419 protein-coding genes, 4 pseudogenes and 1 riboswitch (1 of these 424 only partly in view) are annotated in these 461373 nt (G+C 60.2%); of the genes and pseudogenes, 198 read left to right on the forward strand and 225 right to left on the reverse strand.

Features of this window, described 5'->3' with window-relative positions:
• Positions 1–131 carry the start of a DUF2853 family protein gene (locus IMCC21224_RS00535; protein ID WP_047993669.1) on the reverse strand. 211 nt of this gene lie to the left of the window's left edge, so 131 of the gene's 342 nt are visible here — the first part of the coding sequence; the start codon lies at positions 129–131; the stop codon falls past the left edge of the window.
• 319 nt (positions 132–450) lie between these two features.
• Here IMCC21224_RS00535 and IMCC21224_RS00540 point away from each other — a divergent pair, with 319 nt between their 5' ends.
• Complete coding sequence (locus IMCC21224_RS00540; RefSeq protein ID WP_082135277.1) at positions 451–1023, forward strand: HD domain-containing protein; 573 nt, start codon at positions 451–453, stop codon at positions 1021–1023.
• Between the two features lie 66 nt (positions 1024–1089).
• Here IMCC21224_RS00540 and IMCC21224_RS26320 read toward each other — a convergent pair whose 3' ends face one another.
• Positions 1090–1743 (reverse strand): PRC-barrel domain-containing protein, encoded by a 654-nt coding sequence (locus tag IMCC21224_RS26320; RefSeq protein ID WP_053078854.1) that lies wholly within the window; start codon positions 1741–1743, stop codon positions 1090–1092.
• 392 nt (positions 1744–2135) lie between these two features.
• A complete protein-coding gene (gene ahcY / locus IMCC21224_RS00550) occupies positions 2136–3527 on the reverse strand; it encodes an adenosylhomocysteinase (protein ID WP_047993671.1) in 1392 nt (463 codons plus the stop codon).
• 280 nt (positions 3528–3807) lie between these two features.
• Here ahcY and IMCC21224_RS00555 point away from each other — a divergent pair, with 280 nt between their 5' ends.
• Both IMCC21224_RS00555 and IMCC21224_RS00560 read left to right on the forward strand, forming a co-directional pair.
• Positions 3808–4401 (forward strand): HD domain-containing protein, encoded by a 594-nt coding sequence (locus IMCC21224_RS00555; protein WP_047993672.1) that lies wholly within the window; start codon positions 3808–3810, stop codon positions 4399–4401.
• Positions 4398–4871, forward strand: a complete 474-nt coding sequence (locus tag IMCC21224_RS00560) for an N-acetyltransferase family protein (RefSeq protein ID WP_369795977.1) — start codon at positions 4398–4400, stop codon at positions 4869–4871. Before IMCC21224_RS00555 ends, IMCC21224_RS00560 begins: the two co-directional genes overlap by 4 nt.
• A gap of 129 nt (positions 4872–5000) precedes the next feature.
• Here IMCC21224_RS00560 and IMCC21224_RS00565 read toward each other — a convergent pair whose 3' ends face one another.
• Both IMCC21224_RS00565 and IMCC21224_RS00570 read right to left on the reverse strand, forming a co-directional pair.
• A complete protein-coding gene (locus tag IMCC21224_RS00565; protein ID WP_047993673.1) occupies positions 5001–5555 on the reverse strand; it encodes an ActR/PrrA/RegA family redox response regulator transcription factor in 555 nt (184 codons plus the stop codon).
• A gap of 81 nt (positions 5556–5636) precedes the next feature.
• Positions 5637–6248, reverse strand: a complete 612-nt coding sequence (locus IMCC21224_RS00570; RefSeq protein ID WP_053078855.1) for an SCO family protein — start codon at positions 6246–6248, stop codon at positions 5637–5639.
• Between the two features lie 104 nt (positions 6249–6352).
• Between IMCC21224_RS00570 and regB the strand changes: the two genes are divergently transcribed.
• From regB to trxA, 8 genes are all read left to right on the forward strand, one after another.
• Positions 6353–7750 (forward strand): sensor histidine kinase RegB, encoded by a 1398-nt coding sequence (regB, locus tag IMCC21224_RS00575; protein ID WP_047993674.1) that lies wholly within the window; start codon positions 6353–6355, stop codon positions 7748–7750.
• A gap of 92 nt (positions 7751–7842) precedes the next feature.
• On the forward strand, positions 7843–9387 hold the full coding sequence (locus tag IMCC21224_RS00580) for a PAS-domain containing protein (protein WP_231581988.1): 1545 nt from the start codon (positions 7843–7845) through the stop codon (positions 9385–9387).
• A gap of 41 nt (positions 9388–9428) precedes the next feature.
• Positions 9429–9905, forward strand: a complete 477-nt coding sequence (gene tsaE / locus IMCC21224_RS00585) for a tRNA (adenosine(37)-N6)-threonylcarbamoyltransferase complex ATPase subunit type 1 TsaE (RefSeq protein ID WP_047993675.1) — start codon at positions 9429–9431, stop codon at positions 9903–9905.
• The gene (locus IMCC21224_RS00590) at positions 9902–10888 is read left to right on the forward strand and encodes an aminoglycoside phosphotransferase family protein (protein WP_047993676.1); all 987 of its coding nucleotides are present in this window, start codon (positions 9902–9904) and stop codon (positions 10886–10888) included. The genes tsaE and IMCC21224_RS00590 overlap by 4 nt, the downstream gene beginning before the upstream one ends.
• A complete protein-coding gene (locus IMCC21224_RS00595; RefSeq protein WP_047993677.1) occupies positions 10873–11556 on the forward strand; it encodes a nucleotidyltransferase family protein in 684 nt (227 codons plus the stop codon). The genes IMCC21224_RS00590 and IMCC21224_RS00595 overlap by 16 nt, the downstream gene beginning before the upstream one ends.
• The gene (gene addB / locus IMCC21224_RS00600; RefSeq protein WP_047993678.1) at positions 11549–14482 is read left to right on the forward strand and encodes a double-strand break repair protein AddB; all 2934 of its coding nucleotides are present in this window, start codon (positions 11549–11551) and stop codon (positions 14480–14482) included. The genes IMCC21224_RS00595 and addB overlap by 8 nt, the downstream gene beginning before the upstream one ends.
• The gene (gene addA / locus IMCC21224_RS00605) at positions 14479–17862 is read left to right on the forward strand and encodes a double-strand break repair helicase AddA (RefSeq protein ID WP_047993679.1); all 3384 of its coding nucleotides are present in this window, start codon (positions 14479–14481) and stop codon (positions 17860–17862) included. Before addB ends, addA begins: the two co-directional genes overlap by 4 nt.
• An 83-nt stretch (positions 17863–17945) precedes the next feature.
• The gene (gene trxA / locus IMCC21224_RS00610) at positions 17946–18266 is read left to right on the forward strand and encodes a thioredoxin (protein WP_047993680.1); all 321 of its coding nucleotides are present in this window, start codon (positions 17946–17948) and stop codon (positions 18264–18266) included.
• Positions 18267–18579: 313 nt separating this feature from the next.
• Here the strand turns inward: trxA and clpB are convergent, their stop codons facing one another.
• Positions 18580–21195 (reverse strand): ATP-dependent chaperone ClpB, encoded by a 2616-nt coding sequence (gene clpB, locus IMCC21224_RS00615; RefSeq protein ID WP_047993681.1) that lies wholly within the window; start codon positions 21193–21195, stop codon positions 18580–18582.
• 199 nt (positions 21196–21394) lie between these two features.
• On the opposite strand from clpB, the gene pyrF reads away from it, so the two are divergent.
• Both pyrF and IMCC21224_RS00625 read left to right on the forward strand, forming a co-directional pair.
• Positions 21395–22108, forward strand: coding sequence for an orotidine-5'-phosphate decarboxylase (pyrF, locus tag IMCC21224_RS00620; protein ID WP_047993682.1), 714 nt, complete (start codon positions 21395–21397; stop codon positions 22106–22108).
• A gap of 82 nt (positions 22109–22190) precedes the next feature.
• Positions 22191–22499, forward strand: a complete 309-nt coding sequence (locus tag IMCC21224_RS00625) for a hypothetical protein (protein WP_053078857.1) — start codon at positions 22191–22193, stop codon at positions 22497–22499.
• 140 nt (positions 22500–22639) lie between these two features.
• Here IMCC21224_RS00625 and IMCC21224_RS00630 read toward each other — a convergent pair whose 3' ends face one another.
• Positions 22640–23053, reverse strand: a complete 414-nt coding sequence (locus tag IMCC21224_RS00630; RefSeq protein ID WP_047993683.1) for an NUDIX hydrolase — start codon at positions 23051–23053, stop codon at positions 22640–22642.
• 66 nt (positions 23054–23119) lie between these two features.
• On the opposite strand from IMCC21224_RS00630, the gene IMCC21224_RS00635 reads away from it, so the two are divergent.
• Positions 23120–24373, forward strand: coding sequence for a DNA polymerase IV (locus IMCC21224_RS00635; protein ID WP_047993684.1), 1254 nt, complete (start codon positions 23120–23122; stop codon positions 24371–24373).
• A 125-nt stretch (positions 24374–24498) separates the two neighbouring features.
• On the opposite strand, the gene lpdA is transcribed toward IMCC21224_RS00635, so the two are convergent.
• From lpdA to mutL, 5 genes are all read right to left on the reverse strand, one after another.
• A complete protein-coding gene (gene lpdA, locus IMCC21224_RS00640) occupies positions 24499–26238 on the reverse strand; it encodes a dihydrolipoyl dehydrogenase (RefSeq protein WP_047993685.1) in 1740 nt (579 codons plus the stop codon).
• Between the two features lie 13 nt (positions 26239–26251).
• Positions 26252–27577, reverse strand: coding sequence for a dihydrolipoyllysine-residue acetyltransferase (gene aceF, locus IMCC21224_RS00645; protein WP_255347978.1), 1326 nt, complete (start codon positions 27575–27577; stop codon positions 26252–26254).
• Positions 27537–30194, reverse strand: coding sequence for a pyruvate dehydrogenase (acetyl-transferring), homodimeric type (gene aceE / locus IMCC21224_RS00650; RefSeq protein WP_047993686.1), 2658 nt, complete (start codon positions 30192–30194; stop codon positions 27537–27539). The genes aceF and aceE overlap by 41 nt, the downstream gene beginning before the upstream one ends.
• A 349-nt stretch (positions 30195–30543) precedes the next feature.
• A complete protein-coding gene (locus IMCC21224_RS00655) occupies positions 30544–31728 on the reverse strand; it encodes a DNA recombination protein RmuC (RefSeq protein WP_047993687.1) in 1185 nt (394 codons plus the stop codon).
• Positions 31725–33566, reverse strand: coding sequence for a DNA mismatch repair endonuclease MutL (mutL, locus tag IMCC21224_RS00660; protein ID WP_047993688.1), 1842 nt, complete (start codon positions 33564–33566; stop codon positions 31725–31727). Before mutL ends, IMCC21224_RS00655 begins: the two co-directional genes overlap by 4 nt.
• A gap of 389 nt (positions 33567–33955) precedes the next feature.
• On the opposite strand from mutL, the gene IMCC21224_RS00665 reads away from it, so the two are divergent.
• On the forward strand, positions 33956–35050 hold the full coding sequence (locus tag IMCC21224_RS00665) for a carboxynorspermidine decarboxylase (RefSeq protein WP_047993689.1): 1095 nt from the start codon (positions 33956–33958) through the stop codon (positions 35048–35050).
• A 31-nt stretch (positions 35051–35081) separates the two neighbouring features.
• Positions 35082–36323: a saccharopine dehydrogenase family protein gene (locus IMCC21224_RS00670; RefSeq protein WP_047993690.1), complete on the forward strand. Its 1242-nt coding sequence runs from the start codon at positions 35082–35084 to the stop codon at positions 36321–36323.
• A gap of 265 nt (positions 36324–36588) precedes the next feature.
• Here IMCC21224_RS00670 and IMCC21224_RS00675 read toward each other — a convergent pair whose 3' ends face one another.
• The 15 genes from IMCC21224_RS00675 to IMCC21224_RS00745 form a co-directional block, all read right to left on the reverse strand.
• Complete coding sequence (locus IMCC21224_RS00675; protein WP_053079047.1) at positions 36589–37386, reverse strand: CoA ester lyase; 798 nt, start codon at positions 37384–37386, stop codon at positions 36589–36591.
• A complete protein-coding gene (locus tag IMCC21224_RS00680) occupies positions 37386–38258 on the reverse strand; it encodes an acyl-CoA dehydrogenase (protein WP_047993692.1) in 873 nt (290 codons plus the stop codon). The genes IMCC21224_RS00675 and IMCC21224_RS00680 overlap by 1 nt, the downstream gene beginning before the upstream one ends.
• 24 nt (positions 38259–38282) lie before the next feature.
• Positions 38283–39476, reverse strand: a complete 1194-nt coding sequence (locus IMCC21224_RS00685) for a CaiB/BaiF CoA-transferase family protein (protein WP_047993693.1) — start codon at positions 39474–39476, stop codon at positions 38283–38285.
• Positions 39473–40639: a CoA transferase gene (locus tag IMCC21224_RS00690; RefSeq protein ID WP_047993694.1), complete on the reverse strand. Its 1167-nt coding sequence runs from the start codon at positions 40637–40639 to the stop codon at positions 39473–39475. The genes IMCC21224_RS00685 and IMCC21224_RS00690 overlap by 4 nt, the downstream gene beginning before the upstream one ends.
• A gap of 36 nt (positions 40640–40675) precedes the next feature.
• Positions 40676–41896 carry a MaoC family dehydratase N-terminal domain-containing protein gene (locus tag IMCC21224_RS00695; RefSeq protein ID WP_197089145.1) on the reverse strand — a complete coding sequence of 407 codons (1221 nt, stop codon included), beginning with the start codon at positions 41894–41896 and terminating at the stop codon, positions 40676–40678.
• Positions 41897–42124: 228 nt separating this feature from the next.
• Entirely contained in the window at positions 42125–42703 is a 579-nt protein-coding gene (locus IMCC21224_RS00700) for a cysteine hydrolase family protein (protein ID WP_047993696.1), read from the reverse strand.
• 75 nt (positions 42704–42778) lie between these two features.
• The gene (locus tag IMCC21224_RS00705; protein ID WP_231581989.1) at positions 42779–43447 is read right to left on the reverse strand and encodes a GntR family transcriptional regulator; all 669 of its coding nucleotides are present in this window, start codon (positions 43445–43447) and stop codon (positions 42779–42781) included.
• 33 nt (positions 43448–43480) lie between these two features.
• On the reverse strand, positions 43481–44308 hold the full coding sequence (locus IMCC21224_RS00710; RefSeq protein ID WP_047993698.1) for an N-acyl homoserine lactonase family protein: 828 nt from the start codon (positions 44306–44308) through the stop codon (positions 43481–43483).
• Positions 44309–44331: 23 nt separating this feature from the next.
• Positions 44332–45066 (reverse strand): ABC transporter ATP-binding protein, encoded by a 735-nt coding sequence (locus IMCC21224_RS00715; RefSeq protein ID WP_047993699.1) that lies wholly within the window; start codon positions 45064–45066, stop codon positions 44332–44334.
• Positions 45059–45835, reverse strand: a complete 777-nt coding sequence (locus IMCC21224_RS00720; protein ID WP_047993700.1) for an ABC transporter ATP-binding protein — start codon at positions 45833–45835, stop codon at positions 45059–45061. Before IMCC21224_RS00720 ends, IMCC21224_RS00715 begins: the two co-directional genes overlap by 8 nt.
• Positions 45832–46824, reverse strand: coding sequence for a branched-chain amino acid ABC transporter permease (locus IMCC21224_RS00725; RefSeq protein ID WP_047993701.1), 993 nt, complete (start codon positions 46822–46824; stop codon positions 45832–45834). Before IMCC21224_RS00725 ends, IMCC21224_RS00720 begins: the two co-directional genes overlap by 4 nt.
• The gene (locus IMCC21224_RS00730) at positions 46817–47716 is read right to left on the reverse strand and encodes a branched-chain amino acid ABC transporter permease (protein WP_047993702.1); all 900 of its coding nucleotides are present in this window, start codon (positions 47714–47716) and stop codon (positions 46817–46819) included. The genes IMCC21224_RS00725 and IMCC21224_RS00730 overlap by 8 nt, the downstream gene beginning before the upstream one ends.
• Positions 47716–48627, reverse strand: a complete 912-nt coding sequence (locus IMCC21224_RS00735; protein ID WP_047993703.1) for an NAD(P)-dependent oxidoreductase — start codon at positions 48625–48627, stop codon at positions 47716–47718. The genes IMCC21224_RS00730 and IMCC21224_RS00735 overlap by 1 nt, the downstream gene beginning before the upstream one ends.
• A gap of 2 nt (positions 48628–48629) precedes the next feature.
• Entirely contained in the window at positions 48630–49379 is a 750-nt protein-coding gene (locus IMCC21224_RS00740; protein ID WP_047993704.1) for an SDR family NAD(P)-dependent oxidoreductase, read from the reverse strand.
• A gap of 83 nt (positions 49380–49462) precedes the next feature.
• Positions 49463–50686 (reverse strand): ABC transporter substrate-binding protein, encoded by a 1224-nt coding sequence (locus tag IMCC21224_RS00745; protein ID WP_197089148.1) that lies wholly within the window; start codon positions 50684–50686, stop codon positions 49463–49465.
• 218 nt (positions 50687–50904) lie between these two features.
• On the opposite strand from IMCC21224_RS00745, the gene IMCC21224_RS00750 reads away from it, so the two are divergent.
• Positions 50905–52173 (forward strand): CaiB/BaiF CoA-transferase family protein, encoded by a 1269-nt coding sequence (locus IMCC21224_RS00750; protein WP_197089149.1) that lies wholly within the window; start codon positions 50905–50907, stop codon positions 52171–52173.
• 335 nt (positions 52174–52508) lie between these two features.
• Here IMCC21224_RS00750 and IMCC21224_RS00755 read toward each other — a convergent pair whose 3' ends face one another.
• The 3 genes from IMCC21224_RS00755 to IMCC21224_RS00765 form a co-directional block, all read right to left on the reverse strand.
• The gene (locus tag IMCC21224_RS00755; RefSeq protein ID WP_047993707.1) at positions 52509–53732 is read right to left on the reverse strand and encodes a urate hydroxylase PuuD; all 1224 of its coding nucleotides are present in this window, start codon (positions 53730–53732) and stop codon (positions 52509–52511) included.
• A gap of 477 nt (positions 53733–54209) precedes the next feature.
• Complete coding sequence (locus tag IMCC21224_RS00760; RefSeq protein WP_047993708.1) at positions 54210–55547, reverse strand: ammonium transporter; 1338 nt, start codon at positions 55545–55547, stop codon at positions 54210–54212.
• 32 nt (positions 55548–55579) lie between these two features.
• A complete protein-coding gene (locus IMCC21224_RS00765; RefSeq protein ID WP_047993709.1) occupies positions 55580–55918 on the reverse strand; it encodes a P-II family nitrogen regulator in 339 nt (112 codons plus the stop codon).
• A 257-nt stretch (positions 55919–56175) separates the two neighbouring features.
• Between IMCC21224_RS00765 and IMCC21224_RS00770 the strand changes: the two genes are divergently transcribed.
• Positions 56176–58389, forward strand: coding sequence for a transglycosylase domain-containing protein (locus IMCC21224_RS00770; RefSeq protein ID WP_047993710.1), 2214 nt, complete (start codon positions 56176–56178; stop codon positions 58387–58389).
• A 23-nt stretch (positions 58390–58412) separates the two neighbouring features.
• Here the strand turns inward: IMCC21224_RS00770 and IMCC21224_RS00775 are convergent, their stop codons facing one another.
• Together IMCC21224_RS00775 and IMCC21224_RS00780 are read right to left on the reverse strand one after the other, a co-directional pair.
• Positions 58413–59018: a phospholipid-binding protein MlaC gene (locus tag IMCC21224_RS00775; RefSeq protein ID WP_047993711.1), complete on the reverse strand. Its 606-nt coding sequence runs from the start codon at positions 59016–59018 to the stop codon at positions 58413–58415.
• Positions 59019–59783: a VacJ family lipoprotein gene (locus IMCC21224_RS00780; RefSeq protein WP_047993712.1), complete on the reverse strand. Its 765-nt coding sequence runs from the start codon at positions 59781–59783 to the stop codon at positions 59019–59021. It abuts the gene before it with no gap.
• A 198-nt stretch (positions 59784–59981) separates the two neighbouring features.
• Here IMCC21224_RS00780 and IMCC21224_RS00785 point away from each other — a divergent pair, with 198 nt between their 5' ends.
• The 6 genes from IMCC21224_RS00785 to IMCC21224_RS00810 all read left to right on the forward strand — a co-directional run bounded on the left by IMCC21224_RS00785 (position 59982) and on the right by IMCC21224_RS00810 (position 65891).
• Positions 59982–61715, forward strand: coding sequence for a type I secretion system permease/ATPase (locus tag IMCC21224_RS00785; RefSeq protein WP_047993713.1), 1734 nt, complete (start codon positions 59982–59984; stop codon positions 61713–61715).
• Positions 61712–63019 (forward strand): HlyD family type I secretion periplasmic adaptor subunit, encoded by a 1308-nt coding sequence (locus IMCC21224_RS00790; protein ID WP_047993714.1) that lies wholly within the window; start codon positions 61712–61714, stop codon positions 63017–63019. The genes IMCC21224_RS00785 and IMCC21224_RS00790 overlap by 4 nt, the downstream gene beginning before the upstream one ends.
• A 100-nt stretch (positions 63020–63119) precedes the next feature.
• Complete coding sequence (locus IMCC21224_RS00795) at positions 63120–63584, forward strand: RidA family protein (protein WP_047993715.1); 465 nt, start codon at positions 63120–63122, stop codon at positions 63582–63584.
• Positions 63581–64333 (forward strand): glycerophosphodiester phosphodiesterase family protein, encoded by a 753-nt coding sequence (locus IMCC21224_RS00800; RefSeq protein WP_047993716.1) that lies wholly within the window; start codon positions 63581–63583, stop codon positions 64331–64333. The genes IMCC21224_RS00795 and IMCC21224_RS00800 overlap by 4 nt, the downstream gene beginning before the upstream one ends.
• A gap of 47 nt (positions 64334–64380) precedes the next feature.
• A complete protein-coding gene (locus IMCC21224_RS00805; protein WP_047993717.1) occupies positions 64381–65604 on the forward strand; it encodes a GNAT family N-acetyltransferase in 1224 nt (407 codons plus the stop codon).
• Complete coding sequence (locus IMCC21224_RS00810) at positions 65601–65891, forward strand: 4a-hydroxytetrahydrobiopterin dehydratase (protein WP_047993718.1); 291 nt, start codon at positions 65601–65603, stop codon at positions 65889–65891. Before IMCC21224_RS00805 ends, IMCC21224_RS00810 begins: the two co-directional genes overlap by 4 nt.
• 18 nt (positions 65892–65909) lie before the next feature.
• On the opposite strand, the gene IMCC21224_RS00815 is transcribed toward IMCC21224_RS00810, so the two are convergent.
• Positions 65910–66398 (reverse strand): peroxiredoxin, encoded by a 489-nt coding sequence (locus tag IMCC21224_RS00815; RefSeq protein WP_047993719.1) that lies wholly within the window; start codon positions 66396–66398, stop codon positions 65910–65912.
• Positions 66399–66487: 89 nt separating this feature from the next.
• On the opposite strand from IMCC21224_RS00815, the gene IMCC21224_RS00820 reads away from it, so the two are divergent.
• Together IMCC21224_RS00820 and rsmD are read left to right on the forward strand one after the other, a co-directional pair.
• Positions 66488–67696 (forward strand): NAD(P)/FAD-dependent oxidoreductase, encoded by a 1209-nt coding sequence (locus tag IMCC21224_RS00820; RefSeq protein WP_047993720.1) that lies wholly within the window; start codon positions 66488–66490, stop codon positions 67694–67696.
• A complete protein-coding gene (gene rsmD, locus IMCC21224_RS00825; RefSeq protein ID WP_047993721.1) occupies positions 67693–68250 on the forward strand; it encodes a 16S rRNA (guanine(966)-N(2))-methyltransferase RsmD in 558 nt (185 codons plus the stop codon). The genes IMCC21224_RS00820 and rsmD overlap by 4 nt, the downstream gene beginning before the upstream one ends.
• A gap of 24 nt (positions 68251–68274) precedes the next feature.
• On the opposite strand, the gene map is transcribed toward rsmD, so the two are convergent.
• From map to sfsA, 4 genes are all read right to left on the reverse strand, one after another.
• Positions 68275–69084 (reverse strand): type I methionyl aminopeptidase, encoded by an 810-nt coding sequence (gene map / locus IMCC21224_RS00830; RefSeq protein WP_369795978.1) that lies wholly within the window; start codon positions 69082–69084, stop codon positions 68275–68277.
• Positions 69085–69288: 204 nt separating this feature from the next.
• The gene (locus IMCC21224_RS00835) at positions 69289–69660 is read right to left on the reverse strand and encodes a hypothetical protein (RefSeq protein ID WP_047993723.1); all 372 of its coding nucleotides are present in this window, start codon (positions 69658–69660) and stop codon (positions 69289–69291) included.
• Between the two features lie 4 nt (positions 69661–69664).
• A complete protein-coding gene (locus IMCC21224_RS00840; protein WP_047993724.1) occupies positions 69665–70687 on the reverse strand; it encodes a hypothetical protein in 1023 nt (340 codons plus the stop codon).
• Between the two features lie 76 nt (positions 70688–70763).
• On the reverse strand, positions 70764–71468 hold the full coding sequence (gene sfsA, locus IMCC21224_RS00845; RefSeq protein WP_047993725.1) for a DNA/RNA nuclease SfsA: 705 nt from the start codon (positions 71466–71468) through the stop codon (positions 70764–70766).
• Positions 71469–71514: 46 nt separating this feature from the next.
• Here sfsA and IMCC21224_RS00850 point away from each other — a divergent pair, with 46 nt between their 5' ends.
• The 4 genes from IMCC21224_RS00850 to IMCC21224_RS00865 are packed head-to-tail and all read left to right on the forward strand — an operon-like array spanning position 71515 to position 74492.
• A complete protein-coding gene (locus IMCC21224_RS00850; RefSeq protein ID WP_047993726.1) occupies positions 71515–72237 on the forward strand; it encodes a molybdopterin-binding protein in 723 nt (240 codons plus the stop codon).
• Entirely contained in the window at positions 72234–72971 is a 738-nt protein-coding gene (locus IMCC21224_RS00855; RefSeq protein WP_047993727.1) for an N-acetyltransferase, read from the forward strand. Before IMCC21224_RS00850 ends, IMCC21224_RS00855 begins: the two co-directional genes overlap by 4 nt.
• Positions 72968–73537: a peroxidase-related enzyme gene (locus IMCC21224_RS00860; protein WP_047993728.1), complete on the forward strand. Its 570-nt coding sequence runs from the start codon at positions 72968–72970 to the stop codon at positions 73535–73537. Before IMCC21224_RS00855 ends, IMCC21224_RS00860 begins: the two co-directional genes overlap by 4 nt.
• Positions 73509–74492, forward strand: a complete 984-nt coding sequence (locus IMCC21224_RS00865) for an OmpA family protein (protein ID WP_047993729.1) — start codon at positions 73509–73511, stop codon at positions 74490–74492. The genes IMCC21224_RS00860 and IMCC21224_RS00865 overlap by 29 nt, the downstream gene beginning before the upstream one ends.
• 73 nt (positions 74493–74565) lie before the next feature.
• On the opposite strand, the gene IMCC21224_RS00870 is transcribed toward IMCC21224_RS00865, so the two are convergent.
• The 9 genes from IMCC21224_RS00870 to IMCC21224_RS00910 all read right to left on the reverse strand — a co-directional run bounded on the left by IMCC21224_RS00870 (position 74566) and on the right by IMCC21224_RS00910 (position 84463).
• Positions 74566–75471, reverse strand: coding sequence for a LysR family transcriptional regulator (locus tag IMCC21224_RS00870; RefSeq protein ID WP_047993730.1), 906 nt, complete (start codon positions 75469–75471; stop codon positions 74566–74568).
• Positions 75472–75728: 257 nt separating this feature from the next.
• Entirely contained in the window at positions 75729–77756 is a 2028-nt protein-coding gene (locus tag IMCC21224_RS00875; RefSeq protein ID WP_047993731.1) for an NADPH-dependent 2,4-dienoyl-CoA reductase, read from the reverse strand.
• A 118-nt stretch (positions 77757–77874) separates the two neighbouring features.
• Complete coding sequence (locus IMCC21224_RS00880; protein WP_047993732.1) at positions 77875–78222, reverse strand: hypothetical protein; 348 nt, start codon at positions 78220–78222, stop codon at positions 77875–77877.
• Positions 78223–78477: 255 nt separating this feature from the next.
• Positions 78478–78984 (reverse strand): peptide-methionine (S)-S-oxide reductase MsrA, encoded by a 507-nt coding sequence (msrA, locus tag IMCC21224_RS00885; RefSeq protein WP_047993733.1) that lies wholly within the window; start codon positions 78982–78984, stop codon positions 78478–78480.
• Positions 78981–79430, reverse strand: a complete 450-nt coding sequence (gene msrB, locus IMCC21224_RS00890; protein ID WP_047993734.1) for a peptide-methionine (R)-S-oxide reductase MsrB — start codon at positions 79428–79430, stop codon at positions 78981–78983. The genes msrA (IMCC21224_RS00885) and msrB overlap by 4 nt, the downstream gene beginning before the upstream one ends.
• Positions 79431–79581: 151 nt before the next feature.
• Entirely contained in the window at positions 79582–81570 is a 1989-nt protein-coding gene (locus IMCC21224_RS00895) for a hydantoinase/oxoprolinase N-terminal domain-containing protein (RefSeq protein ID WP_047993735.1), read from the reverse strand.
• Positions 81570–82604: a tRNA epoxyqueuosine(34) reductase QueG gene (gene queG, locus IMCC21224_RS00900; RefSeq protein WP_047993736.1), complete on the reverse strand. Its 1035-nt coding sequence runs from the start codon at positions 82602–82604 to the stop codon at positions 81570–81572. The genes IMCC21224_RS00895 and queG overlap by 1 nt, the downstream gene beginning before the upstream one ends.
• 33 nt (positions 82605–82637) lie before the next feature.
• Positions 82638–83303, reverse strand: coding sequence for a glutathione S-transferase family protein (locus IMCC21224_RS00905; protein ID WP_047996767.1), 666 nt, complete (start codon positions 83301–83303; stop codon positions 82638–82640).
• Positions 83304–83551: 248 nt separating this feature from the next.
• Positions 83552–84463 (reverse strand): LysR family transcriptional regulator, encoded by a 912-nt coding sequence (locus tag IMCC21224_RS00910; RefSeq protein WP_047993737.1) that lies wholly within the window; start codon positions 84461–84463, stop codon positions 83552–83554.
• Positions 84464–84575: 112 nt separating this feature from the next.
• Between IMCC21224_RS00910 and IMCC21224_RS00915 the strand changes: the two genes are divergently transcribed.
• Together IMCC21224_RS00915 and IMCC21224_RS26900 are read left to right on the forward strand one after the other, a co-directional pair.
• Positions 84576–85316, forward strand: coding sequence for an SDR family oxidoreductase (locus IMCC21224_RS00915; RefSeq protein ID WP_047993738.1), 741 nt, complete (start codon positions 84576–84578; stop codon positions 85314–85316).
• 213 nt (positions 85317–85529) lie between these two features.
• A pseudogene (locus IMCC21224_RS26900) lies at positions 85530–86588 on the forward strand (transposase).
• Between the two features lie 206 nt (positions 86589–86794).
• Here IMCC21224_RS26900 and IMCC21224_RS00925 read toward each other — a convergent pair.
• Both IMCC21224_RS00925 and IMCC21224_RS00930 read right to left on the reverse strand, forming a co-directional pair.
• A complete protein-coding gene (locus IMCC21224_RS00925) occupies positions 86795–87463 on the reverse strand; it encodes an OmpA family protein (protein ID WP_047993739.1) in 669 nt (222 codons plus the stop codon).
• Positions 87464–87644: 181 nt separating this feature from the next.
• Positions 87645–88487, reverse strand: coding sequence for a bifunctional helix-turn-helix domain-containing protein/methylated-DNA--[protein]-cysteine S-methyltransferase (locus IMCC21224_RS00930; protein ID WP_047993740.1), 843 nt, complete (start codon positions 88485–88487; stop codon positions 87645–87647).
• A gap of 120 nt (positions 88488–88607) precedes the next feature.
• Between IMCC21224_RS00930 and nth the strand changes: the two genes are divergently transcribed.
• On the forward strand, positions 88608–89252 hold the full coding sequence (nth, locus tag IMCC21224_RS00935; protein ID WP_047993741.1) for an endonuclease III: 645 nt from the start codon (positions 88608–88610) through the stop codon (positions 89250–89252).
• Positions 89249–90244, forward strand: coding sequence for an adenosine kinase (locus IMCC21224_RS00940; RefSeq protein WP_047993742.1), 996 nt, complete (start codon positions 89249–89251; stop codon positions 90242–90244). The genes nth and IMCC21224_RS00940 overlap by 4 nt, the downstream gene beginning before the upstream one ends.
• A gap of 76 nt (positions 90245–90320) precedes the next feature.
• On the opposite strand, the gene IMCC21224_RS00945 is transcribed toward IMCC21224_RS00940, so the two are convergent.
• Positions 90321–90764 (reverse strand): hypothetical protein, encoded by a 444-nt coding sequence (locus tag IMCC21224_RS00945; RefSeq protein ID WP_047993743.1) that lies wholly within the window; start codon positions 90762–90764, stop codon positions 90321–90323.
• A 396-nt stretch (positions 90765–91160) separates the two neighbouring features.
• Here IMCC21224_RS00945 and IMCC21224_RS00950 point away from each other — a divergent pair, with 396 nt between their 5' ends.
• A complete protein-coding gene (locus IMCC21224_RS00950) occupies positions 91161–92387 on the forward strand; it encodes a S8 family serine peptidase (protein ID WP_047993744.1) in 1227 nt (408 codons plus the stop codon).
• A 119-nt stretch (positions 92388–92506) separates the two neighbouring features.
• Here the strand turns inward: IMCC21224_RS00950 and polA are convergent, their stop codons facing one another.
• Positions 92507–95326 carry a DNA polymerase I gene (gene polA, locus IMCC21224_RS00955; protein WP_047993745.1) on the reverse strand — a complete coding sequence of 940 codons (2820 nt, stop codon included), beginning with the start codon at positions 95324–95326 and terminating at the stop codon, positions 92507–92509.
• A 198-nt stretch (positions 95327–95524) separates the two neighbouring features.
• Entirely contained in the window at positions 95525–95704 is a 180-nt protein-coding gene (locus IMCC21224_RS00960; RefSeq protein WP_047993746.1) for a zinc-finger domain-containing protein, read from the reverse strand.
• A gap of 75 nt (positions 95705–95779) precedes the next feature.
• On the opposite strand from IMCC21224_RS00960, the gene IMCC21224_RS00965 reads away from it, so the two are divergent.
• A complete protein-coding gene (locus tag IMCC21224_RS00965; protein WP_047993747.1) occupies positions 95780–96718 on the forward strand; it encodes an ABC transporter ATP-binding protein in 939 nt (312 codons plus the stop codon).
• 175 nt (positions 96719–96893) lie between these two features.
• Here the strand turns inward: IMCC21224_RS00965 and IMCC21224_RS00970 are convergent, their stop codons facing one another.
• Positions 96894–97262 carry an HIT domain-containing protein gene (locus IMCC21224_RS00970; RefSeq protein WP_047993748.1) on the reverse strand — a complete coding sequence of 123 codons (369 nt, stop codon included), beginning with the start codon at positions 97260–97262 and terminating at the stop codon, positions 96894–96896.
• 11 nt (positions 97263–97273) lie between these two features.
• Positions 97274–98851 (reverse strand): DUF5928 domain-containing protein, encoded by a 1578-nt coding sequence (locus tag IMCC21224_RS00975; RefSeq protein WP_047993749.1) that lies wholly within the window; start codon positions 98849–98851, stop codon positions 97274–97276.
• 142 nt (positions 98852–98993) lie between these two features.
• Here IMCC21224_RS00975 and IMCC21224_RS00980 point away from each other — a divergent pair, with 142 nt between their 5' ends.
• Positions 98994–99812 carry a sulfotransferase family protein gene (locus tag IMCC21224_RS00980; protein WP_047996768.1) on the forward strand — a complete coding sequence of 273 codons (819 nt, stop codon included), beginning with the start codon at positions 98994–98996 and terminating at the stop codon, positions 99810–99812.
• A 14-nt stretch (positions 99813–99826) separates the two neighbouring features.
• On the opposite strand, the gene mbfA is transcribed toward IMCC21224_RS00980, so the two are convergent.
• Entirely contained in the window at positions 99827–100801 is a 975-nt protein-coding gene (mbfA, locus tag IMCC21224_RS00985) for an iron exporter MbfA (protein WP_047993750.1), read from the reverse strand.
• Between the two features lie 155 nt (positions 100802–100956).
• Between mbfA and IMCC21224_RS27625 the strand changes: the two genes are divergently transcribed.
• The 4 genes from IMCC21224_RS27625 to IMCC21224_RS01000 all read left to right on the forward strand — a co-directional run bounded on the left by IMCC21224_RS27625 (position 100957) and on the right by IMCC21224_RS01000 (position 103245).
• Complete coding sequence (locus tag IMCC21224_RS27625) at positions 100957–101112, forward strand: hypothetical protein (RefSeq protein ID WP_156178067.1); 156 nt, start codon at positions 100957–100959, stop codon at positions 101110–101112.
• A 76-nt stretch (positions 101113–101188) separates the two neighbouring features.
• Positions 101189–101806: a TetR/AcrR family transcriptional regulator gene (locus tag IMCC21224_RS00990; RefSeq protein ID WP_047993751.1), complete on the forward strand. Its 618-nt coding sequence runs from the start codon at positions 101189–101191 to the stop codon at positions 101804–101806.
• 167 nt (positions 101807–101973) lie between these two features.
• The gene (locus tag IMCC21224_RS26330; protein WP_053078859.1) at positions 101974–102789 is read left to right on the forward strand and encodes a matrixin family metalloprotease; all 816 of its coding nucleotides are present in this window, start codon (positions 101974–101976) and stop codon (positions 102787–102789) included.
• A gap of 6 nt (positions 102790–102795) precedes the next feature.
• The gene (locus IMCC21224_RS01000) at positions 102796–103245 is read left to right on the forward strand and encodes a hypothetical protein (RefSeq protein WP_047993752.1); all 450 of its coding nucleotides are present in this window, start codon (positions 102796–102798) and stop codon (positions 103243–103245) included.
• A gap of 22 nt (positions 103246–103267) precedes the next feature.
• Here the strand turns inward: IMCC21224_RS01000 and IMCC21224_RS01005 are convergent, their stop codons facing one another.
• The 8 genes and pseudogenes from IMCC21224_RS01005 to IMCC21224_RS01040 form a co-directional block, all read right to left on the reverse strand.
• A complete protein-coding gene (locus tag IMCC21224_RS01005; protein WP_047993753.1) occupies positions 103268–103984 on the reverse strand; it encodes an NYN domain-containing protein in 717 nt (238 codons plus the stop codon).
• Positions 103985–104072: 88 nt separating this feature from the next.
• Entirely contained in the window at positions 104073–104552 is a 480-nt protein-coding gene (locus IMCC21224_RS01010; protein ID WP_047993754.1) for a GNAT family N-acetyltransferase, read from the reverse strand.
• 386 nt (positions 104553–104938) lie between these two features.
• Complete coding sequence (gene phoU, locus IMCC21224_RS01015; RefSeq protein WP_047993755.1) at positions 104939–105661, reverse strand: phosphate signaling complex protein PhoU; 723 nt, start codon at positions 105659–105661, stop codon at positions 104939–104941.
• 10 nt (positions 105662–105671) lie between these two features.
• The gene (pstB, locus tag IMCC21224_RS01020; protein WP_197089150.1) at positions 105672–106493 is read right to left on the reverse strand and encodes a phosphate ABC transporter ATP-binding protein PstB; all 822 of its coding nucleotides are present in this window, start codon (positions 106491–106493) and stop codon (positions 105672–105674) included.
• The gene (pstA, locus tag IMCC21224_RS01025; protein ID WP_047993757.1) at positions 106487–107779 is read right to left on the reverse strand and encodes a phosphate ABC transporter permease PstA; all 1293 of its coding nucleotides are present in this window, start codon (positions 107777–107779) and stop codon (positions 106487–106489) included. The genes pstB and pstA overlap by 7 nt, the downstream gene beginning before the upstream one ends.
• Before the next feature lie 11 nt (positions 107780–107790).
• The gene (pstC, locus tag IMCC21224_RS01030) at positions 107791–109167 is read right to left on the reverse strand and encodes a phosphate ABC transporter permease subunit PstC (RefSeq protein ID WP_047993758.1); all 1377 of its coding nucleotides are present in this window, start codon (positions 109165–109167) and stop codon (positions 107791–107793) included.
• Positions 109168–109236: 69 nt separating this feature from the next.
• Positions 109237–110283 (reverse strand): PstS family phosphate ABC transporter substrate-binding protein, encoded by a 1047-nt coding sequence (locus IMCC21224_RS01035; RefSeq protein ID WP_047993759.1) that lies wholly within the window; start codon positions 110281–110283, stop codon positions 109237–109239.
• A 418-nt stretch (positions 110284–110701) separates the two neighbouring features.
• A pseudogene (locus IMCC21224_RS01040) lies at positions 110702–110932 on the reverse strand (IS256 family transposase); the annotation flags it as partial.
• 81 nt (positions 110933–111013) lie between these two features.
• Between IMCC21224_RS01040 and IMCC21224_RS01050 the strand changes: the two are divergent.
• Positions 111014–112116 (forward strand): IS3 family transposase gene (locus tag IMCC21224_RS01050; protein ID WP_156178069.1). Its coding sequence is split into 2 segments (ribosomal slippage): positions 111014–111275 and positions 111275–112116, totalling 1104 coding nucleotides; the frame shifts between segments, so codons are not numbered across the junction.
• A 381-nt stretch (positions 112117–112497) separates the two neighbouring features.
• On the opposite strand, the gene IMCC21224_RS01055 is transcribed toward IMCC21224_RS01050, so the two are convergent.
• The 7 genes from IMCC21224_RS01055 to IMCC21224_RS01085 all read right to left on the reverse strand — a co-directional run bounded on the left by IMCC21224_RS01055 (position 112498) and on the right by IMCC21224_RS01085 (position 121549).
• A complete protein-coding gene (locus tag IMCC21224_RS01055) occupies positions 112498–114681 on the reverse strand; it encodes a hypothetical protein (RefSeq protein ID WP_047993763.1) in 2184 nt (727 codons plus the stop codon).
• Positions 114681–115550, reverse strand: coding sequence for a flagellar motor stator protein MotA (gene motA / locus IMCC21224_RS01060; RefSeq protein WP_047993764.1), 870 nt, complete (start codon positions 115548–115550; stop codon positions 114681–114683). Before motA ends, IMCC21224_RS01055 begins: the two co-directional genes overlap by 1 nt.
• Before the next feature lie 101 nt (positions 115551–115651).
• Complete coding sequence (locus IMCC21224_RS01065) at positions 115652–116749, reverse strand: flagellar basal body P-ring protein FlgI (RefSeq protein WP_047993765.1); 1098 nt, start codon at positions 116747–116749, stop codon at positions 115652–115654.
• Between the two features lie 14 nt (positions 116750–116763).
• Positions 116764–117768, reverse strand: coding sequence for a flagellin (locus IMCC21224_RS01070; RefSeq protein WP_047993766.1), 1005 nt, complete (start codon positions 117766–117768; stop codon positions 116764–116766).
• 12 nt (positions 117769–117780) lie between these two features.
• Positions 117781–119229 carry a flagellar hook-associated protein FlgK gene (flgK, locus tag IMCC21224_RS01075; protein ID WP_047993767.1) on the reverse strand — a complete coding sequence of 483 codons (1449 nt, stop codon included), beginning with the start codon at positions 119227–119229 and terminating at the stop codon, positions 117781–117783.
• 48 nt (positions 119230–119277) lie between these two features.
• Positions 119278–120579: a flagellar hook protein FlgE gene (locus IMCC21224_RS01080; protein WP_047993768.1), complete on the reverse strand. Its 1302-nt coding sequence runs from the start codon at positions 120577–120579 to the stop codon at positions 119278–119280.
• A gap of 145 nt (positions 120580–120724) precedes the next feature.
• Positions 120725–121549, reverse strand: coding sequence for a flagellar motor protein MotB (locus IMCC21224_RS01085; RefSeq protein WP_047993769.1), 825 nt, complete (start codon positions 121547–121549; stop codon positions 120725–120727).
• A gap of 260 nt (positions 121550–121809) precedes the next feature.
• Between IMCC21224_RS01085 and IMCC21224_RS01090 the strand changes: the two genes are divergently transcribed.
• Together IMCC21224_RS01090 and IMCC21224_RS01095 are read left to right on the forward strand one after the other, a co-directional pair.
• On the forward strand, positions 121810–123897 hold the full coding sequence (locus tag IMCC21224_RS01090; RefSeq protein ID WP_231581990.1) for a YjbH domain-containing protein: 2088 nt from the start codon (positions 121810–121812) through the stop codon (positions 123895–123897).
• 2 nt (positions 123898–123899) lie between these two features.
• Positions 123900–124565, forward strand: coding sequence for a YjbF family lipoprotein (locus IMCC21224_RS01095; RefSeq protein WP_197089151.1), 666 nt, complete (start codon positions 123900–123902; stop codon positions 124563–124565).
• Between the two features lie 4 nt (positions 124566–124569).
• Here the strand turns inward: IMCC21224_RS01095 and IMCC21224_RS01100 are convergent, their stop codons facing one another.
• Positions 124570–125181, reverse strand: a complete 612-nt coding sequence (locus IMCC21224_RS01100) for a sugar transferase (RefSeq protein WP_047993772.1) — start codon at positions 125179–125181, stop codon at positions 124570–124572.
• The gene (locus IMCC21224_RS01105) at positions 125178–126089 is read right to left on the reverse strand and encodes an NAD-dependent epimerase/dehydratase family protein (RefSeq protein ID WP_369795979.1); all 912 of its coding nucleotides are present in this window, start codon (positions 126087–126089) and stop codon (positions 125178–125180) included. Before IMCC21224_RS01105 ends, IMCC21224_RS01100 begins: the two co-directional genes overlap by 4 nt.
• A gap of 76 nt (positions 126090–126165) precedes the next feature.
• Between IMCC21224_RS01105 and IMCC21224_RS01110 the strand changes: the two genes are divergently transcribed.
• Both IMCC21224_RS01110 and IMCC21224_RS01115 read left to right on the forward strand, forming a co-directional pair.
• Positions 126166–127290 (forward strand): polysaccharide biosynthesis/export family protein, encoded by a 1125-nt coding sequence (locus IMCC21224_RS01110; protein ID WP_231581991.1) that lies wholly within the window; start codon positions 126166–126168, stop codon positions 127288–127290.
• Positions 127291–127554: 264 nt separating this feature from the next.
• Complete coding sequence (locus IMCC21224_RS01115) at positions 127555–128091, forward strand: isopentenyl-diphosphate delta-isomerase (RefSeq protein WP_047993773.1); 537 nt, start codon at positions 127555–127557, stop codon at positions 128089–128091.
• A gap of 62 nt (positions 128092–128153) precedes the next feature.
• Here the strand turns inward: IMCC21224_RS01115 and IMCC21224_RS01120 are convergent, their stop codons facing one another.
• Positions 128154–129026 (reverse strand): polyprenyl synthetase family protein, encoded by an 873-nt coding sequence (locus tag IMCC21224_RS01120; protein WP_047993774.1) that lies wholly within the window; start codon positions 129024–129026, stop codon positions 128154–128156.
• 385 nt (positions 129027–129411) lie between these two features.
• On the opposite strand from IMCC21224_RS01120, the gene IMCC21224_RS01125 reads away from it, so the two are divergent.
• A complete protein-coding gene (locus IMCC21224_RS01125; RefSeq protein WP_047993775.1) occupies positions 129412–130623 on the forward strand; it encodes an MFS transporter in 1212 nt (403 codons plus the stop codon).
• Here IMCC21224_RS01125 and IMCC21224_RS01130 read toward each other — a convergent pair.
• The 3 genes from IMCC21224_RS01130 to IMCC21224_RS01140 are packed head-to-tail and all read right to left on the reverse strand — an operon-like array spanning position 130620 to position 132909.
• Entirely contained in the window at positions 130620–131213 is a 594-nt protein-coding gene (locus tag IMCC21224_RS01130) for a Smr/MutS family protein (protein WP_047993776.1), read from the reverse strand. The genes IMCC21224_RS01125 and IMCC21224_RS01130 overlap by 4 nt on opposite strands.
• Positions 131210–132253, reverse strand: a complete 1044-nt coding sequence (locus tag IMCC21224_RS01135; protein WP_047993777.1) for a murein transglycosylase A — start codon at positions 132251–132253, stop codon at positions 131210–131212. The genes IMCC21224_RS01130 and IMCC21224_RS01135 overlap by 4 nt, the downstream gene beginning before the upstream one ends.
• Positions 132250–132909, reverse strand: coding sequence for a Tim44/TimA family putative adaptor protein (locus IMCC21224_RS01140; protein WP_047993778.1), 660 nt, complete (start codon positions 132907–132909; stop codon positions 132250–132252). The genes IMCC21224_RS01135 and IMCC21224_RS01140 overlap by 4 nt, the downstream gene beginning before the upstream one ends.
• A 106-nt stretch (positions 132910–133015) precedes the next feature.
• On the opposite strand from IMCC21224_RS01140, the gene IMCC21224_RS01145 reads away from it, so the two are divergent.
• Both IMCC21224_RS01145 and secB read left to right on the forward strand, forming a co-directional pair.
• On the forward strand, positions 133016–133531 hold the full coding sequence (locus tag IMCC21224_RS01145; RefSeq protein WP_047993779.1) for an FxsA family protein: 516 nt from the start codon (positions 133016–133018) through the stop codon (positions 133529–133531).
• A gap of 84 nt (positions 133532–133615) precedes the next feature.
• A complete protein-coding gene (secB, locus tag IMCC21224_RS01150) occupies positions 133616–134122 on the forward strand; it encodes a protein-export chaperone SecB (protein WP_047993780.1) in 507 nt (168 codons plus the stop codon).
• A 4-nt stretch (positions 134123–134126) separates the two neighbouring features.
• Here the strand turns inward: secB and dnaQ are convergent, their stop codons facing one another.
• Genes dnaQ through IMCC21224_RS01170 form a run of 4 tightly spaced genes read right to left on the reverse strand, consistent with a single transcriptional unit; the run spans position 134127 to position 136828 of the window.
• Positions 134127–134816 carry a DNA polymerase III subunit epsilon gene (gene dnaQ / locus IMCC21224_RS01155; RefSeq protein WP_047993781.1) on the reverse strand — a complete coding sequence of 230 codons (690 nt, stop codon included), beginning with the start codon at positions 134814–134816 and terminating at the stop codon, positions 134127–134129.
• A complete protein-coding gene (coaE, locus tag IMCC21224_RS01160) occupies positions 134809–135402 on the reverse strand; it encodes a dephospho-CoA kinase (RefSeq protein WP_047993782.1) in 594 nt (197 codons plus the stop codon). The genes dnaQ and coaE overlap by 8 nt, the downstream gene beginning before the upstream one ends.
• Complete coding sequence (locus IMCC21224_RS01165) at positions 135399–136232, reverse strand: shikimate dehydrogenase (protein ID WP_047993783.1); 834 nt, start codon at positions 136230–136232, stop codon at positions 135399–135401. The genes coaE and IMCC21224_RS01165 overlap by 4 nt, the downstream gene beginning before the upstream one ends.
• A complete protein-coding gene (locus IMCC21224_RS01170; protein ID WP_047996772.1) occupies positions 136229–136828 on the reverse strand; it encodes a nucleoside triphosphate pyrophosphatase in 600 nt (199 codons plus the stop codon). Before IMCC21224_RS01170 ends, IMCC21224_RS01165 begins: the two co-directional genes overlap by 4 nt.
• A 550-nt stretch (positions 136829–137378) precedes the next feature.
• On the opposite strand from IMCC21224_RS01170, the gene rho reads away from it, so the two are divergent.
• The 6 genes from rho to IMCC21224_RS01200 are packed head-to-tail and all read left to right on the forward strand — an operon-like array spanning position 137379 to position 144172.
• Positions 137379–138650 (forward strand): transcription termination factor Rho, encoded by a 1272-nt coding sequence (gene rho / locus IMCC21224_RS01175; protein WP_047993784.1) that lies wholly within the window; start codon positions 137379–137381, stop codon positions 138648–138650.
• A 19-nt stretch (positions 138651–138669) separates the two neighbouring features.
• On the forward strand, positions 138670–139953 hold the full coding sequence (gene mnmE / locus IMCC21224_RS01180) for a tRNA uridine-5-carboxymethylaminomethyl(34) synthesis GTPase MnmE (RefSeq protein ID WP_047993785.1): 1284 nt from the start codon (positions 138670–138672) through the stop codon (positions 139951–139953).
• Between the two features lie 12 nt (positions 139954–139965).
• Positions 139966–141834, forward strand: coding sequence for a tRNA uridine-5-carboxymethylaminomethyl(34) synthesis enzyme MnmG (gene mnmG, locus IMCC21224_RS01185; RefSeq protein WP_047993786.1), 1869 nt, complete (start codon positions 139966–139968; stop codon positions 141832–141834).
• Positions 141831–142454: a 16S rRNA (guanine(527)-N(7))-methyltransferase RsmG gene (gene rsmG / locus IMCC21224_RS01190; protein ID WP_047993787.1), complete on the forward strand. Its 624-nt coding sequence runs from the start codon at positions 141831–141833 to the stop codon at positions 142452–142454. The genes mnmG and rsmG overlap by 4 nt, the downstream gene beginning before the upstream one ends.
• Entirely contained in the window at positions 142447–143256 is an 810-nt protein-coding gene (locus tag IMCC21224_RS01195) for a ParA family protein (RefSeq protein ID WP_047993788.1), read from the forward strand. The genes rsmG and IMCC21224_RS01195 overlap by 8 nt, the downstream gene beginning before the upstream one ends.
• A 13-nt stretch (positions 143257–143269) precedes the next feature.
• A complete protein-coding gene (locus IMCC21224_RS01200) occupies positions 143270–144172 on the forward strand; it encodes a ParB/RepB/Spo0J family partition protein (RefSeq protein WP_047993789.1) in 903 nt (300 codons plus the stop codon).
• Between the two features lie 3 nt (positions 144173–144175).
• Here the strand turns inward: IMCC21224_RS01200 and hemW are convergent, their stop codons facing one another.
• The 3 genes from hemW to rph are packed head-to-tail and all read right to left on the reverse strand — an operon-like array spanning position 144176 to position 146662.
• Positions 144176–145330: a radical SAM family heme chaperone HemW gene (hemW, locus tag IMCC21224_RS01205; RefSeq protein WP_047996773.1), complete on the reverse strand. Its 1155-nt coding sequence runs from the start codon at positions 145328–145330 to the stop codon at positions 144176–144178.
• 10 nt (positions 145331–145340) lie between these two features.
• On the reverse strand, positions 145341–145952 hold the full coding sequence (rdgB, locus tag IMCC21224_RS01210; RefSeq protein WP_047993790.1) for an RdgB/HAM1 family non-canonical purine NTP pyrophosphatase: 612 nt from the start codon (positions 145950–145952) through the stop codon (positions 145341–145343).
• Positions 145949–146662, reverse strand: coding sequence for a ribonuclease PH (gene rph / locus IMCC21224_RS01215; RefSeq protein ID WP_047993791.1), 714 nt, complete (start codon positions 146660–146662; stop codon positions 145949–145951). Before rph ends, rdgB begins: the two co-directional genes overlap by 4 nt.
• A gap of 155 nt (positions 146663–146817) precedes the next feature.
• On the opposite strand from rph, the gene hrcA reads away from it, so the two are divergent.
• Positions 146818–147882, forward strand: coding sequence for a heat-inducible transcriptional repressor HrcA (hrcA, locus tag IMCC21224_RS01220; protein ID WP_047996774.1), 1065 nt, complete (start codon positions 146818–146820; stop codon positions 147880–147882).
• Between the two features lie 9 nt (positions 147883–147891).
• Positions 147892–148455, forward strand: coding sequence for a nucleotide exchange factor GrpE (locus IMCC21224_RS01225; protein WP_047993792.1), 564 nt, complete (start codon positions 147892–147894; stop codon positions 148453–148455).
• A 48-nt stretch (positions 148456–148503) separates the two neighbouring features.
• On the opposite strand, the gene mutS is transcribed toward IMCC21224_RS01225, so the two are convergent.
• Positions 148504–151152, reverse strand: coding sequence for a DNA mismatch repair protein MutS (mutS, locus tag IMCC21224_RS01230; protein ID WP_231581992.1), 2649 nt, complete (start codon positions 151150–151152; stop codon positions 148504–148506).
• A gap of 129 nt (positions 151153–151281) precedes the next feature.
• Here mutS and IMCC21224_RS01235 point away from each other — a divergent pair, with 129 nt between their 5' ends.
• Both IMCC21224_RS01235 and IMCC21224_RS01240 read left to right on the forward strand, forming a co-directional pair.
• Positions 151282–153537 (forward strand): NADP-dependent malic enzyme, encoded by a 2256-nt coding sequence (locus IMCC21224_RS01235; RefSeq protein WP_047993794.1) that lies wholly within the window; start codon positions 151282–151284, stop codon positions 153535–153537.
• Positions 153538–153596: 59 nt separating this feature from the next.
• Positions 153597–154469, forward strand: a complete 873-nt coding sequence (locus IMCC21224_RS01240; RefSeq protein ID WP_047993795.1) for a ribokinase — start codon at positions 153597–153599, stop codon at positions 154467–154469.
• Between the two features lie 2 nt (positions 154470–154471).
• Here IMCC21224_RS01240 and msrA (IMCC21224_RS01245) read toward each other — a convergent pair whose 3' ends face one another.
• The gene (gene msrA / locus IMCC21224_RS01245) at positions 154472–155125 is read right to left on the reverse strand and encodes a peptide-methionine (S)-S-oxide reductase MsrA (protein ID WP_047993796.1); all 654 of its coding nucleotides are present in this window, start codon (positions 155123–155125) and stop codon (positions 154472–154474) included.
• A gap of 144 nt (positions 155126–155269) precedes the next feature.
• Between msrA (IMCC21224_RS01245) and IMCC21224_RS01250 the strand changes: the two genes are divergently transcribed.
• Positions 155270–155986, forward strand: coding sequence for a sulfotransferase family protein (locus IMCC21224_RS01250; protein ID WP_047993797.1), 717 nt, complete (start codon positions 155270–155272; stop codon positions 155984–155986).
• Positions 155987–156187: 201 nt separating this feature from the next.
• Here the strand turns inward: IMCC21224_RS01250 and IMCC21224_RS01255 are convergent, their stop codons facing one another.
• Positions 156188–157414, reverse strand: a complete 1227-nt coding sequence (locus IMCC21224_RS01255) for an argininosuccinate synthase (RefSeq protein WP_047996775.1) — start codon at positions 157412–157414, stop codon at positions 156188–156190.
• Positions 157415–157540: 126 nt separating this feature from the next.
• Here IMCC21224_RS01255 and IMCC21224_RS01260 point away from each other — a divergent pair, with 126 nt between their 5' ends.
• The gene (locus tag IMCC21224_RS01260; RefSeq protein ID WP_047993798.1) at positions 157541–158296 is read left to right on the forward strand and encodes a hypothetical protein; all 756 of its coding nucleotides are present in this window, start codon (positions 157541–157543) and stop codon (positions 158294–158296) included.
• 39 nt (positions 158297–158335) lie between these two features.
• Positions 158336–159562 (forward strand): threonine ammonia-lyase IlvA, encoded by a 1227-nt coding sequence (gene ilvA / locus IMCC21224_RS01265; RefSeq protein ID WP_047993799.1) that lies wholly within the window; start codon positions 158336–158338, stop codon positions 159560–159562.
• A gap of 26 nt (positions 159563–159588) precedes the next feature.
• Here ilvA and IMCC21224_RS01270 read toward each other — a convergent pair whose 3' ends face one another.
• Positions 159589–159924 carry an Hpt domain-containing protein gene (locus IMCC21224_RS01270; RefSeq protein ID WP_047993800.1) on the reverse strand — a complete coding sequence of 112 codons (336 nt, stop codon included), beginning with the start codon at positions 159922–159924 and terminating at the stop codon, positions 159589–159591.
• 197 nt (positions 159925–160121) lie between these two features.
• On the opposite strand from IMCC21224_RS01270, the gene IMCC21224_RS01275 reads away from it, so the two are divergent.
• Entirely contained in the window at positions 160122–161366 is a 1245-nt protein-coding gene (locus IMCC21224_RS01275; protein ID WP_156178073.1) for a PP2C family protein-serine/threonine phosphatase, read from the forward strand.
• Here the strand turns inward: IMCC21224_RS01275 and IMCC21224_RS01280 are convergent.
• Positions 161354–161791 carry an NUDIX hydrolase gene (locus IMCC21224_RS01280; RefSeq protein ID WP_047993802.1) on the reverse strand — a complete coding sequence of 146 codons (438 nt, stop codon included), beginning with the start codon at positions 161789–161791 and terminating at the stop codon, positions 161354–161356. The genes IMCC21224_RS01275 and IMCC21224_RS01280 overlap by 13 nt on opposite strands.
• Positions 161792–161868: 77 nt before the next feature.
• On the opposite strand from IMCC21224_RS01280, the gene IMCC21224_RS01285 reads away from it, so the two are divergent.
• From IMCC21224_RS01285 to IMCC21224_RS01325, 9 genes are all read left to right on the forward strand, one after another.
• Positions 161869–162858 (forward strand): Hsp33 family molecular chaperone HslO, encoded by a 990-nt coding sequence (locus IMCC21224_RS01285; protein ID WP_047993803.1) that lies wholly within the window; start codon positions 161869–161871, stop codon positions 162856–162858.
• A complete protein-coding gene (locus tag IMCC21224_RS01290; RefSeq protein WP_047993804.1) occupies positions 162848–163447 on the forward strand; it encodes a CoA pyrophosphatase in 600 nt (199 codons plus the stop codon). The genes IMCC21224_RS01285 and IMCC21224_RS01290 overlap by 11 nt, the downstream gene beginning before the upstream one ends.
• Positions 163444–164595 carry a CCA tRNA nucleotidyltransferase gene (locus IMCC21224_RS01295; RefSeq protein WP_047993805.1) on the forward strand — a complete coding sequence of 384 codons (1152 nt, stop codon included), beginning with the start codon at positions 163444–163446 and terminating at the stop codon, positions 164593–164595. The genes IMCC21224_RS01290 and IMCC21224_RS01295 overlap by 4 nt, the downstream gene beginning before the upstream one ends.
• Positions 164596–164697: 102 nt before the next feature.
• Positions 164698–166554 carry an ABC transporter ATP-binding protein gene (locus IMCC21224_RS01300; RefSeq protein ID WP_047993806.1) on the forward strand — a complete coding sequence of 619 codons (1857 nt, stop codon included), beginning with the start codon at positions 164698–164700 and terminating at the stop codon, positions 166552–166554.
• Positions 166551–168401 carry an ABC transporter ATP-binding protein gene (locus IMCC21224_RS01305; protein ID WP_047993807.1) on the forward strand — a complete coding sequence of 617 codons (1851 nt, stop codon included), beginning with the start codon at positions 166551–166553 and terminating at the stop codon, positions 168399–168401. The genes IMCC21224_RS01300 and IMCC21224_RS01305 overlap by 4 nt, the downstream gene beginning before the upstream one ends.
• A complete protein-coding gene (locus IMCC21224_RS01310) occupies positions 168398–170245 on the forward strand; it encodes an ABC transporter ATP-binding protein (RefSeq protein WP_047993808.1) in 1848 nt (615 codons plus the stop codon). Before IMCC21224_RS01305 ends, IMCC21224_RS01310 begins: the two co-directional genes overlap by 4 nt.
• Positions 170242–170757, forward strand: a complete 516-nt coding sequence (locus IMCC21224_RS01315) for an ATPase AAA (RefSeq protein ID WP_047993809.1) — start codon at positions 170242–170244, stop codon at positions 170755–170757. The genes IMCC21224_RS01310 and IMCC21224_RS01315 overlap by 4 nt, the downstream gene beginning before the upstream one ends.
• A 19-nt stretch (positions 170758–170776) precedes the next feature.
• Positions 170777–171997 (forward strand): class I SAM-dependent RNA methyltransferase, encoded by a 1221-nt coding sequence (locus tag IMCC21224_RS01320; RefSeq protein WP_047993810.1) that lies wholly within the window; start codon positions 170777–170779, stop codon positions 171995–171997.
• Between the two features lie 91 nt (positions 171998–172088).
• Positions 172089–172586: a murein L,D-transpeptidase family protein gene (locus IMCC21224_RS01325; protein WP_047993811.1), complete on the forward strand. Its 498-nt coding sequence runs from the start codon at positions 172089–172091 to the stop codon at positions 172584–172586.
• A 33-nt stretch (positions 172587–172619) separates the two neighbouring features.
• On the opposite strand, the gene IMCC21224_RS01330 is transcribed toward IMCC21224_RS01325, so the two are convergent.
• The gene (locus IMCC21224_RS01330; protein ID WP_082135099.1) at positions 172620–173171 is read right to left on the reverse strand and encodes a CAP domain-containing protein; all 552 of its coding nucleotides are present in this window, start codon (positions 173169–173171) and stop codon (positions 172620–172622) included.
• A 164-nt stretch (positions 173172–173335) separates the two neighbouring features.
• On the opposite strand from IMCC21224_RS01330, the gene IMCC21224_RS01335 reads away from it, so the two are divergent.
• Both IMCC21224_RS01335 and IMCC21224_RS01340 read left to right on the forward strand, forming a co-directional pair.
• Positions 173336–173953 carry a L,D-transpeptidase family protein gene (locus tag IMCC21224_RS01335; RefSeq protein WP_047993812.1) on the forward strand — a complete coding sequence of 206 codons (618 nt, stop codon included), beginning with the start codon at positions 173336–173338 and terminating at the stop codon, positions 173951–173953.
• Positions 173954–174103: 150 nt separating this feature from the next.
• On the forward strand, positions 174104–174301 hold the full coding sequence (locus IMCC21224_RS01340; protein ID WP_047993813.1) for a hypothetical protein: 198 nt from the start codon (positions 174104–174106) through the stop codon (positions 174299–174301).
• A gap of 80 nt (positions 174302–174381) precedes the next feature.
• On the opposite strand, the gene hemH is transcribed toward IMCC21224_RS01340, so the two are convergent.
• Both hemH and IMCC21224_RS01350 read right to left on the reverse strand, forming a co-directional pair.
• Positions 174382–175449: a ferrochelatase gene (gene hemH / locus IMCC21224_RS01345; RefSeq protein WP_047993814.1), complete on the reverse strand. Its 1068-nt coding sequence runs from the start codon at positions 175447–175449 to the stop codon at positions 174382–174384.
• A gap of 55 nt (positions 175450–175504) precedes the next feature.
• A complete protein-coding gene (locus IMCC21224_RS01350; RefSeq protein ID WP_047993815.1) occupies positions 175505–176323 on the reverse strand; it encodes a class I SAM-dependent methyltransferase in 819 nt (272 codons plus the stop codon).
• 14 nt (positions 176324–176337) lie between these two features.
• Between IMCC21224_RS01350 and IMCC21224_RS01355 the strand changes: the two genes are divergently transcribed.
• The 4 genes from IMCC21224_RS01355 to IMCC21224_RS01370 are packed head-to-tail and all read left to right on the forward strand — an operon-like array spanning position 176338 to position 178642.
• Complete coding sequence (locus IMCC21224_RS01355; protein WP_047993816.1) at positions 176338–177066, forward strand: ComF family protein; 729 nt, start codon at positions 176338–176340, stop codon at positions 177064–177066.
• 30 nt (positions 177067–177096) lie between these two features.
• On the forward strand, positions 177097–177354 hold the full coding sequence (gene grxC, locus IMCC21224_RS01360) for a glutaredoxin 3 (RefSeq protein WP_047993817.1): 258 nt from the start codon (positions 177097–177099) through the stop codon (positions 177352–177354).
• Entirely contained in the window at positions 177351–178196 is an 846-nt protein-coding gene (locus IMCC21224_RS01365; RefSeq protein WP_047993818.1) for a carbon-nitrogen hydrolase family protein, read from the forward strand. Before grxC ends, IMCC21224_RS01365 begins: the two co-directional genes overlap by 4 nt.
• Positions 178193–178642: a MarR family winged helix-turn-helix transcriptional regulator gene (locus tag IMCC21224_RS01370; protein ID WP_047993819.1), complete on the forward strand. Its 450-nt coding sequence runs from the start codon at positions 178193–178195 to the stop codon at positions 178640–178642. Before IMCC21224_RS01365 ends, IMCC21224_RS01370 begins: the two co-directional genes overlap by 4 nt.
• A gap of 23 nt (positions 178643–178665) precedes the next feature.
• Here IMCC21224_RS01370 and ubiG read toward each other — a convergent pair whose 3' ends face one another.
• Positions 178666–179403 (reverse strand): bifunctional 2-polyprenyl-6-hydroxyphenol methylase/3-demethylubiquinol 3-O-methyltransferase UbiG, encoded by a 738-nt coding sequence (gene ubiG, locus IMCC21224_RS01375; protein ID WP_047993820.1) that lies wholly within the window; start codon positions 179401–179403, stop codon positions 178666–178668.
• Positions 179404–179476: 73 nt separating this feature from the next.
• Between ubiG and pip the strand changes: the two genes are divergently transcribed.
• The 5 genes from pip to IMCC21224_RS01400 all read left to right on the forward strand — a co-directional run bounded on the left by pip (position 179477) and on the right by IMCC21224_RS01400 (position 186029).
• Positions 179477–180448, forward strand: a complete 972-nt coding sequence (gene pip / locus IMCC21224_RS01380) for a prolyl aminopeptidase (protein WP_047993821.1) — start codon at positions 179477–179479, stop codon at positions 180446–180448.
• A gap of 121 nt (positions 180449–180569) precedes the next feature.
• Positions 180570–181568, forward strand: a complete 999-nt coding sequence (locus IMCC21224_RS01385) for an ABC transporter permease (protein WP_047993822.1) — start codon at positions 180570–180572, stop codon at positions 181566–181568.
• Complete coding sequence (locus IMCC21224_RS01390; RefSeq protein ID WP_082135100.1) at positions 181565–182770, forward strand: ABC transporter permease; 1206 nt, start codon at positions 181565–181567, stop codon at positions 182768–182770. Before IMCC21224_RS01385 ends, IMCC21224_RS01390 begins: the two co-directional genes overlap by 4 nt.
• Entirely contained in the window at positions 182767–184410 is a 1644-nt protein-coding gene (locus tag IMCC21224_RS01395) for an ABC transporter ATP-binding protein (RefSeq protein ID WP_047993823.1), read from the forward strand. The genes IMCC21224_RS01390 and IMCC21224_RS01395 overlap by 4 nt, the downstream gene beginning before the upstream one ends.
• Before the next feature lie 74 nt (positions 184411–184484).
• On the forward strand, positions 184485–186029 hold the full coding sequence (locus tag IMCC21224_RS01400; RefSeq protein WP_047993824.1) for an ABC transporter substrate-binding protein: 1545 nt from the start codon (positions 184485–184487) through the stop codon (positions 186027–186029).
• A 72-nt stretch (positions 186030–186101) separates the two neighbouring features.
• Here the strand turns inward: IMCC21224_RS01400 and IMCC21224_RS01405 are convergent, their stop codons facing one another.
• The 13 genes from IMCC21224_RS01405 to hslV form a co-directional block, all read right to left on the reverse strand.
• A complete protein-coding gene (locus IMCC21224_RS01405; RefSeq protein WP_053078861.1) occupies positions 186102–187007 on the reverse strand; it encodes a LysR substrate-binding domain-containing protein in 906 nt (301 codons plus the stop codon).
• Positions 187008–187024: 17 nt separating this feature from the next.
• Positions 187025–187681: an aspartate/glutamate racemase family protein gene (locus tag IMCC21224_RS01410; protein WP_047993825.1), complete on the reverse strand. Its 657-nt coding sequence runs from the start codon at positions 187679–187681 to the stop codon at positions 187025–187027.
• Entirely contained in the window at positions 187678–189132 is a 1455-nt protein-coding gene (gene hydA, locus IMCC21224_RS01415) for a dihydropyrimidinase (RefSeq protein ID WP_047993826.1), read from the reverse strand. Before hydA ends, IMCC21224_RS01410 begins: the two co-directional genes overlap by 4 nt.
• Before the next feature lie 11 nt (positions 189133–189143).
• Positions 189144–189932 (reverse strand): SDR family oxidoreductase, encoded by a 789-nt coding sequence (locus tag IMCC21224_RS01420; protein WP_047993827.1) that lies wholly within the window; start codon positions 189930–189932, stop codon positions 189144–189146.
• Positions 189932–190867: a dihydrodipicolinate synthase family protein gene (locus IMCC21224_RS01425; RefSeq protein ID WP_047993828.1), complete on the reverse strand. Its 936-nt coding sequence runs from the start codon at positions 190865–190867 to the stop codon at positions 189932–189934. The genes IMCC21224_RS01420 and IMCC21224_RS01425 overlap by 1 nt, the downstream gene beginning before the upstream one ends.
• Positions 190864–191496 (reverse strand): flavin reductase family protein, encoded by a 633-nt coding sequence (locus IMCC21224_RS01430; RefSeq protein ID WP_231581993.1) that lies wholly within the window; start codon positions 191494–191496, stop codon positions 190864–190866. The genes IMCC21224_RS01425 and IMCC21224_RS01430 overlap by 4 nt, the downstream gene beginning before the upstream one ends.
• Entirely contained in the window at positions 191493–192419 is a 927-nt protein-coding gene (locus tag IMCC21224_RS01435) for an N-carbamoyl-D-amino-acid hydrolase (protein WP_047993829.1), read from the reverse strand. The genes IMCC21224_RS01430 and IMCC21224_RS01435 overlap by 4 nt, the downstream gene beginning before the upstream one ends.
• 14 nt (positions 192420–192433) lie before the next feature.
• Positions 192434–193099, reverse strand: coding sequence for an amino acid ABC transporter permease (locus IMCC21224_RS01440; protein WP_047993830.1), 666 nt, complete (start codon positions 193097–193099; stop codon positions 192434–192436).
• 3 nt (positions 193100–193102) lie between these two features.
• The gene (locus tag IMCC21224_RS01445; protein WP_047993831.1) at positions 193103–193777 is read right to left on the reverse strand and encodes an amino acid ABC transporter permease; all 675 of its coding nucleotides are present in this window, start codon (positions 193775–193777) and stop codon (positions 193103–193105) included.
• A gap of 3 nt (positions 193778–193780) precedes the next feature.
• The gene (locus tag IMCC21224_RS01450; RefSeq protein ID WP_047993832.1) at positions 193781–194557 is read right to left on the reverse strand and encodes an amino acid ABC transporter ATP-binding protein; all 777 of its coding nucleotides are present in this window, start codon (positions 194555–194557) and stop codon (positions 193781–193783) included.
• An 11-nt stretch (positions 194558–194568) separates the two neighbouring features.
• A complete protein-coding gene (locus IMCC21224_RS01455; RefSeq protein ID WP_053078862.1) occupies positions 194569–195408 on the reverse strand; it encodes a transporter substrate-binding domain-containing protein in 840 nt (279 codons plus the stop codon).
• A gap of 147 nt (positions 195409–195555) precedes the next feature.
• On the reverse strand, positions 195556–196863 hold the full coding sequence (gene hslU, locus IMCC21224_RS01460) for an ATP-dependent protease ATPase subunit HslU (RefSeq protein ID WP_047993833.1): 1308 nt from the start codon (positions 196861–196863) through the stop codon (positions 195556–195558).
• 75 nt (positions 196864–196938) lie between these two features.
• Complete coding sequence (gene hslV, locus IMCC21224_RS01465; RefSeq protein WP_047993834.1) at positions 196939–197496, reverse strand: ATP-dependent protease subunit HslV; 558 nt, start codon at positions 197494–197496, stop codon at positions 196939–196941.
• A 98-nt stretch (positions 197497–197594) separates the two neighbouring features.
• On the opposite strand from hslV, the gene IMCC21224_RS01470 reads away from it, so the two are divergent.
• Complete coding sequence (locus IMCC21224_RS01470) at positions 197595–198545, forward strand: phosphotransferase (protein WP_047993835.1); 951 nt, start codon at positions 197595–197597, stop codon at positions 198543–198545.
• 87 nt (positions 198546–198632) lie between these two features.
• On the opposite strand, the gene IMCC21224_RS01475 is transcribed toward IMCC21224_RS01470, so the two are convergent.
• Positions 198633–199442 carry a quinoprotein dehydrogenase-associated SoxYZ-like carrier gene (locus IMCC21224_RS01475; RefSeq protein ID WP_369795980.1) on the reverse strand — a complete coding sequence of 270 codons (810 nt, stop codon included), beginning with the start codon at positions 199440–199442 and terminating at the stop codon, positions 198633–198635.
• 135 nt (positions 199443–199577) lie between these two features.
• Here IMCC21224_RS01475 and IMCC21224_RS01480 point away from each other — a divergent pair, with 135 nt between their 5' ends.
• Positions 199578–200612: a quinoprotein relay system zinc metallohydrolase 2 gene (locus IMCC21224_RS01480; protein ID WP_047993836.1), complete on the forward strand. Its 1035-nt coding sequence runs from the start codon at positions 199578–199580 to the stop codon at positions 200610–200612.
• A 31-nt stretch (positions 200613–200643) separates the two neighbouring features.
• On the opposite strand, the gene IMCC21224_RS01485 is transcribed toward IMCC21224_RS01480, so the two are convergent.
• On the reverse strand, positions 200644–201255 hold the full coding sequence (locus tag IMCC21224_RS01485) for a hypothetical protein (RefSeq protein WP_047993837.1): 612 nt from the start codon (positions 201253–201255) through the stop codon (positions 200644–200646).
• 153 nt (positions 201256–201408) lie between these two features.
• Between IMCC21224_RS01485 and IMCC21224_RS01490 the strand changes: the two genes are divergently transcribed.
• From IMCC21224_RS01490 to IMCC21224_RS01520, 7 genes are all read left to right on the forward strand, one after another.
• Positions 201409–202521 (forward strand): S-(hydroxymethyl)glutathione dehydrogenase/class III alcohol dehydrogenase, encoded by a 1113-nt coding sequence (locus IMCC21224_RS01490; protein WP_047993838.1) that lies wholly within the window; start codon positions 201409–201411, stop codon positions 202519–202521.
• Positions 202522–202530: 9 nt separating this feature from the next.
• Positions 202531–203367 (forward strand): S-formylglutathione hydrolase, encoded by an 837-nt coding sequence (fghA, locus tag IMCC21224_RS01495; protein ID WP_047993839.1) that lies wholly within the window; start codon positions 202531–202533, stop codon positions 203365–203367.
• Positions 203368–203379: 12 nt separating this feature from the next.
• Positions 203380–203787 (forward strand): cytochrome c family protein, encoded by a 408-nt coding sequence (locus tag IMCC21224_RS01500; protein ID WP_047993840.1) that lies wholly within the window; start codon positions 203380–203382, stop codon positions 203785–203787.
• 154 nt (positions 203788–203941) lie between these two features.
• Positions 203942–205741 carry a lanthanide-dependent methanol dehydrogenase XoxF5 gene (xoxF5, locus tag IMCC21224_RS01505; protein WP_047993841.1) on the forward strand — a complete coding sequence of 600 codons (1800 nt, stop codon included), beginning with the start codon at positions 203942–203944 and terminating at the stop codon, positions 205739–205741.
• A gap of 90 nt (positions 205742–205831) precedes the next feature.
• Positions 205832–206368: a c-type cytochrome, methanol metabolism-related gene (locus tag IMCC21224_RS01510; protein ID WP_047996782.1), complete on the forward strand. Its 537-nt coding sequence runs from the start codon at positions 205832–205834 to the stop codon at positions 206366–206368.
• Entirely contained in the window at positions 206352–207197 is an 846-nt protein-coding gene (locus IMCC21224_RS01515; RefSeq protein ID WP_047993842.1) for a substrate-binding domain-containing protein, read from the forward strand. The genes IMCC21224_RS01510 and IMCC21224_RS01515 overlap by 17 nt, the downstream gene beginning before the upstream one ends.
• A complete protein-coding gene (locus tag IMCC21224_RS01520) occupies positions 207194–207742 on the forward strand; it encodes a PQQ-dependent catabolism-associated CXXCW motif protein (RefSeq protein WP_255347979.1) in 549 nt (182 codons plus the stop codon). Before IMCC21224_RS01515 ends, IMCC21224_RS01520 begins: the two co-directional genes overlap by 4 nt.
• Before the next feature lie 28 nt (positions 207743–207770).
• Here the strand turns inward: IMCC21224_RS01520 and IMCC21224_RS01525 are convergent, their stop codons facing one another.
• From IMCC21224_RS01525 to IMCC21224_RS01535, 3 genes are read right to left on the reverse strand one after another with little or no spacing between them, the layout of a single operon-like run.
• Entirely contained in the window at positions 207771–208583 is an 813-nt protein-coding gene (locus IMCC21224_RS01525; protein ID WP_047993843.1) for a quinoprotein dehydrogenase-associated SoxYZ-like carrier, read from the reverse strand.
• A gap of 1 nt (position 208584) precedes the next feature.
• On the reverse strand, positions 208585–209499 hold the full coding sequence (locus tag IMCC21224_RS01530; RefSeq protein WP_047993844.1) for a beta-propeller fold lactonase family protein: 915 nt from the start codon (positions 209497–209499) through the stop codon (positions 208585–208587).
• Positions 209500–209512: 13 nt separating this feature from the next.
• Positions 209513–210049 carry an SRPBCC family protein gene (locus tag IMCC21224_RS01535; protein ID WP_047993845.1) on the reverse strand — a complete coding sequence of 179 codons (537 nt, stop codon included), beginning with the start codon at positions 210047–210049 and terminating at the stop codon, positions 209513–209515.
• A gap of 276 nt (positions 210050–210325) precedes the next feature.
• On the opposite strand from IMCC21224_RS01535, the gene IMCC21224_RS01540 reads away from it, so the two are divergent.
• From IMCC21224_RS01540 to IMCC21224_RS01565, 6 genes are read left to right on the forward strand one after another with little or no spacing between them, the layout of a single operon-like run.
• Positions 210326–211501: an ABC transporter substrate-binding protein gene (locus IMCC21224_RS01540; protein ID WP_047996784.1), complete on the forward strand. Its 1176-nt coding sequence runs from the start codon at positions 210326–210328 to the stop codon at positions 211499–211501.
• A gap of 19 nt (positions 211502–211520) precedes the next feature.
• The gene (locus IMCC21224_RS01545; RefSeq protein WP_047993846.1) at positions 211521–212495 is read left to right on the forward strand and encodes a YVTN family beta-propeller repeat protein; all 975 of its coding nucleotides are present in this window, start codon (positions 211521–211523) and stop codon (positions 212493–212495) included.
• 27 nt (positions 212496–212522) lie between these two features.
• On the forward strand, positions 212523–213494 hold the full coding sequence (locus tag IMCC21224_RS01550) for an ABC transporter substrate-binding protein (protein ID WP_047996785.1): 972 nt from the start codon (positions 212523–212525) through the stop codon (positions 213492–213494).
• A 10-nt stretch (positions 213495–213504) separates the two neighbouring features.
• On the forward strand, positions 213505–214254 hold the full coding sequence (locus IMCC21224_RS01555) for an ABC transporter permease (protein ID WP_047993847.1): 750 nt from the start codon (positions 213505–213507) through the stop codon (positions 214252–214254).
• A complete protein-coding gene (locus IMCC21224_RS01560) occupies positions 214251–214856 on the forward strand; it encodes an ABC transporter ATP-binding protein (RefSeq protein WP_047996786.1) in 606 nt (201 codons plus the stop codon). The genes IMCC21224_RS01555 and IMCC21224_RS01560 overlap by 4 nt, the downstream gene beginning before the upstream one ends.
• A gap of 30 nt (positions 214857–214886) precedes the next feature.
• Positions 214887–215318, forward strand: a complete 432-nt coding sequence (locus IMCC21224_RS01565; RefSeq protein ID WP_047993848.1) for a hypothetical protein — start codon at positions 214887–214889, stop codon at positions 215316–215318.
• 88 nt (positions 215319–215406) lie between these two features.
• On the opposite strand, the gene IMCC21224_RS01570 is transcribed toward IMCC21224_RS01565, so the two are convergent.
• From IMCC21224_RS01570 to IMCC21224_RS01590, 5 genes are read right to left on the reverse strand one after another with little or no spacing between them, the layout of a single operon-like run.
• Complete coding sequence (locus IMCC21224_RS01570; RefSeq protein WP_047993849.1) at positions 215407–216375, reverse strand: D-glycerate dehydrogenase; 969 nt, start codon at positions 216373–216375, stop codon at positions 215407–215409.
• Positions 216372–217271: a succinate--CoA ligase subunit alpha gene (sucD, locus tag IMCC21224_RS01575; RefSeq protein ID WP_047993850.1), complete on the reverse strand. Its 900-nt coding sequence runs from the start codon at positions 217269–217271 to the stop codon at positions 216372–216374. The genes IMCC21224_RS01570 and sucD overlap by 4 nt, the downstream gene beginning before the upstream one ends.
• 15 nt (positions 217272–217286) lie before the next feature.
• Positions 217287–218465, reverse strand: coding sequence for a malate--CoA ligase subunit beta (locus tag IMCC21224_RS01580; RefSeq protein ID WP_047993851.1), 1179 nt, complete (start codon positions 218463–218465; stop codon positions 217287–217289).
• A gap of 21 nt (positions 218466–218486) precedes the next feature.
• Positions 218487–219431, reverse strand: coding sequence for a CoA ester lyase (locus IMCC21224_RS01585; RefSeq protein ID WP_047993852.1), 945 nt, complete (start codon positions 219429–219431; stop codon positions 218487–218489).
• Positions 219432–219464: 33 nt separating this feature from the next.
• Positions 219465–220658 (reverse strand): aminotransferase class V-fold PLP-dependent enzyme, encoded by a 1194-nt coding sequence (locus IMCC21224_RS01590; RefSeq protein WP_047993853.1) that lies wholly within the window; start codon positions 220656–220658, stop codon positions 219465–219467.
• Between the two features lie 220 nt (positions 220659–220878).
• Here IMCC21224_RS01590 and IMCC21224_RS01595 point away from each other — a divergent pair, with 220 nt between their 5' ends.
• On the forward strand, positions 220879–221199 hold the full coding sequence (locus IMCC21224_RS01595) for a helix-turn-helix transcriptional regulator (RefSeq protein WP_047993854.1): 321 nt from the start codon (positions 220879–220881) through the stop codon (positions 221197–221199).
• The gene (locus IMCC21224_RS01600; protein WP_047993855.1) at positions 221196–221660 is read left to right on the forward strand and encodes an SRPBCC family protein; all 465 of its coding nucleotides are present in this window, start codon (positions 221196–221198) and stop codon (positions 221658–221660) included. Before IMCC21224_RS01595 ends, IMCC21224_RS01600 begins: the two co-directional genes overlap by 4 nt.
• Before the next feature lie 34 nt (positions 221661–221694).
• On the opposite strand, the gene IMCC21224_RS01605 is transcribed toward IMCC21224_RS01600, so the two are convergent.
• Entirely contained in the window at positions 221695–222327 is a 633-nt protein-coding gene (locus tag IMCC21224_RS01605) for a response regulator transcription factor (protein WP_197089152.1), read from the reverse strand.
• Positions 222328–222596: 269 nt separating this feature from the next.
• Here IMCC21224_RS01605 and IMCC21224_RS01610 point away from each other — a divergent pair, with 269 nt between their 5' ends.
• The 3 genes from IMCC21224_RS01610 (at position 222597) to IMCC21224_RS01620 (ending at position 226310) form a co-directional block, all read left to right on the forward strand.
• Positions 222597–224273, forward strand: a complete 1677-nt coding sequence (locus IMCC21224_RS01610; RefSeq protein WP_047993856.1) for a formate--tetrahydrofolate ligase — start codon at positions 222597–222599, stop codon at positions 224271–224273.
• 188 nt (positions 224274–224461) lie between these two features.
• Positions 224462–225364, forward strand: coding sequence for a bifunctional methylenetetrahydrofolate dehydrogenase/methenyltetrahydrofolate cyclohydrolase FolD (gene folD, locus IMCC21224_RS01615; protein WP_047993857.1), 903 nt, complete (start codon positions 224462–224464; stop codon positions 225362–225364).
• A gap of 184 nt (positions 225365–225548) precedes the next feature.
• Positions 225549–226310 carry a YaaA family protein gene (locus IMCC21224_RS01620; RefSeq protein WP_047993858.1) on the forward strand — a complete coding sequence of 254 codons (762 nt, stop codon included), beginning with the start codon at positions 225549–225551 and terminating at the stop codon, positions 226308–226310.
• A 116-nt stretch (positions 226311–226426) separates the two neighbouring features.
• Here the strand turns inward: IMCC21224_RS01620 and recQ are convergent, their stop codons facing one another.
• Positions 226427–228496 carry a DNA helicase RecQ gene (gene recQ / locus IMCC21224_RS01625; protein ID WP_047993859.1) on the reverse strand — a complete coding sequence of 690 codons (2070 nt, stop codon included), beginning with the start codon at positions 228494–228496 and terminating at the stop codon, positions 226427–226429.
• Between the two features lie 154 nt (positions 228497–228650).
• Complete coding sequence (locus IMCC21224_RS01630) at positions 228651–228944, reverse strand: YggT family protein (RefSeq protein WP_047993860.1); 294 nt, start codon at positions 228942–228944, stop codon at positions 228651–228653.
• Between the two features lie 142 nt (positions 228945–229086).
• Between IMCC21224_RS01630 and IMCC21224_RS01635 the strand changes: the two genes are divergently transcribed.
• The 6 genes from IMCC21224_RS01635 (at position 229087) to arfB (ending at position 234325) form a co-directional block, all read left to right on the forward strand.
• Positions 229087–229623 (forward strand): thioesterase family protein, encoded by a 537-nt coding sequence (locus IMCC21224_RS01635; protein WP_047993861.1) that lies wholly within the window; start codon positions 229087–229089, stop codon positions 229621–229623.
• 83 nt (positions 229624–229706) lie between these two features.
• A complete protein-coding gene (locus IMCC21224_RS01640) occupies positions 229707–231077 on the forward strand; it encodes an MFS transporter (RefSeq protein WP_047993862.1) in 1371 nt (456 codons plus the stop codon).
• Positions 231074–232009 (forward strand): penicillin-insensitive murein endopeptidase, encoded by a 936-nt coding sequence (mepA, locus tag IMCC21224_RS01645; RefSeq protein ID WP_047993863.1) that lies wholly within the window; start codon positions 231074–231076, stop codon positions 232007–232009. Before IMCC21224_RS01640 ends, mepA begins: the two co-directional genes overlap by 4 nt.
• Positions 231982–232929, forward strand: a complete 948-nt coding sequence (locus IMCC21224_RS01650; protein ID WP_047993864.1) for an esterase-like activity of phytase family protein — start codon at positions 231982–231984, stop codon at positions 232927–232929. The genes mepA and IMCC21224_RS01650 overlap by 28 nt, the downstream gene beginning before the upstream one ends.
• Positions 232930–232971: 42 nt before the next feature.
• Positions 232972–233601: a queuosine precursor transporter gene (locus IMCC21224_RS01655; RefSeq protein WP_047993865.1), complete on the forward strand. Its 630-nt coding sequence runs from the start codon at positions 232972–232974 to the stop codon at positions 233599–233601.
• Between the two features lie 301 nt (positions 233602–233902).
• Complete coding sequence (gene arfB / locus IMCC21224_RS01660; protein ID WP_047993866.1) at positions 233903–234325, forward strand: alternative ribosome rescue aminoacyl-tRNA hydrolase ArfB; 423 nt, start codon at positions 233903–233905, stop codon at positions 234323–234325.
• 110 nt (positions 234326–234435) lie between these two features.
• Here arfB and IMCC21224_RS01665 read toward each other — a convergent pair whose 3' ends face one another.
• The 4 genes from IMCC21224_RS01665 to IMCC21224_RS01680 all read right to left on the reverse strand — a co-directional run bounded on the left by IMCC21224_RS01665 (position 234436) and on the right by IMCC21224_RS01680 (position 241176).
• The gene (locus tag IMCC21224_RS01665) at positions 234436–237102 is read right to left on the reverse strand and encodes a TIGR02302 family protein (RefSeq protein WP_369795981.1); all 2667 of its coding nucleotides are present in this window, start codon (positions 237100–237102) and stop codon (positions 234436–234438) included.
• 39 nt (positions 237103–237141) lie between these two features.
• Positions 237142–238407, reverse strand: coding sequence for a diaminopimelate decarboxylase (gene lysA / locus IMCC21224_RS01670; protein WP_047993867.1), 1266 nt, complete (start codon positions 238405–238407; stop codon positions 237142–237144).
• A 96-nt stretch (positions 238408–238503) separates the two neighbouring features.
• Positions 238504–239730 (reverse strand): hypothetical protein, encoded by a 1227-nt coding sequence (locus tag IMCC21224_RS26335; RefSeq protein ID WP_053078864.1) that lies wholly within the window; start codon positions 239728–239730, stop codon positions 238504–238506.
• 348 nt (positions 239731–240078) lie between these two features.
• Positions 240079–241176 carry a tripartite tricarboxylate transporter substrate binding protein gene (locus tag IMCC21224_RS01680; protein ID WP_047993868.1) on the reverse strand — a complete coding sequence of 366 codons (1098 nt, stop codon included), beginning with the start codon at positions 241174–241176 and terminating at the stop codon, positions 240079–240081.
• Between the two features lie 306 nt (positions 241177–241482).
• Between IMCC21224_RS01680 and IMCC21224_RS26340 the strand changes: the two genes are divergently transcribed.
• From IMCC21224_RS26340 to IMCC21224_RS01700, 4 genes are all read left to right on the forward strand, one after another.
• Positions 241483–242250, forward strand: a complete 768-nt coding sequence (locus IMCC21224_RS26340; RefSeq protein WP_053078865.1) for an IclR family transcriptional regulator — start codon at positions 241483–241485, stop codon at positions 242248–242250.
• Between the two features lie 164 nt (positions 242251–242414).
• Positions 242415–243257: an amidohydrolase gene (locus IMCC21224_RS01690; protein ID WP_047993869.1), complete on the forward strand. Its 843-nt coding sequence runs from the start codon at positions 242415–242417 to the stop codon at positions 243255–243257.
• Positions 243232–244248: an alpha/beta hydrolase gene (locus IMCC21224_RS01695; RefSeq protein WP_047993870.1), complete on the forward strand. Its 1017-nt coding sequence runs from the start codon at positions 243232–243234 to the stop codon at positions 244246–244248. The genes IMCC21224_RS01690 and IMCC21224_RS01695 overlap by 26 nt, the downstream gene beginning before the upstream one ends.
• A gap of 62 nt (positions 244249–244310) precedes the next feature.
• Positions 244311–246296: a tripartite tricarboxylate transporter permease gene (locus IMCC21224_RS01700; RefSeq protein ID WP_047993871.1), complete on the forward strand. Its 1986-nt coding sequence runs from the start codon at positions 244311–244313 to the stop codon at positions 246294–246296.
• Between the two features lie 165 nt (positions 246297–246461).
• On the opposite strand, the gene IMCC21224_RS01705 is transcribed toward IMCC21224_RS01700, so the two are convergent.
• The gene (locus IMCC21224_RS01705; protein WP_047993872.1) at positions 246462–246860 is read right to left on the reverse strand and encodes a VOC family protein; all 399 of its coding nucleotides are present in this window, start codon (positions 246858–246860) and stop codon (positions 246462–246464) included.
• Between the two features lie 38 nt (positions 246861–246898).
• On the opposite strand from IMCC21224_RS01705, the gene IMCC21224_RS01710 reads away from it, so the two are divergent.
• Positions 246899–247696, forward strand: a complete 798-nt coding sequence (locus IMCC21224_RS01710; RefSeq protein ID WP_047993873.1) for a MaoC family dehydratase N-terminal domain-containing protein — start codon at positions 246899–246901, stop codon at positions 247694–247696.
• Positions 247697–247745: 49 nt separating this feature from the next.
• Here IMCC21224_RS01710 and IMCC21224_RS01715 read toward each other — a convergent pair whose 3' ends face one another.
• Positions 247746–248435, reverse strand: a complete 690-nt coding sequence (locus IMCC21224_RS01715) for a sugar transferase (protein WP_047993874.1) — start codon at positions 248433–248435, stop codon at positions 247746–247748.
• Between the two features lie 851 nt (positions 248436–249286).
• Here IMCC21224_RS01715 and IMCC21224_RS01720 point away from each other — a divergent pair.
• From IMCC21224_RS01720 to IMCC21224_RS01745, 6 genes are all read left to right on the forward strand, one after another.
• Positions 249287–249901, forward strand: coding sequence for a ribonuclease D (locus tag IMCC21224_RS01720; protein ID WP_047993875.1), 615 nt, complete (start codon positions 249287–249289; stop codon positions 249899–249901).
• A 33-nt stretch (positions 249902–249934) separates the two neighbouring features.
• Positions 249935–250525, forward strand: coding sequence for an LPS export ABC transporter periplasmic protein LptC (lptC, locus tag IMCC21224_RS01725; RefSeq protein WP_047993876.1), 591 nt, complete (start codon positions 249935–249937; stop codon positions 250523–250525).
• Positions 250526–250534: 9 nt separating this feature from the next.
• On the forward strand, positions 250535–251023 hold the full coding sequence (lptA, locus tag IMCC21224_RS01730; RefSeq protein WP_047993877.1) for a lipopolysaccharide transport periplasmic protein LptA: 489 nt from the start codon (positions 250535–250537) through the stop codon (positions 251021–251023).
• Complete coding sequence (lptB, locus tag IMCC21224_RS01735; RefSeq protein WP_047993878.1) at positions 251023–251781, forward strand: LPS export ABC transporter ATP-binding protein; 759 nt, start codon at positions 251023–251025, stop codon at positions 251779–251781. Before lptA ends, lptB begins: the two co-directional genes overlap by 1 nt.
• 263 nt (positions 251782–252044) lie before the next feature.
• The gene (gene hpf / locus IMCC21224_RS01740; RefSeq protein WP_047993879.1) at positions 252045–252611 is read left to right on the forward strand and encodes a ribosome hibernation-promoting factor, HPF/YfiA family; all 567 of its coding nucleotides are present in this window, start codon (positions 252045–252047) and stop codon (positions 252609–252611) included.
• A 63-nt stretch (positions 252612–252674) separates the two neighbouring features.
• Positions 252675–253139 (forward strand): PTS sugar transporter subunit IIA, encoded by a 465-nt coding sequence (locus tag IMCC21224_RS01745; protein ID WP_047993880.1) that lies wholly within the window; start codon positions 252675–252677, stop codon positions 253137–253139.
• A gap of 62 nt (positions 253140–253201) precedes the next feature.
• On the opposite strand, the gene IMCC21224_RS01750 is transcribed toward IMCC21224_RS01745, so the two are convergent.
• From IMCC21224_RS01750 to cysQ, 8 genes are all read right to left on the reverse strand, one after another.
• Positions 253202–254632, reverse strand: a complete 1431-nt coding sequence (locus tag IMCC21224_RS01750; protein WP_047993881.1) for a sulfotransferase family 2 domain-containing protein — start codon at positions 254630–254632, stop codon at positions 253202–253204.
• A 6-nt stretch (positions 254633–254638) separates the two neighbouring features.
• Positions 254639–256339: a beta-1,6-N-acetylglucosaminyltransferase gene (locus IMCC21224_RS01755; protein WP_047993882.1), complete on the reverse strand. Its 1701-nt coding sequence runs from the start codon at positions 256337–256339 to the stop codon at positions 254639–254641.
• A complete protein-coding gene (locus tag IMCC21224_RS01760) occupies positions 256336–257346 on the reverse strand; it encodes a glycosyltransferase family 2 protein (RefSeq protein WP_047993883.1) in 1011 nt (336 codons plus the stop codon). Before IMCC21224_RS01760 ends, IMCC21224_RS01755 begins: the two co-directional genes overlap by 4 nt.
• A 42-nt stretch (positions 257347–257388) precedes the next feature.
• On the reverse strand, positions 257389–258540 hold the full coding sequence (locus IMCC21224_RS01765; RefSeq protein ID WP_047993884.1) for a glycosyltransferase family 1 protein: 1152 nt from the start codon (positions 258538–258540) through the stop codon (positions 257389–257391).
• Positions 258530–259513, reverse strand: a complete 984-nt coding sequence (gene galE / locus IMCC21224_RS01770) for a UDP-glucose 4-epimerase GalE (protein WP_047993885.1) — start codon at positions 259511–259513, stop codon at positions 258530–258532. The genes IMCC21224_RS01765 and galE overlap by 11 nt, the downstream gene beginning before the upstream one ends.
• Before the next feature lie 4 nt (positions 259514–259517).
• Positions 259518–260411 carry a UTP--glucose-1-phosphate uridylyltransferase GalU gene (gene galU, locus IMCC21224_RS01775; protein ID WP_047993886.1) on the reverse strand — a complete coding sequence of 298 codons (894 nt, stop codon included), beginning with the start codon at positions 260409–260411 and terminating at the stop codon, positions 259518–259520.
• 152 nt (positions 260412–260563) lie between these two features.
• Positions 260564–261799, reverse strand: coding sequence for a glycosyltransferase family 2 protein (locus IMCC21224_RS01780; RefSeq protein WP_047993887.1), 1236 nt, complete (start codon positions 261797–261799; stop codon positions 260564–260566).
• Positions 261800–261803: 4 nt separating this feature from the next.
• Positions 261804–262601, reverse strand: a complete 798-nt coding sequence (cysQ, locus tag IMCC21224_RS01785) for a 3'(2'),5'-bisphosphate nucleotidase CysQ (protein ID WP_047993888.1) — start codon at positions 262599–262601, stop codon at positions 261804–261806.
• 149 nt (positions 262602–262750) lie between these two features.
• On the opposite strand from cysQ, the gene IMCC21224_RS01790 reads away from it, so the two are divergent.
• The gene (locus tag IMCC21224_RS01790; protein ID WP_047993889.1) at positions 262751–263581 is read left to right on the forward strand and encodes an ABC transporter permease; all 831 of its coding nucleotides are present in this window, start codon (positions 262751–262753) and stop codon (positions 263579–263581) included.
• A 4-nt stretch (positions 263582–263585) separates the two neighbouring features.
• On the opposite strand, the gene IMCC21224_RS01795 is transcribed toward IMCC21224_RS01790, so the two are convergent.
• Positions 263586–264191 carry an alpha-ketoglutarate-dependent dioxygenase AlkB gene (locus tag IMCC21224_RS01795; RefSeq protein ID WP_047993890.1) on the reverse strand — a complete coding sequence of 202 codons (606 nt, stop codon included), beginning with the start codon at positions 264189–264191 and terminating at the stop codon, positions 263586–263588.
• Positions 264192–264414: 223 nt separating this feature from the next.
• Between IMCC21224_RS01795 and dnaK the strand changes: the two genes are divergently transcribed.
• Both dnaK and dnaJ read left to right on the forward strand, forming a co-directional pair.
• Positions 264415–266319: a molecular chaperone DnaK gene (dnaK, locus tag IMCC21224_RS01800; protein ID WP_047993891.1), complete on the forward strand. Its 1905-nt coding sequence runs from the start codon at positions 264415–264417 to the stop codon at positions 266317–266319.
• Positions 266320–266397: 78 nt separating this feature from the next.
• Positions 266398–267537: a molecular chaperone DnaJ gene (gene dnaJ / locus IMCC21224_RS01805; protein WP_047993892.1), complete on the forward strand. Its 1140-nt coding sequence runs from the start codon at positions 266398–266400 to the stop codon at positions 267535–267537.
• Between the two features lie 47 nt (positions 267538–267584).
• On the opposite strand, the gene IMCC21224_RS01810 is transcribed toward dnaJ, so the two are convergent.
• Both IMCC21224_RS01810 and IMCC21224_RS01815 read right to left on the reverse strand, forming a co-directional pair.
• Entirely contained in the window at positions 267585–268211 is a 627-nt protein-coding gene (locus IMCC21224_RS01810; RefSeq protein ID WP_047993893.1) for a response regulator transcription factor, read from the reverse strand.
• Complete coding sequence (locus IMCC21224_RS01815) at positions 268208–269578, reverse strand: histidine kinase (protein ID WP_047993894.1); 1371 nt, start codon at positions 269576–269578, stop codon at positions 268208–268210. The genes IMCC21224_RS01810 and IMCC21224_RS01815 overlap by 4 nt, the downstream gene beginning before the upstream one ends.
• 235 nt (positions 269579–269813) lie before the next feature.
• Between IMCC21224_RS01815 and IMCC21224_RS01820 the strand changes: the two genes are divergently transcribed.
• The 4 genes from IMCC21224_RS01820 to IMCC21224_RS01835 are packed head-to-tail and all read left to right on the forward strand — an operon-like array spanning position 269814 to position 272691.
• Positions 269814–270992: an ABC transporter substrate-binding protein gene (locus IMCC21224_RS01820; protein ID WP_231581994.1), complete on the forward strand. Its 1179-nt coding sequence runs from the start codon at positions 269814–269816 to the stop codon at positions 270990–270992.
• Positions 270992–271960, forward strand: a complete 969-nt coding sequence (locus IMCC21224_RS01825; RefSeq protein ID WP_047993895.1) for a YVTN family beta-propeller repeat protein — start codon at positions 270992–270994, stop codon at positions 271958–271960. The genes IMCC21224_RS01820 and IMCC21224_RS01825 overlap by 1 nt, the downstream gene beginning before the upstream one ends.
• A gap of 18 nt (positions 271961–271978) precedes the next feature.
• Positions 271979–272422 (forward strand): hypothetical protein, encoded by a 444-nt coding sequence (locus tag IMCC21224_RS01830; protein WP_047993896.1) that lies wholly within the window; start codon positions 271979–271981, stop codon positions 272420–272422.
• A 17-nt stretch (positions 272423–272439) separates the two neighbouring features.
• Positions 272440–272691, forward strand: a complete 252-nt coding sequence (locus tag IMCC21224_RS01835; RefSeq protein WP_047993897.1) for a PepSY domain-containing protein — start codon at positions 272440–272442, stop codon at positions 272689–272691.
• Positions 272692–272844: 153 nt separating this feature from the next.
• Here the strand turns inward: IMCC21224_RS01835 and rpmE are convergent, their stop codons facing one another.
• The 3 genes from rpmE to trmD all read right to left on the reverse strand — a co-directional run bounded on the left by rpmE (position 272845) and on the right by trmD (position 274525).
• Positions 272845–273066 (reverse strand): 50S ribosomal protein L31, encoded by a 222-nt coding sequence (rpmE, locus tag IMCC21224_RS01840; RefSeq protein ID WP_047993898.1) that lies wholly within the window; start codon positions 273064–273066, stop codon positions 272845–272847.
• Between the two features lie 11 nt (positions 273067–273077).
• On the reverse strand, positions 273078–273461 hold the full coding sequence (gene rplS / locus IMCC21224_RS01845) for a 50S ribosomal protein L19 (protein WP_047993899.1): 384 nt from the start codon (positions 273459–273461) through the stop codon (positions 273078–273080).
• 251 nt (positions 273462–273712) lie between these two features.
• Entirely contained in the window at positions 273713–274525 is an 813-nt protein-coding gene (trmD, locus tag IMCC21224_RS01850) for a tRNA (guanosine(37)-N1)-methyltransferase TrmD (protein ID WP_047993900.1), read from the reverse strand.
• Positions 274526–274726: 201 nt separating this feature from the next.
• Here trmD and IMCC21224_RS01855 point away from each other — a divergent pair, with 201 nt between their 5' ends.
• The 5 genes from IMCC21224_RS01855 to IMCC21224_RS01875 all read left to right on the forward strand — a co-directional run bounded on the left by IMCC21224_RS01855 (position 274727) and on the right by IMCC21224_RS01875 (position 280151).
• The gene (locus tag IMCC21224_RS01855; RefSeq protein ID WP_047993901.1) at positions 274727–275389 is read left to right on the forward strand and encodes a GntR family transcriptional regulator; all 663 of its coding nucleotides are present in this window, start codon (positions 274727–274729) and stop codon (positions 275387–275389) included.
• A gap of 418 nt (positions 275390–275807) precedes the next feature.
• Entirely contained in the window at positions 275808–277892 is a 2085-nt protein-coding gene (gene flhA / locus IMCC21224_RS01860; RefSeq protein ID WP_047993902.1) for a flagellar biosynthesis protein FlhA, read from the forward strand.
• A complete protein-coding gene (locus IMCC21224_RS01865; RefSeq protein ID WP_047993903.1) occupies positions 277889–278653 on the forward strand; it encodes a flagellar biosynthetic protein FliR in 765 nt (254 codons plus the stop codon). The genes flhA and IMCC21224_RS01865 overlap by 4 nt, the downstream gene beginning before the upstream one ends.
• Positions 278653–279738 carry a flagellar biosynthesis protein FlhB gene (locus IMCC21224_RS01870; RefSeq protein WP_047993904.1) on the forward strand — a complete coding sequence of 362 codons (1086 nt, stop codon included), beginning with the start codon at positions 278653–278655 and terminating at the stop codon, positions 279736–279738. The genes IMCC21224_RS01865 and IMCC21224_RS01870 overlap by 1 nt, the downstream gene beginning before the upstream one ends.
• On the forward strand, positions 279738–280151 hold the full coding sequence (locus IMCC21224_RS01875; protein ID WP_053078866.1) for a hypothetical protein: 414 nt from the start codon (positions 279738–279740) through the stop codon (positions 280149–280151). Before IMCC21224_RS01870 ends, IMCC21224_RS01875 begins: the two co-directional genes overlap by 1 nt.
• 8 nt (positions 280152–280159) lie before the next feature.
• Here IMCC21224_RS01875 and IMCC21224_RS01880 read toward each other — a convergent pair whose 3' ends face one another.
• The 9 genes from IMCC21224_RS01880 to IMCC21224_RS01920 are packed head-to-tail and all read right to left on the reverse strand — an operon-like array spanning position 280160 to position 284754.
• Entirely contained in the window at positions 280160–280663 is a 504-nt protein-coding gene (locus IMCC21224_RS01880) for a flagellar basal body-associated FliL family protein (RefSeq protein WP_047993905.1), read from the reverse strand.
• Between the two features lie 12 nt (positions 280664–280675).
• Positions 280676–281410 (reverse strand): flagellar basal body L-ring protein FlgH, encoded by a 735-nt coding sequence (gene flgH / locus IMCC21224_RS01885; protein WP_047993906.1) that lies wholly within the window; start codon positions 281408–281410, stop codon positions 280676–280678.
• Positions 281411–281417: 7 nt separating this feature from the next.
• Positions 281418–281828 (reverse strand): flagellar basal body P-ring formation chaperone FlgA, encoded by a 411-nt coding sequence (gene flgA, locus IMCC21224_RS01890; protein WP_047993907.1) that lies wholly within the window; start codon positions 281826–281828, stop codon positions 281418–281420.
• Positions 281828–282613, reverse strand: a complete 786-nt coding sequence (flgG, locus tag IMCC21224_RS01895; RefSeq protein ID WP_047993908.1) for a flagellar basal-body rod protein FlgG — start codon at positions 282611–282613, stop codon at positions 281828–281830. The genes flgA and flgG overlap by 1 nt, the downstream gene beginning before the upstream one ends.
• 15 nt (positions 282614–282628) lie before the next feature.
• Positions 282629–283342, reverse strand: coding sequence for a flagellar hook-basal body complex protein (locus tag IMCC21224_RS01900; protein ID WP_047993909.1), 714 nt, complete (start codon positions 283340–283342; stop codon positions 282629–282631).
• A gap of 1 nt (position 283343) precedes the next feature.
• Complete coding sequence (locus tag IMCC21224_RS01905; RefSeq protein ID WP_047993910.1) at positions 283344–283613, reverse strand: flagellar biosynthetic protein FliQ; 270 nt, start codon at positions 283611–283613, stop codon at positions 283344–283346.
• 9 nt (positions 283614–283622) lie between these two features.
• A complete protein-coding gene (gene fliE, locus IMCC21224_RS01910) occupies positions 283623–283913 on the reverse strand; it encodes a flagellar hook-basal body complex protein FliE (RefSeq protein ID WP_047993911.1) in 291 nt (96 codons plus the stop codon).
• A gap of 31 nt (positions 283914–283944) precedes the next feature.
• Positions 283945–284337, reverse strand: coding sequence for a flagellar basal body rod protein FlgC (gene flgC / locus IMCC21224_RS01915; RefSeq protein WP_047993912.1), 393 nt, complete (start codon positions 284335–284337; stop codon positions 283945–283947).
• Between the two features lie 15 nt (positions 284338–284352).
• Entirely contained in the window at positions 284353–284754 is a 402-nt protein-coding gene (locus tag IMCC21224_RS01920) for a FlgB family protein (protein ID WP_197089154.1), read from the reverse strand.
• Between the two features lie 85 nt (positions 284755–284839).
• On the opposite strand from IMCC21224_RS01920, the gene IMCC21224_RS01925 reads away from it, so the two are divergent.
• Complete coding sequence (locus IMCC21224_RS01925) at positions 284840–286228, forward strand: FliI/YscN family ATPase (RefSeq protein WP_047993914.1); 1389 nt, start codon at positions 284840–284842, stop codon at positions 286226–286228.
• 283 nt (positions 286229–286511) lie between these two features.
• On the opposite strand, the gene IMCC21224_RS01930 is transcribed toward IMCC21224_RS01925, so the two are convergent.
• The 3 genes from IMCC21224_RS01930 to IMCC21224_RS01940 form a co-directional block, all read right to left on the reverse strand.
• Positions 286512–287198, reverse strand: a complete 687-nt coding sequence (locus IMCC21224_RS01930; RefSeq protein WP_047993915.1) for a D-lyxose/D-mannose family sugar isomerase — start codon at positions 287196–287198, stop codon at positions 286512–286514.
• A gap of 209 nt (positions 287199–287407) precedes the next feature.
• Positions 287408–288016, reverse strand: coding sequence for an enoyl-CoA hydratase/isomerase family protein (locus tag IMCC21224_RS01935; protein ID WP_047993916.1), 609 nt, complete (start codon positions 288014–288016; stop codon positions 287408–287410).
• Complete coding sequence (locus tag IMCC21224_RS01940) at positions 288013–288762, reverse strand: SDR family oxidoreductase (RefSeq protein ID WP_047993917.1); 750 nt, start codon at positions 288760–288762, stop codon at positions 288013–288015. The genes IMCC21224_RS01935 and IMCC21224_RS01940 overlap by 4 nt, the downstream gene beginning before the upstream one ends.
• A gap of 124 nt (positions 288763–288886) precedes the next feature.
• On the opposite strand from IMCC21224_RS01940, the gene IMCC21224_RS01945 reads away from it, so the two are divergent.
• The gene (locus IMCC21224_RS01945) at positions 288887–290413 is read left to right on the forward strand and encodes a DUF2125 domain-containing protein (RefSeq protein WP_047993918.1); all 1527 of its coding nucleotides are present in this window, start codon (positions 288887–288889) and stop codon (positions 290411–290413) included.
• 93 nt (positions 290414–290506) lie between these two features.
• Here the strand turns inward: IMCC21224_RS01945 and IMCC21224_RS01950 are convergent, their stop codons facing one another.
• The 4 genes from IMCC21224_RS01950 to IMCC21224_RS01965 all read right to left on the reverse strand — a co-directional run bounded on the left by IMCC21224_RS01950 (position 290507) and on the right by IMCC21224_RS01965 (position 294661).
• Positions 290507–291949 (reverse strand): pilus assembly protein TadG-related protein, encoded by a 1443-nt coding sequence (locus IMCC21224_RS01950; protein WP_047993919.1) that lies wholly within the window; start codon positions 291947–291949, stop codon positions 290507–290509.
• On the reverse strand, positions 291949–292353 hold the full coding sequence (locus tag IMCC21224_RS01955) for a TadE/TadG family type IV pilus assembly protein (RefSeq protein ID WP_047993920.1): 405 nt from the start codon (positions 292351–292353) through the stop codon (positions 291949–291951). The genes IMCC21224_RS01950 and IMCC21224_RS01955 overlap by 1 nt, the downstream gene beginning before the upstream one ends.
• A gap of 215 nt (positions 292354–292568) precedes the next feature.
• Positions 292569–293321 (reverse strand): SDR family NAD(P)-dependent oxidoreductase, encoded by a 753-nt coding sequence (locus IMCC21224_RS01960; RefSeq protein ID WP_047993921.1) that lies wholly within the window; start codon positions 293319–293321, stop codon positions 292569–292571.
• A gap of 86 nt (positions 293322–293407) precedes the next feature.
• Positions 293408–294661 (reverse strand): UbiH/UbiF/VisC/COQ6 family ubiquinone biosynthesis hydroxylase, encoded by a 1254-nt coding sequence (locus tag IMCC21224_RS01965; RefSeq protein ID WP_197089155.1) that lies wholly within the window; start codon positions 294659–294661, stop codon positions 293408–293410.
• Between the two features lie 45 nt (positions 294662–294706).
• Between IMCC21224_RS01965 and IMCC21224_RS01970 the strand changes: the two genes are divergently transcribed.
• From IMCC21224_RS01970 to IMCC21224_RS01990, 4 genes are all read left to right on the forward strand, one after another.
• A complete protein-coding gene (locus IMCC21224_RS01970; protein ID WP_047996794.1) occupies positions 294707–296038 on the forward strand; it encodes an amidase in 1332 nt (443 codons plus the stop codon).
• Between the two features lie 249 nt (positions 296039–296287).
• The gene (locus IMCC21224_RS01980; RefSeq protein WP_047993923.1) at positions 296288–297469 is read left to right on the forward strand and encodes an aminotransferase class I/II-fold pyridoxal phosphate-dependent enzyme; all 1182 of its coding nucleotides are present in this window, start codon (positions 296288–296290) and stop codon (positions 297467–297469) included.
• A 20-nt stretch (positions 297470–297489) separates the two neighbouring features.
• Positions 297490–300555 (forward strand): DNA translocase FtsK, encoded by a 3066-nt coding sequence (locus IMCC21224_RS01985; protein WP_047993924.1) that lies wholly within the window; start codon positions 297490–297492, stop codon positions 300553–300555.
• A gap of 380 nt (positions 300556–300935) precedes the next feature.
• Complete coding sequence (locus IMCC21224_RS01990; protein WP_047993925.1) at positions 300936–301535, forward strand: outer membrane lipoprotein carrier protein LolA; 600 nt, start codon at positions 300936–300938, stop codon at positions 301533–301535.
• A 10-nt stretch (positions 301536–301545) separates the two neighbouring features.
• Here IMCC21224_RS01990 and IMCC21224_RS01995 read toward each other — a convergent pair whose 3' ends face one another.
• Positions 301546–302136, reverse strand: a complete 591-nt coding sequence (locus IMCC21224_RS01995) for a lytic transglycosylase (protein WP_047993926.1) — start codon at positions 302134–302136, stop codon at positions 301546–301548.
• Between the two features lie 251 nt (positions 302137–302387).
• Here IMCC21224_RS01995 and hspQ point away from each other — a divergent pair, with 251 nt between their 5' ends.
• Entirely contained in the window at positions 302388–302714 is a 327-nt protein-coding gene (hspQ, locus tag IMCC21224_RS02000) for a heat shock protein HspQ (protein WP_047993927.1), read from the forward strand.
• A gap of 33 nt (positions 302715–302747) precedes the next feature.
• Here the strand turns inward: hspQ and IMCC21224_RS02005 are convergent, their stop codons facing one another.
• The 10 genes and pseudogenes from IMCC21224_RS02005 to IMCC21224_RS02050 all read right to left on the reverse strand — a co-directional run bounded on the left by IMCC21224_RS02005 (position 302748) and on the right by IMCC21224_RS02050 (position 311479).
• Positions 302748–303788, reverse strand: coding sequence for a low specificity L-threonine aldolase (locus tag IMCC21224_RS02005; protein ID WP_047993928.1), 1041 nt, complete (start codon positions 303786–303788; stop codon positions 302748–302750).
• The gene (locus IMCC21224_RS02010) at positions 303788–304258 is read right to left on the reverse strand and encodes a YcgN family cysteine cluster protein (protein WP_047993929.1); all 471 of its coding nucleotides are present in this window, start codon (positions 304256–304258) and stop codon (positions 303788–303790) included. The genes IMCC21224_RS02005 and IMCC21224_RS02010 overlap by 1 nt, the downstream gene beginning before the upstream one ends.
• Entirely contained in the window at positions 304255–305187 is a 933-nt protein-coding gene (locus IMCC21224_RS02015) for a bifunctional riboflavin kinase/FAD synthetase (protein WP_047993930.1), read from the reverse strand. The genes IMCC21224_RS02010 and IMCC21224_RS02015 overlap by 4 nt, the downstream gene beginning before the upstream one ends.
• Positions 305188–305290: 103 nt before the next feature.
• The gene (locus tag IMCC21224_RS02020; RefSeq protein ID WP_047993931.1) at positions 305291–305734 is read right to left on the reverse strand and encodes a MaoC family dehydratase; all 444 of its coding nucleotides are present in this window, start codon (positions 305732–305734) and stop codon (positions 305291–305293) included.
• A 219-nt stretch (positions 305735–305953) separates the two neighbouring features.
• Positions 305954–306577: pseudogene (locus IMCC21224_RS02025) on the reverse strand (helix-turn-helix transcriptional regulator); the annotation flags it as partial.
• 251 nt (positions 306578–306828) lie between these two features.
• Positions 306829–307701 (reverse strand): TIGR01459 family HAD-type hydrolase, encoded by an 873-nt coding sequence (locus IMCC21224_RS02030; protein WP_047993932.1) that lies wholly within the window; start codon positions 307699–307701, stop codon positions 306829–306831.
• 116 nt (positions 307702–307817) lie between these two features.
• Positions 307818–308108 (reverse strand): DUF1294 domain-containing protein, encoded by a 291-nt coding sequence (locus IMCC21224_RS02035; protein WP_156178336.1) that lies wholly within the window; start codon positions 308106–308108, stop codon positions 307818–307820.
• 103 nt (positions 308109–308211) lie between these two features.
• Positions 308212–309132, reverse strand: coding sequence for a manganese-dependent inorganic pyrophosphatase (locus IMCC21224_RS02040; RefSeq protein WP_047993934.1), 921 nt, complete (start codon positions 309130–309132; stop codon positions 308212–308214).
• Between the two features lie 101 nt (positions 309133–309233).
• The gene (locus IMCC21224_RS02045) at positions 309234–310376 is read right to left on the reverse strand and encodes an alkane 1-monooxygenase (protein WP_047993935.1); all 1143 of its coding nucleotides are present in this window, start codon (positions 310374–310376) and stop codon (positions 309234–309236) included.
• Positions 310377–310429: 53 nt separating this feature from the next.
• Entirely contained in the window at positions 310430–311479 is a 1050-nt protein-coding gene (locus IMCC21224_RS02050; RefSeq protein ID WP_369795982.1) for an A/G-specific adenine glycosylase, read from the reverse strand.
• 101 nt (positions 311480–311580) lie between these two features.
• On the opposite strand from IMCC21224_RS02050, the gene IMCC21224_RS02055 reads away from it, so the two are divergent.
• From IMCC21224_RS02055 to IMCC21224_RS02070, 4 genes and pseudogenes are all read left to right on the forward strand, one after another.
• Positions 311581–312111 carry a DUF721 domain-containing protein gene (locus IMCC21224_RS02055; RefSeq protein ID WP_047993937.1) on the forward strand — a complete coding sequence of 177 codons (531 nt, stop codon included), beginning with the start codon at positions 311581–311583 and terminating at the stop codon, positions 312109–312111.
• A gap of 48 nt (positions 312112–312159) precedes the next feature.
• The gene (locus IMCC21224_RS02060) at positions 312160–312831 is read left to right on the forward strand and encodes a DsbA family protein (protein WP_047996796.1); all 672 of its coding nucleotides are present in this window, start codon (positions 312160–312162) and stop codon (positions 312829–312831) included.
• A complete protein-coding gene (locus IMCC21224_RS02065) occupies positions 312828–313949 on the forward strand; it encodes a CaiB/BaiF CoA-transferase family protein (protein ID WP_047993938.1) in 1122 nt (373 codons plus the stop codon). Before IMCC21224_RS02060 ends, IMCC21224_RS02065 begins: the two co-directional genes overlap by 4 nt.
• Before the next feature lie 158 nt (positions 313950–314107).
• Positions 314108–315144: pseudogene (locus IMCC21224_RS02070) on the forward strand (succinylglutamate desuccinylase/aspartoacylase family protein).
• Positions 315145–315231: 87 nt separating this feature from the next.
• Here IMCC21224_RS02070 and IMCC21224_RS02075 read toward each other — a convergent pair.
• Together IMCC21224_RS02075 and IMCC21224_RS02080 are read right to left on the reverse strand one after the other, a co-directional pair.
• Positions 315232–315951 carry a DUF599 domain-containing protein gene (locus IMCC21224_RS02075; RefSeq protein ID WP_047993939.1) on the reverse strand — a complete coding sequence of 240 codons (720 nt, stop codon included), beginning with the start codon at positions 315949–315951 and terminating at the stop codon, positions 315232–315234.
• A 12-nt stretch (positions 315952–315963) separates the two neighbouring features.
• Complete coding sequence (locus IMCC21224_RS02080; protein WP_047993940.1) at positions 315964–316374, reverse strand: CopD family protein; 411 nt, start codon at positions 316372–316374, stop codon at positions 315964–315966.
• A 118-nt stretch (positions 316375–316492) separates the two neighbouring features.
• Here IMCC21224_RS02080 and IMCC21224_RS02085 point away from each other — a divergent pair, with 118 nt between their 5' ends.
• The 6 genes from IMCC21224_RS02085 (at position 316493) to IMCC21224_RS02110 (ending at position 322836) form a co-directional block, all read left to right on the forward strand.
• Positions 316493–317941 (forward strand): FAD-linked oxidase C-terminal domain-containing protein, encoded by a 1449-nt coding sequence (locus IMCC21224_RS02085; protein ID WP_047993941.1) that lies wholly within the window; start codon positions 316493–316495, stop codon positions 317939–317941.
• 61 nt (positions 317942–318002) lie between these two features.
• Positions 318003–319121: a glycolate oxidase subunit GlcE gene (glcE, locus tag IMCC21224_RS02090; protein ID WP_047993942.1), complete on the forward strand. Its 1119-nt coding sequence runs from the start codon at positions 318003–318005 to the stop codon at positions 319119–319121.
• 102 nt (positions 319122–319223) lie between these two features.
• Positions 319224–320519: a glycolate oxidase subunit GlcF gene (gene glcF, locus IMCC21224_RS02095; protein WP_047993943.1), complete on the forward strand. Its 1296-nt coding sequence runs from the start codon at positions 319224–319226 to the stop codon at positions 320517–320519.
• A 174-nt stretch (positions 320520–320693) separates the two neighbouring features.
• Complete coding sequence (locus tag IMCC21224_RS02100; protein ID WP_082135105.1) at positions 320694–321422, forward strand: serine protease; 729 nt, start codon at positions 320694–320696, stop codon at positions 321420–321422.
• The gene (locus IMCC21224_RS02105; protein ID WP_082135106.1) at positions 321419–322222 is read left to right on the forward strand and encodes a serine protease; all 804 of its coding nucleotides are present in this window, start codon (positions 321419–321421) and stop codon (positions 322220–322222) included. The genes IMCC21224_RS02100 and IMCC21224_RS02105 overlap by 4 nt, the downstream gene beginning before the upstream one ends.
• Positions 322223–322368: 146 nt before the next feature.
• A complete protein-coding gene (locus IMCC21224_RS02110) occupies positions 322369–322836 on the forward strand; it encodes an Hsp20 family protein (protein ID WP_047993944.1) in 468 nt (155 codons plus the stop codon).
• Positions 322837–323115: 279 nt separating this feature from the next.
• Here the strand turns inward: IMCC21224_RS02110 and IMCC21224_RS02115 are convergent, their stop codons facing one another.
• From IMCC21224_RS02115 to IMCC21224_RS02140, 6 genes are all read right to left on the reverse strand, one after another.
• The gene (locus tag IMCC21224_RS02115; protein WP_047993945.1) at positions 323116–324030 is read right to left on the reverse strand and encodes an ornithine cyclodeaminase family protein; all 915 of its coding nucleotides are present in this window, start codon (positions 324028–324030) and stop codon (positions 323116–323118) included.
• Positions 324027–324647 (reverse strand): HAD family phosphatase, encoded by a 621-nt coding sequence (locus IMCC21224_RS02120; RefSeq protein WP_047993946.1) that lies wholly within the window; start codon positions 324645–324647, stop codon positions 324027–324029. The genes IMCC21224_RS02115 and IMCC21224_RS02120 overlap by 4 nt, the downstream gene beginning before the upstream one ends.
• Positions 324648–324689: 42 nt before the next feature.
• Positions 324690–325139, reverse strand: a complete 450-nt coding sequence (locus tag IMCC21224_RS02125) for a YaiI/YqxD family protein (protein WP_047993947.1) — start codon at positions 325137–325139, stop codon at positions 324690–324692.
• Positions 325136–325966, reverse strand: a complete 831-nt coding sequence (gene fghA / locus IMCC21224_RS02130; protein ID WP_047993948.1) for an S-formylglutathione hydrolase — start codon at positions 325964–325966, stop codon at positions 325136–325138. Before fghA (IMCC21224_RS02130) ends, IMCC21224_RS02125 begins: the two co-directional genes overlap by 4 nt.
• A gap of 61 nt (positions 325967–326027) precedes the next feature.
• Positions 326028–326969 (reverse strand): AEC family transporter, encoded by a 942-nt coding sequence (locus tag IMCC21224_RS02135; protein ID WP_047993949.1) that lies wholly within the window; start codon positions 326967–326969, stop codon positions 326028–326030.
• Positions 326970–327062: 93 nt separating this feature from the next.
• Complete coding sequence (locus tag IMCC21224_RS02140; protein ID WP_047993950.1) at positions 327063–327653, reverse strand: DUF1285 domain-containing protein; 591 nt, start codon at positions 327651–327653, stop codon at positions 327063–327065.
• A 67-nt stretch (positions 327654–327720) separates the two neighbouring features.
• Here IMCC21224_RS02140 and IMCC21224_RS02145 point away from each other — a divergent pair, with 67 nt between their 5' ends.
• From IMCC21224_RS02145 to IMCC21224_RS02160, 4 genes are read left to right on the forward strand one after another with little or no spacing between them, the layout of a single operon-like run.
• On the forward strand, positions 327721–328728 hold the full coding sequence (locus tag IMCC21224_RS02145; protein WP_047993951.1) for a MoxR family ATPase: 1008 nt from the start codon (positions 327721–327723) through the stop codon (positions 328726–328728).
• On the forward strand, positions 328725–329600 hold the full coding sequence (locus IMCC21224_RS02150; protein WP_047993952.1) for a DUF58 domain-containing protein: 876 nt from the start codon (positions 328725–328727) through the stop codon (positions 329598–329600). Before IMCC21224_RS02145 ends, IMCC21224_RS02150 begins: the two co-directional genes overlap by 4 nt.
• On the forward strand, positions 329597–332350 hold the full coding sequence (locus IMCC21224_RS02155; protein ID WP_047993953.1) for a DUF4159 domain-containing protein: 2754 nt from the start codon (positions 329597–329599) through the stop codon (positions 332348–332350). The genes IMCC21224_RS02150 and IMCC21224_RS02155 overlap by 4 nt, the downstream gene beginning before the upstream one ends.
• Complete coding sequence (locus tag IMCC21224_RS02160) at positions 332350–334392, forward strand: glutamine amidotransferase (protein ID WP_047993954.1); 2043 nt, start codon at positions 332350–332352, stop codon at positions 334390–334392. Before IMCC21224_RS02155 ends, IMCC21224_RS02160 begins: the two co-directional genes overlap by 1 nt.
• A gap of 148 nt (positions 334393–334540) precedes the next feature.
• Here IMCC21224_RS02160 and cueR read toward each other — a convergent pair whose 3' ends face one another.
• The 4 genes from cueR to IMCC21224_RS02180 all read right to left on the reverse strand — a co-directional run bounded on the left by cueR (position 334541) and on the right by IMCC21224_RS02180 (position 337569).
• The gene (cueR, locus tag IMCC21224_RS02165; RefSeq protein ID WP_047993955.1) at positions 334541–334930 is read right to left on the reverse strand and encodes a Cu(I)-responsive transcriptional regulator; all 390 of its coding nucleotides are present in this window, start codon (positions 334928–334930) and stop codon (positions 334541–334543) included.
• A 96-nt stretch (positions 334931–335026) separates the two neighbouring features.
• Positions 335027–335482 carry a hypothetical protein gene (locus IMCC21224_RS02170; RefSeq protein WP_053078867.1) on the reverse strand — a complete coding sequence of 152 codons (456 nt, stop codon included), beginning with the start codon at positions 335480–335482 and terminating at the stop codon, positions 335027–335029.
• Between the two features lie 203 nt (positions 335483–335685).
• Positions 335686–336864: a 23S rRNA (adenine(2503)-C(2))-methyltransferase RlmN gene (rlmN, locus tag IMCC21224_RS02175; RefSeq protein ID WP_047993956.1), complete on the reverse strand. Its 1179-nt coding sequence runs from the start codon at positions 336862–336864 to the stop codon at positions 335686–335688.
• Positions 336865–337038: 174 nt separating this feature from the next.
• Positions 337039–337569, reverse strand: coding sequence for an invasion associated locus B family protein (locus IMCC21224_RS02180; protein WP_047993957.1), 531 nt, complete (start codon positions 337567–337569; stop codon positions 337039–337041).
• 167 nt (positions 337570–337736) lie between these two features.
• Between IMCC21224_RS02180 and IMCC21224_RS02185 the strand changes: the two genes are divergently transcribed.
• Positions 337737–338738 (forward strand): asparaginase, encoded by a 1002-nt coding sequence (locus IMCC21224_RS02185; protein WP_047993958.1) that lies wholly within the window; start codon positions 337737–337739, stop codon positions 338736–338738.
• A 76-nt stretch (positions 338739–338814) separates the two neighbouring features.
• Here the strand turns inward: IMCC21224_RS02185 and serB are convergent, their stop codons facing one another.
• The 5 genes from serB to IMCC21224_RS02210 all read right to left on the reverse strand — a co-directional run bounded on the left by serB (position 338815) and on the right by IMCC21224_RS02210 (position 346049).
• Positions 338815–339684 carry a phosphoserine phosphatase SerB gene (gene serB / locus IMCC21224_RS02190; RefSeq protein WP_047993959.1) on the reverse strand — a complete coding sequence of 290 codons (870 nt, stop codon included), beginning with the start codon at positions 339682–339684 and terminating at the stop codon, positions 338815–338817.
• 157 nt (positions 339685–339841) lie between these two features.
• Entirely contained in the window at positions 339842–340768 is a 927-nt protein-coding gene (locus tag IMCC21224_RS02195) for an endonuclease/exonuclease/phosphatase family protein (RefSeq protein ID WP_047993960.1), read from the reverse strand.
• Between the two features lie 90 nt (positions 340769–340858).
• Positions 340859–343906 (reverse strand): efflux RND transporter permease subunit, encoded by a 3048-nt coding sequence (locus tag IMCC21224_RS02200; protein WP_047993961.1) that lies wholly within the window; start codon positions 343904–343906, stop codon positions 340859–340861.
• Positions 343903–345000, reverse strand: coding sequence for an efflux RND transporter periplasmic adaptor subunit (locus tag IMCC21224_RS02205; protein WP_053078868.1), 1098 nt, complete (start codon positions 344998–345000; stop codon positions 343903–343905). Before IMCC21224_RS02205 ends, IMCC21224_RS02200 begins: the two co-directional genes overlap by 4 nt.
• Complete coding sequence (locus tag IMCC21224_RS02210) at positions 344997–346049, reverse strand: efflux RND transporter periplasmic adaptor subunit (RefSeq protein WP_197089156.1); 1053 nt, start codon at positions 346047–346049, stop codon at positions 344997–344999. The genes IMCC21224_RS02205 and IMCC21224_RS02210 overlap by 4 nt, the downstream gene beginning before the upstream one ends.
• A gap of 170 nt (positions 346050–346219) precedes the next feature.
• On the opposite strand from IMCC21224_RS02210, the gene IMCC21224_RS02215 reads away from it, so the two are divergent.
• From IMCC21224_RS02215 to IMCC21224_RS26345, 4 genes are read left to right on the forward strand one after another with little or no spacing between them, the layout of a single operon-like run.
• Complete coding sequence (locus IMCC21224_RS02215) at positions 346220–347230, forward strand: NAD(P)/FAD-dependent oxidoreductase (RefSeq protein WP_197089157.1); 1011 nt, start codon at positions 346220–346222, stop codon at positions 347228–347230.
• Entirely contained in the window at positions 347227–348060 is an 834-nt protein-coding gene (locus IMCC21224_RS02220) for a hypothetical protein (RefSeq protein WP_047993963.1), read from the forward strand. The genes IMCC21224_RS02215 and IMCC21224_RS02220 overlap by 4 nt, the downstream gene beginning before the upstream one ends.
• 13 nt (positions 348061–348073) lie before the next feature.
• Positions 348074–348865, forward strand: coding sequence for an SDR family oxidoreductase (locus IMCC21224_RS02225; protein ID WP_053078870.1), 792 nt, complete (start codon positions 348074–348076; stop codon positions 348863–348865).
• Complete coding sequence (locus tag IMCC21224_RS26345) at positions 348858–349196, forward strand: dihydroneopterin aldolase (RefSeq protein WP_053078871.1); 339 nt, start codon at positions 348858–348860, stop codon at positions 349194–349196. The genes IMCC21224_RS02225 and IMCC21224_RS26345 overlap by 8 nt, the downstream gene beginning before the upstream one ends.
• A 10-nt stretch (positions 349197–349206) precedes the next feature.
• On the opposite strand, the gene IMCC21224_RS02235 is transcribed toward IMCC21224_RS26345, so the two are convergent.
• A complete protein-coding gene (locus IMCC21224_RS02235; protein ID WP_231581995.1) occupies positions 349207–350229 on the reverse strand; it encodes a LacI family DNA-binding transcriptional regulator in 1023 nt (340 codons plus the stop codon).
• 233 nt (positions 350230–350462) lie between these two features.
• On the opposite strand from IMCC21224_RS02235, the gene IMCC21224_RS02240 reads away from it, so the two are divergent.
• The 8 genes from IMCC21224_RS02240 to IMCC21224_RS02275 all read left to right on the forward strand — a co-directional run bounded on the left by IMCC21224_RS02240 (position 350463) and on the right by IMCC21224_RS02275 (position 358053).
• A complete protein-coding gene (locus IMCC21224_RS02240; RefSeq protein ID WP_047993964.1) occupies positions 350463–351785 on the forward strand; it encodes an ABC transporter substrate-binding protein in 1323 nt (440 codons plus the stop codon).
• Positions 351786–351898: 113 nt separating this feature from the next.
• Positions 351899–352846: a carbohydrate ABC transporter permease gene (locus IMCC21224_RS02245; RefSeq protein ID WP_047996805.1), complete on the forward strand. Its 948-nt coding sequence runs from the start codon at positions 351899–351901 to the stop codon at positions 352844–352846.
• Complete coding sequence (locus tag IMCC21224_RS02250; protein WP_047993965.1) at positions 352843–353781, forward strand: carbohydrate ABC transporter permease; 939 nt, start codon at positions 352843–352845, stop codon at positions 353779–353781. The genes IMCC21224_RS02245 and IMCC21224_RS02250 overlap by 4 nt, the downstream gene beginning before the upstream one ends.
• Positions 353778–353966 (forward strand): hypothetical protein, encoded by a 189-nt coding sequence (locus IMCC21224_RS02255; protein WP_047993966.1) that lies wholly within the window; start codon positions 353778–353780, stop codon positions 353964–353966. Before IMCC21224_RS02250 ends, IMCC21224_RS02255 begins: the two co-directional genes overlap by 4 nt.
• A gap of 5 nt (positions 353967–353971) precedes the next feature.
• Complete coding sequence (locus IMCC21224_RS02260; RefSeq protein WP_047993967.1) at positions 353972–354337, forward strand: VOC family protein; 366 nt, start codon at positions 353972–353974, stop codon at positions 354335–354337.
• The gene (locus tag IMCC21224_RS02265; RefSeq protein ID WP_047993968.1) at positions 354337–355434 is read left to right on the forward strand and encodes an ABC transporter ATP-binding protein; all 1098 of its coding nucleotides are present in this window, start codon (positions 354337–354339) and stop codon (positions 355432–355434) included. Before IMCC21224_RS02260 ends, IMCC21224_RS02265 begins: the two co-directional genes overlap by 1 nt.
• Positions 355427–356422, forward strand: a complete 996-nt coding sequence (locus IMCC21224_RS02270) for an ABC transporter ATP-binding protein (RefSeq protein ID WP_047993969.1) — start codon at positions 355427–355429, stop codon at positions 356420–356422. The genes IMCC21224_RS02265 and IMCC21224_RS02270 overlap by 8 nt, the downstream gene beginning before the upstream one ends.
• A gap of 11 nt (positions 356423–356433) precedes the next feature.
• On the forward strand, positions 356434–358053 hold the full coding sequence (locus IMCC21224_RS02275) for a dihydroxyacetone kinase subunit DhaK (RefSeq protein WP_047993970.1): 1620 nt from the start codon (positions 356434–356436) through the stop codon (positions 358051–358053).
• 15 nt (positions 358054–358068) lie between these two features.
• Here the strand turns inward: IMCC21224_RS02275 and IMCC21224_RS02280 are convergent, their stop codons facing one another.
• From IMCC21224_RS02280 to IMCC21224_RS02295, 4 genes are read right to left on the reverse strand one after another with little or no spacing between them, the layout of a single operon-like run.
• On the reverse strand, positions 358069–358704 hold the full coding sequence (locus tag IMCC21224_RS02280; RefSeq protein ID WP_047996806.1) for an ABC-type transport auxiliary lipoprotein family protein: 636 nt from the start codon (positions 358702–358704) through the stop codon (positions 358069–358071).
• 9 nt (positions 358705–358713) lie between these two features.
• Positions 358714–360453 (reverse strand): MlaD family protein, encoded by a 1740-nt coding sequence (locus IMCC21224_RS02285; protein ID WP_047993971.1) that lies wholly within the window; start codon positions 360451–360453, stop codon positions 358714–358716.
• A 9-nt stretch (positions 360454–360462) separates the two neighbouring features.
• Entirely contained in the window at positions 360463–361263 is an 801-nt protein-coding gene (locus IMCC21224_RS02290; RefSeq protein ID WP_047993972.1) for an ABC transporter ATP-binding protein, read from the reverse strand.
• Between the two features lie 2 nt (positions 361264–361265).
• Positions 361266–362396 carry an ABC transporter permease gene (locus IMCC21224_RS02295; RefSeq protein WP_047993973.1) on the reverse strand — a complete coding sequence of 377 codons (1131 nt, stop codon included), beginning with the start codon at positions 362394–362396 and terminating at the stop codon, positions 361266–361268.
• Between the two features lie 177 nt (positions 362397–362573).
• Here IMCC21224_RS02295 and IMCC21224_RS02300 point away from each other — a divergent pair, with 177 nt between their 5' ends.
• Positions 362574–364985, forward strand: coding sequence for a mechanosensitive ion channel domain-containing protein (locus tag IMCC21224_RS02300; RefSeq protein ID WP_082135110.1), 2412 nt, complete (start codon positions 362574–362576; stop codon positions 364983–364985).
• Positions 364986–365115: 130 nt separating this feature from the next.
• Positions 365116–368076 (forward strand): calcium-binding protein, encoded by a 2961-nt coding sequence (locus IMCC21224_RS02305; protein ID WP_156178079.1) that lies wholly within the window; start codon positions 365116–365118, stop codon positions 368074–368076.
• Here the strand turns inward: IMCC21224_RS02305 and epsE are convergent.
• Positions 368054–369310 (reverse strand): exopolysaccharide biosynthesis GT4 family glycosyltransferase EpsE, encoded by a 1257-nt coding sequence (gene epsE / locus IMCC21224_RS02310; RefSeq protein WP_231581996.1) that lies wholly within the window; start codon positions 369308–369310, stop codon positions 368054–368056. The genes IMCC21224_RS02305 and epsE overlap by 23 nt on opposite strands.
• A 180-nt stretch (positions 369311–369490) precedes the next feature.
• Here epsE and IMCC21224_RS02315 point away from each other — a divergent pair, with 180 nt between their 5' ends.
• The 7 genes from IMCC21224_RS02315 (at position 369491) to IMCC21224_RS02345 (ending at position 386247) form a co-directional block, all read left to right on the forward strand.
• Positions 369491–370321 carry a glycosyltransferase gene (locus tag IMCC21224_RS02315; RefSeq protein WP_047993974.1) on the forward strand — a complete coding sequence of 277 codons (831 nt, stop codon included), beginning with the start codon at positions 369491–369493 and terminating at the stop codon, positions 370319–370321.
• Complete coding sequence (locus IMCC21224_RS02320) at positions 370318–371685, forward strand: oligosaccharide flippase family protein (RefSeq protein ID WP_047993975.1); 1368 nt, start codon at positions 370318–370320, stop codon at positions 371683–371685. Before IMCC21224_RS02315 ends, IMCC21224_RS02320 begins: the two co-directional genes overlap by 4 nt.
• Positions 371686–371868: 183 nt before the next feature.
• A complete protein-coding gene (locus tag IMCC21224_RS02325) occupies positions 371869–378339 on the forward strand; it encodes a type I polyketide synthase (RefSeq protein WP_047993976.1) in 6471 nt (2156 codons plus the stop codon).
• 2 nt (positions 378340–378341) lie between these two features.
• A complete protein-coding gene (locus IMCC21224_RS02330) occupies positions 378342–379376 on the forward strand; it encodes a glycosyltransferase family 2 protein (protein WP_047993977.1) in 1035 nt (344 codons plus the stop codon).
• Positions 379373–383995, forward strand: coding sequence for a MupA/Atu3671 family FMN-dependent luciferase-like monooxygenase (locus IMCC21224_RS02335; RefSeq protein ID WP_047993978.1), 4623 nt, complete (start codon positions 379373–379375; stop codon positions 383993–383995). Before IMCC21224_RS02330 ends, IMCC21224_RS02335 begins: the two co-directional genes overlap by 4 nt.
• A gap of 9 nt (positions 383996–384004) precedes the next feature.
• Positions 384005–384682, forward strand: a complete 678-nt coding sequence (locus IMCC21224_RS02340) for a 4'-phosphopantetheinyl transferase (protein ID WP_047993979.1) — start codon at positions 384005–384007, stop codon at positions 384680–384682.
• A 245-nt stretch (positions 384683–384927) separates the two neighbouring features.
• Entirely contained in the window at positions 384928–386247 is a 1320-nt protein-coding gene (locus IMCC21224_RS02345; RefSeq protein WP_047993980.1) for a chain-length determining protein, read from the forward strand.
• Positions 386248–386339: 92 nt separating this feature from the next.
• On the opposite strand, the gene IMCC21224_RS02350 is transcribed toward IMCC21224_RS02345, so the two are convergent.
• From IMCC21224_RS02350 to IMCC21224_RS02375, 6 genes are all read right to left on the reverse strand, one after another.
• Positions 386340–387566: a CpsD/CapB family tyrosine-protein kinase gene (locus IMCC21224_RS02350; protein WP_156178081.1), complete on the reverse strand. Its 1227-nt coding sequence runs from the start codon at positions 387564–387566 to the stop codon at positions 386340–386342.
• Positions 387567–387783: 217 nt separating this feature from the next.
• Positions 387784–389892 carry an NAD-dependent epimerase/dehydratase family protein gene (locus tag IMCC21224_RS02355; RefSeq protein ID WP_047993982.1) on the reverse strand — a complete coding sequence of 703 codons (2109 nt, stop codon included), beginning with the start codon at positions 389890–389892 and terminating at the stop codon, positions 387784–387786.
• Between the two features lie 11 nt (positions 389893–389903).
• The gene (locus IMCC21224_RS02360; RefSeq protein WP_047993983.1) at positions 389904–390887 is read right to left on the reverse strand and encodes a glycosyltransferase family 2 protein; all 984 of its coding nucleotides are present in this window, start codon (positions 390885–390887) and stop codon (positions 389904–389906) included.
• A complete protein-coding gene (locus IMCC21224_RS02365) occupies positions 390884–392131 on the reverse strand; it encodes a glycosyltransferase (RefSeq protein WP_047993984.1) in 1248 nt (415 codons plus the stop codon). Before IMCC21224_RS02365 ends, IMCC21224_RS02360 begins: the two co-directional genes overlap by 4 nt.
• Complete coding sequence (locus tag IMCC21224_RS02370; RefSeq protein WP_047993985.1) at positions 392128–393114, reverse strand: NAD(P)-dependent oxidoreductase; 987 nt, start codon at positions 393112–393114, stop codon at positions 392128–392130. The genes IMCC21224_RS02365 and IMCC21224_RS02370 overlap by 4 nt, the downstream gene beginning before the upstream one ends.
• Positions 393102–394232, reverse strand: a complete 1131-nt coding sequence (locus IMCC21224_RS02375) for a Gfo/Idh/MocA family protein (RefSeq protein ID WP_047993986.1) — start codon at positions 394230–394232, stop codon at positions 393102–393104. Before IMCC21224_RS02375 ends, IMCC21224_RS02370 begins: the two co-directional genes overlap by 13 nt.
• Positions 394233–394518: 286 nt before the next feature.
• Here IMCC21224_RS02375 and IMCC21224_RS02380 point away from each other — a divergent pair, with 286 nt between their 5' ends.
• Positions 394519–395328 (forward strand): WecB/TagA/CpsF family glycosyltransferase, encoded by an 810-nt coding sequence (locus IMCC21224_RS02380; RefSeq protein ID WP_047993987.1) that lies wholly within the window; start codon positions 394519–394521, stop codon positions 395326–395328.
• A gap of 39 nt (positions 395329–395367) precedes the next feature.
• On the opposite strand, the gene IMCC21224_RS02385 is transcribed toward IMCC21224_RS02380, so the two are convergent.
• From IMCC21224_RS02385 to IMCC21224_RS02395, 3 genes are read right to left on the reverse strand one after another with little or no spacing between them, the layout of a single operon-like run.
• The gene (locus IMCC21224_RS02385; RefSeq protein ID WP_047993988.1) at positions 395368–396138 is read right to left on the reverse strand and encodes an SDR family oxidoreductase; all 771 of its coding nucleotides are present in this window, start codon (positions 396136–396138) and stop codon (positions 395368–395370) included.
• Entirely contained in the window at positions 396135–397730 is a 1596-nt protein-coding gene (locus IMCC21224_RS02390; protein ID WP_047993989.1) for a GMC oxidoreductase, read from the reverse strand. Before IMCC21224_RS02390 ends, IMCC21224_RS02385 begins: the two co-directional genes overlap by 4 nt.
• Positions 397727–399796: an acyltransferase family protein gene (locus IMCC21224_RS02395; protein ID WP_047993990.1), complete on the reverse strand. Its 2070-nt coding sequence runs from the start codon at positions 399794–399796 to the stop codon at positions 397727–397729. Before IMCC21224_RS02395 ends, IMCC21224_RS02390 begins: the two co-directional genes overlap by 4 nt.
• Positions 399797–400126: 330 nt before the next feature.
• On the opposite strand from IMCC21224_RS02395, the gene IMCC21224_RS02400 reads away from it, so the two are divergent.
• Complete coding sequence (locus tag IMCC21224_RS02400) at positions 400127–400657, forward strand: serine acetyltransferase (RefSeq protein WP_047993991.1); 531 nt, start codon at positions 400127–400129, stop codon at positions 400655–400657.
• A gap of 3 nt (positions 400658–400660) precedes the next feature.
• Here the strand turns inward: IMCC21224_RS02400 and IMCC21224_RS02405 are convergent, their stop codons facing one another.
• Together IMCC21224_RS02405 and IMCC21224_RS02410 are read right to left on the reverse strand one after the other, a co-directional pair.
• A complete protein-coding gene (locus IMCC21224_RS02405) occupies positions 400661–401950 on the reverse strand; it encodes a glycosyltransferase family 4 protein (RefSeq protein ID WP_047993992.1) in 1290 nt (429 codons plus the stop codon).
• A gap of 7 nt (positions 401951–401957) precedes the next feature.
• Entirely contained in the window at positions 401958–403352 is a 1395-nt protein-coding gene (locus IMCC21224_RS02410) for a membrane protein (RefSeq protein ID WP_047993993.1), read from the reverse strand.
• Positions 403353–403601: 249 nt separating this feature from the next.
• On the opposite strand from IMCC21224_RS02410, the gene IMCC21224_RS02415 reads away from it, so the two are divergent.
• From IMCC21224_RS02415 to IMCC21224_RS02440, 6 genes are all read left to right on the forward strand, one after another.
• Entirely contained in the window at positions 403602–404837 is a 1236-nt protein-coding gene (locus tag IMCC21224_RS02415) for a glycosyltransferase family 4 protein (RefSeq protein WP_231581997.1), read from the forward strand.
• Positions 404838–404947: 110 nt separating this feature from the next.
• A complete protein-coding gene (gene xsc, locus IMCC21224_RS02420) occupies positions 404948–406720 on the forward strand; it encodes a sulfoacetaldehyde acetyltransferase (RefSeq protein ID WP_047993995.1) in 1773 nt (590 codons plus the stop codon).
• 4 nt (positions 406721–406724) lie between these two features.
• Positions 406725–407867, forward strand: a complete 1143-nt coding sequence (locus IMCC21224_RS02425) for an acetate/propionate family kinase (protein ID WP_047993996.1) — start codon at positions 406725–406727, stop codon at positions 407865–407867.
• A 139-nt stretch (positions 407868–408006) separates the two neighbouring features.
• On the forward strand, positions 408007–410835 hold the full coding sequence (locus IMCC21224_RS02430) for a molybdopterin oxidoreductase family protein (protein WP_047993997.1): 2829 nt from the start codon (positions 408007–408009) through the stop codon (positions 410833–410835).
• Between the two features lie 133 nt (positions 410836–410968).
• Positions 410969–411718, forward strand: a complete 750-nt coding sequence (locus tag IMCC21224_RS02435) for a 4Fe-4S dicluster domain-containing protein (RefSeq protein WP_047993998.1) — start codon at positions 410969–410971, stop codon at positions 411716–411718.
• A gap of 15 nt (positions 411719–411733) precedes the next feature.
• Positions 411734–412609 carry a DmsC/YnfH family molybdoenzyme membrane anchor subunit gene (locus IMCC21224_RS02440; RefSeq protein WP_047993999.1) on the forward strand — a complete coding sequence of 292 codons (876 nt, stop codon included), beginning with the start codon at positions 411734–411736 and terminating at the stop codon, positions 412607–412609.
• A gap of 10 nt (positions 412610–412619) precedes the next feature.
• Here the strand turns inward: IMCC21224_RS02440 and IMCC21224_RS02445 are convergent, their stop codons facing one another.
• The 7 genes from IMCC21224_RS02445 to IMCC21224_RS02475 all read right to left on the reverse strand — a co-directional run bounded on the left by IMCC21224_RS02445 (position 412620) and on the right by IMCC21224_RS02475 (position 420038).
• Positions 412620–413267 carry a DUF1523 family protein gene (locus IMCC21224_RS02445; protein ID WP_047994000.1) on the reverse strand — a complete coding sequence of 216 codons (648 nt, stop codon included), beginning with the start codon at positions 413265–413267 and terminating at the stop codon, positions 412620–412622.
• A gap of 12 nt (positions 413268–413279) precedes the next feature.
• Entirely contained in the window at positions 413280–413546 is a 267-nt protein-coding gene (locus IMCC21224_RS02450) for a hypothetical protein (protein ID WP_047994001.1), read from the reverse strand.
• A gap of 4 nt (positions 413547–413550) precedes the next feature.
• Complete coding sequence (locus tag IMCC21224_RS02455) at positions 413551–414879, reverse strand: DUF6638 family protein (RefSeq protein ID WP_047994002.1); 1329 nt, start codon at positions 414877–414879, stop codon at positions 413551–413553.
• Between the two features lie 163 nt (positions 414880–415042).
• Positions 415043–416980, reverse strand: a complete 1938-nt coding sequence (locus IMCC21224_RS02460) for an ATP-binding protein (protein ID WP_047994003.1) — start codon at positions 416978–416980, stop codon at positions 415043–415045.
• A 70-nt stretch (positions 416981–417050) separates the two neighbouring features.
• Positions 417051–418190 carry a hypothetical protein gene (locus tag IMCC21224_RS02465; RefSeq protein ID WP_047996810.1) on the reverse strand — a complete coding sequence of 380 codons (1140 nt, stop codon included), beginning with the start codon at positions 418188–418190 and terminating at the stop codon, positions 417051–417053.
• A 181-nt stretch (positions 418191–418371) separates the two neighbouring features.
• The gene (locus IMCC21224_RS02470) at positions 418372–419448 is read right to left on the reverse strand and encodes a hypothetical protein (protein ID WP_047994004.1); all 1077 of its coding nucleotides are present in this window, start codon (positions 419446–419448) and stop codon (positions 418372–418374) included.
• Between the two features lie 146 nt (positions 419449–419594).
• Complete coding sequence (locus tag IMCC21224_RS02475; protein ID WP_047994005.1) at positions 419595–420038, reverse strand: MarR family winged helix-turn-helix transcriptional regulator; 444 nt, start codon at positions 420036–420038, stop codon at positions 419595–419597.
• A 113-nt stretch (positions 420039–420151) separates the two neighbouring features.
• On the opposite strand from IMCC21224_RS02475, the gene IMCC21224_RS02480 reads away from it, so the two are divergent.
• Entirely contained in the window at positions 420152–420580 is a 429-nt protein-coding gene (locus tag IMCC21224_RS02480) for an organic hydroperoxide resistance protein (protein WP_047994006.1), read from the forward strand.
• Between the two features lie 213 nt (positions 420581–420793).
• The gene (locus IMCC21224_RS02485; RefSeq protein WP_053078872.1) at positions 420794–421372 is read left to right on the forward strand and encodes a hypothetical protein; all 579 of its coding nucleotides are present in this window, start codon (positions 420794–420796) and stop codon (positions 421370–421372) included.
• A gap of 71 nt (positions 421373–421443) precedes the next feature.
• On the opposite strand, the gene IMCC21224_RS02490 is transcribed toward IMCC21224_RS02485, so the two are convergent.
• Positions 421444–422655 (reverse strand): aminopeptidase P family protein, encoded by a 1212-nt coding sequence (locus tag IMCC21224_RS02490; RefSeq protein ID WP_047994007.1) that lies wholly within the window; start codon positions 422653–422655, stop codon positions 421444–421446.
• Positions 422656–422979: 324 nt separating this feature from the next.
• A complete protein-coding gene (locus IMCC21224_RS02495; RefSeq protein WP_047994008.1) occupies positions 422980–423771 on the reverse strand; it encodes an alpha/beta hydrolase in 792 nt (263 codons plus the stop codon).
• Positions 423772–423849: 78 nt separating this feature from the next.
• Here IMCC21224_RS02495 and IMCC21224_RS02500 point away from each other — a divergent pair, with 78 nt between their 5' ends.
• Both IMCC21224_RS02500 and IMCC21224_RS02505 read left to right on the forward strand, forming a co-directional pair.
• Positions 423850–425325 (forward strand): NAD-dependent succinate-semialdehyde dehydrogenase, encoded by a 1476-nt coding sequence (locus tag IMCC21224_RS02500; RefSeq protein WP_047996812.1) that lies wholly within the window; start codon positions 423850–423852, stop codon positions 425323–425325.
• A gap of 195 nt (positions 425326–425520) precedes the next feature.
• Entirely contained in the window at positions 425521–427680 is a 2160-nt protein-coding gene (locus IMCC21224_RS02505; protein WP_047994009.1) for an esterase-like activity of phytase family protein, read from the forward strand.
• Positions 427681–427785: 105 nt separating this feature from the next.
• Here IMCC21224_RS02505 and IMCC21224_RS02510 read toward each other — a convergent pair whose 3' ends face one another.
• The 8 genes from IMCC21224_RS02510 to IMCC21224_RS02545 form a co-directional block, all read right to left on the reverse strand.
• Entirely contained in the window at positions 427786–428175 is a 390-nt protein-coding gene (locus IMCC21224_RS02510; RefSeq protein ID WP_047996813.1) for a hypothetical protein, read from the reverse strand.
• 175 nt (positions 428176–428350) lie between these two features.
• A complete protein-coding gene (glyA, locus tag IMCC21224_RS02515; protein WP_047994010.1) occupies positions 428351–429652 on the reverse strand; it encodes a serine hydroxymethyltransferase in 1302 nt (433 codons plus the stop codon).
• Positions 429653–429682: 30 nt separating this feature from the next.
• Positions 429683–432466, reverse strand: coding sequence for a phosphoenolpyruvate carboxylase (locus IMCC21224_RS02520; RefSeq protein WP_231581999.1), 2784 nt, complete (start codon positions 432464–432466; stop codon positions 429683–429685).
• A 433-nt stretch (positions 432467–432899) separates the two neighbouring features.
• Positions 432900–435194 carry a ribonuclease R gene (gene rnr, locus IMCC21224_RS02525; RefSeq protein WP_047994011.1) on the reverse strand — a complete coding sequence of 765 codons (2295 nt, stop codon included), beginning with the start codon at positions 435192–435194 and terminating at the stop codon, positions 432900–432902.
• Positions 435195–435266: 72 nt separating this feature from the next.
• Positions 435267–436409: a succinyl-diaminopimelate desuccinylase gene (gene dapE / locus IMCC21224_RS02530; protein ID WP_047994012.1), complete on the reverse strand. Its 1143-nt coding sequence runs from the start codon at positions 436407–436409 to the stop codon at positions 435267–435269.
• A 98-nt stretch (positions 436410–436507) separates the two neighbouring features.
• Positions 436508–436846: a hypothetical protein gene (locus IMCC21224_RS02535; RefSeq protein WP_047994013.1), complete on the reverse strand. Its 339-nt coding sequence runs from the start codon at positions 436844–436846 to the stop codon at positions 436508–436510.
• Between the two features lie 26 nt (positions 436847–436872).
• Complete coding sequence (gene dapD / locus IMCC21224_RS02540; RefSeq protein WP_047994014.1) at positions 436873–437700, reverse strand: 2,3,4,5-tetrahydropyridine-2,6-dicarboxylate N-succinyltransferase; 828 nt, start codon at positions 437698–437700, stop codon at positions 436873–436875.
• A gap of 131 nt (positions 437701–437831) precedes the next feature.
• Positions 437832–438749, reverse strand: a complete 918-nt coding sequence (locus tag IMCC21224_RS02545) for a threonine/serine dehydratase (RefSeq protein ID WP_047994015.1) — start codon at positions 438747–438749, stop codon at positions 437832–437834.
• Positions 438750–438820: 71 nt separating this feature from the next.
• Here IMCC21224_RS02545 and IMCC21224_RS02550 point away from each other — a divergent pair, with 71 nt between their 5' ends.
• Positions 438821–439663: a TIGR00730 family Rossman fold protein gene (locus tag IMCC21224_RS02550; RefSeq protein ID WP_047994016.1), complete on the forward strand. Its 843-nt coding sequence runs from the start codon at positions 438821–438823 to the stop codon at positions 439661–439663.
• A 50-nt stretch (positions 439664–439713) separates the two neighbouring features.
• Here the strand turns inward: IMCC21224_RS02550 and IMCC21224_RS02555 are convergent, their stop codons facing one another.
• Positions 439714–441585: a nucleoside-diphosphate sugar epimerase/dehydratase gene (locus tag IMCC21224_RS02555; RefSeq protein ID WP_047994017.1), complete on the reverse strand. Its 1872-nt coding sequence runs from the start codon at positions 441583–441585 to the stop codon at positions 439714–439716.
• Between the two features lie 483 nt (positions 441586–442068).
• Here IMCC21224_RS02555 and IMCC21224_RS02560 point away from each other — a divergent pair, with 483 nt between their 5' ends.
• Positions 442069–443091, forward strand: a complete 1023-nt coding sequence (locus IMCC21224_RS02560) for an aspartate-semialdehyde dehydrogenase (RefSeq protein WP_047994018.1) — start codon at positions 442069–442071, stop codon at positions 443089–443091.
• 228 nt (positions 443092–443319) lie between these two features.
• A complete protein-coding gene (locus tag IMCC21224_RS02565; protein WP_053078873.1) occupies positions 443320–443664 on the forward strand; it encodes a hypothetical protein in 345 nt (114 codons plus the stop codon).
• A 32-nt stretch (positions 443665–443696) separates the two neighbouring features.
• Here IMCC21224_RS02565 and IMCC21224_RS02570 read toward each other — a convergent pair whose 3' ends face one another.
• Positions 443697–444371 carry a carbonic anhydrase gene (locus IMCC21224_RS02570; protein ID WP_047994019.1) on the reverse strand — a complete coding sequence of 225 codons (675 nt, stop codon included), beginning with the start codon at positions 444369–444371 and terminating at the stop codon, positions 443697–443699.
• Positions 444372–444518: 147 nt separating this feature from the next.
• On the opposite strand from IMCC21224_RS02570, the gene IMCC21224_RS02575 reads away from it, so the two are divergent.
• The 4 genes from IMCC21224_RS02575 (at position 444519) to speB (ending at position 448177) form a co-directional block, all read left to right on the forward strand.
• Positions 444519–444899: a hypothetical protein gene (locus tag IMCC21224_RS02575; RefSeq protein ID WP_231582000.1), complete on the forward strand. Its 381-nt coding sequence runs from the start codon at positions 444519–444521 to the stop codon at positions 444897–444899.
• 64 nt (positions 444900–444963) lie between these two features.
• Positions 444964–446349: a M17 family metallopeptidase gene (locus IMCC21224_RS02580; protein ID WP_047994020.1), complete on the forward strand. Its 1386-nt coding sequence runs from the start codon at positions 444964–444966 to the stop codon at positions 446347–446349.
• 5 nt (positions 446350–446354) lie between these two features.
• A complete protein-coding gene (locus IMCC21224_RS02585) occupies positions 446355–447212 on the forward strand; it encodes an NlpC/P60 family protein (RefSeq protein ID WP_047996817.1) in 858 nt (285 codons plus the stop codon).
• On the forward strand, positions 447209–448177 hold the full coding sequence (speB, locus tag IMCC21224_RS02590) for an agmatinase (protein ID WP_047994021.1): 969 nt from the start codon (positions 447209–447211) through the stop codon (positions 448175–448177). The genes IMCC21224_RS02585 and speB overlap by 4 nt, the downstream gene beginning before the upstream one ends.
• A 49-nt stretch (positions 448178–448226) precedes the next feature.
• On the opposite strand, the gene IMCC21224_RS02595 is transcribed toward speB, so the two are convergent.
• Positions 448227–448568, reverse strand: coding sequence for a DUF2794 domain-containing protein (locus tag IMCC21224_RS02595; protein WP_047996818.1), 342 nt, complete (start codon positions 448566–448568; stop codon positions 448227–448229).
• 234 nt (positions 448569–448802) lie between these two features.
• A riboswitch (glycine riboswitch) is annotated at positions 448803–448889 on the forward strand.
• 161 nt (positions 448890–449050) lie between these two features.
• On the opposite strand from IMCC21224_RS02595, the gene gcvT reads away from it, so the two are divergent.
• The 3 genes from gcvT to gcvP all read left to right on the forward strand — a co-directional run bounded on the left by gcvT (position 449051) and on the right by gcvP (position 453666).
• Positions 449051–450304: a glycine cleavage system aminomethyltransferase GcvT gene (gcvT, locus tag IMCC21224_RS02605; RefSeq protein WP_082135287.1), complete on the forward strand. Its 1254-nt coding sequence runs from the start codon at positions 449051–449053 to the stop codon at positions 450302–450304.
• A gap of 21 nt (positions 450305–450325) precedes the next feature.
• Positions 450326–450694 carry a glycine cleavage system protein GcvH gene (gene gcvH / locus IMCC21224_RS02610; RefSeq protein ID WP_047996820.1) on the forward strand — a complete coding sequence of 123 codons (369 nt, stop codon included), beginning with the start codon at positions 450326–450328 and terminating at the stop codon, positions 450692–450694.
• A 125-nt stretch (positions 450695–450819) separates the two neighbouring features.
• On the forward strand, positions 450820–453666 hold the full coding sequence (gcvP, locus tag IMCC21224_RS02615) for an aminomethyl-transferring glycine dehydrogenase (protein ID WP_047994023.1): 2847 nt from the start codon (positions 450820–450822) through the stop codon (positions 453664–453666).
• 43 nt (positions 453667–453709) lie between these two features.
• Here the strand turns inward: gcvP and IMCC21224_RS02620 are convergent, their stop codons facing one another.
• From IMCC21224_RS02620 to IMCC21224_RS02630, 3 genes are all read right to left on the reverse strand, one after another.
• Complete coding sequence (locus IMCC21224_RS02620; protein WP_047994024.1) at positions 453710–454579, reverse strand: inositol monophosphatase; 870 nt, start codon at positions 454577–454579, stop codon at positions 453710–453712.
• Between the two features lie 85 nt (positions 454580–454664).
• Positions 454665–457190 (reverse strand): ABC transporter permease, encoded by a 2526-nt coding sequence (locus tag IMCC21224_RS02625; RefSeq protein ID WP_047994025.1) that lies wholly within the window; start codon positions 457188–457190, stop codon positions 454665–454667.
• Positions 457187–457879: an ABC transporter ATP-binding protein gene (locus IMCC21224_RS02630; protein ID WP_047996821.1), complete on the reverse strand. Its 693-nt coding sequence runs from the start codon at positions 457877–457879 to the stop codon at positions 457187–457189. The genes IMCC21224_RS02625 and IMCC21224_RS02630 overlap by 4 nt, the downstream gene beginning before the upstream one ends.
• Before the next feature lie 16 nt (positions 457880–457895).
• Between IMCC21224_RS02630 and IMCC21224_RS02635 the strand changes: the two genes are divergently transcribed.
• Positions 457896–458567: an arylesterase gene (locus IMCC21224_RS02635; protein ID WP_047994026.1), complete on the forward strand. Its 672-nt coding sequence runs from the start codon at positions 457896–457898 to the stop codon at positions 458565–458567.
• A gap of 96 nt (positions 458568–458663) precedes the next feature.
• Here IMCC21224_RS02635 and IMCC21224_RS02640 read toward each other — a convergent pair whose 3' ends face one another.
• The 4 genes from IMCC21224_RS02640 to IMCC21224_RS02655 all read right to left on the reverse strand — a co-directional run bounded on the left by IMCC21224_RS02640 (position 458664) and on the right by IMCC21224_RS02655 (position 461267).
• Positions 458664–458870, reverse strand: a complete 207-nt coding sequence (locus IMCC21224_RS02640) for a cold-shock protein (RefSeq protein WP_047994027.1) — start codon at positions 458868–458870, stop codon at positions 458664–458666.
• Between the two features lie 315 nt (positions 458871–459185).
• Positions 459186–459410, reverse strand: coding sequence for a hypothetical protein (locus IMCC21224_RS02645; protein ID WP_047994028.1), 225 nt, complete (start codon positions 459408–459410; stop codon positions 459186–459188).
• A 76-nt stretch (positions 459411–459486) separates the two neighbouring features.
• Complete coding sequence (locus IMCC21224_RS02650; RefSeq protein WP_231582001.1) at positions 459487–460707, reverse strand: geranylgeranyl reductase family protein; 1221 nt, start codon at positions 460705–460707, stop codon at positions 459487–459489.
• Entirely contained in the window at positions 460704–461267 is a 564-nt protein-coding gene (locus tag IMCC21224_RS02655; protein WP_156178083.1) for a L,D-transpeptidase, read from the reverse strand. The genes IMCC21224_RS02650 and IMCC21224_RS02655 overlap by 4 nt, the downstream gene beginning before the upstream one ends.
• Positions 461268–461373: the final 106 nt, after the last annotated feature.

The following is a 461373-nucleotide window of genomic DNA, read 5'->3' on the forward strand; positions in this document are numbered from 1 at the left end:
GCGTCATTGTTGTAGATCGCGGGACCACAGCCGATCGTCACCTTGGTCAGCAGCGCCATATCCGGTTCCATCCCGCATTTGCTGCGCAGATCGTCCGCATATTTGGCGATCAGATCATCACGTTTTCCCATCTGTCCTCTTTCCCTATGTGCGGGGCGCTGCCCGTCTTATACCCGAGTGTTCTGGTCTGCTTTCGACCCGCCGATATCGTGACGACATTACCCGCGTCTGACAATGGGGATAATCCCCCGGCGTTCCCCCCACTTGCGATCTAGCATATCAGCATCGACAATTGTGTGGGCGTCCAAGTCCACCACCGGACAAAATCAGCGGGCACCGGCGTCCCGCGTTTTGATCCGGCGAGCGTCTGATCCTACACTGCCCTTGCCGCCCCACACCGATCCGAAAGGAAATCAGCCCATGACCCGCGATACAGTCAGCTTTACCCAGATGAAGGACGGCACCGCCGAAGATTATCACCTGCTGGAAACACTTGAAAAACCGTATCTTGCGCTGACCGCTGACCGGGTTCTGGACGAGTTGCGCCGCCAGGATGAAGCGACGCTGGAAGGGTACAAGATCACCCGAATGACCCACGGGCTACAGGCTGCCACACGGGCTGAACGGGATGGCGCGGACATCGACTGGATTGTCGGCGCGCTGTTACACGATATTGGCGACGGGCTCGCTCCGCAGAACCACGACCGATTTTCGGCCGAAGTGATTCGCCCCTTTGTGCGCTGGGATGTGGCCTGGGTGGTCGAACATCACGGCATCTTTCAGATGATATATTACGGCCACCACTACGGCTGGGACCGCAACGCCCGCGAACGGTTTCGCGACCACCCTTGCTTTGACAGCTGCGCCACGTTTTGCGAACGCTGGGATCAGTCATCCTTTGATCCGGCCTATGACGCCCTGCCCCTTGATCACTTTGAACCGATGGTCCGCGCCGTTTTCGCCCGCAAAGCCTATGACTCTGTGGTTCTGCAAGACGGGGTTGTGTCGCCGCTAGGCACCTGATCCGCGACGTGCCAAGGGCGCGCCAAGTTTGGCGCGCCCTGCAACTGTTCTGTTCGATGACGTGGCTTACGACAGGCTGCCGATCACCACGTCACCTTCCAGCCCTTCAACGCCGCTTTCGTCGAATTCAGGCTGCGCTTCGATATCGCTCCGGGTCATCGACGCCAGCTTGAGATAACCGTCTTCGGTCACGGAAAACTGGTCAGCGGGGATCGCCACGGTGTATTCACCAAGGCCAAGAAACCCACCAACACCGATCACAAAAGCCGGACCGTCGGGCTGCGCAACAACATAGTCGATCTCGCCGATGGTTTCGTCGTCAATACCGGTCACGGTCATGCCCAGAACTTGGTCCACGGTCAATTCAGCGACATCGTTCGGGAGCGGGTCTGCGCCCATGTCATCGCCCAGAGTCGGCTGGGTTTCGGCCGCCATACCAGTCTCGGGGGCAAGCGTGGTCCCGGCGTCCGGTGCAACCGGCATATCGGTCGACATCTCGGTATCCGCTTCGACATCAGCATCCGGTATGACCGGCGTTTCAGCCGTCATATCAGACCCGGTGCCCATTTCGGTGCCATCGGTGGTCGCATCGGATTGGGTTTCGACTTCTGCCGACGGCACCAGCGGTGCGGGTGCTTCGGTCGATGTTTCCTGAGCAATGGCGCCCCCAGCGACGAGAGCAGCAACTGCCGAACCGATCATCATATTCTTGAGTGTCATCGTTCATCTCCTAGTGTCGTTGACGTTATGCAAATACAATGCGCCAGACCCGCCGGGGGTTTCCGCCGATTGAATAATTTTGCGTGGAACCAACAGCTTGGATTCCGCGTTCCCGCGCGCTCCTTATGAGTCTGCCGCTCAGACTAAAGATCTAGCGAAAATAACTTTCCCACAATTCGGTTCGGGGCGTGAAACCGGCACCCGGCGCGGGCATAAACGGCGACCGGCGCTGCGGGTGGCAGGAAATTGCCCGAATTTTGTCGGTACATACAACCTTGCAACCAATCAAATGCAGCTGCGTTTGGTCGGCTTGCCGTCCTTTTTGCCGCCAGAAACACAAACGCCGCCCAGATATCTGGACGGCGCTTTCAGTTTCCCAAAGTCTGGCGTTGTCAGTAGCGGTAATGCTCGGGCTTGAATGGTCCCTCAGGCGAGACGCCGATATAGGCGGCCTGCTCGGCGTTCAGTTCGGTCAGGCGCACACCGATGCGTTCCAGATGCAGGCGCGCGACCTTTTCATCCAGATGTTTGGGCAGGATAAAGACACCGGGCTGGTATTCGTTACCCTTTGTCCACAACTCGATCTGCGCCAACACCTGATTGGTAAAGGATGCCGACATCACGAATGACGGGTGGCCGGTGGCATTGCCGAGGTTCAGCAAACGCCCTTCGGAGAGCAGGATCAGACGGTGCCCGTTGGGCATCTCGATCATGTCCACCTGTTCTTTGATGTTGGTCCATTTGTGGTTCTTCAGGCTGGCAACCTGAATTTCGTTGTCGAAATGGCCGATGTTGCCGACGATGGCCATATCCTTCATCTCGCGCATATGCTCGATGCGGATCACGTCCTTGTTGCCGGTGGTGGTGACAAAGATGTCGGCGGTGGTGACCACATCCTCAAGCCGGACAACCTCGAACCCGTCCATCGCCGCCTGAAGCGCGCAGATTGGATCGACCTCCGTCACCTTGACGCGGGCACCGGCGCCCTGCAACGACGCGGCACAGCCCTTGCCGACGTCACCGTAGCCCAGCACAACAGCAACCTTGCCGGCCATCATGGTGTCGGTGGCACGGCGGATACCGTCGACCAGCGATTCCTTGCAACCATACTTGTTGTCAAACTTGGACTTAGTGACGCTGTCGTTCACATTGATCGCCGGGAACGGCAACTGACCCTTCTTGTGCAGGTCATAAAGGCGGTGAACACCGGTCGTGGTCTCCTCCGACACACCCTGAATCGCGTCGCGCGTCTTGGTGAACCAGCCCGGCGTCTCTTTCATGCGCTTCTTGATCTGCGCAAAGATCGCCTCTTCCTCTTCCGAGGTCGGCACGTCGATCAGGCCAGTCTCGCCCGCCTCTACGCGTGCGCCCAACAGGACATACAACGTCGCATCGCCACCATCGTCGAGGATCATGTTCGCGCCTTCGGGGAACATGAACGACCGATCAAGGTAATCCCAATGCTCAACCAACGTCTGACCTTTGATCGCAAAGACCGGTGTTCCGCCCGCAGCAATTGCCGCCGCCGCATGGTCCTGCGTCGAAAAGATATTGCACGAGGCCCAGCGCACATCCGCGCCCAGCGCCACCAGCGTCTCGATCAGCGCGGCGGTCTGGATTGTCATGTGCAGCGACCCGACAATACGCGCCCCTGTCAGCGGCTTGCTCTGGCCATATTCGGCGCGCAGGGCCATCAGGCCCGGCATTTCGGTTTCCGCGATATCAAGTTCCTTGCGGCCATACGCGGCCAGTGCAATGTCCTTGACGATATAATCATGTGCCATATGCGGCGCTCCAATCTGGTGTCAGTCCGTTGCCTGAGGACGTAGCAGCCCTTGATTTGCGGGACAACCTGCATCAGAGTCGCGTCAACATCAGGTCCGCCTTTTCGCGCATCCCTATCAACGGATTCCGCGCCAATGCGGGGCTTGGGAACGCCGACAGGTCGCGGATTGAACCGCAATCAGCAACCATTGCATTCAAAAATCACCAAGTTGCGCGGCTACTGCGTCTGTGCGAAACGTGGATATCGTGCACTGACCCGCCCCTGAACAGGTCCACACCATGTCCAAACCTCCCCGTGCCTGGCAACGCATGCTCTCAGGTCGCCGCCTCGATCTGCTGGATCCTACCCCGGTCGATATCGAGATCGAGGACATCGCCCACGGCCTTGCCTTTGTCGCGCGCTGGAACGGCCAGACACGCGGCGATTTTGCCTATTCCGTGGCAGAACATTCGCTGTTGGTGGAAACCTTGTATTCGCGGTTGTGCCCCGCCGCACCGGTCAAATGGCAATTGGCCGCCTTGCTGCATGATGCCCCGGAATACGTGATCGGCGACATGATTTCACCGGTCAAATCCGCGGTCGGGCCCAGTTACGGCGCGCTCGATGATCGACTGACGGCGGCAATTCACATCCGCTTTGGTCTGCCTGCGCAGATACCCGCCACAGTCAAGAAACAGATCAAGCGTGCCGACCGCATCAGTGCCTGGATGGAGGCAACCCAGATCGCAGGCTTTTCCAAGGTCGAGGCTGATAAATTCTTTGGCCGCCCAGCCCCCGAACTCATGAACGATCTCGCGATCCGGCTGCGTCCGCCGCTGGACGTACGGGTCGAATTCACAGCGCGACACCGCACATTGATGGCTCAGCTTTGACCCTGACAATCCGGCGCGCGGGCACACTTGATACACGGCAAATGGCCGGGCTGTTGAATGAAATCATCGCCATCGGCGGCTCCACAGCCTTTGTTGATCCCATGACCCGCAGCGACATTGCGAACTGGATGTCCGCTACACCCGACCGCGCTGCCTGGCACGTCGCCGAATCGGACAGCGGAAAGATCCTCGGTTTCCAGTGGATCGAGCCGCATTCCGACCTGCCGCCCCAAGCCTGTACAATCGCCACCTTCGTGCAGCCGGGGCGCACCGGGCTTGGCATCGGATCAGCCCTGTTCGATGCAACAGCGCGGGCCGCCCGTGGACTTGGTTTCAAATGGATCAACGCCACCATCCGCACCGACAACGGCAGCGGCATCGCCTATTATCAAAGCCGCGGTTTCGAGGATTGGAACACCATAGCCGACGCCCCCGTAGCCCCCCGGGTGATGAAACGCTTCATCCTGTGAACCGTCCCCAGCTTCTTCTCTTCAAAAATACGCAAATACAACGCCAGACACAGGCTTGCCCGTTCGAAATTACCCACTCCCGAACCGAAGGCCACGACCTCAAAATCGAAATTTACAAGCCGCGCCCTGCTACTTCGGGCTGCGTTTGGCCAGGATCCGTTGCAGGGTCCGCCGATGCATGTTCAGCCGCCGCGCGGTTTCGCTCACATTGCGGTCGCACAGTTCATACACCCGTTGGATATGCTCCCATCGCACGCGATCTGCGCTCATCGGATTTTCGGGCGGTGGCGGCAGGTCGTCGGTTTTGCACAGCAGCGCGTTGGTGATGTCGGTCGCGTCCGCAGGTTTGGACAGGTAATCCGTCGCCCCGATCTTGACCGCAGCGACCGCTGTCGCAATCGCGCCATATCCCGTCAGTACTACCACGCGGGAATCCGGGCGCTTTTCGCGCAGCACTTCAACCACATCCAAGCCGTTGCCATCCTCAAGCCGCAGATCCACCACCGCGTAGGCAGGGGGGCGCGCCGTCGCGATGGCTGATCCCGCCGCCACCGATCCAGCCATCTCGACCTCAAACCCGCGCTTTTCCATCGCCTTGGCAAGGCGGCGCAAAAACGGCTCGTCATCATCGACCAGCAAAAGGGTTCGGTCACTGCCAAGCTCGTCCAAAGCCCGTTCCGTCATATCCCGCCCTCCTTGCCGCCCGCTCATCGCGTCGAACAGATTTACCCCGCCGCCGGGGGTTGGTCAAATACTCCTGAAAATTCAGGCGTTTTCCAGAAAGCAGCTAACCCGGTTAGCCATCTCATCGGCGGATACGTCGCGGCGGAAATAATCGACGAATCCCTGCTCGGGCAGCACCAGATAGGTAAAGGTCGAATGGTCGACCAAATAATACGCGTCGCCAGTGTCATGCACATTGGAATAGGTCCGGTAGGCTTGGCTCGCTGTCCGGATCTGCTCTGGACTGCCGGTCAGGCCGATCATCCGTTCATGCATATTCGCCGCGTAAGCCTTTACCACGTCAGGAGTGTCGCGTTTCGGGTCGATCGTGATGAACACAGGCGTGATCGTCTCACCGCGCTCCTCCATGATGTCGGTCACTTCGGCGTTGCGCGCCACGTCAATCGGGCAAATGTCCGGGCAGAAGGTATAGCCGAAATACAGCAGCGTCGGCCGCGTAATCACATCCTTGTCGGTGACCGTCTCACCATCGCCGTTGATCAGGGTAAACGGCCCGCCGATATCCCCCGCCACCTGTCCACTGCGACAGTTTGCAAAGACATCGCCCCCGCCGCCGGGCGCCGTGACGTACCAGGTGCCCACCATCAGGGCGGTGATAGCAACCGAAGCGGATATAGCGGCGATGCGAAGCATTGCGTGTCCCTTGTGCAAACGGCCCGTGCGACGGAGTCGTTGATTAACCAGTACCGCAGACCTATCAATTGAGCGCGTGGGGTCAAAGGGGCGAAACACCGCAGATGTCGATGACCGAAATCAGCCTGCTGGGCGAAGTAAACCGCAGCAACTGGATCCGTTTGCGCACGATGATCCTGCTGCGCTGGATCGCCATCATCGGCCAGCTCAGCGCGCTGACCGTTGCACGCAACCTTTACGATCTCGAACTGGAACTGGGGTTGTGCTACCTCGCCGTCGGGGTGTCGGTCATCGGCAACATGGTCGCGATCTTTGTCTTTCCCGAAAACAAGCGCCTGACCGAAAGCGAAAATCTGGCGATGGTCATGTTTGACCTGCTGCAACTGGGCTTTCTGCTCTACCTCACTGGCGGCCTGCACAACCCGTTTTCGCTGCTGGTGCTGGGCCCGGTAACCGTGTCCGCCGCAGTGCTGAAACTGCGGTCCACGGTGCTGCTGGTTGCCACCGCGTTTGCGATGGTCTCGGCGCTGGTGTTCTTTCATTTGCCGCTGCACACCACCGAGGGCGAAGTTCTGCGACTGCCTGACATGTTTGTCTTTGGCCAATGGGCGGCCATTTCGATCGCGCTGATCTTTATTTCTGTCTACGCCCGTCGGATCACCCGCGAAATGCATGCGATGGGCGACGCGCTGACCGCCACGCAGATGGCGCTGTCGCGTGCGCAACAACTCAACGATCTTGGCGGGGTCATTGCTGCCGCGGCGCATGAACTTGGCACCCCGCTCGCCACGATCAAACTGACCTCGTCCGAGTTGATCGAAGATCTTGCCGACCGACCGGAACAACAGGACGACGCCCGGCTGATTCGCGAACAGGCAGACCGCTGCCGCGATATTTTGCGGTCGATGGGCCGCGCGGGCAAGGACGATCTGCACATGCGGCAAGCGCCGCTGGTCGCCGTGATCCGTGAGGCAGCAGAGCCGCATCAGGATCGCGGCAAGGACATCGTGATTCAGGAAATCCCCGATCCGGGGGGACATGCGCAGCAACCCCAGATCCTGCGCCGACCCGAGATCATCCACGGCCTGCGCAACCTGATACAAAACGCCGTAGACTTTGCCCGCGCCACCATCTGGATCGAAGCCGGGTGGAGCGATGGTACAATTTCGATCCGCATCCTCGACGATGGTCCCGGCTTTCCACCGCATCTGATTGGCCGCATGGGTGAACCCTTTGTGCGCAAGCGCCGCAGCGAGGCCGACCGCCTGTCGCGCCCGGCTTACGAGGGCATGGGTCTGGGCCTCTTCATCGCCAAGACCCTGCTTGAGCGCACCGGAGCCGAGCTGAGTTTTGCCAATGGCACCGACCCTTTCCTGCTGCCCGCAACCCAAGGTGAGCGGCGTGGCGCAATCGTCGAAGTCATTTGGCCCCGCGCCAGAATCGTCCCGGAAACCGGCAACCACAGCGCCGGGATCGGAGAAAACCGGCCAATCGAAGTGTGATCACGCCATTGTCTTTGTAAGCTTAACCTGATCTTAACTGAGCTTAATCACTCTGGTCATGAACAGCCAATCGCCATGTGGTGGGATCTGAATTGCAGACATATCTGATACTCAGTGCCGGCCTTGGTGCCTGTCTATCTGCGATCATTGGGGTGCTTTTGCTGCGCTCGTCGCTGCGGCCCGAACGCCCGGTCCGGGCCCGTGACTCGGGTGTGGCGGATGTCGATTTTCTGATTCGCGACGGTTTTGTCTTTAACGCGACAACAGCAGCTTGGCGGATGATCGGACAACCCGTCGGGCAGGAGTTCAAATGGGCTTGCCTATATAACATCCTGTCATCACGGTTCCCCAACCTGACACCAGAGCCACCGCAAACGCCGCAACAATTCGCGGCCATCGACAACCCGGACACCATTCTCCAACTCACCCCAGAAGCGGGCGACTTTCGGATCTCGTTGCGGGGGCGGGATCCCACGCTTGCCGACATCCACAAGCTGGCGATTGAACATACCGAGTTCGAGTTGCTGCGCACCGCCATGGCCGCCTTGCCCAATCCGGTCTGGCAATGCAACTCAGCCGGTCGCGTGTTGTGGTCGAACGCGGCATATGTCGATTTTGCCCGGCGGATGATTCCCGACGATCCCCAGGGCAACCTGTTCGACCTGACGCTGCCCCCAGACGCGATGCCACAAAAGACCCGCGCCAATGTCGGAGGTTCGACCCAGGATAAACGCTATTGGTTCGAGGTCACCTCGATCAAATCCAGCGATACCTGGCTGAACTATGCCGTGGACATCGACGCCATTGTGAACGCCGAAACCGCGCAGCGCAATTTTGTCCAGACCCTGGCAAAAACCTTTGCGCATCTGCCTATTGGCCTGGCGATCTTTGACCGCGACCGTCGACTGGCGCTGTTCAATCCGGCGCTGATCGACCTGACCGCGCTACCGGCCGATTTCCTCAGCGGACGGCCCAACCTGCTGTCGTTCTTTGACCACATGCGCGAAAATCGCATGATCCCAGAGCCCAAGAACTATGTCGGCTGGCGCGAACAGATGGCCTCGCTCGTTGCGGCCGCGACGGACGACCGCTATTCCGAGACGTGGACCCTGCCCTCGGGCCTTACATACAAGATCACCGGACGGCCGCATCCCGATGGCGCCGTCGCCTTTCTCCTCGAAGATATCAGCGCCGAAATTTCGCTCACCCGCCGGTTCCGGAGCGAGCTTGAGCTGAACCAGTCGGTGATAGAAGTGTTCGACGATGCCGTGGCAGTGTTTTCGCCCCTGGGTGTGCTGACCTTTTGCAACGACGCTTACCGCGATATGTGGAAAACGGACCCCGACAGCGCCTTTGCAGCAATGACAATTCTCGATGCTATTCGACTGTGGCAGGGTGCCTGTGTTCCGACTCCGGTCTGGCAAAAGATACGCGACATGGTGCTTAGCCTGTCTGATCGCAACCAATGGTCCACCAATGTGAAACGCACCAACGGGGAACATCTGTTGTGCCGCCTCGATTCGGTGTCGGGCGGCGCCACAGTGGTCCGGTTTACCGCGCAGCCCGCCGACGCAGATCAGAGAATAGAGCAGGCATCATCCGCAGACTTGATCGGGCATCTCGACGACCGGACCTGATACGGGCTTGCAGCCGGGGGCCGGGTGGGTAATCTCGCGCCATGCGCAAATCCACTGCCCTATTCCATGCTTCATCCCCCGAAAGCACTTGTACTTTGGCGCAGCGCCTTGGCGCGCATCTGCGTCCGGGCGATGTGCTGTTGCTATCGGGCGAAATTGGCGCAGGCAAAACCCATTTCGCGCGCTGCCTGATCCAATCCCGATTGATCGAACCCGAGGATGTCCCCTCGCCGACCTTTACCCTGGTGCAGCAATACGACACCGACGCGGGCGAGCTTTGGCATGCCGACCTCTACCGCCTGTACGATCCCGATCATTGCGTGGAACTGGGCCTGACCGATGCGTTTGAGACGGCGATCTGCGTGGTCGAATGGCCCGACAGGTTGGCCGCCCTGACCCCCGCAGACGCGCTGGAGATATCGTTCGCCGCGCCGGGCGACGCCGACGACAGCCGCGATCTGCTCTTTACCTGGAGCGCGCCACGATGGGCGGGCATCATCGCGCAGGCCCTCGCATGATCCAGGACTTTCTGACCATCGTAGGCTGGCAGGATGCACAGCAATTTCCCCTGGCCGGTGACGCCTCATCGCGCCGCTATATCCGTCTGGTCCGCGGCTCGACCCGCGCCATCCTGATGCATGATCCCGAAGGCGATGTAACCCTGTTCGCGCAACTGGCGCGGCATCTGAGCGGCTTGAACCTTAGCGCGCCGCAGGTTTACGCCGAAAATGCCCAGCAAGGTTTGCTGCTGATCGAAGATCTGGGGGACGCGCTTTTCGCCCGGCTCTGCGAACAGCATCCGTCGGATGAAACCCCGCTCTACCTCGCCGCGACCGAGGCGCTGATTGCGCTTCACAGGTATCCCCCGCCTCGAACCCTGCCGATTGCTGATCCCTCGCGTCTGGCGCAGATGACCGATCTTGCCTTTTTGCACTACCTCCCTCGTGCCACCGGACATAGCGACACGGGCGCGCAACAGGCTTGCATCGCCGCGTTTCACAGCGCGCTGAACCGCTATGCCCCCGACACAGATGTCATGATCCTGCGCGATTTTCACGCCGAGAACCTGATTTGGCTGCCCGATCGCAGCGCCACAGCGCGCACCGGACTGCTCGACTTTCAGGATGCGCTTGCAGGGCACCGCGCCTATGATCTTGCCTCGCTTTTGACGGATGCGCGGCGCGACGTTTCCCCCGACACTGCCGAGGCTGCAATTCGACACTATATTGCCGCAACCGGTATCGCCGAAGAGCCGTTTCGCGCCGCGATCGCCGTACTGGGGGCGCAACGCAATCTGCGCATTCTTGGCGTCTTTGCCCGCCTTGCCGCGTCCCGTGGAAAACCGCATTATATCGACCTCATCCCGCGCGTGTGGGGGCATCTGATGGCAGACCTGAAACACCCTGCGCTGCGCGATATTGCGCCGCTGATTGTTGACTGCCTGCCGGAACCGACCGCACCCATTGTAGAAAGACTGAAAACCCCATGCCCGACGCAGTAATGCTTTTTGCCGCTGGGTTCGGCACCAGAATGGGTGCGCTGACCGCCAATCAGCCCAAACCGTTGATCCCGGTGGCTGGCGTGCCGCTGATCGACCATGCACTGGCTTTGACCGACTCCGTTGGCCCGCTGCGCCGGGTTGTGAATACGCACTATCGTAGCAATCAACTGGCGACGCACCTGGCTGGTCGCGACGTTGCCATCTCGGACGAGCAACCGCAGATTCTGGACACTGGCGGCGGACTACGCGTGGCGCTGCCTCTGCTGCGGGCGGACCCGGTATTTACCCTCAACACCGATGCGGTGTGGTCCGGGCCCAACCCGCTACGCCTGCTCGCCGATGCCTGGGATCCTGCGCGGATGAAGGCACTTTTGCTCTGTGTTCCCCTGGGCCGCGCGATCGGGCGCAAAGGCGGCGGTGATTTCGGGTGCTCTGCTGACGGTCAGCTTAGTCGTGGCGGTGATCTGGTCTATACTGGCGCGCAAATCCTGTGCACCGAGGGTCTGGCGACAATTGCAAAATCCGCGTTTTCCCTGAATGTCGTTTGGAACGACATGGCGACGCGCGGCGAACTGTTTGGTCTGACCTATCCCGGTCGCTGGTGTGATGTCGGCCATCCCGAAGGTATCGCCATGGCCGAAGCGATGCTGGCCGACGCCGATGTTTGATCCAACAGACAGCCCACGGGTCTTCGGACTCGCCCCCGGTATCGACTTTCCGGCCGCCCTGATCGACGGACTGCGCAAACGGTTGGCCGAGCACCCCCCCGAAGCGATGGCGCGGGTCGAACTGATCGTGAACACCACACGTATGCGTCGCCGCCTGATATCTTTGTTCGATGCCGGCTCCGCGACGCTGCTGCCGCGCATCCGGTTGCTGACGGATCTCTCTGATCCGGTCAGCCTGAGCAGCCTGCCCGAACCCGTCTCGCCACTGCGGCGGCGGCTAGAGTTGGTGACACTGATCGCCCGTTTGCTTGAATCACAGCCCGACCTTGCCCCGCGTTCAGCGCTCTATGATCTGGCTGACAGTCTGGCGGGAGTCATGGACGAGATGCAGATCGAGGCTGTGTCCCCCGCCGCCATCGAGGCACTGGATGTTAGCGATCAGTCCGGCCACTGGCAACGCGCGCTCAGCTTTCTGCGGATCGTGCAGCGGTATTTTGATACCAGTGATGAGGTGCCGGACAGCACCGCGTTGCAAAGGATTGTACTGGAACAAAGACTGATTGACTGGAAAACTGCCCCACCGCGTCATCCCGTGATCCTTGCCGGATCAACCGGGTCACGCGGCACCACATTACGGCTGATGCAGGCCGTAGCGCGTCTGCCGCAGGGGGCCGTGATCCTGCCCGGTTTCGATTTCGACACACCCCCGGATGTGTGGCAGGAACTGGACAACCCCTTGACCGGCGAAGACCATCCGCAGTTTCGGTTCGCCCGATTGCTGCAAAATCTGGACCAGTCGCCCAACACAGTGATCCCCTGGACCGACACGCCGCCGCCCAACGCCGCACGCAACAGGCTGGTGTCGCTGGCGCTGCGCCCCGCCCCGGTCACAGACCAATGGCGCGCCGAGGGGCCGGATCTGCCAATGTTCGACACGACCACGGCCGACATTACCCTGATTGACGCCCCGACCCGGCGGGACGAGGCGCTGGCCATCGCGCTGCGTCTGCGCGAAGCCGCCGAAACAGGCGAGACAGCGGCGCTGATCACCCCGGACCGAATGCTATCGCGGCAGGTCACGGCTGCGCTGGATCGTTGGGACATCCTGCCCGACGACAGCGCCGGCACGCCGCCGCAACTGACCCCGCCGGGACGGCTCTTACGGCACATTGCCACGTTGTTTCAGCAGGACTTGACCGCTGAGGCGCTGATCACCCTGCTCAAGCACCCACTGACCCACACCGGGACGGGGCGGCGGGACCATCTGCTGTTGACCCGCAAGCTCGAATTGCGGATCCGGCGCGATGGCTGGCCTTATCCCAGCGCTCAACAAATCACCGATTGGGGTGCCAGGAACGAAGCCGAAGATTGGGCCGCCTGGATCGTGCAATGTTTTGTCGAGCCCCCGGAACGCACCGCTCTGCAACTCGGCACCTGGCTGGACAGGCATATCGCACGGGCCGAAACGATTGCCGCCGGCTCTGCTTCGGACGACGCGGGTGAACTATGGGCCCAGCCCGCGGGACGCGAGGTTCGCAGGCTGGTCGATACCCTGATCACCGAGGCACCCCATGGTGGCACGCTTGAGGCACGTGACTACGCCGATCTGTTCGGTGCTGTTCTGGCGGACGGAGAGGTGCGCGATCGCGACGCACCGCATCCGCGCATCCTGATCTGGGGCACGCTCGAAGCGCGGGTGATGGGCGCTGATCTGCTGATCCTTGGCGGATTGAATGAGGGGAGCTGGCCGGAACTGCCCGGTGCGGACCCCTGGCTGAACCGCCGGATGCGCGCAGATGCGGGTCTGTTGCTGCCTGAACGGCGCATCGGACTGTCGGCGCATGACTTTCAACAGGCCATTGGCGCGCCCAAGGTCTGGTTGACCCGCGCCGCAAAATCCGACGATGCCGAGACGGTGCCATCGCGATGGTTGAACCGGCTGATGAACCTGATGACCGGCCTGCCCGAACGCAATGGTCCCGCGGCCCTGGCCGGGATGAAGGCCCGCGGCGATCACTGGCTGGCACTGGCGCGCACTCTTGAGACACCGATCCCTGCGGATCCCGCCCCGCGTCCGTCCCCCGCACCACCCGTCCCGGCCAGACCGATCCAGTTGTCGGTGACCGAGATCAAGCGCCTGATCCGCGACCCTTATGCGATCTATGCCCGGCATGTGCTGCGTCTGCGCCCGCTCAACCCGTTGCAACGCGCGCCAGACGCGCTGTTGCGCGGCATCGTGCTGCACGAGGTGATGGAACAATTCCTGCGCGACATCATGGCCGACCCTGCCCGCCTGCGCACCGACATCCTGACCCGACTAAGCGCAGATATCATCGCTGAACAGATCCCGTTTCCGGCCATCCGCCATCTCTGGCAGGCTCGGATCACCCGGATTGCCGATTGGTTCGTCACGACCGAACGGACGCGGCAAACGCTGGCCCAGCCGCATCCCGACAGGTTGGAGGTCAGTGGGCGCGCGATCCTGAACGATCCTGTCTTTACCCTGACGGCCAAGGCGGACCGCATGGACATCGACACGCGCGGAAACGCGCATATCTATGACTACAAAACTGGCGCCGCGCCGACCACGCCGCAACAGCGACTGTTTGACAAACAACTGCTGCTCGAAGCCGCGATGGTTGAGAATGGCGGCTTTGACGGCATTGGTTCGCGCCATACTGAACGCGCCACATTTCTGTCGCTCAGCGCGTCACCATCGGAAACGCCCGCCCCGCTGGACGAGGTGACCACAGAACAGGTCTGGGCCGAATTTCAGACCCTGATCAGCATATATGCGACGCAGGAACAGGGCTATACCGCGCGGCGGGCTTTGCTGTCCGAAAACGACATATCCGATTATGACCATCTGGCGCGCTATGGCGAATGGGAGACGTCTGAGCCCGCCCAGCTAGTGGTGCTGACATGATCCGAAACGAGGCCACCGAACGGCAGGTACAGGCCGCCCGCCCGGATCTGTCCACATGGCTTTCAGCCAACGCCGGGTCAGGTAAAACTCGGGTGCTGACCGACCGCGTGGCGCGATTACTGCTCAACGGGGTGTCGCCCGAACATATCCTGTGCCTGACCTACACCAAGGCCGCCGCGTCCGAGATGCAGAACCGCCTGTTCCGCCGCTTGGGAAAATGGGCAATGCTGGATGATGCACCGCTGCGGGACGAATTGCGCGAACTTGGGGTCGATACGGTGCCATCGGGGCAGTTTCTGAATCAGGCCCGCACACTGTTCGCCCGCGCGATTGAGACGCCGGGCGGATTGCGGATTCAGACCATCCATTCGTTCTGTGCGTCACTGTTGCGCCGCTTCCCACTCGAGGCGCAAGTCAGCCCCCAGTTTCAAGAGATGGAGGATCGCGCGGCGGAACTGATGCGCGCCGAACTGCTTGACCGGATCGCGGACGGTCCGCAGGCGCAGGTGGTTGCAGATCTGGCCGCGTATCTCACGACGGACGATTTGGAAAAACTGCTGCGCGATCTGGTGCAGAACACAGCCGCTTTCCTGCCCCCACGCGATGATGCCGCAGTCCGCGCGCTCTATGATCTGCCCCACGGGCTGGACCGTGACAGTCTGCTTGCCGGGGTTTTTCTGGGGGGTGAGGTCGACTTTCTGGCCGAACTGGTGCCGCATCTGGCTGCCAGCGGACCCAACGATCAGAAAACCGCCGCCAAGCTGGACGCGGTCACTGGCGCGGACATGGCATCGCTGAACCGGCTGGAAGATGCGCTGCTGTTGAAAACCGGCGAAAACGCCGGACAGGCCAACCTGGCACGCGTCCCGACTAAGGGTGTTCGCAAAGCCGCAGACCATCTGATGCCGCAGCTCGACGCGCTGATGCTGCGGGTTGAGGCCGCGCGCCCGTTGCGCCTGTCGCAGCAAGCCGCTGATCGGGATATCGCGCTGCACCGCTTTGCCCAAGTGTTCCTGCCCGCCTATGCCACCGAAAAACAGCGGCGCGGCTGGCTCGACTTTGACGATCTGATCGCCAAGGCCAGCGCCCTGCTGAATGACCGGGCGGTGGCTGAATGGGTGCTCTACCGGCTTGATGGCGGCATTGACCACATTCTGGTGGACGAGGCGCAGGATACCAGCCCGGTACAATGGCAGGTTATCACCCGTCTGGCACAGGAATTCACCAGCGGCGACGGCGCCCGCACCGACATCCGCCGCACGATCTTTGTCGTTGGTGATAAAAAGCAGTCGATCTATTCGTTCCAAGGCGCGGACCCGGACGAATTTGACCGAATGCGCGCCGATTTTGCCGAACGGCTTGCCGCAACCGATGCCCCGCTGTCAAACCTGACGCTCGATTTCAGCTTCCGCTCGGCCGAGCCGGTGCTGCGGCTGGTAGACAACACGTTTGCCGGGCGCAACGATGCCGGGTTCTCCACCGAACAACAGCACCGCGCGTTTAAATCCGAGATGCCGGGCCGGGTCGATCTGTGGCCGCTGGTGGAAAAGACGGCTGATGACAAGGACGGGCCGTGGTTCGAGCCGGTCGATCAGGTCGGCCGACAGCACCACACCGTTGTTCTGGCCCAGCGTATCGCCCATTTCATGGCCGACAGCATCGGCAAACCCCTGCCCGTGGAACAGGGCCAGACCGGCAGCTACACCGCGCGACCGATCCACGCCGGCGATTTCCTGATCCTTGTTCGCGGCCGGTCGCGGTTATTCATCGAGATCATCCGCGCTTGCAAACAGGCGGGGCTGCCGATTGCCGGGGCTGACAGGCTCAAGGTGACGGCGGAACTGGCGGTGCGCGATCTGGGCGCGCTGCTGTCAGTTCTGGACACACCTGAGGATGATCTGGCGCTGGCCACCGCGCTGCGGTCTCCACTGTTTGGTCTGAGCGAGCAACAGCTTTTTGACCTCGCGCATCGCCGCACCGCGCCTTACCTCTGGATCGCGCTGCGCGAGCGGCGGGACGAATTTCCGCAGGCCATGGCGATACTCGATGATCTGGGCGCCAAGGCCGACTTTCTGCGGCCCTACGACCTGATCGAACGCATCCTGACCCGGCACAACGGCCGCAAACGGCTGCTGGGACGGCTGGGGGAAGAGGCCGAAGACGGGATCAACGCGTTGCTGCAACAGGCACTGGCATTCGAACAATCCGCAGTGCCGTCGCTGACCGGCTTTTTGCAATGGATGCAGAGTGACGATCTTGAGATCAAGCGCGCCGCGGACAGTGCCGGGGAACGCGTCCGGGTGATGACAGTGCATGGTGCCAAGGGGCTGGAAGCGCCCATCGTCATCCTGCCCGACTGCGCCCAGCCGAACACGACGCTGCGTGGCAATCTTTTGCGCCACGGCGCTGACGCCGTGTGGAAACAAACCTCGGATCAGATGCCTCCGCTGCACGACAGCCTGTCCATCACGGCGAAAGAGGCCGAAGCGCGCGAACGTGACCGGCTGCTATATGTGGCTCTGACGCGCGCCGAAAGCTGGCTGATCGTGGCGGCGGCGGGTGATTTGGGCAAAAAGGGCGAGGCTTGGTACGATAAGGTGTCCGAAGGGATGCGCCGTTCGGGAGCCGCACCGCATCCCTACGATTTCGGCGACCTTGGTGGTGGCGACGGTCTGGTTCTGGGTCAGACCGACTGGTCCGTCCTGGACCTTGAGATCCCTGATACCGTGCAACGTCGAACCGTTGACCTGCCACCGCAATTCTCCCGCCCAGCGCCAGAGCCGCAGCTGCCCGCCCCAACACTCAGCCCGTCGGACCTGGGCGGGCCCAAGGCGCTGCCCGGCATGGACGGCCTGAGCGAGGAAGCCGCCAAGCGACGCGGCACCCTGATTCACGCCCTGTTGGAGCACCTGCCCGCCATTGACCCGCGCAAGCGCCCGGAAATCGGGCCGCTGATCCTGTCGCGGTTGGACAAGAGCACAACAAACGACGAAGCGCAGGCGCTGACAGCCGGTGCCATACGTCTGTTGGACCTGCCCGACCTCGCGCCGTTCTTCGCGCCTGAAACTCTGGCCGAAGTGCAGCTGACTGCCGCAATTCCCGAAATGGAAACGCGGCTTTCTGGGGTGATCGACCGGCTGATCGTGACCGATACACAGGTCACGGCCGTCGATTTCAAAACCAACCACACAGTGCCGGCAACGCCCCAGGCCTGCCCGGACGGGTTGTTGCGTCAGTTGGGGGCCTATGCCGCGATTCTGGCGCAAATCTATCCCGAACGCGCGATCGAGGTTGGCATCCTCTGGACCGAAACCGCCCACTACATGCCGATGCCTGCCGCGCTGATCACACAAGCGCTTGATCGTGCGGGCATGCCTTGACGTTGCCGGTGCGGGTCCATACTTTCACTACCAGACAAGCGGGGGTGCTGGACCCCCATTCCCAAGCTGCTAGGAGAAAGCCGATGGCAACCGTCGCTGTGACCGACGCCACTTTTGACGACGAAGTAAAAAACTCCGCCGTTCCTGTTATTGTGGATTTCTGGGCCGAATGGTGCGGGCCGTGCAAACAGATCGGCCCGGCTCTGGAAGAGTTGGCCGCTGAATACGGCGACAAGATCAAAGTCGCCAAGGTCGATGTCGACAGCAACCCCAATTCCGCCGCGGCCATGGGCGTGCGCGGCATACCGGCGCTGTTCATCTTTAAGGACGGTCAGGTGATTTCGAACCGTGCCGGCGCAGCCCCCAAGGCGGCGCTCAAAGGCTGGATCGAAGACTCAATCTGAACCTCGTCTCAGACTCAGATCCCAAAGGGCCCGCGCAGCACGCGGGCCCTTTTTCGTTTGTCATGGCTCTGTTGGTGGCATGGATGCCGGAATAAACGGCGTTTGCGTTCGCTGCGTTGCGTTGCCCAGGGCACATACATGCGAATAGACCGATTGCCGGACAAGAGACCGGCAGACACGGTGGTGTATCTGAGGGTGAAATAGCGTGTTCGCGCGCCATCGCAGGCAAATATGGTCACCCGGATCCAGTGGCGGCGAAGGAATGCCAAAAAGGCCCGCCGATCTGGCGGGCCTTGGCTATGCGCCGCTGACGCTAATGGACGACGGCATTGTCTGGTCTGGGTCGATTCGACGCCGCCACCCGGTCGCCAATGATCAGCCCGTCGCTGCCCGCCGTGACCGGGATCAGGTCACCATCAGCGACATCACCGGCCAGCAGCATCTCAGCCAGCGGATCCTGCAACGCACGCTGAATCACCCGTTTCAATGGCCGTGCCCCAAACACCGGATCATAGCCTTCATCGGCCAGCCACTTTCGTGCCCCGTCGTCCAGCTTAAGCCCGATCTTGCGCGCGGCAAGACGTTTCAACAGGCGTCGCATCTGGATTTCGACAATCCCGGCCATGTCCTGACGTGCAAGCCGGTCAAAGATGATGGTTTCATCCAAACGGTTCAGGAACTCGGGCCGGAAATGCGCCCGCACTGCATCCATTACATCGCGCCGCGCATCTGACGGGTCAGCCCCGTCCGGCATCATGCTGAGGGCCTGTGCCCCAAGGTTCGAAGTCAGCACAATCAGCGTCTGCTTGAAATCGACTGTGCGCCCCTGACCATCAGTCAGCACACCATCGTCCAGAACCTGCAACAGCACGTTGAACACATCCGGATGCGCCTTTTCGACCTCGTCGAACAGGATCACCTGATAGGGACGCCGCCGCACCGCTTCGGTCAGTACACCGCCTTCTTCATAGCCGACGTACCCCGGAGGGGCACCGATCAGACGCGCAACGCTGTGCTTTTCCATAAATTCGCTCATGTCGACGCGCACCATCGCGTTGTCATCATCGAACAGGAACTCGGCCACAGCCTTGGTCAGCTCGGTTTTACCAACGCCAGTCGGTCCAAGGAACAGGAACGAGCCCAGCGGCCGGTTCTCGTCATTCAGACCGGCCCGCGCACGGCGCACGGCATTGGCCACCGCCCGCACGGCTGCATTCTGACCGACAACCCGTTTATGCAGGCCGTCTTCCATCCGCAGCAGTTTTTCGCGCTCGCCTTCCAGCATCCGACTGGTGGGAATGCCGGTCCAGCGTTCCACGACCTGGGCAATCTGCTCGGGCCACACCGCTTCTTCGACCATCATGTCGCCTTCGGCGCTTTCGGCCTCGCCCAACTGTTTCTCAAGCTGCGGGATGACGCCGTAAGACAGCTCTCCGGCCTTGGCCAAATTGCCCTCGCGCTTGGCGATCTCCAACTCGGCGCGGGCATGATCGAGCTGTTCTTTCAGCTCGCGCGCGGCACCCAGCTTGTCACGCTCGGCCTGCCACTTGGCGGTCATCTCAGACGCGCGTTCCTGCAACTCGGCCAGCTCTTTCTGAAGCGTCTCAAGCCGGTCCTTACTGGCCTGATCATCCTCTTTCTTCAGCGCCTCCTGCTCGATCTGCATCTGCAGGATGTTACGGTCGAGCTGATCCAGCTCTTCGGGCTTGCTGTCCACTTCCATGCGCAAACGCGACGCCGCCTCGTCCATCAGGTCAATGGCCTTGTCCGGCAGGAAGCGGTCGGTGATATAGCGGTGCGACAACGTCGCCGCCGCCACCAGTGCCGAGTCCGAGATCCGTACCCCGTGATGCAGCTCGTACTTTTCCTTGATGCCGCGCAGGATCGAAATCGTATCCTCGACCGTCGGCTCGTTGACCATCACAGGCTGGAATCGACGGGCCAGCGCCGCATCCTTTTCCACATGCTTGCGATATTCGTCCAGCGTGGTGGCCCCGACGCAATGCAATTCGCCCCGCGCCAGCGCCGGTTTCAACAGGTTCGACGCATCCATCGCGCCGTCTGCCTTGCCCGCGCCGACCAGCGTGTGCATCTCGTCGATGAACAGGATGATTTCGCCTGCGGCTTCGGTCACTTCGGTCAGGATCGCCTTGAGCCGTTCCTCGAACTCACCGCGATACTTTGCCCCGGCGATCAACGACCCCATGTCGAGCGCCATCAGGCGTTTGTTGCGCAACGACTCAGGCACGTCACCGCTGATGATGCGCAGCGCCAGCCCCTCGGCAATCGCCGTCTTGCCAACGCCCGGTTCACCAATCAGCACCGGGTTGTTCTTGGTCCTGCGGCTCAGAACCTGCATGGTGCGACGGATTTCTTCGTCGCGGCCAATGATCGGGTCGATCTTGCCCTCTTCGGCGGCTTGCGTCAGATCGCGCGCATATTTCTTGAGCGCGTCATACCCCTCTTCGGCCGACGCCGAATCTGCCGTGCGCCCCTTGCGGATATCGTTCACCGCCTCGTTCAGCTTTTGCGGCGTGACAGCACCAGCCTCAAGCGCATCCTTGGCAGGGGATTTGACCATGCCCAGCGCCATCAGAATCCGCTCGACCGGGACAAAGGAATCGCCGGCCTTTTTGGCGATTTTCTCGGCCTCGTCCAGAACTTTGCCGGTTGCGCTGTCCAGATAGACCTGACCCGCGTCGCCGCTGACCTTGGGGATCTTGTTCAGCGCCACTTCGACCGCCTGCGCCACGCGCTGCGGCGCACCGCCCGCGCGGGAAATCAGGTTGCTGGCCAGCCCCTGATCGTCGTCCAGAAGTGCCTTGAGGATGTGTTCGGGGGCCAGCCTTTGGTGGCTTTCCCGCATCGCGATGGTTTGCGCCGCCTGAATGAACCCACGCGACCGCTCCGTGAACTTTTCTAAGTTCATCGTATTCTCCTTTATAAGCGCCCAGTTGGATTTGGGCACGCCTGACTTTGCAGCACGCGCCCGGATGGGCCTCTGATCAAGAAATGGGCGCGTGCCCGCGCTGGTTCAAGTGATCTGCACCCACATTTCCCCGCCTGCCGCCCTCTTGACGTGGTTGGTTCCTGCCTGCATCACCACCGCATGTATCAAGGAGAGCACAATGACCCTGCGCGCAGATGACCGCCTGATTGTTGCGATGGATGTGCCCAACGCCCTCGCCGGGCTAAAGCTGGCCGAAACGCTGGGCGACAGCGTCTCGTTCTACAAGATCGGGTTGGGGATGCTGACCGGTGGCGGGCTTGCACTGGCGGATGAGCTGAAGCAGCAGCATGGCAAACGCATCTTTCTGGACATGAAGCTGTTCGACATCGGCGCGACGGTGGAACACGCGGTGCGGGGGCTGGCACAATTCGACCTTGATTTCCTGACCGTCCATGGCGATCCGCATGTGGTCCGCGCCGCCAAGGAAGGCGCGAGCGGCAAGGATCTCAAAATCCTCGCCGTCACAATCCTCACCTCACTTGACCGGGCTGATCTGGACGATTGCCTGATTCAGGCCGGTGACATCCCCGACCTGGTCACACAGCGCGCCGCCCGCGCGTTCGAGGCCGGTGCCGATGGCATCATCGCCTCACCCAATGAGGCCGCGTTGATCCGCGCTTTGCCGCAAGCGACGGGCAAACTGATCGTAACCCCCGGCGTGCGTCCCGCAGGCACGGACCACGGTGATCAGAAACGCATCGCGACCCCCAGCAGCGCCGTTGCCGATGGCGCGAACCATATCGTCGTTGGTCGTCCGGTTTGGCAGGCCGATGATCCGCGTGCTGCGGTTCAGGCGATTCTTGCGGAAATGGCCCTGGTGCCCCCGGCCTGATCACCCAGAACGCCGCGTGGGAACCTTTTGCCACGGCGCACGTTAACCATGCATCAACGGTCATCAAAGAGAGGACCAGAGCATGGATAAGAACAAGACCCAAATCGGGAGCGTGTCCTACAACGCCGCGACCCAAAGCTTTGAGGCCCTTGTGACCTTTCACACGGATCAGGGGCGGGTGCGCGTGGCAAGCCAATATCCCGCGCCGCTGGCGACAGATTTCAGTGTCGCCGCCAACGGTCTGTGGAACGAAGCGCTGCGCCGTATCGACCTGCCCGGATCACTTAGGGCACGGCTGCAATCCGAACGGATTGAGGCACGCCAGACAACGCGCACCATGTCCCGTCCGTCAGAATGGCTGCATCAGCTGTTCGGCCTGCGTTCCGCCTGACCGCCACAAACTGACCGCCACAACCCAGTTTCCCGAGTAGACCGACTCCTGCCTGTCGGTTCTCAAGAGGCCTTTTCTGTCCCTCAGGTCTCTTTCCACTGACCGGGGCCGGCACATCCCCGCCGCGCCCCGGTTTTTTTCTATTTCTCAAGATATCGCCGCAGTTCGTCCTGAAAATGTGGGATCGCATCGTTTCGGGTCAGGAAATCGCCCGGCGGCATCAGCGACCAGCCGTCACCTTCATCACCAAAAACCACTTCGGATTCCCGCCCGGCATCCTGATGCGCAGCAAAAAACCAGTTGCGTCGACCATTTCGCCACGCTTCGTGACGCCAGATCAGCGCCTGTTCCGGTACGATCAACCCCACCTCTTCGCGGGTTTCGCGCAGCGCACATTCAGCCGCAGTTTCATCGCCCTCGCGCCCACCGCCAGGAAAATCCAGATATCCCGGCCAGGTGATCCCCGGCGTATGGTCCCGCCGGATCACCAATAGCGACCCGCCCAGAAACAACATCAGCTTGGCGCCGACAAAAATCCCGTCACTCTGGGTCATGGCCTGCCTTTCGTGCCTGCGCTATACTGGACACAGATAATCACTCATCCCGGAATGACGAGAGAGATGCCTGCGCTTTGTCGCGATTGCCTGACCCGGTTCGACAGCGGCCCACGCTGCCCGGTCTGCCGAAGCCCGCGTGTTGTGGCCCATGCGGAGCTGTGGGATCTGTCCATCGCGCATATGGATTGCGACGCATTCTACGCCTCGGTCGAAAAACGCGACAACCCGGAACTGGCCGACAAACCGGTGATCATCGGCGGCGGGCGGCGCGGTGTCGTCTCTACCGCCTGCTATATCGCGCGCATTCGCGGTGTGCGATCCGCCATGCCGATGTTCAAGGCGCTGGCCCTGTGCCCCGACGCGGTGATCGTCAAACCCCGCATGCAGGCCTATGTCGACGCATCCCGCGCCATTCGTGCGCTGATGGAGGAGTTGACCCCCGCCATCGAACCGCTATCGCTGGACGAGGCGTTTCTGGATCTGCGTGGTACCGCGCGACTGCACGGCGCGCCGCCTGCGGTCATTCTGGCACGGCTGATCCGCCGGATGCGCGACGAGTTGGGGCTGACTGGCTCAATCGGGCTGTCGCACAACAAATTTCTGGCCAAGATCGCCTCGGATCTCGATAAGCCGCACGGCTTTTCCGTCATCGGCGAGTCCGAAACCGAAGCGTTTTTGCGCCCCAAACCGGTCCGTCTGATCTGGGGTGTGGGCACGTCGGGCCAGGAGTCTCTGGAACGGGCCGGCATCCGCACCTTTGACGATCTTTTGCGCTGGGACCGGCGCGATCTCGCCGCCCGGTTCGGGTCGATGGGGGATCGGTTGTGGCATTTGGCGCGCGGCATCGACATGCGCCGCGTGTCCCGTGACCGCCCGATGAAGTCGATATCAAACGAGACCACCTTTCACGAGGATACCGCCAACCCGGATCTGCTGGACGGGCACCTCTGGCGGATGTGCGAAAAGGTTTCGGACCGGGCCAAGGCCAAGGATCTGGCTGGCCGGGTTGTGACCTTGAAACTGAAACGTGCCAATTTCGCACTGATCTCGCGCCGGATTGCCCTGCACGACGCGACACAGATGGCTGACCGGATATATCGCACGGCACGCGGGCTATTCGATCAGGTGGGGGATCAGGGGCCGTACCGGCTATTGGGGGCCGGCCTGTCGGACCTGCGCCCGGCTCAGGACGGCGATCTTAGCACCGATCTGCTCGACCCCGGTGCCGCGCGACGCGCCGGGGCCGAACGCGCAACGGATGCCATCCGCGGCCGTTTCGGTGCTGATGCGATCCTCAAAGGGCGCGCACTGCGCTAAGGCTCGGGTGACGTTTCGCGGATTTCGCATGTCCGCGACGGGCCCTCAGTTCACAGGGGTGACACGGAAAACGGGTCCAGGTGGGCCCGTTTCCTGTGCGTTGCGATTGCGAAGAGACGCCCGCGTCAGTGCTTTTTCTTCTTGGGCGGCATCAGATCGGTGATCGTGCCCTCGAACATCTCGGCGGCAAAGTTCACGGTCTCCGACAAGGTCGGGTGCGGGTGGATGGTGTGGCCCAGATCGACCGCGTCCGCGCCCATTTCGATGGCCAGCGCGACCTCGGCGATCAGATCGCCCGCGTTGGTACCGACAATCGAGGCGCCGATCACGCGCTGATCCTCGGGATCGAACAGCAGCTTGGTGATGCCCTCGCTGCGGCCATTTGCCAGCGACCGCCCCGATGCAGCCCAAGGGAACACGCCCTTTTCATAGGGAATGCCCTTGGCCTTGGCTTCGGTTTCGGTGACGCCGACCCAGGCTACCTCGGGGTCGGTATAGGCGACCGACGGGATGACCTTGGCGTCAAAGGCGCGCTTTTCGCCCGCAGCCACTTCGGCGGCAACCTTGCCTTCGTGGACCGCCTTGTGCGCCAGCATCGGCTGACCCACCACGTCGCCGATGGCAAAGATATGCGCCACGCCGGTGCGCTGCTGGTGATCTACGGCGATAAAGCCGCGATCGTCCACCGCCACACCCGCCGCTTCGGCATCAATCATCTTGCCGTTGGGTTTGCGGCCCACGGCCACCAGCACCTTGTCAAAGGTGTCGGTGGTCTCTGCGCCTTTGTCATCTTCGAAGGTGACCTTGAGCCCACCTTTGAGCGCCTCGACATTCTTGACCTTGGTCTTGAGCAGGATGTTTTCGTACCGCCCCTCGATCCGCTTGTGCAGCGGCTTGACCATGTCCTTGTCAGCGCCGGGCATCAGCTGGTCCATGAATTCGACCACCGTGACCTTGGACCCCAGAGCATCATAGACGCAGGCCATTTCCAGACCGATAATGCCGCCGCCCAGAACCAGCAGCCGTTTCGGCACATCCTTCAGTTCCAGCGCGCCGGTGCTGTCGATCACCCGGTCGTCGTCCTGCGGAATGAACGGAAGGCTGACCGGTTCGGATCCAGCGGCGATGATGCACTGGTCAAAGCTGACCTTGGTCACGCCGTCGTCGCCTTCGACCGAAATCATGTTTGGCCCGGTAAAGCGGCCATAGCCGGTCACGACCTTGATCTTGCGGGCCTTGCTCAGACCATCCAGACCGCCGGTCAGCTGGGTGACAACGCCGTTCTTGAAATCGCGCAGCGCATCCAGATCGACCTTTGGCTTGCCAAAGCTGACGCCGTGGCTCTTCATCTCTTCGGCTTCGGTAATGACCTTGGCGACATGCAGCAGCGCCTTGGAGGGGATGCAGCCGACGTTCAGGCAAACGCCGCCCAGAACGGGGTACTTTTCGATCAGGATGACCGATTTGCCCAGATCCGCAGCGCGGAACGCCGCCGTGTAGCCGCCGGGGCCAGACCCCAGAACGACCACCTCGGCATGGACATCGCCTTTGCCCGTGGCCGTGCCGGACGCTGCCACGGATTTTGGAGCCTCTTTTGGAGCCTCTTCCTTGGCAGCGGCTGGGGCATCACTTGCCTCTGCGCCTTCAAATACCATGATGACCGATCCCTCGGACACCTTGTCGCCCTCTTTCACCTTGATCTCTGTCACCTTACCTGCGGCGGGCGACGGGACCTCCAGCGTCGCCTTGTCCGACTCCAACTCGATCAGGGCGTCTTCCTTGGCGACCGTATCACCGACAGCCACCAGAATGCTGAGGACCGGCACATCCTTGAAATCCCCAATGTCGGGTACCTTGATATCCATTCTCAAAGCCCCCTTACAACATCAGCCGCCGGGCATCGCCCAGCAGGTATTTCAGATGCGCGGCAAAGCGTGCCGCCAGCGCGCCGTCGATTGCGCGGTGGTCATAAGACAGCGACATTGGCAGCATGTTGCGCGGCACAAATTCCGTGCCGTTCCAGACCGGCGCCATCTTGGACCGGGTCAGGCCCAGGATCGCCACTTCGGGCGCGTTGACGATGGGGGTAAACGACGTGCCCCCGATTCCGCCCAGCGACGAAATGGTGAACGTGGCACCCTGCATGTCAGGGCCTTTCAGCGCACCGTCGCGGGCCTTTTTCGACAGTTCCTGCAAGTCCATGGAAATCTCGACGATGCCCTTGCGGTCCGCATCCTTGATCACCGGCACCATCAGACCGTTCGGCGTGTCCGCCGCAAAGCCGATGTTATAGTAATCCTTCTTGATCAGCTTGTCGCCATCAGGGTGCAGTGAGCTGTTGAATTCCCAGTGCTTTTTCAGTGCCGACACCGACGCCTTGACCAGGAACGACAGCAGCGTGACGCGGTAGCCTTCGTTCTTGGCCTCCGTGTCCAGCTCCTTGCGGTACTTGTCGAGGTCGGTGATATCCGCCTCTTCGTTGTGGGTCACATGCGGGATGTTCAGCCAGGACCGGTGCAGCGCCGGGCCTGACAGTTTCTTGATCCGGGCCATTTCTACATCTTCGACCCGACCGAATTTGCTGAAATCCACCACCGGGATCGGCGGGATACCCATGCCGCCCTGCGCCGTAGCCGCCGCAGCGGGGGCAGCCGTAGATTTCAGCGCCTTCATTACGTCTTCGCGCAGGATCCGGCCCTTGCGGCCCGAACCATTGACCTTGTTCAGGTCCACATCGACGTTGCGCGCAAAAGCCCGCACTGACGGTGACGCATGCACCTTAGAAAATCCTGCATCCGTGAGCGGTGCCGACGTCGCCGCAGCGGGGGCAGCGGCAGGTGCCTCCTTTGTCTCTTTCGGCGGCTCGGCTTTTGAATCTTCCTTGGCGGGGGCAGCAGCTTCACCGCTTTCCTCGACCAGCATGATCAGGCTGCCCTCGGACACCTTGTCACCTTCGGACACTTTGATCTCTTTGATCACACCGGCCTTGGGCGATGGCACTTCGAGCGTTGCCTTGTCTGATTCCAGCTCGATCAGCGCATCCTCGACGGCCACGGTGTCACCCACCGACACCAGGATTGTGACAATCGGCACGTCTTTGAAATCGCCGATATCCGGAACTTTTACTTCAGTCGTCATTGTCGTTTTCTCCTCGTTCCGTCGCTCAGACCAGGCGCGGGTTCGGCTTGCCGCCGTCGATTTCATATTTGCTCAGCGCGCTTTGCAGATCCTTTTCGGACACTGCCCCCTCGCGATAGAGATCAACCATGGCCGCCGCCGCGATGTGATTTGCGTCCACCTCAAAGAACCGTCGCAGGTTCACCCGGCTGTCCGACCGTCCGAACCCGTCCGTCCCGAGCACAGTGAATCGGTTTGGCACATAGCTGCGGATCTGTTCGGCGTAGTTCTTCATATAGTCGGTGGCAGCGATGATCGGTCCGCTGACCCCTTCGAGCGTCTGAGTGACATACGGCACCTTTTCTGCGGCAAACGGGTTCAGCCGGTTTTGCCGTGCACAATCCTGCCCGTCGCGGGCCAGCTCGTTAAAGCTGGTCGCCGACCAGATATCAGACGTGACGCCGAAATCGTCCTTGAGCAACTTGGCCGCCTTGATCGCCTGAACCAGGATCGTGCCCGATCCCATCAGGTTCACGTGACGCTTGGCCGGTTTTGCGGTCTTGGACATCCGGTATAGGCCCTTGATGATGCCCTCTTCGGACCCCATCGGCATTTCCGGGTGGCTGTAGTTTTCGTTCATCAGGGTCAGATAGAAATACACATCCTCCTGATCGATGAACATCCGCTGAAGCCCGTGGCGCACAATGACCGCCACTTCGTAGCTGAAGGTCGGGTCGTAGCTGATGCAGTTCGGAATGGTACCGGCAAGGATATGGCTGTGCCCGTCCTCGTGCTGCAACCCTTCGCCGTTCAGCGTCGTGCGTCCCGCCGTGCCGCCCAGCATAAAGCCGCGCGCCCGGCTGTCGCCCGCCGCCCAGGCCAGATCACCGATCCGCTGGAACCCGAACATCGAATAATAGATGTAGAACGGGATCATCGGCACGCCGTGGGTGGAATAGGACGTCGCCGCCGCGATCCAGTCGGCCATGGCACCGGCCTCGTTGATGCCTTCCTGCAGAACCTGACCGTCCTTGCTCTCTTTATAGAACATCATCTGGTCGGCGTCTTGCGGGGTATAGTTCTGACCCAGCGGATTATAGATACCCACCGACCGGAACAGTCCTTCCATGCCAAAGGTGCGGGATTCGTCCGGCACGATCGGCACGACATTTTTGCCGATCTTCTTGTCACGCAGCAGCGTGGTGAGGATACGAACAAACGCCATCGTGGTCGAGATTTCACGCTCGCCGGTCGATTCCAGCTGACTTTTGAACGCGGACAGCGCCGGGATCTCAAGCTTGGGCGCGTCACGCCAGTCGCGTTTCGGGAACGCCCCGCCCAATTCGCGGCGGCGCTCGGTCAAATAGGCCTTTTGCGCATTGTTGAGGCTGACCAGAGGCGCGTTCGGCAGATCCTCGTCCGAGACGGGCACCTGAAACCGATCGCGCATGGCGCGCAACTGTTCTGTCGCCATCTTTTTCTGCTGATGCGTGGTGTTCTGGCCTTCGCCGGCCGTGCCCATGCCGTAGCCCTTGACCGTCTTGACCAAAAGACAGGTCGGCTGGCCCTTGGTCTCGGTCGCGCGCTTGAACGCGGTATAGACCTTTTTCGGATCGTGCCCGCCGCGCCGCAGCGACCAGATCTGATCGTCCGTCCAGTCTTCGACCAGCGCCGCTGTCTCGGGGTATTTGCCAAAGAAATGCTCGCGGATATAGGCGCCGTCCTTGGACTTGAATGTCTGATAATCGCCGTCCACTGTTTCGTCCATCAACTGCCGCAGCTTGCCAGAGATGTCTTTTTCCAGCAGCTGATCCCAGCCTTTGCCCCAGAGCAGCTTGATCACGTTCCAGCCAGAGCCGCGGAAGTTGCCCTCGAGTTCCTGGACGATCTTGCCGTTCCCACGCACCGGCCCGTCAAGACGCTGAAGGTTGCAGTTCACAACAAAGATCAGGTTGTCCAACCCCTCACGCGCGGCAAGGCTGATTGCCCCCAGACTTTCGGGTTCGTCCATTTCACCGTCGCCAAGGAACACCCAAACCTTGCGGTCTGCGGCGTCGATCAGGCCACGGTTGTGCATATATTTCATGAACCGCGCCTGGTAGATCGCCATCAGCGGCCCCAGACCCATCGAAACCGTCGGGAACTGCCAATAATCCGGCATCAGCCACGGGTGCGGATATGAGCTGAGGCCATTGCCGCTGACTTCTGAGCGGAACATTTCCATCTGCTCTGCCGTCAGGCGCCCTTCCATGAACGATCGGGCATAGATACCAGGCACGACATGGCCCTGAAAGAACACCAGATCGCCGCCATGAATGGCCGATTTGGAGCGCCAGAAATGGTTCAGACCAACATCATACATGCAAGCGGACGAGGCAAAGCTGGCAATGTGCCCGCCGTATTCGCTGCTTTCCTTATTGCGACGAACAACCGTCGCCATGGCATTCCAGCGGTTGATCGTGCGGATTCGCCATTCCATTTCCGTATCGCCCGGGATCTCCAGCTCATCATCAGGCGAGATCGTGTTCTGATACGGCGTGGTAGCGGAAAACGGCAGGTTGGCACCAGCGGCACGCGCCTGCTGCACGGCCTTGTCCAGCAGGAAATGCGCGCGATTGGCGCCATCCCGTTGAATGACATCCTCGATCGCCTCCTGCCATTCCTGCGATTCTACCGGATCAATGTCTTGTCGACTGTCGGTCATGTGTCCTCTTCCCTTGATAGCGCGGACGCCCAAAACTGGCGGGCGGCGAATTTAGTTTAACTGTAAACCATTTTGCATTTCATCTACCAGCAACCGCTCTGGATTGCGCGGTGCGGGTTCCGCATTCGGGTAGCACAGCGAATGACGCTGCGGCAGATCAACCGGCGCATAACGTCCATGCGCATGATGCATGGCACATCGCACGGGTACAATTGTTTAAGGCTAAACAAAAGCAACTCCCCCTTGGTCGCGTATCGCGACTCTGTCGTTAAACCCAACAGACCACGGGTTGTCCCTGAAATGCAAGCAAAGCCCGCAATACCAACTTTAGGCCCAGCCCCGTCAGCCGTCAGCTGCTTTGGTCGACCACAGGAATAAGGGGGGAAGCGGCGCCGGAATCGGAGGTGCCTTCGAGCTCTTCAAAGTCGAAATTGTCCAGCCGTCGCGCCCGGCGCCCAGCTTTGTCGGCACTGATTTTGATGTCTGAAATATCTTTGGCCGCCTGACCGAAATGTCGATCGAGCGACTCGACCCGCGTGCCCAGCCGGTCGACATCAGCATACAGCAACCCCAGCTCGCGACGGATCGCGCCAGCCTGCTCCTGCATCCGCGCATCCTTGAGGATCGCGCGCATGGTGTTCAGCGTCGCCATGCAGGTAGTCGGACTGACGATCCAGACCCGCGCAGTAAAGCCATCGCGCACCACCTCGGGAAAATTGCCGTGCAGTTCGGCATAGACTGCCTCGGATGGCAGGAACATCAGCGCGCCGTCGGCGGTCTCACCCTCGATGATATATTTCTCTGAAATATCGCGGATGTGTTTGCGCACGGCCAGGCGCAGTTGTTGCGCCGCGCGGGTCAGTTGATCCTGTGTATCGGCGCGCCGCAGCGCCTCGTACGCCTCAAGCGGGAATTTGCTGTCGATGCAGATTGGGCCAGGCGGGTTCGGCAAGTGGATCAGGCAATCCGCACGCTTGCCGTTGCTCAGCGTCGCCTGCAACGTATAGCTGTCGCGCGGCAACGCCTTGCCGACGATATCGTTCAGCTGAATTTCACCGAACGCGCCGCGGGTTTGTTTGTTGCTCAGAATGTCCTGCAACGACAGCACATCGCCACTGAGTTTCGAGATGTTGTCCTGCGCCTTGTCAATGCTTTGCAACCGCTGCTGCAGATCACCCAGAGATTGCGCCGTGCGACGCGCCGACCCATGCAGCGTCTCCGTCATCTGCAACTGCACCGCCGCCAATCGCTGCTCCATCAGTTGCAGCATGGCGGTCTGGCTGGTGGCCTGCGCCTCGCTCACGTGATGTAGCCCACCGGCAAGTCGTTCCTGGCCCTCGCCCAGCGCCTGAATCCGCGCGCCAACCTGACCCATCTGCATCGCCAGCGGTTCAACCAGCCGAGCCGAGTGTTGCGCCGCACGGGCCGACGCGATCAGCAGCCAGATCACCAGCATGAACAGCGCCCCCCCCGCAAGCATCAAAAGCACAATCGGATCACTCAATGCATAGACCTGCCCCTGCACCGTGATCATGTGCGGCCAAACAGTCGTTCGATATCGCTTAGCTTCAGCTCGACATAAGTCGGGCGACCGTGGTTGCACTGGCCGGAATGGGGCGTCGCCTCCATCTCGCGCAGCAGCGCGTTCATTTCTTCAGCGCGCATCACGCGACCCGACCGGATCGAGCCGTGGCAGGCAACGCGGCTTAGAATCGCTTCGATCTTTTCCTGCACCAGTTCGCTTGCGCCGTTGTCCGACAATTCGTCCAGCACGTCACGCAACAGCGCCTCGGCGTTGACCTCGCCCAGAATGGCGGGGGTTTCACGCACCGCGACCGCGCCACCACCAAACGGTTCCAGACCCAGACCCATGCGGTACAATTCCTCTGAATGGTCCAGCAGCAAAGCGGCATCACCTGCGCTGAGTTCGACAATTTCCGGGATCAGCAGGGCCTGCGCGGCGACGCCATTCTCCGCCATCTGGCGCTTGAGCTTTTCGTAGACCAGCCGTTCATGGGCCGCATGCTGATCGACGATCACGATGCCATCACCGGTCTGTGCGATAATGTAATTCTCGTGGACCTGTCCACGTGCGGCCCCAAGAGGACGCGCCTCTTGCGGTGCATCGCCGGTGTCGTCAGCCGGGGCTTCGACCATTCGACCGCTGTAGCTGCCCGCCATATCCGCAAAGCCCGGTGCCTGCGCCGCATAGGACGCGGCCCGCGCCCCGGCGCTGGGGCGGTCCATCTGGTAGACACGTGGCGCTGACCCAGCGACAGGTTCAGGCTGCATCGCGCCCAGGGTTGCCCCCGCCACCGTGCTTGACGCCCGGTGCCCGGCCTCGGCCAGCGCATGCCGCAGGGCCGACACGATCAATCCACGCACAAGTCCGGGGTCGCGAAACCGCACCTCGGATTTCGCAGGGTGGACGTTCACATCCACCAGATGCGGGTCGCAATCCACAAACAGTGCCACCGCCGGATGCCGGTCGCGGCTGAGGAAATCCGCATAGGCCCCACGCAGCGCCCCGATCAGCAGCTTGTCCCGCACCGGCCTGCCGTTAACAAAGAAGTACTGCGCCACCGCCGCGCCACGCGAATAGGTCGGCAGCGCAGCATAGCCCGTCAACCGAAAGCCGTCGCGCGTGGCGTCAATCGGCAGCGCATTTTCGGTAAACTCAGCGCCCATCACCTGCCTCAGTCGCCCACGCAGCGCATCGAATAGGTCGCCGGTGACGGCATCAGCCCGAAACGTCACGCGTCCCTCGCCACCGCCAGACACATCCCGCAGGGAGAACCCAACAGACGGCTCAGCCATGGCCAGCCGACGGATCACATCCCCGACCGCCTGCGATTCCGCACGGTCGGTGCGCAGAAACTTGAGTCGCGCCGGCGTGGCATAAAACAGATCCCGCAATGTGACCTGGGTGCCGGTGTTGAGCGCAGCAGGACGCACCGCGCTTTCCACCCCGCCGCTGACCTGCACCTCGGCCGCGTCATGCCCCGCAGCACGGCTGGCAATGGTCAGCCGCCCGACCGATCCAAGGCTTGGCAATGCCTCACCGCGAAAGCCAAAGGAGTGGATGTCGAGCAGGTCAGAGCCGTCGATCTTGGACGTCGCGTGGCGACGCAGGGCCAGCGGCAGTTCATCCGGTGCCATGCCACAGCCATCATCCGTCACGCGGATCAGCGTCTTGCCGCCATCCGCCAGATCGACTGTGACGCGTCGCGCGCCGGCATCAATCGCGTTCTCGACAAGTTCCTTGACTGCCGAGGCAGGTCGTTCAACCACCTCACCAGCGGCGATACGGTTGATCGCCGCGTCGTCAAGCTGTCGGATTACGGGGCGCATATGGGTGGCATGTGTATTCATACCACTAAACCTAGCAGGCCCTGCCCGATTCTGAAATCAGAGAATACGCCGGATGACTGGAGGACACAGAACCGCGTGGTCCAATTTCTCTTACGCGGCTTGGCTGAACCATAGGTTTGCGCCGAGCCTGCGTTATCTGGTGAATCTTTTGGCCGAGCGGGGCGTGACCGTCGCCGACGACACATCCGGGGGTGATGCCTGCGCTTCGGACCGAAAATCGCAGCCAGGATCAGACGTAACCGTCATGCATCCGCCACAAATCACGTGATACCGCAGGAACGGTTGCGCGCCTGCGCCATACCTTAGGCCGACATATTCGCGATTTGCCTTGCTACGCAAAATAAACTACTCGGCCCGAACCGGGACCGACAGATCACGAGGATTCAACGTTGCAGACACCCTATTATCTCATCGACAAGTCGCGCCTTTTGCCGAACCTGCAAAAGATCGCCTGGCTGCGAGAGACATCGGGTGCGAAATCATTGCTGGCGTTAAAGTGCTTTGCCACGTGGTCGGTGTTTGATTTCATGGCCCAATATATGGATGGCACAACCTCATCTTCGCTTTACGAGGTCAAGCTGGGCAAGGCCCGGTTCCCAGGTGAGACGCACGCCTATTCCGTCGCATACGCCGATGACGAGATTGCAGAAGTGCTGGCGCAGTCCGACAAGATCATCTTTAATTCGATCAACCAGCTGGCCCGCTTTGCCGCAGAGTCACAAAATCACGTGCGCGGATTGCGGGTGAATCCCGGTGTCTCGACTTCGGGCTTTGATCTGGCCGATCCCGCCCGCCCCTTTAGCCGCCTTGGCGAAAGTGACCCCGCGCAGGTTGCGGCGGTGGCGGATCAGATCACCGGGCTGATGTTTCACAACAATTGCGAGAACGACAGCTTTGATCGCTTTGACGAGATGCTGACCCTGATCGAAACGAATTTTGGCGCGACGCTGCACAAGATGACCTGGGTCAGCCTGGGCGGCGGCATCCACTTTACCGGCGAAGGCTATCCACTTGAGCGGCTTTCGGCGCGTCTGAAGGCATTTGCCGCCAGATACGCCGTGCAGGTTTACCTTGAGCCGGGCGAAGCCGCAATCACCGGTGCCGCAACATTGGAAGTGACGGTGTTGGACACGATGCACAACGGCAAGAACCTTGCCATCGTCGACAGCTCGATCGAGGCGCATATGCTGGATCTGCTGATTTACCGCGAAGCCGCAAAGGTCAGCCCCGACGCGGGCGCGCATGAATGGATGATCTGCGGCAAATCCTGCCTTGCCGGGGATATCTTTGGCGAATTCCGCTTTGACGCGCCGTTGAAACCGGGCGACCGGATTTCGTTTCAGGACGCGGCCGGTTATACAATGGTCAAGAAAAACTGGTTCAACGGCGTGAAAATGCCCGGCATCGCGATCCGGGAACTGGATGGCACCACACGGCAGGTCCGCGCGTTTGACTATGACGATTTTGCCGCAGCGCTGTCCTGAACTGAACTGACAAAAGAGGTTTCCCCGACACATGAAACGTAATGTTCTTATCATCGGCGCCGGTGGCGTCGCTCAGGTCGTGGCGCATAAATGCGCGCAGCATACCGATGTGCTGGGTGATCTTCATATCGCCAGCCGGACGATTTCCAAATGCAAGGCGATCATCCAGAGCGTACATGACAAAAAGGCGATGAAACAGGACTCGGTGTTCGAGGCCCACGCGGTTGACGCAATGGACAGCGATGCGGTTGTAAAGCTGCTGAACAGTACCGGCGCGCAGATCGTGATCAATGTCGGGTCGCCCTTTGTGAACATGACAGTGCTCGAGGCATGTATCCGGACCGGCACCGCCTATATCGACACCGCGATTCACGAAGATCCGGGCAAAATCTGCGAAACGCCACCGTGGTACGGCAATTATGAATGGAAGCGCCGCGAGGATTGCGCCCGCGCCGGAGTCACGGCGATCCTTGGGGCCGGATTTGACCCGGGCATGGTCAACGCCTTTGCGCGCTTTGCGGTCGATGCCTTCATGGACGAGGTAAAATCCATAGATATCGTCGATATCAACGCCGGATCCCACGGAAAGTACTTTTCGACCAATTTCGATCCCGAGATCAACTTTCGTGAGTTCACCGGCACGGTCTACAGCTGGCAGCAGGGCGCCTGGCACAGCAATGCGATGTTCGAAGTGGGCCGCGAATGGGATCTTCCGGTTGTCGGCAAACAAAAGGCCTATCTGTCCGGGCATGACGAAGTACATTCGCTAGCCGCAAATTACCCGCAGGCCGATATCCGATTCTGGATGGGGTTTGGCGATCACTACATCAACGTCTTCTCGGTGCTGCAAAATCTTGGGCTTTTGTCGGAGCAGCCTGTCACCACAGCCGAAGGCCTGGAGGTCGTTCCCCTGAAGCTGGTCAAGGCAGTGCTGCCCGACCCGTCGACGCTTGCATCCGAGTACACAGGCAAGACCTGCATCGGCGATCTGGTTCGGGGCACAAGGAATGGCGAGGAAGTCGAGGTCTTTGTCTACAACGTCTCTGACCACGAGATGGCCTATGCCGAAGTCGGCAGCCAGGGTATTTCCTATACTGCCGGCGTCCCTCCGGTGGCGATGGCCATGCTAATCGCGGATGGCACCTACGACCAAGGAAAAATGGTGAACGTCGAAGAACTGGACCCCAAACCGCTGTTCACCCTGCTCGATGATATCGGCCTGCCGACCCGTGTCAGGGACGCCGCCGGGGATCGAGAATGGTTTCGCGCCTGACGTTCGGGCAAACGCATTTTGTCCCGAAACAATGCGTCTGCCGACATGACTTTGGTATCCAGTGATTGGTCAAGAAACCGGTCCTGAATATCTTGGTGTGGCGCGACGGTCGGAACTCTGAGCGATCGCCTCTTTTCACCTCGTGCAGCTTTGCGCGGCCGAGAGGACGATATTCGATTCCGAGTGCATTCCAATGCAAGTGTGCCTACAGCCGACCAACGATATCGCGCCTTTTGTCAACGGCGGAGCGATTCAGATGCGCGTTCTAGGCGCCTGCATCCAGAAGTATCTGTTGCGCCCGATCAACCAGCGGGCGGTCGACCATTTTGCCATCGACCTGAACCACCGAACCGGCCGCGTCTTCCAGCGCTTGCAGGATGCGGTTGGCCCAATCAATTTCAGCCGGGGTGGGCAAGAAACCTGTGTTCACCGCCGTGACCTGCGCAGGGTGAATGCACAGTTTGGCCCCAAACCCGAACGCCCGCGCGCGTTCGACGTCGCTCTTGATGACGCCGATATCTTTCAGATCGGTTGTCACGCCATCGACAGGCTGAAGCAGGTTCCCCAACCGCGAGGCCAGCACAATTTCGAACCGCGCCGGATCCAGCACCACTCCAGTCCCCGGAATGCGCGTATCGGCCCCGAAATCCAGATTACCGAATGCCAATCGTACCACGCCGGGAATGGTCGCCGATGTGCGCAGCGTGGCCAGCCCAAAAGCAGATTCCACCAGCGCGATCAGCGCAGTACCGGGCAACCTCTCGGACACTTTCGACAGGCTGGTGGGATCCGCCTTAGGCACCATGATGGTCGCGCAACCGGCCGCGCCAAGTGCGGCCAGATCGTCGTCGAACCAAGGGCTGTCTTCGCCATTGATCCGCACGATGCCCTGACCGCCATGCGCAAACCAGTTTACGATATTGTCACGCGCCTCGTTTTTCAGGTCGGGACCAACCGCGTCTTCCAGGTCAAGAATAATTGCATCCGCACCAGAGCGCGCAGCCTTTTCAAATCGGTCCGGCCTTTGGCCCGGAACAAACAGATAACTTCGGGGTGATTTCATCATATCACCTCGGGCTTGAAACTTGCTACGGCACTCATCGCCAGTGCGCCGTCAGGGCCGCGTGCCCACAGGTCCAGTGTCGCACCATCTTTGCCGGGCTTGGCCTCAAGGTGAAATGACCGGTCTACAAACAAGGGCGCCATGCCACGGAAATCAAATGTTTCCACGGTCTCATTGGGTCGGCACTTGGCTGCAAACCCCTGCAACAAGGTCGCAATCAACGGGCCATGCACAACCAGGTTTGGATACCCTTCCTCGCCCGTGGCGTAGGGTTTGTCATAGTGAATGCGGTGACTGTTCGAAGTCAGAGACGAATACCGGAACAAGGCAACCGGATCGGGGGTGAATTCCTCGGACCACTTTGCGCCCTCCGGCGCAGGCGCCGCCAGAGGCTTGGGGGCGCCGGGGCTGGGCGCTTCGCGGTAAACGATATCCTGTTCTTCTTCGATGCAGATTTTGCCATCCAGCAGAATCTTGTGAAGCACCGTGACAAACACCAGCTGCCCTGCGCGCCCGGATTTAGAGGCTATTTTCAAAATCTCGCTGTGCTTTTCAGCCTTCTCCCCGATCGGCAAAACCGCGAGATGGCGCAACCGCCCGCCCGCCCACATGCGGCGTGGCAGGGCGACATCAGGCAGGAAGCCTCCGCGTTTTGGGTGGCCATCGACGCCAAGTTCACTGCGCTTCTTGAACGGGTTGAAGAACAGCCAATGCCAGCCGCCCGGCAACGGCTGCCCCTCACCGGGCGCATCAAGGTCAAGCGTCGCGGCCAGTGACGAAACCGGGCCAGTCGAAATCTGATCTTCTAGCTGGTCTTGGCGGCCAATTGCGGCGCTGTAATCGTGTTCCTTGACGGCTTGTGCGATCGTCATTGGCTGTATCTCTTTCTTCGGATGTCAAAAAATGATGTGTTCGTCGACAAGACGGGCCCGCTCACAGGCACCAATGCCCAGGAGTTCGCCAAAGACATAGTCCTCGTGCTCGCCCAACTCGGGCGTGCCCCGGTCCATGCCGGGCGCATCGCTTTTCGAGAACCGCGCGGGAAACCCCACGGCCATCCGTGACTTTCCATCGGATTCAGTCACTTCGACGATGCTTCTGCGACTTTGCATGTGCGGATCGTCGACGATGTCCGACGCCCGCCATGACACATGTGCCGCAATCCCGCGGGCTTGCAGCGCCTCTGCAGCGACGTCGGCATCACATGACCCACACCATTGGGCCACGAAATCATCCACCTCGCCGCGACGGGCGATCCGCGCAGCGGCGGTGGCATAGCGCGGGTCTGTGCCAAGCCGGGGCTGGCTGATCAGCGCGGCAAGCGCCCGCCACTCACCGTCCGAAGAAACCGCAACCGTCAGCCACCGCTCTTCGGTTTTGGTGGCGTAAATGCCATGCGGCGCATGCTGAGGGTCATTGTTGCCCATCCGCTCCTGCTCGACTCCTGCAGAACTTGCTGTCAGCGCCTCACCGACCAGTGACGAAGCCACTTCGCGCGCCGCCACATCTACGTGGCTTCCCAGCCCTGTCATCCGGCGTTTGTGCAAGGCCGCAACAGTCGCCAGGGCAGCGTTCATCCCTACCGAATGGTCCATGACATGACGCATTTCCACGGGCGGTCCATCTACGTAACCCGTCAGGTAACCAAGCCCGCCCCACGCGCCGAACAGCGGGGCGTATCCGGCAAAGTGGCTGTCAGGGCCCGTCTGTCCCGAAGACGACACCGACACCATGACAATATCATTCTTGACCGCACGCAGCGCCTCATAACCAAGTCCCAGCCTGGTCATCACGCCAGCGCGAAAACTTTCGGCAGCCACGTCAGATTGCGCAACAAGCCGTTTGGCCAGCGCCACGCCATCAGCATGTTTCAGATTAAGACGCACTGACAGTTTGTTCGATGCGACCTGATCAAAGGTCGCAGGGCCTGCACGACCGTAAACGGCATGCGGCTTTCGGAAAATATCAAGACGCTGCGAGCTTTCGACCTTGATGCATTCCGCGCCCAACTGAGAAAGCATATGCGTACAGAATGGGCCCGCCGCATGTACGGTAAAATCTGCTATCCGGAGTCCTTCAAGCGGCTTCATACGGTCACTCTTTTGCTGCGGACGGGCGCTGTCTTGTCCAATTTATGTTGGTGCGCGCCGGGCTGCGGGGCTGCGGCGCCGATGCGAATGGGCGCATCGCCAAAACGAAACGGCGCGGATTGCACTTTGATAACGCCATCGGATTTGGTCCGGACCTCCTGAAACGCACCACGCGCGATTTCATGCACGCCTTCAAGAATCTGGAGCGGTGAGTTGTAGCGCGCCATCGGAACACCAAGCTCTTGCGCACGCGCCACCAAATCCTCGACGTCGTATTGGCGCGCCCATTCGCGTATCTTTGCATTAATCATATCGCCGCGATTGCTGCGTTCGGCTGCGTCATCCAGCGCGGCATCCAGCGCCCATTCGGGATCGCCCATCAGATGGACCAGCCCCTGCCACTGGCGCTCTTCCAATGTCAGCAACTCGACATAGCCATCGTTGCACTCAATCACCCCGCCATATCGGAAAGACCGGGTCAAACGATGCTCGACCGAGCCGTCGCCAAACCTTTGAATGGCAAAGGCACCGACTGCTGCGGTCGCATCTTGTATCGACGTGTCGACGTATTGACCTGTGCGCGACCAAAGCGCCGAAAGCGCTGAAAGCGCCGCGACGACACCGCCCTGCATCTGAGCAAAATGGCCCGCGACTTTCAGCGGCGGCCGTTCGGGAAACATGCTGGCGGACAGTCCATTGGGAAGCAGAAAGCCTTCTCCGCCCGCATGGATCAGATTGATTTCGGTCCCGTGCCAGTCAGCCTTTTGCCCAAATGATCCAAACGGAAGAACCGACAGGTGGATGAGGTCGGGATAACGCGACGCGATCCCAACCTCATCTATGCCAAGAGCAGCACGACCTTTGACAGGCGCATCCTCAATAAAGATATCCGCTGTCGTGAGCAGAGTCGCCAGAGAGGAGCGTCCGGTGTCGGTTTCCAGATCGCAGATGACACTTTTCTTGTCGGCCGCGACATAGGCGAACAGAGCACTTTCACCACTGGGCAGAAAAGGTGCTGTGCGCCGCAACACAGACAGCGACACAGGCTCTATCAAGGTAACTTCGGCACCCATGGCCGCGAGAAGGCGTCCAGCCCACGCGCCAGCGACTCCGGACGTGTATTCCACGACTTGAATGCCCGTGAGCGGTTTGTCCTGGGACATGGTGAACGCCTCCTCCTTTGCTGCGTTTTCTGGCGTCTAGCGCACGACCTTCAGGTCAAGCTCAAGATTGCCGCCGTCGAGGAAGACCCGAAGCTGGGGATCACGCGACTGAAGCGCGACGGTTGCGATGCCCGGTGTGGTGATCTCGCCACGCTGGTTTTCGCCCCAGATCTCAATATCGACCAGCGCGTGCCCGTCCTTAATGTATTTTCTGGACACTTTGCCCTTGCACCACGTGCTGTCGCCCATGGTGTTGAAACGGCGCATTTCGGTGCGAACTCGCTTGAGGAAAGCGCCATCGCCCATCCAGTTTGTGACCATCGTCGCCATCCAAGAAGACCGCTGCGGACCATAGTCATAGACGCCCGGAACGCCGACCTCTTTTGCCGTGCTCTCGCGGTGGTGGCCAATCCCGGTATACTCAATCCCGCCGCCCGCTTCGGGGTTGCGGAAAAAGTGGCCGGGGTGCTTCATCGCCGCCTGGAACACCACGCCGTGGGTATGACCGCGACCGCACCCGACAAGAAAGCCCATGGTGTCCATCAACGACAGCGGGCCGCGCACAATGGTGTCCAGGCTTTCACCCTCGGTCACATCTTCCCAATAGCGCGCTTTTGAGCCACGAATTTTCATCGGCTCATCCATGATGCAAGCATCCAGCGCTTCGTATTCTTCGTGGGTATAATCGTGGGTTTTGATGTCGGCATACTTGCCCGCGTCGCGCGCCGCCTTGCGTTCATGCCGGGTGCAGGTGCCCAGCGCACGGGCCAGTAAATCACCGTGCTGGTTAAAGTAGCTGGCTTCGACATACTGAAGCACAAGCCGCCCCGAGAACTTCGATTCCTTCTCTTCGATGCCGATCACCCGTTCGACGGCGTTGACGCGATCACCGGGGCGAATGTGGCGGAACAGTTCCCAGTCGTTACCCGCATAAAACCCGTGAACACCGGGCAAACCCCAACGGGTCCGGCCGATCCATCCGAATGCCATAGGAAACATCGGATGCGCCAACTGCGATCCAAAGCGCGAGTCTGCTCCATAGCCGGGGTCGCGATATAGTGGGTTCAGGTCGCCAATGCCGTTGCACCAGTTGCGCAGTGTGTCAGAGGTTGCATCCTGCAGATAAGGGCCCTCGGGGCGAAGTTGCAGGCCGATCATGTCCTTTGCGGCAGCCACCGCCTCGTCGGTGATTTTCCCCTCTGCGGGGGCGCCGCCCATTCCCTTACTTTTGTTTTCTTTCAACGTCGCTGTCGTCACGATTGCATCTCCTCTGAATTGGTAGCTGCGGCAAATCCGCACTTGAAAGGCGTTCAGGTCTCTCTTCGCGTCGCTTGCCTTTATTTAATGCATTATATTTTTAATGGTCAACAGGAGTTTCGAAAATGGCCCATATTTTTGTAAAAATCGCTATTTACCGCTGATAAACAGAGAAACCCCGGCGCCGAATGGACGCCAGGTGTAGAATTTAATGCATTATAATTAGTTTTAGAGGGCGAAATCTGCTGCGTTGGAGATCGTTGCATACCGTTTCAGGCCCGCAAGCGCATAGTCATGCTCTTCGGTGGTTGCGCCTGCACAGCAATCTTCCAGCACAACACAGGCGTAGTCCCGGTCGTGCCCTTCGCGCACAGCTGCGGAAACGACACCGTTGGTCGACACCCCTGCAAAAATCAGGCGGCCGATCCCTTGCGCCCTCAACAGCGGTTCAAGTTTGGTGCCGTAAAACGGGCTCACGCGGTGTTTGATGATGTCCGGATCACCGGCTTGGGGTGCGAAATCGGCGAACACTTCGGTCCCCCAAGTGCCCAACTCAAAGATGTTGTTATCTTTCGCCTTGGAAAAAATCGGCGAGTTGGGCGGGCATTCCGGGTACTGCGCGGAAAAACCGACCCGCACATACCCCACCATGACATCGGCACTGCGCGCGCGCGCAATGGCATGTGCAGTGTTCTTGTACACGCCGCGGTTGATACATTGCACCCCATACGATTTGGCGCCCATCCCGTCGGGATGTACCAGATCGTTCATCATATCCATAATCAACAGAATGCTTTTTGAAGTCATGTCTCTCTCCATTGCTCTATGTTTCGGTAAGGGTTTGCCCACCGAACCAGACACAACGTTCAGAGACCTCGTGCGTTACTCGGCGTAGCTTTCTTTGAATTCGTCCCAACCCGCGCGAATGTGGACGCGCAAGGCAGACAAAAGCGCACTTTCGTCGCGGGCCAGAATCGCGCTCAGCAACTCGTGATGTTCTTGCGATGCCCGACCGATGCGATGTTCGAGCTTGTTGATCAGATCGAAGGGATACCGTGCCCACAAGGCGCGCACGAACTGCAATGTTTGCGGCAATGCGGCCGCTTGATACAGCACTTCGTGAAATCTGTAGTTGATGGTGCGCACGCTTTCGCGGTCGCCCTTGTCCGCAGCTGTTTCGAGCTGATCCTGAAGGTCGCGCAGCGTGTCCAGTTCCTTTGAGGTCAGCCGTCCCATCGCCTGCAAGGCCAGTTTGCATTCCAATGTGACGCGCAGGTCGACTATTTCCGCGGTGGCGTCGATGTCGAAGGGCGCAACCGTCGCGCCCCGATGCGATGACCCCTGGATAAAGCCCTCGGCCTCCAACAGTTTGATCGCTTCGCGCACGGGTGTGATACTGGTGCCGATCATTTCGGCAATCTGAGCTTGCTTGAGCTTTGATCCCCGGGGGAATTTGCCGGAAATGATCCCCTCTCGCAAAAAGTCTGCTACTCTTTCTTCTTTGGTCTGATGTATCAAATTCGTGCCTTTCCGACCGATTGTAAGGGGCACTATACCACTCGACCGCAAAAAGAACGCAATAAATCATGCCCCACCCGCGTTTCGCGGCGCGGCATCCAGTCGGAAAATATGGGCGGAATCCACACCTTCGGCGACAGGGTAAATGTCTGCGATACGCGGATCATGCGCCGGTATGACGTGATCGTCGCTGTCGGCCAGGTCCCGAATAATATCATGGGCTGCCAGCATGTCGGATGACTGGAAAACCACAGCGAACGGAACGCCGCGCTCGTATTCTTCGTAGTAGTGCAGGGCATCCGACGCCAGAACGACCCACCCGCGTTCGGTACGCACGCGCACGATTTCCTGCCCGGCGCAATGGCCACCAACCCAATGTACGCTGACGCCATCGGCAAACCTGCGGTGCCGTCCGTGCAACTTCAAACGAGCAGCATGCAGCAGCTCAACCAGCTTTGCGATCTCGTCAGCCGCATAAGCGTGTCGAAACCACGGTTTTTGCATCCACGGCCCTGTCACATAGGACATTTCCTCGGCCTGCATATGAAATGTCGCCACGGGGAAGGCATCCAGGAACCCAAGATGGTCATAATGCGCATGGGTCAGAATGACGGTATCCACCGTCGCCGCGTCGATACCCAACTGCGCCAATCCGTCCACCGGGCTCAACACATGGCCATGGTTGTTCTTGCGCGCCTTGTCCGGGTCCATGCCGGTATCAACAACAATGACCCTGTCATCGCCGACCAACACCCATGAATAGAAATCCAGAACCAGCGTCGCGTCGGGATCCGCGTCAAGTATGAAATTCTGGCCGCGCTTGCGCGTGGTGTTGATCGCATGGCGTATGCCATAGATTTTCCACGTCGCACCATTGTTCGATTGCACAGTCATACATCCTCCTCTCGCCCACGGACTCACGCGGCTGCAGCGGCACCCAGAAAGGTGTCGATGGCTTCCTGACGGGCGGCGCCGTCCCTGAGCTCTGCCGCGCTGCGATATCCGACCAGCTGACCGCCGCGCAGAAAATGCAGGTGGTCGCAAATCCGCATCGTCATAGCCAGGTTCTGCTCGACCAGCACAATCGCCAGATCGGTTTCGCGCCTGATTGTGCCCAGACGGTCAAACACCCGCCGCACCAGCATCGGCGCCAGACCCAGCGACGGCTCGTCCAGCAACAGCAACCGTGGCCCGGCCATCAAACCCCGACCGATCGCCAGCATTTGCTGCTCTCCTCCACTCAAACGCCATGCCGATCGGTCAGCCTTGTTGGCGATCTCGGGAAACAGGTCCAGCACCATCTCGATCCGGCCACGCCGATCACGTCCGTTCAGGTGATAGCCACCAAGTACAAGGTTTTCGCGTACTGTCATTTCGCCGACGATCTCACGCCCTTCGGGCACGTAGACGATGCCGCGCTTCACACGCTCACGTGTCGGCATCGCCGACACATCCACACCGTCAAAGGTCAGCGTACCTTTGGTGGAAATCAGACCCGCTATCGCCTTCATGATCGAAGTTTTGCCCGCGCCATTGGCCCCAAGCAAAGCCACGACCGCCCCCTGGGGCACAGAAAACGAAACACTCTCTACGGCCTGCGCCTTGGCACCATAAAAGACCGACAGGTTCGACACGGCAAGTAAATCAGTCATCGTCGCTCCCCAGGTAAATCCGCACAACATCTTCGTTGTTGCGCACCTGCTGCGGTGAGCCGCAGGCAACAATTTCGCCAAAGTTCAGCACATAGATCCGATCACAAATCGACATGACCAGATCCATGTCATGCTCGACGACGACCATGACCAGGTCGGACGCGGCGAGGTTCCTGAGACTGCGCATCAGGTCACGCGTTTCCGAGTTGTTCAGACCTGCCGCCGGCTCATCCAGCAGCAAAACATCCGGCTTGCCGACAATCGCCCGTGCGATTTCAACCAGCCTTAGCATTCCGGGTGGCAATTCGGCCGGGAACTTGTCCGCGACACCGGCAAGGCCAAGCTCTTGCAGGGCAGCTTGGGCCGATCCGCGCATCGCTGTCCGTTCCTTGTGAGCGCGCGGCGTGGGAAAAAACGCATGCACCCAGCCTGCATGATAGTTGCGTGCAACACCAACCATGACGTTTTCCAGAACCGTCAGGTCCGGGCTCAGCGCCACGTGCTGAAAGCTGCGCACAATGCCCCTGGTCGCGCGTGCAGCCGGCGACAGGCCGTTCAGAGCATGGCCCGCATAGGTAATCGACCCCTTCTGCGGGGAATAGGCACCCGTCAGACAGTTGAACAAGCTTGTCTTGCCCGCTCCGTTCGGACCGATCAGGCCTGTGATCTCTCCTGCGCGAAACTCAACATCCAGATCCTGCAGGACTTTGATCCCACCAAAAGACAAGGAAATCGCATCGCCTTTCAAAGATTTGGCAGCGACGTTCATGACGGGGCCCCCTTGTATTCGCCGATCCAGTCCTTGATCCGCGGCAAATAGTGTCCGAGCAGGATCACTCCCAAAAGAGCCAAGCCATAAAACACAGGAATCCATGCCCCAGAGGCCGACAGAAATTGCGGGACAAGTGTCAGAAAGGCGCCGCCAACAAGCGCGCGTATCAAGGTAAGCCCGTAAAAGCTGACGACCGAGCCGACCAACAGGAAAATCGACGCCCACAGGGTAAACCCGCTGGGCGACACCGTCGATCCGGCAAAGCCAAGCGTCGCGCCGCATAGCGCTGCGATACCACCGCTGATGCCCATCACGACGATCCGCGCCCAGTCCTTTCGCGTGCCAAAGGCATCTGCCGCCGCCGGGTGCGCCTTGGACAGCAAAAGCGTAAGACCCTGACGGGAATGGCGCAATCTGGCCAGCGCACAGACAACCGCGATCAACACGACAAGCGCAGCGTAGTAGCGCTGGAACGACATATCGATCCCTGGAATGGCAGACTGCGATACATACAGCCCCTCGTATCCACCGGTCAGCCCATCGGCATTGTTGATCATCTCGGGAACCGCCAGCGCCAACGCCATGGTCGAGACCGCCAGATAGATGCCCGACAGCTTGCGCGATGGCCAAGCGAACAAAATCCCCGAGATCACACCAAGCGTCAGTGCAAGCGGCAGGCTGACGAAAATCGACAACCCATAACGCGTGTCCAGAATCGCGACGGAATAAGCCCCGAGCGCAGCAAAGAAACCATGCCCGATCGACACCTCGCCGCCGTAGCGGACCAGCGTACTGACAGCCAGGACACCAATGCTGTTGGCAAAGCAGATCCCTAGCGTGAACATCCACGATCCGCCGACAAACAAGGGCACGACGCACAACAGCGCCACCAGCCCAAAGTTCAGAACTTCGCTGGGTACGCCTCGAACCAAGAACCTTTGAACCTTTGTGTCGGGGCTTTCGACTGCGACATTTTGATCAGACACGAGTGCCCCCTACGCGTTGAAGGATGCCATTGGGGAAAGTATTGAGCGCGAGCAAAACGACCCCGAGCAGGAAAGTACTGCTGAATTCAGGCGACACATAGAAGGTGAAAAGGTTCATCAGCACCCCGATCAATATCCCGCCGATCAAACTTCCAGGGAGGCTTGCGAACCCGCCGATCACGGCTGCGGCAAAGGCCTGTAGCATAAAGGTCGCGACGGTCGTGACGCTTAGAAAGGTCGTAGGGACGATCAACAGCGCGCCGACCACGCCAAGAATTGCGGCAACCACCCACGAGAACAGATGCACCGAGCGCAGGTTCAACCCGCAGACTTCGGCTGCGAACGGGTTCTCGGAAATGGCACGGAACGCGATCCCCAACTTTGTGTAGTCGATGACAAAGAACAGTGCGCCGATGGTAACGACTGCAACCGCCAGAACCGTCAAATCATAGCCAGTCACAAACAACCCCAGAACCGACATGCTGAATCGCGGCACCGGAAGGTCGAGATTGACGATATCCGCACCAAAGATAAGCAATGTCGCGCCCTGAGCGATAAGGCCCACGCCAAGCGTTGCAATCGTCGCTGTCAGGTCGGATCCGAACACCAGGGGCGAAATGACCGCATAGGTCGCAAAGGCAATCGCGACAACGGCCACGACGGCCAACAAAACGGCCATCCCCCAACTCAGATCCAACAGGACACCGCTGGAAAAGCCGTAAATCAGAAATGCCGCGAACCCTGCAACGTTGCCATGCGAAAAGTTCACCACCCGCGAGGATTTGAAGATCATCACAAGGCCAAGAGCGCCCAGAGCATAGAGACATCCAGTGATCATTCCCGACCAGACCAGCGGAAAGAGATCGCGGGCAGTGTTCGAAAGGAATTCCATCACGACTCTTCCTTTTTCGGTGTGCCGTCGCGCATAAGACCCTTTTCGACAAGCTCAACAACACAGGGAAAGTAGCGGCCGGAATAGCCGTGTTTAACCGCAGCTTCGTAATAGCTTTGAACGGTTTCTGCGGCGGGCAGGTCCACACCCGTGCTTTGTGCCAAGGCAAACACACCGCCGATGTCCTTGAGGACATATTCCGGCGAAAATGCCCTGTCTGGAAACGCGCGCGGCAGCATGGCCTTGCGTGCGTGATTGCGCAGCACAAAGCTGTCGCCCGACCCTTTTGACACCGCGTCGAGCAGAACTTCGGGATCAACGCCGCCCGCTTCGCCCAGCACCATCATCTCGGCCATGGCCACCGTATTGGCAAACACCAGCATGTTGTTTACCAGCTTAAGAACCTGGCCTGTACCAACTTTGCCGCCGTGTGTGATGTCGGTTGCGATATATTCGAGGTGCGGTTTGATCCGGTCGAACAGATCCTGATCCGCACCGACCATGATCGACAACGCGCCTTTTTGCGCGGCTTCGCGGGTACGTGCCACTGGCGCGTCGGCAAACCTGATCCCGGCAGCCCCCAGCTTTGCTGCCGCCGCGCGAGCCGCAGCCACCGACGTCGTCGACAGATCAACCACGATTTTGCACTTGCCGTCAGCGTTCAAAAGCTCGGTTGTCACCGCGTCCACCTGCGGATCACCCGGCAAGGACAAAAAGATAATATCCGATGCCTGCGCCAGATCGACGAGCGATGCGACGCGCTCGGCGCTGTCCTGCTCGACCGCGACCAGCGCGTCTTCGGAGAGATCAAACGCCAAAACCTTGCCGTGGTGTTTTCGGGCCATGTTCTGACACATGGGCCCACCCATCACGCCAAGCCCGACAAATCCAATGGTATCCTGCGTATTCATCATCAATCCATCAACATCCCGCCGTTCACGTCGAGAACGGTGCCGGTAATCCAATTTGAAGCAGGCGAGCAAAGGAACAGGATCGCCTGCGCAATGTCTTCTGGTTGACCGAACCGGCCCAGCGGCACGCTGCCGTGCGCCGAAGGTGCCGCGCGCTGCGTCACAGTTTCCCACATCGGCGTTTCAACCGGCCCGGGCGCAATGACGCTGGCATAGATACCCTTGTCCGCACCGTTCTTTGCGACCCACTTCATCAGGCCATGTACCGCAGACTTTGCCGCGACATAGGACGGGCCAGAAGCCACGCCGCCGATTTTTGCGGCGATTGATCCCAGGGCGACGATCTTGCCCATCTGTTGGTCGGCCATCACCGGAAAAATCTCGCGGATCGGATTGACGACCCCCATCAGGTTGACGTCCAGCATTTTCTGCCACTCGTCCTCTGTTGAATCGACCAGGTGGCGGTGCGAAATCGTCCCTGCACACAGGACCAAAGCATCAATCCGGCCGTGTTCTTTGACGATGTCTGCAACCAGCGTCCGCGTCTCATCGCCCGACGTCACATCATAACGACGATAGATAATGCCTGCGTCGGCGAAGGCCGCGTCGTCGACAATATCTGTCGCGATGACTGTCGACCCGGCCTGTGCAAGTGCAAGCGCAGTCGCGCGCCCAATTCCACCTGCCGCGCCCGTCACAAGCGAAATTTTGTTATCCATACGCGCCGGAGCGCTAACTGGTATCTGGGCCATCCCAGCCACCTCCCGATTTCATGAGTTTAGCTGCGCATCGGCGCCTTCACCGCAGGCAAGACGCCGATGTCATCGTGATTGATTTAGTTTGGCGTCGCAGCATCAAAGACGACCGATGGGTAAGGCGTGAAGTCACTGACAAGTTCAAAACCATCCGCTGTCGCCTGAATTATCCCCTCTTGGCGGGTGCCGCGATGATCGCCCTCTTTGAACGAAACGCCGCGCGCACCGCCCACCGATGCCCCATCTAGAGTTTCAAGCGCTTTGATCAGGTTAACACGGGTCAATTCATCACCAGACGCAAGCAGCGCCTCAAAACCGTTGTGAAAGATCGCCGCATTGCTCCAGCCGTTCAGACCGAAAACACCCACGGGATCGTCAGGATAATACGTCGCGATAGACTCGCGGTAGGCCGCGATTTCCGGCGCGTCGCTCGACACTGGCAGCAGCCAGGACGAGAAATAGACACCATCCAGAAGATCACCAGCAAGCCTGCGTGTAGACGGGTCAGCGGTAAAGAACGGCGCAAACCACTTTACGTCGACCCCTTGCAAATCGGCGGCCTTCAACGCCGCTGCAAGGTTGGCATTGGACCCGAAAAGAATTACTGCCTCGGCCCCGGAATTGGCGACCCGGCGAATGTGGGGGCTAAAGCTTGTGGTTTTCACGTCAAACGGGACGGATTCAGCCGCCTCGATTCCCAGATCTGCCAGATAGGCATCAAACCCGCGCTTGGCCGATTTTCCCAGCTCATCGTTTTCCCAAAGCAGCGCAACCTTTGTGAAATCAAGCGCGTTAATCGCGTAATCAAGGTTCGATGCGGCGGACCAACCATAGTCAGGCAACAGCGGAAACACGTTGGGCTCAACAAAGAACTGGCTTGCGCCACCGATCGGACCGATGACGGGCAGGCTGACTTCGCGCGCATAGGGCAGGACAGCAACGTTGGTCGCAGTGCCAATGGACGCGGACAGCGCAAAAATACCATCATCTTCGACCATCTGACGCGTCACCGCCACCGACCGCGCCGGATCATACCCATCATCTTTTGTCACATAGTGTACGGTCCACCCGTTGATGCCGCCACTTTCATTCAGGTTCCGGTAATACGCTTCTGCCGCGTGCGTCAAAATTGCATAGAACGGCACCGGGCCCGTCACCGGCGTAAATGCGCCAATCGTGACAACCTTGTTCTCTTCGTCAATGCCGACATCAGCCGCCTGTGCCTGCCCTACCCCAAACACAGGGCCCATCATTGCCAGCGACACGACGCATGACGCCGCGACCCTCCTTGAAATCGAAAGCATATGTTCTCCTCCCATCCACATGTTTCTTGTCGTCAGGATAGGAAGGCCACTGCGATGCGTCAATATAAAATGCATTATAGATTGACGGCAAGGGAATTTTTTCAGCAAGTTCCCCCTAATGGTCGTGAGAAAATGGTCTAAAAGCCCTTAGAGAGGCCTGAAATCGTGATATATAATGCATTTTATGGTTGTCAAAACCTCTACTCCCTGTCAGGTACATGCTGCACCGCCAAAGGGCGAACGCAACAGAAATTCAGACGGAGGCGACCATGAACCAAGGCGTATTGGCAGGAAAGACAGTGGTCGAATTGGGGAGCATGATAGCGGCTCCATTCGCGACACATATTCTCCAACAATTGGGCGCAACCGTCATCAAAGTCGAACCTCCGGTTGGCGAGACAACCAGAAAACTGGTGCGCGGCGGTCCAAGCGGAAGCTTTCTCGCCTTTAACCGCGGCAAGAAAAGCCTCTGCCTCGATTTACAGAAACCTCAGGGGAAAAAGGTATTTCGCAAGCTTGTAGAGGACGCCGATGTCGTCATTCACAATCTGTCGCCCAGTGCGTCCAAGAAGCTTGGCGTGACGTTCGACGATTGTAATGCCCTGAATCCAAATATTATTTTTTGCGCCATCAAAGGCTATGGAGATGGTCCGCTTTCACAAGAAGTCGCATCGAACCCGATTGCCGAGGCAGCCACCGGCATCATGTTTTCCAATCGCATCGATGGACGCCCTTCGCGGCTTGGCCCGTCCTATCACGACCAGTTCGCTGGCTGCTATGCTGTCATCTCTGTTCTCGCAGCACTGCTGTCCAAGGACGAAACCAAGCGCAACATCGAACTTGGCCTGTATGAAACCGGCCTTCACATCGCGGCGCGCGATCTGCTCGGTGTTCAGCTCAAATCGCAACTCCTTGGCCGTCCCGAAACCGAACCGTCGGCCGAATTCAGTATTCCCGGCTATGGATCGTACGAGGGTAGCGACGGGCGCTGGGTCTATCTGGTCATGCTCACCGACGATCACTGGCGCAAGTTCTGCGCAGCACTACAGATCGAGCAGATTGACGACCTGACAACCCTGCGCGAACGCCGCCGCGAGCGCTCCCGCGTTGAAGCAATTGTTCGCAATGCCGTCGCGCAATACGAATATGACGTGCTTGCTGCGCTCCTCTCTAAACATGGCGTCGGCTTTACCGAAGTACTTTCTGCCGACCGCGTGCTGAGCGCGGCCCAGGCGCAGGCACCGGGCAAGTATTCCGAGTTTGAGTTCAAAGAGTATGAATTTCAGGCGCCTGACCTGCCAATCCCGATCCTGGTGCGCAGCGACGAATTGACGACTGCGCCGCCACTGTTGGGCGAAAACACCGATGAAATCCTCGCGTCGCTCGGATTTGATACGGCAGAGGTATCCGATATCCTCGACTCACGCGCAGCAATCCCCGCTGACACAGAACAAGCGCTCTGGTCCCTGCCCAAGGCGCGCGGATAACACCGTTTCAGGTGGCAAGTGATCCAAGACGCAACAACTTCGATCTGCCCACCGCCGGTCCGGCGTTCGTGTGAAGCTCTGCCGGTTTGGGCTTGGTCGTTTACTGAATCGTTTGGGTTCAACCCGCCGGGCAATGGCTAATGGCGCACCTATGGCATGACCGCTCGGGATCTTTGCCCAAGCGTCGAACACCGCGCGCACGACGGATTGCAACCGTCCCAAAGCACCCGCCAGAGACGAGAAAAGTCATAGGTCGATATCAATTCACCCCGTCAGGGGCAGGCTTTCTGTTGGATCAGGCATAGGGCGATCTACAGTACAAAACTTGAAAACGGTCAGCCACCGACGGCGGATGCGTACCATTTGCGAATTTTTGCCCGCTCTTCTTCCGACATATAGCTAAGGTTGGCAGGCGGCATCGCATGGCTTAGCCCGGCCTGTAGGTAGATTACCTTGGCGTGATGGGCGATCTGCGCCCCGGTCTCAAGCCGGACTCCCTTTGGTGGCCAGAGCAACCCATCCCAGGCCGGCTCTGCCGCGTGGCACATCGAACAACGGCCCATCACGATGTCATGCACCTCATCAAAACCTTCGGCCTGCGCAAACCGCAGCGCGCCACCCTGCGCGACCTCGGGATCCTCGGCGCGAAACATCGGCGCGGTGCTAAGCCACATGATGATCAGAAACAGGATCGCCGTCGCCGCCCAGGTCCAGTTGGGTTCACCCTGGCGCGAATGCACCGAGTTAAAGTAGTGCCGGATCGTCACGCCCATCAGGAACACCAGGCTGGCAATCAACCAGTTGTATTGCGACGCAAAAGCCAGCGGATAATGGTTGCTGAGCATCAGAAAAATCACCGGCAGGGTGAGGTAGTTGTTGTGGGTGCTGCGCTGCTTGGCAATCTTGCCGTATTTTGCATCCGGCTCCCGGCCCGCCATCAGGTCATCCACGACGATCTTTTGATTCGGGATGATGATCATAAAGACATTCGCGCTCATGATCGTCGCGGTAAATGCGCCCAGATGCAGCAGCGCCGCCCGGCCGCTGAAAACCGAAGTGTAGAAATACGCCATCGCTACAAGGATCACATAGAGCAACACCATCAGCCGGGTGTTATCGTCGCCGAATTTCGATTTGCAGATCCAATCGTAGGCCGCCCAGCCGAACGCCAGAGATGCGAACGAGATCAGGATTGCCTGCCACGGCGCCAGATCCATCACCGCCGGGTCGATCAGATAAAACTCTGCCCCCAGATAATAGACCAGAAACAAAAGTGCAAAACCCGACAGCCAGGTCGAATAGCTCTGCCATTTGTGCCATATCAGGCCGCCGGGCATATGGTCGGGTGCCACCAGATATTTCTGGATGTGATAAAAGCCGCCGCCATGAACCTGCCATTCCTCGCCATCCGCCCCCGAGGGCAGGTTTCGATCCCGGTGCAGACCCAGATCCAGCGCGATGAAGTAAAAAGATGACCCGATCCAGGCGATTGCCGTGATCACATGTAGCCAGCGCACCGCAAATTCCGCCCAGGCCCCCATCGCCGCAAGATCGTACATCGTCATCTCCTGTTCCTGATCCCCCACAACGCTATACGGCCAAACAGTTGTTTGTTAATCCTTCAATTCACGGTGCAGTTTCAAACTGCGCCCGAAAGGCTGAATGGCCCAGGTAAACAACCACCCCATATTCCTGCGTGTCTATGAATTGGGCAGCATATCAGCCGCAGCGCGGGATCAGCACTGCCCCGTCCGCCAGATTACCACCCCGCGCATCTTAACCGGGCAAGGTGCGCTGATCCCGGCGACCACGGCAACGCCGCACTATCCGACTCAGCTGGCCTGCCTTAGCCGTCGCGTCGGTTCCCTGATCCCAAGGTGCAGTTGCTCTCGGACTTCATGATTTCCAACTGCCGTGCTGCGCGGCGCGAATCTGACGCGCTGGCGTGGCCACAGCCGACAGTATTCTGCCTGCATGACGCAAAAAGCCCGGGCGCGAACGCCCGGGCAGTGGTTCAAGGTCTGAAGGAAGGAGGATCAGCCCTTGGAAAACTCAGGGTAGGCTTCCATGCCCAGCTCTGCCATGTCGAGACCGTTGATCTCGTCCTCTTCCGAAACCCGGATGCCCATTGTCATCTTGAGGATGAACCACAGCACGAAGGAAACGACGAAGGTAAACACACCCACAACCACGATGCCGTAAAGCTGGGTGCCCAGCGAGGCGTCAGAGTTGGTCAGAACAACGGCGATGGTGCCCCAGATGCCGCAGATCAGGTGGACCGGGATCGCACCGACAACATCGTCGATCTTGATCTTGTCAAGGAACGGTACGGCGAAGACCACCAGCAGACCGCCAAACCCACCAATCAGAGTGGCTGCACCCAAGGTCGGGGTCAGCGGCTCAGCGGTGATCGACACGAGGCCAGCCAGCGCGCCGTTCAGGACCATGGTCAGGTCCGGCTTTTTGTACAGAAGCTGAGTCAGGATCATCGCGGCGACAGCACCACCAGCAGCAGCTGCGTTGGTGTTAGCAAAGATACGGCTGATGTCGGCAACGTCACCCACGGTGCCCATGGCAAGCTGCGATGCGCCGTTGAAACCGAACCAACCGAGCCACAGAATGAACGTGCCAAGAGTAGCGAGCGCCAGGTTGGAACCCGGGAACGGTGTCACGCGACCATCTTTGTATTTACCAAGGCGCGGTCCAAGCAGAATGGCGCCAGCCAGAGCGGCCCAGCCACCGACCGAGTGAACAACGGTCGAACCGGCGAAATCGAGGAAACCTGCTTCGTCCAGGAAACCGCCGCCCCACTTCCAGGAGGCCTGGAGCGGATAGATGATTGCGGTCAGCACAACGATAAAGGCCATGAAGGGCCATAGTTTGATACGCTCAGCCAAGGTGCCCGAAACGATCGACGCGGTGGTGGCGCAGAACATCAGCTGAAAGAAAAAGTCCGATGCGGTCGCGGCGTAGGTGTAGTCGTCTGCGCCATCGGCGGCGACGCCCACAACCTCCATCACGGCAGGGCCCCAAACGCCCGACAGGATGCCTTCGGTCGACCAGGTGCCCAGCGGGTACATCAGGTTATAGCCGACCAGGTAATAAAAGATTGCCGCAAACGAGAAGAGTGCGACGTTCTTCATCAACTGCATGGTCACGTTCTTGGAGCGCACAAGGCCCGCTTCGAGCATCGAAAAGCCCGCAGCCATCCAGAACACCAAGAAGCCACCCATAAGGAAAAGCAGCGAGTTTAAGATAAAGACCGAATCGGTCGAGGCATTCACTCCCGGTACCGGACCAGCGTCCTGCGCCAGACCCAGGCTGGGCAGCGCAATCAGCGCGGCAACCGGAGCGAGCGTCTTGAAAAGTTTCATTTTTTTGTCCCTTTTGTTCGTTCCGGCAGCCGTCAGAGGGCGTCCGCGTTTGTCTCACCGGTGCGCACACGCACAGCCTGAAGCACGTCGAGCACGAAAATCTTGCCGTCGCCGATTTTGCCGGTCTGTGCGGTTGTCGTGATCGTCTCAACGACCTGATCCGCCATCGCGCCGGACACAACGATTTCGAGTTTGATTTTCGGCACAAAATTCACGGCATATTCGGCGCCGCGATAAATCTCAGTGTGGCCCGATTGCGAGCCGAAGCCCTTGATTTCTGTCACCATCATGCCGCGTACGCCGATGGCAGTCAGCGCCTCGCGGACCTCCTCCAGCTTGAACGGCTTGATCGTCGCAATGATGAGTTTCACCTTGGTCCCTTTCGGTTTGGCAGGTCGGGGCCTGCATTGGCCTGTGCAGCAAGAGCGGTTAGGCGGAGGGTTTGAAAGGGTAGACCGCCATTTTTGCGACCAACGGATGTACAAAGTTGCACAAATTTTGCACAGATTTATAGATATGGCTAATTTTAGGGCGAAATAAAAACCCTCAAACGCTGGCGGAAACAGTCCACTTCCGCGAAAAATCCGGGTACCCTATCAAAAAAGAGCACAAAGCCGGGCAGTATAACATGAGTGATTCAGGTCGCGGCAAAGGCCGCCTTGTGGCCGACCGCCGCTATCCCAAATCTGGCGGATCCAAATCCACTGGCACGAAGAAACCCGTCGCCAAATCCGGCGTGACCAAACGTGCGCCCGCCAAATCGCGGCGCAAGACTGCCCCGCGCCGTCCACGCAACCGGTTTGTCGCCTTTATACTCGGCATCATCCTGTGGCCTCTGCGCATCCTGTGGCGGATTACATGGCGGCTGACCGCTGTGTGTCTGCTCGTGCTCGGCAGTGTCGTTGCGTACACCTACACGACATTGCCTCCGTTGCAGGCCCTGCTGGACGGGCGCGCACAGGGATCGGTCACATTGCTGGATCGCGACAGCCGCGTCTTTGCCTGGCGTGGCGATCAGTTTGGCGGCGTTGTCACAGCCGAAAGCGTGTCGCCCTATCTGAGCAACGCGGTTATCGCGACCGAAGATCGGCGCTTTCGTCTGCATCCCGGCATTGATCCCATCGGTATCGCGAGTGCGGTCAGCATCAACCTGCGCGAAGGGCGCGGCCCGTTGCAAGGGCACGGCGGCTCGACCATCACCCAACAGACTGCAAAACTGATCTGCCTTGGCGTTGATTTCGATTCGACCAAGTGGGAAAATGAAAAGGCCTATGTCGCCGAATGTCGGCGCAGTTCGTTGGCGCGCAAGGCGAAAGAGGCGATTTACGCCCTCGCGATGGAAATCAAGTACACAAAGGATGATATCCTTTCGATTTACCTGAACCGCGCCTATCTTGGCGGCGGTGCCTACGGTGCCGAAGCTGCCGCACAACGCTATTTTGGCAAACCGGCGTCCGCCGTGAACGCAGCCGAGGCGGCGATGCTTGCCGGGTTGCTGACCGCGCCCAGCACGCTTGCCCCAACCAGCAACATCGAACGGTCGCGTGACCGCGCGTCTGTTGTGCTAAGTCTGATGGCCAACCAAGGCTACCTGACCAAAGCCGAGGCCGATGACGCCCGCGCCCATCCCGCAGCGTTGTCCGATGCCGCTGAGGCGCGTGCCGGCGGCTATTTCGCCGATTGGGTCATGGACACGATTCCCGAATTTGCGTCGGTCGAATCACGCCAGGATGTCGAAATCCGCACGACGCTGGATCCCCGCCTTCAGACCGCGGCCGAGAATGCAATGAAGGCGATCTTTTCCGAAAAGGTCCGCGAAGGCTCCAAGGCGCAGGCCGCAATTGTGGTGATGTCCGCCGACGGTGCCGTCCGTGCCATGGTCGGCGGGCGCAAGACCGGCGTGTCCGGCGTGTTCAACCGCGCCACCCAGGCCAAGCGACAGACCGGATCGGCGTTCAAACCGTTTGTCTACGCCACCGCGCTGGAACTAGGATATGGCCCGTTCGATACGGTGGTGGACGAACCCTATTGTCTGAATATTCCCGGTTCGGGGCAATGGTGCCCCAAGAACTATACCAACACCTTCAAGGGCCGCGTCACCTTAACCGCGGCGCTGGAAAATTCGCTGAACATTCCGGCGGTCAAGATTTCCGAATCCGTCGGGCGCGATCTGGTGCGCCGTGTCGCGGATGATTTTGGACTGGCCTCGGATCTGTCGGACACGCCGGCGCTGGCGCTGGGTGCGTCGGAATCAACGCTGCTTGAGATGACCGGTGCTTATGCGGGTATCCTGAATGGCGGCTCATCCGTGCGACCCTATGGCCTGACCGAGCTGCGCATCAAAGGTGACCCCGATCCGATGATCGGACAAGGCGGCGGCATAGGTGAGCGGGTGATTCGCGAAACGGCCGCGAAAGAGCTGATTTACATGATGGAAAAGGTCATTTCAGAAGGCACAGGCCGACGTGCCCGACTGGATGGCCGCGAGGCCGCGGGCAAGACCGGCACCACCCAAGCCGCTCGCGATGCCTGGTTTGTGGGCTTCACGGCGGATTATGTGGCTGGCGTCTGGATGGGGTATGATGACAACACGCCGCTGACCGGCGTCACCGGCGGGGGTCTACCGGCCGAAATCTGGCATGAAGTCATGGTGCGCGTCCACGAAGGCCTTCCCGCCCGGCCCCTGCCGATGATCATCCCGCAGGCCCCGGCTCCACAGCCCGCGCCGCAACCCCAGCAGCAACCGCAGTCGGTTCAACCCGAACAACCCCGGCAACAAAAAGACCCGGTGACGAACTTCCTGGACGGGCTGATCCGCGATTTACTGGGCGGCGGGAACTAAGGCGCCGCCCCGACCGCGCAGGATCATCCCGCTGACTTGAGATCCTGTATCATCGCATCAAGATCTCCGCGCCTGCGGTCAATCATCGACCCGACCTCGGTGCGTTCGGTCAACAACATATTGATGCCTTCGACATACATGTTGAAGAACCGCGGACTGCCGGTCCGGTCCGAGACATGGAACGTCATATCGAATGGAGCCTCGGCCCGCAGATAGGCGGTTGCGCGCACCTCGACATAGTTCTTGACAGACCTGGCCTCTTGAACCTCGACCCGGCCACCGACGAAATCGCGGAACTGCTTGCCGTATTTGCGCGCGAGATAGGCGTTGAATGCCGTGGAGAATGCGGCTTTTTGCGCAGAGGTGGCGCGCCGCGCGTCATTTCCCATAGCATAAGCCGCCACATAGGACGTGTCGGAATACGCCTGAAAGATACGCTGGAATTCGGATACCAGCGCGCGTTCCGGTTTGCCCGATTCGATCACGCGGTAAATCTCTGCCACTACTTTCTCGACCAGCGTCCTGGCCTGACCTTCGCTCAATGCCCAGGCACCGCTGGGCAGCATCAGTCCCGCCCCGGTTGTTGCCGCTCCGATCAGAAAACCGCGCCTTGTCTCAATAAATCGCATTCAGAAACCCTCCGTATCCAACGCCAGCGGATCCGCGTCGGGACCTACAGGGGCTGTTGTCGTATCTCCCAGCTCAAATCGCCGGTTTTGCAAATAGATGATCCGCGTCTGCGCATAGCTGTCGACAGATCCATAAAGGACTGTATCAACCGAATTTCCCAGCCGGGCACGCTTGTCGACCCGCTCCGCCACCGCCGCGACAAAGGCAACGCCGCGCTGGCGCGGAGTAAATACATAGCTTAGCGGATTGATGAAAACATCAATCACCCGCCCCACGGCGTCGCGTTCGGTCGAAGCACCAAAGACCGGCAGTTCCAGATAGACCCCCTCGGGCGCCCCCCAGACATAGAGCGTTTCGCCAAAATCAGTCTCGTCCTCGCCCAGATTGAGCCCCGTCGCCACATCGGCCAGACCCAAAATTCCCACGGTCGCGTTGATCGTAAAGCGCACAAGATTGCCGCCAAAACCCAGAAAATCCCCCTGCATCAGATGGTTCGCAGCCGACCCCGGCAGGCTGACCGTCTCGGCAAAATTCGAGATGCCGTCGCGGACCAATTCGGGCACTGCCGTTGCATAGACCCCAGTCACACCCCCACCCGAACCGCCTGAATCCAGGCGCTTGTTAAACGCGTGCACCTTGCGGTTCTGTGCCTCATAGGGATCGTTGATGCCGTCCGGCCCCCCCGTGGCTGCCGGCGTCGTCCCCGCACAGGCCGTAAGCAATGTCAGCGCCAGAATGCCAGCAACGGACCTCAAAATTTTCATTCCAGACTAACCCCAAAAACCGCGTGAAGAATTTGTGCATGGTTCGGTGCCATGCTACCTATGCCCTCAATCGGCAAGGCCAAGCGTCCGCGCAACAATAACAACCGAATTGTAGCCTCAGGGTGACATGTATTACCAAGTACCGGAACCGGCGATCCTTCGACAGCGCCACTCAGAACAAAAGGCATTATTCCGCCGATGAATGATCGCGCAAAATCCAAAGGCCTGGACGAGCTTCGTGCCGCCCGCCGAGAAAGCCGCCTCTATTACTGGTTCGTCGGTATTTTCAGCCTTTTCGTCAATTTGTTGATGCTGACCGGACCGCTGTACATGCTTCAGGTCTATGACCGCGTCCTTGGCTCGCGGTCAGAGGCAACGCTGATCGCGCTGACAGTCTTGTTGGTGTTCCTTTATGGCATGATGGGCCTGCTGGATTATGTTCGCGGCCGGGTCATGGGGCGGGTAGCGGCGCGATTTCAGTCGCGGCTTGATCTGCGGGTGTTTGATGCCGTGGTGCGCCGCGCGTCCGTCCAGCCGGACGAATTGTCGGCCACCGGACTGCGCGATCTGGAATCGGTGCAACGGCTGATGGCCTCTCCGGTTCTGATGGCGATTTTTGATATTCCGTGGACGCCGGTTTTTCTGATCGGCATTTCACTGTTTCACCCCTGGCTGGGCTATCTGGCGATGGCGGGTGGTGTGTTGCTGATCTCGATCACGCTGATCAACCAGCTGGTGACCCGCGATCCGACGCTGAAATCCAACGTCGCCACCTTCCAGTCCGAAAAGATATCCGAGCAGATCCGCGGCGAATCCGAGATGGTGACAGCCATGGGTATGCGCGGCGACGCCTTCCGTCGGTGGCAAAAAGCGCGCGACGCCTCGCTCAAAGGGCAGATCGCGTCGGCTGACCTGCTTGGCACCTTCTCGACCATGACACGCACCTTTCGGCTGCTGCTGCAATCGGCGATGCTGGGACTGGGGGCCTATCTGGTGCTGCAAAACCAGTTGACGCCGGGTGCGATGATTGCCGGGTCGATCCTGATGGGCCGTGCGCTGGCACCGATCGAACTGGCCATCGGCCAGTGGGCCGCAGTGCAACGCGCCCGCAAGGGCTGGGATAACCTGGCGCAACTGTTGGGTGAAGTCCCCGAAGAGGCGCCGCGTACCGAACTGCCCCATCCGCAGGCAAAACTGGACGTGCAGCAACTGACCATTGTGCCACCGGGCGAACAGCAGGCCGCGCTGCGGCTGGTGTCGTTTACACTGATGCCCGGTCAGGCGCTGGGTGTGATCGGCCCGTCAGGCGCCGGCAAATCCACGCTGGCGCGGGCGCTCACCGGCGTCTGGCGACCGGCGGGCGGCAAGATCCGGCTCGATGGCGCAACACTCGACCAATACGGGCCGGATGTACTGGGGCGCTACATGGGGTATTTGCCTCAGCGCGTGACACTTTTCGACGGCACCATCGCCGAAAACATCGCACGCCTGTCAACCGCCCCCGACAGTGCCAAAGTGGTCGCGGCGGCGCAAAAGGCTGCGGCGCATGACATGATCCTCAAATTACCCGATGGTTATGACACCCGCGTATCTGCGGCCGGCGGGCGTCTTTCGGGCGGACAGATGCAGCGCATCGGGCTGGCCCGCGCGATGTATGGCGATCCGGTGATTCTGGTGCTGGACGAACCGAACTCGAACCTCGACAACGAAGGGTCCGAGGCGGTCAATCAGGCGATCCGCACAATGAAGGAAGAGGGCAAGTCGGTGCTGATCATGGCCCACCGCCCCGCCGCGATCAAGGAATGCGATATGCTGCTGATGCTTGACGGCGGCAGCCGCACCGCCTTTGGCCCCAAGGATGAGGTGCTGCAAAAGATGGTCCAGAACCACCAGCAGATCAGCAAGGCCGCTGGCCCCGGAGGCATGCGATGAGCAATCCGGTCAAGGATTTCCCCCTGCGCACACCGATGACGATCGGCATTCTGGCATTGCTTTTGCTGGTCGGCGGGTTCGGCACATGGGCCGCGACGACCAACATCTCGGGCGCGATCATCGCATCCGGTCAGATCGAAGTTGACCAAAACCGCCAGATCGTCCAACATCCCGACGGTGGTGTCGTCGCCGAAATTTTGGTGGACGAGGGCGACACAGTGACTGTCGGCCAGCCACTCATCCGACTTGATCCCAATCTGGTAAAATCCGAACTGACCATCATCGAAGGTCAGTATTTTGAACTCGTCGCCCGGCGCGCGCGGCTTCAGGCGGAACGCGATGGCTCCGACACACTCGCGTTTGATCCAGACGTCCTGGAGAGGGCCGCGACGGACACCGAAGTGGCCGAACTGGTCGAAGGCCAACGCAATTTGTTCGACGCCCGCCGCAATTCCATCGCTTCGCAAATTGATCAATTGTCGAAACGACGCGACCAGATCGGCAACCAGATCACCGGGATCGACGCGCAGCAGACCGCACTTTTGCGCCAGCTTGATCTGATCAGCCAGGAACTGACGGATCAGCAATCCCTACTGGACAAGGGGCTGGCCCAGGCCAGTCGTGTGCTTGGTCTGCAACGCGAGGATGCGCGGCTGTCCGGCACCGTTGGTGACCTCACGGCGCAAAAGGCCCAGGCCGAGGGGCGCAGCACCGAAATCGACATTCAGATCCTGCAACTGGACACCCAGCGCCGCGAAGAGGCGATCACCACTCTGCGCGATCTGCAATCCCGCGAACGCGAGCTGGCCGAACAGCGGCGCGCGTTGATTGAACGGCTCGACCGTATGGCGATTACTGCCCCGGTTTCAGGTGTGGTCTATGGCTTGCGGGTGTTCGCGCCGCGTTCAGTCATCCGTGCGGCCGACCCGGTTATGTATCTGGTGCCGCAGGACCGTCCGCTGGTGATCGCAGCGCAGGTGCTGCCAATCCATATCGACCAGCTGTTTCAGGATCAGGATGTTGCGGTAAAATTTCCTGCATTGGATCAACGGCTTACCCCGGAATTGTTTGGCACCGTAACGCAAATTTCGGCTGATGCGTTTCAGGACGAAACGTCCCAAGTCAGTTACTACCGGGCCGAGATCGTGTTGAAAGACGGTGAAATAAATCGCCTCCCCGAAGGATCGGCCCTGATCCCCGGCATGCCGGTCGAGGCGTTTATCAGAACTGCCGACCGCACTCCGCTGGCCTATCTGATCAAGCCCTTCATGGACTACTTTTCCAAGGCCTTCCGCGAAGGCTGAGCCAAGGCCCGGGCACTGACCTGACGGCGTATTTCAATTCCGTTCACGGCGCAAACCCACTAGCCTGTGCCAAGAATCCTCATGTCTGAAAGGCCCCACCATGACCAATGCCATCGACGCCCGCCTGACCGAACTGGGCATCACTCTGCCTGACGCTCCGGCCCCTGCCGCCAATTATGTGCCCTATGTGCTGACCGGCAGCACGCTCTATGTTTCGGGTCAGGTGTCCAGCGGCCCCGATGGCCTGATCAAAGGGAAACTGGGCGACGGCATTTCAGTCGAAGACGCCGCCGGTGCAGCAAAATGCTGCGCTCTTAGCCTGCTGGCGCAGGTCCGTGCCGCCTGTGGGGGTGATCTCACCCGGCTCACGCGCGTGGTAAAGCTGACCGGCTTTGTGAACTCCACTCAGGATTTTACCGACCAGCCCAAGGTGATCAACGGCGCGTCGGATTTCTTTGTTGAACTGCTCGGCGATACCGGGCGGCATTCGCGCTCGGCAGTTTCTGCCGCGTCTTTGCCGTTTGGCGTCGCGGTCGAGATCGAAGGCATCTTTGAAATCGCATGACTCCCGCCCTGCCTGCCGCATTTCTGGACCGACCTCTGGCACACCGGGCGTTACATGGCCCCGGTGCGCCAGAGAATTCTCTGACCGCCATTCGTCGCGCGATCGAAGCCGGCTATGGGGTCGAGATTGACGTGCAACTGTCCAGCGACGGGCAGGCGATGGTGTTTCACGACGAACATCTGACCCGCCTGACCGAAGCATCGGGCGCGGTGCGTCAGCACGACTCAGCTGCCTTGCAACAAATTGCGCTTCGGGGCGGGACCGACACAATCGCGACGCTGACGCAGGTGCTGGACCTTGTGGCAGGCCGCGTTCCCCTGCTGATCGAAATCAAGGATCAGGACGGTCGCCTTGGCACCGACCTTGGTCCGTTGGAACAGGCGACCACCGCCGCGCTGGCGAACTACAAAGGCCCCGTCGCGGTGATGTCGTTTAATCCGCACAGCGTCGCGCTCATGGCGCAACTGGCCCCACACATCCCGCGTGGGCTGACCACCTGCGCCTACAGCGCCAAAGACTGGCCCGATCTGCCCGAGGCGACCCGTAGTACACTGCGCGCCATTCCCGATTATGATCGCACCAAAGCGTGTTTTATCAGTCATCACGCCGTAGACCTCGCCGCGCCACGTGTGGCCGAACTCAAGACCGGCGGCGCCGTGATCCTGTGCTGGACCATTCGCTCAGGTGCCGACGAAATCGCCGCGCGGGTCCATGCCGACAACATCACGTTTGAGGGCTACGCCGCTTGATCCCCGGACAGAATGGCCCACATATGCTCGCATAAAGGGGACGCAGAATGACCGAACACCACCCGGCGAAAACGGCGGATCAGACTGCGGCTCGAACTATCGAAGTTTCTGTTCTGGCATCTCTTGACCAGATCGCGCCTGAAATTTGGGATGCTTGCGCCTGTCCCGAAGCCGCCGATGGCGGGCGTGCGATTGATCCCTTTACCACGCACAGATTTCTGTCGGCGCTGGAAAAATCAGGCTCGGTTGGTGATCGCACAGGCTGGACCCCGCATTACCTGACGGCTGCGGTCGACGGTGAAACGATTGCCGTCGCCCCGCTCTATGGCAAGGGGCACAGTCAGGGTGAATACATCTTTGACCACAACTGGGCGCAGGCGCTGGAAAACGCTGGTCGGCACTATTACCCGAAACTGCAAATCGCCGTGCCCTTCACCCCCGCCACCGGGCGACGGTTCCTCACCCGACCGGGGTTCGAGGTCGCGGGTATGTCCGCGCTGGTGCAGGGCGCTGTACAAATTGCCGCCGACAACGAATTGTCATCGCTGCACGCCACATTTTGCACCGAGGCCGAGGCCATTGCCGGCGAAGAAATGGGCCTGTTGCGCCGCACGACGCAACAATTCCACTGGGTCAACGAAGGCTACGCGGATTTCGACGGCTTCCTTGCGGCTCTTAGTTCGCGCAAACGCAAGACGATCCGCAAGGAACGCGCCAAGGCGCAGGAGTTTGGCGGCACAATCGAGGTGCTGACCGGCGATCAGATCCAGCCGGAACATTGGGACGCCTTCTGGATGTTCTATCAGGATACGGGCGCACGCAAATGGGGCACCCCCTACCTTACACGGCGGTTCTTTGATTTGGCACAAGACGTGCTGCGCGACGATATTTTGCTGGTGCTGGCGCGGCGCGACGGGGACTATATCGCCGGGGCGTTGAACTTTATCGGGCGCGACACATTGTTTGGCCGCTACTGGGGCTGTATCGAGGATCACCCCTGCTTGCATTTCGAACTGTGTTACTATCAGGCCATCGACTTTGCCATCAGTCGGAGACTGAGCCGGGTCGAGGCCGGCGCGCAGGGCGAACACAAGCTGGCACGCGGCTATTTACCGACACCGGTGCATTCGCTGCACTGGATCGCCGACGCGGGCTTTGGTCAGGCCGTAGCGCGCTATCTTCAGGCAGAACGCGCTGCGGTGAATGAGGATATCGAGGTTCTGACAGCCTATGGCCCGTTCAGAAAGTCACAGATGGAGGAACATCAATGATCGAACTGCTGTCCGACACGGCCCGCAAAACGATGCTTGAACCGCTCTTTGAAACCGGTTGGGCCATGGTCGACGGGCGCGATGCGATCTGCAAGACTTTTGTCTTTGGCAATTTCATCGAAGCCTTCAGCTGGATGACCCGCGCCGCATTCTGGGCCGAAAAATGGGATCATCACCCGGAATGGTCAAACGTTTATAAGACTGTCGAGGTCACGCTGGCCACGCATGATGTTGACGGTCTGAGCTCACTGGATGCCAAGCTTGCGCGCAAACTCGACACCCTGTGATCTTAGGTCGGCTAAGCCTCAGAGTTTGGCCAGCAGTGATTCCCCTGCGGAAACTTCGCAGGTGCCGGGGCTTTCTTCCGGCAGGAATTGTGTGACAACGCCATCCTCAACCAGCATCGCATAGCGTTTGGATCGCGCGATCAGCCCGGCTGGCGGCGCGTCAAAATCCATCCCGATCGCCTTGGTAAAGCTGCTATCCGCGTCGGCCAGCATGGTGATGCCTGCCGCCGTCGCGCCGGTCGCCTCGCCCCAGGCTTTCATCACAAAGGGGTCGTTGACCGAGACGCAGATGATCTCATCGACGCCTTTGGCGTCAAAGTCGCCCTTGGTGCGGACAAAGCTCGGTACATGCGCCGAATGACAGGTCGGGGTGAACGCGCCCGGCACAGCGAAGATCACCACTTTGCGGCCTTTGATCGTATCGGCCAGCGCAACCTGTTCGGGTCCACCGTCGCCCAGACACACCAGCGTTGCGTCGGGCAGTTTGTCCCCTGTTGAAATCGCCATTTGTATCGCTCCTTGAATTGCGTTTCCCGTCTTGGCGCATATAGGGTGCGGCACGAAAAGGCGAATGTCGAGATGCGGAGGCGAAGCATATGAGCAATGTCGTAGTGATCGGCGCAGGACAGGCCGGTTCTGCCTGTGTCGCGCGTCTGCGCAACAAAGGGTTCGACGGATCCGTCACGCTGATCGGTGCCGAACCTGTGCCACCGTACCAGCGCCCGCCATTGTCCAAGGCCTATCTGCTGGGGGACATGGCCGAGGATCGGTTGTATCTGCGTCCCGCCAGTTTCTATCCCGACAACGGGATCAATCTGCGCACCGGGGCATCGGTGCAAGCCATAGACGCGGTTGCGAAAACGGTGACTCTGGCAGATGGGGCGCTGCCCTACGACCATCTCGTGCTGACCACCGGGTCACACCCGCGTCGCCTGCCTGCAAGCATCGGTGGCACCCTCGACGGTGTCTTTGCTGTGCGCACCCTGGCCGATGTGGATGCCATGGCGCCGTGCTTTGTCACGGGCGCGCGGTTGCTGATCGTCGGCGGCGGCTATATCGGATTAGAGGCGGCAGCGGTCGCGGCCAAACTGGGCCTGAGTGTGACGCTGATCGAAATGGCCGACCGCATTCTGCAGCGGGTCGCAGCGCCCGAAACCTCGGACTATTTCCGTGCGCTGCACACCGCGCACGGCGTCACGATCCGCGAGGGCGTGGGCCTGACGCGGCTGCTGGGCGACGGGGCGGTGTCGGGAGCGGAACTCAGCACCGGTGAGGTCATCGAAGCGGATTTTGTCATCACCGGTGTTGGCATCACTCCCGCCACAGAACTGGCTGAGGCAGCGGGCATTGCGCTGGACAACGGCATCCGCACCGATGCCCAGGGACGCACGTCGAACCCTGCGATCTGGGCTGCCGGGGACTGTGCCTCTTTTCCGCATGGCGGGGTGCAACTGCGGCTCGAAAGCGTCGGCAACGCCATCGACCAGGCCGAGTGTGTCGCCGACAACATCCTTGGCACGGGACGCGAATACGCGGCCAAGCCATGGTTCTGGTCGGATCAGTTCGACGTCAAACTACAGATCGCCGGCCTGTCGACCGGGTATGACCGCATCGTGACCCGTCCGGGCGACGAAGGAACTGTATCGTTCTGGTACTATCACGGCGACCGACTGCTGGCGCTGGATGCAATGAACGACCCCCGCGCCTATATGGTCGGCAAACGCCTGATCGAGGCCGGGCGCAGCGCTGATCCGGCACTGATCGCGGACCCGGCAACCGAACTCAAGGCACTGCTGAAACCATGAGGATCATTGCGGGACAGTTGCGCGGTCGAACCCTTGCCTCGGTTGGTAAGGGTGATCCGGCGGCGCATCTGCGTCCGACCACCGACCGCGTCCGCGAAAGCCTGTTCAATGTGCTGGCCGGTGGGCGCTTTGGCGATCCGTTCGACGGCACCCGTGTTCTGGATCTGTTTGCCGGCACCGGCGCATTGGGGCTCGAGGCACTGTCGCGCGGATCGGTGCATGTCACCTTTGTCGACGACGGGCGCAAGGCCCAGAGCCTGCTGCGCGAGAACATTCGCCTGACCGGCACCGGCGCGCAGACCCGTGTTCTGTCCACTGACGCCAGCCGGTTGCCGGTGGCCGAGACCCCTTGCAATCTGATCTTTCTTGACCCGCCCTATGGCAAGGATCTGGGATTGCGCGCCCTTACCGCCGCTGGTGATGCGGGTTGGATTGCGCCCGATGCGCTGATCGTGTGGGAAGAGAACGCGCCACAATTCGTGCCACCGGGCTTTGCGCCGCTTGATACACGGCGCTATGGCGACACGCATGTGACGTTTCTGCGCGCGACCTGAGATGGCGGACCGAAAGGCCGAATATCAATACGTTGGGTGAAATAAGTTACCGGGCGAGAGGGTAAAGACTTCGACCCCATCCGCCGTTACACCCACCGAATGTTCGAACTGAGCCGACAACGATTTGTCGCGGGTCACGGCGGTCCAGTCATCTGCCAGTACCTTGGTTTCCGGGCGACCTAAATTTACCATCGGTTCGATGGTGAAAAACATGCCCTCTTCGAGCAGGGGACCGGTTCCGCGGCGACCGTAATGCAGCACGTTGGGCGGCGCGTGGAATACCCGCCCCAGACCATGACCACAGAAATCACGCACGACGGACATGCGGTTCGCCTCGACATAGGATTGGATAGCATAGCCGATGTCGCCAAAGGTATTGCCGGGTTTCACGGCCGCAATACCTTCCATCAGGCTGTCATGGGTGACTTGTATCAGCCGCTCGGCTTTGCGCGGCAGCTTACCCGCCACATACATCCGGCTGGTATCGCCGAACCAGCCATCCACAATCACCGTCACGTCGATATTAAGGATATCGCCATCTTTGAGCTTTTTGTCACCCGGAATGCCGTGGCACACCACATGGTTTACGCTGATGCAGCTGGCGTGTTGATAGCCCTTGTAGCCGATCGTGGCCGAAGTGGCCCCCGCCTCTTTGACGGCGCGGGTGATAAATGCGTCAATTTCGTGTGTCGTCTGACCAACAAAAACCAGCGGCGCAACCTCATCAAGGATGCGCGCGGCCAATGCTCCGGCCACATGCATACCGGCAAAGTCACTGGCTTCGTAAATGCGTATACCGTCCCGGGTGAGACGGCCTCGGGTGTCTTCGTCCAAATCTACGGACTCCATCGTCTTATTACTTGATACTTAGTGCGTTTTACCGCCCTTTGCCAGAGGCGGCGGTGCCGCATCTTTGGCACCGCCGCCAATTTGCTGCAACTGCACGGGCCCAATAAACCATCAATTGCCGTAGTGTAAAGCGTCTACGCCGCAAATCTCCCCTATCGGTCGTGTCGTTACCCTGAGCAGGGGGCTGGACTAATTGCTGTCCAGCGGAACGGCATCCACCGCAGGCGCCGTAGGTTTGGCGGGATGCCGGACCTCTGGCAGCGGATCACGTTGCAGCAGGGCAATTCCCACCGTCCCGCCGATAATAAGGCAGGTCAGCCCGATCGGCAGCAACCCGACGAAGCGTTGCCATTTGCCGCCCCCTTGCAGCACAAAACCAGAAACCGCCGCCGCCAGCGCGATGCAAATCGCGATCAACTGCCATTTGAACAGCACGTCGAGCCGCTTTAACCCGGTATCAATATTGCGCGGGCCCTCAACGTCCCACGAGAATAGGAGCGACGCAACAAAAGCCGCCGCCCAGGCCGTCAGTAGCAAACCCATCACTGTGCTGTTGCGCATCGTTTCAGTCCCCTTGCCAATAGCTTGAAACGTTTCGCGCTGCGTCCAGGTAGACTAGGACGCTAGACGAGTCGTCTTTGCCCAGCAAAAGCGCGTCCCCGCCCAGTGTGGGCGGCCCGTCTTGCGCCGCGGACGCGTACACCTCACCGCGATGTATACCCCAGAAATCGGCGCGCCCAAAATACGACGGGTCCAGATGCATCCCGATGCGGCCATCATATCCGGCAAGAACCAGGGTTTCGTCCCCCAGCAGGCAGATCGCCAGCCCCGGCGCCTGATCCGTCCTGCGGGTCGCCGGTATCACGAGGTCGGGGATGCCATCACCGTCCATATCGGGTTCCAGATAGGGTGCCTGCCCACCCTCACGCCCCTTGGCCATTCGATCCGATAATCGAAAGGCGACATCATCGAACCCACACCCGAGCATCGTCGCCACAACAGCATCAAAGGCCACTTCTGTGTCGGCACTCATGATTGGGTCCAGCCGGTCGCCCCCGCCCTGCCACACCAGACAGGCGGTAAAATCCAGCGCCGTCATTGCGGCGCGCTGCCCCGGCTCTGGCGACGTCAGAGTCATGTTGCCGAGGATCAGTTCGCCCAATCCTCCGACGCCTTCCGATGCGCCGCGAGGCGTGGGGTTTGCCAAAAGATCGCGCGCCATGGCACCAAAGACAAACCGCCGCTGATGCTGCGGCGCGTTCACGTCCCCGTTGTTCGGGCCGGTGTTGTCGCGATTGCGGAAGTGCCAGCCCGCGATGTTCAGCGGATTTATCTCGACCGGTCGTAACGGTGCTGCAAACACTGGCAACTCTGCCCCGTCGCGGTCCAGCATCTGAATTTGCCAGCCATAGTCAGTCGGGACCAACGAAAATGTCTGCGCGCCTGCCTCGTGGAAGAATGCCTCGTCCATCGTGACCGAACCTGCGATCTCGCGGCTGGCCCATCCCGCCTCTCCGCCACAGGATTGGGTGGCGTGGGCGGGCGACAGGCCCAGCATCGTCAGAATTGTTGCAAGATACCACCGCATGCGGACCTCCTTTGCACCGGCTGTCAAAGGCAATGGGCCAAGCCTAGCAACCGTACGCAGATGCGTCCAGCCGCGCCTAGCCCATGTGGAACGGCAACGGCGCGCCAAGTATCACCGCCTCGGGCGTGATGTCGCAGCCGTGGCACAGCACCTCGATCCCGGTCGCCCGCGCCGCCGCAAAGCTCGCAGCATAGGCCGGGTCGAGATCAGCGGCCAATGTTACCGAAGTACAATCAGTGCGCTGCACCAAATAAAGCATCACCGCGCGATGCCCCTGCTGGACCATTTTAGCCAGATCATCGAGATGCCGCGCCCCGCGGGTGGTCACTGAATCGGGAAACTCGGCCAGTCCGGTCTGCCGTGACAAGGTGACGGATTTCACCTCGACATAGGCATCGGGCAGTCCCTCGCCCCGCAACAGGAAATCGACACGGCTTTTCTGGCCATATTTCTGTTCACGCAGCACTTGCGGATACGCATTCAGCCCTGGCACCGCCCCGACCTCAAGCGCGCCGCGCAGCAGGCGGTTTGGCAGGCTGGTGTCCACCCCAACAAACGCCCCTTCAAGTTCGATAAGACGCCAGCCGTATCCAAGCTTTTTCTTTGGATCATCGTTCGGCTCTAGCCAGATCCGCATTCCCGGTTCGGCCAGACCCAGCATCGAGCCGGGATTGGCGCAATGGGCAACAACTTCGCTCCCATCCTCGAGCTGCACATCGGCGAGAAACCGTTTGTAGCGGCGGATCAGACGGGCGGGCACAAGAGGGGTTTGAAAGCGCATGACCAGCGCCTATACCTGAGCATATCCGCTACGCAAGGAGCCCGCGATGCCCAATCCCACCGCCGCCATGCTGGTCATCGGAGACGAGATCCTGTCGGGGCGCACCCGCGATGCCAACATGTATCATCTGGCGGGCGAGCTGACCCATATCGGCATCAACCTTCGTGAAGTACGCGTGATCTCGGACGACGCGGACGCGATTGTCACCGCTCTCAACGACCTGCGCGCGCGCTATGATTCCGTTGTGACCTCGGGGGGGATCGGGCCGACCCATGACGACATCACCGCCGACTGCATCGCGGCCGCATTTGGCGTCGGCATCACGGTGCGCGATGACGCGCGGGCGCTGCTTCAGGCGCATTACGACCGCAGCGGCAAAGAGTTCAATGAGGCCCGCCAACGCATGGCCCGCATCCCCGACGGCGCAACGCTGATCGACAATCCAGTGTCGGTTGCGCCCGGCTTTACGCTGGAGAATGTGCATGTCATGGCCGGGGTGCCGTCCGTGTTTCAGGCCATGGTTGCATCTGTGCTGCCGACACTCACCGGCGGCGCGCCACTGCTGTCACAAACCCTGCGCATCCAGCGCGGCGAAGGTGATATCGCTGGCCCGCTCGGCGCACTGGCGCAGGAATATTCCGATCTGCAAATGGGATCTTACCCGTTTCAGGAAAACGGCGTTTACGGCGCCAATGTGGTGATCCGGGGCACCGATCCCGCGCAAGTTCACGCCGCCATCGCCAAACTTTCTGATCTGTTTCCTGCATGACACCAGACCTGTCTCAGCTCTATGCCGTGACCGAGGCAACATGGCCCGCCGCCACACAGCAAGAGACCCCGGTCTTTACCTTGCGCAACGGCGCTGGCGGCGGAAAACGCGTGTCAGCGGCGACTGCGCGACCCGGCTGGACCCCCGACGATATCCCCGCCGCGGCCGACGCGATGCGGGCCATGGGGCAGGACCCACTGTTCATGCTGCGCGCTGGTGAGGATGCGCTGGATCAGGCGCTGGCTGATGCAGGTTATGTGGTGATTGACCCGGTACATGCCCTGATCTGCCCCATCGCACAACTAACCGACCTGCCGATCCCCCGCGTCACCGCCTTTGCGATTTGGGAACCGCTGGCCATCATGCGCGAGATCTGGGCCGCAGGTGGCATCGGCCCGGCGCGGATCGGGGTCATGCAGCGCGCGCAGGGGCCCAAAACCGGGCTTTTTGGCCGCACCGGCGACAAACCGGCGGGCGCCGGGTATTGCGCCATCCACGACGGTATCGCGATGGTCCACGCGCTGGAAATCACGCAGGCGTATCGTAGCAAGGGTCTGGGCAAGTGGATGATGCGCTGCGCTGCGATCTGGGCCGAACGTCAGGGGGCCACGCATATGGCCGTGCTCTGCACCACCGCGAATGTCGGGGCCAACGCGCTCTATGCTTCGCTTGGGCTGACGCTGGTGGGCGGCTACCACTACCGCATCCGCAAAGACAAAGGGACCGCATCATGACCCGTGACATGCCAACCGCGCTCAACCTGCCGTCTGTGGACCCGCTGCCACCCGCCACACAGAAATATTTCGACATCTGCCAGGACAAGCTGGGCATGGTCCCGAACGTTCTGCACGCCCATGCCTTTGATATCGACAAACTCAATGCCTTTGCCGCGCTGTACAACGATTTGATGCTGGCGGATTCGGGCCTGAACAAACTTGAGCGCGAAATGATTGCCGTTGTCGTGTCGTCGATCAACAAATGTTTTTACTGCCTGACCGCCCACGGCGCTGCGGTGCGCCAACTGTCAGGCGATCCAAAGTTGGGTGAAATGCTGGTGATGAACTGGCGCGTAGCCGAGTTGACGCCGCGCCACAGCGCCATGCTGACCTTTGCCGAAAAGATCACAAAAGCCAGCGCAGAGGTGCAAGAGCCGGACCGCGCCGCCCTGCGCGACGCAGGATTCACCGACCGCGATATCTGGGACATCGCCAATGTCACCGGCTTTTTCAACATGACCAACCGAGTGGCCAGCGCCACCGACATGCGCCCGAATGACGAATACCATTCGCAGGCGCGCTAAAGCGGCACTGGCGGCGCTGCTGATCGGCGGCGCTGGCCCCGCAGCAGCGCTGGATCTGAGCCTGCCCTCAGGTGCCCGGATGACTCACGAGGACACGACCGACCCCGGCAGCTACCGGCTGCCGATCGGCAACTGGACGCTGGAAACCGGCCTGCCGGTGCGGCGGGTTGAAGGTCGCGTCACCCGGCAGGCCTGGCGCATTCCGGGTCAGAGCGCCACAACCCTGCAATTGATGACCCCCCTGCGCGAGCAGATCGAGGCCGCAGGCTATACCATCCTGCATCAGTGCCCGTCACAAACCTGTGGCGGCTTTGATTTCCGGTTTGACACCGAGGTGCTGCAAGGCCCCGATATGTATGTCGACCTTGCCGATTTTCGGTTTCTTGCGGCAGTCCAGCAGACGAATGGCGGTGACGCGCTTGGCCTGATTGTCAGCCGCAGTGCCAGTGCCGGATACGTCCAGATCATCCGCGCCGGTGCTGCATTCACCAAGCTCAGCACCAGCGCGCCCGAGGCACCGCCGCCCCTCGCGCCGCTGCCCCTCGCGCCGCTGCCCCTCGCGCCGCTGCCTATCGAACTTGGCGGACTTGCCGACCGGCTCGACTCTGCGGGCCATGTGGTGCTCCCCGATCTGCGCTTTGACAGTGGAAAGGCTGGGCTGGGGGCTGATGATATTGAGTCGCTGGATACACTGGCCGCATATCTTGCCGCACGCCCGAACGCACGGTTGGTCATCGTCGGTCACACCGATGCCACCGGATCGCTTGAGGGCAATATCGCCCTGTCGCGCCGCCGTGCTCAGGCGGCGGTTGACTATCTTACCGGCCACGGTGTCGCGCGCACGCGGCTTTCGGCGCAGGGGGCGGGATATCTCTCTCCGATCACCACCAACACGACCGAAGATGGCCGTATGGCCAACCGCCGGATTGAAGCGGTGTTGTTACCCGACCCCTGAATCGCCCACAAAAAAACGCCCCGGTGTTACCCGAGGCGTCAAGGCGGCCTTACGAGGGCAGGAGGAAATAGTCTTACCAGTCAACAGGGCCTTTTTCGACAAAGGCCTGGACCAGAAAATCGATGAATGCGCGCACTTTGGGCTGGGTAAAGCGGCCCGGCGGATAGACCGCATAGATGCCTTGGATTTCAACGGGAAGATCCGGAATCGCATCCTCGACCAGCCCCTTTTCCATTGCATCAGAATACAGGAACGACGGCAGATAGGCGATCCCCAGACCGGCCACGCAGGCGTTTAGTAGCGATTGCCCATCATTTACCGACAACCAGCCCGCGGTGCGGATCTGCCGTTTTTCACCGCTTGGCGCAGTTACTTTCCAGACATTGCCGCTGGCCTGATTGGAATAGTGCAGCAGCTTGTGATCGTTGAGATCGTCGATCTTCGTCGGTCGGCCAAATTTCTGAAAATAGCCGGGCGACGCGATCATCCGCTTGGTGGTTTCGGTCAGCTTGCGGGCGCGCAGGGTGCTGTCCTCAAGCTCTCCGATCCGCACGGCCATATCAAAGCCTTCGGATATCAGTTCAACAAAGCGGTTGTTCAGTACCATATTGACGGTAATGTCAGGAAATTCAGCTAGGAAATCGCCCAAGACCGGGCTTAGATGATTGACGCCAAAATCCGTCGCGACCGAGATACGCAACAGCCCGGACGGCGCAGATTGCATCGACGTCACCAGTGCGTCGGCCTCGCCCGCGTCGTTCAGGACACGTCGGGCGCGATCATAATAAGCCAGCCCGATCTCGGTTGGGCTGACCCGACGGGTGGTGCGGTTCAGCAGACGCGCCCCCAGGCGCGCCTCGAGTGACGAGACATGCTTGGACACTGCGGATTTCGAGATACCCATCTTTTTTGCGGCATCGGTAAAGCCGCCCTGATCCACGACCGTGGCAAAGGCCTCCATTTCCGTCAGACGATCCATTCCCGGTTCCTTCAGTATTTCTCTGGTTGGCCTAGGTATGGGCGGCAATTTGGGCACAAAAGCGGCGCGAGGCGGACAATACAGGGGTCATTGCGTACTTGTCCGGGTTTTAGAAACGATGGAACCGCCAGTTTATCGCAATCATCGCCATGGCGATTCCCGACCTGGAACCGATATATTGGGCATATGATCCAAGTATGATCACCATATGGTATAGCCGTGATGCTGGTGCAATTTAACGCCTAAGCCGCACCCAGTTAGAGTGTCGCCGCCAGCCGTGTGCCTTGATTGATCGCCCGCTTGGCATCCAACTCGGCGGCCACATCCGCACCGCCGATCACATGGCAGGCGATATCGCGCGCCGCCAGTTCGTCGGCCAGCGATCGTTCGGGCAGTTGCCCCGCACACAGTACAACCGTGTCGCAAGCGATAACTTCGGGCCGTTCGCGCACCTCGCCATAGGAAACGTGCAGGCCCTGGCCATCAATACCCTCGTAGTTCACTCCGGCCTTCATCTGCACACCCTTCATCTGCAACGCAGCCCGGTGAATCCAGCCGGTTGTCTTGCCCAACCGCTTGCCCGGCTTTTCGGCTTTGCGCTGCAACAACACCACCTGACGCGCCCCCGGTTCGGGCTGCGGCCCTTCGGGGGCAAGGCCGGATCGAACGATGGCGGGGTCGGTGACACCCCATTCGCGCATCCAGTCTGGCAGGCTCTCGGTCGGGCTTGTCCCTTTGTGGACGAGGTATTCCGCCACATCGAACCCGATACCCCCGGCACCGATGATCACCACCCGATCCCCAACAGCCGCCCCGCCACGCAATACGTCGATATAGCTTAGGACATTCGGTCCATCCTGGCCCGGGATCTGCGGATCACGTGGCACGACGCCTGTGGCTATGATCACTTCGTCAAAGCCATCCAGATCCTCGGCGCGCACGTCTGTGCCCAGCCTCAGCGCAATACCGCGGTCCGCCACCATCGTTTTGTACCAGTCAACGAGGCCATGAAACTCTTCTTTGCCGGGCACCTGTTTGGCCATGTTGAGCTGGCCACCAACCTCTCTCGCACGGTCGAACAACACCACGGTGTGGCCGCGCTCGGCGGCTGTCAACGCCGCTGACAGGCCCGCCGGCCCTGCGCCGACCACAGCGACGGATTTGACCGCTGGGGCAGGAGTCACCCTCAATTCGGTCTCGAAACAGGCGCGCGGGTTGACCAGACAGGTCGAAATCTTGCCTGCGAATGTGTGATCCAGGCAGGCCTGATTGCAGGCGATACAGGGCGCAATCTGCGCCGCCTGCCCTGCTGCCGCCTTGTTGACAAAATCCGGGTCCGCCAGAAACGGGCGCGCCATGCTGACCATATCGGCGCATCCCTGCGCCAGAACATCCTCGGCCACATCCGGCATATTGATCCGGTTCGACGTGATCAGCGGGATGCCCACCTGCCCCATCAGCTTTTGCGTCACCCAGGCAAAGGCCGCGCGTGGAACCGAGGTCGCGATGGTCGGCACACGTGCTTCGTGCCAGCCGATACCGGTGTTGATGATCGTGGCCCCCGCCGCCTCGACCGCTTTGGCCAAAGTCACCACCTCGTCAAAACTCGATCCGTTAGGCACGAGGTCGATCATGCTGAGACGGTAAATCAGGATGAAATTCGGCCCCACAGCCGCACGCACCCGGCGCACCACCTCAACTGGCAGTCGCATCCTGTTCTCGTATGATCCGCCCCAGCGATCCTCGCGTTTGTTTGTGTGGGCCACCAGGAACTGGTTGAGGAAATACCCTTCAGAGCCCATCACCTCGACTCCGTCATAGCCCGCCTCTTGGGCGCGCTCGGCGGCGGTCACGATGTCGGCAATCTGCTTTTCGATCCCGGCCTCATCCAGCTCTTTGGGGGAAAAGGGCGAAATCGGTGATTTGATCGCCGAAGGCGCGACACAATCCGGCCCGTAGGCATAGCGCCCGGCGTGCAGTATCTGCATCGCGATCTTGCCGCCCGCCGCTTGCACGCGCTGCGTCACGATCCGGTGGTTGGCGATATCTTCGGGGGTATAAAGACCCGCGGCCCCCGGAAAAACGCCGCCCTCACGATTGGGCGCAACGCCGCCCGTGACCATCAAGCCAACACCCCCGCGCGCCCGCGTTCCATAGAATTCGGCCACACGGTTCCAATCTTTCGTCTCTTCAAGATTGGTGTGCATCGACCCCATCAGAACCCGGTTCTTCAGCGTGGTGAAGCCCAGATCCAGCGGTGCCAGAAGATGCGGATATTGTGTCATGCGAAAACCCTCCCCTTTTGGGGGCACCTCACAACATCGTCTCTGCGCTGTCACCGTCAAACGTGACGTCATAGTCGCCGCGCGTCACCCTGGGCGCGCGGCGTTTGGGTTGTAAACCTTAGTTGCTGGCGAATTGCAGGCCGGTACGGTCGGCGCTGACCTGCACCGAATCGCCAACACGGGCAAAGCGGTAGAACACGTCGCGCGCATCCGGCACGCCAAAGGCCACGGCATCACCATCCTGCATCAGCATGATCATCCGGCGCGGCGCGTAGGTGCTGACACCCGGGGTATAGGTCGCGACAACTTCGTAACCGGCTCCAGTGTCGGTCCAGTAGACGCTCATGTCGATGCCACCCTCGTGCAGGGTCGCCCCCATCTGCGGTGCAGTCAGGCTGATGTCATCAGCAACAGCGGCAGTGGCGCTAAGCGCGGCGACGGTCGTCAGGGCAAGTACAAATTTCATGGCTGGCTCGCTTTCTAATCTCGTTATGTTCATTGGTCGGGGACGCGCTCCGACACTCTGGGAACGAACATATGCTGCGATGCAGCGATGGACTACGGGCGTTCTGGTCATAGCCGCCATGAGCCTGACACGGGTAGGACGCCCCACCCCTGTGGGTATCCCGCGTCTGTTCACCGCCCACCCATCTAATGCATAAAAGACCCGTCAGACCGGATCTGACGGGTCACACAAGACGCTAACGTGCTGTTTTAACGATTATTCAGCCGCGTCCCGATGGGGCAGCACCCAACCCGGTCGGACAAAATGGCAGGTATAGCCATTGGGCACCCGCTCAAGATAATCCTGATGCTCGGCCTCAGCCTGCCAGAACGGCCCTACGGGTTCCAGCTCAGTCACTACCTTGCCCGGCCAAAGGCCCGAGGCATCCACATCAGCAATCGTCTCTTGCGCTACCGCCTTTTGATCATCGTTGACATAATAGATCGCTGATCGGTAGCTCAGCCCGATATCATTGCCTTGCCGGTTCTTGGTGGTCGGGTCGTGGATCTGAAAGAACACCTCGAGAATGCGGCGGTAGCTGGTCACTTTGGGGTCAAAGACAATCTCGATTCCCTCGGCATGGGTGCCGTGATTGCGGTAGGTCGCATTCGCCACGTCGCCGCCAGTATAACCGACCCGAGTGCCCGTAACCCCTGGCAGTCTGCGGATCAGATCCTGCATGCCCCAAAAGCAACCACCAGCCAGAACTGCACGCTCGCTCATGCCACGTCCTCCACCTGATCAAGATAGGCCGCGTAGCCTTCGGCCTCCATGTCCTCGCGCGCAATAAACCGCAGCGAGGCACCGTTGATGCAATAGCGCAAGCCGCCCCGATCTGCGGGCCCATCGGGAAAGACGTGCCCCAGATGCGAATCACCGTGGGTCGAGCGGACCTCCGTCCGGATCATACCCAGTGTACCATCGCGCAGCTCGTTCACATGGGCGGGCTCGATCGGTTTGGTAAAGCTGGGCCAGCCGCAGCCACTCTCGTATTTGTCACCGCTGGCGAACAGCGGCTCACCGCTGACGATGTCGACGTAAATCCCGACCGCCTTATTGTCGAGCCAGGCGCCCGTCCCCGGCCGTTCGGTGCCGTTTTCCTGTGTCACCCTGTACTGTTCCGGCGTCAGCGTCGCGATCACGTCCGGATCTTTGATATATCGGGTCATGACAAACTCCCCTTTTGATGTCTGATGCCATTAGATGGGGTTTACAGGGCAAAAGCAAAGCACTGTTACATTGGCCTCAGAACCCTGTGATCGCTGGTTTCGGTTCTGCGATCGTCTGCCCATATTGATGTAATGCGGTGGTGGGCAAGCCTCAGACCGCAATTCGGGGTCGGCCCGACGCTTCGGCGACAATCTCTGCCTCAAGAAACACCTCGCGCGCTTCGGCATCGACTGTCTTGACTGCGCGCCGCAGACTGATGGTGATATCGACCGCTCCGGCCCGCTCAGCGTCGCGGCGCGCCTCTTGGCCCAGCACGGATTCAAGGTGGGCCATCGCGGTTTCCGAGGCGGAAAAATCCTCGGGTCCGTGCGCCAGATGCACGCGAAAGCGCCCCTCGGTCGGGGAAGTGACCACACCGCTGCGCCGCATCGTGACCTGACCAACCACGGCACCAATCGCGTTGGCCACATCCCCATGCTCTGGCAACTCCATCGTACCGTTCAGCCAATCGCCCACCGCCGGATAATAACACCGCGCCGAAGCGCCCAGCCCCACCACCGGCAGCGCCAACCCGGCTGACAGGCGCAGGATGCCCTGATGACCGCGCAGACCGCCGCGCAGCAATGGATGCCGCGCAAGATCCGCTGCGGGCAGGGTCCAGCCCTCTTCGGCAAAGGCGGTTTCCAGCAATGCGTATCCCGTCGCCTGCGTCACCGCATCGACGATCATCAATGCCAGCGAATCGGCATCCGCAGCCAGCTTGTTGCCAGAGCCCGTTCGACGGCGCGCCATCAATTCCAACGCCAGCCGCGCAGCGTCCGCGTCCCAGTCATCAACGCGACCCAGCACATGCACCGCGTCGGTCGGCGTCACCCCCGCTACCTGCACAAGGCCCCGCGTCACCAGTTTTTGCAACGCCTGCCCTTCGAGCCGCGTTTTCAGCACCCCGCCCAACGGCTGCACGGTGTCACCGATACGCGCCAGCAGCGCAGCCTCGCGCGGGCTTAACCCTGCCACATCCTGCCCATCGACTGCGCGAACAAAACGGCCGTCATGTTCGCCCGGCACGACGCTGCGCAACTGCCGTTCCAGTTCGGCACGCAGGTCGGGATTGTGTTGCGCGATCAGCGACACAGGCACCACGCGACGCGGACCAAGGGTAACGCCACCCGCCAGCCCATCGGCCACGACATGAACCTCGGAATCGCCACCCAGACCATGGGTGCGCATGGCGACCGCCTCGACCATAGTGCGGAATGGACCGACGCGGGCACCTTCGGGATCAATCGCTGGTACGCCATTGCGCAGCAGGGCGATATCTGTGGTTGTGCCACCAATATCCGACACCAGCGCATCCCGAGCGCCCGTCAGCCAGCGCGCACCGACAATGCTGGCCGCAGGACCGCTGAGGATCGTTTCAATCGGGCGCTCCTGCGCCTGCGCCGCCGAAATCAGCGCCCCGTCACCACGCACCACCATCATTGGCGCCTGAATGCCGACGGCGCGCAGCGTCTCTTCGGCACGTGCGATCAGCCGGTGGGTCAGGCCGATCAGGCGCGCGTTCAGCACCGCTGTCAACGCCCGCTTTGGCCCACCCAGCCGCGCCGACAACTCGTGCGACATGGTGACGGGCCGACCTGTGACACGCCGCAGCACATCGCGCGCGGCAAGCTCATGACCAGGATTGCGGGTGCCAAACTGCGCCGCCACGGCAAAGGCAGACACCTGTTGCGCAACCGCCCACACCTCAAGCGCCGCCAAATCCAGCGGCTCTGTCTCGCCACCCGCATGGTTGTGGCCGCCCGCCAGCACGATCACCGGATCCCCCGCCAGCGCGTCGCGCAACCCGTGAGTTTCCAGATCGCGTTCCGCAAAGCCGATATAGACCAGAGCGACCCGGCCACCCTGCCCCTCGACCAGCGCGTTGGTGGCCAGCGTGGTTGATAGCGACGCCATTGCCACTTCTGACGCCGCAATCTGCCCCTGCGCCAGAACAGCAAGAACCGCCTCACCGATGCCGATAGCCAGATCACCGCGCGTGGTCAGGGCCTTGGCCTTGGCGATGACCTGCACCTCATCGCGGATCAGCACTGCGTCTGTGTAGGTGCCACCCGTATCGACCCCAAGCAGAACAGCCATCACACAGCCTCCAATCGTGCCACCGCCCAGCGGGCAGCGTCCGCCACCACGGGGTCGGGATCGTCGCATAGACCCTGCGCCACGCCGCGCAAAGCTGCCGTACCCGAATTGCCAATGGCATAGAGGACGTTGCGAACAAACCGGTTGCGCCCGATCCGCTTGATCGGCGAACCCGAGAACAGCGTTCTGAAAGTTCCGTCATCCAGCACCGCCAAAGCGGCCAGTTCGGGGGCCACCAATTCCGGGCGGGCCTGATATTTGATCTCATGCGCGGTCTGGGCAAACTTGTTCCACGGGCAGACGGCCAGACAATCGTCGCAGCCATAAATCCGGTTGCCCAACATCGGGCGCAAGGCCGGATCAACCGGCCCGTGGTGCTCAATCGTCAGATAGGAAATACAGCGGCGCGCATCGAGCTGATAGGGCGCAGGAAAGGCCGAGGTCGGACAGATATCCAGACAGGCCCGACAGGATCCGCAATGATCAACCTCTAGCGTATCGATATCCAGCTCCAGCGTGGTAAACACCGACCCGAGAAAGAACCAGCTGCCCAACTGCCGGCTCACCAGATTGGTGTGTTTGCCCTGCCAACCCAGCCCTGCGGCCTGACCCAGCGGCTTTTCCGGCACGGGGGCGGTGTCGACAAACACCTTTACCTCGCCTCCCGCCTCGGCAATCAGCCAGCGAGCGAGCCGTTTGAGCCGTTTCTTGAGTACATCGTGATAGTCGCGGTTCTGGGCATAGACACTGATCGCGCCATGGGCCGGCTGATCCAGAACCGACAGCGGGTCATGTTGCGGGGTATAGGATTCGCCCAGCATGATCACGGTCCGTGCCTCGGGCCAGAGCAGCTGCGGTGCGCCGCGCCAATGACTGCGCTCTGCCAGCCAGTGCATCTGACCGTGATGACCACGATCCAGAAACGCCGCCAGACGATCCGGCACCTGGCCGACATCCCAGGGGCGGCACATCCGGCAAAGGTCGAATCCGACGGCCACCGCCTCGGCCTTGAGCGCCTTGGTCAGGGCCTGCATCAACCGACAACCCGCTGAGCCACAGACTGAATTTCAGAAATCAAGATCGGCATAATGCGCAGGCGGCAGAAAGCCGGGGATCTGGTCGGCCAGGATTGACCGGAAGGCCGGGCGCGACTTGATCTTGGCGTACCAGTCCTTAACCACATCCGAACGGTTCCAATCGACATCCGAGATGTAGTCCAGTGATGACAGATGTGCCGCCGCTGCAAAATCCGCCAGCGACATCGCATCCCCCGCCAGCCAGCGCCGGTGATCCAGCAGCCACGCCATGTAATCCAGGTGATATTTGATCGCCTTGGATCCCGACTTTACATTTGTGCTGTCGGGATACCCCTTGCCCATCACCTTTTTGTTGACCCGCTCGTATAGTAGTTTCGACGTCACTTCGTTGTGAAACTTGTCGTCGAACCAGCCCACAAGCCGCCGGACTTCATACCGCTTTTCCGGCGACCGGGGCATCAGTGGCGGCTCTGGATGCAATTCTTCGAGATATTCGCAGATTGCCGCCGACTCGGCCATGGTGCGCCCGTCGATTTTGAGGACGGGCACCTTGGCTGCTGGGTTGCGCGCCAGGAAATCCGCTTCTTTCTCCCAGTATCGCTCTTCCACCAGTTCGCATTCGATCTTCTTTTCCGCCAGGCTCAGGCGCACCTTGCGACAGAACGGAGACAGCGGCACGTGATAGAGTTTGGCCATGATCGGGGAAACATCCAGAGCAAAAGGAAATCTGCTACCTACTTGCCGCGAAAGGCCCGTCAATTCAACCATCGAACGCATTGCCGCAACGGCCGGTATCTGTGGAACGGGCGGTATTTTGCGTATTTTGAAAGAGAAGAAGACCCCGGTGCAAGGATTTAGTGACCGGGATGACTGCCTGTCACCCGTGCTGGCACTGATCGTGCGGGTGGCGAACGGCGGCGCGGCGATAGACTGTCAGGCATGTTTCACGCATCCGCCAAGGCGCTGCTTGCCGAGGCAAAAGTTTGCGCCGCCCAATCCATAAACACGCGCACCCGTGGCGAAAGCTGTCTGTCGCGCGGATACAGCAACGAAACCGGCGACGGTTCCGGGCGATACTCGTCAAGCAACAGCACCAGTTCGCCAGCCTCTAACGCTTCTGCGGCGTGGTAGCGGGGCAACTGGATCAATCCCAGCCCACGTTTTGCCGCCTCGATATAGCTTTCAGCTGCATTTACCGTGAGCGTGGTCGAAAGCGTGATGTTCCGAAGCCCGCGCTGGGTTACAAACTCCAACGGCAGCGCGCCGCCGGTCACAGAGGAGCGAAACCCGATCATCCAGTGCCCGTTTTCGAGATCGTCAAGGTGCCTGGGGATACCGTGGCGCCTGAGATAGGCGGGGGATGCCACCGTCACCTCTTCAAGCAGGGCAACGCGGCGCGCGATCATATCACTGACTTGCGGAACGCCGACGCGGAGTACGCAATCAATGCCTTCGCGCACCAAATCGGTCAGCCTGTCACCCTCGCTCAGAACCAGTTCGATATCCGGGTAGGTTTTCAGGAACCCCGGCAGGCTGGGCAAAATGAAATGGCGCGCCAGTGTGCCATGCACATCGACCCGCAGCATACCTTTTGGAGTTGCTCCGAAAAATGCGCTCTCGGCGTCGTCGACGTCCGCGAGAATGGCCAGACAGCGCCGGTGATACGCCTCGCCGTCCAAAGTCGGGCGAACCACACGTGTGGTTCGGTCCAGCAGCCGCACACCCAGCCGCTCTTCCAGCCGTTTGATCGCATCCGTAACGGTTGAGCGCGGCAAACCAAGGTCGTTCGCCGCAAGCGTAAAGCTGCGGCGCTCGGCAACGCGGGTGAAGACCCGCATGGCATCAAATCTGTCCATGCTTATTGTTTGCAGTTTTCGAATTCTGTTGCGGAATATTACCTGATTATCCGCCGAGAAAAAGGGCGCATATACCCCCATAGAAACGCACCATCCGCTGAAAGGAAAAACAATGACTATATCGCAAGGCAAAGTCGCCCTCGTCACTGGAGCGTCGCGCGGCATCGGCGCGGCAATTGCCAAACGTTTGGCACGTGACGGGTTCACCGTTGTGATCAATTTCGCGAGCAGCGCTGCTGCTGCTGGAGAGGTCGCATCGGAAATCGAAGCGGCAGGTGGCAGAGCACTGACCGCCCAAGCCGATGTCAGCGATGCTGGCGCTGTTACGCGCCTGTTTGATGCCGCCGAGGCCGCGTTTGGCGGCATCGACGTTCTGGTCAACAATGCCGGTATCATGAAGCTCGCCCCGATCGCGCAAAGCGACGATGCGCTGATAGACAGCCAGATTTCAGTCAATCTGAAAGGCAGTATCTATACCATGCGCGAAGCGGCCAAACGGCTGCGTGACGGTGGCCGGATTATCAACCTGTCGACGAGCGTTGTCGGGCTAAAGCTGGAAAATTACGGCATGTATGCCGGAACCAAAGCCGCGATTGAAACCATGACCGGTATCCTGGCCAAAGAGTTGCGTGGACGTTCTATCACGGTCAACGCGGTGGCCCCCGGACCAACCGCGACCGCGCTTTTCCTTGATGGGAAACCGGCCGATCTGGTTGAAAAAATGTCGAAAATGAACCCGCTTGAGCGGCTTGGCGCACCCGAAGATATCGCGAGCAGCATTGCTTTCCTCGCCGGACCTGATGGCGGCTGGATCAATGGTCAGATTCTGCGCGCCAATGGCGGCATGATCTGAAACGTCGGTGCGACGTCCGGCAAACTGCGGCGTCGACGTCATGACATTCTCAGAAGAGACAGGCCTTGATAGCGCTCTGTTGCACTGGATATTTAGTTCGGCTTGAACAACTGCCATGTAGCTGAAACACCAAGATAAATCGGATATTTTTCTGGCTTCAAACTGCAGGGATTCGTAGAATCCAATTGAAAAGGCTGCAGTTTGGATCCTGCCATGAAGCACCGCTCGCGTGCTGAGGAACAGGATGATCTCCTTCGCCCCCGATTGGTCGACATGATCGACATGCGCCACGAGCTTGTAAAGCTGGCAGACTTGATCGACTGGGAGTTCTTCGATCGGGAGTGGGCTGGTTTCTTCCCGTCGGCGACAGGGCGGCCAGCGACGCCGCCACGGTTGGTGGCGCCTCATGTATCTGCAGCATGCCTATCGGCTCTCGGACGAGGCCGTGATCGCCCGCTGGGTGGACTCCCCGTATGTCCAGCATTTCACAGGGGAGACGTTCTTCCAGCATCAGCCGCCGATTCATCCGTCCTCGCTCAGCCGCTGGCGTGATCGCATCGGCGAAGAGGGCGCGGAGTGGCTGCTGACCAAAACGATTCAAGCGGGCCGGTCTGTCGGTATCATCGACGACGACAGCCTGGCGCGCGTCTCCGTCGACACCACCGTGATGGAAAAGAATATCGCGTATCCAACCCCCTCCCGGCAGCATCCTGCGGATGCGCCTGCCGGGCAATGGACGCCCGGCTCTACGAGAAGGCGCGGGTGCGCTACGAGTTCGGCTGCAAGGTCAGCCTCGCCACCACCATCGACGGCGGCTTCGTCGTCGGCATGCGCGCCATGCCAGGTAACCCATACGACGGGCACACCCTGGCCGAGGCTCTTGAGCAGGTCGAGACGCTCACGGACCGCCGCCCGGACCTCGCCGTCGTGGACCGCGGCTACCGTGGACACGGTGTCGGAACAACCCATGTGTTGATCTCCGGAATGCGTCGCGGGCTGACGGATGGGCTGAAAGCGCAGCTCCGAAGGCGCAGTGCGATCGAGCCGGAGATCGGCCACATGAAGACCGATGGCCGCCTCGCGCGCTGCCCTCTCAAAGGGACCAAGGGCGATGCGCTCTTCGCTGTCCTGTGCGGCTGCGGGCACAACATCCGCAAGATCCTGGCCCGCCTGAGGGCCCGTTTGGTCCTGTTGTTCGAGGGCCTGTCACGGGCGCAGCGCGCGATCAACGCCTTCACCGTCCGATCAATAGCACTGCAAATCGCCGCGTAGGTGTTGTTCAACGTCGACGGATTACGGGGGCATGCTCTCAGCTCTATGATGCAGCCGCACTTCAGCTCGTTTTGGGATGATATTTGTATCGAGGTCAATGCAGGTGGAATTTTTCGAAGGCCCCCACACGAAAAAGCGCCGCAGAAAACTGCGGCGCTTTGGATTGACTGTCAGGTACCGGGCAACCCCCAGCACTGCTCCTGAAATCAAGCGTTCGGCAGAATCACGATTTCGACCCGGCGGTTCTGACGCTTGCCCTCGGACGTCAGGTTGCTGGCGATCGGCTGATCCTCACCACGGCCAATCGACTGGATGCGCGACGACGGCACACCTTGCGAGATCAGCACACCGGCCACAGACTGCGCGCGACGCTGCGACAGGCCAAGGTTGTAACCGGCATCACCGTCGGCATCGGTATGGCCGATCACCTGAACGGTGGTGTTCGGATAGCTCAGCAGGCTGCTGGCGACAGACCGGATGTCCGATTGCAGATCCGAGCGCAGCGAAGCACTGTCCGTGTCGAACAGGATGTCCTGCGGCAGCGTCACGATCAGACGATCACCGGTGTTGGTGATGCCGACGTTATTGCCCAAGTTCTGGCGCAATTCGGCCTCTTGCCGGTCGAGCTGGTTGCCGATCAGTGCGCCGCCACCGCCACCGAGGGCCGCGCCCAGCGCAGCATTGCGCAGACGCTCGTCCCGGTCGTTGCCGGTCATGGCACCAACCACAGCGCCACCAACCGCGCCGATGATTGCGCCCTTCTTGGCCTTGGCGTTGGGATCGGTGCCGTCAGAGTTCAGTTGCGGTTCAACGCAGCCCGACAGAGTCAAAGCGGCGACTGTCAGTGCAATAAGGGATGTCTTTACTCGGATCATTCTGTGCCTCGTGTTTAAGCCCCGCGACTGGGGTCTTTGCCTCTATTACGCCAAGATGCGTCGGCACCCAACTGCTGTCACCGGGAAATCGGCATCAATCCGCGCATCGTGATCACGATGCCGGGCGTAGCTCCAACCCCGCATGTTGCGAAAAAATCGCCGCCGCTGCCTCACCGCCTGCTCAGGCTTCGACCCGGGCGGATTCCCACGCCAGAATCGCGCGTTTGACTGGCAAGCCCCAGTGATAGCCGCCCAATCCCCCCGATTTGCGCAGTGCCCGGTGACAGGGGATGAGATAACTCACTGGGTTGCGGCCCACGGCTGTTCCCACCGCGCGCACCGCCTTTGGTGTACCGATGCTCTGCGCGATTTCGGAATAGGTTGTGACATGACCCGAGGGGACACGCAGCAGTGCCTCCCAGACATTGATCTGAAACGGCGCACCGATCAGGTAGAGCGGAACCGGTTCAGACGGATCACCGACGCCGAACGCTGTCAGGACCCAAGGCCGCAGCCGCGCCGCATCTTCGGAATAGGTCGCCTTTGGCCAGCGGCTGCGCAGATCGGCCATCGCCGGTTCAGCACCTGACTCGGCGACAAAGCCAATCCCGCAGATGCCGCGCTCGGTTCCCATGACCAACGCCGGACCAAAGGGACTGTCGAACCAGCCCCAAAAAATCTCCAGCCCCGCACCGCCACGGGCATAGTCACCCGGACTCATCGATTCCCATCGCAGGAACAGATCGTGCAAGCGACCCGATCCAGACAGGCCGACACTGTTCGCAGTTTCAAGCGTGGTAAAGCGTTCAGCCAGCAGAGCCTTGGCATGACCCAGCGCCAGATATTGCTGATACCGTTTGGGCGACACACCCGCCCAGCGCGAAAACAGCCGCTGGAAATGCGCCGGACTCATGTTCATCGCACCCGCCAGATCGTCGAGCGTCTGTCCGGGCCCACCGGCGTCGATCATCTGGATCGCGCGGGCCATGACGCTAAAATGATAGCCTGTCTCGGTGTCTTTCATATCCCATGCTCCGTGTCTGACCTGCTGCGCAGGATCGCCTGCCACAACCATACCCGCGCCGCACTGTGTCATGCGACCCGAATATTGCGCATCCCGCATCCTGCGGGCATAGAGGGGGCCATGGCAACGCAACTCAATTACCACCAACTGCGCGAAATCTTTGAACGGTTTCAGGCGTCCGAGCCTGAACCCAAGGGTGAGCTGCACCATACCAACGCCTTTACCCTCGTCGTTGCGGTCGCATTGTCGGCACAGGCGACAGATGTCGGCGTGAACAAGGCCACTGCGCGGCTGTTTGAAATTGCCGATACGCCGGCCAAAATGCTGGCCCTTGGGCTGGACGGCGTGACCGAGCATATCAAGACCATCGGACTGTTTCGGCAAAAGGCCAAGAACGTCCTCAAGCTAAGCCAGATTCTGGTCGATGACTACGGCGGCGAAGTGCCCAACAGCCGCGCCGCGCTGCAATCACTGCCCGGCGTCGGACGCAAGACCGCGAATGTCGTGCTGAACATGTGGTGGCATTACCCGGCGCAGGCGGTCGACACCCATATCTTTCGCATCGGCAACCGCACCGGCATCTGCCCCGGCAAGGATGTCGTCGCCACCGAACGCGCGATCGAAGACAACATCCCGGTCGATTTCCAGCACCACGCCCATCACTGGCTGATCCTGCACGGTCGCTATATCTGCGTCGCGCGCAAACCCAAATGCGGGGTCTGCATCATCCGCGATCTCTGCCCCTACGAGGACAAGACTCTATGAAGAAATTTAAGGTTGTTGGCATCGGCAACGCCATTGTTGATGTGCTGACCCGCGCGGGGGATGATTTCCTCGAACATATGGGCATCACCAAAGGCATCATGCAACTGGTCGAACGTGACCGCGCCGAAGTGCTATATGGTGCGATGGAGGGCCGCGTTCAGGCCCCCGGCGGATCGGTTGCCAACACGCTCGCTGGCCTTGGAAATCTGGGGCTGAACACCGGTTTTATCGGCCGTGTGCATGACGATGCGCTAGGGCGATTCTATGCCGCCGAGATGGAAAAGATCGGCACGACCTTTGCCAACCCACCGGTTGCGGGCGGTGAGTTGCCGACGTCGCGGTCGATGATCTTTGTTTCACCGGATGGAGAACGGTCAATGAACACCTATCTCGGTATTTCCGCTGAACTGGGCCCCGAGGATGTGTCCGAGGATGTCGCAGCCGAGGCCGAAATTGTCTTTCTCGAAGGGTATTTGTTTGACAAGGACAAAGGAAAAGAAGCGTTTATCCGCACTGCTCGCACGTGCCGTGCGGCGGGGGGCAAGGCTGGTATTGCGATCTCGGATCCGTTCTGTGTCGAACGCCACCGCGCAGATTTCCTGAATCTGATCGAAAACGAGATGGACTATGTCATCGGCAACGAGGCCGAGATTCGTTCGCTGTTCCAGAATGACGATCTTGAGGCAGATCTGGCGGCCGTCGCGGCCATCTGTCCGCTCGTGGTCTGTACCCGCTCTGGTGACGGGGTCACGATCATGCAAAACGGCACACGCACCGATATTCCGGTCACCCGTGTTGTGCCGGTTGATGCCACAGGTGCCGGCGATCAGTTTGCGGCTGGGTTCCTGTATGGTCTAGCGACCGGCTGCGACATGGAAACGGCCGGCCGCATGGGCACCGTTGCCGCGTCCGAAGTCATCAGTCACATGGGCCCACGACCCGAGGCATCGTTGCCCGACCTGTTCCGCGCCGCAGGATTGCCCGTGTCCTGACGGGTGACGCCCGGCCCATACAACCACCACTGCATCACAAGCCTTCGCCGAAACCTATCGGCGCGGGCCGGGAATATCAGCCCCCGGCACACCGCAGTCTGTCCTGGTCTTGTGGACCCGACGTGCGATACGACCGCGGAACTTCGGTGAACTGGACCATCTTGATCTGAGGGACGCCGTTGTCAGCGTCGGTGCAGAAGTACCGCGCTTTTGTCATGAACAGCAGGGCGCCATGTTTGTCCCAATGGCTCCAGTGAACCCAAGCCGAATAGCTCTGCCCCTTCAGGTCGCCCTGATTGATGACCGTGTTGCTTACTGCAACACACCCCAATTCGCGATTTCCGGCGCATTGCTCCCGCAAGGAAGCGAGGAGCTGCGGCCGGTTCGAAAAGACCAGGACATCGTCGCCAACGTAGACGGCGCAGGGCAGCGAATGGCAATCTGCGATGCTTTCATAGTCGGCACACATATATGCACTGTTCAGTTCTTTGAAAAATCGTTCAATTCGCATCGTGTTCATGACATGTCTTCACTCAAATAAGGCTCTCCAAGGCGTTTTTCCGCAATATCAACAAGCATGTTCTTTAGCTGGGAAACAAATTCTTGCCCGGCAGCTATATTGCTTGTGTGAATACAATTGCCAATAAACGACGGTTAGTGACACAAAATCGACATTCTCCGCAATCAGACGTTGCGTCAAATTGGTCCGACGCTTTCTGGGGTGTCGTAAGGTACCTCAAGTCCGGATCCGTGAGAGAGAGACCTCTGGTCAGAACCACCATCGGATCTTGCACCGAATTCACGGCCTTTTCACGCAGAACTGCTTTGGCCAAACAACCCTTGGGTGTAGTCTGGATGTACGGGAATATTGCCACCCTGTGACCTCATTGGAAAAATTGTTTTCAAGGAATTTATCATGGCCAAATATATTATCCTGCGCGACGAGAACGCCCAGCTCAGGAGCGGTCCGCGCGCGCCACGTCCCACCGGCCCCGGCCCCATGATCATGACCGAGAGCGCGCTACGTAGCGCGGTCCCGCCCGCCCCGACGATCGAAACCGGTGATCTTAGCCCCGGCGATTTGCGCGACGCAGCCCGTGATCCCGCTGTTCTGGGCTTGGCCCGGGCGATGCCGACAAGACTGATCGAACCCGAACCAATGGACGACATCCGCCCGGAAGAGGCAGTGCCCGCCTGGGGTATCACCGCCGTTGGTGCCGACCGCAGTCCGGTTACTGGCGCCGGTGTTCGGGTTGCGGTACTCGACACCGGGATCGACGCAGCCCATCCGGCCTTTGCGGGGGTGACACTGATGCGCCGCGACTTTGCCGGGTCTGGCGATCACGATGCCAATGGCCACGGAACCCATTGCGCAGGCACGATTTTAGGCCGCGACGTCGACGGCACCCGCATCGGTGTGGCACGCGGCGTGACTGAGGCGCTGATCGGCAAGGTTCTGGCTGATGACGGGCGCGGATCATCGGAAATGCTGTTTGATGCCATGCGATGGGCCGCGACAGAACGGGCGCGGGTCATCTCAATGTCGCTTGGGTTCGACTTTCCCGGCTTTGCTGAACGGCTGGTGCGGGACAACGACTTCCCGGTGCTGCTGGCAACGTCAGTCGCGCTTGAGGCCTATCGGATGAACCTGCGCATGTTTGATTCGCTGATGGATATGTTCCGCGCGCAGGCGGCGTTTGATGGCGGTTGCGTCGTCGTCGCCGCCTCGGGCAATGAATCCCGCCGCACGGTATCCCCGGATTTCGAGGTCAGCGCCTCGGTTCCTGCCGCCGCTTTTGGCGTGTTGTCGGTCGGGGCGCTCGGGCAGAGCGATGCGGGCCTGACCGTGGCGCCGTTTTCCAACACCAATCCAGTGCTGTCAGGGCCGGGTGTTGGCGTCCTGTCGGCTGCGACCGGCGGCGGGTTGCGCGCCCTCAACGGAACGTCGATGGCCTGCCCGCATGTGGCTGGCGTCGCGGCGCTGTGGTGGGAATCCCAGATGCTGTCGTCCCGCCCGCTGAACGCCGACGCAATTGCGGCACAGCTTCGGGTCAGCGCCACGCTGTCGGGGTTCGCCCCCGACACAGATCCGTCTGACCGCGGCCACGGGTTGGTTCAGGCGCCCTCTGCCGCCGTTGGGTAAACAGCGTCAGCCCAGACCTCGGCCCATGGCTTGCAATGCCAGATGCCGTGGTTTCGAGAACAGGTGCCCACCCGCGCAACCGTACATATGGCGCCGAACAAAGAGGCGATCCTGCGCGCTCAATGCGCCTGCGCCCAGTTTGCCCCATGCCCGGCGTCGACGATCAGCGGCACATCCAGATGCACCACCGGATCGGCGGCGCCCTCCATCACGCCCTTGGCGACGCGGATCAGTTCGTCAACCGCGCTCTCGTCTACCTCGAACAGCAATTCGTCATGCACCTGAAGCAGCATCGTCGCAGGCAGCCCGGCAATCGCATCCGGCATCCGGATCATCGCGCGCCGGATGATATCGGCCGCCGTTCCTTGTATCGGCGCGTTGATCGCCGCGCGCTTGGCAAAACCCGAACGCGGCCCCTTGGCATTGATCTCGGGCGTATGGATCACCCGGCCAAACAGCGTCTCGACGCGGTTATGCTCTTTGGCAAAGGTTACGGTGGTGTCCATATAGGTTTTTATCCCAGGAAACCGCTCAAAATACCGATCGATAAAGCCCTGCGCTTCTGCCCGAGGAATCCGCAGATTACGCGCCAGACCGAATCCTGAGATGCCGTAGATCACACCAAAGTTAATCGCCTTGGCCTGGCGGCGCACATCAGGCGTCATCTCCTCCATCGGGACGTTGAACATTTCAGAAGCGGTCATCGCGTGAATGTCCTGACCATCACGGAATGCCTGTTTCAACGCGTCGATACCGGCGACATGAGCGAGGATGCGCAGTTCGATCTGGCTATAATCCAGCGACACCAACACCTTGCCTTCGGCAGCGACAAACGCCTCACGGATACGCCGCCCCTCCTCAGATCGCACCGGAATGTTCTGAAGGTTCGGATCGGTCGACGCCAACCGCCCGGTATTCGCCCCGGCGATGGAATACGAGGTATGCACCCGCCCGGTGTCTCGATTGATATGTTCCTGCAACGCGTCGGTGTAGGTCGATTTCAGCTTGGACAACTGCCGCCAATCCAGCACGCGACGCGGCAATTCGTGCTCGGTCGCCAGATCTTCGAGCACGTCAGCCCCGGTGGCGTACTTACCGTTCTTGCCCCTCTTGCCGCCCTCAAGCGACATTTTATCGAACAATATATCGCCCAACTGCGCCGGCGATCCGACGTTAAACGTCTCGCCCGCCAACTCGTGAATCTCTGCTTCGAGTCCCGCCATCTTTTGCGCAAAGGCACTCGACATCCGGCTTAGCGTCTGGCGATCCACCTTGATCCCCGCCATCTCCATCTGCGCCAGCACCGGCACCAATGGCCGCTCCATCGTCTCATAGACTCGCGTGACACGGGCCCGGTGCAGCTGCGGCTTGAACAATTGCCACAGGCGCAGGGTGATGTCCGCATCCTCGGCGGCGTATTTCACAGCGTCCGCGACCGGCACCCGGTCAAAGGTGATCTGCGCCTTGCCCGATCCCAGCAAGCTCTTGATCGGAATTGGCGTATGACCCAAATACCGTTCTGACAAAGTGTCCATGCCGTGGTTATGTTCCCCGGCATGCATGGCGTAAGACATCAGCATAGTGTCATCAATCGGTGCGATATTGATACCGTAGCGGGCGAAAATCTTGGCGTCATACTTCATGTTCTGCCCGATCTTGATCACGCTCGGATCCTCAAGCATCGCCTTCAGCCCCGCCAGAGCATCCTCAAGCGGAATTTGCCCCTCGGCCAGGGTGTCATCGGATTTCTCGGCAAACAGATCTTCGGTGCCATCCTTGTCCGCTGCGCGACCGCCGCGATGAGTCAACGGGATGTAGCAGGCCTGCCCCGCCTCGACACATAGCGACACTCCAACCAGATCTGCGATCATCTCGTTCAGACCCGTGGTTTCGGTATCCACCGCCACCCAGCCACGGTCATACGCAAGAGCGACCCACCGCTCCAGCGCCGCCAGGTCGGACACGCACTCATAGGCCTCGGGGTCAATCTTTGGCGCGTCCGGCGCGCCCTCATCCCTGTCCAGGGTCGCCGGCTCGGGGATAACAGGGGCCTCAACGTCCAAAGCGTCCGAAATCCGCCGCGTCAGGGTACGGAACTCCATCTCGGTCAGAAATCCTAACAGCACCTCCGGGTCAGGATCTCGCACCTCCAAATCATCAATAGTGAAATCCAGTGGCGTCTCACAGTCCAGTTGCACCAGCTTTTTCGACAGCTCAATCTGCGCCCGGTTATCCAACAACGTCTCGCGCCGCTTTGGCTGCTTGATCTCGCTCGCCCGGTCGAGCAGCTCCTCCAACGTGCCATACTCATTGATCAGCAACGCTGCCGTCTTGATCCCGATTCCCGGCGCGCCTGGCACGTTGTCGACCGAATCACCGGCCAGCGCCTGCACATCAACGACACGCTCGGGAAAGACGCCGAATTTCTCGAACACCCCGTCGCGATCAATACGCTTGTTCTTCATCGCATCGAGCATTTCGACACCGTCCCCGACAAGCTGCATCAGATCCTTGTCCGAAGAAATGATCGTAACCTGTCCGCCAGCCTCACGCGCCCGACAGGACAGAGTGGCGATGATGTCATCCGCTTCATAGCCCTCCAGTTCCTTGCAGGCGATGTTGAACGCTTCAGTCGCCCGCCGGGTCAGTGGCATCTGTGGACGCAGATCTTCGGGCATCGCCTCGCGATTGGCCTTGTAAAGGTCGTACATATCGTTGCGGAAGGTATGTGATCCCTTGTCAAAGATCACCGCCAGATGGGTCACATCGCCCCCCGCGTTGCCCTCAACATAGCGTTGCAACATGTTACAAAAACCCGCGACCGCGCCAATCGGTAGCCCATCCGATTTCCGCGTCAGCGGCGGTAGCGCGTGATAGGCGCGAAAGATAAACGCCGATCCGTCAATCAAATGCAGATGACAGCCTTTTCCGAACGCCATGACAGGCCCTCCCTCTTGCAGACAGGGCACAATCTGCCACGCGGCCAGCACAACCGCCACCCGTGATCGTCACCCCAAAACGACATCAGCGCAGCCGACGAAACCCGGTTTCTGCGGTTCTGCCCCAGGCTTCTTCTCTTGCTAAATACGCAAATCTGACACAGCCATCCAGAACCACCGCCGCGTAACCACTGGTTCTCAGACCTTGCCCTCGAACGCCTGATGCACATACTTCGCATCACAATATCCGCATTCGACATAGCCGGTCTGCTCTGGAATCTGTAGCCAGACCCGGGGATGCCCCAGCGCACCGTCACCGCCGTCACAGGCAATACGATAGCTGTCCACGATCTTGGTTTCCGGCGCTTGCGTCGTCATGGGGCGTGTTCCCTTATCGCTGGCTTTGCACTACCTGCGTTATGAGCGATTGAGCATCAAGGAGCAAGCCACCCCATGAGCACCGACGCAATCCAGATCACCGGTCTGCGCAAAACCTACAGCGGCACCGGCAAACAGCCCGCCAAAGAGGCGCTGCGCGGCGTCGACCTGACCGTGCCTTCGGGATCTGTGTTCGGCCTCCTTGGACCGAATGGCGCTGGAAAATCGACGCTGATCAACATTCTGGCCGGGCTGGTCACCAAATCCGCCGGCAGTGTCACCATCTGGGGCTGGGATCAGGACATCAACCCGCGCCAATCCCGCGCCGCCATAGGCGTCATGCCGCAGGAACTCAACCTCGACCCGTTCTTCACCCCACGCGGCGCGCTCGAAGTGCAGGCGGGTCTCTACGGCGTACCGAAATCTCAACGCCGGTCCGACGAAATTCTCAAACTGGTCGGCCTCACGGACAAGGCCGAGGCCTACGCACGCACCCTTTCTGGTGGAATGCGGCGCCGACTGCTTCTGGGCAAGGCGCTAGTCCATCACCCGCAGGTGCTCGTACTCGACGAACCGACCGCCGGCGTCGATATCGAGCTGCGCCAAATGCTCTGGGAAAACGTGCGCAAGCTCAACCGCGAACGCGGTATGACGATCATCCTGACCACGCATTACCTCGAAGAGGCCGAAGAGATGTGTGACCAGATCGCCATCATCAACCACGGTGCCGTCGTCGCCCGCGATTCGACTGCAAATCTACTGGGGCAGCTCGACACCAGAACTCTGGTAATCATGCCCAACATCATGCCCGCCACCCTTCCCACAGCACCGGGGATCGAGGCCCAGGCGCGCTCAGACGGCAGCCTCGCGCTAAGCTATCACGCAACGACAACGGATGCCGAAGACGTACTGCAAGTGGTGCGCGACGCGGGCGTCCGTATCCGGGATGTGCGCACTGAACAGGCCGATCTACAGGACGTCTTTCTGGCCCTCACCCGGTCCGACGCCGCCTGATAACGCGAAAGCCTCATCAGCACAGGCCTGTAACACTCTCGACCGACGACATGCCTTGTCAGATCAGCACAGGGCGTCGAAGAGAAGGCCGCAGGCCGACGATGAGACATCAGTTGCGCGCCGCAGGCGCGCTCCATCAGATCACGTCTGGCAGATCACGTCCGGAACTGTCCGTTCAGGCCGATTGCAACATCCGTCCCAGCGGGCGTCCTGCCAGGATGTGTACATGCAGATGCGGCACCTCCTGCACCCCAGCTATACCAGCGTTGGCAATCATGCGGAATCCATCCGCTGCGACGCCCTCCATCTCGCAGACCTTTCCGATCGCGCGGGTGTAGTCAAGGATCTCGGCATCTGACGCCTCCTGCGCGAAATGATCGTAGCAGACATAGGCCCCTTTGGGGATCACCAGCACGTGTACCGGCGCCTGTGGATAGAGATCGCGAAAGGCGAGGCTGTGTTCAGTCTCCAACACCGTTGTGTTGGGGATCTCACCTCGCAAAATTTTCGCGAATATGTTCTGATCGTCATAGCTATACGCCATTTGGGACACCCTCAGTCAGCAAATAGATTATCCGTCTGCGCGATTTCCATCGCCTTGTCTTGCGACACACTCAGAAAACCCGCGATCTGCTGCGCATTGACCTCGGGCGGGTCGGTTTCGCGCAGGCGCGCATGGTTGTCAAACGCCGCATCTCGAATCCGGTTCGATTCATATGTGATATCCTGGCGGATCGTTGGCAGCAGGCGGGCCAGCGTCTCTTTCGACGCGTGATCTCCAACCAGCCCGGCCCGCATTGCATGACCGATCAAAAAGGCGTCGCTGAATTCGCACTCGACCTCCAGCAGTCGCGTCTTCGCGCGGTCGCGGCAAAAATCGTCCATCAGATCGACATTTGCAGGGTCGAGGCAGATGACCAGTTGATCACTGTCATAATACTCAAACAGCATCCGGATCAGCGCGCGGCGATGACCGTGCCGCTTGGCGACAGTCGACTGAATGCCCCCCAGATTCGGCAGCACCGTGTCTTCTTCGTTAAAAAGGTAATCGACACAGGGCACATCGCTGACTTGGCGAATTCGCTCGACTAGGCGTTTGGCCACTTGCCATTTCTTGCAAATTACGAGCAGCAGCTCGCGCTCCCGTCCAAGGACGTTTTCAGCTTCCCAGAACCGGGTGCCAAAGCGACGTCCATCCCGGCCGCGTCCAGTCATATAGGTAAAAAGCGAACAACCCTCATCCGAGATTTGAAAGGTTTGCCCCTCGGACGCATACAGCACCCCCAGCCGCCGCTTCAGCTCTTTCGCATCCGGGCTGATCTTGCGCGCGAACAGATATTCCTGCGCCAGCAGCAGATCGTAATGGTCGTTGTAAAACGTCACCGGCATACCGTAATCCGAAAACATCAGAAAGGTCAGCGTTCTGCTTTCGATCTCGGGCTCGGGCACCAGATGACGCACCAACGTCTGAAAGAACGTCTCGTCCGGGATCCAGGTTGCGGCAAAGAAACGGGTCACGTCGCGGCGGCGGGCACAGAATTCCAAAATGCTTTGGACCGTCTCGCGGCGCAGACACCACCACTGACTGCCGATCATGATTTCCAGATCCGCCGGAATATTCCGGGTCAGCCCGAGCCGCTTTTGCACCTCGAACATCGCGTAAAACCGCCGTTTCTGGGTCCGTTCGTTGAACCAGTGACGATAAATCAGCCGCTCGTCCTTCCAGCCGGTCTTGATCCAGTCGCTGGCGAAGTAGTCAACGCTTTCGATATAATCCACATCCCGCCGGTCGAGCAGATCGTGGGTATATTCTGCCGATTTGATCGTCATGCAATCGCCCGACAGCATATAGAAATGTGTCGCCCGCGGGAACGCCTCGACCGCCGCGTGGACCGCGTTCAGTGTCGCCTGTACTAGGCTCCATTCGCCCCAGCCACAGCGCACACGGTTCGAAACAAAAACCACGTTGGGATTGTCGGTCAAAGCGCTGCGGATCTTGTTGTACTGCACTGAGGAAGCACGGCGATCAAAATGGATCGCAATGTAGTCACCCACAGCCGTCAGGCTCTGCGCCTGCTTGATGATGGCGTCAGGGTCCTTGTGACACAAAAGGATAAAGGCAATTTTTGCCATTCAGGAAACAAGCTGCCCTAGTTTTGCCCGATAGATTATGTTGTTAAATATGAATGGGCGTTGAAAAAACAGGGTTTCCTTGCTTTTTTGTGCCAAAGAGACGCAGCAGCGCAACCAATGACCAATGGCGGAGGCAGCAGGCATGGGTTTTCCAGGCACATGGATGACCGAAAGCGAGAGCATGGTATACCGCGTGGTGCCGAAATGCGCCTGCTCGACCATCGGGCAGATCATGTTTTATTCCGATCATGGCCGGTTCTATGACGGCGACATTCACGACGCCAAAAAGGGTGTGCACAAGTGGGCACACGAGGATAGCCAGAAGCTGATTAACGCCAATGTCAGCACACATCGCTCGTACGCCTTTACTTGCGTACGCAACCCTTACACCCGCATCCTGTCGTCGTTTCTTGACAAAATCTGCGGCATCCAGCGCAACGGCAAACGCTATCGCGGCAATCTGGTGCCGCTGCTGGCGCAGAAATATGGTATCGAGGTCGGCGGCGACGACGGTACGGATGAGTTTGACCAGATCCGTAGCTTTCGCCGCTTTTTGCTGTTTGTGCGCGACACCATCCGCTGGCGCCGCCCGATGGAGCCTGACATTCACTGGTCCGCAATGTCGGGTCATGTCAGCACCTTTATCGTCAATGGCGGGCGCTACGATTCGATCTTTTGGACTGAACAGTTCGACGACGGAATGCAAAGGGTGCTGGATTCGGTTTCGACGGCCCACTGCGTCGATTTGGCCGCAATCCCCCGGTTCAATGAATCCGAGGGGCACGGCCCCAAACGCCTGCATCCGATCGAAGATTACTTTGACGACATGGCGATGCATCTCGTTTACGAGATCTACAAACGCGACTTTGCGTTGTTCCGTTATGATTTCGACAACCCCGGCAACAAGATGCCCGTGGGGGAAATCGACCTAGACGAAGTACACGCCAAGCTGGGTGATTGACCCGTTGCGGACCCTTAGCCCGACCCGATCAACACACCCGCGGCAAACACCAGCGCGCCTCCCAGAACCACCTGAAACGCCGCGCGAAAAAACGGCGTGTCCATAAACCGGTTCTGTATCCATGCAATCGCCCAAAGTTCCAGAAACACTACGACAAAGGCAGTGATCGTTGCGGTCCAGAAATGCGGGATAAGATAGGGCAGCGCATGCCCCAGCCCGCCCAGCGCCGTCATAACCCCTGCCGCGATGCCCCGTTTGAACGGCGATCCGCGCCCTGAGAGCTGGCCGTCATCCGACGCCGCCTCGGTAAACCCCATCGAGATCCCGGCACCGACGCTGGCCGCAAGCCCGACCAGAAATGTCGTCCAGGTGTCATGCGTAGCAAAGGCGACCGCAAAGATTGGGGCCAACGTCGACACCGATCCGTCCATCAGGCCTGCCAATCCCGGCTGCACCCATGTCAACACGAACTGCCGGTGTGCGTTGCGCCCTTCTGATTCCAGCGCCGCGTCGTCCAGGTGGTCTTTGGCAAGGGCACCGGCGCGATCCTGATGCCCTGCCTCGGCTGACGCCAGATCACCCAACAGTTTGCGGGTCGCAGCATCAGAACTGCGTTTCGCAGCCTCGAGATAGAAGCGTTCGGCGTCATGCTCCATCGCCTCAGCCTCGTCGCGGATCCGGTCAATCCCAAGGTTGCGCATCAACCAGACCGGGCGCCGGGCATAATACCCCGCGACATGTTCTCGTCGGAGCAGCGGGATCACCTGTCCGAACCTCTGCGTGTGCAGGTCGATCAACGCCCGGCGATGTCCGTCCTCTTCCTGCGCCATACCGTCAAACACAGCAGCCGTATCCGGGTATTCGCCGCGTAGCATCTCGGCGTAACTGCGATAGATCCGCGCGTCATCCTCTTCGGACGATATGGCCAGAGCCAGTATCTCCTGCTCATCCAGGTCCCGGAACTGCCGTCTATGTGTCAGAAAACCCATCGCTGATCCACTTTATTTAGAACGATTCTAATTTATCCGAATGAACGGTAGCTGCAATATCAAAATACTGAACCAGTTGGTTCACATCCCTATTGAACTGGCGCGCCAACGACACCAACTAAACCACATAGTTCACTTATCGGAGCGCTCCCGCGATGTCCCGTATCCTCCTTTCCGTTGCCCTGCTATTGACCGCGCCCACCTTGGTACATGCCGGCGCTGTCGCGATCGACATGCCGACGCTCACCTGGCCGTCACCCACGTTTCCCGACGACACACCCAACTGTGGCTGGCCTCACGCCAGCCGCTAACCACCTGAGGACGCAGGCGGCTTGTTCAAGCTAAACTCTACAGTCTATACTGCGGCGAACCACCGGGAGAGCGGGCATGGCAGCCACCGCGGCGCAAGTGCGCAAGGGGCGAAAATTTGATCAGGTCCTCACTGGCGCGCGTGATATTTTCATGCGCGACGGGTTTGAGGGTGCTTCGGTCGACGATATTGCCCGCGCCGCCGGCGTGTCCAAAGCCACACTCTACAGCTACTTTCCCGACAAGCGCCTGCTGTTCATGGAAGTGGCGACGCTGCAATGTCAGCACCAGTCGCGCGAAGCGATGGATACCCTCGACCTGACCCAGCCACCAAGGGTGGTGCTCAGCAAGGCTGCAAACACCTTTTTGGGGTTCCTGTTGTCCGAGATGGGCCAACGCATTTTCCGTATCTGCGTCGGCGAGGCTGACCGGTTCCCCGAGCTGGGACGCCAATTCTATAATTGTGGTCCGATGACCATGCGCACGGCGCTGGTGAACTATATCACCTCTGCCATTGCGCGCGGCGAATTGGTGGCCGAAGATCCCGAACTTGCCGCCGACCAGTTCGCCGAGATGTGCAAAGCCGATCTATGGCCAAAGCTGCTCTTTGGTATCCGCAGCGATTTCACCCGCGAAGAGATCGCCCGCGTGGTCGACGGCGCGCTCGAAACCTTTATGTCGCGATACGGCGCCTGACCTCTGCGCTGAAAGCCCCGCCGGGATTGCGCTCCGACAATGGCGGCAGGGACACGTTTTCCATGTAATTACGGGGGCATGCTGGCTGATCACAGCAGTACATTGACAGTTCCTTACATTCTATGATTGCTAATTTTCATATAGAATTCATTTGAGGGACTTCTGCCGTGTTTCAATTAAAACGTGCCTTGGCGTCGATCACACTTGTCCTGACGCTCTGCGGGGCATCCAGCATAGCATCGGCGGCCACGATCGGCACAATTGGCGGCCCCACGGCCATCGGAACCGTCGGCGGAACAAGCTACGACCATGATGCATACGTGACCCACGGCAGCAAGTGGGGGGATATCGGGCTTGGTACTCCGGGCGGCACAGTAAGCTACAGTTATGTCCCGACTGGCACCGGTTGCGGTGCTCTGTGTGGCGGTTCAGGGTCCGTCGGGCACCTGGGCCTCGCCATGCCGACCGGGTTTGAGGCTGCAATCGAGACCGCCTTTGCCGTCTGGGAGGCCATAGCCAACATCCATTTTGTCGAAGTTACCGATGACGGCGCGACACTTGGTACCTCCGGCAGCTTTGGCGACATCCGGCTAAGTCTTGTGAACATCGACAACGCCGGCGGCACACTTGCCCTGGGCCATTATCCACCGCCCAATTCGGGCAGCTCTCTCGACGGTGACATCCTGTTTGACATCGCCGAAAACTGGACGCTTGGCACCAGCGGCGGAGGCTTTGATATCTTTACGGTCGCAGCTCATGAAATCGGCCATGCCATCGGCCTGAAACACGAAGAGACTGCGCTGGCGCTAATGAACCCGTATTACAACCCATCGCTGGGTGGTCTCACGGCTGATGACATCGCGGGTGCGCAGGCGATATACGGCGCTGCGGTCGTCCCGCTGCCGGCAGCGTTTTCGTTGATGGGGTTTGCGCTATTCCTGACCGCAGCCTTTGGTCGGCGACGCAAAGAACACAGCGCCTGAACGCATATGGTCGGCCAGCCCATCCTGTCTCGGCGCGGCCTTCTGGCGCTCTCGGCGGCCTGCGCGCTCTGGGCGCGACCTGGATTCGCGATGTTCGCGCGGATGACCACGCAAGATCTGATCGAAACTTCAGAAATTGTCGTGATAGGCCGGTTAGAACCGCCGGTTCGGGTGCAGATCGCTACTCAGACACTGCGGGTCAATCCGATTACTGTCCTCGAAGCGTTCAAGCCCGGCGTGGCCCCTCCTGATCCTGTGTTTCTTTGGCAACCCTTGGACCAGGCAGCACGCAGCGGCGCTGACATCGTGCGTCCTGTCGGATCTCAGGGACTGTGGTTTCTGCGGCGAATCAACAATGCAATCCCGTTCCTCAGTGCCGATCACCCGCAACGCTTTGTGCCGTCAGGCCGCATGACACCCGTGCTGGCCGAAGTCCGCACCATCCTGAAACGCTAGGCCACTCAGCCGGAACAGATCCTCAGTCGACCCGCCGCACCAGCAGTTGATTGCCCGAACTGCGCTTGGTCTCGAATACCTTGAGCTCCGCCACAAGATCGCTCAACTTGCGCTTGCCGTAGGTGCGAGTGTCAAAGTCGGGATCTGCGGTGGTCAGGAACTGGCCCAATTGACCCAGCGTGTACCACTCATCCTCTTGTTCGATCGAATCCATCGCCTTGAACAGCAGGTTGCGCGCCTCTTCTATGCCTCGCTTGCTCTCGGTCACCCTCTCTGGTCCCCGGCTGCCGGTCTCTGGCGCCCCTTCCAGATTTTCAAGAAAGATGAACCGCTTGCACGCCTTGCGGAAGGCATCCGGCGTCTTCTGCATTCCCATGCCAAACACATCCAACCCCTGTTCGCGAATCCGGCTCGCCAGGCGGGTAAAATCGCTGTCCGAACTGACCAGCACAAAGCCATCGAACCGACCCGAGTGCATCAAATCCATCGCATCAATCACCAACGCGATGTCACTGGCATTCTTGCCCACTGTGTTGGCAGGTTGATGGTGCGGCACCAGCCCGAATTCGGCCTGTACCTTGGACCAGCCCGACATTTGCTGGCTGGAGAAATCACCATAGCACCGCCGTACCGACGCCTCCCCCAACGCGGCGATCTCTTCAAAGATCGCGCGGGTGTATTTGGGTGAGGTGTTGTCGGCGTCGATCAGTACCGCCAAAAGTTTGGTTTCATCACGCATGTCCGACTGTTCCCATCTTTTGTCCGGTATCGCAATGCCAATGTCGCAGCAGGCCGGTGCCGTCCAGTCCTGCCCATAGGGTAAGAGATCACAACCTGAGATACATCACCAGCGCGTCCACATCACCCTTGTCCGGGTGCGCAAAAGCCCCCGGAAGCCGCCCCACCACGTCAAAGCCCGCCCGCTGCCAAATATCGACAGCGCGCTGGTTGGTCTCAACGACAAAGTTGAACTGCATTGCCCGAAATCCCTGCGCCCTTGCTTGGGCCAGCGCATGATCAAGCATGCTCCGCGCGACACCGCGTCCCCGCGCCGCAGCCCCGGTGACAAACCCGCAATTGCACACATGTGCACCGCCGCCGCCCTGATTCCGGACTATGTAGTAACTGCCCAAAACGCCGTCAGGCCCGTCCAGAACAAACACCCGCCGACCGGGACCACACCAGTAAGCCAGCGCATCCTGACGCGAAATGTCGCTGTCGATCGCATACGAATCTCCGGCGCGAAACACTGGTTCCAGCATTGCCCAGAGCGAAGCCTCATCGTCGGTACGATAATTCCTGATCATGCCGCCCCTGCCCTTCAGCTCTTCCCAAATCCGCTGCCTCAAATATCGACTGCTGGAGCTATCTAGCTGACATTCCGGACCATGTGAATCACCCTTGGCCGACGCAAGCCACGACCGCCCCGTCACGTGCGGTTTTTCAGAGCTGCAAATGGTCGAACCCAAGTCGATGCCAAAAACTTTGACACCTATCAGGTTACCTCCCGACGCCACCTATTCCCCAAAGGGCCGCTGGGGTTCGGAGCGGAGTCGTTGCACACGGCAGGTACAATCGCTTTGAGATAAACCATGACTACACCACCATGAAGCCCTCGTCTCGCGCTTGCAAAGGAGGGCTTCACCTGGAATCGTCTGGTCTTTGAAAACAAGGGTGGCCGCTTGGACGGCACTCAGGCGCCGCTCAACTCCTCAGGATTGGTAAGAGAGGTCAGATCGCTTTTGGGTCGATCCTCGTCAGGCAGATCGCCAGTCACCAGATAGATCACCTGCTCAGCGATCGATGTGGAATGATCGCCCATTCTTTCGATATTCTTGGCGATGAAGTGCAGGTGCATGCAAGACGTGATCTTGTGTGTATCCTCCATCATGTGGGTCAGAAGCGACCGGAAGAGAACACTGTACATCTCGTCCACATCGCGGTCCCGTTTCCGCACCTCTTCGGCTTTTTCAAGGTCGCGCTGAATATAGGCATCAAGCGCATCCTTGATCATGATGCCTACGGCCTTTTGCATCCGGCGCAGCGCCGAAATACTACCTTCGACCGGGGTCGCGCGTGCCAGAACAGTTGTGCGTTTGGCAATGTTCTTAGCGTAGTCACCGCAGCGTTCCAGATTCGAACTGATGCTCATCACAGTCAGAACGGTACGAAGATCGCTTGCGGTTGGTGACCTGGTTGCCAGGATGCGGGCACAATCGAGTTTGATGCTTTCGTCCAGCTTGTCGATGGCGACGTCATTCTTGCGGACTTTGTCAGCTTTGGCCAGATCGCTGGTCTCAAGCGCATCGGCGGCTTGAACCATTGCGTCCTCAACCAGGCCAGCCATTTTCATGAGCATGGCTTGTACGCCTTCGAGGTCCCGATCAAACGCACTGGCGATATGTTGCGAGTTCATGACGGTTCTCCTATCCGATCCGGCCAGAGATATAACTTTCGGTCCGGCTGTCCTTGGGGTTCGTAAAGATTTCGCCGGTCTCGCCGTACTCAACCAGATTTCCAAGGTGGAAAAACGCCGTCTTCTGGCTGACGCGTGCCGCCTGTTGCATCGAATGGGTGACGATGACGACGGTATAGTTCTGCCGCAGATTGTCGATCAACTCCTCGACCTGCGCCGTCGCAATCGGATCCAGTGCCGAACACGGTTCGTCCATCAGCAGAACTTCGGGGCTCGTTGCAATCGCTCTGGCAATGCACAGACGCTGTTGCTGACCACCCGACAGGCCGGTTCCGGGGGCGTGCAACCGGTCCTTGACCTCGTTCCAGATGGCGCCGCGCCGCAGGGACTTTTCGACGATCTCGTCCATCTCGGCCTTGGTCTTGGCCAGTCCGTGGATCTTGGGGCCATAAGCGATATTGTCATAAATCGACTTTGGGAATGGGTTCGGCTTTTGGAACACCATCCCGACACGGGCCCGCAGCTGAACCGGGTCGATGTTGCGGTCATAAATATCCTGACCGTCGATCAGGATGTCGCCCTTCACCCGGCAAATATCAATCGTATCGTTCATACGGTTGATGCAGCGCAGAAAGGTGGATTTCCCGCAGCCGGACGGCCCGATAAACGCTGTGACTGTCCGCTCCTTGATCTCGACCTCAACATCCTTGATCGCATGAGTATCCCCGTAGAAAACTTGGACGCCCTTGGCGCTGATTTTGGTGGCATGTGTGTCGACGTCTCGGTCGATTGCTCTGAGGTCGTCCACGGCCTCTCCTTTCGGGGTTACCATTTGCGTTCGAACTTGCTGCGCAGGTAGATGGCGATTGCATTCATGAAGATGAGGAAAGTCAGAAGGACCAGGATCGCAGCCGAGGTCCGGCTGACAAAGCCACGCTCGGGGCTGTCAGCCCAGATGAAGATCTGCGTTGGCAGAGCCGTGGCGCTGTCGAAGGGCGAATCCGGTGCAGATGTGATAAAGGCGTTCATCCCGATCAACAGCAGCGGTGCAGTTTCACCCAAGGCCTGCGCCAACCCAATGATCGTCCCGGTCAGAATGCCCGGCATGGCCAGCGGAACGACATGGCCAAAGACCACCTGCTGTTTTGATGCGCCGATCCCCAATGCCGCTTCTCTGATTGAGGGCGGAACCGCTTTGAGTGCCGCGCGTGTCGCGATGATGATTGTCGGCATGGTCATCAGCGCCAGTGTCAGGCCGCCAACAAACGGTGCCGAACGCGGCATGCCGAACCAGCCGATGAACACCGCCAGAGCCAGCAAACCAAAGACCACGGACGGCACGGCGGCAAGGTTGTTGATGTTCACCTCGATCAGGTCGCTCAACTTGTTCTTAGGCGCGAATTCTTCAAGATATACGGCTGCACCTATACCCAGTGGAAACGCGATCAGGAAGCAGGTCAGTAGCGCCCAGAACGACCCCATGATCGCCCCCTTGAGGCCTGCAAGCTCTGGAAAGCGACTGTCAGCGTTGGTGATCAGGCCAGTGTTGATCTTTGACGAAATGGCATCGGCCTGTACCAGCTGATCATAATTTGCGATCTCGTCATCATCCAGCCGACGCAACTCTTCTGGAGTTTCCCGGTCCAGCAACTCTTTGTAAAGCTGATCATAGGGGTCCGATATCGGTACCGTCATTGTGATCGTTTGACCGATCAGGTCCGGATCTGCGACGACCCGATCGCGCAGCATGAACTGAGCGCCGTTCGATAGAATTCCGCTGAGCGCCCGCATCGTTGCGCGATCCGTCGGATCGACCGATGGCACCTGAGACGCCAGAGCTTTGGCAAGGACGTCGTCAAAATCGCCGCGTGGAAGTTTGTCACGCTCGACATCGGCCGGGTCGATAAACACGTCAAGCGTGACATGAGTCTGCATAAACGCCTTGTACCCGGTCGATACCAGCGATGCGATCAGGATGAACAGCATCAAGAACGCAATGCTGATCGCGGTGATGCCCAGGCCCTGCAGGATAAACTGTTTACGGTGTCGCCGCGCCAGTGATCCGCGCACCTTTTCGATCGTCGTCTTGGGCACGGGGCCGGATGAAATATCGGTCATAGGTCTAGGCCTCAATCGTAGGCTTCGCGGTATTTCCGGACGATCCGGATCGCGAAGATGTTGATGATAAGCGTGACGATGAACAACATCATCCCCAGCGCGAAAGCTGCCAGCGTCTTGGGATTGTCGAACGACGTGTCACCGATGAGAAGTGTGACGATTTGAACAGTGACGGTCGTGACACTTTCCAATGGGTTAAGTGTCAGGTTCGCGATCAGCCCCGCCGCCATGACGACGATCATCGTTTCACCAATCGCACGACTGACAGCCAGCAGCACACCACCAACGATACCGGGGATTGCGGCCGGAAAGAGCACGTTCAGCACCGTCTCGGCCCGCGTAGCGCCCAAGGCAAGGGCGCCGTCCCGCATCGAACGCGGCACTGCGGACAATGCGTCATCAGCAAAGGACGAGATAAAGGGCACCAGCATGATACCCATGACCCCGCCTGCGGCGATAGCTGTGTTTGGGGAAACCGGAATACCCATCGATTGGCCAAAACTGCGGATTGCAGGCGCAACTACCAGGATTGCGAAAAACCCGTAAACCACCGTTGGCACACCAGCGAGGATTTCGAGGATCGGCTTGGCCATTGACCGGACGACCTTAGGCGCAAATTCGTTGAGATAGATCGCCGACAAAAGTCCCACAGGAACCGCGATCACGATCGCCACGAATGTAATCACCAGCGTCCCGACAATCACGGGGATCCACCCGAACGCACCCTCGGCTGCAATCTGGTCCGCCCGGATCGGGATCTGGGGCTCCCAGTTCAGGCCAAACAGGAACTCTGATAGGGGCACAAGCCGCAGAAACTTGATCGTTTCAAAAGCGAGCGAGGCGACAATCCCGATTGTTGTAAAGATTGCGACGACCGAACAGAAAATCATGAGGCCGGATACGATTCTCTCTACACCCTGACGCGCCCGGAACTCAGCCGAGACCTTGGCTCGGGCAAAGAACATGATGCCCAGACATAGGACAGCCGTCAGAAGTACGAGCCCAAGCGCAGCAGTCTGGCGAAGATTGCTCAGCCGTTCGGCGGCTTCCAGTTTCCATGGTTCCGGAGTGCCAAACACCCGTCCGCCCGAGATCGACTGAATTTCGGCCAGGATCAGGTCAACCTGTCCTTGTCCAAGTCCGTCGACCGTGCCGTCCGGCAAACTGGCCATCGTCAGGGCGCTCACCACCGCACCTTGCGAAGCCAGCCATACCAAGATGACGACAAGCACGGGAACCAAGATCAGCAAGAGTGCAAAGAGGCCGTGATAGCCTGAAACTGAATGAAGCCTCTGCCCGCCATCTCGCAGTCCGGTGGCGGCACGGCGGTTCAGGGCGTAGGCCACTAGACTGGCGGCAAGAAGAATAGCGAAAGCCAAGGTCGTCATTGGTAATACCCGCTCAATATGAGATGCCCGGGCCGGAATAAACCGCCCCGGGCGTAACTAGTCCTGCAATTAGCTTGCCGGAGCTTCCATGGCGGTGCCGTTCAGCACGGCGTCCTGAAGCTGGTGCATGCGATCTTCGGCCAGCGGCACCAGACCACGCTCGGACAGGTAACCACCCGAAGCCAGCGCATCATCGGACATGTATTCCTCGATGAACTCGTTCAGGTTCGGGATAACGCCGCGATGTGCATTCTTGACGTAGAAGTACAGCGGACGCGAGATGGGGTAGGATTTGTCTGCGATCGTGTCGATCGACGGCTCTACGCCCTCAATGCTGACGCCCTTCAGCTTGTCCAGGTTCTCGTAGAGGAACGAATAACCAAAGATACCCAGCGCGTTCGCGTCAGCTTCGAGGCGCTGAACGATCAGGTTGTCGTTCTCACCAGCCTCGACGAACGGTCCGTCGGTACGCATGCGCGAGCAGTTTTCGCCGATCCAGTCACCGTCGAAATCGCCGTTGTGAACGTACTCAAGCTCTTCGCAACCGGCATGCATTGCCAGTTCAACAAAAGCGTCACGGGTGCCGGATGTGGGCGGAGGGCCATAGGCCAGGATTTCGGTGTCGGGCAGAGCGGGGTTGATTTCCGACCATTTGGTGTAGGGATTGTCGACCCACTCGCCGTTCACAGGAACCTGCGCAGCCAGAGCGAGGTACACTTCGCCCAGTGTCAGGCTCCAGTCGAAATCGTTGGCGCGGGACATGGCCAGCGACAGGCCGTCGAAACCGATCAGCGCTTCGGAGATTTCGGTGACGCCATTCTGCTGGCAAAGCTCGAATTCCGACGCTTTCATCGCGCGGGAAGCGCCAGTGATGTCAGCATGCGATTCGCCGACGCCACCGCAGAAGATCTGCATGCCACCGCCGGTGCCGGTCGATTCAACGATCGGCGACGGGGCGCCGGTGTTGTTTGCGAACTGCTCGGCCACGGCCTGAGTGTAGGGGAACACTGTCGACGAACCGACAATGCGGATGGCATCGCGGTTTTGCGCGACAGCAGCAGTTGTGGAAATCGCGGCAACTGCACAGGCAGTCGCGGTCAGCTTCAAATAGTACATGGATTGCTCCCAGGTTTTGCATCGATCGCAGACGCGACCTTGAGCGTCTGATAGGCTGGCATTGTGATGCTTATGTAAGAATTTTGTTACAGTTTTGTGACAAGTCATTCAGGCGTCCACTAAGCAGACTATCCATTTGAATTAAAATCATAAATTACGGAAACCCTTTGGCAGGCTCCTGCTCAGAACCACGTGCTCCCCCTCTGAATTCTCACACTCTCAAAGTATAGAAAAATGACTCACTCAGAGTGGCTTGAGAAATCTGAATAACCGGGTAGGTGAATTCTCCGCGCAACAGCGGTATGATGCCGCCGACCCTGGTCGAGATGGCGCAGGATTTGGATCTGCACCCGAACCAGATCAAGCAGTGCCGCGACCGGCGTGTGAGCTAAGGCGGAATTTGGGTGACGCGGCTTGATCAGGCGGCGCGGGTCTCATCGACATCAGCTTGGGCGACGCCGTTGGTGAATGTGACACCTTCGATGACACGGGGCAACTGGTTCCGCCCGTTGAGCTTGCGCCATTTCTTCGACGCTGCCCTGACCAGAGTGAAGACCATCAGCTTCGCAGTCTTGTGCGAGAGCGCTCCCTTGGTCCGGACGGTACGATGCCTGACGGTGGCGAACACGCTCTCGATCGGGTTCCAGGTTGACCTGCGCCCTAAAAACTGGACCATTTTGAATTAGAGTTTCCGACTGCTACTTTCCTGGCTGGAAAAGGAGTGGACGCGATGAAAGCATCCAAATTCACGGACGCCCAAAAGGCGTTTATTGTTAAGCAAGGTAATGAGGGCACGACGGTTGCGGAGATTTGCCGCAAGTCCGGGATAAGTCCGGCGACGTATTTCAACTGGAAGAAAAAGTATGAGGGGCTGATGCCGTCAGAGATGCGCCGGTTGCGTGATCTGGAAGACGAGAACAACCGTTTGAAACGGATTGTCGCTGATCTGACGTTGGATCGTGAGATGTTGCAGGACGTTATCAAGCGAAAGCTCTAAGGCCGGATCGAAAGCGTGAGCTTGTCGATGGGATGCGGTCTGATTGGCGTGTGTCGATCCGAAAGGCATGTGGTGCTTTGCGGTTTGATTGCTCGACCTATCATTACAAATCCCGCCGCACCGATCCGGCCGCGTTGAAAAAGCGCATTAAGGAGATTTGTGAGACACGCGTTCGATATGGATATCGGCGCGTCCATTTTGTGTTGCAGCGTGAGGGTTGGCCAGTGAACGCTAAAAAAACATATCGTATTTACAAGGAGATGGGTCTTCAACTGCGCAACAAGACACCGAAACGTCGCGTGAAAGCGAAGCTGCGGGATGCTCGCACAGAAGCTGTGAAGAATAACGACGTCTGGGCAATGGATTTTGTGCATGATCAACTCGCCACAGGCCGCAAATTGCGCGTTTTGACCGTCGTCGATACGTTCTCGCGCTATGTGCCAATTCTAGACGTAAGGTTCAATTATCGCGGTGAGGATGTGGTTAAATCTCTTGATCTGGCTTGTGCCAAGATTGGGTATCCTAAGACCATTCGAGTCGATAATGGGCCGGAATTTATCTCTCGGGATCTGGATCTGTGGGCTTATCATCGGGGCGTGGTTTTGGATTTTAGCAGGCCAGGAAAACCGACAGACAACGCCTTCATCGAGGCCTTCAACGGTAAGTTTCGCCAGGAATGTTTGAACGCGCATTGGTTCTTGAGCCTTGCGGATGCGGCAGAAAAGGTGGAGACTTGGCGTAGATACTACAACGAAGAACGGCCCCACAGCGCGATCGGAAACAAGTCACCGATCATGCTCGTAAAATCAGAAGGTGAAACCAGCCCACCGATCTGACGAAAGCCGGAAATCTCTAGACCCAGGTGGTCCAAGGTTGGGGGCAAGTGCAGAAACCCAAGGACTCCACGCAAAGCTGGAGGAAACTTGGGGCTCAGGTCAGTAGGGCAGGGTGATCGTGGTATCTTCGATCAAAGGCGTATCGTTCCTTTGGGAAGTTCTGGCAGGCTTCAGCACCCGCCACGATACGCCGCCTTCTCGAACCCATCACCCATTTTCAGCCATAGCTCCCGGCGTGTTCGGCAATGCCCCAAAGGGCGATCGGGTAGGCAACACCCCGCCAGCCGAGGCGAAGAGACCCTCTATGCACAGCGCGACACCCTCGCTATCGTCGCGTGACATGATGCTGTAGGTCTCCAACAGAACCAACGCGGTTCGGTATCATTCGAATTCAGAGGTAATTTTCGTTTTTTCGAGCAGATTTCGGAGAACTTCCAGCGAAGAGGCGCTGGCATCTGCCAGAGCTGTAGATCGGCTCAACGTCGGCTCCTGTGCCAAGGGCGTTTCCTGCCCATCAGCCCAAGCAAGCTGTGCTGCACGCGACAAAACAGCGTCCTCACTCTCTGCTACAGTTTGCCAATTTCCAGAGATCCACGCCGCGCTCAGCGCCTCCTCCTGCGCGCCAAGGCGCGCCAAGGCATTGTGGGCAAAATCGTAGTCCCCCATCATTGTTCGCGCTTCGGTCCTGAGGGCAAGGATATCGTCCCCCTGCAGTCCAATTAACGCGATTTCCGCATCTTCCGGTTTCGAACTGGCAAGGTAAATGCGTGCCATCAAAGTCTTTCTCACCCGATCCGCTGGCTGAACTTTTGAGTTTCTCAAAACTTGTTGCGCTGCGTCCGGCAATCCTAAATTCAGGAGCCGATTGACCACAGCGACCAGCGTTTCCGGCTCCATCATTCGATTGTCGAAGCTTTCCGGCCGAAGAATGAGTTTCAAAAAAGTGATGTCATCCGCCCTCTCGGTCAATGACTGAATAACCTCCGACCAAATGACGCCCGTCGTGTCCGGTTGTCCAGAGTCCAATTCTGCGAAAGCCTCGGCAAAGTCTCCGGTGCTGATAAGCGCGCGGATGTGAGCGTGCCACATTTCGGGGCCCTGCTCAGCCCCGCGATATTCGGTCGAATAAGCAGAAGCCAGTTCGGCTATGTCGGCCGTTGCGGGGGTACCTTCTTCAACCGAAACCCGCATAAGAGCCGCCACCGCTTCTGCAGAAGCCTCCTCCGCATCCGATCGCGCTATGACTTCAAGCTCGGCTTTTGCGATATGACTATTGCCGTCCATTAGACCCATTTCGGCACGGGCAACCACCACCTCCGGCGCAACCTGACCATGAATCTGTTGCACTTTTTGCAGAACGGTTCTTGCCGTGTGTCGCTCTCCCAACTCCATCAACCTGTCAGACACTCGCCTGCCCAGCAGCAATCTAAGATTGGTCGGCAACTCGTCGAACCCGCGCAGAACAGATTGGGTGTTCACCACATTCTGAGCATCGCTCCGGGAGGACGCCAAAACTGCCCAAAGCGATGCATTTGAGTCGCAGCTAAGCTGCCCGGCAAAAGCGCTTTCGCTGTCTTCGTTTCCGTCGAGCACTTGAGCCATCGCCTGCAAAGGCACTGGTGCCTCTTTGGAGAGCATGCCAAGCGTATTTCGAGCTTCTGCTCCGAGTCCGAAATGCAAGTAAAATTTAGCCATTCCCAAAACGGAAACATCGTCCGAGCGGTCTAGTTCACCGGCGATTTTTTGTCGGTATTCGCCCAGCTGCCGCGAAAACGGCGTCTCATCCGCCCAGTGCACAATGTCGAGGTCAGAATTGGCGAAGCAGGGCGACTTGCTCAGAAGCAGGCGATCCTCATTTCTTGAAAACGTCAGACGATCATTCGTCGCCGTATTCGATAACTTTTCGTCTTGGTGTACAAGCGGCAACCGGGAGTCTGAGACAGGAGATTGTTCTCGAACGTGGTCAACATCCGTATCCAGCAAGCCTTTGGTTGCCGCTCGCGCCAATTGCTGTGTCAATTGTATTTGAACACGTTTCAAACCGCCTTCTTCCGAAGCAATCGGATCAGGGGGGATGCCATACGCTGAAAAAAGCGGCCCAGTCATTGGTCGTGGCCCAATGCCGGGACGCTCGCCAAGATCAATCGCTGAAAAAGCTGCAACTGCTTCGGCTTCTTTATCAACTGTATCTGTGGCCTCAGCTTCGCCGTCGGACACGTCAATGACAAGCATTCTGACACCGGACAAAAACGCAGTAACCCTGCATGCGCACGCCACATCTATCTCCAGTCCATCAGAACCGGGCAATGCTTTGAGATCTCCGACACGCCTACGGTCAATCCGACTAAATACGGATGAAAGATCGAAATCAAAGTTCGCCCCAGGAAAGCGAATAACTGCCTTTTTTTCGCCCTTCGCAAACATCATGTCCCATCCCGTTTCACCCTGCAAATCAATGGCGAGGCGAGTGAACGAGCCGTGCTCACCAGAACGCACGGTCAATGTTTGCGCATGGCCGATCGCCGGCAAACAGATCGAAATCAGAGTGAAAAGAATTTTTCGCATCAGGCAGCGCTCTGCTTCACTGTTTTCAGAGCCTCCTCAAGCTCCACAAAACTGGGTCTGAAATGGGCGGGAGTATTCTGTCGACCTACCTCGATGCAAATGTTGGTAGAGTGGTTGTAGAGGTTGGCGACCAAGACTTCACGAATGAGTTGATAGAAATGGGCGTCTTCCTCGGTCACTGCCTTCACCCTGACCGCGAAGGGCGCAACCAGACCATAAGCCAGAAACACTCCCAGAAAAGTTCCCACCAAAGCACCGCCAATCAGTTTTCCCAGAACCTCCGGCGGCTGGTCGATGGAACCCATAGTCTTAATCACCCCAAGCACCGCCGCAACAATGCCCAACGCAGGCAAACCATCCGCCATCGTCGTAAGAGCATGGCTTGAATGCAAAGCGTTTTGCAGCGTCGACTCCATGCGCTTGTCCAGCACTTCTTCCACCTGATGCGGATCATCGTAGTTCATCGAAACCGAACGAAGCGTGTCGCAGATCAGTTCGACGGATTCTTTGTCGGCAAGAATTTTAGGATACTTGGCAAATATGGGTGAGGTATTGGGATCTTCGACATGCTCCTCGACCGAGACAGGACTCTCACGTGCCAAACGCACCAGCTCAAACAGCAGACAAAGCAAATCTCTATAGTCACCAGGCTTCCATTTCGGCCCTTTGAATACTTTGCCAAGATCCTTAATCGTATGTTTGACAACCGACATATCATTGCCAATCAGAAAGGCTCCGACAGCAGCGCCGCCGATAATCATCATCTCGAATGGTAATGATTTGAGAATGATCGCCATTTTTCCGCCGGCCAGGATATAACCCCCGAAAACCATGACAAAAATCACGACAATACCAATTAGTCCGAACATGGGTTGCTCCGTTTAAGCGATCTGTTGGCAGAGTTACACAGGGGCGTTAACAATCCGTCAGCCCAAATCAGGCACAGGCGGATGTTTCCAAACAATCTCAGTCACATGACGACAAATTCAGCGTGCAACGCACCGGCAGCCTTGATGCTTTTAAGGATGTCGATCATGTCCCGCGGTGACACGCCAAGCGCGTTCAATCCCGCAATCACTGCGGAGAGAGATGTGCCCGTTGGCACCTCCGCCAGCCCGATGCCCACCTCTTCGATAATCCCCGTCTCGGTACGTGGCACTACAACCGTTTCACCAGCCGCGAAGGGATTCGGCTGCACCGCGATCGGTGCCTCTTGAATACGCAGGGTCAGATTGCCCTGGGATACTGCAACGCGGCTTATGCGCACATCTTCACCCATGACGATTGTTCCAGATCGCTGATCCACAACCACCCGGGCGCGCCGCTCGGGCTCGACTGGCAGATTTTCGATCGCCACAACGGCATGTGCCGGTGATCGCGCCCCAGACGCCCGTAAATCAACCGTCACCGTTCCCGCGTCCAGCATAACGGCGACAGAACCGCCAAACCCCCGATTGATGGCCCGCTCAATTCGCGCCGCTGTGGTGAAATCCGGCTCCCGCAGGGCAAGCCGAACGCTCGATAATTCTGAAAAGTCGAAGTCCACCTCGCGCTCGATACGGGCACCAGCCGGGATGACGCCGGAGGTTGGTACTCCCTGAACCACGCGCGCGGCATCCCCTTCAGCAGACACTCCTCCGGCAATGATGGTGCCCTGCGCGACGGCATAGATCTGTCCGTCTGCCGCATTCAAAGGGGTCATGATCAACGTGCCGCCCAGCAGACTCTTGGCATCGCCAATTGCAGAGACGGTCACATCAATCTGGCTTCCTGAGCGGGCAAATGGCGGGAGGCGACCGGTGGCAAAGACAGCCGCTACGTTTTTCGGGCGAAACTGTTCGCCGGTGACGTTCACACCCAACCGTTCAAGAATATTCGACATGATTTCTTCGGTGAAGGGGGCGTTCCGCAATCCGTCTCCAGTGCCATTCAAACCCACGACAAGTCCGTAGCCGACCAGATCGTTGGCCCGCACGCCGTCGAACTCGACCAGATCCTTGATGCGCACACTTTGCGCGGCCCCGGACGTGACCAGGCCGGCGAAGGAAAGCAGGATCAGCACAGCCATTCGCGTAGCGGCGATCATCTCAGGAACTCCACCAGCGACAGTCGCGATGCGCGCACCGTGACCGTATATATACTTTCCAATTGCAGTTGTGCATTTTCGAGCCGCGACGCCGTCTCGTACACGTCGGCGCCAACCATTTGGAGACGCGCGATCTGCATGGATGTCTTCTCGGAGGAATTGCGCGTCGTTGTTTCCTCGATCCGCCCTTGTAGCGCACCCAGCCCAGCGCGCAGTTCTGTCAGTGGATTTTGCGCCGCCATCAATTGCTTGCCTGACTCCATCAGCATTTCACCCCGCACCTCGGAGCTAACTGCAAGACCCGCGTCTGCTGAAAGCGCGGCCAGCGCCAATCCTTTGAGGGTATCGCGAAACACCTGATCGTCGGCCCGGATCTCCAGAGATGCACTCTCGGTCGAGCTAAGCTGAAAGGGCGACAAGCCTGTGGAGGCACCTTGATATCCCGAGGTCTCATAGCCGCCGCCGGGTGCATCAAACCAAGTGTCGAGCGTCGCCGTGATCCCGGTTAAATCGGTTTGCCCCGCAACTGCCGCACGCAGATCGGTCAGGAGTCTGTTGACATCCGTGACAACACTTCGATCCGTCGCCGTACCGCCAAACACCGTGCGGCCAGCGGCGCTCGTGTTTAGGTTCAACAATACCGTATCGAGTGTTGCAGTCGCCTCGTTTGCCAGCGTATTTCGCATGCTCTCGGGCACCAAGAGGTTGGCCTGAATAAGTTGAATCGACAGGCTTTCCGTCTTGTCCTGGATTGTGCCAAGCGCGCCTTGCATGACATCCGTGATATATGTGGCCTCTGTCGTCGCCACACGATAAGATTCTAGCGCGAACAAAGATTTGTCTATTGAAGACAAGGCGTTAAGATCGCCGCCAAGATGCCCTGCCTTATCGCGGACCTCGCCAGTGGTTAGCTCGACTCCCAGTGTGTCGATCTGCTCGCGAACAACAGCCTGCCGATGTCGCAGAACAAGCGCCTGGGCCATATCACCGATGGATTGCATAAAAAGTCCCCCTTAAATCGACAAGATGACCTGCATCAGGTCTCCAACCACGTTCATGACACGGGCATTTGCAGCGTAGTTCTGCTCGATCTGCATCAGAACCTGCAGTTCAGCATCGGTGCTTACCCCGTCTGCAGCTTCCAGTTCCCGCAACGCGATATTCTGCGCCCGCGCATAGCTAACCTGAGCATCGTTATTGACACGGTACGCAGCAACACTCGAGGTCAGCTCGGTCGCGAAGCCTGACATACTGCGCTCAACCGTACCCAAGGCGACGGACGCTGACGGGCGGGTCTCGGTCAGGGCGGACTGGATGGCTTGCAGCAGGCTTGCGTCCCCCACCTCACCTGGTGAAACCGCGCCGAGTCCATCACGAATGCGCCAGATCTCGGAACTGCCGGGTGCCACCAGTGTGTTAACCGCAATGCGGCCGGCCAGTCCGGTCTCGTCGGTGCTGATAAACAGCGCCCCAGCGTCTGTGAAAAAGCCCGGATCACCCGCCGCCAGAGTCGTATCCGCGCCACCGGGGCCCAGTCGTTCGACAAGATCGCGAGCGACTCCGTCCAGTTGCGCCTGAATCCCAACCGCATCCAGGTCGCGAATCTGGAAATTCGCCGCTAGAGTACCACCTGCCAGAGGGCCGTCCTGACTGGTATTGATAGCGCGGCCGTTGATCGTGAGGCCGCCCAACAATCCGTTGCCCTGCGTCATCTGCGGTTGAATCACCTGAGTCTGAGTAAACTCCAGCGTGGCTGCGGAACCATCAAGCAGAGTTGCGCCCTTGATCGAATAGATCGCAACCATACCATCATCGCGCGGGACACTGCGCAGCGGTACCGCCTTGGCAATCGCGTCGATGTTGATCTGACGCTCATCTATCAACGCAGACGGATCCTGACCTAGCCGCGTCGCCTTGGCGATCTGCGTATTGAGCGCTTCGACACGTTGCAGGGTGGAGTTGATGTCTTCAACCTGCCTCGCGATTGCACTGTCCGCTGTTTCGCGTGACGTTTGCACACCCTTGGAAATAGTGTTGAGCGTGCTGGCCACATCTTTGGCCGCCTGGGCCACCGTCTCCAGTCTCTGAGTAGCCGACGGATTGCTGGCGGCTGTGATGAAGGCATTCTCGAACGCGCCCAAACGTCCCGCGAGCGATCCCGTATCAGAAGGATCCCCGAGCAGGAATTCCGCCTTCGTGGCAAATCCCTGCAAGGTTTCCGCATTTCCCGAGAGTGCGTCCGAAATTCGCCTGTCGGACAGAAGGACCGGGTCGCCGTGACGGATCACTCCATCCACGCGAACACCGCCGCTGCCGCCCAGCGTACTGGACGACAGCGCCAATTCGCGCCGACCGTAGCCATCGGTCAGTGCGTTTGAAATGTTGCTCGAGACGATCCCCGCTGACCGAGTATTTGCCCTGAGACCACTCAGTGCATTTGACAAAGCTCCGGAAAGTGACATGCCGCATTCCCTCATTCAACATTTCAGACTGGTTGTTCAGCGCTGTGATCAGCGCTTGATATTGGTGGTTTCCTGCAGCATCTCATCCACGGTCTGGATCACCTTCGCGTTTGACGAATAGGCGCGCTGCGTCTGGATCAGGTCGGTCAGTTCACCCGCCACATCAGTCGCGGATTCCTCGCGCGCAAAGGCAACGAGGTCTCCGGTCGGCCCTTCGGACGCATTCCAGAGGTAGTAGTTTCCACTTTCGGGTGAGGGAATGTAGACTTGCTGGTCCAGTGCAACCATGCCGTTCGGGTTCGGCATAGTCACCAGTGGCACTTGGAAGATCGTGCGCACGGTTCCAGTGTCAAAGAAAGCATGTACTAGACCCTGCTCATCGACTTCCAGCGAGGTCATATTGCCAATCGGAGCACCATCTTTGGAAATGCTGAGCGGCGCAAAGTTGTCGCCCAGCTGCGAAAGACCAACAGCATCACCAGGAGAGCCGATATCAATCTCGATCGGTCCACCGGCCACTTCAACGATCAGCATACCCGTGGCCGCGTCATAGGCCCCGCCGGACAACGTGTTGACCGAGGCGAGCGTGCCGCCAGCGGTACGTGAATCATCAAACGTCAGCTCGTATTCTCCAATCACAACTCCGGGCTGGGCAGAATCCTCGATCTGCATGGTCCAGGCGTTAGACGCACCAACGGCCGGGAGTGATGGCGTGAAGGTTACGATGACATTTTCCGATACCCCGAGATTGTCGAAGTATTCGACAGAGAGCTGCTGCGGCGTACCGCTGGCATCAAAGTTCGTGTCCGTTGCAGGCAGGTTGACGCCCAAGGTTATGCTGGTCGTTGGATCCCCAGTGAACTGGTTCACGTTCAGACGCACAGGCTCTAACCCGACACTAGTGTCGCGCGACTGCGTGGGAATGGTTCCATCCGGAGCGGCCGGCCATCCCATAAGGGCCAGACCGGATTCGGTCACCAGGTAGCCATCGGAATTTGTCCGGAATGATCCGGTCGACGTCAGAAGCATCTGAGGCGACCCATTGCCCGAAGTCGCATCGTTGATGGTCGCAACCGGCAAAAACCCATTGCCGCGCACCGCGAGATCGGTGGCATTGGTTGTGGCAACCAGCGAACCGCCCTGATCAATCAGGCGCTGGGTCGTGGCCCGAACGCCCCCGGCAGAATAGGTTCCACCCCCAGATTTGTTCACGAGCGACTGAAAGTCAGCCTCGACCCGGCGGTAGCCATAAGTCGCCGAGTTCGCAATATTGTCAGAGATGGTCGCCAGTCTGCTCGCATTCGAGGAGAGACCTGCCACACCGGCATTCAAAGAAGAAGAGATTGTCATAGACACGCCTTTCTGCTGTATCGAAAATCTTCGATCCAACAGATACGCGCCCTAACTTAACGCCATACTAACATATAAAATCCGAGCGATCTTGGCGTGTCGGCAGGCAGGAACCCTGACCCACCGACATTCTTAAGGTTGGTATTCAAAAGCGCCGCAGATAGATCACTTCGATCCGACTGTTGCGGATATCCATGTGGTTTCGCGTGACCGGTTCCCGGTCGGCATGGGCGGTAACACGGGCAATGCGCCTGTCAGCCAGCCCCTTTTCGGTCAGCAGATCACGCAGCTTGGCTGCATTTTGCGCCGACCTGTCCCACGTCGGATCCTTGGCAAGAACAATTGGAACGGCGCGCACATGCGCCTCTACAGCAACTGGGTTGGTCACCATGGCCGACACCCGAACCAGTACATCCGACAGATTCTCCATCAGGCGCGTCGGCTGGCCATCGGCCTGAAACAGCGGACCGCTCTCTGTCTCGAACAGCTCGATCACCAAGCCCTCATCCGTCACCTTGGTGACGATATGTTGCAACAACTCATCCGCCACCATGCTTTCGCCGCCACGCCCCATCAGCAACGTCTCGAGCTGTCGAAAGTCTTTTTCTTCGGCGGCACCTTCGGCAGAATCTGCGCCCATTGCCCGGTTTTCGGACGTCGGTCGTAGGTTTGTGGCCCCTGTGCCCATACGAGGCAACGTATTCTCGGTAAACGTGCTATTCCCGCCCAAAATACCATTGCCACCACCCGACACCCGGCTGATCGCAATCGTCGGACTAAAGTAGTCCGCGATCCCCTTGCGTTGTTTTTCCGTCGTCGCATTCAACAGCCACATCAACAAAAAAAACGCCATCATTGCGGTCACAAAGTCCGCATACGCGACTTTCCAGGCGCCACCATGGTGCCCACCGCCGCTGATAACCTTTTTCCGTTTAATGATGACTGGCGCGACATTGCTGCCTACACCCATCTCCACCACCTTCTCACTTCACCCATGGGTTTGGTATCAGGCGTCCCGTTAACACGGGTTTAACGTTTAAAACTGTTCGGTAAATCCAGCGCTGACCACCGGCGTGGTCTATATCCCACAACGCTTGTGCCATCCTGAGTGGGGATAGACTTGGCGCACGGGGTCGTCTAGCAATGTGTGGATCACTTGGTTTGCGAACGGACATTCAGATGACGCCACGCGGAACTCCGGGCACGGGCTTCGAAAGAAAGAACAACCGTTTGAAAACAAAATCCTTCAGTCTCTCTATGTGCGGGCTGGCGCTGTTGCCTGCGGCAGCCGTTGCGCAAGGTTTGCCGAGCTACAACCTTTATGGCTCGCCCGGTCTGATCGACATGCCCACCGCTTTTGCGGCGCCGGATGCCACCCTGTCCGCAACTTTGTCGAATTTCGGCGATAACTCGCGCGCGACGCTGAACTTTCAGATCACGCCCCGCCTGTCCGGCAGCTTTCGCTATTCCGAAATCCGCAACTACGACACGGTCGCCAGCATCAACGGCAAATACTATGACCGCAGTTTCGATTTGCGTTATCAACTGCTGACCGAAGGCCGCTACCGCCCGGCTGTCACCGTTGGTTTTCAGGATTTCATCGGCACCGGCCTTTTTAGCGGCGAATATGTCGTAGCGTCCAAGAATGTCACCAAGGGTCTGCAACTGACTGGCGGTCTGGGATGGGGCCGTCTGGGCAGCAACAACCCGATTGCCAGCACGGGTGTGCGTCCTGTCGAGATCATTGGCCGTGGCGGTGTGCCAACATATGATCGCTGGTTCCGCGGCGATGTCGCGGCGTTTGGCGGTCTCAGCTACGCGTTTAACGACCGACTGCGGTTCAAGCTGGAATATTCCTCGGACAGCTACCTTGAGGAAAGCATCACCGGTCGATTCGAGAAAAAGTCGCCGTGGAACTATGGGGTGGACTATAATTTCCGCAACGGTACACAGCTTTCGCTCTACTACGCCTACGGAAACGAGATCGGCGCCCAGATCACCGTCACGACAAACCCCAAAAAGGCCGCCGTTCCAGGAAGCCTTGATTCGGCACCCGAACCCGTCGCGCCGCGTGACATGTCCAGCGTCAACGACCTGAACTGGACGACCGACACCACAACTGTGACCTCGGCCAGAACCACTCTGGCCAAGGCCATGGAAGATGACGGCATCAAGATTGAGGGACTCAAACTCGAACCGCGCCGCGCGACTATCCGCATCCGCAACGAACGCTACATTGCCGTGTCGCAGGCCATTGGCCGGACCGCCCGTGCGATGACCCGATCTCTGCCGGCCTCGATCTCGGAATTTGTGATTATCCCGACCGAAAACGGCATCCCGATGTCTGCCATTGCCATGAACCGGGGTGATGTGGAGGCGCTGGAAAACTCTGCAGCGACCGAAATTCTGGCCCGAACCCAGATCGTCGATGCGTTTGGCAAGGCGCCGGCGGTCGATGAAGACGTCTACCCCCGATTCACCTATTCCTTTGCGCCCTATGTCGAGACTGGGTTCTTTGACCCTGACCAGCCGGTGCGCTACGGTACCGGGCTGCGCCTGCGTGGAAGCGCCAAACTGACAAAAAACTTTGTGTTGGATGGTGCCATCACCAAGATGGTCGGCGGCACACTTGACGAGATAACGCGCGATGGCGCCGGGACATCGACCCTGCCGCGTGTCCGTACCGAATATTCCCAATATGCCAAAGAAACCGACATCGCGATCGAGAATCTGACAGCCACGCACTATGGGCGCCCTGGCAAAGATCTCTACAGCCGCGTGACAGTCGGCTATCTCGAATCGATGTACGCAGGTGTTTCGACCGAGGTACTGTGGAAACCCGTGGACAGTCGCCTCGCTCTTGGGGTTGAACTAAATTACGTGCAGAAACGCGAATACGATCAACTGTTCGGATTGCTGGACTACACGGTCGCCACCGGCCACGCGTCAGCCTATTATTCTCTGGGAAACGGGTTCCACGGACAGGTGGACGTGGGCCGATATCTGGCAGGCGATTATGGCGCGACCTTCCGGATCGACCGCGAATTCGGCAATGGCTGGCGCGTCGGCGCCTATGCCACCTTTACCGACGTGTCATACGAAGACTTCGGAGAAGGCTCGTTCGACAAGGGCATCCGCGTCACCATTCCGATCGGATGGGCGCTGAGCAACTCGTCACGCCAACGCAACACGTTCGATATCAAATCGCTGACCCGTGACGGCGGCGCACAGCTTAACGTAAAGGGTCGACTTTACGAGCAGGTTCGCAGCAATCACGAACCCGAACTGGCAAAGACCTGGGGACGATTCTGGAGATGACGATGCGCTACGCCATTGCGGCCCTTACCGTCTGCGCAGTCCTTGCGGGATGCGGCAACGAAACCAAGATCATAAATCCGGCATTTCTGATCCGCGATGTCGCTAAACAGGCTATGAGCGGGGGCAACAAAGACGGGTTTGCAGTCTCAAAAGCGCAGATCGACACTGGTCTGAACTTTACGCCCCTACCGCTGGCAATGGTCACAATCGAAAAGCGCAAGGGTCAGGCGCTGATGCTAGAGGTTGAGCAAAACGGTCCCTACCGGACTTATGCGACCGCCGACCGTCAGTCCTTTACCCTGCGTGGTGGTATTCTGACTGCCACCCGCGGTATTGGCGACGATCTGATGTCCACCGATAATGCCGGACTGGTGCAGTTGGTGCAGGCCAGACGCGATGGTACGGCGCCCTATATTCTGCGCCTGCTGGATGGTGAAAACATCACCCGCACGCTCAACTTTACCTGCGAAGTGTTCTCCGAAGGATCCGAATCCTATGCACTTGGCCAAATTTCGGCCAATGCGACAAAGATGATTGCAAATTGCACCGGCGACATGAAGCCATTTACCGACACCTTTCTGGTGGACGGGTCGGGCCATGTCATAGAGGCACGGCAATGGGTGGGTGAAACGACTGAATATATCACGGTCCAGGCACTGCGAAAATAGTTGCTCAGTGCATCGTGACCCGTTTCAGGATCGTGGCCCACATCAGTTTGAAATCCTTGCAGACCGTCCGCTGACCGGCATAGATCAGATCGAGTCGCGCCTTGCGCGGTATGCATTGGCGGCAATAGACTTCTTCTGTGTCCTCGGGTGTCCGGCAACCCGTCAAAAGAACCTCTTCCCTCCGGTGAAAGATGATGGTTGCCAGGCCGGTTATTCCCGGACGTGATCGCAGCACCTCGTGATAAATTTCGGGATATTTCTCGACATAGCAACGCAACGGCGGGCGTGGTCCGACAAAGCTGATATCCCCTCTCAAAATATTCCAGAGCTGAGGCATCTCATCGAGTCGGCAGCGCCGCAGGGTGTGACCGGTCCGCGTGATACGATTCACCTTGTCCCCACCCGAGACACCCGCATCGTTGTCGACTGTGCGCATCGTGCGAAACTTCCAAAGCAAAAATCCGGTGTCCGGCGTTTTCATCCGCTCAGACCGATAAAAAACCGGCCGTCCATCACGGATCAGCACCGTCAGTGCAACCCCAATAATCAGCGGCGACAACAAGACACTCAGTCCAACCGCGAGGATAAGGTCAAAGGCGCGTTTTGCCGGCGTCATTGCTTGGGGCTCCAGCGCTGCCAGTCGGCGACCAGATGTTCCGCTTCTGCGCTCTCAGACGCCAGTGCGCATACAGCCTCGAGGCGCGAAGTGTCCAAAACCACTTGGCGAATAGCCGTTGGCGGTGCATCCCGCCAAACGACTTCGCGGCCAGCGGCACGTGCAATCAGCTCCATCCCCGTAGGGCGCGGCGCGGAAACGTTGTAGACTGACGCCAACTGTCCAACTGGCACCAAAGCCAGCGTTTCCAAAACCTTCCCTAAATCACTCGGTCCAATATAGCTGCGCAATGGGCCGCCCCCTTCCTTTCCACCAAATCTGTCCAGCGTGATGCTGTTGCTGCCACGCATTGCGGCAAAAAGGCTCTCGGCGCCAGCCACATTGCCAATCCTCAACGACACCGGGCGTGGACCTTGGGGATGTGCGGCTGCATAGGCATCCAGCGCAGTCTCCATCGTCAACTTTGCCGCGCCATAGGACGACGCAGGCTTGCATGGATGAACTTCAGTCAATGGCTCAGTCGATTCAGAATACACCGCAGCGCTGGAACAATGCAGCACCCGATCCGCCCCAACCGCCTGCGCCACCCGCATTGCCGTCAGCGCGAGCGTGCTGTTCGCCCCAAGATCTGCGGACGGCCCCGCCGTCACGCCCCAAAGCGCGATGATTGCATCAACATTGGGCAGCACATCCAGCGGCGCACCTGGTGCCCATTGCAAAACGCCCGCCTCGGGCCTGCGGGCCACCGCTGTTATACGCGGACCATCGTCACGCGATTCCCAGCTGGCCCGAACCATACGGCCCACCTTGCCATTCGCCCCCAGAACCAGGACATGTCGGACTTGCGCTTTTTGGGCCACTTTTTGCCGACCTTTGAAAAATTTACACGATAACCGTCTGTCTATCACCGACCTCTCCGGCTAGAAAGATCGTTACAGCAGCCGCTGCCAATCGAGCTGCACAGATATGTTGGGGGACATGATCTTGAGGAACCATTTCCGGTGGCTATTGGTGCTCGCACTGACGCTGGGCGTTGCCGCCTGTAGTTTGCCGCGCGGCGCCGCCCTTCAGTCCGAAGTTCTGAAGGAAGCCGAAGCCGATAACCCGACCTTTGACGTTGTTCCAGTGACACGGGCGAACATGCCCGCGATTGTGTCGTGGCCCAGCACTGGAACTCAGGATAATTTCGGCTGGCCGGGCGGCGGCGATGGCCCCTCGTCTTCCGTCATCCAAACCGGCGATCGCGTCGATGTGACGATCTGGGACAGTCAGGAAAATTCGCTTATCACCAACCCTGCCGAAAAGGCCCGTACCATGTCCGGTCTTGAAGTCGGATCGAACGGCGCAATTTTCCTGCCCTATGTGAACGAAGTCTACGTTCGCGGCCTGACTCCTTCGTCTGCCCGCGCGCGGATTCAGGAAACATTGGAACCGATCGTACCCTCAGCGCAGGTGCAACTGTCGATGACTCCGGGCCTGGGCAATTCGATCGATCTTGTGGGCGGTGTGGCACGTCCGAACACCTACCCGATGTTATCGCGCAATTACAAAGTTCTCAGCCTGATTGCGACAGGCGGTGGCATCAGCCCTGCCCTGCGCAATCCCAAAGTCCGGCTGCTGCGCGGTGGATCAACCTATCAGATCAACGCAACCGACCTTTATGCGTCGAGCGGGCGCAACACGACGTTGCGCCCCCGTGACACCGTAATTGTCGAAGAAGACACCCGCAGCTTTACCTCACTGGGCGCTGCCGGGCGCGAAAGTCTGATCTATTTTCCCAAGGAACAGGTTACCGCGCTGGAAGCAATGTCATTAATGGGCGGGCTGTCAGATGCTCGCGCCGATCCCAAGGGGGTTCTGGTCCTGCGCGAATACTCCTCGCGTCAAGTGCGCTATGACGGCACCGGGCCGGGTCGGCAGCAGGTTGTCTTTACCTTCGATCTGACATCCGCTGACGGCCTGTTTGCAGCACGCAAATTTCAGATCAATCCCGACGACACCGTGCTTGCCACTGAATCGCCAATCACCAAAACTCAGACCATTTTTGCCCTTCTCGGCAGCGGGCTTGGTTTGACGCGACAGGTCACACTGACCTCTAACTCTTTCTGATATCAGGCATTTGTCAGGCCCGAAAAGAATCGGCACATCCTTTGGGATATGCTGATTTGTTGCGTTCTGCTTTCCGGCCTCGCCTTATCGGTCCGGTACCGGATCATCGACAGGTGCATATCGTCGCACAACTTACCCGTAGCCCTTCAAGAAACCGCGTGTGTGAAATCTATGTGACCAGAAAAATCGCCGCCCCCGGTGGTGTATCCGAGGTTCGGGGGCAATAATACGACCGCAGGTCGGCCAACAGCAGGAGACACATGTATGAATATTGAAATTCCTGCCTGGGTGAACGGCACTCTGGTGCCGGTCGACAAGCTCGAGGCGCACGTCAAAGGCCTGCGTCACAAGGCCGTTTCGGTCTTTGTGACACGTGGGACCGAAATCCTTATCCAGCGCCGCGCGATGGGAAAATACCATACGCCTGGCCTATGGGCAAATTCCTGCTGCACCCATCCAGGCTGGGATGAAGCCAGCCAGGAATGTGCTGTCCGCCGTATGAAAGAAGAGCTCGGCATCGTAGGCCTGAACCCGGAATACCGTGACCGCGTGGAATATCGCGCCGACGTGGGCAGCGGCCTGATCGAGCATGAAGTGGTTGATATCTTTGTCGCCGAAGCGCCCGCAGAACTACACCTCGACCCGGACCCGTCAGAGGTGATGGAAACGGCGTGGACCACCTACCCCGCACTTCTGGCGGCGGTCATAGCGTCACCATCAGACTACACCCCCTGGTTGCGGATCTATCTGGACACCTATGCGATTCAGATATTCTCACCCCAAGTTCTCGGTCGCGGCTAAACGCGACTACGCACACGTCTTGGCGCATCCGTTCCCTGACATCGTAAGATCGAGAACTGCAACTAACCCTTGGCGTTGACCGGCTCAACAACAGGGGTCAGGCGTTCAGCCTGCTTGCGCACCATCTCAGCCAACATCGCCTCTCCCGGGCAAGACGGGATCGACGCGATTGCCCCAGACAAGATATCCTTGAGCCGCCGAACCGCGCCATCCATCCCCAGCTGAGCAACCGCATTCGGCCGTCCGTGCAAATCATCCTGCCCGACGGGCTTGCCCAGCGTTTCGACATCATACAATGCATCGCGCAAATCGTCCGCGACTTGAAACGCCTCGCCAATGCGCGCGCCCAACTCGAACCACGGGTCGGGTTCCTGACCTGAGGCCAGCGCCCCCATCTGAGTTGCCGCAATGAATAGCGCCCCGGTCTTGGTTCGGTGATAGGCGGACAGATCTATATTTGTCTCGCTCTCCCATCCCTGACCCGCGCAAATGCCCCCCGGCATGCCAGTCTGCTGCGCCAGCGCCAGCACCAGTTTCATCGCCCGATCAGGCGCCTCAGTTGCCGCACGGGCGAGGGTTTCAAACGCCAGAACGATCAGAGAATCCCCTGTCAGAACGGCCAGAGGTTCCGAAAATGCCCGATGAACCGATGCCTTTCCGCGCCGAATATTTGCATTGTCGAAACAGGGCAGATCGTCATGCACCAGACTGGCGCAATGAATCAGCTCCAGCGCCGCCGCCGCTGCATCCGTAAGGTCCGGTTGATCGTCCCCACAGGCCAGCGCCACAGATATCAGGATCGTCGGGCGAATCCGCGCCCCACCCGGTGCGGTGGCGTAGCTCAGTGCCGATGACAATTGTGCCGGCGCAACCCCGCTCTGACCAATCGCGACCGCCCGCGCTACAGCCGAATCTATACGCGTATTCAGATTCATCAACGAAATCCTCTGGCCGATGCCAAGTCTAGTGTGTGCACTGGTGCGCAAGTCATAGCGGACAGTTGTCCCCGGCAAATAAATAACCATCCACCACGCAAACTGATTTCTGCAACGCCATCGCGCCATTGGGCGATGTCATCACGACCCCATGTCATCGGACTTGGAATGTATTGAACGCGACACCACACGCAGTAGCAAGGGGCCGACATCAGTTCCCCTACATTCAAATCTATCCCGTCCTAAACTGGCGCAATCAGTGACATATTATCTGGTTCGGCCCAGGTCACAGTCGGAATTCGGTACATCGACATTTTGGCCAGTACCAATACTCCGCGTCGTTTCCGCTTGCAGCCCCCGAAACGCCGCGACACAAAAGCGCAGAATGAAGCTATTTCCCTTCCTCCGCACAAATGCACGCTGGCTTGCCGCCGGAGCGATGCTGTCCTTTCTGTCCAGCTTTGGTCAAACCTTCTTTATCGCCATTTTTTCAGGCAAGGTTCGTGCCGCGTTCGACCTAAGCCACGGCCAATGGGGCGGCGCCTATACGCTGGGTACCACAGCGTCGGCAGCAGTCATGGTCTGGGCGGGCGGTCTGACGGACCGCTATCGATCGCGTGTGCTGGGATCTGTCGTACTAAGCGCCTTGGCCGGCGCGTGCTTGTTCATGGCGTTGAATCCCGTGGCCTGGCTGCTACCTCTGGCGATTTTCGGGCTGCGGTTGGCGGGGCAGGGCATGTCGAGCCACATCGCAATCGTCTCAATGTCGCGCTGGTTCATAGCCACACGCGGCAAGGCATTATCTATCGCCGGCCTTGGAATTGCGTTTGGCGAAGCGATCATGCCGGTCACGTTTGTATCGCTGATGCTTGTGCTGGACTGGCGGCTGCTCTGGGTTGTTGCGGCGGTGATCGTCCTGCTTTGTATCCCGATTTTGCGGATATTGTTGCGCGAAGAGCGGACGCCGCAAAGTATGGCCGACAGCGAACAATCCAACGGCATGTCCGGCCGTCAATGGACCCGGAATCAGACGTTCCGGCACTGGCTGTTCTGGATCATGGTGCCGGCTTTGCTGGGTCCGCCAGCCTTTTCCACGGCGTTCTTCTTTCATCAGGTGCATTTTGCCGGTATCAAGGGCTGGGATCACCTGCAACTGGTGTCGATGTTTCCGCTGTATACCGCTGTCGGTGTAACCTCGATGCTCGTGACCGGTTGGGCGCTGGACCGGTTCGGTACATCGCGCGTTTTGCCCTGGTATCAATTGCCCAGCGTCGCTGCATTCTGGCTATTTGCCACTGGCGACAGCATGTCCTCTCTTCTGCTGGGCCTCGTGTTTTTGGGCATGACGCAGGGTGGCAACAGCACGCTACCCAGCGCCTTCTGGGCCGAGTTCTTTGGCACCAGACACCTCGGCTCGATCAAGGCGCTGGGTGCCGCAGTCATGGTATTTGGCTCGGCCATTGGTCCGGGCCTGACTGGCGTGTTGATCGACTCCGGGATCGGTATTCAGGCCCAATACAGGGCCGTCGCTGCCTATTTTGTCCTGTCCACAATCCTGATGGTATTGGGCGTGGGCCGGGCGCGACGTCTGCTTTAGCGCGTCCGACGCAAATAGATGTAGTAGGCGCCGCCGCCACCATGGCGTATATGCGCCTCTTCGATCTGCAAAACCGCCTGGGCAACGGGCGGCATCCGCAACCACATCGGCACCTGCTGTTTCAGCACGCCGCGCCGCCGGGGTGCGGGATCATACGGATCTTCGCGCTGACCTTTGCCGGTGATTATCAAAACCAACCGCAATCCTCGCGTCTGCGACATCAAAACAAAACGGATCAACGCCGGATGCGCCTGATCCAGCGTCATGCCGTGCAGGTCAATCCGGCCCTCTGGTGTCAGCTTGCCGCGCTTGAGGCGCGTGTGCGCCTTTTTGTCCATGGCAACCTTTTCAGCCGCCAACCTTTGGCCACTGGTCTGGGGCAGGGCGCGGGTTTCGGACCGGTTCGGGGTCTTCTGGCCGATTTCGAACCGGGGTAGGGTCGGCACCTCAGCGGGTTCGGGATTGGCCTTTGGTTTGATCGCCTTGGGTCCCAGCGGCGCAAAGCGGTCCCGCTGCCCAAAGGGTTCGGCGCTGCGCGCCACCTGTCGCCACAAATCCAGCTCGTCTTGTCGCAGCCGTCGCCGTGTCACTGCAACGCATCCGGCAACAAGGCATACGCCCGCTGGATTGGCATCAAAACCACAATCCGCCCCGGATCCTTGAGCTGTCCAGCTTTTTGACCCGCCGCATCGCCAGTGCCGATAAAGATATCGGCGCGCTGCGCGCCCTTAATCGCGGATCCGGTGTCCTGCGCGATCATCAGCCGGTGCAACGGTTCTGATCCCGCCTTTTCGATCCAGACCGGCGCGCCAAGCGTGGTATATGCCGGATCCACCGCAATCGACCGCATTGCGGTGATAGATCGATTCATCGCTCCCAACGGACCCTTGTCGGCAGGCACCTGACTAACTTCGCGAAAAAACACATAAGACGGGTTGTGAAGTAGCAATTCTTCGCCCTCGAACGGGTTCCGCCGAACCCAATTCTTGATCACCTGTGCCGAGACCTGATGTGCATCATAGGTGCCACGCCGTACCAATTCCTGTCCGATCGACCGATAGGGATGGCCGTTCGCGCCGCCATATCCCACGCGGATATATCGCCCGTCGGGATAGCGTACCCGGCCAGACCCTTGAATTTGAAGGAAAAATAGCTCAACCGGGTCATCGACCCAACATATTTCCAGTCCGCGCCCAGCCATGGCACCGCCGACCAGAATATCCCGGCGGCTTAGCCATGGGCTGATGGCGCGGGCCTCGGGCGGCATACTGTAAATCGGATAGCGATAGCGCACGGTCTGCACCGGAGAGCCATCAAGCTCGGGTTCGAAATACCCGGTGAAAAGGCCGTCAGTCCCATCTGAAATCTGCACCGGGCGAAAGAACAATTCAAAGAACTGCCGCGCGTTGCCCGCATCATGCGCCAGCGCGCAGAGCGTCACCCAATCAGGTTCGGAAATATCGCCACAAGTGTCAGTAAACACCGACAGTGCCGCAGCGTGATCGTCGTCCGTCCAGCCATCCAGATTGGCAAAGTCGAGGATGGTATGCGTCACCTCGGTCTCTGCGCCGGCCTCGAGACCACACATAGCCAACCCCGCTATCAACGCCGCCCGAAGCGTTCCAGTCATTCGCCCGTGGCGACGAGCTGCCAGTTCGGATCGTCACTGCCCATGTTGCGCGCAAAGGTCCATACGTCTTTCTGCTTCTTGGTTCCAGTGGTGCTGCCTTCGACAATCTCGCCGCTGGCATCGCGCACGACGGACGTCAATTCGCCGACAAAACGCACCGTCAGTTCGCCCAGCCGGGTGGTGTCGTCAAACGTCGCATCGGCAAGCGTCATTTCGCGCACACCGACAAATTCGGCTTCGACGACCAGCCCCTGCGCCGCGCGGGATTCGACCACGCCCGCAAAGCTTTCGTAGACATCGGCATCAAGGAACGGCTTGATCTCGGCCAGATCGCCGCGCTCAAAACTCATCAAAATCATCTCGTAAGCGCCACGCGCACCCGACAAGAAATCTGCAACGCCAAAGCTGGGCTCGGCGCGCTTCATCCGGGCCAGCGCATCGGCTGCTGCGCTGCCTTCAGGCACATGATCGATAATATCGCGATCAGGACCGCCTTCGATCACTTCAAATTCGCGACGCGCAGTTGCGTCGGGACCTTTCTGTGTGACCGGGGGTTTCTCGAACCCTTCGCGTGTTCCCAGAACATTGCGCAGTTTCAGGATAAGAAAAACGGCAACTCCGGCAAGAACCAGCAATTGGATAATCGGAGAGTTCATCGAGACCTCATGTTGGGGCAAACGTTTAAATGCGTCGGTTGATGTCTTATGTAGGTGTTCGGGGTGTCCAAGTCTACTGCGGCCCCTCTGATAGGAGATAAGTGCGATGTGGTTTTTTCTGGCCTTCCTCATGGTTCCACTAATCGAGATAGCCCTGTTCATCCAGGTCGGGTCATTGATCGGGCTTTGGCCGACGCTGGCCATTGTCGTTCTGACCGCCATCCTGGGTACGTCACTGATGCGGTCCCAAGGGGCGCTGGCGATGGCGCAGGTTCGCAGATCCTTTTCGGAACTAGATGATCCCACCGAACCGCTGGCCCATGGAGCGATGATTCTGGTTGCCGGCGTTCTACTCCTAACCCCAGGCTTTTTCACCGACGCCTGCGGCTTTGCCCTGCTGACGCCACCAGTTCGCATTGCCGTTTTCCGCTACCTTAAAGCACGGATAAACGTGCAGAGCTTTCAGATGGGGGCGGGCCCTCAGCGGACGCGTCGAACGTCACGCCCGGGAACCAGCCGAAATGACGTGATTGACGGCGAATTTGAAAAGGTTGACGACTATTCGGACCCGTCCCATCCCAAGCACCCAACACATCAGGGTTCAGGTTGGACCCGGCATTAAACGCCTTTGCCCCTGCGCGGGCATTGAGGCGCGGCCACCGCTCTGATATGCCAAGGTGCAAATTGATCCTGCTGGAGACAGAATATGGCTGATACCAACGCAAATGGCGCCCCTGAACAGGACGCCACTGCGGCTCAGATGAAGATGAACGTCCTTGCGCAATTCATCCGCGATATGTCGTTCGAGAATATCCTCGCTCAAAAGGGCACCGGCGGCGAAATGACCCCGGACGTTCAGGTTCAGGTGAATCTGGATGCGCGCAAACGCAGCCCTGACCACCAGTTCGAAGTGGTGATGAAGCTCAAGATTGACGCCAAGTCCAAAGGCACCACCAGCCAGTTGTTCCTGATGGAGCTCGAATATGGCGGCGTCTTTCACATCGAAAACGTGCCCGAAGAACAGATGCACCCATTCCTGCTGATCGAATGCCCACGGATGCTGTTCCCGTTTGTTCGTCGCATCGTGTCTGACGTGACCCGCGACGGTGGCTTCCCACCGCTGAACCTGGAAACTATCGACTTTGTTTCGCTCTACCGGAACGAAATTGCGCGTCGTCAAGCCGAACAGCAGACCAAGCGCGCAGACGCCTAAACGGTCAACCCTTTGACCAAAGGGCCTTGTCCCCAAGCTTTGCGACAAAGGCGGCATGTGCCGCCTTTTCCGTTTCAGTGATCCGCGAGGGCAGCGGCACCGCGCGTTTTGCCGGCCGCCAGATCCCGATATCCACAGCACCATTCCGTGTGCTCTGATCCTGCGACAAGCCGAAATCCGGCTGTTTGCCGCCGATCATCTCAAGATAAACTTCGGCCAGAATTTCCGAGTCAAGCAGCGCCCCGTGCAAGGCCCGCGACGAATTATCAATGCCAAAGCGACGGCATAGCGCATCAAGTGACGCAGGCGAGCCTGGGAATTTCTGACGTGCAATCGTCAGCGTGTCCAGGGCCTGATCCATTGGCAAAAGTGGCTTTTTCAGCCAACCCAATTCAGCATTCAGGAATTTCATGTCAAACGATGCGTTGTGGATCACCATCCGAGAGCCTCCGACAAACTCCAGAAAATCATCGGCGATGGCGGCAAAGACTGGCTTGTCGCGCAGAAAATCATCGCCCAGCCCATGCACCTGGAACGCCTCTTGTGGCATAGCGCGTTGCGGATTGATGTACTGATGATAGGTTTTGCCGGTGGGCATGTGGTTTAGCAATTCGACGGCGCCAATCTCGACAATCCGGTCGCCTTGCTGCGGATCAAACCCGGTGGTTTCGGTGTCCAGCACGATTTCACGCATTCGATAGCTGCCTTTCGATATCCCTGAGCACAGATTGCACCTGCTGCCGTGCCGCCTCAAGTGTCTCGGTTTCAATCACATAGTCAGATCGCGCAATCTTGTCAGCGACTGGCATTTGCCGCGCAAGGATCAGGTTGAACTGCTCTGCGCTCATCGTGCTGCGGGCAAGGACGCGCTTGCGCTGAATGTCCGGCGCAACGGTAACACAGGCCACCGCGTCCATCTCGCGATCTGCTCCCGATTCAAACAGCAGCGGAATGTCGAAAACGCCGATCGCTTCAGGCATGTCAGCAACAAACGCGGCGCGGTCAGCCTGCACCAGTGGATGTACTATCGCTTCGATCTGGGTGATGGCATTCGGGGTTTCCGAAATAATCTGGCGCAGTGCGGCGCGGTCCACGCTGGCGTCACTGATTGCAGCCGGAAACAGAGCCTGTATAGGCCCAACAGCTGCGCCGCCTGCGGTATAAAGCCGATGCACCGCCGCATCTGCATCCCAAAGGACGCAGCCTCTATCGACAAACATCGCGGCTGTCGTCGATTTCCCCATCCCGATAGAGCCGGTCAACCCGAGTCTAAACCTCATCCGAGAACGGCGGCTCGGGCCGCGGCGTCCACTTCGGGTCGATGCCCAAACCAGCGTTCAAATCCCGGAACCGCCTGATGTAGCAACATTCCGACACCATCCACAGTTTGGCAGCCCTGATCTGCCGCGACACGCAAAAGACGGGTCTGCAACGGCGTATAGACCAGATCGGCCACCAAAGTGCCGGCGCGCAACCCATCAAGAGGCACCCGCATCTCAGGTTTACCCACCATACCCAGCGAAGTGGTGTTCACAACAGTGGCGGCATCCTCAAACACGTTGCCGGCTTGAACCCATTCGACCACACGAACCCGGTGGCCAAAATCTTCGCGCAACTTATCGGCGCGAATGCGCGTGCGGTTCGACAGCCTGATCTCGGGTACACCACTGTCCAATAGTGAGACAATGACAGCACGCGCTGCGCCGCCAGCCCCAAGCACGACGGCAGGGCCAGACGCAGGTTGCCAATCCGGCGCATTCTGGCGCAGATTCTCCATAAAACCGTAGCCGTCAGTATTGTCGGCATGGATCTTGCCGTCCGCGCGAAAGATCAATGTATTCGCCGCGCCGATCAGCGTGGCGCGGTCAGTGACCAGGTCCGCCAGTTCCAACACGGCTTCTTTATAGGGGATTGTCACGTTAAGGCCGACAAAGCCCAGCTCGGGCAACATCCGTAACGCCTCGGCCAGTTTTTCTGGCGCGACTTCCATCGGGATGTAATGCCCCTGAATGCCATAGGTCCTTAGCCAGTGACCGTGCAAGCGCGGAGATTTTGAATGGGCGATCGGGGCGCCAAGGACACCCGCCAATGGGATCCGATCTGGTCTCATGAGGGGAGGGTTCCTTTCAGGACAAGATAGTTGAGCAGCTCAATCAGCGGCAGACCGAGAATGGTAAAGTGATCGCCTTCGATCCGGCTGAACAGGCGCACACCTTCTTCCTCGAGCTTATAACCGCCGACAGAATGACGAATACTATCCCAGTTCCGCGCAAGATAGGCATCGACATAGGCGTCAGAGAGCCCTCGCATGTGCAATCTCGCCTGGCCAACATGACGCCAAATAGGCTGACCATCTTCGATCAGCACCACAGCCGAGAGCAGGTTGTGACGCTGCCCCTGAAGACGGCAGATCTGGGCACGCGCCTCAGCCGGATCACGGGGTTTGGCCATGACCTCGCCGTCGATCGCCAAAACCTGATCGCAACCAATCACCAAGCTGCCCGGCAACTTTCTGCTGATTTTGTCGGCTTTGAGTTCGGCCAGCGCATCGGCAATGTCGCGCGGCGACGCATTCTCGGCAACGAGAGCGTCGCGTACAGCGTCTTCGTCGATTCGCGGACGTTCGATTCGGAACGGAACCTGCGCTGATGACAGCATTTGAGCCCTGATCTGCGATCCCGAAGCTAAAATGATCTCCTGTGGCATGTGGAGAAACCCGTTGATATCCCTATGGAGCGTCTGCGTCTGCTTCTGGGGAAAAAGCCCCGCGATTGCAAGCCGGGGGATAAACATATGAGTCGTCCCAGACATTGCTCCGGCTTTTCCTTTGGGGAAAAGGATAACCTAGATCAAGGTATAATCATCAAAATTGAAAGTTTTGCTTGTGGTTATCCACAGCCGTAAGATCGTTAACTTTTCGTTAATCTTTCTTAAAACAAGGGATTTTTAGAACCCACCAAAACTCACGCCAGAATAATCCCAAAACCTATACACAGGTTTGAGAGCTTGGGATAACTTGCGCGCAACAGACTAATCCACAGAAAGAGCGATCCCTTAACCTTCATCATCTCTTTTCTAAAATATCATTAATTTAAGATAGCAAACCGTCCCGGCCAGCTTCACCCATGCAGGTTTGCATGGCATTGACTTGAACGGCCGAGATGCCTAGATAGCCAGAACTCTTCCGTCCGGAAGACGCATTTTCCCACTGACTAAACTGAAATGACCCCAATTTACGGGCTCATGAGGATGTCCCATGATCATCGAAAAACTGAATCTTGCTGATCTCAAGGCGCAGAGCCCCAAAGATCTTTTGGCTATGGCTGAAGAGCTGGATATCGAGAACGCCTCGACCATGCGCAAAGGCGAGATGATGTTCCAGATCCTGCGCGAGCGGGCGGATGAAGGGTGGGAGATTTTTGGCGATGGTGTGCTGGAGGTTTTGCAAGACGGGTTCGGTTTCCTGCGCTCTCCCGAGGCGAACTATCTTCCGGGCCCGGATGACATCTATGTTTCGCCAGAAATGATCCGAAAGTTTTCGCTGCGCACCGGAGATACCATTGAGGGTGAGATCAAAGCACCAGAGAATGACGAGCGGTATTTTGCCCTGACCGACGTGGCGAGAATCAATTTTGAAGATCCGGAAAAGGCGCGTCACAAGATCGCTTTTGACAATCTGACGCCGCTCTATCCTGACGAACGATTCAAGATGGAGATCGAAGATCCGACCATCCGCGACCGCTCGGCCCGGATTATCGACTTGGTGGTGCCGATCGGTAAAGGCCAGCGGGGCCTGATCGTTGCGCCGCCGCGGACCGGTAAAACTGTGCTGTTGCAGAACATCGCAGCGAGCATCGAACATAACCACCCCGAGGTCTATCTGATCGTCCTGCTGATTGACGAACGTCCCGAAGAGGTGACGGACATGCAGCGGTCAGTAAAGGGTGAGGTTGTGTCCTCGACCTTTGACGAACCGGCGACGCGGCACGTGGCTGTATCGGAAATGGTGATCGAAAAGGCGAAACGCCTAGTCGAGCATAAACGAGATGTTGTTATTCTTCTAGACTCGATCACAAGACTTGGTAGAGCGTTCAATACAGTGGTCCCATCTTCGGGTAAGGTTTTGACCGGTGGTGTGGATGCAAATGCATTACAAAGACCTAAGCGGTTCTTTGGCGCTGCGCGGAATATCGAAGAAGGTGGGTCGCTGACCATCATAGCAACCGCGCTGATCGATACCGGTAGCCGGATGGACGAAGTGATCTTTGAAGAATTCAAAGGTACCGGTAACTCTGAAATCGTTCTGGATCGCAAAGTGGCCGACAAGCGCGTGTTCCCGGCGATGGATATCCTCAAATCTGGAACCCGCAAAGAAGAGCTGTTGGTGGACAAAGGTGACCTGCAAAAGACCTTTGTTCTGCGCCGCATCTTGAATCCGATGGGTACGACGGACGCTGTCGAATTCCTGATTTCGAAGCTGAAGCAGACCAAGTCCAATGCTGAATTCTTTGACTCCATGAATACCTGATAAAACTAACGAGGGCAGTATGGAGACCATCTTTGCTCTGGCTACGGCTCAGGGAAAATCTGGCGTAGCCGTCGTTCGGGTATCTGGGTCCTTGGCGTGGTTCGTGGCGGGAAAGATGGGTGGATCGTTGCCATCGCCGCGTGTCGCCGCATTGCGGGTGTTAAAAGCGTCGGACGGCGGGTTTCTGGACGAAGCACTGGTCCTTTTGTTCGAGGAGGGACGAAGCTTTACCGGTGAGCAGGTCGTCGAATTTCACTTGCATGGATCAGTAGCTGTCGTGCGCGCGGTTCTGTCTGAACTTGGGAAGTTTGACGGTATTCGCCAGGCGGAAGCCGGGGAATTTACACGCCGCGCGCTGGAAAATGGGCGGCTTGATCTGACACAAGTCGAAGGTCTCGCTGATCTAATCGAATCCGAAACCGAGGCCCAGAGGCGGCAAGCGCTTCGGGTTCTTTCAGGTGATTTGGGAAAGCGAGTGTCATCCTGGCGACTGGATTTGATTCGCGCCGCTTCGTTGCTAGAGGCGGTGATCGATTTTGCCGATGAAGACGTACCAGTTGACGTGACCGATGAAGTTCTTGAGCTGCTTGCGTCAGTGTTGATAGGCGTCCGGCAGGAACTGCAAGGGTTTTCGGGAGCCGAGAGAATTCGCTCGGGCTTTGAAGTCGCAATTGTCGGGGCTCCAAATGTTGGTAAATCCACATTGCTGAATGCCCTGGCTGGACGTGATGCGGCCATAACGTCGGATATAGCTGGGACCACACGAGATGTTATAGAAGTACGGATGGATATCGGAGGGTTGCCTGTTACCTTGCTGGATACAGCGGGCTTGCGGGACACAGTGGATGAAATTGAAGCTTTGGGCGTCGGGCGTGCACGGGCTCGGGCGGCAACAGCGGATCTTCGGGTTTTTTTGGTTGAGCCAGGGCAGGCGCCAGACATGACGCCAGAAAAGGATGATCTGGTTATTCAATCCAAGGCAGATCTTCGGGTTGATGGACTGGGCGTCTCGGGGTTGACTGGGGTTGGACTGACTCAGTTGATTTCAGATATTCAGGCGCGGCTTTCTGGTCGGATCGGGCAGACAAGCCTAATTACACGCGAACGTCATCGCGTCGCGCTGCGAGAAGGGGTAGACGGACTGGAGACGGCGATGCAAGTAGTCGGACGGGGTCCAAATGAGTATGATATCGCGGCAGAGGAAGTCAGAATCGTGATTCGACGACTTAGCTCGCTTGTGGGTCATGTAGACGTTGAATCGCTATTAGATGAGATTTTTGCCAGCTTCTGTGTTGGTAAGTGAGGAGTGTTTCACGTGAAACATCTGGACTTTGATGTCGTCGTTATCGGTGGTGGGCACGCTGGCGCCGAAGCCGCTCATGCCTCTGCTCGGATGGGCGCACGCACAGCCTTAGTGTCCCTGAAAATTTCAGGCATAGGCGTGATGTCCTGTAATCCGGCAATTGGCGGCCTTGGTAAAGGTCATTTAGTGCGCGAAATTGACGCCCTTGATGGCGTTATGTCGCGCGTCGCAGATCAAGCAGGCATTCAGTTCCGCCTGCTGAACCGTCGCAAGGGTCCGGCTGTTCAAGGGCCTCGGGCGCAGGCTGATCGGTCAATCTACCGTAAAAAAATGCTCGCACTTTTGACGATCATGCCCAACCTGGAAATTATCGAAGGTGAGGTGGTTGATCTTTCGATGACATCTGGCGCTGTTACGGGGGTAACTCTTGCGGATGGTTCGACGATCTCTAGCCGTGCTGTTATTCTTACCACAGGCACTTTCTTACGTGGCGTTATACACATCGGAGATGAATCAAAGCCGGGCGGTCGTATGGGCGATCGTCCTTCAGTGCGCCTTGCTGAACGTCTTGATGGGCTTGATCTTAATCGTGGACGTCTAAAAACCGGAACGCCGCCCCGCTTGAATGGTCGTACGATCGCGTGGAGTGAACTCGAACATCAGCCGGGGGATAGAGATCCGGTGATGTTTTCGTTTTTGAACACGCGGCCATTTGTTCGGCAGGTCACCTGTGGCATCACACACACAAACCCTACAACGCACGATATTATCAGGAAAAACCTCGGGCGTTCTGCGATGTATGGCGGTCGGATTGAGGGTGTTGGCCCCCGGTACTGTCCTTCGATAGAAGATAAGATTGTGCGGTTCGCTGATAAATCGTCCCACCAAATCTTTTTGGAGCCCGAGGGATTAGACGACGATACTGTATACCCCAATGGGATATCGACTTCGCTTCCTGTCGACGTGCAGGAGGAATATGTACGGTCGATCAAGGGTTTGGAATCCGTCGAGATCCTGCAACCTGGATACGCCATCGAATATGATTACATTGACCCCAGATCTTTGGACCTTGCTCTTGCAGTGAAAGGAACGACTGGACTATACTTGGCCGGCCAGATTAATGGCACTACTGGGTATGAAGAAGCGGCAGCGCAAGGGCTTGTTGCGGGGTTAAATGCAGCAAAACTCGCGTGTGGTAGTGAGCCGATCCATTTTAGCCGAGCTGATAGCTATATCGGTGTTATGATTGATGATCTTACATCTCGTGGGGTGACTGAGCCATATCGCATGTTTACATCACGAGCAGAGTTCCGACTTTCATTGCGCGCAGACAATGCCGATCAAAGGTTAACCGAAAAGGGTATTAACTGGGGCTGCGTTTCTGAAACACGCAAGGCCAATTATCTTGCTAAGGCAGAGTCACTTGAGTCTGGTCGAGCACTTCTACAATCGCGCAGTTTTACTCCGCGGGATTTAGATGCCATGGGGGTTAAGGTTAGCCGGGACGGTGCGCGTAGAAATGGGTTTCAGCTGTTGTCTTATCCGGATTTGGGATTTGATGTTCTTTTGGCGCAAGCGCCGGAGCTTACTGCTATCGCGCCAGAGATCCGGCTTCAGCTAGCTACAGACGCACTTTACGCTAATTATGTTGGTCGTCAGCAGCGGGATATAGATGCAGTACGCAAAGACGAAGCGCTTGAAGTGCCTGCGGATTTTGACTTTGAAGCGATTGACGGGTTATCCAGTGAATTGAAACTTAAGCTTTCCAGGGGCAGGCCTGCAAATCTTGCTCAGGCTTCACAAATTGATGGAATGACACCAGCAGCGCTTACTTTGATCCTCGCGTGGCTTCGCCAGGCGGCCCGCAAGAAATCCGCATGACACAAAGCTTTAGGCACGAAGTTCTCCAGGATGTTTCACGTGAAACAATGGAGCAACTAGATGTATATGCTGAGGTTTTAAAAAAATGGAACCGACGCATCAATCTGGTTTCTCCAGCCTCAATGGAGCATCTATGGACACGTCATATCGCGGATTCTGTCCAGATCTATGATCTGGCTCCATCAGATTTCACCCATTGGGCAGACCTAGGTAGTGGGGGCGGGTTTCCCGGACTGGTAGTCGCTATCTTAGCACAGTCAAGGAACCCAACTGCAAAGATCACTTTGGTCGAGAGCGATGCCCGTAAGGCGGCATTTTTGCGAGCTGTCTTACGCGAAACAGGAGCACTGGCAGCGGTGGTAAATGATCGGATTGAGCGTCTTCCTCCTCTGAATGCATCAGTCATTTCTGCTCGGGCACTCAGCGACCTGTCAGATCTTCTCGCCTTTGCGGATCTTCACATGGCTCAGGGGGGGGCCGCGCTATTCCCTAAGGGCGAGCGCTGGAAAAAAGAGTTAGCGCCAGCACGAGACAGATGGTCATTTTCCCTAGAATCGCATACAAGCAAAACTGACCCGTTCGCCGTAATCCTGCAAATCGGAGCGCTAACCCATGTCTGATCTGTCCAGGCCTGTCGGCCCTAAAATCATTGCTATCGCCAATCAGAAGGGTGGAGTGGGAAAAACCACTACAACCATCAACCTCGGGGCGGCACTTGCCGAGCAAGGCCTCAAAGTGCTTGTTGTCGATCTTGATCCTCAGGGAAACGCTTCGACGGGACTTGGTGTCGACCCAGATGATCGCGTTTATACCACCTATGAACTGTTGCTGGATGAGGTGGATCTTAAAGACGTTATTCAGATCACAGCCACGTCCAATCTGTCGCTGATCCCCGCAACGGTTGATCTTAGCTCTGCTGATATCGAATTGATCTCAAACGAAAAGCGCAGTTTCTTGCTGCACGATGCGCTACGGCAGCCAGCGATCGACGCGTTTGAATATGATTTCATTCTTATCGACTGTCCTCCGTCACTAAATCTGCTCACCGTAAATGCAATGGTGGCAGCCCATTCAATCCTCGTGCCTTTGCAGAGCGAGTTTTTTGCCCTCGAAGGCCTGTCGCAGCTAATGCTAACCATTCGCGAGGTTCGGCAAACAGCCAATCCAAATCTTCGGATCGAAGGTGTGGTTCTGACAATGTACGACGCCAGGAACAATCTGTCGCAACAGGTCGAAGCAGACGCCCGCGCCAATCTGGGCGAGCTGGTGTTTGCGTCTGTCATTCCGCGAAATGTTCGCGTCAGTGAGGCGCCATCGTTTGCTCAGCCCGTTTTGGCCTACGATACAACTTCCAAAGGCGCGAGGGCATATCGCGCCCTGGCTTTGGAACTACTCAAGAAAAATGCAAAACTTGCAGCCTGAAGAGGAATTCCCGATGGTGGAAAAACGTGATACCCGCCGCGGCCTTGGGCGCGGCCTCTCGGCGCTGATGGCTGATGTTGAGCCGCATCTCGATACGACGGCTCAAGAAAATGACCGCGCGGATCGAGCAATCCCGGTTGAAAAGATTTTTCCGAACCCGGATCAGCCGCGCCGCACCTTCACGCCGGATCAGCTCGAAGAGCTCGCCAACTCAATCCGCGCTAAGGGAGTCATCCAGCCGCTGATTGTACGGCCCCGTCCCAACTGTGATGGGGAATACGAAATTGTTGCAGGTGAACGGCGCTGGCGTGCGGCGCAAATGGCGCAGCTGCATGAACTACCTGTGCTGATCCGGGATTTCGATGATACCGAAGTTCTCGAAGTTGCAATCATCGAAAACATTCAACGCGCCGACCTGAATCCGATCGAAGAAGCAGCCGGCTATCGCCAGCTGATGGACAAGTTTGGCCATACCCAGGAGAAAATGGCGGAGGCTTTGGGAAAATCCCGGAGCCATATCGCCAATCTTCTGCGATTGCTCAATCTGCCTGACGATGTTCAGATATTGGTGACGAACGGCGATCTCAGCGCCGGCCATGCCCGGGCCCTGATCACGGCGACGAACCCATCGTCGCTGGCATCAGACGTGGTCAAGAAGGGACTTTCGGTTCGGGCAACTGAAAAGCTGGTCAAGTCGCGCGACTCGGACGCCCCAAAACGCAGGCGACCCGAAGGCAGCAATGGGATCGAAAAAGACGCAGATACCAAGGCGCTCGAAGGAGACCTGTCTGCTGCGCTCAGCATGGGCGTGACGATAGAACATCTTCCTGGAAAAGAATCCGGTCGTCTAACGATCAGCTATGAGACGCTAGAACAGCTCGACGCGCTTTGCATGATCCTTAGCGCATCGCGCTAGATTTCAATCGGGTATCAGTTCCGCAACAACCGAATTCAGCACCAGCCGCCCACGGGCGGTGGTGCCCATGCGTCCATCGCGTCGCCAGATCAATCCAAGGGCCTCAAGACGGGAAACTATTTCGGTGTCCAAGGCATCTGGTAGGATCGCGTCTAGACGTACCAAATCAAGGCCAGCGGAAATACGTAGCCCCATCATAAGGTATTCGGATACCATATCTCGGGGCGATACATGCTCGGTCGACATTTCTCCGGATCCAGCCTCGGCAGTCGCCAACCACTTTCCAGGCGATGACCAAGCTATTGTCGCTTGTTTCAATCCTCCCAAAGTCAGACGGCCGTGCGCTCCTGGGCCGACACCGGCGTAATCTCCATACTGCCAGTAGATCAGATTGTGTCGCGATTCGGCCCCGGCGCGGGCGTGGTTTGACACCTCATAGGCCGACATTCCCGCTGCATCGCATAGATCCTGGGTCATTTCGTACAGGTCAGCGCCTAGGTCTTCGTCAGGCAAACCTTTCAACCCACCTCGGGCATATCGATCACCAAAGGCGGTTCCGCCCTCAATCGTCAATTGGTACAGCGACAGATGATCGACAGCCATTGCCAACGCTTCGGTCAATTCTGCCCGCCAGGCGTCGCGCGTCTGATCCTGTCGCGCATAGATCAGATCAAAGCTCACTCGATCAAACACACTCCGTGCGACATCAAACGCCTGTCGCGCCTCGGCGACGTCATGCAGACGACCCAACCGGCGAAGATCCGGATCGTTCAATGCCTGAACGCCCATCGACACACGATTCACGCCGGCATCTGAGTAGCCGCGAAAGCGACCAGCCTCGACTGAGCGTGGATTGGCTTCCAAGGTGATTTCGACATCGTTGGCAAGCGGCCAGGTTCGTCGCACAGTTTCAAGGATGGCGTAAACTGTTTCCGGCAGCATGAGGCTGGGTGTTCCGCCGCCAAAAAAGACTGAGTTCAATACCCGACCTTTTGTCAGTTTTCCGACACGCTCGATTTCGGAACACAAGGCCCGCGCCCAACGAACCTGGTCGATCCCGGACGTTACATGTGAATTGAAATCGCAATAGGGACATTTGGCCTCGCAAAACGGCCAATGGACGTACAGGCCAAAGCCGCCGTGCTGCCAGTCCTGAATCGTACGGGCGCTAGGCAAAGCAACCCTCGACAAGTTTGCTAAAGGCGTCCGCACGATGCGAGATACGATTTTTCTCAAATCGGTCCATCTCGCCAAATGTTATGTCGTATCCTTGCGGCTGAAACATCGGATCATATCCATGACCCTGATCCCCACGCATGGGCCAAACCAACTGACCTTTCATCACTCCGGGAAATACCTCGTCATGCCCATCAGGCCAGGCCAGAACCAGTGTACAGCAGAACTGGGCTAACCTTGGGGCAGGGGCCGCCTTGGCCTGAAGCAGATCGTGAACCTTGGTCATTGCCATCACGAAGTCCCGCCCAGATCCGGTTTCAGCCCAATCCGCTGTATACACGCCGGGCTCACCGTTCAGTGCATCAATAGCGATGCCACTATCGTCGGACAAGGCGGGCAGGCCGGTCGCCTGTGCTGCGGCATGGGCCTTGATCCGGGCATTCTCGGCAAAGGTGGTGCCGGTTTCGTTGGGTTCGGGCAGCCCCATTGCGGCTGCCCCCACCACTGCGACATCAAACGGCTGCAGCAGATCGGCAATTTCTACCAGTTTCCCGGCATTATGCGTTGCCACCAGCAATCGATTGCCGTCAAAGCGCCGTGTCATGCGACGGCTTTCAACTGTGCTTCGACCAGCTGAGCGACGCCGGCTTCTGCCAGATCCATCAATTGACCCATCTGCGCGCGGGAAAAAGTGGACCCCTCGGCCGACATTTGTACTTCGATCAATTGGCCGTCAGCCCGCAGGATGAAATTGCCGTCGACTCCGGCTTCGCTGTCCTCGGGATAATCCAGATCCAGCACGGGCTGGCCTGCGTAGATCCCGCAACTAACTGCCGCGACAGGCGAGATCAGCGGATCGCTCACAATCATGCGCGCCTTGATCAGTTTGTTGACAGCAAGTTTTAGCGCAACCCAGCCGCCCGTGATCGACGCACACCGGGTGCCACCGTCAGCCTGAATGACGTCGCAGTCTACCGTTATCTGTCTCTCACCCAGCGCAACGCGGTCGACTCCGGCACGCAGGCTGCGGCCGATCAGGCGCTGAATCTCGACTGTGCGTCCGCCCTGTTTTCCGGTCGTCGCTTCGCGCCGCATCCGGCTGGTGGTCGACCGAGGCAACATGCCGTATTCCGCTGTGACCCAGCCCAGGCCCGATCCCTTGATGAACGGCGGCACGCGGTCTTCGATTGTAGCGGTGCACAGCACGTGGGTGTCACCCATCCGGATCATGCAGGACCCCTCTGCATGTTTTGTCACACCGGTTTCGATTGAAACGGCGCGCATTTCGCTTAACACTCGTCCAGACGGTCGCATGGTTTTGTTCCTTATTCCTGACATCGCCGGGATAGGGCCCGCACTCTGACAACGCAACCCTGCCCGTATGTGCATGGCCACGACCAACCGGCCTGCCAACGGCGATTGACCTTTGAACTTCAGCGCCTTTAATGACCCCCGCAATGGGAAATATCATGACTGACGGACGGAAAATATTTGACCAAATGAATGACCGCTCGCGCGAGGTATTTCGCCGTGTGGTAGAAGGCTATCTTGATAGCGGGGGGCCAGTCGGCTCCCGCACCCTTACGCGGACTTTGAACGAAAAGGTATCAGCGGCGACGATCAGGAACGTGATGCAGGATCTTGAATATCTTGGATTGCTCGACAGTCCGCATGTCAGTGCGGGACGTATCCCGACGCAGCTTGGCCTGCGGATGTTCGTCGATGGTTTGCTCGAAGTCCGGGATCTTGATGTTCAGGATCGGGAAAAGATCGATGCAACAATGGAAGGCAAGTCCGACAATGTTGGCGGCTTGCTTGATCGCATCGGCTCGGCCCTGTCGGGGGTAACACAAGGCGCGTCGCTTGTTCTGACCCCAAAACACGAGGCGCCAATCCGTCACATCGAATTTGTCAGCCTTGGCCACGACCGTGCGCTGGTAGTTCTGGTGTTCGCAGATGGGCATGTCGAAAATCGTGTTTTCACGCCGCCGCCAGGTCAGACCCCGTCGTCGATGCGTGAGGCCGCGAATTTTCTGAATGCTCTGATCGAAGGTAAAACCCTGTCCGAGACGCGTACCGTCATGGCGCAGGAGATCGCAAACCGACGGCAGGAAATTGACAGCCTGGCCCATGATCTGGTGGAATCCGGGCTTGCCGCTTGGGACAAGGACAGCAATCAATCCGACCGCTTAATCGTTCGCGGTCGCGCCAATCTGCTGGGTGAAAACGGTCAGGCGGACCAGCTCGACCGTATCCGCAGCCTGTTTGACGATCTTGAACGCAAACGTGATATCGCGGATTTCCTGGAATTGACGGAAGATGGCGAGGGTGTGCGCATTTTTATCGGCTCAGAGAACAAACTTTTCTCACTTTCGGGTTCCTCTCTGGTGGTCTCTCCATATATGAACGCGGATCGTAAGATAATTGGTGCAGTTGGAGTCATCGGACCCACGCGCCTGAACTATGGACGTATTGTGCCGATTGTGGATTACACGGCACAGCTGGTCGGCAAGCTGATCTCCGACCGCAGCTAGAGGTGACGAATGGCAGACCCAAGAAAAGATGACTTCCTGGATGATGTGGACGATGCCACAGCCGAGGAATACGCGGCAGATTTTGCCGAAATCGACGATGTCGAGGCCGAGATGGACGCCCTTCGGGCTGAACGCGATGAACTGAAGGACCGGTTCATGCGCGCCCTCGCCGATGCCGAAAACTCGCGCAAGCGGGCGGACAAGGATCGTCGCGAAGCCGAGAATTATGGCGGTTCCAAGCTCGCCCGCGATCTGTTGCCGGTGTATGATAACATGCAGCGCGCATTGGCTGCCGCGACCGAAGAGCAGAAACAAGTTTCCGCCGCCCTTCTTGAAGGGGTGGAACTGACGCTGCGCGAGCTGACCAACGTGTTCAAAAAGCACGGCATCCAGCCGATTTCGCCCGCCGTGGGAGATCGGTTTGATCCACAGCAGCATCAGGCCATGTTCGAGGCACCTTTGCCCGGCACCAAGGCCGGCGATATCATCCAAGTGTCGGCCGAAGGCTTTATGCTTTATGATCGTCTGCTGCGCCCGGCGCAGGTCGGTGTCAGCTCGATGCCCGCGAGCTAAGGCATCGCGGTTCCACGTGAAACACAGGTAGGGCGGGGTTTCCCCGCCTTATTTTTTGGCCAGCGCCTTTAATTCATACAGGGCCTGCAACGCTTCGCGCGGCGACATCTCATCTGGGTGCAGTGCCTCAATCCGTGTCTCTAGTTCGGATGGAGCGAGGTCGGGTTTCTGCCTTGGTGTCGGGGTCTTGGCTGCGATCGAAAATAGCGGCAGATCGTCGATCAACGCTTTTGGGGATGGTTTTTCGCGTTCCCCCTTTTCAAGCGCATTCAACACGCTGCGGGCGCGTGCAATCACAGCGGCCGGCAATCCGGCCAGTTGCGCCACTTGCACACCATAGCTGCGATCAGCGGCACCGGCGCGGACCTCGTGCAGAAAGATGACTTCGCCCTCGAATTCCTTGACCGTGACGGTGGCATTGCTGACACCGGGCAATTTACCGGCAAGCGCGGTCAACTCGTGGTAATGCGTTGCAAACAGTCCCCGCACCCGGTTCACCGCCTGCAAGTGTTCTAGCGTGGCCCAGGCGATGCTGAGCCCGTCATAGGTTGCGGTGCCGCGCCCGATCTCATCCAGAATGACCAGCGCCCGATCATCGGCCTGATTTAGGATTGCCGCCGTTTCAACCATTTCAACCATGAAAGTGGACCGTCCCCGCGCCAGATCATCCGACGCGCCGACACGGCTGAAAATCTGACTGACCAGCCCGATGTGCGCCGACGACGCCGGAACATAGGCACCGATCTGCGCCAGCAACGCGATTAGTGCGTTCTGCCGCAAATAGGTCGATTTACCAGCCATGTTCGGCCCGGTCAGCAATTGCACCGCCGCAACGTCATCTTCGGGAGACAGCTCACAGTCATTGGCGATAAATGCCGCGCCGCCCTGAGATTTGAGAGCACGTTCCACCACGGGATGCCGCCCACCGATTATTTCGAATGCACGGCTGGCGTCGACGCGCGGACGACACCAGTTCAGATCGCTCGCCAGATCCGCCAAACCGCTGGCCAGATCAAATTCGGCCAGCGCGAGAGCAGTTAGAGAAATCTCGGCAGCGCGATCCAGAACAGCATCTTTGAGACTATCAAAGAGCCGCTTTTCAATCTCGATCGCCTGGCCGCCGGCGTTTAGAATCCGGGTTTCCAGCTCGGATAATTCCACCGTGGTAAACCGCACCTGATTGGCAGTTGTTTGTCGGTGAATGAACCGTTCCGATAGTGGCGGCGCCAGCATCTTTTCCGCGTGGGTCGCTGTCGTTTCGATGAAATAGCCCAGAACGTTGTTGTGCTTGATCTTCAGTGACGAAACACTAGTTTCTGCTGCGTATTCGCCCTGCATTCGAGCAATGACACCGCGCCCCTCGTCTCGGAGGGTGCGCGCATCGTCAAGCGCCGGATCATAGCCTTGGTTGATAAATCCGCCGTCTCGTGCCAGCAACGGCGGTTCGGCAATCAGCGCATCCCCCAGCAACGCGATCAGCGACGTGTGACCATTTAGCGATGCGCGTGCGTCGGTTAAATGCTGCGGCAGGTCCAGCGAGGCTAACCGTTGCGCGATCGCTTCAGCTTGTTCCAGCGCATTGCGTACAGCTGCCAAATCCCGTGGTCCGCCGCGATCCAGTCCCAGCCGCGATAACGCCCGGTCTAGGTCGGGCACATGTTTCAGTGCATCTCGCAGGAACAGAGCCGCATCCGGGATCTCAAGGCACCAGGTAACGGCCTGCTGCCGGGCTGTGATGATGGCCAGTTCACGCGACGGGGACGTCACCCGCCGTTCCAGAAGCCGAGCGCCACCTGCCGTGACGGTCCGGTCGATCACCGACAACAGCGATCCGGCCCGGCCGCCGTTTAATCCATGGGTCAATTCCAGATTGCGCCGGGTTGCGGCGTCGATCTGCATCAAGCGCGACACTTGATCCTGGCGGGGGGGTTGCAACAGCGGCAGCTTGCCCTTTTGCGTAATGTCGAGATAGTCGACCAGCGCGCCCATGGCGGCCACCTCGGTACGGGAGAACCGTCCGAACGCCTCAAGCGACTGAACGCCAAACAGGGCGCACATCCGAGCGTCAGCCCCTGTCGAGTCAAAGGATGCCCGGCCAAGCACCGTGGGAACGACGCCAAGATCGCTCAGCACCTCGCGCAGGGTGTCCGCAACCGAGTCCGACACCAACACTTCGGAAGGCGCCAGTCGCGCCAGTTCGGCCCCGATCCGGGCCTGTCCCAGCGACATCACGTGAAACACGCCGGTCGAGATATCGCACCAGGATAGCGCCCATTCGTCTCTGACTTGGCCCAAAGCTGCCAGATAGTTGTGCCTGCGGGCTTCTAACAGGCTCTCTTCGGTCAGCGTTCCGGGCGTGACCAGCCGCACAACATCGCGATGAACCACCGATTTTGCGCCGCGTTTTTTTGCCTCGGCCGGAGTCTCCATCTGTTCGCAGACAGCGACGCGGAACCCCTTGCGAATCAGCGTGAGCAAATACCCTTCGGCGGCATGAACGGGGACGCCGCACATCGGGATATCGTCGCCGTCGTGTTTGCCCCGTTTGGTCAGCGCAATGTCCAACGACGCCGAGGCAGCGACGGCGTCATCGAAAAACATCTCGTAGAAATCGCCCATCCGGTAGAACAGCAATGCGTCCGGATACTGCGCCTTGAGATCAAGATATTGCGCCATCATTGGCGTGACTGCGTTCATTTTAACCCCCTGAAGGCTGCGCCAGACCTTACAAATCCCACCCGTTGCATGAAAGCCCAAACCGACCACAGTTGAGGTGTTGCCGCCCCTGCGCTAATACCACTGAGCTGCCAGGGGAGAACGCCGCACATGTCCAGACAAAAATATACCCGCGAAGAGGCTCTGGCCTTTCACCTCGACCCGACGCCGGGCAAATGGGAAGTGCAGGCCACTGTCCCCATGACGACGCAGCGGGACCTGTCGCTGGCGTATTCGCCGGGGGTTGCGGTGCCATGTCTGGAAATCGCCGAAAACCCCGAACTAGCCTATGATTACACCAACAAGGGTAACCTTGTTGCGGTGATTTCCAACGGCACTGCGGTGCTGGGATTAGGCAATCTGGGCGCGTTGGGGTCGAAACCGGTGATGGAGGGCAAGTCTGTTCTGTTCAAACGCTTTGCCGATGTGAACTCGATCGACATCGAACTGGATACTGAGGACCCGGACGAATTCTGCCGTGCCGTGCGCCTGATGGGGCCGACATTCGGCGGTATCAACCTTGAGGATATTAAGGCGCCGGAATGTTTCATCATCGAGCAGCGTCTCAAGGAAGAAATGGATATCCCGGTCTTTCACGACGACCAGCACGGCACTGCCGTGATTTGTGCTGCGGGTCTGATCAACGCGCTACATCTGTCGGGTAAAAAGATTGGTGAGGTCAAGATTGTCCTGAATGGCGCTGGTGCGGCGGGCATCGCCTGTCTGGAACTGCTCAAGTCGATGGGCGCGACGCATGACAATTGCATTATGTGCGACACCAAAGGCGTCATTTGGCAGGGCCGGACTGAGGGGATGAACCAGTGGAAATCGGCGCACGCGGCCCGGACAGATGCCCGTACACTCGAAGAGGCAATGCAGGATGCTGACGTCTTTCTGGGTGTGTCAGCCAAAGGTGCCGTGACGCAAAAGATGGTGTTGTCGATGGCGCCGAACCCGGTGATTTTTGCGATGGCCAACCCCGATCCTGAGATCACGCCAGAAGAGGCGCATGCCGTGCGCGAAGATGCCATCGTTGCCACCGGGCGCAGCGATTATCCCAATCAAGTAAACAATGTTCTTGGATTTCCATATTTGTTTCGTGGCGCGCTGGATATTCACGCGCGTGCTATCAACGACGATATGAAAATTGCGTGTGCCGAGGCGCTAGCGGCTTTGGCGCGCGAGGATGTGCCGGATGAGGTTGCGCTGGCCTATGGCAAGACGCTGAGCTTTGGTCGCGACTACATCATTCCAACCCCATTTGATCCCCGGCTGATCCATCGCATTCCGACGGCCGTGGCGCGGGCCGGCATGGATACCGGCGTCGCCCGCCGCCCGATCATCGACATGGAGGCCTATGAGCTTTCGCTCAAGTCGCGAATGGATCCGACCGCCAGCATTCTGCGTGGCATTAACACGCGTGCCCGCGCGGCGCAGGCCCGGATGATCTTTGCCGAAGGTGATGACCCCCGCGTGCTGCGCGCTGCTGTGATGTATCAGCGTTCGGGTCTGGGGCAGGCGCTTATCGTTGGTCGCGCTCCGGACGTGAAGGCCAAGCTTGAGGCCGCTGGTATGGGCGATGCGGTCAGTGAGATTGAGGTGGTGAATGCCGCCAACACGCCGCATCTCGATACCTACAAGGCGTTTCTTTATGAACGGCTGCAACGCAAGGGTTTCGACCGGACGGATATTCACCGGCTTGCTTCGCGGGACCGGCATGTCTTTGCGGCACTGATGCTGGCGCATGGTCACGGTGATGGATTGATCACCGGTGTGACGCGAAAGTCGGCGCATGTGATGGAACTGATCAACCACGTCTTTGATGCTGATGCCGAACACGGTGCAGCGGGCGTGACGGCGTTGCTGCAGAAGGGCCGTATCGTGCTGATCGCAGATACCTTGGTCCATGAATGGCCGGACGAGAATGATCTGGCGGACATCGCCGAACACGCGGCCGGCGTTGCCCGGCATCTTGGGCTGGAGCCGCGTGTGGCCTTTGTCTCGTTTTCGACATTCGGCTACCCGGTATCAGAGCGGGCGGAAAAGATGCACAAGGGCGCTCGCGTCCTGGATGAACGAGGCGCCGATTTTGAATACGAGGGCGAGATGACGGTGGATGTCGCGCTCAACGTCAAGGCGCAAGAGGCCTATCCGTTCCAGCGACTTACCGGACCGGCCAACATATTGGTGGTGCCGGCGCGGCACTCTGCCTCGATCTCGGTCAAGCTGATGCAGGAAATGGGAGGGGCGACAGTGATCGGGCCTATTCTGGCCGGTGTCGGTCATTCGATTCAGATCTGCTCGACCAACGCCACGGCGAGTGACATTCTGAATATGGCAGTGTTGGCAGCGTGCAAGGTGGGATGACGGCGCCTGTGGCTGGGGGCGTATTTGCGTATTTTTAAAGAGAAGAAGCAGGAGGTGTCGTGACGGTATTCAACCTTGGTTCGATCAATGCGGATCTGGTTTATCAGGTGCCGCGCCTTCCTGGGCCAGGTGAAACATTGGCCTCGACCGGGGCTTCGCGTGGGCTGGGTGGCAAGGGCGCAAATATGTCGGTGGCTTTGGCGCGAGCGGGTTGCCATGTCGTGCATATCGGCGCGGTCGGTGTGGATGGTGCCTGGGCGGTTGAGCGGCTGTTGGAGTATGGCGTGGATACACGGTTCATTTCGACGGTCGATGCCCCGACCGGGCACGCGTATATTATGGTGGATGACGATGGAGAGAATGCGATCGTTCTATTCCCCGGAGCAAATCTAGAGCTTTCGGGTGATGACATTAATCGCGCGCTAGCGGGGGCGATCTCTGGCGACAACTTTCTAATGCAGAACGAAACCAACGCCCAAGCTGAGTCGGCGACGAGGGCGTCGGCGCTTGGGATGCGGATTGTCTATGCGGCGGCACCTTTTGACGCGTCGGCCGTGATGGCGGTGCTGCCGCTACTGGATATACTGGTGCTGAACGCGGTTGAGGCGGCACAGCTGGAAGAAGCCATCGGACATAATATCGAAGCACTGCCGGTGCGTGACATCGTGGTGACGCTGGGGGCTGACGGGTGTCGCTGGATCAACACCGACACCGGTGTCATGCTGGATTTCCCGGCGATTCCGGTCACGCCGGTGGACACGACCGGGGCCGGCGATACGTTTACCGGCTATCTGTTGGCTGGCCTGGATCGCGGGATGCCGATGCAGCAGGCCATTGGGCTGGCGAGCCGCGCCGCGGCGATCATGGTGACACGCCGGGGGGCGGCTGATGTGATTCCAGATCTGAAGGATATTCACAACGCGCGGCTTTAGCGTTATCCGTGTACAAACGGCGCGGCATCGCCCCAAAGCGCCTTGATCCTGGCGTCGCGGCCGCAGCCCTCGCGGTAGCGTTTGTATGCGTCCGACTGTTTTATTGCTCCAAAGCGGGTCAGGACGCGGTTGCTGCCTTTGTAATAATCCTGATGGTAATCTTCGGCGTTATAGAACGGTAAGGTAGGCAGAATCGGCGTGACTATCTTTTGCCCCAGAGTTTTCTGTGCATCGGTCTTGGCTTTTTCCGCAGCGGTCTTTTGCGCAGGATTCGTGACGAAGATTGCGGTGCGGTAGCTTGCGCCCCGATCACAAAACTGGCCACCGGCATCGGTGGGATCGACCGAGCGAAAGAACATGGCATAAAGCTGGTCAAGATTGACCTTGCGCGGATCGTAGTCGATTTTTACTGCTTCGTAATGCCCGGTGCCGCCCTTGCCGACCTGCTTGTAGGTCGGATTTGCAGTTGTCCCGCCAGTATAGCCGGACACTGCCTCGCGTACACCCGGCACGCTTTCGAAGTCGGATTCAACGCACCAAAAGCAGCCGCCGGCCACGATGATTTCTTCTGCCTGGGCGCGGTCGGGTTGGATGGCCAGCCCGACAAAGGCGAGCAAACCCAGAAGGGCCGGTTTGAACATGTTGGTACGATGCATGATAATTCTCCTCTGGCTGCACGGTGCCTGCCGGGGTGTTGCAATGCAAATGTTGACAGCGCGGGTCACGCCATGTTGAGCAGGCGTGACCGAACACGTTTCAGGGAGACAGTTGATGACATTTAGCCCCGAGGGAGCCGAATAATGCGGATCGCCATGTGGTCCGGGCCGCGCAACCTGTCGACTGCGATGATGTACGCTTTTGGCAATCGCGCCGATTTTCATGTGGTGGACGAACCCTTTTACGGACCTTATTTGCGGCGCAGCGGGTTGAACCATCCAATGCGCGAAGAGATCCTAACCAGTCGCCCGGAGAGTGCCAAGCAAGTGGCCGAAGCCCTGCGGGGACCAGTTCCGGGCGCCAAGCCGCACAGCTATCAAAAGCATATGACGCAGCATATGTTACCCGGTATTGCGCGTGACTGGATGGCACAGGTGGTTAACGTGTTCCTTATCCGTCATCCGGCCCGGGTTGTCGCCAGTTTTGGCGCCAAATATCAGGCGGTCACGCTCGACGATATTGGGTTCGTTCAGCAGGCGGCGCTGTATGATGAGATACGGGCGATGGGGCAGGATCCGGTGATCATCGACAGCGCGGATATCCGTCGCGCGCCCGAAGAGATGCTGCGCAAGCTGTGCGCGGCCATCAATCTGCCCTTTGATCCAGCGATGTTATCCTGGCCCGCTGGCGGACATGCCGCCGACGGTGTCTGGGCGCCGATCTGGTATGGCGCCGTTCATCGTTCGACCAGTTTTGCTGAGGTCGAGGGACCGCTACCGCTTTTGTCAGGGGCGGCTGCAGAGATCGTCGATGCTGCCCTCGTGCCATATGAACGGCTCGCATCCCGTCGGCTAAAATAATTCTCCTGTGTGAAACTCTTTTACAAGGATCTGCGTGGATAATCGGGACGGCCGGGGCCGCGACGCTTTTGCCAATAATCCTTGGGCGTGTTGTCCAAGTGTAATCAGTATTCCTGAAGGCATGTTGCCCGAGCATAACGAGTGCCCCGTGATTGTGTCAGACAGTCACGGGGAACAGTTTTACAGATCTGTTTGGCTGGCTTAGCCTTTTAGCCGCCGGTTGCGGGCGGCCAGAAGTTTGAGACGCAGCGCATTCAGTTGAATAAAGCCCTGTGCATCCTTTTGGTCATAGGCACCGGCATCTTCTTCGAATGTGACATGCGCTTCGGAATACAGGCTGTGCTCTGACCACCGCGCCACGGTGCGAACTGAACCTTTGTAGAGTTTGATCCGGACCGTGCCGGACACGTGCTCTTGGGATTTGTCGATCAGGGCCTGCATCATCTCGCGTTCGGGGCTGAACCAGAAACCATTATAGATCAGTTCGGCGTAGCGCGGCATGATGCTGTCTTTGAGGTGGCCCGCGCCGGAATCGAGTGTGATCTGTTCGATCCCGCGATGTGCCTCGAGTAGGAGCGTGCCGCCGGGGGTTTCGTACATGCCGCGCGACTTCATCCCGACAAAGCGGTTCTCGACCAGGTCGAGCCGCCCGACGCCATGCTTGCCGCCCAGTTCGTTGAGTTTGGTCAGGATGGTCGCGGGCGACATTTCCTCGCCATTGATGGCCACAGCATCACCCTTTTCAAAGGTGATCTCGACCATTTCCGGCGTGTTGGGCGCGTCTTCGGGGTTCACAGTCCGCTGGTAGACGTAATCGGGGGCCTCTTGCGCCGGATCCTCCAGCACCTTGCCCTCGGAAGAGGTGTGCAGCAGGTTGGCATCGACCGAAAACGGCGCCTCGCCCCGCTTGTCTTTGGCAATCGGGATCTGGTTTTTCTCTGCAAACTCAAGAAGTTTGGTCCGCGACGACAGATCCCATTCACGCCACGGCGCGATCACTTTTATATCCGGGTTCAGCGCATAGGCCGCCAGTTCGAACCGCACCTGATCGTTGCCCTTGCCGGTTGCGCCATGCGACACGGCGTCTGCACCGGTTTCGGCGGCAATCTCGACCAGCCGTTTTGAGATCAGCGGCCGTGCGATGGACGTGCCCAGCAGATACAGCCCCTCGTACAGCGCATTGGCGCGGAACATCGGGAATACGAAGTCGCGCACAAATTCCTCGCGCACGTCCTCAATATAGATGTTCTCGGGTTTGATCCCCAGCAGGATCGCCTTTTCCCGCGCCGGCTCAAGCTCTTCGCCCTGGCCCAGATCGGCGGTAAAGGTCACAACCTCGCAACCATATTCGGTTTGCAGCCATTTCAGGATGATCGACGTATCGAGACCACCGGAATAGGCCAGAACGACTTTCTTGGGCGCGGACATGGGCATTTCCTCTGCATGTTTGGCGCGCGAATATCCGGTTTTCCGATGCGGGGCAAGGTTTGCCCCTTTGTGGGCAGGTATCTGCATGTTAACTCTGCGCTGGTGGTAAATTATAGGAGCAACGCGATGAAAGGCTGGCAGATCTTCCTTCATTCGGTGCGGCTGGTGTTTCGCAATCTCGATCAGGCGTTCCGGGTGTCGATTGTTCTTTACCTGGTGCAGGCGGTCAATCAGATCGCTTTGTTTCTGAACCCGCCGCAATTGATTACGAACGATGTTGGCGCGCAGATGCCCGCCATGACGCCGGGATCTGGGCTGCAAGCGCTGGTCATGGGCATCGTTGCGCTTCTGGCCAGTCTGTGGATCGCCGTAGCCTGGCATCGTTTTGTTTTAAAAGAGGAATATCCCGCGGGCTGGCTGCCGCGGTGGCACGGGTCATGTATGGTGGGCTATCTTGGCCGGTCGATCCTGCTGGGGTTCGCCGTTGGTCTGGGGGTCACGATCGCTGCCATACCGGCGGTTGCGGTCCTCTCGGTGGAGCCGGCGGCTTGGGGGGTGGTCTATATGGCGATGATCTGGGTTGCCGCCTTTATCTTTTTCCGGCTTGCGGTGATGTTGCCAGCCTCTGCGCTGGGCGAAAGCCTGCCTTTGTCAGAGGCATGGCGGGCGACATCGGGCGAATCCGGAACCTTCACAGTGCTGGCGGCACTGGTTGTAGGGGCTAGCATCATCGTCATGCTGCCGAGCCTGATCCACAATAATTCGGGATCACTCATCGACCTTGTCTACGGGATCGTGGTGAACTGGTTCATGACCATCATCGGGATTTCCGTACTGACGACGCTATATGGCCATTTTATCCAAAAGCGGCCCATCGACTGACATCTTGCGAAAAGCTCTGTCCTGCGCCATGTCAATGGAATGACCGATTTTCAAACTGCCGCCCGTGCCGCAACCGTTGCCATGCGGGATGTCTTTCCCGCGACGCCACTGCTGCGCAATGCGCATCTGTCGGATCGGTTCGATGCAGATATCTGGCTGAAACGCGAGGATCTGTCGCCGGTCCGCAGCTATAAACTGCGCGGGGCATTCAACGCGATGCGCAAACGTCCCGAAGTGCCTTTGTATGTTTGTGCCTCGGCAGGGAATCACGCGCAGGGCGTCGCCTTTATGTGTCGCCATTTTGGGGTGAATGGCGTGATCTTTATGCCAGTCACGACGCCGCAGCAAAAGATCCAGAAGACCCGGATGTTTGGTGGTGACGCGGTGGAAATCCGCCTTACGGGCGACTATTTCGACGATACTTTGCGTGCGGCACAAACGTACTGCGCTGAAACCAAGGGCTACTTTCTGTCGCCGTTTGACGACGAGGATGTAATAGAAGGTCAGGCATCAGTTGCGGTCGAAATCGAAGAGCAGTTGGGACGTCTGCCGGATCATATCATCATTCCAGTCGGTGGCGGCGGACTGTCGGCAGGCGCGATCAGCTATTTTGGCAACGGCACGCAATACAGCTTTGTCGAACCGCTGGGCGGCGCCTGTTTACGGGCGGCACTTAAGGCTGGACGGCCGGTCAAGCTCGATAAGGTCAACACGTTTGCGGATGGCGCAGCCGTGGGTCAGATCGGTGCGCGCACGTTTGCCCGCCTGCGCGACGTGGGCCTGGCCAACGCACTGACGATCCCCGAGGATCGGCTTTGCACAACCATGCTCGACATGTTGAATGTTGAGGGCATTGTGCTGGAGCCGGCCGGCGCGCTGGCGGTTGATGCTCTCAAAGATCTGGGACAGTCGATCCGTGGCCGCACCGTGGTGTGCGTCACCTCCGGCGGCAATTTCGATTTTGAGCGTTTGCCCGAGGTCAAGGAACGCGCGCAGCGGTTTTCAGGGGTCAAAAAGTACTTTATTCTGCGGTTGCCGCAACGGCCCGGTGCGTTGAAGGACTTTCTTGGGCTTCTGGGTCCAGAGGATGACATCGCCCGGTTCGAGTATCTCAAGAAATCCGCGCGCAACTTTGGATCAGTGCTGATTGGAATCGAAACCACTGATGCCGCCAATTTTGCGACGTTCTTTGCCAAACTCGACACCAACGGGTTCACCTATCAGGACATCACTGATGACGAGGTTCTGGCGCAGTTTCTGATCTGACCGATGCGCGAACCCGGCGGGACGTATCAGGCCGCCATGTGTTTCGGCAGTTCAGTCAGGAACAGCTTTCGTGACATGTTGTAGATCGAGAGAACGTGCCCGGGGTCGATCCCGACAACATCCCCCCCAGCCGCTGCCCGCTCAGCGGCCTGGCAATGCTGCGCCAGCGCCGAAAAGCCCAAGTTCAAGGCGCTTCCCTTAAGGAAATGCAGGGCATTCTCAAGTGCGTTTGCGTCGGACATCCGAGTCGGCAAGGAATCAAGTGTTTCTTCAACCTCGGCAAGAAACAGTTCAACCACTTCGCCAAAATCATCTGCGCCGATTTCATCACACAGTTCGCGCACCCGCGACCAGTCGATCATTCCGAAACCCTCCGTTTGCTGCAACTCTGACGTGTAAACGTAAACAGGGTGTTACCAATAGGGGTCAAATACCGCGCATTTTAGAGTTCACTCGATGTTAAAGACGGGCGCGGTATTCATCGGGAACTGCTCAGTTTCTCTTTCGGACGTAAGGTCATGGTGTGATTCCAATAGCGCAAAATCTGGCTAACACAGAAATGGTTCGCGCAGCGGTGCAGCGGATCCTTGTGGTTGACGATAGCCGACTTCAGCGCAAGATTGTTACCTCGATGCTCGACCGCTGGGGATACCAGGTGATGCAGGCGGAATCCGGTGAGGAGGCGCTTGATATCGCGCAGCGCTTTGCGCCCGATCTGGTGCTGTCGGACTGGATGATGCCAGGTATGGACGGGCTTGAATTTTGTCGTCAATTCAGGAGCTTATCAAGCGATGCTTATGGGTACTTCATTCTGCTCACCTCTAAATCCGACAAGGGAGAGGTGGCGCAGGGGTTGGACGCCGGTGCTGATGATTTCCTGACCAAGCCGGTCAATGCGCATGAATTGCGAGCGCGCATAAATGCCGGCGCTCGCGTCGTGTCGATGGAGCGGGAGCTTAGCGAAAAAAACCGGCTGATCTCGAACACTCTCGCTCAACTGCAAACCGTTTATGATGCTATTGATCAGGATTTGAAACAGGCGCGGCTGATTCAGGAATCACTGGTCCCCGAACGCACACGGCGCTTTGGCACGTCGCAGGTCAGCCTGCTGTTAAAGCCGTGTGGTCATGTCGGTGGCGATTTGGTGGGTATGTTCAGTCCGGCGCACGATAGGCTTGGCGCTTACAGTATCGACGTTTCCGGGCATGGCATCACCTCGGCCCTGGTGACGGCACGGGTGGCGGGCTATCTCAGCAGCCGCTATCCCGATCAGAATCTGGGACTCGAGCGTCGGTTTGACACGTTTCATGCCCTGCGCCCACCCGAAGTGGTGGCGACGATGCTGAATGAGCGACTTTCATCGGATGTAGGGATCGAGGAATATCTGACCATGCTCTACATGACCGCGGACTTGTCCAGCGGAGAGGTGCGGCTGGTGCAGGCTGGGCATCCACCACCGCTGCTGTTGCGCGCTGACGGTCAGGCCGCGTTTGTCGGAAATGGCGGTCTGCCCGTCGGGCTGGTCGAGGCGGCGCAATATGAACGGCAGACCCTATTCTTGCGACCTGGGGACCGTCTTTTGCTCTATACCGATGGCTTCAGCGAGGCGGTGATGAGCGACGGCCAAATGTTGGGAGACGAGGGGCTCTTGCGTCTCGTCCGCGAAACCGCCCGAGGTGCGCAAGGTCCAGAGTTCCTTGACGATTTGTTCTGGCGCCTCACTCAGGGGATGGCTCCGGGCGGTGGTTTGGAAGATGACGTTTCCGCCACTTTGCTGGAATTTGATGTGCTTCAGCCGGAATAATGGGTCACAAAATGCCGATCACCGGGATTTCCCAGAACTTCGGCGGCAAGGGTGGATGCCATCCAGACGGCCTCATGTCCCAATTCTGTTGGGGGACCGATGGGGCGGACGGGATGCGCGCGATAGATGATACAGAGCTTTTCGGCCCACATGTCGTATTCGGGCATAAAGGTGAATCGCCGGAATGCACCCAAGCGGCGAGGCCGAGCGATCAACCACCCGGTTTCTTCAAACACCTCGCGATGCAGGGCCGTCAGGGGTGATTCGCCGGGGTCGATACCGCCGCCGGGCAATTGGTATTCCGGGTGCGGGTCGTCCTGATGGGTCAGCAACAGCGCTGCGCCGCGCGGCAAGATAGCATAGGCTCCGGGTCGTAGACTGTAGCGACGACCTGGTTCTGGTGGCTCTCCGAAACGTGGTGTCATTGCTCTTCCTCTTGGACCCTGCCGACTTGTGCCTATATAGACGCGGTATGCCAACGCGTGGCAGATAAGGAAACCCCATGACCCTTGGACTAAAACTCGCCTGGGACGACACCGTCCTGCCCTTTCAGCTGGACCGTTCGGATATCCGCGGCCGTGTTGCACGGCTTGATGGTGTATTGGACGGTATCCTCAAGCAGCACAATTACCCACCGCAAGTCGAGGCGCTGGTGGCTGAAATGGCGTTGCTCACGGCGCTGATCGGTCAGACGATCAAACTGCGATGGAAGTTGTCGCTTCAGGTTCAATCCAAGGGCCCGGTGCGCATGATCGCGACTGATTTTTACGGCCCCGAGGCGGATGACCAGCCTGCCCGCATTCGCGCCTACGCCAGCTATGACGCTGATCGCCTGACGGATGAGCCGCCGATGGCGCAAGTGGGTGACGGTTATTTTGCCGTGCTCATTGATCAGGGCGAGGGGATGACGCCCTATCAGGGTATTACGCCGCTGACGGGTAAGACGCTGGCAGAATGTGCGCAGGCTTATTTTGCCCAATCCGAACAGCTTCCGACCCGCTTTGCACTTAGCTTTGGCCGTAGTGCAGAACCGGGTGTGGCAGAGCATTGGCGCGCCGGCGGCGTCATGTTGCAACATATGCCCAAGGCGTCGCCATTTGCCAAAGACGGCGGATCGGGGGACGGCGGGCTGTTGCAGCCCAATGATTTGATTGATGGCGAGGAGGGCGAGAATTGGAACCGCGCCAACATCCTGCTCGATACGGTCGAAGAGCTTGAGCTGATCGGCCCGACGCTCCCGCCCACCGACCTGCTGGTCCGACTGTTTCACGAAGAAAATCCCAGGGTCTTTGACGCGCAGCCGGTGCGGTTTGGCTGTACCTGTTCCGAAGACCGTGTGAAGCACAGCCTGTCGATTTATTCTGCCAAGGATATTCAGAAGATGACCACGGATGATGGGCGTGTGACAGCGGATTGCCAGTTTTGCGGCGCGCATTACGATCTGGACCCCGCAACCGTCGGGTTCGAGGCGCAGGGCGCGAATGGCGACTGACCAGCTTGATCAGATCCGCAGGGCGCTGACGCTGGATAGCGCCGCGTCCTCGGATTTTGATCTGAACCCCGAGACAGTATTACCCCCGGACCGTGTTTTGCGGCCTGCTGGCGTGTTGCTGGCTCTTGTACCGGGGTCAGCAGGCTATGACGTGATTCTGACCAAGCGGTCGTCGGCATTGCGGCATCATCCCGGGCAAATCGCCTTTCCTGGAGGCAAGCTTGATCCCGGCGACACGGATGTGATCGCGGCCGCCCTGCGCGAGGCAGAAGAAGAGGTGGGGCTGCCACGCCAACAGGTTGACGTCATCGGGACGCTGCCTAGCCACGAAACAGTCACAAATTTTATCATAACGCCAGTCATCGGGCTGGTCCGTGGCACGTTTGAACCAGTTGCCGAGCCAGGTGAGGTGGCTGAAATTTTTGCCGTGCCGCTGTCTCATATCACTGACCCGACACGATTTTCCACGCAGTCGCGCCGCTGGCGCGGATCGCGCAGAAACTATTTCACCGTGCCATTCGGACCCTACTACATCTGGGGGGCGACGGCGCGAATATTGCGTGCGCTCGCTGATCGTATGTCGGAATGAAGGTTTCGGGTGAATGGCTGGAGCAGTCTGGAACCCAGAGCGTGCTGCGCATGCTGACAGGCGCCGGTCATCAGGCATTCGCCGTTGGGGGCTGTGTGCGCAACGCGGTTCTGAGGATGCCGGTAGCGGATGTGGACATAGCCACCGATGCGCGCCCTGCGATGGTCATGGAGTTGGCGGCCAAAGCCGGATTACGGGCGGTTCCAACCGGCATAGACCATGGTACCGTGACCATTGTGGCGAACGGAACCGGCTACGAAGTGACCACCTTTCGCGCTGATATCGAGACGGATGGTCGCCACGCCACTGTTCGCTTTTCCGATGCCGTGACCGAGGATGCCCGACGCCGCGACTTTACGATGAATGCGCTCTATGTCGATTCCACTGGCCAGCTCTGCGACCCTTTGGCTGGGCTGGCTGACTTGCGCGCGCGTCGCGTGCGTTTCATCGAAGACCCCGACCGCCGCATTAACGAGGATTTCCTGCGCATCCTGCGGTTTTTTCGCTTTGTGGCTTGGTACGGCGATCCTGCTGCCGGCCTGGATCCCCAGGCGCTTGCGGCCATTGCAACCCATCTTGACGGTCTCGATAATTTGTCACGGGAACGGGTCGGAAGCGAGGTTATCAAGCTCCTCGCGGCACCCGATCCTGCGCCTTCGGTGGCGACGATGCGGGCGACCGGGGTGTTGGGTCGTGTGCTGCCGGGTGCGGTGCCGCATGCACTTGGTCCGTTGATTCACATCGAGAGGCAGTTCGCTATAGCGCCTGATGCGTTGCGTCGGCTAGCGGTTCTGGGGTTTGCTGATGGTGCGACCCTGCGATTGTCCCGGGCGGACCAGCGTCATCTTTTGGCTCTGCGCGATGGTATTGAATCGGCTGACGGCGCCGCCGCGCTGGGCTATCGTCATGGCGCGGCTTTTGCACGGGACGTCCTTCTGTTACGCGCAGCATTGTTTGAACTACCATTGAATCCGGCGGCGTTTGTCGCATCAGACCGGGGGGCAACCGCCCGGTTTCCCGTCACGGCCCACGACCTGATGCCAGAGCTTTCCGGCCCGGCTTTGGGTGCCCGACTCAAAAAATTAGAGGACCTCTGGATCGCATCTGACTTTATCCTCGACAGGGATTCGCTGCTACACGGTTCGTGACACCGGCCCGTTTCCGCGCAAATCTTGTCCCTAGCTCCATGGTCATTGTCCGGGAAATCGGTGACAATATGTGGCACCGTCACTCTGACCAAAGCTGTTTCAATGTTCCGGTTTTTTGAAAATCTCGTAGACCCCTATACGCCCTACTCGGAAACGGACACACCACCGACGCGGCTCTTGCCGTTTCTGATGGAGTATGCGCGTCCATTTCACCGGATCTTTTTCTGGACCGGGGTCATGTCGGTTGTGGTGGCCATGGTCGAGATTGGATTGATCTGGGTCATGGGTTGGGTGGTTGACATCCTTTCTGGTGATCCGGCGCAGGTTTGGGCCGATCACGGCGGGGTGCTGCTGGCGCTGGCTGTCTTTATCCTCTTGGTGCGGCCAGTGTTGCAGGCGCTGGATGTGCTGCTGCTCAACAACGCGATTATGCCGAATTTCGGCACCCTGGTACGGTGGCGGGCGCACAGGCAGGTGTTGCGTCAGTCGGTTGGCTGGTTTGAAAATGATTTTGCCGGCCGCATCGCCAACCGTATTATGCAAACCCCGCCTGCCGCGGGTGAGGCGGTGTTCCAGACCTTTGATGCCATCGCTTTTTCGCTGGCTTATCTGGTGGGGGCTACCGCGCTGCTGGGCCAGGTTGAGCCGTGGCTGATCGTGCCGCTTGCGATCTGGATGGGGCTTTACGCCATTCTGATGGTCTGGACCGTGCGGCGCGTCGGGCCGGCGTCCAAAGCGGCATCGGATGCCCGAAGCCTGGTCACCGGGCGGGTTGTGGACAGTTATACCAACATCCATTCGGTCAAGATGTTCGCCCATCACAACACCGAAATTGCCTATGCGCGCGAGGCGATAGATCAGACCCGAACGACGTTTCAGGCTGAAATGCGGCTCTATACCATCATGGACGTGACGCTGGTCTTTCTGAACGGGCTGCTGATTGTGGCAGTTGTCGGTCTGGCGTTGGGGTTCTGGATGCATGGGTTAACCAGTGTCGGGGCTGTCGCCGCCGCTACGGCGCTGACGCTACGATTGAACGCGATGACCGGGTGGATCATGTGGGCGCTGACCACGTTTTTCCGCGAACTCGGGATCGTGGCCGAAGGAATGCAGACGATTGCGCAGCCAGTTACACTGGTGGATGCGCCCGGTGCGGCATCCCTGAATCTGACGGCTGGCCGGATTGAGATTGAGGATCTGTCACATCATTACGGTCGCGGTTCGGGTGGGTTGGACCATGTGTCGCTCAGCATTCAGCCGGGAGAAAAGATCGGCCTGGTGGGACGCTCGGGTGCTGGAAAATCGACTCTGGTCAAGCTGCTGTTGCGGTTTTATGAGGTCGAACAGGGCCGCATTCTGATTGATGGTCAGGACATCGGTTGTGTGACTCAGGACAGTTTGCGGCTGAACATTGGCATGGTCCAACAGGACAGCGCATTGCTGCATCGTTCGGTACGCGACAACATTCTGTATGGCCGCCCCGACGCTTCTGAGGCGCAGATGCTGGCGGCTGCGCATCAGGCGCAGGCGCATGAATTCATTCTCGGGCTTGTGGATATGCATGGTCGTACCGGCTATGATGCTCAGGTGGGCGAACGCGGTGTCAAGCTGTCCGGCGGGCAGCGCCAGCGTGTAACTCTTGCCCGCGTGATCCTGAAGAATGCGCCGATCCTGCTGCTGGACGAGGCGACAAGCGCCCTTGATAGCGAGGTTGAGGCCGCGATTCAGGACACGCTGTATGGCATGATGGAGGGCAAAACCGTGATCGCCATCGCGCACCGATTGTCCACTATTGCCCGAATGGACCGGATTTTGGTGATGGATCAAGGGCGGATTGTGGAACATGGCAGCCATGACGCGCTTTTGGCGCAGGGTGGACTATATGCAGGGTTCTGGTCCCGTCAGTCTGGCGGCTTTCTGGACACCGACCCCGACACAGTGACCGAGGCAACGGAATGAGATTCTCCGACTGGTTAGACCCTTTTGCGCAGGCAAATGGCCCGCCGCCACGGACACTCTGGCCGTTTTTCCGCTGGACGCTGCGTGGTGCGGAAAAGGCGCTGGGCGTCGCAGCCGTTGTGTCGGTGGCCGCCGGTGTGGTCGAAGTCATGGCCGCCCTGATCCTGGGCCTGGTCATCGACGCGGCGCTGTCGTCCGATGCGACCTCAATCTTTGTCGATCAGTCTGGTGTTCTGCTAGTGTCGCTGGCATTTTTTCTGGTGCTGCGCCCAGTGATTTTTGGCGCCAACTCGTATCTGCAAAGCATCGTTGTGGCGCCCAATGTCTTTAACCTCGTGCTGTCGCGGGTGCACCGGTTCACATTGGGCCAGTCGGTGACATTCTTTGACGACGATTTTGCCGGCCGCATCGCGCAAAAGGAAATGCAGACGGCCCGCGCCATGACGGATTCGGTGGTCGAGATCGTGCAGACGGTGCTTTTTGCGCTGGCGTCCGTAATCGGGGCGGCGCTGATGCTGGGCACGGTGGATGTGCGGATCGCGCTGGGGCTCGTGGTATGGTTGGCCGGCTATCTGCTGATGATCCGATATTTCATGCCGCTGATCCGGTCGACATCCAAGGCACGGGCTGCCGCGCGGGCGATGGTTACCGGGCAGGTCGTGGACACCGTGACCAACATCAAGATCGTCAAACTGTTTGCCCACGCAGATTTTGAGGATCGCGCGGCGCTGGGCGCAATGGGCACGTTCCGCGACAGATCGCTGGAATTCGGGCGGATCTCGGTCACGTTCCGGTTCTGGCTGGTGGCGATGGCGGGTGTTTTGCCGGTGCTGCTGGTGGGCGGTGCGCTATGGTACTGGTCGCGTGGATTGGTGACGGCGGGGGATATTGCCGCCACAGGCGCGGTGTCGCTGCGGTTGGCGCAAATGACCGGGTGGGTCAGTTTCACGTTGATGGGGCTCTATGCCAATGTGGGTGAGGTCGAGGATGGGATGCGCACGCTTACCCCGCCGCACACGTTGCTTGATGCCGACGGCGCTGCGGAACTGACGGTGCCAAAAGGGCGCATCACGCTCGACAATGTGGGTTTTGCCTATGGACGCAAAACCGGTGGGGTTGAGCATCTGAACCTCGACATCGCGCCTGGGGAAAAACTGGGCATTGTTGGCGCGTCTGGGGCGGGGAAATCGACGTTGGTGGCTCTGCTCTTGCGGCTTTATGATGCCGAACAGGGACGGATTTTGATCGACGGTCAGGACATTCGCGGCGTCACGCAGGAATCCCTGCGCCGCCAGATCGGCATGGTCACGCAGGAAACCGCAATGTTCAACCGTTCGGCTTTGGACAACATCCGGTACGGCAAACCAGATGCAACCGAGGCCGAGGTTCATGCCGCCGCGCAAAAGGCTGAGGCCCATGATTTCATCGGCGGGCTTGAGGATCACGCTGGTCGCAAGGGCTACCTCGCGCATCTGGGCGAGCGTGGCGTGAAACTGTCGGGTGGTCAGAGACAGCGCATCGCGCTGGCGCGCGCCATCCTCAAAAACGCGCCGATCCTCATTCTGGACGAGGCGACCAGCGCTCTGGATTCTGAAGTTGAGGCGTCAATACAAGAGGCGCTGGAGCAGGTCATGACCGGCAAGACGGTTCTGGCCGTCGCGCACCGCTTGTCGACGATTTCGTCGATGGATCGCATCCTTGTGCTGGATCAGGGTCGTATTGCTGAACTGGGCACACATGACGCGCTGCTGGCGCAGGGTGGTCTGTACGCGCGCTACTGGAACCGGCAGTCGCGCGGTTTCATAGGCTCTGACCAGGGGTCGGATGGTCAGGAGGCAGCGGAATGAGAACCCTTTGGCAGTGGCTCCTTGCTTTGATCGACGTGTTTCAGCCCGCCGAGGGCCCACCGCCGCAGCATCTTTGGCCATTCGCGAAATGGGCCTTGCGCGGGTCGGAACGGGCGATTGCGCTGACCTTTGCCGTTACTTTTGTGGCCGGGATGTCTGAAATCGTGGCTGCTTCGTTCACTGGCTGGGTCATCGACGCGGCGTCTGTGCACGACGGTGGCGGGTTCTGGGCACCTTTCTGGCCAGTCATCGTCTTTGGCGGCCTGTTTTTTCTGGTGTTACGCCCGTTGTTGTTCGCCGCCGATGCCGGGGTGACGGGAATACTGTTGGGGCCGCATTTGTTTCCGCTGGTGCTAAGCCGGGTCAACCGGCACACGCTGGGCCACTCCATGCGCTACTTTGAGAATGATTTTGCCGGGCGGATCAGCCAGAAGGCGTTGCAGACCTCGCGGGCGTTGACCGACGTGGTGATAGAAGTTGCCGATGTTGGAATCTATTCACTGGCCGTCTTTGGTGGATCACTGCTGCTTATGGCGCACATTGATACTCGGTTGTTGCTGATTTTTGTGCTTTGGGGCGGGCTCTATTTTGTCGCGCTTCGCTACTTCATCCCGCGGGTGCAGCGGCGCGCGGCGGCACGGGCAGGCGCGCGAACCCAGGTGACCGGGCAGATTGTCGACACCCTGTCGAATATCGCAGCGGTCAAATTGTTCGCCCACAGCCAGTACGAGGATCGCGCAACCCTGCGCGAGCTTGACCATTTCCGGCAGCGCGCGCTGGAATTTGGCGGCATCTCATCCATGTTCCGGCTGGTGCTGATGACGTTGGGCGGGATGCTGCCGCTGTTCAGTATCCTTGGGGCGCTGTATCTTTGGACGCTTGGCAGCGCGTCGACGGGCGATATTGCCATGACCGCGATGGTCGCCACACGGCTGAGTCAGTTGACCAACCGTCTGGGCCGCGTCGCCATTTCGATCTTTACCAATATCGGTGAGATTGAGGATGGTATCTTAACCCTCGCGCCCCCGCACGAGATTACGGATCGCAGTGGTGCGCAGGACACCGCCAAGGGACCGGGCGCGGTTTTGTTTGAGGGCGTCAAGTTTGCCTATGGCGGGTCAGTTGCAGCGCTTCAGGATCTGACGCTGGATATCAAGGCGGGTGAAAAGGTGGCACTGGTTGGCGCGTCTGGCGCGGGTAAATCCACCACCATGTCATTGCTGCTGCGACTTTATGAGCTGGAAGAGGGTCGTATCCTGCTCGACGGGACCGACATTCGTGATCTCACCCAAGAGGCACTGCGGCGGCAGATTTCGGTCGTGCGGCAAGAGACGTCGATGTTCAACCGTTCGGCTTTGGCCAACATTCGCTACGGGCAACCCGAAGCGACGGATGAAGAAGTGTTTGACGCCGCCCGCCGCGCGTCGGCGCACGAATTTATTCAGGATTTGCAGGATCACAAAGGCAGATCAGGGTATGCCGCGCGCTTGGGTGAACGCGGGGTTAAGCTGTCGGGCGGGCAGCGGCAGCGTATCGCGCTGGCGCGGGCCATCCTCAAGGATGCGCCGGTTCTGGTACTGGACGAGGCGACCTCGGCGCTCGACAGTGAGGTCGAAGCCGAGATTCAAGAGGCGCTGGCCGCAGTGATGGAGGGCAAGACGGTGATCGCTATCGCGCATCGTCTATCCACGATCGCGAGCATGGACCGGATAGTGGTCATGGAACACGGCCGGATCGCCGAAATCGGCACACACGCGGCGCTGTTGGCGCAGGACGGACTCTATGCCCGCTTCTGGAACCGGCAATCGGGTGGATTTCTGGGAGCGCAGGAGGCGGCAGAGTGAAGCGGGTCATGATCGTGGGACAGCCCGGATCGGGAAAATCCACGCTGGCGCGCCGAATTGGGCGAAAAACCGACCTGCCCGTGATTCACATGGATCACATCCACTGGCAGTCTGGTTGGGCAGAGCGCCCGAAGCCGCAAAAAATCATTTTGGCACAAGAGGCCGAGGCCGGTGATCTGTGGGTGTTCGAAGGCGGCCTGTCGGCCACTTATGACACGCGGTTGGCGCGTGCGGATACTCTGGTCATGCTGGACCTGCCACTTTGGCTACGGGCCTGGCGCGTGTTTTACCGTACGTTGCGGTATTATGGTCGAACACGTCCGGACCTGCCTGACGGCTGCCCAGAGCGGTTTGATTATGTCTTTTGGAAATGGATTTGGGACACCCGGCACAGCGGGCGCCAGCAGAACCTTGCACTGATCGACCGGGCCGGACCAGAGACAGATGTACATCGCCTTTGTTCCCCTCGTGAGGTGAATGCGTTTCTGACACGGCTCGACGCGGGCGGATAAACCGGGCAAGAGGCGGATCATGGCAATTTTACGCATCGAACGGTTGGGGCATCAGGGCGACGGGATCGCCCGTGGTCCGGTATTTGTCCCGGGCGCTTTGCCCGGCGAAGAGGTCGAGGGAGAAGTAGTTGACGGCATCCTCGCCGTGCCAAAAATCGTCACACCGTCCTCTGATCGCGTCCGCGGTCCCTGCGCTCATGCCCGATCCTGCGGCGGCTGTCAGTTGCAGCATGCCAGCGACGGCTTTGTCGGTGACTGGAAGACTGATGTGGTGCGACAGGCGTTGTCAGCCCACGGGCTAGACACTGAGCTTCGAACTATCGCGACGTCGCCGTCGCAGACCCGTCGCCGCGCTGCCTTTTCGGTGCGTCGGACCAAAAAGGGCGCGCTCGCTGGGTTTCACATCAAGGCGTCGGACGTGATCGTGGCAGTTCCGAACTGTCTGCTGGTGCATCCCGATATCGCGGCTGCGCTGCCGCTGGTTGAACAGATCGGTATGTTGGGTGCCAGCCGCAAAGGCGAACTATCTGTACTGATCACTCGAACTGATGGCGGGCTGGATGTGGCGGTGCGTGGTGGCAGACCGCTGGACGCGGCGTTGGGCGAAATGCTGGCTGGCCTGGGTCGCCAGCATGACCTTGCCCGTCTGTCGTGGGAGGGCGATGTTGCTGTTGCGCGCCGGCAGCCTGAACTGCGCATGGGCAAGGCCAATGTTGTGCCGCCGCCCGGTGCCTTTCTTCAGGCCACGCCAGAGGGCGAAGCTGCGTTACTTGCGGCAGTTCAAGAGGTCGTGGCAGGCGCGCGTCGGGTTGCCGATCTTTTTGCCGGCTGCGGCACCTTTGCGCTGCCGCTGAGCGGGGCCGCGCCGGTCCATGCCGTAGAGGGCGAGGCGCCGATGCTGGCCGCGCTGGATCACGGCTGGCGCAACGCGCAGGGGCTAAAGCCAGTGACAACCGAAACGCGCGACTTGTTCCGCAATCCGCTGCTGGTTGATGAATTGCGCCGGTTTGATGCCGTGGTGATCGACCCGCCCCGCGCCGGAGCGCAGGCGCAGATCGCCGAGTTGGCGGCGGCCCATATGCCGCGCATCGCCTATGTCTCGTGCAACCCGGTCAGCTTTGCGCGGGATGCAGCGGCGCTGGTGGCGCAGGGCTATACTCTGGACTGGATACAGGTGGTGGATCAGTTCCGCTGGTCGACGCATGTCGAACTTGCCGCCTGCCTGACGCGCACGCGCTGAACGGATCAATTTGTCGTCATTGCTGTCTTGAGCCTGTATTGGAGGGGCTTTTCAGGCTATAAAGCCACAAAAAACGAGCAGGACAGTCAATATGCGTCTTTTCCGGTTTCTGGCACTTTCGTTGCTTGCCCTCAGTCTGGCGGGTTGCGCGACCAGTAAATTCAAAACCTACAACGGCCCGGCAGTGACGCAGGTCGTCGTCCAAAAGGGCGCGCGCAAGATGTATCTGATGCACAATCAAAAAGTGCTCAAGAGCTACGATATCGGTCTCGGGTTTGCTCCGGTCGGCCACAAGCAGATCGAAGGCGACGGCAGAACACCCGAGGGTGTCTATTACATCGACCGTCGTAATCCCAACAGCCGATTCCATCTGTCCATCGGGGTATCCTATCCAAACCAGCTGGACCGGGCGCTGGCGCAGAACATGGGCAAATCACCCGGTGGCGACATCTTTATCCACGGTCGACCGCCCGAGTTTCGCAAGGGCGGGCGCGACTGGACCTGGGGTTGCATTTCGGTGACTGATCGCGAGATCGAGGATGTCTATGCGATGGTACGCGACGGCACACCGATCAGCATAAATCCCTGAGGGGAGCCCGACCGGTGTTGCCCTGAAGCGCGTTCAGTTTGCGTCAAACGCGAGCTGAACTGGGGCGGACGACCCTCCGGTCACCAGTGTCCACCAGATCTTGCCATTGGGTTCCTGGAACCAGGCAAAGCCAAGATCGGTTGCCGACGAATCGACGATTACGTCGCGCGTTGCGGAATCTTCCATCCAGGCGGCCAGCGTTTCCAACTCGGTCTCGTACGTCTCAGAGATGTTTTCACCCAGCAATTGCCCGGAATAGCCAACGCGGCGTGCCCGATCAATCGGTGACGATCCATCCGAGCCAAAGTGCCAGGGTCGGTTTTGCATCGACATGTCACGTGAATGCGTTGCGGCGGCGGCATTGAGCTGCGAATTCAGCGACACCTTGGCGGCGCCTGCAGCTTCGCGCAGTGCGTTGACTGAATCGAGCATCCGATACTCGATCCGTGCCTCGTCAGCCGAATTGATCCGGTACACCCGTGGCAGTGGTTTGCCATCCGGCCCAAGGGTCGGAGTCGTTACAGTTGGAGCACAAGCCGCGAGAGCCAGAGCTGTGGAAACCAAAAGTGTCGCGACACGTATCATATATTTAGCCACCCATCGTTGTTATCCGAGCCTTATCGCGCACAGCGTTGCTAATCAAACCCACATCGGCGTGAGGATGCCATATGACACGGGTTTGATTTGCGACTGCGGCATTCCGGCAATAATGTGACAAACAGCGATTTATGTAAAATGGAGTCGAAACCATGACTGAAACGACAAAGACACAGTTCAACCGCCGTCGTTTCCTTGCCGGCACTGCAATGGCTGGTTCAGCAGCAATATTGGGCGCACCGGCATATGCGCAGGATTTGAACGGCGCGGGAACGGTCGAGATTGAGCGCGACATCTCAAAGGCCGTACGCCGCAATATTTCCAGCTTCCGTTCGCTTGACTGGCAGCCATATTTTTCGGACCTGAACAAGGGTGCCGTGCTGGTCGATACCACCAGCCGCGCGCTGCACTACTGGTCTGAGGACGGCAATACCTACAAGCTATATCCGACGTCGGTGCCCCTGACCGAGGATCTGACCCGCCTTGGCCGTACCAGTATCGTGCTAAAGGATCCCAACCCGGACTGGCGCCCGACGCCGTCGATGAAGGTCCGCAACCCTGAGTGGCCGGATTACGTCGGTCCGGGCCCTGACAACCCGCTGGGCACGCGCGCGCTGCACCTCAGTTGGACCTACTACCGGATCCACGGAACCCACGACACCCGCAAGATCGGGCGGCGATCCTCCAACGGATGCATCGGCCTGTACAACCAGCATATCGAAGAGCTGTACACGCTCGCCAATGTTGGCACTCAGGTGTTGCTTATTTGACGATATTTTGGCGGCCGGCGGCAGGGACACCTAAAGTTGCGTTTGCATTCTCAAGGTTTTACTGCTTAGAACATGTTACAAGGTAGTCTTGGGTGCTTGGCGTAACCATAGTCCTATGGGCTTACGTCAGGCGAATATCTGGAGAATAACATGAAGAAAATCGCTCTCGCCGCCGCAATGTCCGCCGCTGCCACTTCCGCAATGGCTGGCTCCTATGCCAAGAATGACGTCATGATGGAGCCCGTCGTGGTCGTAGAAGAAACCGCTCAGGCGTCTTCTTCCTCGGGCATCCTGGTCCCGCTGATCCTGCTCGCCCTGGTGGCAGCAGCTGTAGCGTCCAGCAACTAAGCCATATCGGCAAGGTTAAGCGAAAAAGGCGGTGTGAAAACACCGCCTTTTTTGCGTCTGATGGCTGGGTATGGCCCGTGTCAGGGCTGAATCCACCCTTGCAGGTTCTCGTCAATAACGGCTGACAGTGCTGCGATATGCGCCGGATCGTCGTTCAGGCAAGGAATATAGGTGAACTGCTGCCCGCCGGCGTGTTCAAAGCTTTCTCTGATCTCTTCGTTGATCTCTTCCAGTGTTTCGATGCAGTCTGCCGAAAATGCAGGCGCACAGATCGCGATGTTCTTTTTGCCCTCATCGGCGGCGATCCGCGCAACCTCTTCGACAGTGTAGGGTTTCAGCCATTCCTCGGGGCCGAATTTCGACTGGAATGTGGTTCTGATTTCGGTCTTGTCCCATCCCAGCCGCTCGCGCAGCAAACGCGTCGTTTTTTGGCACTGGCAATGATAGGGATCACCCTCCATCAAGTAGCGTTTCGGTACGCCATGGTAGGAACACAGTAGTATGTCAGGCTTTGTCTTCAGCTTGGCATAGGCCGTCTCGACCGAGCGGGCGAGCGCATCGATATACTGAGGATGCGCAAAATAGGGATCCACGGTGCGCACAGCGGGTTGCCATTTCTCGTCCATCAGGCAGCGAAAGAACGCGTCGTTGGCCGTCGCCGAAGTGGCGCCGGCGTAGTGCGGATAAAGCGGGAAAAACAGGATCTTGCGGCATCCGGCCTCGATCATCGCCTTGACTTTGGACCGTGTCGACGGGTTGCCATAGCGCATGCAGAAATCGACCATCACGCGGTCGCCGTATTGTGACTGCATCGTGTCGGCAATGGCTGTAGTTTGATCTCTGGTGATCGTCATCAGTGGGCTTTCGCCAGCCTCGTGGTTCCAGATTGATTTGTAGGCTGCACCAGAACGCGAGGGGCGCGTGGTAAGGATCACCAGTTGCAGCAGCGGTTGCCACAACCAGGGGGAATAGTCGATCACGCGCCGGTCCGACAGGAACTCGCTCAGATAGCGGCGCATCGACCAGTAATCGTAATTGTCCGGCGTGCCGAGGTTGGCAAGCAGGATACCGATCTTTTCCGTCGGCAGTGCCGGATGATCCGCCGGTGCGTTTACTGGCTTTTGGGCTGAAATTGCGGCATCCGGCATGGTCTGATCCTGGTTCTGTTGCTGTGCGGGGTAAGTATCGTCTCTGCACCGCAGGTCAATCTTTGAGCGGCGTTTCCTGTGTACCTAACGCCTCGGCCAACCGGGCCGAGGCCGAGCCGGGCCGCAATGCTTGCGGTTGCGACGCATCCGGGGCCCAGCCGGTCAGCACGATAATTTCGAACGTTGCGGTGATACGTCCCTGAGTATCACTATATTCGCGGTCGTAAATCTTGGCCGCCTCATTCAGAACCGCGCGCCGGGTGGGATGTCTGAGCCGTGCGGCCAGCGCGTTGGTCTCGCCCATGGCGCGCAGGTCGTGCATCAGGTTCCACAGGTCTGCGTAGCTCACGTTCAGCGGCACAGAATCCGCGACAGGCAGCGCAAATCCGGCGCGTTGCAGAAGCGCGCCCAGATCACGGATTTCACCCATCGGCGCGACGCGCGGCGAAAGCCCGCCAGTCACGGTAATTTCTGCCTGGCCAAGGGCCGCGCGCAACTGGTGCAGGGTTTGCCCGCCAAACGCCAGAGTCAGGCTTAATCCATCAGGCCGCAAAGCGCGCCGACACTGAATAAGCTGGCCGACTGGATCATCGGCCCAATGCAGCGCCAGCGCGTGGATCACCAGATCATGTGCGCCGGGCTCAAGATCCAGAACCTCGGTATCCGCGACAATTGTGGCGTCAGGAAAGGCCGCGCGCCAGATTTCCGGAAAAGCGGTGACGATTGCTGGCGCAGTAAATGATTTGTTAACCATGGCGAGCCGATCCTGAGCCTCGTCACGCACGGTGTCGTGCAGGAACAGTGCGTCGCGCCGCGCGCGGGCGCGATGCAAGGTCAGGGCCGAGAGATCGGTCAGTTTTGTCGGGCTCGTCATAGGAGGTAGATAGGATGCTGGCGCAGCGGTTGCAAACGGCGCTTCGGGTGATTTATCCGCCCCGCTGCCTGACCTGCGATGGTCTGGTCGAAAGCGATTTTGGCCTATGCGGTGCTTGCTGGCGCGAGACATCTTTTGTCGCGGGCCTGGTTTGCGACCTTTGCGGTGTTCCGTTGCCAGGGTCGTCGGATCAGATTGAACACTGTGACGACTGCCTGACAATTGCGCGGCCATGGGTGCAGGGGCGTGCGGCATTGATATACAAGGATACCGGGCGTCGCATGGTCCTGTCGCTGAAACACGGCGACCGGCACGATATTGTGAACCCTGCGGCGCTGTGGATGGCCCGCGCCGTGCGTCCAATTCTGCGGCCCGGATCGGTTGTCGTGCCGATCCCGCTGCACCCGTTTCGTCTGTTGCGGCGGCGATACAACCAGTCGGCCCTGTTGGCACAGGCCTTGGCGCGCCAGCTAGGGTGCGATTGTTGTCCTGATGCGCTGCAGCGTGTCCGTCATACTCCGTCACTGGATGGCAAAAGCCGCGAGGAACGGTTTGCCACCCTCGACAGTGCCTTGCGGCCCCACCCCAGACGGATGGATGTTTTACGTGATCGTCCGGTTGTGTTGGTTGATGACGTCATGACCACCGGGGCGACCTTTGCCGCCGCCGCAGCGGCGTGTATTGCAGCAGGCGCAACCGAGGTTTGCATCACAATGCTGGCGCGCGTTGCAAAGGATATCTAAATCCCTGACAAAGGGTCAAAGGATACCAACATGCAAACTGTCGAAATTTATACATCGCCGCTCTGCGGTTTCTGCCATGCCGCCAAGCGGCTTCTGACCCAGAAAGGCGTCGCTTTTTCCGAGGTTGATGTGCTCAAACAGCCCGATCGCAAGGCCGAGATGATTCAGCGCGCCAATGGCGGGCGGACGGTGCCGCAGATTTTTGTCGGTGACACCCATGTCGGCGGTTGCGACGACCTGTTCGGGCTGGACCGGGCGGGCAAGCTGGACGCGTTGCTGGCAGGATGAGCCGCGCCGCGCTTTTGCAACTGACATCGTCAGACGATCCGGCGCAGAATCTGGCAATGGTTACGAACCTTGTGGCGCGCGCGGTGGCCGAGGGGGCGGATTTTGTGCTGACCCCCGAAGTCACCAATTGCGTGTCCGCAAGTCGCCCGCATCAGCGCAGGATCCTGCAACGCGAGGGCGCGGATCCAACGCTCGCTGGTCTGCGCGATGCGGCGGCGCGCCAAGGCGTTTGGCTGCTGGCAGGGTCATTGGCACTGAAGTCTGATCCGCCAGAGGAACGGTTCGCGAACCGTTCGTTTCTGATTGCGCCGGACGGAAGCATCGCGGCGCGGTATGACAAAATGCACATGTTCGACGTTCAGGTGTCCGAGGCGGAAACTTACAAAGAATCGTCGGGCTACGCGCCGGGCGATCGCGCAGTTGTGGCCGACACGCCACTTGGCCGGATTGGGCTGACCGTTTGCTATGATGTGCGGTTTGCCTATCTTTACCGCAAACTTGCGCAGGCGGGTGCAAAGATTCTGACCGTGCCTTCGGCCTTTTCCACGGCCACTGGTCCCGCACATTGGGAACCATTGCTGCGCGCCCGCGCGATCGAGACAGGGGCGTATGTTCTTGCTCCTGCGCAGGTCGGGCAACACGCGGCCTCTGACGGCAAACAGCGCTCGACCTATGGGCATTCCATGGCGGTTTCACCTTGGGGCGAAGTGCTGCTGGATGCCGGAACAGTGCCGGGGATTCACATGGTCGATATCGACCTGACGCAGGTGGCTGCCGCGCGCGCCAAGATCCCGTCCCTGCAACATGACCGGACCTTTTCTGGCCCGGCCAGCCTAAAATGAGCGACAATTCCCTCGCCATATCGCTCGTTAGTGAGCTTTTGACCGCTGACCAGTTGTTGCGCGCCAGGCTGACCCGTGTGCTGCCCAACAAAATGGAAATCTCGCATTTTTCAGTTCTAAACGCGCTTGCTCGTGTTGGGTCCGAGCGCAGTCCGGCGCAACTGGCGCGTGCGTTTCACGTGACCCGTGGTGCGATGACCAATACTCTGACCAAGCTGGATATTTCCGGCTATGTCCACATCCGCCCGGATTGGGACGATGCCCGTAAAAAACTGGTGTCGATAAGCCCGGCGGGGCTGGCTGCGCGCGACGCCGCACTGGCGGCGATTACACCGCTGATCACCGAAATGGTGGGGGATCTGGGCGAGGCCAAGGTGCGCGCCGCGCTTCCTGTGTTGCGGGATCTGCGCACTAAGCTCGAATCAGACGACCCGACTCTGACCTGACATGTCGGACAAAAGCGTCCCGCCTAGGGTTTAAGAGCGGCTGTCACGTAGTTGCAGCCAAGATCGCGCGCGGAAATTTTCCATTGCCAGGTGATCGGGTTAAACACGAATCCCTTGCGATCAACTGGGTCAAAACCGGCTTTTGACAGCAGGTCGAACAACTCGTCCGGGGTGATGAACTTGCGCCAGTCATGGGTGCCCTTGGGCAGCCACCGCATCACATGCTCGGCGCCAATGATCGCCATTGCAAAGCTTTTGGGATTGCGGTTGAGGGTCGAACAGATGTGCAGCCCGCCCGGACGCAGCAATTGCTGGCAGGCGGTCAGAAACCCCAGCGGGTCGGCGACATGTTCCACCACCTCCATGTTCAGCACCACGTCGAATTGGGCACCGGTTTCGGCCAACGCCTCGGCTGTGGTGAAACGGTAGTCGATCTCCAATCCGGTTTGCTGCGCGTGCGTTTGCGCCACCGGGATATTGCGTTCGGCCGCGTCAACACCCACCACGTCGGCCCCAAGCCGCGCCATCGGTTCGCACAACAACCCGCCGCCGCAGCCGATATCGAGTATTTTCAGACCGTCAAAAGGCGCGCGTGTCCCAAGATCGCGGTCAAACTCTCCGGCAATTTGCCCGGTGATATAGTCTAGGCGGCAGGGGTTCAGCATATGCAGTGGCTTAAACTTGCCGTTCGGATCCCACCATTCGGCAGCCATTGCCGTAAATTTGGCAATTTCGGACGGATCGACGGTGTTGGTGGTCATGGCGGCATTTCCCGTATTCGCAAGAGCAGTTTTTTCGTGGCCTTTTGTACTCTGCCTCTAATATAGATCAGCCATGGACAAAGACTTGGGCCAAAAGCGCGCAGTGCAGTACCTCTACCCTCCGGTGGATCCGTTTGACCAGCGGATGCTGGATGTCGGGGCAGGGCACACGATCTATGTCGAGCAATGCGGAAACCCGCAAGGCATCCCCGTGATCGTGCTGCATGGGGGGCCGGGTGGCGGGTGTAGCCCGTCGATGCGGCGCTATTTCGACCCGAGCGTCTATCGTGTCGTGCTGTTCGACCAGCGTGGATGTGGACGTTCGCGGCCGCATGCCAGCGTCATCGACAATACCACGTGGGATCTGGTCGCGGATATCGAACAGATTCGCGGAGCACTGGACATTGACCGCTTTATTGTCTTTGGCGGCAGTTGGGGCGCTACGCTAGCGTTGGTCTATGCGATCTCGCATCCTGAATGCGTCCGCCATCTGGTGCTGCGCGGTGTTTTCCTGATGACCCAGGCCGAGCTGGACTGGTTTTACGGCGGTGGTGCGGGGCAGTTCTGGCCCGAACCCTGGGCGCGGTTTGCCGATTTGATCCCCGAGGACGAGCGGGGAGACATGATCGCTGCGTACCACAAGCGGTTGTTTTCCGGCGACCTGCGGATCGAGACGCAATATGCGCGCGCATGGTCGTCGTGGGAAAACGCGCTGGCGTCGGTGCAATCCAATGGGCAGGGGGGTGAAGCACCGGGCGAATATGCCCGCGCCTTTGCCCGGCTTGAAAACCACTATTTCACCCATGCCGGATTCCTTGATCAGGACAACTGGATCCTGAACAATATTGATCGCATCCGGCACATTCCCGGTGTGATCGTTCAGGGGCGCTATGACATGATCTGCCCGCCAGTGCGCGCATGGCGGTTGGCCAAAGCCTGGCCCAATGCCGACCTGCGCATGATCCGCAACTCCGGGCATGCCTTGTCCGAGCCAGGAATCAGCGCCGAACTTGTTCATGTCATGAACCAGATTGCTGTGACCTGACCTGTGTCGTGGGCAATTGCCCGTTATGTGGGCATTTCTGCCATGGTTCGCCAAAGATGTGTTTACACCAGAGATTCTGGCGCTAACGTGACAACACCCTGAAAAGGAGCTTTTTTACAACGTGTCCTCGGTCCTGAAAATAATAGCGCAACGGCTGGCATTTGGTGTGCTGACGCTGTTCGTTGTCTCGGTACTGATCTTCACGGCTGTAAATCTTCTTCCTGGTGACTTTGCGCAGGCGATCCTCGGGCAGGGCGCAACGCCCGAGGCCGTCGACTCCATTCGGCGCGACCTTGGTTTGGACCAGCCCCCAGTCACCCGATATTTCCAATGGCTTGCTGCGGCGGTGCAGGGCGATCTTGGGAATTCCTTTGCACAGGCGAATTTTGCCAGCTTTGTGGGCGCGGATTCTGGCAGCGGGCTTAGTTCCGTCGCCGAGCAGATCGCGCCACGGTTCTGGAATACGATGTTTCTTGCCGGGGTAACGGCCCTGATTGCGGTGCCGTTCTCGGTCGCGCTGGGCATTCTTGCCGCGCTCTATCGCAATTCGGCGTTCGACAAGGCGGCGAACATCTTTACCCTCAGTTCGATCAGCAGCCCGGAATTTTTTCTGGCCTACATCCTGATTCTGTTTCTGGCGGTGCTGAACCCCCTGCTGCCCAGCCTGTCGAATATCTATATCGGCATGGGGCTGGGTGAGCGGTTTGAAAAGACGCTGCTTCCGGCCCTGACACTGACCCTTGTGGTCACGGCGCATATGATGCGGATGACGCGGGCGGCGATCATCAACCTGCTGGCTTCGCCGTACATTGAGATGGCGCGCCTCAAGGGTATGTCGCCGATGCGGGTGATTGTGCGACACGCGCTGCCGAATGCGCTGGCTCCCATCATCAACGTAATCGCGCTGAATCTGGCTTATCTTATTACCGGCGTCGTCGTGGTCGAGGTGGTGTTTGTTTATCCCGGCATCGGCCAGTTGTTCGTCGATAGCGTCAAGATTCGCGACATCCCCGTCGTGCAAGCCTGCTGCCTGATCTTTGCGGCGGCCTACATTCTTCTTAACCTTACGGCGGACATCATGGCGATCCTCAGCAACCCACGTCTGAGGCATCCGAAATGAGTTTTATCCTGCAAATTGCCGCCGTACTTACCTTTTGCCTTGCTGGTGGCTGGGTTCTTCGGGCATTGGGGCAAAAGCTGACAGACAACAAGCCGGTGTTCCGCGACATGCCGCTGAGTGTGGCGTTTGGGTACGTTCTGGGCGCGCTGGTGCTGATCTGGGTGGTCTGGTCCTATTATCTGGCCCGCACGCTCGCGGCACCAGAGGTCAACAAATACTTCTTTTTCCGCGTCGGGATCGAATGGCTGCTGATCTTTGCCGTCTGCGCCTGGGTCTTCCGCCTTCTGGGTCAAAAGATCGGCACGTCGGGCACGCGCAAACTGTTCCGACAGATGCCCCTAACGGCGAGCTTTGGCCTGCTGACCATCCTGATCTACGCACTTCTGGCGATTTTTGCTGCGGTGCTGGCACCTTATGGTCAGGAGCAAATCATACCGGGCGTCGCCGCCAACATCGCGCCGGGCGGAGATCCGGCGCTGGGCGGCAACCCGGATTTTCCGTTGGGCACCGACCAGATTGGTCGCGATATCCTTAGCCGCCTGATCTATGGCGCGCAGAACACGGTTGGTATTGCTTTTGCCACCACGGTTCTGGCGTTCCTGCTGGGCGGCACACTCGGCTTTCTTGCCGCCACGGTGGGCGGCTGGCTGGACCAAGTTCTAAGCCGTGCGGTGGATGTCCTGATGGCGATTCCGTCGCTGATCTTTGCGCTGTTGCTGATGACCATCGCCAGCGCCTGGGCCGGATCGCAAAAGGAACTGCTGACCGTCTATATGGTTTTGATCATTGCGGTGATCGATTCCACCCGTGTGTTCCGTCTGGCCCGCGCGGTGGGCGTCAATATTGTCGTCATGGACTATATCGAAGCGGCCAAACTGCGCGGCGAAGGAATGGCATACCTGATTTTCAAAGAGATCCTGCCGAATGCCACCGCGCCTTTGCTGGCCGAATTTGGGTTGCGGTTCTGCTTTGTGTTCCTGACCATTGCGTCGTTGTCCTTTCTGGGGGTGGGTATTCAGCCACCGCTGGCGGATTGGGGTACGATGGTGCGGGATCTGGCGCAGTTCATCAACTTTGCCGCCTTTGCGCCGCAGGTGGCCAGCGCACCGCTGCTGGCGGCAGGGGCGATTGCCCTGCTGACCGTGGCTGTCAATTTTGTGGTGGACTGGATGCTGCACAGATCGTCGGGGCTCAAGGAATGAGCCGCCTTCTGACAATGAAAAACGTGGTGATCGAGGGGCGGTCAGACGAGACTTGGAATCCGATCATCAACGGCGTTGACCTGCATCTCGACAAGGGAGAAGTGCTGGGCCTTATCGGTGAGTCCGGGGCCGGAAAATCGACAATGGGTTTGGCCGCGATGGGATTCTGTCGCGACGGTGTGCGCATCAGCAGCGGGTCAGTTGAATTCGACGGAATTGACCTGCTTAAGGCGTCCGCAGCGGTAAAACGTGACCTGCTGGGTAAACGTATTGCCTATGTGGCGCAATCGGCGGCGGCGTCCTTTAACCCCGCGCATCAGATCATCGACCAGCACACCGAGGGCCCGGTACAGCACGGCGTCATGTCCAAAGCCGAGAGCGAACAGGACGCAATGACGCTTTATGCCAAGCTGCGTTTGCCTAACCCCGAAGAGATCGGGTTCCGCTATCCGCATCAGGTCTCGGGTGGGCAATTGCAGCGTGCGATGACGGCGATGGCAATGTCCTGCCGTCCCGACCTGATCATCTTTGACGAACCGACCACTGCGCTGGACGTGACCACCCAGATCGAGGTGTTGGCCAGTATCCGTGACATCGTGGCCGAATATGACACGGCGGCGATCTACATCACGCATGATCTGGCCGTGGTCGCGCAGATGGCTGACCGGATCAAAGTTCTGCTCAAGGGGGATGAGGTCGAAGAGGCCGAGACCCGCGAGATGCTGAGCAACCCGCAACAGGAATACACCAAAAGCCTCTGGGCTGTGCGCGAATTCCAGCGCCCGCAAAAACCGGCAGTACACACCAGCGCGACGCCGGTGGTCTCGGTTCAGGGGATCTCGGCGGCCTATGGCAAGGTGGACGTGCTGCGCGATGTCAGCTTTGATATCCACGCCGGGCGCACCGTGGCAGTCGTGGGTGAATCCGGGTCGGGAAAATCAACGACCGCGCGCTGCATCACTGGCCTGTTGCCGCCGCGTCTGGGCGTGATCGAATTCGACGGTGTCGCGCTGCCGCTGGATTATCGCAAGCGCAACAAGATGCAGTTGCGTCAGGCGCAGATGATTTACCAGATGGCCGACACGGCGCTGAACCCGCGAAAATCCATCGGGGAAATCATCGGCCGCCCGGTGCAATTCTACATGGGTCTGACCGGCAAGGCGAAGCGTCGCCGGGTCGAGGAACTGCTGGAGCAGATAGAACTGCCCGCTGCACAGTATTTCGACCGCCTTCCGTCCGAGCTTTCTGGTGGTCAGAAACAGCGCATCGGCATCGCCCGCGCACTGGCGGCCGAGCCAAAGTTCATCATCTGCGATGAGGTGACAAGCGCGCTGGATCAATTGGTGGCCGAGGGTATTCTGCGGCTTCTGGCGCGGCTTCAGGATGATCTGGGCCTGAGCTACATGTTCATCACACATGATCTGGCGACGGTGAAATCCATCGCTGATGAAGTGGTGGTAATGAAGGATGGGCGCGTCGTTGAACAGGGGCCCAAGGTTGAAATGTTCCAACCGCCGCACCACGCCTACACGGATCTGTTGCTGAGTTCGGTGCCCGAAATGGACCCCGACTGGCTGAGCAATCTTTTGGCGGAACGTGGTGTTGATAACATCGGCGATGCCGCAGTTGATAAGATGTAATCAGAATCACCCCGGCCTATGGGGGTATCGCGGGGTAATGCCCGTGCAAGAGACATAACAACGGGAGACGACAAATGACACGGATCAGCAGACGCGGATTGCTCAAGACCGGTGCCGCAGCCGGTGTGCTTGCGGCCTCGGGCCTGCCGCTGCGGGCGCAAGCCATGCGTGGCGGACGCCTGCGGGCTGGCCTGAACGGCTCGAACACCAGCGACAGCTGGGACGGGCGCACACATTCGGATATTTTTATGATCGCTTCGGCTCAGGGTGCGGTCTATGACAGCCTGACCGAAGTCGCCGCCGACGGTTCGCTGGTCGGTGAACTGGCCACCGACTGGGAGGCAACCCCAGACGCTAAAACCTGGACGTTCAACCTGCGTCAGGGCGTAACCTTTCACAACGGCAAGGCGTTCGGCGCCGATGACGTGATCGAATCGCTGCAAATACACGTCGCCGAGGGTGCAAAATCCGCCGCCCAACCGATTGTCGCCGCCATTGCCGAGATGAAAAAGACCGGCGACCATCAGGTGCAGTTCACGCTGGACGCCGGCAATGCCGATTTTCCTTACCTCATGTCAGATTATCACCTGCTGATGTATCCCGCAGGCATGATCGACGAGGCGATCGCCAAAGGTATTGGCACTGGCCTCTATGCGGTGCAGAGCTTTGAGCCCGGCGTGCGGATGGTCGCCAAGAGGGTCGACAGTCACTACAAAGGCGACAGCGCGGGCTTTTTTGACGAGATCGAATATATCGCGATCAACGATTCCACCGCGCGGATGAATGCCCTGCTGACCGGCCAGGTCGACGCGATCAACCGGATTGATTTCAAGACCGAGGCGCTGCTCAAGGCAAATCCAATGGTCCGGGTACAAGAGGTTACAGGCAACCAGCACTACACCTTCCCGATGCTGACCAAAGTGGCGCCGTTCGACGACGTGAACGTGCGCCGCGCTTTGAAATATGGCATCAACCGGCAGGAATTGGTGGACAAGATCCTTCAGGGCCACGGCATGCCGGGCAACGACACGCCAATCGGCCCCGCCAATCAGTATTTCTATGCAGATATGGAGCCGCTGACCTATGACCCCGACAAAGCCAAATTCTACCTGAAAGAGGCGGGCCTGACGTCTCTGGACGTAGACCTTAGCGTGTCAAACGCCGCATTCAACGGCGCCGTGGATTCAGCCCAGCTTTATCAGGCATCAGCCAAGGGGGCGGGCATCAACATCAACGTGGTGCAGGAACCGGCAGATGGCTATTGGTCGAACGTCTGGTTGAAAAAGCCGTTTTGCGCGTCATATTGGTCTGGTCGTGCAACCGAGGACTGGATGTTTGCCAGCGCTTACGAAACTGGCGTGCCGTGGAATGACAGTCAGTGGGACCAGCCGCGGTTCCAGGAATTGCTACTGTCAGCACGGGCGACGCTGGATACGGCGACGCGCAAGGACATGTATCACGAGATGCAGCAGATCCTTCGCGACGATGGCGGCGTAATCATCCCGATGTTCGCCAACTATGTTGAGGCGATCAGCAACAAGATTGTATCGCCCGAGGTGGTCGGCAACCTGTGGCAGATGGACAATGCGCGCATGGCCGAACGTTGGCATATGGCCTGATCCTGCCGGGTTATTGAAATGGAGCGCCCTGCCAACTGGCGGGGCGTTCTGCATTCACGCTTTGGCCTTTGATCACCCTTGCAGGGCGGTCTCAAACTCGGTGCAGAACCCCTCGACCAGTCGCGACATCGGGCGGCCGGGGCGGGTCAGCAGACATGCGGTGATCGGGATCGCCGGGCGAAACGTGCGACTGACCAAATCCATGTTGGGCAGGAACGTGCCAGTGTAACGGTCGACAATCGCGACACCGATGCCAGATTGCGCCAGAACAGCGGCAGTATGACAATAACGTACCTCGACCTGCGGTTCGTAGGGTGTGTGGGCCTTGTCAAAGGCGGCCTGCAACATTTGACCGATACGCGACGCCCGGTCGATACCGATGAAGCCGTGTTCATAGGCCTCTTCCGGGCCAAACTCGGGAAGAGATTCCAGCGGATGGCCCGGTGGGATCATGGCAACCATCCGATCGGTGCGCAACACCCGGACATCTACGCCGGGGTGACTGTCGAGTCCGAGGCAAAGGCCGACATCCACCGCCCCGATCGCCACAGCATCCGACACATTTTCAAGCCGCCGTACATCGTATTGTACCGTCACACCGGGTCGCGTCGCAAGGAACCGCCGCAGCGCCACCGGCACAACTGAATGTCCCAGCGGGGGCGTCGCCATAATCCGCAACTTGCCCACAGTGCCACCGCGCAACTCCCGTACACGGCTTTCGACCCCGCGCAACTGCTCGAATAGCGGTTCTATCTCTTGGAACAGGCTGCGCGCTTCGCTGGTTGCGATCATGCGCTTTTTTTGGCGCTCAAACAGCGCAAAGCCCAACTGATCCTCAAGCTGCTTGATTGCGGTCGAGACCGAGGGTTGCGAGATCCCCAATTCTGTTGCCGTGGCTACGGTGGTCTTGTGCAGCATCATCGTGCCGAAGACTTCCAGCAGACGCAGGGACAGATCGTTGCGGCGTTTGATTTTCATCCGCGCAGACTGCGCGATCAGCCTCCCGAGGCCAAGAGCATTCCCAACGCCATACCCACAGCTGCCTGCGTTGGATCGATAATTGGGCATCCCATGGCGTCCTGCAATCGCGTGCGATGGACCGCCATGCCGGCGCACCCCAGCACCAGCGCCTCGGCTCCGTCGCCAATCAGCGCGCTGCCGATATCTGTCAACCGATCAAAGGTGCCCGCCCCGCGCGCGGTTTCATCCACGCTCATGTTCAGCGCCCGTTCCCCAGCGACCCGGTCCAGCACGCCCATGCGCCGCATATAGAGCCTGTGACGGCGTTCCGAAGCTGACGAAATTGCGATGATGCCAATGCGGTCAGCACGTGCCAATGCGGTCAGCACACCGCTTTCCTGGATGCCAAATACCGGGATTGGTTGCGCCGTGCGACAGGTGTCGATGCCGGGATCGGAATAGCAGGCGATCACAAACGCGCCCGCATCGGGTCGCGACTGCATGAGCGCCAGCATCGGCAGGACGACCTGATCTGAATGCAACTGGCTTTCGATGCCGAATGGCCCTTCGACGAGTGTGACACATTCAATGCCGGGGCCGCCGGGCAGGCGAAACCCGTCCAGTGCCGCGTTCAGGCCATCGGTCACGGCCTGGTTCGAGTTCGGGTTGATGACAACAATCGGCCCGCTCATGGCGCGATCCGCGCGCCAAAGTTGCGTACCGGGTCGAGCTCCAGCTCGGTTCCGCCGGGATGGCCCGTCAGGTCGGTGCGGTCGCGGACGACAAACTGGCCGTGGCCGGGGTCTGCCTTTAGTTCACCGTTCTCGATCACACGTTTGCCGCGGGTCAAAACGGTTGTCGGCCAGCCCGTCAGGGTCCAGCCGTCATACGGCGTGTAGTCCATATTGTCGTGTTGATCGGCCAGCGTGACCTTACGGGTCTCTTTCGGATCCCAGATAGCGATATCCGCGTCCATGCCAATCGCTATCGACCCCTTGGTGCCCAACCCGTACAGTTTGGCCGCGTTGCTGGCTGACAGGGCGACGAACTGTTGTAACGTGATCCGCCCACGGTTCACCCCTTCGGAAAACAACAAAGGCAGGCGCAGACCGATCCCCGGCATACCGTTAGCGATCTGCTTGAACGTTGCATCCGGCCCATTGGCCAGTTTGCCGGTGTCGTCATAGCGATAGGGCGCATGATCCGACGAAAACACCGAAAATGTGCCAGCCTGCAGATGCCGCCACAACACTTCTTGGGTCGCCTCGTCCCGCAGGGGGGGCGAGCACATGAACTTGGCCCCCGCCATACCGGGCTGATCCAGATCGTCGCGGGTCAGGAACAGATATTGCGCACATGTCTCGCCAAAGATCTTGGCGCCTTTCAACCGCGCATCGGCAATCATGTCCGCGCCTTCAGGGGTTGAGACATGGACAATCAGCAGCGCTGCATCGACCAGCTTGGCCAATGCGATGGCGCGGTGAATTGCCTCGGATTCCGCCAGCGCCGGGTGACTTATGGCGTGATAGCGTGGCTTGGTGTGGCCAGCGGCGACCAGCCGGTCGGACATCCAGCCGATCATGCCCGAGTTTTCGGCATGGACCATGGTCAGCGCCCCATGGCTGCGCGCCACCGACAGGATTTCTAGGAATTGCCGGTCATCCACGCGCATCAGGTCGTAGGTCATGAAGACCTTGAACGACGTGACGCCGCGTTTGAAGGCAGCTGGCAATTCCTCGGTCAGGACCTTTTCGGTCGGGTCAGCGACAATCAGATGATAACCGTAGTCAATCACGGAACTGCCCTGCGCCCGGCTGTCGTATAGGTCGAGCGTCTCGGTCACGCCCATGCCGCGATGCTGTGCCGCAAAGGGGACAAAGCAGGAATTGCCGCCAAAGGCCGCAGAGATCGATCCGGTGCGGTAGTCGTCGGCGGTCATGCCACCGGTCGCGCTTTCTTGTGCGATGTGGCAATGCGCCTCGATCCCGCCGGGCAGGACAAGTTTGCCACTGGCGTCGATCTGATCGTGACCTTTCAGCCCGGTGCCAAGGGCGGCAATTTTGCCATCGGTGATGCCGATATCGGCGTGAAAGCGGTCGGTAGCAGTCGCCACTTCTCCGTCTGTAATGACCAGATCAAACATATGCGTTCCCTTTAGACTGACTTGATCGAACCGCCATCGCAGCGGATCAGGCTGCCGGTGACATAACTGGCCTGCTGGCTGGCTAGAAACGTGGCCACAGCAGCAAATTCCGCGACAGTGCCATATCGACCTGCCGGAATGGTGGCACGTGATGCGGCGCGGGTGTCATCAAGCGACGCACCAGAGCGTTTCGCCGCAGCGCCGTCCAATTCATCGACCCGTTCGGTATGAATCCGACCCGGCAGCAACATGTTGACGGTCACACCGTCTGCGGCCACATCCGTGGACAGCGATTTTGACCACCCGACAAGCGCCGACCGGATCGCGTTCGACAGACCCAGCGTCGGGATCGGCTGAATCACGCCAGAGGATCCCAAGGTGATCACCCGACCCCAGCCACGCGCCCGCATTCCGGGCATAACTGCCTGTGTCATGGTCACAACGCTCATCACCATGGCGTCGAAATGTGACGCGAGCACGTCGGTGTCGGCATCGACCATCTTGCCGGGGGGCGGACCGCCGGTGTTGTTTACCAGAATGTCGACGCCACCGCCCAACGTGTCCTCGGCCAACTTGCCCAGTGTCTGCACCGACGCCTTGTCACTCAGGTCTGCAACGATGTAGTCGGCGGTTCCGCCGGTAGCCCGGATGCCTTCAACTGCGGCGGCCAGCTTGTCCTCGCTTCGGCCCGATAACAGGACGGATGCGCCCTCGGCTGCCAGCGCCTGCGCGATGCCCAGACCCAGACCCCGCGACGAGGCCATGACACAGGCGCGTTTTCCGCTAAGTCCCAGATCCATCAGTTCAACTCCTTCAATCTTTTGTCCAGACGGGCCATCAGCCGCGTCAGTTCCTGCTGGTCGGTTGCGGTCAACGACGGACCCGGAGCACGCACCCGCGCCGATGCGATCACACCGCGCCGCCGCAGCACTTCCTTGCGGATTGCCAGACCCAGACCCAGTTGTTGTTCATAGCGAACCATCGGCAGGTAGGCGTCGAACATATCCTCGGCTCCGTCCACGTCCCCGGCCTGATGCCGTGCCACAACTTGCACCAGCATTTCAGGATAGGCAAACCCGGTCATCGCCCCGTCCGCGCCGCGCTGCATTTCCTGCGCGAGGAACAGTGCGGAGTTGCCGGTCAGAATCGACAGGCGCGGCACGTCACTGGTGCCGGATTCGGCTCTGACCCGGCTTAGTTTGGTCAATCCGGGCCAGTCTTCGTGCTTGAGCATGACAATCTGCGGGTGATCCACGGTCAGGCCCAGAATGGTTTCAACCGAAACCTGGACACCTGTGGTTTGCGGGTAATCCTGAAAACAAATCGGCACGTCATCGCCCAGATGTTTGCAGACCTGAGCCATGTAGCCCTTTAGCTTGGCCTCAGTTGCCATGCCGGGCTGGGGGGCGACCATGACGCCGGCGGCACCTGCATCCATCACCGTCGCAGACAGACGCGCCATATTGTCCAGACCGGCGGCAGAGACGCCGACCACGACAGGCACCCGACCTGCAACGCGGTTCAGAACGTGGCGGGCGAAACCGGTTGCCTCGTCCCCGGCCATCTTGGGCGCTTCGCCCATGATCCCAAGGATGGTCATGCCGCTGACGCCGCAATCAAGGTAGAACTCCACCATCCGGTCGGCGCTGGTCAGATCCAATGCGCCGGTATCGTCGAACGGGGTCGCAGAGATGATAAAGACACCATCTGAGTTGCGGTGGATCAGGTGGCTCATGGTGTCGTGTCCTTGAGTGGCAGTTTCGGAATGCTGTGCGGCGCAATTTCGTTCACTTCGGCATATTTGTCGGCAAAGAGCCGGGCGACCGGATAGGCGTCGGCCCAATGCACGTGCCAGTTCGACGGATCGACCAGCCCGTCACGGGCGGCAAAACCAACGGCCTCACCCACGACAATTTCGCGCTCGCGGGAAAATGTCAGGGCGGTGGTGCGGCGGCATTCGATGGCCACCGGCACAACGGCCAGCCGTGGCGGCGCCACATGGGCCGATGGAGCAAGCGCAAGACCCAGGGCCTCTGCCTCGCTGATATCGGGATCATAGGCGGCGGCGGTGTCGACCATCACGCGGGTCAGGTCCGGGGTGGCGATATTGATAACAAACTCGCCGGATCGGCGGATGTTGCGGGTGGTGTCCTTTGGGCTGCCATCGCCGTGATGTTCCAGCCCCAGAATGACCAGCGCCGGATCCTTGCCGAACAGATTAAAGAACGAATACGGCGCAACATTCACGACCCCGTGTTCATTCAGCGTTGTGACCCAGGCAATCGGGCGTGGGATCACAACAGCGGTCAGCAGTTTGTAGCGGTCGCCCGCGGACATCGCCCCCAGGTCAAGCGTCAGTGTCATTCCGGATATTCCACGCCCGTCTGGGCAGTGATCCGGGTGTAATGCTCGACTCGGCGATGGCGGGCAAAATCAAAGATCGTCGATTTTCCAAAGTTGCAAAGATCCATGTCGCAGGCATGTACGATCAGCTCGTCGTCCTCGGTCTGTGCGCGGGCCACGACAAATCCGTTGGGATCTACGATGATGCTACCCGCCATAAGCGGATGCCCGTCCTCATCCCCCGACTTTGCGACGCCGACGACCCACGCGGCATTCTGATAGGCGCCGGACGTCATGGACAGATCGGAATGGTACAGGCGATGCTCCAAACCTTCGGCGCTGTCCTGGCTGTTCACTGATGGTGTGTTGTATCCCAGCATGATCAGCTCTGCCCCCTGCAGACCCATGACGCGATACACCTCGGGCCAGCGGCGGTCGTTGCAGATGCACATACCCATCAGCGCATCCATGTTGCGCCAGACGGGAAAGCCCAGATTGCCGGGTTCGAAATAGCGTTTTTCAAGATGCTGAAACGCTCGCTCGGTGTCGAATTCCGAATGGCCGGGCAGATGCACCTTGCGATATTTTCCGACGATGTTGCCCGCGGTGTCTGTCAGGATCGAGGTGTTGAAATGGTGCCCGTCAGAGGTCTTTTCGGCGTAGCCAAAGCTGATGGCGATGCCATGGTCGCGTGCGCGATCAAACAGTGGCTGGGTGGCCGCGTTGGGCATCTCGGTCTCGAACCATTGATCGACTTCGGCAGGGTCTTCCATCCACCAGCGCGGGAAAAAGGTGGTCAGCGCCAGTTCGGGAAAGACGACAAGCCCGCAACCGGCCTTTGCCGCCTGATCGAGTAGCACGATCATCCGTGCGACCACGCTCTCGCGGCTTTCTGCCCGCTGAATCGGACCCAGTTGTGCCCCGCCAATAACGATTTCGCGCATGATATTCCTCCTGATCAGGTTGAGATGCGCCGCTCAAAGCGGCTGATCACGCGGATCAGCGGCCAGAGCAGCAACAGATATAGGCCAGCCGCCAGAACCAGCGGCGAAGCATTGTAGGTGAGCGACCGGACCAACCCGGCTGCATGAAGCATTTCCCCGAGGCTGACCACCGAAGCGAGCGAGGTCAGCTTGACCACCTCGACAGCGTTCGACAGCAGGTCGGGCAGCACGTTGCGCGTCGCCTGCGGCAGGGTCACGTAAATCAGTGTTTGTGCCTGCGTCAGTCCGGTAGAACGCGCGGCTTCGGTCTGACCCTTTGGCACCGACAGCAGCCCGGCGCGGAAAATTTCGGCGAAATAGGCCGAATTGTTGAGGAAGAAACCGATGGTGACGGCAACAAACGGCGACAGGTTCAGGCCGGCAAAGGGCAGACCGGCGTAGATAAAGATCAGCAAGACCAGCGGCGGCAGCGCGCGAAACAGATCGACAAACCCGATGCTGAGCCAGCGCAGCCAGCGACTTGGCGATACGGACCCCAGCGCCGCCGCCAGCCCGCCGACCAACCCCAGCGGGATCACCACAGCGCAGATCAGCAGGGTTATACCCAACCCCCGGATCACCAATGGTAGCGATTTGGCCATGATGCCCAGGTCAAAAAATTGTGCGAGGATTGCGTCCATGTTTCAGACCCCCGGACGCGCAAACCGCGCCTCGACCCAGCGCGACAGGATCACCAGCGGCAAAAAAATCGCCACATAGGCCAGCGCGGCGAGGGTCAGTGGCGATGCGTTGGCCGAAAAGCTTTGTGCTGTGGTGGCTTGCCCCAGGATATCAGGTACGCCGATCACCATCCCGAGCGCGGTCATCTTGGTGATTGCAATCGCGCGGTTGGTCAGCGGTGGGATCACCATGCGCAGCGCCTGCGGCAAGACCACCCAGCCCAGCGTCTGAGTAAAGCCAAGGCCAGTGGATCGCGCGGCCTCCCACTGGCCTTTTGGGGTCGCGGTGATGCCGGCCCAGACGATTTCTTCGGCAAAGGCGGCAAGGACCAGCGCCAGGATCAGGTAGAGCACCGCAAAGCTGGACAATATGATGCCGATGTTTGGCAGACCAAAATAGACCAGCAGGATCAGCACCAGCGGCGGCAGAGCGCGCATCACATCGGCAAAGATGACGATTACCAGAGAGACCGCCTTGATCCGGTACGCGCGCAGACAGGCCAGAGCTGCGCCGAAAATGATGCCGGTTACAACGATCAGCAGCGACAGGATCAGCGTGACACCGACACCTTGCAGGATCGACGGCGCGTATTTCGCCAGAACCACAGGGTTCAGAAACGTATCGAGAAAGGCGTCCAAGGATCAGTGCCGCCCCGAATACCGGCTTAGAAATGCCTGCGTGCGGGCTTCTTGCGGGTTCTCGAACACTTGTTCTGGTGTGCCCTGTTCGACGATATGACCGCCGTCCATAAAGATCACGCGGTCTGCCGCGTCGCGGGCGAATTTCATCTCGTGGCTGACCACCAGCATGGTCATGCCCTGCGATTTCATATCTCGCATCACATCCAGCACGTCACCGACAAGTTCCGGGTCGAGGGCTGAGGTCGGCTCATCAAACAGCATCACCGTCGGTTCAAGAGCCAGCGCGCGCGCGATTGCCACCCGTTGTTGTTGCCCGCCCGATAGCTGCCCCGGATATCTGTCCGCCTTGGCGGCCAGCCCGACCCGATCCAGCGCCGCCATTGCGCGGGCGTCTGCCTCGTCCCGGTTCTGTCGCAACACACGTCGCAGGGCCAGCGTGACATTTCCCAGCGCTGTCAGGTGCGGGTAAAGGTTGAAGGACTGGAACACCATGCCGATTCGCTGGCGTATGCGGTTCAGGTCGACGCCCGGTCCGGTAACACGGTCGCGCTCAAGAAAGATCGCGCCCGAATCTGGCTCTTCGAGCCGGTTGCAACAGCGCAGCATTGTCGATTTTCCCGACCCCGAAGGGCCAAGGACAAAGACCATTTCACTGCGCGCGATGCTTAGGTCGATGCCTTTCAGCACCAGCTCGGCTCCATAGCTTTTGTGCAGCGCCCGCACGGAGAGGGTCGTCGTGTTCAAGGGCGTTTTTTCCAGGTCGGGCGCTGCGGTCATGTCAGGTACCTTCAGCTACAGCCAAGGGCGTGATCATCCTCGACATAGCCGTCAAAGCCCGGCTGACCGAAACCCGGCATTGGCGTTACCGCCGCAGACCCTTCGGCCGGTACTGTGCCGAACCATTTTTCATGCATCGCGGCGATGGTGCCGTCGGTTTTCATGCATTCGATCGCGGTTTCGACTGACGCGCGCAGCTCTTCGTCACCCTTGCGGAACGGCATGCCCCAGACCAGCCCGGTCGAAAACAAATAGCTTAGTTTAACCGTCGGGTTCTGTTTGGCGGCCCAGGCAGACACAGTATTGCCCGCAACATTGGCAAAGGCACGGCCCGACACGACGGCCTGAACTGCATCGCTGTTGGTGCCGTAGCTTTCGACGATCCAGCCGATATCGGCCTCACGCTCGCGGGCCCAGCTGTCATAGGCGGATCCCTTGTTGACCGCGATCACCTTGCCTTTGAAGCCTTCGAGGTCGGTGACCTCTGCGGCGTCGGACTTGACGATGAACTGAAAGTCGGTGTTCAGGTAGCCCTCGGAGAACAGCAGATTGCCGGCCCGTTCTTCGGTAATCGTCACCGGAGCCACGACAAAATCGTAGGTCCCGGCAGCAAGCCCCGGCAGAATACCCGAAAACTGCGTGGCCACGATGTCCATCTTGGCCCCGAGACGCACGCCGATTTCATTGGCGAGGTCGATATTAAAGCCTTCGGTTCCACCGCTGAGGCTGGGCATCGCGTGGGGGGCAAACGTGCCATCCAGCGCCACAGTATAGGTTGTGTCCTGCGCCATAGCGGCAGTTCCAATGGTCATCGCTGCAACGAGCGCGCCAAATGTGATCTTGGGTATCATTCCGGGACCTCCTGAAGGTTCGTTTCTACAGTGATGTTACATCAATGTGCAGAACGTACCCGCAGGAATTCATAGCCTTTCTATGAATAATCGCATGACTTCATAGTCACAGACTATCAACTAGGCTTCACTCAACCGATGAGGGTGCTAGAGCACATACCGGCTGAGATCCGTGGACCGGCTGAGATCGCCCAAGTGCTGTTCGACAAATCCCGCATCCACCGTCACGCTTTCCCCACCTTTGTCAGGCGCCGAAAACGACAATTCCTCAAATACCCGTTCCATCACGGTATACAGGCGCCTGGCTCCGATATTCTCAATCGACTGATTGACCTCGGCGGCGATGCGGGCAAGCGCGGCAATCCCGTCGGGGGTAAAGGTGACTGTGACGGCTTCTGTCGCCATCAGCGCGGTGTATTGCAGCGTCAGGGCATTGTCTGTTTCGGTCAGGATGCGTACAAAATCCGCTTCGGTCAACGGACGCAGCGTCACACGGATCGGCAGGCGCCCCTGTAACTCGGGCAGCAGGTCCGACGGTTTGGCGATGTGAAATGCGCCTGACGCGATAAACAGGATATGGTCGGTCTTGACGGGTCCATGTTTGGTGCTGACGGTGGTGCCTTCGATCAGCGGAAGCAGATCGCGCTGCACACCTTCGCGGCTGACGTCGCCGCCTCGCGCGTCGGAGCGCGCGCAAACCTTGTCGATCTCGTCAAGAAAGACGATGCCGTTCTGTTCAACGGCGTCCAATGCAGAGAGTTTGACGGCCTCGTCATCCAGCAACTTGTCGGCCTCTTCACCGATCAGCACTTCATAGCTCTGAGAGACAGTCAGGCGCTTGCGGGTTGTGCGCTGGCCAAAGGCCTTGCCAAACATCTCGCCCAGATTGGCCATGCCGGGCATGCCGCCCGGCTGCCCAGGGATGTCCATGCCGGAAAACGGGCTGGCTGTGTCGGCGATTTCGAGCTCGATCATCGTATCGTCCAACTCGCCGGACTTGAGCTTTTTTCGGAACATTTCGCGCGTCGCGTCGCGGGCATCCTCGCCGGCAATCGCGCTGATCACCCGTTCTTCGGCAGCTTGGTGGGCTGCGGCCTTGACGTCCTCGCGCATGCTCTCGCGGGTCAGCGCGATGGCGGCATCGACCAGATCGCGGATGATTTGTTCGACGTCGCGGCCGACATAACCGACTTCGGTGAATTTGGTAGCTTCGACTTTGATAAACGGCGCACGGGCGAGCTTGGCCAGACGGCGACTGATCTCGGTCTTGCCGACGCCGGTCGGCCCGATCATCAGGATGTTTTTGGGATAGACTTCGTCGCGCAGATCATCGGCCAATTGTTTGCGCCGCCAGCGGTTGCGCAGGGCGACAGCCACCGCGCGTTTGGCATCGTTCTGTCCAATGATGAAACGGTCGAGCTCCGAGACGATCTCGCGCGGGGTCAGGTCCGTCATGGGGGTATCCTTTCACTACGGGTGGGTTGGGCCAAATTTCTTTTGAAGAAATTTGTTAAAAGTTTGAGAAAACTTTTATATTCCTATCCGCTCCACCGTCAGATTTCCGTTTGTGTAGACGCATATGTCGGCTGCAATCGCCATGGCGCGGCGGGCAATCGTTTCGGCGTCGTGATCGCTGTCCATCAGCGCCCGTGCGGCCGCGAGCGCGTAATTCCCGCCAGACCCAATAGCGGTCACGTCGTGTTCAGGCTCTAGCACATCGCCAGCGCCGGTGATCACCAACAGGTCTGTCCCATCCGTGACGATTAGCATCGCTTCGAGTTTCTGAAGGTATTTGTCGGTGCGCCAATCCTTGGCCAGCTCGACGCTGGCGCGCTGCAACTGTCCCGGAGTCGCCTCAAGCTTGGCCTCGAGCCGTTCAAGCAGCGTGAATGCATCCGCCGTCGATCCGGCAAACCCCGCCACCACGTCATAGCCGCCCGGTGACAGTCGGCGCACTTTGCGGGCAGTGCCCTTGATCACAGTCTGGCCCAGGCTCACCTGCCCGTCGCCGGCGATCACCACTTGGCCATCCTTGCGGACACCGATGATTGTAGTGCCGTGCCAGCCGGGGAAGTCGTTCTTTGCCATGACTCTTCCTTTTTGTGTCTGGGCGCATATGGGGGCGGACCTTTTGCGCCGCAAGGCGTTCCGCTATCTATGCGAGATGTAGAGTTTGAGGTCGCGGAATGCAAATTCATGATAACCCAGCGCTTTTTGCGCTTTGGCGCAATCTCGCTCAGCAGGCTGGTCTACCGGTCGATGGATGGGAGGCTGCTCTTGCGTCTCAACGCAATGATTCAGAGCGGCGGCGTGTAGTGTATCACCTGACGCGGCAGGGTGTGAGGCTGGCGCTCAAGCTGGTGGGATACCCGGTGGATCGGTCAGGATTTGACGATGAGGTGACAGCACATTTGTCGGTACAAGAGCGGTTTGGTGGAGTGCCGCAGGTATTGGCGGCGGATCTCGAACAGCAGGCCGTATTGATGGAGTGGGCGGGTACAGAAACGCTGTATGACGCGTTGATCAGCTCCAACGCGCCGGACCGGCAGGCGCTTTTGGGTCGGGTCGGCGATTGGGTGGCGCGGTTTCATCGTACCGGTTTGCACGAGTGGCGGGTGTTTCAGCCAAAACATACCGTTCGGCATTTGCAGCGGCTGATGACAGAGGTTGAAACCGGCCAAAAAGCGGTCGCTGCTTCGCAGGACTGGCTCGCGGCGGCCGGGCAGTTGTGTGATCTGCAGCCGCAATTCGAAGGGCGTCAGACGGTGTCTTGTCTCGGGCACGGAGACCTTAACATGCGCAATATTTTGCTCGGTGACAGCGTGGCCGGGATCGACTTTCGGGGCGGCGGACCGGTGCCGGTGGGCCATGATCTTGCGCGACTCTTTGTGCATTTTGGCGCATTGCTTGCGCCCGTTGGGGACTGCATTGACGGAGTGTTGCCAGGTGTCGACATTTCGGGGTTCTGGAACGGATACGACTTGGTTGGGCCAGATGATCCGAGCGTCGGGTTTCTGACTCGGATGCGGATTCTGATCGACTGGCAGACTCTGCCGTCCGACCCGACGCGCTACAGCGCTGCGCAAACGCAGAGGTTTACCGGATTGAAACGTCTGGCAGGCTGCGCCTTTACCTGAGTGGATTTGGTTGTCGGCGCGCAAAGAGCTGTACAGAGCCAGATTGCGTCGTCTCGACCGCGACCGATCAGACGCCTGAATTGCGCCTTAGCTGTCGGCTGTCTTCGACAATTCCTGCTCGAATACGTTGCCTTCGGTATCGCGGGCGCGGATCGTCAGAGACGGCGCGCCGTTATCAGTGTACTGGAACCGGAAGACCGGGTTTTCGCTGATCGAGATGCCGCCTTGCATGGTCCAGAGCATGTCGTCGCCCTGATAGACCTCGATCGTGTCGATAAAATGCGCCGAGATGAACAACTGTGTGATCTGATCGCGTTGTAGCCCGGAATAGTTCGGGTGGCGGATCATGATCTGGGCGTCGTGTCGGGCGGTCGACATCTTTGGTGGCACCTCGGTGAACTGTCTCAGTCGCATCTGTCCCATCGAAGCCAGCGCCAGTTCCGGATTCTTTGAGGCGGGGGCCGAGCAACCGCCCGAGGCTTTTACAAAGCGGCCGTTCATCAGCGGGCCGGTGGCCGTGTCGGCAATGACCCGGACATTGGAATATTGGTTCACACGCACCCTTACCTCCATCTCGAGAGGAGACATCGCCGGGCCAAAACGGAACTCAGCCGCCAGCGGTGCCGGGTTTTCATCAATCACGATCTTGAGCTCGGAGATCTGCGCGTTAGGGTCGATCTGGCGGATCACAATCGGCACGGTCGCGGCATCGTTTGCCCGGTACGGTGCATCGACGGAAAACACCGCGCTGCCGTCCCCCAGTTCTACGTCTCCGACGATATCGCCGCGCAGCTCGGTCCAGCTCTCACTTTGGGTGAGCGGGTTTTGTGGCTCGTCGGCCGCCATTAGTGGGGTGGCGAGCAAAGCAATCAGCACGGAAACCTGGAAAATCTGCACGGGCAATGTCCTCCTCTACCCCAATACCGTCCATATATGCCACATTTTCCGGCAGAAACCTACTAGACCAATCGTCGGGATGGATCACCATTGCGTGCAGGCGCAGGCTCAGCAGCAGAGGGGGAGGGCGATCTGATGTTCGAAGCGATTGTGTCTCTGTGTTTGGCGACAGAGCCTTGGGTGTGCCGCGACGTGTTGGTGCCCGGGCACCAAGCGACCACTATGGCGGAGTGCGCGGCCACTCTGTCCGGGGGCGTGTTGGAAATCGACGGGCTGAAGCAGGCGGGCGCGCCGATTTGTGCGCCTGTCGGTCTGGTGCTCGACTTTGTCGAAGTGGCTCCGGGCCTGTTTGTGCATCGCGGACAGATCGCAGAACCCGACGCGGGCAACGGCGGTGACGTCTCTAACATTGCGTTTGTCGTCGGGCGGGATTCAGTTGCGGTGATTGATGCCGGGTCGGCTGCGTGGGTGGCCGAAGGCGTGTGGCGCGCGATCCGGATGCGGACCGATCTGCCGGTGAGTCATCTGATTTTGACACATATGCACCCGGATCACGTGCTGGGGGCAGCGGTCTTTGCCCGCGCGGGGGCAGAACTGATTGGTCATGCAGGTCTGGAACGTGCTCTGGCTGACCGGCGCGAAAATTATCGCCAGAGTCTGGCCAGCCTGATTGGGGTGGCGCAGTTCATCGGCAGCGATACCGCGCGCATTGGTTTAGAGGTAGCAGAATCTGCAAAAATTGATCTGGGCGGTCGAATGCTGGACTTGCTGGCCTGGCAGAACGCACACACTGGCACCGATCTGACCGTTCTGGACCGCGAGTCGGGCATCATGCTGACAGGTGATCTGGTCTTTGACCAACACACGCCTGCATTGGACGGGTCGGTGACTGGTTGGCAGGCGGTTCTTGCAGAGATGGCAACCCTTCCGGTGACCCGAATCGTGCCAGGACATGGCGGGCCAGTGCTCGACTGGCCAGAGGCGGGGGAACCGATGTTGCGCTACCTCGGGGTTCTGGCCACTGACACCCGCAACGCCATTGCCGAAGGGCAAAGATTGGGCGATGCCGCCAAGACAATTGCCGAGTCAGAGTCGACGCACTGGCAGCTATTCGATGCCTACAATCGCCGCAATGCGACCGTGGCCTTTACCGAGTTGGAGTGGGAATGATCCGACAGGTGTCGCGCGACGCGGGCGGCGCTTACTCGGCCAAAGTCTGGATCAGCATCTGGGCAATGGCGAACAGCCGCTTTTCCAGCAGTACCGGGGTTTCACAAACATAAGTCAGGGATTTCTGTCGGTCGGTATAAATCCGTTCGTCCCAGTCAGTTTGCTCTTCGAGCTTGTCCACCTTGTCGAAATCCGGCGCGTCTGCCGCCATCTGCTGGTCCATTTCAGTTCGGGCGGTATCGATTCGCTGTGTCATGGCGATCTGGCTAAGCGAGAACTCCTCGATCCCATGAATGATCTGGCCGCGACGGCTGGCCAGATTCTTGAACACCTTTTCGAACACATGCCCCATCAACGGTTCGCCACTGCCATGAACGGCAGAAAAATCCGCCACCAGACTCTGCGCATCCTCCATCGAGACGCGGCGCAGAACGAGGCTTTCGGCCAGTTCATCGGCGGCGCGGGCGGTTTCGGGGGTCAGTTTTATCTCGGCCAGCGGATGCGGCCACATCAGGCCAATCGACAGATTCTCGACCTTGCGCTGCAGGCACGGCCAGGTCGGATCAGCGAAATCGGCGGCTCTGACAGGCATCGTCAAAGCCAGTGTGACAAGCCCTGCGGCCAATACATCATGCAGTTTCATGGTGACTCTCCCTTGGGGGAAATATGCGGCAGACGGGCTTTGGTGTCCATCTCGGGCAATACCAACCATTGTCGCAATTGTTCGGTGACGGGTCGGTTTTATAGTGATCTCAACCGCCACTAGAGCGTCCAAATTACTGGGAGGAAATCAAGTATGCGCACCCGAGCCGCCGTAGCATTGGCAGCAGGCCAGCCGCTTGAAGTTATGGAAGTGAACCTTGCGGGTCCGAAGGCGGGCGAGGTTCTGGTTGAGATCAAGGCGACCGGCCTGTGCCATACCGACGAATTCACCCGCTCGGGTGATGACCCCGAGGGGATCTTTCCCGCCATTCTGGGCCACGAGGGCGCGGGTGTCGTGCTTGAAGTCGGCGAGGGCGTCACCAGTCTGCAACCGGGCGACCACGTCATCCCGCTGTACACCCCCGAATGCCGCGAATGCGAATATTGCCTGTCGGGCAAGACCAACCTGTGCCAAAAGATCCGCGTGACCCAGGGCCAGGGCCTGATGCCCGACGGCACCAGCCGGTTCAGCATGCTCGATGGCACGCCGATTTTCCACTACATGGGCTGCTCGACCTTTGCCAACCACACGGTGCTGCCCGAAATCGCGCTGGCCAAGGTCCGCAAGGACGCACCATTCGACAAGATCTGCTACATCGGCTGCGGTGTGACCACTGGCGTCGGTGCGGTGATCAACACCGCTAAGGTCGAGATTGGCAGCCGCGCCGTGGTCTTTGGCCTCGGCGGGATCGGGCTGAACGTGATTCAGGGCCTGCGGCTGGCGGGTGCGGATCAGATCGTCGGCGTCGACCTGAACGACGACAAGGAAACCATGGGCCGCCACTTCGGCATGACCGATTTTGTGAACCCGAAGAAGGTCGAGGGCGACATCGTGGCCCACCTGGTCGAACTGACCAAGGGCGGCGCGGACTACACCTTTGACGCGACGGGCAACACGACCGTCATGCGCCAGGCGCTGGAATGCGCGCACAAGGGCTGGGGCACATCGATCATCATCGGCGTGGCCAAGGCGGGGGCCGAGATTTCCACGCGGCCATTCCAGCTGGTGACAGGGCGCAACTGGCGCGGCACCGCATTCGGCGGCGCCAAGGGCCGGACCGATGTGCCGAAAATCGTCGACTGGTACATGGACGGCAAGATCGAGATCGACCCGATGATCACCCACACCCTGACTCTGGACGAGATCAACCACGGCTTTGACCTCATGCACGAAGGCAAATCCATCCGCGCCGTCGTTGTGTTCTGAGGGCGAATGATGGAAATCGTTTCAGAAAACCGGTGCTTTGGTGGCGTTCAGACTGTCTACAAACACGCCTCGAAAAGCTGCGGCGTCGATATGACTTTTGCCGCCTACCTCCCGCCGCAGGCAGAGGATGGACCGGTTCCGGTGCTGTGGTATCTGTCGGGGCTGACCTGTACCCATGAAAACGCCATGACCAAGGGTGGGTTTCAGGAACATGCAGCGCGCAACGGCGTGGCGGTGATCTTTCCCGACACCTCGCCGCGCGGTGGCGGTGTCGCCGACGATCAGGCCTATGATCTGGGACAAGGTGCTGGTTTCTACGTCAATGCGACCCGCGATCCATGGAAACCGCATTTCCAGATGTATGACTACATCGTATCCGAGTTGCGGGGACTCGTGCAGGACAATCTGCCGATCAGTGACCGGCACGGCATCACGGGCCATTCCATGGGTGGCCACGGCGCGCTGACTATTGCGCTGCGCAATCCTGATCTGTTCGATTCGGTGTCAGCCTTTGCGCCAATTGCCAACCCGACTCGGTCGGACTGGGGTCGAAAACAGCTCAGCGCGTACCTGGGTGATGATGAAACCGCGTGGTCCTGCCATGACGCGACCATTCTGCTGCAAGAACACGGCTGGAAGGGGGACATCCTTGTCGATCAGGGGTCCGCTGATCAGTTCCTTGATCTTTTGCGACCCGAAGCTCTGGCCGAGGCTATGACAAAACGTCGCCAGCCCGGAATCGTGCGGATTCAGAAGGGGTATGACCATTCGTACTACTTCATAAATACTTTTGCCTGTGATCATATCGAGTGGCACGCGGAACGATTGAGCAAGACGCGGCACTAGGAAAGGAAGACGATGACCCTCAAACTGATTAGCGCGGCGCTTCTTGTGGCCCTGTCGGCAGGATATGCTGCAGCCGAGAGCCACGAATTCGAGATCACTGGCGACGCCGAAAAAGGCGAAAAGACGTTTCGAAAATGCATGGCCTGCCATGCCGTCGGCGAAGATGCCAAGAACAAAGTCGGGCCAGTCCTGAACGGTATCGTCGGTCGCGCCGCCGGTGTCGAAGCCGGTTTCAGCTATTCCGCGCCGCTCATGGACAAGGCCGCCGAAGGGCTGGTCTGGACGCCTGACACATTGGCGCAATTTCTGGAAAAGCCGCGCGATTTCATCAAGGGCACAAAGATGTCCTTTGCCGGTTTGCGCAAGGAAGCGGAGCGCGATGACGTGATCGCCTACCTTGCAACGTTCAAGTCTGAATAGGGAGGTTTACAGACTATTCTCAGCATTTGTCCGGTCGGAGGAGAACAATCCGGGCAGATGTCTACTCTGGTTGGTTTCGGCAGTGGATGCGTCTTCATCCGCGTACTGGGGCCTTCCAGCACCAAAGTAAGATCTGTCAACAAGGGAGTTGGAAATGAAAAAGCTATTAGCTTTGACCTCGGGGATCGCACTTTGCGCCAGTATGGCCAGCGCAAACGATGACCTGATTGAACAAATAAACAACCCGGATCAGTGGGCGATTCAGACCGGCGATTACAAGAACCAGCGCTATTCCAAGCTGGATCAGATCACCGCTGACAACGTCGGCGATCTGCAGGTTGCCTGGACCATGTCCACCGGTGTTCTGCGCGGCCATGAGGGGTCGCCGCTGGTGATTGGCGATACCATGTATCTGCACACGCCGTTCCCGAATATCGTTTACGCGCTGGACCTGGCAAACGACGGCCGCATCCTGTGGAAGTACGAACCCAAGCAGGATCCGGACGTTATTCCGGTGATGTGCTGTGACACGGTCAACCGTGGTGTGGCATATGCCAACGGCAAGATCTTCTTGCATCAGGCTGACACCACTGTTGTGGCGCTGAATGCTGAAACCGGTGCTGTGGAATGGTCCGTGGCAAATGGCGATTCGTCCAAGGGCGAAACCAACACCGCCACTGTGCTTCCGGTCAATGACAAGATCCTCGTTGGCATCTCGGGCGGTGAATTCGGTGTGCGTGGGTCCCTTACGGCTTACAACATGGAAACCGGCGATCTGGAATGGCGTGCCTATTCCATGGGTCCGGACAGCGACATCCTGATGGACCCCGAGAACACCATGAACCTGGGCAAGCCGGTTGGCGCTGACTCGGGTACGAACACCTGGGAAGGTGATCAGTGGATGATCGGTGGCGGCACCACTTGGGGCTGGTATTCCTACGATCCCGATCTGAATCTGGTGTATTACGGTACTGGTAACCCTTCGACCTGGAACCCGGCACAGCGTCCTGGTGACAACCGCTGGTCGATGACCATCATGGCGCGCGATGCCGACACCGGCATGGCCAAGTGGGTCTATCAGATGACCCCGCATGACGAGTGGGATTATGACGGCATCAACGAGATGATCCTGACGGAGCAGACCATTGACGGCACAGAGCGCAAGCTTCTGACCCACTTTGACCGGAACGGCCTGGGCTACACCCTCGACCGCGAAACTGGTGAACTTCTGGTCGCCGAAAAGTTCGACCCGGCCGTGAACTGGACCACCGGCGTCGACATGGACAAAGAATCCGACACCTACGGTCGCCCGGCAGTGGTCGCCCAGTACTCGACCGAGCAGAATGGCGAAGACGTCAACTCGACCAACATCTGCCCGGCCGCTCTGGGATCCAAGGATCAACAGCCTGCGGCTTACTCCCCGGACACCGAACTGTTCTACGTGCCGACAAACCACGTTTGCATGGACTACGAACCGTTCCGCGTGTCGTACACTGCCGGACAGCCCTACGTTGGCGCGACGCTGGCAATGTACCCGGCACCGGACAGCCACGGTGGCATGGGTAACTTCATCGCCTGGGATAACGTCGCGGGTGAGATCAAGTGGTCCATCCCCGAGCAGTTCTCGGTGTGGTCAGGTGCTCTGGCAACTGCGGGCAATGTCGTGTTCTACGGCACGCTCGAAGGTTACCTAAAGGCGATCGACGCTACGACTGGCGATGAACTCTACAAGTTCAAAACCCCGTCGGGCATCATTGGCAACGTGATGACCTACACCCATGAAGGCAAACAGTATGTCGGCATTCTGTCGGGTGTTGGTGGCTGGGCCGGTATCGGTCTTGCGGCTGGTCTGACCAACCCGAACGACGGTCTGGGTGCTGTGGGTGGTTATGCCGCTCTTAGTGACTATACCGCGCTTGGTGGTCAGCTGACTGTGTTTGCTCTGCCGAACTAAGCACTGCACAAAATCGGGGCCGACACTCTTGTCCAGAGTGTCGGCCTCACCTTCCCGGTTTCCCTCCAAACTTGAAAGGTCCGCCTGATGATGCGTACCGCCTCTCCAATTCTCGTCGCCGCGATCCTTGCGCTTGGACTGCCCGTCATGGTCAGTGCCCAATCCTGGAGCGATCAGCCGGTCGACCCCGCCAAGGATCATCCGCAGGTTCCCGTCGCCTATGACGAAGATGGCCGGTATTATACGGACGATGACATTCCGACTTATAACGTGGACGAAGATGGCACCGTCGATTGGCTGACCTTTTCGGGCTTTCGTCGCTATCACTCCGAATGCCACGTCTGCCACGGCCCCGACGGCGAAGGGTCGACCTATGCACCAAAGATCAAGAACTCGGCCGTGCATATGGATTATTACGATTTCGTCAGTGTCGTTGTGAACGGTCGTGCCAACGGCAATTCGGTTATGCCGCACTTTGGCGATAATGCGAACGTCATGTGCTATCTTGACGACATCTATGTCTACCTCAAGGCCCGCGGCATGGACGCTGTCCCCCGTGGCCGTCCGGCCAAGAAGCAAGCGAAATCCGACGTGATTGCCGAGACTGAAAATGCCTGCATGGGCTAAAATAATCTCAGGACTAGTCCTGGTTTCGGCCCTGCTCATCTCCCGGGCGGGTCCGGGAGAGGCGCAGACCTCTGACCTTGTGTCAAAGACCGCGTTCAGGGTCTGCGCTGATCCGGCCAACTTTCCGATGTCCAACAAAGAAGGCACCGGGTTCGAAAATAAGCTGGCCGACTATTTTGCCGCTACGCTGGACTTGCCGCTGCAATATGAATGGTACCCCATGGCGACGGGGTTTATTCGCAACTCGCTGGCTGCCAACAAATGCGACGTGGTCATTGGTTATGCTCAGGGTCACGAGCTGGTGCTGAACACCAACCATTACATGACGTCTGCCTATGCGCTGGTGGTGCCGCGCGATGGTCCGCTGGCGGCGGTCACCAATCTGTCCGATCCCGCCCTTAAGGGACTGCGTATTGGGATCATTGCGGGCAGTCCGCCCGCGACGCATATGGCGCGCAACGGTCTTTTGGGTAAGGCAAAGGCCTATAACCTGGTGGTCGACCGGCGGCATGAGTCGCCCACCGTGGATCTGCTGAACGATGTCAAATCCGGCGACACGGCGGCGGCAATCCTCTGGGGGCCAATCGCCGGCCCGATGGTCAAACAAGAATACCCTGACCTCATGGTGATCCCCCTGTTGCAGGAAACGCTACCACCACGGCTGTTCTTTCGCATCACCATGGGCGTGCGGCTGGGCGAGAAAGTCTGGCAGCGCAAGCTGAACTCGCTCATCCGTCGGAATCAGGCTGAGATCGACGCCATTCTGATCGACGCAGGCGTACCCCTGATCAACGATATGGGCACCGCCGTAATGGATCAGGGCCAGTGAAAACCCGTCTGGCAGCGTGCGTTTTGGCGCTGCTGCCAGGATTGCTCTGGGCGGTCGAAGAGCCTGCGGAATACCGCATGGATGAATTCCGAGCGCCAGTGCCTGCGACTCTGGCCGGTGGCCATGTGGTTGGGCCGGAAGAGGCGCACCAACTCTGGGCGTCTGGCAGCGTTGCATTTATCGACGTTCTGCCGCAGGCGCCTAAACCTGCGGGTCTGCCCAAAGGCACGATCTGGCGTGACAAGAAACGCAACTCTATCCCCGGTGCGCTGTGGCTGCCCAATGTTGGCTATGGAGCTTTGGCAGAAAGCTATCACAGCTATTTCCGCCAAGGGCTCGCGAAAGCGACAAACGGAAACATGGCGCATCCGGTGCTGTTCTTTTGTCTCGAAGATTGCTGGATGTCCTGGAACGCGGCCAAACGGGCGTTGGAATACGGCTATGTCACGGTCTATTGGTTGCCCGAAGGCACCGATGGCTGGGCCCTGTGGGATTATCCGCTGGAAGAGGCCAAGCCAGAACCGGAACCTGCCGCCGCGCAATAGTCGGTCGCGCCGCAGCGTCTTAGATCCGTCAGTACCCCGTCAAACGTTTGTTCGCATGGGTCACGGTGCCGTCTGTGTCCGTCATGGTCACATCTACGGACTGGGTCTGACCCGGAACAGACAGGCTGACGCGGGGATTCTCAGAGAGGGAGATGCTGCCTGTCATATCGACATATCCATGCCCATCGAGGTCAATTTCAACCGTCTCGACATAGCGCATGGGGATGAACAGCAACGAAATCTGGTCCATTTGCATGCCCGACAGACTGGGATGTGAAATATCCAGATCCAACCGCCGCTGACGCATCGACAGGGCGGTCAGCTTTTCGCTGACGCTGCCCTCGCCCATTGTCCCGTCGATTCCAATGGTCATCTCACCCAGCGTCGCCAGCGCCAATGACAGATCAGATCCGGGAGGCGCCGAACAGGCCCCTTGCCCGGACGTTTTGACAAAGGTCTCGGCGACAAACAGTTGACCATCAGTCGTCTCGGCAATCACATGCAGCGGCGTCGGTCCGTTGATCCGCATCGTTACGTCAAAGAAAAATCGTGGCAGCGGCGCATCAAAGTTGAACACGGCTGACACCGGCATCGGGTTCTCATCAAGGATCAGCGTTACGCTGCCCAGCAACAACCCCTGCGGCGCAGCGATCTGCGCAGCGATTTGGGTGCGGGCGTCGTTGCCGGTTCTATACGGCGTGTCGATGGCGATAAACTGGCCGCCATCGTTCAGCACTCGCCCCTCGTACAGCGCGTCAGACAGGTCGGGCCAGGCGGGTTCATAGGCCAGCGCAGGAAACGCCAGCGCAACAAGGGGCATTGTCAGAGCGGTCAGTTTCATATCAGTTCCTCTGCTGAATGAAGGTGCCAAAGGCGCGGGGGCCATCGCCGGTTTCAATTTCGCCGGTGACGGTCAGGGTGTCGGCATCAATCAGGCTCACTATGTTCGAAAACCAGTTTGCCACAACAATGGTGCCGCCGTCGCCTGTCACGTCGATTCCTTCGGGATATTCACCGACCGCGATCAGTCCGACCGACGACAGCGTGGTCAGGTCAATGACGCTTACACTATCGGCGTATTGGTTGGTGACAAAGGCGCGATCCCGCGCAAAGGCCACGCCATAGGGACGCGATCCGGCCGCCACGGTGGCGAGTGTTTCGCCGGACTTTGGGTCAAGGACCGTCACATCGTCCGATCCGACATTGCCAACGAACAACCGCCCGTCCGGCGCAAAGCCTAGGCCAAAGGGGCGAATCCCAACCGCCAAACGGTGGCGCAACGTCAGCGTATCCAGATCAAAGACAGACACCTGATCCGAATCGCGATCAGCCGAGGCAAGCAGAGTGCCGTCTGGCGAAACAGACAGTCCGGCCGGGGCACTGCCGGTTTCAAGTTCGCCCAGCAGGGCCAGGGTTTCGGCGTCCAGCACAAAGATCCGGGCGTTATACCAGTCCGACACCAGAATGCGGTTGTGTCGACCATCAAAGGCCACGCCGATCGGGCCGCCATCAAGCGCCTGTTCCGCGAGAATTGTGCCCGCAGCATCCAGCCGCCGCACCACCTTGCTGTCGGGCGAGACGGTAAAGATGTGCCCGGCACCATCCACCGCGACACCGGCGGGTTTGCCGGGGATCGGAATGCGCGCCACCTCGATGCGGGCGTCGAGGTCAAGAATGCTCAGTTCTTCGCTGTTCTGGTTGGTCACATAAGCAAAATCCCCCGCCGCCAGTGGGCTGGCAGCGAAGGCAATGATCATCCATAGCGTTGCGCTACGGCGCGCCAAATCGTTCGACAAGCGCGTCGAGCCCGCCCTGATAGACACCGGAGACTGCGGCAATCGCCGCCTCGTCACTCAGTTCCGGGGGCGGGTCATTGTTGGGGTAGCCGCGATAGAAGGCGCCGCGCCATTCAACGGTTGATCCGCCCTCGGGGCGGGCTTTGACCGTCAGATGCGACGAATAGTTTGTAACCGGCAGCACTTCGACCAGAACATCGGTGATGCGGTAAGAATAGGTCATCTTGGCCGCGTCGTATTTGTACAGGATCTCTGAAATCGTCGGTCCGCCTTCGGCACCCAGCGTCAGGACGCGGGTGGCGTCGATATCATTGCCGCCCTCACCAATCGACGAGAACACCGCCGGATGCCAGCTCATGTCCTGAAAATTTCCGATCACCTCCCATACGGCGGCAGGTTCTGCGGCCACTATGGTGTTCAGCGTGACTTTCTGCCTCGTCGGCCCGTGGGCGAATGCCAGTTCGGGCAGTACCAGCCCAAGGATGACAAGTAGATATTTGAGTTGTCGCATAGGTCCTCACGTTTGGAAGTGTTTTTGTTTCGTGGTTTTGCCGCCCCCGCTGTCACGCCTCGTCCCATAACGCGGCAGGATATGCGCCTGCCCGATGGCGCAGGATCATGTGTGATCAGCGGTGCCCGGATCATACCGTATCGTGTTGCATCGGGGCCGTGGGCGGCAATGCTCCAAAAGTATCGGTTTGGGTGTTCAAAGATCTCTGGCAAGGTCGGTACAGATCCCGAAACAGGGACAGGCCCGAAACAGGGCAAGGAGGAAATCTTGACCTGTATGCGTATCCTGCTGGTGTGCGGTGTGCTGTCGCTTGCGATCACCGGGCGTGTCGCCGCCGCCGAGGTGCGCGCAGCGGTGTTTCGTATTGATTATCCGACCCTTGCACCGATTTCACGTTTCGACCTGGTGCCCGAGGATATCGGCTTTGCCGGGGCGCGGCTGGCGGATGAGGACAACCAGACCACCGGCCAGTTTCTCGGCAACACGTTCGAGACCGATATGGTTGCTGTCGCCCCTGCGGATGCCGACGCCGCCTTTGACGCGCTGCTGGCGCAAGGTCATGACAAGATCGTGATGATCGCCGCGCAGCAAGATCTGCTGCGTCTGGCAGACAAGGCCGGGGACAATGTGTTGGTGCTGAACGCCAGCGCGCCGGACACCGCGCTGCGGGACGTTGAATGCCGCGCCAATATTCTGCACATTCCGCCCAGCCATGCGATGAAGGCAGATGCGGTGGCGCAGTTCGCGCTGTGGAAGCGTTGGCCGCGGTGGTTTCTGATCCATGGCTCGAACCCGGCGGATCGTTTGCTGGCTGACGCCTACCGCCACGCCGCGCGCAAGTTCGGTGCGAAGCTCGTCGAAGAGCGCGAGTTCGAGGATACAGGCGGATCACGCCGCACAGACACCGGTCATGTTCTGGTGCAGCGGCAGATCCCGGTCTTTACTCAGGACGCAGCGGATCATGATCTGGTGATCGCGGCTGACGAATCGGATGTCTTTGCGCCCTATCTTGGCTATCATCTGTGGACTCCGCGCCCGGTCATGGGGTCTGGTGGGTTGCGTCCCGTGACGTTCCACGCCGCGCATGAGGCCTGGGGCGCGACCCAGTTCCAACGCCGGTTCGAGGCGCTGACAGGCCGCTATATTCGCGAAGAGGATTACCAGGCTTGGCTGGCCCTGCGCGTGATCGGTGAGGCCGTGACCCGCACCGGCAGCGCCGATGCCACCACCTTGCGCGATTATGCCCTGAGCGATGAGTTCGAGCTTGCGGCGTTCAAGGGGGTTGCGGTCACGTTCCGTCCCTGGAATGGCCAGTTGCGCCAGCCTGTGCTGCTTTATGACGGGCGGATCACGGTCAGCGTTTCACCACAAGAGGGGTTCCTGCATCAGCGGTCGCCGCTGGATACGCTGGGGCTGGACGAACCTGAATCCACCTGCGCCGCGTTTGACTGAATATACGGGAGAGAGTGTTATGCAGCGACTGATCCTTACGACCGCGCTGATTGCGACGATGATGACACCGGCGCTCGCGAACAAGGTCTATGTCAGCAACGAAAAGGGCAATACCGTCTCAGTGATCGACAGTGACACCTGGGAGGTGGTGAGCGAATTCGACGCCGGTCACCGCCCGCGCGGAATCACGATCAGCCCGGACGGCAAGCTGCTGTATGTTGCCGCCTCGGACGATGATCAGGTCAAGGTGTTTGATGCCGAAACCTATAAAGAGCTGTATTCGCTGCCTTCTGGTCCCGACCCGGAACTGTTTGTGCTGCACCCCAGTGGCAATCCGCTGTATACCTCGAACGAGGATGACAACATGGTCACGGTGACGGACACCCAAAGCCATACCGTCCTGGCCGAAATTCCAGTGGGCGTCGAACCTGAGGGCATGGCTGTCAGCCCGGATGCTAAATGGGTCGTCAACACCTCTGAGACGACGAACATGGCGCATTTCATCTCGACCGACGATTACAAGATCAAACACAACATTCTTGTCGATCAGCGCCCGCGATACGCACAATTTACCGATGATGGCACGATGCTGTTTGTCACCTCGGAAATCGGTGGCACGCTCAGCGTCATCGACATGGCAGCCGATGGCACCCCGACCCTGCGCCAAAAGATCGGGTTCGAGGTATCGGGCGTCTTGCCAGAATGGCTGCAACCTGTGGGGGTCAAGATCACAAACGACGATAAATGGGCGTTTGTCGCACTGGGGCCGGCGAACCGCGTCGCGGTGATCGATGTCGAAACCCTTGAGGTGGTGAAATACCTGATTACCGGTCAACGAGTCTGGCAATTGGCCTTTACGCCGGATGAAAAGTACCTGATCACCACAAACGGAAATTCCAACGACGTGACCGTAATCGACGTGGCGGCGCAAAAGCCGATCAAGTCGATTCAAGTGGGGCAGCAGCCCTGGGGCGTGGTTGTTGCGCCGGACTGATCCGGCAGAGCATTTGGGAGAATGACGATGAAATCCTTCAAATATGCACTCGGCCTGGTGGCTTCGTTGTCCATGGCTGGGGCGGCGCTGGCGCAGGATGTTCCGGTGATCCGCGCAGCCGTACTCAAGATCGGGACGGTGAATTGGGAGCTGGAGACCATCACCGCAAACGGGTTCGATGCGAAATATGGCTTTGCCCTGGATGTGCAGCCTTTTGCCGACAACGGCGCAACCCGCGTCGCGGTTGAGGGCGGTGAAGCAGACGTTGCCGTGGCCGACTGGATTTGGGTCGCGCGGCAGCGGGCCGAGGGCAAGGATTACGTCTTTGTCCCCTATTCCAAGGCTGTGGGCAGCGTGGTTGTCCCCAATGCCAGCACCGCAGAATCGCTAAAGGATCTGGCGGGGGGCAAGATCGGCATCGCCGGCGGGCCGTTGGACAAAAGCTGGCTGATTCTGCGCGCCTATGCGCAGCAGGAATACGGCATGGATCTCAAGGCCGAGACCGAGCAGGTGTATGGCGCGCCGCCGCTGATCTTCAAGGCCGGGCTGTCCGGCGAACTGGATGGGGCAATCAATTTCTGGCACTTTCTGGCCAAGATGAAGGCCGGAGGCATGCGCGAACTGATCTCGGTCGAGACGGCCGCCACGGCGCTGGGACTGAACCCCGATACGCCGCTTTTGGGTTATTACATGAAGGAAAGCTTTATCACCGAACACCCGGGCATCGCGCAGGCGCTGTATGATGCCTCGCAGGACAGCAAGGCGCTGATGGCCAGCGACCCGGCAGTCTGGGATGCCCTGCGCCCGATGATGAATGCCAGCACGGATGCGCAGTTCGAGACGCTGAAAGCAGACTATGTCGCCGGATCCCCGTCGCGTGGCCCGGTGGATCTGGATGGCGCCGACAAGTTCCTGAAACTGATGGCGGATCTGGGCGGTGCAGAGCTGGTCGGCAAGGCGACAACCCTGCCCGTGGGTCTGTTCGCGGATGTGAAGTGATGTTCGCCCGATGACTGACAAGGGCCTTGTTCCGGCGCTGTCATTGGTCGGGTTGCTGTTGCTGTGGCTGGTGGCTGCGGCGCTGACGGCGGATCCGCAGATCCTGCCGGCGCCGCAGACTCTGGTCGCGCCGTTTCTGGCAGAGCTGCGGTCCGGCGAACTGACTTACCATCTGGGGCATACATTGCTGCGGGTGGTCTGGGCCTTTGTGCTGGCGATGAGCATCGGATTGATACTGGGGCTGGTGATGGGCCGTTCGGAAACCATCAATCGCTGGCTCGACCCGTGGCTGGTGGTGTTTCTGAACCTGCCGGCGCTGGTGCTGATCGTGCTGTGCTATTTGTGGATCGGATTAAACGAGACAGCGGCGATTGTGGCGGTGACGCTGAACAAGGTGCCGAATGTGACGACCGTGATCCGCGAGGGTGCCCGGTCGTTCAGCCCTGATTTGGACGCGATGGCCCGCGTGTACCGCATGCCACTGGCCGCTCGGCTGCGGCATGTGCTGTTGCCGCAGCTTGCGCCGTTCATGGCCGCCGCAGCGCGGTCGGGTATCGCGGTGATCTGGAAAATCGTTCTGGTTGTTGAATTCCTTGGTCGTTCCAGCGGAGTGGGGTTCCAAATCCATCTGTATTTCCAGCTATTCGACGTCAGAATGGTTTTGGTCTACGCGCTGTCCTTCATCTTTGTGATGCTTTTGGTCGAGTGGACTCTTTTGCAGCCTTGGGAACGGCGCGTGCGCCGGTGGCGGGCGGCATGATCAAGGTCGATGTCCTGCGCAAAACCTATGGCGACAGCCAGATTCTGGGCCGCGTCAGTTTCGAAATCGCCAAGGGTGAAACAGTTGCCATTCTGGGGCCTTCGGGCATCGGAAAATCGACCCTGCTGCGGATCATTGCCGGGATCGACCCGGCCTATGAGGGCACTGTGACCCGCCCCGACCGCATGGCGATTGTGTTTCAGGAACCGACGCTACTGCCGTGGCGGTCGGTGTTGCGCAACATCACGCTGGTCCACCCCGATCTGGGGGAATCCGCAGCGATGCAGATGCTGGAAAAGGTCGGGATCGGTGACAAGGCTGCGCTGTTTCCGGGGCAGTTGTCACTGGGGCAGCAACGACGGCTGGCGCTTGCGCGGGCCTTTGCCGGCAGTCCTGAGTTTTTGATCATGGACGAGCCCTTTGTCTCGCTTGATCCCAAGACCGCCGAGGCGATGCTGGCCCTGACCGAAACCCTAATCCACGAGACTGGGCCCGCCACCCTGTTTGTCACCCACGCGCGGGGTGAGGCAGAGCGGTTTCATGCGCGCGTTCTTGAATTGCGCGGGGCACCCGCGACGCTGATGCCCCGCCTCGTCATCTGATTGTAGTGTTCAAATCCGAAAGGAACGCCCATGAAACGCCTGTCACTCTCTGTCCTTCTGGCAATATCTCTGGCGCTGCCCGCTGCGGGGCATGAGTTGGGATTTGCCGGCCTGCTGTCGGCGGGGAACATGGAAGAGTTGCCCGAGATCACGCTGGGGTCCGGCAAGCCTTTGGCTGATGGGCCGCTGATGCTAAAGTCCGGCACCGGCTACGAGATTGAGATCGTGGCGGATGGGTCCGCCGAACTGGGGCTTGAGGGGCCGGGGTTCTTTCGCGCAATCTGGATCAATGAGATTGTGGTGAACGATCTGGAAATCCGTCCGCTGGGGATCGATTCGGTGGAATTCGACAACGCGGGGAGGATGGAGATCGAATTTATCGCAATCAAACCGGGCCGCTATTTCCTGCGTGTGCCGGGTTCGACCGGCGAAAGCCAGCGGGTCGACGTCGTCATTCAGTAACACCGCTGCGGGTCGGGATCCGCTCGAACAGGCCAGAGGGGGAGCTGTGTCCCTCTGGCCTGTTCTTCCGCAACGCGGGAGGAGATCGCTACGAAACCGGGTTGGGCACCGGCTGACCGGCAAAAAAGGCATCAAGGTTGTCCGCGACCATATTGCCCATCTCTTCACGCGTTTCGCGGGTGGCGCTGCCCAGATGTGGCAGAAGCACGGTATTTTCCATCGCGATCAGTTCCGCCGGTACATCCGGCTCACCCTCGAACACATCCAGCCCGGCACCACCAATCGTGCCGTTCTTTAGCGCCGCGATCAGTGCCGTCTGGTCAATGATGTCACCCCGCGCGGAGTTGATCAGCAGCCCCTCGGGTCCGATCAGTGCCAGCCGCTCGGAGTTCATCATATGTGTGTTTGCTCCGCCGCCGGGGATGTGCAGCGATACCACGTCGGCGGCCTTGAGCACATCTTCGACCGTCTCAAGGCGCTGTGCGTCAAGCCCGCTCAGATCGCTGTCGGACGGGGTGCTGCGGTTGAAATAGACGACCTTCATACCAAAAGCAGCCTGTGCGCGACGGGCGGTGGCGATGCCTATCCGGCCCATGCCGATGATACCCAGTACTTTGCCGGACAAGCGCATCCCCATCATGTGGGTCGGACGCCAGCCGGTCCATTTTCCGGCGCGCAGCTCACGTTCTCCCTCACCGGCGCGACGGGCCAGCATCAATAGCAACGTCAGCGCCGTATCGGCGGTGCAATCGGTCAACACGCCGGGGGTGTTGGTCACGGTCAGGCCCGCGCCAGTCGCCGCGGCGATGTCGATGTGGTTAAAACCCACCCCATAGTTGCCCAGAATCTGCGCCCGTTGCCCGCCGGAAAAAATCGACGCGGGCAGTTTGTCCGAAACGGTCGGGCATACCGCGTCGAATTCGTTCAGGGCGATGCCGATCGCCTCGGGCGACATTGGGATATCCTGAGTGTTGAGCGTGGTGTCGTAGGTTTCAGACAGACGCGCCTCGACCGACTGGGGCCAGCGACGCGTCAGCAGTACTTTCTTCTTGGTCATGCAGCTACCTTCTTGCCCGACAGCACGGCTTCGACGGTTTCGCCAAAGGCTGCGGGGTGCGGAATGATAGTGTGGCCAGCCTCGCGGATGATCTCAACCTTTTCCTGCGCGGATTCACCAAAGGCCGACACGATGGCACCGGCATGGCCCATCCGCTTGCCCTTGGGCGCGGACAGACCGGCGACATAGGCCATAAGTGGTTTTTTCATATGCGCGCGCGCCCATTCCGCCGCCTCGGCCTCTTGTGGGCCGCCGATTTCGCCGATCATCACGACGGCATCGGTGTCGGGATCATTCTCGAACAACTCCAGCACATCACGGAAGGAAAAGCCGTTGATCGGATCGCCGCCGATACCGACCGAGGTGGAAACGCCGATGCCGCGCGCCTTCATCTGGCTGGCGGCCTCGTAGCCCAGTGTGCCCGAGCGGCCGACAATGCCGACCCGGCCCGGAATGTAGATGTTGCCCGGCATGATCCCCATCATTGCCTGGCCGGGGGTGATCGTGCCGGCGCAGTTTGGCCCGGTCAGGATCATCCGATCCTCGCGACGATAGCGCCGCATATAGCGCTTCACCCGCATCATGTCCTGCGACGGGATGCCATCGGTGATGCAGACGCAGTATTTGATGCCCGCGTCGGCGGCCTCCATGATCGAATCCGCAGCAAAGGGTGGTGGGACAAAGACAATGGACGCCTCGGCGCCGGTTTCGGCCACCGCGCCCTTGACGGTGTTAAAGATCGGCAGATCCAGATGTGTGCCGCCGCCTTTGCCGGGGGTGACGCCGCCGACAACGTTGGTGCCATACTCCTTCATCTCTTGCGCATGAAAGCTGCCAATGCGCCCGGTAAAGCCCTGGACGATAACGGGGGTCTTGCTGTTGAGCAGAATGGACATCGTGGTTTCCCCTTCTCAGGCGGCAGAGCGTTGCGTGGATTTCAGGGCCGTGACGGCGGCAATCGCGGCATCCTTGAGCGTCTCAGCGATAATGACGCTGGGTGCCTTTTCGCGCAGGATTGCCATGCCCTCGTCAACCTTGGTGCCCGACAGGCGGACGATCAGCGGCATGTTCACGCCAACCTCTTCAATCGCTTTGACCACCCCTTCGGCGACCCAGTCGCAACGGTTGATACCGGCAAAGATGTTGACGAGGATCACCTTGACGTTCTTGTCCTGCAACACCGCGCGGAAGGATTTTGCCACCCTTTCAGGCGACGCACCGCCGCCGATATCCAGAAAATTGGCCGGTTCACCGCCCTCGATCTTGATCATGTCCAGCGTCGCCATGGCGAGGCCGGCACCATTGATGATACAGCCGATGTCACCATCCAGACCGACATAGGAGAGGCCGCGATCCGAGGCGAACGTTTCACGTGGATCCTCCTGCGACTTGTCCCGCAATTCCGAAATCTCGGGTCGCCGAAAGAGTGCGTTTTCGTCGAACGACATCTTGGCATCCAACGCGATCACGGCACCCTTGGACACCACCAGTGGGTTGATCTCCAGCATCGAGGCGTCGAAATCGCGGAACACCCGGTAGCAGCCCAGAATAGTATCCACCGCCTTGCCGATCAGCGCCCCGTCAAGGCCAAGGCCAAAAGCGATCTCGCGCGCCTGGAATTGTTGCATGCCCAACCCGGGATCTACGCTCGCGCGGACCAGCGAATCTGGTTCTTGTTCGGCGATCTGTTCGATCTCCATCCCGCCCGAGGATGAGGCGACGATCATGATCCGCTCTTCCTTGCGATCAAGGACAAAGCCCAGATACAGTTCCTTCTCAATCGGCACGGTTTCTTCGATATAGAGCCGGTTGATCAGCTTGCCGCCCGGGCCGGTTTGATGCGTGACCAGCTTTTGACCCAGCAGTTTTTCGGCGGCGGCGGCGACCTCTTTGTCATCGCGGCACAGGATGATGCCGCCGGCCTTGCCCCGCGCGCCGGAATGCACCTGCGCCTTGACGACCCAGGATTCTCCGCCGATCTCGGTCGCGCGGTAGGCCGCCTGTTCGGGGCTGTAGGCCAGACCGCCGCGCGGCATACGGATGCCATGCGTCGCCAGCAGTTCCTTGGCCTGATATTCGTGGATATCCATCGTGGTCTCCTCCGTTCCGAATTACGCCGCGCGGGCCCTGAGAACCTGCTGCACGGCGAGCACGTTGTTGGCCATCTTCTCGGACGCGGCGTCGATCATCTTGCCATCCAGGCTGGCGGCGCCCTTGCCCTGAGCGGCAGCCTCTTTCAGCGCGACAAGGATGCGTTCGGCACGTTTTACCTCGGCCGGGGTCGGGGAATATTCCTCGTTCGCCATGTCGATTTGACTGGGGTGGATCGCCCATTTGCCTTCGATCCCCAGAGCCGCACCGCGTTTGCAGGCATCGCGGAATCCGTCGGGATCACTGAAATCGCCAAACGGCCCGTCTATGGGGCGCAACCCATAGGCACGGCAGGCCGTCGTCATGCGCGACAGCGCGGCGTGCCACTGGTCGCCGGGGTAATTGGGATTGAGCCCGCCAATGTTGACGGTGCGCGCCTTGTGGAACGCGGCATAGTCTGCCACGCCAAAGTGCATCGCCTCAAGGCGGCTCGGCGCTGCGGCCAGCGCTTCGACATTGGCCATACCCAGTGGCGTTTCGATCAGCGCCTCAAGCCCGACTTTGCGGGTGTATCCCATCGCCATCTCGATCTGGTTGCACATTGCTTCGACCATATAGACATCCGCCGGCAGTCCCACCTTGGGAATCAGGATCACATCCAGCTTGCTGCCGGCCTGTTCCATCACATCCACCACGTCGCGGTACATGTAGTGGGTGTCGAGGCCATTGATGCGCACCGAGGTGACTTTGTTCTTGGCCTTCCAATCGATATCGTTCAGCGCCTCGATGCAGTTCTTGCGGGCCTGTTCCTTGTCATTCGGGGCAACCGCGTCTTCGAGGTCAAGAAAGACAACATCGGCGTTGCTGTCCGCCGCCTTCTGGATCATCGCGACGTTTGATGCCGGGACGGCAAGGGTTGATCGTTGCAGACGCGTGACGCGCATGCCGTGTACGGTATGAGACATTGTTGGTGGTCCTTTGAAATGCGTTGCGCCGGATCAGGCGGCGGCCTGCGTGGCATCGGCGGCTTTGGTCGCGGTGAAATGGCTGATGGCGGCACCGACACCGGAGCCAGGTGCGATCTTCATGCCGACATCAATCATCGCCATTTCCGCAACCGACAGCGCGGTCGTCACCATGCCTTCGTTCATCCATCCCAGATGTCCGATGCGGAACACCTTGCCCATTACCTTGCTCAGACCCGAGCCAAGCGAGGTGTTGTAGGTTCCGTAGGCGCGCGCGATCACATCGCGGGCGTCGACATCACCGGGCACCAGAATGGCGCTGACGGTATCGGAATGCCATTTTGATTCGGTCGCGCAAAGCCGCAGCCCCCAGGCATCGACCGCTGCCCGCACACCAGACGCAAGTCGGTTGTGCCGCGCCCAGATATTTTCGATCCCTTCCGCATGGATCATGTCGCAAGCGGTATCGAGACCACGCAGCAGCTGTGTCGCCGGGGTATACGGGAAATAACCGTTGTCGTTGTTGGCGATCATGTCCTCGAATGAGAAGAAGGTGCGCGGGTATTCCGACCGCTTGTGCGCATCCAGTGCCCATTTCGACACCGACAGGATGCCCAGACCCGCAGGCAGCATGAACCCTTTTTGCGACCCGGATACGGCACAATCGACGCCCCAGGCGTCCTGATCAAATTCGATCGACCCGATGGACGACACCCCATCCACCATCAGCAGCGCCGGGTGATTTGCTGCGTCCAATGCTGCGCGCACGCCCTTGATATCCGAAGTAACGCCGGTTGCCGTCTCGTTATGAGTGGCAAACACCGCCTTGATCCGGTGGCAGGTGTCGGCCTTGAGCCGCTCGGCATATTGTTCGACGGGGACGCCGGTGCCCCAGTCGCAGTCGATCACATCGACATCCAGACCCAGCCGCTGCGCCATATCCACCCAGAGGTGGCTGAACTGGCCAAACCGGCTCATCAACACCTTGTCGCCGGGGCAAAGCGTATTCTGTATCGCCGCCTCCCATGCGCCGGTGCCTGAGGATGGATACAGGAACACGCGGCCCGTGGTGTTTTTGAACACGCGCTGCACCTTTTCGAACAACGGCTTGGTGAACTCCGGGAAATCCGGGGCGCGCATGTCCTGCATGCTGACGTTCATCGCCATGCGGACCTCTTCCGGGACATTGGTGGGCCCGGGGATGAATAGATGCCTGTAACCGGCCATTGGTATTTCCTCCCTGAAATATCGTACTTCTGGGATCAGGATGGCAGCGGGCGCGGCGGCTCAGAACACCTTGGAGGATAGGAAAGCCTGCCGGGGGGAGGGGGTGACGCCTACCCGTTGGGGCGCGCGTCAATCGTCGAAATATGCAGGCAGTCACCTGCCTATATTGACATGCAGTCATTTACCTGCCTTTATTGAGTCGATACCGGAAAGAGTCTCTATGATTGAAGACACACTGTTCAAGGCGCTTGCCGACCCGACCCGACGCAGGGTGCTGGACCTCCTTTGTGAACAGAACGGCCAAACCCTGTCCGGGCTGTGCGATCAGCTGGCAATGACACGCCAATCCGTCACCCAGCACATCGGTCTGCTCGAAGCGGCCAACCTGGTCACGACCGCACGGCGTGGGCGCGAGAAACGGCACTTTATCAATCCAGTGCCGTTGCATGACATCTACGAACGCTGGATCCGGAAATTCGAAACGCAGCGGCTGAGCCTGCTGCATGACCTGAAAACCGAGCTTGAAAGGAAAGACACATGACCGCCGAACGCACCAGTTTTGTATATGTCACCTATATCACAAGCACGCCTGACAAGGTGTTCGACGCCATCACCCGGCCCGATATAACGCGGCGCTACTGGGGGCACGAGAACGTGTCAGACTGGGCGCCGGGGGCGAGCTGGGAACACGTAAGCGACACCGATGCACGATCTGTCGACGTTGTCGGCAAGGTGGTCGAATCAACGCCGCCGCACCGTCTGGTGATCACCTGGACCGGAGCCTCTCAGGCTGACGACCCTGAAAGCTATAGCCGAGTGACATTCGAAATTGATACCGTCGACACGCGGGTTCGCCTGACTGTCACGCATGACGACCTTATTATCGGCAGCGGTATGGAGGTGGGCGTCACCAAAGGCTGGCCGCTGGTTCTGTCGAGCCTCAAGTCCTACCTTGAGACGGGGACTGGATTCGACCTTTCGGGCCGTACCAAAGCGGCCTGAATCGCGCCGCGCCGAGGGTCGTGGACGAAAGACCCTAATCCTCGGCCTCGCGCGAATAGACGGCGACGGCCATGGCGCGATTGCGCACACCCAGTTTATCGTAAAGGTTCTTGAGGTGGTATTTTACCGTATTTTCGGAAATGCCTGTGCGGTTGGCGATCTGCTGATTGGTCCAGCCGCGGGCCAGAACCGCCAGCAATTCGCGTTCGCGCACCGTGAGCTGCGCGAGGGGCGTGTCGTTGATCTGAGTCACGTCGATATAGGGCACGCAGATTCGGCCATTGGCCACCGCGTGCAATGTGTCGAACAGGACCGACGGGTCGTCGAATTGATAACAGAATCCCAGCGCGCCCAACCGCACCGCCTGACGCACATGGCCCAGATCGCGGTTGTTGGAAAAGATCGTGGTGCGCATCGGGCTGTTGCGGGCCTTGAGTGCGCGCAGCACATCGGGCGCGCCCATGTCAGACAATTGCCACGACAGCACCGCCACATCACATGATTCCTCTGCCGCTGCCAGCACATCGGCACCGCTGCCAGTACTCTCGACCAGGGCAAACCGCGGATCGCCCTTGAAACAGATGTGCAGGGCAGACACGACCAGCGGATTGGGTTCAGCCAGAAGGACCCGAATCCGGTCCTCCACCAGATTTGGCGGATTGTGCATCGGTCTCCTCCCCGGCGCGACATGCGAAACGGCAGCGTTCTGCCCTGGCCCAAGGCTGAACAGTGGTGGGATTTTCGTCTACCTATTCTTTCGTCTGCGGCAAATTTTGCGCAATAATATGTCTCCCTGCCCGACCGGGTAGTCCCGAATTTACCGGCGGGAGGGAATCTTGTCGCTAAGGGACGGATCGCTAAATCGCGCAGTTGTCGTGGCGGCCTGTTTCGTGGCAGCACCTTCGACAGAACAAAATACAGCGGAGGAAACCAGATATGAGCGTGAAAACCGACATTGAGATTGCGCGTGGTGCGGCAAAGCAACCGATTCAGGAGGTCGGCGCGCGGCTGGGGATCGGTACAGAGCATCTGCTGCCGTATGGGCATGACAAGGCCAAAGTGAGTCAGGCGTTTATCAATGGGCTGGCAGAGCGGCCCAATGGCAAGCTGATCCTTGTCACCGCGATCAACCCGACGCCCGCAGGTGAGGGCAAGACCACGACCACCGTCGGTCTGGGTGATGGTCTGAACGCCATTGGCAAACGCGCCGCGATCTGCATTCGTGAGGCCAGCCTGGGTCCGAACTTTGGTATGAAGGGCGGCGCTGCCGGTGGTGGCTATGCGCAGGTTGTTCCGATGGAGGACATGAACCTGCATTTCACCGGCGATTTCCACGCCATCACCAGCGCTCACAACCTGCTGTCGGCGATGATCGACAATTCGATTTACTGGGGCAACCCGCTGGACATTGACACCCGCCGCGTCACCTGGCGCCGGGTGCTGGATATGAACGACCGGGCATTGCGCCAGATCACCGCCAGCCTTGGCGGGGTTGCCAATGGTTTTCCGCGCGAGGCGGGGTTCGATATCACCGTTGCGTCCGAGGTCATGGCGATCCTGTGCTTGGCGCGTGATCTGGGCGATCTGCAGCAGCGGCTGGGTGACATGATCGTCGCCTACACCCGCGACAAGACCCCGGTTTATTGCCGCGATATCAAGGCTGACGGCGCAATGACTGTGCTGCTCAAGGACGCGATGCAGCCCAATCTGGTGCAGACGCTTGAGAATAATCCGGCCTTTGTCCACGGTGGACCGTTCGCCAATATCGCCCATGGCTGCAATTCGGTGATCGCCACGACCACGGCGCTGAAGCTGGCGGATTACGTGGTGACCGAAGCCGGGTTCGGCGCTGATCTGGGTGCCGAGAAGTTCATGAATATCAAGTGCCGCAAGGCCGGTCTGGCGCCCGATTGCGTCGTGCTGGTGGCGACCGTGCGGGCAATGAAGATGAACGGCGGCGTGGCCAAGGGGGATCTGGCGGCCGAGAATGTCGGCGCGGTTGAGGCCGGTTGCGACAATCTGGGCCGCCATATCGAAAACCTCAAGGAGTTTGGCGTGCCGGTGGTCGTGGGGATCAACCACTTTTCCGGCGACACCGAGGCCGAGGTGCAGGCGGTGCGCGATTACGTGGCCGGGCAGGGCGCCGAGGCGATCCTGTGCAAACACTGGGCGCATGGGTCGGCGGGCATGACCGAAATGGCCACCCGCGTGGCCGAGATTGCCGATAGCGGTGTGTCACAGTTCCAGGTGCTGTATCCGGATGAAATGCCGCTGGCGGACAAGATCGACACCATCGCGCGACGGATCTATCGCGCTGACGGTGCAGTGATGGACGCGAAAATCCGCGCGCAACTGGCTGAGTGGGAGGCGCAGGGCCACGGCCACCTGCCTGTCTGCATGGCCAAGACGCAGTACTCATTCTCGACCGATCCGACGCAGCGCGGTGCCCCGACCGGGTTCGACATTCCGGTCCGCGAAGTGCGTCTGTCAGCCGGAGCCGGATTTGTCGTGGCGATCTGCGGCGAAATCATGACCATGCCCGGCCTGCCCCGCTCCCCATCGGCCGAATCTATCCGCCTAAACAATGATGGCCAGATTGAAGGGTTGTTCTGAAACCGGGGCGGCACGGCAGGGGCGTCGAGCCCCCGCCGCACCGGCATCCCCCAAGGGGGTCTGCGCGCCCAGCCGCCTGTGGGTCGATCTGGGGCTGGTGGCAGAGCAGGACCCGCCGTACACAAGGCACCAAAGCGGCAGGCCCATGTACCGCAGCGCCCGAATTGCACCAAATGACAGGAGATCCGATGACCGCAACGATTATTGATGGCAAGGCCTTTGCCGCCTCCGTCCGCGACAAGGTCGCGACACATGTTTCCGCCCTCAGGACTGATCACGGGATCATTCCCGGACTGGCCGTCGTGTTGGTGGGCGAAGATCCCGCGAGCCAGGTTTATGTCCGTTCCAAAGGCAAGATGACGGTCGAAGTCGGGATGAATTCCTACGAGCACAAGCTGGAGGCCGACACCACCGAAGCGGATCTGCTGGCCGTGGTCGACAAGCTGAACAAAGATCCGGCAGTGCATGGCATTCTGGTGCAGCTTCCCCTGCCGGCCCATCTCGATTCTGATCTGGTGATCAACGCGATTGATCCGGCCAAGGATGTGGATGGGTTCCATATCTCGAATGTCGGCCTGTTGGGCACCGGGCAGAAATCAATGGTGCCTTGCACACCGCTGGGGTCGCTGATGATGCTGCGCGAACATCACGGCAGCCTGTCGGGGATGAATGCCGTGGTGCTGGGTCGGTCCAACATCGTGGGCAAACCGATGGCGCAGTTGTTGCTGAACGACAGTTGCACGGTGACGATTGCGCATTCCCGCACCCGCGATCTGGCGGATGTGGTACGTAGGGCCGATATCGTCATCGCCGCTGTGGGGCGTCCGCAGATGGTACCGGGCGACTGGATCAAACGGGGCGCGACGGTCATCGACGTTGGCATCAACCGCATCGACGCGCCGGAAAAGGGCGAAGGCAAGACTCGGCTGGTTGGGGATGTCGATTTTGACAGCTGTGCGCAGGTCGCAGGCGCAATTACCCCGGTTCCGGGTGGTGTCGGTCCGATGACCATCGCGTGCCTGCTGGCAAACACTGTAACCGCCTGCTGCCGCGCCAATGGCCTGCCCGAACCGGAAGATCTAACTGTCTGAGTGCTTAGCCCGAAGGAGTGGCGGTGGTTTGCCCGCCAGCCAGAAGGTCAGAGCGCGTTGCGATGCAAATGGCATGCGAATATCCCGGTCTGTCAAAGGCCGGGATTGAACGGCTAGACCTCGGGGCACAAAGCTATAGAACGAATGCTGCTTCGCCTGCCTGATAAAAGTTTGGGACCCAGATATGCTGATTTTGCTGTCGCCAGCGAAAAGACTGAACGAAACGCGCGCGTTGGGACGTGCGACCACCACTCCTAGGTTCATCGAAGAAGCGGAAGAGATTGTAAGCGTTGCCCGAAACTGGTCACCAGAACAAATCTCGGATTTGATGAAAGTCTCACCCGGGATTGCTCAGCTTAACGTGGATCGCTTTGCCTCTTGGTCACGCGAGTCGATGTCGGGGCAGGCGGCGGGCAATATATTTGATGGCGACGTTTACAGATTTCTTGAAATTGAGACGCTGGATGAGGTTGCACGCACCGAAGCCACGAGGCGTCTGAGAATATTGTCAGGGTTGTATGGTTTATTGCGGCCAACGGACGATGTATGCGCGTACCGCCTTGAGATGGGCCGCAAACTGCCAGGGCACGAAAAGGCGAACCTCTACCAGTTTTGGGGTAAAAAGATTGCTCAGGCGATCGTTCAGGATGCGCGTGACCTCAAATCAGACATTCTGCTTAACCTGGCATCGGATGAATACGCCAAGTCAGTCGACCGGTCTGCATTGGATGGACTGACCGTGATTGATCCACGCTTTGAAGAGGACCGCCAGGGAACGCGAAAGGTGATTTCCGTCTCGGCAAAACGGGCCAGAGGCGCAATGGCGCGCTGGGTCTTGGAATTTGGCATTTCCGCGCCGAGTGAGTTGAAAACATTCGATATGGGCGGATATGTGTTCGATCCTGAGGCTTCGAGTCTGGAACGTCCAGTGTTTGTGCGTGCTTGATCAGAGCAATATTAGTTCGTTTCCCACTGCTGTCGGCGCATTCGGCGATAGTAACCAGAGCCGATACTTGCGCCGAACCGTTTCCTGCTCAGTCGGCCAGATACAGGTAGCCGGATCTAGTCTGCACCATGCAGCACGTCCAGAAACGCGGTGCCAAAACGTTCCATACGCCGGTCACCAAGCAACCGCTCAAGGGCCGCATCATCGCCGGGTCGCGTCTGCGCCACTTTCGCCAGCAGGCCGGCTGAACAGCTGAGCGGCTTTTCTGTGCCATCGGCCCCGCGGGCCAAACCGGCTTGGGCCTCAAGCAGCTGGTCGTAGAGATTGCCCGCCCCTTGCCCCGCCAGCTTGCGTCGGGTCGGGTGCATATCCTGTTCAGCGCCAGAGGTCAGCACGGACAGGAACGCAGCTCCATACCGTTCGAGCTTTTTTGCCCCCACGCCACTGATCCGGGCCATCGCGTCCAGACTGTCGGGGCGTGCTTCGACCATCTCGATCAGGGTGCGGTCGGGAAAGATCACATAGGCCGGGACGCGCGCCGCCTCGGCAAGCGCCCGACGCTTGGCCTTGAGCGCCGAAAGCAGCGGCGCATCCTCGTCACTGACCATCGCACGGACGGCAGGGCGCCGGTCTGTGGCGGCGCGGTTCAGGCTGTCGCGACGCAGGGTGATCTGCGCTTCGCCGCGCAGGATCGGGCGGGCCGCCTCTGTCATCACCAGCGCACCGTGACGTTCGGCATCGGGACGCATGAGGTCGTGGCCCATCATCTGGCGAAACACGCCTTGCCAGGCCAAACGGTTCAGATCCTTACCCACACCAAAGGTTGGCAGGGCATCGTGCTGCCGCGCTTTGACCTTGTCCGTCGCATTCCCGGTCAGAATGTCGATCAGATGCCCGGCGCCAAAACTCTCACCGGTGCGCAGCGCAGCAGACAGCGCCTTGCGCACCGCCTCGGTCCCGTCAAACACTGCGGGCGGACTATCGCACAGATCGCATAGCCCGCAGGTCACCTCATGTTCGCCAAAATACCCCAGCAAGGTCTTGCGACGGCACTCCTGCGCCTCGGCCAGCCCCAGCAGGGCATTCAGACGCCCATGATCAGCGGCCCGGCGGTCTGGTGGGGCCAGCCCCTCGTCGATCTGAGATCGCCGCAGGCGGATGTCGTCAGCACCATACAGCGTCAGGGTCTCAGCCGGTGCGCCGTCGCGTCCGGCACGACCAATTTCCTGATAATAGGCTTCGATCGACTTGGGCAGATCGGCATGGGCCACCCATCGGATGTCGGGTTTGTCGACGCCCATACCAAAGGCGACGGTGGCCACGACAATCAACCCGTCCTCTTGCTGAAACCGGGTTTCGACGATGCGGCGGTCGTCGGCTTCCATCCCGCCGTGATAATGGCAGGCCAAATGCTTTTCGTCGCTCAGAGCCTTGGCGAGGCTCTCGGTCTTTGCGCGGGTGCCGCAATAGACGATGCCGGATTGGCCGCGCCGGGCATCGGCGAACCGCAGGATCTGGGCGCGCGGGCCGTCTTTGGGGGCAAAGGCCAGATGCAGATTCGGTCGGTCAAAGCCATGCAGGAACCGCTGCGGCGGCTCACCTTCAAACAGGCGCTGGACGATTTCTTCCTGCGTCTCGGCATCCGCGGTGGCGGTAAAGGCGGCCAAAGGCACACCCAAAGACCGGCGCAGTTCGCCGATACGCAGATAGTCCGGGCGAAAATCATGCCCCCACTGGCTGACGCAATGTGCCTCATCCACCGCGATCAGCGAAATTCCAGCCTGCGATAGCATCCGCTGGGTGCCCGTATTCGCCAGTCGCTCTGGCGCAAGATATAATAGCTTGAGCGTACCGTCTGATAGCTGGTCCCAGACCGCATCCGTCTCTTCCGGTGTGTTGCCCGACGTCAGCGCCCCGGCCACCACACCCGCCTCGCGCAAGCCCCGCACCTGGTCGCGCATCAGCGCGATCAACGGCGATATCACCACGGTAACCCCATCGCGTAACAGCGCTGGTAGCTGGAAACACAGGGATTTTCCGCCCCCCGTCGGCATGATCGCCAGCACGTTGTCGCCGCGCGTCACCGCTTCGACGATGTCCTGTTGTCCGGGACGAAAGGCATCAAACCCAAAGACATCCCGCAACAACGTCGCCGCGCCAGGATCGTGCTTGGAACCATCGGGCATGGGCGAAGAACCTGTCCGTTTTCAAGAAAAACTGCTCTGAGCCGCACAATCACATACTAAGAATCGGGGAACAAGAGCCGCCGCCCACAAAATAGGCCGTGTCTTCTTCTCTTTCTAAATACGCAAAATCCGGCAGATCCGCCCGCGCCGCGTCTCAGTAGCTAAAAAACAGCGCGGCATTATTGGCCAGGACGATGCGCAGCGCATAGACCGCGATCAACACCACCAGCGGCGCCAGATCCAACCCTCCCATGGGCGGCAGAACACTGCGAATCCTTGAATAAAGCGGTTCGAGCAAGCGGTTCAGCCCATCCCAAATCTGCGCGACAAGGGGCTGACGCAGGTTCAGCACCTGAAAATTGATCAGCCAGGACATGATCACATGGGCGATGATAAAGAACCACACGATGTCCAACAACAACATGAGGATCTGGAACAGGGATTGCATGTGGTTTGGTCCTTTTGGATGGCAACGCGCTATTGGGCGCATCAGACCTATGCGCGCAGAGCCCAAAGGGCAAGAGTGCCGCGAGGTCTTGGTTGACGCGGGCCACCTCAGGGTAACGATGCCGCAAAACCAAGGAGCGCCGATGTACCCCTTTATTCGCATGATCAAGGAAGTTTTCGTCAACCGCAACGCTCCGCCACTGGGGGTGGGCGAGGTACATGTATCGCATCACATTTGCTGGCCTTGGGACATTGACCTGTGGATGGAGTTGAACAATGGGCGCACGCTGACACTGTATGATCTGGGCCGGATTCCGCTGGCGCAGCGCAGTGGATTGCCGGGCTTGTTGCGCCGCGAACGGTGGGGCCTGACCATGGCGGGCGCGGTGGTGCGGTATCGCCGCCGGGTACGAACCTTTGACCGGATCGAGATGCGCTCGCGATTGTTGTGCTGGGACGCGCGGTTCATGTATCTCGAACAAAGCATGTGGAAAACTGACGGCGAGTGTGCCAGCCATGCAATCTATCGCGGCGCGGTGACTGATCGCAACGGCATTGTGTCCACTGATCGGCTGATGAGCGGGATGGGTCTGAACGTGCCGTCCCCGCCAATGCCGGACTGGGTGAAAAGCTGGCTCGCCGCCGAGGATCAGCGTCCCTGGCCCCCGATGCAGGACTGACGCGCATTCGCCACAGTTTGGCCAGGGCGGCCTTGCACCCGACCGCGTCACAGGCTCATATCGCGGCCAGATCGGGGGGCATCATGACAACGGCAACGACAGGCGACGCGCCGGACCTCCGCGCCAGCACCATGCGGCGGCGGATCTGGGGCTGGTTCTTTTTCGACTGGGCCAGCCAGCCTTACAACACATTGCTGATCACCTTTATTTTTGCGCCGTATGTCAAGGAACTGATCGGCGACGGTGCGGTGGCCCAGACCGCCTGGGGATTTGGAATCGCCGCCGCCGGGATCGTGATCGCGTTGCTTGCGCCGGTGCTGGGCGCGCTGGCGGACACGGGCGGTAGTCGGATGCGCTGGATTTGGCTCTTTTCTCTGATGTATGTCGCGGGATCGGGGATGCTCTGGTTCGCGGCGCCCGGCGATTTCAACCTTGTTCTGACGCTGATATTCTTTGCGCTTGGCCTGATCGGGATGGAGTTCGCCACCATTTTTACCAATTCGATGCTGCCGGATCTGGGGCCACGGGAACAGATCGGGCGGATTTCCGGCAACGGCTGGGCCTTTGGCTATGTCGGCGGGCTGATCACGCTGGTGTTGATGCTGGTGTTCTTTGCTGAAAGCGCGGCCACCGGAAAAACCTTTGTTGGTCTAACGCCGCTGTTCGGACTCGACCCGGAGATGCGCGAAGGCACCCGGTTTGTCGGGCCGCTGACGGCGATCTGGTACGCCGTGTTTATGATACCGTTCTTTGTCTTTGTCCGCGACCCACGGGCGGGACCGGCACCCAAAGGTGCGGTGAAGCGCGCCCTGAGCGGCCTGCAATCAACCTTGAAATCCCTGCCAAAGACTCCGTCGCTGTTGGCCTATCTTGCCTCTTCGATGTTCTACCGTGATGCGTTGAACGGCATGTATGCGTTCGGCGGCATTTATGCCGCCGGGGTGCTGGGATGGTCGGTGGTCGACACCGGCATTTTTGGCATTCTGGCTATCGTGTCGGGCGCGGTCTTTGCCTGGCTGGGCGGTATGGCTGACACGCGCTTCGGGCCAAAACCGGTGATTACCGTCTGCATCGTGATCCTGACCGGCGTGGCGGTGTCGATTGTTCTGGTATCGCGTGACTCGGTCTTTGGCGTGGCGCAGGCTCCGGGGTCGACTCTGCCCGACCTGATCTTTTACGCGCTTGGCGCACTGATCGGCGCGGCGGGTGGGGTAATTCAGTCGGCCAGCCGCACGATGATGGTTCGTCAGGCCAACCCAGGGCGAATGACCGAAGCGTTTGGCCTCTACGCTTTGTCCGGCAAGGCGACCAGCTTTCTGGCACCAATGTTGATCGGGGTGGCGACCTGGGTCAGCGGATCACAGCAATTCGGCGTGAGCCCGCTGATCGGGCTTTTCGTCATAGGGTTGGTTCTGTTACTCTGGGTGAAACCAGACGGAGACCGAGCAGCATGATCCGCACACTGATGGCCCTGTCCCTGATGTCCGCACTCGCGGCATGCGGATCGCGACCCGCATCCGACACCCAGAGCAGCCTGACGGCGGTCTATGCCTCGCCTGTGGGCGGCGTCGTGTCGTCGAAAAGTGCCAAACAGCTCTTCGGCGCGCAATCCCGCGCCTCTGCGCAATCTTCGGCGCCCTTTGGCAGCTATGCGCGCGGATGTGCCGCCGGCAATGTGCAACTGGCCCAGAGTGGCCCGACCTGGCAGGCGATGCGGCTGTCGCGCAACCGCAATTGGGGCCAGCCGCAGACAATCGACTTTATCCAGGACCTATCGCGCAAGGCGGCGCGGCAGCCCGGATGGTCCGGGCTTTATGTCGGTGACATCAGCCAGCCCAAGGGTGGGCCCATGCTGACTGGTCACGCCAGCCACCAGATTGGTCTGGATGCGGATATCTGGATGCTGCCGCCGAAATCGTTATCGCTGAACGCCTCGGAACGCGAATCGATCTCCTCAATCTCGATGCAGCGCGCCAAGGGGGCCTATGTCAACGGCAGTTGGACCCGCGCCCATCACGAGATCATCAAGGCCGCCGCCAGCGATCCGCGTGTGGCCCGGATTTTCATCTTTCCCGGCGCCAAAGTGCAGATGTGCAAAGACGAAACCGGTGACCGGCGCTGGCTGAACAAGGTGCGGCCATGGTATGGTCACCACTATCACTTCCACGTGCGGCTCTCTTGTCCCAAGGGGGCGACGGGCTGTGTAAATCAGGCCGCGCCGCCCGCCGGGGACGGCTGCGCCGATGCACAATCCTGGGTGAACAACATCCTGAACCCGCCGCCTGCCAAGCCACGCGACCCCAATGCACCCAAGCCTCAACCGAAACGCGAATTGACTCTCGCTGATCTACCCAACCAATGCTCTGGCGTTCTAGCCTCTCGTTAGCCGCGGCGCTGGCAATATTCTTTGCTTGTGTGTCAGATGCCGGATCACCCGGACCGGCACAGCATGTAGGGAGCTTTGTCTGGCGCAGCGATGACCCGGATTTTGGCGGTTTTTCCGGCATTGAGCTTAGCGCCGATGGGGCGGATTTTGTCGTCATTAATGATCGCGCGCGCACCCTGACGGGACGCCTGATCCGCAGGGATGGCAGGATTGTCAGCGCCCAAATTGAACCGCTGACACCGTTGCGCGGGGTCAAGGGTGAGATTCAGCCGCAGCGCTATGCCGATTCCGAGGGGCTCGCGATCGGGTCCGATGGTCGGATGTTTGTGTCCTTTGAGGGCACGCACCGGATCTGGTCATATACCACGCCCGAGGCTGCCGCTTGGTTGCCGCGCGCCGATGCGTTCAGCACTTTTGAAAGAAACGGCGGGATGGAAGCGCTGGCCATAGACGATCACGGCTGGCTCTATACTCTGCCAGAGCGGTCGGGCGCGTTGAACCGGGCGTTCCCGATCTACCGCTATCGCGACGGCGACTGGGATCAGCCCTTTGCGCTGCATCGCGACGGCGGCTTTCTTCCTGTGGGCGCGGATTTTGGTCCTGACGGGCTGTTTTACCTGTTGGAACGCGAATTTACCGGGCTTGGCTTTCGGTCACGGGTGCGTCGGTTCACTATCACCGAAACCCAGCTGACCGGGGGCGAAATCCTGCTGGAAACCACCACCGGAACCCATGACAACCTCGAAGGGTTGGCGGTTTGGCGTGATACCCTGGGGCAGATTCGGCTGACAATGATTGCGGACGACAATTTCAAATTTTTCCAGCGCACAGAGATTGTCGAATACCTGCTACCCAACGACGCCAGGTCCCCCGCCTTGCGCGCCCTGCCGCAAGAGGGTAAAGCCCGCCCGTCCCCATAAGGGGGCCAAGTTCCCGCAACCTTGCAAAAACGGGTTTATCCTATGACGCGACACCACTTTCCCGGCATTCTGGCCATGGCGGCCATTGTCTTTGCCTCTAACATCCTCGTGCAGTTCCTGTTTGGAAACTGGCTGACATGGGGCGCCTTTACCTATCCGCTGGCCTTTTTGGTCACAGACCTGATGAACCGTCTCTATGGCGCGCCCGCAGCGCGCCGCGTGGTGTTTGCGGGCTTTATCGTTGGTATCCTCTGCTCTCTGATCGGCACTCAGATCGTCGGTGACTTCGGTCCGCTGGTCACGCTGCGCATTGCACTTGGATCGGGCATTGCATTCCTGACAGCACAACTGCTGGACGTTGCGGTGTTCGACCGTCTGCGCGGCGGCGCCTGGTGGCGTGCGCCGCTGGCCTCGACCTTGATTGGATCGTCGGTTGATACCACGCTGTTCTTTACGATCGCCTTTTCCGGCGCGCTGACATGGCTCGAACCACTCAACGACGTTTCATGGGCTGCCGAAGCCATGCCGTTGCTGGGTCTGGGACCAATGGCGCCGTTGTGGGTTTCGCTCGCTGTGGCGGATTGGGGGGTAAAGCTGGGCCTCGCGCTGTTGGCACTGATCCCGTTCCGACTGATCGTTTTGAAGGCGCTTGGTGAAAAATCTACCGCCTGATCGAAAAAACGCTTTGTGATTTGGCACACCCGTGCAAGCCTGAGAGGGTAATCAACAAAGCGAAAGGAGGTGTCTCAGTGTCTAGAGAAACATTGGAGAGAGGTGTCGGAACAGTTTGGAGGACCGCGCCCTAGGGCAGCCCCTAAGGTGAAGTTCAACCGGATTGGTGTGTGCCTAACCGGCCCCACCTCCTTATTCTCGAAGGGCCGTCCACAATTGGGCGGCCCTTTCAGTTTGCGTATCGGCTGTATATATAGCGTCAGCGTTTCCCGTCTCGGGCAGAGTGCAGATGAGGAATGACATGCTCAGGATCAACGATCAGATTGGCATTGAGGACTGGGAACTTAGCGAACAGTTCGTCCGTTCCTCCGGTCCTGGTGGCCAGAACGTCAACAAGGTCTCGACGGCGGTCGAACTGCGGTTTGAGGCCGAACGCTCGCCCCACCTGCCGACCGCGGTCAAGATCCGGCTGCGCAAGCTGGCAGGACGCCGTTGGACCAAAGAGGGCGCGCTGATCCTTCAGGTCGAAGAGACCCGCAGCCAGGCCCGCAACCGCGAGATCGCCCGCGAACGGCTGGTAGACCTGATCCTGCGCGCATTGGAGCGGCCCAAGCGGCGTATCCCCACCAAACCGACGTTCGGCGCCAAGAAACGCCGCCTCAAGGCCAAGAAGGAGCGCGGAGAGGTCAAAGCTCTGCGCGGCCGGATCGAAGGCGACAGCTGATTCAGCGAGGCTCGATCACTTCCCGGGCAGGACGTCACATCGCCACCCGCGGCTGAGGAGGACGCGCTCTGCGCGAACGACGAGGTATCATGGGCGCGCGCGCCGCAGGATCAGAATCGCTCAAGCAGCCGTTCCAGGTAATCAAGCTCTGCCTCAGGGCGCTCACCCTCACCGGAACGACGCCTGATTTCGTCCAGCAAGTCGCGAGCGCGCCGATAGACATCTTCGCCCTGCAACAGCCCCTCGTCAGATCCAAGCTGACCGTTGCTGCCGGCATTGCGCCCCAGCGGGTCGCGCTGCTGGCCCGGTTCGGTGCCGTTGGCCATACCCTGTTGCCCTTGATTCTCCTGCCCTTGCTGTGCCAATGCCTCGCCCAGGTTGCGCATGCCGTCGCGCAGGGCTTCCATAGCTTCGGACTGGCGGTCGATGGCTTCGGCCAGATCGTCACCACGCAGCGCCTGCTCTGCGCCTTCCATCGCACCTTCGGCCCGGCCCAGTGCTTCGCGAGCGGCTTCACCCGCTTCGGTTCCCGCGCCCGGAAGATTGCCACGCTGGCGGTTCAACTCGTCGCGCAGGGCGCGCTGACGCTCGGCAAGGTTCTCTTGCAGTGACTCGCCCTGCTGACCCTGCTGACCTTGTTGCTCACCCGATCCCTGACCTTGTCCCTGACCGGGTTCACCGCCGTCCTGCTGACCGCGTCCCTGGCCCTGACCTTGTTGCTGTCCGGGTTGCTCGCCTTGTTCACCCTGCTGGCCCGGCTGCTGGCCACCGGGATTGGACTGATCCTGCAGATCCTGGAATGCCTGATCCGAAAGCCCCTGCTGCTCGCGCAGCGTTTCGGCCAGACCCTCCATTGCCTGTTGTCCGGGCGATCCCTGGCCCTGACCCTGGCCTTGCGTGACGCGCATGTTCTCCATCATCTCGCGCAGCTGTTCTAGCGCCTCCTGTGCCTCGGCCATGCGACCCTCTTCCATCAGTTCCTGAATGCGGTCCATCATGCGCTGGAGGTCGTTTTGGCTCATCTCCATCGAATTCTGATTTTGCGACATCTCGGCGTCGGGATTCTGCTCGGCGTCTTGTTGCGCCTGCCGCGACAGCTGGCGCATGTAATCGTCTGTGGCGTCGCGCAATTCCTGCATCAGCTCGGCAATTTCCTGATCCGAGGCCCCATTTTTCATTGCCTCCGACAGCCGGTCTTGCGCGCGTTTCAGCCGCTCGCGCGCATCCTCAAGATTGCCCTCTTCCAGCAGCGTGGCGAGGTCCCACATTGCGGTCGATAGTTCGGTCTGTTGCTGGTCAGTCATGCCTGCGGCAGCATAACTGTCGATATTGCGCAAGATGGTGCGCAGACGCAGGTAATGTGCTGCCTTTCGAAAAATGTCATCGGGTTTGTTCGATATCGCGCGCAGGATTTGCACGACCGACCGCGCGTTGTCGCGATTCCACAGCAGTGCGCGGCGTTGTTCAACCACAGCCGCTGCCATCGGATCAAAGAACCGTCGACCGGGCAGCGTCAGGACTTCTGGCTCTGACAGACCGGTCTGTTCGGCGGCATCCCCGACCGACAGTGACACCGTAACCGGCAGGTTTGCCCAGGGGTGTTCCGAGAAATTCTCGATCATGGTTTCAGTAAAATCACCGCGATCCCCCGAAATCGGCATTGGCAACGGCACCTCGATCGCGGCGCGTGGCTCGGGGTATACCTTCAGGCCGTAGCGGCGGTCCACCTCCTCCAGCGCCAGTTCGAACCGCGCGGTACCGGTGATCACGCCGTGATCGTCGGTGGCGGCAAACGGCAGTGAGGTCTCACCGTCATATGTGGTGTCAAAATCGCCGTCTCGGGTCACGGATGGCGGCATATCCGCCAGCATCACGACGTCCCAACTGCGCCCACCGGGTCCGTCAATGGCCAGGGTTCCCGATTGCGTCACGGAAAAGTCCTGCGCTGTGGCGCTGGTCGCATCACCCGCAGTATCCGATGTCGCGTCACTGGGCAGCGGATTGCCCGATACCGTTTCGACCACCTTCAGCGCGCCAACCTCACCATACAGACGCAGGGTCAGCCGCGATCCTTCGGGCACTGACAGGGACGCATCGGTGATGTCGTTCAGATATAGTGACGGCAAACGGGTATAGGCAGGCGGCTCGATCCAGCCCTCCCATGCAGGACCTGTGGCCAAATCGGTTCCCGGCCCCATCCCTGTCACTGATTGCACCCGCAGCACCGACCCGAACAGCAGCGCGGTAAACAGCGCCACCAGCGCCACATAGCGCAGCGCAAAAGGATCCGCACGGGCGACACGCAGGTCAGGCTGCACCGCTCGTGCCTGCGTCAGCCGGGCGCGCATCCGCGCCTGATGGGCGCGCCACACGGCGAGCGAGGCGGCATCCTCGGCGCCGATGGCCTGGGTATCCAGTGCGGACTGGATCGGATTTCCGCGCAGCGAAGAATCGAGCCGCGCCAGCGCGCCATCGCGACTGGGCCAGCGGAATTTGCGCACGCCCTGCACCAGCGCCGCCAATGCGACAAGGGACAGCACAGCACCAACGGCCCAAACCACCTCGATTCGGACCAGATCCTGTAGCCCCAACATCAGAGTGGCCACCGCGACAAAGATCACCGACCACAACGGCCAGAACGCGCGCACCACGCGTTCGGCCACCATCCCAACGCGGGTCAGCGCCAGCGGTATGCGCACGGCGCGATAGATTTCCTGCGGGGCGGTTACGCCCGGTGGCGACTTGGGGGTCGGTGATGCGGTGTCATGTGACGCCATGCGGCTCTCCCGGCTCAGGGTGACGGGAGGGCGGATGCCCTACAGCCACTCGGGTATGGTATCGCGGGAAATCATTTCGTCAAAGGTTGGCCGGGCGCGAATGACCGCAAAGTGATCACCTTTCACCAGAACCTCGGGCACCAGCGGCCTTGTATTGTATTCCGAGGCCATGACAGCGCCGTACGCGCCGGCCGAGCGAAAGGCCACAAGATCGCCTGCCTGCAATTTGGGCATCATCCGGCCCCTGGCAAATGTGTCGCCGGATTCGCAGACCGGCCCGACGATGTCGTAAGGCACAAGTTCGCGGCCCGGTTCGGGCTCCACCACCGGGACGATGTCATGCCAGGCATCGTACATCGCCGGGCGGATCAGGTCGTTCATTGCACCGTCGAGGATCAGGAACTGCCGCCCCTCTCCCTGCTTTACGTAGATCACCTGACTGACCAGCAGGCCCGCGTTGCCCGCGATCAGGCGGCCCGGCTCAATCTCGATCTCGCACCCCAGATGGCCAACCGTGCGCTTGATCAACGCGCCATAATCGGACGGCAGCGGCGGCGCTTCGTTGGACCGGGCGTAAGGGATGCCCAACCCGCCCCCCAGATCAAGGCGGCGAATGGTGTGGCCGTCGGCGCGCAGCTGTTCGGTCAGTTCCGCGACTTTTTTGTAAGCCAATTCAAACGGCTCAAGGTCGGTCAGCTGTGATCCGATATGCACGTCGATGCCGATGATTTCGATCCCCGGCAGGGCTGCGGCTTTGGCATAGACTTCGCGGGCGCGGGCGATCGGGATGCCAAACTTGTTCTCTGACTTGCCGGTGGCGATCTTGGCATGGGTGCGGGCGTCCACATCCGGATTCACGCGGATGGTGATCGGCGCGGTCACGCCCATCTGCGTGGCGACCTGCGACAGCACGGCCATTTCCGGTTCGCTTTCGACGTTGAACTGACGAATGCCGCCACTCAGCGCCTGCGCAATCTCTTCGCGGGTCTTGCCGACGCCGGAAAAGACGATGCGGTCGCCGGGCACGCCTGCTGCCCTGGCACGGGCGTATTCGCCGCCTGACACCACGTCCATACCGGCACCAAGCGCCGCCAGTGTTTTCAGGATTGCCTGGTTTGAGGCGGCCTTCATCGCATAGCAAACAAGGTGATCCATGCCGACCAGCGCCTCGTCGAACAGACGGTAGTGCCGTTCCAGCGTGGCGGTGGAATAGACGTAGAACGGTGTGCCGACGCTGGCGGCAATTTCGCTCAGCGGTACGTCTTCGGCAAACAACGCGCCGTCACGATAAAGGAAATGGTCCATGTCACCTGCCCTGTACGCCCTCTTGGGCCAATCGGCGCGGTGATAGCGGAGTCCATCGTTAAATGGAAACCCCTTTGACGGCGCCGCCGCCGCGCATCAGTTTTCGAGTTGCTCTATCCGCGCTGCAAGGGCGTCAAACGCCGCTGTGTGCCCGCGCAATTCGGCCAGCTCGGCTTGTTGATCGGTGATCAGCCGCTGTTGCTCAATGGTGTATAGTGTCAGCTCTTCGACCTTTTGCAGCAGTACCATCTGCATCTGGCTCAGGTTGTGTCCCGTCTGCGCAATTTGTGCCGCCGAAGGCACGTCAGGCAGGTGCCTGTTCAGTTCAATATAGCGTTGCACGTCTGACAGGGGGCGCAGGAGATAACCGGCGTCGAACACATAGTCAGGCACCGGTGTGCCGGAATTTGAGAAATAGTCGCCCTTGATCGTCATGTCGCCAGCGGGGGTCAGGATCATCTCGATCTCGTTTGGTCCGCCCGGTGCCGTGGTGACCCGAAAGGTGCCATTCTGGTTCTGAAAATTCCAGGCCCGCCCGGTGTTCGCGCCCGCAGTGATTGCCGTATTCTCAAGGCTAAAGAAGGTGGTGCCGTTGTTGCGCAGCACAAGTTGACCCAGCGTACCCGCACCCGTCTCTTCGATCAGAAGAGCGGCGGAATTGTCCGAGCGCAGCAGATGCAATCCGACGGTCGGACTCGGGGTGCCCAGCCCGATATGCCCCCCCCCGCCAACAAAGAGGCTGGCCGCTGGCGCACCTTGGGCGACCTCGAATGGGGATCGCCCGGCAGAGGCATCGTGAAGCGCAAACGGACCAGTGTTAAGTAAATCCCAGCTTTGCTGTACCGGACCATCGCCGGGGGTGACCTGCAATCGCAACGCTGCGCTGTCGGCGTGGACCAGATGCATGTCGGTCATCGGCAGGCTGGTGCCCAGCCCCAACCGCCCCTGCGCGGACAACCAGAACGCATTGTCCGGCGCGCCTGCCTCAACACTAAACGGGATCAGGCCCGCCGAAGCGTCGCGCAGCATAAAGCGATTCAGATGTGGCGCAGCATTGTCATTGGCCTGAAGGGTCCAGTCGGTGCCCGCCTCGACCGCGCCGGTCGACGTGTCGAGAAATTCCAGCCGCGTCGTTGTCGCCTTGAGCCGCAAGGTCGTGTGCAGGCCAAAACTCTCGTTTGCGGCGCAGGACATGCCGACGCACAGGCTGTCTCGGATTGTGGGGCTGGTTGCGCTCAGTTGTTCTGCCCGCGCCAAGCCTGACAGCAAAGAGGAACAGATCGCGACATAGACAAATATCCGGAACTTGCTAAACGGGGTCATGTCGATCCTCCTTGTGATCCTTCCATTCCACACTGAACCGCCACGGGATTGCTAGAGGTTGATTTGCCTAACTACGCCGCCACGCCCGATTTCTCCAGAGCGGCGCAGCCCTTTGCCCGACGACTGCGGCGGCAAGTTTTCCGATGGGGTAGGGGCGAGCCGGGTGATGGTGGGATCAGTATCCGGCAGTAGATCGACTGGCAGAGTGTCGGCCCGATGCCAGATCGCGAAACGCGCGCTCGGAATGCGTCTGCTCTGAAGAAAAGCAGATCAATATATGACCGGCCTGATATGTGACGCCAACGGCACCCTGAAAACGGGCACCGTTGGCTGGGTCGTTTCCGGGTTTCAGAATGCGACGTTGTAGTTGCGGGTTAGGTATTCCCGCATCCACTGCTTGGCTTCGGGGCTGATCACGGTGGCGATCTCGAACAGGCGATCCGCCTTGGCGCCGGTGGCTTGTGGATACTCGCCCAGTACATCGGACTTGCGTGCGATCAGTTCCGGGTCCTGAAGCGCATCTGCGAAAGCCTGCGCAAAAGCCGCCACGATGGGTGCAGGCGTCGATTTGGGCAGCAACGCCATTTTCTGTGCCGGAAAACCAGCGCCGAAAAAGGCCATATATGCCTCGAATTTCTCGCTTTTCTCAGGGAGCATGCCGTGCATTGCCTCGTAAGCCTCAAGAAAGTGCGGGATGTCCGGAAAGGTGGGGTCGCGTACGACGTTGCCGTCTTCATCAAGCGCGCCGACAGTGAACAGCGGTACAGCGGTTCCGGCATCGACCATCGGCTGAATATTCGTCAGATAGCTGGCCGAAGTCTGGAAATCTATATTGGCCTCGCCCCTCTCGAACGCGAGACGGGTTTCACCCCGGCTGTTCATGCCGAACACATGCTTGACGTCAAGTCCAAGCATGTCGAAGGCCAGTATCATCACCAGGTCCAGCGAGGTCGGCCCAGTGTTCGGAAAGATCAGCGCCTGATCCTTGAGCTTGCCGATCTGCGAAAGATTCTCGATGCCAAAGCTGGCGGGGATGTAGATCACGGCCCCGGTTGGCGATGCCAGAACGGGAACAAGGTCGCGGTAGTCGTATTGCACCCGCTTGTCGCCCAAAAGGTACGGAAATTGCGTCGACCCCGAGACCCCCAGCATGGCCGTACCATCAGCTGCGGCGCGCTGCGCAAAGGCGTTTGCGCCTGAAATCGAGCCGCCGCCGGGTACGTTGCGCACAATGACATTGGGTGATCCCGGCAGGTATTTCCCCAAATAGGTCGAGAAAAAGCGTGCCCAGGTATCGCTGCCACCACCTTCGCCGAACGGAATGGTCCATTCGATAGTCTTGCCCTCGAAAGAGACGGCCTCCTGTCCGGTGGCCAACGAGGGCGCCATTGCGGATGCACCCGCAGCAACCCCGTAGGCCAGCATTCTTCTGCGTGTATAAGTCATGTTTTTGGTTCCTCCCTCATGTATCTTGGCCGCCCTCATCGACCACCGTGAACTGCGTGTATGAACCACGCTGAGGGACGGTTTGTTGGCTTCGGCCTGAAACCGATAACTTGCCGGATATCGTTTCGATAGGTAGAACGATATCGTTATCTATCAGAACGACTACCAGTGAGCATTGCATCGGTCAACGGTTTGATGCTTGCATCCCACCCCGAAGGAATTTCTGGTAAGCCAATGCTAGGGTGCATGGTTCCCGATCATGCGTCCGGCACAAAACAAGTTTATTAACCTTGGAAGGAAGATTCTGTGCCAACCGTAAGCAGCTCTCTTGGTGAGGGGACGCAGTCCGTTCTTCTGACCGTGGCCATTCTGGAACGATTGGCGCGCGTCGACGGACCGATCAGCATCAGTGAACTCGCGCGCGAGATCGATGCCTCCAAAAGTCGCTTGTTCCGGCATCTGCAAACGCTGGCACACAGCGATTTCGTAGCGCATGACGAAGCCTCGGGCGGTTATGCGGTCGGTAGCCGATTGCTTGAAATCTGTCGCACGCTTAACCGCCGTTATGACCTGCTCAGCATCGCTTTGCCGGTATTGCAGGATTTGCGCAACCAGACCGGGCATACGGCCATTCTGTCACGGGTCGATACGGTGGGGGTGCATGTCCTGACATCGCTGTCCAGTGAATCACCCATCGTGCTGGAGGTGCGGGCCGGTACGGTCCTGCCGTTGGACACCTCGGCACAGGGCCGCGTTGCGCTGGCCTTTGCGCCGGCAAGTCGGTTCACCGGCAACGGACCGTTTTCGCAGGCATTCAAACGTTTGGCGAAAGACAATGCAGGCGAACTGGACCGTATCTTGCAGCAGGGATGGGCGACGGCGCAGATGCGCGAAGGATTGATGGGCAAGGGCGCGCCGGTTCTTGATTCCAGCGGCACTTTGGTCGCTACGCTGGGGCTTCTCGACACTGCCACGGCGATGAAGAGTCAGGACGTGCAGGACACCGATCACTTGAAAGCCGCCGCGAAACGGTTCGAAAGGGAGCTTGCGCAGGCGAAATTCGCTAACGACTAGTCCGCAAAATTGTTCTGGTAGTTGGGAGGTTATTGCCAATAGATGAAACGATAGTTAGTGTGCCTGCTGAGCGGCCTCGTGCTGCGCAGCTTTCAGGAGGCCGTAATGGCAGGCACAACGGAACAAAAAATCAAACGTCCGGCCCCCTCTGGGAAGGTAAGCCATTGATTGATCCCGGCCTTGCCCCTCTGGTGGATGTCCACGCGCATGTTTTTGATGATACTGTGCCGCTGGCATCAACCGCCTGGCATCGCCCTGCACGCCCCGCCCCGACCGAAGATTTTCTAAGCACGCTTGACACCGCAGGTGTCCGGTTTGGGGTAGTAGCCGCGGCCAGTATCTTTGGCGATTACAATGACTACGCTTTGTCTGCTGTGCGACAACACAAGCGGTTGCGGACAACCGTCATTGTCCCGCCCGACATTGATGCCAAAGTGCTTCGTCAGATGGATCAGGACGGGGCTGTAGGAGTGCGCCTTCAGTTCAGAAACGTCGCACATCCACCGGATCTGAGCAGTGCCCCCTACAAGCGGCTTTTCGGGTTGGTCGCGGACCTTGGGTGGCACGTGCATCTGCATGACACTGGCGAGCGACTTCCTGATTACATCCAAGCCATCGAGGCCGCCGGGCCGCGTCTGGTCATTGATCATTTCGGCCGCCCGGATCCATTGGGTGGAGCGTTGTCCAGCGGGTTTCAGGCTGTCCTGCGGGCGGTTCAGCGGGGGCGTACATGGGTGAAGCTGTCGGCCGGTTTCCGGATCGAGCCGCCAGAGGCGACGGGTTCCCTCGCCCGTGTTCTGCTTAGCGAAGCTGGAACGGAACGTCTGCTCTGGGGCAGCGACTGGCCGTTCGTCGCGTATGAAGAGCAGATGACATATGAGCAGGCGGTCGCAAGTTACCATGCCGATGTGCCGGATGCCGCGCGTCGACGGGAAATTGATCTGACAGCCCTCAAATTCTACTTTAACCAAGAGGCCGGAGATGCCGAAGAGCGCAGCGACCACTGACGTCAAGCGTCAGGATTACGATATCGAAACGCTGGATGGAGTCAGCATTGCCGTACGCGTGGTGCGCCCGGTGGTGCCCGGCGACGTCGGGCCTGTTCCCATCCTGATGTTGCACGGCACAAGGCCCGGCGGACGCAGCGAATTTGATCTGCCCGTCGCTGGCGGATCGCTGGCGCAGGACCTCGCCCTGGCTGGTCACAGCAGCATCATTCCCGATGCGCGTGGCTATGGCCGGTCAGAACGGCCCATCAGCATGACGCAGCCGCCGCAGCAGTCGCGCCCCTTTGCCCGGTGTATGGAAATCACCCGCGACATTGATGCCGCCGTGGACGAACTGCGCCGCGTTACCGGTGCGGATCGGATCGCCCTGATGGGGTGGGGTGTCGGCGCGACCGCTGTCCTGGCCCATGCCACGCTCTGGCCCGAAAAGATCAGTCATCTGGTGCTCTACAATCCCCTGTACGGTGGCGGCACCAGCCATCCGCGCTACCGCGATCATCCACTCGAAGACCCCGCGCACCCGGGGCGTTTCAATGCGGAGCATTACGGCGGATACAGCTACAATGATCCGCGTATGCTGATGGATAAATGGGACAAATCGATTCCCATCGACGACAAGGATGCGTGGCGCGATCCGGCTGTCGCCACAGCATTCGCCGCCGAACTGCTGGCCAGCGACGCCACCTCGTCCGAGCGCGATCCGGCAACCTACCGCAGTCCCAATGGCATGCTCGAAGATAGCTATTTCATCGGCAAGGGTGTTGCTTTGGTTCACGCGAGCCAAGTGTATGCCAAGGTGCTGATCATCCGGCCCGAAATGGATTACTTCGCGCGTCCAGAAGATGTTGCCGCGCTTCGATCCGATCTGGTGAATGCCCCACGCGTCGAGCTTTACGAGCCGAAAAACGCCACCCATTTCGTTTTGCTGGACCGTGCCGAGCGTGGGCGGGCCGAAGCAATCGCAAAGATCATTGAATTCATCCGTGCCTGAAACACGCGCGTTTATGAATTCGCACCCACTCATCCTGACCAGAGAAATTGGCGGCGCCTATCATGTTTGATGTTTTTGCGAACGCTCTGTTCGATCTGCTCACCCCGGGGCATATGGGCTTCTTGTTGATCGGCGTTACACTCGGGTTGCTGGTGGGTGTCCTGCCCGGCCTTGGCGGCATTGCGGGCATGTCGCTGCTGTTGCCTTTCCTCTATGGTCTGGATCAATCCTCGGCGCTGGCTATGCTGATCGGTCTGGTTGCGGTGATCCCGACCAGCGACACCTTTGCATCGGTTCTGATGGGAATCCCTGGATCGACGGCGAGTCAGGCAACGGTGTTGGATGGCTTTCCACTTGCCAAGAAAGGGCAGGGTGCCCGCGCATTGTCGGCGGCGTTCTCGGCATCTCTGATCGGCGGGCTGATCGGTGCCGCGATTTTGACGCTATTTGTGCTGGTGGCCCGCCCGTTGGTGCTTGCCTTTGGAACACCAGAGCTGTTTGCGCTCACGATCTTTGGCCTGTCCATCGTGGGGGTTCTTTCCGGGCGAAACTTTGCAAAGGGCGTAGCGGCGGCGGCTTTGGGGCTGGCGTTCGGGTCTATCGGGTCGGCGCCGGCGACGGGTGAATACCGGCTGGAGTTCGGCTCGCTCTATCTGATTGATGGCATCCCGTTGGTGATCGTCGCGCTTGGTCTGTTTGCGGTGCCTGAAATCGTCGACCTTCTGCGCAGCCGGACACGCATCGCCGAAACTTCGGGCCTTGGCCAGGGTTGGCTTCAAGGGCTGAGGGACACCATCGCGAACAAGTGGCTTGTCCTGCGCTGCGCCGGAATTGGCGCACTGGTTGGTGCCATTCCGGGCCTTGGGGGTGCGGTTGTGGATTGGATCGCTTATGCGCATGTCGTGCAGACCAGCAAGGACACGTCGCAATTTGGCAAAGGCGATATTCGAGGTGTCATCGCACCGGAATCCGCCAACAACGCTAAGGAAGGTGGCGGTCTGGTGCCAACGCTGCTGTTTGGGATTCCGGGATCAGGATCAATGGCTGTTTTTCTGTCGGGCTTGGTGCTGCTCGGTGTGCAGCCCGGCCCCGGAATGGTCGGGCGGGACCTGAACCTGACGTATACGGTGATTTGGTCGCTGGCGATGGCCAACGTGATCGGGACAATTTTGTGCATCCTGGTGGCACCGGCCATCTCGCGGCTTACGACCATCCGCTATGCGCTGATCGCTCCGTTCATGATCATGGTCATCGCTTTTGCGTCGTTTCAGGCGACACGATCGCTGAATGACCTCGTGGCTTTGTTGGTCGTTGGCCTGCTCGGCGTGCTGATGCGCCGTTTCGGGTGGGCCCGTCCGGCGTTTTTGATTGGCTTTGTTCTTGCGGGACAGGCAGAACGTTATCTTTATCAGGCTGTCCAATTCTCGGGTTGGGGCTTTGCCGCGCGTCCGTTGGTTCTGGGAATCATCGCGCTGACGGTCGTTTCGGTCTGGTTAGGAATGCGCAACCGGGCCAACAGTCCGGCGGCAGGCGGTGACGACGCGACAAGGACGTCGGGTGCGACCCTGTGGGAACGGATGCCACAAATCGCCTTTTGCGCATTTGTCATTTGCGTTTTCACCTTCGCGCTGGTGGAGAGCCTGTCGCTGTCAATGCTGGGCGCGGTGTTTGTCGTCTCAGCTTCTGCTGTTGGGGCTGTTGCCACCGTGATCGCAACGATACCGCTGTTCACGGACCGCACAGAGTCCACAGCCAATTTCGACATGGATATAGAGCAACGCGAAACTGACGTTCCGGGTGGTGCATGGCTACTGCTGGGCTGGCTGGCTGGGTTTGTCGCGCTTGTCGGTCTGCTGGGTTTTTTCCTGGGCCTCGTGGTGTTCTTTGTCGCGTTTCTGCGCAATGTCGCGCGGATAGGTTGGGTGCGGACGATCTGTCTGACCCTGGCTGCCTGTGCCGCTATGTTGATGCTTGCCAGCGCCATGAACCTGGTTCTTCCGACCGGATTGCTTCAGCACTATTTTGACCTGCCCTGGCCATTACGATGATCGGTACAGCCTGTGCGTGCCATAGGCTGGATCTGTCGGCTTCCTATTACGATATGCTTTCGGCCTGGCGTCCGTTGACGGCCCGCCCCCTTGGGCAACGCAATTGTCGCCGGTTTTAGAAAGACAACAACGGACGGCGAGGGTGCTGGGTCGGATGATCGTTACTCAGATCAGATTCGAGACTTCGATCAGATTGCCGTCCGGGTCCCGAAGGTACAGCGACAGGATTGGTCCCGTTGCGCCGGTGCGGCGCACTGGGCCGGCCTCAATTCGGATGCAGTGGGCCGCGAAATGTGCCTGCCAGTCCACTAGCGGTGTGTCGCTGAGAAAGCAAAGGTCGGCAGAGCCAACTGTGGGGCGTTGCGCCTTGGGTTCGAACTCGTGGCCGGTGCGGTGAAGATTGATCTTTTGGGTGCCAAAGCGCAGCGCCCAGCGTGGTAGACCGCCCGGTGGCGTGAATTGCTGCGGAACCATACCAAGGACGTCGCGATAAAAGGCACAGGTTGCGTCGATGTCCGCAACCGTCAGCACCAGATGATCGAGGCTGTTCAGCTCGGGCGGCATGGGGCATAAATCCTGTGGCAGAGTTCAAGGAGCGCCCGATGCAGTCTGACAGCCCCCCCGAGATGCGTCAAACAGATGCGATGGACCCGGCCCGCGCCTGCGCCTTGCTAGCTGCGCTGGGACTGCCGGATGACGTCAGGGTAGGTGCAGCACTGCCGCCGTTCTTTCACCAGCTGTATTTCTGGGATCCACAGCCACCCGCGGCGCTGGGCAGGGATGGTCATCCGCGTATCGGAAGCGGCCTGATCCCCGATATGGGCCTGCCACGGCGGATGTGGGCCGGTGGCGTGCTCGAATTTTTGGCGCCGTTGCGCGCTGGTTTGCCTGCAACGCGGGTTAGTCGTCTGGCCGGTGCGGAACATAAGAACGGTCGCAGCGGGCCGCTGACCTTTGTCACGCTGGTTCATGAGATTGAACAGGATGATGTCTGCGTGCTGCGCGAGACACAGGATCTGGTTTATCGTCAGAATCCCGACCCCGCCACGCTGCCGCCGACGGCTCTGGTCGCGCGTCAGGACGAGACGCGGGCAGAGCAGATGACGTTCGATTCGACTCTGTTGTTTCGCTATTCCGCGCTGACCTTTAACGGTCACCGCATCCATTATGATGAAGCCTATGCGCGCGAGGTTGAGGGATATTCCGGGCTGGTTGTCCATGGCCCGCTATTGGCGCAACTGCTGATGCTGCGTGCGCCACAACCGCTGCGGCGGTTCCGGTTTCGTGCCACGGCTCCGCTGATGCATTGGGAGACTGCAACGCTGTGCTTTTCCGGGCAAGAGGCGTGGGTGCGTGGACCGGACGGACGGCAATGTATGACCGCCAGTTACGAGACGTGAAAAAGGCCCCGCAAGGGGCCTCTCATCGTCGAAAATTACGGTGTCGTGCTCAGCAGCCGGTGCCGTGTACCACAACCCGAACTGTACGCAGCAGGACGTTGAAATCCGTCCAGAACGACAGGCTTCGCAGGTAGTCGGTGTCAAACTTGGCGCGTTCGGCAAAGCTGGATTCGTTGCGGACCGAGATCTGCCAGAACCCGGTAATTCCCGGACGCAGAGCATAGTACGCGGTGCCAGGATAAAGCGCTTGCTGCTCGACCATCATCGGGCGCGGCCCCACCAGGGTCATGTCGCCAATCAGCACATTCCAAAGCTGCGGTAGCTCATCCAGCGACGTCTTGCGGATGATGCGCCCGATTGGGGTAATGCGCGGGTCATTGCGCAGCTTTTGCGTGCGATCCCATTCCGCGCGGGCAGCCGGGTTGCTGGCCAGATGTGTTTCCAGCATCGCGTCGGCGTCGCTGACCATGCTGCGCAGCTTTAACATGTTAAAGATGCGTCCATTCCGGCCTACACGCCGTTGCAGGTACAGCGGGGATTTGCCATCCAGAGCGACCATCGCGGCCATGACGCCGACGACAAACAGAACAGGAACGGCGGCCGCAAGCACCAGAATGATGTCTATCGCGCGCTTAAGGTAGTCGCGATACAGCACGCTGACGGTTGGCGCCTTCAGCGCTTCGTCTATCAGATACTCAAACTCGACCGTCGGCATTGGGTTACTAAAATGCAGAGACAACAGAACCTCCTTGAGGCAATCGTTACGAAACGTTCACTATTTTAAATCACCAGTACTAAACTCCACTGACATTGGAATTCTGGGGATATCACACTGGCAATTTTCGACAGTTTTACCTTTTACTGCTTGTTTGGCGCCGACTCTCCAGCGCTGCTACAAGATTAACTATAATTGCGGCCAAACTTAGCCAACTTTAGTGTTATGCATCTATGCGAAATTTTAGTCAACTGTGCTGAATTTATACAACCATAGAGTGATTACCGCTCTGAAATTGCAGGATAATAGTGATCGGTCAAGTACATATTTTATTGATCCTGCGCGAAATCTGCGGGGGAGAAACTTGTTTGTGACGCTACGAAAATTCTGCGCGTTCTCATGTGCAAACGCACCAGTTGGAAACCTGTTCGATAGGGTGAGGTATATCACCGTATGCGAAAGCGCGACAATTTTAATGTGGGGTGGCATTGTTGCGGTTGTCTTCACAGTGGCGCCCGAGCCACGGTGCTTTGATTCGGGCATTCTTTGAATATTGGAAACAATGCGTATTGGTACCAGACCCTGCTGTAAGAGCGAATGTTTTTAGCTGGCGGATGTAAACTTCCGGAAAGCGGTCCAAAATAACACACGCTAAAGGAGAGTTGCTGCGCTCGCGAAATGTTTCAGGCGTGAATTGGCCGTGACCAGCGGGCCAATTCACGCAGCTTTGGTGAGTCGAATTTTCGGAATTAACCTACCTCAAGCAAGTGAGCGGAAAAAATGTGGCGCTTTTGCGGGGCCACTTACCGTTGCATCACGCTTGCCCTGTGGCTATGTCACAGCGGCATTGCAACCGCAGCCAGACACAGGATCCAATGGCCAATCATCTTTACAAAGGCGATCTTCCCGATGGGCTGGACCTCGGGTCAGTTGTCGCTATCGACTGTGAGACAATGGGCCTGAATCCGCTACGGGACCGGCTGTGTGTGGTGCAGCTGTCAGGTGGCGATGGGCATGCTCATTTGGTGCAGGTGGCCCTGGGACAGGCTGGCGCGCCGAACTTGTGCCGTCTGTTGCAGGACCCCCAGGTGCTCAAGCTGTTTCACTATGGTCGGTTTGATATCGCGGCGATGAAAAATGCCTTTGGCGTTGTCACCGCGCCGGTTTATTGCACCAAGATCGCCAGCCGACTGATACGCACCTTTACCGACCGGCATGGGCTAAAAACGCTGCTCCAGGAATTGCTGGGCGTCGACATCTCAAAACACCAGCAATCCAGCGACTGGGGTGCAGAGACGCTGACCAATGCGCAGCTCGATTATGCCGCGTCCGATGTACTGTATCTGCACCGTCTTCGCGCGGCGCTGGACGCGATGCTGGTGCGCGAAGGCCGGAGCGAGATTGCACAGGCCTGCTTTGATTTCCTGCCGATGCGGGCGCAGCTAGATCTGGCGGGCTGGCCGGAAACTGATATCTTCGCCCACAGCTGATATGGGCCCGTCGGCGCGGAGGCGTCAGAACCAATGACATATTCAAGGATTGTCGCCTGGCTCAAGATCCTGTTGCCGATGTTGGCGCTGGGATTGCTTTCGACAATCTTTCTGCTGTCGCGCCAGGTGGATCCGACCAACCGGGTTCCTTTCGCCGTGACCGAAGATGAGCAGGGGGTCGCACGCGAACAAGTCACCGAACCCTACTTCGCCGGCACCACGGTCAGTGGCGCCGCGCTGACGATGACCGCGTTGTCGGCCCATCCGGTCAAGGGAACTGATACGGTCGCAGCTGACCAGCTGGAAGCGACACTGGTGATGCAGGACGGCAGTCAGATCGCACTGAGCGCCCCGACCGCAGCGCTGAGCGATCACGACGATTCCGCGCTATTGGACGGCGGGGTTACTGTCACCAGTACAACCGGGTATGTTCTGACCACCGACAGCCTGACGAGTGCACTCAGCAAGGTCGAGATTGAAAGCCTGGGTCCGGTGCAGGGACATGGCCCCGCGGGTACGCTGAACGCGGGCAAGATGCAGGTCAGCGCGGTGCCCGGTGGTGATGAGATCCAATTGCTGTTCACGGACGGTGTAAAGCTGGTATACGATCCCAAAGCAAAGTGAGTACTGTCCATGCTGCGACCCTTTTTCATTATACTGGCTTTGGCGGCTTCTGGCGGCGGAGCGCTGGCCCAGGGCGCTCAGGTTGCGTTTGGCGGGATGCAGCAGGACACCAAGCTGCCAGTCGAGGTCAGCGCTGACAGTCTGTCCGTCAACCAGGCGGATGGCACCGCGCTATATACCGGAAATGTGGTGATCGGGCAGGGCGAGATGCGGCTTGCTGCGCCGCGCGTTCTGGTGGTTTATGCCGAATCCGCTGGTCGCATCGAACGGCTTGAGGCGACGGGCGGAGTTACTCTGGTCAATGGCGACGAGGCGGCCGAGGCCGAGCGCGCGGATTACAACATCGACGCTGGAACGGTTGTGATGACCGGAAACGTTCTTTTGACGCAGGGTGGCAATGCGCTGACCTCTGAGTCGATGACCGTTAACCTCGAATCCGGCACTGCACAGATGTCCGGTCGGGTACGTACCGTATTGCAGCAATCCGACAATCCGTGATGGTATCTCCCGATTTGACGGTGACGGACGGTGACGTCGGCCTGCGCATCACGCATCTGCGCAAGAGCTATCGCAAACGTGTCGTGATCCGCGATTTTTCGATGACCCTGAACCGGGGTGAGGTGGTGGCGCTGTTGGGTCCGAATGGATCGGGTAAGACCACGACATTCTACGCCATCGCCGGTCTGGTGAATCCCGAAAGTGGCCAGGTGCTGATTGACGGGCAGGACGCGACCTATCTGCCGATGTATCGCCGGGCCCGCATGGGCATTGGCTATCTTCCGCAGGAAATGTCGATCTTTCGGGGGCTGTCGGTCGAGGACAATATCGGTGCCATTCTCGACATCAGCCTGCCCGACCATCACAAACGCCGTGAGCGGTTGGAAGAGTTGCTGGGTGAATTTTCCATCGAACATCTGCGCCGCGCCCCTGCGCTGGCTTTGTCAGGCGGCGAACGGCGGCGGGTCGAGATTGCCCGCTGTCTTGCGGCCAATCCAAAATATTTGTTGCTGGACGAGCCGTTCGCGGGTGTCGATCCGATCAGCGTTGGTGATATTCGCCATCTGGTCGCGGACCTCAAGAAACGTGGTATCGGCGTCCTGATCACTGACCACAATGTACGTGAGACACTGGAGATCGTTGATCGCGCCTATATCCTGCATGATGGCACCGTTCTGATGTCCGGGACGCCGGACGATGTGGTGCGCAATGAAAACGTTCGGCGCGTCTATCTGGGCGATAACTTCCGCATAAGCTGAGTTTCCGGTCTTTCAGACTGGCAGGAATTTGGACAATTGCCAGCGGGATTCGATTGACAGGACGCCCTGTTTCCTTCTCAAATGTAAGGTATGACGCTTTTGTGGCACGCATGTCGGAACGTTGCTTCCCTGTCTTTCAGGGCGGTCAGGATCAGACCGGCGACAGGCCATGACCAGTGGCGTCACCCCCCGTCCAGACGCGGCATCATGCCGGGCGGCTTCGCCTTGCGTTGCGTCTGGCGTGCATAAGAAAAGGACAAACAATGCGCTATCAGATCACAGGTAAGCAAATCGATATCGGCGAAGCGTTGCAGACTCATGTGCAAAGTCAGCTAAGTGACGTGATTGGCAAATATGCCGGCCGCCCGACAGACGCCATGGTGATCTTTTCCAAGAGCGCACACGAATTCGTCTGCGAGGCGACGGTGCATCTGTCAACCGGGCTGACGGCCACAGCCAAGGCGCACGCGACTGAGATTTATGCTGCCTTTGATAGCTGTGGCGAGAAGATGGACAAGCAGCTCAGGCGGTATAAGAGGCGGCTCAAGGATCATCACCGCGACCGAACGGAACCCGTTGAACTCTTTGGTGCGTCCTCGTATATCCTCGCCTCTGAAGAGGACTATGCCGAGACGGCCGAGCCGGAGACACTGCAGCCGATCATTGTGGCGGAAATGCAGACCAAGATTCCGTCGCTGTCGGTTGGCGAGGCCGTGATGCAGATGGAACTTGCCGGGGCACCCGTGTTGGTGTTCCGCAATGAGAAAAAGGACGGGGTCAACGTGGTCTACCGCCGCGATGACGGCAACATCGGCTGGATTGAACCATAATCCGGCACCGCAGCAGTCAAGTCGGGACCCCCGGACCGCAAGCCAGAAAATGAGCAGTACAGCATGAAATTTGTCAACCTGATCAAACCCTCGGCGATCAAGGTCCTGAGCGCGACGTCGAGTAAGAAACGGTTGATGCATGACGTCGCGGATCTGGCGCAAGCGGCCTATGGGATTCCGGCTGGACGCGCCGTCGAGGCGCTGATGGATCGGGAAAGCCTGGGACCAACGGGCGTGGGGCATGGCGTTGCCTTGCCCCACGCCCGTATCAGCGATCTGGACGAGGTGTCCGGCGTGTTCATCCTGCTGGAAAAACCGATCGATTTCGAAGCGGTGGACCGGCAGCCGGTGGACGTCATCTTTGGTCTATTCGCGCCCGAGGATGCCGGGGTTGAACACCTCAAGGCGCTGGCTCTGGTGTCGCGTACCCTGCGCGACGACAGCGTTTGTGCCAAGTTGCGGGCAAACCGCGATCCCGGCACGTTATACACCATCCTGACCGAAGCGCATTCGGTACGGGCTGCGTAAGGCACGAAACAAGATTACACAGGACTCTGGGTGACCAGGGCCTTTCTTTGCTGCCGGTTGGTTTAGTCCCAGTCGGGAAATCCGAACATTACATAGTCGCGTTGATACGCCTCGCGGGCGAGCTGTTCGATATCGTCGTCATAGATCTCGGCCAGCGAATATGGCGCGAGCGTTGGCAACGGTTCGGGATCGGGCGGGGCTGGATGGCCGACCTGCATCGCCAGTGCGGGCAGGTAGTTGGCCATTTCACCCTCGCGTACAATCATGTCCGGCAGGGTGAATTCCGCCATGCCGGACAGAATTTGCGCCTGACTGGCCCAATGTGCATCCACCCGTACCGCCGTCTGTCCCGCCAGATTCGCCTTGAGAAATGCAAGCCACGCCGTAAAGGCGTTGCGATGCGCCGACAGGTCGTAATCGGGGCCGGGTTCCTGTTCGGGGATGGGCAGATTGTGGGCGCGGTGCAGAGTCTTGCGGATCTGGGAATAGCTGCCCGGCCCTGTGGTCAGGATCTTGCTGCAAAAGGCGTCATGCGCCCGTGCGACCGGGTGGCGCAGCACGGTGAAACTGCGATGCCCATCATGGGTGCGCTTCCACTGGCGCAGGCTTTTCTGAGTGAAATCGGACAGCAGGTCGCCCTCATCCACGGTGTCGAGCGCGGCCAGCCAGCGACGTATCGCGAGCTCGGGTCCCGATCTGATCGGCATGTACAATAGTCCAGTCTGAGCTGCCGCCACATAGGTCGGTACAACCGCCCCCCGGCGCGGTTCGAAATTAGGCGTCCGGTTTAGGTTAAATCGGTCGAGCCGGGACAGAGCCGCCTCCATCTGCGGGAAATTCTCGACTTTTTCCGACACCGGTTCTGGGTTCTGGCGTTTCAGCGCTGTGTTCAGGCTGCCCAGTTGCGCGGACACGCCCAGCCACCGGGCAAGCCCGTTCATCACAGCGACGTCCTGAAGATCCTCATACGCCACATAGAACGCCGTCTGCCCGCTGGTTTGTAGCGCCTTCATCAGCGTGACTTGAAACGTCTGAAGGTCGGCCAGATGTGCCTCGAACTCGGCCGGATCAAACGCAGCCTGGGCATCTTTGCGTCGTTTGACATTGGTCAGCTTCCACTGCCCGGTGGTTTGGGCGATTTTCCAGCTGACATAGCTGTCCACGGGATTGCGGGTCAGAATAATCTTGGCGCAGCGCGGATCGTCGAGGATCTGCGGTAGCACACGCGGGTCGTGATCATGGAAATAGCGAAACCCGCCCAGACCGCCGTGCGTCGCATGTGCGATCTGGCGCAGCAGGCGCGCGGGACTGGCGTTGCGTTCGTCTTCGGTAATGGTCAGGATTTCTGTGGACTTTGGGTAGCCGATGAAATGGGGGTTAAACGCCTCACCGTGGCAGGTGATGCCGTCAAAGGCGTTCAGGTTCGCCTCAAGGAAATTCGACCCGGTTCGCATCTCTGCGAACACTACAAAATAGTCGAATGTGTCTGACATGGGGGCCTACTTCTTGACCAGGTAAGGTTTACGAGCGGGCTGACCCGAATTGCGCGGGACCGGGTCGACCGGGAAATCCCCCATGAGATAGGGGTGCATCCCCTGATTTTTGAGATTTTGCAGGAATTGGCCAAAGCCTGCAAGCTCCTCCATGCGCGGAGCCTCGGACAGACGCCGGGTGCCTGTTTGCCCGATCTCATCAATGATGACCTGCAATGGTTCCATCGGCGCTTCGATGAATTCGGCCATGGTCCAGATCCGTATTCGCGCCTTGACGTCGGCTGAGCGCAGGTCATCCAGCATCCTGTTCTCGATTTTTTGCAGCGCGGCGGCCTCTTTGCGGATGAGGGCGAAATCGGCGTCTGACTTGAACAATGGCACCGCCCAGGCACCCGTGATGACCGAGATCTGTGCATTCGGATCACGTGTGAGGAACCAGTTGATTTTGATGTTATCGCCGGGGCCAAACTGAAAACATTGGCGTTGGCCCCGCGTGTTCCAGATCAGATTGGTCAGAAACGCCTGCGGATTGGCATCGCGCAGGTTTGCATCGTCCGGCAGCGCACCGTTGATCACCGTTTGGCCGTCGGTAAATTCAGCGCGGTGCGGGCCAAAGAGATGTCCATGCACCTGCGCCCCGGTGGCCCGCGCGAGCCAGAGGTCAAAGTCCTGAAACAGCTCGGCAAAGCCCTGAAACACGGAATATTTGCTTGCCGTTACGCCGTTTTCCCAGCCGTAATTGGGATAGCGGCTGTGCATGTACAGGCCCGCGCGCCCGCGTGTCCGTCGATCCACCGCGCGGGCAAAGATGCGGTCAATCTTGCCGGGGTTGGGCTCGGTTCTGTTCATGGCGCTGGTAGGGTCGGTCAGGAATGCGCTGTACAACCGTTCCGCGTGTGGCCAGATTTTGCGGGCAACAAAGCAGTCGCTTCGACGCAAAAGCTGCAGATGGTCGTCGTAAAAGATGTGCGGTTTGCCCTGAAAATCGAACTTGGACAGGGTCAGCGACCGGCTTTCGATATTGGTCGAATAGAGCCGCGCGAGCGTTTGAAAATAACTCTCGTCCGGGATCCAGACGTGGCGGAAATATCGGTCATACTTTTGGCGTTCGGGATCGTGCAGGATCGACGACAGGGTTTGCCGCGTCAGACACCACCACTGGCTGCCCATATGCGGCGTGATTCCACGCGGGATACTGCGGCTGTAGCCCAACGCGCGCTGCCATTGAACAAATTTATCAAAGAGATAGCGTTGATTGCGCCATGAGAATGGGAACCGCAGGGTGAACCGTTCCTGATCCAGCCCGCCCACTGTCCAGGGGACGTCGGCGGTGGTCGCGCTTTCGATGAAGTCGGTACGTGGGCGCGCAGCAAGGTAGCCAATCAGTTCCTCGACCGGGCGCAGCGGCAGGCAGGACCCGGAGGTCAGATAGACGTGGCGCACCTGGTCAAACCGGGCCAGCATCAGTTCGCCTGCGTCCTGTGTCGCGGCGACCAGACCCCAGGTGCCCCAGTCGCAGCGGTGCCGACGGGAAAACAGGATTGTCGGCACGTTCGCAACTGCGGCGACAAACCGGTCGTAGATGCCTTGTGAAACACTGGCGTCGACATGAATCACCACCGGACAGCCCGCGCGGGTCCAATGTCGCGCCACCTGTTCCGCCTGATCCAGAGCGGTATGGACCAGCATGATGATCCCGAGGCTCATGCCCAGTTCCCCTTGGACATCAGGCCCAGGATTTCGAGTTGGCGCCAGTTGATGTATCTTTCCGACCACTTGCACCAGAGGTCAGGATTTTCCTTTAGGCCGGCGGCATAGGCAAGGTATTCTTTAGACCCGGCATAGTGTTCCTTGCGCTCCAGCTCTTCCTGCGCCTTGACCGAGAAAGTGTCGAGGAATTTGGTGTGCAGCAACATTCCCGAAGCTTTTTCGCCACCCCATTCGTCATAAACCTGATTTAGCCCGCGCGGCAAAAGCTGATGGGTTGAACTGGCATAGGCGTATTTTCTGTCCCACTTCACCAGCGGTATCTTGTTCAACGCCGGTGCGCGTTCGGGCTGATCGGTGAAAAAGGCGCGGGCACGTGGGCCACCTTGAATCCAGAGGTTGCCGTACAAGGGGTTCTTTTTGATCGAGTAGTTACCGGAGTCAAACCACGAAGCAATTTCAATCGGGTTCTGGCCTGCCCGGTAGGGTTCCGCGTCCAACCGCCCCTTGGGGTACATATCCAGCAGCATCGCGCTGAACGATTTGATGGACGAGGAATCGAGCCAATCGGTCAATGCGCGCAGCGGGCGCGTGTCGCAGAACGGGTATAGAAACAGTTCGTCCGGATCGACAACCAGGGTCCAGTGACCATGGCCGTATTTCATCTGGAGCCAGTTCAGCCAATCCACCCCAAACCGTGACCGACGATAGCTGGCCCGGGTGGTCCAGATCGACACATCGTCCTGTTGAGCAAGGTAATCACGCGATCCATCGGTGCTGTCATTGTCGACAAAGAAGAAGTGATTGACACCCATATCCCGGTAATATTTCAGGAAATACGGCAGGCGCACGGCCTCATTGCGCTGAGTGGAAAAGACAAAAATGTCATCGGCCCGCAATTTTTCGGTGCGCAGGGCGACGGGATTGAGGTCACGCCGCTTGCGAAACGCACGGATACGCCAGCGCTTTCGCTGGAGCCTCAGCCGGTATGACTGCCATGCGCCCAAATTCGTCCCTCTGCACGGCCAGTGCTGCCGCTTTGGTGGCTATCAGATCGACGTTAAGATGCGGTTGAAGTGCGTATCCCAGTCGGGCGGGGCAATGGGGTCGGGTGTCCGCGCGCCTGTTCGCCACATTTCCGTAAGTCGGTCAATTGTCTGGGACCAAAGATAACCATCTGACACGTCTGCGTAAATGGGAATGTTCTCCAACACTTCGTGGTAGATATCCAAGTCGTTGCAGACGACCGGAACCCCGAGTGCCGCAGCCTCGATCGGGGGCAGGCCATAGCCCTCGGCAAAACTGGGAAACAGCAACCCGGCACTGTGTTTAAGCAGCGCGAACACCGCATCGTCCTCGAGGTTCGCAATTTCGTGCACGCGGGGCAGACCCTGATCAAGTTGGGCGAATACAGCTTTATTCCGCCAGCCACGAGTCCCGAGAATGAGAAGGTGCGGCGCGTCCTCCCCCTTCATCTGCTGCCAGAGGTCGAGCAGGAGGGCGTGATTTTTGCGCGGCTCGATGGTGCCGAGGGTGACAAAATAGGGCGCGCTGTCCCAAGGACCGCTGGGGGCGATTCCGGGCGCGGGGTGCGGTACGCCTAGATGGGCGACAAGGCTTGGAGGGACGCGACCAGAGGATTTGCAATGGCGGATGACATCAGCCTCGGTCTGAGCAGAATTGCAGATCACCAGATCAGCGGCGCGGCTGACGCGTGCGATAAACGCGGAAAAGGCGGCGTGGGTTTCGGGCCGCTGGTATTGCGGCATGTCGAGGGGGATGGTGTCGTGGACCAGCACGGCGATGCGGTTGTCTGGCAGGCAGTTCACCGCCGCGATCACCCGATCCGACAGGTTGCTGTGCCCGGTGTTGAGATAGGTACAGCCCGGCGGCAGATGTCTGCGCAACATCCGTGACAGCCCCGGTGGCCATGTTCGGGTCAGGCACCAGCGCCGCAGATCGGCCTCGGCGTTTGGCCCCCAGCTGTTGTCCAGTACAGCGTCGCGCACACGGTCACAGCCAACCTGATCCAGAAGCATATAGCCCAGCCGGGTTCGCACCAGCGCAAACAGCGGCACAGAGTCGGCGACTAGATGTTTAAGATAGGCGAATTCGACCCGGTCGACCCCGGTCATCCGCCGCCCTGCACGGCGGAACAGCCGGGTCAGGTCCAGCAGACGTGCGCGCGGCTCACTTTTCAAAATGCCCCGTCTGATGCCAGCGCCAAGCGTCTGCAATCATTTGCTCAAGAGTCGAGCGTTGCGGTGTCCAGCCCAGTTCGTTGATCGCGCGGGACGAGCCTGAAACCAGCTTGGTACAATCGCCGGCTCTGCGCGGGCCCTCGCTGTACGGAACCTCGCGATTGGTGACGGCACGGCTGGCAACCATGACCTCGCGTACGGAAAACCCGCTGCCGGTGCCAAGGTTAAAGACCCGGCTGCCTTTGTTGCCCTCAAGCCAGCGCAGGCCCAGCACATGGGCGTCCACCAGATCGCAGACATGCACATAATCGCGGATGCAGGTGCCGTCGGGCGTGGCATAATCGGTGCCATGGATGGTCAACGCGGGTCGCTTGCCTTGCAGTGCCTCTAGCATCACGGGGATCAGATGCGTCTCGGGCTGGTGATGTTCGCCAACTTCCGCATCCGGGTCGGCGCCCGCGACATTGAAGTAGCGAAAGATCACGTGGCGCAGGCCATACGCGGCCTCGAAATCGCGCAGGATATCTTCGATCGCGCGTTTTGATGCGCCGTAGGCATTGACGGGAAATTGTGCGCTGTTCTCGTCCAGCACGACATTGTCTTGCTCGCCATAGGTGGCGCAGGTCGAACTGAAGACAAAATTCAGGCAACCGGCCTCGACTGCCGCCTCGATCAGGGTCAGCGACCCTTCGACATTGTTACGCCAGTAAAGGCCGGGTTTGGCCATCGCCTCGCCCACCTGGCTCAGTGCAGCAAAGTGCATCACGGCAACCGGTTTCCAGGTGGCAAATACCTGATCCAGCCGGACCCGGTCGGTCAGGTCGCCCTGCTCGAACGGGCCGAATTGCACCGCGTCCTGCCAGCCAGTGGACAGGTTGTCGTAAGTGACGGGCGTATAGCCCGCCCGCGCAAGCGCCTTGCACGCGTGCGCGCCAATGTAGCCGGCACCGCCGGTCACAAGGACATTTGCCAAGCGCTTATTCCGCCGCTTTTTCGAGCGCGACAAGCTCGTGCAGGTAGCGGCGCAGGTCATCCTTGAGTTCGTCCCGCGCCAAGCCAAAGGCAACTGTTGCCTGCAGGAAACCGGCCTTGGAGCCGCAATCGAACCGCTGACCACGGAATCGCAGGCCATACACGCCCTCTTTGCCGCCGATTTCTTGGGCGATGGCGTCGGTCAATTGGATCTCTCCGCCCGCGCCGGTCTTCATCTTGTTGAGGTTCTTGAGGATGCTTGGCGACAGGATATACCGCCCAATCACGGCGAGGTTTGACGGTTCGGTGCCGGGCGCAGGTTTTTCGACCATCCCCTTGACCGAGACCATGGATCCCATGTCTTTCTTGATGTCGAGAATTCCGTACGAGCTGGCCTTGTCCGTCGGCACTTCCATGGCGGCGACCATATTGCCGCCGGTTTCTTCATAGGCTTCGATCATTTGCTGAAGGCAGGGTTTTTCGGCTGCGATCACGTCATCGGGCAGGATCACGGCGAAGGGTTCGTTGCCGATCAGGCGGCGCGCGCACCAAACCGCGTGACCTAGACCAAGCGCCTTGTGCTGGCGCATATAGGCGACCTCACCGGAATCCATGTTGGTGGATTTTAGGATGTCCAGCAGCTCATCCTTGCCTTGACGACGCAATTCCGCCTCAAGTTGGGGGGAATGGTCAAAGTAATCCTCTAGCGCGCCTTTGCCGCGTGAGGTGACGAACAAAAATTCTTTGATGCCGGCCGCACGGGCCTCGTCAATGGCGTATTGCACCAATGGACGATCGACGAGGGTCATGATTTCTTTGGGTACTGATTTTGTCGCTGGCAGAAAGCGTGTTCCCAGACCTGCGACCGGAAAAATTGCCTTTGTTACCTTATTACGCATGCATCTGCTCCTTTATTCAATACCCGACTATAGCGCGTCGATCTGTTTGCACCACTACACTAAATCGGAAGTGCGGATACACAGTTATCGTGACAGTTCTGCGTGGGTGGATCAACTTTTGCGCAACATGTCGCCGGGATAGTTCCGCTGAGTCAATTGGGCAACACGCGCAGCCCGGCGAGGCGCGCGACCTCGGCGTCGACCCGCCGACGCAGGCTGGTAATGCGCCGCCAGCGGCTTTGTCGGTCGCTGCGTCCGAACTGGCCGCCGGTGTGTTCCCAATAGCCATCGGGGTGAAACCGCACATGATGCCAGAGTGTGGTGGGCGACAGCAGGAACAGCGTGACGATCTTGTCGGCGGTGGCTTCGGATTGCGCCTGTGTGCGGAGCGCACTGGCCCCATAAGGGCGGCCGAAAAGGACCATATGTCTGGCCCTTGGGCGACCGGGATAGGCGCGCAACCCCTCGGCGGCGCGGGGCAGGGGCACGATCCTGCCAATGTCGCGGTTCTGTCCTTCGCGCCAGCCGCGATCAAGCCCGCGCAACAGACGCAGAACATCGTCCGGCCCCAGCGGGCCGCGTTGCATCAGCCGCAACAGGCGTTGGCGTTGGGCGTTGCGGAACTTTTGCCAGGCAGCGGGATGATCCGCCACAGTGGCATGTTTGCGCAGGTAAACAGCCAGCGATGCGCCGATCTGCGTCAGATCGCGTGGTGTGCGATCCGCGGCGCGGCGCGGGCTGGCGGCATAGCCGTGGTGCACCTGCGCCAGAGGCACAATCGCGGTGGCATACCCCGCGCGGGCCAGGCGCATGTTCAGGTCGGTTTCGTCCAGGTAAAAGTGCAGCGCCGGGTCAAAGCCACCCAGATCGGCCAGCACCTCGCGGCGCAGCGCCATGTTGCAACCTTCGGTCTTGATCGCGCGGCCTTTTGTGGGGTGCAGCACTTGTGCGGCGTCGCCATCCAGCGCAAGAGCCACGGCATCGCCGCGGGTATCGACCGTGCGGGCCTGCCACTGATAGCTGACACCATTACGCCCGCGCACATAGCCGCCCGCCGCCGCCACATCAGCCGAGTCGAACGGGGCGGCGAGGTGGCGCAGCCAGGTCGGTTCCGGCACGGCATCGTCGTCAAGAAAGGCGACCACCTCGCCCGCCGCCTGCGCCACGCCAAGGTTGCGCGCGACCGAGATGTTGTCGTCGTCAAATGCCACCAGCTTGATCAATGCGGCATCGGCGCGGGCCTGAACCTGCGCCACACCTGCCGCACAGGCCACCACCACCACTTCGTAGGTCGGATAGTCAAGCTGACTGACCCCGGTCAGGCACAGGTCTAGCGCGTCGGGCCGGTCGCGGCTGACGATGATCACGCTGACGGGCGGGGTGGACATCGGTTCAGGCGTCTTTCAGCGTGACCCCCGGCGCATAGGCGATGAAGAACGGGTTGGCATATCCGACCTTACCATAGACCAGTGGCGTGTGGTCGTCGAACCGCACCACCTGTCCGCCGGCGCCTGCCAGAACGGCGTGGCCTGCGGCCGTGTCCCATTCCATCGTGCGGCCCAGCCGGGGGTAGATGTCGGCCTCGCCCGTCGCGACAAGGCAGAACTTGAGCGAAGATCCCGCGCTGGTCATGTCCTTGACGTTGTATTTGGCGATGTAGTCGTCGGTGGCCTGATCGCGGTGCGATTTTGACGCGACGACCATCAGCCCGTCGTTGTTGGGGCTGGTGACGCTGAGCAGGGTGCATTCGCCGGGGACATTTTTGTCGAACGGGCCGGTTTCTTCCACCGACTGGCCGACTGAATTTGTGTAGAACATACGGCCTTTGGCGGGGGCATAGACGACACCGCGCACTGGCACGCCATCTTCGATCAGCGCGATGTTGACAGTGAAGTCACCGCGCCGGTTGATGAATTCCTTGGTTCCGTCCAGCGGATCGACGATCAGGAAATGCGCGGCTGTTTCGGTATGGCTCGCGGCTTGTTCCTCGGTCACCAGGAGAGTGTCTGGAAACGCCTCGTGCAGCCCATCTGAAATCAGCGCATCGGCGGCTTCGTCAGCTTCGGTCACAGGGCTCGAATCAGACTTTACCTTGACGTCGAATTCGTCCGAGGAATAAATCTCCATGATCTTGTCGCCGGCTTCCAGCGCCAGGCGACGCATTACCTGAGTGAGTGTCTCATAGTTCACAATACCGCTCCTTTATCCGCGCTTGGGCGTGGATTCATTGCTTAAAAAGGTCCCACCCCTTATGCTGCCTCGGAACAGGAACGGCAAGAACACCGTGGCTCTGCCCATCCGGGCGCGCCCGGAACTCGCTGAGGTACGGGAGTCCTGATATGTTTCAATCTTCCGCCCCACGGACGCGGATCGGTTCCGCGCTGTATATCTGCGAACTGATTTACCATAATTCGGTCCGATCCGTGCGCAAGACGCATGGCAACGCAGTCATGTCGATCCTGATGAATATGCTGCAAACGGCGATTTTTGTGCTGGCCTTCTACTTCATGTTCATGATCCTTGGCATGCGCGGCACTGCCCTGCGCGGCGATTTCATGATCTACATCATGACCGGCATCTTTCTTTATATGACCCATACCAAAACGCTGGGCGCCGTCGCCGCATCCGAAGGGCCTGCATCACCGATGATGCAGCACGCACCGATGAACACGGCTGTCGCGATCGCAGCAGCGATGCTCTCGACGCTCTATATCCAGATGCTGTCGTTGCTGGTGATCCTGTTCGTTTACGATGTCGCGTTCAATCCCTTTGTTCTGCAGGAAATCCATGATCCGATCGGCTGTATCGGGATGATCCTGCTGTCGTGGTTTTCGGGGGCGGCGATTGGCATGGTGTTGCTCGCGGCCAAGCCGTGGTTCCCGACGCCGGTTTCGATCATCTCGACCGTTTACCAGAGGGCCAACATGATCGCGTCGGGTAAGATGTTTGTCGCCAACACGCTGCCCAACTACATGCTGGTGATGTTCAGCTGGAACCCGCTGTTCCACACGATCGACCAGTCGCGCGGCTATGCCTTTGTCGACTACAACCCGCGCAATTCGAACTGGGAATATGCGTTGTATTTCTCGCTCGTGTTCCTGATGATCGGACTGATGGGTGAATTCTACACACGCAAACATGCCTCGGCATCGTGGTCTGCCCGCCGGTGACAGGTTAGGTCACAACGCGCAGCGTCAGATTGATTCGCCCGCCATTTGGCAGCAGGGTACTCGATCCCGGACGGATACGGTCTACGCCGTGATAGGCTAGGCGCGACGCCCCCTCCAGCACCAGCACATCGCCGGATTGCAGCCAGAGCGATTCCGTGCTGCCCTTGCGCTCTGTACCGCCGATGCGGAACAGTCCCTCGTCCCCCAGCGAAATCGATACCACCGGCATCGTCAGATCTGATTCGTCGCGGTCCTGATGCAGGCTCATCCGGGCACTGGCTGCGTACCAGTTGATCAGGCAGCATTCCGGTTGTCGCGCAACGCCGCTGAGGGCATCCCAAAGCGTCAAAATCTGTTGCGGGATCGCAGGCCAGGGCATGCCTTGGGGATGGGTCGCGCTATAGCGATAGCCCTTGGCGTCACTGATCCAGCCGAACTGCCCCGCAGCGGACATGCGCACTGACATCGGCTGACCACGCGGCGTCACCGGCTGAAACAGCGGCGCCTTGGTCAGCAAAAGACGCAGGCGATCCACCAGCGTCTCTTGGGCCGAACGGTCCAGATATCCGCGCAGAACCCGGCAGCCACGCAATGCTAAAATATCGGTCATGCGGGTATTTCCGCCGTGTTGCGTCTGGAATGTAAAGAAAAAGCCTCCAATTGGCTGATTCCGTCCGGTTCCGACGCTTGCAGGGCCAATGACCCCTCCTTATATACGCCCAGACGCAATGCACGGGGCATTCCTGTGCTGCATCGCTCATAACACGGGGCAGGATGCCGAAACGGGTCTGCGCCTCGGCATATCGCCTTGAAGCAAGAAGGGATCGAACAACATGGCCAAAGTGATTGGTATTGACCTCGGTACGACAAACAGCTGCGTTGCCATCATGGATGGATCGCAGCCGCGCGTGATCGAAAACGCCGAAGGCGCACGTACGACACCGTCCATCGTCGCCTTTACCGACGACGAACGTCTGGTCGGCCAGCCCGCCAAGCGGCAGGCTGTCACCAACCCCGACAACACGATTTTTGGTGTGAAGCGCCTGATCGGTCGCCGCGCCGACGACGAGCACCTCGCCAAAGATAAAAAGAACCTGCCGTTTGACCTGATCGATGGCGGCAATGGCGATGCATGGGTGCGGGCTCGTGGCGAAAAATACAGCCCGTCGCAAATTTCCGCTTTTATCCTTCAGAAGATGAAGGAAACCGCCGAGTCGTATCTTGGCGAAGAGGTGACGCAGGCTGTCATCACCGTGCCCGCCTATTTCAACGACGCCCAGCGTCAGGCAACCAAGGACGCGGGCAAGATTGCCGGCCTCGAAGTCCTGCGGATCATCAACGAACCGACGGCGGCTGCGCTGGCCTATGGCCTCGACAAGAAAGAATCGCGCACCATTGCGGTCTACGACCTTGGGGGCGGCACCTTCGATGTGACCATCCTGGAAATCGACGATGGCCTGTTCGAAGTGAAATCGACCAACGGCGACACCTTCCTGGGTGGTGAAGACTTTGACATGCGTATCGTCAACTACCTTGCCGATCAGTTCAAGAAAGAGAACAATGTCGATCTGACGCAGGACAAGATGGCCCTGCAACGTCTGAAAGAGGCGGCTGAAAAAGCCAAGATCGAACTATCCTCGTCCAGCCAGACTGAGATCAACCAGCCCTTCATCTCGATGGGTGCAAACGGCCAGCCGCTGCACATGGTGATGAAACTGACCCGCGCCAAACTGGAATCGCTGGTTGGCGATCTGATCAAGGCGTCGATCAAGCCGTGTCAGGCCGCGCTCAAAGATGCCGGTCTTAGCGTTGGTGACATTGACGAGGTTGTTCTGGTTGGTGGTATGACCCGCATGCCGCGCGTCGTCGAAGAAGTAACCAAGTACTTTGGCAAAGAGCCGCACAAGGGTGTGAACCCGGACGAGGTTGTGGCCCTGGGCGCTGCCATTCAGGCCGGCGTTCTGCAAGGCGACGTCAAGGATGTTGTCCTGCTCGACGTGACCCCGCTGTCACTGGGTATCGAGACGCTGGGTGGCGTGTTCACCCGTCTGATCGACCGCAACACCACGATCCCGACCAAGAAATCGCAGATCTTTTCGACCGCCGAGGACAACCAGAACGCCGTGACGATCCGGGTGTTCCAGGGTGAGCGTGAGATGGCCGCCGATAACAAGATGCTGGGCCAGTTCAACATGGAAAGCATCCCGCCGGCACCGCGCGGTATGCCCCAGATCGAAGTGACCTTTGACATCGACGCCAATGGCATCGTTTCTGTGTCGGCCAAAGACAAGGGCACGAACAAAGAGCACAAGATCACGATCCAGGCATCTGGCGGTCTGTCGGACGCTGATATCGAAAAGATGGTCAAGGATGCGGAGGCAAATGCCGAAGGCGACAAGGCCCGTCGCGAACTGGTCGAGGCCCGCAATCAGGCCGAAAGCCTGATCCATTCGACCGAAAAATCGGTCGAAGAGCATGCGGACAAGGTGGATCCGACCACGGTCGAAGCGATCGAGCTGGCCATTGCCGCACTCAAGGATGAGCTTGAGGCCGACAATGCCGACAAGATCAAGTCGGGCATCCAGAACGTGACCGAAGCTGCGATGAAGCTGGGCGAGGCGATCTACAAATCGCAGTCCGAAGAGTCCGATGATGGCCCTGCCGCTGCGGATCAGGGCGGTGATGACGACATCGTCGACGCTGATTTCGAGGATCTTGACGACAGCAAGCGGGCATAAAACCCGCCGTGGATATATCTAGGGGCCGGACCGGATACCGGGCCGGCCCTTGGCATTCCACGCGAGAGGAGGGCATTGATGTCCAAACGCGACTTTTACGATGTGCTCGGCGTGAAAAAGGGGGCCTCTCCCGACGAGATCAAGAAGGCCTACCGCACCAAAGCGAAAGAGCTGCACCCCGACCGCAATTCCGATAATCCCGAAGCTGAAAATCAGTTCAAAGAGGCCAACGCGGCCTATGAAATTCTAAAGGATGCCGAAAAAAAGGCTGCCTATGATCGCTATGGTCATGCCGCGTTTGAGGGCGGCATGGGCGGTGGCGGCGGTCAGCGCCCTGGCCAGCAGGGCGATTTTGCCAGCGCATTTTCGGATGTGTTCGACGATCTTTTCGGCGACTTCATGGGTGGCCAGCGCGGCGGACGCCAGCGTGCGACCCGTGGTGCCGACCTACGGTACAATCTGCGAGTGACCTTGGAAGACGCCTATGGCGGTCTGCAAAAAACCATCAATGTTCCGACCTCGGTGCAATGTGGGTCCTGCCGTGGCTCGGGGGCCGAGGGTGGGGTCGAACCCACGACCTGCCCAACCTGCTCTGGTATGGGTAAGGTGCGTGCGACGCAGGGGTTCTTTACGGTTGAGCGAACCTGCCCGACCTGTTCGGGGCTGGGGCAGATAATCAAAAACCCTTGCAAGACGTGCCATGGCGCGGGACGGGTTCAGAAGGAAAAGGCGCTGTCGGTCAATATCCCCGCAGGGGTCGAGACCGGAACGCGGATTCGTCTTGCCGGTGAAGGCGAGGCAGGTATGCGTGGTGGCCCGCCGGGGGATCTCTATATCTTCCTCGAAGTGGTGCCGCATGCCCTGTTCGAGCGCGAGGCCAACAACCTGCATTGCCGCGTGCCGGTGTCGATGAGCGCTGCCGCACTGGGGGGTGACATCGAGGTTCCGACAATCGACGGCGGCCGCAGCCGGGTCAAGATCCCGGCGGGCAGTCAGTCGGGTCGGCAGATGCGCCTGCGCAACAAAGGCATGCCAGCCCTTCGGGGTGGTGCATCTGGGGACATGTTCATCGAACTGGCGGTGGAAACACCGGTAAACTTGACCTCGAAACAGCGCGAACTGCTGCGCGAATTCGAGGCGCTGTCCGAAGACAACAACCCGGAATCCAAGAGCTTCTTCTCGTCGGTCAAGTCCTTTTGGGACAGCATGAAGGGATGAAGCATGCGCTGGCGACGGTCCGATGGACCTTGGCCAGCGCCGCATAGTCAGGATGTCAGCTTGGCCTCTATAGCGTAGCGGATAAGCTCCGTTGTCCGGCTCAGCCCCAGCTTTTTCTTGATGCTGGACGATGTATTCGCCGCAGTCTTGTAGCTGATGCGCAGCGCGTTTGCGACGGATTGCAGATCCTCGCCCTGTCCGATCAAACGCAGCACTTGATGTTCGCGTTCCGTCAGCGACGACAGCGGATCGGCCTTTCCGCCGATCCGGGACGCCGCCACGGCAAGGGCCATGTCGTGGGACAGATAGAGACGGTCGGCCTCAAGCGCGCTGATTGCGTCACAGAAATCTTCGGGACCGGAGTTCTTGGAGAGATAGCCGGTGGCACCCGCCTCAAGCGCCTTGGAGACAAAGACGGTCTGTTCGTTCATCGAAAAGATTAGAATCCGTGTGTCTGGCGCCCGCAGCAACAGTGGCGCGATGAGGCCTAAACCGCCAAGGCCGGGCATCCCAAGATCCAGAACAATCAGATCCGGTTTGTGCGCATCAGAAAGGCGCAGGGCATCGTTATCATGCAATGCTTCGAAAACCGGATCGTATCCGCGTTCGGACAACAGCTGACGGCACCCCAGCCGCGCAATCGGGTGATCGTCGATAACCAGCGCAGATTTCACGATGCCAACCCCAATCTCGCATCCAACCTGTCGGATTGTGGCAAGGGGAGACCGACGGACAATCGCGTGCCGCCATCGTCGGTACGTGTGATCATCAGCTGACCGCCAACGGCACTGATCCGGTCGCGCATGGATGTCAGGCCCCGGCCTTCGGTGTGGCTGTCAGGAATCCCAAGCCCGTCATCTTCGAGCATCAGGCGCAATGTCGTGCAATCAGTTTCGATCCGTAGCTGGATGTGCTGCGGGTTGCCGTGGCGCAGGGCGTTGGTCGTGCCCTCCTGAAAGAACCGGTAAACCGTCAGGTCCAGGATCTCAGGCGTTTCGGGCAGTGATGCGGGCAAGTCGAGGTGCCAATCCACAGCCGGATGGGTTTTGCGAAAGGCGTCGAACAGGTCGCGCAACGCTTCAAGCAACGGTAACTGCCCAATCGCCATGGGGCGCAAGGTGGTCAGAAGTCGCGTGTTCGACGCCTGAATCTGCGCCACGATAGACAGGATCACGTCGGCCTCGGCTGCCAGAGCGGCGTTTCCGTCGGCACGGGCTGCACGCGCAATACCGGACGCCTTGACCCGCAGACCAAATAGGCATGGCCCGAATTCGTCGTGCAATTCCATTGCGATGGCGCGACGTTCTGCATCGCCCAACTCAACGATCCGGCGGTTGAGCACAGCGCGGTCGGACTCGGCGATTTGCAGGCTTTCGGACAGCGCGTCAAACCCGGCAAGAATCGGTTCGAGGTCGGCGCTGCCGCGATGACCCAGACGAGCGGTCAGATCACCCTCGCGCAGGCGACGAAGCGCCATGCGTAAATCATCCAGCGGACGCAGCGACCGATGGACCAGCACCGCTAGCATCACCGCAGATAGCAGCGCGGTCAGGGCAACGATCCAGAACAGGCTGGTCACGTCCTGCCAGACTTCGGCTATTTCGTCGTCAGGCGCGGTGGTCATCGAGACATAGCCATAAACAACGCCGTTGGCTTGCACCGGGATTCGGGTTTCCCGCAGGGTCGGCATCACCAGTCGCCGGAACCAATCGGGGGCGGTGTCGGGCTGGGTTCTGTCGCCAATTTCGGGCAGAGGCAGCACGCCGCGGCGGGCGTCAATCAGCGCAAGATCGACGTGGCGCGGCGCGACCAGAATATCAGCGAGGCGCGGCAAGACGTCGGCGGGGGCGGTGTCCCGCATGGCCGCCCCAAGGGTGGCGATTACCAGCGCGCGCGCGCTTTGCGCCCCTGACGTCACCTCTAGATCGACCGCGTCGCGCGCGTTGAACACAAGCACACCGGCGCCAATGGCGAGCGTGGCAAGCTGAATGCCCACAATGCCAAACACCACTTGCCGTCTCAGATACATGCGTCCGAACATGCTGTTGAATTCCTGTGTCGCGGGGCACCAGCGTATCGGGATGACCGGTCTCCGTCGATTGTCAAACGTCGGACCGGGAAATATTCCCGCTGACCTTGCCGAATGTTCCCGGACCTTTTTGGGACGCGCGGCGCGGACCCCTCATGCTAGCCAGATAGCAGGAGGAGTTGAGGAAGTAGTCATGCCCAGCATTGTGAATCATCGATTGCGTCTCCCTTTCCTGAGCAGGTGCCTGGTGCTGTCTCTGACGGTGCTTGGCATTGCTGTGGCGTCTTCTCCCGCTGCGGCACAGGATGTACGCGCGGCCGTGATCCGGGTGGATTACCCTTCGCTCCTCCCTCTGTCGCGCCTGGATCTTCCGGCAGACAATCGTGGTTTTGCCGGGGCGCGTCTGGCGACGGATGACAATCGCACCACGGGTCAGTTTCTGGGGCAATCCTATGCGACCAAAGAGGTCAGCGTGCCACCGCAAGAGACGCAGGCTGCCTTTCAGGCGCTCATGGATGCGGGCATTCGGTTGGTTGTGGTGATCGGCAATGCTACAGATCTGATCGCGATGGCGGACGGCGCACCTGACGACGCGCTCTTGCTGAACGCTGCCAGCGGGGATATCACGCTGCGGTCAGGATCGTGCCGTGCCAATGTGCTGCACATTGCCCCCAGCGATGCGATGCGTACCGACGCAGTGGCGCAGTTTCTGGTCTGGAAACGCTGGACCGACTGGTTCTTGATCGAGGGGTCCAACCCCCGGGATCAGGCGCTGGGTCAGGCATATCGGACCTCAGCCCGCAAGTTCGGCGCAAAGATCACCGTAGAGCGCATCTTTGAAGATACCGGCGGCAGCCGAGTGTCGGATTCGGGGCATGTTCTGGTGCAGCGTCAGATCCCGGTGTTCACGCAGGATGCTGCCGCGCATGACGTGGTGGTGGCTGCCGATGCGTCGGACGTCTTTGCCGAATATCTGCCCTATCATCTGTGGGATGCCGCCCCTGTGGCCGGCTCTGCCGGGCTGCGGCCCCTGACCTGGGCACCTACCCACGAAAGCTGGGGCGCCACGCAGATTCAGCGCCGATTCGAGGCGCTGGCAGGCCGCAGCATGACCGATATCGACTACCAGACCTGGTTGGCCTTGCGGGTACTGGGCGAGGCGGCGACGCGCACCTCAAGTGCCGATCCCGCCACTTTGCGCGATTACATCCTGTCCCCGGACTTTGAACTTGCGGCATTCAAGGGCGTGCCGGTGACATTCCGACCGTGGAACGGGCAGTTGCGTCAGCCGATCCTGCTGTCCAACGGCCGGATGACTGTCAGCGTCAGCCCGCAGGACGGGTTCCTGCACGAAGCTTCGCCGTTGGATACGCTGGGGCTGGATCGCCCTGAATCAGACTGCACAGCCTTTGAAGGGGAAAACTGATGTTCCGAGCTTTACTGCTTTCCACAGTGGCGCTGACGGCGCCGGCCTATGCGAACAACGTCTTTGTCACCAATGAAAAAGGCAATTCTGTCACCGTTCTGGACAGTGAGACGTGGGAGGTCATCACCGAATTTCCGGCAGGCAATCGCCCGCGTGGCATCACCATCGCGCCGGACGGGAGCGAGCTGTATATCTGCGCGTCCGACGACGATCTGGTGCGGGTGTTTGACCCTGTGACGTTTGAGGAATTGCATGTCTTGCCATCTGGACCGGACCCGGAATTGTTCGTGCTGCATCCGTCTGGCAACCCGCTTTATATTGCGAATGAGGATGACAACCTTGTCACTGTCGTCGACACAAAAACTCATATGGTTCTGGCGGAAATCCCGGTGGGGGTCGAACCCGAGGGCATGGCGATCAGTCCGGACGCCAGCATCGTCATCAACACGTCCGAGACGACGAATATGGCGCATTTCATCAACACCGAAACGTTCGAGATCGTGCAGAATGTGCTGGTTGATCAGCGCCCGCGCTATGCAGAATTCACCCGCGACGGTCAAAAGCTATACGTCAGCGCCGAGATTGGCGGCACAGTCAGCGTCATTGACCACGCGGCAGAAACCCCATCGATCACCAAAAAGATCAGCTTTGATGTGCCGGGTGTGCTGTCGGAATGGCTTCAGCCGGTAGGGATCAAGATCACATCGGATGCGAGCCGCGTCTTTGTTGCGCTGGGGCCAGCCAACCGGGTCGCGGTGATCGACGGGCAGACAGACGAGGTGATCGACTATCTTCTGGTGGGGCAGCGGGTTTGGCAACTCGCTTTCACACCGGATGAAAAGTTCCTGATCACCACCAACGGCAATTCCAACGATGTGTCGGTCATCGACGTTGAAACGCTGAAAGTCATCAAATCGGTGCAGGTCGGGCAACAACCCTGGGGGGTTGTCGTCGCGCCGGATTCATAAACCACAAGGGAGAGAGACGTGAAAAAACTGGCTTTTGTTCTGGCTGCGCTGGTGGCCACGCCTGCCGCCGCAGCACCATTGTGCGACGAAATGGGATTTGCCGGGCTGTTGGCAAAGTGCAACCGTGGCGACACGGTTGAGCTGACGCTGTCGTCGGGCAAGCCGCTCTATGATGGTGATGGCCCGATTGCGTTGCAATCTGGCGCTTATTATGCGGTCAACATTACCGCAGATGGCACCGCTGAGCTGGCGGTTTCGGGGGCAGAATTCTTTCGCGCCATCTGGATGAACGAAATAGTCATAAACGACATCGAAATCCGCCCGATGGCCATCGACAGCATCGAATTTGATGCCGGTGGCAGTGCGCGACTGTCATTTATCGCGATCAAACCCGGCAGCTATACGGTGCGCATTCCCGGTTCGACCGGCGACGCGCAATCCGTGACGTTTTCGATCCAGTAATCCAAAGGAGATTTACAATGTTTCGCAAGAGCCTCACCGCGCTTGTTCTGATTGCGCCCGTTGCTGTGTTTGCCGCTGACGACGCGGTGTCCGCTGAAGTGCAGGAGCAGATCGTCTCTATGCTTGCCGATATGCAATGCGAAATGGACGTGGACGACATCGAAGCTGACGACGGCGGATACGAGTTGGACGATGTGTACTGCGCGGACGGCCAGTATGACATCAACCTTGATGGCGATCTGAAGGTGACAAACAAACGCAAGGAATGATTGGCATCGCTCTGCGGGTCGCTGCAATCCGCCCATGAGGATTTCGTCACTGGCGGTTTGAACGCAGCGAAATGGAACCGCCAGATTTATCGTCAATAAAAAACGCCACCCCGAAAGGGTGGCGTTCTGTCGTTTCGGCAAAAGCGGTGGATTTTAGAATCCAAGGCCTTCGTATTTCTTTTTGAACTTCGACACGCGACCGCCGGCATCCATCAGGCGCGAACTGCCGCCGGTCCAGGCCGGGTGAACCGTCGGGTCGATATCGAGGGTCAGCGTATCGCCCTCTTTGCCCCAGGTGGAGCGGGTCTCGAATGTGGTGCCGTCGGTCATCTTGACGGTGACCATGTGGTACGCGGGGTGAATTTCTTTTCTCATCGGTCCGCTCCTTACGCGTTGACGCCCTTGGGCGCCTTGTAGTTGGTGACCTCGGCGATGCGGGCGGATTTGCCGCGACGGGCGCGCAGGTAATACAACTTGGCGCGACGGACATGGCCACGACGGACAACTTCGATCGTGTCGATGTTGGTCGAGAAAAGCGGGAATACGCGCTCGACGCCTTCGCCAAAGGAAATCTTGCGGACGGTAAAGGAACCGGCGATGCCCTTGCCATTGTTACGGGCGATGCAGACGCCTTCGTAATTCTGGACGCGGGTGCGGGTGCCTTCGGTCACTTTGTAACCGACGCGAATGGTGTCGCCGGCCTTGAAGTCGGGAATGGTTTTCCCGAGGGAGGCGATCTGTTCCGCCTCCAGTTGTTCGATCAGGTTCATCTGATCATCTCCTAATGCTGCTTGCGGTTGTCCCGCAAAGGTGTGCGCGGCCTCAGAGCTCTTGGTCTTCGTCCGGGTCCGTCCGCTGCCATGCAAGGGGCGCCCGCCAGAGGTTAGGTCGTCGTTGTCATATCCATGGTCCAGGGCAGCAAGGCGCGTATGAGAGCCGTTCGAAGTGGACGGAAAAAGAGCGCCGAGAATCCGGAGGAGGACAGGCGGCATAAATCAGACAATGACGAAGATTTCAACTGTTATTCGGTGGTGTCGCCGGTGTTACGGTCGTTGTGACGCTGCCATAGATCCGGTCGCCGTTCGCGGGTCAGCGCACGGGCCTGTTCGCGACGCCACCGGGCTATTTCACCATGGTTTCCCGACAGCAGGATCGATGGAATGTCGAGATCCTGCCAGGACGCCGGTTTGGTGTATTGCGGATGCTCCAACAGGTCGTCCGCAAAGCTTTCTTCCTGCGCCGAGGCCGAATTACCCAACACACCAGGCAGCAGCCGCACTGTGGCATCGAGCAGGGCCTGCGCTGCGATTTCACCCCCGGTCAGGATAAAGTCGCCCATCGACACTTCGGTCACGCCAAAGGCGTCGATGACGCGCTGATCCATCCCTTCGAATCGGCCACAGATCAGCGTGACACCGGGGGTACGGGCAAGGTTCTGCGCCATCGGCTGATCAAAGCGGCGTCCGCGCGGCGACAGGTAGAGGATGGGGGCCGTTGCAGGCATCCGGGCACGGCAATGCGACAATGCGCGGCCCATGATGTCGGCGCGCAGGACCATACCCGCACCGCCGCCTGCGGGCGTGTCGTCCACGTTGCGGTGGCGACCTTCGCCAAATTCACGCAGGAATACCGGGTCGAGTTGCCACAGACCGTCTTTGAGCGCCTTACCAGTGAGCGACAGGCCAAGGGTGCCGGGAAATGCCTCTGGAAAAAGGGTGATGACCTGCGCCTTCCAGGCATTTTGCAGTTCTGGCGTGTGGGTCATCAGCTCGCTGGGTTTCAGCGAGGCAGAAATAGCCTTGCGGCCATGGGATCGTGTGAGACGCTCAGACATCGGGCCCTCGGATTGCGGCGGCTGTGTTGTCCTACAGGCAAGTTGCGACTCGGGTAAAGGGTGGTTGCGCGGGCTCGTAGGGGCAACGATGGCAAACCTGCGCATGTCAATCGGGGTTTGATTTCGCGGGCAGGCCTTACCAAAGCACTGCCGACATCGTAGTCTTGTCCGAGCAACAATAAATGCGGAGCGTTCGGTTCGTTGGAAAAAAGCGATCAGACTCAGCCAAACCGAAGCCAGAGCACATATCAGGCGATTCTGCTGGCGATCCGGAACGGCGTTTATCGCCCTGGCGACAGGCTTCGGGAAGAAGAGGTCGCGCAGCGGCTGGGGGTCAGCCGGACTCCCGTGCGCGAGGCCCTTGGACGTCTGTTGGAAAAGGGACTTATTGAGGTTGCCAGCAGTCGCGGATTGGCCGTCAGCGTTCTGAGTATGCCTAAGGTGTTCGAACTCTATGCGATGCGGCGCGAACTCGAAGGGTTGGTGGCCCGCTTTGCCGCCCAGCACGCGACCGATGTCGAGATTGAGAATTTCGAACAGTTAAATCACGAGTTTACGGCCACGGATGATCCAAGGGTGGCTGCGGAACTGAACCGAATCCTGCACGAACGGTTTGCCGATGCCTGTGGCAACCGGTACTTGCGAACGGCGGTCAAGGAATTGCAGGCCAACACGCTGTTGCTTGTCCAGACGACGTTCGAAGCGCCCGGACGTGTTCAGACTGCCTCGGCCGAACATGCCCGGATCATCGACGCGATCAAACAGCGGGATGAAGAGGCGGCGCAGGTCGCGGCCGCAGACCATATTGCGCGAGCGCTGAAGACCCGTCTGAGAATCGCCAAGGAAAATTCACCCGCGATCTAAGGCGAGCGGTCTTCGATGGCGGGCCGATTTCTGGCGGTTCTAATTAGCATGTCGCAATCGGTCAGCGTTTGCGGCCCATAGGCCCGCTGTGGGCCGACCTTTCGGCCCATTACATGCGCGGTTCGCCATAGAAAGTGATCCTAAGGTCAACTGATTCGGCTTGTCGGGCACGAGATCGGGGTGTCGTTTCAGCGGCGACCGGACACCGACCGGGCCATGGTGTCTGGTACGTCATCCATCAAGATACTGCGCGCAATGCCTTGGTATTTTGTGCTGGGCCGATGATCCGCCGTCGGGAGCTTACGAAAAATAAACCACCTTTGCCTACCGTCGCACTGTCGCAGAATGCAACGGTGAGGACGATGACAGGACGAACAGAAAATTCCGCAGGGCGGGACCGGGCTGACGGGTCCTGCGTATGAACCTCAGTTTTTCCAAGTCTCTGTTCCGGCCCACAGTCCTTCTTGCGGTGGCGCTGATGGCGGTCATCGTCATGATGATTCTGCCGGTCCCGTCCTGGGTGCTGGACGTTGGCCTTGCCACATCTTTTGCGCTGGCAATTCTGATCTTTACCGTGACGCTCTTTATTGAGCGACCTCTGGATTTTTCGGCCTTTCCGACCATCTTGCTTGCGTCGCTGATGTTGAGACTGTCGCTGAATGTAAGTTCGACCAAACTGATCATCGGCAGCGGTCACGAAGGCACCGACGCGGCGGGGGACGTCATCCAGGGCTTTGCCAATTTTGTCATGGGTGGCAGCGTCTTTATGGGGCTGGTGGTGTTCGGGGTGCTGATGATCGTCAACTTCACCGTCATCACCAAGGGCGCTGCCCGAATGGCCGAAGTTGGCGCGCGTTTCGCGTTGGACGGGATGCCGGGCAAGCAACTGGCGATTGACAGCGATATGGCCGCTGGGGCGATTGATCATGCCGAGGCCAAGGCGCGGCGCGAGCGTGAATTGCAGGAGACGACTTTTTTCGGATCGCTCGATGGTGCGTCGAAATTCGTCAAGGGCGATGCTGTCGCTGGTTTGTTGATCACGCTGCTGAACCTTGTGATGGGCGTCATCATGGGGTCATTTGTGCATGGGATGAGCCTGTCAAACGCGTTTGAGACATACGCTATTTTGACAGTCGGCGACGGTCTGGTGTCGCAAATCCCGGCGGTGATCATCTCGATTGCATCCGCGTTGTTGCTGGCGCGTGGCGGCGCAACGGGGGCGACCGATCTGGCGCTGGTCGCGCAATTGGGGCGCTATCCGGCAGCTCTGGGAACGGTTTCGGTGCTGATGGTATTGTTTGCGCTGGTGCCTGGTCTGCCGTTCCTGCCCTTTATTGCGGGCGGCGCTGTGTTGGGCGGCGCGGCCTTCTACATGGCGCGCAAACCGCTGCCCAAAGAGAGCGGTACAACAGAGGAACCGGTGCCAACGGGTCCGGTGATCAAAGCAATTGCCGATGTCCTGGATCTAGACGACATTCACCTCGAATTTGCCCCGGATCTGGTCAATATGGTGCTGGATCCGGGGACCGGGCTCGATGTGCGTATTTCGAACATGCGCACGCATATCGCGTCGACCTTTGGCCTGATCATGCCTGAAATCCGGCTTACCGATGCCGCGGCTTTGACGCCCGGAACATATGTGATCCGCATTCAGGGGGTCGAGGTGGCGACAGGGGTGCTGAATCCGGATCTGGTACTTGCGCTGGTGCCGGAAACCCATACGTCGCTGCCCGACGGCAAGGACGTGAACGAACCGGTCTACGGTGCCCCCGCGCGCTGGATCAAACCGGAACATCAGGAACGCGCTGCACTGACCGGAGTCACCATCGTCACCCCGACCGAGGTGCTGGCGACGCATCTTCTCGAAGTGATCAAGCGCAACTTTGGCCGCCTGCTTAGTCTGAAATCCCTGCGTCGGTTGCTGGACGAAATGGTCGCCCTGACCAATCCCACCCGTGCCGAGGCAAACCGCCGCCTGATCGACGAGCTGATCCCGGACCGGGTGCAGATTGATGTCCTGCATGCGGTGTTGCGGCTGTTGCTGGACGAACAGGTGTCGATCCGCAATCTGCCCTTGATCCTCGAAGCGATTGCAGAGACGCGGGGCCAGGCGGCCCGTCCCGAGGCGATCTGCGAACATGTGCGCCAGCGGCTTGGCTTTCAGCTGGTGGCTGGGATGCGGCGCAAGGACGGCACCATCCCACTGATCCAGCTTGCGCCAGAGTGGGAAGAGGTATTCAGCCATTACCAGATTGATGGCGACCGGGGCGGCATCGACATCGCCCTGCCACCCGAACAGTTCGAGTCGCTGACCAGTGGCGTGTCAAAAGAGGTCGGTGAAGCCGGCGCGCGTGGCATGTTTCCGGCACTGGTGACGTCCGGCCGTCGCCGCAGGTTCCTGCGCACGATCTTAGCGGCCAAGGGAATACCGAATCCGGTGCTGTCGTTCGAAGAGATTGGCATCGAAGCGCGCCCCTCTCTGGTTGGCGTGGTCGCGGCATGACGGCGTTGCTGGAGGGCGTTCAGACCGGGCTATGGGGTGCTTTCCTGGTATTTCTGCGGACGGGATCGGCACTTATGGTGCTCCCGGTTTTTGGCGAACGAATGGTACCGGTTCGCGTGCGGCTTTTAATCTCGCTTGGCCTGACAGCCATCGTCGCACCCGCAGTCCTGGGGACTGTGCGAATCCCGGGCGCCTCCGTCGGCGCGCTGGCGCTCTGCCTGGGAACTGAAACGGTCTCGGGCCTCGCTATCGGGTTGTCCTTGCGGCTTTTTGTGCTCGCTTTGCAGACCGCCGGGTCGATCGCGGCGCAATCCACGTCGCTGTCACAGCTCTTCGGTGGCAATGTCACAGACCCGCTGCCAGCAGTGGGCCACATCCTGACCGTTGCCGGCATGGCGTTGCTGGTGATGACCGGCCTGCACGTCAAAGCCGCGGCCTATTTCATCTTTTCCTACCGGATGCTGCCGCTGGCCAGCTTTCCCGATGGCGCGATGCTTAGCAACTGGGGGCAGGCGCATATCAACCAGATGTTCGGTCTTGCCTTTACGCTTGCCGCGCCGTTTATAATCCTGTCGATACTTTACAACCTGACCCTGGGCGTCATCAACAAGGCGATGCCACAGCTCATGGTCGCCTTTGTCGGCGCACCGGTGATTACATTTGGCACGATCGCCCTGCTGTTTTTCGCAGCTCCGGTATTGTTGACGGTCTGGGTTCAGGCGTTTGATCATTTCCTGACCAACCCGTTTGGTATGCCCTGATGGCTGGCGATGACGACAGTGACAAGACACATGACGCCTCTCAGCACAAGCTTGAGGAGGCGCGCAAAAAGGGTGAAATCGCACGGTCTGCAGACCTTTTGACCGCCGTCGCCTATGCAGGTTTGCTGCTGGCGTTTCTGACGCTTGGGCAGGGTACATTGACCGGGTTGGGCAACGCGCTGATACCCCTGATAGATCAGCCCGACCGGCTGGCACCGCTGTTCTTTTCCGGGACGGCTCTGGTGCCGACAGGTGAATTGATGCGTCAGGCGGTCCGCCCGATTCTGCCATGGCTGCTGGTTCCGGCACTCGCCGTCTTTTTGGCGTTGGTGGCACAGCGCGGCCTGTTGTTCACACCGACCAAGCTTTCGCCCAAGATGTCACGCCTGTCGATGATCGAGAATGCCAAGAACAAATACGGTCGCCGCGGTCTGTTCGAATTCGCCAAGAGTTTTGTCAAACTAATGGTCTACTCCACCTGTCTCGGCTTTTTCCTGTCGGCACATCTGGAAACGATTGTCGGCAGTCTTCAGGGGGGGCCGGGGGCCGTGATGCAGATTCTTGGCGGGTTGCTGATCAAGTTGATGACATTGGTAGTCTGCATCGCCGCCGCGATCGGTACAATAGACGTATTGTGGCAGCAGCAGGAACATCAAAGAAAAAATCGAATGTCGCACAAAGAATTGCGCGACGAATACAAGGAATCCGAGGGTGATCCGGCGATGAAGCAGCATCGCCGCGCGCGGGCGCAGGAAATCGCCATGAATCATATGATCCTCGACGTGCCCAAGGCGGATGTCATCATCGTGAACCCGACCCACTATGCTGTCGCCCTCACCTGGAGCCGCGAGCCAGGAGAGGCGCCAGTCTGTGTCGCCAAAGGCGTGGATGCCGTCGCGGCACGTATCCGCGAGATAGCGATGAAAGAAAATATCCCGATCCATTCGGATCCGCCGACGGCCCGCGCGCTGCACGCCACTGTCGAAATCGGCGCGCAGATTGATCAGCAACACTATCGCCCGGTTGCTGCGGCCATTCGCTTTGCCGAGGATATGCAGCGCCGGGCTCGGGAAAGGGGACGATAGTGCCATCTGATTTTGACGATATGACCGTGATCACCGCTCTGATGCAGGATCGGGCGCTGGCCAGTTACCGGCGGACGCTGGAAGAAGAAGTGTCGCTGCGTCAGGAGCTTGGCGAGATCGAGCAACTGCGTATCGCGGCGCTGCATCGTGACTCTCAGGATATTGCGCGCCGTGTGACGGGGGCCGACGGATTGTGGCAGGGCTGGATTGCGCGCCGTCGTACGGGCTTGAATCAGGAACTCGCGATGTTGCAGATCCGCAAGAGCGCCCAGCGTACTCTGGCGCAGACAGCCTTTGCGCGCAATCAGGTGGCTGAAGAGTTGGCAAAGGGCGACAACACGCAAAAAAACAGGCGTCGCGAAGCAATGCTGGATCAGCGGTTGCGCGACGCCTGTTCCGGTTTCACCGAATGATGGAAATTTCAGGCATCCTGACGGGCAATTTCGGTGATCAGCACATCAGTCACCGACGGGCCGATATGGTCCTTGGCAACCTGCATCAATGCGCGCCGCAGCGTGTCGAGCTTGTCCGACTGGGTGAACGATCCCTTGAACCCGCCAAGGTTGGCGTGATCAAAGAGAACCTGCAGAAACCCATCCCTGAGCCGCGGCTCACGGGAATAGACGGCTTCTGTTGCGCCGGGTTTCACCTCAACGCTGAGCGACACCACGACGAGCGATGATATCCGGTCCTCTCCGACGATTGGCACGACGAATTGATTGCTCATTTTGACATATTCGCGCTGGGCGAGCAGGTCGACCTCCTCTAGCAGCGCCGCCGCAGCCAGATTGTGCGTATTCTCCGAGGTCAGCGGGCCGCAATCCGCCAGCGTTGCGTGCTCTTCGCCTGGTTTCATCACGATGCCGGCGCCGACGCCGGCGCCGACACCCATCAGGGCCAATAGGATGGGAAGTAGTTTCTTCATTTCAATGTCCTCTCAGAATGGCAAAATGACGTCGAGCACCTGTTGCCCATAGCGCGGTTGCTGAACATCGGTGATTTGCCCGCGACCGCCGTACGAGATGCGGGCCGACGCGATTTTGTCGTATGTAATCTCGTTCTGGCGCGAAATGTCGGCAGGGCGGACGTACCCCGAGACCAGCATCTCGCGGAGTTCGAAATTTACCCGCACCTCTTGCGAGCCTTCGATGGCGAGGATGCCATTGGGCAGTACTTGGACAATGGTGGCGGCGACGCGCAACGTCAGTTTTTCATTGCGTTTGACGGACCCATTACCTTTTGATCCGCTGGAACTATCGAGTGAAACCGCCTGATCCATGCTGGCACCGTCAGGCAGATTTTCATCGGCGCGCTGAGGCAAGCCGAAGAGGTGGGGAATGCCAAGCGTTTCTGAACCTGAACGGGACCGCGCGGTGGCGTTTGAAATCTCGGCCTCTTCGTCAATCTCGACCACAACCGTCAGGATGTCGCCGCGGTTCATCGCGCGCCGGTCCCCCAGCAACGATTGCCGCCCACCATCCCAGAGCGATGCACTGTCAACACCACGGGCATGCGGAAGGCTCGTCTCCAAGCTCGCGTAGAGCATGGCGTCGTGTTCCTGTCCGTCCTGAATCGGAGAGAAATCCGGTTCTTTGCCGATATGGCCAACGCGATTGCAGGCGGTCAGCGAAAGCAGGAGGCAGGTTGTCAGCGGCAGAAGGTTGGGGGTCATCTGATCCTCACTGGGAGACGTGGACAGAGCCGTCAGGCGATACTGTTCCAAAAAGGTTGACGTGTGACGCGATGTTCATCACCCGGATCCGTTCGCCTACGGCGCCGCGGTCAAGCGCGCGGGCCTCGGAGGTGATGCGCAGCCCACCGGTTTCAAACACCAGTTCGACGATCTGGTTGCGGGCAATCAGGGCGGGGGGCATCACATGAGCGGTCAGGATTGGCCGACCGGGATAGAGCGCAACGCGCGCCTCCATCCCGATGATATCATCGAGCTTGACGCCGGTATTGCCGCCCGCGTCCCCCCGCACCGCGTCCGGGCCAATGATTTCCTGCGCCCGGATGGTGCGCGTCGCGACCACGGTCTCGGCAGCGGCCGGCAGACCGGCGATGAGGCTGAACAGAAGCAAAAGACGCATCAGCGGATCTGTGTCGTTGCGCCGAGCATCTGGTCAGCGGCGGAAATGACCTTGGCGTTCAACTCGTAACCACGCTGTGCTTCGATCAGTTCGGTCACCTCGCGTACGGCATCGACCGAACTGTCCTCCAGATACCCCTGTCGCAGCGTTCCCAGCCCGTCCTGTCCGGCGGTGGTCACATTGGCCGGCCCCGAAGCTTCGGTTTCAACAAAGAGATTGCCGCCGATGGCCTCAAGCCCCTTTGAATTGCTGAATCCGGACAGGGTAAACTGTCCCAGCAACTGGGCCTCTGCCTCGAGGGCGAAATAGGCATAGACCTCACCATCCGAGTTGATCGAAATGCTGCGGGCGTCGTCGGGAATGGTGATCTCGGGTGCGACTGGATAGCCGTCCGAGTTGACGATCAACCCTTCGCCGGTACGTTTGAGGCCACCATCACGGGTATAGGCTGCTTGGCCCGAGGGCAGCGTTACTTCGAGGTATCCCTGACCGTCGATTGCAAGGTCGAGATCGCCGCCAGTGGCCGACAGGGAACCCTGCGCGAGCTGAACCGACACTGCGGAGGGACGGACGCCAAGGCCAAGCTGCACACCGGTCGGCAAAACCGTTCCGTCGGCAGCGTTCACAGTGCCCGCCCGAGCGACCTGCTGATAGTGTAGATCGGCAAATTCGGCGCGCCGCGCGTTGTAGCCCGTGGTGCTCATGTTTGAGAGATTGTTCGAGATGACCTCGACCCGCATCTGTTGGGCGCTCATGCCCGTGGCCGCAATTTTCAGCGCACGCATTGTGTGGCTCCTTTGTTATCGGATGAACGTCTTGAGTGCGTCGCGCACCCGTTCGTTTTCAGCGTCCAGAAAGCTTTGACCCATTTCGTAGGCGCGTTGGACGTCGATCATGCGCGCGATCTGACCGACGGGGTCGACATTGGACCCCTCTAGAAAACCCTGTTTGACACGCGGCAGTTCGACCGGATCATACCCTGCATCGGCGCGGAACATCACGCCGCCCTCGCGCTGCATATCCAGCGGGGCAATGGGCATGACGACCCCCAACTGCCCAATAGGCCGACCATCGGTGCTGATTGTCCCGTCGCCGGAGATAGCGAGATCGTCGGCATCGGGCGGCACAAACAGGGGCGCGCCCCCGGCGTCCAGAACGGGATATCCGTCCATAGTAACCAGATCGCCGTTGGCGCTGGGCGAAAACGCCCCGGCGCGGCTCAGCCGTTCGCCCTGCGGAGTCTGTATCAGAAAGAACCCATCGCCCTCGATCCCGACGTCAAATTTGCCGCCGGTCCGGGTCAGGGCGCCCTGCAGTGCCGACGTGTTTTGGATGCGCGCTGTCGCCATCGACACGCTTTGACCAGTGTCAGTACGTTGCACGTATTCGGAAAAAATAACCCCCTCCTGACGGTAGCCGGTGGTCGCGGAGTTGGCGATGTTGTTGGCGATGACCTGCATTTCGCGCATCAGCCCGGACTGACGGGTCAGGGTGGTATAGCCGGTGGCTTCCATCTCAGCCTCCTGTAATGATCGGGATCAGTTGATCCTGGAAAAACGACACCAGAGTTTGTGTCATGAAGCTCATCGATATCCAGAACACGACGACGATGGCCCCCAGTTTCGGGACAAAGGTCAGGGTCATTTCCTGGATCGAGGTGAGAGCCTGAAACAAGCCCACCGTGACCCCCGCAACCAAGGCGGCCGACAGGATTGGCACCGACGTGATGGTGGCGATCCAGAGCCCCTGGCGCAGTGTGTCAAAGAAAATGGCTTCGGTTAGCATGATTGGCCCTCAGACCGGCATCCGCAGGATTTCCTGATAGGCCTCAACCACCTTGTTACGGACGGTCACCACCGCCTCGACGGCGAGTTCTGATTGCGCCAGCGCCTGCACAAGGGCGTGCGGATCGGCGTCACCGGTCAGGGCTGATTCGGCGATACCCTCGCTTTCGCGCAGGGTGGTGGCAAAGTCCTCGGCAAAGTCGACAACGCCCTGTTGCGCCGGCGCCATTTCGGGCGTGGGTTCTGTCGCAGGGCGAGAGGCCGCATATTTCTGTGCGGCAAAGAGTGAGCGGACGTCCATTCTGGTCTCCATTCATGTTGAGTGTGGGGGGTTAACGTCGCAACAGCTCCATCAGGCTGGTTGACATCTGTCGTGCCTGATCGAACATCTTGAGGTTGGCTTCGTAGGATCTCTGAGCTTCGCGAGAGTCAGCGATCTCGATGATCACATTGACGTTTGATCCCTCGTAGACGCCATCCGCGTTGGCCATCGGGTGTGAGGGATCAAAAATTTCTGTCAGTTCGGACTGGTCAAGGTTGACCCGACCGGTGCTGATGGTTTGCACATCGTCGTTTGCGCTGCGGTCGAGTTCAAACGGGATCGTCTTGCGGCGATATCCGGGGGTGTCGGTGTTGGCGATGTTTTCGGACAGGATCCGCAGCCGCATCGACTGCGCCCGCAATCCGCTGGAAGACACCGATAAGGAATCGTTGAAATCGCTCATGTAAAGGCCTCCTTCTTAGCCACGACCGAGGCTAGTACGCAGCAGGGTCATGTTGGATCTGTAAATGGCGAGGGCGCGTTCGTGGTCGCGTTTGGCTTCGACTGCGACCAGCATTTCCTCTTCCAAGGCAACGCCATTACCGTTGGGGTCAACAAGGCTGCGACTTTCGGTGATGGTGGCCGTGTCGGATGTGCGCTGGCCCAGCATGTGGCCGGAGCGCGTCGCGCGCAGCGGCAGGCTGCCAGCGCCCGGGCGGTTTTTCCCCGCCTGAACCGTTTCGGCAAAATCAGATACCACACGGGCCTGATATCCCGGTGTATCCGCATTCGCGATATTTTGCGCGCTCACGGCCTGACGGGTTCCGGCGTGCCTGGCCAGCGCCATGGCGGTCTTGAATATGTCCAGATTCTGGAACATCGGGGCTTCTCCCTCGATTGGCTTCAACCAAGGCTTAACTGTGATTCCTTTAGAAACGGTTTGCAGAGCTTTAAGGGAGCGACCGATGGACAGGACCGAGATTTCAGGCTTGAGGGCACAGATAAGCAGTTTGCATGCCGTCCGCGCGATGGGGCGGGTGCGGTCTGTTGATGGCACGGTGATCTGGGTGCGCGGTCTGGCGCGCAATGCGTCAATTGGCGATCGCGTGCGGTTGTTGCGCCGCGCAGGGTTGCCGCTGTTAGAGGGTGAAGTGTTGCGTATCAGGGATGAGGAAATTGCAATGTTGCCGGATAGCGGTGTCGACGGCGTCGCGCAGGGGGACCGGGTCGCGGTTCTGGGGCCGCCGACCCTGGCACCCTGCGATTCGTGGATTGGTCGGGTCATCGATCCTTATGGCCAGCCGATCGACGGGTTTCCGCTGGTGCCAGGATCGCGGCGGCGTCCGTTTCGTGCCGCGCCTCCGCCCGCTGCACAGCGCCGTCCGTTGGGTGGACGTCTGGCGACGGGGTTGGCCGTGTTTGACACGCTTTTACCGATCGTTCGCGGCCAGCGGATCGGGCTCTTTGCTGGGTCCGGTGTTGGAAAATCACGTCTTCTGGCGCAGCTTGCGCGTGGGATGCAGGCGGATATCGTCGTTCTGGCGTTAGTGGGGGAACGTGGCCGCGAGGTCAGTGAATTTGTCGCCAATGTGCTCGGACCAGAAGGGATGGCCCGCGCCGTGGTGGTGGCCGCAACATCGGATCGGTCCCCACTCGAGCGGCGGCGCTGCCCTCAGGCTGCGATGACGATTGCCGAGCATTTCCGCGATCAGGGCGCGCATGTGCTGTACCTCGCCGATTCGATCACCCGCTTTGCCGAGGCGCATCGAGAGGTTGCCATCGCTTCGGGCGAAATGCCCGCGCTGCGCGGGTTTCCCCCCTCGACGGCGCATCAGATCATGACGCTGGCCGAGCGCGCGGGTCCGGGGATTCGCGATACAGGCGACATAACGGCGGTATTTTCTGTGCTTGTAGCCGGGTCCGACATGGACGAGCCAGTGGCCGATATCCTGCGCGGGGTGCTTGATGGACATGTGGTGCTGGACCGGCAGATTGCCGAACGTGGCCGGTTTCCGGCGATTGACCTACTGCGTTCGGTTTCCCGCAGTCTGCCAGAAGCGGCAAGCGAGGATGAAAACGTTCTGATTGGGCAGGTGCGCCGTTTGTTGGGGGCTTACGCGCGGTCTGAGACGATGATTCGCGCTGGGCTGTACCGTGATGGCACCGACCCGTTGCTGGATCAGGCGATCCGCGCCTGGCCTGAACTCGAACAGTTTCTGGGGGACTCTGCGCCCGCAGGTGTCGAAAACGCCTTTTCCCGTCTCAAGCTGTTGATGCGGCGGGTCAGCGCTGGATCTGGCACTGCCGCAGGGACGCCGGCACCGCGACCAGCCCGCAACTCCTCGGCCATATAAAGGTGATGGAGGCCGACGGCCGAAATTTGCGCGACGTTCAGCCCCTTGTTCCTTTCTGCCAAAATACGACCGTCTTCGCGCCGAAAGAGGGGATAACAGGGAACAGACGTTGGCCAGCGGGACTGTGGTTTAGGTTTAACATCCCGCTGATACGGAACATCGCGGATCAGTGGCAGTGCCTTCACGCTCCGGCGTGAATTGTCCTCTCCTCGTTCGCAGCATTATGCTGCTGGGCTGCGGAAAACCGAACTGTGTCGACCGTTCAGATTTTCCGCGCGGGATCTCAGGACAGCCACTGGGCATAGTCCCCGACAAGCAGATGAGTGGGGGCTACATCCTCTTGGATATGTGCGAACCGTCCGATGGGTTCGCGAAAAATGTTGTCGGTGGTGTCGTCATTCACTGTCGAGACTTCGCCGATTAGAACATCGCCGCCCTCGCCCCAGAAGGCGTGCCAGTCACCCGGCATCAGTGTGACGCTTTCGCCTGGGGCAAACCGCAGTTTCTCGCCGGGCGCAAAATCGCGCGCAATGCCGTCGCAGAACACCATGCCGCCACGATCCTCGGCAAAGTTACCCTGATCGTCCGAGCCGTAGAGTTCAACCACCATGGTGGCGCCACCGCGGTTGATGATATCCTCGGCTTTGATGACATGGGTGTGCATCGGGCTAAGCTGATCCTGTCGCGAGATCAGCAATTTTTCAGCGTAACACATGCCGCCGCCGCGTTGCAGATCGGCGAGGCGACCATTGCGCAGAGTGAACAGGAACAACCCCATCTCGTCAAACCGCTCATCGCCGTAGTCGGTGATGTCCCAGCCGCAGCGGGCATCAATCAGAGAGCGGGCCGCGCTGGCGCGGGATACAAATTCGTCCGGGGTCCAATAGGCAAAGGGCGGCAGGGTAAATCCGTAGTGGCGGATCATGTCGTCTGCCTGTGCCATGATGTCGTTGATGCGGGATCGTTTCATGCGGGAACCTTTGCGCGACGGAAAAATTCGATGACCATGGCGGCGGACTGGGTATCGCGTCCGCCTTCGCAACCCGCGCCATTCTGGGGCTGGTGATATTCGTCAAAGCGGTCGTACTCAACAATTTGCGAAGATGCGGCAGAAAGATTTTTGCGCACCCGCCGTCATGCGTGGGGAATGGACCCGCGTCGGGGCAGGCCCAGCCAAGCCTAACCAATCATGCGCTTGATCATCGTCGCATGGGTCACATCCGCCGCCATGGTGTCGGTTGCCAGTGTGCGGCAGGTCTGGTGCAGATCCGCAGGCTCGCTCAGACGGTCCAGCAGACCCCAGTCGAGCGCCTCTTGGGTGTCGATCTTTTGCCCCGCCATCAGGATCATCCTCGCGCGGGACGGGCCGATCAGTGCAACCAGACGTGCCGGATCGGACGGTTGCGGCAAAAAGCCCAGCTTCATTACCGGATAGAACACGCGGGTTCCAGGCACGGCGACACGCAGATCGCAGGCCAAAACCATACCCATGGCACCGCCGGCCACGGTGCCGTTCAGCGCCGCGATGCTGAGTCCAGGCAGCGCCGCAATGGCAGTTGAAAGCCGTTCCCAGAGCGGTGAGACAGCCAGCCCGGCCCGTGCGGCCTCCAGATCGGCGCCGGCGCTGAACACGCGGCCGGTGCCGGTCAGGATCACGGCACGCGCTTCTTGGGCGGCCTCCATGATCCGGCTCAACTCATCCAGCATCGCCTCTGTCAGGGCGTTGGCCTTGTCCGGCCGGTCGAGCGTGACGGTCCACAACCCGCCAACCTGATCCAGCCGGATCATGTCAGGCCGACCTTTTTCCGAATGTCGTCGTCGCGCAGAGAAATCTCATCGCCGAGCCATGCGTCAGCCTCGGGGGTGCACATCCACAGCAGCGCCCGTGCGGGCCAGTCGGCGGGAATATGCACCTCCCAGTCCAGCTGGCTGACCGGGTTGATGCCGCTGGACTTGATCTCGCGCTGCATCTGGGTCGCGACGGTGCCGGGGGACAGGCCAATGGCGCGAATGCCTGCATCGCGCTCTTCCTTGTCGACGCAGCGGGTCAGCATCGCGGCGGCGGCTTTGGAGGCGCAGTAATGCGACCACGCCTCGACCGGGCCATGCGCTGCGCCCGAACTGATCGTCAGGATGGTGCCGCCGCCTGCGGACTTCATCACCGGCAATGCCGCGCGCATTCCGTGGAACACGCCCTTGAGGTTGATGTCGATGACTTGGCCCCAGCCGTCGGGGTCGGCCTCATCCATGCGCGCGATGGGTTCGATCACGCCTGCGTTGTTGATCAGCACATCCAGTGTGCCAAAGGCGGTGAGGCAATTGCGTACCGCCTGATTGACCTCCCAATAGCGTGAGATATCGCAGGGGATCGCCACGGCGCGCGGCCCGATCTCACCGGCGAGTTCCGCCACCGCATCAGCCGAACGCGCGACCAATGCGACATTGGCGCCAGCGTCGGCAAAAATCCGCGCGGCCGAGGCACCGATGCCGCGGCTCGCTCCGGTGATCATCACAGTTTTTCCCGTCATATCCATGGCAAGCTCCTGTTCCCGCTACTCTCATGTGTTAAAGCCCCGATCAGTCATGGTCCAGCCCCTTGACCCAAGGCCCGCCAGCACGGAAGCTTGGGTATTCGTTGGGGCACAGAAAGGATATATTATGTTCGACAAGACAGGTTTTTGGGGCAGTACCGCCCTCGCATTGGCCCTGACAGCGGGGGCGGCGCAGGCTGATGTCACCCCGCAACAGGTCTGGGATGAGCTTGAGACGTATTTTCAGGATTTCGGCTATGTCGTGAACGCGACCGAAACACAAACCGGCAATGTTCTGACCGTGACCGATTTCAGCGTCACCATGGACATGCCAGAAGAGGACGGCAGCCTGCGCTTTGACGCCTCAGAGGTGGTGTTGACCGACCTGGGGGATGGGCGCATTTCGATTGATTTTCCGAATGTGATGCCGATCACGATGTCGATCTCTGCGCCGGACGAGGACCCGATCGAACTGGTGGTGAACTACACTCAGGACGGGCTCGATATGATCGCGTCGGGTGCGCCGGGCGATCTGGTCTATGATTACACGGCTGACGGGCTGAGCATGATTCTGGTTGAGTTGGTGGTCGACGGAAAGCCAATTGACCGCAGCGCTGCCCGTGTCGAGGTCACTATGACCGGACTTGAGGGCCAGTCCATGGTCAAAAATACCACGACGCGGGACATCAGTCAGGTTATGAAGATGTCCGGGCTAAGCTATGATTTGGCCTTTAACGACCCTGACAGTGACGGCGCAGGCCTGTTTTCGGGCACGCTCAGCGATCTGACCTTTGAGGGATCGACCTCGATCCCGGCGGATCTGGACATGAATGCCCCCTCGGCGCTGGCGACCTCGGGACTGAAAGGGTCGGGCCGGTTCGACTATGCCGCCGGTCAGTCGCAATTCTCGGCGACCGAGCGGGGCGATACAACAGCGGGCCAGACCTCGTCCGAGGGGGCAAGCCTGCTGGTTGGGTTCTCGGGAGAGGCGATCACTTATGCGCAAACCGGCAAGAACATGACCGTCGCGATGAGCGGTGGAGAACTGCCGTTCCCGGTTACGGTTGCGATGGAAGAGACCGCATTCAACCTGACGATGCCGGTGGCCGAGTCCGAAGAGCCGCAGAAGGTCGCGATGGGCGTCACGCTGGGCGGCTTCACCATGTCGGATCTGTTGTGGAACCTCTTTGATCCGGCCAAGGCGCTGCCGCGCGATCCGGCGACGGTGTCGTTTGATCTGGTCGGGCTGGCCACACCGTTCATCAATCTGTTCGACCCTGCGGCGGTCGAGGCGCTGGATGCCACGGGCGGGGTGCCGGGCGAACTGAATTCTCTGACGTTGAACAACCTGACCGTCGATGCGGCGGGGACTCGGTTGACGGGCGTTGGCGACTTCACCTTCGACAACTCGGATCTTGAAACCTATGATGGCATGCCGCTGCCGGTTGGGTCGGTGATGCTAGAAGTGAGCGGTGCCAATGCGCTAATCGACAAGTTGATCGCCATGGGGCTGATGGCCGAACAGGATGCCATGGGCGCACGGATGATGATGAGCATGTTCACTGTGCCGGGGGATTCGCCGGACAACCTGAAATCCAAGCTTGAGTTCAACGAGCAGGGGCACATTTCTGCCAATGGCCAGCGGATCAAGTGACAGCACCGCCACGAGGCGGAGGCGCTAGAAATCAGACCGGACGCTCTGTGTAGAGCGTCCGGTCTGATTGAAGGCGGGAAACAGTGCAAGCGCTCAGCGCACCAGAACCGTCCGGTAGCCTGATCCGCCGCTCTCGGCCACAGGTGCCGGTTCGGTGTTGATCTCATAGGCGCTTTCAAGTTGCGCACCACACCCGGTGACACGGTAGTTTCCTCCAAGGGATACGTTTTGCTGGGCCTCGAAATACAGCCCGCCAGCGCTCCTCATTGCGCCGCCGGGATGGAACTGCGCCCCTGCGCCAACGACCCCGTACAACCCTGTGGCGCCGCCCAGCGACAGGTAGTTGAGGGAAAAGATATAGGTGTTGAACGTGCCTGTGTCACAGTAGTGATCGGGATCGCCCCAGCGCACGGAACCGGATGCGTTAAAGCTGCTGCCGGCCAGAAAGAATGATCGCTCAAAGGCCAGATTGGCCCCGCCACCGATGGTGATCTGCGACGCGGCGATGATGGCGATGTCGTTCGCGTCCACATTCCCTTCGAGCGACACTGACCCCTTGGTCACAAAGATCGTGTCTGAGTTCATCTCGAAGATGCCGCCCCAGTTTTCCCATGGCTGCATGGTTCCGGGTGCCTTGAGAACGGTGTAGCTTTCCTTCAGCCACTGAACCTTTTTGCCCTGAAACTCAGGGGGCAATTCGCTGCCCATGTAGATGTCGCCGCTCGCATAGTTCCTGAGTTCAGCGAAAATCGCATCGTAGCGCGCAGGAAGCGCGTCGAGGAGAGGGGTCTCTAGCGACTTGGCGCGTTTCAGAAGGTCGGGATCGTTTGCGCCGTAGCTGCCGTTGCGCACGTGGTTGACGGTAACGTTTTCGATACGCGCCGCACTGAGTTCGTTGCCGGGGCCGTACCAGTCGTCGCCGCCGGTGCGCAGGCCGGTTTCGCCATGCAGGCAAACCGCGCCAAGCCATTCGTTGCCGCCGCCGGTTTCCATGAAACCTTTGGTCATGATCATGGCATTGTTGCACGGAGCCGCCACAGGCGTCCCGCCACCAGTTGGCGCGCCGGTGGGGGCCATGGCGATTGCGTCGGCCGATACCTGCCAGTCCGAATGCCCCAGCAGCTGCAACAGATACAGGTCCACAGCGTTGTCGCGCAGATCAACCCGTTCGGAGGATACTCTGGCCGCGTTGATATCCGCCGGATCCGCGAGCTCTGATACCACGGTGAAATCACCCGTTGCGGTATCGTACCAGCCCAATTCGATATCGGCTTCGACAATGGCGTCGCCGTGTTCTTCGATAGGCAGGTTGCGATGTGCGACCTCCATCGCGCGGTCCATCGCCAGACTTCTGTCCGATACATTCGATGCCGCAGCCATGGCTGTCGCGTCGACAGCCATCTGCATCTGTTTCTTGACGCGGAATACGTTGGTCACGTCCATCGAAATCCCGGCCCCCAGAAGTATCACGATGACCAAGAACAGGGATGTGACGGTGCTGAATCCCTCTTCTGTCCGTGCAAAGCGGCTGATCATCACATGTCCTCGGGCGCTGCAACGACTTCGATCCACATTGTGGACCGCGCTTCGAGCGTACCGGGAAGAACGTGGTTGAGGAACACAGCGACAGATTCGACAGGAACCCGGATGACCGACGTAACATAGCCGTCTTCGGATGTAATCTCGACCTCGAGCCCATCGCGGCTTGCTTCGCGTTCCGCAATCTGTTGCTCGGCTTCTTCTGCCGTGTGGATGCCCAGGGACACCTGTCGCGACCCGTTATAGGCGTCTTCGTACAGCATTTGCTGGTTGTAAAACAGCATGACAAGGTCCGTGGACCCCATCATGAAAAAGAGGATAAATGGGAACCACAGGGCGAATTCTACGGTCGAAGAACCGTCAGCCGAGCGGCAAAACCGTTTGAGAAAGTTGGAGAGCATTCGCGTACCTCTACTGCGTTGCCATCCATCTCCTGCTGAATCGCGTAAGAAATTTGCTGAAAATGCGTCCGACATGGGGCACAGGCCCGTTTCTAGTCAAATTTGTTAAAACTATATGGATTCGTAGGCATCGCGCATTTTGTTTGTGCTCAAATGATAGGCAGACCTTTCGGCCTACATGCTTGGCGACTTGCTGCGTGCCGGTTGACCGCAGTCTAACCGCGCAGTGCCGGCAGGCCGACCCCGGTTGATTCGAACCCCCCATCCACGGCGATGACCTGCCCGGTGACGTACGAGGCTTTGTCCGACGACAAAAAGGCGATGACTTCGGCAATTTCACGCTCTGACCCGTACCGGTTGAGCGGGATCGCGTCATGATAGGCGTCAATAATGGCCTGACTGTGGACGGCCATGGCCAGTTTGGTGCGCACCGGTCCGGGGCAGACGCAATTGGCGCGGATGCCGTATTCCCCCAACTCGGCGGCTTGTTGTTTTGTCAGGTGGATTACCCCGGCCTTGGATGTCCCATAGGCCACCCGCAGGGTCGACGCGCGCAGCCCGCTGATTGAGGCGATGTTGACGATAGCACCCCGTGTGTCGCGCAACGCCGCGATACAGGCCTGCGTGCACAGGAACGCGCCATCAAGATTGGTTTCCATCACCCGGCGCCAGCGTTTGAAATCGGTCTCTTCGATCGGGCCGAAATCAGCGACGCCAGCGTTGTTGACCAGCGCGTCGATCCGCCCGGACCAGTCCAGTGCGGCCTGTGCCATTGTGGCCACCGCGTCGGGGTCTGACACATCAACGCTGAGGGGGTGCACGCTCTGACGGGGGCCTGCGGCCTCGGCCAATTCTTCGCGGTCACGATCCACCATGACCACCCGCCACCCCATCTCAAGAAACAGGTCTGTGGTGGCAAGACCGATGCCGCGCGCGGCGCCCGTCACAAGTGCGGTTTTCTGGTCCATCTCAAACCCCTGTTTCTGCAATGCTGCGCCCTTAGTGGCATGGTGTGTTGGGCTGGGAAAGGGGGCATAGGGCCCCATTCACGGGCTTAGTCCCGCATCAGGTCCGGCAGATCACCGGACAGACCCGCCGCTTCGCGCATGGCGCCACGTCGCAGGGCAGGGGCTGCGTTGACCAGCGCCATACCCAGATCACGCGTCGCACGCAGCAGCGGATTGTCACTGGAAAAGAGCCGGTTGAAGATGTCTGTCGCAGCGGCAAGCGTCGCGGTGTCGAACCGCCGCCACTGGGCATAGCGATCAAGGACAAGCGGGCTGGCGATATCCTCTCCGCGTCGCTGGGCGTGGTCCAGCACATGCACCAGCGCAGCGACATCGCGCAGCCCGGCATTCAGGCCTTGTCCGGCGATGGGATGCACCGCATGTGCCGCATCTCCCACCAACGCCAGACGGTCCGCGACGATGTGATTGGCAAGGCTGAGTCCCAGCGGGTAGCTGTAGCGCGCCCCGGCAAGGGTGATCTGCCCAAGAAAATCACCGAACCGAGGCCGCAGGACCGCCAGATAATCAGCGTCGCTCAGCGCATTGATCTGTGCGGCCAACGCGGTTTCTTCGGTCCAGACGATGGCGCTTTGATTGCCGGTCAACGGCAGGATTGCCAGTGGGCCCGACGGCAGGAAAAGTTGATGCGCGGTGCCTTCATGCCGGGCTTCATGTGCTATGGCGCAGACCAGCGCGCTCTGCCGGTACTGCCACCCGGTGCGGGTGATCCCTGCACGCCGGGCGGTGCCGCTGCCCTTACCATCCGCGCCGACGATCAGCTGCGCCGTCAGGGTTGTGCCGCTGGCGAGGGTCAGGCTTGCACCATCTGGTCCGGTGGACTGCGCAACAACTGTCTCGCCCGCGCGATGGTCGATGCCGGGTGTTGCGGCCAGTGCATCAAGCAGGGCAAGACGGAGGTGGCGGTCTTCGATCATATAGCCGGTCGGGCCGTCCGCAATCTCTGCAGCATCAAAGTCGAGACCAAGGAATGTTGTCCCCATCCCGATGCGACCGTCACTGACCTGAACCCTGCGGATTGGCTCTGCGTTGGGGTCAAGTGCCTGCCATAGATCCAACGCCGCCAGCATCCGCTGCGACCCAAGAGCAAGCGCGTAAGAGCGTCCGTCGAACGCTGGCAGGGCGCGGGTCGCGACTGGTAGCGCGTCGATCAGCGCCACCCTCAGCCCCAGGCGGGCGCAGGCGAGCGCGAGCGCACAGCCATTCAGGCCACCTCCGACGATTGCAATATCTGTATCCCGTATCATGCGCTGCAATATGGCGGCGCGGGCGGGATTGTCCATGCGCCGCACTGCCGCTACCGTCCGGCCAAAGCAGGAGAGATGCAGATGACGAACTGGACCCGGACCACCGCCGCAGAGTTGGGGCGCGGCATCGCACGGGGCGAGATTGACCCGGTCGCATTGACCACGCAATTTCTGGACGCGATCGCAGCGCATCCGATGCGCGACCGGATCTATGCGCGGGTGATGCCGGATCGCGCCCTGAGCGAGGCGCGCGCCGCGTCGGTGCGGGCGGTGGCGGGGCAACGGCTGTCAGCGCTGGACGGGGTTCCGGTCAGCTGGAAGGATCTGTTCGACACAGCAGGCGTCGCAACTGAATCAGGTACGGCCCTACTGAAAGGGCGCGTCCCGTCGACCGATGCCGAGGTGCTTCGGGTTGCGACGGCGATGGGGCTGGTTTGCCTGGGCAAGACGCATATGTCCGAACTGGCGTTTTCCGGGTTGGGGTTGAACCCGGTCACGGCCTCGCCGCCTTGCGTGAATGACGCAGATGCGGTGGCGGGGGGGTCATCTTCGGGGGCGGCGGCGTCGGTGGCGTTTGGCCTTGCGGCGGCGGCAATCGGTTCGGACACTGGCGGATCGGTTCGGATTCCTGCCGCGTGGAACGATCTGGTCGGCCTCAAGACCACGTCGGGACGCCTGTCGCTAAAAGGGGTCGTGCCGCTGGCCGCGCGTTTTGACACCGTTGGTCCGCTGACCCGGACGGTCGAAGATGCGGCGCTGATGCTGGGTGCGCTGGAAGGGCAGGGGGGGCTGGATTGTCGTGCGGTGCCAGACCTCAAGGGGCGCCGCTTTGCTGCGCTACAGACCATTGTGGTGGACGATTTGCGGGATGCCCCACGTGCGGCCTATCTTTCGGCGCTTGAGCGGATGCAGGCGGCTGGCGCAATCATCGAGCCGCTGGAGGTGCCCGAAATACGCGGGCCGATGGGCGACGCCGGTGTGCTTTATACGACCGAAGCCTGGGGCACCTGGCGCGAGCTGATTGAGGCGCATCCCGACGCGATGTTCGCACCAATCCGCGAACGCTTTGCTGCCGGTGCGCAGTTCTCGGGGGCGGACTATGTCGCGGCTTGGCAACGACTGGATCAGGTGCGCATGGTTTGGGCGTCGGCCGTGGCCGGATATGACGCCGTGCTGTGCCCCAGCGCGCCAAACCTGCCGCCCAAAGCAGACAAGCTGATGGAGCAGGGTGAATATTACGTCACCGAGAATCTGATGACCTTGCGCAACACGCGGGTTGGCAACCTGATGGGGCTAGCGGCAATCACGTTGCCCACCGGCGTGCCGAGTTGCGGCATTCAGGTGATGGGGCAGCCAATGGGCGAAGATGCACTGCTGCGGCTGGCGCTGTCGGTCGAAGCGGCTTTGGCCTGATGCACTGGCCCTGCGGTGCAGGGTCAATGCCTTTGGCGGCGATAAATTTTACCGGACCGCAGTGACAGCGGGTCTGACAGGTGCGCCGGACGATGATTCCCGCAGGCCAGAGCATCGGATTCTTCGGCGCTGCGATTTTCCTGCCACAGCTGCCCGATTGCATTGGCTTTTTCTGGACGGCCAGCGCGCCATTGCGTATCCTGCGTCAAAGCGGGGCGTTCATGATCCCGCATCCAGAGGCAGTTGAATATGTTTCCCGAGCGGTTTTCGAACCTTCCGGCCTATGCGTTCCCGCGTCTGCGGAGCCTTTTGGACGTCCACACACCGGGCGGCCCGGTCATGCACATGACGATTGGCGAACCAAAGCATGATTTCCCCGGCTGGGTCGGTGGACTCATCGCCGAGAATGTTGGCGCGTTTGGGAAATATCCGCCCAATGATGGCACCCCCGAACTGCGCGCGGGGATTCGCGACTGGATCGCGCGGCGCTATGGCGTTGAGGTCGACGCCGATCAACAGGTTGTGGCGGTAAATGGCACGCGCGAGGGGCTGTATAACGCTGCAATGGCGCTCTGCCCCGAACGCAAGGATGACCAACAGCCCATCGTCCTGACGCCGAACCCGTTTTATCAGGTTTACATGGTGGCGGCGATTTCAGTCGGAGCCGAGCCGGTGTTTGTCGCCGCGACCGCCGAAACCGGGTTCCTGCCCGATTTCATGGGGCTGTCAGAGCAGGTGCTGAAACGTACGGCGCTGGCCTATATCTGCTCACCGGCCAATCCACAGGGGGCGGTTGCGGATCGGGTGTATTGGGAACAGCTGATCGGCCTGGCAGAAAAATACGATTTTCAGATCCTGGCCGATGAATGCTATTGCGAGATCTACCGCGATACGCCGCCTGTAGGTGCGCTGGAAGTCGCGCGCGACATGGGCGCGGATCCCGAACGGGTGCTGAGCTTTCATTCTCTGTCCAAACGGTCGAACCTTCCGGGATTGCGCTCAGGGTTCGTTGCTGGCGGGCCGCAAAGTATCGCACGCATCAAACAGCTGCGGGCCTATTCCGGGGCGCCGATTCCGCTCCCGCTTCAGCATGTGTCCGAAAAGGTTTGGGCCGACGAGACGCATGTCGAGGAGAACCGCAGGCTCTATCAGCAGAAGTTCGCACTGGCCGACCGGCTGTTTGGCAATGTGGCCGGGTACATCCCGCCCGAAGGTGGTTTTTTCCTGTGGCTGCCCGTTGACGATGGCGAAGCGGCGGCGCTGAAGCTGTGGCAAGAGACAGGGATCAGGGTGCTGCCCGGAGCCTATCTGGCGCAGGGAACCGGGGATCAAAACCCCGGACAAGGATACATTCGCGTGGCCATGGTGGCCCCGCTGGAGGACTTGCAGGAAGGGCTCACGCGTCTGCGTGACTGCCTGTACGAAAGATAAGACCGATCAAGAGGCGAGACATGGCATATCAGGCACGCGGGCGCGATCCGCTCTTCGACACCAACATGCAGGCGGCGATTGAAAAGCGCGGCAAGGAACTTGTGGGGCTTGGCCTCATGGTTCTGGGTCTGATGGCGGCGGCGATGATTGCCTCCTATACGCCGGATGATCCCAGCTGGCTGTCGGCCACCGATGCGCCGGTCCAGAACTGGATGGGGCGGATCGGGGCGTCGATCGCGGCGCCGCTGTTCATGATCGTGGGCTGGGGCAGCTGGGGCTTGGCGTTGGTACTGATCGTCTGGGGGGTGCGGATGATGCTGCACCGCGGGGATGAGCGTGCGGTGTCGCGTCTGATCTTTGCGCCGATCTGGGTCGCCCTGGCCGCTGTCTATGCCGCTGGGCAAACTGTGGGGCCGGAGTGGAACCACAGCTTTGGTCTGGGTGGGCTCTTTGGCGACATGATGATGGGATCGTTCCTGGGTGTGTTGCCCATGGGGGCCAGCATTGGGCTCAAGCTGGCGATGCTGGTGCTGGGGGCCGGGATCGTGGCGCTGGGCGCATTTGTTCTGGGCTTTACCAAGGTTGAGTTGCGCAACATTGGCCGGTTCCTGGCGATGGGGCTGGTGATGACCTATGCGACCTTGTTGAACGTTCTGGGGCGCGGCGCGAACGGTGCTGTGCGGGCTGCCTTTGGCGTGCAGGCTGCGCATATCGAGCGACGCGAGCGGCGCCGGATCGAAGTGGCCGAAGCCGAGGCCTGGGCCGCAGCCCAAGAAGCCGTGCCAGCAGTTCCGACCCGGCGCGCGATTCCAGGCGTGCGGCGCACCGAGCCGCTTCCGGTTGCAGACCTGCCCGAAGAGCCGATGGCGGCACGTCCGGTCGAAAAGACTTCGTTCCTGTCGCGTATGCCCGCTCTGATCAAGCGCCCCGACACGATGCCTGAGCCAGAGCTGGTCGAGCATGAGCTGCCGGACGATATGGATCTGGACGATGCCCCGGGCGACGACAGGATTCGCGCCAAGATCGCAGATGTGATCAAGGCCCGCATCCGCGCCACGCCCGAAGCCCGGATTGCCGCCGAAGCACCGCTGACCAAAGGTCGTGGACGCCGCCCGGACCCGCTGATTGTCAACACGCAGGGTTCCACCACCACGCTGCGGCCCGAACCGCCCCTGACCGCCCGACATGCTGCCGCGCAGCCCAGAGTAGAGCCGGTGCTAACGGCCACCCGCGCGGCACCAGTTGCTGCAGTGGCGGCGGCTCCGGTCGTTGCCCGCGTTGCCCATGTGCCGTCTGCACCGATCCCCGAGGTTGAGCAATATGAGCCAGAGCCGAACGTAGCATTTGAGGCTTATGAAGACGAGATTATCGACCGCGATCAGGATGATTATGCGGCTGACGACGGATATGATGCGCTAAGCTATGCCGCCGAGGCACCCGTCCGCGCGCCGATCCCTGTGGCGCAGCCCAAGAAGGTTGTGCAGCAAGTTGTGCGCAAGCCTGTGCCCACCTCGCGCCGCGCACAGGAAGAGGCGCAGCCAAGTCTGAAGTTTGACGAGACCGAAGTGACGTATGAATTGCCGCCGCTGAATCTGCTGATGAATCCCGATACCATCACGCGACATCATCTGAGCGACGAGGCGCTTGAGGAAAATGCCCGGATGCTGGAATCCGTGCTCGACGATTATGGCGTGAAGGGAGAGATCGTGTCGGTCCGTCCCGGTCCCGTGGTCACGATGTATGAACTTGAGCCTGCGCCGGGTCTAAAGGCCAGCCGCGTTATTGGCCTTGCCGATGATATCGCACGGTCGATGTCGGCGCTGTCCGCGCGGGTTTCAACCGTGCCGGGGCGCAGCGTGATCGGCATCGAACTGCCGAACGACAATCGCGAGATGGTCGGTTTTCGCGAAATCCTGTCGACCCGCGATTACGGCGACGGCAACCAGAAACTACCGCTGGCGCTGGGCAAGGATATCGGTGGCGATCCCATCGTTGCCAACCTTGCCAAGATGCCACATTTGCTGATCGCGGGTACGACCGGCTCTGGTAAATCGGTGGCGATCAACACGATGATCCTGTCGCTGCTGTACAAGCTGACCCCCGAAGACTGCCGGATGATCATGATCGATCCCAAGATGCTGGAATTGTCAGTCTATGACGGCATTCCGCATCTACTGTCGCCGGTTGTGACCGACCCGAAAAAGGCGGTGGTTGCCCTGAAATGGGTCGTCGGAGAGATGGAAGAGCGCTATCGCAAGATGTCCAAGATGGGCGTGCGCAATATCGACGGCTACAATGGCCGGGTCGCCGATGCCCTTGGCCGCAATGAGATGTTCGAGCGCACGGTGCAGACTGGGTTTGACGACGATACCGGCGAGCCGATCTTTGAGAGCGAAGAGTTCGAGCCCAAGAAAATGCCTTATATCGTCGTGATCGTTGACGAGATGGCCGACCTGATGATGGTCGCAGGCAAAGAGATCGAAGCGTGCATCCAGCGTCTGGCGCAGATGGCGCGGGCGTCCGGCATCCACCTGATCATGGCGACTCAGCGTCCATCCGTTGACGTGATCACCGGCACGATCAAGGCGAACTTTCCCACCCGGATCTCGTTCCAAGTGACGTCCAAGATCGATTCGCGCACCATTCTGGGCGAAATGGGTGCCGAGCAGCTGCTGGGCATGGGCGACATGCTTTATATGGCCGGCGGGTCCAAAATTATCCGCTGCCACGGGCCGTTTGTGTCTGACGAGGAAGTTGAGGAGGTGGTCAACCACCTCAAGGCCTTTGGTCCGCCGTCTTATATCGGCAGCGTGGTTGAGGGCGCGGATGATGAGCGCGAGGCCGATATCGACGCGGTCCTGGGGCTGAACACCGGCGGCAATACCGACGGCGAAGACGCGCTGTATGACACGGCGGTGGCGATTGTAGTCAAAGACCGCAAGTGCTCGACCTCGTACATCCAGCGCAAATTGGCGATCGGCTATAACAAGGCCGCGCGACTGGTTGAGCAGATGGAAGACGAGGGCGTCGTCTCGTCGGCGAACCATGTCGGCAAGCGCGAGATTTTGGTGCCTGAACAGCACTAAGGTTCGGTCGCCAAGAATGATAGGTTTGCGCTGCTTTGATGATGGCGCAGACTCGGACCCGACAGGCGCAGCGGTCAGGGTCCGGCCAAGGATCTCGGCCTGCGGGCTTGGCATTGGTCGAAATTCGGAAGCCCTGGCGCAAGAAGCCCTGGCGCAAATTGGTTCCACGATCCGGGCGCGGCACTGACAAACCGCGCCGTTCGTGTATTTGATGTGAACCGGGGCTCGGGCTGACGGCGGGCTCCCGCCTGCGCGGGGCGTGCGGACTTGATATGCGGCGCACGCGCGCTTTTATCCTCTGTCTGGCGGGCTGCTATCGCATAACACTGCGGCCTCTGCCAAAACAGATGTGACACGAGTGAGCAGACAGGACCTGAATCATGAAACTACGCCGCCTATGCGCCACCGCTGCAATCCTGCTGGGAACCGCCTTGCCAGTTGCTGCTGCGCAGCTGTCACTGAACGAGGTATCCGCCTATCTCAACACGCTGACCTCGGCCAAGGGGCAGTTCACCCAGATCAATGGCGACGGCACCATTTCCACCGGGACGCTCTACCTCAAGCGGCCCGGAAAGGTGCGATTTGAATACAACCCGCCCGAACAGGCGCTGGTTATGGCGAATTCCGGTCAGGTGGTGATCTTTGATAAAAAGCTCAGAGGACAGCCCGAAAGCTATCCCCTGAGCCAGACACCGCTAAGCATCATTCTGGCGCGTAACGTGAATTTGGGACAGGCCGGGATGGTCACCGGCCAAAACTATGACGGCACCGCGACGACGGTTGTGGCGCAGGATCCCGACCGGCGGGAATACGGCTCGATCGAGCTGAAGTTCACCGACAACCCGGTCGAGTTGCGCCAGTGGATCATCCGCGATGGCAACGGTAGCGCTACCACAGTTGTCCTGGGCGCGCTGGACAAGACCGAAGTGCGCAACGGGTTGTTCAACATCCAGGGCGAAATCGGCCGTCAGGAACGCTAGGCCAACTGGCCTAGCGCGCCGCGCGGCAGCCCACCAGCTGCGACTGATAGGTGTTTGAGCGGCTGCCAACGTCATCCGCGACACGGATCAGCCAGCTTTTGGCGTTGTAGCTGCCGCGCAAATAGCCGGTGCGCCCCTCGTGATAAGCGAGGTAGTGGTTGCGCGCATCCCACATCGGAATCCCGAGGCTGTTGCGCGTCTGCGCCATGTACCACCCCATGAAATCCGTGGCGTCGCGGATATCGTCCCGTTTGGCCCGGCGGTTGCCGGTGGCAACCAGATATTCATCCCACGTCGCGTCCAGCGCCTGGCTGTAGCCAAACGCTGAACTTTGCCGTCCCATCGGGATCACGCCCAATGAGTATCGGAACGGCGTACGGGCGTTGCCGATGAATTTGCTTTCCTGATAGATCGTCGCCATCTGCACATGCACCGGAACGCCCCATTTGCGTTCTGCGGCGCGGAAGGCGCGGATGTATTGCGGGCGCTGCTGGATAATCGAACACGCGTTTTCCAGATCCCGGGGCGCGGAGTAGTTTCCGCCACCGCCACAGGACGCTGTCAACAGCACGATCACCAATGCGCGAAGAGTTCTGCTCATCTGCCTCTCGCTTTTTGTTTTTTTAGTTTCTTATTGGGCGGCAGTTTAGCGGAATTAGCGCCGCGAGGAAATCACAATTCCCTCAGGGGCGATAATCCGCGGCGCCCTGCTCGGGGGCGCTGGTTTTCCGTGTCCGTGGACCTATGTTGAACTGTCGTTGGGTGGGGACAGTGTGTTTCCACTGAAATGTGGCCAAAAGTTGGACAAACTGCCATTGAAAGGTCTAGATACGATCTGTAGAGGGTCACAGCATGTATTCACAGCGCGCGAAATATCATCTTGGTCAGGTCGTCCGGCATCGCAAGCATCCGTTCCGGGGCGTGGTCTTTGACGTGGATCCGACATTCAACAATTCAGACGAATGGTACGAGGCCATCCCCGAGGACAGCCGCCCATCGAAAGAGCAGCCGTTCTACCACCTGCTGGCAGAAAACGATCAGAGCTTTTATGTGGCTTATGTGTCGGAACAGAATCTGATTGCAGACTACTCGGGTGAGCCGGTCGACCATCCTGACATCCCGGATCTGTTCGGCGCGTTCAACGACGGCAGCTATGAGCTGCATTTCCATATGAACTGATCCTTTGGGATCGGTCATTGGACATAACCTCCGTCAGTTGCGCAGCAACGCGTGAAATCTTGCGATATCTTCGGATTGTAGCGACCAGTCACAGACAAACCGTGCCGTCAAAAGGTCGTCGGGGTTGGTGCCATCCAGGTTTCCGGACCAGAGGTGATACTGGGCGCCCGCAGCCATCAGCCGCTGGTGGGTGGTGCGCGGCAGGCTGGCAAAGACCATATTGGCGGTCGGCTCATTCTCGATCCCGGCGATACCGCTCAGGCTATCCACCAGTTCTGCACAGCGGGCGTTGGCCGTCGTGGCCAGGTCGCGCCACAGGTCGTTGCGCAGGTAACCAGCCATCTGCGCCGCAAGGTAGCGGTGCTTGGAGAAAAGATGCGCACCGCGTTTGCGCCGCAATTCAAACGTGCGGGCAAGGTCGGGATCAAAAAAGATCACCGCCTCGACCCCCATCAGGCCGTTCTTGGTACCGCCGAATACAGCGACATCAATGCCGACTTTCCACGACATCTCGGCTGGGGTGCAACCCAGCGCGACGCAAGCGTTGGCAAAGCGTGCGCCGTCCAAATGCACCGGCACGCCGAATTCCTGGGCGACGCTGCAAAGCGCGTTCAGCGCATCAAGGCTGTAGACGTTGCCGGCCTCTGTGACCTGAGTGATTGATACCGGGCCGCGCATCGGGCCATGAACGCCGCGGGTTCCTTCATTTGCGATTGTGGCGCGCAGGGCATCAGGCGTCATGCGATCATTACCGGGCACCAGAGTCAGCTTGGCCCCGCCGCTGAAGAATTCGGGCGCATTGCATTCGTCCAGGTGGATATGGGCAACGGGCGAACAGAACGTCGTGGCGTAGGGCGGGCAGAGAGTCGCGAGCGCCAGCGAGTTGGCCGCCGTGCCCGTAGGCACCAGAAACACGGCCGCATCGGGGGCTTCGAACAGGTCGCGCAGACTTTGCGTGACCTCTGTGGTCAGCGGGTCCGCGCCATAGGCCGGAGCGTGGCCGGTATTTGCCTGCACCAGTGCATCAAGCACCGCCTGTGGGATTGGTCCGGTATTGTCTGAGGCGAAATACATTACTGCGGTTCCTCGATGATGTGATCTTCCCAGTCGTCTTCGTCCACCTCGAACTCTGCCACAGTGCGGTGGCGCATCGAAACGCCTGCATCGTGGACCGAATCAGGGGTGCCTGAAATCAACGGATGCCAGTCGAACAGGCGCTTGCCCTCCCATAGCAGGCGGTAGGCGCAGGTGCGGGGCATCCAGTAGGCGTGCTGGTCGATATTGGACGGCTTTAGCACGATGCATTCCGGAACGAACTGGTGGCGGATCGGATACTGTGCACAGCGGCAGGTTGTGTCGTCGAACAGGCGGCAGGCGACGCGCGTCAGTTCGACGTGCCCGGTGTCTTCATCCTCAAGCTTGTTAAGACAGCATTTGCCGCATCCGTCGCACAGCGCCTCCCATTCCTTTGGGGACAGTTTGGTCAGCGGCTTGTTTTCCCAGAATCGGGGGGGCAGGCCGTCGCGGTCAATCGGATCACTCATAGCGCGGCCAGAATGGTGCGGGCGCGGGCACAATCGGCATCCATTTGGGTGATCAACGCCTCAAGGCTGTCAAACTTTTCCTCGGGTCGCAGGTAGTCAACCAGGGCAACTGACAGTGTCGCGCCATAAAGATCACCTTTGAAATCAAAGAGAAAGGATTCCAGATTGGCGTGATTTTCGCCAAACATCGGCCGCACTCCGATCGACGCGGCGCCCATGTATTGGCCTTGATGCGGACCGTTGCGGACCTCGACCAGCACGGCATAGACGCCGAATTTAGGCGGATGCAGGCCGTCGATGGACATATTCGCGGTGGGAAAGCCCAGTTCGCGACCGCGCTGTTCGCCGCCGATCACCTTGCCTTCGATGCGGTGCCAGTGGCCCAGCTGCGCGGCTGCCTTGCGCGGTTCGCCATTGCTGAGCGCGGCACGGATCGACGTTGAGCTCACTTGCCCGGATCCCGCCTCGACCAGCTCAGCCACCGTTACGCCAAAGCCCATCTGTTCCCCAAACTGCTGTAAATTTGACGCCTTGCCGGCACGGTCCTTGCCAAAGGCAAAGTCAGCGCCGACGACGACATGACTTAGCCCCAGTCCCTGGGACAGCACCCGGCGTGCGAATTCTTCGGGTGTTAGGGCGGCCATCGCAGAGTTGAAGTTCAACTCATATAGCTTTTCCACCCCGAGTTTGGCCAGTCGCGAGGCGCGTGCCTCTTGGCCCATCAGGCGGAAAGGCGATGCGTTGGGGGCAAAAAATTTGCGGGGATGCGGCTCGAATGTCAGGACACCCAGCGGGGCGGCGCTGTCTGCCTCGCGCGCCAGACGAATGACCGACTGATGGCCCAGATGCACGCCGTCGAAATTTCCGATCGCGGCGCTGGCACCCCGATCCCGAGGCTCAACAAATTGGTAATCCCGGATGATCCGCATGGGCTGAGGGTTAGCCGCGCGACAGGGTCAGCGCAAGCGCTGATCCGCCCCAAAGACCGCCTTTGGCGGTCAGGGCTGCAGGGCGCCTGTCGGATTGGCCGGGTCAGTCGAACTTGCGGCTGGGGGCAAGGACAACTGCCTCACCGATCAGCACTTTCTTTCCATCCACAGCGCAATGACACTCGAGTTTGACGCGGCGTTTGCCAAGGTCGATGTCGATCACCTTGACCTCGGCAAAGACCATGTCGCCGGGGCGCACGGGGGCAAGAAATTTGAGGGTCTGACCCATGTAGACGGTGCCGTGGCCGGGCAGCTGTTCGCCGATCACCGCAGAAATCAGCCCGGCGGTCAGCATGCCGTGGGCGATGCGCCCCTCAAAGATCGTGTCGCGGGCGTAATCGTCGTCCAGATGCACCGGGTTGCGGTCAGTCGATACCTCGGCAAAGAGTTCGATGTCGCGATCCGTCACCTGTTTGCGCAGGGAACGGGTCATGCCCATCTCGATATCTTCGATACAAATCGTTCCGCGTGGCATGTTGTCCAACATTTTGACCCCCCTGCTTGCATCTACCGGGTAATAATAAGTGAATAGTAACCCGAATTTTGTAACTTAATTACTTTGCAGGTGCAGAAAATCAAGCCCTACCTTGGTCAACACGTTAAAATTTAGCCGATGCATCCATTATGCCGCAGGTGAGGTCGCCGTTGAATCGGGCGCTTCCTGTGCCTGTTGTTCGGCCCAGAGGCTGCGCAGAGTGGCCCCTTACCCGACGAATCGGGTCTCTAGAACGGTGCCGCGTTCGATCCGGTCGCTGCGGAAATGCCGGAACCCGGACCGCAATTCGCACCAGGCGGCGATCATCACGCAGTCAATATGATAGATCACAGCGAGGGGCCGGACGATGCGGCAGGTCTCGGCTCTGTCGGCGTCGGTGTAAACCAGTTCCAGTTTGTGTTCGGACCGGATCGCGTCGCGCAATGCAGCGATGGACACGCACCCTAGCGCCGGATCGTCGCGTGGCGCACCCCAAGGCGCGACGACCAGCCAGTCTGACGGGCCGTGCAACGCTTCGACCTTTTGGGTCACGCGCCGCGCGGCGCGTTGCAGTTCAGTGTCGCCGGTGCGCGCCAACAGGGCAAGCCCGACGCGCAGCGCCTCGATCTCTTGGGTGTCGAAATTGAGCGGTGGCAAATCATAGCCGCGGCGCATGACATAGCCCAGACCCGGTGCACCTTCGACGGGCACCCGCATCGCCTGAAGGGTCGCCATATCACGGTAGATCGTGCGAACCGACACCTCAAGCAGGTCGGCCAGCCGTTCGGCGCTGAGCGGTGCGGTTGCTGCCCGCAGGGTCTGGATCGCTTCGAACAAGCGGCTGGTACGGGGCATATGCTCTCCTGTCGTGGGGCCTGTCAGGCTGCTGACACCCTAGCACAGCCCCCTGACAGGGGATGTCAGGGGTGAGGGCGCATTTTGCCATCGCCGGATAATATGGAGTTCACCGATATGCGCGCCAAACACGTACCCACGCGCCTTGCCCTCGGGTTGCTAAGCAAACCACCGGGCGCAGAGCCTGAACGCTCAGTCGCCCCGCCGCGTCTGCTGTCGGTGGGGTTGACCGATCGGCTAAGCCGCCTGTTTCAGCGTAAAAAGCCGATGGCAAAGGTGGGTGTGGCCTGTTCGCGCTCAAGATAACTGCGCAGCGCGTCAGGATCGGGCTGTTCGCGGGTCAGGGTGTCGGCGGCGGCCAGACCGCCGGTGATGAACAGTGAATCGATATCCTCGCCCATTGCGCCATCGATATCGGTGTGAACCCCGTCCCCGATCGCCAGAATGCCAGAGTTGGGGACATCGCGCCCCAGTTCGGTCAGCCGGGCGCGGGCCAGATCGTAGATCGGCGGATGCGGTTTACCAAAATACAGGCTTTCTCCGCCCATCTCGGTATAGAGCCGCGCCAGCGCTCCGGCGCACCATTCCCGCGATTCTCCGCGATCCACGACAATGTCCGGGTTGGCGCAGAGCAGCTTGAGGCCCTTTTGCTTGGCATAGAGGAACTGCGGCCGGTTCACGTCCGGGTCGGCATGGGGATCAAACGGTCCGCAGCAGACGATGCCTTCGGCCTCTTCCAGCGGAACGCGGGTGACCTTAATGGGGTCGTGGACCAGTTTGATCGGATCAAAGAAGCCGTTGTCATGCGTTTCACCCATGAACCAGATTTTTGTGCCAACGATGCCGCGATACATTGCCGAACGCGCAGAATCGCCTGAGGTGGCGATGGTGTCCCAGGCGTCGGTCGGCACACCCATGCGCGCGATCTGGCGTTCCACATCGGTGCGCGGGCGCGGTGCATTGGTCAGCAGAACCACCGTGCCACCACGTTTGCGGTAGGCTTGCAAGGCCGCAACCGCATCGGGATAGGCGGTGACGCCGTTGTGCACACACCCCCAAAGATCGACAAATAGCGCGTCATACCGGTCGGAAATGTCAGCGAGCTGAGTGATGATCTGTGTCATGGGCATGCCTGATTGCAAGTTCGGTTTCCGGGGGTCATCCCATATCGCACGTCATGTGCAAAGGGTCTTGCCGTGCAGAAGTGCGTTTTAGGCTCGGCACCGCGCGGGACCGGCCGTCACGCGCCCAAAAACAGCAGTCCGGAAAAATCGAGGCCGAGCAGGTTCGCGACCGCCTCGTGAAAATACACGAGTGCAGCGATCAATCCCCAATAAACCGGAATGCGGTTCAGTCGTGTACGAAACGGTTCTTTGCTCGTTTTGTGGCGGAATTTGCGCTGGCCCAGTTTTGCGCCCACCCAGCCACCAAAAAAGGCCAGCGTCAGCAGCGTGCGTTCCGGGGTGCGCTGACGTTGGCCGATGGCCTGACGCTTGTCCCACCAAAAGGCGGCAAAGGCCCAGACATTCATCAGCAGAACGACAGTGCTGACGATCAGAATAAGTTGTGGAACATGGGGCATGGTGCATCCAGCCGCAGCGCGCCGATATGTGGCGCGCCGCAGCTTAGTAGCCTCAGACCTTGAGATTCGGGATGATCTGCTTTTTGCGGCTCATGATGCCGGGCAGGACCACAGTGTCGCCGGTGACTGTGACGCCAAAGCTTTTCTCGGCCACGGTTTTCACCAGATCGTTGGGGACCAGCAGCGTTGCCTCTTCGTTGAGGATGTCGACGACAAACAGCAGCACCTGATCTGCACCGTCTTCCTGGGCCACGTCCACCATTGCGGCCATCAGGCTGTCCTTGCGATCCAGCACGGTCTTGGGCGCGGTGGTTTCCAGCACCGAGACGCGAAAATCCTTGCCATCCACGGTGTATTCCTTGGAATCCATCCGCAGCAGTTCGGCGTCAGAAAAGCTGGATACGTCAGATTTGGCGGCGAACATTTCGGCGGCATATGCGGGAATGTCGATGCCCAGATCAGCGGCCAGCGATTCGGCTACGGCCTTGTCGACGGGGGTGGTGGTGGGCGAGCGGAATTCCAGGGTGTCTGACAGGATACAGGTCAGCATCGCGCCTTTGATGCCCTTGGGCGCCTTGGCCAGATCGTCGCCGATCATCTTGTGCATGATGGTGGCGGTGCAGGCCAGAGGTTCGATGCGGATGTCGATCGGGCCTTTGGTTTCCAGTCCGCCGACCAGCTTGTGGTGGTCGATGATGGCGCGAATGTCGGCCTTGTTGATGCCAGCGGGCAGTTCAGCAGGGTTGTTGGTGTCGACGATCACGACCGGCGCGCCCTCAGCAACGTCTGCGATGATTTCGGGTTTGTCGAGGTTCCAGTGGGTCAGCATGAACGCCGCTTCGGTGTTGGGTTCCCCCAGGAGGACGGGCTTGGCGGCCTCACCCTTGATTTCGGTCATGTACCAGGCCCAGATGATCGGGCTGCCGGTGCTGTCGGTGTCGGGGGATTTATGGCCGAGAACCTGAATGGTCATGGGACGTCCTTCGCGTTGCGGATCGGTGTTTCGCGGGCGTTATAGGGGCGGGACGACATGTTGTCACCTGCGGCAATGTGGACGCCGGCGCCGAAGTTGGATCAGCGTGGCAGCGGGGTCTCTGCGCGGTTGTAGGGCGTCCAGTCGGTGATCTCTGGATAATACTGCGCCCGCCAGTCGCGCACCCGCCGGTTCATCACGCGGCGCCAGAGCGGTGGGATCATCGCGGCCATTGTCATCACCGGATAACCATAGGGCAATTGCGGCGCAGCCTCTGGTGCATAGGTTTGCAGCAATGGGAACCGGCGGTCGGGCTTGTAGTGATGGTCCGAGTGGCGTTGCAAATTGATCAGCAGCCAGTTTGACGCGGTTTGCGCGGCATTCCAGGAATGGCGTGGCAGGACATGTTCGTATTTCCCATCTCCGAGGTGTTTGCGGGTCAGGCCGTAATGTTCGACGTAGTTTGTCAGCTCAAGCTGCCAGATGGCAACGCCCGCCTGGATCGCAAACAAAACCAGCCCTGATAGCCCGCCTAACGCAAAGGCAAGCACCAACATCGTCAGTTGCAGCGTCCAGTAGCGCCAGAACGGATTGCTGGGATGGGTCCACGGCAGGCTCTTGCGCGCCAGCATGTCACGCTCGGCGTGAAAGGCGGACCGCAGGCTTTCGCGCAGGACGCGCGGGTAATAGCGGTGAAACCCTTCATTGTACCGGGCCGAGACCGGATCGCGCGGAGTACCGACATAGCGATGGTGGATCAGCAGATGCTCGGATCGAAAGTGGGAATAGAGCACCATTGCCAGCAGCAGATCCGCAAGGTTGCGTTCCAGCCGGTTTCTTTGGTGCATCAACTCGTGGGAATAGTTGATCCCGATCGTGCCGGTCATCACGCCGACGCCAAAGAACAGGCCGAATTTCTCAAGTGAGGCAAGATGTGCCGTATGGGTGGCGTACCAGATCAGACCAAACAGATTGATAAACTGGAGCGGCGCCCAGATCAGCGTGACCAGCCGATACCAAAATAGCGCAATGTCGGGGGTCTGCGGGTCGGCGTTGACCTCATTCCGCCCGAGCGCGGCATCGAGGGCCGAGAACAGATACCACGTCATCACCGGGGGCAGCAGCACCCAAAGGCCCCCCTGAATCGCGCCGACCCAGACGATCGGGATCAGCAACAGGGACATCCAGAATGGCAGTGCCGCCCAGAGGGGTGTGGCGGATCGGGTCAGGTTCTGATCGCTCATCTCGTGCCTCCGGATATTGTATAGCCTGCTGCGCCCTGCGTCGCCAAGCGGTGTCAGCCACCACAGGCGAGGTGATAGGCCTTGCGCATCACGGTTGGCAGATCGGCGGGGTCAAAATCGGGCAACTCGATGAAATCTCCGCGATCCGGTCGGCGCTCCATCGGAACTAGCGCGGTTCTGACCGACAGGCGCAGGTGGAAATGGGTAAATGTGTGCAGTGCCTCACCGGGCACGATTTTCCATTCGGCGCGGATCGGCGGTGCCTCTTGCGGTGCCTCGTTCCAGTCAGATCCCGGCCATCCCAGCATACCGCCCAACAGCCCCTTGTCGGGGCGGCGTTCCAGCAGCCACGCGCCATCCACCCGGCGGGTCAGATAGATAAAGCCGAGCCGGATCGGCTTTTTCGCCCTGGGACTCTTGCGTGGCAGGTCGTCGGCGGTGCCCATGTCCCAAGCGGCGCAGGCCCTGCGCCATGGACAAAGCCCACAAGCCGGTTTGCGCGGCGTGCATATCGTCGCGCCAAGGTCCATCACCGCCTGAGCATAGTCGCCGGGCCGCTCTTGGGGCGTCAAAACCGCAGCATACCCGGTCAGGATCGGTTTGGCGGCGGGCAGGGGGGTATGTTCATCATGCAGTCGCGCCATGACCCGTTCGACATTGCCATCTACCACCGTCTCAGCCGTGTCAAACGCGATGGCACTGATCGCGGCGGCCGTATAGGGGCCAACGCCCGGCAGCATCAGCAACGTCGCATGGTCGCGCGGAAAGGTGCCGCCGTGATCCGCGGTTATAACCCGCGCGCATTTCAGCAGATTGCGGGCGCGGGCATAGTACCCCAGCCCGGCCCATGCGGCCATCACGTCAGCGTCCTCGGCAGCGGCCAGATCCGCGACGCGGGGCCAGCGCGTGGTGAACACCTCAAAATAGCTTTTGACGGCGGCGACGGTGGTCTGTTGCAACATGATTTCGGACAGCCAGATGCGATAGGGGTCCGGCTGCACGCCTGCGGCCCGCGCGGCTGGACTTATGCGCCACGGCAGGGCCCGCGCATGGCGGTCGTACCATTCAAGCAGCGCCTGCGGGGTGGCGGGTTCACGTGTCACTGACATAAGTTTGATCGAATCTGTTGCGGGGCTAGGGGGTTTCCGGGCTGGCGCTTGGGCCCGGGGACACTAGAATAGCGTTTGACAGAGGGATTCAAGTCATGGCCCAGCGACCCTATTTCAAGCGCCCCAAAGGCACCGGCGGATTTTCCCGCACCTCGGCGCTGTTGCAGGGGCAGATTCGCAAGGCAAGCGAAACCCGTGGCTTTGCCCAATCGCGTCTGTTGACCCATTGGTCCGAGATCGCGGGCGAAGATGTCGCCGCCATGTCCCGCCCGGTTGAGGTGAGCTATTCCAAAGGCGGCTTTGGCGCGACGCTGGTGCTGCTGACCACAGGTGCCAACGCGCCAATGCTGGAAATGCAAAAGGTCAAGATCCGCGAGCGGGTGAACGCTGTCTACGGCTATAACGCCATTGCCCGGGTGCGGATTACACAAACTGCCGCCAGCGGGTTCTCTGAGGGGCGGGTGTCGTTTGATCATCGCCCCGGCCGGTCCGGACCGACGGAACCCGACGCCGCCTGCGTTGAACAGGGACACAAGGTTGCCGCAGGGGTCGGAGACGACAGCCTGCGCGCCGCACTTGAACGTCTGGCCGCAAACGTCATAAGCAAATCCAAAGGTTCGGCCTGAGGGCCGTAGCAACTGAAACAAACGATGAATAACAAAGAGGTTTCCACCATGAAACGGATTATCCCGGTCGCCGCCCTGGCCCTGACCCTGATTGCCGGGGGTGGCTGGCTGCTGTCTCAGCCGCGCACGACCGCCAGTGGCGGTTTTGACCTGCCTGGCGCAGCGTCGGCGCAGGAAAGCACCGCCGCAGACGTCGAGATCACCGATATGGTGCAAGGCGATGTGAATGCCCCGGTCGAAGTGGTGGAATACGCCTCCTTCACCTGCCCGCATTGCGCCAATTTCCATGCGACGGTCTATGACCAGCTCAAGGAAAACTATATCGACACCGGCAAGATCAAGTTCGTCTACCGCGAGGTTTATTTTGATAAATACGGCGTCTGGGCGTCAATGATCGCGCGCTGTGGCGGGCCCGAGAAATTCTTTGGCATCACCGGTCTGATGTATAAAGGTCAGTCCGAGTGGGTCCGCGCCGGTGCAGATGGCGCGATCGCGGATGAACTTCGCAAGATCGGCCTGCTGGCGGGGATCACCAAGGATCAGCTCGACACCTGCCTCGCCGATAGTGATCAGCTGCGCGGGTTGGTGGCCTGGTATCAGGAAAACGCGACCCGCGACGACGTCACTTCGACGCCGACCTTTCTGATCGACGGCAAGAAGTATTCCAACATGAACTATGCCGATTTCTCGGCTGTGTTGGACGAAAAGCTCGGCGAATGAGTGCAGCGCCTGACGGCCCGCTTGCTGGGCTGAAAGTCATCGAACTGGCCCGCATTCTGGCGGGCCCGTGGGCTGGTCAGACACTGGCCGACCTGGGTGCCGAGGTGACCAAGATCGAGGCACCGCAGGGTGACGATACCCGCCGATGGGGCCCACCGTTCATCGAACGCGAGGGCGACCGGACTGCCGCCTATTTCCACTCCTGCAACCGGGGCAAAAAATCTGTCGTCGTCGATCTGGCGGATCCGGCAGGCCAGCAACAGATGCGTGATCTGGTGGCTGATGCCGATATCCTGATCGAGAATTTCAAGGTCGGCGGCCTGACCAAATACGGCATGGACTACGCCAGTCTTTCGGCGCTCAATCCCCGGCTGATCTACTGCTCGATCACCGGGTTCGGGCAGGACGGCCCCTACGCGCATCGCGCAGGATATGACTACATCATTCAAGGCATGTCCGGGCTGATGTCGATCACCGGCGATCCTGATGGTCAGCCGCAGCGCACCGGCGTGGCGGTGACGGATATCTTTACCGGTGTTTATTCGGTCGCCGGCATCCTGGCCGCATTGTACCAGCGTTCGATCACGGGGCGGGGCCAGCAAATCGACATGGCGCTGCTGGATGTGGCGGTGTCGGTCACGGCCAATCAGGCGATGAACTATCTGGCCACAGGCACTCCGCCGGGGCGGACGGGGAACTACCATCCCAACCTCACGCCGTATCAAGTGTTTGACTGCTCTGATGGGTTTATTATCATCGCCACTGGCAACGATGCACAATACCAGCGCTTGTGTCATCTGCTGGGTTTGCCCGACCTCGCCGAGGCGGCGGACTTTCTGACCAATGCTGACCGTATCGCGCATCGCGCCGAACTGACCCGCCTGCTGACCGAGGCGACCGTGCAACGCACCAAGGCCGCTCTTCTGGCCGCGTGCGAGGCGCAGGGTGTTCCGGCCGGTCCGATCAACGATCTGGCCGAAGTCATGGCCGATCCGCAGGTGCAGGCGCGCGGAATGCAAATCGCGCCTGACGGTGTTCCCGGCCTGCGCGCGCCGCTGCGGTTCTCGGACGCGGAACTTGTCCTTGATCGGGCGTCACCAAAGCTGGGGCAGGGCTGATACTGCGCAACTGTCGGGCCGGATGCGCCTGATCAAAAAAGTATCGCGACTGGCGGCATAAATGCCTCTGGCGCGATTGACGGGCCAGCGCGGCATATGATGGCCCTTGCCCCGGCTTGCATGACACGCTCCTATGACAGCAACACAGCGGAGCCTTTATGCAGAACAGTTTCGAACTTGGCGATGTGACCTTGCTGCCGGGTCAGCGTCGCACCATCGACCTGCCGGTGTCGGTCATGTCCGACCATACTCCCGTCACACTGTCGGCCCACGTGGTCCACGGACGCAAGCCGGGGCCGGTGATGTTCGTCTCAGCCGCGATTCACGGGGACGAGGTGATCGGTGCCGAAATTGTGCGCCGCCTGCTGCGCGCCGCGCCGGTTCAGCGGCTTGCTGGCACGCTGATCGCGGTGCCGATTGTCAACGCCTACGGGTTTCTAAACCATTCGCGCTATCTGCCGGACCGGCGCGACCTGAACCGCTGCTTTCCCGGTCATTCCGAGGGATCGCTCGCCGCGCGTTTGGCGCATCTGTTCCTGAATCAGATCGTCAAGCGATGTGACGTCGGGATTGACCTGCACTCAGCTGCACAGGGTCGCACCAATCTGCCGCAAATCCGGCTGACACCAGGCAGCGAAACATTGCGCGCGCTGGGCGACGCGTTTGCCGCCCCGGTTACCCTGACCTCCAAAGTGCGCGACGGCTCTTTGCGACAGGCGGCCGAGGCGCAGGGCGTTGACGTGCTGCTCTATGAAGCGGGCGAGGGCTTACGATTCGATGAATTTGCGGCCCGTGCCGGTGTTGCCGGGATCCTGCGGGTGATGGCACAGCTTGACATGATCCCGGCCCGCACCGCCCCCGCCCGCGTGGGTCTGCGGTGTTTTGCGAACGCTCGGGCTGGGCCCGGGCGCCATCAGGAGGCCTGCTGCGCACGCTCAAAGCCAGCGGAGACTATGTTGAGATTGGCACGGTGCTGGGCCTGATCTCGGACCCGTTCGGTGAGATCGAGACCGAGGTCGTGTCGACGGAAACCGGGATCATCGTCGGCCGCACAAACCTGCCGGTGGTGAACGAGGGCGATGCGTTGTTTCATATCGCAGTGCCAAAACGCGCGGCCCACGCCGAAGCTGCGGCGCAGGGGATGGGCGAACACCTTGAGGCTGCGCCGCTGTTTGATGAGGACGAAATTATCTGAGTCGGGAACAGCATATTGCGTCGATATCGGCGCTGACCGGGCTGAATTTGCGTCAGAAAACCGGTATTCAACGATGGTTGCCGCACGTCACTTGACCGTATTTGCCATCTGATCGCTGTCTTCCAGCAACACTTCGCGCGAGGCGGATGTGAACTCCCGGCGCATGACCACCAACAGGGTAAATGTTGCGGCGACCAGCAGTGGCCAGGCTCCCAGCAGCCAGGCGGCGGATGCGATACCAAAATAGACCGATCGCAAGCCCCGGTTGTAGCTGCGTGCGGCGGTAACGTTGATCTCGGCTGCTTTGGCGGCGCGCGGAAAGGCAAGCGGACTCGTTGGATCATTCGGAACCGCCGCCATGAGGACGGCGCAATAGCCGAACAGCCGGTGGGACCAGACGAATTTGAGAAAGGCGTTGGTGGCGAAGCCGAGCATCAGCATCAGCTTGATCTCCCACACGATGGTCGGTGCGCTGCCCAGCGTCAGATCCTGCGCCACGCCACGAAGAATGTCGGCATTGCCGATCAGGGCGAACCCTCCACCGATGGCGATCATGCTTGCCGAGGCAAAGAAAGCGGTGCCCTGACGCATGTTGCCGATGATCTGGGAATCAAAGATCCGCGGTTCGCGGGTTACGAAATGGCGCATCCATTCCCGCCGGTAATCCGCCATCAGCGCCGACACCGAAGGCCGCCGCGTCGGCGGATGCTCGATCACCGGAGTACAGAGCAACCAGCCGACCAGCAGCACAGCCAGTGCCGTATAATCGAGACGGGTGAACAGCGTCATCTGATCCATCCAGAGCATGTATGCGCCTTTCTAAAACGGCTTGACGACAACGACCCAGAGGATGGCGATCACACCGATCACGCTAAGTTCGTTGAAAACGCGCAGGTAGCGGTCCGATTCGGTAAAGATGCCGCGGCGGGCGCGCAGCACCAACCGCCCGGTCCAGCCGTAATGCGCCGCCAGCACCAATACCAGCCCAAGCTTGAGCCAGACCCAGTCTGGAAACCCGTGGACAGACGCCAGCCACAGCCCGGTCAGCAGCGCGATCACCCCCAGCCCGGCGGAAAAGCGATATAGTCTGATCGTCAGATCCCCAAGCGGGCCGAACGTTCGGGTCGCGGCAAAATCGCGTTTCCAGTAAATCAACGCACGTGGCACGGCAAAGATACTGGTCATCCAGCCCATGACGCACAGAAGGTGTATGATCTTGACCCAGTCCATGGTTGGATCCCTGCGATAGCTATGGCAAATGCGCAAGTCGCAGCGCCATCCTGACAAGAAATGTTTTGGTTTTCGGCATTTTTGGTTATATAAGTTTACCAATTACAGGAAGAATGCCATGCAAATGCCCCGCCCTGATGACTCGATCCTCGCTCGAAAGACCGAAATCGTCTCCGGGTTACTTAGGTTGCTGCCCGGGGATGCAGTGATATCGGACGCCGCCGAAACCCGTGCGTATGAATGTGACGCGCTGACCGCTTATCGCTGCCCGCCACTGGCCGTGGTGCTGCCACGCACGACGGCAGAGGTCGCGGATGTGCTGCGTTTTTGTCACGCTCAGGGGGTGCCGGTGGTGCCGCGCGGCTCTGGCACGTCGCTCGCAGGGGGTGCGTTACCGACGGCGGATTGCGTGCTGTTGGGCGTGGCGCGGATGAATGAGGTGCTTGAGACGGATTACGAGAACAGGTTTATCCGGGTGCAGACTGGCCGCACCAACCTAAGCGTGACCGGCGCCGTCGAGCAGGAAGATTTCTTTTATGCCCCCGACCCGTCGTCGCAACTGGCCTGCGCCATCGCGGGCAATATCGCGATGAATTCGGGCGGGGCGCATTGCCTGAAATACGGCGTGACCACCAACAATCTGATGGGCGTCACGCTGGTTTTGATGGACGGCACAGTGACGCAAATCGGCGGCGCGCATCTGGATGCCCCTGGGCTGGACCTGCTGGGGCTGATCTGCGGCTCCGAAGGGCAACTGGGCGTGGTGACCGAGGCAACCCTGCGCATCCTGCGCAAGCCCGAAGGCGCGCGACCGGTGTTGATGGGCTTTGACGACAACGAAGTGGCGGGTGCCTGCGTGTCCGACATCATCAAGGCGGGCGTGTTGCCGGTGGCGATCGAATTCATGGACCGCCCCTGCATTGAGGCATGCGAGGCCTTTGCCCATGCCGGCTATCCGATGTGCGAGGCACTGTTGATCGTCGAGGTCGAAGGATCACCCGCCGAGATCGACGAACAGCTGGCTCTGATCCTTGAGATTGCCCGCCGCCATAACCCGGTGGAACTGCGCGAGGCGCGGGATGCCGAAGAGGCCGGTCGCATTTGGCTGGGCCGCAAGTCAGCCTTTGGTGCCATGGGGCAGATCAACGATTACATGTGTCTGGACGGTACGATCCCGGTCACGTCTTTGCCCTACGTGCTGCGTCGGATCGGTGAATTTTCCAAACAATATGGCCTTGGCGTTGCCAACGTGTTCCACGCCGGTGACGGCAATATGCATCCGCTGATCCTGTTCGACGCCAACAAACCCGGAGATCTGGAACTCTGCGAGGAAATGGGTGCGGATATCCTGCGGCTCTGTGTCGAGGTTGGTGGTTGCCTGACAGGCGAACATGGCGTCGGCATCGAAAAGCGTGACCTGATGGTCGATCAGTTCGCCCCCGAGGATCTGGAAATTCAGATGGCGGTCAAGGATGTGTTCGACCCCAATTGGTTGCTCAACCCGGCCAAGGTGTTTCCACTGGCGGCGTCTCAGGCACGCCGTGAATCAGCGGTCGCGGCCGAATAGCCGTCGCACAATTCGGGGTTCGTGTCCCCGCTCCCCAGGAAATTGAGGCCAGACAACGAATATGAGACCGGAATCCGAGGCCGAACTGGCCGCAATGATCAAAGATGCCGTTGCGCCGCTGCACATCAAAGGTGGCGGTACGCGTGAGATCGGGCAACCGGTGACGGGGGCCGTGCTGGAGACGGGCGGACTGTCCGGTATCACGCTATACGAACCGGGTGCGCTGACGATCGTCGCCGGAGCCGGTACACCACTGGCCGAGGTTGAAGCGGCTTTGGACGCCGAGGGGCAAAGATTGGCCTTTGAGCCGATGGATCATCGCGGGCTGCTTGGCACTGTTGGAACGCCGACGCTGGGCGGTGTGGTGGCGGGAAACGTGTCCGGTCCACGCCGAATTCAGTCCGGGGCTGCGCGGGATTTCATGCTTGGGGTGCGGTTCGTCGATGGGCGCGGCACGATCCTCAAGAACGGTGGCCGGGTGATGAAGAACGTCACGGGCTATGATCTGGTCAAACTGATGGCCGGTAGCAGGGGCACGCTTGGCGTGGTGAGCCAGGTCAGTCTCAAGGTATTGCCGAAACCCGAAAGCGCCGCGACGCTGGTGTTTCAGGGTCTCACCGACGGTGAGGCGGTGAAGGTGATGAATGCGGCGCTGGGCTCACCTTTTGAGATCACTGGTGCGGCACATGCACCCGGTGCCGATGGGGCCACCTGGCTGCGGATCGAAGGCTTTGAAAAGTCTGTCGACTATCGTGCGGGCCGGTTGCATGCACTTTTTTCTGCGTATTCCCCCCGGATCGTGACCAGCACGGACGAGGTTTCCGCGATCTGGCAGGCGGTTCGCGATGTCGATGTGATGAAGGGCCAGAGCGGGGATGTCTGGCGGTTATCGGTCAAGCCGTCGCAAGCGGCGGACCTGGCCGCGCGATTGCGGGCCAAGGCGCTGTTGTATGACTGGGGCGGCGGGCTGATCTGGGCGCTGCTGGCTGATGGCACCGATGCGCGGGCGCATCTGGGCGGTTTCGACGGCCACGCTACATTGGTGCGCGGCTCTGCCCAGCACCGGGCGGCGCTCGGGGTGTTTCAGCCGGAATCGGCGCCACTGGCGCGGCTCAGTCAGGGTCTGCGGGCCCGGTTTGATCCGCGTGGATTGCTTAATCCCGGGTTGATGGGCGGATGATGCTTGGCTCTTTGCTGACCCGGCGGCCTGCGCGGGCATTGCCTGATGTGATAACTTTGCCTTGGTTCAGGTTGACCACGGCCCGAATGGTGACCATCTGATATGCAGACTACCTTTTCTCCCGAGCAGCTGAGCGACCCCGAGATCCAGCGCAGCAATGAGATCCTGCGCTCTTGCGTGCATTGCGGTTTTTGCACCGCGACCTGTCCGACCTATCAGGTGTTGGGTGACGAATTGGATAGCCCGCGTGGCCGGATCTATCTGATCAAGGACATGCTGGAAAACGCTCGCAAGCCCGATGCCAAGACGGTCAAGCATATCGACCGCTGCCTGAGCTGTCTTGCCTGTATGACCACCTGCCCGTCCGGTGTGCATTACATGCATCTGGTGGATCATGCCCGCAGCTATATTGAAGCGAATTATAACCGTCCGTGGTCTGACCGCGCGCTGCGCTGGCTGTTGGCGCGGATTCTGCCGTATCCGACCCGATTCCGTATCGCGCTGCTGGGGGCCAGAATCGGACGCCCATTCGCCTTTCTGATGCCGGATGCACGCCTGCGCGCGATGCTGGAAATGGCGCCAAAAAAGATCCCTCCGGTCAGTCGCAACGACGATCCACAAAGCTTTGCGCCCGAAGGGCCGCGCCGCAAACGCGTGGCGCTGATGACGGGCTGTGCGCAAAAGGCACTGAACACCGATATCAACGACGCAACGATTCGGCTGCTGACCCGACTGGGTTGCGAGGTGGTTGTCGCCAAAGGTGCGGGGTGCTGCGGTGCGCTGACCCATCACATGGGCAAGACCGGCGAAAGCCACGCTGCTGCGGCGCAGAATATTCGCGCCTGGACCCGTGAAATCGACGGCGCGGGATTGGATGCCATTGTGATCAACACCAGTGGTTGCGGGACCACGGTCAAGGATTACGGCCATATGTTTCGCAATGACCCTCTGGCTGCGGACGCAGCCCGTGTATCAGGTGTCGCGATGGATATCAGCGAACTGCTGATGACTCTGGGCCTGCCCGAGGCGGTGCCGCAGAATCTGACAGTGGCCTATCATGCGGCCTGTTCGCTCCAACATGGGCAAAAGATCAAGACGTACCCCAAAGAATTGTTGAAGCGCGCCGGTTTCACTGTGGTCGAGCCGTCAGACAGCCATTTGTGCTGCGGCTCAGCCGGAACCTACAATCTGATGCAGCCAGAGATTTCAAAGCAGTTGAAAACTCGCAAGGTTCGCACACTCGAGGCGCGTAATCCGGATGTGATCGCTGCGGGGAATATCGGCTGCATGATGCAGATCGGATCTGGCACCGCCATACCCATCGTGCATACGGTTGAGCTGCTGGATTGGGCACTGGGCGGGCCGATTCCGCCTGCGCTGGCGCTCACGACATCGTGATCGCGAGAATTACGGTTTAATTTATCCTTTTTGCCCCAATTTTGCCAAAGCCGGTCAATAGACCCAGAGAAAAATTGGAGTGATTTGGTGCCACGGCGGATATGCGTCATAATTTTGTCCCTGCTGTGTCTGTCAACGGCGCCTTTGCTGGCTCAGCAAAGCGGGCTGTTCTTGATGGAGAGCGCCGAAGACGGACGCAATTGGGAGGCGGTTGGCCGCCTCGAAATCGCAGGCGAGGCGTTCTGCACTGGTGCCCTGATCGAACCGGGGCTGGTGCTGACAGCGGCGCATTGCCTGTTCAATCCCGAAACTGGCGCGCGTGTGCCCGCCGACCAGATGCAGTTCCTTGTCGGATGGCGCAACGGTCGCGCGGCGGCCTACCGGCGGGTGCGGCGCGCAGAACCGCACCCGGATTACGATTACCGCAGCGCTACGGATGCTGATCGGGTGCGCGTGGATGTGGCCCTGCTCGAACTACAGCATCCGGTGCGCAACGGCAGCATCGTTCCGTTCGAGACAGACCACCGCCCTGAAAACGGCGATCGCGTCGGCGTCGTTTCCTATGCGCATAACCGGTCCGAGGCACCGTCCCTGCAAGAGATCTGCGACGTCAAGGCACAGCAGCGGGGCGTTCTGATTCTGACCTGTCAGGTGGATTTTGGTAGCTCTGGCTCTCCGGTTTTTTCTTTTGATACCGGTACACCGCGCATCGTTTCTGTGGTCTCTGCTAAAGCCGAAGCCAATGGCGAGCCGGTGTCGCTGGGCACCACGCTCGAAATCCCGATCGCGCTGATCAAAGAGGTATTGGCCCGCAAAGACGGCCTTGCTGCGACTGGTATTACCGGCGTCAGCCGCGTAGGCGCCATCCCGAGGAACACCGGAGCAAAGTTCATAACGCCATGAAATATATTATTTTTCTCCTGGTGTGCTCGCTCGGTCTGCCTGCTGCGGCTGAGAGCTCGGATGGTCTTTTGGTCATGCAGCGCCGGGGTGAAATTCTGGGATGGGAGGGGGTCGGCCGGATCGACATGCCAGGTGGCCTATGTACCGGCGTGCTGATCGGGCCCGATATCGTGCTGACGGCGGCGCATTGCGTGGCGGGGCGCAGTGCGCGGGACCGGATTACCTTTCGGGCCGGCTATCGCAATGGTGGCTCGATGGCGGATCGGCGTGTGGCGCGTATCGCTGTCGCGCCCGGCTATCACGCCTCTTCGGGGGGGCTGATACGGTCCGATATGATTGTTCACGATGTGGCGCTGCTGCGCCTCGCCGCGCCTATTTCCAGCGCCGAAGCCAACCCTTTCAAGCTTTTTGACGGTGTCAGTTCCGGTGATGCCGTTAGTGTTGTGTCTTATGGTCGGGGCCGTGAAGAGGTTCTGTCACGTCAGCCTGATTGTGCCGTGACTGGCCGCTTTCGTGATGGATTGATGTCGTTTGACTGCAATGTGACCTTTGGGTCGTCCGGCGCGCCGGTTTTTGTGCGTGATCAGGGGCGGATGCGGATCCTATCGTTGATTTCGGCAGGTACCGATCTGGGTTCGGGTCACAGCACTGCCTACGGCATGTCACTCCCAGAGGTGGTGTCTGGTTTGATGCGTGAACTGACCAACGCAGACTCGCAGCCTCGGATTTCGGCGGGCGCGCGCCGGGTCAGCGTTGGCCAGCGCATGACCGGAAATGGTGCGCGGTTCGTGCGACCCTGACACTGATCGCGGGCCTTGAAACCCGCAAAACCCTACCCACATTCTTGCCATCGGGGCGCCAATCAATGGGCCTCGGATCACCTCCGCTTGTCCCGGGACGGGAAGGCGGATTATCGAAAATGGTATCGCTCACTGGAGGATGACCCATGCGTAGCTTTGATTTTGCACCACTTTACCGTGCCACCGTCGGATTTGACCAGATCGCCGACATGATGGATCGGGTACTGGCCAACGATGTGGCCCAGCCGACCTATCCCCCCTACAATATCGAAAAGACCGCTGACGACGCGTATCGCATCTCAATTGCTGTTGCGGGTTTCACGGACGCTGACCTGTCGGTCGATGTCAGGGAACATGCGCTGATCGTGTCGGCCCGCAAGGCGGACTCCAACGAGGCCCGTTCTTTTCTGCATAGGGGCATTGCCACTCGGGCGTTTGAACGTCGGTTCCAGCTGGCTGACCACGTTCGCGTCACCGGAGCCAGCCATGCGGATGGCATGTTGCATATCGACCTCGCCCGCGAGGTCCCCGAGGCATTGAAGCCGCGCCGGATCGAGATTGCCAAGGCCGAAAGCACCAGAAAAGATGTCGTTGACGCGCAGGCCGTCAACTGAGGTTGCGAGGATAGATCAGGCATTTTGCCGATCTAATTCACATTGAAGGTGTCCGGCTCTGAGGGCCGGACATTTCCGATAGGTTGTTGACACGGGCGCGGCATGGCCGACTTGCGTACAAGAGCAAAGGTGTCGGCGGTAATCGGGGTGTGCACGTGATGGGCGGCATGCCTATCGAAGACTCTATCAACCAAGTATATGGCAAGGCGCCCAACCGAACGCGCTTGATCGGGTTCATCGGATCGCTTTCGCATCCAGACCGGGCACGTCAGTTGAAACTTAGCGCGTGCGCCATTGATCAAGAATATATCGGCTCACCATCAGATCGAGATGAGCGCCGCCACCGTTCTTGAAAAGCGTGATATCCTCTGGCGTGCGACGAAACGCGGACAGATTGTAGTAGTCTGCCACGACGTGATCGTGCGAGATGACGCCCTGAGCCAATGGGATTTTCAGTTCGCCGATATGGCCCAGAACAGTGTCGATATTGTCCACGTGGACACGCGACCGAAGCAACGCAGTGTCATCCGCCTCGCGCATGTCGGGGCGATATGCGCCGATCAGATCGACGTGCTGGCCGGGGCGCAACCAATCGCCACGCAGCACCGGCGCTGTTGTCATGGTGGCACAGGTGATGATGTCTGCCTGCGTCACTGCCGCCTCCAGATCGTCGGCCACCCGTACTCCGGGAAACTTTGCCGCGAGTCGCTCGGCCCCGGCGCGGGTGCGGTTCCATACGGCAAAGCGCGCCGCTGGAAAGGCAGCGCTGTAGGCTTCAATCAGCGTGCCCGCCACGGTACCCGCGCCAACAATCAAGATTTCGCGACTGTCGGGCCGCGCCAGTTTGCGCGCCGCCAAGAGGCTGTCGCCTGCTGTCTTCCATTTGGTCACCAGATGAAAGTCGATATAAGCTTCGAGCCCGCCATCCCGGTCGGAAAACAGGCACACCGCACCATTTACCCCCGGCATCCCCAACGCGGCATTGCCGGGAAAGATCGTTGCCGACTTGACCGCCAGCCCCATTCCGTCGATCCAGGCTGCCCGGTTCAGCAGGGTATCTTTGCCGCGATATAGAAAGGTATCCGCAATCTCGGCCTTGGGCAAAAGATGCCCTGCCTCCAGTGCAGCCGTCAGCTCCAGCCAGTCAAGCTGCGCTTCGCCTTGGTCAAAGGGAATGATGACAGGAGTGTTCATGCCGCCTCTTCCCGCGTGAGCAATCCTTGATCGACGAGCACCTGCGCCCACCCCAAAGGTCCTTCAAAAAGGTGCGCCTGCCAGCCCCGTGTCTTGGCGGCGGCGATATTATCGGCACGATCGTCAGTGAACAGCAGGGCCTGTGGCGCAATCCCGCAATCGGCCTCAACCATAGCATAGATCTCTGGATCGGGCTTGATCACCCCCAGTTGGGCCGAAATGTAGCGCCGGTCAAATTCGCCAAGAAACGGATATCGCGGCTCTGCCAATGCAAACGTCCCGATGCCGAAATTTGTCAGTGCAAAGACTGGCACCGCTTTGACTCGCAAAGCACGCAAGAGGCGAACCGAATGCGCAATCTCTGGCGTGGCCAGATCCAGCCAGTTGTCGTGCCACATCCGGATTGCGTCCCGCCAGGCGGGGTAGGTTTCGGCGCAGGCATAGACCGTGTCACGAAAATCCGCGCCGCGGTCAACCACGTCGTTCATTGCGTGAAGGTTTACCTCGGCGAACAACGCGTTGCGCTGTTCAACACCCAGGACGCGATCAAAAAACCGCTCGGGCTGCCATTCGATCAGTACGTTGCCGATATCGAAAATCACTGCCTGTGGTGTCATCCTGCCCTCGCTATCCTCGCTCAAAAGCTGTGCGGCCCGATGTCACCGTTGTGCGGCCCGTAGTTCCCGCTCCAGCGCCTCAAGGAAACGGGACCGGTCCGCCTTTGTAAAGCCTTTCCCGCCGCCCTGCCGGAACGGGTCTGCCGCCCGCAGGTCTGTCATGAGATCCCGCATCGCCAGTTGTTGCCCGATGTTGGCCGGGGTGAACGCGTCGCCGTTGTGGCGCAACACCCGAGCGCCAGCGGCCACACATTTTGCGGCCAGCGGGATGTCCCCGGTTACAACCACATCGCCGGGGCCTGCGCGGTCTGCGATCCACATGTCAGCCACGTCGGGTCCGTCCGGCACCACCACCAGTTCGACCAGCGGATTGCGTGGCGGGCGAAGACCGCCATTGGCGACCAAATACATCCGCACACCGTGCCGTGTGGCCACCCGCTCGGCCTCTTCCTTGACAGGGCAGGCGTCCGCGTCGATGTAGACTGCGGTCACGTGTACAGCGCCTCAGCCGCAAAGGTGACGTGATCCTCCATAAAGCTCGCCATGAAGAAATAGCTGTGATCGTAGCCTTTTTGCATCCGCAAGAGTCCCTCTTGGCGACGCCTGACCATTGCTTCGGCCAGTGTTTCGGGCCGAAGCAGGTCGAGGAACTGATCGGCACTGCCCTGGTCAATCAGGACCGGGCCGTCAAACCCGACCTCGGCCATTTGCAGGCTCGCGTCATGCTTGCTCCATTGTCCCTTGTCGTCGCCCAGATAGGCGTTCAGCTGTTTCTGCCCCCACGCGCTTTGAGTCGGGTTGGCGATTGGCGCAAACGCCGAGACCGAGCGGAACCGCCCGGGAAGGCCCATCGCCAGCGTCAGGGCGCCATGCCCGCCCATGGAATGGCCGGTGATCGCCTGCCGTTCGAGATCGATCGCAAATTCGCGCCCCAGCAGGGTGGGCAGTTCGTCTGCAAGATAATCCCACATACGAAAGTGCGGGGCCCACGGCGTTTGGGTCGCATTTACGTAAAAACCCGCGCCTTTCCCCAGATCATAGGCGTCATCGTCGGCAACATCTTCGCCGCGCGGGCTGGTGTCGGGAAAGACAAGGGCGATGCCCTGCTCTGCGGCCCATCCCTGGGCACCGGCCTTGGTCATTGCGTTTTCGTGGGTGCAGGTCAGTCCCGACAAATACCACAGTACCGGAACGGGGCCTTGGCTAGCCTCTTCTGGCAGGAACAGGCCAAAGGTCATGTCGCCCGCAGTGGAGTCCGAGGCATGAGAGTAGACACCCTGCACGCCGCCATGGCAGCGATTTTCTGATACAATTTTCATGTCTGTCCTCTGATCATTTGTCAGTTTGGCTACCGCAGGGTGTTCTGTCCGACAACCCCCATCAGCCGCCGACCGCACCGCCAGTGACCCAGGCAATGACAGCCGAAACCGTGACGATGCTTAGCGCGGTGGACACCAGAATTGCCGCCGACACCCGCTGTGGGGCCACGCCATAGTGTTGGGCAAGGATGAACACGTTGCCCGCCACTGGCAACGCTGCGGCCGACACGACAACAACCGCCTGATACGGTGTGACCGGGAAGAAAAGGTATGCCCCGGCCGCAACGAACAATGGATGAAGGATGAGTTTGCAAAAGCTCAGCCAGCCCGCGATTTGGATCCGTTCGGCCGATTTGCTAGCCAGCGACGCGCCGATGGCGAACAATGCGCCGGGCGTGGCCGCATTCCCCAGCGTCGTCAGGAATTCGTTGACCGGGACCGGCACCGGCAGACCAGAGCCTGAAACGGCAAGGCCCAGAACGATGGACACGATCATCGGATTTTTGACCAGCCCAAGGCTCACGGTTCGCAACACCCCTGCCGACATTTTGCCGTCCTGCGACCCGGTCACCAGGATCACCAAAAGAGACGAAAATACGATCAGATCGATTGCCAGAATCAGGATGATCGGGCCAACGGCCTCTTGCCCCAGCAGCAGCGCCAGCATCGGCACGCCCAGAAACCCGGTGTTGCCGATGGCGGCACATTGCGCTTCGATCGCGGCGGTGCGCACGTCCAGTCCGCGCAGAAATGCCACAGCGGTCGCAACGCCATAAACAAACGCCGTTCCCCAGAGATAGGCCGCTGCCAATCGCGCATCAAAAATCTCGCCAAAGCTCAGGTTCGCTGAAAACCGGAACAGCATCGCGGAGAGGGCGAAATAAAACACGAACTTGGTCAGGCTGGCCGTCGCCGCTTCGGTAAAAAAGCGTGTGCGCCCGGCCATGTAACCCAGCCCTATCAGGGCGAAAAATGGCAGCGTCTTGAGGAAGATATCCAGCATGACCGCTTTGGTAGCAGCCTCAGCGCAATCGTCAATCTATTGACGCCGTTTGGTATTGACAGGGCCAGTCATTCGCCGTCGGATCAGCGGCCTTCAGTCAGGCAACTCATCGGATGGAATCATTGGAAAGAATGAGCCCTGCGACCACAGGCCAAACCAGCGCGCGCCCGCAACCTCGTGATGCGCACACAGATCTGCCAGCCGGTAAAAGCTTTTGCGGTCGATAAGCGCCTCAAGGTTGCTACGGACGAGGATATAGGGCGACGGTTCGGACGTTTCAGGGTCGCGATCAACACGGATCGAGTGATCGGGGCCTGCGACGGCCACATCGCCGACATGGGTGTGGAACGTCAGCTTCTGTTCTTTGCCTTTGCCCTCGGCCTCAAAATCGACCGCAACAAACGGGGCGTCATCGACGGTGATCCCCACCTTTTCCACCGGCGTAACCAGGAAATAGCTGTCGCCCTCGCGTTTCAGGATGGACGAGAACAGCCGCACCAGCGCAGGCCGCCCGATAGGCGTGCCCAGATAAAACCAGGTCCCGTCGCGGGCGATACGCATGTCCAGATCGCCGCAGAACGGCGGGTTCCACAAATGGACCGGCGGCAGGCCACGACCTTTTGTGGCGCGAACTGAGGCAGCGATCCCTTCCGCCGACGGGGTTACAACATTTTGTGTGCTCATTGCTTTTGCCATTTCCTCGCTGCGCGATACACTCATAACAGAGTTTAGCGTTCAAGGGAGCAATGTCATGGCCGAAGCCGACGATCTGGTCGCCGAAATCGAGGCGCTGGAAGGGAAATTGGCTGAGGCCAAGCAAGCGATCACCAAACGGTTCATCGGACAGGAGCGGGTCGTTGACCTGACGCTGTCGGCGTTGCTGTGTGGCGGCCATGCGATTCTGATCGGCCTGCCCGGACTGGGCAAGACCCGGCTGGTCGAAACGCTGAGCACGGTGATGGGGCTGGATGGCAAGCGGGTGCAGTTCACACCCGACCTGATGCCGGCCGACATTCTGGGGTCCGAAGTGCTGGAAACCGGCAGCGACGGCAGCCGTGCGTTCAAATTCATCCCCGGCCCAATCTTTTGCCAACTTCTGATGGCGGACGAGATCAACCGCGCCTCGCCCCGCACCCAGTCGGCACTGTTGCAGGCGATGCAGGAGAAGGTTGTCACGGTGGCGGGCCAGAACCGTCCGCTCGATGCGCCGTTCCATGTGCTGGCGACGCAGAACCCGATTGAGCAGGAAGGTACCTATCCCCTGCCCGAGGCCCAGCTTGACCGTTTCCTTGTTCAGATCGACGTGGCCTATCCGGATCGCAAGACTGAGCGCGACATCCTGCTGGCCACAACCGGCACCGAAGAGGCGCAGGCGCATCAGGTGTTCGATGGTGCCACTCTGGTCGCGGCGCAGCGACTGCTGCGGCGGATGCCGGTGGGCGATGCTGTGGTTGAGATGATCCTGGATCTGGTGCGTGCCTTTCGGCCTGACGATCCGTCGGCGGGGGAACGGGTCCGCGACACCGTGGCATGGGGCCCCGGCCCACGTGCGGCGCAGGCGCTGATGATGACGGTTCGCGCCCGCGCGCTGTTGCAGGGTCGGCTCGCCCCGTCGCCAGAGGATGTGCTGAACATGGCACGCCCGGTGCTGACGCACCGCATGGCGCTGACCTTTTCCGCCCGCGCGCGGGGTGAGGATCTGGGCGCGCTGATCGACATGGTGGCGGACGGCATGATGCGCCAAGAGGCGGCTGCGTGAAACCAGCCCTCGCCCTGCGGCAACGCGCACAGGAAGAGGCGAGCCGCCTTCCGGCGCTGCTGGCGCGCGCCGAGCATCTGGCGGGCACGGTCATGTTTGGCGATCATGGGCGGCGGCGCTCAGGGATGGGGGATGATTTCTGGCAATACCGCCCGCTGCAAACCGGCGATTCTCTGCGTAGTATCGACTGGCGTCGTTCAGCGCGCAGCGATGGGCAGTTTGTGCGCGAACGCGAATGGCAAATCGCCCAGAGTGTGATCGCCTGGCTCGATCAGGGGGCGTCGATGCGCTTTACCTCGGCCAAAGACCTTCCGACCAAGGGTGAGCGCGCCCGCCTGCTGATGCTGGCCACCACGATCCTGCTGATTCGGGGCGGCGAACGTGTGGGCCTGACCGGCTGGTCGCTGCCCCCCCGACGTGGCGAGCAGCAGATCCTGAGATTGGCCGAGGCGTTTAGTACCGACGACGACGCCGATTACAGCGAACCTGAGGCGCGGGGGATGCTGCCCCATGCCCGCGCGATCTTTGTCTCGGATTTCCTCGGTGATCTGGAACCGGTCGAGGCCGCGCTGACCAAGGCTGCGGATCGCGGGGTGCGGGGCGCGCTTCTACAGGTGCTCGACCCCGCCGAAGAGGCGTTTCCGTTCGAGGGGCGCACAATCTTTGAAAGCGTCGGCAAATCGCTGGCGCATGAGACGCTCAAGGCTGGGGATCTGCGCGCACGGTATCTGGAACGGCTCGCCGCCCGCAAGGCGCGGCTGGAACAACTCTGCCGCCTGACCGGCTGGCAATACGAGTGCCACCACACCAATACTTCAGCGCAATCGGCCCTGCTGTGGGTCTATCGCGCCATGGACGGAGGCCACGGATGACCCTGTTTGGCGCACTAGGCTTTGTGACCCCCTGGCTTTTGCTGGGGTTACTGGCGCTGCCGGTGCTGTGGCTGATCCTGCGCGCGGTGCCACCTGCGCCGATCCGGCGGCTGTTTCCCGGCGTGGTGCTGTTGCTCGGCCTCAAGGACGAAGAGCAGGTCAGCGACCGCACACCCTGGTGGCTGCTGTTGCTGCGGATGCTTGCCGTGGCGGCGGTGATCATCGGCCTTGCCGGTCCGGTGCTGAATCCCGAGGACAAGGCGCAGGCAGGCGGCAATGCGCCGCTACTGGTTCTGATGGACGCGAGCTGGGCCAGCGCCGCGGATTGGCGCGCGCGGGTCGAGGCGATGGATGCGCTGTTGACCCGTGCCGCGCGCGACGACCGGCCGGTGGCGCTGGTTCGGCTGACCGCGCCCGAGGCACCGCAATTTCAGACCGCCGACAGCTGGCGCACGCGCCTGAGTGGTGTAATGCCGGAACCATGGGAGCCGGACGCTGCCCGCATGACCCGCATGGCGACCCTGCTGCCCACAACCGGTTTTGACACCTACTGGCTGTCCGACGGGCTGGCCCGCGACGGCCGCGCGCCCCTGCTGTCGGCGCTTGAGGCGCAGGGCAATGTCACCGTCTTTGAATCCCCCCGCAGCCTTTATGCCTTGGAGCCCGCAGGCTTTGCCGAGGGCAACGTCGCGCTGACCCTGCGCCGCCTGCGCCCCGGCACCGCATCCGAGGTGGCCGTGGTCGCGCAGGGTCTTGACCCCGCCGGCAACCCCGCGACGTTGGCCCGCGTGTCAGTAACATTCGAACCCGACGCGATCAACGCCACAACCGAGCTGTCGCTGCCGTCCGAATTGCGCGCCCGCATCACACGGTTCGAAGTCGAGGGCACCCGCAGCGCCGGTGCCGTCAGCCTGCCCGATGACAGCCTGCGCCGACGCGAAGTCGCGCTGATCGCAGGTCGTGAGGATCGCGAAGGGCTGGAGCTTCTTTCGCCGTTGCACTACCTGCACCGCGCGCTGGAACCGACTGCCGATCTGCTGGACGGGGCGCTGCTGGATATCCTGCCCGCCAACCCGGATGTTATCGTGCTGGCCGATGTCGCGACACTCGGCGGCGCAGAGCAAGAGACGCTGCTGGACTGGATCGACAAGGGCGGGCTGCTGCTGCGCTTTGCCGGGCCGCGCCTTGCTGCGTCGGATGTCAGTCGCGACGCTGAGGATCCGCTGATGCCCGTGCGCCTGCGCGCCGGTGGGCGCAGCGTCGGTGGCGCGATGAGCTGGGGGGAACCCAAATCGCTGGCCCCGTTTGATACCCAAAGCCCCTTTGCCGGACTGGCGATACCGGCGGATGTCACAGTAACTGCGCAGGTCATGGCACAGCCCGATCCGACGCTGGCGGACCGGGTTATTGCGCAACTGACCGACGGCACACCGCTGGTCACACGCAAACGGATCGGTCAGGGGCAGGTGGTGCTGTTTCACGTCTCGGCCAACGCCGAATGGTCGTCGCTGCCGCTATCGGGCCTGTTCGTGCAGATGCTGGAACGCATGGCGGTATCGTCGACCCCCACCACGCCCGAGGCTGACGATTTGGTCGGCACGGTCTGGCAGCCGGAGACCGTCCTCGACGCCTTTGGTGCCGAACGCGATGGTGGCACTCTGCCCGGCGTCGCGGGTGAGGATCTGGTGATCTCGCCGCTTGGTCCTGACCTGCGCCCTGGACTCTATTCGGGCAGCGACCGCAGTCTGGCCCGCAACGTGATTTCAGCCGAAACCGTGCTGGCCGCCGCCGCATGGCCCCCCGGCATCCCGGTTGAGGGGCTGACCCATTCCCGGGAAACACCGCTGTCGGGCTGGTTGCTCGGTTTGGCGACATTGTTGCTGCTGGCAGATGTGATCGCATCGCTGACGCTGTCGGGAAGGTTGCGCAGAGCGCGGGTGGTGACGCCGGTTCTGGCGTTGCTACTGGTAATCCCGCAGCTGGGACGCGCGCAGGATGCCTTTGCCCTTGCCGCGACGTCGGAACTGGTGCTGGCGCATGTCATTACCGGCGATGCGCAACTGGATGATCTGGCGCATGCCGGGTTGCGCGGGCTGTCGGAAACGCTGTTTTTTCGCACCTCGGTCGAACCGTCGGACCCAATGGCGGTGAACCTTGAGACGGATGAGCTGGCGTTTTTTCCGATCTTGTATTGGCCAGTCACGCCGTCACAACCAACCCCGTCAGACGAGGCTTATGCCAAGCTGAACACCTATCTGCGCTCGGGTGGGATGATCCTGTTCGATACTCGCGACAGCGATATCGCCCGGTTTGGCACCAGCAGCCCCAATGGCCGCAAACTTCAGGCGCTGGCCGCACCGCTGGATATTCCACCGCTGGAGCCGATCCCACAGGACCACGTCCTGACCCGCACTTTTTACCTGCTGCAGGATTTCCCCGGCCGCTTCACCGCCCGCGATGTCTGGGTCGAAGCCGCCCCGCCCGACGCCGAGTTGATCGAAGGAATGCCGTTCCGCAACCTCAACGACAATGTGACGCCCGTGGTGATTGGTGGCAACGACTGGGCGTCGGCCTGGGCGATGGACACGCGCGGCAACCCGCTGGTGCCGATCGGGCGCGGCTTTGCCGGCGAACGTCAGCGCGAGATCGCCTACCGCTTTGGCGTCAATTTGGTCATGCATGTGCTGACCGGAAACTATAAATCCGATCAGGTGCATGTGCCCGCCCTGCTCGATCGATTGGGGCAGTGATGACCGGAACCATCGTTTTTGATCCACTTTTGCCATGGCCGTTGATCGCGGTCCTTGCGGCCTTGGCTGTGCTGGGGGTGGCGCTTGCCTTGTGGCGTGGGCTGTCGGGCTGGTGGTTGCGGGCGCTGACCGGGCTGGTGCTGGTCGCCGCCCTGTCGCAGCCGTCTTATCAGGTCGAGGATCGCGCGCCGCTATCCGATATTGTGCTGATGCTGGTGGATCAAAGCGCCAGCCAGTCGCTGGCCGAACGCGCGGGCGTCACCGCCGACGCCGCCACAACGCTTGAGGCACGGTTGACTGCCCGTCCAAATACCGAGGTGCGTAGAGTCAATGTTGGTGACGGCGAAGGCGACGCAGGCACCCTGCTGATGACCGCCCTAAACGAAGCGCTGGCCGAAGAACCCCGTTCGCGAATCGCCGGCATTTTGTTGCTGTCCGATGGTCGTCTGCATGATCTGGAACGGGCGCCCGACCTGCCCGCGCCGCTGCATCTGCTGATGACCGGCCGCGAAACTGACTGGGACCGGCGGCTGATCGTCAAGAACGCCCCGGCTTTTGCGATTCTGGGCGAACCTGTCATCCTGACTCTGATGGTCGAAGATGACGGCGCAGCCCCGTCGGCGCTAAGCACCACGCTGGAAATCTCGGTTGATGGCGGTGAACCACAGGTCTTTGAGATGCCGATCGGGCAGGAATTCGAGCTGCCGGTGCCGCTGCCACATGGCGGGTTGAACGTCATCCAGTTCACCGTGCCCGAAGCTGAGGGTGAGTTGACCGACCGCAATAACACCGCCCTCGTGCAGATAAATGGCGTGCGCGACCGCCTGCGGGTGCTGCTGGTGTCGGGCGAACCCCATGCTGGAGGGCGCACATGGCGCAACCTGCTGAAGTCGGATTCCTCGGTTGATCTGGTGCATTTCACCATCCTGCGTCCGCCTGAAAAACAAGACGGCGTGCCGGTCACGGAACTGTCGCTGATCGCCTTTCCCACGCGCGAGCTGTTTCTGGAAAAGATCGAAGATTTCGATCTGATTATCTTTGACCGCTACAAGCGCCGCGGGATTTTGCCGTCGATCTACCTAGACAATGTACGCAATTATGTCGAGCAGGGAGGTGCGGTTCTGATTGCTGCCGGGCCGGATTTTGCCAGCGCCGACAGTCTGTATCGGTCGCCGCTGTCGGAAATTCTGCCCGCTGCCCCGACAGCACGGGTGATTGACGAGGGCTACCGCCCGGTGGTGACTGATCTGGGGCAGCGACATCCGGTCACCAACGGCATGACGGGAGAAGGCACGTGGGGCCGCTGGTTGCGCCAGATCGAGGTGGAACCGAACGACACCGCCAATGTCGTCATGTCTGGTGTCGACGACAAACCGCTGCTGATCCTTGATCGTGTGGGTGAGGGGCGGGTGGCGCTTATGGCGTCGGATCAGGCGTGGCTTTGGTCGCGCGGGTTTGAGGGCGGCGGGCCGCAACTCGAATTGCTGCGACGGCTGGCGCATTGGATGATGAAAGAACCCGAGCTTGAGGAAGAGGCGCTCTGGGCTGAACCGGCGGGCCAAACCATGCGCATCATTCGGCGCACACTCGGGGAAACGGTCGGCGCCGTGACGATAACCCGACCGGATGGCAGCACCGAAGAGGTGCCCCTGACCGAAGTCAGTCCTGGCCGGTTCGAAGCCCTGTATCAGGGGGAAGAGATTGGCCTCTACCGCCTGCAAGAGGGTGATGAGAGTGCCGTAATCGGCCTCGGCCCTGCTGCGCCGCGCGAGTTCGAGCAGACCATCGCGACCGCCACATTGCTGGAACCGGTGATCGATGCGGTGCGTGGCGGAGCGCCCCGGCTAGAGGATGGGGTGCCCGCGATCCGCGAGGTCAGTGCCGGACGTCCCGCTGCGGGACGTGGCTGGATCGGCCTGACTCCGCGCAACGCCTTCGAGACGATGGACGTGACGCAGACGCCGTTGCTGCCTGCGTGGTTGGTTCTGCTGCTCGCGGCGGGGTTGATCGTCGGCGCCTGGCTGCGCGAAGGGCGCAGCTGATGGAGGTATGGATGGTGCGCAATGCGCCACATTTGCAGAGGCTCAAAGAACGGGCGACGTCGGGCACCTCACGTTCAGTGGGGTGCCGTAACTTCGATCTGATGCAGCGGGCCGGGCGCAGATTAACTCCTGCATCGCGGGGGTGGGATTAGTCGTTGGCGGCCAAATCGCTGAGAATCGGGCAATCGGGGCGGCTATCCCCGGCGCAGGCGTGGACAAGGTCTGCCAGAGTGGTCCGCATCGCCTGAAGCTGCGCAACTTTGTCGTCAATCTGCTGCAGATGCTGTTGGGCGACCCGTTTCACATCCGACGAGGCGCGGGTTTCGTCCGCGTAGAGCGCCATCAGCGTTCGGCAATCGTCAATGGTAAACCCCAAAGTACGGGCGCGGCTGAGAAACGCCAGCTTGTGAAGATCCTGATCACGAAAGGCGCGATAGCCATTGGTGTCACGCAATGGTTTGATCAGGCCAATGTCTTCGTAATAGCGGATCGTCTTGGGCGGCAGATCCGCATGTTTGGCCGCTTCACCAATGTTCATGGCTGTCCCCTCGGGTTACGTACCCCTGACATAAAGGTTCCCACAACAAGAAGGTCAAGTGCAGGCGCCTAAGGGTCGGTGAGACGCCGCCGGTTGTCAGCCGTCACGCATCGCTCGTTGTAGGCGGCAACGGCTTTCGCGGCAGATCAGTGGCAGACCCAACCGCCCGGCGGCCAGAAACAACGGCAACATCGCTGCAGGTGTCACCAAAAAGAGCGCGTGTTGCAGCGCCTCTTCGCGGTCCGCCTCGACGCACATCAGCACAAAGCGGGCAAAGTTGCGTTCCTGCTCGGACAGAGGCGCCTGCGGCGCACCGGGTGTAAGACGCCCCCATCCGTGCTGCCGTATCAGGCGCAGCACTTCGTCAAAGGCCAGCAGACAGGCGCTGGCGCGCTCTGCCCCCAGATCGTGGCTTAGGGAATTCCAGACTCTTGACTGGCCACTGATACCGTTGGTCCAGAAACGGAGCATCGTGATCAGTTGCGCCTCGGGTTCGCGCAGATCAATGGTGACGGGATGGCCGTCATCGGCGGTCAGGAACGTGTGCTGCATCTGTGGCGGCTCTTTGGATAAGATAGGCGAAACATGCGCGGGCGCAGGGGGTCTTGTCAATCCTGATAATTTTAATCGGGTACTGTGCGCGCTTTCCCGCATGGGCCAGGCAGCATCCCGTCAGGCGGTCTGCGGCGCGCGCTGCAACACCGTTGCGGTAAAACGGGACGTGCATTCGCCGCCAAAGGGCTGACCTTGCGCCCTCAGCCTTGGCCTGTTTCGGCGGCGACCTGCGCGCGCGATTTTCGGGCGCGTTCCGTGGCGGATTTGAGCTGGCCGCAGGCCGCCATGATATCCTCGCCCCGGGGGGTGCGGATCGGGCTGGCATAACCGGCCTTGTAGATGATGTCCGCAAAGGCGTGGATACGATTGCCCGACGACCGCTGATAGGGCGCTCCTGGCCATTCGTTGAACGGGATCAGGTTGATCTTGGCCGGGATACCCTTGATCAGTTCGACCAGACGATGGGCGTCTTCATCACTGTCATTCACACCCTTGAGCATAACGTATTCAAAGGTGATGCGTTCCGAGTTCGAGACTCGCGGATAGTCGCGCAAGGTGTTCAGCAGCGTCTCGATGTTCCAGCGTTTGTTGATCGGTACCAGCTTGTCGCGCACCTCGTCCGTGGTGGCGTGAAAGGACACAGCCAGCAGGCAGCCGATCTGTTCGGCGGTCTTGGCGATTTCCGGTACGACACCCGAAGTGGACAGAGTGATGCGGCGGCGCGACAGACTGATGCCTTCGGGATCCATGGCGATTTTCATCGCATCTCGGACATTGTCGAAATTATACAGCGGTTCACCCATGCCCATAAGCACAACATTGGACAGCAGGCGTGTCTCATCCTTGCGAGCGCCGGGCTGCGGCCATTCACCCAGATCGTCACGGGCCAGCATGATCTGACCGACAATTTCGGCGGCCGTCAGGTTGCGCACCAGCTTTTGCGTGCCGGTGTGGCAGAACGAACATGTCAGCGTGCAGCCAACCTGAGACGAGATGCACAGCGTACCCCGGTCAGTTTCGGGAATATAAACCACTTCAACCTCGTGCCCGCCGGCGATCCGCACCAGAAATTTGCGCGTGCCATCGTCCGAGACCTGTTTGGTCACCACTTCAGGCAGAGAGATCACGAATCGCTCCGCCAGCAGGGCGCGGAACGGTTTGGCCAGATTGGTCATCGCGTCGAAATCGCGCACGCCCCAGTGATAGACCCATTGCCAGACCTGATTGACGCGCATCTTGGCCTGCTTTTCCGGGGTCCCGGCAGCAATCAGCGCTTCGCGCATGGCATCGCGGGTCATCCCGACAAGGTTCTGTGGTCCCTCCGGCAGTTTGCGGGGGATCGTCAGAACATCCTGGGTGATCGGCGTGGTCGCAGTCATCGGTCGCATCCTCGAAAAACAAGCCCGGTCCCTACCAGAACGCGCGTCCGAATCCAAAGCAAAAAGGGCGTGGCACAAGGTCCTGCCCTAGGCTTCTTCTCTTTCCAAATACGCACTCACTGCGTTGCAACCAACACGACCTGACCGTTTTGACACGGCATCAGGGGCGACGGATCAACTGGCGCAGCGCTTCTCTGCATCCTCGACAGCAGCGGTAAAGCCAAGCAACGAAAAGGTATCCTTGGTCGCCGTACCGCGCGACGATCGCGCGCTTACGGCAGCGTCGGTTCCGCGCTTCAGCGCAGTGATCAGCTTGGCATCATCCGCCGGACTGGCGGGCCAGGCCCATTCGCCCTCGGTAAACAGCTCGAACTCAGTACCGCCCACATTGACGTTGACCGTCGATCCGTCTGCAAAGGGATAGCCGCCAGTGAACGCAACCTGACCGGTTACCCCAGCGGCAGGGCGGAAAAACACCATCAGCAGAATTTCGCCGCGTGTCACGGCGACGACACGGCCATCCTTGGTGTTCACGCTTTCCTTGTAGGTGGTCACAGCCCAGCATTCCCGCGGGGTCTGTTCTTCGAACACCGACCAGTCGGTCATGGCGTCCACACGATTGTTGCTTTCTTCCTGCGCTGACGCAGTGGTTGCGGCCAGCGCCGCGAAAGCTCCGGTCAAGACACGTGTCTTGAATGAATTCATACGTCCAGCCTCCAGCTGCCTTTGCCCTCAATACTCAAAGTTGCGCCCTTGGTGTTCCGGCTTATGCTGCCGCGCAACAGTTTTTTTCTCGACCCGGACAGAATAGCCTGAAATACCGACCCCGCGAAAGCCCTGTTGGCAGAATATCGCTTAGAAGTGAGGACCTCATGACCCGATCCCCCGCCCCCCTGGCCGAAATCTGGCGCGGACCCTTTGCCGAAAGCCTGCATCTGGGCCATGCGGTGATCTGTGACGCGGGCGGAGAGATTGTCGAGGCCTGGGGGGATCCCGAAGCTGTGGCGCTTCCGCGTAGCTCGTCCAAGATGATTCAGGCGCTGCCGCTGATCACTTCGGGTGCAGCGGATGCACGGGGACTGACAGAGCGTCAGCTAGCGCTGGCCTGCGCCTCACATCAGGGCGCGCCGATGCATGTTGAGGCGGTGCAGGCCTGGCTCGGCGATCTGGGGCTGACTGAAGGTGATTTGCGTTGTGGTGCAGAGGTGACCCGCGACCCCGATCTGGCGCGCGAGATGATCCGGCATGACCAGGCTCCGTGCCAGTTGCACAACAATTGCTCCGGCAAACACGCGGGGTTTTTGACGCTGGCGCAGCATCTTGGGGCCGGGCCGGAATATGTCGCGCCAGATCATCCGGTGCAGATGGCCTGCCTTGATGCGTTCGAAACTGTAACAGGTCGTGATTCGGATGGATTTGGTATCGACGGATGCTCAGCCCCGAACCATGCCACGACCCTGCACGCCATGGCGCGCGCGATGGCGTTTTTCGCGTCTGCCAGAACGCGGTTCGACCCGCTGAGCGCCGCCGCTGCGCGGCTGACCACGGCGATGTACAACCAACCCGAAATGGTGGCGGGTACTGGCCGCGCCTGCACCTTGCTGATGGGCGCGGCAAAGGAACAGATTGCATTGAAGACTGGGGCCGAAGGTTATTTTGTCGCCATCCTACCGGAACGCGGGATGGGACTGGCACTCAAGGTGCAGGATGGCGCAACGCGTGCGTCGGAATGCGCTCTGGCGGCACTGTTGGTGCGTTTAGATGTGGTCGATGCGGCTGACCCAACAGTGGCCGCATTCCTAAACCCCGACATCATGAACCGGCGCGGAATGATCACCGGACAAATCCGCCCGGCTGCGGGGCTTCTTTCCTGACCTTGCAGTTGATCACCCAAGAGTTTTCGAAAAACTCTTGGCAAAACTTTTTAAAAGTTTTGCGCCGCGCCGCTGGTCAGGTGGCAAAATCGCTTTTGGCGAAGCCCTGAAGAAATAGGAGTGCCGTGAGGTCTCCGTGATTCACCCGCACTTGGCATTGCGCCTGAACGGAAGGTTTGGCGTGCAACGCTACGCCCAAACCGGCCGCGTCAAGCATGCCCAGGTCATTGGCCCCGTCGCCGACTGCAAGGACATCGGCGGGCGTCAGGCCCAGCCGTGCCGAGATTTCGTTCAGCGCTTGAACTTTGGCATCGCGACCAAGGATGGGACGCGCGACTGTGCCGGTCAGGAAGCCTGCTTCAGACTCGAGCATATTGGCGCGATTTTCATCAAAGCCCAACTGTGCTGCGACGCGCGACGTGAAGGCGGTGAAACCACCGGATACCAGTGCGGCATACGCGCCTTGCACTTTCATCGTGGTCAGTAGTGTGGCACCTCCGGGCATCAATGTGATGTGGCTTTCCAGGACTTGCGCAATAAGCGCTTCTGGCTGTCCCCGCAGCAGTGCCACGCGTTCGGTCAGCGCACCTTCAAAATCCAGCTCTCCGTTCATTGCGCGCGCGGTGATCTCTTTGACCTGCGCTCCGACACCGGCGGCGTCCGCCAGTTCATCGATGCATTCCTGCTGAATCATCGTGCTGTCCATATCAGCAAGCAGCACGCGTTTAGCCCGGTTTTGGGCCGGGAGCAGATTCAGGTCAACGCCCTGTGTCTGCAAATCCTGCCAGATCTGTGCGACGTGGCCCGGGGCGGTGCCAAGGGTAAATTCCGCGGCTTCGTCCGGCGCGAGCCATTGTAGATCACCGCCCCCCAGGGCGTTACGCAGTGAGACGGCCAGTTCGGGGTTCAGGCCACCGGCACGGGCAATAAGAGAGAGAATGACCACGGTCAGATTCCTACAAGAGGCGCGGCGTGCCGCATAACAGGTTCTGGCGGCTGGGTAGCGGCATTCGCGCGATTGTGGAACCGCATATTGCACCGGACCCGGACTGTCGCGCGAAAAATGACATCTCACATGGGCTGGCGGCCGTCAGGGGCGCGCGTCAACGCGGCAAGGCGAAATCGGCAAGGACCGGGTAATGATCCGTGGGCCATTCACCCAGAAACTTTTGCCGGAGCACGACCGGGGGGCCAAGCGGCATCAGATCCGGCGTCGCGCCCAGATGGTCAATCGCGCCAAATAGGTTGATGCCGCGATTGAAATGATAGGTGGCACCGTCAACCGGAGCAAAGCGCAGCCCCGCCTCTGTGAGCAGGTCCATCGTGGCTGATCCGTGCCGCGCGTTGATGTCTCCTGCCAGAAACGCGGGCGTGCCTCCTGCGATCACGGGGGCTATCCGGTCGCGGACTAAGGCAGCGGACAGGCGGCGGTTTGATCCGCTTTTGTATTCGAAATGCACGTTGTAGACGCGAAACGGTTTGCTGCCGTCCTGCGGCTGAAATTCCGCCCACGAGGCGAAGGCCGGGTATGATCCGTTGAACGTTCGTGAATAGATCACGTCCGGAGTGTCCGAGAAAAAGAACCAGCCCTGATCCAACAGCCGCAAACTGTCACGGCGATATAGAATTGGTTGGGTCGCGGGGAAATCGCGCCAGTCGCCCACGGCAGCTGCGCGATATTCGGGGTTCTGCGCGAGAAGATAGTCCAGTGTCAGGTTGACGCCACCATCGTCGCCGCGGGAAAAACTCTCCATCTCCTGAAAGGCAATCACGTCGGCATCCACCGCCTTGACCGCTGCATCCAGCGGCGCTTTGCGTCGGTCCCAATCGCCAAGGGACCACGGGCCGGTGCCCTGATTTAGAAGGATGTAATGCACGTTATAGCTGGCCAAACGCAGGCTGCCGGGTGGCTTGGGTGGGATCTGCGACTGACCAGAGTTGGCAAGGATCATCGCGCAGGCAACCAAAGACAGGCCAAGCAATCCCAGCACTGCCACTTTTAACATTGCTCTCAGAAGTCTGGCCGCCATTGTCGTGGTATCCTGTTGGTGCCTGTTCCGCCCCACAGCAGATTAGCAGCTCTTGCGGGGCAGGCCAGTCACGCTATCCGGCGCAAGATGTTATTGGGCGGGCACGGGGCGTTCGACCCGAAAGACGGCCAGATACAGCGCCGGGACAAACACCAGTGTGATCACCGTGCCGGCGATGATCCCACCCATCATGGCAAAGGCCATCGGCCCCCAGAAGATTTGCCGCGATATCGGGATCAGCGCCAGACTTGCCGCTGCCGCCGTCAGCAGGATCGGCCGGGCGCGGCTGTCGGACGCCTCGAACACCGCGTCCCAGGCGGTCCGCCCGGCGCGGCGTAGCTCTTCGATCTCGTGGACCAGAATGATCGAGTTGCGGATCAGGATGCCGACCAGCGCCAGCACGCCCAGAATAGCGACAAAGCCCAGCGGCGCCCCGGAGGGCACAAGCGCCGCCACCACCCCGATCAGACCCAGCGGTGCCACGCAGAGCACCACAAAAGTCAGCCGGAAACCCTGCATCTGCACCATGATCAACGTCACCATGATCAGCATCATCAGCGGCACCACAGCGGCAATCGGGCCTTGACTGTCGGCGCTCGATTCCACCGACCCACCAACGACGACCGAATAGCCGAACGGCAGATCGTCGCGGAAAGCGGCAATCTTGTCCGTCAGCGCCGCCACAATGGTGTCCGGCTGATCAGAGGTGGTGATGGCCCCTTTGACGGTGATCGTTGGCATCCGGTCGCGCTGATGGATCACTGGCTGTTCGGTGCCGTATTCAAAGGTCGCAACCGCCCGCAGCGGGATCACTGCCCCGCCGGTGGCGTTCAGTTGCAAATTTCCCAACGCCTCAACCGAGGTGCGGTCCTGCACCGCGCCACGCGTTACGATATCGACCAGATAGGTCGCATCGCGCAGCTGTGTCACGGTTGTCCCGTCGTAGATCGCGTTCAGCGCACCTGCGATATCCGAAGCCGAGATACCCAGCTGCCGCGCCTTGTCCTGAAGGATGTTGACCCGGATCACCCGTGCCGGTTCATTCCAGTCCATCACGATGCTGGTCAGCCGGTCGTCGGTTGCCATCAGTGCGGCCAGATCGCGGGCGGTATCGCGCACTGTTTCGATATCCGTGCCGCTTAGGCGATATTGTACCGGACGTCCCACTGGTGGCCCGATTTCCAGCAGTTTGACATAGATGTCGACGCCGGGGAAATCGGTGGCTGCGGCCGCTCGCAACTGCGCGCGCAGGGCATTGCGGGCCTCGATTGACGGGGTCTGGATCACGATTTGCCCGGTGTTCGATCCCGGCGTCAGCGTGTCAAACGACAGCAGGAACCGGGGCGCGCCCCGGCCGACATATGAGGTCCAGAACGACACGTTTTCATTGTCGTGCAGATGTTCCTCCATCCGGTCCATTTCTGCTTCGGTGGCAGAGATGGCGGCATTGTGGGGCAGGGTGAAATCGACCAGAAGTTCGGGCCGGTCGGATGAGGGGAAAAACTGGTTCTCGACAAAGCGCATGCCAAAGATCGCGCCGCCAAACACCGCGATGGTCGCGATGATCGTCAGCCAGCGGAACCGCATCGCGCCGCGCAGGATCCCGTGGAACATCCGCCGGATTCGGCCCGGCCCCTCGTGATGCGCCTTCATCTTGGCGGGCAGGAGCGTCACACCCAGCAATGGGGCAAACAGCACTGCGACAATCCACGACACCAGCAACGATACCGCAATCACCACAAACAGCGAAAAGGTGAATTCCCCGGCGGCCGAGGTGTTCAGCCCGATGGGAATGAAACCTGCAACCGTGATCAACGTACCAGTCAGCATCGGAGCGGCAATCGAGGTCCAGGCATAGGACGCGGCCTTGACCAGAGACGCGCCTTTTTCAAGTTGCGAAATCATCGTCTCGATGGCGATCATCGCATCGTCCACCAGCAGACCCAGCGCGATGATCAGCGCACCCAGCGAAATCCGCTGCAGGGTGATGCCGTAATAGTCGATGATGACAAAGGTGATCGCCAGCACCAGCGGGATGGTGATCGTCACCACCAGCCCGGCGCGGACGCCAAGGCTGACAAAGCTGACGGCGAGCACGATCAGCACTGCCTCAACCAGCGCCTGAATGAAATGGCCGACGGCCTCGTCCACCACATGCGGCTGGTCGGCGACCTGATGGATCTGAATCCCCACCGGCAGATCGGCCTGCGCCTGCGCGATGGTGGCGGTCAACTCCTCACCAAAGTTGATGATGTTGGCACCCTTGCGCATTCCGACCGAGAGGCCCACCGCCTCTTGGCCCTGAAAGCGGAAAATCTCGGATGGTGGGTCTGCATAGGCGCGGCGGATTTCGGCGACGTCGGTCAGGCGGAAAAAGCGTTCGCCCACCCGCAGGTTGATATCCTCAAGGCTCTGGGTGTCCTCGAACTGGCCACCGACCCGCACAAGTACCTGTTCGGGACCGGCGTCGATCACGCCTGACGGGATGATTGCGTTCTGCGCCTGCAACGTGCCCAATACTGCCTGCTGGTTCAGGCCCAGCGCGGCCAACCGGTCGGACGAGAATTCGAGGTAAATCGTCTCGTCCCGGACGCCAAAAATCTCGACCTTTCCGGAATCATCCAGCGCTTGCACGGATCGGCGCACACGCTCAACATAGTCGCGCACTTCGCGCGGACTAAAGCCGTCTGACGTAAAGGCGAAGATATTGCCAAACACATCGCCAAAGGTGTCGTTGAACTGAAATCCGGCGAATTCTGACGGGAATTCGCCCTGAATATCGGTCAGAGAATTGCGCACAAGTTGCCAGATGCGGGGCAGTTCGCCGGGCTTTGTCGATGCCAGAAGTTCGATATAGACGATGGCCACACCCGGCGCGGTGATTGAGCGGGTGAAATCCAGCTCTTCGATATCCTCTAGCTTTTTTTCGATGCGGTCAGTGACCTGACTCAGCGTTTCGGCGGTCGATGCACCGGGCAGGGCGGCCTGCACCACCATGGTTTTGATCGAGAAATCAGGATCTTCTTCACGACCGATGCTAATGTAGGACAATGTGCCCGCAAGGATCGAGACGATCATCAGAAACCAGACAAATGACCGGTGCTGAAGCGCCCAGTCCGACATGTTGAAACGCTTCATGGCAGTGACACGCGCGGGCCGACGATTTGCCCGTCCTTCAGACTGTGAATTCCCTTGAGGACAACTTCGTCCCCGACTTTCAGACCTTCGCTCACGCGGGTGCGTGTGCCGAACACTTCGCCCAAGGCGACGGACCGCCGCTGTACCGTGTCGTTGCTGCGATCCACCAGCCAGACTTGCGGTGGATTGTCAGCATCACCGGGGTCGATGATGGCAGATGATGGCAGGCTGAACACCGCATCCGTAGAGTAGTCCGGCGTCACCCCGGCGAGCGAGCCCAGCCGAAAGCCCGCAGGCGCATCGTCCGCCAGTGCCAGATGCAAGCGGCGTGTACGTGTGGTGCGTTCGGCCACCGGATCTATTCGGGTCAGCGTCGCCTTGGCCGCAACAGCCGGGCTGGAGAGCAGCACGGCGTCAAAGGTGGCCCCGACTTCCAGACTAGCCACGTCCTGTTCGCTCAGGTCGATGACAACCTCGCGCCCCTCGCTCGCGGCAAGGGTGACGATGGTGTCGCCGGCTGCAACCGTGGCGCCCGGTTCAAAACGTACCTGCGTGATAATCCCGTCCTGCGGCGCACGCAGGGTGGCATAGCTGCGGATTTCCTGCGCGCTGGCCAGCGATGCCTGCGCCTGATCCAGCCGCGCCTGTGCCGCAGCAAGCGCACGGTTGGAATCCTCGAGCCGGGTTTCGGCATCGACACCCCGACCGGCCAGTTGTGCCGCGCGGCTCTGCGCGTCGCTGGCGGATCGCAGGTTCGCAGTGGCCACGGCGACACCCGCTTCGGCGGCGCGAACGTCTGCCTCCAGATCCTCGGGGTCGAGCTGGGCGATGGTTTCCCCGCGCGCCACACGCTGCCCGGTGTCGACGGGTCGCGAGGCCAGCGTGCCGATCACAGGAAACCCAAGGTCGGTTTCCGTCCGGGCCGCGACTGTGCCGACAAAGCTGGCCCTGTCGCGGACGGCCAAGCTGATGATTTCAGAAATGACCGGGCGGGGTTGATCCAGAACCGGCAGACCGGCGGGCCTGTCCTCGGCCAAAGCTGGCAGGGCGGGCAGTGTGGTCAGCAGCCAGAATGCGGCGTGAAGACTCCTCATTTCGCGGGTTCCTCAAAGATAACTGGGCGTCCGGGGTACATCAGTTGCGCGCCATCTGTGACAATCAACGTGCCTTCGTCCAGGCCGTCGCGGACAATGATGCGTTCCGTCTCGAACCGGTCGATGGTGATCTGGCGTAGGGAAACGGTACCATTTGCAGGGTCCACCACCCATACCGCCGGGCCATCGCGTGTGGCCGACATGGCGGCAAACGGCAGCACGATATGGTCGTCAACCTGTCGCTGCACGGTGCCGCGCACTGCATCGCCATAGCTGGTCCATGCGGGCGCGCCGGTCGCGGATATTGTCACCTCGACGGTGCCGGTTGTGGCATCTACCAGGGGCGACACCTCGCGCACATCGCCGGAAAACTCGGTCTCGGGCGCATTGAGCAGCGCAAGCCGGAGCGAGTCGGGTTTGACATGTGAGGTCAGCATCGTCTCGGGCACATCGAACAGTGCGTCAAGTTCTGTACCCAAGGCCAGTTCTAATACCGGTTGCGCCGCGCCGACAACCTGTCCCGGCTCGACCATGCGGTCTGTGATCGACCCGGCCTCGGGGGCGAGCAGCACGGTGTCGTTCATCGCCTTCTGAGCCTGATCCAAAACCGCCTGCGCCTGCGCCTGCGTCCCTTCGGAGATGGCGACCGCATCCTCGGCGGTGTCGCGGGCGATGCGGGTCGTGGCACCGCGTTCGAGCAGGGCGGACTGACGTTCCAGATCGGCCTGAGCCTGATGAAAATCTGCTGTGGCGGTGGCAACACCGGCCTCGGCCGCGCGCAGGGATTGCTGTTGCTGGACCGATTCCATCCGCGCCAGCACCGTGCCTGCCTCGACGTTGTCGCCTTCTTCGACTTCGACGCTGGCGATGCGGCCACCAGTCGGAAAGGACGCGATCAGCGTGTTGCGGGCCACGATCTCACCGACAAGGGTGTCGGTGCGGGTGTCGGACACGCTGCGGGCGCTGACCACGTTGACCAACAGGGGGGCGTCGGCCTGAACCGCGGGTGTCAAAAGCAGGGCGGACAGCAAACAAAGGACACGGATCATCGGCGACCTCATGGGATCAGGTGTTTCATTTCTGGCTCGCGCCGTGCCGGGCGCGCATACGCATCGCCTGGCACGCCTATCTAACACCCGAATTTCTAAACTCAACAGTTCAGTTTTTCGGAAATGACATATTTGTCGCCATGCTACGGGGTGACGCAACGGAACTTTTGGTGGCAAAGCCCGACGGATTTGCGGGTAGCGTGTTTGATCTCGTTGCCGGAACCGTAATAGTAGACCTGTCGGGGTATGGCGTTCGGCTCTGTGCTGTCAGCGCCGCGCCAGAATCCCGGCGTGCGGTTCGGCAGAGGTGGCAGGTGGCGGATATTTTCGATGCATTGGTGATTGGCGGAGGGCCGGCAGGGGCGCAATGCGCGCTTTGGCTGCGCAAACTGGGGGTGCGATCGACACTGATCGAACCGATCCGCATCGGCGGGCTTCAGGCCCGTTCACCCTATACCAATTCCTGGCTTTCAGTGGTGCAAGCCACCACCGCAGCACATTCCGTTGCGCGCAACATCGAGAATAATCTGATCGCACAGGATTGTAGTATCCAGCGCGCCGAATGTCTGAATGTGTCGCAAAGGGCTAGGGACGGCCTGTTCGAGGTGCGAACCAACGAAGGTCTGCAGCTTTGCCGCCATGTCGTGCTGGCCACCGGCACCCGCGAACGCACCGGCGGGCTGGCGACCCTGCGTGATACGGCAGTTGGGCTGGTCGGGGTGTTCCACGCCGAAAGCGCGGGGCGTCGCGTCGCCATTCTGGGCGGCGGTGATGCCGCCGGCGAGGCGTATGACATTGTGCAGTCCAAAGGCGCGTCCGATATCCGCGTCTTTGCCCGTACCGTGCGCGCACGCGGGCCGCTGTGGTCGAAAATTCCGCCGGACCGTATTCACAGCGGCGGCTATGAAGTGTCCGAGGGACAGGTCGTGGCTGCGGATCAACGCTTTGATTGCGACCTGATGGTGATTTGTTATGGCTGGACGCCGGTCCTGCCTGACTTGGGGTTTACCCTGCAAAAAGACGCAATCGGGCATGTGACCGTCGATGCCGCGATGGAGACGAGCCTGCCGGGGTGCTTTGCCATTGGTGATTTGAACGACCGCCCCTATCCTTGCGTGACCACCGCCCTGTCGGACGGTGTCTTTGCTGCCAAAGCGATTGAGGCAAGGGTGCAGGCATGAATATATCCAATCAGGTGCAGATGATCTTTATCCCGTGGTGGATACGAATTCTGGTGGCGGTGCTGGTTCTTGTTTATGTCGGGTTGGCTGGATACCTTTTGCATGGCGGACTGATTGCGGGCGACAAGCCGGACTGGTTCGCGGCTGGCACGCAGCTGCTTGGCGTTGGCTTTCCGATCTTGCTGGTTGCGATCGTGATCGCCGGTGCGTCGTTTGGCGAACGGTCGATCATCAGACGCACGGAAAAGATGCTCGTGCGGACAATCCCTTACCATCTGCAATTCATCCCCGAGGAAACCCGCCGCTTTGCCGATTTTCGATCCCATTCCCGCCCGCCGATGACGGCGCAGCGGGAATTGGCGCAGGTGTCTTTGTTCATGTCGCGGGGCCGGTGTTGCGCGGATTACATCCTCAAAGTGCCGAACAATGACGCTTACCTGACGCTGAACCTGCGGGTCGAATTGAACGTCAAGCGCGCCAATATCAACGTGGCCTTCCTGCGCAGCCATCTGGATCAGCTTATGGCGGGTGAACAGTTCGATGGCTGCTATGGCGACTTTCTACGCGGCAAATTTTCGCATTCACTCGCCATCGAGGCGCTACAGGCCCGCGAGCACAGCACAGGCGAGGACCGTTCGACCATTGCCTATGCCTTTAACAGCGAATTTTTGTCTCGAACGGTTGATGGCCAGGACTATGTGGTGGTCGTGGCGTCGACGGGTGTATCCTATGATACGGTCTGGAACCCATCTGAACGGGTGTTTTTTGCGCAGGATTTGATGTTCATGATCCGGGCGTTCATGCAGGAATGCCCGGAAATCTTTGAATAGGGTTGCAGGAACAGTGGAAACCAAAAAAACGACGACGCCCGGCATCCTGATCACTGGCGGGGCCAAACGGATCGGTGCCGAGATGGCACGCCGCTTTGTCCGCGAAGGGTTTCGCGTCATGGTGCATTATCAATCCTCGCAGAGCGAGGCAGAGGCATTGCGCGACGAACTAAACGCTGGAGGCGAGGTTTGCCGTCTGGTGCAGGGCGACCTGTCCCGCCGCGCGGATGTGTCGGCGGTGTTTGCTGCGGCGCAGGACTGGTTGGGGCGGATCGACCTATGCCTCAACAATGCGTCGATGTTCCGGGGGGACGATATCTTTGGGGTCGAAGAGGCGCAGTTTGATGCGCATCTGGCGGTCAATCTCAAGGCGCCGGTCTATCTGGCGGAACTGACCGCGACGCAGGACATGGCGGTCGGGGATTGTCTGATCCTCAACATGCTGGATAATAAGGTGTTTGCGATCAACCCGGATTTCTTCACCTATACCCTCAGCAAGGCGGCGCTGCTGACGGCGACGGAAATGCTCGCTATGCGATTCGACGGGGCGCCACGGGTGTGCGGCATTGCGCCCAGCATCACGTTGATCAGTGGCAAACAAAATCAGGCAAATTTTGAGAAAAGCGCGCGGGTGAACCCGCTAGGGCGTCGGGTCTTTCCCTCGGATTTGGCGGATGCCGCCGTTTATCTGTGGAACGCCAAAAGCAGCAATGGTCAGGTGATCACCATCGACGGCGGGCAATCGCTGCTGAAACTGGACCGCGATGTCGCCTATCTGGTCAAGGAGGGACTGCTGGATGGCTAAGTTTACGATCCAGCTCGAAGAGCTGTGTATTGAGATGTATCTGGGCATCCACGATTTTGAACGCGACACGATGCAACGGGTGCTTGTAACAGTTGAAATTGGCGTCGAGATTGGCGATTTCCGCGATGGTGGGTTCTTTGATTATGACCGGATCGCGGATTTCCTGCGTGGTTTTAGCGGTCGCCACATCGACACGCAGGAAGAGCTGATTGTGACTACGCACGGGTTCATTCTGGCGCTTGAGGGCGTCATCAGTGCGACCGTCTGTTCGAAAAAGCCGGACGTCTATCCCGACGCGCAGTCGGTTGGCGTCTGTTACAGTGGAGGCTAGGCGCTGCAAATCACAGATTGGCGGCCAATAGCACCTCGACCCGGATCTTTTCTTGCGATTTCAGCGTATTGCGCATATCTGCCATAGCCCGAAGCTTGCGAATGGCGCTGCGTACAAGATGGCCGGGGTCTTGTGTCACCAGCGCGTCCAGCGTCCCGTCGCGCAGCGCTTGCTCGGTAAACGGTGTGCGTTCGTGCGCGATTGTCACCACGTGTCGGGGCTTGGACAGATCCTGCAGCACGGCCAATGGCACCCGGGCCTCAGAAGACAGGATATACGCGCCGACGATATCGGGGTTGCGGGCGAACGTCTCGGAAATGATGTCGTGGGCCCGGTCCGCAGAGCCGTATGTTTCCAGCGACGGCAGGTTGCACAGATGCGGAAACGACGCGTTAATCACGGCGTCAAAGCCAAGCCGTCGTTCCAGGCTGTCGCGCAGTTGCATGCTCTCGGCGACGACCAGCAATCGGCCGGCCGTGGCATGGATAAACCGACCCAGAAGGGTGGCCGCAGTGGCTCCGGCCGCATGATTGTCGATCCCGACCCAGTGATCCCCGGTCAGCGTCTGGTTCGAGATAAAGGGCAGCGCCCGGATGCCGCGTTCCTGCAGTCGCAGCATGGCGTCGCGCACCTGCGGTGTTTCGGGCGCCATAATGGCCACGCCGTCGTAATCCACGGATGAGAGGCCGGACAAAAAACTGGCGATGCGGTGCGGATCATTCTCGTCCACATGGTGCACATCGGCCCAAACCATGTCGGCGGCAAACGCGGTCTCGGCCTCTTCTATATGGCGCAGGATCTCGGTCAGGAACAAATCCCCGGATTTAGGCAGCACAAAGAGAAAGCGGTAGGTCTTGCCCTTGGCCAGATTCGCTGCCGAAATATTGCGCACAAAACCCAATTGTTCGATCGCCGCATTGACCCGGTCGACGGTCTTTTGCTTGACGCCCTCGCGGCCATTCAGCACGCGATCCACGGTGGCACGACTGACGCCTGCCACCTTTGCAAGATCTTTCGTCGTTGGACGCAACATGGTGGACCGATCATCCCTCTCAGGAAGTTCGGGCGTTTTATCAGTATCTTGGGCGTGTTCTGGGGGCATTCTGACTCGGGTATTTTCCACTATGCGTCAGGGTTCATAGCACACTATGAGGCACGTGCATCATTTTTTACTTGTTTTGAGGCACGTGTCTCAATACCAATATAAACACAGACGAGTCGGGGCGAGGAGGTCCCAGCCGTCGCTATCCAGGGGAGGGTAAAAAAATGAATTCCAAATTATTGACAACGGCCTGTGTGGGCGCATTGATGACTGTCGCGGCGACAACGGCGCAGGCGGATGATCTGACGCTATGCTGGGCCGCATGGGATCCCGCGAATGCGCTGGTTGAGCTAAGCAAGGAGTTCGAAGCGCAGTCCGGTCACAACATGAGCTTTGAGTTTGTGCCGTGGCCCAATTTCGCCGACCGGATGCTGAACGAACTGAATTCGGGAGGCAAATTGTGCGACCTGATGATCGGTGACAGCCAGTGGATCGGTGGCGCGGCCGAAAGCGGTCAGTACCTCAAGATGAACGACTTTTTTGATGCCAACGGCATCACTATGGACGATTTCATCCCGGCGACCGTTGCGGGCTATTCCGAATGGCCCAAAGGCACGCCGAACTACTGGGCGCTGCCTGCGTTTGGCGACGTGGTCGGCTGGACCTATCGCAAGGATTGGTTCGAACGCCCCGAGCTTCAGGCCGAGTTCCAGGAAAAGTACGGTCATGCGCTGGATGTTCCGACGACCTTTGCCGAACTTCAGCAGATCGCCGAATTCTTTCAGGGCCGCGAGATTGACGGCACCACGGTATACGGTGCCGCGATCTATACCGAGCGTGGTTCTGAGGGCATCACTATGGGCGCGATGGACGTGCTCTATAGCTATGGCTTCCAGTATGAAAACCCGGACAAGCCCTATGATGTCGACGGCTTTGTGAACGCGCCCAACGCTGTGGCAGGGCTGGAGTTCTACAAGTCGCTCTACGATTGCTGCACCCCGCCGGGGTCGTCCAACGCTTATATGTCCGAAAACATCGACGCCTATAAATCCGGGCAGGTCGCGCTTCAGATGAACTTTGCCTTCATCTGGCCGGGGATCGAGGCAGACGCCAATGTCGGCGGCGGCAAATCCGGCTATTTCCCGAACCCGGCTGGTCCTGATGGCGACGCTTATGCGCAGCTCGGCGGGCAGGGCATTTCGGTTGTCGCCAACAGTGAATCGGTTGATGCGGCGCTTGAGTATATCAAGTGGTTCGCAGAGCCTGCGGTGCAGGCAAAATGGTGGGAGCTGGGCGGTTATTCGGCCCTGCGCGCCGTGGTCGAAGATCCCGGTTTTGCCACCAGCCAGCCCTATGCTCAGACGTTCCTGGACTCCATGGCCATCGTCAAGGATTTCTGGGCCGAACCCAGCTATGCCTCGCTTCTTCAGGCCTCCCAGCGCCGCTTTCATGACTATGTGATCGCAGGCAATGGTACGGCCCAAGAGGCAATGGACGGTCTGGTCGAGGACTGGATTGAAGTGTTCGACGACGAAGGCAAGTACTAAACGAAACTGACCTCCCGTCCCCTCCCTGACGGGCTAAGGTTCAATCACGAGGGCGCGGCATTGCCGCCGCCGCCCTCGTGCTTTGCGCATTCACATCAATCAGAGGACGCATGATGTCCAACGCACCATCAGATCTCGCAGCACGGGCGACGCCGGAACCTGTTGCCCGGCGGATCAGGGGCCTGTCAGACCGGGCCATTGCCTGGATATTTGTGGGCCCGACAATTCTGATCCTGCTGGCGGTGAATATCTTTCCGCTGATCTGGACGATCCGGCTTAGCTTTACCAATTTTCGCGTCAATCGCCCCAATGCCGAGGTCGAGTGGGTTGGGCTCAAGAACTATTCCCGCGTGCTGAACGACCCGGATATCTGGATGTCGATGCAAGCCACGGCGCATTTCCTGATCTGGACCATCGTGTTGCAGGTGCTGATCGGCTTTTCGCTGGCCTACCTGATCAACAAGAAATTCAAGGGCAACGACATGTGGACTACGATCATCGTGCTGCCGATGATGTTGTCGCCCGCCGTTGTCGGCAACTTCTGGACCTTCCTGTATCAACCGCAGATTGGCCTGTTCAACTATGTCGTCGGTTTCCTGATCGGCGCAGACCCGTCAAGCTTTTCGATGATCGGTGACGTCAATCTGGCGCCGTGGTCCATCGTGATCGTGGACACCTGGATGTGGACGCCGTTTGTGATGCTGATCTGTCTGGCTGGGCTTCGATCCATCCCTGACAGCATCTACGAGGCGGCGGAATGTGACCGCGCCAGCAAATGGCGGCAGTTCTGGACGATTACGATCCCCATGGCGCTGCCGTTCCTGATGCTGGCCGTGCTGTTCCGCGGGATCGAGAATTTCAAGATGTTCGATCTTGTGGTGCAGCTGACTGGCGGCGGTCCGGGATCAATCACTGAACTGACCTCGATCAACCTCAAACGTGAAGCGTTCGAAAAGTGGCGCACCGGTTATGCCAGCGCCTACGCGGTCATCCTTTTTGTCACGGTGTTCGGGCTGGCCTCGATCTACGTCAAAGCCCTCAACAAGGTGAAAGACAGATGAGCTTTTCAGTAACCGAGCCGTCACAACGGCAGAAATGGATCGCCGGGATCCTGGTCATTGGCTACGCCCTGATCACGATCATGCCGCTGCTGTGGATCATTGCCACAGGGTTCAAATCCCCCTCGGACGCCATCGCCTATCCGCCCAAAGTGGTGTTCGAACCGACGCTTGAGGGGTACGTCAACCTGTTCACAACCCGCACCCGCGTCACAGAAGAGGCGTTCGCCGCCTTGCCACCGCCCGCCACTTGGTACGAAGAAATCGTGCGGGATTCGGGTGTCGTGATCGCCGGGCCGTCCCGCTATGGCGAACGGTTCCTGAATTCGGTGATCATCGGCTTTGGCTCGACCTTCTTGTGTATCGTGCTGGGGACGGCGGCGGCCTATGCCTTTAGCCGGTTCAAGGTGCCGCTCAAGGATGATCTGCTGTTCTTTATCCTCAGCACCCGGATGATGCCGCCGATTGCCGTGGCGATCCCTATCTTTCTGATGTTCCGCCAGTTAGGGCTGAACGATACCCATGCGGGGATGATCCTGCTCTATACGGCGGTAAACCTGTCGTTGTCGGTCTGGCTGCTCAAGGGGTTCATCGACGAGATCCCGATTGAGTACGAAGAGGCGGCGCTGATCGACGGCTACACCCGGTTTCAGGCGTTCTACAAGGTTGTGCTGCCGCAGGCGGCGACCGGCATCGCCTCGACCGCGATCTTTTGCCTGATCTTTGCCTGGAATGAATACGCCTTTGCGGTGCTGCTGACATCCGGCACGGCGCAGACGGCACCACCCTTCATCCCGACGATCATCGGTGTTGGCGGTCAGGACTGGCCCGCTGTTGCGGCTGGGGCGTCAATCTTCCTCTTGCCGGTGATGATCTTCACCATCCTGCTGCGCAAACATCTGCTGCGCGGAATCACATTCGGAGCGGTGCGCAAATGACGAGTTTTATCAATGGCCTGCTGCGGTTGCGCCGTGGCCCGTGGGAAATGGTCGCCACAATCCTGATCGCGCTGGGGGTGGTGATGCTGATGCAGCCTTTTGCGCTGTGGATGTACACCTGGTCGTTCCTCGTCACCCTGACCGGCACGGTGATGTTCATCATCGTCAGCCATTTTCCGGAGTAGCCCTGATGCTGGAACAAATCTGTCCGATCCTGCCGTCGCGCGACTTTGACGTGACCGAGGCATTCTATGCCCGGCTTGGGTTCGCAACGCGCTATAAACAGACGGGTCAATACCTGCTGATGACACATGACCCGGTCGAGGTGCATTTCTTTGCCCACCCGGCGCATGAAGCGGCCACCTGCGATCATGGCGCCTATCTGCGGCCCGCTGATGTCGATGCCTTTTCGGCCGAAGTGGAAACATTGGGGCTGCCCCGCGACGGCACTTTCCCAAAATTCATGCCTGCCGAGGACAAGCCATGGGGCATGCGTGAGGCGGCGCTATGGGATCCGGATGGCAATCTGCTCCGTGTCGGACAGGAGATCGCATAATGGCCCAGATCAGAATTGAAAACGTACGCAAGGATTTCGGGTCGTTCAACGCGGTCAAATCCTCGACTTTCACGGTTGAGGATGGCGAATTCTTTATGCTGCTCGGCCCCTCGGGCTGCGGCAAAACGACAACGCTGCGGATGATGGCGGGGCTGGAGCTGCCAACCTCTGGCCAAATCTACATTGATGGTGAAGAGGTGGGCCAGAAGCCCGCCAGCCAACGCGATATCGCGTTTGTGTTCCAGATGTTCGCGCTTTACCCGCATCTGAATGTTGGCAAGAACATCAGCTATCCGCTGTTGAGTCAGGGCATGCCCCGCGCGCAGGTCAAGGCCAAGGTGGCCGAAGTGGCCAAGATTCTCGGGATTGAGGATATCCTGAACCGGCCCGTCGGCGGCCTGTCGGGCGGTGACCGTCAGCGTGTCGCGCTGGGTCGGGCCATTGTGCGTGAACCCAAGGCGTTCTTTATGGATGAACCGCTGGGTGCGCTGGATGCCGAGTTCCGCGAGCATATGTCCGAAGAGCTGCGCGCCCTGCACGACCGGATGGGCGCAACCACAGTCTATGTCACCCACGATCAGCTAGAGGCGATGCAGATGGGTGACAAGATCGTGGTGATGAACCATGGATCGGTCGAACAGTTCGGCGTGCCGCAGCAGATCTATGACTGGCCTGCGACGCGGTTTGTGGCGCAATTCATTGGCTCACCGCCGATGAATTTTCTCGATTTCGATGGGACCGTGGGCAAGGGCGCGACCGCGGTGCAGTTTGGCGGCGTCAGCTTTGCTGTGCCGCAACAACTCGAAGGGGCCAGCGGTGCGCTGACTTTGGGTGTGCGCCCCGAACATGTGCGCCTGAACGACGCCGCGCCCTATCGAGGCGAGGTGGTGGCCAGCGAATACCTTGGCACCACGCAGATCGTCACGGTCAAGACGCAGCACGGCGCTGTCAAGGCGCGCATCGCATCACACGAGGTTATCCGCACCGGCACCATCACAGGGCTGGATCTGGATGCGCGCACATTGACTGTGTTTGATGCCCGCACGGGACGCGCGCTGACCTCGATCGCCAACAAGGAGGTGCTGGGACATGGCTGAAGTCATCCTTGCAAATGTCTCGAAACGTTTTGGCACCGATGTGGCGCTGGACGATGTCACCATGACTGTGCCGGACGGCGCCTTTGTGGTGCTGTTGGGGCCAACGGGGGCGGGCAAGACCACGACCCTGCGCATGGTCTCGGGCCTCGACAATCCCGACAGCGGCACGGTGTCCATCGGCGGCCGACCCATGGCGGGGCTGACACCAGCACAGCGCGATGTGGCGATGGTTTTCCAGCAATATTCGCTTTACCCGCATCTGACGGTGCGCGAAAATCTGGAATTCCCGCTGAAATCCCCGATCCTGCGTACCCCAAGGGCCGAAATTGACCGCAAGGTCGGTGAGGTGGCCGAGGTGCTGCAAATCTCTCACAAGCTGGGCAACAAGGCGACGGCGCTGTCGGGCGGTGAAATGCAGCGCGTGTCCATCGGTCGCGCGTTGGTGCGCAGCCCTTCGGTGTACCTTATGGACGAACCTCTGAGTTCGCTGGATGCCAAGCTGCGTTCGGACCTTCGGGTTGAGTTGAAGAATATTCAGGCCAATCTGGGCGCGACGATGCTTTATGTGACGCACGACCAGATCGAAGCGATGACCATGGCCACGCATGTAGGTGTGCTGGATCACGGGAAATTGGTGCAGTTCGGCACCCCGCGCGAGATCTATGAAAACCCGGTCAGCATCTATGCGGCCAGCCGTCTGGGTCAGCCTCGGATCAACGTGCTGCCGGCGGATGTGTTTGGCGACGCGCCTGCGGGGGCCAAATTCATCGGGCTGCGCCCGGAACAGATCGGACAGGGCGATGGGCAGGAAAGCTTTGTCAAACGGGTCGAGCATCTGGGAGATCAGACCCGCCTGCATCTATCGTTCAGATCGTATGACCTGATCACGGTCACAGACGCGCATACCACGCTGGAGGATGGCGATATTGTCCGCATCCAGCCACGCAACCCATTCTATTTTGACGCCGCCGGCGACCGGCTCGTGTGAGGGAGAGACACATGGCACATTTTATGAACCGCAAAGACGACATGGTTACCGAGGCGATCGACGGCGCCATCGCTGCCTCGGGCGGGGCATTGTCCCGGTTGGACGGCTATCCGCACATCCGCGTCGTGGTCCGATCCGACTGGGACAAATCCCGCGTGGCGCTGGTGTCGGGCGGTGGGTCGGGTCACGAACCGGCCCATGCGGGTTTTGTTGGCAAGGGCATGCTGACGGCGGCTGTTTGTGGCGATATCTTTGCCTCGCCGTCGGTGGATGCGGTGCTGGCCGGGATTCTTTCCGTCACGGGATCAGCGGGTTGCCTGTTGATCGTCAAGAATTACACCGGCGACCGTCTGAACTTTGGGCTCGCTGCGGAACGCGCGCGGGCCTTTGGCCTGCGGGTCGAGATGGTTGTGGTCGATGACGACATTGCGCTGCCCGATCTGCCCCAGGCGCGCGGCGTCGCCGGCACGCTGTTTGTGCACAAGATCGCTGGGGCGTTGGCCGAACAAGGCGCGGATCTGGCACAGGTCGCAAAGGCCGCGACTCGTGTGATCAACGGCACCCGTAGCATTGGCATGTCTCTGGACACCTGCACCGTTCCCGGTTCGCCCAAGGAACACCGCATCGCGGCGGGCAAGGCGGAATTGGGTCTGGGTATTCATGGCGAAGCAGGGGTCGAGCAGATCGCCTTTCCGTCGGCGCAGCAAGCGATGGCCATTGTGGCTGGCCGGCTGGCGGCGACAATGACCGAGGGGCGGCATGTGGTGTTGCTGAACAACCTTGGTGGCGTCTCGGTGCTGGAAATGTCTGTGCTGGCGAATGAAATCACGCAATCCGCGCTAGCCGGGTCGGTCGATCTGATGGTGGGACCGGCGTCGATGATGACCTCGCTCGACATGCGCGGCTTTTCGGTGTCGGTCTATGCCCTGGGCGATGGTGACGCCGATAGTCTGGCCGCCACCACCACTGCACCTGGCTGGCCCGGTTGCGTGGCGCTGACGCCACCGACTGTACTGCCGTTGCCCGACGGACTGGCCCCGATCAAGGCGATGCCGTCGCCGCATGATGCGACCAAAGCCTTTCTGACCGATTGCTGCGAACTGCTGATCACTGCCGAGGCGGATCTGAACGCGCTGGACGCCAAGACTGGCGATGGTGATACGGGGTCGACGCTGGCCGGGGCGGCGCGGGCGCTGATCGGGGCGATGGACACGCTGCCACTCGCCGATCATACGCAGCTCTATCGCGCCATTGGTCAGGAACTCAGCCAGACGATGGGCGGATCGTCCGGCGTGCTTTTGGCGATCTTTTTTGCTGCGGCGGGGGATGCGTCATCGGCCGGCATGCCGATGCGCGATGCGCTGATCGCGGGGCTTGAGCGGATGCAGCAGATCGGCGGCGCGAACCTTGGCGACCGGACGATGGTTGACGCGTTGGCGCCGGCGCTGGATGCGCTGGGCACTGGGCTGGGTACAGCGGCGCAGGCCGCCCGCCAGGGCGCGGATCACACCGCCACCCTGACCAAAGCCAATGCCGGACGCGCCGCCTATATCAATGCCGAACAACTGACCGGTCATGTCGATCCGGGGGCCGAAGCCGTTGCACGGCTGTTCGAGCATCTGGCGGGCTGACCCGATCGGGGGGCGTTAGCGCAGGCGCGCCCCCAGCGACGATGCCGTCCAAGCAGCGAATTCGCTCAGCAGGCTTTGGCTGGCGCGGTCAAACGCCTCGACCACGCTTTGGGCATCGGTGTCGGTGGCTTGCGCCGTTGCGGTAAAGCTGCGGCTGGCGGTGATCCGGGCGTCGCGTTCACGCACCAGACTTGAACTTATGCGCAAGCGGATCGTCACGGGCATATCTTCGCCTGCGGTCTCGGCCTCGAAATTGGTGATTTCGGTCAGGATGGCGATGTCACTGGTGCCGCCCAGCGGCGTTCGGGCGATGTACCGGAACGCGCCTGTATCTTCGAGCGATCGCAACATCAGCGTCTGGACAAACACCGGGGTTGTCTCACTCCAGCGGACATCTGGCAGATACTGCGCCTGTAGCGGGCTGGGGCGGATCAGGATCCGGTCGGTCTGCAACGCGCCGCCGGTGGTTGGCAATTCGACGGTCAGCGACAGCGGCAGGGCGCGGGTGGCTTGCCGGACATCCGTCGGCGCGCGCAGATCAAACACATCCAGCGGCTGCGACGCATCGCTGAGCGCCGAAAGCGCGGAACATCCCGACAACGCCAGAACCGCAATCAGAGGTACCAATTTTGAGGGACTAAAGCGTATCATGGGCATCACCTAGCGTCTGTATTCCGGGGTCGATTTGTTCAGAAAGAACCGTGTCGGGTCGCGCTGAATCTGCGTCGTCAGCCGATCGAGATTGCTGATCAGCGTCCGCGTTTCCTGCGCCAGACGGGCATAAAGCGGCAGACCGTCATTGGCAAATGCCGTGACGGCCCCCCCCGACGATGCGACGATGCGCTGCACCTCGGCAAAGGTGGCCTCGGCTGAGCGGCTGGCTGCGCGCAGATCGGACGTCACGCCGGGAATGTCCTCGGACACCTGGGCGATCACCCCGTTAAGCTGCGAGATCGAGGCGCGCAGATCCCCGGTGATGGCCGAAACATCCTCGTTCATCACCCGGTCCGCGCCGTCAAACGCCCGCTCTGCAGCCTCCAGCGCGCCTTGTCCGGTGGCAAGGGCAGAGTTGACCGCACTCAGCGTCAGGTTGGCATTGGAAAATGTGTTGGTGACCGTGCTCAGAGTGGTCTGGGCGGCCAGAGACAGCGTGTCAATCCGGCCGGTTGCGGCGGTCAGATCGGCGCCGACCTGTTGTACAACTTGGTTCGCGGAGTCGGTCGCGGCACGGATATCCGCCACAATCACCGGCAGATCGGTGTCGGTGATCGCGGTGATCTGACGCACGGCATTGGTGGCCTCGTCGATCATCACACGGGCCTCTGCGACCATTTCGGTGGCGTCCGTCTCCATCAGCAGGTCGAAGTCAATCGCGGCCTGATCCATATTGTTCACCGCGACATCAAGATTGGCGATCATGTCGACGGTGTTGTCGATCAGCACTTCGGCTTCTTGCAGGCGGGCGGTTGCTGTTGTCCCGGTCTGGGAAAAGATACCAAGCGTCGTTTGCGCCGAGGCGCTGAGCGTCGCGATCTCGGTGCGTGCTTCGCTCACCGTCTCGCGCAGCGCATCAGTCAGGGCGGGCAGATCGCTGGCCAGATACCCCTCGGCGGTTGTCAGGGTTCCGGTGGCGGCGTTCAGGGTCTCTGATCCGTCATCCAGAAATCCCTTGGCCTGTTCGGACAATTCACCAATCGACGCCAGGGTGTTGTCGGCGGTATTGAGCACCTCGGACATATCCCCGGTCAGAACTTCGAGTGTGCTGTTAAAGCGGTCGATTTGTTGGGCGAAATCCGCAACAGAGGATGTGACCGACGAAAACCCCTTGAGGGTTGCGGCAAAATCGTCGGACGCGGCCTCGACATTGATCAGGATATGTTCAACCCTGCTCTGGTTCTCGGGGTTCAGCAATTCGCTGATACCGGTGATTACGTTCAGCGATTCCTGAAGCAGGCGCGGCGCATCTTCGGACAGGGATTGGATTACGGATCGGCCTGGCTGAATATGCGGCACGCCGTCGGGCGTTTCGGGTTCCAGCATCGGGGCCTCGGGTGTGCCTGCGCTGATGCCGACATAGGATACGCCGGTGACGCCCTGCGATTCGATGGTGGCTACGCTGTCACTGCGAACCGGCGTGGCGGCGTCCACCTCGACCCGCACGGTGACTGATCCATCGCGGTCCGGCGACAGGCGGACATCTACAACCTGACCCACCGGCAGGCCGGAAAACCGGACATCCGAGGCGTTCGACAGCCCCGCGACCGATTCAAACGACACATCGTAATAGGAAAACTGGCGGTCCAGCTCGACCTGAGCAAACCACAGGAAAAAGGCCAGAATCCCACCCAGACCCAGCAGGGTAAAGACGCCGATCAGGACATAATTCGCGCGTGTTTCCATGTCGTCCGTTTACCTTTGATCGTTGCCCGCAGGCGGCTGTACCGAATCCTGCGCAGCGCGGGCGCGCGGTCCGTGAAAATATTCGTGAACCCAGGGGTGATCCACCTTCAGCATGTCCTGCATCGTTCCGGTGACCAGTACACGCTTTTCCGCCAAGACCGCGATGCGGTCACAGGTCGCGTGCAATGTATCCAGATCATGCGTGACGAGGAAGACCGTCAATCCGAGCGAATGGCTGAGTCCACGGATCAGCCGGTCGAAATCCGCCGCACCAATCGGGTCTAGCCCGGCGGTGGGTTCGTCCAGAAATACGATTTCAGGGTCCAAGGCCAAGGCGCGCGCCAGCCCGGCGCGTTTGCGCATCCCCCCGGACAGTTCCGACGGTATGTTGTCGCCCGCCTTGTAGGGCAGGCCGACCATCGACACCTTAAGATCTGCAAGCTGACTGCGGATCGCAGGGTCCAGACCGGGGATGGCGCGCATCGGCACTTCGACATTTTCGCGCACATTGAGCGACGAAAACAGTGCGCCGTCCTGAAACATCACCCCCCAGCGTTGCTCCAGCGCAGTGCGGGCATCCTCGTCCGCTGTGCGCACGTTGACGCCCAGAACGTCGATTTCCCCGGCCTTGGGGATCTGCAGGCCACAGATTGTGCGCAGCAACACCGATTTTCCGGTGCCTGATCCACCAACGACGCCCAAAATCTCGCCGCGCCGCACGTCCAGGTCCAGGTCGTCATGCACCACATGGCTGCCAAACTGATTGCGAATACCGCGCAGCCGGATAACGATGTCTGAGGTGTCGTTCATCTCTAGACCCCCAGCTGCGCGAAAAAGATCGAAAACACGGCGTCCGCGACGATCACGGTGAAAATCGCTGTCACCACGGCGTTTGATGTCATCCGCCCCAGCGATTCCGCGTTGCTGCCAACCTGCATGCCGGCGTGGCAGCCCACGACGCCGATAATGACAGCAAAGAATGGCGCCTTGACCATGCCGACGACGACATGGCCGATATCCGTCCCCTCAACCAACCGGGTGACGAACATCGCTGGCGAAATGCCGAGGTCGATCCAGGCCATCAGCCCGCCCCCGATCAGCCCCATCAGATTTGCGACCAGTCCCAGGATCGGCAGCATCAGCAGCAGCGCCAGAATCCGCGGCACAAACAGCACCATCGCGGGATCAAGGCCAAGGGTGCGCATGGCGTCGATCTCTTCGCGCATTTTCATCGACCCGATCGCGGCGGTAAAGGCAGACGCGGTGCGCCCGGCCACGATGATCGAGGTCAGCAAAATCCCCAATTCCCGCAGGATTGATACCGCAATCAGGTCGACGACAAAAACTTCGGCTCCGAACTGGCGCAACTGGGTTGACCCCTGAAAGGCCAGCACCACACCGATCAGGAACGACATCAGCGCGACGATCGGCACGGCGCGCACGCCAACCTCGTCGCAATGATGTACCAATGCGGTCAGTCGAAATTCGCGCGGGTGACGGATGGCGCGGGCGATCCGGGCGAGGAACAGCCCAAGATAGCCAGTGAGGTCGAGAACAAAATTCGCCCCCTCCATGACGCGTCGCCCCACCCCCTCGACCAGATCGGTCAGGCTGCGGCGCGGCGCGGTACGGGTTTCGGCCTCAGGCATTGTATCGCTGATCGTGACCAGCAAGCTTTCGACGCCGGGGCTTGCGCCTTTGATCGTCAGATTTTGTCCTGCTGCTTCAAGACGCTGGCGCAGACGTGTCAGCGCCCATGCGCCAGACGTATCGAGGTGGCTGACCTCACTCAGATCGACGGTGGCCGCCTGATCAGCGCTGATTGTATCCAGCGTTTGCACCAGGTTGGTCACATGCGCGATGGTGATCGCCCCGCGCAGGGTGACATGCGGGCCGTCCGCACCGGGCAGAACGTCGATCAGGGGAGGAGACTTGACGAGCATGTGCGGGCATGCACCCTTACCAGCGAACCATTCGGGCCGGGTTACCATGGCTTGCGCGGAATGATAAGGCGCGTTAACCGGCGCCGGTCCATTCTGGGCGACGACGAGCGGGGAACAGAACCCTAGCGCTATGCGTTGGACAAAAAGTGCGCGAACCAGCGCAAAAGTGAGGCATGTATGAGTTTTTATCCAGTCCGTATCAGCCAGTCCCTGTTTCTATCCCTATGCGGGGTGCTGATCGGCCTGATGCTTGCCTCACCAGTCGGGGCGCAATTTGTGCCGTCGGTTGGCACATCGGCGTCAGACTCCGCCACAACTGACGCACCCGCCGCAGATGATCCGCTGGCGCCGCTGCTGGACGTGCTCAGGGATGACGTGGCGCGCGCCAGGCTGATTGCCGAGCTGGAAAAGACCGTTCCTGCCGACGCCGACCCAACTGCCGAGTCGGCCGCCGCCGCCGAGGCTGCGCCTGCACAGCTGTCGTTTGGCGGGCGCGTCGCGCTATTGACGCAAGGTATTGTCGAAAGCACGGTGGCAGAAGCCACGCAGGTCATAGCCGCCTTTGGTCAGACTGGCAGTGTGTTCAGCGGGCTGCATGGCAATGAATTGCCGGTGTTGTTCGACGCGTTCAAATCGCTGCTTCTGGTGATTGCAATTACGGTGGCGGTGTTTCTGACCTTGCGGACCATGGCGATCCCGCTGTTCCGGTCATTGGGGCAGCGCGCCAGTGCGCGCGGGCTGTCGGCCAAAGTGGGGCTGTTCATTGCCTCTGTGCTGATCGACCTGATGATCGTGCTGGTGGCCTGGGCGATTGGCTATGGTGTGACCACTTTTGCGCTGGGCGAATTTGGCCAGATCGACCTGCGTCAGACGCTCTATCTGAATGCGTTTGTGCTGGTCGAAGCGATCAAGGTGGCGGTGCGAGCAGTGCTGTCACCCTCAGCCGGAGGGCTGCGGATTCTGCCCATAGGCAACCGTGCCGCCAAATCGCTGAACCGGGCGACAAATATCGTCGTCAGCGTGCTGGGCTATGGTCAACTGCTGATCGTGCCCATCGTCAACCAAAACGCGTCCTTTGCCGCTGGTCTGGGTGTTTCGGCGCTGCTGTCGGTGCTGGTGCTGCTCTATCTCATTGTTTTGGTGCTGCAGCAGCGCAAGGCAGTGACGGCATGGCTAACCGACCGCTTTGCCGATCCGGTGCTGGTCGCAGATGCAGATGGGCAACTAAGCGAAGCTGACCCCGACGCGCCACCGCCGAACCGCAAGCTGCATGGCTTTGTTGGCGGGATCATGATGCACTGGCACTGGCTGGCGCTGGTCTATCTGGCCTTTATGTTCATCGCGGTGATGAGCCAGCCGACCGAAGTTGTCTTTGGCTACCTTGCCGCGTCAGGCAAGATATTGCTGGCAGTGCTGATCGCTTCGCTGATCACCGGGGCCTTGTCGTCGTCAATGAGAAACGGCGTCGTCCTGCCAGACGATGTGATGCAGCGCCTGCCGCTGTTGCAACCGCGCCTGAACCGGATCGTACCCAAGATCCTGTTGGTTGTTCGGATGTTTGTGGCGCTGCTAGTGGTGCTGTTTGCCTTTGACACGCTGGGTCTGATTGGTCTGCGCGGCTGGATGGAAAGCCAGTTCGGTCAGAATTTGACCGGCGCTATCGTATCGGTGTTTCTGACGCTTCTGGTCGCCTATGGCATATGGATTGCCATGATCTCGTGGGTGGATTACCGGCTGAACCCCGATTACGGCAAAGTGCCAACCGCCCGCGAAACCACGCTTTTGTCGTTGCTGCGCAATGCTGCCACCATTGCGCTGATTGTCCTGACGCTGATGTTCGTGCTGAGCGAGATCGGTTTGAATATCGGGCCGCTGCTGGCGTCGGCGGGGGTGCTGGGTCTGGCGATTGGCTTTGGCGCGCAAAAGATGGTGCAGGACATCATCACAGGCGTGTTTATCCAGTTTGAAAATGCCATCAATGTCGGGGATGTGATCACCGTGGGGGGCATCACTGGCGGCGTTGAAAAGCTGACGGTGCGGTCCGTGTCCCTGCGCGATGTGAACGGTGTGTTTCATATCATTCCGTTTTCGTCAGTGGACATGGTGTCGAACTTTACCCGCGAGTTTTCGTATTTTGTCTGCGACATGGGGGTCGCCTACCGCGAGAATGTCGATGAAGTGAAAGAGGCAATGCATCAAGGCTTTGACGAGCTGCGCGCGATCCCTGAACAGGGCGCTGTGATCCTCGGCGATATGGAATGGTTCGGCCTCAATTCCTTTGGTGACAGCGCCGTGGTGCTGCGGTCAAGGATCAAGACGCTGCCGGGCAAGCAATGGGGTCTGGGTCGCGCCTATAACGAGATCCTCAAGCGTATCTTTGATGAACGTGGCATCGAAATTCCATTCCCGCACCAGACCATCTTTTTCGGAGAGGCCAAGGACGGAACGACGCAGCCGATCACCATCACGCAGCAAACCCCTCCGCGCGTCGAGAAAGAGCCAGAGCAACCTGTCACCCCACCGCGAACCGATCACGACGAGGGCAAGATTGACCTATCGACCACGGATGCGCCAGAGGACGACGATTAGGCCCCCAGCGGTGACATTTGGGATAAACGTCCCAAAATGTCGCTGAAATGGCCGAACTGACGGCAGGATCATTGAGCGATGGCGCCAGGGTCCCATATGATCTGAAAGATCATTGTTCGGGAACAGTATTATGGTGAGCATGTTGCGTCTGACTCTGGCTGTGTTTTTTGGCTTGCTCGCGTGTCAGCCCGCCTGGGCGCAAGGGCGCGATGGTGCCCGCGTCTATGCGTTTGGTAATTCGCTGATGCATCATCTGGGGGATCTGCCTGATAGCAACGTGCCGCATTGGCTGAATGCCTTGGCGCAGGCGGACGGGCGTGCCTTTGCGCTGGACGGGCAATGGGGGTTTCTGCGGGATTTCGCATCCGGGTTGCCACCCACGGCGAATTGGGGGTTTCCGGAGGTGCAGGGGGCATGGAACCCCGACCGTGGGCCGTTCGGCGGTGCGGGATTTGACACCGTCCTGATCAATCCAGCCAATTTTATCCAGTATCAGCCGCCTGATGCGCCCTATGACGGTGACAATCGGGACCGGGCCAGCCCGCTGTCCGCCACGCTGGAGGTGTTCGACTGGGTGTCAACCGAGGCGCCCGAGGTACGTTTCCTGATCTACGAAGGCTGGGCCGAGATGGCGACGCAGGTCAGCTATCCGCCGAACAGCCGTGGATTGCGCCGCTATCAGGATTTCAACCGGGCAGCGTATCACGATTGGTACGTGGACTATGTCGATGCGCTGCGCGCGGCACTGCCTGATCGGGATGTCCGGCTGATCCCGGTGGCGTCGGTTCTGGCCGAGGTTCTGAGCACAGAGCCGCTGATTATTCTGCCCGCGCAGGCACTTTATGTCGATGATGCGCCACATGGCACGCCAACGCTGTATTTCCTTGCGGCGATGGTGACTTATGCGGCTATCTATGACGCGCCCCCGCCCGCAGATTTTGACGTGCCCGAGGGGATTGATCCGGCTGTCCGCGCGGCGTATCCGCAACTGCGTCAACTGATCTGGCAATCCGTTTCAGATGATGAGCGGCAGTCCCGCCAGGTGACTGGGGGCGATACAATCGTGGCCGACGCGGCACCACAACCACCCACCGGCAAAGCGGATACGGATGCCGCAGATGCGCCGGATATGACCGAAGACCAGCTCGTTCCGGGTGCGATACCAGCGTTGGCCATGGGGTTGAATGGCATTTCCGACTGGTCAACTCAGCACCCCTTTGTCGACGTGATGAAGACGGCGCGGACATGGACGGGTCACAAACCCGGCCAATGGGGCGGCATGGACGAAGCGGCGTTGCGGAACGGTGGTTATCTCGATCTCGATGGGTGGCCGCTGGATATCCCGCCGGGCATCGAACGGATCGAGACCGTGATCCTGACCGATCAGCCCCCAGGTGCGACCCATTTGTCGGGCACCTATGTCCTGACCTATCAGGGGCGGGCTGACATCACCCTGACCGGGCGCGCGGACAGGATCAGCGCGCAGCCGGGCAAAATCACGTTTCAATATACGCCGGGCGAGGGGCTTGTCGGTATTTCGCTGTCGGGCATCGACGCGCGTGATCCGATCCACGACATGCATGTTGTGCGGGCCGACCACCTGCCGCTCTACGAGGCGGGGGTGCTGTTCAATCCCGACTGGATCGCGCGGGTACAGGATTTGCGCGCTGTGCGGTTCATGGACTGGATGTTCACCAACGGTTCTTCGATTGCGACATGGGATGATCGCCCGCGCCTGACGGATTACAGCTGGACCTCGCGCGGGGTGCCCATCGAGGTGATGGTGGCGCTGGCCAATCAGATCGGCGTCGATCCGTGGTTCAGCATGCCGCATCTGGCGGACGATGGCTATGTTCGCAGCTTTGCCCAACAGGTGCATGACACGCTTGATCCGCGACTTATGGCATATGTCGAATATTCCAACGAGGTCTGGAATTATATCTTTCCGCAGGCGCATTGGGCCAGCGCGCAGGCAACTGCGCTCTGGGGCGAGAGCGAAACCGGCTGGATGCAGTTTTACGGGCTGCGCGCGGCGCAGGTGATGGATCTGTGGTCCGAAGTGTTTGCGGCGGACGCGTCGGCGCGATTGATGCGGATCATGTCGACCCACACCGGCTGGCCGGGCCTCGAAGAGGCCGTGCTGCGCGGTCCACTTGCCGCCGAGACACTCGGTCAACCGCCGCAGGACAGTTTTGATGCCTACGCTGTCAGCGGCTATTTCGGTTACGAGATCGGCATCGATGAGGGAGTTCCGCAGGTGCGGGGTTGGCTGGACGCCTCTGAGGGCGCGGCAAGGAAGGCGGGCGAGGCGCTGGGACTGACCCGCGTCGCGCTGCGCGAATATATTCTTGCGCATCGGTTTGATCTGGCAACCGCGCCCGTGGCGGGGGCCTTGCGCGACGGGTCCGTGGCTGAAATGGTTGGGCAGGTCTGGCCATATCACGCCCGCGCCGCGCAACAGGTCGGCCTGGATCTGATCATGTACGAAGGTGGCACCCATGTGAGCGCCGCAGGCGAGGCCGTCAACGATGACCGCCTGACCGCATTTTTCGAGATGTTCAATTACAGCCCCCAGATGACCGGGCTGTACGATGTGCTGCTGGCGGGATGGACGGCGGCAGGCGGGCAGATGTTCAACGCCTTTGTCGACGTTGCCCCGCCCAGTAAATGGGGCAGCTGGGGCGCGTTGCGGCACCTGAACGACAAAAATCCGCGTTGGGATGCGCTGATGCGGTACAATGCGCGCGGGGCCGGGGATCAATCCGGGCGCGCACCTGCCGCCTTTTCAAACGGAGTGCTGCTGCAGGCCGACAGCAGCGGTGCGATACTGACCGGCACCCCGCAGGCGGATATCCTGCTGGGTGGTCCGGGTGACGATGTGCTGATCTCGGCAGGTGGTGCCGACCATTTGCACGGCGGCGCGGGGCAGGACCGGGCTGTGCTGCCCGGTCAGCCAGACGATTACGCGTTCGAATTTCTGGACACTGCGCTGATGGCAACCGGCCCGGCGGGGCCGGTGATGTTAGCCGGGATCGAGGTGGTCGGATTTGACGCCTCGGACAGTGAGATCACGATGCCTGACGGCCCGTAACAATCGGGTCCGGCGACGGCGCGGCAGAAACCCGCGCCGCTTCGATTTCGGACACCAGCGTTTCTGCCCCCAGCGCAGACCGGAAATGTGCCACCACATGTGCGCGCCCGGCGGCGGCCAGCTGTACGGCAAGATCGCTGTCATGCACCAGATCGCGGATGGCATGGGCCAGCGTTTGCGGGTCTTTCGGGGGGACAAGTCGCCCGGTACGACCGTCGGTGATCAGCTCGCGTACACCACCGGCGTCGGTGCCGATGGTGGGCACACCACAGGCCATCGCCTCCATATACGCGACGCCCAGCGGCTCGTGCCAGCTGGCCAGCACAAAGACGTGGGCGTTCAGCAGCTTTTGCCGTACCGCGCTGGCGTCAATTGCGCCCAGCAGTTTGACGTGGTCGCGCAGATGCAGACGTTTCAGTTCCGCCTCCAGAACCTTGCGATATCCGGCGCCGCCGGCATCGTCCTCGCCCGCGATCTCAAGGCGCACATCGACGCCCTGATCCAGCAGCAACCGGACGGCGGTCATCAGATCCTGATGCCCCTTGACCACATTCAGCCGCGCGCAAGAGAATAGCCGCATCGGAGTGCCGTGGGGCGCAGGCTGGTAGGGCGTGTCACGGTGCAGAATGTCGGTGTCGACCCCCATGGGCCGGATCACGATGCGCTCGGGCAGAAAGCCCGCCAGTTCTTCACGGACCTCTGCCTCAAGCTTGCGGGTGATGATGGTGGCAAAGGCGGCGTCGGCCCATTTGAAACGCTGCCCCGGCCCATAATCCGACAGCGGCCCGTGCAGGGTCAGCGAATAGGGTGGGCCGCCCATCTTGTGCGCGAGCGCTGCGATCAGCGCCGCGCGGCCACAGGAATGCACATGGATATGGTCAAGCTGTTCGGCGTGGGCATGGCGCACAAGCTGCTCTGCCGCCGAAAGTGTCAGCACGATATCCCGCGCGAAACCCGCGCCGTGTTGCGCCATCCACAGTGGCAATCCGCGCGGCAGCAGACGGCCCGCAGCAGTCAGCGCCAGCAGCGGTTGTACCATGCCCAGATAAGTGGTGCGGGCCATCGCCTCTTGCGACCAGTCGTGCGCAATCAGCCCCGGCGGCGGCACGCGCGTCGAGATCAGGTCGATATGATGCCCCATCTGTTCGAGCGCGAGAACCTCGCGCCAGAAAAAGATATGGGTCTGCCCCGGAAATTGGGGCACAAGATATCCGATCCGCAAATTCTGCGACACACCACCGGCCTTTGATTGTCGAACGCACCGTCTGACGCGGTGCTACGGATTATTTTTAGACGAATTCATTCTTTGGCCATAGTTTGGTGGCAACCGGGACACCAAGTCTGGTGTTGAATTTCGCAATGTGTGGCTGCTTTGGTACGATTTATAGCGGAAAGCGGGGCTGGCGCGGCATGTGTGCTTAGCGTTCTTATCCCCGCCAGCAATGAATCCGCGCTGATTGGCGGATGCCTTGATGCTGTACTGGCGTCCGTCTGGACACGTCCGGGGGCGGTGCAGGTGTTGGTCATTGCCAATGGCTGCGGCGACGACACCGCCGACGTCGCGTGCCACAGGCTGGATGCCTTTGCCGCGCGGGGCTGGCGGTTGGACGTGATCGAGCGGGCAGCGGGCGGCAAGTTGGCCGCGCTGAACGCCGGTGATTTGGCCGCCGAGGCAGAGAGCCGGGTCTATCTCGACGCTGATGTGACAGTCAGCCCTGAGCTGATGATGCAGCTATACGATGTGCTGGATGTGGAATCGCCGCGCTATGCCAGCGGACGGTTGCGCATCACAGTGCCCGACAATTGGGTCAGCCGGGCCTACGCGAGGATTTACCGGCAGGTGCCCTTTATGACGCACGGAGTTCCGGGATGCGGGCTGTTTGCTGTGAACGCAGTGGGGCGGGCACGTTGGGGGGATTTTCCAGATATCATTTCGGACGATACCTATGTGCGGCTGAACTTTGCACCAAGGGAACGCGTGGCGGTTGATGCCGCGTACGACTGGCCGGTGGTCAAGGGGCTGCGCAACCTGATACGTGTGCGGCGGCGGCAGGATATCGGGGTAACGGAATTGCGCGAACACTATCCTGACCTCATGCGCAACGAAGGCAAGCCGCCGTTTCCGACGACCCGCAAACTGGCCATGGCGCTGCGTGATCCGCTGGGGTTTGCGGTCTATTGTGGGGTTGCGCTGGCGGTGCGGCTGACGCCGGGCATCGCGGCGGGTTGGAGCAGGGGGCGATGATCCTCGCCCTCCCTCATCGGTTGCAAGGCGCGTCGCTAACTGCGCGGGCGCTGCGATCCGCGTTGCTGACGATGGGTGGTTTTGGGTTCAGCCAGATCGTCCGGTTGGCGTCGAACCTGCTGCTGACCCGGCTGCTGTTCCCCGAAGCGTTCGGCATGATGGCGCTGGTGCTGGTGTTCCTTCAGGGGCTAGCGATGTTTTCCGACGTCGGCGTCGCCCCCGCGATCCTGCAAAGCAAGCGCGGCGACGATCCCGATTTCCTGAATACGGCCTGGAGCATTCAGGTGATGCGTGGCCTTGGCCTGTGGCTGGCGGCTTGTCTCTGCGCCTGGCCAATGGCGGCGTTTTATGGCGAACCGCAGTTGCTGCATCTTTTGCCGGTGGCCAGCCTGACGCTGGTGATCGCCGGGTTCAATCCAACACGTCTGGACACGGCGAACCGGCATCTGATGTTGGGCCGGGTCACGGTGCTGGATGTGTTCGTCCAGCTGTCGGGAATCCTCAGCGCGGTGCTGATTGCCTGGGTCACTGGGTCCGTCTGGGCGCTGGTCATCAGCGGCATTGTTAGCGGGTTGATGCAACTGACGCTTTATACCCGATTCCTGCCGGGTCAGCACAACCGCTTTCGCTGGGAACCAGAGGCCGCGTCAGAGCTGATCAATTTCGGCAAATGGATCTTTTTGTCGACGGTTTGCGGGTTCCTGTTCAGTCAGGGCGACAAGATTATCATCGGGAAATACCTTCCGCTTGACCTGTTCGGGGTCTACAATATCGGCTTTTTCCTAGCATCTTTTCCTATGCTTCTGGGCGGCATGGTCACCCGCAAGGTGCTGATCCCGATCTACCGTGAATGCCCACCGACCGATAGCCGCGCCAATTTCCTGCGGCTGCGCAAGATGCGCTGTCTGGTGACGGGATCGCTGCTGATCCTTGTGGGCATCTTTGCGGCGCTGGGCGTCTGGCTGGTCAATCTGATGTATGATCCACGGTATGCGGCGGCCGGGGCGATTGTGGTGCTGATCGGCTGTATGCAAATCCCGCAAATCATCGTGCTGACCTATGATCAGGCGGCGCTGGCGGCGGGCGATTCCAGACGGTTTTTTGTTCTGGCTGTGGCGCGGGCTGTGTTCATGGTGGGCTGTCTGCTGCTGGGGCTGGAACTGGCAGGTCTGATTGGCGCGTTGCTGGCGCAGGGGGTGGCGATCCTGCTGGCCTATCCAGTTGTGGTGTGGCTGTCGCGGAGGATGGGGGCGTGGGACGGGCTGCATGACGCTGGCTTTGCCCTTGTCGGGGCGGCAATTGCGGCCATGGCGCTGTGGCTGAACTGGGGTGCAATTGTGGCGCTGGCCGGGGCCGGGACCTGAGTCACGGCGCTACAGCCGGGGATAATAATTCCGATATGCCGTATTGTTTCCAGATGTGTGGCTGATCGGGGCAGGGTGTCAACAAAATGTGGCAAATGCCGGGGTGATATCTAGAATTTGCCACATTTTCTCCCCATTTCAACCGTATCCCGAACTGGGGCGTGACGGCAAGATTGTGCGATTATGAATAGTCAGAATCACTTATCCAGCGACAGCGATATTGCGATTGTCGGTATGGCGGCCCACCTTCCGGGGGCCGGTACAATTGCAGAATATTGGCGCAACTTGCGCGATGGTGTATCGTCGATCCGCCATCTGTCCGAAGATGCGCTGCGTGACGCAGGCGAAACCCCCGGCCTGATCCGGCACAAGAATTATGTGCCTTACGCCGCGCCGCTCGATGGGTTCGAAATGTTCGACGCGGATTTCTTTGGGTTCAGCCCCAAAGAGGCGGCGATCATGGATCCGCAGCACCGGCAATTCCTTGAGACCGCTTGGGAGGCGTTCGAGAGCGCGGGCCACGTACCTGAGGGTTTCGATGGCCAGATCGGTGTTTACGCGGGCTGCGGCATGGGCAGCTATTTCTATTTCAACGTCTGCTCGAATCCGGATCTGGTCGCGAACACCGGCATGTTCCTGTTGCGCCACACCGGCAACGACAAAGATTTCATGACGACGCGGGCAAGCCATGTATTCGATCTGACGGGGCCGTCGATCAACCTGCAAACCGCGTGTTCGACCTCACTCGTGGCGACGCATTATGCCTGTCAGGCGTTGCTGAATGGCGAATGCGATATGGCGCTGGCAGGCGGTGCCACGATCGAGTTGCCACAGGGACGCGGCTATCTGTTCAAAGAGAATGAGATTCTGTCGCCGGATGGTCAGTGCCATGCCTTTGATCATCGGGCGCAGGGAACAGTATTCGGGTCAGGCGCGGGTGTCGTTGTGCTGCGACGGCTGGCAGATGCTGTGGCGGATGGCGACCATATCTGGGCGGTGATCAAAGGCTCGGCTGTCAACAACGACGGTGCGGCCAAGGCGGGCTATCTCGCTCCTTCGGTTGACGGTCAGGCACAGGCCATTGCCGAGGCGCAGGCGGTTGCCGGCATCACGGCGGACACGGTCGGCTATGTGGAATGCCACGGCACCGGAACCTATCTGGGCGACCCTATCGAAGTCGCCGCGCTGACACAGGCGTTTTCGCAAACCACTGACGCGAGGGGATTTTGTCGCATCGGATCGGTCAAGACCAATATCGGCCACCTCGATACGGCGGCGGGTGTGGCGTCGCTGATCAAGGCCGGGCTGGCGCTGCACAACCGGCAGATGCCGCCCAGCCTTGGGTATGAGGCAACAAATCCGGCGATTGATTTCGAGGCGTCACCGTTTCGCGTCAACGACCGGCTCACCGACTGGCCAGCGGGGGCATCGCCGCGCCGGGCCGGGGTGAATTCGCTGGGTGTCGGCGGCACCAACGCGCATGTGGTATTGGAAGAGGCGCCCGAACGCGCAGTGTCCGACGATAGTGACTGGCCGTTCCAGATCCTTACCCTGTCGGGGCGCAGTAAGGCGGCGCTGGACGACAACGCCAAACGTCTGGCCGCACATCTGCGCGCCAATCCGCAGCAATCGCTGGCCGACGTTGCCTTTACCCTGCGCCATGGCCGTCAGGCGTTTGAAAAGCGCCGGGTGATTGTCGCCGAGACGTCTGGGGAGGCGGCGAAGCTGTTGGAGGAGGACACGCCGCGCCGGGTGCATTCCCACACCGCCTTGCATGCGCCCGATGTGGCATTTTTGTTCCCCGGCGGCGGTGCGCAATATGCCGGAATGGCGCGCGACTTGTACGAGACCGAGCCGGTCTTTGCCGAATGGATGGATCGCGGACTAGAGGTTCTGGCCACGATCGAGGATCGCGATATTCGGGCGCTGTGGCTGCCGGATGACGCCAACCGGGCGCAGGCCGACGCGGCGCTGACCCGGCCTTCGCTGCAACTGCCGCTGATCATGATCAGCGAATATGCGTTGGCGCAATTGTGGATCAGTTGGGGCGTGACGCCGACGGTGCTGTCCGGGCACAGCATGGGCGAAAACACCGCCGCCTGTGTCGCCGGCGTGATGTCGTTCGAAGATTGTATCGGGCTGGTGCATCTGCGCGGACGGCTGTTTGACACGGTTCCTCAGGGGGGGATGCTGTCGGTCAGCCTGTCAGCGGACCGGTTGCAGCCGCTGCTGGGCGACGCGCTCGACCTCGGGGCGGTGAATGCCCCGGAACTTAGCGTTGCCTCGGGGCCGCAGGTCGCTCTGGATCAGCTTGAGGCGCAGCTCAGGGCGCTGGATATTGATTGTCGGCGCATTCCCATCGACGTCGCTGCGCATTCGCGGATGTTAGAGCCGATCCTTAACGATTTCCGTAGCTATCTACGGGCCATCGACCTGAACCCGCCGCAGATTCCTCTGACCTCGAACCGCACTGGCGCGATGATGACCGACGCGCAGGCGACGGACCCGGAGTATTGGGTCGATCATCTGCGCGGCACCGTGCATTTCGCAGATTGTATTGGCACGCTGGCACAGGACAACCGCATTTTCCTTGAGGTCGGACCAGGCAAGGCGCTGTCGGCGCTGGCGCGTCAGCATGGCGCGGTGCCAGGACAGCAGGTGCTGTCGTCGCTGCGTCACCCCGACGAGGATGTCGCCGACGATAAATATCACCTTGAAACGCTGGGTCGCCTTTGGGCGTTGGGTGCAGAGTTCGATTGGGATCAGATCTGGGGTGACGCGCGGCGCAACCGGGTGCCGCTGCCGACCTATGCCTTTCAGCGCGCGCCGTATTTTATTGCCCCCGGCACTGCGCAGCAGGATGGCGCATCGCATTATCTGATGCGCAGCGATGATGTTGCCGGATGGGGCTGGGCCCCGGTCTGGCGGCCCCGCTCGGCGGAACCCGAGGTTGATGTCGCTGAGGGATTGGATGAGGGCGAACCGCAGACCTGGCTCATGTTCATGGACGACGCCGGGCTGGCGCAGAGCTGCGCCAAACGGTTGCGCGGTGCCGGTCATACGGTTGTTGAATTGCGCGCGGGCGACACCTTTTCGCGGGTGTCGGAAGAAAGCTATGTTCTGGCGCCCGAACGTGGCCGCGAAGGCTATGATCTGCTGGTGCAGGATATGCTGTCGCGCGGTCAGGTGCCCAGTCGGATCGCGCATTTCTGGATGGTCACGGCCGATGAAACCCACCGCCCGGGGTCAAGCTTTTTCCACCGCCTTCAGGAGCAGGGATTTTACGCGCTGCTGTTCCTTGCTCAGGTGATGGCCGAGGAAAATCTGCCGCGCCCGCTGCACATCCACATTGTGACCAATGGCGCTGCTCAGGTCCGCGACGAACCACTGCTGTGGCCCGCCAAGTCAACCATCGCGGGCCCCGCACGGGTGATTTCGCGCGAATTGCCCGGGGTCACGGTGTCGACGCTGGATATCAGCCTGCCGGTGCCGCCGTCCGCCGCGTTGTGGCGGCGCGGTACTGTGCAGGCGCAATTCAGGGCGACGCAGGATGCGCTGACCCTGCGCCTGCTCGAAGAGCTGATGTCACCCCCCGCAAACCGGATCGTCGCCCTGCGCGCTGATCGGCGGTTTGAATGTGCGCAACGCCCCGTGCCGCTGAGCGATCCGGCCCGTCCGGTGGCGCGCGACGGCACCTATCTGATCACCGGCGGGTTTGGCGGAATCGGTCTGTCTCTGGCGCGGGATTTTGCGGCACAGGGCGCGAATCTGATTCTTGTGGCGCGGGGCGATTTACCGGCCCGCAAGGATTGGCCGGACTATCTCGCCCGGCACGCGCCGCAGGACCGTATCGCCGCCCGCATTCGCGCGGTGCAGGATTTGGAGCAGGCCGGCGGCCACGTGATGATCGCCGCCGCCGATGTCTGCAACCTGACGCAGATGCGCGGTGTGGTTGATGCCGCTATCGACCGTTTCGGCGTGATCACTGGCGTGATCCACGCCGCGGGTGTCATCGCCGATGCGCCGCTGCAAACCAAATCCCCGGCATCGATCGAGGATGTGTTCACGCCCAAGATCCACGGGACCCAGGTGCTCGACCAGCTGTTCCCTGACGGGACGCTGGAATGGATGGTGCTGTTTGCCTCATCCTCGACCGTTACGGCACCAGCGGGGCAGGTCGACTATGTGGCTGCCAACGAATATCTCAACGCCTACGCCCGGTCGCGCCGGGGTGGGCAGACCCGCGTGGTCGCTATCAACTGGGGCATCTGGAACGAAGTCGGCATGGCCGCCGAGGCAGTTGCCGCCCGCAATGGCGACGTACCGCAGGCGCCGATCGCAGAGGCGGGTGTGCCGATGTTGGACAAGGCGACGTTTGACGCTGCGGGCAACCGGCTTTTTACCGCGCGTTACGACGCCAGCGACTGGTTCATTGGCGAACATCGCACGGCGTCAGGTGATGCGCTGCTGCCCGGCACCGGATATCTGACTTTGGCGGCCCATGCGCTAAGGGCGCAGGCCGAGACGGGGCCGTTTGAGATCCGCGACCTGACATTCTTGCGGCCTCTGTACGTCCCCGAAGGCGGCGCGCGCGACATCCGTCTGCGGTTGAAACGGGGCGAGGCGGGCTATGGTTTGGATGTGCTGGGCGATGTGACCCTGAACGGCAGATCCGGCCATGCGCTGACCGCGCAGGGGCGCCTTGTTCTGGTGCCGATGGCACAGCCGCGCGCGCTGGATCTGACGGAGGTCCGGCGGCGCTGTGGTGCGGCGCAAAACGCGGCGGACGGAGGCAAACTGCGCACGGCGCAAGAGGTGCATCTGGCCTTTGGCCCGCGCTGGAGGGTGCTGGACACCCGCGCGCTGGGCGACGACGAGGGGATCGCCGATCTGTCGCTGCCGCTTGCCGCGCAGGACGACACCGGGTTCGTGCTGCATCCCGCGCTTTTGGATATAGCGACCGGTTGGGCGATGGATCTGATTGACGGCTATCGCCCGGACCATTTGTGGGTGCCGGTGTCCTATGCCCGTGTCCGGGTCCACCATCCCCTGCCTGCGCGCATCGTGAGTTGGGTGCGCAATGCCGGCGACAATCAGGGTTCCGGTGAAACAGCGAGCTTTGATGTGACGCTGTGTGCGCCAGACGGTACGGTCTGTGTCGAAATCGACGGCTTTTCGATCCGGCGGCTAGAGGACGCGCATGTGTTGTCAGCCGCGCCGCGACTGACCAAAGCCGAGGTTGAGTTCGACGTCCCCCAAGATGGCGTCAGCCAGCCACTGTCCCCGGCCGAAGAGCGCCTGCACCATAACCTGTCGCAAGGCATCCTGCCCGCCGAAGGGGTCGCGGCGTTCCACCGCGCGCTGGGTTTGGGCCTGCCGCAGGTGGCGGTGTCTTCGATGAACCTTGATGCGTTGACTGCGCAGACAGCGGCCAGCACGGCCAAGGTGTCAGACGGCCAGACATTTGACCGCCCTCAGCTTGACGGTGACTATGTTGCGCCCGAAACGGATATCGAACGCACACTCGCCGGGTTTTGGCAGGATCTTCTGGGCGTGTCCGCGCCCGGAGTCGAGGACAGTTTTTTTGATCTGGGTGGGCATTCCCTGATTGCCGTGCGCCTGTTTTCTATGGTGAAAAAGGCCTACCGGATCGAATTCCCGATCTCGGTCCTGTTCGAGGCGCCGACAATCCGTAAATGTGCCGCGCTGATCGCCGAACAAACCGGCCTGAATGACGCCACCACAAGCGACGCGCCGACCCGGTCGCGCGGACCCGAACGGCGGTTCAAACATCTGGTCGCCATGCACGATGGCGAGGGGGGGCCGCGTACCCCGTTTTTCCTGGTGGCCGGCATGTTCGGCAACGTGTTGAACCTGCGCCATCTGGCACATCTTTTGGGGGCAGACCGACCGTTTTATGGATTGCAGGCGCGCGGCCTTTACGGCGACGAGTCGCCGCATGATGATCTGCCCCAGATGGCGCGCGACTACATCGCCGAGATGAAGCAGGTTCAACCGCAGGGGCCTTATCTGCTGGGTGGCTTTTCGGGTGGTGGGATTACCGCCTATGAGATCGCGCAGCAATTGCGCGCGATGGGGGACGAGGTGGCGATGATTGTGCTGCTTGATACGCCGCTGCCGCAACGCCGGCCCCTGACGCGCCGCGACCGTCTGCTGATTCAAGTGCACGAGGTGCGGCGCAAGGGATTGCGGTATCCGCTGATCTGGGCGCGCAATCGTATCGCCTGGGAAATCGCCAAGCGGCGTGGCGGGGTCGAACCCACTGTAACCGAAGCTGCGTTCCACAATGCCGAGATCGAGGCCGCGTTCCTGCGCGCCGTCGACGCCTATCGGATGCGACCCTGGGATGCGCCGATTGCGCTGTTCCGGCCACCGCAGCATGGCCGTTGGACGGTGTCGGGCGGCCAAATGGTCGACAGCCAGCGGGCTTATGTCTTTCCGGACAATGACTGGGGGCAATACACACCGCAGATCGCGGTGTTCGAGGTGCCGGGCGATCACGATTCCATGGTGCTTGAGCCGAATGTTCGCGTCCTTGCGGGGTTGATGAAGACCGCTATCGTGCAGGCCGAGGCATCCGCGCATGAGCACGGGACTGTTGTTCCCTTTCCCTTAACGCAAGCGGCGGAATAGTCATGCAGCAGCCGCGTCTGTTGACGGTGGTTTTGAATTACCGCACGCCTGATATGACCCTGCGGGCGGTCGAAGCGGCGGTGCGCGAGCTCGTCGATTTGAGGGCCGAGGTGGTGGTGGTCGACAACGCGTCGGGCGACGGGTCGTTCGAAAAGCTGACGGCCGGTATCGCTCGCGCATCTTGGGGGCGTGATGTTCCGGTGCGCGTGGTGGCATCCCCGGTGAACGGCGGATTTGGGGCGGGCAATAATTTCGGCATCCGTGCCGGGCTGGCTGATGGATCGCGGCCCGACTATGTCTATATCCTGAACTCGGACGCCTTTCCTGACCCCGGGTCGATCCGTTGTCTGCTGACGCATCTGCAAACGCATCCCGATGCCGGGTTCGCGGGCAGCTATATCCATGGACCCGAGGGCGACGCCCACATCACTGCGTTTCGGTTCCCGTCGATCCTGTCCGAACTCGAAGGGTCGGCGCGCTTTGGGCCGATCAGCCGGCTGCTGCGCTACCGTGCCGTCCCGATTGGCGTGCCAAGTGTGACGGTGCGTGTTGACTGGCTTGCCGGGGCGTCGATGTTGATGCGGATGGATGTGCTGGACGAGATTGGCCTGTTTGACGAAGAGTTTTTTCTTTATTTCGAGGAAACCGATCTGTGTCTGCGGGCGGCGCGTGCCGGACATGAGACGCATTATGTCCGTGGTTCAGAGGTCACGCATATCGGGTCTGTTTCCACCGGAATGAAAACCTGGGCGCGGATGCCGACCTATTGGTTCGACAGCCGCTGGTATTATTTTTCGCACAACCACGGACGCTTCTATGCAGCTTTGGCGACGCTGGCCCACGCCACCGGCGGGCTGCTGTGGCGGTTGCGACGGTTGGTCCAGTCCAAACCTTCCGCAGATCCGCCACAGTTTTTGCGCGATCTTCTGTTACACGATTTCAAGGCGCTGACGGGCGCGCCGCCGGAAAAGCGACTGGCGGTTCGCGCCACGCCGGTTCGGATCGCAGCTAAGGCACGAGCGGAGCAACCAAGATGACCAAGTTTTCCTGCGTTGTGATGGGCAACGAATCTCTGTTGATACAATGCAGTGAAAAACTGTTGGCGGCCGGGCGTCTGCTGCGCGCGGTGATCACACGGTCCGGTGTGATTGCGGACTGGGCTGCTGCGCGCGGTCTGCCGGTGGTGGCGCCCGGACGCGAACTGGCCGCACGGCTGGGCACCGCGCTGGACGGGCAGCCCGTGGACTGGCTGCTGAGCATTGCGAACCTCGACATGGTCCCGCGCGACGTGCTTGCGTTGCCGGTGCGAGGTGCCGTGAACTTTCACGACGGTCCATTACCGCGTCACGCCGGTCTGAACGCGCCGGTCTGGGCGCTGATTGAGGGTGAAGCGCGTCACGGCATAACCTGGCACATGATCGAGGGTGGCGTGGACGAGGGGGATATCCTGGTTCAGCGCCTGTTCGACGTTTCCGACACGGATACCGCGTTGACGCTGAATACCAAATGCTTTGCCGCTGCGATCGACAGCTTCGATGATCTGATCGTGGCACTGGCGAGCGGTGCGCCCAAACGTTCGGCGCAGGATTTGAGTCACCGCAGCTATCACGCGCGTGCGGATCGGCCGGCACTGAACGGCGGTCTGGATTTCGGCGGTCCTGCCGCGCAGGCGGAGCGGTTGGTCCGGGCGCTGGATCACGGCGGCTACTGGAATCCGCTGTGCACCGCCAAGGTCGTGGCGCGGGGGGCTGTGCTGCATATCGGCAAAGCTGTGAACGTGGCGGCTGCGGGCGCGCCGGGCGCGGTGCTGTCGGCTGATGACGATCAGATGACTGTGGCGTTTGATATCGGGGCGCTTTCGCTGTCGGGATTGCGCGACGGAACCGGGGCGACGATCCGACCCAAGGATGTTGTGGCGGTCGGCGAAGTTCTGACCATGCCCGAGCTGGAAGCGGATCTGGCGGCGTCTGATGCGTTCTGGCGCGGCGAGCTCGCCAAATTTTCCGCAACAGAGATTCCGTCCATCGGCGTGGGACAGGGCGCGATCAAGTCGCTGCCGTTGGACGGCGCTGGTGCGGGCCACTTGTTGGCGTTGGCCGCTCAGTTGGGCGAGGGAACCGTCGGCGTCGCCTATGCCCACCGCGATCTGCAAAAGCTGGCCGAAGGTGGGAACGTCTGTCCCTGGGTGCCGTTTGTGGCGGAAACGGACAAGAGCCTTGGGGCGCTTGTCGATAGCGCCGCAGCAACTCAGGAGCGTTTGCGGTCTCACACGGGGTTTGCCGCCGATTTGCTGCTGCGCGACCCCGCACTTAGGGCTATCGGGACGCCGCAGATCGGTCTGTCTGACGGTGTCGGTATGATTTCTGGTACCGCGCTGACCATGGATGTCGCGGCGCGAGAGTTGCATTACGACAGTGTCCGGCTCCCTGAAGTTTTGGCGCAGGTGATCGCCGCACGGCTGCTCCACATCGCGACGCAGCCCGCCGGGACGCCGTTGGCGGACCTACTGCTGATGCCACCGGACGAGCGTAGCCTGATGCTCGACCACTGGAACGCCACTGCCACGGATCACGACCGCAACCAGACCATGCATCGCGCCTTTGAGGCGCAGGTCGCTCGCACCCCGGACGCCCCCGCGTTGGTGTTTGAGGCGACGACGCTTAGCTACGCCGCGCTGAACGCCCGTGCCAACCGCGCCGCGCATGTGCTGCGCGACATGGGCGTGGGGCCGGGCAAAGTGGTGGGGCTGTGTACGCGCCGTTCGGTCGATCTGATGGTGGGGGCGCTGGCGATCCTCAAGGCCGGGGGCGCCTATCTGCCGCTCGACCCTGCCTATCCTGCCAGCCGTCTGGCGCATTTCATCAGTGACAGCGCCGCGCCGGTGATTGTCACACAGGCGGGGCTGGTTGCCGACCTGCCGCCGCATGCGGCTGAGCTGCTGGTGTTGGACAGCGATCCGCGCCTTGTTTCCGCCGCGGACACGAACCTGCCCGACACCAGCGGGCCACAGGATCTGGCCTATCTGATCTACACCAGCGGATCGACCGGCACGCCCAAGGGAGTCATGGTCGAACACCGCAACGTCGCCAATTTCTACGTCGGCATGGATCAGCGCCTGAACCACGATCCGGCTGGCACCTGGTTGGCCGTGACAAGCCTGTCGTTTGACATTTCGGTGCTGGAACTGTTCTACGCCACCGCGCGTGGGTTCAAGGTGGTGCTGACCTCGGACGAGGATCGGGGTCTGATTTCGAACGGGCCAATGGCGACGTCAGGCGGGATGGAGTTTTCGGTCTATTACTGGGGTAATGACGATGGTGCCGGGCGCGACAAATATCGCCTATTGCTGGAGGGCGCAAAATTTGCTGATCAGCACGGCTTTTGCGCAGTCTGGACGCCCGAGCGGCATTTCCACGCCTTTGGCGGGCCCTATCCGAACCCGTCGGTGACGGGAGCGGCTGTTGCCGCAGTGACGCAGAACATCGGCGTTCGGGGCGGCAGTTGTGTCGCGCCGCTGCACCATCCCGCAAGGATTGCCGAGGAATGGGCCGTCATCGACAACCTGACAGGGGGGCGCGCGGGCATGGCCATCGCCTCTGGCTGGCAGCCCGACGATTTTGTCCTGCGTCCCGAAAACACGCCGCCCAACAACAAGGCGGCGATGATCGACAGCATCGAAACCGTGCGCAAACTCTGGCGAGGAGAGGCGGTCGCGTTTCCAAAACAGGACGGAACCTTGCACGAGGTGATCACGCAACCCCGCCCGGTGTCGAAAGAATTGCCGGTCTGGGTTACCACGGCGGGCAATCCCGAGACATGGAAAGAGGCGGGGCGGCTGGGCTGCAATGTGCTGACGCATCTGCTGGGTCAGACGGTTGATGAGGTTGCAGGCAAGATCACGCTGTATCATGCGGCTCTGCGCGAGGCCGGGCATGACCCGGCGCAGTTCAAGGTGACGCTGATGTTGCACAGCTATATCGCCGGAACTCTGGACGAGGCGCGCGAAACCGCCCGCGAACCGATGAAGGATTACCTGCGTTCGGCTGCTGGTCTGATCAAGCAATACGCCTGGGCGTTTCCGGCGTTCAAAAAGCCTGAAGGCGTGAAAAATCCGTTTGAACTCGACCTTGGATCGCTCTCGGACGAAGAGATGGATGGAATTCTGGAATTCGCGTTTGAGCGGTATTTTAACGATTCCGGCTTGTTCGGGACCATTGATGACGCCGTGGCGCGGACTGAAGAATTGAAAAAGATCGGCGTGACAGAAATTGCCTGCCTGATCGACTATGGCATCGACACGGATACAGTGCTGGAAGGGCTAAAGCCGCTGGCCGAGGTTCTGCGGCGTACCAATCTGTCGACCGAACTGGCGGCGGATGATTTTTCGATCGCGGCGCAGATTGTGCGACATGATGTGACGCATCTGCAATGCACCCCGTCGATGGCGCGGATGATCGCGATGAATGACGAGGCGCGTTTTGCCTTGTCCCGCGTGCAGCATATCATGCTGGGCGGCGAACCTTTGCCGGGTGCGCTGGTCGCGGAATTTGCACAAATGACAAACGCCAGCCTCACCAACATGTATGGCCCGACCGAAACCACGATCTGGTCCGCGACCGAGGTGGCGCATGCCACCGATGGTGTGGTCAACATCGGCCTGCCGATTGCCAATACGCAGTTATACGTCCTGGATGACGCCCAGCAGCCGGTGCCGCTGGGCGTGCCGGGTGAATTGTGGATCGGTGGCGAAGGCGTCACGCGGGGCTATTGGAACCGGGCCGATCTGACAGCGGAACGCTTTGTGGCGAACCCGTTTCATCCGGGGCGGATGTATCGCACCGGCGATCTGGTCCGCCGCCGCGCCGATGGCAAGATCGACTTTGTCGGTCGGGTCGATCATCAGGTCAAGCTGCGCGGTTTCCGCATTGAACTGGGCGAGATCGAGGCCGTGATTGAAGCGCAACCTGGCATCCGCCAGGCGGTTGTTGCCGCGCGCGAGGATCAGCCGGGGGATGTTCGGCTGGTGGCCTATGTGACTTCGGATGCGACGGTGGACGAGACCGCTTTGAAAGCCGCGATGGGGGGCAGCCTGCCCGATTACATGTTGCCGTCGCGGATACTTCGGCTGGATGCATTCCCGCTGACACCGAACAAAAAAGTGGATCGCGGTGCGTTGCCTGCACCTACCGCCATTGTGGTGCCAAAGCGGGTGCCGCGACTGAGCGCGCCGATAGCAAATGGCGCAGCCCACAGCGATGCCGCGATCGAGGTGCAGATTGCCGAAATCTGGAGCCGGGTGCTGGGCACATCGGCGATCACCGGGCGGGATAATTTCTTTGACCTTGGCGGACATTCGCTGTTGGCGGTGCAGACCCACCGCCTGATCCGCGATGAGATCGGCGCGCGCAAGCTGTCGATCACCGATATATTCCGCTTTCCGACGCTGTCTGGCCTGGCCGGACGGGTCGCCGCACTGATCCAGCCGACGCAGGCCGCCGACAAAGGTACAGCTTTGACTGCAGCGCCTGAGGTGCCTGCCGCCGCCATCGGGGCACGTGTCGTCGGAGCATCGCCCACTCCGGTCAATGATCGGGCATCCGCGCGCAATGATGCCATGGCCCGTCGGCGCGCCATGCGTGCCCGCCGTTCGGCCTGAGTAGCGACTATGGTGCAAGATCTGAAACGGCTGCTGGACGTCGCCCGCGCCGATTTACCTTCGTGGCTGTCGGTTGCGGTCAGCGATCCGCGTGACCCGCAATCGCCTCTCTTCCCGGTCGAGGAAGCCGCGATCGCCCGCGCCATTGTCGCCCGCCGCAAGGAGTTTTCGGCTGGGCGCGTGGCCGCTCGTTCTGCACTGTCAGCCTTTGATCTGGTCGATATCGCCGTCCCCATGGCCGAGGATCGCACCCCGGTTTGGCCTGCGGGCATCATCGGCAGCATTACCCATACGGATACCGCCTGCGTCGCGGTCGTCGCCCGAAATCGAGACGCGCGAAGTGTCGGAATCGACCTGGAACCACTGACACCGCTGCCGCCCGAGACGGTGACGCAAGTCTGTTCGCTGAGTGAATTGCAATGTCTGCCCGATGCGCCATTGATCGCCGCGCGTCGGATCTTTTGCGCCAAAGAGGCGGCCTACAAAGCGCAATATGCGCTTAGCAATACGCTGTTTGATTTCAAAATGCTGACCTATGGCCACAATTCCCGTGGCGCGCCACATTTGCGATTCGATAAACCGGTACCGCCCTTTATCCGTGGCGACCGCCTAGCCTTGCGTCAATGGACTGGATTCGGGCTGATCCTGTCGCTTGTGACGCTTCCGGTGCTGCATGACGCGCTCTGATCTGTCGTTTGCGTTGAAATCTACCGAAAATGCGGTCAAATAAGGCGAAATTGTGGCCGCAATCACGGTTCTGGAAATGATCTGTTTCCGGCCTTTGCTGGCTTAGATGTGGCGGAACTGTGTCGGTCGCGCTAGATTGTGTCATCAAGGCGGCAGATCCGCGGCGCATAACGACTGACACTCGGGCGCGCTGGCTTCTTCGCTCTCTGATCGCATTGGGGGCCCTTTGCGGGAGCATTTGTAAGATGAACCAGTTCCAGTCCGTTGCCGAGGTGTTCGCCGCGCTGCGCCGCCGCGCTTTTCTGATTCTTGTGATTGTGGCGATTGGCTGCGTCTTGTCCTTGCGGTTTGCGGTGGACCAGACCCGGCTGTATGAAACCACCGCCGTTGTCCAGATCGAGGATGCGCGGGTGCCTGACAGCCTTGCGGGGGCCGGGGCTCAGGCTGATGATGCCGCGCATCGTGTGCGTCTGATCGAACAGCGCCTGATGTCGCGCGACAACCTCATGGCGATCATGGAAAAGCACAATCTTTTTGTGGGGGATTCGTCGCAGTCGTTGAACGAACGTGTGTTCATGATGCGCGAAGCGGCCCGGATCGAAGAGATCGTGAATTCGGCGCAAAGCTGGCAGCCTGGCGTCACCCCTTCGGGTCTGCGGATCAGCGTGACGCTGGATGATCCGCAGATGGCTGCGGATCTTGCCAATGAGCTGATGTATTCGGTGATCGAACAGTCGCGCGAACGCAGTCTGTCCCGTGCCCGCGATACGTTTTCATTCTTTGCCGAGGAATCCGCTCGTGCCGAGGAAGAGATCGCGGCGATGGAAGAGAAGATTGCCACCTTCAAGCGCGACAATGCAGACAATTTGCCCGCAGGAACCGCTGCGCTGCGTGATCAGATCCGCACATTGCGCGACAATGAAATGCTGCTGGATCAGGAAATCGTGACGCTGCGGTCAACCGCAGATCGGCAGCGCGAAGAGGTGCAGGCCCGCCAGATCGGTCTTCTCGAAGAACAGAAATCTCTGGTGTCGCGCCGCATCGAAGCGATCGAGGCGACGATCCGCAGCGCACCCGAGGTTGAGAGGGCGCTGAATGGCCTGGAGCGGGAACTGTCCCGGTTGCAGGAAAAATATTCAGTGATCACCCGTCGCAAGGCCGAAGCTGAGATGGGCCAGATGCTGGAGGACCGTCAACAGTCCGACAGATTCGAGATTCTGGAAACCGCGCTCGTGCCCGAGTATCCGGTGTCGCGAAGCCGCAAGAAGACTGCCATCATGGGCGCCGTAGCCAGTGTGATTGTGGCGTTGGGAGTGGCCTTTGTTTTTGAGCTGATGAACCCTGCGATCCGCAATGCCGCACAGATGGAACGGATGCTGGGCATTCAGCCTGTGGTGTCGATCCCGCATATTTCTACCCGCGCGGACCGTCGCCGCCGGGGGCTTGGACTCGTGGGCGTGGTTTTGGCATTGATTGCGGGCATCATTGCGGTGATCCGTTTTGCCGCAAACAAACTTCCGGCTCTTGGGCTAGATCGGTTCCTGCCGCGGGTGCCGCAGATCTGACGGCCGCGGATGCGATGCTCGCATTGATCAGCGCTTCCAATGGCCTCTGGCTTTCGCAAGTGCGGGACGTTTTCAGAGGCACAGGCCGGTCGTCAGTAGCTGTATTTGCGTGGGTTCGCACCCTCGGCCTTGTTCAGGACAACGCCCAGCAGTGGCGTATCTTTGCCAAGACGGCGCTCGACTTCTTTGATTTCGTCCTGCGTGGTCATACCGCCGCCAACCACCAACAGTACCCCGTCATACTGTGGCCGAAAGGCGATAACGTCATCGTAGTACAGCGCTGGCGGCAGATCGAACAGAACGACATCTGGGGCCAGTTGCGTTTCGAGGTCGTGCAGGGCCTGTGTGCTTTGCGGGTCTTGCAATAATTCCGAGGCATAGGGTTCGGCAGTATCGTTAAAAGCAAAGGCGATGCTTCGACCAGCGTGAATTGTGTTTCTGGCGGGCCGTTGCAGATGCGCAGCTGCGTTGGTCTCGGCCCGCAAAAGAGCCCCGATGCTGCCAGGCGACTTGACGCCAAATATCTTGTGCATGCTGGGATTGCGCAAATCCATGTCGAGCAGCAGAGTGCGGCAATTTTCCTGCCGTGACAGGCTGATGGCGAGGTTTGCTGCGGTGAATGTCTTGCCGCAATCCTTGGTCGGTGAGGTGATGGCGACGCGTTTCCAGCCATTTTGGGCCAGGGCCTGCAACAGCCGCGTGCGCAACACGTCAAATGAGGCATGCGCAGGATCGTCCCGGTGCGCGGTCACAATCCGGTTGCGTTCAAGCAACTGCTCGTTGATGGGGAATTCGCGCATTCGCGCCCAGGTGTCGACTGGGACTGGGGCAGGATCATGCGGGCGGATCAAAGTGCCGCTTTGGGGGGCGCCGGGATCTGGCGGCGCCACTTCGACCCGCTTCCTGCTGGCCTCTGCCACCATGTGCGCGCGCCGTTCCGAGGCAAGTTGCTTGAGCCGCTCCGCTTTGACACGAACTGCTTCGTCGCGCGTGACGCGCTCTGCTTCGGCCCGCTCAGTGGCTTCGCGTTTTAGCCGCTCGGAAGCCTGCGTTTCTTCGGCGCGAAGGACAGCCTGAGCGGCAGCAGCGGCGCGGGGGGCCTGAGCTTTGGCCTGCGCGTCTGCTCTACGCTGCGTCTGCTCTTCGACAATGCTCTGGGCTGCGTTCGCACGGATTCGTTCTGCTGTACGGCGGGCTTGCCGCTCGGCCCGGGTTTCGAGCGGGCTGATCGGGGCCAGATCTTCGGCTGGCTGGGTGCCGGTCGCATCCTGCGTCGGGCCGTGCCTGCGGTGGAACTTGCGCCGTTCGGCCATACTCATGTCTCCGCAGCCTGCTCCTGCACCGGTCGGGTCGCGCCGTGCAGAGTCATGCCCCAAATTTGTGCAGATACTATCGTCATCCGAGGTGCCTGTCCTGTCGTGCCGATCCGGGGGAAATCCCGACCGTGTGGAAATATGTTCCTGCTTAGACCTCTTACACCAGATGATTTAGGCGGGAATAAGTCGGAATGGCGGGGATTGTTGCGCGAACGTGCATTCAGAAGCCCATGAGATTTGCATCGCGGATCGCGTTTGCGACAAATCTCTCGCGCATAGGTTCAGGGGCCCATCCAAGGACCGCCTTGGGACGGTCGTTGACGAACGGTGAAAAATGCGCCCGGCTTTTCCAGTCGGCAAGGCTGGGCCGGATCAGGCCGGGGCGGCGCAGTGCATATTTCTTGAGCAGGTGTTTCACCGCATCCGAAGCGTAAAACGCATAGAGATTGCCGGAACTCACCCGGAGTCGCGCACCGAGCGCCGTGTGGATCGCATCGAAATAGTCGCGGCCCGAGAACATCGGTTCCCCCACAAGATTAAAGCTCTGACCTAGGGCGGCGTCGTTGTCCATCATCCGTACAAGGCCATCGGTCACATCGTCGATCAGCACAAACGGCAGGATGTTGCGGCCATGGCCCCAGATCCGCACCGCGCCAGCCCCGTGCCAGCGACCGATGCCCCAATGTTGCAGCGGTCCGCCCGCACCGACGACGATGCCGGGGCGGGCGATGACCAGCGGCAGGCCCCGGTCGCGGTGCATCTGCATCAGCTGCGCCTCGCATTCCGCTTTGGAGCGGGCATAAAGGTTGCGGTCACTCATATTCGCGGCGAAACCGGTGTCCTCGGTGATCCTGGTGTTGGGGTTGGACATATCGTAGCTGGCGATGGTGCCGGTATAGATCAGTCGGCGGACATTGGCGGCCAGCACGGCCTCGGCCACATTTATGGCAGTGCCGACGTCGTTCTTCAGGCAATCCTCCCAGGATTTGTCCATGGATTTTGCAAGGTTAAAGACCACGTCGATGCCCTGCATCGCCTGCTCTAGCCCGGCGCGGTCGTGTAGCGAAACGCCAACGGTTTCGACCCGATCCGGCAGGTCAGGAAAGGGGCCGTGACGGCCACGGCTCAGGACGCGAACGTCATGCCCATCTGCCACCAGCCGCCGTGTCAGCGCCCGACCGATAAAGCCGGTGCCGCCTATAACCATCGCCGTAGGCTTGGGCTGCCGGGTCTGAATGGCGGGCGCGGCGACGGCCAGCTGATCGGCGGGCAGCCGCGCCAGCGCGTCGTCAAGCGCCTGCATCACGGTCACGGCCGAGGCGCCAGAAAATCGCGCATCGGGGGGGCTATCATCACGCAAAGGGCCGTAAATGTCCGCATCCATGCCCAGAAAGCTGAGGCCATAGGGGGATTTGGCATTCAGCGAGGCGAGTTGAACGGCGGCATTGCGGCCGCCTTCGCGCAGGTGTTGCCAGCTGAGGTCCAGTTGCCGCCGCAGCGGATTCACCACCAGATCCGAGGCATTCTCGCGCTCAACAATCAACGTGTCCGAGGCATAGTCGAGCCGGGCGCGCGCTGTTGATCCACGCAGTGTCACCGACCGGTCATCCATCGTTTCGACCAGCGAGATGGTGAAGGTCAAATCGACATCTCCGACCTTGGCCAGAATGTGCCAGCCTTGTGGGCGCATGTCATCGCCGGGCAGGGCGACGGGTTTGGACAGTTCCGCATGGAGGATCTCGGGGGTACCAAACAGATCGACAGCAAACGCCATCAGGTGCGGACCCAGCTCTAGCAGCAGGTTCTTTGGCTCGCGCAGCAGCCACAGGCCGAACGGCCCGGACCGCAGTGGAGACAGCGGGAAACACCAAGTGATGTCGGCGGTCGAGACCCGGCCAAGCGCGCCGCTGGTCATCAGGTTCTTGAGGCGCTGATAGGACGGAATCCCGAGAAAGTTGTGCCCTGCGTGAAAACGCTTGCCTGCGGTCTGCGCGGCGGCTTCGATCTCGTGCGTTTGGGCAGCGCTTTCTGCGACGGGTTTTTCCACCAGCACATGTAATCCGCCCGAGAGGCATTGCAGGGCAAGCGGCTGATGCAGATGCGGGGGGGTCAGGATGTGAACCGCGTCGCAGGTCCCAGAGGCGATCAAATCCTCGACTGATGCGAAGGCCTGCGCGCCATATGCTTCGGCCAACCCGCGTGCAGCGCCAATTGACACATCGCAAACCGCAGCCAGCGTCGCACCGTCAGTGGCGCGCAGCGCGTCGGCATGCCAGGTGGCGATGTATCCGGCCCCGATCAGGCCAACGCGGATTGGATCACTGGACATGGGGTACCCTTTTATTTGTACTCGATAATATGCATTGGTGCGCGGCGCAGGCGGCGCAAGTGAAACCGCGCCATACCGATCAGATTCGGAAATTTCGACAGGCTTAGCAGGATCCCGTGGCGTACTGCCTCGGATATGGGCAAACCTTCGCGGGTCAGGCCCTGCACGGTGCGCAGGTAGCTAAGCACGTAAAGCGCCAGTACCAGAATCGGCAGCCACCAAGTATAGAACGACGTCAGTATCGCCACCAAAGGCAGGGCCAGCGCATAAAGCAGCACACGTCGTCGTTCGCGCAGGAAATATTCGGGGTGCAAATATCCGACCTGGGCAAAGCCGTGACCCGAGCGCACCGCGCGTTGCCACCACTGACCAAAGCGGGTCATCGCAGCGTCATGGCGGGTCATCTCGCACGGCAGACGTTCGAGGACCCAGCCACCTTTGCGCAAACGGGTGCAAAATTCATCATCCTCGGCCGCGATCACCGAGGGGTTGTAGCCGCCGATGGCGCGGAATGCCTCGGACCGGACCAGCATGTCACCGCCACAGGCCAGAATTTCTCCGGCGGGGCGGCGCCATTCGAAATCGCAGAGCTGATTATAAAGGCTGGCGTTGCGGTGGATCTCGCTGCGCCAGCCGGTGACCATGCCGACGCGAGGGGTGCGGTCAAGATGGGCGCGGGCCTGGTCGATCCAACCGGCGACAAGGGCGCAGTCACCGTCGATGAACTGTACATAGGCCGGCTTGGATCCGGTGGCGTCGAGCGCGGCAAACCCCGCATTGCGCGCCCGCGCGGCCGTGAACGGCACCGACAGATCGAGCATCACCACCTCGGCCCCGGCGCGACTGGCGGCCGCGACGCTGCCATCGTCTGAACCGGAATCGACATAAATCACACGCCGCACCTGCCCGCGCACCGCATCCAAGGCTGCGACCAGTCGCGCGCCTTCGTTGCGGCCGATCAGAACGGCATCGACGGGCGTGGATGGTTGGATCACGGGGTGCCTCCGGGGCGTTTGCCAGGCAGGGTGCGGCCCTCGGCGCTGGCTTGGAACAGTTCCGACAACCAGGCCGCCTCGATCCCGATGTTGTAGGCGCTTGCGACAGTGGCGCGCCCGACCCGCCCCATCCGGCGGCGCAGATCAGGGTTGTCGAGGACGCGGCTCAGGGCGGTACGCAGTGCCTGCGTATCGCCGGGGGGCACCAGAACGCCGCTTTCGCCGTCGCGCACCAGTTCAGGGATGCCGGCGATGCGGGTGGTGACCACCGGCAGACTGGCGGCCATCGCTTCCATTAGCACGACGGGTACACCTTCGGCAAAGCTGGGCAGAACAAACACATCGGTGTCGCGCAGCGCCTGCGCCACCTCGGCCTGCGACTTGTAGCCAACAAAATCAACGCATTCCGCAACGCCGAGCACCCGCGCGCGTGCTTCAAGTGCGGCGCGTTCCGGGCCGTCGCCGATCAGTGTCAGCCGCAGGTTCGGGTGGGTGTGGCGCAGGCCGACCAGCGCGTCCAGCAGAACTGGCACACCTTTGACCCCGGCCAAGCGACCGACAAACAGCAGCCGCGTGCCGTCGCGCGTGCCGCCGCTGTAGCGGTCGGGGTTGATGCCACAATGCACCACTGCCAGTCGGCCCCAATGTTCGGGCGCGGCAAAGCACATCAGTTGCGAGCGGGCGAAGTCACTGATGCAGGCGACAAAGGCAGCGCGGGCGGCCTTTTCGTCGATCCGCCAGTGATGCGGCTCAAAAAAGATATCCGGCCCGTGGATTGTAAACGAATAGCGGATGCCGGACAGCGCCCCGGCCAGCATTGCCACGGTGCAGGATGCCTTGGCGATATGGTTGTGAATATGTTCGATCCCGCGGTCCGCCAGTTCCGCCGCCAGTACACCGGCTTCGGCGAAGTAGATCATTTGATAGACCCGACCTCGCAGCCCCTTGGGGGCAGTGCGCCAGGCCAGCGCCAGCGCCCGCAGATACCGCGCCGGATCGCGCATCCAGCGACCATGGGCGCGAAAGGCGCGTTTCCAGTCCTTCAGTGCCTCAAGTACATGAAAAGTTCCCGCCTGTTCGGCGCGCTGTTCCGGCCCGACCAGATGTTCGGCCCCGGTGCGACGGATCGAGCAGGTCAGAACTTCGTGTCCGAGCCCGCGCAGGGACGCAACCTCGCGCTGGATAAAGGTGTCCGACGCGCGCGGGTATTCACCGGTCAGATAGGCGAGTTTGGGTCGTGTCATCGGCTGCCCCCGGCGATGGATGCGGCCATCAGCACCTCAAAGGTGCGGGCCTGTCGCCCGCCGAGTGCCTTGCGCATCGCCCGGTTGCAATAGCGGAGTGGCATAATGCGGGCCCGCAGCACGGGTTCGCGCAACAGGCCGGGCAGATGGGCCGACCGTCGCCGCAAGGCTCTTGCGATGCTGTTCAGGAGTTTCCAGTGCAGCGGCACCACAAAACGCGGCCAGCCCGAACGCCGCATCGCTGTCAGAAAGCGATCCCGGTCGGGCAGATCGTCGTCGAGAACATTCAACGCCCTGATGCCGCCGGGATCGGTCATCGCCGCCTTGACCAGTGCCCAGCCGCAGCGTCTGATGTGGCACAAAGGCACCTCGCCCGTGTCCCCCACACGCAGCAGGACAGGCCCGAGCCCAACCCCCAGATGCGCATTCCACAGCCGGTCGGGGCCAAACACCGCCCCCGGTCGCATCAGCCATAGACCGAAACCATCCCGCGCGGCGGCCTCGCGGCACAGACGCTCTTGGGCCAGCTTGCCCGCGACGTAGGGATCGCGGGCGGCGTTTTCGGGTTCCAGCGGACAGGCTTCGGTCAGAATGGCGCCGGGTCTTAGGGTCATCGTGTCGTAGACCGCGATCGAACTGACCAGGACCAGCCGCCTTGCGTCCGATCCGGTCATTGCATCCAATATGGTGCGGGTGCCGGTCAGGGTATCCACGGCATGGGCATCCGCGTCGCCCCCCAGATGCGCGGCAGCGTGGATCACCGTATCGACGCCGGATAGGGCGGTGCGCAGCGTGGCAACACCATCAGGATCTGCCAGATCACAGCGCAGCACCTCGATCCCTGGATCTGCGGCCCAGTCTTGTGGCGCGGCGCGACGCACCAAGGCGACAACTGCCAGCCCGGCCTCGCGCGCCTCGGTCACTGTGCTGCGGCCAATAAATCCGGCGGCACCGGTGATGAGAACGCGCGTTATTTCGCCCATGGCATCGGCTCCATCGCCTTGCAGGTGGTGGTCATTTGCTGCGCGCCGGTGTCGTCGCCCGCATTCTGGATCGCCAGCGTTACTTCGGTCAGATGCAAAGCGAGGTCATTGGACAGTCGTGGGGGACGACCCTGTGCCAATGCCTCGACCATCTCTGCGGGGCCAAGCATGAAATTCATCGCAGCGGCCCCCCAGCGTCCGACCTTGGGATGGGTCGGGCCGGGCAGGCGGACACGCCGGGGCAGCGGATGTTCCAGCAACCGACGCCGAATGCGCAGGCGGCGGGCAAAGCGGACCTTGGCGCTATTGTCCCACGCGGCTTTGCACCACAGCACGCCCTTGTCACCGACAATGCGAATGCCGTGGTCATGTGGGGCGATGATCGAACAGGTCAGTCGCACCACCGGGCCATCGGCAAAAAACAACGTTGCGACCGACAGATCCGGCGCCATCGGACCGCGCCCTTGTTTTTCGTCGATGCATTCAGCCGAGGCCGCGACCACCCGCCGCACAGGTCCGAACCACGCCATCAGCCAGGTCAGGTAGTAGCCCGCGTGTTCCAACGTGCAGCCAACCTGAAACTCATCCTCATAGGGCCAGGGCGCACCGGTCTCGCTCAGCCACTTTTCATAAGCGGCCTGGGCGATATAGCCATCGTCCAGCTCGGCATAGATGACGCGGGGGCGACCGACCATGCCATTACGCAGGGCGTGGCCCAGCGTCTGCGCCGCCTCACCCAATGCGCTGCACGGGGCAGAGGCCAGCATCAGCCCTTTTTCATCGGCCAGTGAATGCAGCGCTTTGGCCTGTTTCAGGGTCAGCGCCAGAGGCTTTTCACAGTATACATGACAGCAGACCTCAAGCGCGGCCTTGTTGATTTCGAAGTGTGCGCGCGGATTGGTCAGATTCAGCACGACGCCATCCTTGGGATGCGCATCGAGCAAGGCGTTCAGGCTCGGCGCCGCCGCGATCTTCCAATGGTCGCAGAACACCTTTAGTCGCTCGGCGTCGTGATCCCAGACTTGCACGACCTGCAATTCCGGGTGCGCGGCCAGAGAACGCATGTACAGATCCGCGACAAAGCCGCAGCCAATGATCGATAGGCTGCCATTGCTCATCGCGTCTGCCACCAGGTGGTCATCGGGCGCGGAAACTCAGCGGCGGGGCTGGGGAAAATCATCATATCCGTGCTGCTCGTGATTCGCTTTTCGCGCCCATTTTTACGGTCTTAACCAGTTCACCATGTCAGAAATTTGGCGGCTGTTCACAGTTTTGCCGTAATTTCCCGAATTGAGGCGGGATTGTTGCGGCTTGCCTTAATGTGAACACCTTTTGCCACAATTTCCCTGCGCCGAGCGCCCAAATGTGGTTAAACAATGGCTCAACACAGGATGGATCAGGGTCATGCGGTTCTCAGTCGGTCAGCAAAATGTGCGCATCAACGTCCCGTCATGGGATGAACTTCGCAGGGTTGTTGGATCGCGATTGAAAGCGCGACAGGGATTCGCCCTTGCGACGCTGAATCTTGATCATTTGGTCAAGCTGTCCGCGGCCTCGGATTTCAGTGCGGCCTATGCGGCGCAGGATCTAGTTGTGGCTGATGGCAACCCCATCGTTTGGATGTCGCGTCTGGCCGGGCAGCCGGTTGATCTGATCCCCGGCTCCGACGCGATCCTGCCTTTGGCCAGCATCGCGGCAGAAGAGGGCGTGACCGTGGCGCTGGTCGGCAGCACGGACGATACGCTGAACAGTGCTGTTCGCCACATGGAACAGAACGTGCCGGGCCTGCGTGTGGTGCGCTGCATCGCCCCCGCGTTTGGTTTCGATCCCAAGGGCGAAGAGGCGCTGGAGATTTTTGAGCAACTCAATCGCTCGGGTGCCGGTCTGTGCTTTGTCGCGCTCGGCGCGCCCAAACAAGAGGTCTTTGCCGCGATGGGTCGCATCCATGCACCCGAGATCGGTTTTGCCAGCATTGGCGCGGGTCTGGACTTTTACTCGGGTGCCCAGGAACGGGCGCCGCAGTGGGTTCGTACCCTGGCGTTGGAATGGGCCTGGCGCATGGTTAGCAATCCGGCACGGTTGGCTCCGCGCTATGCTCGGTGCATGGCGATCTTGCCGGGGCAGATGCTACAGGCTGTGTCGCAGCGGTTCGCCGCAGAACAGACCGCCCGGCGGGCACTGCGCCCGGTTCGTCGCCCCGAAGTCATCCTGTAACTTAAGTGTTTCGGCCAACAGGCTGAACTTGGGCGCGGCCTAGTCGAGCCGTCTTGGCTGCGCCACCTTTCGCATCAGCAGTCGATCCCGCACCCGCGCCTTGATGCCGCGCGGCGGCAACAGTTCGATCGCCTGTTCAAAAACCGCGCCGTTCAGATCCGGGTCCAGCCGGAGGGCCAGTTCGGCCCCCCAATGCGCCGCGATCTTTGGGTCAATCCCGTCGGGGATCCCCATCTCTGTGCGCAGCATTCCGGGCATCCAGTCGCCGATGACGATGCCGGGAAACCGATCACCCAGATCCGCGACCAGCGCCCGCGTGAACACCCGCGCCGCGCCTTTGGATACGGCATAGGCTGAAGCGGTCGGCAGGGGGGCGATATCGGCAAAGGTCGCCACATTGACGATCCGCCCGCGCCCGCGCGCCACCATCCCCTGCAACGCCGCATGGGTACAGTTGACCATCCCGCCCAGATTGACGCCCACGCTGGCCATAAAGCTTTGCGGTGTTTCGTCCAGAAAATCGCGGTGGGGATACACTGCGGCGCAGTTGATCAACAGCGCTACCGGGCCAAGTTCGGCTTCGATCGCGGCAAAGCTTTGCGCCACTGCGTCCGGCGCACTCACATCCAGGGCGCGGCTGTGGAATCTGCCGCCTGCCTTGACCTGCGTTTCCTCAAGCGCCGCTAGGCGGCGGCCAAAGCCGACGACGGTTAACCCCTGTCCAGCCAGTTCCAGCGCCAGCGCACGGCCCAGACCTGACCCGGCCCCTGTGACCACGGCGATGCCATCCACGGGGGTCAGTCGGGTCATGTCACACTCTCACTTGTCATGTGCGCCGCGACGCGTAGCGCATTGGCGGCAATCGTCAGGCTGGGGTTCACCCCCATTGATGTCGGCATAAAGGAAGCATCGACCACATAGAGGTTGTCAATCTCGTGGCTGCGGCATTCGGGTGTCAAGACCGAGTTTTCCGGAGTCAGCCCGAACCGTAATGTCCCGCAGGGATGGCCAAAGTTCAACTCGGGAGTGAGTCCCAGAAACGCCTTGCGCTGACCCCGGAACGCAGCACGGATCGCGCGACGAAATGCACGGCGGCGTTGCAGCAGTTCCGGGTGAAAGGTGTAGTCAATGGCCAGCCGATTGTGATCCCCGGGGTCAAGGAGGACGCGGTTTTCAGGATATGGCAGATCTTCGAGCAAGCCGACAAAGATTTTGGCACGGCCAAACAATCGGGCGGCGAGGGCTGCGGGAATCCGCGTCAGCGGGCGCAGGAATCGTAAGGATCGCAGGCCTGAGCGTTCCAGCATATTATTCAGGTAAAACACGATTTCGCCGTATGCCGCGTCGATGCCCATGGCCTGCACGGTGCCGAAACGCTGCCCGTCGCGGTGATAGAGGTCGCGCAGCGACAGGGCCTTGGACGGGCCGCTGTCGGGGGCTCCGCGCGGCGGCCAGATGGCCAGCATCTCGTTCATGTGGAACATCAGGTTGCGTCCGACCAGCCCGCTGCCATTGCCCGCCCCCTGCGGCCACGAGTCATTGGCCGAGGCAAGCATCAGCCGAGGCGAGCCCAATGCGCCCCCCGCCAGCACATAGCGGTTCGCGCGGAAGGTCAGTGTTTCGCCGTCTCGATGTGCCTCGACCGCTGCGATTTCACGGCCGACGCCGATCAGCCGCGTCACATCACAACGGTCGAGCAGTTGTGCCTGACCGGTCGCCAGCGCGGGTTCAACTCCGGCAGACCGCCCATCCATCTTGCAGGGGCGCGGGCATTTGCGCCCCATGCAGGATGCGCATCCGGGCAGGTGCTGGATCGCGGCATGCAGGTGATAGGGGTGCAGGCCACTGCCTTCAAACGCCGATTTCAGCGCGGCATCGCCGGACGACAGGGGGGCGGGCGCACGCAGCGGCATTTCGGGCTCTGACGACAGCGGATCGGGACTGCCCGAAAGGCGGTACATCCGTGCAGCCTGCGCATACCACGGCAACATGGCATCAAAGCCAACGGGCCAGCCGCCGGTGGGATGTGGTCGCGTGTCGGAATGGTCCAGATCGTGCCGCTCGGGCCGTTCCAGCGTTGCGGCATAGAACACCGATGACCCACCAACGCCGGCACCCAGCGGTGCATAAAAATCCGACGCGCGCCCATTCAACAGGGCATGCAGTTTATCGGGCCAGTAGCCGCGCACGGTGCGCGCCTCGGGAAGAAACACCGCATCGTTCAGGCCATGCGCTTCGGCCCGGTGACCGCGCGGACCCTTTTCCAGAAACAACACGCGCTGCCCGGCCTCGGCCAGCGCGCGGCCAATGGTGCCGCCGCCGATGCCTGTGCCGATCACAATCACATCCCAGACCTCTTGGGATAACGTCTGTGCGTCGGTTTGTTGTCCGAATTGTATCATGGTGCGCCCGGAGTAAAGACTGGCGCAAACAGATCCCGCAGGGCCAGCGCCGCGCTGTTGGTCACATGGTTGTTGTCAAAATAATAGCCAACCCCATCGTGAACTGCGGTGCAGGTCCCGTCTTGGCACAGCTCTGGCCAGGGGTCGATGACGTCAATCTTTCCCTGCACCTCAAGTGCGCGGAACGGTGCCTCGGCGGGATCTATTCGATCACTCAAGGTGGCTTCGCTCACGTGATCTTGGGTTTGGGCGGTTCGGGTCAGTGGCCAGCTGGCCAGCGCCGCTTCGCGTGCTGCGGCGCGGCTGTCATATTCAGGAATTTCGGGTACCTGACGCAACACACTGATCCTGTCGAAATGTTGGCTAAGGACGTCGATTGTACGCCTCACGGACTTGGCCATAAGGATGTTCTGCGGCTTGCCCGTGTCCACCGGCCCCTCGGACGGGTACATGGCGATGTTGTTGTCGGCGTCCCGTCCGATACCCGTGCCGCTGGCATAATAAGTCCAGCGCCCGATCAGCAGGATGCGGCGCGTTTCAGGCATGCGGCCAAAGCTTTGCTTGATCTGAAGGTTGGCCAGCGTGCAAGCGGAATCCTGTGCCAGGGTGGCCGTCGCTTCGACCTTGCGCAGGCCAAAGAGTGGCGGACAGCCCGCCCGCCACAGGATGATTGCGGGGGTCCCCGCCTCGTGCGCCGCAAGGTCGAGCCCCTCTTTGAAGGCGCGCACATGGCTGTCACCCCAGACCAGCACCTGCGGCGGGCCTTCGGGGCCGATCGGGCAAACCTCAAGCCCCATGAGCGGGCCAGTGTCGGGGATTGTGCAGCGGCTCCAATCCTGAAGAAAATCCTGCGTTGCCGCGATCTGCACTCTCGCTAGGGGTCCAAAACGACCGGGCAGGCCCTCACCTTTGTAGATCCCCGCACCTATCGCCAGCAGCACGACCGATCCGCAGGCGACAGCCCCCAGAACCCGCAGATCAGGAAAGGCGGCGGCGCGGCGTACCGGCTGTTCGATCCAGCGCCAAGAGGCCCATGCCAGCCCGACCGCCAGTGCCAGCCAGATCGCAGCCTCTGACCCTTGCACCACGTCGCCGCGCAGGTAGATGGCCAGCACCAGCACGGGCCAGTGCCACAGATACAGTGAATAGGAAATCAGGCCGATGGTCACCGGCAGGCGCGACCGCAGGACGCGATTCACGGTGCTGTTGCCGCGCCCGTTGGCCAGCAGCAGCACCGTGCCCAACACCGGAGGCACTGCTTGGACACCCGGAAACCCTGCTCCGGGCCGGATCGCAACAATCGACACGATGACCAACGCCAGTCCCAGCCAGGCAAGGGCGGGATGGCCGGTCCAGTCGCGGTCGCTCTCGTAGCCCCAAATTGCCAGCAGCACGCCTGCGCCCATCTCCCAGGCGCGAAACGGAAAGAGGTAAAAGGTCGCCTCGGGGGCGCTGGGGGTCATGAGAACGCAGGCCAAAAGCGAGGCCGCAAAGACGGTGATCAATGCGGGCAGTCGCAGTGTCGGCCAGCGCGCGAGCAGTAGCAGGACCAGAGGCAGGAACAGGTAAAACTGTTCCTCAACCGACAGGGACCAGGTGTGCAGCAGCGGCTTTTCCTCGGACGCACCGTCAAAATATCCGGCACCGCGATAGAAAAACACGTTCGACAAATAGACCACCGCCGCGATCAGCGTCTTGCCATATTCGCGAAACTCGAACGGCAGCAACAGCGCCCAACCCAGCAGCGTCGTCACCAGCGCCATGGCAAAAAACGCAGGCGCGAGACGCCGGAACCGCCGGACATAGAACCGTCGCAGATTCAGTTTGCCGGTCTCGTCCTGTTCGCGCCACAGGATGCCGCCGATCAGAAAGCCCGAGATTACAAAGAAGATGTCGACCCCGACAAAGCCGCCGCCCAGCACAGGCACGCCAAAATGATACAGCACCACCGAAAGGACCGCGATGGCGCGAAGTCCGTCGATCTCGGGCCGATAGGGCAGCGAAGTGTGGGATTGCGCGGCAGCGGGGTGCGACTCGGGGGGTAATGAAGGCGCGCGTAATGTCATGCTTGGCCCATTCCGGCCGACGGTCTTTCAAAGGTCACTCGCATACCACGTCCAAATTTGTTTTCGTGGCCCCCACCATCTCTCTTTAAGGTTAACGGAGTATCGCCTGTCAAGCGAACCAATTGCATGAAACAATGTGTCACATGGCCAATGTTGCTGTGTGGTCAACAGGATGCGGGATGCGCGGCTATTGCCGCCGTATCGTTTGACAGTCCGCGCGGAAACCCGCCAGCGAGGAGAGATTGCCTTCTGTTCACTATCGCTAAAATCTGCATCATGGCCTGACAACAGGCGCTCCGATCCACGGGCGCCCACCAAAAGGGTGCACCCGTGAGCGAACAGGCGCAGATTTCGGCTCAGGTGCCTGACTGGTCGCGCGAAGCCGTGCGAAAATTTTGGGATCCGGGGCAGAAATTGTTGCGCGCGATCCGTCGCTATCAGGCTTGCCGTGCGCAGGCGGGCGTTGTTGCGCGCCTAATGTCGAAATACTGGGTGCTCAATCACATATTCTGGTCGACGATCACGCAATGCGAAATCCATCTGCAGACGCAGATCGGGGGCGGTCTGCGGCTGACCCATCCGCAGGGGATCGTGATCCACCCGGATGCAGTGATCGGGGTGAATTGCATGATCTTTCATCAAGTGACACTGGCCGGATCCGTGGTTCTGGGGGGGCATGTGGATATCGGCACCGGCGCCAAGCTGATCGGCCCGTTGCAGGTTGGCGATGACGCAAGAATCGGCGCAAATGCCGTGGTCACACGGGATGTGGCAGCGGGAACCACCGTCGCAGGGAACCCGGCGCGAGTGCTGTCAACGCGCACGAAAACGGAACCACCATCCGTGCAGAGCGACAGTTAAGTTCTAGAAAAATGCAGGCGCATCATGCTGTCGCGGGCCCAGCGTCCAGCCATAGACCTGAGCAACCTGGCGCGCCTTTTGATCCCAGGTGAAATGGCTTTGGATTCGGGCGCGTGCCGCCTGACCGCTGGTGCGCAGACTGGTGGGGTCGTTGGCCATCCGCACCAGCTCGGCCCGAAAGGCAGATACGATCTGGTCGCGTGAGCCACAGGGCACTTTGACTCCGGTGCCTGGTATCACCAGCTCGCCGGGGCCGGCGTAATCGACAACCAGCGGCGTCACACCAAGCGCCATCGCCTCGAGGACGACTCCGCCGCCGAATTCGCGGATCGACGGAAACGCCAGAACGTGGCACTTGGCCATGACATCCTGCACCGCGCCATGTTCCATCCAGCCGTGAAAGGTGACACCCGTTAGCCCCTGCGCCTGTGCCTGAAGCGGCTGCATCATTGGCCCGTCGCCGATGACATCCAATGTCATGCGCCCGGCCCGCAACAGCTCATCTGCCGCCTCGATCAGCATGTCGCAGCCCTTGTATGGCACCAGCCGTCCGACAAAACAGGCGCGCAGCACGTCATCCACCGGCGCGGCCACGCGCCCAAAACGGGCGGGATCTATGCCATTTTCCGGCAGGTAGACCACTTTGGATTGATGCCGCGCGGGAATTTCCCCGGCGGTGTGATGTGAACCGGCCATGATTGCGCTGGTCCGGTCCAGCGTTGCGCCGCGCCCCGGCAGTGCTTTGTAGGCGCCGCGCAGATAGCTCAGCCATTCCTTTTCGGCGCGCCGCTCAGCCTCAAACCCCTCGGGCCAGGGCACACCGCCGTTCAGCGGCCCAAGCACAAACGGCACACCGGCGGCGGCGCATTTACGCGCCAGTGACGACGTGATCGTCGGGCTCAGCGGGGTGATCCGGTGCACGATATCATACGCCCCGGCGCGGATCTGTGTGCCGAACTGACGCCAGACCAGATGTTCGAACCATGGGTAACTTAGCGCGTTGATCGCCTGCACCATGGTCCAGCCCTTGCCGTCACCCATGCGCAGTCGTTCGGCCAGTCTCCACATCGGGCGGGCAAAGGTTTCGGAATCTATGGCGGTGAAATCCACGCCTTCGGTCAGACCGGCCCGCAGGATTGCGTCGCGGTTGCGCACCTGCGTCACCAGATGCACGTCAGCCACGCCGCGCAATGCCTGCGCCAGTGACCAGCCAACCAGCGGTACGCTGACCCATTCGGGGTTCGCCGCCTCGGCAATGGCCAGCACGCGGGGGCGTATGGGGGTCTCGCTCATGGCGCCCTCACAGAATTGATTGCCAGCGCAGGGCGCGCATATTGCCTGATTTCATTCGTGCGGCTTTAAGCGCCTCGGCATACCCCATCAGGCAACCCGCGATGAGCCAGGTCAGCGGAGTCAGGGTGGCGTTGGGCAGCATGTCAAAGATGTTCACGGCCAGCAGCAGCGACAGAGGCGCAATAAAGGGCGAAATGTCGCCCTCGTGCGCCACGGTCGTCTCGCGCCACAGCAGCAGAAGGGGCAGCAGAAGCAGGCCGAATTCGGCCAGAAAGCCGACCCAGCCATAGACCCCGATCACGATGATCCAGCGCCCGTCGGTCACAGTCAGGATATTGCCACTCACGGGGTCAAGGATGTGATTGCGTCCCCAGCTGCCCCAGCCAAAGACCGGTTTGCGATAGGCGCGGTCTAGCAGGATGTTTTCGTTGTCGAACCGAAATTGCAACGAGGCCGCGCGTTCGGGATCAATGCTGGCGGCCTGTTGCAGCAATCGGTCTTGCGGCACCAGATCAGCCCCCTTGAGGATCGGATAGCTTACCGCCAGTGCGCCGATCAGGATTGCGACCTTGATCTGCATTACTCGGCTCAGCAGCAGCACACAGGGCACGAGTGCCACGGCAAAGATCAGCGCCCCCAGCGATTTCGCCAGCACCAGAATCGCCGACAGATACAGCGCGGCGAGCAGAAACCCGCTCCGGTTTGTGCGCGCATCCATCCGCCATAGGGCAAAGGCGCTGACCACGGCGGTCATGGTGAAAAATGCAACCCAAAGCCCATGATACAGGAACACCACAGGCCGGTAACCGCCCCCCCGGATCGATTGGCCAAAATAGTGCTGGTAGTAGCCGTACACCCAGAGGTTCAGCTGTGGCGACAACCGGATCTCGATCAGCATGAGCACGGAATAGACCAGCCCACCAACCATAAAGGCGATCAGCAACTCGCGTTGTGCGCCACCCTGGGTCAGGAATTGCCGCGCCAGCAGGAAGGGCAGGATCAGCAGGAATTGCTGCAACGTCAGCGCCACCATGTCCTTGAGGCCCAGCGCAGGCAGCCCGACCTGACCGTAGAGCACCGGATCCCCGTTGGTGGCGACGGTGGCGATCGGGGACAGCACAAAGGTCAGCAACAGCACCTTGCCCGCCACCGACTCGGGCAGGACCGACCCTCGAACGCCATACATCCACAGACAGCAGACGAACGCGCTAAGGGCCGGCAGGTTGTGTTTGTTCAGCGGCGGGAACAGTGGCAGGTCAAAGACGGCGGGCACTTCGGGCAGGAACAGATAGCCCACCAGCAGCGACAGGATCAGCGCCCGCTCTGCCTCGAATCGGCGAAACAGCGCGACTGTCACCAGCGGCCAGATTGCCAGCATTGCAAAGGCTATCGGGTTGGGCATCCGTTATGCACGGCCTTTTGATTGCCACGCCCGCAGGCCCCGTCGGCCCCGGATCGCTGTCCAGACCCTAGCCCATAGGTGCGGCAAAGTCGTGTCCGGTTTGTGAAAAACCAGCGCAATTGCTGCGGCTGCACAGGTTTTCCCTGCAAGGGTCAATTTGACGCCCCATTTTCACGTCACGATGACACCAGTCAAGACCAGCGGACCAAGCCCGTATTGACCGCGAGCCGTATTTCGGGAGATTGACCAGTGAACGCATTTCCAAAGGCCATTATGCCCCAGTCTGATATGCCTCGGCGCGATAGCCGCTCTGGGAAACGGTTGCGCGTCGCCTATCTGTGCGACATCTCGCCGTTGAACCGGAACCTGTATTCTGGCGGGAACGCCCGAATCCACGCGGCCTTACAGGAACACGTGGGCGATGTGACGATCCTGTCCAATTCCTGGCATTTGGCGGAACCGGCGCGCCGCTTGCTGCATGCCATGCCGACCGCCATCAACATGCGGGCCCGCTGGCGGATGCATTTGGCGCTGGGGCGGCTGATCGCTGCAGGGGTCCGGCGTGAATTGGCGCAGGGTGAATATGATGTGCTGTTCGGTGCCTATAGCTTTCAGTCGATGCACCGGCTGAAACTGCCCTATCCGATGGTGCAGGTCTTTTCGTCTGACGCGACACAATCGACCTATCGCGAGTCCGAGATCGGCGCGTTTCACAAATCCTATGTGTCGCTGTCGCGGCGGCTCGACCCTTGGATACAGCGCTGCGAAGAGCGGGTGTTTCAATCCTGCGACCTGCTGCTCTGGCCGTCAGAATGGCTCAAGAACAAGGCTGACGCGATGTACGGTCTGACCGATGCCACGTCGAAGCATGTGTCCTGGGGCGCAAATCTTTCGACTCCGGCGCCGCGTATCACACCAACCACGATTTCGCGCGACGGGCCGGTGCGTCTGCTGCTGATTGGCCGCGACTGGTTCGCCAAGGGCGGGCCGCTGGCCTTTGATACCATGAAGGCGCTGCGCGACCGTGGCATCGACGCACGCCTGACCGTGATCGGCAGTCAACCACCGGATTTTCACCTGAATGAATTTGTCACGGTCCACCGGCACCTCGACAAGGCCGAGCCGGACCAGCTGAAAACCTTTGAGGCGGCGCTGGATCAGGCGCATTTTTTGGTCATGCCAAGTTACGAATCCTTTGGTTTTGTGTTCTGCGAGGCGTCTGCCTATGGGGTGCCGTCGCTGTGCCTGCGAGTTGGGGGCGTGCCGATTCGCGATGGGGTAAACGGTCATGCGCTGCCGCAAGGGGCGGGAGTTACAGAGTTTGCGGACCTGATATTTGGATACCTCGATACGCCCGCGGCCTATTGGGCGCTAAGTCAGTCAACGCGGGCGGAATTCGAACAGCGCCTGAATTGGGACAGTTTTGGCCGCCGCACCGCCGCGCTGATCCACCAAGCCCGTGTCGCCAAGGGGCTTGCGGACTGAACTGGTCCTAAGTTGGCGGATCTTCTGGCCCTATCTGTTGCCTTGCAGTGGCTTTACCCTGTGCCAAAGCGCCGTCACCTAAGGCGCCGTCACGCATGGGGAGCGCCGCTATGAAAATGACCACCGAAGAAGCCTTTGTCAAAACGCTGCAACGCCATGGCATCGAACATGCTTTTGGCATCATCGGTTCGGCCTTTATGCCGATTTCGGATCTGTTCCCCCGCGCTGGCATCACCTTTTGGGATTGTGCACACGAAGGGTCAGGCGGGATGATGGCCGACGGCTACACCCGCGCATCGGGCAAGATGTCGATGATGATCGCCCAGAACGGCCCCGGCATCACCAATTTTGTTACTGCTGTGAAAACCGCCTACTGGAATCACACGCCGCTGTTGCTGGTCACGCCGCAGGCCGCGAACAAGACCATCGGCATGGGTGGCTTCCAAGAGGTCGAGCAGATGAAACTGTTCGAAGATATGGTCGCCTATCAGGAAGAGGTCCGCGATCCGTCGCGCGTCGCAGAAGTGCTGAACCGCGTGATCCTGCAGGCCAAACGCGCCAGCGCCCCAGCGCAGATCAACATGCCGCGTGATTTCTGGACTCAGGTGATCGATATCGAAATTCCCGAGGTGGTGGAATTCGAACGCCCCGCAGGCGGCGATGCGGCGATTGCCAAGGCGGCAGATCTGCTGTCTTCGGCGAAATTTCCCGTCATTCTGAATGGGGCCGGGGTGGTGCTGGCGGGCGCAATTCCATCGACCATCACGCTGGCTGAAAAACTCGCTGCGCCGGTCTGTGTCGGCTACCAACACAACGACGCCTTTCCCGGATCGCACCCGCAATTTGCTGGTCCGCTGGGATACAACGGGTCCAAGGCGGGGATGGAACTGATCGCGCAGGCGGATGTCGTTTTGTGCCTGGGCACGCGGTTGAACCCGTTCTCGACCCTGCCGGGATATGGCATCGACTATTGGCCCAAAGATGCGGCGATCATTCAGGTCGATCTGAACCCCGACCGTATCGGCCTGACCAAAAAAGTAAGCGTCGGCATTGTTGGTGACGCGAAAAAGGTGGCGGATGCGTTGATTGAAAAGATCGACGATATTGCCGGTGAAAGCAAACGCGACCGGCTCGATCTGATCTCAAAGACGAAATCGGCCTGGGCGCAGCAATTGTCGTCGATGGACCACGAAGAGGACGACCCCGGCACCACCTGGAACCAGCGTGCCCGTGATGCAAAACCCGACTGGCTGAGCCCGCGCAAGGCGTGGCGGGCGATCCAGTCCGCCCTGCCACGCGAGGCGATCATTTCGTCGGATATCGGCAACAACTGCGCCATCGGCAACGCCTATCCCAGCTTTGAAGAGGGGCGCAAATATCTGGCCCCCGGCCTGTTCGGGCCTTGCGGCTATGGGCTGCCGTCCATTGTCGGCGCCAAGATCGCCCGCCCCGATGTGCCGGTCGTGGGATTTTCAGGTGATGGCGCGTTCGGCATCGCTGTGACCGAACTGACCGCGATTGGTCGCCCTGAATGGCCCGCGATCACCATGGTTGTGTTCCGCAACTATCAATGGGGCGCGGAAAAGCGCAACTCGACCCTGTGGTATGACGACAACTTTGTCGGCACAGAACTGGACGATGGCGTCAGTTATGCCGGGATCGCGCAGGCTTGCGGGCTCAAGGGGGTGCAGGCGCGCACGATGGATGACCTTAAGGATGCGTTGGCCACGGCGATCACCGATCAGATGCAGCACGGTCGCACCACATTGATCGAGGCGCTGATCAACCAGGAACTGGGCGAACCGTTCCGGCGCGATGCGATGAAGAAACCCGTGGCGGTGGCCGGTATTTCGGCGTCGGACATGCGCCAGCAGGTCGTCTGACCCTGTGACCACACCCGGTAGCATCCTTGTCTTCAACGTCGGGTCAGCGTCGATCAGGGCGGCGGTGTTTGATGCATCCCTGACCGAGACGCTGAGCGCGACCGCGCTGGGCATCTCGACACCGGGGCAGGGACGACTGCGCTGCGGGCATCTGTGCGCCGTGCGCGATCTGCCGGATCATGAGGTGGCGCTTGAGGCGGTGCTGGAAGTATTGGCAGATCAGGGCGTTCGCCTGTCCGATCTGATGGCCGCCGGGCACCGGGTGGTGCATGGTGGGGCGTCGCTGACCGGGCCCGCGCGCGTGAACGCAAATATATTGGCGCAGATCCGCGCCTGCATCCCGTTGGCGCCGCTGCACAACCCGCACAACCTCGCCGGGATCAAGGCGCTGGCCCGGCTTGTTCCGGGTCTGCCGCAATACGTGAGCTTTGACACTGCGTTCCATGCCACCAACCCCGAGGTGGCGCGGAGCTACGCATTGCCGCCCGAATATGCCGAACGCGGTCTGCGCCGGTATGGGTTTCACGGGCTGAGCTATGCGGCGCTCTGCGCCAATCTGCCGGAACTCAGCGGTGCGCCGCTGCCGCGGCGTCTGCTGGCCTGTCATCTGGGCAACGGTGCCAGCCTGTGTGCCATTCTGGACGGTCAGTCGGTCGCGACGACGATGGGGTATTCCCCGCTCGAAGGGCTGACAATGGGCACGCGGGCGGGGTCGATGGATCCCAATGCGGTGCTGGCGTTGGTCGATGAGTTGGGGTCGGAGGGTGCTTCGCGACTTTTGAATTTTGGCTCTGGCCTGCGTGGCATGTCGGGCGGGATGTCGGATATGCGCCAGCTGCTGGCGGACCCCTCGCCGCAAGCGCGGTTCGCGGTTGATCACTTTGTCTATTGGGTGCAGCGTCATGCCGGATCAATGATCGCCGCAATGCAGGGGGTAGATGCCATTGCCCTGACCGGCGGTATTGGCGAACACGCTGCTGTGGTGCGGGGGCGCATCCTCAAAGGGCTGGGTTGGACCGGGTTGCAACTGGGCGGAAATTTGCCCGCGCTGCATAGCGTCACCTCAGCGGTGCAGGCTTGGGTTGTTCCAGCGCAAGAGGAACGCCAGATCGCTGCCGATACGTTCGGGTTGGTTCAGGGGGTATGAGCCGCACAGAATAATACCCTGTCTGCCTTGGTCCGGCGATGTGGGTCACAGTTCTGTCAACGCGCTGCGCCGTAGAAAATTCTGGTCCCTCTTGGCACATTCCCTTAGCGTCGCCCTGAACCACTGCCTGAGGCATAGCATGGGTCACAACCAGCCAGAGATCGACCTGTCCCCGAGCGTTTCGGACGAGGTTCGCAAAACCACATGTTACATGTGCGCGTGCCGCTGTGGCATCGACGTTCACATGAAGGATGGCAAGGTCGCCTATATCGAGGGCAACCGCGATCATCCGGTAAACAAGGGTGTGCTGTGCGCCAAAGGCGCGGCTGGAATCATGCAACACAACGCCCCGTCGCGCCTGCGCGCGCCGCTGCGGCGTGTCGGTCCGCGCGGGTCTGGTAAGTTCAAAGAGATAACCTGGGACGAGGCATTGGAAACGGCCGTCGGCTGGATGAAGCCGCTTCGTGAGACGGCGCCGGAAACGCTCGCTTTTTTCACCGGGCGCGACCAGTCGCAGTCTTTTACCAGCTACTGGGCGCAGAACTTTGGCACGCCGAATTACGCCGCGCATGGCGGGTTCTGTTCGGTCAACATGGCCACGGCCGGCATTTACACAATGGGTGGTGCGTTCTGGGAATTCGGCCAGCCCGATTGGGAGCACACAAAGCTGTTTATGCTGTTCGGCGTGGCCGAGGATCACGACAGCAACCCGATCAAGATGGGTCTGGGGCGGCTCAAGGAACGCGGCGCCAAGGTGATCGGCGTCAATCCGATCCGGTCGGGCTACAATGCCATTGCCGATGAATGGGTCGGGATCACACCGGGGACGGACGGGCTGTTTATCCTGGCGCTGGTGCATGAGCTATTGAAGGCAGGCAAGATCGACCTCGACTATCTGGCCCGCTATACCAATGCGCCGGTGCTGGTGAACGGTGATCCGAAATCGCCAGACTACGGGCTGTTCCTGCGGGATGGCAATGACAAACCGCTGGTCATTGATCGCAACACTGGCAAGCTTAGCGCGTTTGATGCGCCGGGTATTCTGCCGGATTTGGCGGCAACCCACCGGCATGCGGGCATCACCCATCGCCCGGTGTTGCATCTGATGGCTGAACGCTATCTCGATCCGCAATATGCGCCCGACGCGGTGGCCACGCGCTGCGGCATCAGCGCCGACAAGATCCGGCGCATCGCGCTTGAACTGGCCGAGGTGGCATTTGGTGATCCTGTCATTCTGGACCGTCCCTGGACAGATTTTCGCGGCGAACGCCATGAACAGATGATCGGTCGCCCGGTCAGCTTTCACGCGATGCGCGGCATCTCGGCCCATTCCAACGGGTTTCAGACCTGTCGTGCGCTGCATGTGCTGCAAATTCTGTTGGGGTCGGTTGAGACGCCGGGCGGCTACCGATTCAAACCGCCCTATCCCAAACCCGCGACGGCGCATCCAAAACCCCACAGCAAAGCCGCTCCGGGTGTTCCGCTGGACGGGCCGCATCTGGGGTTCGTGCAAGGGCCAGAGGATCTTGCGCTTAGGGAGGACGGCAGCCCAGTGCGTATCGACAAGGCGTTCACATGGGAAAACCCCATGGCGTCGCACGGGCTGATGCATATGGTCATCTCAAACGCCCACGCCGGCGATCCTTACAAGATCGACACGCTGTTTCTGTATATGGCGAACATGGCGTGGAATTCGTCAATGAACACGCGCGGCGTGATCGAGATGCTGACCGACACCGACGAAGACGGCGAATACGTCATCCCCAGGATCATCTACTCGGACGCCTACAGTTCGGAAATGGTTGCCTATGCTGACCTTATCCTGCCGGATACGACCTATCTGGAACGGTACGATTGTATCTCGCTGCTTGATCGACCGATCTGCGAGCCGGATGCCGCTGCGGACGCGATCCGCTGGCCGGTGGTTGAACCGGATCGGGAGGTGCGTGGTTTTCAATCGGTGCTGTGCGATCTGGGCCACAGGCTGAACCTGCCAGGATTTGTTGCCGAAGATGGCAGCGCCAAATACGTCGATTACGCAGATTATATCGTCAACCATCAACGCAAGCCGGGCGTTGGCCCACTGGCAGGGTTTCGCATGGGCGAAGCGGGGCTGACCCATGGGCGCGGCGGACCGAATGCCGCACAGCTCGACAGCTATATCGCCAACGGCGGCTTTTTCATCCGCCATGTGCCCAAAAATGCCGCCTATTTCAAGCCCTGGAACACCGGCTATCAGGACTGGGCGGTCGAGATGGGGTTCTTTGACGCGCCGCAGCCCTACCTGTTCCAGCTGTATGTCGAGCCACTGCGCAAATTCCAGATCGCCGCCGAAGGGCATGGCACGCGACAGCCGCCCGACCACTTGCGCGGGCGGATCAAGGCGACGATGGACCCGCTGCCGATCTGGTATCCGCCGTTGTCAGACGGTCACGAAGATCCGGTGGAATATCCGATCCACGCCCTGACCCAGCGCCCGATGGCGATGTATCATTCATGGGGATCACAGAACGCCTGGCTGCGGCAGATCCATGGCCGCAATCCTCTGTATATGCCGACCCGGCTGATGCAGCAGCACACGCTGCACGACGGCGACTGGGTGCGGGTGATCTCGTCGCACGGATCAATCACCGTGCCTGTGGCGCATATGGCCGCGCTAAACGAAAACACCGTCTGGACCTGGAACGCGATCGGCAAACGCAAAGGCACCTGGGCACTGGACAATGAGGCGCCAGAAGCCACCAAAGGATTCCTGCTGAATCACCTGATCCACGAACTTCTTCCGCCCAAGGGTGACGGGCTGCGCTGGGCCAATTCCGACCCGATCACCGGTCAGGCGGCGTGGTTCGACCTGCGCGTAAGGATTGAAAAATCCGCAGCACCGGACGAATGCCAGCCGACCTTTGGGCGCATACAATCTCCGGTGCCTTCCGCACCGTCGATATTGACGTGGAAGGTGGGGCAATGACGCTTCTGCGAAAATTTTTTGAAAATTTTTGGCAAAAGTATTCGCAAGACTTTGTGTGCCGATCTCTGGTTTTGCGTTCGAAAATTTCGTCGCATGACAGAGTGTGCAGGAAACCATATTTGGGCGAGGTGGAATGACCGATTTACCCACCGCCACCCATCGTAAACTGGGCCTTGTCATTGACCTTGACACCTGTGTCGGATGTCATGCCTGCGTCGTGTCCTGTAAGGGCTGGAATACCGAAAACTACGGCGCGCCGCTGTCGGATCAGGACCCTTATGGCGCCGACCCATCAGGCACCTTCCTTAACCGGGTCCACAGCTACGAGGTGCAGCCAGACACCGGCCCGGCGCAGTTGGTGCATTTCCCCAAATCCTGCCTGCATTGCGATGACGCGCCCTGCGTCACCGTCTGCCCCACCGGTGCCAGCTACAAGCGGGTCGAGGATGGCATCGTTCTGGTGAATGAGAGTGATTGCATCGGTTGCGGTCTCTGCGCCTGGGCGTGTCCCTATGGCGCACGCGAGCTGGATCAGGCCGCTGGCGTGATGAAGAAATGCACCCTTTGCGTCGACCGTATCTATAACGACAACCTACCCAAAGCAGATCGCGAACCAGCCTGTGTTCGAACCTGTCCATCGAATGCGCGGCATTTCGGGGATTTTTCCGACCCGGATAGCGAGGTATCGCGATTGGTTGCCGCACGTGGTGGCATCGACCTCATGCCGGAACAGGGTACGCGGCCCGTCAACAAATATCTGCCGCCGCGCCCAAAAGATCAATGGGAGCCTCAGATCGACATTCTGGCCCCGTTTCTGGAACCCGTCGCGACCGAACCACGCGGTTTTCTGGGCTGGCTCGACAAGACGCTGAGCAAGATCTGAAGGTTCCTGACCCACATGCATCCCGCCCCCTCCATTATTGCGTTCACAACGTTTTCCGGTCTTGGCCTTGGTCTTCTTGCCTGGCTTGGGGTTGATCCGACCCCGCCTACTGGCTGGGTGGCCTTTGTGTTCTTCTTTATTGGCTTTGCAATGGCGATTGGCGGTCTTGCGGCCTCGGCGTTTCATCTGGGCCGACCCGAGAGGGCGCTGAAGGCGTTCAGCCAATGGCGCAGCAGTTGGCTGTCGCGCGAAGCCTGGCTGGCCGCTACCGCGCTTGGGCTTATGGGGATCTATGCCGCCGGCCTGATCTTTGCGAGCTGGCGTCTGGCGTTGCTGGGCTGGCTAGGCGCGGCGCTGTGTCTGACGACAGTCTATGCGACCTCGATGATTTATGGACAGCTAAAGACCGTTCCGCGTTGGGACAGCCCATGGACTTCGCTGCTGTTTCTGATGCTGTCGGTGGCGGGCGGAGCGCTGCTGTCCGGGCGAATTCATGTGGCAATGGTACTGATTGTGCTGGCCGGAGCGGTGCAGGTCTGGTGGTGGTATAGTGGCGACCGGCGGTTCAACACCTCGGACAGCACGCTGGCGACGGCAACCGGTCTTGGCGCAATTGGCGCCGTTCGCGCATTCGAACCGCCGCACACAGGCCCCAACTATCTGCTGCGCGAGATGGTGCATGTGGTTGGGCGCCGCCATGCCGCCCGGCTGCGGGTGATCGCACTGGCGTTGATGGTTGTGCTGCCGGTGGGCCTGTTGCTGCTGCCCGGCCCGCATCATCTGTGGGCATTGCTGGCGGTGGTCAGCCACATCTTGGGTGTGCTGACCGCCCGCTGGCTGTTCTTTGCCGAGGCCGAGCATGTCGTCGGCCTCTACTATGGCAAACATTAGGGCGTGGCGGCTATGACTTGCTGCGCCAGCTGTCGATCCAGCGGTTAAAGCGCCCGCGCCGTTCGGCCATGCGGTCACCGGCTGCCTCGAACGAGTCGCCGACATCCTCAAGCACCGGGTCGATCCGCCGCCGCCGGAACCGCCGCCAGCGCACCCAGATGGCCCAGACGAATGCGACCAGTAGCGTCAGGATGACAATGTTGATCCATGGAATGATCCGCACATCCGGTCCGTCCACCGCCCGAACGCTAATCGCGTTGGGAAAAATCGTGTAAAATTCATTGCGCCAGCCGTAATGCGTGATCACCACCCATTGCGGCGATCCCGAGGTCGAGCGCAGGTCGTTTGCCTCGGCTTGCAGGTTCGAGGTGTCGAATTTGAAATAGGGGGGCCAGCTCCAGCCGGTGTCCTCGTTGCGGTAGACCATCACGCTGTTGTCTGCCCGCCGCGTCTGAATAAAGAACACGTCCCGGTTCACGACCGTGCCATCGGTTCCGACATCCGCCTGCGCCCAGAACAGGCTGTTTTCGCCCGGATCGACGCGTTTTTCGTAGGTATCGGTGATCCGCGCAATATCGTGTTGCGGCAGCGTATAATGCAGGAAACCCGCAATACAGCCCCAGAAGAGCACGATAAACACCCATTTCACATAGACCATCCCGGCCCCCTTTTAGTGGAAATTCGTCAGGTAAATGATCACGGCCATCAGCGTGAACGGCACCACATACACCCCTAGGATCAGCTTGCGGCGCAGTGATCCGTCATAGTCGCGCAGCCCCTCAGTGATCCAGGCGTCGCGGTCACCTGTCATGCCCTCTTCGTCCCATTCCGCCTCAAGCTTGCCGCGCCGCACCGAGCGCGAATAGAGCGATACACCGATATAGACCAGCGTCAGGATCACAAGGGCGGGGATCATCAGTTGCAGGAATGCGAACATTGTCTCACCTCTTTACTGCGCCCCACGGGCCGATCTGTTCTGGCTGCGGCTCGGACATCGGCGCGTCATGACCAAAGAGTGCGCGGCGTGCCCCCACCTTGTCCATCTGATACTCGCGCGTCAGGAAATCCACCACATAGGTTTTCTTGGCCTCGCCCCAGTCGCGATAGAGCCGGTAGAACAGATCCTTGTGGCAAATGAACAGCTGTCGGATATCCATCGGCGTCAGCTCTGCCAGCAGCATATTGACCAGATCGCGATCCGCATGGTCTGCCGCCCGCAGGGTGTAGAAATAGGCAGGATCGTCCGAACTGACCCGCGGCCAGACGCCGTTGCCTTCGGCCCATGCGAGCAGCCGGTTCAGTGTATGCCAGGCTTCGGGTAGTTGATCGCCGTGTTGACGCGCCAACATGCGAATGTCGCGCCGTGTTGCCCCCGCCAGATCAATCCCGGCGTCCTGCGCCGCATCGACCACGATGAAATCCATCTTTTGCCGCAGGATCGCCGCGGCATCAATACCGCGCGCCTTGACGATCGGTTCAGCCAGCCCGTTCGCGTCCAAAAACTTGGCGATGCGGTTCCGGTCGCTCAACCTCAGTTGCGATTTTACCGGCAATGCGGCCGCGTCCGGCAACGGGTCAGCCACGCTCTGGATCAGCGCCGGTTCACGGACGTCGCGAAAGATATACAGCCCGCCAAAATGCGCGGTCCAGAAATTATCCTGCCGGAACCGCATTTGTTGCAGCTTGACCGGATTGCGCACCACATCGCCGGTTTTTTTGGCCAGTGTGATCATGTCCGCGATCAGAACGTCATCGAACCAGCCATCTTCGGCTGTCTTGAACTTGTCGACCATAGCGCCCAGCTTTTCCGCGTCGCGCACGGTGCCGACGGTGGTGTCTGCCTCGATCCGGATTTCGTGGATATCAAACAGGCGGGCAGGTTTCGATACGTCATAGACGGAATTGAGCATCTCACCCGCCACAGCATCCCGCGCGGTCAGGGCAAACAGCGCTGTCTCATTCGTCTCAATGAACTGCCGCAGGATCCCCCGGCTGGACGAGAATTTGGCATTGAGCAGCGGCGCGGTCTTTTGTTGGGTCGTCAGCAAAATGAACTGCCGGTTTACCCCGCGCGGGTTGAGGTAAAGCGGATCGTCCAGCTCATCACCCACCTCGGGCGCGTATCCCGAGATATCGACGTGGAAATCCGCCAACTGCGTGGTCTTACCAGTCAGGTGTTTCAGCGCCCGGTTATACCGCTCGATCAGGGCTGGGCTGTCGATGCGGATGAGGTTGCCGAACATCAGGCCGGCGGTGATCAGACGCTGCATGGTGTCGCCTCCTCTACGCTCTTGTGCAGATGTCGCATGCTAGCTGAGCCCATCACCACACGTTCTTTTTCCAGCGTCCTGGCACGCTGGCCACCGCAAGGATCAGCACGGGTGCCCAGATCAGGCCGGCGCCCAAGCCCAGCCGGACAAAATGCCCCATCGCTCACCCCTTACTCTCCAGATACCGGCGCTTGGCCTCTTCCTGACGCTGAAAGTCGCGGACCATGCCGTCAATCGCCACCTCGTCTGACTTGTCGGCATAGCGAAACTCGGAATCTGCGTAGCGGTTGATCTCTTGCACGACCATGTCGACCGTGATTGGCACGCGCAGCTCCGAAATCATCGCGGCCTTGACGTCATACGGCTGGAACAGGAACAGGTCGGGGCTCTCCATCCACTCATCCGGCAGCTCAAAATCCATGGCCCGCACCTTGACCGCGTCGGTGATGTTCTTGATCGCCCGCCCGGTGAACCGTTCGTCCGCCTGTTGGATCGCCTTGAGGTATGTGCCCAGCTTGGCAATCGTGTTCAGATCACCGATCTCTGCGTGCACCTGGTCAAAGACGCGGATCAGCCCCTCTTCATGCGGGCGGGAATGCGACTCGAACGAAGCAGCCACGGCGCGCTTGATCTCTTGCGCGGAAAACAATTTGTGCGCGCCCAGCGGGATGTCGTGGTTCCGCCCCATCAGCAGGGCCAGAATGTCGATGTAATCCTCGCGGGTTTGCGGCCCGTCGACCAAAAACCGCGCCCCCGCCCGCTGGCGCAGGGCGTCGTCGACATTCTCGGGGTAGTTCGAGAACATGCCAAAGGTGCAATTGCCGCGCACAACCGTGTTGGCGCCGGTAAAGCTCTCCATCAGGACAGCGGTGATTTCCAACTGACCGGCTGACGATTGCCGGTCGCCACGCTTGCCGGCAAGCTGGTCGATATCGTCGATGGTGCCAAAGCCGATGGCCGACGGGTCGATGATGGTGTTGATGAACGCTTTGGCATTCTGGCCGGATTTCCCCTGATAGCTGTCGATATTGTCGGTGCTCAGGTTCTGGTAGCGGAACGGATAACCCGCCACCTCGCAATAGCCATGCAGCAATCCCGCCATCATCTGGATCAGCGTGGTCTTGCCCGTGCCCGGTTTACCGTCACCCATAAAGGTAAAGATGAATCCGCCCAGCTCGGCAAAAGGGTTAAGCCGTCGGTCGAAATCATACGCCATCAGCATCTTGGACAGCCGCAGCGCCTGGTACTTGGCGATATGGTTGCCCACCACCTCTTCGGGTTTCTTAAAAGTCATGGTTAGCGTAGTGCTGCGCGCCGTCCGCGACGGCTCGAAGCCGCGGATCACCAGATCGTCCGCCTCGACCCGCCAACTGGCGTTGGCAAAGGCCGCAATTCGCGCCGCGCCCTGCGCCCGCAGCGCAACCTTCTCCATCAGCGCCTCGGCAAAGGCGGCGAGGGTGGCAACCAGACGCGCATCATCCGAGGCATGCGCCTCAAGCGACTGATCCAGCGCCCACAGCGCGCCATGCAGGGCAAGGGCAGAATTTTCAGTCAGCACCTCCTCGACCTCACCAACCTCGACAGTCGTCTCGCTGGCCTTTGACGCCAGCAGAAAGGCCAGTGCGTTGCCAAACACATGCGCGACGGCCAGCGCCTCGGCGGTCAGCAACTCGCCGAATTCTGTCTTGCGGGCGGCAGGCAGGGCGCCTTGCAGGTTGGCACGCTTCAGATCGCTTAGTCCAGTTGCGTCGCCAAACGTGTCGCCAACCGCCAGCGCAATTGCCAGCCCCCGCCGCAGGGCTGCCAATACGCTGGCCTGCACCGGCGAAACCAATGGATCTTCTGCGTCGACCGCCTCGACACGGGTTTTCAGATGCACACCTTCGGGCCGTGCGGTCCTGCGTCCGGCCAGGCCCGGCGTCGTGCTGCGAAATCGCCGCGTGGATGCGACGCCCGGGGATCGTTCCGCGACCGGGGCCGACGGGCGCGCGCTTGCGATCCGCGGTGTGTGGTCAAACCCGTCGAGCAATGCCAGCGCTGCGGAATAGTGCTTGCGAATATCCGCTTCGCGCAACTCCATCAGATCGGATGTCTTGCTCATCTGGCGCGGCTCCCCTGCTTCTTCTCTTCAAAAGTACGCAAAATCAAACCCTCACAAACGGCACTGACGTTCAGTGGTTCAGGACTCGGCCCGCCGGGCTCACTACAAATTTGCGCACGCTGGCAAATCCGGCCGGATTTTGTTCTGCCAACACCTGAAAGGGCCTCTCGGGCAGGACAATCATCCGCTCGGTCCGGGTGGCGCCGGTGTCCACCCCGCGGCCTGCGAATGGGTCGAGCGCGAAGATCTCGCGCTCTACTTTGCCGAACCAGCCCGCGCGCTCTTCACGCACCCGGTCGCTTAGCAATTCCTCCCAGGTCCAGGCCAGCGCCCAGTCCTGCCCCTGCGGCGCGCGGGCGGCGGCAAGCACGTCGCGGATCGGGCCGGACTGACGGGTGTATTGATGCGAATACATCGGGCCGATGTGCAGCCGCCGCAGCCGCTTTGGATGCAGATGGTCAAAGCTTTCGTCGAACCCCTTGGCGATTGTCAGCAACTTTAGTCCGCCCAGTGATTGCCCGATCAGATGCGCCTGCACTTCGGGCCAGCGGCGCAGATCGCGTGGCAGGGCGTCGCGACCGGAATCCTCAACCTCCATCAGGTAGATCACTGGCAGGTTGATCTGGCTGTCATAGACCGCCCAATGCAGCAGATAGGTGCGCCGCGGCTCGGTCCCGCTCAGCCAGACGGCAATCGGATCGTTGCGGGCCCAGAAAAGCTGTCCGCGTTGCAATTCCTCATAGTACAGCCGCTGGCTCAGCGCGAATTGCAGCCGGGTTGGTACGGATTGTTCGCCGATGATCTGCCGCACCATCTGATCCTTCAGGGCGTCGGTCGTGGGCAGGCCGTCCAAGTGTGCCGCCGCCTGCATCGCGTCATTGGCCATCACCATCAGTTCCGGCGCAACGGGAAAGCCGCTTTCGTGATCGTCCATGGTGAGCGAGCCAAAGAACTGCCCGGTGTCGCGCCCGACCAGCAGGTATTTCATGCTCAGCGCGCGAAAGGTGAACGCGATGCTCTGGACATACCGCGCCAGCACCTCGACCTCGGTTTTGCTGAGCGTGCCTTCGGCCTGCAATAGTGCCGCAACCCGTCCAAGGTGCCCGGTGATCGCGGCGAATTTGGCGAAATACCTGCGGCTCGCGAACAGATCGCTCAGTCCGACATGATCGTTTGCGGGGTCAATCTCCACCGTCGCCCCCCCCACCATCACAACCATCGCTGTCGACCCACGAAGACCCCGTTCCGGAGGCATTGTCTCTGCGCCGATAGGGGCGGTTGCTGATGCGTGCGGCCACGACCATGCATAGCACTGCGAACAACACGAGCCCGGCAATTGCGCTGTAACTCATATCTGTTCCTTGCCTGCGCGCGTTGTTCCCGCCATGGCCTTAGCCCCCGTATAGGTTTTTGTCGTGCTTTTCGACGATCGCCGCAAACCGACGGGCAAAGCGTTCGTCGGCCTTGGCTTTTTGTGCCAGCACGTCGCGGGCAAAGACCATGTGATCCTCGTGCGCCTCGAGCATGTCACCCATGCGCTGATTGGTGGCGGTGCCGATGGCGGCCATGGCGGCCTGCGCCTCTTTGTCGGTCTCGACGCCGATCTCGTTGATCCGATGCGCCACATCCTGTTGCTGCGCCGTCTTGAGCGATTTGGTCAGTGCGTCGTACAGCACCACGCGCTGTTTGGTATCGGTCTGTAATTTGTTGATCAGTACCATCTGCGTCGCCGCCTGGTTTTGCAGCGAATCGATCCAGGTTTTGCCCTTTTCGATGTAGCGTTCCAGCGTCTGGGATTTTGCCAGCTTGACTTGTTCGTCCTGCACCAGCGCGTTGTAGCCACGGTTCAGATCGGCCAGTTCGGTTTCCAATTTGGTGCGTGCGGCGGCGTCCTGTTCCATGCCGATGCGGTTTTCCAGCTCGATGATCTTTGGATCCATCGCCAGAATCCCGGCGCGGGTGGCTTCTAGTTCGCCCACGGTAAATTCGCGCTCGTCCAGGGTTTCGGTCAGATTGGTTTCAACCTTGTCCTTTTGGTCGTTAAGCAGGGACAGCTGCCCTTCGAGCAGTTTGACGATCACGTCGGATTTCCCGATCAGATCCTGCAATTTGTCGTCGATGCTGGCGGTCTTGACCCGCTCCTGCCGCATCGAATCCGATTTCGCCTGCGAAAAGATGCCGACAAAGCTTTCCCAACCGGTCTTGGTCCGCATTTCGTCAAAGTCGCGCGAAAAGGCCGAGGTAACGTCGTCCAGCCCCATAATCAGTTCGGCGATATTGGCGTTCATCACGTCGGTGTGGGCGTGAACATCTTCCAGTGTGGCGTTTTCGATGTCGATCATCGCGTCGTCGCCTGATTTCATCTTGGATCGGGCGGTTTCGATTCGCGTCGTCAGTTCGGAAATCTTGGACTGTGCGGCGGCGACCTGCGCCTGGCTTTCGCGCACCTGTGTGTCAAAATCGGCCATCGTCTCTGCCTTCTCCCAGTCAATCGCTTTTGATGTAGATGGGGAATGTAATGCCAATTTACATTGGCGTCCCCGCAAAATTTTATTGTTGTGGAAAACTGCCCCAACCGACGCGGCGGCGCAACGCTGATCTGTCAGGCTGGCGGTCAGCGCGTGTTCAGTGCGCCCGAAATCTGTCGCAGCTTAGTTTGCAAATCGCGGATCTCGTCCACCGCCATCCCGGTGTTGCGCGCCACGCACATCGGGATGGCCGCCGCGTCAGCCTCAAGTGCTGCACCCGCGTCTGTCAGCGTCACAAGCACCCGACGCTCGTCATTTTGGTCGCGGCTGCGGGTGACGCGCCCGGCTGCCGCCAGCCGCTTGATCACCGGGGTCAGGGTATTGGATGACAACCCAAGCCGCTGACCGATCTGTCCGACGCTTTGGCCACCTTGCGACCAGAGCACCAGAAGCACCAGATATTGCGGATAAGTCAGGCCCATCGGATCAAGCAACGGCTTGTAGAACCGCCCGAACGCGTGGTTCGCGGCATAAAGGTCAAAGCAAAGCATTTGCTCCAGCCCGTCAATCTTGTCTCCGGTGTCTGTCATAATTCTGAGGTAGATCGTGCGCGATGTATTCGCAAGCCCTTGACCCAGTGACGTTCGGCACTATTTATATCGTACACGATAAAATCGCCTGGGATCAAAGATAGGAGCTCATCATGCCGACCAAGATTATATATTCCACCAGCGCCACAGCTACCGGCGGCGGCCGCGATGGTCACACCCAAACCGACGATGGTACGCTGTCGCTCGACCTTGCTGTGCCCACGGCAATGGGCGGTCCGGGTGGCGATGCAGCCAACCCGGAAAAACTGTTCGCGGCGGGCTATGCCGCCTGCTTCATGGGCGCGATGCGGTTCTACGCAGGTCAAAAAAAGCTGAGCGTGCCGGATGACGCATCGGTCAATGTCCAGGTCGGTATCGGCCCGCGCGAAGACATGGGCTTTGGCCTGGATATCCAGATCAAAGTGTCACTGCCGGGTGTGGATGAAGCAACCGCCAAAGACCTGATCGACGGCGGTCACGGCGTCTGCCCCTACTCCAACGCGATCACCAAGGGTCTGACGATTACACCTGTCCTGGCCTAAAAGTTCGGGTCGTCAGATCTGAACTTCGGATGTGGCTGCCGGCCCAGTTGTGCCGCCGGCCACATTTGTTCGATGCCGCCCCAGATTGTGCGGGGAATAAACCTCATTTGCGCCTGATCCGGGGCGCGATGCCCGGCCAACGCCACTTGCGTGATGATCACCCATGGCTAAGATCAGTGCATCAAGACATCATTTATCTTTCCGGAGAAATTCATGCCTTTTCCAATTTACCTTCGCCGCTTTTCCGTCCTGCTAATCCCGGCATTTCTGCTGCCGCAGATCGTCGTTGCTGACGAGGTGACGGATGCTTTGCAATCCGCCCTTTCGGCCTACGAAGACGGCGACGTGCAATACGCGATCGAAGAACTTGATTTCGCCCGCAACAAGCTGCTGGCGCTCAAGACCGATGCGCTGGGTGGGTATCTGCCAGCCGCGCCCGAAGGGTGGACGCGCGAGGATGACGAGGACATGAATGCCGGTCTGGCGATGATGGGCGGTGGCGTCGGGGCGCAGGCAACCTATACCGACGCGACGGCGTCCAGCACGTATACCATCACCATGATGGCGGATAATCCGATGGTGGCGGGTATGTCAGCCATGGTGGCCAATGCCGCCGCCATGGGAATGACGGTCGAACGCATCGGCAGCCAGCGTTTCGCCATTCAGGACGGCCAGATCATGGGTCTGGTCGGCAACCGTATTCTGGTTCAGGCCGAAGGCGCGGACAAGGCGGCGATGCTCGAAGCGCTTGGCACCATCGACTACACGGCGCTGGCCAACTTCGGCCAATAACCGCTATTTTGACAGTCAGCCCATCGCCCTGGGCGGGACGGCGGGCTGACCGGGCATGTGACACAGATCGCTTACGCGGCGCCGACCACGTTGAAACCGGGACCGTAAGGGTAGTGTGTGATATCTTCGGCGTTATCTGCGCCGATCACCAGAATATCATGTTCGCGGTATCCGCCTGCGCCCGGTTGGCCCTCGGGGATGGTCAGCATCGGCTCCATCGAGATGACCATCCCCGGCTCCAGCACAGTGTCGATATCTTCGCGCAGTTCCAGACCGGCTTCGCGGCCATAGAAATGCGACAGCACCCCAAAGCTGTGACCATAGCCAAAAGTGCGGTATTGCAGCATCTCCCGCTCGGCCAGAAAGTCGTTGATCTTGTGGGTGATTTCGGCACAGGACGCGCCGGGGCGCAGCAGGGACATGCCATATTCATGCGCTGCCACGTTGGCCTCCCAGATCCGCAAGGACGCATCGTCGACGTCACCCACAAACAATGTCCGTTCCAGCGCGGTGTAATACCCCGAGATCATCGGAAAGCAGTTCAGCGACAGGATATCGCCATGCTGCAACACGCGCCCGGTCACTGGGTTGTGTGCGCCGTCGGTGTTTAACCCGCTCTGGAACCAGACCCAGGTATCGCGATATTCGGCGTCCGGAAAGGCGTGGGCAATCTCGACCTCCATCGCGTCGCGCCCGGCCATGGTCACGTCGATTTCGCTGACACCTTCGCGGATGGCGTCCCGGATAGCATAGCCACCGATATCGGCGACACGCGCGCCTTCGCGGATCAGGGCGATTTCGGCGGCGGATTTGTGCATCCTCTGGCGCATTGTCGCGTCGTTGACGGCCACTTTGGATCTTGGCGTCAGGAATGAATCGAGCTTGGCCAGACCCTGCAAGGTCAGGTGATCCTCCTCGAACCCGATGATGCGGTCTGTTCCGGTGACCGAACGGATCGCGCGCCAATAGTTGTCCCGCGTCCAGTCGGTATAGGTGATATTGTCACCATGACAGCGCCGCCACGGCTGGCCCGCGTCGATCCCTGCCGAAATCGTGACACTGTCAGTCGGTGTGACGACCAGCGCGTAGGGACGCCCGAAACTGCAATACAGAAAGCCCGAGTAGTAGGCGATATTGTGCATCGAACTCAGCACACATGCGTCGACCCCGGCCTCAGTCATGATCCGGCGCAACCCGGACAAGCGGGCTTCATATTCGGCGACTGCAAAGGGCAGGGACGCCTTTTCACCATTGTGAAAACGATAGAATTCTGGACGTTGCATGGAATGACCCTCCGACAATGTACCGCAGGTCCGGGGGAAACTCTGTTGTCCACCCTCACAGCACTGCAGCACGAGAAAGGTCCCGGCGTTCAGGACGGAAAACAGATCGTACCATATCGGGCACGCGGGCGACGCCATCGCCTTGCCACAGCGTTACGCCAGGATCTTGAATCCGGCAAGCGATGTTTTGCGTCTCTTGTGCGAACATATCAGCCGTGACGCCTTTTATGATCAGCGGTCAATTGCGCTGATCAGCAGTCAGAAAGCCGACCCCGGCTTCTTCTCTTTTCAAATACGCAAGGAACCCTGGCAACAGACGGCAACTCAAATGGCCAATAGCGCCTGGCTGATCGCAGAATCAGCGTCGGACAACCCGTCAACCACAGTGAAATGATTGGCTCCGGGTTGGATTACATGCCGGGCATCCCACGCCTCGGCCAGCCAGCGCGACTGATCAAGGAAGGCGGGGCGCTCGTCTGATCCGACCCACACGGTGACAGACATCGCCGGGCGCGGTTGTAAGACGGGGCTTTCGGCCTGCGCTTCAGCTGCGTCCAGTCGGAAATCTGTGTTCATTCGGGTCTGTACCAGCGGTCGCACGTCTGACACGGATGAAATAGGCATCAGCCTGTCCACACGTGTTGCCACGTCCGGGGGCAGCATGTTGGGCGCGGCCAGTCGCGCAACCAGATGGCCGCCTGCGGAATGTCCCACCAGCCGCAGCGGCCCGCCAACTTCGCGAGACGCAACTGTCACGGCCCGCGCAACTTGACGCGTGATGTCGCTGATCCGCACCTGCGGAACCAGATCGTAGGACGGCATCGCCACCGCCCAGCCCCGCGCGACCGCGCCCTGCGCCAGATGCGAGAATACCGTCCGGTCGAATCGTCGCCAGTAGCCGCCATGGACAAAGACGACCAACCCCTGTTGCGCGCCCTCGGGCAGGAACAAATCCAGCACCTGCCGCGCCGTGGGACCATACATCAGTCCCAGACGCGCGCGTCTGGGAGCGGCCATTCGCTGGCGAAAGGTCTTGGCCAGCGCGCTCCAGCGCGGCTCGTATCCGGCGGCGTCCGGAATATACGATATGTTGTCGTAGGCGTCGTCGATGTCCATCGCTTCCCTCCGCGCTGGGGCTGGACTATATGCATAGCAGACGAACTGCGGGCCGCAGTATCAAAATCGGAGATGACCATGCTCGATCAAGCCACAAACCTCGCCAGCCTTCTCAAAGACCCCAGCCTTCTGGAAACCCGCGCCTATATCGGCGGTCAGTGGGTGGATGGCGACAAGGGCACCTTTGACGTCACCAACCCCGCGCGCGGGGATGTGGTGGCGCAAGTGGCGGATCTGAGCCGCGCGCAGGTCGCGGGTGCCATCGCCCAGGCCGAAGCGGCGCAAAAGGAATGGGCCAGCTGGACCGGCAAGGAACGCGCAGCGGTGATGCGCAAATGGTTCGATCTGATGATGGAGAATCAGCACGATCTGGGTGTGATTTTGACCGCCGAGCAGGGCAAGCCGCTGGCCGAGGCCAAGGGCGAGATCGCTTATGGTGCGTCCTTTATCGAGTTTTTTGGCGAAGAGGCCAAGCGGATCTACGGCGAGATGATCCCCGGCCACCAGCGCGACAAGCGGATCATGGTGATCAAGCAGCCGATCGGCGTCGCCGCGTCGATCACACCGTGGAATTTTCCCAACGCGATGATCACCCGCAAGGCGGGTCCGGCGCTGGCGGCAGGCTGCGCCTTTGTCGCGCGCCCGGCCAAAGAAACACCGCTGTCGGCCATCGTGCTGGCCGTTCTGGCCGAGCGGGCCGGCATTCCGGCGGGGGTGTTCAGTGTGGTACCGTCGTCATCCGCGTCGGAAATCGGCAAGGAATTCTGCGAGAACCCGGCAGTGCGCAAGCTGACCTTTACCGGATCGACCGAGGTGGGGCGCATCCTGCTGCGGCAGGCCGCCGAGCAGGTGATGAAATGTTCGATGGAGCTGGGGGGCAACGCGCCTTTCATCGTGTTCGACGATGCGGATCTGGATGCCGCGGTCGAGGGCGCGATCACGTGCAAGTTCCGCAACAACGGCCAGACCTGCGTTTGTGCAAACCGGCTGTATGTGCAAGCTGGTGTCTATGACGCCTTTGCCGAAAAGCTGCGCGCCCGTGTCGCGGCAATGAAGGTTGGCGACGGACTGGAGGATGGCACCGATTTGGGCCCGCTGATCAATGTTGAGGCCATCGATAAGGTACGTGAGCATATTGCCGACGCCAAGGCCAAGGGTGGTACGGTCATTCTGGGCGGCGAAGACGCCGGGGCCAAAGGCAACTTCTTTGGGCCGACCATTGTCACCGGCGCCACCAAAGATATGGCAGTGTCGACGGAAGAGACCTTTGGCCCCTTTGCGCCACTGTTCAAGTTCGAGGACGAGGATGAAGTGATTGCACTGGCCAATGACACGATCTTTGGCCTTGCATCCTATTTCTATGCCAAGGATCTGCGGCGCGTCTACAAGGTGGCCGAGGCGCTGGAATATGGGATTGTTGGCGTGAACACTGGCATCATCTCGACCGAGCTGGCACCATTTGGTGGGGTCAAGCAATCGGGTCTGGGGCGCGAAGGCAGCCACCACGGCATCGAGGATTACCTTGAGATGAAATACGTCTGCCTGGCCGTCTGAGCCATTTTCACCAGCTGCTTTTACCAAATGGTGCGCGCCTTGCGGCGCGCGCCTGATATCTCGTCACCCGCCTCTGGCGGGTTCCTCGGGTTGGCGCCGGTGGCAATGGTGCGGCGTCATCACAACGTTACATAAGTGTCGCACGGGTGTCGTCATAGCGGCGCACACCGCCTCCAGACTCAAATGGGGGACTCCATGACTATCCGTACGATCTGTCTGACTTCGAGCCTCGCGCTTTGCGCGGGCACGGCCATGGCCGACATGAATTTCAACCGCATCGCCAGTTTTGCCACGCCGCGCAATATGGCGGAAGGCGAAGATCTGGGGCGCGAAACCTCGGCCGAGATTATTTCGGTCAGCGGCGACGGTATGACATTGGCCTATACCGACAGCCCGCTGGGTGTTCTGGGCCGGATCGACATCACCGATGCCACTGATCCGCAGCCGCTGGGCAATATCGAACTGGGCGGTGAGCCGACCGCAGTCAGCATTGTCGGCAACACTGCCTATGTCGCGGTGAACACTTCCGAGAGCTATGAAACGCCGTCGGGCCATCTGTCGGCCATTGATTTGGCGTCGGGCGACGAACTGGCACAGTGCGATCTGGGCGGGCAGCCCGACAGCACCGCCTTTGCCAAGGACGGATCGTTCATCGCTGTTGCGATCGAGAATGAGCGCGACGAGGATGCCGGCGACGGTCGTGTGCCGCAGATGCCTGCAGGGGATGTGGTCCTGATCGACCTTGGCGACGGCACGATGGATTGTGCCACGCTGCGCCACGCTGTTGTGACAGGCCTGGCGGACATCTCACCCGAAGATCCTGAACCCGAGTTTGGCGATATCAACGGTCTGGGCGAAGTGGCCGTGACGATGCAGGAAAACAATCATATCGTCATTCTGGGCCGTGACGGCGCGGTGCTGAACCATTTCAGCGCCGGTGCGGTGGACCTCGAGGGCATTGATACCACTGACGACCGTGCCTCCATTGTGTTCGATTCTGCGCAGCCCGGTCGCCTGCGCGAACCGGATGCGGTGCAGTGGCTGGATGACGACCACATCGTGATTGCCAACGAGGGCGACATGGACGGTGGATCGCGCGGCTTTACTGTGTTCAACAAAGACGGCACGCTGGTCTACGAGAGCGGCCCGAGCTTTGAACATGCGGTGGCGCAGGTCGGCCATTACCCTGACAAGCGTTCGGATGCCAAAGGGATCGAGCCTGAGGGCATGGAAATCGCCACCTTTGATAGTGTGCCTTACATGTTCCTGCTGGCCGAGCGCGCCTCGGTCGTTGGTGTCTATGACATGAGCGATCCGGCAAGCCCGGTGCTCAAGCAGATCCTGCCGTCGGGCATCGCGCCCGAGGGTGTCGTGGCAATCCCGTCGCGCAATCTGATGGTTGTCGCAAATGAGGCGGATCTAATCGAAGATGGCGGCGTGCGTGCGCATGTCATGATCTTTGAATACGGCGAAGGCGCTGCCGCCTATCCGACGTTGACCTCGGCTGGGGCTGATGAGCTGATCGGCTGGGGTGCGATCTCTGGCATGGTGGCGGGCGAGGGTTCGACCCTCTATGCTGTGAATGACAGCTTTTACAGCTATCAGCCGACGATCTTTACCATCGACACCTCGGTCACACCGGCGCAGATCACCGATGCGCTGCCAGTAACGCGTGGCGGTGTGCCTGCGCAAAAGCTGGATATGGAGGGCATCACGGTTGACGGAGACGGCGGCTTCTGGATCGCCTCAGAAGGGAACACCGACAAGCTGGTGCCGCATGCCTTGTATCACGTGAACGCCAAAGGTGAGATCAAGGACGAGATCGCCCTGCCGGCCGAATTGCTGGCGCACGAGGTCCGCTTTGGCTTTGAAGGGATTACTCAGGTTGGTGACTGGCTCTGGATGGCTGTTCAGCGCGAATGGGGGGATGACCCCAAGAACCATGTGAAACTGGTGGCCTACAACCCCGAAACCCAGGAATGGGGTGCCGTCCTGTATCCGAAAGCCGAACCTGCCAAGGGTTGGGTTGGTCTGTCCGAGATCGTCGCGCATGGCGATTGGGTCTATGTGGTCGAGCGGGACAACCAGATCGGCGATGCGGCCGTGACAAAAAAGGTCTACCGGATACCCGCCGCTGAGTTCGTTGCGGCCCCGCTGGGTGGTGATCTGCCGGTGGTCAGCAAAGAAGAAGTGCGTGACCTGATCCCCGACCTCAAGGCTTGGGGCGGTTATGTTGTCGACAAGGTCGAAGGTCTGGCTGTGATGTCGGATGGCACGATGTGGATGTCGACTGACAATGACGGCGTCGATGACAGCTCGGGCGAAACCTTTCTCTGGTCGATCGGCAAGATGTGATCGTCGGCGCAGCCGAACCAACATGACAAAGACGGCCCCGGCAGAACAATCTGTCGGGGCCGTTTGCGTTTGGGAATGTCCCGAGGCTGGACGCGAGGAATGGATTTAGTCCCCGGAGGCGGCCTCTTCTGTGCCCATCGGTGACAGGGTCAGTCGATACAGCGGCGCAGTCCAGCCTTCGACCGAGCATTTTGTGCGAATGTATATTTCGCGTACACCATCCGGCAGTATGACGGCATTGAGCGAACGGGTGAACGGTTGCTCTGTGACATGGGGATGCATCAGCTCGCGGGTGCCCAGCACCCGGCCGGTCGCGTCGACAATTTCCCAGCCCTGCGCATAATGATCCCAACCGGTGTCGGGATGCGATAGCGTGACCGAGATGCGCCAGCCCATGCCCGATTTTTCAGCGTGGGCCGCGACAACTTGGGGACCATCGGCCCAGGCCATGGTCGCGGTGGATATCAGCAGGGATATGAGGGCGCGTCGTTTCATGCCGGTTTCGTAGCACAGCCGGATGCAGGCGCGTGTCACTTGGCTGTGTTTATCGTGTGATCGCTGTGTTCCGGCAACACTTCACCTGAGCGAGACGTCAATTTGCTGTCCGTGCACGACACCGCATGACCCAGCCATATGGGCCATGCAGATGAATTGATCGTGTGCGGAAGCATCAGATGTAGATCGGAAAATCCCGGAGCAGGGACGCCACTTTGCCCCGTACGGTGTCTTCGACCACGGCGTTGCCGTCTTGGCCATTAGCCACCAGCCCGTCGATGACCTCAAGGATAAGGCGCCCGATTTCACGCGTCTCACTTTGGCCCAACCCGCGTGTGGTGATGGCGGGGGTGCCCAGACGAATCCCTGATGGTTTCATCGGCGGAGCGGGATCAAAGGGGATGCCGTTCTTGTTGCAGGTGATGTGGGCGCGCCCCAGTGATTCCTCGACCGCCTTGCCAGACAGTCCCTTGGGACGCAGATCGGCCAGCGTCAGATGGGTGTCAGTGCCCCCCGAGACGATATCGACGCCACCCTGTTGCAAAGTGTCTGCCAATGCCTGGGCGTTGCGGACCACTTGCGTGATGTAATCGCGATATTGCGGCGTCAGCGCCTCGCCGAATGCCACGGCCTTGGCTGCGATCACATGCATCAAAGGCCCCCCCTGAAGTCCGGGGAATACGGCAGAATTCAGTTTCTTGCCCAGCGCCGGATCGTTAGACAGGATGATGCCGCCGCGCGGGCCGCGCAGGGTCTTGTGCGTGGTCGAGGTCACGACATCTGCATATGGCAGCGGCGATGGATGCGCGCCCCCTGCGACCAACCCGGCAAAATGCGCCATGTCGACAAACAGCTTGGCCCCGACCGTATCAGCAATCGCCCGAAACGCGGCAAAATCGATATGGCGTGAATAGGCCGATCCGCCGGCGACAATGACTTTGGGTTTGTGCTCATCCGCCAGACGCGCCACCTGTTCCATGTCCAGCAGGTGATCATCCTCTCGCACCGAATAATGCACGGCGTTGAACCATTTGCCCGATTGATTCACCGAGGCACCATGGGTCAGATGCCCCCCGGCGGCAAGGTTGAGGCCCAGAAACGTATCGCCCGGCTGCATCAGGGTCATGAACACGGCCTGATTGGCCTGTGACCCGGAATTTGGCTGCACATTGGCATATTCGCAGCCGAACAGCGTCTTGACCCGGTCAATGGCAATATTCTCGGCTTCGTCGACATACTGGCAGCCGCCATAATAGCGCCGACCGGGATAGCCTTCGGCGTATTTGTTGGTCATCACCGACCCTTGGGCGTCCATGACGGCCTGGCTGACGATGTTTTCGGATGCGATCAACTCGACTTCATCGCGCTGGCGGCCCAGTTCGCGGGTGATGGTGCCAAACAGTTCGGGGTCGGACTCCGACACGGGGCGGTGAAAGAATGCCTCTCTGGATGACATGGATTTGGTTACGATGTTCATTGCTATCCTCCCTTGGATTTTTGGTTGCGGTCAGCCGGTCCAGCCCAGGCCGGTTGAAATGACGTGAATCGACATGAGCAGGGCATCGACATCTGCCGGGTCCGCATGATCCGATCCACCGACGCGACGCACCCGGTCCAGCAGGTCGATCTGAAGATGATGAACGCCACCCATCTGCGCGCTGATGCCCTGCACCTGTTCGCGAAATACCGGGAACCGTTGGGCCAGTTCAGTGCCGCCGGTCACCGACAGGATCATGCTGCGGGTCAGGGCATGCTCGGCCTCGATCCGGGACAGTACGCGGGCGCGGGTGTCAGAATCCTGCACCAGCCTAGCATAGGCGCGGGCTATCTCCATATCGGACTGGAACAGTACTTTTTCCGCCTCGTCGATCACCAGCCGAAACAGCCGGGACCGATCGAACATGCGCTGCAGCAGATCCTTGCCGCTATCACCCCGTACGCGGGTGAACGATGACAACGCTGAACCGATCCCGTACCAGCCGCTGAGCATGTGGCGGTTCTGGCTCCAGGCAAAGACCCAGGGGATCGCGCGCAGATCGGCCAGGTCGCGGGCGCCGGTGCCAAAGCGTTTGGCGGGACGCGAACCGATCTTGAGCAGTGCTAATTCGTCGACCGGGCTTGCTTCATGGAAATAATCGACAAAGCTGGGGGCACGCACAAGGTCGAGATAGCGCACCTGCGCCAGACCGGACAGGGCCTCGAAGGCCTCGTTGAACTCAGGTGTTTCGGCCTGCTGACGGTCGCTGTCAGGTTCAATGGTATGGCGCAAGACAGCCGCACAGAGATGTTCGAGGTTGCCAAGCGCCGTGCCCCGGTTGGCGAATTTGGCAGACACGATCTCGCCCTGTTCGGTCACGCGCAGTCGACCATCTACCGTGCCGACTGGCTGCGCTGCAATCGCGCGCCCCGCAGGCGCCCCACCGCGGCTGACCGACCCACCGCGTCCATGGAAAAACGAAACCCGAACGCGGTGCTTTTCGCCGGTACGGCGCACGGCGGTCTGTGCCTTTGACAATTCCCAGTTCGACGTCAGGAACCCGCCATCCTTGTTGCTGTCGGAATAACCCAGCATGATTTCCTGCACATCGCCCGCCTCGCGCACGGCGCGGCGCACCGCCCGGTTGCTGAACAGGGTATCCAGGATGTCGGTCGCGGCGCGCAGATCGTCGATGGTTTCCAGCAGCGGCACCACTTCGATCCCGGTCGGCGCGTCGCAGGCGGCCCGCGGCGCAGTCCAGCGGGCCAGCAGGTAAACGGCAAAGATATCGTCAGCCGAGGTGGTCATCGACAGGATCACCGTGCCGATCGACTGCCGGTCCCGGGCGCGGGCCTGGGTCACAAGGGCAAACAGGTCCAGCGTTTCACGCGCCTCATCCGGCAGATCCCTGAATGTCGTAAGGTCAAGCGGGGCGTCGGAAAGACAATCGGTCAACCGGCGGGACCATTCGGGTGTGTTGATAGGTGGCACCGGGCTGGCATCGCGCGCCGACAACACGGCGGCGACTGTGCGGTTGATCACGGTCGCGTTCTGCCGGATATCCAGCGAGACGGTGCAGAACCCAAACGTCTGGATTCGTCGCAGCAGGGGCCCGGTGCGCCGCGCCGCCGCCCGTTCGGCACCGGCAGCGCACAGCGCATCGTCGAGCAAAGCGACCAGGCCTTCGAATTCGCGTGCTGACGCAAAGGGTGTCACCCCACTATCTGGGGTCAGCGTGGCGTCGAGGCGCAACAACAGTGCCGTTGCGCATTGTCGGAACGGCTCTGCGGTGTTGTGCAACCGGGTCTCTTCGGCGGACCCGCCACAGAGATCAAGTTGCGCCGCGACGGTCGCCAAAAACCCTTGTGGCACATTGGTGGTACTGCGGCTGATTGACAGGTCTCTGCACAGGTCCGCCAACGCTGGCCGGTAGGATTTGATCGCGGCGTTGCGGTATTCGGTCAGCGCGTCGCGGGTGACGTCTGCGGTGACATGCGGGTTGCCGTCGCGGTCGCCACCGATCCAGCTGGAAAACCGTAGGAACGGGCCGGGCCGCACCCCGGAATAGTGGTCCCCCAGCGCGTGGTTCAGGGTGTCGTGCAGCGCGGGCAGCGCCGTGAACAGCACCTCGCGAAAGAAATATAGCCCCCACGAAACTTCTTGCGCGACAGTTGGCTTTTCCAATCGCAGTTCGCCAGTCAGCCAAAGCAGTTCAATCTCACCCATGAGCGCCTGCAGATAGGCCTCTTGCTCGCGCGGGGCCCAGGCGCGTCCGAGCAGATCGGTCAGGCGGCGATAGATCCGGCGGTGGATTTCCAGAACGGTGACGCGCTTGGTCTCGGTCGGATGGGCGGTCATTGTGGGGCAAACACGCAGCCGGGACAGGGCATTGTTCATCCGCTCGGTTGTCAGACCTCGGTCTGCGGCGCGCCCGACGACATCGGCAAAAGATCCCGGGATGGCACGGGCGGAACTGGCGCGCTCGATTTCCCGCCGCATCTGCACCGCATCGAATTCACGGGCAATCGCGAGCAGCTGATGCCATGTGCCAAGCGCCTGAAGGGCAGCAAAACGGCCCTGCGACGGCAATTGGTCCAGCGGCAGGCGACCATCAAGTAGGCGGTCCACATCAGGTACCCTGGTGGCAATCACAGAAACCAGGCAGCGTTTGAGCAATTCCCGGACGTCGTGGGATACGTCGCGAGACGGGAAAAGCGGTTCATTGCCGTGGGATAGGTTATCGGGTGCCGCGTCGGGCGGAGCATAGGCTAGGGTCATGGCGATGCGGGTCCAGTTCAGTTTGACAGGACCCATCAGAGGCGTTTCGGTTCCGCCACACCAGCACCGACGGTATAGAAACCGCCTTCCGATCGTAGAGTATCGAGTTACCCGTTCGGACAAACCCGTTGTCGCAATCAGCAGCGACCCATTGGTTCGATACATGCGGTTGCGGCGCTGCGCTTTTGATCTCGGGCATCGCATCGCCGCCAATCATTCGCTGCGCAATCGGCAGTCCCGTTGCCCGGCGGGGCATTGCAAATGCCCGAAAAGCGGCAATGGACGGCCATGGCGAACGGGACCGGGCTACGCCTTGTCGATCAAGCACCGAAAGCGGATGCCTCGGCTGTGCCAGTCCTGTCGATGATCGACACTCTGCCGGTGGATACCGCATGACGCCGGGCGCGGCGGGATCGGACGGCTTTGATGGCTTATGTCCAGCGCGGGCGCGCCGAGCTTTACCCAGATCTCAGCGCTTGGTGGTCCGCGTCCGGCTGACCTTGCGTTTGGTCTTGGCGTCTTTCTTCTGGGCTGCGGATGCCTTGCGACGGGGCGGACCACCCGGTTTGCCACGTCCGCGCCCGCGGAACGGACGTGCGCCACCATGGCCGCGCGGCATTTCCTCGTCCTCGATCTGGAGCAGTTCCAGCCCGATCCCGCCTGTCACCGGCGCCGCCTCGACCAGCTTGACCTTGACCCGCAGGCCTAGACCGATGACGCGACCCGAATCGGCACCCATCAGTGTGGCGCTGTCGCGATCGAAATGAAAATATTCGTTTCCAAGGCTGCGGATCGGGATCAGCCCGTCTGCGCCGGTTTCATCCAGTTTTACAAATACGCCGAACTTGGCGATGCCGCTGATCCGCCCGTCGAATTCGGCCCCCAGCCGATCCGACAGATAGGCGGCCAGATAGCGATCTGTGGTGTCGCGCTCGGCTACCATCGACCGGCGTTCGGTGTCCGAGATATGTGTCGCAGTTGCTTCGAGCCGTTCGATATCCTCGGGCCGCAGCCCGTCATCACCCCAGCCATGCGCGGTGATCAGCGCGCGGTGTACCACCAGATCCGAATAGCGCCGGATCGGTGAGGTGAAATGTGCGTAGGATTGCAGGGCCAACCCGAAATGGCCGAAATTCTTGGGGCTGTAATAGGCCTGTGTCATCGACCGCAGCGTGGCGATGTTGATCAGCTCGGATTCATCCGATCCAGCGGCATCGTGCAGCAATTTGTTGAGATGCGCGGTTTTGAGGACCTGCCCCTTGGCCAGTGTAAAGCCCGCCGCATCGACGGTGTCGCGCAGCGATTCCAGCTTTTCGGGTGGCGGTTCCTCGTGGACGCGGAACAGCAGCGGGGTCTTTTTCGCGTTCAGCGTCTCAGCCGCAGCGACATTGGCGAGGACCATAAACTCCTCGATCAGTTTGTGTGCATCCATCCGCATGGTGAAATTGACAGAGGTTACGGTGCCTTCATCAGAAAGCTGGATCTTGCGCTCCGGCAGATCCAGATCCAGCGGTTGCCGCCGCTCGCGTGCCGCCCTAAGCGCAGCGTAAGCTGCATAAAGCGGCTTTAGCACCGGTTCCAGCAGCGGCGCGGTCTTGTCGTTGGGGGTGCCGTTGATAGCCTCTTGCACCTCTTCGTAGTTCAACGAGGCCGGGGATCGCATGAGCCCGCGGACAAAGGTCTGCCCACGTTTGTTTCCATCAGCGTCGATGACCATACGCACGGCGATACAGGCGCGCGGCACCCCTTCGTGCAGCGAACACAGATCACCCGACAGCCGGTCGGGCAGCATCGGCACCACACGATCGGGGAAATAGCTGGAATTGCCGCGCTTGCGGGCCTCGTGATCCAGCGCGGTGCCGGGACGCACGTAATGCGCCACATCAGCAATCGCGACCCAGAGGATATAGCCGCCGGGGTTCTTGGGATCGTCATCAGCCTCGGCAAAGCAGGCATCATCGTGATCGCGGGCATCCCAGGGGTCAATTGTGATCAGGGGCAGGTCCCGCAGATCTTTGCGACCCTTGAGGCCCGCGGGTTTTTGGCTGTCGGCTTCTGCGACCACATCGTCGGGGAAATCGTCGGGAATGCCGTGTTGGTGAATGGCGATCAGCGACACCGCGCGCGGCGCGGTCGGATCACCCAGACGCATGACAATGCGGGCGCGGGGCAGACCCATGCGACCTTTGGGACCGGACTGCTCGGCCTCGACCAGCTCGCCGTCTTTGGCGCCGCCGGTGGCGTCGTCCGCGACAGCCCATTCGCGATCGGACCCTTTGTCGATCGGCAGGATACGCCCGCCCTCGGACGCTTTGCGAAAGATACCGATGATCTTTTGCGGGTTCGACCCGATGCGGCGGATCAGCCGCGCTTCGTAATGGTGGTCATCGCCTTCAACCAGTTGCAGCCGGGCAAGGATGCGGTCCCCCTCGCCCAGAGCCGGGTCACTGTCGCGGGGGATGATCAGCACGACAGGTTCGACACCTTCACCATGCCATTCCAACGGTTTGGCATAAAGATCACCATCCGGCGACGGGGCGCGGACCTGCAACACGCTGACCGGGGGCAGCCGGTCCGGGTCACGATAGGTTTTCTTGCGCTTTTCCAGATGGCCGTCCTGCTCAAGCTCTTTGAGCATGCGTTTGAGGTCGATCCGCGCAGCCCCTTTGATGCCAAAGGCCTTGGCGATGTCGCGTTTGGCGGTGAGGGTCGGATGCTCGGAAATCCAGACGAGGATGTCCGATTTGCTCGGCAATGTGCTCATGGCTCTGGCCTATCATGGTCGTGGGGTGCCGTCATCAGCGAAGCGACGCGCGGTCGTATAGACGCCCAGGGGTCAGGCAAAATAGTCGCGCAAAATGCGGGTATAGATTGATTTGAGCTGGCGGATCTGCGCCACTTCGACCCGCTCGTCGATCTGATGCATCGTCTTGCCGACAAGGCCAAATTCAACCACCGGGCAGTGATCCTTGACAAACCGTGCGTCGGACGTGCCGCCGGTCGTCGACAGCTCTGGCACAACGCCGGTTTCCGCCTCGACTGAACGGGCAACCAGATCCGACAGCGGCCCTGGCGGCGTGACGAAACTTTCGCCGGAAATCTTGATCTGCACCTCGGTTGAGGTGCCAAAATCGGCGTCGATGGCGGCGGATTCGGCGATCAGCCAGTCAGACAGGGACGCGCCAGAGTGGTGATCGTTGAACCGGATGTTGAGCGTGGCTCGGGTCTGGGCCGGGATCACGTTGGTTGCCGGATTGCCGGTGTCGATGGTCACAACCGCCAGGGTTGAGGCGTCGAAATGCGCTGTGCCTTCGTCAAGAACATGCGACGACAACCGGTCCATCAGCCGCGCCATGGCAGGCATCGGATTGCAGGCGCGGTGCGGATAGGCGGAATGGCCTTGCTGGCCGGTCACGGTAAAATGCGCGTTCATCGACCCGCGGCGCCCGATCTTTATCATTTGGCCCATATGGTCGGGGCAGGTCGGTTCGCCCACCAGACAGACAGCCATCTGTTCGCCCTGGTGCGTCATCCAGTCCAGCAGCGCAACGGTGCCGTCGGTGGCGTCGCCCTCTTCATCACCAGTGATCGCCAGGATTACGGCCCCGTCCGGCGGGGTGTCGCGCACAAAATCCACAGCGGCTGCGGCAAAGGCGGCGACGCCGGATTTCATGTCGGTTGCGCCGCGGCCATACATTATCCCACTCTTTATTTCGGCACCAAACGGCGGCATGGTCCAGTCCGCCGGATCCCCCAACGGCACCACATCCGTGTGCCCGTTAAAGCCGAAACTGCGCGCGTGTGCCTTGTCGCCCCAACGCGCAAAAAGGTTGCCGATCCCGCCACGCTCAACCCGTGTGCAGATAAACCCTGCATCCGAAAGCAGGGTTTCCAGCAGGTTTAGCGCGCCACCGTCCTCGGGGGTGACCGAGGGGCATTTAATCAGGGCGGCGGTCAAGGCGACGGGATCGGTGGTCATGGCTCTGGGCTCCGTTCGGGACAGCCCAAGCGGTAGCGCAGTCGCGGGCCAAGTTCAAATGCGCCAACACGGCACAGGCAACTGTGTCGCGCGGTGGGCTACTCGGGCTTGTCGAAGAAGGGTGTGACCTGAGCGACGATGACCGAATTTTCCGCCAGCGCGCGGGCCATCAGTTCGGCCTCGTCTTCGTCAATCTCGTGGCCCTCGGCGCGGCGCTCGTCTTCGGTGCCATAGCCGGTGACGTCCAGCGGTGCCATGTCTGCCTGTTTCAGGATCGCGACGGTTTCGCGCACGGCCTCGGCCTCATCGACGCCAGAGGCATAGCACATCAGCGCCGCACCGGTCGCGCCCTTGGGCAGGCCATCGCCGGTCTTGCGACCGACCTCGACCAGCAGGGTAAAGACCTGCTGGCGGTTGGGTTTCTTAGGCTCGGTCATGGCAGTTCGCCCCGTCAGTGCCTGCGTCAGTCCCGCAGCAATTCGTTGATGCCGGTTTTCGAACGGGTCTTGGCATCGACCCGTTTGACGATCACCGCGCAATAGAGGTTCACGTTGTTCTTGGACGGCATCGAACCGGACACAACAACGGAGTAGGGCGGTACTTCTCCGTAGGTCACGTCACCGGTTTCACGGTCGATGATCTTGGTCGACTGGCCAATATAGACGCCCATACCCAGCACCGATCCTTCGCGGATGATACAGCCTTCGACCACTTCGGAACGCGCACCGATAAAGCAGTTATCCTCAATGATCGTCGGGCCGGCCTGCATTGGTTCCAGCACGCCGCCGATGCCGACGCCGCCGGACAGGTGGACGTTCTTGCCGATCTGCGCGCAGGATCCGACGGTGGCCCAGGCATCCACCATGGTGCCGCTGTCGACATAGGCGCCAAGGTTCACAAAGGATGGCATCAGCACCACGCCGGGGGCGATATAGGCCGACTTGCGGACAACGCAGTTGGGAACGGCGCGGAACCCGGCCTTTTTCCAGTCTTTCTTTTTCCAGCCCATAAATTTGCTGTCGACCTTGTCCCACCAGCCGCCGCCCTGCGGGCCGCCGGACTGGGGCTCCATGTCCTTGATCCGAAAGCCCAGAAGAACGGCTTTTTTCGCCCATTGGTTGACGTGCCAGTCGCCGCTGTCCTGCCGTTCGGCCACCCGCAGGGTGCCGCTGTCGAGCGCGTTCAGCGTTGTTTCGATGGCGTCGCGGGTTTCGCCCTTGGTGTCGGGGGTGATGGTTTCGCGGGCCTCCCAGGCGGCTTCGATGGCGGTTTCGAGTGCGGCGTTGGACATCGTATAGCTCCTGAGAACGGCTGCTGGCGTTTGGGTGCATACGCACCAATGATTGCGCGGGTCTTAGACACCAAAGTCAGGCGGCGCGCAATCCCGCGAGGATCGCTGCCCGCCGTCCGAGCAGGCCCGGCCTAGCCCAGCGGATCCGGGGCGATATTGCCGCCACACAACAGGACTGCCACTTTTTCCCCCGCTGCGGGCTGATAGGCGCCCGATGTGAGCGCCGCGAGGGCCGTGGCGCCCGCCGGTTCAACCAGCAGGCGGTGGGCCTGCCACAATCTGCGCTGGGCGTCAGAAATTGCGGCGTCGCTGACCAGCAGGGTCGGCGTGCCCCGCGCCGAGGCGAGGCCAAAACAGATGTCGCCTATGCGCCGTGCGCCCAGTGCGTTTGCCGCGATGCCGGACACTGCAACATCGGTCGGCGCGCCAGCACCCAGGGCTGCGTGCAGGGTCGGTGTGCCCTCGGACTCGATCGCGATCACCCTGCGCCGCCCCTGCCACCAGGCCAGAGCACCGGATATCAGACCACCGCCGCCGACGGCAATCAGCACGGTGTCGGCATCCAGCCCCTGATCGTCCCACTCGGCAAAGCAACTGCCCTGTCCCGCAACCGTCGCGGCTGCGTCATAGGCGTGGATCTGTAGCGCGCCGGTTTGTGCGGCAAATTCCTGCGCCGCGTTCAGCGCATTGGCATATTCCCCCGGCATTACATGCAATGTGGCGCCCGTGCGTTCGATCAATGCGATCTTGGCGGGACCGGCCAGTTCGGGCACGAATATTGTCGCGGCGTGGCCCAGTGCGCGTGCGGCATAGGCCACCGCCGCACCATGGTTGCCGCCAGAGGCAGCCGCGACCCCCGCCGCCGGGACCGGAGAAGAGAGCAGCGTATTGAACGCCCCGCGCGCCTTGAAACTGCCGGTGTGCTGAAGGTGTTCGAGCTTGAATGCCACCGGCGTGCCTGTCAGGGCGCTGCTGGTCAGGACGGGCGTGCGCAGCACATGGCCCGCAATGCGGGCAGTCGCGGCTGATATGTCGGTCGTCCAGTCCATCACGGTGCCCTGTCTCTGGTGTCGGTCGTGCGAAGGCTATAGCTAAGAGAAAAGAGACGAAAGGCCCGAAAATGACAGACCACCGCCGCAGCCCGTTCCGCGATGCCCGCCTTGACCGCGTCGCCGCAGGCCACGTGCCAGATACGCCACAAACCCAGGCGCCAACCTATCGTCTGGCCTTTGCGGACGAGGATTTTCTTGGCCATGAGGCGCTTCGCCCGGTACGGCTGCAACTGGAGCTGATGAAGCCGGAATTGGCGCTGGACGCGCATGGCATTGAATCGACGGTTGTGATGTTTGGCGGCGCGCGTATTCCCGCGCCCGAGGACAAGGCCAGTGCGCGAACCCAAACGCTGGCCGATCTGTCGCGGTTCTACGACGAAGCGCGGCTGTTTGCGCAGCAGATGACCCGCAAATCCCAAGAGACCGGCGGCCACGAATTCGTCATCGTGACGGGTGGCGGACCGGGGGTCATGGAGGCCGGAAACCGCGGCGCCGTGGACGCAGGCGGCGTGTCAATCGGTCTGAACATCGTGCTGCCGCACGAGCAGGCACCCAACGCCTATGTCACGCCGGACCTGTGCTTTAACTTCCACTATTTCGCGATTCGCAAGATGCATTTCCTGATGCGGGCGCGGGCGATATGTGTGTTTCCTGGTGGTTTCGGCACTCTGGACGAAATGTTTGAGGCGCTGACCCTGATCCAGACCGGGCGGATGAAGCGGGTGCCATTCCTGCTGTTCGGCCGCGACTTTTGGGAAAAGATCATCAACTGGGATGCGCTGGCCGATGCCGGCACCATCAGCGCCGAGGATCTGGATCTGTTCCGCTTTGTCGAAACTGCAGCCGAAGCCGGTGCGATCATTGAAAATTGGGAACCTGAGGGGCGTCGCGAGGGGCTGCCGGGGCGCTAGGCGCCACCTTGCGCCTTGTTGTCAGGGCGGTCAGAAATAGGGGCGCGCAGTCAGATGAGCGCCTCTGCCTGCTCACCCTCGAGGCTACGTTCGACCCAGCGGGCGATCACAGCCTTGGCGGCGTCTTCATCCAGATTCAGGATGGAACGGCGCAGTTCCTTGAGGGCGTTGGCCATCTCGATCTCGGACAAATAGCTTTCCTGAGCGCGCAGGATCTTGTTGTGCGGGGTGGTCAGCATGTCGGGTGAAATCAACAGCTCTTCGTGCAGTTTCTCGCCGCGGCGCAGGCCGGTGATCTGGATCTCGATGTCGCCATCGGGGTTTTGGGCATCACGAACCGAGTGACCGGCACCTTCGATCATCTGGCGCGCCAGTTTGGCGATTGGCACCGGGTCACCCATATCAAGCACAAAGACATCGCCGCCACGGGCAAAAGATCCGGCCAACAGCACCAGCCGCGCCGCTTCGGAAATGGTCATGAAATACCGGGTCACAGCGCCGTGGGTCAGGGTCACAGGACCGCCGCGACCGATCTGCTCTTCGAACAGGGGAATGACGGACCCCGAAGAGCCAAGCACATTGCCAAAACGCACCATGGAAAAACGGGTGCCCGACGACCGTGTCGCCATATCCTGCACCACGAGTTCGGCCAGACGCTTGGACGCGCCCATGACGTTGGTCGGGCGCACGGCCTTGTCAGACGACACCAGAATAAAGCGTTCGACCCCGGCGTCACGCGAGGCATCGGCCAGAACTTTGGTTCCGATGACGTTGTTGCTAAGGCCGGCAATCGGGTTGCATTCGACCAGCGGCAGATGCTTGTAGGCGGCGGCATGCAGAACCACGTCTATGTCGTAGGACGCCAGCAGCTCGCGCATCTTTGCATCATCTAGCACGGTGCCAAGGATCGGCACGATATGCAGGGTAGAAGCCAGTTCACGCAGTTCTTTGTCGATGTTGTAAAGTGCCAGTTCGGAATGGTCGAGCAGCACAATGCACTGCGGCTTGCAGGCGATCAGCTGACGGCAAAGCTCAGACCCAATGGACCCGCCGGCCCCGGTGATCAGGATACGGCGACCGGAATAGGCGTGGCTGACGCCAGGCAATTCCGCCTCGAGCCGGTTGCGGCCCAGCAGATCGTCGAGTGAAACAGGAGAGACCCGCTTGCGCAGCTCGCCTTCGCCGACAAGTTCAGCAAAGGAGGGCAGGGCGTGAACCTCGCAGCCGATCTCGCGCAGGCGATGGGCGATACGCGATTGTTTGGACTGGCTGATTGATGGCATGGCCAGCACGACGCGGTCGATCAGTTTGTCCGCGATCAGATCCTTGATCTTGGACGGTGCATGAACCGGCAGACCGGCGATCATCAGGCTTTGAAGTGTTGGGTTGTCGTCGACAAACGCGATCGGACGAATTGCATCGTCACTGCGCAGTGCAGCGACCAACTGTTGCCCGGTCTGGCCCGCGCCGTAAATCAGGACACGCATTCGGCTTTGGCCGTGGCGATAGACGTTGAGCACGAACTGGCGCAGTCCGACGCGCCACGCGCCGCCATAGACCAGAAACATCACGCTGAAGATCAGAAACACCTCGACCGGAAGGCGCGGCGAAAACAGCCCGTTGAACGCCGCACCAATCACGCTGACCGCGATGGAATAGAGCGCCGTCGCCCAAACGCCCCGCATCTCGTAAGCGTTGAGCTTGGTTCTGGGCAGCCCGAGGTAGCTGGAAATTGGCAGCCCGAGCAGCGACATGATGACAACAAGAGGGGCGATCTGCCACAATACGTCTACTTCGACGGCGACAGAGGAATTGAGCAGCAAAGCGGACAGAAAGGCGGCGAAAATCATCACCACGTCAATAAACATGAAGAAATACTGTTTCTGAGCCCGCGTCAGTGATGTCGCGATCGTATAAAGCATCGAAACTGGCTCCTCTGCGATTACGCAGTCGTGATCAACTTATTTTCAAATAACGGTTTGCCGTCCAAGTGTCACATTCATATGAATTTGAGACTGAGACACACGGCACACCTGATTCCTTCTAACAACTTCCAACATTTATGCGACCGCTCAAACAATAGACAAGTGACAAATGCTGCACTTGCAGAAATTGGCAGGATTCCACCGACGAAATGCCGATCAATTGGGCGATTTGGCGAAATAATCTTTCATTTATCTGTATTTGGTCGGCGGCTCGGCGCGCAATCAACCTGTGGTTGAGGCGAGTAAGGGGCACAGGGCGATTCGCGGAATATGTTCAAAACCTAAGCATATGTCACGGCGCGCAGGCACAGGGCAGACCGCAAGACACCCCTTTTACACAGCCACGTGCTGCGATAAGGACCGCGCACGCGGCGCAGGCATTGGTCTGTGCTGCAAGTACCCACCAAGAAGGAGCCATCCATGGGCTACAAAGTAGTTGTCGCAGGGGCCACGGGTAACGTTGGCCGCGAAATGTTGAACATCCTCGCCGAGCGCGAGTTCCCGGTGGACGAAATCGTCGCACTGGCGAGCCGCAAGTCACTGGGCACTGAGGTTAGCTTTGGCGACAAGACACTCAAGACCAAGGATCTGGACACCTTTGATTTTGCTGGCTGGGACATGGCGCTGTTTGCCATTGGGTCCGACGCGACCAAGATCTATGCCCCGAGGGCAGCCAAGGCCGGTTGCGTGGTGATCGACAATTCGTCACTCTACCGCTACGATCCTGACGTGCCGCTGATCGTGCCCGAGGTGAACGCCGACGCGATCATGGGCTATTCCAAAAAGAACATCATCGCCAATCCCAACTGTTCGACCGCGCAGATGGTTGTCGCGCTCAAACCGCTGCACGACCGCGCCACGATAAAGCGGGTTGTGGTGTCGACCTACCAATCGGTGTCGGGCGCGGGCAAGTCCGGGCTGGACGAGTTGTGGGACCAGACCAAGTCGATCTACAACCCGACCGACAGCAAGCCGCCCCGGACCTTTACCAAGCAAATCGCGTTCAACGTGATCCCGCATATTGATGTCTTTCTGGACGACGGATCGACTAAAGAAGAATGGAAGATGGTCGCCGAGACGAAAAAGATCATCGACACCAAGATCAAGGTTACGGCGACATGCGTTCGGGTTCCGGTCTTTGTCGGCCATTCGGAAGCAATCAATATTGAGTTCGAAGAGTTCCTGGACGAGGACGAGGCTCGCGACATCCTGCGCGAGGCGCCGGGGGTTATGGTTATCGACAAGCGTGAGGACGGTGGATACATCACGCCCGTCGAATGCGTCGGAGATTTTGCCACCTTTATCAGCCGTATCCGTCAGGATAGTACGATCGACAACGGGCTGAACCTGTGGTGCGTGTCGGACAACCTGCGCAAGGGCGCCGCCCTGAACGCGGTACAGATCGCCGAAGTGCTGGGCCAGCGGGTCCTGAAAAAAGGCTGATCCTGTCAAACCCCCGCGATTGTATTCTACGGGCCGCCGGTGGGTGGCCCGTTTGCGGTTTTCGAAACCGCAGCGCGAAATTTTCGCTGAAACAAGTGCGTTCAAGCCTGTTCGGCGACATTTCTGTCACAATTTGACGGCGAGATGAAAATGGGCCCGAAATGGCCCTGTTCTTGCCGAAAAGCGGTGGCACTACTGAATATCGTAGAATCGAGAAAGTAAAATACGATGCAGTACGAGTTGCCTCCGGTATCCTCAACGGCCGCTGATCAGACGAACGCCATCGTTTCGCTGCCGGCGCCTCTGGATTGTGAGACCCAGGCGCTGTTGCGCGCCTTTCTCACCCCGATCATGGAAAAAGCCCGCAGTTGGTCGGACCTGTCCACCCTGCTGCGGATCAAGGGTTATGGCATTGCCTTTCGCGAAGGTCATCTGGTGCTGATCAATGCCGACACCGGCACGCCGCTTTGCACCGGTGCGACCTTGGGCGTACCGCTGCGCACATTGGCCGCACGTCTGGGCCGACCCTGCGTCGTGGCGCATCGCGACGGGATCAGCGGCCACCTAGCCTGATACCCGCCGACGATCCGCCATTGGCCGAGCGGCTAAAGACCGCCGGCCGCCCGGTCCGCGACAGGAACAAATGCTGTTGTTCTGGGATCATACCATTCCAGCCCGCCGGCGCCGATCTCGGTCCACAGACCATGCAGCGTCAGTTCGTCCCTTTCGACGGCCTCGCGGACAAATGGAAAGGTCATGAGGTTTTCAAGCGACACCAGAACCGCCTCTTTTTCCAGCTTGCGGGCGCGCAGGGCATCATCCGGTTCATCCTTGACCCGTTCGTAGCCCGGCCGCAGGATGTCCATCCAGCGTCCCACAAAGCTTGACGTTTCCTCAAGATGCGGGGCGTGGCCGGAACACATATCAAGGCATCCGGCGACGCCACCACAGTTGGAGTGACCCAGCACGATCAGATGCACCACCTTGAGCGCAACCACGGCATATTCCACCGCCGCCGAGGTGCCGTGCTGCGCGCCGTCCGGCTCATACCCAGGGACGAGATTGGCAATGTTGCGGTGGATAAAGAATTCGCCCGAATCCGCGCCAAAGATCGACGTGACATGCACCCGACTGTCGCAGCACGAAATCACCATCGCGCGCGGGCGCTGGCCTTCGGTTGCAAGGCGGCGATACCACGAGGCGTTGTCGGCATAGGTTGTCGCCTTCCAGCCCTGATAGCGCTGGACCAGGTAGGCAGGCAGGGGTTTGGCAGCCTTCATTTCGCTCTCCTTGGTGGTGCGGGTGGGTCTGAGTTACGCTGAATTCGACAGGAATTCGAGAGATAATCCAAGCCAAGCCTAACCTTTTGGGAACCTCGATAGGACACCCTGTCATCGCCGTGGGGGCCTTTCTGAGAGGATGGTAAGGTGGGAAATATCGTGATGCTGAAACCGCGCGAAGGCGCGCGGCTGGATGCTGGCCGGGTCGAGATGCTGTATGTGCAGCTTGGCCCAAGCGGAGCTGAGGATGTCGTCTGCCGCGCAATGGAGGAACTGGCCTATCGTCTGACCTATATTGACCGGATGTATTGTGACCAGAACTGGGCTGAGATGCGCAAGAACACGCGGGCACTAAATGCGATAGCGGTGCAGATCGGCATGAACGGATTGTCGCGGGTTGCGGGTGATGTGATCAGCTGCATAGACGACGCGGATGTGATCGCGCTGGCGGCGACCTTGTCGCGCCTGATACGCACCGGGGAATTGTCACTGACCGAGATCTGGGATTTGCAGGATCTTTCGGTCTGAACTCACTTGCGGGGCGGCGCACAGGGGCTAGGGTACGGCGTGTCACCAACAAAGGGGTTGCCCGATGCCGTTTTCCTTTGCCTCTGCCGACGCGGGGTCTTTGCCAGTTCATGTACTTAGCCCGGATGATGTCGCCCCATGGGCGGCACAGCAGGGCGATGTCACGCGCAATTGGGTCGGGGCAAGCGGTTTTAACGGTGCCATCGGCACGGCGCTGATGCTGCCCGACGCTGACGGTACGCCACAGGGCGCGCTGATTGGCTATGGCACGCCGTCTCAACGTCGCAGGGTGCGATTCGTACTGGCGGGCGCGGTGCCAAATCTGGCGCCGGGCCTCTATCACATTGCGAGCGGTCTGCCCGCTGAGGATGTCGCGACCGAGGCGTTGGGCTGGTTGTTGTCGACCTACGGCTTTTCGCGTTACCATGATCAAAGCCCGAAGGTGCCGCAGCTTGTGGCGCCCGATGGCATTGATGCCACACGGACCGAAGTTCTGGCGGCATCCGAGGCGCTGACCCGTGACCTGATCAACACGCCTGCCTCGGATATGGGGCCGGCGGACCTTGATGCCGCAGCGCGGGCCTTGGCCGATGAATTTGATGCCGATATCCGGGTCATCATTGGTGCCGAGTTGTTGGCGCAGAATTTTCCGATGATCCACGCCGTGGGCCGCGCGGCCGAGCAAGAGCCGCGGCTAATCGACATGCGTTGGGGTACCGTCGGCCCGACATTGACGCTGGTGGGCAAGGGCGTGTGTTTTGACACCGGGGGGTTAAACCTGAAACCCGGTGCGTCGATGGGGTTGATGAAAAAGGACATGGGGGGGGCAGCCAACGTGCTGGGCCTTGCGCGGATGATCATGGCGCTGGCTCTGCCGCTGCGGTTGCGCGTGCTGATCCCGGCAGTCGAAAACGCGGTCAGCGGCAACAGTTTCCGCCCGCAGGACATTCTGACCTCGCGCAAGGGGCTGACGGTTGAAATCAACAACACCGACGCGGAGGGGCGGCTGGTGCTGGCCGACGCTCTGGCGCTGGCAGACGAGGAAATGCCTGACCTCATCATTTCGATGGCCACGTTGACTGGTGCCGCGCGGGTCGCGGTGGGGCCGGATCTGGCCCCATATTTCACCGATGACGATGCCGTCGCCGCAACGCTAGGACAGGCCGGCGCCAAAATGGCTGACCCGGTCTGGCGCCTGCCATTCTGGGAGCCGTACGAGACGATGATCGAACCGGGGATCGCTGATCTGGACAATGCGCCGGCCGGCGGCTTTGGTGGGGCGATCACGGCGGCACTGTTCCTACGCCGGTTTGTCGAAGCGACCCCAAGATATGTGCATTTCGACATCTACGGCTGGCAACCACAGCCCGCACCGGGGCGCACAAAGGGTGGATTTGGGCAAGGTCCGCGCGCCATTCTGGACGCACTGCCGAACCTTTTGAACCTGTGATCGCCATGGCGGACCGCCGTCTGATGCCGACAAACGGCCGGGTGGCGCATGTCTCGCTGATGGGCGAGCTCGCGGCGGAGCAGTTCACTGACGGCACCGAACGCTGCGTCGCACGGGACATGGTCTGGTTGTGGTCTGCGCCCGACGGCAATCGCGAGCGTACTCTGCTGTTTGGCGAACGGTTTTGCGTGCTTGAGGTGCGGCAGGAATTCGCCTTTGGTTTTGTTCCCTACAATGGCTATGTCGGATACCTAAGGGCGCAGGCCCTCGATGATCTGCCCGCGCCGACGCATGTTGTGAGCGCGCGACTGACCAGCAGTCTGGATCAGCCGGATTTCAAACGATTCACCGACCTGGCAGAGCTGTCTTTGGGCGCGCAGCTGCATGTTGATGATGTCGGCGGCCGGTTCGCGCGCTATGCCACTCCGAGCGGGGCACGGTATGTGCCTGCTTTGCATCTGCGCCCCGTCGGCTTGCCCGAAACCGACCCGGTCGCGGTTGCAGAACGGCTGCTGGGCACGCCGTATGTCTGGGGTGGGAATTCAGCGCGCGGGATTGACTGTTCGGGGTTGGTTCAGGCAGGCTTGCGCGCCTGCGGTCAAACCTGCCCCGGCGACAGTGACTTGCAAGAGCGTGCGCTGGGCGTCACGATGTCGCCCGGCACGCCATATCAGCGCGGTGACCTGCTGTTCTGGAAGGGGCATGTCGCCTGGGTCGCTGACCCGGTGACGCTGCTGCACGCCAACGCCCATAGCATGAGCGTCGCATTCGAGCCGCTGCAATCTGCCATTGACCGTATCGCCAAAAGCGACGGCCCTGTTATACGCCACGCCAGAATAGAACCGCAAGGAAGCCCGCCATGACCACCGATCCGTTCTTTCACCCCATCTCGGGGTTTGACCTGCCGCGGTTTGCCGGCATTCCGACCTTTATGCGCTTGCCTTATGTGCCGCCCGGCCACGCCCGGTTCGAAGAGGTGCAGGTGGGCGTGGTCGGCGTGCCCTGGGACAGCGGCACCACCAACCGTCCCGGCCCGCGCCATGCGCCGCGTCAGTTGCGCGATGCCTCGACCATGATCCGGGCGCAGCACGGCGTCAGCGGCGTGCGCCCGTTTGAGATGGTGCGCTGCGCCGATGTTGGGGATGTCGGACCAAATCCGGCGGATATTCAGGACAGCATGACCCGGATTACCGCGTTTTATGATGGGTTGCGGGCGGCGGGCATCATGCCCCTCACTGCGGGCGGCGATCACCTGTCGTCGCTGCCAATCTTGCGGTCATTGGGTCGCGATGCGCCGCTGGGTATGGTGCATTTCGACAGCCATACCGACCTGTTCCATTCCTATTTCGGTGGCACGATGTACACCCATGGCACACCGTTCCGCCGTGCAATCGAAGAGGGGCTGTTGGACCCGAAACGTGTGGTGATGATCGGCATTCGCGGCTCGGCTTATGACACCGAAGACCGTGATTTTGCCGCCGCCAACGGCATTCGTATCGTCCCGATCGAAGAATTCCACGCCCGCGGCCCCGAAGATGTCATGGCCGAGGCACGCGAGATTGTCGGCACCGAACCGACTTATGTCAGCTATGACATCGACTTTGTCGATCCGACTTTTGCGCCCGGCACCGGCACACCCGAAGTGGGCGGCCCGAATTCCTATCAGGCCTTGCAGGTGGTGCGGGCGCTTGAGGGGCTGAATATCGTCGGTGCGGACATGGTCGAAGTGTCACCGCCGTTTGATACCTCGGGCGGAACGGCGTTTCTGGGCGTCACTGTGATGTTTGAACTGCTTTGCGTCATGGCACCGATGATCGCCGTGCGGTGACGGGGCCCCGGCGCGGAACGCCATCTCCAGGCGACATCCAACCGCGCGGTCAGTCGATCGCGCGGATCATCTTGCGCTCTAACACCCGCAGCACCGTGCGCAGGTCTGACCCGCGTTTCAGCACCTGGCCATCTATGCTGACCACGGCATATTGGCCCTGCTTTCCGCGCAGCTTTGGCCGTTTTTCGACCCGGTATAACGGGTTTTCGGCGGTGCGGCGAAAGATCGAGAACACCGCCACATCGCGCAGACACGAGATACCGTAATCGCGCCACTCACCCGCCGCGACCATGCGGCCATACAGCGCCAGGATCAGCGATAGCTCGGTTCGGTGAAAGGCCACGACCTCGGATCCCGATTGGGTGGCTTGGAACGGCGTTAGCGAATTCATGGACTCATGCTTGCGCTGATCGGAGGGCAGCGCAAGCGTTTTCAAAATGTCAGCCCCGGCGGCGTGGACTGTGATGCACCAATGCCAGAGGAAACCGGACCTGTCAGGGTTTGGGTTGGGGGCGGATTGCTGCGCACCCGGCGGCAAACGGGGGGTGCTTGTTAAATTCAAACCGCTCACCACCCTCCGTATGAGGGTGCTTGTTTCCGACGAAAAGCTGGTCTAGCTTGGCGCCACGTCACGACGGGAGAACCGGGTTATCCGGTGCCGAAGGAGCAACCGCCCCGGAAACTCTCAGGCCCAAGGGACCGTCGCGACCAACAGAACTCTGGAGAGTGGTGCAATCGTATGCATCCGCCGACGGGATAGCGATCTCAGGCAAAGGGACAGAGGGGGCATTCCGGGCGTGGGAATTTTACCGCGCTGTGAATGCCGTGGCGCCCCAATGTGTCGCCGAACGGATGTCAGAAATGGATGAACGCATGAGCGGTAAACAGGGCGAAAACGGATCAGGTAGCGACGATCTGGCACGATTTGAGGTCCAGGATGTCTGCGGTTGTGGTGTTGACCACGGCCCCGGCGGACATCCCGCGGATGACCACGAACCCGAGGATGAAGGTGGTTTGAAGCGCACCCCGCTGCATGCGCTGCACCTTGAGCTGGGAGCGAAGATGGTTGAATTCGCTGGCTACGAAATGCCGGTGCAATATCCCATGGGTGTGCTCAAGGAACATCTGCACACCCGCGCGGCTGCCGGTCTGTTTGATGTCAGCCACATGGGGCAGGTTGTACTGCGCGGACGCACTTGCGATGTGGCGCTGGCGCTGGAAACCCTTGTGCCGGTCGATGTCGCCGGGATCGTTGAGGGCCGTCAGCGCTATGGGTTCTTCACCAACGATCAGGGCGGGATCGAGGATGATCTGATGATCGCCAATCGTGGCGATCACCTGTTTGTTGTGGTCAACGCAGCCTGCAAGGATGCAGATGTCGCGCGGATGCGCGCGGAGCTTGAGCCCGGCGTTGTGGTCAAGCTGCTCGACAATCGGGCTCTGCTCGCACTGCAGGGGCCGGGCGCCGCAGACGCGCTGGCCAAGCTGAACCCGGCAGTGAGGGAGATGCGGTTCATGGATGTGGCCACGCTGGAACTGGCCGGGGCTGAATGCTGGATTTCGCGGTCTGGCTACACTGGCGAGGATGGATTCGAGATTTCTGTGCCCGATGCGGCGGCTGAGACGCTGGCCCGCGCCCTGCTGACAATCGACGCGGTTGAGCCTATTGGCCTTGGTGCTCGCGATTCGCTGCGGCTTGAGGCTGGGCTTTGCCTTTATGGCCATGACATCGATGCGGACACGTCACCGATCGAAGCGGCGCTGGTCTGGGCCATCCAGAAGGTGCGCCGCCCGGGTGGTGCCCGCGCAGGCGGATACCCCGGAGCCGAGCGTATAGCCGGTGATCTGGCCGAAGGTGTGGCCCGCAAACGCGTTGGCGTGCGCCCCGAGGGCCGCGCGCCGATGCGCGAAGGTATCCAGCTTTTCGCTGGCGAAACGGGCGGAGAGCCGGTTGGGATCGTGACCTCGGGTGGTTTTGGCCCAACCCTTGGCGCGCCAGTGGCGATGGGCTATGTGCCCGCTGCCCTGTCAAAGGCAGGTACACAGATTTTTGGTGAGGTACGGGGCAAACGACTGGCCGTTGAGGTTGTGTCGCTGCCCTTTGTACCCGCAGGATTCAAACGCTGAACACATCCACGGGAGATAATGATGAAGTTCACCGAAGAGCATGAATGGCTTTTGGAAGAAGATGATGGCATCGTCACTGTCGGTATCACGGCACATGCCGCCGAGCAGTTGGGCGATGTGGTGTTTGTCGAACTGCCCGATGTCGGCGCAACCGTGTCCAAGGATGACGAAGTTGTGGTGATCGAGAGCGTCAAGGCGGCGTCCGACATCCTTGCCCCGATTGATGGTGAGATTGTCGAGGTCAACGAGTCGATCGTGGCTGAACCGGGCAAGGTCAACGAAGATCCCGAGGGCGAAGCCTGGTTCTTTAAGGTCCGGGTTGAGGCCGACGATATGGCCGTCATGGACGATTACATGGACGAGGCGGCCTACAAGAAGTTTGTGGGCTGACCAGGGCACACCCGCGTCAGCTGGCCGATCGGTGGCCGACCCGGAAAATGCGTATTTTTGAAGAGAAGAAGCGGCGGCCTGTCCGGTTTGGCCGCCGCTTTGTCCTGTTCCAGACGAGGTGAGACATGAGCTTTGCGCCGATAGACTATCTGCCATACGATTTTGCCAACCGCCGCCATATCGGTCCGTCCCCCGCCGAGATGCAGGATATGTTCGGGGTGCTTGGCGTGCCGGATCTGACGACGCTGATCGATCAGACCGTGCCCCAGCCGATCCGTCAGGCCGCGCCGCTTGATTTTGGCAAGGCGATGTCTGAACGCGAGCTGCTGCATCACATGCGTGAAGTGGCGGATCAGAACGTGGTGCTGACTTCGCTGATCGGGATGGGGTATCACGGGACCGTCACGCCGCCGGCGATCCAGCGCAACATTTTTGAAAACCCTGCTTGGTACACGGCCTACACGCCCTATCAACCCGAGATCAGTCAGGGGCGGCTTGAGGCGTTGTTGAACTATCAGACGATGATTTCGGATTTGACCGGGCTGGAAATTGCCAACGCCTCGTTGTTGGATGAGGCGACAGCCTGCGCCGAGGCGATGACCATGGCGCAGCGCGTCGCCAAGTCCAAGGCGCGCGCGTTTTTTGTTGATGAGAACTGCCATCCGCAGAATATTGCCGTTGTGCGCACTCGGGCCCAGCCGCTGGGGATCGAGGTGGTTGTGGGCAGCCCGGACGCGCTGGACCCGACCGCTGTGTTTGGGGCGTTGTTCCAGTATCCCGGCACTTATGGCCATGTGCGTGATTTCAGCGACCTGATCGCCACGTTGCACGCGGCGGGGGCGATTGCCGTCGTCAGCGCCGACCCGATGGCACTGTGTCTGCTGAAGGAACCGGGTGCCATGGGGGCCGATATCGCCGTGGGATCAACCCAGCGGTTCGGTGTGCCGATGGGCTATGGCGGGCCGCACGCGGCTTATATGGCCACCAAAGATGCCTATAAACGGGCGATGCCGGGGCGCATTGTCGGCGTCTCTGTCGATGCGCATGGAAACCGTGCCTACCGTTTGGCGCTGCAAACCCGCGAACAGCATATCCGCCGCGAAAAGGCTACGTCCAACGTTTGCACGGCGCAGGCGCTACTGGCGGTGATGGCCGGGTTCTACGCGGTGTTTCATGGACCCAAGGGACTGCGCGCCATTGCGCAGCGCATCCATCGCAAGACGACACGTCTGGCCAGCGGGCTTGAGGCCGCGGGATTTGTGGTTGAGCCTGCGACGTTCTTTGACACGATTACTGTCGATGTGGGGCTGTTGCAGCGCGGGGTGATGCAGGCGGCGGTCACGCAAGGCGTGAACCTGCGTGCCGTGGGCAAGACGCACGTCGGCATCACGCTGGATGAAACAACCCGGCCCGCGACGATCGAAGCGGTCTGGCGGGCCTTTGGTCTTGACCGGAAAGATGATGAGCTGACCCCGGCCTATCGCCTTCCCGAGCCGATGCTGCGGACCTCGGACTACCTTCAGCATGACGTGTTCCACATGAACCGGGCTGAGACCGAGATGATGCGCTATATGCGGCGTCTGGCGGATCGCGACCTTGCCCTGGATCGGGCGATGATCCCGCTGGGGTCCTGCACGATGAAGCTGAATTCGGCCGCCGAGATGATGCCGGTGAGTTGGCCCGAGTTTTCCGGCTTGCATCCCTATGTGCCTGACAATCAGGCACGCGGCTATGCCGAATTGATTGGAAATCTCAATCACAAGCTATGCCAGATTACCGGCTATGATGCGATTTCGATGCAGCCCAATTCCGGCGCGCAAGGCGAATATGCAGGCCTGCTGACCATTGCCGACTGGCACCGGACGCAGGGGCAGGGGCATCGCAACGTCAGCCTGATTCCGGTCAATGCGCATGGCACCAACCCGGCCAGCGCGCAGATGGTGGGGTGGAAAGTGGTGCCGGTGCAATGCGACGCCAACGGCTCAATCGACTTGGATGATTTTAGGGCCAAGGCGGAAAAGCATTCAGATGCGCTGGCTGCGTGCATGATCACCTATCCGTCCACCCATGGCGTGTTCGAGGAAACGGTGATTGACGTTTGCAAGATCACCCACGACCACGGCGGGCAGGTCTATATCGACGGGGCCAACATGAACGCCATGGTCGGCCTGTCGCGGCCCGGCGATCTGGGCGGCGATGTGAGCCACCTGAACCTGCACAAGACCTTTTGCATCCCTCATGGCGGCGGTGGCCCCGGCATGGGCCCGATCGGTGTCAAGGCGCATCTGGTGCCGCATCTGCCGTCGCACCCGCTGAAGCCGGGTGTCGGATCGGTGTCGGCGGCGCCGTTTGGTTCGCCGTCGCTGCTGCCGATCAGCTGGGCCTATTGCCTGATGATGGGTGGTGAGGGGCTGACGCAGGCCACGCGGGTTGCGATTCTGAACGCGAACTACATCGCACAGCGATTGGAGGGGGCGTACAAGGTGCTTTATCGCGGGTCTGAGGGGCGTGTGGCGCATGAATGTATCCTCGATGTGCGGCCATTTGCCGACAGCGCGGGGGTCTCGGTCGAGGATATTGCCAAGCGGCTGATTGATTGCGGGTTTCACGCCCCGACGATGAGCTGGCCGGTGGCTGGCACCTTGATGGTCGAACCGACAGAATCCGAGACCAAGGCAGAGCTGGACCGGTTTTGCGATGCGATGCTGGCGATCCGCGATGAGATCCGCGCGATCGAAGATGGCACCATGCCGCACGATAATAACCCGCTGGCCAATGCCCCCCATACGGTCGAGGATCTGGTGGGGGACTGGGACCGGCCCTACAGCCGCGAACAGGGTTGTTTCCCTCCGGGTGCGTTTCGGGTCGACAAATACTGGCCGCCGGTCAACCGGGTGGACAATGTCTATGGCGACCGCCACCTGATTTGCACCTGCCCGCCGATGTCGGATTATGCCGACGCGGCTGAGTAAACAGCGGTGCCGCCTGCGCCGTGGATCGGCGCAGGCAAGCGGTTCATTCCGCCAAAAGAAAGGAAAAGACGTCGCGCAGGCGTCCCCAGGTCGCCGTGTCCGACGCCGCCAGAATATACCCTTCGCGGGGGGCATCGGCACGGTAATCTGATCCGTCAAGCTGCGCGACATGCCCGCCCGCGCGCTGGGCAATCAGCACGCCGGCTGCGTGATCCCATGGCGTGAGCCCGGCGCAGAATACAAAATCGACATTGCCCTGGGCCAACATACGGAATTCATGGCAGGCGCAGCGCAGCGATGTCGCGCGGTCAAACCGGGGAAAGGTTGCGGCCATCGCGGCACGCTGGTCTTGCGGCAGGTTGTAGAGGCCGACATAGCCGGTCAGCTGTTCGATCGGGCCACCTTTGGACACCGACAGCGTTTGCGCGGCGCGGCGCGGGCGTAGCATTTGTGCCGGGCCAGTGTCGTCCGCGATGATCGAATCGTCCATGACCGGATCGTAGAGCAGGCCGAACACTGGTGTGCCGTAGCGCGTCATCGACAGGATGACGCCGAATGTTGTCAACCCATTGGCATAGTTCCAGGTGCCGTCCACCGGGTCGATGGTAAAGGCCATCTCGGCCCCGGCGATCTTGTCCACGATGTCCGGGTTCTTGGAAACATCCTCTTCGCCGACGATCAGCGCGTTGGGGAACAGGCCCAGCAGCCCACGAGCGATCATTGCCTCGGCGGCGCGGTCAGCTTCGGTCACCAGATCCTGCGGGCCGGTTTTCTGGTCAATCTCGTGCGCGGCCAGCGCGCGGAACCGCGGCAGGATCTCGGCCTTGGCCGCGCGGCGGACGAGGTTCACGATGCTTGTGCGTTGGGCTGGTGTTAGCGGGGCGGGGACGGTCATCGGCAGGCTGTCGGTCACGGGGCGGCTCCTTGGGTGGGTCGGTCGTTCCGGGGTCATGCCAGCCATGCCAGCCCCGGCCCCTCTGCGCAAGGCAGGACTGGCGCTATTCGCGCGCCCGCAGCACCTGCGCCGGTCGTGCCGCCAGTGGTCGCCACGCAAACGCCAGACCGGCGCATAAAGTGGCAAGGATACCGCCGATGATGATCGCAAGCGCCGATCCCCAGATCACGGTAAAGCTGGTGTCCATGATGAATGTGCTCACCGCCCAGCCACCAAGTACGCCAGCCGCAAGCGCGACAACCCCGGCGCCAAGACCCAGCAGACCGGCCCGCAGCGCAAAGCTGCGCAGGATGCGGGCGCGGCTTGCCCCCAAGGTCTTGAGTACGGCGGCCTCATAGGTGCGGGCCTGTTCGCCCGCCGCCGCAGCGCCGATCAGCACCAGGAAACCAGTCAGCAGCGTGGCGGCCGCGCCCCAGCGCGTGGCCTCGGCAATGCCGTCCAGCAGTTCCGACACCCGGTCGATTGCGTCGCGCACCCGGATCGCAGTGATGTTGGGGTAATCACGCGCCAGATCGCGCAGTATCTGTGCTTCGGCTGGCGCGTCGGCGTAGACGGTCGAGATGAAGGTATGCGGTGCGTTCTCTAACGCGGCGGCATTCATAGCCATCACAAAACCGATCCCCGCGGTTGAGAAATCAACCTCGCGAAAGCTGGTGATCGTGGCGGTGATGTCGCGGCCAAGGATGTTGACGGTGATGGTGTCACCGAGTTTCAGACCGATCTCGTCGGCCTCTTCCTGGGCAAAGCTGATTTGCGGCGGGCCGGTGTAGCCTTGGGGCCAGAATTCACCGCCGGTGATGGTCGTTTCCTCGCCCGGTGTATCGGCATAGGTGATGCCCCGATCGCCGCGCACGACCCAGTGATCGCCGGCAGTGTCGCGCGCGGGAAACCCGTTGATTTCAGTGATGACACCGCGCAGCATTGGGGCGCTCTGGACCTTATGCACCGCCGGGTCCGCGTCGAGTCGCTCCAGATACCCCGGCATCTGATCTTTTTGGATGTCGACAAAGAAATACGACGGCGCAACTTCGGGCAGGTCGCGGCTGATCGCATTGCGCAGGTTGCCGTCGATCTGCCCAACAGCGGCCAGAACCGACAGCCCCAACCCCAGTGACAGGACGACTGACGCGGCACCTTCACGCGGGCCACCGATTGCCCCCAGCGCCCAACGCAACACCGGACGACCCCGCGCTGCAGTGGCGCTGCGCCGGGCTGCCCAGCGTATCGCCACCGCCGCCAGCGCCAGAATGACCAACGCCGCCAAGATGCCGCCCGCAGTCCACAGCGTCAGCCAGGCATTGCCGGAAAACAGTACTGCCACCCCAACCAGCAACGCCAGCAGAACAGCCGTGGCGACCACGAACTGTGGTGCTGGCAAGGCGCGCGCTGTGCTGAGCGCGTCGCGAAACAGAGTGGCGGCGCGGACCTCTTCGGTGCGGGCCAGCGGCCAGAGGGTAAAGATCAGCGCGGTCAGGATGCCGTAGATCGCGGCCTCGATCAGCGGCTGGGGATGCAGGGCAAACAGCGCGGGCACCGGCAGGCTGGCAGTGATCATCGGCGCGAATAGCAGGGGGACCGCCGCGCCAAGGATCAGACCCAATGTGATGCCGATCAGGCTCAGCACGCCGATCTGGATGAAATAGGTCTGAAAGATCGTCGCCCGGCTGGCGCCCAATGTGCGCAGCGTCGCGATGACGGATGTCTTACGGGCCAGATAGGATCGCACCGCTGCCGAGACGCCGATGCCGCCAACCGCCAGCCCCGACAGGCCAACCAGCACCAGAAACGATCCCAGCCGCTCGACGAACCGCGACACGCCGGGCGCACCGTTGCGGGCGTCACGCCAGCGCAGGCCGGTGTTGCGGAACTGCGCGTCGGCCTTGGCGGCCAGCGCATCCAGATCGGTGCCTTCGGGCAGGGTCAGGCGGTATTGGCTGTCAAACAACGTCCCCGGTTGCAGCAGACCCGCGTTGGCCAGATCGGATGTCAGCATCATCGTGCGCGGACCCAGTTCAAAGCCACCGCCTGCATCGTCAGGTTCGGATACGATGACAGCGGTAAGTGTAAAATCCTGCGCGCCAAGACGAAAGACATCACCGGGCTTGAGGCCAAGACGGTCGGCCAGAACGGGCGCCATGACAGCACCGGGCAAATCACCGCCTGTGAAGGCATCAGCCAGAGCCATCGGCGGATCTAACACCATTTTACCCAAGAGGGGATAAGCGCCATCAACCGATTTCACCTGTGTCAACGCGCGTTCGGCAGCCCCGTCGGGATCAACCACCACCATTGAGCGGAAATCCGTGACCTCGGACACCTTGGTCGCGATAGAGCCGAGCCAGTCGCGTTCCTCAGCTGTGGCAAACCGATAGGTGAACTGTGCCTCGGCATCGCCGCCCAGCAGAACAGCGCCCTGATCCGTCAACCCGGCCTCGATCGCGGAGCGGACGGAACCAACGCCGGCAATCGCCGCGACGCCAAGCGCCAGACAGGCCAGAAATATGCGAAACCCGTGCAGGCCGCCGCGCAGTTCCCTTCGGGCGAACCGGGCCGCGATGCGCAGGCTCATTCGGCCGCCCGCAACTGGTCCGCCGCCACCCGGCCATCAGTCAGGCGCACCACGCGGTCGCAGCGTTGCGCCAGCGTATTGGAATGTGTCACCAACACCAGCGTCGCGCCGTGCCGGTCGCGCAGATCAAACAGCATGTCGATGATCGCGGCGCCATTCGCACCGTCCAGATTACCGGTCGGCTCGTCCGCGAGCAGGATCTTGGGCCGCGGCGCCGAGGCGCGGGCCAGCGCAACCCGCTGTTGTTCCCCACCCGACATCTGAGACGGGAAATGATCAGCTCGATGGGCCAGGCCTACAGTCTCAAGCTCGGCCCTCGCACGGTCAAAAGCATCCGCGTGCCCGGCAAGTTCCAACGGCGTGGCGACATTTTCCAGCGCGGTCATGGTCGGGATCAGGTGAAAGGACTGAAACACAATGCCCATGTGATCGCGACGGAACCGGGCCAGCGCATCCTCGGACATGTCAGTGATATCCTGCCCCAGCGCGGCGACGCGCCCGGTGGTCGCCCGCTCTAACCCGCCCATGATCATCAGCAGGGACGATTTTCCGGACCCGGACGGACCGATCAGGCCCAAAGTCTCGCCCTTGTGAACGTTCATTGAAATTCCGTGCAGAATTTCGACCATTCCGGCATTGCCGCTGAGGCTGAGCGTGACATCTTTAAGCGCAAGTACGGGATCGGTCATAAAAAGGGGTCCGGGCATGGTGGGTCTGGTGACATATGGGGCCGCAAGGCTGAGGAGCAAGGCTGCGCTGGCCATCTTGATGGTATGGGGCGCGGTTGCACAGGCCGAACCGGTGGAAATTGTCGCGTTGGGCGATTCTCTGACCCAAGGATACGGCCTGCCGACCGAGGACGGGTTTGTGCCGCAGATGCAGGCCTGGCTGAGTGCGCGCGGGCACGAGGTGACGCTGGTCAATGCCGGCGTGTCGGGCGACACCACCGCAGGCGGGCTAAGCCGGGTGGACTGGTCGCTGAGCGAACAAACCGACGCATTGATCGTGACGCTTGGGGGAAACGACCTGCTGCGCGGCCTGCCACCGGAGAATGCGCGCGCCAATCTCGACGGTATTCTGCAAGCGGCGCAGCGTCGGGAACTGCCCGTGCTTCTGGTCGGTCTGGACGCGCCGGGCAATTACGGCCCCGCCTACAAAGAGGCGTTCGATGCGATCTACCCCGATCTGGCCCACGTGTATGGTGCGCTGCTGTTTGACAACTTTTTTAGTGGCTTGCAGGAGAATGGCGCGCAACCCGCCGATCTGAGCGCCTATATGCAGGCGGACGGCATCCATCCTAACGCAGCCGGGCTGTTGCGGATCGTCGCGGCCATGGGACCAGAGGTCGAGGCACTGATTCAACGGGCGCAGGATTAATTGCACCGTCGCGTCAGCGCATGTTGGGTGCAGGTCGTACAAAACGGGCGCCTCGCAGAGGCGCCCGTTTGCGTATTTCACTCAGAGTGGGCCGGATCAGGCGAGCGAGATGTTGATCGCCGCCTCGCGGCCATCGCGACCGGGTTCGACATCAAAACTTACTTTTTGATTGTCTGCAAGACCGGTCAGACCTGACCGCTCAACAGCTGAAATATGGACAAAGATATCGTTTTTTCCGCCGTCGGGCGCGATAAATCCATAGCCCTTGGTGGTGTTGAACCATTTGACGGTGCCGGTTGCCATCGTCGGTACTCCTTCAAATTGCTGCCCGCAGAATCGCGGCAGGTCGGCTAAGTCATTGCAAGATCGAGTGACTGAGCCGTAAAGGAGCAGTGGGTCGATAGTGTTAACGTCGCAGCGACAATTTATGCGATTTGATCTGAGTCGTTGCAAGAAAAAATCTGGGCATACGCGGATACACGTCGAAACCGTTAGCTTCATCACGCGGAAGTACGTGCGAGTTATGGGAGCTCAACGCAAAAACACGTACCTTCTACGATCATGTAACATTGACCAGAAACCGATCAGTACGAATGGTGGCGTCAATTATACGTTTGGTCAGCCTCTGCCCCGCGCCAGCTCTGCGGGTATTTGCGGCCCATTTGTGTCAAATTTAGTCATTTCCCGAATCATGTTGCCGGCAATCAGAACCGAGGCGAGACACAGACTTGTTGCAAAATAGAGCCCGCAGGCGGGCAGTAAACTGAAATCCAGAACCGCCCAACCAAATACGGCTGCGAAGAAGCCGATAATGCTGCCGAAAATCAAACTGACAATTGCCATGTCCAATCTCTCCTTCTTAGCTCATCGTGGTCGCAATTTCTTACTAAGGCATTAAGTGCGCAGAAATGGGGCTGGATTATGTCGCCGGTGGGGCAACGTTCTGTTTTCGCAAAATTGCGCCGGTGGCGGCGCGCCAGATCATAGACGGTACGCGGGCCATGGTCTTGCGGGTGATCTCATCATACTCGGTCTCGCCGGCCAAAAGGCGCATATAGTCGCGCCGCAGGCTGCGGGACTGTCGGAATCCGGCGGTAAACCCGTCACGAAAGGCGGGTGCAAAAAGAAAGGGACGGATCAGCCGCGCCTGAGTGATCGACTGATGCACTGGAATTAGGCCGGTGCGGTAGCGCAGCAACGCCGATTCCGGATTCCCGGCGGCGAGTGACGCAATAGCGGCCTGCGCTGCCAATTGACCGCTCTTCATGGCGTAGGCGATTCCCTCTCCGGTGATCGGATCGACCAGACCCGCAGCATCCCCGGCAAGAAGAACTGGCCCGCGTCCGGGTTTGCGACGATAATCCCCGAATGGCAGAAACTGACCTTTGACCGGGCGGTTGTCGGGTAACCCCAGACGATCAAGATACCGGCGCAACGCCACCTTCATGTCAGCGTTCTTGTGCATTACGCCGCCGACTCCGATGGTGCGACCACAGGTCTTGGGGAAATCCCACCCATACCCCCAGTCGGCGGCACCAAAATCAATCCGAACCGGCGAATCAGCGGGACCGTCCTGCGGGTGTTCAACCTCAAGCGCAAAGCCGATGCGGTTGTGATTGAATGCCTGGCCAAACAGCGCACGGGCCGTGGCGCTGTTGACGCCATCCGCGCCGATCAGCAGCGGTGCGGTAAGTGTGATGGCGTCCAGCGTCACCGACGGGCCCGAAGGGTCGATATCGCGCACGCGTACCCCGGTAAAATCCGTGGCCCCGGCATCCAGTGCTCGTTGTAGCAACGCCTGATCCAAGGTGGTGCGCATGGTCATATGCAACTGCGGCACATCCCGATAGGTGCCCATCAACGTGCCAAAGACGCAGAATGTCACCGCATCGCGCGATAGAATCGGTGCGTCGGGCCGGTCATTGCCAAAGATCTCACGATAATAGCGCATCGACCGACCGGTAAATCCACCACCGCACAGCTTTTCGCGCGGAAAGCGGCGCTTATCCACCAGGGCTACGCGCAGTCCGGCTGCTGCAGCGGTACGGGCCGCAGCGCTGCCAGCCGGGCCCGCACCCAGAACGATGACGTCAAATTGGGTGATCGGAGCGTTGGCTGCCCCTTGCGATGCCGGTGTCACAGAACGGTGACGGTGGTGCCGATCGGAATGCGTTCATACAGGTCAGTCACATGCTCGTTCAGCATGCGGATGCACCCGTTCGAAACTGACCGTCCGATCGTTTCCGGTGCAGTGGTGCCATGAATGCGGAAATAGGTGTCGCGCCCGTTCTGGAACAGGTACAGCGCCCGCGCGCCCAAGGGGTTGCCGGGGCCACCGGGCTGGACATAGTCGTTGTCCTTGAACTTGGAATAGGACTGTGGCTCGCGTTCAATCATTTCGTTTGTCGGACGCCAGGTCGGCCATTCCTTTTTCACGCTGATGGTCGCGGTGCCGGTGAATTCCAGTCCAGCTTTGCCGACGCCAACGCCATAGCGCAGCGCCTGTCCAGGGGCCGTGATGTAATAGAGAAAATGCGCTTTGGGCACGATCAGGATCTGGCCGGGGGCGTAATTGGCCAAGAAATTCACCGATTGCGGCGCAAACTTCGGCGCAACCTGGAACCCTTGGGCTTGCGCGGGCAGCGTCGGGAGGACTGCGGCGGCCGCAGCGGCGGCGATGAAATGACGTCGGGAGATCATGGCAGTTCTCTCTTTTCGTGAACAGATCAGGGGTTTGTTGCGTATACACCCAGTAAAATCAATCCTTGAGGCACCTACCCCTGTCACGTTCGCGCAGGGTGTGTTC

Origin of the sequence: Puniceibacterium sp. IMCC21224, assembly GCF_001038505.1 — a bacterium.
Classification (GTDB): domain Bacteria; phylum Pseudomonadota; class Alphaproteobacteria; order Rhodobacterales; family Rhodobacteraceae; genus Puniceibacterium.

Bases quoted from the DNA above. Each gene is read 5' to 3' on its own strand.
- IMCC21224_RS00540 (WP_082135277.1), top strand. From the start codon at position 451: ATGAAGGACGGCACCGCCGAAGATTATCACCTGCTGGAAACACTTGAA.
- IMCC21224_RS26320 (WP_053078854.1), bottom strand. From the start codon at position 1,743: ATGACACTCAAGAATATGATGATCGGTTCGGCAGTTGCTGCTCTCGTC.
- ahcY (WP_047993671.1), bottom strand. From the start codon at position 3,527: ATGGCACATGATTATATCGTCAAGGACATTGCACTGGCCGCGTATGGC.
- IMCC21224_RS00555 (WP_047993672.1), top strand. From the start codon at position 3,808: ATGTCCAAACCTCCCCGTGCCTGGCAACGCATGCTCTCAGGTCGCCGC.
- IMCC21224_RS00565 (WP_047993673.1), bottom strand. From the start codon at position 5,555: ATGACGGAACGGGCTTTGGACGAGCTTGGCAGTGACCGAACCCTTTTG.
- IMCC21224_RS00570 (WP_053078855.1), bottom strand. From the start codon at position 6,248: ATGCTTCGCATCGCCGCTATATCCGCTTCGGTTGCTATCACCGCCCTG.
- regB (WP_047993674.1), top strand. From the start codon at position 6,353: ATGTCGATGACCGAAATCAGCCTGCTGGGCGAAGTAAACCGCAGCAAC.
- tsaE (WP_047993675.1), top strand. From the start codon at position 9,429: ATGCGCAAATCCACTGCCCTATTCCATGCTTCATCCCCCGAAAGCACT.
- IMCC21224_RS00590 (WP_047993676.1), top strand. From the start codon at position 9,902: ATGATCCAGGACTTTCTGACCATCGTAGGCTGGCAGGATGCACAGCAA.
- IMCC21224_RS00595 (WP_047993677.1), top strand. From the start codon at position 10,873: ATGCCCGACGCAGTAATGCTTTTTGCCGCTGGGTTCGGCACCAGAATG.
- addB (WP_047993678.1), top strand. From the start codon at position 11,549: ATGTTTGATCCAACAGACAGCCCACGGGTCTTCGGACTCGCCCCCGGT.
- addA (WP_047993679.1), top strand. From the start codon at position 14,479: ATGATCCGAAACGAGGCCACCGAACGGCAGGTACAGGCCGCCCGCCCG.
- trxA (WP_047993680.1), top strand. From the start codon at position 17,946: ATGGCAACCGTCGCTGTGACCGACGCCACTTTTGACGACGAAGTAAAA.
- clpB (WP_047993681.1), bottom strand. From the start codon at position 21,195: ATGAACTTAGAAAAGTTCACGGAGCGGTCGCGTGGGTTCATTCAGGCG.
- pyrF (WP_047993682.1), top strand. From the start codon at position 21,395: ATGACCCTGCGCGCAGATGACCGCCTGATTGTTGCGATGGATGTGCCC.
- IMCC21224_RS00625 (WP_053078857.1), top strand. From the start codon at position 22,191: ATGGATAAGAACAAGACCCAAATCGGGAGCGTGTCCTACAACGCCGCG.
- IMCC21224_RS00630 (WP_047993683.1), bottom strand. From the start codon at position 23,053: ATGACCCAGAGTGACGGGATTTTTGTCGGCGCCAAGCTGATGTTGTTT.
- IMCC21224_RS00635 (WP_047993684.1), top strand. From the start codon at position 23,120: ATGCCTGCGCTTTGTCGCGATTGCCTGACCCGGTTCGACAGCGGCCCA.
- lpdA (WP_047993685.1), bottom strand. From the start codon at position 26,238: ATGGATATCAAGGTACCCGACATTGGGGATTTCAAGGATGTGCCGGTC.
- aceF (WP_255347978.1), bottom strand. From the start codon at position 27,577: ATGAAATCGACGGCGGCAAGCCGAACCCGCGCCTGGTCTGAGCGACGG.
- aceE (WP_047993686.1), bottom strand. From the start codon at position 30,194: ATGACCGACAGTCGACAAGACATTGATCCGGTAGAATCGCAGGAATGG.
- IMCC21224_RS00655 (WP_047993687.1), bottom strand. From the start codon at position 31,728: ATGATCACGGTGCAGGGGCAGGTCTATGCATTGAGTGATCCGATTGTG.
- mutL (WP_047993688.1), bottom strand. From the start codon at position 33,566: ATGAATACACATGCCACCCATATGCGCCCCGTAATCCGACAGCTTGAC.
- IMCC21224_RS00670 (WP_047993690.1), top strand. From the start codon at position 35,082: ATGAAACGTAATGTTCTTATCATCGGCGCCGGTGGCGTCGCTCAGGTC.
- IMCC21224_RS00675 (WP_053079047.1), bottom strand. From the start codon at position 37,386: ATGAAATCACCCCGAAGTTATCTGTTTGTTCCGGGCCAAAGGCCGGAC.
- IMCC21224_RS00680 (WP_047993692.1), bottom strand. From the start codon at position 38,258: ATGACGATCGCACAAGCCGTCAAGGAACACGATTACAGCGCCGCAATT.
- IMCC21224_RS00685 (WP_047993693.1), bottom strand. From the start codon at position 39,476: ATGAAGCCGCTTGAAGGACTCCGGATAGCAGATTTTACCGTACATGCG.
- IMCC21224_RS00690 (WP_047993694.1), bottom strand. From the start codon at position 40,639: ATGTCCCAGGACAAACCGCTCACGGGCATTCAAGTCGTGGAATACACG.
- IMCC21224_RS00700 (WP_047993696.1), bottom strand. From the start codon at position 42,703: ATGACTTCAAAAAGCATTCTGTTGATTATGGATATGATGAACGATCTG.
- IMCC21224_RS00710 (WP_047993698.1), bottom strand. From the start codon at position 44,308: ATGACTGTGCAATCGAACAATGGTGCGACGTGGAAAATCTATGGCATA.
- IMCC21224_RS00715 (WP_047993699.1), bottom strand. From the start codon at position 45,066: ATGACTGATTTACTTGCCGTGTCGAACCTGTCGGTCTTTTATGGTGCC.
- IMCC21224_RS00720 (WP_047993700.1), bottom strand. From the start codon at position 45,835: ATGAACGTCGCTGCCAAATCTTTGAAAGGCGATGCGATTTCCTTGTCT.
- IMCC21224_RS00730 (WP_047993702.1), bottom strand. From the start codon at position 47,716: ATGGAATTCCTTTCGAACACTGCCCGCGATCTCTTTCCGCTGGTCTGG.
- IMCC21224_RS00735 (WP_047993703.1), bottom strand. From the start codon at position 48,627: ATGAATACGCAGGATACCATTGGATTTGTCGGGCTTGGCGTGATGGGT.
- IMCC21224_RS00740 (WP_047993704.1), bottom strand. From the start codon at position 49,379: ATGGCCCAGATACCAGTTAGCGCTCCGGCGCGTATGGATAACAAAATT.
- IMCC21224_RS00745 (WP_197089148.1), bottom strand. From the start codon at position 50,686: ATGCTTTCGATTTCAAGGAGGGTCGCGGCGTCATGCGTCGTGTCGCTG.
- IMCC21224_RS00750 (WP_197089149.1), top strand. From the start codon at position 50,905: ATGCTGCACCGCCAAAGGGCGAACGCAACAGAAATTCAGACGGAGGCG.
- IMCC21224_RS00755 (WP_047993707.1), bottom strand. From the start codon at position 53,732: ATGTACGATCTTGCGGCGATGGGGGCCTGGGCGGAATTTGCGGTGCGC.
- IMCC21224_RS00760 (WP_047993708.1), bottom strand. From the start codon at position 55,547: ATGAAACTTTTCAAGACGCTCGCTCCGGTTGCCGCGCTGATTGCGCTG.
- IMCC21224_RS00770 (WP_047993710.1), top strand. From the start codon at position 56,176: ATGAGTGATTCAGGTCGCGGCAAAGGCCGCCTTGTGGCCGACCGCCGC.
- IMCC21224_RS00775 (WP_047993711.1), bottom strand. From the start codon at position 59,018: ATGCGATTTATTGAGACAAGGCGCGGTTTTCTGATCGGAGCGGCAACA.
- IMCC21224_RS00780 (WP_047993712.1), bottom strand. From the start codon at position 59,783: ATGAAAATTTTGAGGTCCGTTGCTGGCATTCTGGCGCTGACATTGCTT.
- IMCC21224_RS00785 (WP_047993713.1), top strand. From the start codon at position 59,982: ATGAATGATCGCGCAAAATCCAAAGGCCTGGACGAGCTTCGTGCCGCC.
- IMCC21224_RS00790 (WP_047993714.1), top strand. From the start codon at position 61,712: ATGAGCAATCCGGTCAAGGATTTCCCCCTGCGCACACCGATGACGATC.
- IMCC21224_RS00795 (WP_047993715.1), top strand. From the start codon at position 63,120: ATGACCAATGCCATCGACGCCCGCCTGACCGAACTGGGCATCACTCTG.
- IMCC21224_RS00800 (WP_047993716.1), top strand. From the start codon at position 63,581: ATGACTCCCGCCCTGCCTGCCGCATTTCTGGACCGACCTCTGGCACAC.
- IMCC21224_RS00805 (WP_047993717.1), top strand. From the start codon at position 64,381: ATGACCGAACACCACCCGGCGAAAACGGCGGATCAGACTGCGGCTCGA.
- IMCC21224_RS00810 (WP_047993718.1), top strand. From the start codon at position 65,601: ATGATCGAACTGCTGTCCGACACGGCCCGCAAAACGATGCTTGAACCG.
- IMCC21224_RS00815 (WP_047993719.1), bottom strand. From the start codon at position 66,398: ATGGCGATTTCAACAGGGGACAAACTGCCCGACGCAACGCTGGTGTGT.
- IMCC21224_RS00820 (WP_047993720.1), top strand. From the start codon at position 66,488: ATGAGCAATGTCGTAGTGATCGGCGCAGGACAGGCCGGTTCTGCCTGT.
- rsmD (WP_047993721.1), top strand. From the start codon at position 67,693: ATGAGGATCATTGCGGGACAGTTGCGCGGTCGAACCCTTGCCTCGGTT.
- IMCC21224_RS00835 (WP_047993723.1), bottom strand. From the start codon at position 69,660: ATGCGCAACAGCACAGTGATGGGTTTGCTACTGACGGCCTGGGCGGCG.
- IMCC21224_RS00840 (WP_047993724.1), bottom strand. From the start codon at position 70,687: ATGCGGTGGTATCTTGCAACAATTCTGACGATGCTGGGCCTGTCGCCC.
- sfsA (WP_047993725.1), bottom strand. From the start codon at position 71,468: ATGCGCTTTCAAACCCCTCTTGTGCCCGCCCGTCTGATCCGCCGCTAC.
- IMCC21224_RS00850 (WP_047993726.1), top strand. From the start codon at position 71,515: ATGCCCAATCCCACCGCCGCCATGCTGGTCATCGGAGACGAGATCCTG.
- IMCC21224_RS00855 (WP_047993727.1), top strand. From the start codon at position 72,234: ATGACACCAGACCTGTCTCAGCTCTATGCCGTGACCGAGGCAACATGG.
- IMCC21224_RS00860 (WP_047993728.1), top strand. From the start codon at position 72,968: ATGACCCGTGACATGCCAACCGCGCTCAACCTGCCGTCTGTGGACCCG.
- IMCC21224_RS00865 (WP_047993729.1), top strand. From the start codon at position 73,509: ATGACGAATACCATTCGCAGGCGCGCTAAAGCGGCACTGGCGGCGCTG.
- IMCC21224_RS00870 (WP_047993730.1), bottom strand. From the start codon at position 75,471: ATGGATCGTCTGACGGAAATGGAGGCCTTTGCCACGGTCGTGGATCAG.
- IMCC21224_RS00875 (WP_047993731.1), bottom strand. From the start codon at position 77,756: ATGACACAATATCCGCATCTTCTGGCACCGCTGGATCTGGGCTTCACC.
- IMCC21224_RS00880 (WP_047993732.1), bottom strand. From the start codon at position 78,222: ATGAAATTTGTACTTGCCCTGACGACCGTCGCCGCGCTTAGCGCCACT.
- msrA (WP_047993733.1), bottom strand. From the start codon at position 78,984: ATGAGCGAGCGTGCAGTTCTGGCTGGTGGTTGCTTTTGGGGCATGCAG.
- msrB (WP_047993734.1), bottom strand. From the start codon at position 79,430: ATGACCCGATATATCAAAGATCCGGACGTGATCGCGACGCTGACGCCG.
- IMCC21224_RS00895 (WP_047993735.1), bottom strand. From the start codon at position 81,570: ATGGCTGTTCTGCTTGGGGTCGATACGGGTGGCACCTACACAGACGCA.
- queG (WP_047993736.1), bottom strand. From the start codon at position 82,604: ATGCAGGCCCTGACCAAGGCGCTCAAGGCCGAGGCGGTGGCCGTCGGA.
- IMCC21224_RS00905 (WP_047996767.1), bottom strand. From the start codon at position 83,303: ATGGCCAAACTCTATCACGTGCCGCTGTCTCCGTTCTGTCGCAAGGTG.
- IMCC21224_RS00910 (WP_047993737.1), bottom strand. From the start codon at position 84,463: ATGGACAGATTTGATGCCATGCGGGTCTTCACCCGCGTTGCCGAGCGC.
- IMCC21224_RS00915 (WP_047993738.1), top strand. From the start codon at position 84,576: ATGACTATATCGCAAGGCAAAGTCGCCCTCGTCACTGGAGCGTCGCGC.
- IMCC21224_RS00925 (WP_047993739.1), bottom strand. From the start codon at position 87,463: ATGATCCGAGTAAAGACATCCCTTATTGCACTGACAGTCGCCGCTTTG.
- IMCC21224_RS00930 (WP_047993740.1), bottom strand. From the start codon at position 88,487: ATGAAAGACACCGAGACAGGCTATCATTTTAGCGTCATGGCCCGCGCG.
- nth (WP_047993741.1), top strand. From the start codon at position 88,608: ATGGCAACGCAACTCAATTACCACCAACTGCGCGAAATCTTTGAACGG.
- IMCC21224_RS00940 (WP_047993742.1), top strand. From the start codon at position 89,249: ATGAAGAAATTTAAGGTTGTTGGCATCGGCAACGCCATTGTTGATGTG.
- IMCC21224_RS00945 (WP_047993743.1), bottom strand. From the start codon at position 90,764: ATGAACACGATGCGAATTGAACGATTTTTCAAAGAACTGAACAGTGCA.
- IMCC21224_RS00950 (WP_047993744.1), top strand. From the start codon at position 91,161: ATGGCCAAATATATTATCCTGCGCGACGAGAACGCCCAGCTCAGGAGC.
- polA (WP_047993745.1), bottom strand. From the start codon at position 95,326: ATGGCGTTCGGAAAAGGCTGTCATCTGCATTTGATTGACGGATCGGCG.
- IMCC21224_RS00960 (WP_047993746.1), bottom strand. From the start codon at position 95,704: ATGACGACGCAAGCGCCGGAAACCAAGATCGTGGACAGCTATCGTATT.
- IMCC21224_RS00965 (WP_047993747.1), top strand. From the start codon at position 95,780: ATGAGCACCGACGCAATCCAGATCACCGGTCTGCGCAAAACCTACAGC.
- IMCC21224_RS00970 (WP_047993748.1), bottom strand. From the start codon at position 97,262: ATGGCGTATAGCTATGACGATCAGAACATATTCGCGAAAATTTTGCGA.
- IMCC21224_RS00975 (WP_047993749.1), bottom strand. From the start codon at position 98,851: ATGGCAAAAATTGCCTTTATCCTTTTGTGTCACAAGGACCCTGACGCC.
- IMCC21224_RS00980 (WP_047996768.1), top strand. From the start codon at position 98,994: ATGGGTTTTCCAGGCACATGGATGACCGAAAGCGAGAGCATGGTATAC.
- mbfA (WP_047993750.1), bottom strand. From the start codon at position 100,801: ATGGGTTTTCTGACACATAGACGGCAGTTCCGGGACCTGGATGAGCAG.
- IMCC21224_RS27625 (WP_156178067.1), top strand. From the start codon at position 100,957: ATGTCCCGTATCCTCCTTTCCGTTGCCCTGCTATTGACCGCGCCCACC.
- IMCC21224_RS00990 (WP_047993751.1), top strand. From the start codon at position 101,189: ATGGCAGCCACCGCGGCGCAAGTGCGCAAGGGGCGAAAATTTGATCAG.
- IMCC21224_RS01000 (WP_047993752.1), top strand. From the start codon at position 102,796: ATGGTCGGCCAGCCCATCCTGTCTCGGCGCGGCCTTCTGGCGCTCTCG.
- IMCC21224_RS01005 (WP_047993753.1), bottom strand. From the start codon at position 103,984: ATGCGTGATGAAACCAAACTTTTGGCGGTACTGATCGACGCCGACAAC.
- IMCC21224_RS01010 (WP_047993754.1), bottom strand. From the start codon at position 104,552: ATGATCAGGAATTATCGTACCGACGATGAGGCTTCGCTCTGGGCAATG.
- phoU (WP_047993755.1), bottom strand. From the start codon at position 105,661: ATGAACTCGCAACATATCGCCAGTGCGTTTGATCGGGACCTCGAAGGC.
- pstB (WP_197089150.1), bottom strand. From the start codon at position 106,493: ATGGTAACCCCGAAAGGAGAGGCCGTGGACGACCTCAGAGCAATCGAC.
- pstA (WP_047993757.1), bottom strand. From the start codon at position 107,779: ATGACCGATATTTCATCCGGCCCCGTGCCCAAGACGACGATCGAAAAG.
- pstC (WP_047993758.1), bottom strand. From the start codon at position 109,167: ATGACGACCTTGGCTTTCGCTATTCTTCTTGCCGCCAGTCTAGTGGCC.
- IMCC21224_RS01035 (WP_047993759.1), bottom strand. From the start codon at position 110,283: ATGTACTATTTGAAGCTGACCGCGACTGCCTGTGCAGTTGCCGCGATT.
- IMCC21224_RS01055 (WP_047993763.1), bottom strand. From the start codon at position 114,681: ATGCGAAAAATTCTTTTCACTCTGATTTCGATCTGTTTGCCGGCGATC.
- motA (WP_047993764.1), bottom strand. From the start codon at position 115,550: ATGTTCGGACTAATTGGTATTGTCGTGATTTTTGTCATGGTTTTCGGG.
- IMCC21224_RS01065 (WP_047993765.1), bottom strand. From the start codon at position 116,749: ATGGCTGTGCTGATCCTGCTTTCCTTCGCCGGCCTGGTCACGTCCGGG.
- IMCC21224_RS01070 (WP_047993766.1), bottom strand. From the start codon at position 117,768: ATGCAATCCATCGGTGATATGGCCCAGGCGCTTGTTCTGCGACATCGG.
- flgK (WP_047993767.1), bottom strand. From the start codon at position 119,229: ATGTCACTTTCCGGAGCTTTGTCAAATGCACTGAGTGGTCTCAGGGCA.
- IMCC21224_RS01080 (WP_047993768.1), bottom strand. From the start codon at position 120,579: ATGACAATCTCTTCTTCTTTGAATGCCGGTGTGGCAGGTCTCTCCTCG.
- IMCC21224_RS01085 (WP_047993769.1), bottom strand. From the start codon at position 121,549: ATGGGTGTAGGCAGCAATGTCGCGCCAGTCATCATTAAACGGAAAAAG.
- IMCC21224_RS01095 (WP_197089151.1), top strand. From the start codon at position 123,900: ATGCGCTACGCCATTGCGGCCCTTACCGTCTGCGCAGTCCTTGCGGGA.
- IMCC21224_RS01100 (WP_047993772.1), bottom strand. From the start codon at position 125,181: ATGACGCCGGCAAAACGCGCCTTTGACCTTATCCTCGCGGTTGGACTG.
- IMCC21224_RS01115 (WP_047993773.1), top strand. From the start codon at position 127,555: ATGAATATTGAAATTCCTGCCTGGGTGAACGGCACTCTGGTGCCGGTC.
- IMCC21224_RS01120 (WP_047993774.1), bottom strand. From the start codon at position 129,026: ATGAATCTGAATACGCGTATAGATTCGGCTGTAGCGCGGGCGGTCGCG.
- IMCC21224_RS01125 (WP_047993775.1), top strand. From the start codon at position 129,412: ATGAAGCTATTTCCCTTCCTCCGCACAAATGCACGCTGGCTTGCCGCC.
- IMCC21224_RS01135 (WP_047993777.1), bottom strand. From the start codon at position 132,253: ATGACTGGAACGCTTCGGGCGGCGTTGATAGCGGGGTTGGCTATGTGT.
- IMCC21224_RS01140 (WP_047993778.1), bottom strand. From the start codon at position 132,909: ATGAACTCTCCGATTATCCAATTGCTGGTTCTTGCCGGAGTTGCCGTT.
- IMCC21224_RS01145 (WP_047993779.1), top strand. From the start codon at position 133,016: ATGTGGTTTTTTCTGGCCTTCCTCATGGTTCCACTAATCGAGATAGCC.
- secB (WP_047993780.1), top strand. From the start codon at position 133,616: ATGGCTGATACCAACGCAAATGGCGCCCCTGAACAGGACGCCACTGCG.
- dnaQ (WP_047993781.1), bottom strand. From the start codon at position 134,816: ATGCGTGAAATCGTGCTGGACACCGAAACCACCGGGTTTGATCCGCAG.
- coaE (WP_047993782.1), bottom strand. From the start codon at position 135,402: ATGAGGTTTAGACTCGGGTTGACCGGCTCTATCGGGATGGGGAAATCG.
- IMCC21224_RS01165 (WP_047993783.1), bottom strand. From the start codon at position 136,232: ATGAGACCAGATCGGATCCCATTGGCGGGTGTCCTTGGCGCCCCGATC.
- IMCC21224_RS01170 (WP_047996772.1), bottom strand. From the start codon at position 136,828: ATGCCACAGGAGATCATTTTAGCTTCGGGATCGCAGATCAGGGCTCAA.
- rho (WP_047993784.1), top strand. From the start codon at position 137,379: ATGATCATCGAAAAACTGAATCTTGCTGATCTCAAGGCGCAGAGCCCC.
- mnmE (WP_047993785.1), top strand. From the start codon at position 138,670: ATGGAGACCATCTTTGCTCTGGCTACGGCTCAGGGAAAATCTGGCGTA.
- rsmG (WP_047993787.1), top strand. From the start codon at position 141,831: ATGACACAAAGCTTTAGGCACGAAGTTCTCCAGGATGTTTCACGTGAA.
- IMCC21224_RS01195 (WP_047993788.1), top strand. From the start codon at position 142,447: ATGTCTGATCTGTCCAGGCCTGTCGGCCCTAAAATCATTGCTATCGCC.
- IMCC21224_RS01200 (WP_047993789.1), top strand. From the start codon at position 143,270: ATGGTGGAAAAACGTGATACCCGCCGCGGCCTTGGGCGCGGCCTCTCG.
- rdgB (WP_047993790.1), bottom strand. From the start codon at position 145,952: ATGACACGGCGCTTTGACGGCAATCGATTGCTGGTGGCAACGCATAAT.
- rph (WP_047993791.1), bottom strand. From the start codon at position 146,662: ATGCGACCGTCTGGACGAGTGTTAAGCGAAATGCGCGCCGTTTCAATC.
- hrcA (WP_047996774.1), top strand. From the start codon at position 146,818: ATGACTGACGGACGGAAAATATTTGACCAAATGAATGACCGCTCGCGC.
- IMCC21224_RS01225 (WP_047993792.1), top strand. From the start codon at position 147,892: ATGGCAGACCCAAGAAAAGATGACTTCCTGGATGATGTGGACGATGCC.
- mutS (WP_231581992.1), bottom strand. From the start codon at position 151,152: ATGAACGCAGTCACGCCAATGATGGCGCAATATCTTGATCTCAAGGCG.
- IMCC21224_RS01235 (WP_047993794.1), top strand. From the start codon at position 151,282: ATGTCCAGACAAAAATATACCCGCGAAGAGGCTCTGGCCTTTCACCTC.
- msrA (WP_047993796.1), bottom strand. From the start codon at position 155,125: ATGCATCGTACCAACATGTTCAAACCGGCCCTTCTGGGTTTGCTCGCC.
- IMCC21224_RS01250 (WP_047993797.1), top strand. From the start codon at position 155,270: ATGCGGATCGCCATGTGGTCCGGGCCGCGCAACCTGTCGACTGCGATG.
- IMCC21224_RS01255 (WP_047996775.1), bottom strand. From the start codon at position 157,414: ATGTCCGCGCCCAAGAAAGTCGTTCTGGCCTATTCCGGTGGTCTCGAT.
- IMCC21224_RS01260 (WP_047993798.1), top strand. From the start codon at position 157,541: ATGAAAGGCTGGCAGATCTTCCTTCATTCGGTGCGGCTGGTGTTTCGC.
- ilvA (WP_047993799.1), top strand. From the start codon at position 158,336: ATGACCGATTTTCAAACTGCCGCCCGTGCCGCAACCGTTGCCATGCGG.
- IMCC21224_RS01270 (WP_047993800.1), bottom strand. From the start codon at position 159,924: ATGATCGACTGGTCGCGGGTGCGCGAACTGTGTGATGAAATCGGCGCA.
- IMCC21224_RS01275 (WP_156178073.1), top strand. From the start codon at position 160,122: ATGGTTCGCGCAGCGGTGCAGCGGATCCTTGTGGTTGACGATAGCCGA.
- IMCC21224_RS01280 (WP_047993802.1), bottom strand. From the start codon at position 161,791: ATGACACCACGTTTCGGAGAGCCACCAGAACCAGGTCGTCGCTACAGT.
- IMCC21224_RS01285 (WP_047993803.1), top strand. From the start codon at position 161,869: ATGACCCTTGGACTAAAACTCGCCTGGGACGACACCGTCCTGCCCTTT.
- IMCC21224_RS01290 (WP_047993804.1), top strand. From the start codon at position 162,848: ATGGCGACTGACCAGCTTGATCAGATCCGCAGGGCGCTGACGCTGGAT.
- IMCC21224_RS01295 (WP_047993805.1), top strand. From the start codon at position 163,444: ATGAAGGTTTCGGGTGAATGGCTGGAGCAGTCTGGAACCCAGAGCGTG.
- IMCC21224_RS01300 (WP_047993806.1), top strand. From the start codon at position 164,698: ATGTTCCGGTTTTTTGAAAATCTCGTAGACCCCTATACGCCCTACTCG.
- IMCC21224_RS01305 (WP_047993807.1), top strand. From the start codon at position 166,551: ATGAGATTCTCCGACTGGTTAGACCCTTTTGCGCAGGCAAATGGCCCG.
- IMCC21224_RS01310 (WP_047993808.1), top strand. From the start codon at position 168,398: ATGAGAACCCTTTGGCAGTGGCTCCTTGCTTTGATCGACGTGTTTCAG.
- IMCC21224_RS01320 (WP_047993810.1), top strand. From the start codon at position 170,777: ATGGCAATTTTACGCATCGAACGGTTGGGGCATCAGGGCGACGGGATC.
- IMCC21224_RS01325 (WP_047993811.1), top strand. From the start codon at position 172,089: ATGCGTCTTTTCCGGTTTCTGGCACTTTCGTTGCTTGCCCTCAGTCTG.
- IMCC21224_RS01330 (WP_082135099.1), bottom strand. From the start codon at position 173,171: ATGATACGTGTCGCGACACTTTTGGTTTCCACAGCTCTGGCTCTCGCG.
- IMCC21224_RS01335 (WP_047993812.1), top strand. From the start codon at position 173,336: ATGACTGAAACGACAAAGACACAGTTCAACCGCCGTCGTTTCCTTGCC.
- IMCC21224_RS01340 (WP_047993813.1), top strand. From the start codon at position 174,104: ATGAAGAAAATCGCTCTCGCCGCCGCAATGTCCGCCGCTGCCACTTCC.
- hemH (WP_047993814.1), bottom strand. From the start codon at position 175,449: ATGCCGGATGCCGCAATTTCAGCCCAAAAGCCAGTAAACGCACCGGCG.
- IMCC21224_RS01350 (WP_047993815.1), bottom strand. From the start codon at position 176,323: ATGACGAGCCCGACAAAACTGACCGATCTCTCGGCCCTGACCTTGCAT.
- IMCC21224_RS01355 (WP_047993816.1), top strand. From the start codon at position 176,338: ATGCTGGCGCAGCGGTTGCAAACGGCGCTTCGGGTGATTTATCCGCCC.
- grxC (WP_047993817.1), top strand. From the start codon at position 177,097: ATGCAAACTGTCGAAATTTATACATCGCCGCTCTGCGGTTTCTGCCAT.
- IMCC21224_RS01365 (WP_047993818.1), top strand. From the start codon at position 177,351: ATGAGCCGCGCCGCGCTTTTGCAACTGACATCGTCAGACGATCCGGCG.
- IMCC21224_RS01370 (WP_047993819.1), top strand. From the start codon at position 178,193: ATGAGCGACAATTCCCTCGCCATATCGCTCGTTAGTGAGCTTTTGACC.
- ubiG (WP_047993820.1), bottom strand. From the start codon at position 179,403: ATGACCACCAACACCGTCGATCCGTCCGAAATTGCCAAATTTACGGCA.
- pip (WP_047993821.1), top strand. From the start codon at position 179,477: ATGGACAAAGACTTGGGCCAAAAGCGCGCAGTGCAGTACCTCTACCCT.
- IMCC21224_RS01390 (WP_082135100.1), top strand. From the start codon at position 181,565: ATGAGTTTTATCCTGCAAATTGCCGCCGTACTTACCTTTTGCCTTGCT.
- IMCC21224_RS01395 (WP_047993823.1), top strand. From the start codon at position 182,767: ATGAGCCGCCTTCTGACAATGAAAAACGTGGTGATCGAGGGGCGGTCA.
- IMCC21224_RS01400 (WP_047993824.1), top strand. From the start codon at position 184,485: ATGACACGGATCAGCAGACGCGGATTGCTCAAGACCGGTGCCGCAGCC.
- IMCC21224_RS01405 (WP_053078861.1), bottom strand. From the start codon at position 187,007: ATGAAAATCAAACGCCGCAACGATCTGTCCCTGCGTCTGCTGGAAGTC.
- IMCC21224_RS01410 (WP_047993825.1), bottom strand. From the start codon at position 187,681: ATGAGCGGGCCGATTGTTGTCATCAACCCGAACTCGAACCAGGCCGTG.
- hydA (WP_047993826.1), bottom strand. From the start codon at position 189,132: ATGTTTGATCTGGTCATTACAGACGGAGAAGTGGCGACTGCTACCGAC.
- IMCC21224_RS01420 (WP_047993827.1), bottom strand. From the start codon at position 189,932: ATGGATCTGGGACTTAGCGGAAAACGCGCCTGTGTCATGGCCTCGTCG.
- IMCC21224_RS01425 (WP_047993828.1), bottom strand. From the start codon at position 190,867: ATGAGCCACCTGATCCACCGCAACTCAGATGGTGTCTTTATCATCTCT.
- IMCC21224_RS01430 (WP_231581993.1), bottom strand. From the start codon at position 191,496: ATGACACTGACGCTTGACCTGGGGGCGATGTCCGCGGGCGACCGCTAC.
- IMCC21224_RS01435 (WP_047993829.1), bottom strand. From the start codon at position 192,419: ATGCGCGAAATCGTTATTGGCGGGGCACAACTGGGTCCGATTCAGCGG.
- IMCC21224_RS01440 (WP_047993830.1), bottom strand. From the start codon at position 193,099: ATGGACGCAATCCTCGCACAATTTTTTGACCTGGGCATCATGGCCAAA.
- IMCC21224_RS01450 (WP_047993832.1), bottom strand. From the start codon at position 194,557: ATGACCGCAGCGCCCGACCTGGAAAAAACGCCCTTGAACACGACGACC.
- IMCC21224_RS01455 (WP_053078862.1), bottom strand. From the start codon at position 195,408: ATGATACCCAAGATCACATTTGGCGCGCTCGTTGCAGCGATGACCATT.
- hslU (WP_047993833.1), bottom strand. From the start codon at position 196,863: ATGACGGACCTGACCCCGCGCGAGATCGTCTCGGAGCTCGACCGTTTC.
- hslV (WP_047993834.1), bottom strand. From the start codon at position 197,496: ATGGCAAAGAACGACTTCCCCGGCTGGCACGGCACTACAATCATCGGT.
- IMCC21224_RS01470 (WP_047993835.1), top strand. From the start codon at position 197,595: ATGCAAATTCATGATAACCCAGCGCTTTTTGCGCTTTGGCGCAATCTC.
- IMCC21224_RS01480 (WP_047993836.1), top strand. From the start codon at position 199,578: ATGTTCGAAGCGATTGTGTCTCTGTGTTTGGCGACAGAGCCTTGGGTG.
- IMCC21224_RS01485 (WP_047993837.1), bottom strand. From the start codon at position 201,255: ATGAAACTGCATGATGTATTGGCCGCAGGGCTTGTCACACTGGCTTTG.
- IMCC21224_RS01490 (WP_047993838.1), top strand. From the start codon at position 201,409: ATGCGCACCCGAGCCGCCGTAGCATTGGCAGCAGGCCAGCCGCTTGAA.
- fghA (WP_047993839.1), top strand. From the start codon at position 202,531: ATGGAAATCGTTTCAGAAAACCGGTGCTTTGGTGGCGTTCAGACTGTC.
- IMCC21224_RS01500 (WP_047993840.1), top strand. From the start codon at position 203,380: ATGACCCTCAAACTGATTAGCGCGGCGCTTCTTGTGGCCCTGTCGGCA.
- xoxF5 (WP_047993841.1), top strand. From the start codon at position 203,942: ATGAAAAAGCTATTAGCTTTGACCTCGGGGATCGCACTTTGCGCCAGT.
- IMCC21224_RS01510 (WP_047996782.1), top strand. From the start codon at position 205,832: ATGCGTACCGCCTCTCCAATTCTCGTCGCCGCGATCCTTGCGCTTGGA.
- IMCC21224_RS01515 (WP_047993842.1), top strand. From the start codon at position 206,352: ATGCCTGCATGGGCTAAAATAATCTCAGGACTAGTCCTGGTTTCGGCC.
- IMCC21224_RS01525 (WP_047993843.1), bottom strand. From the start codon at position 208,583: ATGAAACTGACCGCTCTGACAATGCCCCTTGTTGCGCTGGCGTTTCCT.
- IMCC21224_RS01530 (WP_047993844.1), bottom strand. From the start codon at position 209,499: ATGATCATTGCCTTCGCTGCCAGCCCACTGGCGGCGGGGGATTTTGCT.
- IMCC21224_RS01535 (WP_047993845.1), bottom strand. From the start codon at position 210,049: ATGCGACAACTCAAATATCTACTTGTCATCCTTGGGCTGGTACTGCCC.
- IMCC21224_RS01540 (WP_047996784.1), top strand. From the start codon at position 210,326: ATGCGTATCCTGCTGGTGTGCGGTGTGCTGTCGCTTGCGATCACCGGG.
- IMCC21224_RS01545 (WP_047993846.1), top strand. From the start codon at position 211,521: ATGCAGCGACTGATCCTTACGACCGCGCTGATTGCGACGATGATGACA.
- IMCC21224_RS01550 (WP_047996785.1), top strand. From the start codon at position 212,523: ATGAAATCCTTCAAATATGCACTCGGCCTGGTGGCTTCGTTGTCCATG.
- IMCC21224_RS01555 (WP_047993847.1), top strand. From the start codon at position 213,505: ATGACTGACAAGGGCCTTGTTCCGGCGCTGTCATTGGTCGGGTTGCTG.
- IMCC21224_RS01560 (WP_047996786.1), top strand. From the start codon at position 214,251: ATGATCAAGGTCGATGTCCTGCGCAAAACCTATGGCGACAGCCAGATT.
- IMCC21224_RS01565 (WP_047993848.1), top strand. From the start codon at position 214,887: ATGAAACGCCTGTCACTCTCTGTCCTTCTGGCAATATCTCTGGCGCTG.
- IMCC21224_RS01570 (WP_047993849.1), bottom strand. From the start codon at position 216,375: ATGACCAAGAAGAAAGTACTGCTGACGCGTCGCTGGCCCCAGTCGGTC.
- sucD (WP_047993850.1), bottom strand. From the start codon at position 217,271: ATGTCCATTCTGCTCAACAGCAAGACCCCCGTTATCGTCCAGGGCTTT.
- IMCC21224_RS01580 (WP_047993851.1), bottom strand. From the start codon at position 218,465: ATGGATATCCACGAATATCAGGCCAAGGAACTGCTGGCGACGCATGGC.
- IMCC21224_RS01585 (WP_047993852.1), bottom strand. From the start codon at position 219,431: ATGTCTCATACCGTACACGGCATGCGCGTCACGCGTCTGCAACGATCA.
- IMCC21224_RS01590 (WP_047993853.1), bottom strand. From the start codon at position 220,658: ATGGCCGGTTACAGGCATCTATTCATCCCCGGGCCCACCAATGTCCCG.
- IMCC21224_RS01595 (WP_047993854.1), top strand. From the start codon at position 220,879: ATGATTGAAGACACACTGTTCAAGGCGCTTGCCGACCCGACCCGACGC.
- IMCC21224_RS01600 (WP_047993855.1), top strand. From the start codon at position 221,196: ATGACCGCCGAACGCACCAGTTTTGTATATGTCACCTATATCACAAGC.
- IMCC21224_RS01605 (WP_197089152.1), bottom strand. From the start codon at position 222,327: ATGCACAATCCGCCAAATCTGGTGGAGGACCGGATTCGGGTCCTTCTG.
- IMCC21224_RS01610 (WP_047993856.1), top strand. From the start codon at position 222,597: ATGAGCGTGAAAACCGACATTGAGATTGCGCGTGGTGCGGCAAAGCAA.
- folD (WP_047993857.1), top strand. From the start codon at position 224,462: ATGACCGCAACGATTATTGATGGCAAGGCCTTTGCCGCCTCCGTCCGC.
- IMCC21224_RS01620 (WP_047993858.1), top strand. From the start codon at position 225,549: ATGCTGATTTTGCTGTCGCCAGCGAAAAGACTGAACGAAACGCGCGCG.
- recQ (WP_047993859.1), bottom strand. From the start codon at position 228,496: ATGCCCGATGGTTCCAAGCACGATCCTGGCGCGGCGACGTTGTTGCGG.
- IMCC21224_RS01630 (WP_047993860.1), bottom strand. From the start codon at position 228,944: ATGCAATCCCTGTTCCAGATCCTCATGTTGTTGTTGGACATCGTGTGG.
- IMCC21224_RS01635 (WP_047993861.1), top strand. From the start codon at position 229,087: ATGTACCCCTTTATTCGCATGATCAAGGAAGTTTTCGTCAACCGCAAC.
- IMCC21224_RS01640 (WP_047993862.1), top strand. From the start codon at position 229,707: ATGACAACGGCAACGACAGGCGACGCGCCGGACCTCCGCGCCAGCACC.
- mepA (WP_047993863.1), top strand. From the start codon at position 231,074: ATGATCCGCACACTGATGGCCCTGTCCCTGATGTCCGCACTCGCGGCA.
- IMCC21224_RS01650 (WP_047993864.1), top strand. From the start codon at position 231,982: ATGCTCTGGCGTTCTAGCCTCTCGTTAGCCGCGGCGCTGGCAATATTC.
- IMCC21224_RS01655 (WP_047993865.1), top strand. From the start codon at position 232,972: ATGACGCGACACCACTTTCCCGGCATTCTGGCCATGGCGGCCATTGTC.
- arfB (WP_047993866.1), top strand. From the start codon at position 233,903: ATGCTCAGGATCAACGATCAGATTGGCATTGAGGACTGGGAACTTAGC.
- IMCC21224_RS01665 (WP_369795981.1), bottom strand. From the start codon at position 237,102: ATGGCGTCACATGACACCGCATCACCGACCCCCAAGTCGCCACCGGGC.
- lysA (WP_047993867.1), bottom strand. From the start codon at position 238,407: ATGGACCATTTCCTTTATCGTGACGGCGCGTTGTTTGCCGAAGACGTA.
- IMCC21224_RS26335 (WP_053078864.1), bottom strand. From the start codon at position 239,730: ATGACCCCGTTTAGCAAGTTCCGGATATTTGTCTATGTCGCGATCTGT.
- IMCC21224_RS01680 (WP_047993868.1), bottom strand. From the start codon at position 241,176: ATGACTTATACACGCAGAAGAATGCTGGCCTACGGGGTTGCTGCGGGT.
- IMCC21224_RS01695 (WP_047993870.1), top strand. From the start codon at position 243,232: ATGCCGAAGAGCGCAGCGACCACTGACGTCAAGCGTCAGGATTACGAT.
- IMCC21224_RS01700 (WP_047993871.1), top strand. From the start codon at position 244,311: ATGTTTGATGTTTTTGCGAACGCTCTGTTCGATCTGCTCACCCCGGGG.
- IMCC21224_RS01705 (WP_047993872.1), bottom strand. From the start codon at position 246,860: ATGCCGCCCGAGCTGAACAGCCTCGATCATCTGGTGCTGACGGTTGCG.
- IMCC21224_RS01710 (WP_047993873.1), top strand. From the start codon at position 246,899: ATGCAGTCTGACAGCCCCCCCGAGATGCGTCAAACAGATGCGATGGAC.
- IMCC21224_RS01720 (WP_047993875.1), top strand. From the start codon at position 249,287: ATGGCCAATCATCTTTACAAAGGCGATCTTCCCGATGGGCTGGACCTC.
- lptC (WP_047993876.1), top strand. From the start codon at position 249,935: ATGACATATTCAAGGATTGTCGCCTGGCTCAAGATCCTGTTGCCGATG.
- lptA (WP_047993877.1), top strand. From the start codon at position 250,535: ATGCTGCGACCCTTTTTCATTATACTGGCTTTGGCGGCTTCTGGCGGC.
- lptB (WP_047993878.1), top strand. From the start codon at position 251,023: ATGGTATCTCCCGATTTGACGGTGACGGACGGTGACGTCGGCCTGCGC.
- hpf (WP_047993879.1), top strand. From the start codon at position 252,045: ATGCGCTATCAGATCACAGGTAAGCAAATCGATATCGGCGAAGCGTTG.
- IMCC21224_RS01745 (WP_047993880.1), top strand. From the start codon at position 252,675: ATGAAATTTGTCAACCTGATCAAACCCTCGGCGATCAAGGTCCTGAGC.
- IMCC21224_RS01750 (WP_047993881.1), bottom strand. From the start codon at position 254,632: ATGTCAGACACATTCGACTATTTTGTAGTGTTCGCAGAGATGCGAACC.
- IMCC21224_RS01755 (WP_047993882.1), bottom strand. From the start codon at position 256,339: ATGAGCCTCGGGATCATCATGCTGGTCCATACCGCTCTGGATCAGGCG.
- galU (WP_047993886.1), bottom strand. From the start codon at position 260,411: ATGCGTAATAAGGTAACAAAGGCAATTTTTCCGGTCGCAGGTCTGGGA.
- IMCC21224_RS01780 (WP_047993887.1), bottom strand. From the start codon at position 261,799: ATGTCCACCCCGCCCGTCAGCGTGATCATCGTCAGCCGCGACCGGCCC.
- IMCC21224_RS01790 (WP_047993889.1), top strand. From the start codon at position 262,751: ATGTTTCAATCTTCCGCCCCACGGACGCGGATCGGTTCCGCGCTGTAT.
- IMCC21224_RS01795 (WP_047993890.1), bottom strand. From the start codon at position 264,191: ATGACCGATATTTTAGCATTGCGTGGCTGCCGGGTTCTGCGCGGATAT.
- dnaK (WP_047993891.1), top strand. From the start codon at position 264,415: ATGGCCAAAGTGATTGGTATTGACCTCGGTACGACAAACAGCTGCGTT.
- dnaJ (WP_047993892.1), top strand. From the start codon at position 266,398: ATGTCCAAACGCGACTTTTACGATGTGCTCGGCGTGAAAAAGGGGGCC.
- IMCC21224_RS01815 (WP_047993894.1), bottom strand. From the start codon at position 269,578: ATGTTCGGACGCATGTATCTGAGACGGCAAGTGGTGTTTGGCATTGTG.
- IMCC21224_RS01825 (WP_047993895.1), top strand. From the start codon at position 270,992: ATGTTCCGAGCTTTACTGCTTTCCACAGTGGCGCTGACGGCGCCGGCC.
- IMCC21224_RS01835 (WP_047993897.1), top strand. From the start codon at position 272,440: ATGTTTCGCAAGAGCCTCACCGCGCTTGTTCTGATTGCGCCCGTTGCT.
- rpmE (WP_047993898.1), bottom strand. From the start codon at position 273,066: ATGAGAAAAGAAATTCACCCCGCGTACCACATGGTCACCGTCAAGATG.
- rplS (WP_047993899.1), bottom strand. From the start codon at position 273,461: ATGAACCTGATCGAACAACTGGAGGCGGAACAGATCGCCTCCCTCGGG.
- trmD (WP_047993900.1), bottom strand. From the start codon at position 274,525: ATGTCTGAGCGTCTCACACGATCCCATGGCCGCAAGGCTATTTCTGCC.
- flhA (WP_047993902.1), top strand. From the start codon at position 275,808: ATGAACCTCAGTTTTTCCAAGTCTCTGTTCCGGCCCACAGTCCTTCTT.
- IMCC21224_RS01865 (WP_047993903.1), top strand. From the start codon at position 277,889: ATGACGGCGTTGCTGGAGGGCGTTCAGACCGGGCTATGGGGTGCTTTC.
- IMCC21224_RS01870 (WP_047993904.1), top strand. From the start codon at position 278,653: ATGGCTGGCGATGACGACAGTGACAAGACACATGACGCCTCTCAGCAC.
- IMCC21224_RS01880 (WP_047993905.1), bottom strand. From the start codon at position 280,663: ATGAAGAAACTACTTCCCATCCTATTGGCCCTGATGGGTGTCGGCGCC.
- flgH (WP_047993906.1), bottom strand. From the start codon at position 281,410: ATGACCCCCAACCTTCTGCCGCTGACAACCTGCCTCCTGCTTTCGCTG.
- flgA (WP_047993907.1), bottom strand. From the start codon at position 281,828: ATGCGTCTTTTGCTTCTGTTCAGCCTCATCGCCGGTCTGCCGGCCGCT.
- flgG (WP_047993908.1), bottom strand. From the start codon at position 282,613: ATGCGTGCGCTGAAAATTGCGGCCACGGGCATGAGCGCCCAACAGATG.
- IMCC21224_RS01900 (WP_047993909.1), bottom strand. From the start codon at position 283,342: ATGGAAGCCACCGGCTATACCACCCTGACCCGTCAGTCCGGGCTGATG.
- IMCC21224_RS01905 (WP_047993910.1), bottom strand. From the start codon at position 283,613: ATGCTAACCGAAGCCATTTTCTTTGACACACTGCGCCAGGGGCTCTGG.
- fliE (WP_047993911.1), bottom strand. From the start codon at position 283,913: ATGGACGTCCGCTCACTCTTTGCCGCACAGAAATATGCGGCCTCTCGC.
- flgC (WP_047993912.1), bottom strand. From the start codon at position 284,337: ATGAGCGATTTCAACGATTCCTTATCGGTGTCTTCCAGCGGATTGCGG.
- IMCC21224_RS01920 (WP_197089154.1), bottom strand. From the start codon at position 284,754: ATGTTCCAGAATCTGGACATATTCAAGACCGCCATGGCGCTGGCCAGG.
- IMCC21224_RS01925 (WP_047993914.1), top strand. From the start codon at position 284,840: ATGGACAGGACCGAGATTTCAGGCTTGAGGGCACAGATAAGCAGTTTG.
- IMCC21224_RS01930 (WP_047993915.1), bottom strand. From the start codon at position 287,198: ATGAAACGATCCCGCATCAACGACATCATGGCACAGGCAGACGACATG.
- IMCC21224_RS01935 (WP_047993916.1), bottom strand. From the start codon at position 288,016: ATGATCCGGCTGGATCAGGTTGGCGGGTTGTGGACCGTCACGCTCGAC.
- IMCC21224_RS01940 (WP_047993917.1), bottom strand. From the start codon at position 288,762: ATGGATATGACGGGAAAAACTGTGATGATCACCGGAGCGAGCCGCGGC.
- IMCC21224_RS01945 (WP_047993918.1), top strand. From the start codon at position 288,887: ATGTTCGACAAGACAGGTTTTTGGGGCAGTACCGCCCTCGCATTGGCC.
- IMCC21224_RS01950 (WP_047993919.1), bottom strand. From the start codon at position 291,949: ATGATCAGCCGCTTTGCACGGACAGAAGAGGGATTCAGCACCGTCACA.
- IMCC21224_RS01955 (WP_047993920.1), bottom strand. From the start codon at position 292,353: ATGCTCTCCAACTTTCTCAAACGGTTTTGCCGCTCGGCTGACGGTTCT.
- IMCC21224_RS01960 (WP_047993921.1), bottom strand. From the start codon at position 293,321: ATGGACCAGAAAACCGCACTTGTGACGGGCGCCGCGCGCGGCATCGGT.
- IMCC21224_RS01965 (WP_197089155.1), bottom strand. From the start codon at position 294,661: ATGGACAATCCCGCCCGCGCCGCCATATTGCAGCGCATGATACGGGAT.
- IMCC21224_RS01970 (WP_047996794.1), top strand. From the start codon at position 294,707: ATGACGAACTGGACCCGGACCACCGCCGCAGAGTTGGGGCGCGGCATC.
- IMCC21224_RS01980 (WP_047993923.1), top strand. From the start codon at position 296,288: ATGTTTCCCGAGCGGTTTTCGAACCTTCCGGCCTATGCGTTCCCGCGT.
- IMCC21224_RS01985 (WP_047993924.1), top strand. From the start codon at position 297,490: ATGGCATATCAGGCACGCGGGCGCGATCCGCTCTTCGACACCAACATG.
- IMCC21224_RS01990 (WP_047993925.1), top strand. From the start codon at position 300,936: ATGAAACTACGCCGCCTATGCGCCACCGCTGCAATCCTGCTGGGAACC.
- IMCC21224_RS01995 (WP_047993926.1), bottom strand. From the start codon at position 302,136: ATGAGCAGAACTCTTCGCGCATTGGTGATCGTGCTGTTGACAGCGTCC.
- hspQ (WP_047993927.1), top strand. From the start codon at position 302,388: ATGTATTCACAGCGCGCGAAATATCATCTTGGTCAGGTCGTCCGGCAT.
- IMCC21224_RS02005 (WP_047993928.1), bottom strand. From the start codon at position 303,788: ATGTATTTCGCCTCAGACAATACCGGACCAATCCCACAGGCGGTGCTT.
- IMCC21224_RS02010 (WP_047993929.1), bottom strand. From the start codon at position 304,258: ATGAGTGATCCGATTGACCGCGACGGCCTGCCCCCCCGATTCTGGGAA.
- IMCC21224_RS02015 (WP_047993930.1), bottom strand. From the start codon at position 305,187: ATGCGGATCATCCGGGATTACCAATTTGTTGAGCCTCGGGATCGGGGT.
- IMCC21224_RS02020 (WP_047993931.1), bottom strand. From the start codon at position 305,734: ATGTTGGACAACATGCCACGCGGAACGATTTGTATCGAAGATATCGAG.
- IMCC21224_RS02030 (WP_047993932.1), bottom strand. From the start codon at position 307,701: ATGACACAGATCATCACTCAGCTCGCTGACATTTCCGACCGGTATGAC.
- IMCC21224_RS02035 (WP_156178336.1), bottom strand. From the start codon at position 308,108: ATGAATGTCTGGGCCTTTGCCGCCTTTTGGTGGGACAAGCGTCAGGCC.
- IMCC21224_RS02040 (WP_047993934.1), bottom strand. From the start codon at position 309,132: ATGACCATTCAGGTTCTCGGCCATAAATCCCCCGACACCGACAGCACC.
- IMCC21224_RS02045 (WP_047993935.1), bottom strand. From the start codon at position 310,376: ATGAGCGATCAGAACCTGACCCGATCCGCCACACCCCTCTGGGCGGCA.
- IMCC21224_RS02055 (WP_047993937.1), top strand. From the start codon at position 311,581: ATGGCCCAGCGACCCTATTTCAAGCGCCCCAAAGGCACCGGCGGATTT.
- IMCC21224_RS02060 (WP_047996796.1), top strand. From the start codon at position 312,160: ATGAAACGGATTATCCCGGTCGCCGCCCTGGCCCTGACCCTGATTGCC.
- IMCC21224_RS02065 (WP_047993938.1), top strand. From the start codon at position 312,828: ATGAGTGCAGCGCCTGACGGCCCGCTTGCTGGGCTGAAAGTCATCGAA.
- IMCC21224_RS02075 (WP_047993939.1), bottom strand. From the start codon at position 315,951: ATGCTCTGGATGGATCAGATGACGCTGTTCACCCGTCTCGATTATACG.
- IMCC21224_RS02080 (WP_047993940.1), bottom strand. From the start codon at position 316,374: ATGGACTGGGTCAAGATCATACACCTTCTGTGCGTCATGGGCTGGATG.
- IMCC21224_RS02085 (WP_047993941.1), top strand. From the start codon at position 316,493: ATGCAAATGCCCCGCCCTGATGACTCGATCCTCGCTCGAAAGACCGAA.
- glcE (WP_047993942.1), top strand. From the start codon at position 318,003: ATGAGACCGGAATCCGAGGCCGAACTGGCCGCAATGATCAAAGATGCC.
- glcF (WP_047993943.1), top strand. From the start codon at position 319,224: ATGCAGACTACCTTTTCTCCCGAGCAGCTGAGCGACCCCGAGATCCAG.
- IMCC21224_RS02100 (WP_082135105.1), top strand. From the start codon at position 320,694: ATGGAGAGCGCCGAAGACGGACGCAATTGGGAGGCGGTTGGCCGCCTC.
- IMCC21224_RS02105 (WP_082135106.1), top strand. From the start codon at position 321,419: ATGAAATATATTATTTTTCTCCTGGTGTGCTCGCTCGGTCTGCCTGCT.
- IMCC21224_RS02110 (WP_047993944.1), top strand. From the start codon at position 322,369: ATGCGTAGCTTTGATTTTGCACCACTTTACCGTGCCACCGTCGGATTT.
- IMCC21224_RS02115 (WP_047993945.1), bottom strand. From the start codon at position 324,030: ATGAACACTCCTGTCATCATTCCCTTTGACCAAGGCGAAGCGCAGCTT.
- IMCC21224_RS02120 (WP_047993946.1), bottom strand. From the start codon at position 324,647: ATGACACCACAGGCAGTGATTTTCGATATCGGCAACGTACTGATCGAA.
- fghA (WP_047993948.1), bottom strand. From the start codon at position 325,966: ATGAAAATTGTATCAGAAAATCGCTGCCATGGCGGCGTGCAGGGTGTC.
- IMCC21224_RS02135 (WP_047993949.1), bottom strand. From the start codon at position 326,969: ATGCTGGATATCTTCCTCAAGACGCTGCCATTTTTCGCCCTGATAGGG.
- IMCC21224_RS02140 (WP_047993950.1), bottom strand. From the start codon at position 327,653: ATGAGCACACAAAATGTTGTAACCCCGTCGGCGGAAGGGATCGCTGCC.
- IMCC21224_RS02145 (WP_047993951.1), top strand. From the start codon at position 327,721: ATGGCCGAAGCCGACGATCTGGTCGCCGAAATCGAGGCGCTGGAAGGG.
- IMCC21224_RS02155 (WP_047993953.1), top strand. From the start codon at position 329,597: ATGACCCTGTTTGGCGCACTAGGCTTTGTGACCCCCTGGCTTTTGCTG.
- IMCC21224_RS02160 (WP_047993954.1), top strand. From the start codon at position 332,350: ATGACCGGAACCATCGTTTTTGATCCACTTTTGCCATGGCCGTTGATC.
- cueR (WP_047993955.1), bottom strand. From the start codon at position 334,930: ATGAACATTGGTGAAGCGGCCAAACATGCGGATCTGCCGCCCAAGACG.
- IMCC21224_RS02170 (WP_053078867.1), bottom strand. From the start codon at position 335,482: ATGCAGCACACGTTCCTGACCGCCGATGACGGCCATCCCGTCACCATT.
- rlmN (WP_047993956.1), bottom strand. From the start codon at position 336,864: ATGACTGCGACCACGCCGATCACCCAGGATGTTCTGACGATCCCCCGC.
- IMCC21224_RS02180 (WP_047993957.1), bottom strand. From the start codon at position 337,569: ATGAATTCATTCAAGACACGTGTCTTGACCGGAGCTTTCGCGGCGCTG.
- IMCC21224_RS02185 (WP_047993958.1), top strand. From the start codon at position 337,737: ATGACCCGATCCCCCGCCCCCCTGGCCGAAATCTGGCGCGGACCCTTT.
- IMCC21224_RS02195 (WP_047993960.1), bottom strand. From the start codon at position 340,768: ATGGCGGCCAGACTTCTGAGAGCAATGTTAAAAGTGGCAGTGCTGGGA.
- IMCC21224_RS02200 (WP_047993961.1), bottom strand. From the start codon at position 343,906: ATGAAGCGTTTCAACATGTCGGACTGGGCGCTTCAGCACCGGTCATTT.
- IMCC21224_RS02205 (WP_053078868.1), bottom strand. From the start codon at position 345,000: ATGAGGAGTCTTCACGCCGCATTCTGGCTGCTGACCACACTGCCCGCC.
- IMCC21224_RS02210 (WP_197089156.1), bottom strand. From the start codon at position 346,049: ATGATCCGTGTCCTTTGTTTGCTGTCCGCCCTGCTTTTGACACCCGCG.
- IMCC21224_RS02220 (WP_047993963.1), top strand. From the start codon at position 347,227: ATGAATATATCCAATCAGGTGCAGATGATCTTTATCCCGTGGTGGATA.
- IMCC21224_RS26345 (WP_053078871.1), top strand. From the start codon at position 348,858: ATGGCTAAGTTTACGATCCAGCTCGAAGAGCTGTGTATTGAGATGTAT.
- IMCC21224_RS02235 (WP_231581995.1), bottom strand. From the start codon at position 350,229: ATGTTGCGTCCAACGACGAAAGATCTTGCAAAGGTGGCAGGCGTCAGT.
- IMCC21224_RS02240 (WP_047993964.1), top strand. From the start codon at position 350,463: ATGAATTCCAAATTATTGACAACGGCCTGTGTGGGCGCATTGATGACT.
- IMCC21224_RS02245 (WP_047996805.1), top strand. From the start codon at position 351,899: ATGTCCAACGCACCATCAGATCTCGCAGCACGGGCGACGCCGGAACCT.
- IMCC21224_RS02250 (WP_047993965.1), top strand. From the start codon at position 352,843: ATGAGCTTTTCAGTAACCGAGCCGTCACAACGGCAGAAATGGATCGCC.
- IMCC21224_RS02255 (WP_047993966.1), top strand. From the start codon at position 353,778: ATGACGAGTTTTATCAATGGCCTGCTGCGGTTGCGCCGTGGCCCGTGG.
- IMCC21224_RS02260 (WP_047993967.1), top strand. From the start codon at position 353,972: ATGCTGGAACAAATCTGTCCGATCCTGCCGTCGCGCGACTTTGACGTG.
- IMCC21224_RS02265 (WP_047993968.1), top strand. From the start codon at position 354,337: ATGGCCCAGATCAGAATTGAAAACGTACGCAAGGATTTCGGGTCGTTC.
- IMCC21224_RS02270 (WP_047993969.1), top strand. From the start codon at position 355,427: ATGGCTGAAGTCATCCTTGCAAATGTCTCGAAACGTTTTGGCACCGAT.
- IMCC21224_RS02275 (WP_047993970.1), top strand. From the start codon at position 356,434: ATGGCACATTTTATGAACCGCAAAGACGACATGGTTACCGAGGCGATC.
- IMCC21224_RS02280 (WP_047996806.1), bottom strand. From the start codon at position 358,704: ATGATACGCTTTAGTCCCTCAAAATTGGTACCTCTGATTGCGGTTCTG.
- IMCC21224_RS02285 (WP_047993971.1), bottom strand. From the start codon at position 360,453: ATGGAAACACGCGCGAATTATGTCCTGATCGGCGTCTTTACCCTGCTG.
- IMCC21224_RS02290 (WP_047993972.1), bottom strand. From the start codon at position 361,263: ATGAACGACACCTCAGACATCGTTATCCGGCTGCGCGGTATTCGCAAT.
- IMCC21224_RS02295 (WP_047993973.1), bottom strand. From the start codon at position 362,396: ATGCTCGTCAAGTCTCCTCCCCTGATCGACGTTCTGCCCGGTGCGGAC.
- IMCC21224_RS02300 (WP_082135110.1), top strand. From the start codon at position 362,574: ATGAGTTTTTATCCAGTCCGTATCAGCCAGTCCCTGTTTCTATCCCTA.
- IMCC21224_RS02305 (WP_156178079.1), top strand. From the start codon at position 365,116: ATGGTGAGCATGTTGCGTCTGACTCTGGCTGTGTTTTTTGGCTTGCTC.
- IMCC21224_RS02320 (WP_047993975.1), top strand. From the start codon at position 370,318: ATGATCCTCGCCCTCCCTCATCGGTTGCAAGGCGCGTCGCTAACTGCG.
- IMCC21224_RS02325 (WP_047993976.1), top strand. From the start codon at position 371,869: ATGAATAGTCAGAATCACTTATCCAGCGACAGCGATATTGCGATTGTC.
- IMCC21224_RS02330 (WP_047993977.1), top strand. From the start codon at position 378,342: ATGCAGCAGCCGCGTCTGTTGACGGTGGTTTTGAATTACCGCACGCCT.
- IMCC21224_RS02335 (WP_047993978.1), top strand. From the start codon at position 379,373: ATGACCAAGTTTTCCTGCGTTGTGATGGGCAACGAATCTCTGTTGATA.
- IMCC21224_RS02340 (WP_047993979.1), top strand. From the start codon at position 384,005: ATGGTGCAAGATCTGAAACGGCTGCTGGACGTCGCCCGCGCCGATTTA.
- IMCC21224_RS02345 (WP_047993980.1), top strand. From the start codon at position 384,928: ATGAACCAGTTCCAGTCCGTTGCCGAGGTGTTCGCCGCGCTGCGCCGC.
- IMCC21224_RS02350 (WP_156178081.1), bottom strand. From the start codon at position 387,566: ATGAGTATGGCCGAACGGCGCAAGTTCCACCGCAGGCACGGCCCGACG.
- IMCC21224_RS02355 (WP_047993982.1), bottom strand. From the start codon at position 389,892: ATGTCCAGTGATCCAATCCGCGTTGGCCTGATCGGGGCCGGATACATC.
- IMCC21224_RS02365 (WP_047993984.1), bottom strand. From the start codon at position 392,131: ATGACACGACCCAAACTCGCCTATCTGACCGGTGAATACCCGCGCGCG.
- IMCC21224_RS02370 (WP_047993985.1), bottom strand. From the start codon at position 393,114: ATGGGCGAAATAACGCGCGTTCTCATCACCGGTGCCGCCGGATTTATT.
- IMCC21224_RS02375 (WP_047993986.1), bottom strand. From the start codon at position 394,232: ATGAGCAATGGCAGCCTATCGATCATTGGCTGCGGCTTTGTCGCGGAT.
- IMCC21224_RS02380 (WP_047993987.1), top strand. From the start codon at position 394,519: ATGCGGTTCTCAGTCGGTCAGCAAAATGTGCGCATCAACGTCCCGTCA.
- IMCC21224_RS02385 (WP_047993988.1), bottom strand. From the start codon at position 396,138: ATGACCCGACTGACCCCCGTGGATGGCATCGCCGTGGTCACAGGGGCC.
- IMCC21224_RS02390 (WP_047993989.1), bottom strand. From the start codon at position 397,730: ATGATACAATTCGGACAACAAACCGACGCACAGACGTTATCCCAAGAG.
- IMCC21224_RS02395 (WP_047993990.1), bottom strand. From the start codon at position 399,796: ATGACATTACGCGCGCCTTCATTACCCCCCGAGTCGCACCCCGCTGCC.
- IMCC21224_RS02405 (WP_047993992.1), bottom strand. From the start codon at position 401,950: ATGAGCGAGACCCCCATACGCCCCCGCGTGCTGGCCATTGCCGAGGCG.
- IMCC21224_RS02410 (WP_047993993.1), bottom strand. From the start codon at position 403,352: ATGCCCAACCCGATAGCCTTTGCAATGCTGGCAATCTGGCCGCTGGTG.
- xsc (WP_047993995.1), top strand. From the start codon at position 404,948: ATGAAAATGACCACCGAAGAAGCCTTTGTCAAAACGCTGCAACGCCAT.
- IMCC21224_RS02430 (WP_047993997.1), top strand. From the start codon at position 408,007: ATGGGTCACAACCAGCCAGAGATCGACCTGTCCCCGAGCGTTTCGGAC.
- IMCC21224_RS02435 (WP_047993998.1), top strand. From the start codon at position 410,969: ATGACCGATTTACCCACCGCCACCCATCGTAAACTGGGCCTTGTCATT.
- IMCC21224_RS02440 (WP_047993999.1), top strand. From the start codon at position 411,734: ATGCATCCCGCCCCCTCCATTATTGCGTTCACAACGTTTTCCGGTCTT.
- IMCC21224_RS02445 (WP_047994000.1), bottom strand. From the start codon at position 413,267: ATGGTCTATGTGAAATGGGTGTTTATCGTGCTCTTCTGGGGCTGTATT.
- IMCC21224_RS02450 (WP_047994001.1), bottom strand. From the start codon at position 413,546: ATGTTCGCATTCCTGCAACTGATGATCCCCGCCCTTGTGATCCTGACG.
- IMCC21224_RS02455 (WP_047994002.1), bottom strand. From the start codon at position 414,879: ATGCAGCGTCTGATCACCGCCGGCCTGATGTTCGGCAACCTCATCCGC.
- IMCC21224_RS02460 (WP_047994003.1), bottom strand. From the start codon at position 416,980: ATGAGCAAGACATCCGATCTGATGGAGTTGCGCGAAGCGGATATTCGC.
- IMCC21224_RS02465 (WP_047996810.1), bottom strand. From the start codon at position 418,190: ATGGTGGGGGGGGCGACGGTGGAGATTGACCCCGCAAACGATCATGTC.
- IMCC21224_RS02470 (WP_047994004.1), bottom strand. From the start codon at position 419,448: ATGGCCGATTTTGACACACAGGTGCGCGAAAGCCAGGCGCAGGTCGCC.
- IMCC21224_RS02475 (WP_047994005.1), bottom strand. From the start codon at position 420,038: ATGACAGACACCGGAGACAAGATTGACGGGCTGGAGCAAATGCTTTGC.
- IMCC21224_RS02480 (WP_047994006.1), top strand. From the start codon at position 420,152: ATGCCGACCAAGATTATATATTCCACCAGCGCCACAGCTACCGGCGGC.
- IMCC21224_RS02485 (WP_053078872.1), top strand. From the start codon at position 420,794: ATGCCTTTTCCAATTTACCTTCGCCGCTTTTCCGTCCTGCTAATCCCG.
- IMCC21224_RS02490 (WP_047994007.1), bottom strand. From the start codon at position 422,655: ATGCAACGTCCAGAATTCTATCGTTTTCACAATGGTGAAAAGGCGTCC.
- IMCC21224_RS02495 (WP_047994008.1), bottom strand. From the start codon at position 423,771: ATGGACATCGACGACGCCTACGACAACATATCGTATATTCCGGACGCC.
- IMCC21224_RS02500 (WP_047996812.1), top strand. From the start codon at position 423,850: ATGCTCGATCAAGCCACAAACCTCGCCAGCCTTCTCAAAGACCCCAGC.
- IMCC21224_RS02505 (WP_047994009.1), top strand. From the start codon at position 425,521: ATGACTATCCGTACGATCTGTCTGACTTCGAGCCTCGCGCTTTGCGCG.
- IMCC21224_RS02510 (WP_047996813.1), bottom strand. From the start codon at position 428,175: ATGAAACGACGCGCCCTCATATCCCTGCTGATATCCACCGCGACCATG.
- glyA (WP_047994010.1), bottom strand. From the start codon at position 429,652: ATGAACATCGTAACCAAATCCATGTCATCCAGAGAGGCATTCTTTCAC.
- IMCC21224_RS02520 (WP_231581999.1), bottom strand. From the start codon at position 432,466: ATGGGTCCTGTCAAACTGAACTGGACCCGCATCGCCATGACCCTAGCC.
- rnr (WP_047994011.1), bottom strand. From the start codon at position 435,194: ATGAGCACATTGCCGAGCAAATCGGACATCCTCGTCTGGATTTCCGAG.
- dapE (WP_047994012.1), bottom strand. From the start codon at position 436,409: ATGACCACCGATCCCGTCGCCTTGACCGCCGCCCTGATTAAATGCCCC.
- IMCC21224_RS02535 (WP_047994013.1), bottom strand. From the start codon at position 436,846: ATGACCGAGCCTAAGAAACCCAACCGCCAGCAGGTCTTTACCCTGCTG.
- dapD (WP_047994014.1), bottom strand. From the start codon at position 437,700: ATGTCCAACGCCGCACTCGAAACCGCCATCGAAGCCGCCTGGGAGGCC.
- IMCC21224_RS02545 (WP_047994015.1), bottom strand. From the start codon at position 438,749: ATGGACTGGACGACCGACATATCAGCCGCGACTGCCCGCATTGCGGGC.
- IMCC21224_RS02550 (WP_047994016.1), top strand. From the start codon at position 438,821: ATGACAGACCACCGCCGCAGCCCGTTCCGCGATGCCCGCCTTGACCGC.
- IMCC21224_RS02555 (WP_047994017.1), bottom strand. From the start codon at position 441,585: ATGCTTTATACGATCGCGACATCACTGACGCGGGCTCAGAAACAGTAT.
- IMCC21224_RS02560 (WP_047994018.1), top strand. From the start codon at position 442,069: ATGGGCTACAAAGTAGTTGTCGCAGGGGCCACGGGTAACGTTGGCCGC.
- IMCC21224_RS02565 (WP_053078873.1), top strand. From the start codon at position 443,320: ATGCAGTACGAGTTGCCTCCGGTATCCTCAACGGCCGCTGATCAGACG.
- IMCC21224_RS02570 (WP_047994019.1), bottom strand. From the start codon at position 444,371: ATGAAGGCTGCCAAACCCCTGCCTGCCTACCTGGTCCAGCGCTATCAG.
- IMCC21224_RS02580 (WP_047994020.1), top strand. From the start codon at position 444,964: ATGCCGTTTTCCTTTGCCTCTGCCGACGCGGGGTCTTTGCCAGTTCAT.
- IMCC21224_RS02585 (WP_047996817.1), top strand. From the start codon at position 446,355: ATGGCGGACCGCCGTCTGATGCCGACAAACGGCCGGGTGGCGCATGTC.
- speB (WP_047994021.1), top strand. From the start codon at position 447,209: ATGACCACCGATCCGTTCTTTCACCCCATCTCGGGGTTTGACCTGCCG.
- IMCC21224_RS02595 (WP_047996818.1), bottom strand. From the start codon at position 448,568: ATGAATTCGCTAACGCCGTTCCAAGCCACCCAATCGGGATCCGAGGTC.
- gcvT (WP_082135287.1), top strand. From the start codon at position 449,051: ATGAGCGGTAAACAGGGCGAAAACGGATCAGGTAGCGACGATCTGGCA.
- gcvH (WP_047996820.1), top strand. From the start codon at position 450,326: ATGAAGTTCACCGAAGAGCATGAATGGCTTTTGGAAGAAGATGATGGC.
- gcvP (WP_047994023.1), top strand. From the start codon at position 450,820: ATGAGCTTTGCGCCGATAGACTATCTGCCATACGATTTTGCCAACCGC.
- IMCC21224_RS02625 (WP_047994025.1), bottom strand. From the start codon at position 457,190: ATGAGCCTGCGCATCGCGGCCCGGTTCGCCCGAAGGGAACTGCGCGGC.
- IMCC21224_RS02630 (WP_047996821.1), bottom strand. From the start codon at position 457,879: ATGACCGATCCCGTACTTGCGCTTAAAGATGTCACGCTCAGCCTCAGC.
- IMCC21224_RS02635 (WP_047994026.1), top strand. From the start codon at position 457,896: ATGGTGGGTCTGGTGACATATGGGGCCGCAAGGCTGAGGAGCAAGGCT.
- IMCC21224_RS02640 (WP_047994027.1), bottom strand. From the start codon at position 458,870: ATGGCAACCGGCACCGTCAAATGGTTCAACACCACCAAGGGCTATGGA.
- IMCC21224_RS02645 (WP_047994028.1), bottom strand. From the start codon at position 459,410: ATGGCAATTGTCAGTTTGATTTTCGGCAGCATTATCGGCTTCTTCGCA.
- IMCC21224_RS02655 (WP_156178083.1), bottom strand. From the start codon at position 461,267: ATGATCTCCCGACGTCATTTCATCGCCGCCGCTGCGGCCGCCGCAGTC.